General features: G+C 55.7%; 396 protein-coding genes, 14 tRNA genes, 1 rRNA gene, 2 other RNA genes, 4 pseudogenes, 1 riboswitch and 1 other annotated feature. Of the genes and pseudogenes, 176 read left to right on the top strand and 241 right to left on the bottom strand.

What is annotated here, in order from left to right; all coding sequences use genetic code 11:
• Positions 1 to 135 precede the first annotated feature (135 nt).
• Positions 136 to 1,191 (bottom strand): 3-deoxy-7-phosphoheptulonate synthase AroG, encoded by a 1,056-nt coding sequence (gene aroG, locus M2406_RS17180; RefSeq protein WP_012005721.1) that lies wholly within the window; start codon positions 1,189 to 1,191, stop codon positions 136 to 138.
• Between the two features lie 205 nt (positions 1,192 to 1,396).
• Here aroG and M2406_RS17175 point away from each other — a divergent pair, with 205 nt between their 5' ends.
• The 3 genes from M2406_RS17175 to zitB are packed head-to-tail and all read left to right on the top strand — an operon-like array spanning position 1,397 to position 6,161.
• Positions 1,397 to 2,002, top strand: a complete 606-nt coding sequence (locus tag M2406_RS17175) for a response regulator transcription factor (RefSeq protein WP_041418491.1) — start codon at positions 1,397 to 1,399, stop codon at positions 2,000 to 2,002.
• Positions 1,999 to 5,211, top strand: coding sequence for an ATP-binding protein (locus M2406_RS17170; protein WP_012005719.1), 3,213 nt, complete (start codon positions 1,999 to 2,001; stop codon positions 5,209 to 5,211). Before M2406_RS17175 ends, M2406_RS17170 begins: the two co-directional genes overlap by 4 nt.
• On the top strand, positions 5,211 to 6,161 hold the full coding sequence (gene zitB / locus M2406_RS17165; protein ID WP_012005718.1) for a CDF family zinc transporter ZitB: 951 nt from the start codon (positions 5,211 to 5,213) through the stop codon (positions 6,159 to 6,161). Before M2406_RS17170 ends, zitB begins: the two co-directional genes overlap by 1 nt.
• Before the next feature lie 37 nt (positions 6,162 to 6,198).
• Here zitB and pnuC read toward each other — a convergent pair whose 3' ends face one another.
• The 27 genes from pnuC to sdhC all read right to left on the bottom strand — a co-directional run bounded on the left by pnuC (position 6,199) and on the right by sdhC (position 28,557).
• On the bottom strand, positions 6,199 to 6,924 hold the full coding sequence (gene pnuC, locus M2406_RS17160; RefSeq protein WP_112364343.1) for a nicotinamide riboside transporter PnuC: 726 nt from the start codon (positions 6,922 to 6,924) through the stop codon (positions 6,199 to 6,201).
• A gap of 21 nt (positions 6,925 to 6,945) precedes the next feature.
• Positions 6,946 to 8,007 (bottom strand): quinolinate synthase NadA, encoded by a 1,062-nt coding sequence (gene nadA / locus M2406_RS17155; RefSeq protein ID WP_012005716.1) that lies wholly within the window; start codon positions 8,005 to 8,007, stop codon positions 6,946 to 6,948.
• 254 nt (positions 8,008 to 8,261) lie between these two features.
• A non-coding RNA gene (locus tag M2406_RS17150) (RtT sRNA) lies at positions 8,262 to 8,386 on the bottom strand.
• A gap of 44 nt (positions 8,387 to 8,430) precedes the next feature.
• Positions 8,431 to 8,506 (bottom strand) — tRNA-Lys (locus M2406_RS17145).
• 53 nt (positions 8,507 to 8,559) lie between these two features.
• Positions 8,560 to 8,635 (bottom strand) — tRNA-Lys (locus M2406_RS17140).
• 70 nt (positions 8,636 to 8,705) lie between these two features.
• Positions 8,706 to 8,781: transfer RNA gene (locus M2406_RS17135), tRNA-Lys, on the bottom strand.
• A 7-nt stretch (positions 8,782 to 8,788) separates the two neighbouring features.
• Positions 8,789 to 8,864 (bottom strand) — tRNA-Val (locus tag M2406_RS17130).
• Between the two features lie 32 nt (positions 8,865 to 8,896).
• A tRNA-Lys gene (locus M2406_RS17125) sits at positions 8,897 to 8,972 on the bottom strand.
• Positions 8,973 to 9,150: 178 nt separating this feature from the next.
• Positions 9,151 to 9,951, bottom strand: coding sequence for a cell division protein CpoB (cpoB, locus tag M2406_RS17120; protein ID WP_259190763.1), 801 nt, complete (start codon positions 9,949 to 9,951; stop codon positions 9,151 to 9,153).
• A gap of 9 nt (positions 9,952 to 9,960) precedes the next feature.
• Positions 9,961 to 10,476 carry a peptidoglycan-associated lipoprotein Pal gene (gene pal / locus M2406_RS17115; protein ID WP_012005714.1) on the bottom strand — a complete coding sequence of 172 codons (516 nt, stop codon included), beginning with the start codon at positions 10,474 to 10,476 and terminating at the stop codon, positions 9,961 to 9,963.
• Between the two features lie 44 nt (positions 10,477 to 10,520).
• Positions 10,521 to 11,813, bottom strand: coding sequence for a Tol-Pal system beta propeller repeat protein TolB (gene tolB / locus M2406_RS17110; protein WP_012005713.1), 1,293 nt, complete (start codon positions 11,811 to 11,813; stop codon positions 10,521 to 10,523).
• 132 nt (positions 11,814 to 11,945) lie between these two features.
• On the bottom strand, positions 11,946 to 13,184 hold the full coding sequence (gene tolA, locus M2406_RS17105) for a cell envelope integrity protein TolA (RefSeq protein ID WP_012005712.1): 1,239 nt from the start codon (positions 13,182 to 13,184) through the stop codon (positions 11,946 to 11,948).
• Between the two features lie 81 nt (positions 13,185 to 13,265).
• Entirely contained in the window at positions 13,266 to 13,694 is a 429-nt protein-coding gene (gene tolR, locus M2406_RS17100) for a colicin uptake protein TolR (protein WP_012005711.1), read from the bottom strand.
• Positions 13,695 to 13,706: 12 nt separating this feature from the next.
• Positions 13,707 to 14,390, bottom strand: a complete 684-nt coding sequence (gene tolQ, locus M2406_RS17095; RefSeq protein WP_006324117.1) for a Tol-Pal system protein TolQ — start codon at positions 14,388 to 14,390, stop codon at positions 13,707 to 13,709.
• On the bottom strand, positions 14,387 to 14,791 hold the full coding sequence (gene ybgC, locus M2406_RS17090; RefSeq protein ID WP_012005710.1) for a tol-pal system-associated acyl-CoA thioesterase: 405 nt from the start codon (positions 14,789 to 14,791) through the stop codon (positions 14,387 to 14,389). The genes tolQ and ybgC overlap by 4 nt, the downstream gene beginning before the upstream one ends.
• A gap of 130 nt (positions 14,792 to 14,921) precedes the next feature.
• The gene (ybgE, locus tag M2406_RS17085) at positions 14,922 to 15,218 is read right to left on the bottom strand and encodes a cyd operon protein YbgE (RefSeq protein WP_012005709.1); all 297 of its coding nucleotides are present in this window, start codon (positions 15,216 to 15,218) and stop codon (positions 14,922 to 14,924) included.
• On the bottom strand, positions 15,218 to 15,331 hold the full coding sequence (cydX, locus tag M2406_RS17080) for a cytochrome bd-I oxidase subunit CydX (protein WP_012005708.1): 114 nt from the start codon (positions 15,329 to 15,331) through the stop codon (positions 15,218 to 15,220). Before cydX ends, ybgE begins: the two co-directional genes overlap by 1 nt.
• Positions 15,332 to 15,348: 17 nt before the next feature.
• Positions 15,349 to 16,488, bottom strand: a complete 1,140-nt coding sequence (gene cydB, locus M2406_RS17075; protein ID WP_012005707.1) for a cytochrome d ubiquinol oxidase subunit II — start codon at positions 16,486 to 16,488, stop codon at positions 15,349 to 15,351.
• A 14-nt stretch (positions 16,489 to 16,502) separates the two neighbouring features.
• Positions 16,503 to 18,071: a cytochrome ubiquinol oxidase subunit I gene (gene cydA, locus M2406_RS17070; RefSeq protein WP_012005706.1), complete on the bottom strand. Its 1,569-nt coding sequence runs from the start codon at positions 18,069 to 18,071 to the stop codon at positions 16,503 to 16,505.
• A gap of 782 nt (positions 18,072 to 18,853) precedes the next feature.
• The gene (sucD, locus tag M2406_RS17065) at positions 18,854 to 19,726 is read right to left on the bottom strand and encodes a succinate--CoA ligase subunit alpha (RefSeq protein WP_012005705.1); all 873 of its coding nucleotides are present in this window, start codon (positions 19,724 to 19,726) and stop codon (positions 18,854 to 18,856) included.
• Positions 19,726 to 20,892, bottom strand: a complete 1,167-nt coding sequence (sucC, locus tag M2406_RS17060; protein WP_012005704.1) for an ADP-forming succinate--CoA ligase subunit beta — start codon at positions 20,890 to 20,892, stop codon at positions 19,726 to 19,728. The genes sucD and sucC overlap by 1 nt, the downstream gene beginning before the upstream one ends.
• Before the next feature lie 117 nt (positions 20,893 to 21,009).
• The gene (gene odhB, locus M2406_RS17055) at positions 21,010 to 22,224 is read right to left on the bottom strand and encodes a 2-oxoglutarate dehydrogenase complex dihydrolipoyllysine-residue succinyltransferase (protein WP_259190754.1); all 1,215 of its coding nucleotides are present in this window, start codon (positions 22,222 to 22,224) and stop codon (positions 21,010 to 21,012) included.
• A gap of 11 nt (positions 22,225 to 22,235) precedes the next feature.
• Positions 22,236 to 25,049: a 2-oxoglutarate dehydrogenase E1 component gene (gene sucA / locus M2406_RS17050; RefSeq protein WP_259190770.1), complete on the bottom strand. Its 2,814-nt coding sequence runs from the start codon at positions 25,047 to 25,049 to the stop codon at positions 22,236 to 22,238.
• A gap of 276 nt (positions 25,050 to 25,325) precedes the next feature.
• Positions 25,326 to 26,042: a succinate dehydrogenase iron-sulfur subunit gene (locus tag M2406_RS17045; protein WP_012005701.1), complete on the bottom strand. Its 717-nt coding sequence runs from the start codon at positions 26,040 to 26,042 to the stop codon at positions 25,326 to 25,328.
• A 16-nt stretch (positions 26,043 to 26,058) separates the two neighbouring features.
• Complete coding sequence (gene sdhA / locus M2406_RS17040) at positions 26,059 to 27,825, bottom strand: succinate dehydrogenase flavoprotein subunit (protein ID WP_012005700.1); 1,767 nt, start codon at positions 27,823 to 27,825, stop codon at positions 26,059 to 26,061.
• 1 nt (position 27,826) lies between these two features.
• Entirely contained in the window at positions 27,827 to 28,174 is a 348-nt protein-coding gene (sdhD, locus tag M2406_RS17035; RefSeq protein ID WP_012005699.1) for a succinate dehydrogenase membrane anchor subunit, read from the bottom strand.
• The gene (gene sdhC, locus M2406_RS17030; protein ID WP_004949747.1) at positions 28,168 to 28,557 is read right to left on the bottom strand and encodes a succinate dehydrogenase cytochrome b556 subunit; all 390 of its coding nucleotides are present in this window, start codon (positions 28,555 to 28,557) and stop codon (positions 28,168 to 28,170) included. The genes sdhD and sdhC overlap by 7 nt, the downstream gene beginning before the upstream one ends.
• A gap of 733 nt (positions 28,558 to 29,290) precedes the next feature.
• Between sdhC and M2406_RS17025 the strand changes: the two genes are divergently transcribed.
• On the top strand, positions 29,291 to 30,583 hold the full coding sequence (locus M2406_RS17025; RefSeq protein WP_012005698.1) for a citrate synthase: 1,293 nt from the start codon (positions 29,291 to 29,293) through the stop codon (positions 30,581 to 30,583).
• A gap of 107 nt (positions 30,584 to 30,690) precedes the next feature.
• Here the strand turns inward: M2406_RS17025 and nei are convergent, their stop codons facing one another.
• From nei to M2406_RS16965, 12 genes are all read right to left on the bottom strand, one after another.
• Positions 30,691 to 31,482: an endonuclease VIII gene (nei, locus tag M2406_RS17020; RefSeq protein WP_259190748.1), complete on the bottom strand. Its 792-nt coding sequence runs from the start codon at positions 31,480 to 31,482 to the stop codon at positions 30,691 to 30,693.
• A gap of 56 nt (positions 31,483 to 31,538) precedes the next feature.
• Positions 31,539 to 32,183 carry a pyroglutamyl-peptidase I gene (gene pcp / locus M2406_RS17015; RefSeq protein ID WP_115183049.1) on the bottom strand — a complete coding sequence of 215 codons (645 nt, stop codon included), beginning with the start codon at positions 32,181 to 32,183 and terminating at the stop codon, positions 31,539 to 31,541.
• Between the two features lie 9 nt (positions 32,184 to 32,192).
• Positions 32,193 to 33,212 (bottom strand): DUF979 domain-containing protein, encoded by a 1,020-nt coding sequence (locus M2406_RS17010; protein ID WP_112364347.1) that lies wholly within the window; start codon positions 33,210 to 33,212, stop codon positions 32,193 to 32,195.
• Positions 33,209 to 33,940: a DUF969 domain-containing protein gene (locus M2406_RS17005; RefSeq protein ID WP_012005694.1), complete on the bottom strand. Its 732-nt coding sequence runs from the start codon at positions 33,938 to 33,940 to the stop codon at positions 33,209 to 33,211. The genes M2406_RS17010 and M2406_RS17005 overlap by 4 nt, the downstream gene beginning before the upstream one ends.
• 60 nt (positions 33,941 to 34,000) lie before the next feature.
• The gene (pxpA, locus tag M2406_RS17000; RefSeq protein WP_115183050.1) at positions 34,001 to 34,738 is read right to left on the bottom strand and encodes a 5-oxoprolinase subunit PxpA; all 738 of its coding nucleotides are present in this window, start codon (positions 34,736 to 34,738) and stop codon (positions 34,001 to 34,003) included.
• On the bottom strand, positions 34,728 to 35,660 hold the full coding sequence (pxpC, locus tag M2406_RS16995) for a 5-oxoprolinase subunit PxpC (RefSeq protein WP_012005692.1): 933 nt from the start codon (positions 35,658 to 35,660) through the stop codon (positions 34,728 to 34,730). The genes pxpA and pxpC overlap by 11 nt, the downstream gene beginning before the upstream one ends.
• The gene (pxpB, locus tag M2406_RS16990) at positions 35,654 to 36,310 is read right to left on the bottom strand and encodes a 5-oxoprolinase subunit PxpB (RefSeq protein WP_012005691.1); all 657 of its coding nucleotides are present in this window, start codon (positions 36,308 to 36,310) and stop codon (positions 35,654 to 35,656) included. The genes pxpC and pxpB overlap by 7 nt, the downstream gene beginning before the upstream one ends.
• 152 nt (positions 36,311 to 36,462) lie before the next feature.
• Positions 36,463 to 37,206 (bottom strand): type 2 GTP cyclohydrolase I, encoded by a 744-nt coding sequence (locus M2406_RS16985; RefSeq protein ID WP_012005690.1) that lies wholly within the window; start codon positions 37,204 to 37,206, stop codon positions 36,463 to 36,465.
• 17 nt (positions 37,207 to 37,223) lie between these two features.
• Complete coding sequence (locus M2406_RS16980; RefSeq protein ID WP_012005689.1) at positions 37,224 to 38,204, bottom strand: MBL fold metallo-hydrolase; 981 nt, start codon at positions 38,202 to 38,204, stop codon at positions 37,224 to 37,226.
• A gap of 22 nt (positions 38,205 to 38,226) precedes the next feature.
• Complete coding sequence (gene phrB, locus M2406_RS16975) at positions 38,227 to 39,657, bottom strand: deoxyribodipyrimidine photo-lyase (protein ID WP_259190740.1); 1,431 nt, start codon at positions 39,655 to 39,657, stop codon at positions 38,227 to 38,229.
• Positions 39,658 to 39,672: 15 nt separating this feature from the next.
• On the bottom strand, positions 39,673 to 40,626 hold the full coding sequence (locus tag M2406_RS16970; RefSeq protein ID WP_017891936.1) for a 2-thiouracil desulfurase family protein: 954 nt from the start codon (positions 40,624 to 40,626) through the stop codon (positions 39,673 to 39,675).
• A gap of 143 nt (positions 40,627 to 40,769) precedes the next feature.
• Positions 40,770 to 40,976 carry a YbfA family protein gene (locus tag M2406_RS16965; protein ID WP_012005686.1) on the bottom strand — a complete coding sequence of 69 codons (207 nt, stop codon included), beginning with the start codon at positions 40,974 to 40,976 and terminating at the stop codon, positions 40,770 to 40,772.
• 445 nt (positions 40,977 to 41,421) lie between these two features.
• On the opposite strand from M2406_RS16965, the gene M2406_RS16960 reads away from it, so the two are divergent.
• The 6 genes from M2406_RS16960 (at position 41,422) to kdpE (ending at position 49,491) form a co-directional block, all read left to right on the top strand.
• A complete protein-coding gene (locus M2406_RS16960; protein ID WP_004949718.1) occupies positions 41,422 to 41,511 on the top strand; it encodes a K(+)-transporting ATPase subunit F in 90 nt (29 codons plus the stop codon).
• The gene (gene kdpA / locus M2406_RS16955; protein WP_259190736.1) at positions 41,511 to 43,199 is read left to right on the top strand and encodes a potassium-transporting ATPase subunit KdpA; all 1,689 of its coding nucleotides are present in this window, start codon (positions 41,511 to 41,513) and stop codon (positions 43,197 to 43,199) included. Before M2406_RS16960 ends, kdpA begins: the two co-directional genes overlap by 1 nt.
• 155 nt (positions 43,200 to 43,354) lie before the next feature.
• The gene (gene kdpB / locus M2406_RS16950) at positions 43,355 to 45,424 is read left to right on the top strand and encodes a potassium-transporting ATPase subunit KdpB (RefSeq protein WP_012005684.1); all 2,070 of its coding nucleotides are present in this window, start codon (positions 43,355 to 43,357) and stop codon (positions 45,422 to 45,424) included.
• 19 nt (positions 45,425 to 45,443) lie between these two features.
• Positions 45,444 to 46,013, top strand: a complete 570-nt coding sequence (gene kdpC / locus M2406_RS16945; RefSeq protein ID WP_259190734.1) for a potassium-transporting ATPase subunit KdpC — start codon at positions 45,444 to 45,446, stop codon at positions 46,011 to 46,013.
• Between the two features lie 76 nt (positions 46,014 to 46,089).
• Positions 46,090 to 48,783: a two-component system sensor histidine kinase KdpD gene (gene kdpD, locus M2406_RS16940; protein WP_012005682.1), complete on the top strand. Its 2,694-nt coding sequence runs from the start codon at positions 46,090 to 46,092 to the stop codon at positions 48,781 to 48,783.
• An 18-nt stretch (positions 48,784 to 48,801) separates the two neighbouring features.
• Positions 48,802 to 49,491: a two-component system response regulator KdpE gene (gene kdpE / locus M2406_RS16935; RefSeq protein ID WP_012005681.1), complete on the top strand. Its 690-nt coding sequence runs from the start codon at positions 48,802 to 48,804 to the stop codon at positions 49,489 to 49,491.
• Between the two features lie 27 nt (positions 49,492 to 49,518).
• Here the strand turns inward: kdpE and M2406_RS16930 are convergent, their stop codons facing one another.
• The 4 genes from M2406_RS16930 to seqA all read right to left on the bottom strand — a co-directional run bounded on the left by M2406_RS16930 (position 49,519) and on the right by seqA (position 52,919).
• Positions 49,519 to 49,818 carry a DUF3861 domain-containing protein gene (locus tag M2406_RS16930; protein WP_012005680.1) on the bottom strand — a complete coding sequence of 100 codons (300 nt, stop codon included), beginning with the start codon at positions 49,816 to 49,818 and terminating at the stop codon, positions 49,519 to 49,521.
• Positions 49,818 to 50,474, bottom strand: a complete 657-nt coding sequence (locus tag M2406_RS16925; protein ID WP_012005679.1) for a PadR family transcriptional regulator — start codon at positions 50,472 to 50,474, stop codon at positions 49,818 to 49,820. The genes M2406_RS16930 and M2406_RS16925 overlap by 1 nt, the downstream gene beginning before the upstream one ends.
• A 185-nt stretch (positions 50,475 to 50,659) precedes the next feature.
• Entirely contained in the window at positions 50,660 to 52,303 is a 1,644-nt protein-coding gene (gene pgm / locus M2406_RS16920) for a phosphoglucomutase (alpha-D-glucose-1,6-bisphosphate-dependent) (protein ID WP_259190725.1), read from the bottom strand.
• A 76-nt stretch (positions 52,304 to 52,379) separates the two neighbouring features.
• Positions 52,380 to 52,919 (bottom strand): replication initiation negative regulator SeqA, encoded by a 540-nt coding sequence (gene seqA, locus M2406_RS16915; protein WP_012005677.1) that lies wholly within the window; start codon positions 52,917 to 52,919, stop codon positions 52,380 to 52,382.
• 366 nt (positions 52,920 to 53,285) lie between these two features.
• On the opposite strand from seqA, the gene ybfF reads away from it, so the two are divergent.
• The 4 genes from ybfF to fur all read left to right on the top strand — a co-directional run bounded on the left by ybfF (position 53,286) and on the right by fur (position 56,174).
• Complete coding sequence (gene ybfF / locus M2406_RS16910; RefSeq protein WP_259190717.1) at positions 53,286 to 54,059, top strand: esterase; 774 nt, start codon at positions 53,286 to 53,288, stop codon at positions 54,057 to 54,059.
• Between the two features lie 292 nt (positions 54,060 to 54,351).
• Positions 54,352 to 54,639, top strand: coding sequence for a LexA regulated protein (gene ybfE, locus M2406_RS16905; protein ID WP_012005675.1), 288 nt, complete (start codon positions 54,352 to 54,354; stop codon positions 54,637 to 54,639).
• A 228-nt stretch (positions 54,640 to 54,867) separates the two neighbouring features.
• On the top strand, positions 54,868 to 55,407 hold the full coding sequence (fldA, locus tag M2406_RS16900) for a flavodoxin FldA (RefSeq protein WP_012005674.1): 540 nt from the start codon (positions 54,868 to 54,870) through the stop codon (positions 55,405 to 55,407).
• A 320-nt stretch (positions 55,408 to 55,727) separates the two neighbouring features.
• A complete protein-coding gene (fur, locus tag M2406_RS16895) occupies positions 55,728 to 56,174 on the top strand; it encodes a ferric iron uptake transcriptional regulator (protein WP_012005673.1) in 447 nt (148 codons plus the stop codon).
• A 207-nt stretch (positions 56,175 to 56,381) separates the two neighbouring features.
• Here the strand turns inward: fur and M2406_RS16890 are convergent, their stop codons facing one another.
• From M2406_RS16890 to nagE, 8 genes are all read right to left on the bottom strand, one after another.
• A complete protein-coding gene (locus M2406_RS16890) occupies positions 56,382 to 58,343 on the bottom strand; it encodes a TcdB toxin N-terminal helical domain-containing protein (RefSeq protein ID WP_259190716.1) in 1,962 nt (653 codons plus the stop codon).
• Positions 58,333 to 59,385: a UDP-glucose 4-epimerase GalE gene (gene galE / locus M2406_RS16885; RefSeq protein ID WP_259190769.1), complete on the bottom strand. Its 1,053-nt coding sequence runs from the start codon at positions 59,383 to 59,385 to the stop codon at positions 58,333 to 58,335. Before galE (M2406_RS16885) ends, M2406_RS16890 begins: the two co-directional genes overlap by 11 nt.
• A gap of 49 nt (positions 59,386 to 59,434) precedes the next feature.
• Positions 59,435 to 60,580, bottom strand: a complete 1,146-nt coding sequence (locus M2406_RS16880) for an MFS transporter (protein ID WP_259190715.1) — start codon at positions 60,578 to 60,580, stop codon at positions 59,435 to 59,437.
• Positions 60,581 to 60,656: 76 nt separating this feature from the next.
• Positions 60,657 to 63,314 (bottom strand): beta-N-acetylhexosaminidase, encoded by a 2,658-nt coding sequence (locus M2406_RS16875; RefSeq protein ID WP_259190714.1) that lies wholly within the window; start codon positions 63,312 to 63,314, stop codon positions 60,657 to 60,659.
• 14 nt (positions 63,315 to 63,328) lie between these two features.
• On the bottom strand, positions 63,329 to 63,655 hold the full coding sequence (chiQ, locus tag M2406_RS16870; RefSeq protein WP_012005668.1) for a ChiQ/YbfN family lipoprotein: 327 nt from the start codon (positions 63,653 to 63,655) through the stop codon (positions 63,329 to 63,331).
• A gap of 59 nt (positions 63,656 to 63,714) precedes the next feature.
• Positions 63,715 to 65,118, bottom strand: coding sequence for a chitoporin ChiP (locus M2406_RS16865; protein ID WP_012005667.1), 1,404 nt, complete (start codon positions 65,116 to 65,118; stop codon positions 63,715 to 63,717).
• 729 nt (positions 65,119 to 65,847) lie between these two features.
• Positions 65,848 to 67,512 (bottom strand): glutamine--tRNA ligase, encoded by a 1,665-nt coding sequence (glnS, locus tag M2406_RS16860; protein WP_012005666.1) that lies wholly within the window; start codon positions 67,510 to 67,512, stop codon positions 65,848 to 65,850.
• A 241-nt stretch (positions 67,513 to 67,753) separates the two neighbouring features.
• Positions 67,754 to 69,700 carry a PTS N-acetyl glucosamine transporter subunit IIABC gene (nagE, locus tag M2406_RS16855; RefSeq protein WP_012005665.1) on the bottom strand — a complete coding sequence of 649 codons (1,947 nt, stop codon included), beginning with the start codon at positions 69,698 to 69,700 and terminating at the stop codon, positions 67,754 to 67,756.
• 334 nt (positions 69,701 to 70,034) lie between these two features.
• Between nagE and nagB the strand changes: the two genes are divergently transcribed.
• The 12 genes from nagB (at position 70,035) to M2406_RS16795 (ending at position 78,476) form a co-directional block, all read left to right on the top strand.
• Complete coding sequence (nagB, locus tag M2406_RS16850) at positions 70,035 to 70,835, top strand: glucosamine-6-phosphate deaminase (RefSeq protein WP_012005664.1); 801 nt, start codon at positions 70,035 to 70,037, stop codon at positions 70,833 to 70,835.
• Positions 70,836 to 70,853: 18 nt separating this feature from the next.
• Complete coding sequence (gene nagA / locus M2406_RS16845) at positions 70,854 to 71,993, top strand: N-acetylglucosamine-6-phosphate deacetylase (RefSeq protein ID WP_012005663.1); 1,140 nt, start codon at positions 70,854 to 70,856, stop codon at positions 71,991 to 71,993.
• Positions 71,994 to 72,020: 27 nt separating this feature from the next.
• On the top strand, positions 72,021 to 73,241 hold the full coding sequence (locus M2406_RS16840; protein WP_012005662.1) for an N-acetylglucosamine repressor: 1,221 nt from the start codon (positions 72,021 to 72,023) through the stop codon (positions 73,239 to 73,241).
• 67 nt (positions 73,242 to 73,308) lie between these two features.
• Positions 73,309 to 74,061 (top strand): HAD-IIA family hydrolase, encoded by a 753-nt coding sequence (locus tag M2406_RS16835; protein ID WP_012005661.1) that lies wholly within the window; start codon positions 73,309 to 73,311, stop codon positions 74,059 to 74,061.
• 178 nt (positions 74,062 to 74,239) lie between these two features.
• Positions 74,240 to 75,694 (top strand): carbohydrate-binding protein, encoded by a 1,455-nt coding sequence (locus tag M2406_RS16830; RefSeq protein WP_259190707.1) that lies wholly within the window; start codon positions 74,240 to 74,242, stop codon positions 75,692 to 75,694.
• A gap of 290 nt (positions 75,695 to 75,984) precedes the next feature.
• Positions 75,985 to 77,649 carry an asparagine synthase B gene (asnB, locus tag M2406_RS16825; protein ID WP_259190706.1) on the top strand — a complete coding sequence of 555 codons (1,665 nt, stop codon included), beginning with the start codon at positions 75,985 to 75,987 and terminating at the stop codon, positions 77,647 to 77,649.
• A 220-nt stretch (positions 77,650 to 77,869) separates the two neighbouring features.
• A tRNA-Met gene (locus tag M2406_RS16820) sits at positions 77,870 to 77,946 on the top strand.
• 10 nt (positions 77,947 to 77,956) lie between these two features.
• Positions 77,957 to 78,041, top strand: a tRNA-Leu gene (locus M2406_RS16815).
• A gap of 29 nt (positions 78,042 to 78,070) precedes the next feature.
• Positions 78,071 to 78,145, top strand: a tRNA-Gln gene (locus M2406_RS16810).
• 47 nt (positions 78,146 to 78,192) lie between these two features.
• Positions 78,193 to 78,267, top strand: a tRNA-Gln gene (locus M2406_RS16805).
• Positions 78,268 to 78,305: 38 nt separating this feature from the next.
• Positions 78,306 to 78,382 (top strand) — tRNA-Met (locus tag M2406_RS16800).
• 19 nt (positions 78,383 to 78,401) lie between these two features.
• Positions 78,402 to 78,476 (top strand) — tRNA-Gln (locus M2406_RS16795).
• Between the two features lie 84 nt (positions 78,477 to 78,560).
• On the opposite strand, the gene ubiF is transcribed toward M2406_RS16795, so the two are convergent.
• Positions 78,561 to 79,742, bottom strand: a complete 1,182-nt coding sequence (ubiF, locus tag M2406_RS16790; protein ID WP_259190704.1) for a 3-demethoxyubiquinol 3-hydroxylase — start codon at positions 79,740 to 79,742, stop codon at positions 78,561 to 78,563.
• 199 nt (positions 79,743 to 79,941) lie between these two features.
• On the opposite strand from ubiF, the gene miaB reads away from it, so the two are divergent.
• The 12 genes from miaB to M2406_RS16730 all read left to right on the top strand — a co-directional run bounded on the left by miaB (position 79,942) and on the right by M2406_RS16730 (position 91,715).
• Positions 79,942 to 81,366: a tRNA (N6-isopentenyl adenosine(37)-C2)-methylthiotransferase MiaB gene (gene miaB / locus M2406_RS16785; RefSeq protein WP_017891922.1), complete on the top strand. Its 1,425-nt coding sequence runs from the start codon at positions 79,942 to 79,944 to the stop codon at positions 81,364 to 81,366.
• A 139-nt stretch (positions 81,367 to 81,505) separates the two neighbouring features.
• Positions 81,506 to 81,841, top strand: a complete 336-nt coding sequence (locus tag M2406_RS16780; RefSeq protein WP_085115587.1) for a zinc ribbon domain-containing protein YjdM — start codon at positions 81,506 to 81,508, stop codon at positions 81,839 to 81,841.
• 214 nt (positions 81,842 to 82,055) lie between these two features.
• Entirely contained in the window at positions 82,056 to 83,111 is a 1,056-nt protein-coding gene (locus tag M2406_RS16775) for a PhoH family protein (RefSeq protein ID WP_012005655.1), read from the top strand.
• Positions 83,108 to 83,581 carry an rRNA maturation RNase YbeY gene (gene ybeY / locus M2406_RS16770; RefSeq protein ID WP_012005654.1) on the top strand — a complete coding sequence of 158 codons (474 nt, stop codon included), beginning with the start codon at positions 83,108 to 83,110 and terminating at the stop codon, positions 83,579 to 83,581. The genes M2406_RS16775 and ybeY overlap by 4 nt, the downstream gene beginning before the upstream one ends.
• 84 nt (positions 83,582 to 83,665) lie before the next feature.
• Complete coding sequence (gene corC, locus M2406_RS16765) at positions 83,666 to 84,544, top strand: CNNM family magnesium/cobalt transport protein CorC (RefSeq protein ID WP_012005653.1); 879 nt, start codon at positions 83,666 to 83,668, stop codon at positions 84,542 to 84,544.
• A 7-nt stretch (positions 84,545 to 84,551) separates the two neighbouring features.
• Positions 84,552 to 86,081 carry an apolipoprotein N-acyltransferase gene (lnt, locus tag M2406_RS16760; protein WP_259190701.1) on the top strand — a complete coding sequence of 510 codons (1,530 nt, stop codon included), beginning with the start codon at positions 84,552 to 84,554 and terminating at the stop codon, positions 86,079 to 86,081.
• Positions 86,082 to 86,463: 382 nt separating this feature from the next.
• On the top strand, positions 86,464 to 87,360 hold the full coding sequence (locus tag M2406_RS16755; protein ID WP_012005651.1) for an amino acid ABC transporter substrate-binding protein: 897 nt from the start codon (positions 86,464 to 86,466) through the stop codon (positions 87,358 to 87,360).
• 197 nt (positions 87,361 to 87,557) lie between these two features.
• The gene (locus M2406_RS16750; protein WP_012005650.1) at positions 87,558 to 88,298 is read left to right on the top strand and encodes an amino acid ABC transporter permease; all 741 of its coding nucleotides are present in this window, start codon (positions 87,558 to 87,560) and stop codon (positions 88,296 to 88,298) included.
• On the top strand, positions 88,298 to 88,972 hold the full coding sequence (gene gltK / locus M2406_RS16745; protein WP_012005649.1) for a glutamate/aspartate ABC transporter permease GltK: 675 nt from the start codon (positions 88,298 to 88,300) through the stop codon (positions 88,970 to 88,972). Before M2406_RS16750 ends, gltK begins: the two co-directional genes overlap by 1 nt.
• Positions 88,972 to 89,697: an amino acid ABC transporter ATP-binding protein gene (locus M2406_RS16740; RefSeq protein ID WP_012005648.1), complete on the top strand. Its 726-nt coding sequence runs from the start codon at positions 88,972 to 88,974 to the stop codon at positions 89,695 to 89,697. Before gltK ends, M2406_RS16740 begins: the two co-directional genes overlap by 1 nt.
• 238 nt (positions 89,698 to 89,935) lie before the next feature.
• A complete protein-coding gene (gene rihA / locus M2406_RS16735) occupies positions 89,936 to 90,868 on the top strand; it encodes a pyrimidine-specific ribonucleoside hydrolase RihA (protein ID WP_259190699.1) in 933 nt (310 codons plus the stop codon).
• A 148-nt stretch (positions 90,869 to 91,016) separates the two neighbouring features.
• Positions 91,017 to 91,715: an FMN-dependent NADH-azoreductase gene (locus M2406_RS16730; protein ID WP_259190697.1), complete on the top strand. Its 699-nt coding sequence runs from the start codon at positions 91,017 to 91,019 to the stop codon at positions 91,713 to 91,715.
• 57 nt (positions 91,716 to 91,772) lie between these two features.
• Here the strand turns inward: M2406_RS16730 and M2406_RS16725 are convergent, their stop codons facing one another.
• Positions 91,773 to 92,255, bottom strand: coding sequence for a zinc ribbon-containing protein (locus tag M2406_RS16725; RefSeq protein ID WP_017891914.1), 483 nt, complete (start codon positions 92,253 to 92,255; stop codon positions 91,773 to 91,775).
• Between the two features lie 265 nt (positions 92,256 to 92,520).
• Between M2406_RS16725 and leuS the strand changes: the two genes are divergently transcribed.
• From leuS to lipA, 13 genes are all read left to right on the top strand, one after another.
• Positions 92,521 to 95,103 (top strand): leucine--tRNA ligase, encoded by a 2,583-nt coding sequence (gene leuS, locus M2406_RS16720; protein ID WP_012005644.1) that lies wholly within the window; start codon positions 92,521 to 92,523, stop codon positions 95,101 to 95,103.
• 14 nt (positions 95,104 to 95,117) lie between these two features.
• On the top strand, positions 95,118 to 95,678 hold the full coding sequence (lptE, locus tag M2406_RS16715) for an LPS assembly lipoprotein LptE (protein WP_012005643.1): 561 nt from the start codon (positions 95,118 to 95,120) through the stop codon (positions 95,676 to 95,678).
• Positions 95,675 to 96,709, top strand: a complete 1,035-nt coding sequence (gene holA, locus M2406_RS16710) for a DNA polymerase III subunit delta (RefSeq protein ID WP_012005642.1) — start codon at positions 95,675 to 95,677, stop codon at positions 96,707 to 96,709. Before lptE ends, holA begins: the two co-directional genes overlap by 4 nt.
• Positions 96,699 to 97,361: a nicotinate-nucleotide adenylyltransferase gene (gene nadD, locus M2406_RS16705; protein WP_174353226.1), complete on the top strand. Its 663-nt coding sequence runs from the start codon at positions 96,699 to 96,701 to the stop codon at positions 97,359 to 97,361. The genes holA and nadD overlap by 11 nt, the downstream gene beginning before the upstream one ends.
• 188 nt (positions 97,362 to 97,549) lie before the next feature.
• The gene (rsfS, locus tag M2406_RS16700) at positions 97,550 to 97,867 is read left to right on the top strand and encodes a ribosome silencing factor (protein ID WP_012005640.1); all 318 of its coding nucleotides are present in this window, start codon (positions 97,550 to 97,552) and stop codon (positions 97,865 to 97,867) included.
• Between the two features lie 3 nt (positions 97,868 to 97,870).
• Positions 97,871 to 98,341 (top strand): 23S rRNA (pseudouridine(1915)-N(3))-methyltransferase RlmH, encoded by a 471-nt coding sequence (gene rlmH / locus M2406_RS16695; protein ID WP_004949595.1) that lies wholly within the window; start codon positions 97,871 to 97,873, stop codon positions 98,339 to 98,341.
• Between the two features lie 38 nt (positions 98,342 to 98,379).
• Positions 98,380 to 100,275, top strand: a complete 1,896-nt coding sequence (gene mrdA / locus M2406_RS16690; RefSeq protein WP_012005639.1) for a peptidoglycan DD-transpeptidase MrdA — start codon at positions 98,380 to 98,382, stop codon at positions 100,273 to 100,275.
• Between the two features lie 8 nt (positions 100,276 to 100,283).
• On the top strand, positions 100,284 to 101,396 hold the full coding sequence (gene mrdB, locus M2406_RS16685; RefSeq protein WP_012005638.1) for a peptidoglycan glycosyltransferase MrdB: 1,113 nt from the start codon (positions 100,284 to 100,286) through the stop codon (positions 101,394 to 101,396).
• 10 nt (positions 101,397 to 101,406) lie between these two features.
• Positions 101,407 to 102,492: an endolytic peptidoglycan transglycosylase RlpA gene (gene rlpA, locus M2406_RS16680; protein WP_135344556.1), complete on the top strand. Its 1,086-nt coding sequence runs from the start codon at positions 101,407 to 101,409 to the stop codon at positions 102,490 to 102,492.
• 178 nt (positions 102,493 to 102,670) lie between these two features.
• On the top strand, positions 102,671 to 103,882 hold the full coding sequence (gene dacA, locus M2406_RS16675; protein ID WP_017891907.1) for a D-alanyl-D-alanine carboxypeptidase DacA: 1,212 nt from the start codon (positions 102,671 to 102,673) through the stop codon (positions 103,880 to 103,882).
• Between the two features lie 111 nt (positions 103,883 to 103,993).
• A complete protein-coding gene (gene ybeD / locus M2406_RS16670) occupies positions 103,994 to 104,257 on the top strand; it encodes a DUF493 family protein YbeD (RefSeq protein WP_009636895.1) in 264 nt (87 codons plus the stop codon).
• Positions 104,258 to 104,391: 134 nt separating this feature from the next.
• Entirely contained in the window at positions 104,392 to 105,060 is a 669-nt protein-coding gene (gene lipB / locus M2406_RS16665; protein ID WP_012005635.1) for a lipoyl(octanoyl) transferase LipB, read from the top strand.
• Positions 105,053 to 106,018, top strand: a complete 966-nt coding sequence (lipA, locus tag M2406_RS16660; RefSeq protein WP_259190688.1) for a lipoyl synthase — start codon at positions 105,053 to 105,055, stop codon at positions 106,016 to 106,018. The genes lipB and lipA overlap by 8 nt, the downstream gene beginning before the upstream one ends.
• A gap of 95 nt (positions 106,019 to 106,113) precedes the next feature.
• Here the strand turns inward: lipA and tatA are convergent, their stop codons facing one another.
• Positions 106,114 to 106,323 (bottom strand): Sec-independent protein translocase subunit TatA, encoded by a 210-nt coding sequence (gene tatA, locus M2406_RS16655; RefSeq protein ID WP_012005633.1) that lies wholly within the window; start codon positions 106,321 to 106,323, stop codon positions 106,114 to 106,116.
• Positions 106,324 to 106,542: 219 nt separating this feature from the next.
• Between tatA and M2406_RS16650 the strand changes: the two genes are divergently transcribed.
• The 4 genes from M2406_RS16650 (at position 106,543) to M2406_RS16635 (ending at position 110,314) form a co-directional block, all read left to right on the top strand.
• A complete protein-coding gene (locus M2406_RS16650; protein WP_115183062.1) occupies positions 106,543 to 107,604 on the top strand; it encodes a diguanylate cyclase in 1,062 nt (353 codons plus the stop codon).
• A 94-nt stretch (positions 107,605 to 107,698) separates the two neighbouring features.
• A riboswitch (Fluoride riboswitch) is annotated at positions 107,699 to 107,761 on the top strand.
• 75 nt (positions 107,762 to 107,836) lie between these two features.
• A complete protein-coding gene (crcB, locus tag M2406_RS16645; protein ID WP_012005631.1) occupies positions 107,837 to 108,220 on the top strand; it encodes a fluoride efflux transporter CrcB in 384 nt (127 codons plus the stop codon).
• A 301-nt stretch (positions 108,221 to 108,521) separates the two neighbouring features.
• On the top strand, positions 108,522 to 109,118 hold the full coding sequence (locus tag M2406_RS16640; RefSeq protein WP_012005630.1) for a TetR/AcrR family transcriptional regulator: 597 nt from the start codon (positions 108,522 to 108,524) through the stop codon (positions 109,116 to 109,118).
• A 5-nt stretch (positions 109,119 to 109,123) separates the two neighbouring features.
• Entirely contained in the window at positions 109,124 to 110,314 is a 1,191-nt protein-coding gene (locus M2406_RS16635; RefSeq protein ID WP_112362788.1) for a multidrug effflux MFS transporter, read from the top strand.
• A 66-nt stretch (positions 110,315 to 110,380) separates the two neighbouring features.
• On the opposite strand, the gene cspE is transcribed toward M2406_RS16635, so the two are convergent.
• The gene (gene cspE / locus M2406_RS16630; protein ID WP_012005628.1) at positions 110,381 to 110,590 is read right to left on the bottom strand and encodes a transcription antiterminator/RNA stability regulator CspE; all 210 of its coding nucleotides are present in this window, start codon (positions 110,588 to 110,590) and stop codon (positions 110,381 to 110,383) included.
• A 346-nt stretch (positions 110,591 to 110,936) separates the two neighbouring features.
• Between cspE and M2406_RS16625 the strand changes: the two genes are divergently transcribed.
• From M2406_RS16625 to M2406_RS16605, 5 genes are all read left to right on the top strand, one after another.
• A complete protein-coding gene (locus tag M2406_RS16625) occupies positions 110,937 to 112,100 on the top strand; it encodes a M20 peptidase aminoacylase family protein (protein WP_012005627.1) in 1,164 nt (387 codons plus the stop codon).
• A 184-nt stretch (positions 112,101 to 112,284) separates the two neighbouring features.
• The gene (locus tag M2406_RS16620) at positions 112,285 to 113,610 is read left to right on the top strand and encodes an LLM class flavin-dependent oxidoreductase (RefSeq protein WP_112362787.1); all 1,326 of its coding nucleotides are present in this window, start codon (positions 112,285 to 112,287) and stop codon (positions 113,608 to 113,610) included.
• Positions 113,611 to 113,702: 92 nt separating this feature from the next.
• Positions 113,703 to 114,230: a GNAT family N-acetyltransferase gene (locus M2406_RS16615; RefSeq protein WP_115183066.1), complete on the top strand. Its 528-nt coding sequence runs from the start codon at positions 113,703 to 113,705 to the stop codon at positions 114,228 to 114,230.
• Between the two features lie 47 nt (positions 114,231 to 114,277).
• A complete protein-coding gene (locus M2406_RS16610) occupies positions 114,278 to 115,165 on the top strand; it encodes an amino acid ABC transporter permease (protein WP_012005624.1) in 888 nt (295 codons plus the stop codon).
• A 9-nt stretch (positions 115,166 to 115,174) separates the two neighbouring features.
• The gene (locus tag M2406_RS16605; RefSeq protein WP_012005623.1) at positions 115,175 to 116,002 is read left to right on the top strand and encodes an amino acid ABC transporter ATP-binding protein; all 828 of its coding nucleotides are present in this window, start codon (positions 115,175 to 115,177) and stop codon (positions 116,000 to 116,002) included.
• 30 nt (positions 116,003 to 116,032) lie between these two features.
• On the opposite strand, the gene M2406_RS16600 is transcribed toward M2406_RS16605, so the two are convergent.
• Entirely contained in the window at positions 116,033 to 116,542 is a 510-nt protein-coding gene (locus M2406_RS16600; protein ID WP_012005622.1) for a VOC family protein, read from the bottom strand.
• A 166-nt stretch (positions 116,543 to 116,708) separates the two neighbouring features.
• On the opposite strand from M2406_RS16600, the gene M2406_RS16595 reads away from it, so the two are divergent.
• Both M2406_RS16595 and M2406_RS16590 read left to right on the top strand, forming a co-directional pair.
• Positions 116,709 to 117,188: a cold-shock protein gene (locus M2406_RS16595; RefSeq protein ID WP_017891897.1), complete on the top strand. Its 480-nt coding sequence runs from the start codon at positions 116,709 to 116,711 to the stop codon at positions 117,186 to 117,188.
• Positions 117,189 to 117,456: 268 nt separating this feature from the next.
• Complete coding sequence (locus M2406_RS16590) at positions 117,457 to 117,618, top strand: YnfU family zinc-binding protein (RefSeq protein ID WP_165366726.1); 162 nt, start codon at positions 117,457 to 117,459, stop codon at positions 117,616 to 117,618.
• A gap of 5 nt (positions 117,619 to 117,623) precedes the next feature.
• Here the strand turns inward: M2406_RS16590 and M2406_RS16585 are convergent, their stop codons facing one another.
• The 3 genes and pseudogenes from M2406_RS16585 to M2406_RS16575 form a co-directional block, all read right to left on the bottom strand.
• Complete coding sequence (locus M2406_RS16585; RefSeq protein WP_259190682.1) at positions 117,624 to 119,072, bottom strand: GGDEF domain-containing protein; 1,449 nt, start codon at positions 119,070 to 119,072, stop codon at positions 117,624 to 117,626.
• 492 nt (positions 119,073 to 119,564) lie between these two features.
• Complete coding sequence (locus tag M2406_RS16580; protein WP_012005619.1) at positions 119,565 to 120,116, bottom strand: flavodoxin family protein; 552 nt, start codon at positions 120,114 to 120,116, stop codon at positions 119,565 to 119,567.
• Between the two features lie 130 nt (positions 120,117 to 120,246).
• Positions 120,247 to 121,150: pseudogene (locus M2406_RS16575) on the bottom strand (LysR family transcriptional regulator).
• 97 nt (positions 121,151 to 121,247) lie between these two features.
• On the opposite strand from M2406_RS16575, the gene M2406_RS16570 reads away from it, so the two are divergent.
• A complete protein-coding gene (locus M2406_RS16570) occupies positions 121,248 to 122,309 on the top strand; it encodes an aldo/keto reductase (protein WP_012005617.1) in 1,062 nt (353 codons plus the stop codon).
• Between the two features lie 313 nt (positions 122,310 to 122,622).
• Positions 122,623 to 122,784, top strand: a complete 162-nt coding sequence (locus tag M2406_RS16565; protein WP_216594072.1) for a YnfU family zinc-binding protein — start codon at positions 122,623 to 122,625, stop codon at positions 122,782 to 122,784.
• 232 nt (positions 122,785 to 123,016) lie between these two features.
• Here M2406_RS16565 and M2406_RS16555 read toward each other — a convergent pair.
• Positions 123,017 to 123,220, bottom strand: a pseudogene (locus M2406_RS16555) (hypothetical protein); the annotation flags it as partial.
• Positions 123,221 to 123,411: 191 nt separating this feature from the next.
• On the opposite strand from M2406_RS16555, the gene M2406_RS16550 reads away from it, so the two are divergent.
• Positions 123,412 to 124,449 (top strand): AraC family transcriptional regulator ligand-binding domain-containing protein, encoded by a 1,038-nt coding sequence (locus M2406_RS16550; RefSeq protein ID WP_012005615.1) that lies wholly within the window; start codon positions 123,412 to 123,414, stop codon positions 124,447 to 124,449.
• Positions 124,450 to 124,569: 120 nt separating this feature from the next.
• Here M2406_RS16550 and M2406_RS16545 read toward each other — a convergent pair whose 3' ends face one another.
• The 7 genes from M2406_RS16545 to M2406_RS16515 form a co-directional block, all read right to left on the bottom strand.
• The gene (locus tag M2406_RS16545; RefSeq protein ID WP_156779280.1) at positions 124,570 to 125,064 is read right to left on the bottom strand and encodes a hypothetical protein; all 495 of its coding nucleotides are present in this window, start codon (positions 125,062 to 125,064) and stop codon (positions 124,570 to 124,572) included.
• Entirely contained in the window at positions 125,064 to 125,783 is a 720-nt protein-coding gene (locus M2406_RS16540; protein ID WP_012005613.1) for a DsbA family oxidoreductase, read from the bottom strand. Before M2406_RS16540 ends, M2406_RS16545 begins: the two co-directional genes overlap by 1 nt.
• Positions 125,784 to 125,851: 68 nt before the next feature.
• Entirely contained in the window at positions 125,852 to 126,835 is a 984-nt protein-coding gene (locus tag M2406_RS16535) for a zinc-binding dehydrogenase (RefSeq protein ID WP_012005612.1), read from the bottom strand.
• Positions 126,836 to 127,361: 526 nt separating this feature from the next.
• Positions 127,362 to 128,441 (bottom strand): alkene reductase, encoded by a 1,080-nt coding sequence (locus M2406_RS16530; protein WP_259190680.1) that lies wholly within the window; start codon positions 128,439 to 128,441, stop codon positions 127,362 to 127,364.
• 170 nt (positions 128,442 to 128,611) lie between these two features.
• Complete coding sequence (locus tag M2406_RS16525; protein ID WP_135344563.1) at positions 128,612 to 129,112, bottom strand: DUF4334 domain-containing protein; 501 nt, start codon at positions 129,110 to 129,112, stop codon at positions 128,612 to 128,614.
• A gap of 33 nt (positions 129,113 to 129,145) precedes the next feature.
• Complete coding sequence (locus tag M2406_RS16520; RefSeq protein ID WP_259190768.1) at positions 129,146 to 129,673, bottom strand: zinc-binding dehydrogenase; 528 nt, start codon at positions 129,671 to 129,673, stop codon at positions 129,146 to 129,148.
• Positions 129,674 to 129,682: 9 nt separating this feature from the next.
• Positions 129,683 to 130,240, bottom strand: coding sequence for an alcohol dehydrogenase catalytic domain-containing protein (locus tag M2406_RS16515; protein ID WP_259190679.1), 558 nt, complete (start codon positions 130,238 to 130,240; stop codon positions 129,683 to 129,685).
• Between the two features lie 642 nt (positions 130,241 to 130,882).
• Between M2406_RS16515 and M2406_RS16510 the strand changes: the two are divergent.
• Positions 130,883 to 131,080, top strand: a pseudogene (locus M2406_RS16510) (tyrosine-type recombinase/integrase); the annotation flags it as partial.
• Between the two features lie 15 nt (positions 131,081 to 131,095).
• Here the strand turns inward: M2406_RS16510 and M2406_RS16505 are convergent.
• The 3 genes from M2406_RS16505 to M2406_RS16495 all read right to left on the bottom strand — a co-directional run bounded on the left by M2406_RS16505 (position 131,096) and on the right by M2406_RS16495 (position 131,820).
• Positions 131,096 to 131,172, bottom strand: a tRNA-Arg gene (locus M2406_RS16505).
• Between the two features lie 145 nt (positions 131,173 to 131,317).
• Positions 131,318 to 131,614 carry a hypothetical protein gene (locus M2406_RS16500; RefSeq protein ID WP_017891884.1) on the bottom strand — a complete coding sequence of 99 codons (297 nt, stop codon included), beginning with the start codon at positions 131,612 to 131,614 and terminating at the stop codon, positions 131,318 to 131,320.
• Positions 131,611 to 131,820: a hypothetical protein gene (locus M2406_RS16495; protein WP_259190678.1), complete on the bottom strand. Its 210-nt coding sequence runs from the start codon at positions 131,818 to 131,820 to the stop codon at positions 131,611 to 131,613. The genes M2406_RS16500 and M2406_RS16495 overlap by 4 nt, the downstream gene beginning before the upstream one ends.
• A 230-nt stretch (positions 131,821 to 132,050) precedes the next feature.
• On the opposite strand from M2406_RS16495, the gene folD reads away from it, so the two are divergent.
• The gene (gene folD / locus M2406_RS16490) at positions 132,051 to 132,917 is read left to right on the top strand and encodes a bifunctional methylenetetrahydrofolate dehydrogenase/methenyltetrahydrofolate cyclohydrolase FolD (protein ID WP_012005607.1); all 867 of its coding nucleotides are present in this window, start codon (positions 132,051 to 132,053) and stop codon (positions 132,915 to 132,917) included.
• A gap of 10 nt (positions 132,918 to 132,927) precedes the next feature.
• Complete coding sequence (gene ybcJ / locus M2406_RS16485; protein WP_012005606.1) at positions 132,928 to 133,140, top strand: ribosome-associated protein YbcJ; 213 nt, start codon at positions 132,928 to 132,930, stop codon at positions 133,138 to 133,140.
• A 69-nt stretch (positions 133,141 to 133,209) separates the two neighbouring features.
• On the opposite strand, the gene cysS is transcribed toward ybcJ, so the two are convergent.
• Positions 133,210 to 134,595 carry a cysteine--tRNA ligase gene (gene cysS / locus M2406_RS16480; RefSeq protein WP_017891882.1) on the bottom strand — a complete coding sequence of 462 codons (1,386 nt, stop codon included), beginning with the start codon at positions 134,593 to 134,595 and terminating at the stop codon, positions 133,210 to 133,212.
• Positions 134,596 to 134,897: 302 nt separating this feature from the next.
• On the opposite strand from cysS, the gene ppiB reads away from it, so the two are divergent.
• From ppiB to purK, 4 genes are all read left to right on the top strand, one after another.
• Positions 134,898 to 135,392, top strand: a complete 495-nt coding sequence (ppiB, locus tag M2406_RS16475) for a peptidylprolyl isomerase B (protein WP_012005604.1) — start codon at positions 134,898 to 134,900, stop codon at positions 135,390 to 135,392.
• Between the two features lie 10 nt (positions 135,393 to 135,402).
• Entirely contained in the window at positions 135,403 to 136,125 is a 723-nt protein-coding gene (locus M2406_RS16470; RefSeq protein ID WP_017891881.1) for a UDP-2,3-diacylglucosamine diphosphatase, read from the top strand.
• Between the two features lie 165 nt (positions 136,126 to 136,290).
• The gene (purE, locus tag M2406_RS16465) at positions 136,291 to 136,815 is read left to right on the top strand and encodes a 5-(carboxyamino)imidazole ribonucleotide mutase (protein WP_017891880.1); all 525 of its coding nucleotides are present in this window, start codon (positions 136,291 to 136,293) and stop codon (positions 136,813 to 136,815) included.
• The gene (gene purK, locus M2406_RS16460; protein WP_259190675.1) at positions 136,812 to 137,879 is read left to right on the top strand and encodes a 5-(carboxyamino)imidazole ribonucleotide synthase; all 1,068 of its coding nucleotides are present in this window, start codon (positions 136,812 to 136,814) and stop codon (positions 137,877 to 137,879) included. The genes purE and purK overlap by 4 nt, the downstream gene beginning before the upstream one ends.
• 127 nt (positions 137,880 to 138,006) lie before the next feature.
• Here the strand turns inward: purK and galE (M2406_RS16455) are convergent, their stop codons facing one another.
• From galE (M2406_RS16455) to ybbA, 4 genes are all read right to left on the bottom strand, one after another.
• Positions 138,007 to 139,023: a UDP-glucose 4-epimerase GalE gene (galE, locus tag M2406_RS16455; protein ID WP_017891878.1), complete on the bottom strand. Its 1,017-nt coding sequence runs from the start codon at positions 139,021 to 139,023 to the stop codon at positions 138,007 to 138,009.
• A 71-nt stretch (positions 139,024 to 139,094) separates the two neighbouring features.
• On the bottom strand, positions 139,095 to 140,501 hold the full coding sequence (locus M2406_RS16450) for a sugar porter family MFS transporter (RefSeq protein ID WP_012005599.1): 1,407 nt from the start codon (positions 140,499 to 140,501) through the stop codon (positions 139,095 to 139,097).
• A 396-nt stretch (positions 140,502 to 140,897) separates the two neighbouring features.
• Positions 140,898 to 143,330 carry a putative ABC transporter permease subunit YbbP gene (gene ybbP / locus M2406_RS16445; RefSeq protein WP_259190674.1) on the bottom strand — a complete coding sequence of 811 codons (2,433 nt, stop codon included), beginning with the start codon at positions 143,328 to 143,330 and terminating at the stop codon, positions 140,898 to 140,900.
• A complete protein-coding gene (ybbA, locus tag M2406_RS16440; RefSeq protein ID WP_012005597.1) occupies positions 143,327 to 144,013 on the bottom strand; it encodes a putative ABC transporter ATP-binding protein YbbA in 687 nt (228 codons plus the stop codon). The genes ybbP and ybbA overlap by 4 nt, the downstream gene beginning before the upstream one ends.
• Here ybbA and tesA point away from each other — a divergent pair.
• From tesA to M2406_RS16425, 3 genes are all read left to right on the top strand, one after another.
• Positions 143,984 to 144,622 (top strand): multifunctional acyl-CoA thioesterase I/protease I/lysophospholipase L1, encoded by a 639-nt coding sequence (gene tesA, locus M2406_RS16435; RefSeq protein WP_165366728.1) that lies wholly within the window; start codon positions 143,984 to 143,986, stop codon positions 144,620 to 144,622. The genes ybbA and tesA overlap by 30 nt on opposite strands.
• A gap of 25 nt (positions 144,623 to 144,647) precedes the next feature.
• Positions 144,648 to 145,424 carry an SDR family oxidoreductase gene (locus M2406_RS16430; RefSeq protein WP_012005595.1) on the top strand — a complete coding sequence of 259 codons (777 nt, stop codon included), beginning with the start codon at positions 144,648 to 144,650 and terminating at the stop codon, positions 145,422 to 145,424.
• A gap of 80 nt (positions 145,425 to 145,504) precedes the next feature.
• On the top strand, positions 145,505 to 146,359 hold the full coding sequence (locus tag M2406_RS16425) for a co-chaperone YbbN (protein ID WP_041418485.1): 855 nt from the start codon (positions 145,505 to 145,507) through the stop codon (positions 146,357 to 146,359).
• Positions 146,360 to 146,394: 35 nt separating this feature from the next.
• On the opposite strand, the gene cfa is transcribed toward M2406_RS16425, so the two are convergent.
• Entirely contained in the window at positions 146,395 to 147,546 is a 1,152-nt protein-coding gene (gene cfa, locus M2406_RS16420; RefSeq protein WP_012005593.1) for a cyclopropane fatty acyl phospholipid synthase, read from the bottom strand.
• A gap of 364 nt (positions 147,547 to 147,910) precedes the next feature.
• Between cfa and M2406_RS16415 the strand changes: the two genes are divergently transcribed.
• Positions 147,911 to 148,816, top strand: coding sequence for an SPFH domain-containing protein (locus M2406_RS16415; protein WP_017891872.1), 906 nt, complete (start codon positions 147,911 to 147,913; stop codon positions 148,814 to 148,816).
• A 2-nt stretch (positions 148,817 to 148,818) separates the two neighbouring features.
• Positions 148,819 to 149,280 (top strand): NfeD family protein, encoded by a 462-nt coding sequence (locus M2406_RS16410; RefSeq protein WP_012005591.1) that lies wholly within the window; start codon positions 148,819 to 148,821, stop codon positions 149,278 to 149,280.
• On the opposite strand, the gene cueR is transcribed toward M2406_RS16410, so the two are convergent.
• A complete protein-coding gene (gene cueR / locus M2406_RS16405) occupies positions 149,277 to 149,678 on the bottom strand; it encodes a Cu(I)-responsive transcriptional regulator (protein WP_012005590.1) in 402 nt (133 codons plus the stop codon). The two genes, M2406_RS16410 and cueR, sit on opposite strands and share 4 nt — an antisense overlap.
• A gap of 105 nt (positions 149,679 to 149,783) precedes the next feature.
• On the opposite strand from cueR, the pseudogene M2406_RS16400 reads away from it, so the two are divergent.
• The 3 genes and pseudogenes from M2406_RS16400 to ybaK form a co-directional block, all read left to right on the top strand.
• Positions 149,784 to 149,981, top strand: a pseudogene (locus M2406_RS16400) (cation transporter); the annotation flags it as partial.
• Between the two features lie 182 nt (positions 149,982 to 150,163).
• On the top strand, positions 150,164 to 150,967 hold the full coding sequence (locus M2406_RS16395) for a TraB/GumN family protein (protein WP_012005588.1): 804 nt from the start codon (positions 150,164 to 150,166) through the stop codon (positions 150,965 to 150,967).
• Between the two features lie 225 nt (positions 150,968 to 151,192).
• Positions 151,193 to 151,672, top strand: coding sequence for a Cys-tRNA(Pro)/Cys-tRNA(Cys) deacylase YbaK (ybaK, locus tag M2406_RS16390; RefSeq protein ID WP_012005587.1), 480 nt, complete (start codon positions 151,193 to 151,195; stop codon positions 151,670 to 151,672).
• Positions 151,673 to 151,710: 38 nt separating this feature from the next.
• Here ybaK and ushA read toward each other — a convergent pair whose 3' ends face one another.
• Positions 151,711 to 153,366, bottom strand: a complete 1,656-nt coding sequence (gene ushA, locus M2406_RS16385) for a bifunctional UDP-sugar hydrolase/5'-nucleotidase UshA (RefSeq protein WP_153857790.1) — start codon at positions 153,364 to 153,366, stop codon at positions 151,711 to 151,713.
• 181 nt (positions 153,367 to 153,547) lie between these two features.
• Between ushA and M2406_RS16380 the strand changes: the two genes are divergently transcribed.
• Positions 153,548 to 154,768: an MFS transporter gene (locus M2406_RS16380; RefSeq protein ID WP_115183122.1), complete on the top strand. Its 1,221-nt coding sequence runs from the start codon at positions 153,548 to 153,550 to the stop codon at positions 154,766 to 154,768.
• Positions 154,769 to 155,013: 245 nt separating this feature from the next.
• Entirely contained in the window at positions 155,014 to 156,705 is a 1,692-nt protein-coding gene (ybaL, locus tag M2406_RS16375; RefSeq protein ID WP_012005584.1) for a YbaL family putative K(+) efflux transporter, read from the top strand.
• A gap of 48 nt (positions 156,706 to 156,753) precedes the next feature.
• On the opposite strand, the gene M2406_RS16370 is transcribed toward ybaL, so the two are convergent.
• The 12 genes from M2406_RS16370 to M2406_RS16315 form a co-directional block, all read right to left on the bottom strand.
• On the bottom strand, positions 156,754 to 158,058 hold the full coding sequence (locus tag M2406_RS16370; RefSeq protein ID WP_012005583.1) for an inosine/guanosine kinase: 1,305 nt from the start codon (positions 158,056 to 158,058) through the stop codon (positions 156,754 to 156,756).
• 91 nt (positions 158,059 to 158,149) lie between these two features.
• Positions 158,150 to 159,112, bottom strand: coding sequence for a ferrochelatase (gene hemH / locus M2406_RS16365; protein WP_012005582.1), 963 nt, complete (start codon positions 159,110 to 159,112; stop codon positions 158,150 to 158,152).
• Positions 159,113 to 159,246: 134 nt separating this feature from the next.
• Complete coding sequence (locus M2406_RS16360; RefSeq protein WP_259190671.1) at positions 159,247 to 160,395, bottom strand: glycerate kinase; 1,149 nt, start codon at positions 160,393 to 160,395, stop codon at positions 159,247 to 159,249.
• Between the two features lie 9 nt (positions 160,396 to 160,404).
• The gene (locus M2406_RS16355; protein ID WP_012005580.1) at positions 160,405 to 161,670 is read right to left on the bottom strand and encodes a GntP family permease; all 1,266 of its coding nucleotides are present in this window, start codon (positions 161,668 to 161,670) and stop codon (positions 160,405 to 160,407) included.
• A gap of 118 nt (positions 161,671 to 161,788) precedes the next feature.
• A complete protein-coding gene (locus M2406_RS16350; RefSeq protein ID WP_259190670.1) occupies positions 161,789 to 162,922 on the bottom strand; it encodes a sugar diacid recognition domain-containing protein in 1,134 nt (377 codons plus the stop codon).
• Positions 162,923 to 163,089: 167 nt separating this feature from the next.
• Positions 163,090 to 163,734: an adenylate kinase gene (gene adk, locus M2406_RS16345; RefSeq protein WP_012005578.1), complete on the bottom strand. Its 645-nt coding sequence runs from the start codon at positions 163,732 to 163,734 to the stop codon at positions 163,090 to 163,092.
• 203 nt (positions 163,735 to 163,937) lie between these two features.
• Positions 163,938 to 165,803 carry a molecular chaperone HtpG gene (gene htpG, locus M2406_RS16340; protein WP_259190668.1) on the bottom strand — a complete coding sequence of 622 codons (1,866 nt, stop codon included), beginning with the start codon at positions 165,801 to 165,803 and terminating at the stop codon, positions 163,938 to 163,940.
• A 135-nt stretch (positions 165,804 to 165,938) separates the two neighbouring features.
• Positions 165,939 to 166,544, bottom strand: a complete 606-nt coding sequence (gene recR, locus M2406_RS16335; protein ID WP_012005576.1) for a recombination mediator RecR — start codon at positions 166,542 to 166,544, stop codon at positions 165,939 to 165,941.
• On the bottom strand, positions 166,544 to 166,873 hold the full coding sequence (locus M2406_RS16330; protein WP_012005575.1) for a YbaB/EbfC family nucleoid-associated protein: 330 nt from the start codon (positions 166,871 to 166,873) through the stop codon (positions 166,544 to 166,546). The genes recR and M2406_RS16330 overlap by 1 nt, the downstream gene beginning before the upstream one ends.
• Positions 166,874 to 166,914: 41 nt before the next feature.
• On the bottom strand, positions 166,915 to 168,867 hold the full coding sequence (gene dnaX, locus M2406_RS16325) for a DNA polymerase III subunit gamma/tau (RefSeq protein WP_012005574.1): 1,953 nt from the start codon (positions 168,865 to 168,867) through the stop codon (positions 166,915 to 166,917).
• Positions 167,518 to 167,582 (bottom strand) — a sequence feature (DnaX frameshifting element). It overlaps the preceding gene by 65 nt.
• A gap of 83 nt (positions 168,868 to 168,950) precedes the next feature.
• Positions 168,951 to 169,502 carry an adenine phosphoribosyltransferase gene (apt, locus tag M2406_RS16320; protein ID WP_017891861.1) on the bottom strand — a complete coding sequence of 184 codons (552 nt, stop codon included), beginning with the start codon at positions 169,500 to 169,502 and terminating at the stop codon, positions 168,951 to 168,953.
• Positions 169,503 to 169,615: 113 nt separating this feature from the next.
• Positions 169,616 to 169,996, bottom strand: coding sequence for a DUF454 family protein (locus M2406_RS16315; RefSeq protein ID WP_259190666.1), 381 nt, complete (start codon positions 169,994 to 169,996; stop codon positions 169,616 to 169,618).
• Positions 169,997 to 170,146: 150 nt separating this feature from the next.
• Between M2406_RS16315 and priC the strand changes: the two genes are divergently transcribed.
• Together priC and rsmS are read left to right on the top strand one after the other, a co-directional pair.
• Positions 170,147 to 170,683 carry a primosomal replication protein PriC gene (gene priC, locus M2406_RS16310; protein WP_012005571.1) on the top strand — a complete coding sequence of 179 codons (537 nt, stop codon included), beginning with the start codon at positions 170,147 to 170,149 and terminating at the stop codon, positions 170,681 to 170,683.
• Positions 170,684 to 170,789: 106 nt separating this feature from the next.
• A complete protein-coding gene (rsmS, locus tag M2406_RS16305; protein WP_012005570.1) occupies positions 170,790 to 170,969 on the top strand; it encodes a pleiotropic regulatory protein RsmS in 180 nt (59 codons plus the stop codon).
• Between the two features lie 43 nt (positions 170,970 to 171,012).
• Here the strand turns inward: rsmS and mscK are convergent, their stop codons facing one another.
• The 3 genes from mscK to acrR all read right to left on the bottom strand — a co-directional run bounded on the left by mscK (position 171,013) and on the right by acrR (position 175,556).
• Positions 171,013 to 174,405, bottom strand: a complete 3,393-nt coding sequence (mscK, locus tag M2406_RS16300) for a mechanosensitive channel MscK (RefSeq protein ID WP_259190664.1) — start codon at positions 174,403 to 174,405, stop codon at positions 171,013 to 171,015.
• A gap of 103 nt (positions 174,406 to 174,508) precedes the next feature.
• Positions 174,509 to 174,862 (bottom strand): DsrE/DsrF/TusD sulfur relay family protein, encoded by a 354-nt coding sequence (locus M2406_RS16295; RefSeq protein WP_012005568.1) that lies wholly within the window; start codon positions 174,860 to 174,862, stop codon positions 174,509 to 174,511.
• A 10-nt stretch (positions 174,863 to 174,872) separates the two neighbouring features.
• The gene (acrR, locus tag M2406_RS16290) at positions 174,873 to 175,556 is read right to left on the bottom strand and encodes a multidrug efflux transporter transcriptional repressor AcrR (protein WP_112362762.1); all 684 of its coding nucleotides are present in this window, start codon (positions 175,554 to 175,556) and stop codon (positions 174,873 to 174,875) included.
• A 142-nt stretch (positions 175,557 to 175,698) separates the two neighbouring features.
• Between acrR and sdeX the strand changes: the two genes are divergently transcribed.
• From sdeX to ykgO, 4 genes are all read left to right on the top strand, one after another.
• Entirely contained in the window at positions 175,699 to 176,886 is a 1,188-nt protein-coding gene (gene sdeX, locus M2406_RS16285; protein ID WP_012005566.1) for a multidrug efflux RND transporter periplasmic adaptor subunit SdeX, read from the top strand.
• 17 nt (positions 176,887 to 176,903) lie between these two features.
• Positions 176,904 to 180,050, top strand: coding sequence for a multidrug efflux RND transporter permease subunit SdeY (gene sdeY / locus M2406_RS16280; protein WP_012005565.1), 3,147 nt, complete (start codon positions 176,904 to 176,906; stop codon positions 180,048 to 180,050).
• 181 nt (positions 180,051 to 180,231) lie between these two features.
• Positions 180,232 to 180,489, top strand: coding sequence for a type B 50S ribosomal protein L31 (locus M2406_RS16275; protein WP_012005564.1), 258 nt, complete (start codon positions 180,232 to 180,234; stop codon positions 180,487 to 180,489).
• Positions 180,490 to 180,501: 12 nt separating this feature from the next.
• Positions 180,502 to 180,642, top strand: a complete 141-nt coding sequence (gene ykgO, locus M2406_RS16270) for a type B 50S ribosomal protein L36 (RefSeq protein ID WP_012005563.1) — start codon at positions 180,502 to 180,504, stop codon at positions 180,640 to 180,642.
• A gap of 113 nt (positions 180,643 to 180,755) precedes the next feature.
• Here ykgO and M2406_RS16265 read toward each other — a convergent pair whose 3' ends face one another.
• The 3 genes from M2406_RS16265 to M2406_RS16255 are packed head-to-tail and all read right to left on the bottom strand — an operon-like array spanning position 180,756 to position 183,227.
• A complete protein-coding gene (locus tag M2406_RS16265; protein ID WP_012005562.1) occupies positions 180,756 to 181,634 on the bottom strand; it encodes a metal ABC transporter substrate-binding protein in 879 nt (292 codons plus the stop codon).
• A gap of 25 nt (positions 181,635 to 181,659) precedes the next feature.
• Complete coding sequence (locus tag M2406_RS16260) at positions 181,660 to 182,517, bottom strand: metal ABC transporter permease (RefSeq protein WP_012005561.1); 858 nt, start codon at positions 182,515 to 182,517, stop codon at positions 181,660 to 181,662.
• On the bottom strand, positions 182,514 to 183,227 hold the full coding sequence (locus tag M2406_RS16255; protein ID WP_259190660.1) for a metal ABC transporter ATP-binding protein: 714 nt from the start codon (positions 183,225 to 183,227) through the stop codon (positions 182,514 to 182,516). Before M2406_RS16255 ends, M2406_RS16260 begins: the two co-directional genes overlap by 4 nt.
• A gap of 476 nt (positions 183,228 to 183,703) precedes the next feature.
• Between M2406_RS16255 and M2406_RS16250 the strand changes: the two genes are divergently transcribed.
• From M2406_RS16250 to M2406_RS16240, 3 genes are all read left to right on the top strand, one after another.
• On the top strand, positions 183,704 to 184,030 hold the full coding sequence (locus M2406_RS16250; RefSeq protein ID WP_049767909.1) for a hypothetical protein: 327 nt from the start codon (positions 183,704 to 183,706) through the stop codon (positions 184,028 to 184,030).
• A gap of 162 nt (positions 184,031 to 184,192) precedes the next feature.
• Positions 184,193 to 184,561, top strand: a complete 369-nt coding sequence (gene tomB, locus M2406_RS16245) for an Hha toxicity modulator TomB (protein ID WP_004940312.1) — start codon at positions 184,193 to 184,195, stop codon at positions 184,559 to 184,561.
• 55 nt (positions 184,562 to 184,616) lie between these two features.
• Positions 184,617 to 184,820: an HHA domain-containing protein gene (locus M2406_RS16240; protein ID WP_012005558.1), complete on the top strand. Its 204-nt coding sequence runs from the start codon at positions 184,617 to 184,619 to the stop codon at positions 184,818 to 184,820.
• Between the two features lie 77 nt (positions 184,821 to 184,897).
• Here M2406_RS16240 and M2406_RS16235 read toward each other — a convergent pair whose 3' ends face one another.
• Positions 184,898 to 185,830, bottom strand: coding sequence for a LysR family transcriptional regulator (locus M2406_RS16235; protein ID WP_012005557.1), 933 nt, complete (start codon positions 185,828 to 185,830; stop codon positions 184,898 to 184,900).
• Between the two features lie 137 nt (positions 185,831 to 185,967).
• On the opposite strand from M2406_RS16235, the gene M2406_RS16230 reads away from it, so the two are divergent.
• The 3 genes from M2406_RS16230 (at position 185,968) to M2406_RS16220 (ending at position 191,582) form a co-directional block, all read left to right on the top strand.
• On the top strand, positions 185,968 to 187,755 hold the full coding sequence (locus M2406_RS16230) for an adenine deaminase (RefSeq protein ID WP_115183130.1): 1,788 nt from the start codon (positions 185,968 to 185,970) through the stop codon (positions 187,753 to 187,755).
• A gap of 82 nt (positions 187,756 to 187,837) precedes the next feature.
• Positions 187,838 to 189,181 (top strand): NCS2 family permease, encoded by a 1,344-nt coding sequence (locus M2406_RS16225; RefSeq protein WP_259190625.1) that lies wholly within the window; start codon positions 187,838 to 187,840, stop codon positions 189,179 to 189,181.
• A gap of 424 nt (positions 189,182 to 189,605) precedes the next feature.
• Complete coding sequence (locus tag M2406_RS16220; RefSeq protein ID WP_012005554.1) at positions 189,606 to 191,582, top strand: alkyl/aryl-sulfatase; 1,977 nt, start codon at positions 189,606 to 189,608, stop codon at positions 191,580 to 191,582.
• A gap of 230 nt (positions 191,583 to 191,812) precedes the next feature.
• Here the strand turns inward: M2406_RS16220 and ffs are convergent.
• An RNA gene (gene ffs / locus M2406_RS16215) (signal recognition particle sRNA small type) lies at positions 191,813 to 191,909 on the bottom strand.
• A gap of 156 nt (positions 191,910 to 192,065) precedes the next feature.
• Between ffs and M2406_RS16210 the strand changes: the two genes are divergently transcribed.
• The gene (locus tag M2406_RS16210) at positions 192,066 to 192,380 is read left to right on the top strand and encodes an MGMT family protein (RefSeq protein ID WP_017891845.1); all 315 of its coding nucleotides are present in this window, start codon (positions 192,066 to 192,068) and stop codon (positions 192,378 to 192,380) included.
• A 66-nt stretch (positions 192,381 to 192,446) separates the two neighbouring features.
• Here M2406_RS16210 and M2406_RS16205 read toward each other — a convergent pair whose 3' ends face one another.
• Positions 192,447 to 192,938 (bottom strand): YbaY family lipoprotein, encoded by a 492-nt coding sequence (locus M2406_RS16205; protein ID WP_259190624.1) that lies wholly within the window; start codon positions 192,936 to 192,938, stop codon positions 192,447 to 192,449.
• Positions 192,939 to 193,168: 230 nt separating this feature from the next.
• Between M2406_RS16205 and tesB the strand changes: the two genes are divergently transcribed.
• Positions 193,169 to 194,032, top strand: a complete 864-nt coding sequence (tesB, locus tag M2406_RS16200) for an acyl-CoA thioesterase II (RefSeq protein ID WP_259190623.1) — start codon at positions 193,169 to 193,171, stop codon at positions 194,030 to 194,032.
• Positions 194,033 to 194,129: 97 nt separating this feature from the next.
• Here the strand turns inward: tesB and amtB are convergent, their stop codons facing one another.
• The 5 genes from amtB to M2406_RS16175 all read right to left on the bottom strand — a co-directional run bounded on the left by amtB (position 194,130) and on the right by M2406_RS16175 (position 200,185).
• Positions 194,130 to 195,416 carry an ammonium transporter AmtB gene (gene amtB, locus M2406_RS16195; RefSeq protein WP_012005550.1) on the bottom strand — a complete coding sequence of 429 codons (1,287 nt, stop codon included), beginning with the start codon at positions 195,414 to 195,416 and terminating at the stop codon, positions 194,130 to 194,132.
• Between the two features lie 36 nt (positions 195,417 to 195,452).
• Complete coding sequence (gene glnK, locus M2406_RS16190) at positions 195,453 to 195,791, bottom strand: P-II family nitrogen regulator (protein ID WP_012005549.1); 339 nt, start codon at positions 195,789 to 195,791, stop codon at positions 195,453 to 195,455.
• Between the two features lie 294 nt (positions 195,792 to 196,085).
• Positions 196,086 to 197,864, bottom strand: coding sequence for a SmdB family multidrug efflux ABC transporter permease/ATP-binding protein (locus M2406_RS16185; RefSeq protein ID WP_259190622.1), 1,779 nt, complete (start codon positions 197,862 to 197,864; stop codon positions 196,086 to 196,088).
• Entirely contained in the window at positions 197,857 to 199,632 is a 1,776-nt protein-coding gene (locus tag M2406_RS16180) for a SmdA family multidrug ABC transporter permease/ATP-binding protein (RefSeq protein WP_012005547.1), read from the bottom strand. The genes M2406_RS16185 and M2406_RS16180 overlap by 8 nt, the downstream gene beginning before the upstream one ends.
• A gap of 91 nt (positions 199,633 to 199,723) precedes the next feature.
• Positions 199,724 to 200,185: an Lrp/AsnC family transcriptional regulator gene (locus M2406_RS16175; protein WP_012005546.1), complete on the bottom strand. Its 462-nt coding sequence runs from the start codon at positions 200,183 to 200,185 to the stop codon at positions 199,724 to 199,726.
• Between the two features lie 122 nt (positions 200,186 to 200,307).
• On the opposite strand from M2406_RS16175, the gene M2406_RS16170 reads away from it, so the two are divergent.
• Positions 200,308 to 201,348 carry a PLP-dependent cysteine synthase family protein gene (locus M2406_RS16170; RefSeq protein WP_115183133.1) on the top strand — a complete coding sequence of 347 codons (1,041 nt, stop codon included), beginning with the start codon at positions 200,308 to 200,310 and terminating at the stop codon, positions 201,346 to 201,348.
• A gap of 61 nt (positions 201,349 to 201,409) precedes the next feature.
• Here M2406_RS16170 and cof read toward each other — a convergent pair whose 3' ends face one another.
• Positions 201,410 to 202,234 (bottom strand): HMP-PP phosphatase, encoded by an 825-nt coding sequence (cof, locus tag M2406_RS16165; protein ID WP_115183134.1) that lies wholly within the window; start codon positions 202,232 to 202,234, stop codon positions 201,410 to 201,412.
• 104 nt (positions 202,235 to 202,338) lie between these two features.
• On the opposite strand from cof, the gene M2406_RS16160 reads away from it, so the two are divergent.
• Entirely contained in the window at positions 202,339 to 204,066 is a 1,728-nt protein-coding gene (locus tag M2406_RS16160; protein WP_259190621.1) for an SgrR family transcriptional regulator, read from the top strand.
• Between the two features lie 118 nt (positions 204,067 to 204,184).
• Positions 204,185 to 204,883, top strand: coding sequence for a 7-cyano-7-deazaguanine synthase QueC (gene queC, locus M2406_RS16155; RefSeq protein ID WP_012005542.1), 699 nt, complete (start codon positions 204,185 to 204,187; stop codon positions 204,881 to 204,883).
• Positions 204,884 to 204,918: 35 nt separating this feature from the next.
• Here the strand turns inward: queC and M2406_RS16150 are convergent, their stop codons facing one another.
• From M2406_RS16150 to bolA, 9 genes are all read right to left on the bottom strand, one after another.
• Complete coding sequence (locus M2406_RS16150; protein ID WP_012005541.1) at positions 204,919 to 205,332, bottom strand: thioesterase family protein; 414 nt, start codon at positions 205,330 to 205,332, stop codon at positions 204,919 to 204,921.
• Positions 205,333 to 205,487: 155 nt separating this feature from the next.
• On the bottom strand, positions 205,488 to 205,877 hold the full coding sequence (locus tag M2406_RS16145; RefSeq protein ID WP_259190619.1) for a ComEA family DNA-binding protein: 390 nt from the start codon (positions 205,875 to 205,877) through the stop codon (positions 205,488 to 205,490).
• Positions 205,878 to 206,016: 139 nt separating this feature from the next.
• Entirely contained in the window at positions 206,017 to 207,900 is a 1,884-nt protein-coding gene (gene ppiD / locus M2406_RS16140) for a peptidylprolyl isomerase (RefSeq protein ID WP_259190618.1), read from the bottom strand.
• Positions 207,901 to 208,082: 182 nt separating this feature from the next.
• Positions 208,083 to 208,355 (bottom strand): nucleoid-associated protein HU-beta, encoded by a 273-nt coding sequence (gene hupB / locus M2406_RS16135; protein WP_017891836.1) that lies wholly within the window; start codon positions 208,353 to 208,355, stop codon positions 208,083 to 208,085.
• Positions 208,356 to 208,571: 216 nt separating this feature from the next.
• Entirely contained in the window at positions 208,572 to 210,926 is a 2,355-nt protein-coding gene (lon, locus tag M2406_RS16130) for an endopeptidase La (RefSeq protein ID WP_012005537.1), read from the bottom strand.
• Positions 210,927 to 211,121: 195 nt separating this feature from the next.
• The gene (clpX, locus tag M2406_RS16125; protein WP_012005536.1) at positions 211,122 to 212,393 is read right to left on the bottom strand and encodes an ATP-dependent protease ATP-binding subunit ClpX; all 1,272 of its coding nucleotides are present in this window, start codon (positions 212,391 to 212,393) and stop codon (positions 211,122 to 211,124) included.
• A 162-nt stretch (positions 212,394 to 212,555) separates the two neighbouring features.
• Positions 212,556 to 213,179, bottom strand: coding sequence for an ATP-dependent Clp endopeptidase proteolytic subunit ClpP (clpP, locus tag M2406_RS16120; protein WP_012005535.1), 624 nt, complete (start codon positions 213,177 to 213,179; stop codon positions 212,556 to 212,558).
• Positions 213,180 to 213,740: 561 nt separating this feature from the next.
• Positions 213,741 to 215,045 (bottom strand): trigger factor, encoded by a 1,305-nt coding sequence (tig, locus tag M2406_RS16115; protein WP_012005534.1) that lies wholly within the window; start codon positions 215,043 to 215,045, stop codon positions 213,741 to 213,743.
• 366 nt (positions 215,046 to 215,411) lie between these two features.
• Positions 215,412 to 215,726 (bottom strand): transcriptional regulator BolA, encoded by a 315-nt coding sequence (gene bolA, locus M2406_RS16110; RefSeq protein WP_012005533.1) that lies wholly within the window; start codon positions 215,724 to 215,726, stop codon positions 215,412 to 215,414.
• 361 nt (positions 215,727 to 216,087) lie between these two features.
• Here bolA and M2406_RS16105 point away from each other — a divergent pair, with 361 nt between their 5' ends.
• The 8 genes from M2406_RS16105 to M2406_RS16070 all read left to right on the top strand — a co-directional run bounded on the left by M2406_RS16105 (position 216,088) and on the right by M2406_RS16070 (position 224,999).
• A complete protein-coding gene (locus tag M2406_RS16105) occupies positions 216,088 to 216,666 on the top strand; it encodes a lipoprotein (protein WP_012005532.1) in 579 nt (192 codons plus the stop codon).
• 53 nt (positions 216,667 to 216,719) lie between these two features.
• Complete coding sequence (gene ampG, locus M2406_RS16100; RefSeq protein ID WP_012005531.1) at positions 216,720 to 218,198, top strand: muropeptide MFS transporter AmpG; 1,479 nt, start codon at positions 216,720 to 216,722, stop codon at positions 218,196 to 218,198.
• 440 nt (positions 218,199 to 218,638) lie between these two features.
• On the top strand, positions 218,639 to 219,589 hold the full coding sequence (cyoA, locus tag M2406_RS16095) for a cytochrome o ubiquinol oxidase subunit II (protein ID WP_026142235.1): 951 nt from the start codon (positions 218,639 to 218,641) through the stop codon (positions 219,587 to 219,589).
• A gap of 3 nt (positions 219,590 to 219,592) precedes the next feature.
• Complete coding sequence (gene cyoB, locus M2406_RS16090) at positions 219,593 to 221,584, top strand: cytochrome o ubiquinol oxidase subunit I (RefSeq protein ID WP_012005529.1); 1,992 nt, start codon at positions 219,593 to 219,595, stop codon at positions 221,582 to 221,584.
• On the top strand, positions 221,574 to 222,191 hold the full coding sequence (locus tag M2406_RS16085) for a cytochrome o ubiquinol oxidase subunit III (RefSeq protein ID WP_012005528.1): 618 nt from the start codon (positions 221,574 to 221,576) through the stop codon (positions 222,189 to 222,191). The genes cyoB and M2406_RS16085 overlap by 11 nt, the downstream gene beginning before the upstream one ends.
• Complete coding sequence (locus tag M2406_RS16080) at positions 222,188 to 222,526, top strand: cytochrome o ubiquinol oxidase subunit IV (RefSeq protein WP_012005527.1); 339 nt, start codon at positions 222,188 to 222,190, stop codon at positions 222,524 to 222,526. Before M2406_RS16085 ends, M2406_RS16080 begins: the two co-directional genes overlap by 4 nt.
• Positions 222,527 to 222,543: 17 nt before the next feature.
• Positions 222,544 to 223,434 (top strand): heme o synthase, encoded by an 891-nt coding sequence (gene cyoE / locus M2406_RS16075; protein ID WP_012005526.1) that lies wholly within the window; start codon positions 222,544 to 222,546, stop codon positions 223,432 to 223,434.
• Between the two features lie 200 nt (positions 223,435 to 223,634).
• Complete coding sequence (locus M2406_RS16070; protein WP_259190616.1) at positions 223,635 to 224,999, top strand: MFS transporter; 1,365 nt, start codon at positions 223,635 to 223,637, stop codon at positions 224,997 to 224,999.
• A gap of 203 nt (positions 225,000 to 225,202) precedes the next feature.
• On the opposite strand, the gene M2406_RS16065 is transcribed toward M2406_RS16070, so the two are convergent.
• Positions 225,203 to 225,694, bottom strand: coding sequence for a YajQ family cyclic di-GMP-binding protein (locus M2406_RS16065; RefSeq protein WP_012005524.1), 492 nt, complete (start codon positions 225,692 to 225,694; stop codon positions 225,203 to 225,205).
• Between the two features lie 182 nt (positions 225,695 to 225,876).
• Here M2406_RS16065 and panE point away from each other — a divergent pair, with 182 nt between their 5' ends.
• Together panE and yajL are read left to right on the top strand one after the other, a co-directional pair.
• Positions 225,877 to 226,788 carry a 2-dehydropantoate 2-reductase gene (gene panE / locus M2406_RS16060; protein ID WP_259190614.1) on the top strand — a complete coding sequence of 304 codons (912 nt, stop codon included), beginning with the start codon at positions 225,877 to 225,879 and terminating at the stop codon, positions 226,786 to 226,788.
• Positions 226,751 to 227,341, top strand: a complete 591-nt coding sequence (gene yajL / locus M2406_RS16055) for a protein deglycase YajL (protein WP_153857828.1) — start codon at positions 226,751 to 226,753, stop codon at positions 227,339 to 227,341. Before panE ends, yajL begins: the two co-directional genes overlap by 38 nt.
• A gap of 33 nt (positions 227,342 to 227,374) precedes the next feature.
• Here the strand turns inward: yajL and thiI are convergent, their stop codons facing one another.
• The gene (gene thiI / locus M2406_RS16050; RefSeq protein ID WP_012005521.1) at positions 227,375 to 228,823 is read right to left on the bottom strand and encodes a tRNA uracil 4-sulfurtransferase ThiI; all 1,449 of its coding nucleotides are present in this window, start codon (positions 228,821 to 228,823) and stop codon (positions 227,375 to 227,377) included.
• 232 nt (positions 228,824 to 229,055) lie between these two features.
• On the opposite strand from thiI, the gene xseB reads away from it, so the two are divergent.
• From xseB to M2406_RS16030, 4 genes are all read left to right on the top strand, one after another.
• Complete coding sequence (xseB, locus tag M2406_RS16045) at positions 229,056 to 229,319, top strand: exodeoxyribonuclease VII small subunit (protein ID WP_012005520.1); 264 nt, start codon at positions 229,056 to 229,058, stop codon at positions 229,317 to 229,319.
• 5 nt (positions 229,320 to 229,324) lie between these two features.
• Complete coding sequence (gene ispA / locus M2406_RS16040) at positions 229,325 to 230,245, top strand: (2E,6E)-farnesyl diphosphate synthase (protein ID WP_115183140.1); 921 nt, start codon at positions 229,325 to 229,327, stop codon at positions 230,243 to 230,245.
• 34 nt (positions 230,246 to 230,279) lie between these two features.
• Complete coding sequence (dxs, locus tag M2406_RS16035; protein WP_012005518.1) at positions 230,280 to 232,145, top strand: 1-deoxy-D-xylulose-5-phosphate synthase; 1,866 nt, start codon at positions 230,280 to 230,282, stop codon at positions 232,143 to 232,145.
• A gap of 107 nt (positions 232,146 to 232,252) precedes the next feature.
• Positions 232,253 to 233,227, top strand: a complete 975-nt coding sequence (locus tag M2406_RS16030) for an aldo/keto reductase (protein ID WP_012005517.1) — start codon at positions 232,253 to 232,255, stop codon at positions 233,225 to 233,227.
• 43 nt (positions 233,228 to 233,270) lie between these two features.
• Here M2406_RS16030 and pgpA read toward each other — a convergent pair whose 3' ends face one another.
• The 6 genes from pgpA to nrdR form a co-directional block, all read right to left on the bottom strand.
• A complete protein-coding gene (gene pgpA / locus M2406_RS16025; protein ID WP_012005516.1) occupies positions 233,271 to 233,765 on the bottom strand; it encodes a phosphatidylglycerophosphatase A in 495 nt (164 codons plus the stop codon).
• A gap of 1 nt (position 233,766) precedes the next feature.
• Positions 233,767 to 234,750 (bottom strand): thiamine-phosphate kinase, encoded by a 984-nt coding sequence (thiL, locus tag M2406_RS16020; protein WP_012005515.1) that lies wholly within the window; start codon positions 234,748 to 234,750, stop codon positions 233,767 to 233,769.
• 52 nt (positions 234,751 to 234,802) lie between these two features.
• Positions 234,803 to 235,219 carry a transcription antitermination factor NusB gene (nusB, locus tag M2406_RS16015; protein WP_012005514.1) on the bottom strand — a complete coding sequence of 139 codons (417 nt, stop codon included), beginning with the start codon at positions 235,217 to 235,219 and terminating at the stop codon, positions 234,803 to 234,805.
• A 20-nt stretch (positions 235,220 to 235,239) separates the two neighbouring features.
• The gene (gene ribE, locus M2406_RS16010; protein ID WP_012005513.1) at positions 235,240 to 235,710 is read right to left on the bottom strand and encodes a 6,7-dimethyl-8-ribityllumazine synthase; all 471 of its coding nucleotides are present in this window, start codon (positions 235,708 to 235,710) and stop codon (positions 235,240 to 235,242) included.
• 118 nt (positions 235,711 to 235,828) lie between these two features.
• A complete protein-coding gene (ribD, locus tag M2406_RS16005) occupies positions 235,829 to 236,938 on the bottom strand; it encodes a bifunctional diaminohydroxyphosphoribosylaminopyrimidine deaminase/5-amino-6-(5-phosphoribosylamino)uracil reductase RibD (protein ID WP_218218648.1) in 1,110 nt (369 codons plus the stop codon).
• Positions 236,939 to 236,948: 10 nt separating this feature from the next.
• Positions 236,949 to 237,398, bottom strand: a complete 450-nt coding sequence (nrdR, locus tag M2406_RS16000) for a transcriptional regulator NrdR (RefSeq protein WP_004949256.1) — start codon at positions 237,396 to 237,398, stop codon at positions 236,949 to 236,951.
• 187 nt (positions 237,399 to 237,585) lie between these two features.
• Between nrdR and M2406_RS15995 the strand changes: the two genes are divergently transcribed.
• Complete coding sequence (locus tag M2406_RS15995; protein ID WP_259190611.1) at positions 237,586 to 238,140, top strand: DUF3251 domain-containing protein; 555 nt, start codon at positions 237,586 to 237,588, stop codon at positions 238,138 to 238,140.
• 46 nt (positions 238,141 to 238,186) lie between these two features.
• On the opposite strand, the gene ttrA is transcribed toward M2406_RS15995, so the two are convergent.
• From ttrA to ttrB, 3 genes are read right to left on the bottom strand one after another with little or no spacing between them, the layout of a single operon-like run.
• Complete coding sequence (ttrA, locus tag M2406_RS15990; protein WP_259190610.1) at positions 238,187 to 241,270, bottom strand: tetrathionate reductase subunit TtrA; 3,084 nt, start codon at positions 241,268 to 241,270, stop codon at positions 238,187 to 238,189.
• Positions 241,263 to 242,321, bottom strand: coding sequence for a tetrathionate reductase subunit TtrC (gene ttrC, locus M2406_RS15985; protein WP_259190609.1), 1,059 nt, complete (start codon positions 242,319 to 242,321; stop codon positions 241,263 to 241,265). Before ttrC ends, ttrA begins: the two co-directional genes overlap by 8 nt.
• Complete coding sequence (gene ttrB, locus M2406_RS15980; protein WP_017891823.1) at positions 242,318 to 243,052, bottom strand: tetrathionate reductase subunit TtrB; 735 nt, start codon at positions 243,050 to 243,052, stop codon at positions 242,318 to 242,320. The genes ttrC and ttrB overlap by 4 nt, the downstream gene beginning before the upstream one ends.
• 153 nt (positions 243,053 to 243,205) lie before the next feature.
• On the opposite strand from ttrB, the gene ttrS reads away from it, so the two are divergent.
• Together ttrS and ttrR are read left to right on the top strand one after the other, a co-directional pair.
• Complete coding sequence (gene ttrS / locus M2406_RS15975; protein WP_259190608.1) at positions 243,206 to 244,963, top strand: tetrathionate respiration histidine kinase TtrS; 1,758 nt, start codon at positions 243,206 to 243,208, stop codon at positions 244,961 to 244,963.
• Positions 244,938 to 245,558 (top strand): tetrathionate respiration response regulator TtrR, encoded by a 621-nt coding sequence (gene ttrR / locus M2406_RS15970; protein ID WP_012005506.1) that lies wholly within the window; start codon positions 244,938 to 244,940, stop codon positions 245,556 to 245,558. The genes ttrS and ttrR overlap by 26 nt, the downstream gene beginning before the upstream one ends.
• Before the next feature lie 60 nt (positions 245,559 to 245,618).
• Here the strand turns inward: ttrR and secF are convergent, their stop codons facing one another.
• The 5 genes from secF to queA all read right to left on the bottom strand — a co-directional run bounded on the left by secF (position 245,619) and on the right by queA (position 251,104).
• Positions 245,619 to 246,587 carry a protein translocase subunit SecF gene (secF, locus tag M2406_RS15965; RefSeq protein WP_012005505.1) on the bottom strand — a complete coding sequence of 323 codons (969 nt, stop codon included), beginning with the start codon at positions 246,585 to 246,587 and terminating at the stop codon, positions 245,619 to 245,621.
• 10 nt (positions 246,588 to 246,597) lie between these two features.
• Positions 246,598 to 248,445, bottom strand: coding sequence for a protein translocase subunit SecD (secD, locus tag M2406_RS15960; RefSeq protein WP_026142232.1), 1,848 nt, complete (start codon positions 248,443 to 248,445; stop codon positions 246,598 to 246,600).
• A gap of 25 nt (positions 248,446 to 248,470) precedes the next feature.
• Positions 248,471 to 248,803 carry a preprotein translocase subunit YajC gene (gene yajC, locus M2406_RS15955; protein WP_012005503.1) on the bottom strand — a complete coding sequence of 111 codons (333 nt, stop codon included), beginning with the start codon at positions 248,801 to 248,803 and terminating at the stop codon, positions 248,471 to 248,473.
• A gap of 33 nt (positions 248,804 to 248,836) precedes the next feature.
• On the bottom strand, positions 248,837 to 249,961 hold the full coding sequence (tgt, locus tag M2406_RS15950) for a tRNA guanosine(34) transglycosylase Tgt (RefSeq protein WP_012005502.1): 1,125 nt from the start codon (positions 249,959 to 249,961) through the stop codon (positions 248,837 to 248,839).
• A gap of 72 nt (positions 249,962 to 250,033) precedes the next feature.
• Positions 250,034 to 251,104 (bottom strand): tRNA preQ1(34) S-adenosylmethionine ribosyltransferase-isomerase QueA, encoded by a 1,071-nt coding sequence (gene queA, locus M2406_RS15945; RefSeq protein WP_115183149.1) that lies wholly within the window; start codon positions 251,102 to 251,104, stop codon positions 250,034 to 250,036.
• A 120-nt stretch (positions 251,105 to 251,224) separates the two neighbouring features.
• Here queA and M2406_RS15940 point away from each other — a divergent pair, with 120 nt between their 5' ends.
• From M2406_RS15940 to ggt, 3 genes are all read left to right on the top strand, one after another.
• A complete protein-coding gene (locus tag M2406_RS15940; RefSeq protein ID WP_129939655.1) occupies positions 251,225 to 251,806 on the top strand; it encodes an ACP phosphodiesterase in 582 nt (193 codons plus the stop codon).
• Between the two features lie 229 nt (positions 251,807 to 252,035).
• Positions 252,036 to 252,638, top strand: a complete 603-nt coding sequence (locus M2406_RS15935) for a peroxiredoxin C (RefSeq protein ID WP_085115428.1) — start codon at positions 252,036 to 252,038, stop codon at positions 252,636 to 252,638.
• Positions 252,639 to 252,868: 230 nt separating this feature from the next.
• Entirely contained in the window at positions 252,869 to 254,632 is a 1,764-nt protein-coding gene (gene ggt / locus M2406_RS15930) for a gamma-glutamyltransferase (RefSeq protein ID WP_259190605.1), read from the top strand.
• Positions 254,633 to 254,697: 65 nt separating this feature from the next.
• On the opposite strand, the gene malZ is transcribed toward ggt, so the two are convergent.
• Positions 254,698 to 256,521: a maltodextrin glucosidase gene (gene malZ / locus M2406_RS15925; RefSeq protein WP_259190604.1), complete on the bottom strand. Its 1,824-nt coding sequence runs from the start codon at positions 256,519 to 256,521 to the stop codon at positions 254,698 to 254,700.
• Between the two features lie 249 nt (positions 256,522 to 256,770).
• On the opposite strand from malZ, the gene M2406_RS15920 reads away from it, so the two are divergent.
• On the top strand, positions 256,771 to 258,036 hold the full coding sequence (locus M2406_RS15920; protein ID WP_259190603.1) for a mechanosensitive ion channel family protein: 1,266 nt from the start codon (positions 256,771 to 256,773) through the stop codon (positions 258,034 to 258,036).
• Between the two features lie 131 nt (positions 258,037 to 258,167).
• Positions 258,168 to 258,431 carry a hypothetical protein gene (locus M2406_RS15915; RefSeq protein WP_012005488.1) on the top strand — a complete coding sequence of 88 codons (264 nt, stop codon included), beginning with the start codon at positions 258,168 to 258,170 and terminating at the stop codon, positions 258,429 to 258,431.
• A 222-nt stretch (positions 258,432 to 258,653) separates the two neighbouring features.
• Here M2406_RS15915 and proY read toward each other — a convergent pair whose 3' ends face one another.
• The 6 genes from proY to phoB all read right to left on the bottom strand — a co-directional run bounded on the left by proY (position 258,654) and on the right by phoB (position 266,198).
• A complete protein-coding gene (gene proY, locus M2406_RS15910) occupies positions 258,654 to 260,060 on the bottom strand; it encodes a proline-specific permease ProY (protein ID WP_012005487.1) in 1,407 nt (468 codons plus the stop codon).
• 71 nt (positions 260,061 to 260,131) lie between these two features.
• Positions 260,132 to 261,451, bottom strand: coding sequence for a branched-chain amino acid transport system II carrier protein (brnQ, locus tag M2406_RS15905; RefSeq protein ID WP_012005486.1), 1,320 nt, complete (start codon positions 261,449 to 261,451; stop codon positions 260,132 to 260,134).
• Positions 261,452 to 261,898: 447 nt separating this feature from the next.
• Positions 261,899 to 263,005: a cobalamin-independent methionine synthase II family protein gene (locus M2406_RS15900; protein WP_259190601.1), complete on the bottom strand. Its 1,107-nt coding sequence runs from the start codon at positions 263,003 to 263,005 to the stop codon at positions 261,899 to 261,901.
• A 207-nt stretch (positions 263,006 to 263,212) separates the two neighbouring features.
• Entirely contained in the window at positions 263,213 to 264,151 is a 939-nt protein-coding gene (locus M2406_RS15895) for a PstS family phosphate ABC transporter substrate-binding protein (RefSeq protein WP_012005484.1), read from the bottom strand.
• A gap of 16 nt (positions 264,152 to 264,167) precedes the next feature.
• Positions 264,168 to 265,484, bottom strand: coding sequence for a phosphate regulon sensor histidine kinase PhoR (gene phoR, locus M2406_RS15890; RefSeq protein WP_012005483.1), 1,317 nt, complete (start codon positions 265,482 to 265,484; stop codon positions 264,168 to 264,170).
• Between the two features lie 24 nt (positions 265,485 to 265,508).
• Positions 265,509 to 266,198 (bottom strand): phosphate response regulator transcription factor PhoB, encoded by a 690-nt coding sequence (gene phoB, locus M2406_RS15885; RefSeq protein ID WP_012005482.1) that lies wholly within the window; start codon positions 266,196 to 266,198, stop codon positions 265,509 to 265,511.
• Between the two features lie 201 nt (positions 266,199 to 266,399).
• Here phoB and sbcD point away from each other — a divergent pair, with 201 nt between their 5' ends.
• Both sbcD and sbcC read left to right on the top strand, forming a co-directional pair.
• Positions 266,400 to 267,632 carry an exonuclease subunit SbcD gene (gene sbcD, locus M2406_RS15880; RefSeq protein WP_259190600.1) on the top strand — a complete coding sequence of 411 codons (1,233 nt, stop codon included), beginning with the start codon at positions 266,400 to 266,402 and terminating at the stop codon, positions 267,630 to 267,632.
• Positions 267,629 to 270,880, top strand: coding sequence for an exonuclease subunit SbcC (sbcC, locus tag M2406_RS15875; protein WP_259190599.1), 3,252 nt, complete (start codon positions 267,629 to 267,631; stop codon positions 270,878 to 270,880). The genes sbcD and sbcC overlap by 4 nt, the downstream gene beginning before the upstream one ends.
• Before the next feature lie 79 nt (positions 270,881 to 270,959).
• Here the strand turns inward: sbcC and M2406_RS15870 are convergent, their stop codons facing one another.
• The 3 genes from M2406_RS15870 to mak form a co-directional block, all read right to left on the bottom strand.
• On the bottom strand, positions 270,960 to 271,346 hold the full coding sequence (locus M2406_RS15870; protein ID WP_259190598.1) for a type II toxin-antitoxin system VapC family toxin: 387 nt from the start codon (positions 271,344 to 271,346) through the stop codon (positions 270,960 to 270,962).
• Positions 271,343 to 271,576 carry a type II toxin-antitoxin system Phd/YefM family antitoxin gene (locus tag M2406_RS15865; RefSeq protein WP_259190597.1) on the bottom strand — a complete coding sequence of 78 codons (234 nt, stop codon included), beginning with the start codon at positions 271,574 to 271,576 and terminating at the stop codon, positions 271,343 to 271,345. Before M2406_RS15865 ends, M2406_RS15870 begins: the two co-directional genes overlap by 4 nt.
• 105 nt (positions 271,577 to 271,681) lie before the next feature.
• Positions 271,682 to 272,590, bottom strand: coding sequence for a fructokinase (gene mak, locus M2406_RS15860; protein ID WP_112363956.1), 909 nt, complete (start codon positions 272,588 to 272,590; stop codon positions 271,682 to 271,684).
• Between the two features lie 210 nt (positions 272,591 to 272,800).
• On the opposite strand from mak, the gene M2406_RS15855 reads away from it, so the two are divergent.
• Positions 272,801 to 273,541, top strand: a complete 741-nt coding sequence (locus M2406_RS15855) for a response regulator (protein WP_012005476.1) — start codon at positions 272,801 to 272,803, stop codon at positions 273,539 to 273,541.
• On the opposite strand, the gene M2406_RS15850 is transcribed toward M2406_RS15855, so the two are convergent.
• The 6 genes from M2406_RS15850 to M2406_RS15825 form a co-directional block, all read right to left on the bottom strand.
• A complete protein-coding gene (locus M2406_RS15850; RefSeq protein ID WP_259190592.1) occupies positions 273,516 to 274,529 on the bottom strand; it encodes a carbohydrate kinase family protein in 1,014 nt (337 codons plus the stop codon). The two genes, M2406_RS15855 and M2406_RS15850, sit on opposite strands and share 26 nt — an antisense overlap.
• Positions 274,529 to 275,389, bottom strand: a complete 861-nt coding sequence (locus M2406_RS15845; RefSeq protein ID WP_012005474.1) for a ketose 1,6-bisphosphate aldolase — start codon at positions 275,387 to 275,389, stop codon at positions 274,529 to 274,531. Before M2406_RS15845 ends, M2406_RS15850 begins: the two co-directional genes overlap by 1 nt.
• Before the next feature lie 11 nt (positions 275,390 to 275,400).
• Positions 275,401 to 276,087 carry a D-lyxose/D-mannose family sugar isomerase gene (locus M2406_RS15840; protein ID WP_012005473.1) on the bottom strand — a complete coding sequence of 229 codons (687 nt, stop codon included), beginning with the start codon at positions 276,085 to 276,087 and terminating at the stop codon, positions 275,401 to 275,403.
• 76 nt (positions 276,088 to 276,163) lie between these two features.
• Positions 276,164 to 277,108 (bottom strand): ABC transporter substrate-binding protein, encoded by a 945-nt coding sequence (locus M2406_RS15835; protein ID WP_218218605.1) that lies wholly within the window; start codon positions 277,106 to 277,108, stop codon positions 276,164 to 276,166.
• 201 nt (positions 277,109 to 277,309) lie between these two features.
• Positions 277,310 to 278,299, bottom strand: a complete 990-nt coding sequence (locus tag M2406_RS15830) for an ABC transporter permease subunit (RefSeq protein WP_259190591.1) — start codon at positions 278,297 to 278,299, stop codon at positions 277,310 to 277,312.
• 28 nt (positions 278,300 to 278,327) lie between these two features.
• Positions 278,328 to 279,848: a sugar ABC transporter ATP-binding protein gene (locus M2406_RS15825; protein ID WP_112363959.1), complete on the bottom strand. Its 1,521-nt coding sequence runs from the start codon at positions 279,846 to 279,848 to the stop codon at positions 278,328 to 278,330.
• Between the two features lie 141 nt (positions 279,849 to 279,989).
• On the opposite strand from M2406_RS15825, the gene M2406_RS15820 reads away from it, so the two are divergent.
• Positions 279,990 to 282,602, top strand: a complete 2,613-nt coding sequence (locus M2406_RS15820; protein ID WP_115183166.1) for an ATP-binding protein — start codon at positions 279,990 to 279,992, stop codon at positions 282,600 to 282,602.
• A gap of 88 nt (positions 282,603 to 282,690) precedes the next feature.
• The gene (rdgC, locus tag M2406_RS15815; RefSeq protein WP_012005468.1) at positions 282,691 to 283,602 is read left to right on the top strand and encodes a recombination-associated protein RdgC; all 912 of its coding nucleotides are present in this window, start codon (positions 282,691 to 282,693) and stop codon (positions 283,600 to 283,602) included.
• A gap of 191 nt (positions 283,603 to 283,793) precedes the next feature.
• Here rdgC and ppnP read toward each other — a convergent pair whose 3' ends face one another.
• The 7 genes from ppnP to M2406_RS15780 all read right to left on the bottom strand — a co-directional run bounded on the left by ppnP (position 283,794) and on the right by M2406_RS15780 (position 289,429).
• Positions 283,794 to 284,084, bottom strand: a complete 291-nt coding sequence (gene ppnP / locus M2406_RS15810) for a pyrimidine/purine nucleoside phosphorylase (protein WP_012005467.1) — start codon at positions 284,082 to 284,084, stop codon at positions 283,794 to 283,796.
• Between the two features lie 211 nt (positions 284,085 to 284,295).
• Positions 284,296 to 284,973 (bottom strand): AroM family protein, encoded by a 678-nt coding sequence (locus tag M2406_RS15805; protein WP_012005466.1) that lies wholly within the window; start codon positions 284,971 to 284,973, stop codon positions 284,296 to 284,298.
• A gap of 4 nt (positions 284,974 to 284,977) precedes the next feature.
• Entirely contained in the window at positions 284,978 to 285,907 is a 930-nt protein-coding gene (locus tag M2406_RS15800) for a DUF1177 domain-containing protein (RefSeq protein WP_126501356.1), read from the bottom strand.
• Positions 285,908 to 285,939: 32 nt separating this feature from the next.
• Complete coding sequence (locus M2406_RS15795) at positions 285,940 to 287,505, bottom strand: OPT/YSL family transporter (protein ID WP_172491131.1); 1,566 nt, start codon at positions 287,503 to 287,505, stop codon at positions 285,940 to 285,942.
• 195 nt (positions 287,506 to 287,700) lie between these two features.
• Positions 287,701 to 288,474, bottom strand: coding sequence for an IclR family transcriptional regulator (locus M2406_RS15790; protein WP_115183169.1), 774 nt, complete (start codon positions 288,472 to 288,474; stop codon positions 287,701 to 287,703).
• Between the two features lie 303 nt (positions 288,475 to 288,777).
• A complete protein-coding gene (locus tag M2406_RS15785) occupies positions 288,778 to 288,978 on the bottom strand; it encodes a YaiA family protein (protein ID WP_026142228.1) in 201 nt (66 codons plus the stop codon).
• A gap of 46 nt (positions 288,979 to 289,024) precedes the next feature.
• Positions 289,025 to 289,429, bottom strand: a complete 405-nt coding sequence (locus tag M2406_RS15780) for a nuclear transport factor 2 family protein (RefSeq protein WP_259190589.1) — start codon at positions 289,427 to 289,429, stop codon at positions 289,025 to 289,027.
• Between the two features lie 100 nt (positions 289,430 to 289,529).
• Here M2406_RS15780 and M2406_RS15775 point away from each other — a divergent pair, with 100 nt between their 5' ends.
• On the top strand, positions 289,530 to 290,303 hold the full coding sequence (locus M2406_RS15775; protein ID WP_259190588.1) for an AraC family transcriptional regulator: 774 nt from the start codon (positions 289,530 to 289,532) through the stop codon (positions 290,301 to 290,303).
• 19 nt (positions 290,304 to 290,322) lie between these two features.
• Here M2406_RS15775 and aroL read toward each other — a convergent pair whose 3' ends face one another.
• The 4 genes from aroL to M2406_RS15755 form a co-directional block, all read right to left on the bottom strand.
• Complete coding sequence (aroL, locus tag M2406_RS15770; RefSeq protein WP_218217479.1) at positions 290,323 to 290,847, bottom strand: shikimate kinase AroL; 525 nt, start codon at positions 290,845 to 290,847, stop codon at positions 290,323 to 290,325.
• Between the two features lie 116 nt (positions 290,848 to 290,963).
• Positions 290,964 to 291,482: a GNAT family N-acetyltransferase gene (locus M2406_RS15765; protein ID WP_259190587.1), complete on the bottom strand. Its 519-nt coding sequence runs from the start codon at positions 291,480 to 291,482 to the stop codon at positions 290,964 to 290,966.
• A gap of 89 nt (positions 291,483 to 291,571) precedes the next feature.
• Positions 291,572 to 293,695 carry a TonB-dependent siderophore receptor gene (locus M2406_RS15760; RefSeq protein ID WP_259190586.1) on the bottom strand — a complete coding sequence of 708 codons (2,124 nt, stop codon included), beginning with the start codon at positions 293,693 to 293,695 and terminating at the stop codon, positions 291,572 to 291,574.
• The gene (locus M2406_RS15755; protein WP_126501354.1) at positions 293,688 to 294,803 is read right to left on the bottom strand and encodes an ABC transporter substrate-binding protein; all 1,116 of its coding nucleotides are present in this window, start codon (positions 294,801 to 294,803) and stop codon (positions 293,688 to 293,690) included. Before M2406_RS15755 ends, M2406_RS15760 begins: the two co-directional genes overlap by 8 nt.
• 220 nt (positions 294,804 to 295,023) lie before the next feature.
• On the opposite strand from M2406_RS15755, the gene M2406_RS15750 reads away from it, so the two are divergent.
• The gene (locus M2406_RS15750) at positions 295,024 to 295,485 is read left to right on the top strand and encodes a GNAT family N-acetyltransferase (protein ID WP_012005455.1); all 462 of its coding nucleotides are present in this window, start codon (positions 295,024 to 295,026) and stop codon (positions 295,483 to 295,485) included.
• Here the strand turns inward: M2406_RS15750 and M2406_RS15745 are convergent, their stop codons facing one another.
• Together M2406_RS15745 and M2406_RS15740 are read right to left on the bottom strand one after the other, a co-directional pair.
• Positions 295,486 to 296,043 (bottom strand): class I SAM-dependent methyltransferase, encoded by a 558-nt coding sequence (locus tag M2406_RS15745; RefSeq protein ID WP_012005454.1) that lies wholly within the window; start codon positions 296,041 to 296,043, stop codon positions 295,486 to 295,488.
• Positions 296,044 to 296,284: 241 nt separating this feature from the next.
• A complete protein-coding gene (locus tag M2406_RS15740; RefSeq protein ID WP_012005453.1) occupies positions 296,285 to 296,569 on the bottom strand; it encodes a DUF1471 domain-containing protein in 285 nt (94 codons plus the stop codon).
• Between the two features lie 309 nt (positions 296,570 to 296,878).
• On the opposite strand from M2406_RS15740, the gene M2406_RS15735 reads away from it, so the two are divergent.
• A complete protein-coding gene (locus M2406_RS15735) occupies positions 296,879 to 298,060 on the top strand; it encodes a low temperature requirement protein A (RefSeq protein ID WP_112363364.1) in 1,182 nt (393 codons plus the stop codon).
• Between the two features lie 260 nt (positions 298,061 to 298,320).
• Here M2406_RS15735 and M2406_RS15730 read toward each other — a convergent pair whose 3' ends face one another.
• Entirely contained in the window at positions 298,321 to 299,685 is a 1,365-nt protein-coding gene (locus tag M2406_RS15730; RefSeq protein ID WP_259190585.1) for an esterase-like activity of phytase family protein, read from the bottom strand.
• A 449-nt stretch (positions 299,686 to 300,134) separates the two neighbouring features.
• Here M2406_RS15730 and aqpZ point away from each other — a divergent pair, with 449 nt between their 5' ends.
• Positions 300,135 to 300,830: an aquaporin Z gene (aqpZ, locus tag M2406_RS15725; protein WP_012005450.1), complete on the top strand. Its 696-nt coding sequence runs from the start codon at positions 300,135 to 300,137 to the stop codon at positions 300,828 to 300,830.
• 99 nt (positions 300,831 to 300,929) lie between these two features.
• Here aqpZ and M2406_RS15720 read toward each other — a convergent pair whose 3' ends face one another.
• Positions 300,930 to 301,700: a class I SAM-dependent methyltransferase gene (locus M2406_RS15720; RefSeq protein ID WP_012005449.1), complete on the bottom strand. Its 771-nt coding sequence runs from the start codon at positions 301,698 to 301,700 to the stop codon at positions 300,930 to 300,932.
• A 117-nt stretch (positions 301,701 to 301,817) separates the two neighbouring features.
• On the opposite strand from M2406_RS15720, the gene M2406_RS15715 reads away from it, so the two are divergent.
• The 3 genes from M2406_RS15715 (at position 301,818) to M2406_RS15705 (ending at position 304,134) form a co-directional block, all read left to right on the top strand.
• Positions 301,818 to 302,603 carry a helix-turn-helix transcriptional regulator gene (locus M2406_RS15715; RefSeq protein WP_041418477.1) on the top strand — a complete coding sequence of 262 codons (786 nt, stop codon included), beginning with the start codon at positions 301,818 to 301,820 and terminating at the stop codon, positions 302,601 to 302,603.
• Positions 302,604 to 302,729: 126 nt separating this feature from the next.
• The gene (locus M2406_RS15710; protein ID WP_012005447.1) at positions 302,730 to 303,482 is read left to right on the top strand and encodes a DUF2076 domain-containing protein; all 753 of its coding nucleotides are present in this window, start codon (positions 302,730 to 302,732) and stop codon (positions 303,480 to 303,482) included.
• 100 nt (positions 303,483 to 303,582) lie between these two features.
• Complete coding sequence (locus tag M2406_RS15705) at positions 303,583 to 304,134, top strand: GNAT family N-acetyltransferase (protein WP_259190584.1); 552 nt, start codon at positions 303,583 to 303,585, stop codon at positions 304,132 to 304,134.
• On the opposite strand, the gene M2406_RS15700 is transcribed toward M2406_RS15705, so the two are convergent.
• The 6 genes from M2406_RS15700 to M2406_RS15675 form a co-directional block, all read right to left on the bottom strand.
• Complete coding sequence (locus tag M2406_RS15700; protein ID WP_012005445.1) at positions 304,128 to 304,385, bottom strand: hypothetical protein; 258 nt, start codon at positions 304,383 to 304,385, stop codon at positions 304,128 to 304,130. The genes M2406_RS15705 and M2406_RS15700 overlap by 7 nt on opposite strands.
• A 95-nt stretch (positions 304,386 to 304,480) precedes the next feature.
• Positions 304,481 to 304,924, bottom strand: coding sequence for a thiol-disulfide oxidoreductase DCC family protein (locus tag M2406_RS15695; RefSeq protein ID WP_259190582.1), 444 nt, complete (start codon positions 304,922 to 304,924; stop codon positions 304,481 to 304,483).
• 63 nt (positions 304,925 to 304,987) lie between these two features.
• A complete protein-coding gene (locus tag M2406_RS15690) occupies positions 304,988 to 305,320 on the bottom strand; it encodes a hypothetical protein (RefSeq protein ID WP_112363361.1) in 333 nt (110 codons plus the stop codon).
• A gap of 212 nt (positions 305,321 to 305,532) precedes the next feature.
• The gene (locus tag M2406_RS15685; protein WP_017891766.1) at positions 305,533 to 306,702 is read right to left on the bottom strand and encodes a type I restriction endonuclease; all 1,170 of its coding nucleotides are present in this window, start codon (positions 306,700 to 306,702) and stop codon (positions 305,533 to 305,535) included.
• A gap of 451 nt (positions 306,703 to 307,153) precedes the next feature.
• Positions 307,154 to 307,780 carry an isochorismate family cysteine hydrolase YcaC gene (gene ycaC, locus M2406_RS15680; RefSeq protein ID WP_012005442.1) on the bottom strand — a complete coding sequence of 209 codons (627 nt, stop codon included), beginning with the start codon at positions 307,778 to 307,780 and terminating at the stop codon, positions 307,154 to 307,156.
• 139 nt (positions 307,781 to 307,919) lie between these two features.
• Positions 307,920 to 308,801 carry a pirin family protein gene (locus M2406_RS15675; protein ID WP_012005441.1) on the bottom strand — a complete coding sequence of 294 codons (882 nt, stop codon included), beginning with the start codon at positions 308,799 to 308,801 and terminating at the stop codon, positions 307,920 to 307,922.
• A gap of 126 nt (positions 308,802 to 308,927) precedes the next feature.
• Here M2406_RS15675 and M2406_RS15670 point away from each other — a divergent pair, with 126 nt between their 5' ends.
• On the top strand, positions 308,928 to 309,836 hold the full coding sequence (locus M2406_RS15670; protein WP_012005440.1) for a LysR family transcriptional regulator: 909 nt from the start codon (positions 308,928 to 308,930) through the stop codon (positions 309,834 to 309,836).
• Here M2406_RS15670 and M2406_RS15665 read toward each other — a convergent pair whose 3' ends face one another.
• The gene (locus tag M2406_RS15665; protein ID WP_012005439.1) at positions 309,837 to 310,220 is read right to left on the bottom strand and encodes a VOC family protein; all 384 of its coding nucleotides are present in this window, start codon (positions 310,218 to 310,220) and stop codon (positions 309,837 to 309,839) included.
• Position 310,221: 1 nt separating this feature from the next.
• Positions 310,222 to 311,004 carry a DeoR/GlpR family DNA-binding transcription regulator gene (locus tag M2406_RS15660; protein WP_259190579.1) on the bottom strand — a complete coding sequence of 261 codons (783 nt, stop codon included), beginning with the start codon at positions 311,002 to 311,004 and terminating at the stop codon, positions 310,222 to 310,224.
• 253 nt (positions 311,005 to 311,257) lie between these two features.
• Here M2406_RS15660 and M2406_RS15655 point away from each other — a divergent pair, with 253 nt between their 5' ends.
• Positions 311,258 to 311,875, top strand: coding sequence for a hypothetical protein (locus tag M2406_RS15655; RefSeq protein ID WP_012005437.1), 618 nt, complete (start codon positions 311,258 to 311,260; stop codon positions 311,873 to 311,875).
• Between the two features lie 9 nt (positions 311,876 to 311,884).
• Here M2406_RS15655 and M2406_RS15650 read toward each other — a convergent pair whose 3' ends face one another.
• The 3 genes from M2406_RS15650 to pagP all read right to left on the bottom strand — a co-directional run bounded on the left by M2406_RS15650 (position 311,885) and on the right by pagP (position 313,523).
• Positions 311,885 to 312,148 (bottom strand): DUF333 domain-containing protein, encoded by a 264-nt coding sequence (locus M2406_RS15650; protein WP_012005436.1) that lies wholly within the window; start codon positions 312,146 to 312,148, stop codon positions 311,885 to 311,887.
• Positions 312,149 to 312,207: 59 nt separating this feature from the next.
• The gene (locus M2406_RS15645; protein WP_259190578.1) at positions 312,208 to 312,693 is read right to left on the bottom strand and encodes a DUF2501 domain-containing protein; all 486 of its coding nucleotides are present in this window, start codon (positions 312,691 to 312,693) and stop codon (positions 312,208 to 312,210) included.
• A gap of 236 nt (positions 312,694 to 312,929) precedes the next feature.
• On the bottom strand, positions 312,930 to 313,523 hold the full coding sequence (gene pagP, locus M2406_RS15640) for a lipid IV(A) palmitoyltransferase PagP (protein WP_112363354.1): 594 nt from the start codon (positions 313,521 to 313,523) through the stop codon (positions 312,930 to 312,932).
• A gap of 802 nt (positions 313,524 to 314,325) precedes the next feature.
• Between pagP and M2406_RS15635 the strand changes: the two genes are divergently transcribed.
• On the top strand, positions 314,326 to 316,002 hold the full coding sequence (locus M2406_RS15635; protein ID WP_115183182.1) for an alpha-keto acid decarboxylase family protein: 1,677 nt from the start codon (positions 314,326 to 314,328) through the stop codon (positions 316,000 to 316,002).
• A gap of 16 nt (positions 316,003 to 316,018) precedes the next feature.
• On the opposite strand, the gene M2406_RS15630 is transcribed toward M2406_RS15635, so the two are convergent.
• Complete coding sequence (locus M2406_RS15630; RefSeq protein WP_259190575.1) at positions 316,019 to 316,927, bottom strand: LysR family transcriptional regulator; 909 nt, start codon at positions 316,925 to 316,927, stop codon at positions 316,019 to 316,021.
• Between the two features lie 70 nt (positions 316,928 to 316,997).
• Here M2406_RS15630 and M2406_RS15625 point away from each other — a divergent pair, with 70 nt between their 5' ends.
• Positions 316,998 to 317,852, top strand: coding sequence for an alpha/beta fold hydrolase (locus M2406_RS15625; RefSeq protein WP_259190574.1), 855 nt, complete (start codon positions 316,998 to 317,000; stop codon positions 317,850 to 317,852).
• Between the two features lie 15 nt (positions 317,853 to 317,867).
• Complete coding sequence (locus tag M2406_RS15620; protein WP_310473624.1) at positions 317,868 to 318,476, top strand: glutathione S-transferase; 609 nt, start codon at positions 317,868 to 317,870, stop codon at positions 318,474 to 318,476.
• On the opposite strand, the gene M2406_RS15615 is transcribed toward M2406_RS15620, so the two are convergent.
• Entirely contained in the window at positions 318,473 to 319,576 is a 1,104-nt protein-coding gene (locus M2406_RS15615) for a DUF1615 domain-containing protein (protein WP_012005429.1), read from the bottom strand. The genes M2406_RS15620 and M2406_RS15615 overlap by 4 nt on opposite strands.
• Before the next feature lie 206 nt (positions 319,577 to 319,782).
• Here M2406_RS15615 and tehB point away from each other — a divergent pair, with 206 nt between their 5' ends.
• The 3 genes from tehB (at position 319,783) to M2406_RS15600 (ending at position 323,079) form a co-directional block, all read left to right on the top strand.
• Positions 319,783 to 320,643, top strand: a complete 861-nt coding sequence (gene tehB, locus M2406_RS15610) for an SAM-dependent methyltransferase TehB (RefSeq protein WP_115183187.1) — start codon at positions 319,783 to 319,785, stop codon at positions 320,641 to 320,643.
• Between the two features lie 153 nt (positions 320,644 to 320,796).
• Positions 320,797 to 321,435, top strand: coding sequence for a leucine efflux protein LeuE (leuE, locus tag M2406_RS15605; protein ID WP_017891756.1), 639 nt, complete (start codon positions 320,797 to 320,799; stop codon positions 321,433 to 321,435).
• A gap of 144 nt (positions 321,436 to 321,579) precedes the next feature.
• Positions 321,580 to 323,079, top strand: a complete 1,500-nt coding sequence (locus M2406_RS15600; RefSeq protein WP_112363347.1) for an aldehyde dehydrogenase family protein — start codon at positions 321,580 to 321,582, stop codon at positions 323,077 to 323,079.
• Between the two features lie 36 nt (positions 323,080 to 323,115).
• On the opposite strand, the gene feaR is transcribed toward M2406_RS15600, so the two are convergent.
• A complete protein-coding gene (gene feaR / locus M2406_RS15595) occupies positions 323,116 to 324,024 on the bottom strand; it encodes a transcriptional regulator FeaR (RefSeq protein ID WP_259190572.1) in 909 nt (302 codons plus the stop codon).
• Between the two features lie 175 nt (positions 324,025 to 324,199).
• Positions 324,200 to 324,841, bottom strand: coding sequence for a DsbA family protein (locus M2406_RS15590; protein WP_259190571.1), 642 nt, complete (start codon positions 324,839 to 324,841; stop codon positions 324,200 to 324,202).
• A 221-nt stretch (positions 324,842 to 325,062) separates the two neighbouring features.
• Between M2406_RS15590 and M2406_RS15585 the strand changes: the two genes are divergently transcribed.
• The 3 genes from M2406_RS15585 (at position 325,063) to M2406_RS15575 (ending at position 325,891) form a co-directional block, all read left to right on the top strand.
• Positions 325,063 to 325,311: a hypothetical protein gene (locus M2406_RS15585; RefSeq protein ID WP_017891751.1), complete on the top strand. Its 249-nt coding sequence runs from the start codon at positions 325,063 to 325,065 to the stop codon at positions 325,309 to 325,311.
• Positions 325,312 to 325,458: 147 nt separating this feature from the next.
• Positions 325,459 to 325,593, top strand: coding sequence for a hypothetical protein (locus tag M2406_RS15580; protein ID WP_259190569.1), 135 nt, complete (start codon positions 325,459 to 325,461; stop codon positions 325,591 to 325,593).
• 61 nt (positions 325,594 to 325,654) lie between these two features.
• Positions 325,655 to 325,891 carry a hypothetical protein gene (locus tag M2406_RS15575; protein WP_259190568.1) on the top strand — a complete coding sequence of 79 codons (237 nt, stop codon included), beginning with the start codon at positions 325,655 to 325,657 and terminating at the stop codon, positions 325,889 to 325,891.
• 84 nt (positions 325,892 to 325,975) lie between these two features.
• Here M2406_RS15575 and M2406_RS15570 read toward each other — a convergent pair whose 3' ends face one another.
• From M2406_RS15570 to M2406_RS15555, 4 genes are all read right to left on the bottom strand, one after another.
• On the bottom strand, positions 325,976 to 326,560 hold the full coding sequence (locus tag M2406_RS15570) for a flavin reductase family protein (RefSeq protein WP_259190567.1): 585 nt from the start codon (positions 326,558 to 326,560) through the stop codon (positions 325,976 to 325,978).
• Between the two features lie 205 nt (positions 326,561 to 326,765).
• Positions 326,766 to 327,998 (bottom strand): YncE family protein, encoded by a 1,233-nt coding sequence (locus M2406_RS15565; protein ID WP_259190566.1) that lies wholly within the window; start codon positions 327,996 to 327,998, stop codon positions 326,766 to 326,768.
• A gap of 46 nt (positions 327,999 to 328,044) precedes the next feature.
• Positions 328,045 to 330,969, bottom strand: a complete 2,925-nt coding sequence (locus M2406_RS15560) for a condensation domain-containing protein (protein WP_259190565.1) — start codon at positions 330,967 to 330,969, stop codon at positions 328,045 to 328,047.
• A 100-nt stretch (positions 330,970 to 331,069) separates the two neighbouring features.
• On the bottom strand, positions 331,070 to 333,193 hold the full coding sequence (locus M2406_RS15555; RefSeq protein WP_012005418.1) for a TonB-dependent receptor: 2,124 nt from the start codon (positions 333,191 to 333,193) through the stop codon (positions 331,070 to 331,072).
• A gap of 504 nt (positions 333,194 to 333,697) precedes the next feature.
• On the opposite strand from M2406_RS15555, the gene M2406_RS15550 reads away from it, so the two are divergent.
• Both M2406_RS15550 and M2406_RS15545 read left to right on the top strand, forming a co-directional pair.
• The gene (locus M2406_RS15550) at positions 333,698 to 335,299 is read left to right on the top strand and encodes a condensation domain-containing protein (RefSeq protein ID WP_259190563.1); all 1,602 of its coding nucleotides are present in this window, start codon (positions 333,698 to 333,700) and stop codon (positions 335,297 to 335,299) included.
• A gap of 71 nt (positions 335,300 to 335,370) precedes the next feature.
• Positions 335,371 to 338,466 (top strand): amino acid adenylation domain-containing protein, encoded by a 3,096-nt coding sequence (locus tag M2406_RS15545; RefSeq protein ID WP_259190562.1) that lies wholly within the window; start codon positions 335,371 to 335,373, stop codon positions 338,464 to 338,466.
• A 94-nt stretch (positions 338,467 to 338,560) separates the two neighbouring features.
• Here the strand turns inward: M2406_RS15545 and M2406_RS15540 are convergent, their stop codons facing one another.
• On the bottom strand, positions 338,561 to 339,907 hold the full coding sequence (locus tag M2406_RS15540; RefSeq protein WP_259190561.1) for a condensation domain-containing protein: 1,347 nt from the start codon (positions 339,905 to 339,907) through the stop codon (positions 338,561 to 338,563).
• A gap of 485 nt (positions 339,908 to 340,392) precedes the next feature.
• On the opposite strand from M2406_RS15540, the gene M2406_RS15535 reads away from it, so the two are divergent.
• The 4 genes from M2406_RS15535 (at position 340,393) to M2406_RS15520 (ending at position 344,010) form a co-directional block, all read left to right on the top strand.
• Positions 340,393 to 341,991: an ABC transporter substrate-binding protein gene (locus M2406_RS15535; RefSeq protein ID WP_259190560.1), complete on the top strand. Its 1,599-nt coding sequence runs from the start codon at positions 340,393 to 340,395 to the stop codon at positions 341,989 to 341,991.
• A gap of 117 nt (positions 341,992 to 342,108) precedes the next feature.
• Positions 342,109 to 342,633 carry a cytochrome b561 gene (gene cybB / locus M2406_RS15530; RefSeq protein WP_259190767.1) on the top strand — a complete coding sequence of 175 codons (525 nt, stop codon included), beginning with the start codon at positions 342,109 to 342,111 and terminating at the stop codon, positions 342,631 to 342,633.
• 384 nt (positions 342,634 to 343,017) lie between these two features.
• Positions 343,018 to 343,557 (top strand): hypothetical protein, encoded by a 540-nt coding sequence (locus M2406_RS15525; RefSeq protein ID WP_115183198.1) that lies wholly within the window; start codon positions 343,018 to 343,020, stop codon positions 343,555 to 343,557.
• 204 nt (positions 343,558 to 343,761) lie between these two features.
• Positions 343,762 to 344,010 (top strand): helix-turn-helix domain-containing protein, encoded by a 249-nt coding sequence (locus M2406_RS15520; RefSeq protein ID WP_259190559.1) that lies wholly within the window; start codon positions 343,762 to 343,764, stop codon positions 344,008 to 344,010.
• Between the two features lie 451 nt (positions 344,011 to 344,461).
• Here the strand turns inward: M2406_RS15520 and M2406_RS15515 are convergent, their stop codons facing one another.
• The 6 genes from M2406_RS15515 to gpt all read right to left on the bottom strand — a co-directional run bounded on the left by M2406_RS15515 (position 344,462) and on the right by gpt (position 350,375).
• A complete protein-coding gene (locus M2406_RS15515; protein ID WP_259190558.1) occupies positions 344,462 to 345,217 on the bottom strand; it encodes a DUF4145 domain-containing protein in 756 nt (251 codons plus the stop codon).
• 331 nt (positions 345,218 to 345,548) lie between these two features.
• On the bottom strand, positions 345,549 to 346,802 hold the full coding sequence (proA, locus tag M2406_RS15510; protein WP_259190557.1) for a glutamate-5-semialdehyde dehydrogenase: 1,254 nt from the start codon (positions 346,800 to 346,802) through the stop codon (positions 345,549 to 345,551).
• Positions 346,803 to 346,811: 9 nt separating this feature from the next.
• Entirely contained in the window at positions 346,812 to 347,915 is a 1,104-nt protein-coding gene (gene proB / locus M2406_RS15505) for a glutamate 5-kinase (protein WP_012005410.1), read from the bottom strand.
• Positions 347,916 to 348,030: 115 nt separating this feature from the next.
• Complete coding sequence (gene crl / locus M2406_RS15500) at positions 348,031 to 348,432, bottom strand: sigma factor-binding protein Crl (protein WP_012005409.1); 402 nt, start codon at positions 348,430 to 348,432, stop codon at positions 348,031 to 348,033.
• Positions 348,433 to 348,491: 59 nt separating this feature from the next.
• Positions 348,492 to 349,739, bottom strand: a complete 1,248-nt coding sequence (gene frsA, locus M2406_RS15495) for an esterase FrsA (protein WP_012005408.1) — start codon at positions 349,737 to 349,739, stop codon at positions 348,492 to 348,494.
• 177 nt (positions 349,740 to 349,916) lie between these two features.
• A complete protein-coding gene (gpt, locus tag M2406_RS15490; RefSeq protein WP_012005407.1) occupies positions 349,917 to 350,375 on the bottom strand; it encodes a xanthine phosphoribosyltransferase in 459 nt (152 codons plus the stop codon).
• A gap of 324 nt (positions 350,376 to 350,699) precedes the next feature.
• Here gpt and pepD point away from each other — a divergent pair, with 324 nt between their 5' ends.
• Complete coding sequence (pepD, locus tag M2406_RS15485) at positions 350,700 to 352,160, top strand: beta-Ala-His dipeptidase (RefSeq protein WP_012005406.1); 1,461 nt, start codon at positions 350,700 to 350,702, stop codon at positions 352,158 to 352,160.
• Positions 352,161 to 352,215: 55 nt separating this feature from the next.
• On the opposite strand, the gene dinB is transcribed toward pepD, so the two are convergent.
• Positions 352,216 to 353,277: a DNA polymerase IV gene (gene dinB, locus M2406_RS15480; protein ID WP_259190555.1), complete on the bottom strand. Its 1,062-nt coding sequence runs from the start codon at positions 353,275 to 353,277 to the stop codon at positions 352,216 to 352,218.
• 197 nt (positions 353,278 to 353,474) lie between these two features.
• Between dinB and M2406_RS15475 the strand changes: the two genes are divergently transcribed.
• A complete protein-coding gene (locus M2406_RS15475) occupies positions 353,475 to 354,359 on the top strand; it encodes a glycerophosphodiester phosphodiesterase family protein (protein ID WP_112363327.1) in 885 nt (294 codons plus the stop codon).
• A 47-nt stretch (positions 354,360 to 354,406) separates the two neighbouring features.
• Here M2406_RS15475 and nqrM read toward each other — a convergent pair whose 3' ends face one another.
• From nqrM to M2406_RS15435, 8 genes are read right to left on the bottom strand one after another with little or no spacing between them, the layout of a single operon-like run.
• On the bottom strand, positions 354,407 to 354,634 hold the full coding sequence (gene nqrM / locus M2406_RS15470; protein WP_012005403.1) for a (Na+)-NQR maturation NqrM: 228 nt from the start codon (positions 354,632 to 354,634) through the stop codon (positions 354,407 to 354,409).
• Positions 354,635 to 354,641: 7 nt separating this feature from the next.
• Positions 354,642 to 355,673 carry an FAD:protein FMN transferase gene (locus M2406_RS15465; protein WP_259190554.1) on the bottom strand — a complete coding sequence of 344 codons (1,032 nt, stop codon included), beginning with the start codon at positions 355,671 to 355,673 and terminating at the stop codon, positions 354,642 to 354,644.
• Entirely contained in the window at positions 355,674 to 356,897 is a 1,224-nt protein-coding gene (gene nqrF / locus M2406_RS15460; protein ID WP_012005401.1) for an NADH:ubiquinone reductase (Na(+)-transporting) subunit F, read from the bottom strand. It lies immediately after the preceding gene.
• 15 nt (positions 356,898 to 356,912) lie between these two features.
• On the bottom strand, positions 356,913 to 357,509 hold the full coding sequence (nqrE, locus tag M2406_RS15455) for an NADH:ubiquinone reductase (Na(+)-transporting) subunit E (RefSeq protein ID WP_012005400.1): 597 nt from the start codon (positions 357,507 to 357,509) through the stop codon (positions 356,913 to 356,915).
• 6 nt (positions 357,510 to 357,515) lie between these two features.
• A complete protein-coding gene (locus tag M2406_RS15450; RefSeq protein WP_012005399.1) occupies positions 357,516 to 358,145 on the bottom strand; it encodes an NADH:ubiquinone reductase (Na(+)-transporting) subunit D in 630 nt (209 codons plus the stop codon).
• A complete protein-coding gene (locus M2406_RS15445) occupies positions 358,138 to 358,932 on the bottom strand; it encodes a Na(+)-translocating NADH-quinone reductase subunit C (RefSeq protein ID WP_012005398.1) in 795 nt (264 codons plus the stop codon). Before M2406_RS15445 ends, M2406_RS15450 begins: the two co-directional genes overlap by 8 nt.
• Positions 358,922 to 360,163 carry an NADH:ubiquinone reductase (Na(+)-transporting) subunit B gene (locus M2406_RS15440; RefSeq protein WP_012005397.1) on the bottom strand — a complete coding sequence of 414 codons (1,242 nt, stop codon included), beginning with the start codon at positions 360,161 to 360,163 and terminating at the stop codon, positions 358,922 to 358,924. The genes M2406_RS15445 and M2406_RS15440 overlap by 11 nt, the downstream gene beginning before the upstream one ends.
• A 3-nt stretch (positions 360,164 to 360,166) precedes the next feature.
• The gene (locus M2406_RS15435) at positions 360,167 to 361,516 is read right to left on the bottom strand and encodes a Na(+)-translocating NADH-quinone reductase subunit A (protein WP_259190552.1); all 1,350 of its coding nucleotides are present in this window, start codon (positions 361,514 to 361,516) and stop codon (positions 360,167 to 360,169) included.
• A 484-nt stretch (positions 361,517 to 362,000) separates the two neighbouring features.
• Here M2406_RS15435 and dpaA point away from each other — a divergent pair, with 484 nt between their 5' ends.
• Positions 362,001 to 362,771 (top strand): peptidoglycan meso-diaminopimelic acid protein amidase, encoded by a 771-nt coding sequence (gene dpaA / locus M2406_RS15430; RefSeq protein ID WP_012005395.1) that lies wholly within the window; start codon positions 362,001 to 362,003, stop codon positions 362,769 to 362,771.
• On the opposite strand, the gene M2406_RS15425 is transcribed toward dpaA, so the two are convergent.
• On the bottom strand, positions 362,703 to 363,509 hold the full coding sequence (locus tag M2406_RS15425) for a class II glutamine amidotransferase (RefSeq protein WP_012005394.1): 807 nt from the start codon (positions 363,507 to 363,509) through the stop codon (positions 362,703 to 362,705). The two genes, dpaA and M2406_RS15425, sit on opposite strands and share 69 nt — an antisense overlap.
• A 97-nt stretch (positions 363,510 to 363,606) precedes the next feature.
• Positions 363,607 to 364,188: a D-sedoheptulose 7-phosphate isomerase gene (gene lpcA / locus M2406_RS15420; protein WP_004949058.1), complete on the bottom strand. Its 582-nt coding sequence runs from the start codon at positions 364,186 to 364,188 to the stop codon at positions 363,607 to 363,609.
• Between the two features lie 245 nt (positions 364,189 to 364,433).
• On the opposite strand from lpcA, the gene fadE reads away from it, so the two are divergent.
• The 3 genes from fadE (at position 364,434) to M2406_RS15405 (ending at position 367,837) form a co-directional block, all read left to right on the top strand.
• Positions 364,434 to 366,890 carry an acyl-CoA dehydrogenase FadE gene (fadE, locus tag M2406_RS15415; protein ID WP_259190548.1) on the top strand — a complete coding sequence of 819 codons (2,457 nt, stop codon included), beginning with the start codon at positions 364,434 to 364,436 and terminating at the stop codon, positions 366,888 to 366,890.
• A 288-nt stretch (positions 366,891 to 367,178) separates the two neighbouring features.
• The gene (locus M2406_RS15410; protein ID WP_112363319.1) at positions 367,179 to 367,331 is read left to right on the top strand and encodes a Hok/Gef family protein; all 153 of its coding nucleotides are present in this window, start codon (positions 367,179 to 367,181) and stop codon (positions 367,329 to 367,331) included.
• 353 nt (positions 367,332 to 367,684) lie between these two features.
• Positions 367,685 to 367,837: a Hok/Gef family protein gene (locus tag M2406_RS15405; protein ID WP_012005392.1), complete on the top strand. Its 153-nt coding sequence runs from the start codon at positions 367,685 to 367,687 to the stop codon at positions 367,835 to 367,837.
• 85 nt (positions 367,838 to 367,922) lie between these two features.
• Here the strand turns inward: M2406_RS15405 and mtnK are convergent, their stop codons facing one another.
• Positions 367,923 to 369,122: an S-methyl-5-thioribose kinase gene (gene mtnK, locus M2406_RS15400; protein ID WP_012005391.1), complete on the bottom strand. Its 1,200-nt coding sequence runs from the start codon at positions 369,120 to 369,122 to the stop codon at positions 367,923 to 367,925.
• A 143-nt stretch (positions 369,123 to 369,265) separates the two neighbouring features.
• Here mtnK and mtnA point away from each other — a divergent pair, with 143 nt between their 5' ends.
• Positions 369,266 to 370,294 (top strand): S-methyl-5-thioribose-1-phosphate isomerase, encoded by a 1,029-nt coding sequence (gene mtnA, locus M2406_RS15395; protein WP_259190547.1) that lies wholly within the window; start codon positions 369,266 to 369,268, stop codon positions 370,292 to 370,294.
• A 17-nt stretch (positions 370,295 to 370,311) separates the two neighbouring features.
• Here mtnA and M2406_RS15390 read toward each other — a convergent pair whose 3' ends face one another.
• The 3 genes from M2406_RS15390 to M2406_RS15380 are packed head-to-tail and all read right to left on the bottom strand — an operon-like array spanning position 370,312 to position 372,151.
• Positions 370,312 to 370,854 carry an acireductone dioxygenase gene (locus M2406_RS15390; RefSeq protein ID WP_012005389.1) on the bottom strand — a complete coding sequence of 181 codons (543 nt, stop codon included), beginning with the start codon at positions 370,852 to 370,854 and terminating at the stop codon, positions 370,312 to 370,314.
• Positions 370,851 to 371,540 (bottom strand): acireductone synthase, encoded by a 690-nt coding sequence (gene mtnC / locus M2406_RS15385; RefSeq protein ID WP_259190544.1) that lies wholly within the window; start codon positions 371,538 to 371,540, stop codon positions 370,851 to 370,853. The genes M2406_RS15390 and mtnC overlap by 4 nt, the downstream gene beginning before the upstream one ends.
• A complete protein-coding gene (locus M2406_RS15380; RefSeq protein WP_041418881.1) occupies positions 371,537 to 372,151 on the bottom strand; it encodes a methylthioribulose 1-phosphate dehydratase in 615 nt (204 codons plus the stop codon). Before M2406_RS15380 ends, mtnC begins: the two co-directional genes overlap by 4 nt.
• Positions 372,152 to 372,311: 160 nt before the next feature.
• Between M2406_RS15380 and M2406_RS15375 the strand changes: the two genes are divergently transcribed.
• Positions 372,312 to 373,472, top strand: coding sequence for a pyridoxal phosphate-dependent aminotransferase (locus M2406_RS15375; protein WP_012005386.1), 1,161 nt, complete (start codon positions 372,312 to 372,314; stop codon positions 373,470 to 373,472).
• On the top strand, positions 373,460 to 374,233 hold the full coding sequence (locus M2406_RS15370; RefSeq protein WP_112363315.1) for an amidohydrolase: 774 nt from the start codon (positions 373,460 to 373,462) through the stop codon (positions 374,231 to 374,233). The genes M2406_RS15375 and M2406_RS15370 overlap by 13 nt, the downstream gene beginning before the upstream one ends.
• 45 nt (positions 374,234 to 374,278) lie before the next feature.
• On the opposite strand, the gene uraH is transcribed toward M2406_RS15370, so the two are convergent.
• The 9 genes from uraH to M2406_RS15325 form a co-directional block, all read right to left on the bottom strand.
• Positions 374,279 to 374,614 carry a hydroxyisourate hydrolase gene (gene uraH / locus M2406_RS15365; protein WP_259190541.1) on the bottom strand — a complete coding sequence of 112 codons (336 nt, stop codon included), beginning with the start codon at positions 374,612 to 374,614 and terminating at the stop codon, positions 374,279 to 374,281.
• Positions 374,607 to 375,107 (bottom strand): 2-oxo-4-hydroxy-4-carboxy-5-ureidoimidazoline decarboxylase, encoded by a 501-nt coding sequence (uraD, locus tag M2406_RS15360; protein WP_012005383.1) that lies wholly within the window; start codon positions 375,105 to 375,107, stop codon positions 374,607 to 374,609. Before uraD ends, uraH begins: the two co-directional genes overlap by 8 nt.
• The gene (gene hpxK, locus M2406_RS15355; RefSeq protein ID WP_259190766.1) at positions 375,107 to 376,363 is read right to left on the bottom strand and encodes an allantoate amidohydrolase; all 1,257 of its coding nucleotides are present in this window, start codon (positions 376,361 to 376,363) and stop codon (positions 375,107 to 375,109) included. The genes uraD and hpxK overlap by 1 nt, the downstream gene beginning before the upstream one ends.
• On the bottom strand, positions 376,363 to 377,604 hold the full coding sequence (locus M2406_RS15350; RefSeq protein WP_112363312.1) for an alanine--glyoxylate aminotransferase family protein: 1,242 nt from the start codon (positions 377,602 to 377,604) through the stop codon (positions 376,363 to 376,365). The genes hpxK and M2406_RS15350 overlap by 1 nt, the downstream gene beginning before the upstream one ends.
• 43 nt (positions 377,605 to 377,647) lie before the next feature.
• A complete protein-coding gene (locus M2406_RS15345) occupies positions 377,648 to 378,391 on the bottom strand; it encodes an amino acid ABC transporter ATP-binding protein (protein ID WP_012005380.1) in 744 nt (247 codons plus the stop codon).
• Entirely contained in the window at positions 378,372 to 379,028 is a 657-nt protein-coding gene (locus M2406_RS15340; RefSeq protein WP_115183215.1) for an amino acid ABC transporter permease, read from the bottom strand. Before M2406_RS15340 ends, M2406_RS15345 begins: the two co-directional genes overlap by 20 nt.
• Positions 379,028 to 379,693 (bottom strand): amino acid ABC transporter permease, encoded by a 666-nt coding sequence (locus tag M2406_RS15335; protein ID WP_012005378.1) that lies wholly within the window; start codon positions 379,691 to 379,693, stop codon positions 379,028 to 379,030. The genes M2406_RS15340 and M2406_RS15335 overlap by 1 nt, the downstream gene beginning before the upstream one ends.
• A 12-nt stretch (positions 379,694 to 379,705) precedes the next feature.
• On the bottom strand, positions 379,706 to 380,497 hold the full coding sequence (locus M2406_RS15330; RefSeq protein ID WP_126501348.1) for a transporter substrate-binding domain-containing protein: 792 nt from the start codon (positions 380,495 to 380,497) through the stop codon (positions 379,706 to 379,708).
• A 218-nt stretch (positions 380,498 to 380,715) separates the two neighbouring features.
• A complete protein-coding gene (locus tag M2406_RS15325) occupies positions 380,716 to 381,555 on the bottom strand; it encodes a MurR/RpiR family transcriptional regulator (RefSeq protein ID WP_012005376.1) in 840 nt (279 codons plus the stop codon).
• Positions 381,556 to 381,700: 145 nt separating this feature from the next.
• Between M2406_RS15325 and M2406_RS15320 the strand changes: the two genes are divergently transcribed.
• The 6 genes from M2406_RS15320 (at position 381,701) to M2406_RS15295 (ending at position 385,933) form a co-directional block, all read left to right on the top strand.
• Positions 381,701 to 383,287 carry a gamma-glutamyltransferase family protein gene (locus tag M2406_RS15320; RefSeq protein WP_259190539.1) on the top strand — a complete coding sequence of 529 codons (1,587 nt, stop codon included), beginning with the start codon at positions 381,701 to 381,703 and terminating at the stop codon, positions 383,285 to 383,287.
• Between the two features lie 25 nt (positions 383,288 to 383,312).
• Positions 383,313 to 383,504: an oxalurate catabolism protein HpxX gene (gene hpxX / locus M2406_RS15315; protein ID WP_017891721.1), complete on the top strand. Its 192-nt coding sequence runs from the start codon at positions 383,313 to 383,315 to the stop codon at positions 383,502 to 383,504.
• A complete protein-coding gene (locus M2406_RS15310) occupies positions 383,501 to 384,901 on the top strand; it encodes an AtzE family amidohydrolase (RefSeq protein WP_259190537.1) in 1,401 nt (466 codons plus the stop codon). Before hpxX ends, M2406_RS15310 begins: the two co-directional genes overlap by 4 nt.
• 3 nt (positions 384,902 to 384,904) lie before the next feature.
• On the top strand, positions 384,905 to 385,291 hold the full coding sequence (gene hpxZ, locus M2406_RS15305; protein WP_259190535.1) for an oxalurate catabolism protein HpxZ: 387 nt from the start codon (positions 384,905 to 384,907) through the stop codon (positions 385,289 to 385,291).
• An 85-nt stretch (positions 385,292 to 385,376) separates the two neighbouring features.
• Complete coding sequence (locus M2406_RS15300; RefSeq protein ID WP_012005371.1) at positions 385,377 to 385,655, top strand: CopG family ribbon-helix-helix protein; 279 nt, start codon at positions 385,377 to 385,379, stop codon at positions 385,653 to 385,655.
• Complete coding sequence (locus M2406_RS15295) at positions 385,643 to 385,933, top strand: type II toxin-antitoxin system RelE/ParE family toxin (protein ID WP_012005370.1); 291 nt, start codon at positions 385,643 to 385,645, stop codon at positions 385,931 to 385,933. Before M2406_RS15300 ends, M2406_RS15295 begins: the two co-directional genes overlap by 13 nt.
• Before the next feature lie 9 nt (positions 385,934 to 385,942).
• Here the strand turns inward: M2406_RS15295 and M2406_RS15290 are convergent, their stop codons facing one another.
• Positions 385,943 to 386,827, bottom strand: a complete 885-nt coding sequence (locus M2406_RS15290; RefSeq protein ID WP_115183220.1) for a siderophore-interacting protein — start codon at positions 386,825 to 386,827, stop codon at positions 385,943 to 385,945.
• 5 nt (positions 386,828 to 386,832) lie between these two features.
• Positions 386,833 to 388,056, bottom strand: a complete 1,224-nt coding sequence (locus M2406_RS15285) for an MFS transporter (RefSeq protein WP_135344628.1) — start codon at positions 388,054 to 388,056, stop codon at positions 386,833 to 386,835.
• 137 nt (positions 388,057 to 388,193) lie between these two features.
• On the opposite strand from M2406_RS15285, the gene M2406_RS15280 reads away from it, so the two are divergent.
• The 5 genes from M2406_RS15280 to M2406_RS15260 are packed head-to-tail and all read left to right on the top strand — an operon-like array spanning position 388,194 to position 396,230.
• Positions 388,194 to 389,939 carry an IucA/IucC family siderophore biosynthesis protein gene (locus tag M2406_RS15280; RefSeq protein ID WP_126501334.1) on the top strand — a complete coding sequence of 582 codons (1,746 nt, stop codon included), beginning with the start codon at positions 388,194 to 388,196 and terminating at the stop codon, positions 389,937 to 389,939.
• Positions 389,936 to 390,886 carry a GNAT family N-acetyltransferase gene (locus M2406_RS15275; protein ID WP_259190533.1) on the top strand — a complete coding sequence of 317 codons (951 nt, stop codon included), beginning with the start codon at positions 389,936 to 389,938 and terminating at the stop codon, positions 390,884 to 390,886. Before M2406_RS15280 ends, M2406_RS15275 begins: the two co-directional genes overlap by 4 nt.
• Entirely contained in the window at positions 390,883 to 392,631 is a 1,749-nt protein-coding gene (iucC, locus tag M2406_RS15270) for an aerobactin synthase IucC (protein ID WP_259190531.1), read from the top strand. Before M2406_RS15275 ends, iucC begins: the two co-directional genes overlap by 4 nt.
• Positions 392,628 to 393,956, top strand: coding sequence for a lysine N(6)-hydroxylase/L-ornithine N(5)-oxygenase family protein (locus M2406_RS15265; RefSeq protein WP_012005364.1), 1,329 nt, complete (start codon positions 392,628 to 392,630; stop codon positions 393,954 to 393,956). Before iucC ends, M2406_RS15265 begins: the two co-directional genes overlap by 4 nt.
• A 36-nt stretch (positions 393,957 to 393,992) precedes the next feature.
• A complete protein-coding gene (locus M2406_RS15260) occupies positions 393,993 to 396,230 on the top strand; it encodes a TonB-dependent siderophore receptor (RefSeq protein WP_017891712.1) in 2,238 nt (745 codons plus the stop codon).
• A gap of 63 nt (positions 396,231 to 396,293) precedes the next feature.
• On the opposite strand, the gene puuE is transcribed toward M2406_RS15260, so the two are convergent.
• The 3 genes from puuE to M2406_RS15245 are packed head-to-tail and all read right to left on the bottom strand — an operon-like array spanning position 396,294 to position 398,742.
• Positions 396,294 to 397,232, bottom strand: coding sequence for an allantoinase PuuE (gene puuE, locus M2406_RS15255; protein WP_126501330.1), 939 nt, complete (start codon positions 397,230 to 397,232; stop codon positions 396,294 to 396,296).
• Positions 397,233 to 397,252: 20 nt separating this feature from the next.
• Positions 397,253 to 397,996, bottom strand: coding sequence for an allantoin racemase (gene hpxA / locus M2406_RS15250; protein ID WP_126501329.1), 744 nt, complete (start codon positions 397,994 to 397,996; stop codon positions 397,253 to 397,255).
• The gene (locus M2406_RS15245) at positions 397,993 to 398,742 is read right to left on the bottom strand and encodes a GntR family transcriptional regulator (protein ID WP_126501327.1); all 750 of its coding nucleotides are present in this window, start codon (positions 398,740 to 398,742) and stop codon (positions 397,993 to 397,995) included. The genes hpxA and M2406_RS15245 overlap by 4 nt, the downstream gene beginning before the upstream one ends.
• A gap of 166 nt (positions 398,743 to 398,908) precedes the next feature.
• On the opposite strand from M2406_RS15245, the gene M2406_RS15240 reads away from it, so the two are divergent.
• A complete protein-coding gene (locus M2406_RS15240; protein WP_135344635.1) occupies positions 398,909 to 400,369 on the top strand; it encodes an NCS1 family nucleobase:cation symporter-1 in 1,461 nt (486 codons plus the stop codon).
• 46 nt (positions 400,370 to 400,415) lie between these two features.
• Here M2406_RS15240 and M2406_RS15235 read toward each other — a convergent pair.
• Both M2406_RS15235 and dnaQ read right to left on the bottom strand, forming a co-directional pair.
• Positions 400,416 to 400,492 (bottom strand) — tRNA-Asp (locus M2406_RS15235).
• A 146-nt stretch (positions 400,493 to 400,638) separates the two neighbouring features.
• On the bottom strand, positions 400,639 to 401,379 hold the full coding sequence (gene dnaQ, locus M2406_RS15230) for a DNA polymerase III subunit epsilon (RefSeq protein ID WP_012005357.1): 741 nt from the start codon (positions 401,377 to 401,379) through the stop codon (positions 400,639 to 400,641).
• Positions 401,380 to 401,451: 72 nt separating this feature from the next.
• Here dnaQ and rnhA point away from each other — a divergent pair, with 72 nt between their 5' ends.
• On the top strand, positions 401,452 to 401,919 hold the full coding sequence (gene rnhA, locus M2406_RS15225) for a ribonuclease HI (RefSeq protein ID WP_405050629.1): 468 nt from the start codon (positions 401,452 to 401,454) through the stop codon (positions 401,917 to 401,919).
• On the opposite strand, the gene M2406_RS15220 is transcribed toward rnhA, so the two are convergent.
• Positions 401,916 to 402,635: a class I SAM-dependent methyltransferase gene (locus M2406_RS15220; protein ID WP_012005355.1), complete on the bottom strand. Its 720-nt coding sequence runs from the start codon at positions 402,633 to 402,635 to the stop codon at positions 401,916 to 401,918. The two genes, rnhA and M2406_RS15220, sit on opposite strands and share 4 nt — an antisense overlap.
• A 44-nt stretch (positions 402,636 to 402,679) precedes the next feature.
• On the opposite strand from M2406_RS15220, the gene gloB reads away from it, so the two are divergent.
• Complete coding sequence (gloB, locus tag M2406_RS15215) at positions 402,680 to 403,435, top strand: hydroxyacylglutathione hydrolase (RefSeq protein WP_017891705.1); 756 nt, start codon at positions 402,680 to 402,682, stop codon at positions 403,433 to 403,435.
• A 71-nt stretch (positions 403,436 to 403,506) separates the two neighbouring features.
• On the top strand, positions 403,507 to 404,886 hold the full coding sequence (mltD, locus tag M2406_RS15210; RefSeq protein ID WP_259190765.1) for a murein transglycosylase D: 1,380 nt from the start codon (positions 403,507 to 403,509) through the stop codon (positions 404,884 to 404,886).
• 64 nt (positions 404,887 to 404,950) lie between these two features.
• On the opposite strand, the gene M2406_RS15205 is transcribed toward mltD, so the two are convergent.
• Positions 404,951 to 405,745, bottom strand: coding sequence for an endonuclease/exonuclease/phosphatase family protein (locus tag M2406_RS15205; protein WP_026142215.1), 795 nt, complete (start codon positions 405,743 to 405,745; stop codon positions 404,951 to 404,953).
• 242 nt (positions 405,746 to 405,987) lie between these two features.
• A complete protein-coding gene (locus tag M2406_RS15200; RefSeq protein ID WP_259190529.1) occupies positions 405,988 to 407,163 on the bottom strand; it encodes an MFS transporter in 1,176 nt (391 codons plus the stop codon).
• Between the two features lie 105 nt (positions 407,164 to 407,268).
• Between M2406_RS15200 and yafC the strand changes: the two genes are divergently transcribed.
• Complete coding sequence (gene yafC / locus M2406_RS15195) at positions 407,269 to 408,156, top strand: DNA-binding transcriptional regulator YafC (RefSeq protein WP_012005350.1); 888 nt, start codon at positions 407,269 to 407,271, stop codon at positions 408,154 to 408,156.
• A 44-nt stretch (positions 408,157 to 408,200) separates the two neighbouring features.
• Here the strand turns inward: yafC and dkgB are convergent, their stop codons facing one another.
• The 17 genes from dkgB to M2406_RS15110 all read right to left on the bottom strand — a co-directional run bounded on the left by dkgB (position 408,201) and on the right by M2406_RS15110 (position 422,684).
• A complete protein-coding gene (gene dkgB, locus M2406_RS15190; RefSeq protein ID WP_259190528.1) occupies positions 408,201 to 409,004 on the bottom strand; it encodes a 2,5-didehydrogluconate reductase DkgB in 804 nt (267 codons plus the stop codon).
• 141 nt (positions 409,005 to 409,145) lie between these two features.
• Positions 409,146 to 410,375, bottom strand: coding sequence for a beta-ketoacyl-ACP synthase (locus tag M2406_RS15185; RefSeq protein WP_135344637.1), 1,230 nt, complete (start codon positions 410,373 to 410,375; stop codon positions 409,146 to 409,148).
• Positions 410,372 to 411,103, bottom strand: coding sequence for a 3-ketoacyl-ACP reductase FabG2 (locus M2406_RS15180; protein ID WP_259190527.1), 732 nt, complete (start codon positions 411,101 to 411,103; stop codon positions 410,372 to 410,374). The genes M2406_RS15185 and M2406_RS15180 overlap by 4 nt, the downstream gene beginning before the upstream one ends.
• Positions 411,100 to 411,573, bottom strand: a complete 474-nt coding sequence (locus tag M2406_RS15175; protein ID WP_012005346.1) for a hotdog family protein — start codon at positions 411,571 to 411,573, stop codon at positions 411,100 to 411,102. The genes M2406_RS15180 and M2406_RS15175 overlap by 4 nt, the downstream gene beginning before the upstream one ends.
• Entirely contained in the window at positions 411,570 to 412,739 is a 1,170-nt protein-coding gene (locus M2406_RS15170) for a beta-ketoacyl-[acyl-carrier-protein] synthase family protein (RefSeq protein ID WP_259190526.1), read from the bottom strand. The genes M2406_RS15175 and M2406_RS15170 overlap by 4 nt, the downstream gene beginning before the upstream one ends.
• A complete protein-coding gene (locus tag M2406_RS15165) occupies positions 412,739 to 413,311 on the bottom strand; it encodes a DUF3261 domain-containing protein (protein ID WP_259190525.1) in 573 nt (190 codons plus the stop codon). The genes M2406_RS15170 and M2406_RS15165 overlap by 1 nt, the downstream gene beginning before the upstream one ends.
• A complete protein-coding gene (locus M2406_RS15160; RefSeq protein WP_259190524.1) occupies positions 413,311 to 415,617 on the bottom strand; it encodes an MMPL family transporter in 2,307 nt (768 codons plus the stop codon). Before M2406_RS15160 ends, M2406_RS15165 begins: the two co-directional genes overlap by 1 nt.
• Positions 415,607 to 416,212, bottom strand: a complete 606-nt coding sequence (locus M2406_RS15155; RefSeq protein WP_017891692.1) for an outer membrane lipoprotein carrier protein LolA — start codon at positions 416,210 to 416,212, stop codon at positions 415,607 to 415,609. Before M2406_RS15155 ends, M2406_RS15160 begins: the two co-directional genes overlap by 11 nt.
• Positions 416,209 to 416,637 (bottom strand): thioesterase family protein, encoded by a 429-nt coding sequence (locus M2406_RS15150; RefSeq protein WP_259190523.1) that lies wholly within the window; start codon positions 416,635 to 416,637, stop codon positions 416,209 to 416,211. The genes M2406_RS15155 and M2406_RS15150 overlap by 4 nt, the downstream gene beginning before the upstream one ends.
• Entirely contained in the window at positions 416,634 to 418,352 is a 1,719-nt protein-coding gene (locus M2406_RS15145) for a glycosyltransferase (RefSeq protein WP_259190521.1), read from the bottom strand. Before M2406_RS15145 ends, M2406_RS15150 begins: the two co-directional genes overlap by 4 nt.
• Positions 418,343 to 418,687 (bottom strand): 3-hydroxyacyl-ACP dehydratase FabZ family protein, encoded by a 345-nt coding sequence (locus M2406_RS15140; protein WP_259190520.1) that lies wholly within the window; start codon positions 418,685 to 418,687, stop codon positions 418,343 to 418,345. The genes M2406_RS15145 and M2406_RS15140 overlap by 10 nt, the downstream gene beginning before the upstream one ends.
• The gene (locus tag M2406_RS15135; RefSeq protein WP_259190519.1) at positions 418,684 to 420,057 is read right to left on the bottom strand and encodes an AMP-binding protein; all 1,374 of its coding nucleotides are present in this window, start codon (positions 420,055 to 420,057) and stop codon (positions 418,684 to 418,686) included. The genes M2406_RS15140 and M2406_RS15135 overlap by 4 nt, the downstream gene beginning before the upstream one ends.
• Positions 420,024 to 420,581 carry a hypothetical protein gene (locus M2406_RS15130; protein WP_012005337.1) on the bottom strand — a complete coding sequence of 186 codons (558 nt, stop codon included), beginning with the start codon at positions 420,579 to 420,581 and terminating at the stop codon, positions 420,024 to 420,026. The genes M2406_RS15135 and M2406_RS15130 overlap by 34 nt, the downstream gene beginning before the upstream one ends.
• 42 nt (positions 420,582 to 420,623) lie before the next feature.
• Positions 420,624 to 420,875 carry an acyl carrier protein gene (locus M2406_RS15125; protein WP_259190518.1) on the bottom strand — a complete coding sequence of 84 codons (252 nt, stop codon included), beginning with the start codon at positions 420,873 to 420,875 and terminating at the stop codon, positions 420,624 to 420,626.
• A gap of 9 nt (positions 420,876 to 420,884) precedes the next feature.
• Positions 420,885 to 421,145 carry a phosphopantetheine-binding protein gene (locus M2406_RS15120; protein ID WP_017891685.1) on the bottom strand — a complete coding sequence of 87 codons (261 nt, stop codon included), beginning with the start codon at positions 421,143 to 421,145 and terminating at the stop codon, positions 420,885 to 420,887.
• Positions 421,146 to 421,149: 4 nt separating this feature from the next.
• Complete coding sequence (locus M2406_RS15115) at positions 421,150 to 421,968, bottom strand: 1-acyl-sn-glycerol-3-phosphate acyltransferase (RefSeq protein ID WP_126501300.1); 819 nt, start codon at positions 421,966 to 421,968, stop codon at positions 421,150 to 421,152.
• The gene (locus tag M2406_RS15110) at positions 421,968 to 422,684 is read right to left on the bottom strand and encodes a beta-ketoacyl synthase chain length factor (protein WP_259190517.1); all 717 of its coding nucleotides are present in this window, start codon (positions 422,682 to 422,684) and stop codon (positions 421,968 to 421,970) included. The genes M2406_RS15115 and M2406_RS15110 overlap by 1 nt, the downstream gene beginning before the upstream one ends.
• 285 nt (positions 422,685 to 422,969) lie before the next feature.
• Between M2406_RS15110 and M2406_RS15105 the strand changes: the two genes are divergently transcribed.
• Positions 422,970 to 423,359, top strand: a complete 390-nt coding sequence (locus M2406_RS15105) for a hypothetical protein (RefSeq protein WP_259190516.1) — start codon at positions 422,970 to 422,972, stop codon at positions 423,357 to 423,359.
• A gap of 187 nt (positions 423,360 to 423,546) precedes the next feature.
• On the opposite strand, the gene M2406_RS15100 is transcribed toward M2406_RS15105, so the two are convergent.
• Together M2406_RS15100 and rrf are read right to left on the bottom strand one after the other, a co-directional pair.
• Positions 423,547 to 423,623, bottom strand: a tRNA-Asp gene (locus M2406_RS15100).
• A gap of 94 nt (positions 423,624 to 423,717) precedes the next feature.
• A 5S ribosomal RNA gene (gene rrf / locus M2406_RS15095) occupies positions 423,718 to 423,815 on the bottom strand; the annotation flags it as partial.

The raw sequence follows: 423,815 nt of genomic DNA, 5'->3' as shown, positions 1-423,815 counted from the left end.
ACCACTGCCAGTCTGGTTTCGAGGGAGTATTTTGGTTTTGCCATAAAAAACTGCACCTTATTCAGTTGGGTGTCCAACTTTTGGGGTGCAGTTCATTTTTGGCCGAGGGCTTTTTTTATGGCGCAAAGTGGGGCTTTACTTGTTGCGACGCACTTTCACTGCTTCCGCCAGTTCACGCAGTACAGTTTCGGTGTCTGACCAGCCGATGCAGGCGTCGGTGACGCTCTTGCCGTAGACCAGCGGATCGCCGCTTTCCAGGTTCTGGTTACCTTCCACCAGATGGCTTTCGATCATCACGCCCATAATCGCCTTTTCACCGCCGGCAATCTGTTGGCAGACGTCTGCGTTCACTTCCAGCTGCTTTTTGAACTGCTTGCTGCTGTTGGCGTGGCTAAAATCGATCATCACCTGTGCAGGCAGACCCGCTTTAACCAGGCCTTCTTTGACTTGTTTCACGTGTGCCGCGCTGTAGTTCGGCTCTTTGCCGCCGCGCAGAATGATGTGACAGTCGCCGTTACCGCTGGTGTTAACAATGGCCGAGTGGCCCCATTTGGTTACCGACAGGAAACAGTGCGGCGCGCTGGCGGCGTTGATGGCATCAATCGCCACCTTAATGGTACCGTCGGTGCCGTTTTTGAAACCAACCGGGCAAGACAGGCCGGAAGACAGTTCGCGGTGCACCTGAGATTCGGTGGTCCGCGCGCCGATCGCGCCCCAGCTCATCAGATCTGCCAGATACTGCGGGGTGATCATGTCGAGGAATTCGCCGGCAGCCGGCAGGCCAGAATCATTGATATCTAGCAGCAGCTTACGCGCCAAACGCAGGCCGTCGTTGATCTGGAAGCTATTATCCATCTGCGGATCGTTGATCAAACCCTTCCAGCCCACGGTAGTCCGCGGTTTTTCAAAATAAACGCGCATCACCACTTCCAGCTCACCGCTCAGTTCCTGACGCAGCGCCAGCAGGCGACCGGCGTACTCTTTGGCGGCTTTGGTATCGTGGATCGAGCAAGGGCCGATCACCACCAACAGGCGATCGTCGCTGCCGCGAAGGATCTGATGAATGGCATTGCGTGCCTGTGACACCGTCTCTGCTGCACGTTCAGTGGCCGGAAACTTTTCTAACAGGGCCACCGGTGGCAGGAGTTCCTTAATTTCTTTAATACGTAAATCGTCATTTAGGTAATTCATCACTTTTCCATTCGGTATCGAGAGGCGTTATTTCGCAGAGCGTAGATCTGACCAATTTAGCCTGTGAGGATAACGCTGTAAATCACCTTTGCCGCCTGCAGAATGAACGTCCTGATTAACAGTAGATTGTGCTGTTTCATCAGCAGAGCACAGTGGCTCCTTTTTGGTTATGCTAACGGCCAGGATCCGTTACTCGAGCCAAGCCATGCCCTCATTGTTATTAGTTGATGACCACCCGGTGGTTCATGTCGCACTGGAAGCGGCGCTAATCAAGTCTTCCCGCTCCTATGTTCTACAGGCGGTAGAGGATGACGTACAGGCGCTGGCTCAGTTGGCCGCAGCCGACTTTGCACTGGTGATCCTCGATATCGGCCTGCCGCAGGTAGACGGCCTGCAGCTGCTGAAAAAGATTCGCCGCCATTACCCGCAGCAGTCGATCCTGATTTATACCGCCCAGGAAGAAGAGATTTATGCCCGTATGGCCTATGCGGCCGGTGCCAACGGCTTTGTTCACAAGGGCAGCCGACTGGAACAACTGGTGCTGGCGATTGAAACCGTGCTGGCCGGGGAACTGAGCTTTCCCGCCGCCGCGATGGCAGAAGAAACCCAGCCGACAGAAGGCTCGCTGCTGACGCCAAAAGAACTGCAGATTCTCGGGCTGCTCAGTAAAGGGTTGTCCAACCTGCAAATTGCCGAGATGCTGAGCATCAGCAACAAAACCGTCAGCACCCACAAGAAGAATATTTTGCGCAAGACTGGCGCCAGTAACCTGCTGGAGCTGGTGGCGGTGTTTAAAGAGCTGACGCCATGATGCGTGGAGTCCTGTTGCTGTTAACCCTGCTGCTGAGCCTCGGCAACGTCACACAGGCGGCGCAGCCGGTGAGTTATCGGTTGGTCAGCAACCTGAATATCCCGCTCGATATGCTGATCGCCAGTGAGAAAAACCCCTGGCGCGATACTACGTTGCGTGTCGGCATCATCAGTGAAAATACCAGCCCCTATAACATCATTGTGGATGACGATTTGTACGGCTTGAACGCCGACTATCTTGGTTATGTTCAGCAGGTTACCGGCATTCACTTTCAGATTTACGGCTTTGCCGATCTGGCGCAGCTAGAGCAGGCGCTGCATGACGGGACTATCGATCTGGTGTACGGCATTCCACAAAACGAAGCCCTGCACGGCCTGAAGATTTCGCAGCCTTATTACGTCAGTAATCTGCGTGTGCTGCGGGATCGCAGCAATGACCGCCAGGTGATGCTCAATTCCGCCAACGCGCGGGTGGCTATCAGCACCCTGACCGATATGCAGGCCGGTCAAGCGTTGCAGGCGGTGTCCTCTCACGTGCAGCGTTATGACAATAACCTGCAGGCGGTGTATGCCTTGCTCAACGGCAGCAGCGACTACTTTATTGCCGACGAAGCCAGCGCCAGTTTTATTATTGACCAGTTACAGCTCGGCCAGCTTTATCAGATTGAAAGTACCGTCAACCTCGGGAATCTGTCATTCGTATTCGCCTCCGCCAACCCGACGCTGATCGACACCCTCAACCTGGCCATCGCCGATACCCCGATGGAGTTTATGAACGCCATTCAGAGACGCTGGAGCAAGAAGATCCCCAGCTATCTCGATACCGGCAATGCCGATCTGACCCAGATGGAAAAACACTGGGTGGCGACCCATCCCACCGTTTATTACGCCGCCATCGAGAATAATTTTCCGTTCGCCTATCGGGGTTCCGGCGGGCAGGCGCGTGGATACGCAATCGATATTCTGAATATCATCGCGCAGAACACCGGGCTACGCTTTATGCCGCTCTGGGCGCGCAACCCCGAGCAGGCCGACCAACTGGTGCAATCCGGTCAGGCCAGTTTCCGTACCGCCCTGCCTTTGGCACGCGGCGTTAAAGCCCGCTACAGCGCCAGCATGCCGATCCACCGTTCACTGTGGGGGGTTTATGTCGGTCAGCAGGCCAACGGCATTTCCACCTGGAGCGATTTGGCCGGTAAACGCATTGGCGTGCTGCAGGGCGACCTGGCACAGAGTCTGGTGCCGGCCAACGAAGAGTTGATCCGTTTTACCGACGGCAAGGCCATGTATGACGCCCTGGCCAACGGCCAGCTGGATGCGCTGGTGGATAATGTGATCTCGGCAAACTTTGTCGCCCTGTCACGTTATTCCGGCGCGATAAAACTGGCGTTCGCGGCCAATAACATCGCCTACCCGGTAGCATTCGGCGTGCGGCAGGATCAGCCACTGCTGCTGGCTATCCTCGATAAAAATCTGATGCAGATCCCGTCCGAAACGCTGCAATCGCTGCGCGATGAATGGATTGTCGATCGCAGCAACCTGATTGATGCCGTAAATGAAAACCGCATGCAGCCGCAAACCACCTGGCTGCTGGCGCTGTTGGCGGCAGCGATCCTGCTGCTGCTGGGGCTGACCCTGCGGCGCTTCATCCTGCAGCGTAGGGAAAAACGTGAGCGTGAGGTCATCGAGCAGGCTCGTCAGCATGCCGAAGCCGAGAACCGCATGAAGAGCAAGTTTCTGGCCACCGTCAGCCATGAACTGCGTACGCCAATGCACGCCATTCTTGGCCTGCTGGAACTGGAGCTTAAACGCCAGCCGACGCCGGAGGGCTTACCGGTGATTTACAGCTCGGCCTCATCGTTGCTCAACCTGCTCAATGATTTGCAAGATCACGCGCGGCTGGAAACCGGTTCGTTGACGCTGGTCGCCCGGAGCGTGGCGCTGCAACCCTGGATAGCCCACATCAACGCCCTGTATCAACCGCTGATCGGCGAACGCCCGGTGACGCTAAACGTCAGTGCGGCCGACAACCTGCCCGCCGCTGTTCTCATTGATGGTGAGCGTTTACTTCAGGTGGCTAACAATCTGATAAACAATGCAATTAAATTCACGCCACACGGCACCATTCAGGTGAATATCGGTTGGCATGAGCAGGTTCCACCGCAGGGGGAACTGTGGCTGACGGTGGCCGACAGCGGCTGTGGTATCGCCGCCGATGAGATAGATAAACTGTTCCAGCCGTTCTATCGCGCACGCGGTGCACAGCGCGTATCCGTTCAGGGGACCGGGTTGGGGCTGTCTATCTGTAAAGAGATTATCGAACAAATGGGCGGTCGAATTGCGTTGCAATCGCAACCCGGCCTCGGCACTCAGGTGACACTGTCCGTGCCGGTAAGCCAGGTCGCTGTCGATCCCACGACTCAGCAGGCCGACACACCACTCATTCTGCCGCCGCCAACCCTGCGCGTAGCCCTGATCGACGATCACCCCACCAACCTGCTGTTGATGGAGCGGCAACTGCGCCACTTCGGCCTGCAGCCGACGTTATTCGAGCAAGGCCATAAGCTGTTGAAGGCCCACCGTCGGCAGCCGTTCGATCTGCTGTTTATCGATTACAATATGCCGCGTCCGGACGGCCTGACGCTGGCAAGGCTGATACGCCGCGACGAGCAACGCCATCAGCGCCCGGCCTGCCAGATCATTCTCTGCTCGGCCGACGTGCAGGAATTTACCCGCATCCCGCCGGGCCTGGTGGCGATAGATCGCTTTTTAACCAAGCCAATTGCTCTGGCCGCAATAGCCCAAACGCTACCGCAGCAACCCCAGGCGCTGGAGCGGCAGTTAGTCCTTACTGACCTGCAGCAAACCCTGGTCGATATGGCCGGTAATGAGCGACCGATGATCCTGCGTTTGGCAACAACGCTGCAGGCGACGCTGCGGCAGGACCGGCAACGGCTTGAGCAGGCGGCACAGAATCAGGACTGGCCAACCCTGGCGCAAACCGCGCATCGCATCAAGGGCAGCCTGCTGATGCTGCAACTGCCTGCAGCGGCCAGCCTGTGCCAACAACTGGCGGACAGCGGTCGTGAAGGAACATTCATTCAGGCCGCCTATACTGAATTGAGTACGTTAGTGGAACAGATCCTGATAGAACTGGATAATCTGGTCAGCACTGACGAGTCGTATTTTGCTATGGATAAGGAAGAATAATGTCGGACGCCCCACACGTACACCAGCCAAAAGACAGTAATAGTAAACGCCTACTGACCGCTTTTTTAGTCACCGCGGTCTTTATGGTCGCCGAAGTGGCCGGCGGGTTAATTTCAGGTTCACTGGCGCTGCTGGCGGATGCCGGCCATATGCTCACCGACGCCGCCGCGCTGCTGGTGGCCTTGATGGCCGTCCACTTCTCACAGCGTAAGCCCAATGCGCGCCACACCTTCGGTTATCTGCGTCTGACCACCCTGGCGGCCTTCCTCAACGCCGCCGCGCTGTTGGTGATCGTGGTATTCATCCTGTGGGAGGCGATACGGCGTTTCTTCGAGCCACAGCCGGTGATGGGTACGCCAATGCTGATTATCGCCATAGCGGGGCTGCTGGCCAACCTGTTCGCCTTCTGGCTACTGCACCGGGGCAGCGAAGAGAAGAATATCAATGTGCGCGCTGCCGCATTGCATGTGCTGGGGGATTTACTGGGGTCGGTGGGCGCCATCGCCGCCGCCATTGTGATCCTGACCACTGGCTGGACGCCGATTGACCCGATATTGTCAGTGCTGGTGTCTTGTCTGGTGATTCGCAGCGCCTGGCGACTGCTGAAAGAGAGTTTCCACGAGCTGCTGGAAGGCACGCCGCAGGAGGTGGATATCAACAAGTTGCAAAAAGACCTGTGCCTGAATATTCCGGAAGTGCGCAATATTCATCACGTCCATGTGTGGCAGATTGGTGAACAAAAGTTGATGACGCTGCATGCGCAGGTGATACCGCCGCACGACCATGATGGCCTGCTGCGCCGTATTCAGGCCTATCTGCTGGAGCACTATCGGATTGGTCACGTAACCATTCAGATGGAATATCAGCACTGCGATACACCCGACTGTGGGATTAACCGGGCCCCCGAGCCGAGTGACCACTCACATTCACATGTGGGACATCATCACTAGAATCCACTGGGGCGCCTTATTCGGCGCCCCAGTTATGTTATGGTGCAGAAGATAATGGCCGCGATTGATTGTTGCCGGCGCTTTTGATCCACAGCCAGGAGCCGTTCAGCGCAATCAACGTCAGGATCACGTATTCCAGCGCCATGGCATAAACGCCCTGGTAGGCGAATATCGCCACGCTGATCACGTCAATCACTATCCACAACAGCCAATTTTCCACGTACTTGCGCGTCATCAGGATCATCGCCACGATCGACAACACCATCATGGTCGAATCCCAGAATGGGAAGGCATCCGGCTGCAGCTGCGGCATTTGCACGCTCAAACCAAGCCCCTGCATCACTGTCACCGCTGCCTGCGTCAACCAGGCAAACACGCGGTCAATATTGAACGTCATCAAGGCTATGCCGATAACGCACACCGCCGCCCAGCTCAGCGCCTTCGGCAGTGACAGCCAACGTATCTTCAGCTCGGCCTGGTTATCCTGAGTCTGACGGCTCCAGGCGTACCAGCCGTAAATATTGGCGACAAAAAAGAACAGCTGCAGCAGCAGGCTGGCGTAAAGCTGGATTTGAAAGAAAATCACCGCAAACAGCGTGACGTTAATCAGGCCGAACAGGTAATTGATAATTTTCTCTTTGCTGGCATACCAAATGCACAGCAGGCCAAACAGGGTGCCGATAGCCTCAATCCATGACAGATCGTAGCCCCCCGCTCCCAGCGGGATATGCACCAGGATATTGCTGGTACTGAAAAAGCTCATTTTATCTTCCTTATTAAATGGTTAAGCGTTCCCTTTAACCTGCACCCTTAACTCAGCGGCGAAATCCAACATCCGGTTCAACGGGATCAGCGCCTTCTGACGCAACGCGGCATCGACATGGATCTCATGCAGTACACCGCCGTGCTCCAGCCCATCGGCGATAGCCTTCAGGCCATTCATCGCCATCCACGGGCAGTGTGCGCAGCTGCGACAGGTGGCACCTTCCCCGGCGGTTGGCGCTTCGAACAACTCTTTGTCCGGGCAGGCCTGTTGCATCTTATAAAAAATACCGCGATCGGTGGCAACAATCAGCTGCGAATTAGGCAGAGTTTTCGCCGCCTGAATCAATTGGCTGGTTGAGCCTACCGCATCGGCCAGGCTGACCACCGCCTGTGGTGACTCCGGATGCACCAGTATCGCCGCGTTCGGGTACAAGGCCTTCATCCGCATCAGGGCCTGGGTTTTAAACTCGTCATGGACGATACAGGCCCCCTGCCAGCACAGCATATCTGCACCGGTTTGCTTTTGCACATAGCTCCCCAGATGGCGATCCGGCGCCCAGATGATTTTCTCACCCAGGCTGTCGAGATGTTCAATCAGTTCAACGGCGATACTGGAGGTAACCACCCAGTCCGCCCGCGCTTTTACCGCCGCTGAGGTATTAGCGTAGACCACCACGGTTCTGTCCGGGTGGCTGTCGCAAAAGGCATTGAATTCTTCTTCCGGGCAACCGAGATCCAGCGAGCACTCGGCGTTCAATGTCGGCATCAGCACCCGTTTTTCGGGGCTGAGGATCTTGGCGGTTTCCCCCATAAAACGCACCCCGGCAACCAGCAGGGTCGAAGCCGGATGATTGCTGCCAAAGCGCGCCATCTCCAGCGAGTCCGCCACGCAGCCACCGGTTTCTTCCGCCAGCGCCTGGATCTCCGGATCGGTATAGTAATGGGCTACCATCACCGCATTACGCTGCTTGAGCAGGATTTTAATCTTCTCGCGGTAAAACGCCTTCTGCGCGTCGTCCAGCGGTACCGGCTTGGGCGGGAACGGGTACACCGCCGCATTAACATCAAACATTTCACTCATCGCTGCAATCTCTGTGCTAGGCTGGGTGTCTGCTGCCCGGGTATCACCCCATCGCAACCCCCTTCGTTTTATATACTAAACAAAATACCTTTATTTGTGCGAAAAGTCCGCTGATATTTTATATTTGCGCGAAAGGTGTTTAATTCATTAAAAATTTGAAAGGATAAAATGCAAAGAAAGAGAGGGTTCCAGGTACAACCAGGTACTAAAAGAGATAAACGGATAAAACGGATTGAAGATGCTGGGGGCAAACCGGGGATACCGTACGGGATTGATTCGGCCTTTGGCCTCACCCTTCGGGCAACGCTGCGCGTTGTCGTATCGCTGCGCGATGCTCGAACCTGAACGCAGCTTCTCACCCACACGGTTCGTGCGTTATGCGATGCTCAAGTTTTGGGAGAAGTGCTGAGGTACTCTGTGAAATGGTGGGCCGTGCGGGATTCGAACCTGCGACCAATTGATTAAAAGTCAACTGCTCTACCAACTGAGCTAACGGCCCACTGAGGGGATACTGCTGAACCGCGTAAGCAGGAGAGGAACTCGCTGCAATAATGGTGGGCCGTGCGGGATTCGAACCTGCGACCAATTGATTAAAAGTCAACTGCTCTACCAACTGAGCTAACGGCCCACTGACGTGGTTTACTGCTGAACAACCAATACAAAACCGAAGCTCGTATTGCGGAAAAACCATTCTGAAATGGTGGGCCGTGCGGGATTCGAACCTGCGACCAATTGATTAAAAGTCAACTGCTCTACCAACTGAGCTAACGGCCCACAGCAGTGGTGGGTGATGACGGGCTCGAACCGCCGACCCCCTCCGTGTAAAGGAGATGCTCTACCAACTGAGCTAATCACCCACTAGTGTGGTTACTGCTACTACTTCAGAAATTGGTGGGTCGTGCGGGATTCGAACCTGCGACCAATTGATTAAAAGTCAACTGCTCTACCAACTGAGCTAACGACCCAATTTCCTTGCTGCTTTAACATCTTGCAAGATGTCTTGGCAACGGCGGCATATATTACTAATTTATCTTGGCAGCGCAACCTAAATTTATAAACAACAGGTTCAACTGCTTGTTCTTCACACGAATGAGCCCAGAAATCGGTCAAATCGACTAACTTCTGGGCTCATTTTTTTACTGACTAACCTGCTACTCGACTTTTCGCCTGTTTGGCCGCAGCACTGGTTGGGTATTGTTTAATCACCTGCTGGAACACGGCTTTGGCTTTATCGGCCTGCCCTTTTTCCTGCATGATGATACCTACCTTGTACATTGCGTCCGGTGCCTTAGGTGATTTTGCGTAATTCTTCACCACCACCGCATAATAGTAAGCCGCATCATCTTTCTTACCCTTGTTGTAGAACAACTGGCCGAGCCAATAGTTGGCGTTGGGCTGGTAAGTTGATTTTGGGTACTGTTTTACGAAGGACTGAAAAGCGGAAATAGCCTGGTCATACTGTTTTTTTTCCAGCGCCAATGAAACAGCGGCGTTGTAGTCGCTGTTTTCATCACCCGTACTGGCCGGCGCTGCGGCTGTAGCGCCCGCAGAGGCGCTCTCAGCGCCGTCAGTGGACGCAGCCGCTGCTGCCCCACCTGCGGCACCCGCTGCAGCAGCGGAGCTCCGAGCGCCGCCCTGGCTGATGCTATCCATCTGTTGATAGATCTGCTTTTGGCGTTCAACAACCTGATTCAGTTGATATTGGTTTTCCTGGATTTGCCCGCGGAGAGAGTCAATATCGCGCTGGTTGTCAGAGAGTTGTTGCTGGAGTTGGTTTAAAAGCTGGCCCTGAGCATTGCTGATGCGCTCAAGTGAGGTGACACGGTCTTCGACCGAGCCGGAGCCGACATTACTGATTGGCGCTTGGGCAGTAGCGGCCCATGGGACCGCTACGCCAACCAGTAACGACAGACTCAACAAGTGACGTCTGAAGTTACTGTTCATGCGATTCTCTTAGTAAACCAGAACTGCACGACGGTTTTTAGCATAAGCCGCTTCGTCGTGGCCCAGTACTGCTGGTTTTTCTTTACCGTAAGAAACGATAGAGATCTGGTCAGCAGAAACGCCTTTACCTTGCAGGTACATTTTGACTGAGTTAGAACGACGCTCACCCAGGGCAATGTTGTATTCCGGCGTACCGCGTTCATCCGCGTGGCCTTCAACGGTCACTTTGTAAGACGGGTTGTTACGCAGGAATGCAGCGTGCGCGTCCAGCATCTGAGCGAACTCAGAGCTCACGTCATACTTGTCCAGGCCGAAGTAAACAATGTTGTTCTTCTGCAGTTCTTGCATCTGCAGACGAGCTTGTTCTTCAGAAGACAGGTTGCTGCTGCCATTTTCTGTACCAGTGCCAGCGCCAGCGCCCATACCAGATTGGTCGTTGTTTGCGCTTTTGTTAGAACTACAAGCCGCTACAGCCAGAACTGGCAGTGCCAGCAGAAGCCCTTTCAGCACTTTGTTCAGTTGCATTTCTTTAATCCTTTTATAGTTTGCCATACATATTTACACATGCATCACAGATACGGCGACCAGGCAGGGAATTTGACCTGTCCATCAGTTGCCGGAAGACGCGCTTTAAAACGCCCATCAGTCGATACCAGTTGCAGCACGGAGCCCATACCTTGCGTGGAGCTATAGATCACCATGGTGCCATTTGGCGCAATACTAGGCGTTTCGTCCAGGAAGGTGCCGGTCAAAACTTGAACCGCCCCCGATCCGAGATCTTGTTTGGCGATATGCTGAGCACCACTGTTAGAGCTCACCATCACCAGGAATTTACCATCAGAGCTGACTTCAGAATCCTGATTCTGAGAGCCTTCCCATGTCAGACGCTGTGACGCACCGCCACTGGCACTGACTTTATAAATCTGTGGTCTGCCGCCCTGATCGGAGGTATAGGCCAGAGACTGCCCATCCGGGAACCAGGTCGGTTCGGTATTGTTGCTGCGCCCGTCGGTGATTTGGGTGATCTGGCCAGAGCCAAGATTCATCACGTACAGGTTCAGGCTGCCGCTTTTAGACAGCGCAAACGCCAGGCGGCTGCCGTCCGGTGAGAACGCCGGCGCACCGTTGTGACGCGGGAACGAAGCGATCTGACGGATAGCACCGTTAGCCAGGGTCTGCACTACCAGCGCAGAACGGCCGCTTTCAAAGGTTACGTACGCCAGTTTGCTGCCGTCCGGCGACCAGGCCGGGGACATCAGAGGTTCTGGTGAACGATGTACCGTAAACTGGTTGTAGCCGTCGTAATCCGCTACGCGCAGCTCATACGGGAATTTCCCGCCGTTGGTCTGCACTACGTATGCGATACGGGTACGGAATGCGCCCTTGATACCGGTCAGCTTCTCAAACACTTCGTCACTGGCGGTGTGAGCAGAATAACGCAACCATTGTTTGGTCACTTTATACTGGTTCTGCGCCAGAACGGTGCCTGGTGAGCCCGAAGTGTCCACCAGTTGATAAGAGATCAGGTAGCCGCCGTCTGCACCAGGTTGCACCTGGCCGACCACGACCGCGTCAATGCCCAATGCAGTCCAGGCCGCCGGCGTCACTTCAGACGCGGTGGTAGGTTGCTGAGGCATACGCGCCACGTCAATTGGGTTGAATTTGCCGCTGTTGCGCAGGTCTGCGCCGACAATTTTGCCAATATCTTCCGGAGGCGTGCCTGGGCCCGCCCATTTAAACGGCACCACGCCAATCGGACGAGCGGAGTCGACTCCTTGGGTGATTTCAATGCGAACTTCCGCGTGAAGAACGGATGCCCACAGTATTAAAAAACCTAGCGCTACTCGAAATGCCTGCTTCATCTCATCTCCCTTATCCAGGCGGAATGCCTGCGATAAATTAGCAGAATTTTAACAAACCAACTCAAACAAAACTACATAATCCCTGTTGGTTACCTTAGTACATCCCTGCGATATGACTTAGCTAATCAACCGTTATTGCGGTTTGAATACAAGGGTAAAATTCTTAACTTTCTGATAAACGGCATCACTTGGTGGTTTAGGAATCCTCGCCTGATTCGCTGCGGCTACCGCCGCCTGGCACAGAGCAGGATCACCACCCACCGCTTTCACGTCAATCAAAAAGCCATCAGGCCCCAGCTTTATACGTAGATCGCAAGTCTTGCCGGCGAATGAGCTGGCGTCATAGAACTTGTTCTGAATCGCTGTGCGAATCTGTCCCTCGTAACCACTGCTATCAACCCCCTTGTCACCCGCAGTCTTGGCATTGCCCTGACCGGCCGGTTTACCGTCACCCTTCGCTTTGGCACCGCCGCCTTTCGGCGCGTTTTTACCGTCCGCCAGGCCACCAAACAAATCATCAACTTCCGAAGACTGCTCAGCTGCGGCTGCAGCCGCTTTCTTCTTGGCATCTGCGGCTTTCTTGGCTGCGGCCTTCTCAGCAGCAGCGGCTTTTTTCTCCGCCTCTGCGGCCGCTTTCTTCTCGGCATCAGCAGCCGCTTTTTTCTCAGCCTTTTCAGCTTCTGCGGCAGCCTTCTTCTCGGCGTCGGCAGCGGCTTTTTTCTCTGCAGCTTCAGCGGCAGCGGCTTTCTTCGCTTCTTCCGCCTGTTTCTTGGCGGTAGCCGCGGCGGCAGCTTCTTTCTTGGCTTCAGACTCGGCTTTCTTCTGCGCGTCGGCCTGTGCTTTAGCGACTTTATCCGCTTCGGCCTTGGCCTTGGCGGCAGCGGCTTCCGCTACTTTCTGTTGTTCTTTGGCTTTCGCCGCGGCGTTCTCGGCCACTTTTTGCTGTTCAGCTGCCTGCTTTTGTTGCTCTGCGGCCTGCTTTTGCTGTTCAGCCTGTTCTTTCGCGTCCTGAGCCGCTTTTTCCTGCGCGGTCAAACGCTCTTTCTCCAGCTCTTTCAGGCGCTGTTGTTCCGCCGCCTGCTTCTGCTGAAGTTCTTCGGCCTGCTGTTCCGCTTTTTTCTGGCGCTGTTTCTCAGCACGCTGCGCGTCGTTACTCTGCTGCTGCTGGCGGTTGTACTGCTCCACCACTGCCCCGGGATCGACCATCACTGCACCGACGACCGAACCTTCGCCGCCACCGCCGGCACTGTTCATGTCGACGTTTTCTTGCAGCGATCCCCAAATCAGCAGGGCAATCAATACAAAGTGCAGAACGACCGAAACAATAACGGCGCGGTTCAGCTTATCGTTTTGCTCAGTTGCCTTTACCAAAATAGATTCCCAAAAACTGGTGTTGCTTATACGGGGTTCCTGCACCGCAGCGCAGGAACCGGGTTGCCACTGACCTTAGGGTCAAATTGGCTGGGTCATCAACCCCACGGAAGTGACGCCCGCCTGATGGAGAATATTCAATGCCTTGATAATCTCATCGTACGGAACTTCCTTCGCCCCACCGATCAAAAAGACCGTCTTGGGGTTGGCCGCCAAACGCGACTTGGCTTCGGCTGCAACCTGCTCCGGCGGCAACAGTTCCATGCGGTCGTGATCCACCACCATGGTGTATTGGCCCACGCCGGAAACCTCGAGGATCACCGGTGGATTATCACTGCTGGAAACCGCTTTGGAATCGGTGGCGTCCGGCAGATCAACCTCAACGCTCTGGGTGATGATCGGTGCGGTTGCCATAAAGATCAGCAACAGCACCAGCAACACGTCGAGCAACGGAACGATGTTAATTTCGGACTTCAGCTCGCGCCGATTACGTCCACGAACTCTCGCCATGCTACCTCCTACTTATTTGCTGTCGCTGGAGAAGGCCTGACGATGCAGAATAGCGGTGAACTCTTCCATAAAGTTGTCGTAATTCTGCTCAAGCTTGTTGACGCGCTGGTTGAGGCGGTTATAGGCCATAACGGCCGGGATAGCGGCGAACAGACCGATGGCGGTTGCGATCAGTGCTTCGGCGATACCCGGTGCTACCATTTGCAGCGTGGCCTGTTTCACCGCACCCAGTGCGATAAAGGCGTGCATAATCCCCCACACGGTGCCGAACAGGCCGATATACGGACTGATCGAACCCACGGTGCCGAGGAAAGGAATGTGGTTTTCCAGCGTTTCCAGTTCGCGGTTCATCGAGATACGCATGGCACGTGACGCACCTTCGATCACCGATTCCGGCGCATGGTTATTAGCGCGGTGCAAACGAGCGAACTCTTTGAAACCAGAGTGGAAAATTTGCTCTGAGCCGGTCAGGCTATCGCGACGTGCCTGGCTTTCCTGATACAAACGGGAAAGCTCAATACCGGACCAGAATTTGTCTTCAAAGGCTTCGGCGTCACGCGTGGCCGCATTAAGGATGCGGGTACGCTGGATGATGATCGCCCAGGAGGCCACTGAGAAGCATATCAAAATCAACATGATAAGCTTAACCAGCAGGCTGGCCTTCAAGAATAAATCTAGGATGTTCATCTCATTCACTGCTTAAACTCCGCGACAATAGACTTAGGAAGCGCTATCGGCTTCATTTGGTGTGGATCAATACATGCAATCAACACGTCGGCCTGACTCAAAAGAGTTCCGTCAGAATTGACAATGCGTTGAGCAAACGTAAGAGAAGCCCCGCGCATTGAGGTGATTTCACTCTGGACTTCCAGCTGGTCGTCAAGACGAGCAGGAAGCAGATAATCAACCGTCATGCGCCGGACAGCGAAGGCGACATTTTCACTGAGCAGCTGCTGTTGATGAAAGTTATGATGACGCAGCATCTCGGTGCGCGCTCTTTCAAAAAAAGCCACATAGCGGGCGTGATAGACCACACCACTGGCATCGGTATCTTCGTAGTAAACGCGAACCGGCCATCGAAACAACGTATTACTCACTCTACTTCCCAGCAATGCAATTTAACGGTGCTACTATACGCAAGACGGATCGGGTTGGGAATGGGTTACAAGATGGGAACGAAAATAATTATGGGCCGCGATGGCCCATAACTTGGGGGTATAGCGGAGATTATAAAGAAACGTAAAGTAATCCTGCGGCCAGGATCACAATTGCCGGAAGTGGCGCAAAAAAAGCTCGCCACAGGGTGCGTTGCGGTCGGAACCCGACCCCATGAACCACCCCGGCACAGACTGCCCAAATAAGCAGCAGCCCTTCCCAAATCTCCAGCGAGCTGGTCTTCGCCGCAAAGCGGGTCGGATCCCAGAAAATACAGCCCGCCAAAATCAACGCCAGCACCAGTGAAAGGGCCCGGACCGGGCCCTTGTCGGTGATAGCGTACAGCTTGTCAGTCAGTGACAAACTCATCACTTATCGTCTTGCTGTGCTTTTGAATCTTCGTGGTGCTCAAGCGCCAGCGCCGTGATGATGCCGAAGGCACAGGCAAGAAGCGTTCCGAGAATCCAGGCAAAATACCACATGGTTTAGCTCCCTATCCTTAATACAGCGAATGCTTGTTGTTCTCGATGAAGTTCTTGTCGAGACGGCCGAACATTTTGTAGTACGACCAGCTGGTGTACGCCAGAACGATAGGCACGAAGATCGCCGCGACAACGGTCATCACTTGCAGCGTCAACAGGCTGGAGGTGGCGTCCCACATGGTCAGGCTGATGTTAGGCACGGTGCTTGACGGCATCACGAACGGGAACATGGTCACCCCGGCGGTCAGGATCACACAGGCAATGGTCAGCGACGAGGTCACGAACGCCAGCGCGTCTTTCGACAAGCGCGAGAACAGCACCGTGAACAGCGGCAGCACCACGCCCAGTGCAGGCAGTGCCCACAGCAGCGGATACTTGTTGAAGTTGATCAACCAGGCACCGGCCTGATGAGCCACTTCTTTACGCATCGGGTTAGACTCCGCCATGGTGTTCAGCGTCGAGGTAATCACATAACCGTCGATGCCTTTCACCAGCCAGATACCGCCCAACAGGAAGAACACCGCCATCACCAGCGTGGAGATCTGCGCCGCAGCGCGAGCACGCAGGTGAATTTCACCGCTGGTACGCATCTGCAGGTAAGTTGCCCCCTGAGTCACCAGCATGGTCAAGCTGACCACGCCCGCCAACAGACCAAACGGATTGAGCAGTTGGAAGAAGTTGCCGGTGTAGAACAGGCGCATGTATTCATCCATGTGGAACGGCACGCCCTGCAACAGGTTGCCGAACGCCACGCCGAATACCACCGCAGGCACGAAGCTGCCGATAAAGATGCCCCAGTCCCACATGTTGCGCCAGCGGCTGCTCTCCAGCTTCGAGCGGTAGTCAAAACCGACCGGGCGGAAGAACAAGGCTGACAGCACCAGGATCATGGCAACATAGAAACCGGAGAACGCCGCCGCATAGACCATCGGCCAGGCGGCGAACAGTGCGCCACCGGCAGTGATCAGCCACACCTGGTTACCGTCCCAGTGTGGTGCGATGGAGTTGATCATCACCCGGCGCTCGGTATCGGTTTTACCGATAATGCGCACCAGGATGCCGACCCCCATGTCGAAACCGTCGGTGACGGCGAAACCGATCAGCAGTACGCCAATCAGGACCCACCAGATAAATCGCAGTACTTCATAATCAAACATACGTGGACTCCTGTTTAGCGCGCTTCCTGCACGGCGGCAGTCGGTTGTTCAAAGTGGTAGCGGCCAGTTTTCAGGCTGCTTGGACCCAGACGTGCAAATTTGAACATCAGGTACATTTCAGCCACCAGGAACAGGGTGTACAAGCCGCAAATCAGCCCCATCGAGAACAGAATGTCGCCTGCAGTCAGTGAAGAGTTGGCGACCGCAGTCGGCAGCACCTCACCAATCGCCCAAGGCTGACGACCGTATTCAGCCACAAACCAGCCGGCTTCGATCGCGATCCACGGCAGCGGCAGGCCATACAGCGCCGCACGGTGCAGCCATTTTCTCTGGCCGACACGGTTGCGGATCACGCTCCAGAACGACAGACCGATGATCAACAGCATCAGCACGCCACAGGCCACCATGATACGGAAGGCGAAGTACAGCGGTGCTACGCGTGGGATCGAGTCTTTGGTTGCCTGTTGGATCTGCGTTTCCGTCGCGTCGGTGACGTTCTGGGTATAACGCTTCAACAGTAAGCCGTAGCCCAGGTCCTGCTTGGCTTTATTGAACTCGGTGCGTACCGCCGGGTCAGTATTGCCGCCGCGCAGCTCTTCCAGCAGCCCATAGGCTTTCATCCCGTTGCGGATACGCACTTCATGCTGCGCCATCAGATCTTTCAGGCCGGTGACCTGGGTATCTGTTGAGCGGGTAGCAATAAGGCCAAGCGCGTAAGGGATTTGGATCGAGTAGGAGTTTTCCATTTTATCCTGATTCGGAATACCGAACAGGGTAAAGGAAGCCGGTGCCGGTTGCGTGTCCCACTCGGCTTCGATGGCGGCCAGTTTGGTTTTCTGTACGTCGCCCATTTCGTAGCCGGATTCATCACCCAGAACGATAACGGACAGCACGGCAGCCATACCGAAGCTGGCGGCAATAGCGAAGGAGCGTTTGGCAAAGGCGAGGTCACGGCCTTTCAACAGGTAGTAAGAGCTGATACCCAGAACGAACATCGCGCCACAGGTGTAGCCGGCGGCCACGGTATGCACGAACTTCACCTGCGCAACCGGGTTGAGCACCAGTTCGGAGAAGCTGAGCATCTCCATACGCATGGTTTCGAAGTTGAAATCCGAGGCGATCGGGTTTTGCATCCAACCGTTGGCGACCAGGATCCACAGCGCAGAAAAGTTTGAGCCCAGTGCCACCAGCCAGGTAACGGCCATGTGCTGCACCTTGCCCAGACGATCCCAGCCGAAGAAGAACAGGCCGACCAGCGTCGATTCAAGGAAGAACGCCATCAGACCTTCGATGGCCAGCGGGGCCCCGAAAATATCACCGACGTAGTGGGAGAAATATGACCAGTTAGTCCCGAACTGGAACTCCATGGTCAAACCGGTGGCCACACCCAGGGCAAAGTTAATTGCAAATAACTTGCCCCAGAATTTGGTCATATCTTTATAGATTTGCTTGCCTGACAGTACATATACCGTTTCCATAATTGCCAGCAAGAACGCCATACCCAGCGTTAATGGGACAAATAAGAAGTGGTACATCGCCGTTAAAGCAAACTGTAAGCGCGACAGTTCGACAATATCAAACATCTTGACTCCTTGCTCCTCGCAGGAAGACTCCGACATGCGGTTATCGATATGACTTCGGGTGAAGCTACCGGTAACGCCCCGCAGTGAATGCCCTTAAACACAACAAAAATTTGATCCAGCCTCTCCGCTTTCAACCATGCATTCGACGCGGGCCTGACTACTGGCCAGTGCACAAAACACACCACTGAAAACCGACAACGGGTAACAAATGCAACAAGATCAACCATCCATATTCAGCATGGATGATACTCGCCCAATCCCACACAATAAATAGGTTTTTACGTGATGTGGGTTAGACTTTGGGTTACAGGTCAAATTTTCCCCCAAAGAGGTATTCAGGCGTAATTTGATCTGAAACAATTTAAGCCTATCCGGATTTTATTTCCAGATTCAGCTCACAATTTCTCATAATTATCTTGTGGTTATGTTACACAATGGTTTCGTAGTCTATGTAGGTACTTTTTGTGTTAAATAGATGTGATATTTAATGGCTAGCTGTATTTAAATGAAGTCTTGAGTGTGAATGATGTTAACGTTTATTAACCTACCAATAGGACAAGCTTAGCTTATTTTTTTACTCTGATAATTATAGGCAATAAAAAGAATTATTATCGATAAAGCAGCGCTTAAATACGCCTGCCCCAGCCCCTTTCCCGCTTAATTGACGCCGCTAATCCCCGCCACGACCACATTGATGCCCGGCCAGCCCTCCGATAGGCAAAAAAAAACAGGGCCAGACGCTTGGTCTGACCCTGCTTGAACACGGACTACCGCAGGTTAAATTAGCGGTTCAGAACCGCTTTGACTGCTTCGCCGATGTCAGCCAGGCTGCGCACGGTTTTAACCCCTGCCGCTTCCAGCGCCGCAAACTTCTCGTCTGCAGTCCCTTTGCCGCCGGCAATGATGGCGCCGGCATGGCCCATACGTTTGCCTTTAGGCGCGGTAACACCCGCGATATAGCCAACCACGGGCTTGGTCACGTGCTCTTTGATATAGGCTGCCGCTTCTTCTTCAGCGCTACCGCCGATCTCACCGATCATGACGATCGCTTCAGTCTGCGGATCTTCCTGGAACAGTTTCAGGATATCGATGAAGTTGGAGCCTGGGATCGGGTCACCGCCGATACCCACACAGGTAGACTGGCCCAGACCGGTATCGGTAGTTTGTTTTACCGCTTCGTAGGTCAGGGTGCCAGAGCGGGAAACGATACCCACTTTACCCGGCAGGTGGATGTGGCCAGGCATGATGCCGATTTTGCACTCGCCCGGGGTGATAACACCTGGGCAGTTCGGGCCAATCATGCGCACGCCGGCTTCATCCAGCTTCACTTTCACGGTCAGCATATCCAGCGTCGGGATGCCTTCGGTGATGGTGATGATCAGTTTGATGCCTGCATCGATTGCTTCCAGAATGGAGTCTTTGCAGAATGGAGCCGGTACATAGATAACGGACGCGGTGGCGCCGGTCGCTTCTACGGCTTCACGCACGGTGTTGAACACCGGCAGGCCCAGATGCTCGGTGCCGCCTTTGCCCGGCGTTACGCCACCGACCATTTTGGTTCCGTAAGCGATAGCTTGCTCGGAGTGGAAAGTCCCCTGGCTACCGGTGAAGCCCTGGCAAATTACTTTGGTGTTTTTATCGATTAAAATGGACATTATTTGCTCCCCACTGCCGCAACAACTTGCTGAGCCGCATCAGTCAGGCTGGTCGCAGCAATGATATTCAGACCGCTGTCCGCCAGTTTCTTGGCGCCCAGCTCGGCGTTATTCCCTTCCAGACGCACCACCACCGGGACGTTAACGCCCACTTCGGCTACTGCGCCAATGATACCGTCAGCGATCAGGTCGCAACGCACGATACCACCAAAAATGTTAACCAGAACCGCTTTCACCTTGTCATCAGACAGGATGATTTTGAAGGCTTCGGTCACGCGCTCTTTGGTTGCGCCGCCGCCCACATCGAGGAAGTTGGCCGGTTCGCCGCCGTGCAGTTTAACGATGTCCATGGTACCCATCGCCAGGCCTGCGCCGTTCACCATGCAACCGATGTTGCCGTCGAGAGCAACATAGTTCAGCTCCCACTGTGCCGCACGGGATTCACGCTCATCTTCCTGAGAAAGGTCGCGCATTTCACGCAGCTCAGGCTGGCGGAACAGGGCGTTGCCGTCAGCGCCCAGTTTGCCGTCCAGACAGATCAGATCGCCCTGCTTGGTCACCACCAGCGGGTTGATCTCAACCATGGCCAGGTCACGTTCCAGGAACAAGGTCGCCAGACCCATGAAGATTTTGGCGAACTGGCCGACTTGCTTACCGGTCAGACCCAGTTTGAAAGCCAGTTCACGGCCCTGGTAAGGCTGTGGGCCTGCCAGTGGATCGATGGTCATTTTGTGGATCAGTTCCGGGGTTTCTTCCGCAACTTTCTCGATTTCAACGCCACCCTCGGTGGATGCCATGAACACCACGCGACGGCTGGCACGGTCAACAACCGCACCCAGATACAGTTCTTTATCGATGTCGGTCGCCGCTTCTACCAGGATCTGGTGAACCGGTTGGCCCAGTGCGTCAGTCTGGTAGGTCACCAGACGCTTGCCCAGCCAGGCTTCAGCGAAAGCACGGATGTCTTCCTTGCTGTTAACCACTTTAACGCCGCCAGCTTTACCGCGACCGCCAGCATGAACCTGACATTTAACCACCCACGGGCCGGAGCCGATTTTGGATGCGGCTTCTTCCGCTTCACGCGGTGTGGTACAGGCATAACCGGTTGGTGCCGGCATACCATACCGAGCAAACAGCTGTTTTGCCTGATATTCGTGTAAATTCATGATGTTCTATCCATTCAGTTCTGAAGGTTTTAGCCGAGCCATTTTGGCGGAAAACCGCATGACTTTAGTCGGCCACATAGCACAGAGTGTGGGCGCGGCGTACCGCGCCCATCAGGGTTATACGTCCAGCAGCAGACGAGCCGGATCTTCCAGCATCTCTTTAACCGTCACCAGGTAACCCACGGATTCTTTACCGTCGATCAGGCGATGGTCATAAGACAGTGCCAGATACATCATCGGCAGGATCACAACCTGGCCTTTGACCGCCATTGGGCGATCTTTAATGGCGTGCATGCCCAGGATGGCGCTCTGCGGTGGGTTGATGATCGGGGTAGACATCAGTGAACCGAATACGCCGCCGTTGGTAATAGTGAAGTTACCGCCGGTCAGCTCTTCCACAGTCAATTTGCCATCACGGCCTTTGACTGCCAGCTCTTTGATTTTCTTCTCGATGTCCGCCATGCTCATGCTGTCTACATCGCGTAGCACCGGGGTCACCAGGCCACGAGGAGTAGATACCGCAATGCTGATATCGAAATAGTTGTGGTACACCACGTCGGTGCCGTCGATAGAAGCGTTCACTTCCGGGAAGCGTTTCAGCGCTTCAACCACCGCCTTGATGTAGAAGGACATGAAGCCCAGACGTACACCGTGGCGTTTTTCGAAGGCTTCACCGTACTGCTTGCGTATATCCATGATCGGCTGCATGTTGATTTCGTTGAAGGTCGTCAGCATCGCAGTGCTGTTCTTCGCTTCCAACAGGCGCTCGGCCACGCGCTTGCGCAGACGGGTCATAGGAACACGCTTCTCGCTGCGGCCGCTCAGAGCAGGCTGCGGAGCGGCTTCAACGGCGGCCGGCTTGTCGGCTTTCTTGCCGTTGGCCAGGTGCGCTTCCACGTCTTCGCGGGTGATTCGGCCACCCACGCCGCTGCCTTTGATGGCAGCTGCATCGAGGTCATGTTCGGCAATCAGGCGGCGGATAGCCGGGCTGAGTGCGTCGTTGCTCTCTTCTTCCAGGCTGGCGGTTGCGCGCTGGGCTGGAGTGGCTTCTTTAGCCTGGCTTTTTTCTTCGGTCGGCTTGCCAGAGCTGTCGCCCGGACGAATACGGCCAAGGATCTGGCGAGAAAGCACGGTTGCGCCCTCTTCTTCCACGATCGCATCCAGAATGCCTGCTTCGCTGGCCGGAACTTCCAGCACCACTTTGTCAGTTTCGATTTCAACCAGAACTTCGTCACGCTGGACGCTGTCACCTGGTTTCTTGTGCCAGGTGGCGACGGTCGCATCGGCAACCGATTCAGGAAGGTCAGGAACCAGAATATCTACGCTACTCATTTAGCTTTCCCTTAATCTTTAACAATATTCAGCGCGTCATTAACCAGAGCCTGTTGCTGCTTCTGGTGTACGGACATATAACCCACTGCCGGAGAGGCAGAGGCTGGACGTCCGGCGTAACGTAAAGAAGCCCCGAACGGCACCACTTCACGGAAGTTGTGTTGGCTGCAGTACCAGGCACCCTGGTTCAGCGGCTCTTCCTGACACCAGACGAAATCATGCACGTGAGCGTACTTCTCCAGCACCGCCTGAAGGGCCTGATGCGGGAACGGGTACAGTTGCTCGATACGTACGATGGCCACGTCTTTCTGGTCGTTCTTGCGACGCTGTTCCAGCAGATCGTAATAGACCTTACCGGAGCACAGCACCACGCGTTTGACCGCTTTCGGATCCAGATCGTCAATTTCGCCAATCGCCGGCAGGAAGGTGCCGTTAGCCAGCTCATCCAGAGACGAAGTCGCCAGCGGGTGACGCAGCAGAGATTTCGGTGACATCACCACCAACGGACGGCGCATACCGCGCAGCGCCTGACGACGCAGCATGTGGTAAACCTGTGCCGGGGTAGACGGGATGCACACCTGCATATTCTGCTCGGCACACAGCTGCAGGTAACGTTCCAGACGCGCAGAGGAGTGCTCTGGACCCTGGCCTTCGTAACCGTGCGGCAGCAGCATCACCAGGCCACACATACGGCCCCATTTCTGCTCACCGGAGCTGATGAACTGGTCGATCACCACCTGAGCGCCGTTGGCGAAGTCACCGAACTGCGCTTCCCAGATGGTCAGGGTGCGAGGTTCTGCGGTGGCATAGCCATATTCGAACGCCAGAACGGCTTCTTCAGACAGTACGGAGTCCCAAACTTTGAACTCGCCCTGCCCGCTGTGGACATTGGCCAGTGGCACGTAGACCGAACCGTTTTTCTGGTTGTGCACTACCGCATGACGGTGGAAGAAGGTACCGCGACCGGCATCTTCACCGGAAAGGCGGATTGGAATGCCTTCATCGACCAAAGTGGCATAAGCCAGCGTTTCCGCCGCGCCCCAGTCGAACACCTTATTGCCTGCAGCCATCTCTGCGCGGTCACCGTAGATTTTCGCTACGCGTGACTGCATTTCAATAGCTTCCGGCGCGGTGCTGATGCGACGGGCCAGTTCCTGCAGGCGCTTCATTTCAACCTTGCTTGGGTACTCTTCGTCCCACTCGTGGTTGAGGTACGGCGACCAGGTAAAGGAATGCAGGTTCATCGGACGCCATTCTTCAACCACGCAATCACCGCGGTCGAGTGCATCACGGTACAGGTTGACCATTTCCGTGGCATCTTCCAGGCTGGCGACTTTTTGTTCGGTCAGCACGTCAGCATAAATCTTGCGCGGCGTTGGGTGTTTCTTGATCTTCTGGTACATCACCGGCTGGGTTGCACTTGGCTCATCGGCCTCGTTATGCCCGTGGCGACGGTAGCAGACCAGATCGATCATCACGTCACGTTTGAAGGTGTTACGGAAATCCAACGCCAGACGGGTAACAAAGGCCACCGCTTCCGGATCGTCAGCATTAACGTGGAAGATCGGCGACTGCACCATCTTGGCGATGTCAGTACAGTATTCGGTAGAACGCGCATCCAGCGGGTTGGAAGTGGTGAAACCAACCTGGTTGTTGATCACGATACGTACCGTGCCGCCCACTTCGTAACCGCGAGCCTGCGACATGTTCAGCGTTTCCTGAACCACGCCCTGGCCGGTAATGGCGGCGTCACCGTGGATGGTGATTGGCAGTACCATGTTGCTGCGCGCTTCGTCCAGACGGTCACGACGGGCACGTACAGAACCCATAACTACCGGGCTGACGATCTCCAGGTGCGACGGGTTAAACGCCAGCGCCAGGTGAACCATGCCGCCTTCGGTTTCTACGTCGGAGGAGAAGCCCTGGTGATATTTCACGTCACCGGTGCCGAGGTGTTCTTTATGCTTGCCGGCAAACTCGTCGAACAGGTCGGCAGGTTTTTTACCCAGCACGTTGATCAACACGTTCAGACGGCCGCGGTGGGCCATGCCCAACACCACTTCGCGCGTGCCGTTCTTACCGGCGTGGCGCACCATCTCTTTAAGCATTGGCACCAGCGCATCGCCACCTTCCAGCGAGAAGCGTTTTGCCCCTGGGAATTTGGCGCCGAGGTAGCGTTCCAGACCTTCCGCTGCGGTCAGCTCGTTCAGGAAACGGCGCTTCTCGTCATGGGTAAAGCTGGCGTGCCCCACTACCGATTCAATGCGCTGTTGGATCCAGCGTTTCTCTTCGGTATTGGTGATGTGCATGTATTCCGCACCGATCGAGCCGCAGTAGGTCTGCTTCAGCGCAGCGTACAGGTCGCCCAGCTTCATGGTTTCTTTGCCGATGGCGAAAGAACCCACGTTGAAGGTTTCCTGGAAGTCGGCTTCGGTCAGGTTGTGGTAGGCGGGTTCAAGGTCAGGAACTTGCTCACGCTGCCACAGACCGAGCGGATCGAGGTTGGCATGCTGATGTCCGCGGAAACGGAAGGCGTTAATCAGCTGCAGTACCTTGACCTGTTTGGCGTCGGTGTCTGGATCGTTGATGGTGGTGTTGTAACGCGCGGAGTCTTTCGCCAGGCGGCGGAAGTAGTCACGCGTTTGAGAGTGAAGCTGATCGGGTTTTACACCCGCGGTTGGTAGCTGTTGAAAAATGGAACGCCAGCTATCTTCAACGGAGCCCGGATCGGTTAAGAAGTCTTCATAGAGCTGTTCTATGTAAGACTGGTTCGCGCCCGCCAGATAGGAGGAATCCAGCCAGGCCTTCATTGCGCCGTTCTGCATCATGATCCCTTAAGCTTTGAAGCTTTAGTTTTCGCCGTGGTTAACATAATTACCGTGATGGATACGGTTTGCCGTAGAAACGGTTCACTCGACGTACTTTTAGCCAAAAGAAAGGCTCGGTACGTTCTGCTATGGACCTTGCGGTCCCTTACAAGGAACCTCTAAAAACCGGCGGGCGAACCAGGCTGCTTAGCGCCGCAGCCGCGGGTCAGTTTTTAGAGGCTCCCTCCTTTGTGATGTGCGCCGGAAACTGCCCGGCGCAGCATCTCATTCCATTTATGCGCCGCGTTGCAGCAGCATAGACTTGATATGACCGATTGCACGGGTCGGATTCAAGCCCTTAGGGCATACACTGACACAATTCATAATGCTATGGCAGCGGAAAACACTGAAAGCGTCGTCCAGATCGTCTAAACGTTCTTCCGTTTCCGTGTCACGGCTGTCAATCAGGAAGCGGTACGCCGCCAACAGGCCAGCCGGGCCGATAAACTTGTCAGGATTCCACCAGAATGACGGGCAAGAGGTCGAACAACAAGCGCATAAAATGCACTCGTACAGACCATCGAGCTTGGCACGCTCTTCCGGCGATTGCAGGTGCTCACGCGCCGGCGGGTTCTTGCCGTCGTTCTGCAGGAAGGGCTTGATCTTTTCATACTGGGTGTAGAACTGGCCCATATCGACCACCAGATCGCGCACTACCGGCAAGCCTGGTAACGGACGGATCACAATCTTTTTATTGCCTTTGGTCAGCGACGACACCGGAGTGATACAGGCCAGGCCGTTTTTACCGTTCATGTTGATCCCATCGGAACCACAAACGCCTTCACGGCATGAACGACGGAACGACAGGCTTGGATCTTTTTCTTTCAGCTGGATCAACGCATCCAGCAACATCATGTCGCGACCTTCTTCCGCTTCCAGGCTGTAGTCCTGCATGTGCGGAGCATCGTCAACATCCGGATTGTAGCGATAAATTGAAAATTCGAGTTTCATCAATCGATCTCCGCAATTAGTAAGAACGCACTTTCGGCGGGAATGCCGGGCGCAGCTTCGGTTGCATGTTCACTTCACGACGCGTCATGCTTTCCGATTGCGGCTGATACAGCGAGTGACACAGCCAGTTGGCATCATCACGTTCCGGGAAGTCGAAGCGGCTATGCGCGCCACGGCTCTCGGTACGGAAGTTGGCCGACACGGCGGTGGAAAACGCGGTCTCCATCAGGTTATCCAACTCCAGGCATTCGATGCGCTGGGTGTTGAATTCGCTGGAGGTATCGTCCAGACGTGCGTTCTTCAGACGTTCACGGATCTCTTTCAGTTCTTCCAGCCCTTTCGCCATCGCATCACCTTCACGGAATACCGAGAAGTTGTGTTGCATACAGGCTTGCAGCGCCTTGCGGATTTCAACCGGATCTTCACCTGAACGGGTGTTGTTCCAGCGGTTCAGACGATCCAGCGACGCTTCTACATCGGATTCGCTCGCTTCACGGCTGGCGCCCTGCTCGAGGATAGATTCCTGCAGATGCATGCCGGCGGCGCGACCGAACACCACCAGATCCAGCAGCGAGTTGCCGCCCAGACGGTTGGCGCCGTGCACCGATACGCAGGCAATTTCACCCACGGCGAACAGCCCCGGGATCACTACGTCTTCGCCTTTCTCATTCACGGTCAACGCCTGGCCGGTCACTTTGGTCGGAATACCGCCCATCATATAGTGGCAGGTTGGGATAACCGGGATAGGCTCTTTCACTGGGTCGACGTGCGCGAAGGTGCGCGACAGTTCCAGAATGCCCGGCAGGCGGGATTCCAGCACTTCTTTACCCAGGTGATCCAGCTTCAGCTTAACGTGCGGGCCCCACGGACCGTCACAGCCACGGCCTTCGCGGATTTCAATCATGATCGAACGGGCTACCACATCACGGCCCGCCAGGTCTTTGGCGTTCGGCGCATAGCGCTCCATGAAACGCTCACCGTGTTTGTTCAGCAGATAACCGCCTTCACCACGACAACCTTCGGTCACCAGAACCCCGGCACCGGCGATGCCGGTCGGGTGGAACTGCCACATTTCCATGTCCTGCACCGGCACGCCGGCACGCAGCGCCATGCCGACACCGTCACCGGTGTTGATATGGGCGTTGGTGGTGGACTGGTAAATACGGCCTGCACCGCCGGTCGCCAGCACGGTGGCTTTGGCTTTGAAGTAAACCACTTCACCGGTTTCAATGCAGATAGCCGTGGTGCCGACCACCGCACCATCCTGGTTTTTCACCAGATCCAGCGCATACCACTCGGAGAAGATAGTGGTGTGATTTTTCAGGTTCTGTTGATACAGGGTGTGCAGCAGGGCGTGACCGGTACGGTCAGCCGCCGCAGCGGTACGTGCTGCCTGCTCGCCACCGAAATTCAGTGACTGGCCGCCGAATGGGCGCTGATAGATGCGGCCATCGTCGGTACGGGAGAACGGCAGCCCCATATGCTCCAGCTCCAGAACTGCTTCCGGGCCGGTTTTACACATATACTCAATGGCGTCCTGGTCACCGATATAATCGGAACCTTTCACCGTGTCATACATATGCCATTCCCAGTTATCTTCGTGGTTATTACCCAGGGCTACGGTAATGCCGCCCTGTGCAGACACGGTATGGGAACGGGTCGGGAATACTTTGGACAGCAGGGCACAAGAAGAACCCGCTTGAGAAATTTGCAGTGCCGCGCGCATACCTGCGCCGCCTGCACCGATAACTACAGCATCAAACTCTCTGACCGGCAGTTTCATCTTACGCACCCCACACTACGATTGTTCCGTACAGTAAATAGACCAGCAACACGACAACGATCGCCAGTTGCAACACCAGACGTACCGCTACCGGCTTGACGTAATCCGTCAGCACCTGCCACAACCCGATCCAGGCATGAGCCAGAATCGACAGCAGCGTCAGCAGCGTGAACACTTTCGTAATAGAAGTGGCGAAGAAGCCGCGCCAGATTTCGTAGGTGAGATCCGGAGCCGTGACAAAGAAGCCCAGGATATACAGAACATACAGGGTGATGACGATAGCGGAAGCACGCAGTAACAACCAATCGTGTACGCCGTTGCGTCCTAATGCAGAAACATTGTTTACCATACGAGGACTCCAGCCAGAACTGACAGCACGACGGTCAGACCGATTGCCACCTGGGCAGAACGGGTACCGGCGGCTAAACTCTCTTCGATATAGCCAAAATCCATTAACAAATGGCGAATGCCACCGCAAATGTGATAGGCCAGCGCAGTGAGGATGCCCCAGAATATGAATTTGACAACGAAGCTATTCATGATGGCAGCAGCCTGCATGAAACCCTCTTGGGAAGAGAGTGACAGGCCCAGCAGCCAGAGGAGGATACCCACGGCAACGAAGGTAATTACGCCAGAGACTCGGTGTAAGATGGACGCTATCGCAGTTACGGGAAACTGAATCGTTTGCAGATCCAGGTTGACAGGTCTTTGTTTTTTCACGTTTTTGCCCACACAGCTCTTATTATTTTCCTTCCTCCGGCCTGGGCGGGGATCAGACAGCGTTAAGAGCCAAAACCCTCACACGTCACGCGCTCAAACAACAACATCCTCTGTGCTTAAACGGCGCGTAGTTATAACGCTGGGTGCTCCTACTTCAGGGTATCCCGGAGACCTGGCGGCAGTATAGGAGGATCACATTCTGATTACAATTCCCATACAATCCCTTTGGTAACATTTCCCCCGAACAGTGATTTAGATCACGGATTTCACAATTAGCATAAAATTAATTATCTGATTTGACAAGAGATCAACAATTCCATTACATATAGGGGCACAAACGGCCCTATGATGCGCAATAGGTCAGCAGATACACTTCCCCCGATGTTCAGGATATGCAACAGTGTATTTGAAAGAACCTATCCCAATGGCGGTTTTTGCCGGTCACGTTTGCAGCCCATCACCGCAGACGAGAACAAATAAGGCATATAAAACAGTTTATTGGGATAGGTTCAACCACCCCCGAACACGTCGTAGGTAAGATTAACAGAACATAACGAATTCCGATGAATCGTTAACAACTGGTCACCCACCTCGTTCGCCTGGTTAGCACTCTGTACCCTACCCGCGCATTTGCGCAGTCGCTCACAGAGTTAGCGTCCGCTCCATTTTTTGCGGGCAACCTGAGGAGAATTAAGGTATTTCAGTTGTTAGAGGTTTTTAAAATAAGGCGCAAAGGAGACTGTAAATGACTGATAAGAAAGCGACGCTAACCATTAACGATGGTGAAGCTCCAATCGAACTGGGCGTATTAACCCCGACACTGGGCCCCGATGTCCTTGATGTCCGCGCCCTGGGCTCCAAAGGTTATTTCACGTTTGATCCCGGCTTTACCTCTACCGCTTCCTGCGAATCCAAAATCACTTTTATCGACGGTGACAAAGGCGTATTGCTGCACCGCGGCTTCCCGATCGAACAGCTGGCGAAAGAGTCTTCCTATCTGGAAGTGTGCTACATCCTGCTGTACGGCGAAACGCCGACCGCAGAAGAGTTCGAGACCTTCAAAACCACCGTAACCCGTCACACCATGATCCACGATCAGATCACCCATCTGTTCCGTGGCTTCCGTCGTGACTCACACCCAATGGCGGTGCTGTGCGGCGTGACCGGCGCCCTGGCTGCGTTCTACCACGATGCACTGGACGTCAACAACGAGCGTCACCGCGAGATCACCGCGTTCCGCCTGCTGTCCAAAATGCCTACCGTGGCGGCCATGTGTTACAAATATTCACTGGGTCAGCCGTTCGTTTATCCACGCAACGATCTGTCCTATGCCGGTAACTTCCTGCATATGATGTTTGCCACCCCGTGCGAAGAATACGTGGTGAACCCGGTGCTGGAACGCGCAATGGATCGCATCCTGATCCTGCACGCCGATCACGAGCAAAATGCTTCCACTTCTACCGTACGTACCGCAGGTTCTTCAGGCGCTAACCCGTTTGCCTGTATCGCTGCCGGTATCGCTTCACTGTGGGGCCCGGCACACGGCGGCGCCAACGAAGCCGCACTGAAGATGCTGGAAGAGATCAAAACCGTTGAGCACATTCCTGAGTTCATCAAGCGTGCCAAGGACAAGAACGACTCGTTCCGTCTGATGGGCTTCGGCCACCGCGTGTACAAGAACTACGACCCACGCGCCACCGTGATGCGCGAAACCTGTCACGAAGTGCTGAAAGAACTGAACAAGAAGGACGACAACCTGTTGCAAGTGGCGATGGAGCTGGAACACATCGCGCTGAACGACCCGTACTTCATCGAGAAGAAACTGTATCCGAACGTCGACTTCTATTCAGGCATCATCCTGAAGGCGATGGGGATCCCTTCTTCCATGTTCACCGTTATCTTTGCCATCGCCCGTACCATTGGCTGGATTGCACACTGGAACGAAATGCATGACGAAGGCATCAAGATTGCCCGTCCGCGTCAGTTGTACACCGGCTATGCCGAGCGTGACTTCAAGTCCCAAGTGAAAAACAAATAACGCCGCTTTACCCTACGTATTGCAGCAAGACGCCGCCCCGATGGGCGGCGTTTTTTTTTGCCCTCTCCCTGGGGAGAGGGCCGGGGTGAGGGGAAACATTGAATAACCTATTTCTGGCAACCTGGGCGCCAATAAAAGGGCCTTGAAGACAGCGTCGTACGTTCGATCATCGCACCGCAACGCTCGCAAGGTTCGCCACTGCGATGGAACACCTTAAAGCTGAACAACGCGCCATGATGGCGGTTCTCATCCGCCTGCCCACGCGTCTGATAAGACAAGCGCGGTACCGCCAGCAACGCCTCCGCCAAGCGCTGCAAGGTTTCCGGCGCCAGATCCTGTGGCTTATGCTGGGGTGCCAGCTCTGCCTGCCAGAGGATCTCGGCCCGCAGGTAGTTGCCCAACCCGGCGAGAAACGCCTGATCGAGCAACATGCCGCCCAGTTGCCTGCGGCGAAATGCCGGTGACAGCAGCCGTTGCTCCACCGCGGCCACCGTTAACGTCATATCCAGTACGTCGGGGCCGATACGTTGCAAGAACGGATGCTGCTCAATTTCCTCGCGCGGCCCGACGGTAATCTCCGAGGCGCTGTACAGCAAAATCGCCCGATCCGCCGTTTCCAGCCGCACGCGCAGATCCCGTTTGGTTTCCGGCGTCTCCCCTGCTTTAACCACTTTCCACACGCCATACAACTGGTTATGGCTATACAGCGTCAGACCATTGGAAAAATGGGTCAGCAGTGCCTTACCCCGTGGTTCAATAGCGATAATACGCTCGCCGATTAACCGGTCGCGGTAATGTTTAAGCTGGGGAAAGGCAAAACCGACTTCGGTCAGCGGCTGGTCGATCACCGCCGCCGCCAGTGCATCCGCCGCCCGGCGAATTTCCGGTCCTTCCGGCATATGAAAACTCCTGAATGGACCCCGGTGCAGCAGGCCGCACCGGGGAATAACTGCGATTAATGCGTCGCGCCACCGACTACTTTCAGGTCGTGTTCAACCTGTAACGCAATAGAAATGGCCAGTTCCAGGGCGAACAATACCGTGGTCGCCGCCATACTCGGTGCGCCAGGGTGTGCGGCAGCCTGTTCAGGCAGATAAGGAATATGAATAAACCCGCCCTTGATTGCCTGCTGGCTGTTTAAACGGTGCAACAGACCGTACATCACATGGTTGCAGACGTAGGTACCGGCCGTTTGCGATACCGAGGCGGGAATACCCGCTTCGCGCATCGAGTCGACCATCGCCTTGATCGGCAGCGTGCTGAAATAGGCCGCCGGGCCGCTTTTAACGATAGGTTCGTCGATCGGTTGCTGCCCCTGATTATCGGGGATACGGGCATCATCGACGTTGATCGCCACCCGTTCGATGGTGATGTCGGTGCGCCCCCCCGCCTGGCCGATCGCCAACACCATCACCGGCTGCACTTCATCAATCGCCGCATTCAGGGCTTCCAGCGACGCGCCAAAAACACAAGGCAGTTGGCGCGCAATAATGCGCGCACCGGCCAGTTCCATATCATTGAGTTGCTTTACCACTTCCCACGAAGGATTAACGCGTTCGCCGCCAAAGGGCTCAAAGCCCGTGATCAATACCTTTTGCATGCGTTCTCCTTACAGGAACATCAGGAAATAAAGCAGGAATACGTTGACCAACAGCAGCAGCACCCCGGTCGGGATCTGTGCCTTGATCACCGCATTCTTGTCCGGCAATTCCAGCAACGCCGCCGGTACAATATTAAAGTTAGCAGCCATTGGCGTCATCAGCGTGCCGCAATAGCCGGAAAACATGCCGATGGCCGCCATCACTGCCGGATTACCGCCGTGCTGCAACACCAGGATCGGAATACCGATACCGGCGGTGACGATAGGGAAAGCCGCAAAGGCGTTACCCATAATCATGGTCAACAGCGCCATGCCGATGGCATAAACCGCCACTGCGATAAAGCGGTTATCGACCGCCAGATACTCCTGGGTCAGATGAGAAATGGCCGTACCGACACCGGCAGCGGTAAACAGCAGGCCCAGCGTGGCGAGGATTTGCGGCAGAATAAATGCCCAACCGATAGAATCCAGCAGGCGACGCGCTTCCTGAATCGGCTGTAGCGCTTTTTCGTGGGTCATTTTCACCGCGATAACCAGGCCAAGCAAACAGCCGACGGTCATCGAGAACAGGGTAATCAGGGTGGCGTGGTTGCCGCTGCCGAAGACCGCGGTTTGCAGCGCCGGAATATTATTGAACAACAGCACGCCAACCACCGTTACCACCGGGATCGCCAGCGCAGGAATAAACAGCCGGTTGCCCAGGCGTTTGGCGCTCTCTTCACGCTGCTGTGGGGTACGTTGGTGATAGCTGCCCAGACGTACGCCGCCGAAACCGGCGATCAACGCCATGATCACCACCACCACACCGACGATGATATGCAGCATGCGTTTCTCATTGCTGCCCTCACCCAGCACGTCGCCCAACAGGCTATAGGTCCAGTCACCGACCAGGAAAATCAGGCCGTACAGCGCCCAGAACAGACCCGTGGTGACGCGGCGCGGATTGGCGCGATCGCGGAAAGACATCACCGCCACGATCAACAGCACCACGCCCGCCAGCCAGTAGAGATATTGTTGTTGGAAAGTCATTGGGCATCTCCTTTGGCCTGCAGCGCCGCCTGGTTGAGCTGCGAAAGTTCGGCACTGAGCTGTTTATCCATCCGGTAAAGCCGGAATGCATGGATCAGGAAGGCAAAGATGGCGGTAGGAATGCCCCACAAGGCGATATGCAGCGGTTCGGTCTGGATGCCGCCGGATTCCAGCATAAAGTTGTGCATGAAGATGATCGCGCCGAAGGCGACAAAAATATCTTCGCCAAAGAACAACCCAACGTTATCCGTGGCGGCAGACATCGCCCGCAGGCGGTGGCGCGTACGCTCCGGCAGCTCGCCGTAACGGTTTTCCGCTGCCCCTTCGGCCATCGGTGCCAACAGTGGGCGCACCATTTGCGGATGCCCCCCCAGGCTGGTCAGCCCCATGGCAGCGGTAATTTCCCGCACGAACAGATAGACGATCAGCAAGCGGCCGGCGGTGGCACTTTTGATCTTGGCGATCCACGCCTGCGCACGCTCTTTTAGCCCGTGACGTTCCAGCAGACCTATTACTGCCAATGGCAGCAGCAGGATCAGCGGCAGATTGCGGGTATTGAGGAAGCCTTCACCCAGTTTTTCCAGGATCGTATCCAGCGGCATCAGCGCTGCCAGCCCGGTGATAATGCCGGCGGCAATCACCACCAGCACAGGGTTAAAGCGTAAAACAAATCCAACCACGATGGCGGCGATGCCAATCAGTGGCCATAAGTTAACGGCCTGTTCCATAGTATTCCCTCGGTAATTTCTAATAGTTTTTGTTGTGTTGTGTGTTGTGTATGTACTGCCTTACTGAGCGCTGACGCTGATGCCTTCCAGGGCAAAACGTTCGCGCAGCGTGCGCGCATATTCCAGCGCATGTTCACCGTCGCCGTGCAGGCAGACGGTTTCGGCCTGAACGGCGGCCCAGGTGCCGTTCAGGGTACGAACCCGATGATGACGCACCATTTCCAGCGTTTGCGCCAGTGCCAGTTCGTCGCTGGTAATCAGCGCCCCCGGCTGACCACGTGGCACCAATGTGCCATCGGCCTGGTAGCCGCGATCGGCAAACACTTCCTGCCGTGTCACCAGCCCCTGTTTTTCACCGGCGCGGATCAGCTCACTGCCCGCCAGCCCCACCAGCCGCAGCGTCGGATCAACCGCTTTAACCGCCCTGGCGATAGCCTGCGCCAGTTCCGGCTCCACAGCCGCCTGGTTATACAGCATACCGTGCGGCTTGACGTGGACCATCACCCCGCCTTCGGCACGGGCAATCGCGGCCAATGCACCCAGTTGATATACCACCTGGGCATAGACCGTTTCCGCTGGTAGCTGCATACGGGTACGGCCAAAGTTCTCGCGATCGGGAAAACTCGGGTGCGCACCAATAGCTACGCCGTACTGCAGTGCCCAACGCACCGATTGCCGCATGGCTTGCGCATCCCCGGCGTGGAAACCGCAGGCAATATTGGCCGAGCTGACCAGTTGCAGCAGCGCCTGATCGTTGGCGCAGCCCTCGCCGAGATCGGCATTTAAATCAACGATCATCTAACCCCCAGGCAATCTGTTGGATAAAGTGCTCCTGCTCGACCCTGGCGCGTTGCGCCTCGGCCAAAGTACAGGGAACAAAGTGGATGGCCTCGCCCAGGCGGATCTGCGCCAAATGGTAGAGATCGGCCTCGATCACGCAGGCAATACGCGGGTAACCGCCGGTCGTCTGTGCATCGGCCATCAGCACAATTGGTTGGCCGTTATGCGGTACCTGCACCACCCCCGGTAACAGGCCGTGCGATAACATTTCGCGGTCAGTGGTGCGGTTTAACGCATGGCTGCCGTGCAGACGATAACCCATGCGGTTACTCTGCGGGCTCAGTTGCCAGGCGGTGCGCCAGAAAGCCTCTTTCGCCTCTTCGCTGAACTCATCATATTCCGGCCCCGGCAACGCGCGGATGCGGTTGTTGAACAGCGGTTGCTTCACACCAAAACTCTGCTTTGGCAAGGAATGACTTTGCCCCAGCGGCAGGCTGTCGCCATCCCGCAGATTACGCCCTTCCAGCCCACCAAAAGCGGCTTTGTTATCGGTGCTACGCGAGCCGAGCATTTCCGCTACCGCGATGCCCCCGCTTATCGCCAGATAGGTGCGCATGCCGCGTTTTGGCGTTTTCAATATCAGCTGTTGGCCGGCATTCACCGGATAGCGCCAGCCGGTCCACAGCGGTTTGCCATCGAGTTGCGCATCGCAGCCGGCACCGGTCAGAGCGATCCAACCTGACTGAGTAAATTCGGCGCTAAATTGCCCGAGAGTGATTTCCAGCCCGGCGGCGTTGGCAGCATTGCCCACCAGCAGGTTGGCGATCCTCAGGGCAGGTTCGTCAAGCGCCCCACTCTGGCTAACGCCCAGACGACGGAAACCGTTACGGCCCAGATCCTGCACCGTAGTGTAAATGCCCGCACGCAGGATCTTCAGCATACGCCCTCCTTCTGCGGCACAAACCGCACGCTATCACCGGGGCGCAGCAAGGTTGGCGGCATTTCATAGGGATTAAACAGCGCCAAAGGAGTACGGCCAATCAACTGCCAGCCACCGGGGGTGACCAGCGGATAAATCCCGGTCTGGCTGCCGCCGATGCCAACGGAGCCTGCCGCCACCGACAAGCGCGGTTCAGCGCGGCGCGGCGTCGCCAACTTTTCCGGCATGCCGCCCATGTAAGAAAAACCGGGCTGAAAACCGAGGAAATAGACCACGTAGGCCGCCGAGGAGTGGCATTCCACAACCTGCTGCGGCGTCATGCCGGTGTGGCGTGCCACTTCATCCAGGTCGGGACCGTCCTGACCCCCGTAGATCACCGGAATATCCACCTGGCGCGATTCCGGCACCAGGATTTCCTTGCTGTCCCAGCCCTGTTGCAACAGCGTCAGCATTTGTTCTGCGTCGGCCTGCGGCGTATGCAGCAGCAACGTAAGATTGTTCATGCCCGGTATCACTTCACGCACATCGGGATGATGATTCAGTTTTTCGGCCAGCGCCCAGATCCGCTGCTGGCTCGGCAGCGTCACCGGTGGCGACAGCTCAAGCACTACCGCTCTTTCACCTAATAGGTAACATCGTGCTCGTTGCACCCTTTTCTCCTTATTATTATCGCGATGAAAACACAACAGTTATGCGCGACGACGCTCTGGCTGTCAATAGAACAACCTTTGAGAAAATAAGGGATTAGGCTATTAAAAGGATTCAGCCACGGTAAAAACCGGGCTGGATCCTGGGGGGATAATCAGGCGGGGTTGGGGATGTCAATAAAGGTCACGTCAAAGCCATGCTGTTGGGTCAGCCATTCACCGAGCGCCTTAACGCCACCGCGCTCAGTGGCATGGTGCCCGGCGGCAAAGAAGTGAATACCCATTTCGCGCGCGCTGTGGATGGTTTGCTCAGAAACTTCACCGCTGATAAAGGCATCAACGCCAAAGCGTGCGGCGCTGTCGATAAAGCCCTGACCGCCGCCGGTGCACCAGGCTACACGGCGGATATGCGCCGGTGCGTTATCGCCGCAGTGCAACACCGCACGGCCCAGACGGCTTTCGATGCGCTGTTGCAGTTCAATACCGGTCAATGGCTGCTCGAATTCGCCGTGAGGCACCAGTGGCTCCACTTCGCCAATCACCCGGATCCCGAGCAAATGTGCCAACTGCGCGTTGTTACCCAGCACCGGATGCGCGTCCAGCGGCAGATGATAAGCGTACAGGTTGATATCATTACTCAGCAGCGTTTTCAGCCGGTTGCGCTTCATGCCACGCACCGAAGGCGCTTCGTTTTTCCAGAAATAGCCGTGATGCACCACAATGGCGTCCGCCTGATGTGCCACTGCCGCATCCAGCAGTGCCTGACAGGCGGTCACGCCGGTGACGATACGCTGCACGTGCGCTCGCCCTTCCACCTGCAGGCCATTCGGCCCGTAATCCTGAAACGCGGCGGTGTTCAGTTCTGTGTTGATCAACTGTTCCAGATCGAGGTTACGCATAGAGTTCTCTCTTTAATTCAAAATGTCTGCCGGTCGCCCTGTTCCATCAGGATATATTTTACGCCCAGGCTGTTACCCTGTTCCAACTGCTGTTTGATGGTCGCACGCACGTCTTCGCCCTGCTTCAGGCTGGGCTTGATATGGCTGATCACCACCGGGAAATCTTTCAGCGAGCCTTCGCCGCCGCTGTACTGAGTCAGATTCTTCAACTCTTTTTGCAGCCACGCCGGTGTCAGGTGGCCATACAGGTTTTTATCTTCCACCTCATTGGGATAGGAGGTTTCGATAATCATCCCTTTCAACTTTTTCTGCTCAATCAACGGCCCCAGCGCACGCCAGGCGCTATCGAGATTGCGCGACTGCTCAAGTGCGTCCGCCCCGGTATCACCAAAATAGGCGAAAGAGCCGCTGCGATCGGACACCAGCAACATCGAAGAAGGGTAGCGATCATGACTGAGCGGATACATCACGCCACTCAAACCAGTCATGCCCAGAGTCACGCGCTGCTGTGGCCGTACCGTTTGCAACCGGTAAGTCCCCAGTCGCGAACCGTTGCCGGAATCAGTGAAGTTAGGCCAGGCCTTCCAGTTAAAATAATGATTACGCAGGGTCAAAATGGTATCGACCTGGGCATAGATATTCTTTTTACTGTCTTCCGGCGAACCGATAATCAGCCCGGCCACGTGGTCCAGATGACCATGGCTGATAAAGTAAGCGCCGATTAACTGGCGGAAGATATAGCCCTGCGGGGTATAAGGCGCAGCCAGTTCAGGGGTGACCTGCGGGAAACTGCCCTTTTCCAGCCCTTTGGCGATGCCCGGTAGCAGTGAGCCGGCATCCAGCGCCAGATACTGCGTCTGATTGTCGCTGCGGATCAGGTAGGAGGTCAGATTGCCGCCCCCCACGCCGCCGTCCACGCCCAGCGCCACCACGTCAAAGCCGGCCTGCGCCAGGGCGCAATAGCCGCTCAGGCACAGGGCCAGCACCTTTTTCATCATTATTTCGCTCCTTGCTGTTGCCTTAATATTCCCCGCGCTTCGCCGCTTCAAAGGCCGCCAGCGTCTCCAGCCGCGCCTGTTTGTGGTCGACGATCGGCAGCGGATAATCCAGCACACGCTGCTGTTGTTCTGCCCAGCGATAGGGTTGATGGATAGCATTGTCCGGTACATCCGCCAGCTCGGGCAACCATTTACGGATAAAAGTGCCTTGCGGATCAAAACGTTCGCCCTGAGTGGTCGGATTAAAAATGCGGAAGTACGGCGCAGCGTCGGTGCCGGTTGAGGCCGCCCACTGCCAACCGCCATTATTGGCCGCCAGATCGCCATCCAATAACTGTGACATGAAATAGCTTTCACCGGCACGCCAGTCGATCAACAAGTCTTTCACCAGAAAGCTGGCGCTGATCATGCGTAATCGGTTGTGCATCCAGCCGGTGGTATTCAATTGGCGCATGGCTGCATCGACAATCGGATAACCGGTCGCGCCCTGCTGCCAGGCCTGCAACCGTTCTTGGTTATCCTGCCAGCGTACCCTATCCGTCCATTCGATAAAGGGACGGTGCTTGCATAACGCGGGATAGGCCACCATCAAATGCCGATAAAACTCGCGCCAGATCAGCTCATTGAGCCAGCCGAAGGCACCGCTGTCATGATTTTCCAGCAGTTGCGGACATTCAGCTCGCAGGCGGTTAAAACATTGGCGCGGCGACAACACGCCATTTGCCAGATAAGGCGACAGGCTGCTGGTCCCGGCAATGGCGGGCAAATCCCGCTGCTCGAGGTAATCCTGCACCTGCTCACGGCAAAAGCTGCGTAGCCGCTGTAGCGCCGCTTCTTCCCCGGCGGGGAAATCCTCGTTCGGCTCTGCCGGCGGATAATCAAATGCCTCTGGGATAGCGGTTACCGGTAATGCGCCGCCTGCCCGTGGTTTTGGCGCAGGCAAGGATTGAATGTCGGATTCAGTCAGACGCTGGATAAAGGCTTTACGAAACGGCGTGTAGATTTTGTACATTTCGCCGCTACCGGTCTGCACGCTACCCGGCGGTAACAGCAGGCTGTCATCAAAACTCTGGCAAATCGCCTGCCCGGACAAGCGCTGTTCCAGCCGTTGGTCGCGCTGGCGCTCATTGATTTCATACTGGCGATTGTAAAACAGCCTATCCACCTGCTGCTGCGCGCAATACGCCGTCAGCCAGTCAACCGCGGCGGCAAAATCATCACACTGGTGGTAGCCAAGCGGAATGCCGCGTTCGGCAAGAGCCTGCTGCACCTGCAGCAGGTTGGCATGGATAAATGCAGCCTGACGGGGGGCCATTTCGTGCTGTCGCCATTGTTGCGGGGTGGCGATAAACACCGCCAGCACGCGGGCGTCGGGATCGCTGCAAGCGGCATGCAACGCTTTGTTGTCGGTAATACGCAGATCGTTACGCAACCAGACCAGATGCGTGGTCATAAAACTCCTTGTCAATTAATGGCCATAACGCAGGCGCAACGCCTCGGGATAGGGCTCGAAATAACGCTGATCGGCCAGATAGCGATCGGGGTATTCGGCCATGTAATGTTTGAGCAGAGTAATCGGCGCCAGCAGCGGCTGCACACCCTGCCGATAGCGGTCGATCAACTGCGCCAGTTCCTGACGCTGCGCGGAACTCAGGTGACTGCGAAAATAACCTTGTACGTGCATCAACACGTTGGTGTGGTTGCGGCGCGTCGCCTTATGCGCCAACAGTCTCATCAGACGGCTGCGGTACTCAATGGCGAACGCCTCCAGCGACTCCCATTTATCCACATCAGCCACAAAGCGCCCCAGTTCGCGGTATTCCGGCTGTGAGTGCGCCAGCAGCGACAGCTTATAACGGCTGTGGAAGGCGATCAGCCCACCACGAGTCAGCCCCTTGCGCCACAGCATGTTCAACTCATACAAGGCATAAACGCGTTCGACAAAGTTTTCCCGCAGCGTTGCGTCATTCAGGCGTCCGTCTTCTTCCACCGGCAGCCAGGGCATTTGGCGCTGCAGTTCGGCGGTGAACAACCCGACGCCGCTTTTACGCGCGCCTGCACCGCTCTCATCATACAACCGCACCCGTTCCATACCGCAGCTTGGCGAATTGGCGCAGACAATGTAGCCGCACAGATGCTGCAAAGCAGCAATACGCTGGGTGGAAAACTGCTGCATCTGGTCGGTCACATCGATACTGTCGTCGTTGCTGTAACGCAGGGCGACATGATGTTGTTTTTTGATCAACCGCAGCGCCGGGCGCGGGGTCGACAGGCCGATCGCCATTTCCGGGCAAATCGCCTCAAACCGCACATAGGGCGCCAGTTGTTCCACCGCGAAGGCCAGCCGTTTATGGCCGCCGTCAAAACGCACCTTTTCACCCAGCAGGCAGGCGCTGATCCCGACCGGAATTTTGTCACTCATCATGGGCTCCCGCAGCGTTGGATGATGTTAAAAGTGTAGAGGAATTTCCCTCTCAGGACGAACCTTACCAACACAATGACCGAACCGCGCCCATAAAAAAACCCCCGCTGTAAAGCGAGGGTTTCAGGGGACAGCGGCGGCAATCAGTAGAAATCGCAGGCCGCCAGTTCCGCCTGCTGCAGCCAGACCGGTTTATCGCTGGTTTTTGACCAGACGCGGTGCAAATAGCTGTAAAAACGAGCACGGTCACTGCGGAAAAGCATTACCGGTAAAGCCAACACACCTGCCAGGATCACTGCGCTGCGACGCAGGAGAATCCGATGCAATGAATAAGCTGGGTAGATAGACATGCGAACCTCCTTAAAAACGCCCGGCCGTTGATTTGTCTTGCAAACAGCACTGGCGTAAACCATTAAAACGGGATGATTTGGTAACTGGACAAAATTTTAGCGCAATTGATGAAAGTTTACTACTCATCCGACCACTAAACTGGTCAAAAAATCGCAATTAAATGCGTCACCACGTAATTTTGTTACACACAAGTTAATAATTAACTAACCATCGGTTACATTGTGGTTATTTACACCCTGTTTACGCAAACCTTCATCTTCACGCCCCCAAACAGGAGTCCAACTGCGCTACGCCCCCCCAAAATCGAGGCTAAAAAGCCATTTTCTGCTGCAATTTCAGCCATTTTTATACTTTTTTTACACCGGCCAGCGCTATTTTTTCATCTTCTTTCTACCGCCCTCCCTACACTCGCTCTATCAAAAACTACACCTCTGGAGGTGTCCTGTGAGTATCAGCGTTATTGGTGGTGCGCTGTTGGTCCTGCTGCTGTTGGGCTATCTGGTTTATGCCCTGTTCAATGCGGAGGATTTCTGATGGCAGCTTCAGCCTTTTTATTGATTGCCAGCTTTATGCTGGTGCTTTTGCTGCTGGCCCGACCGTTAGGCAGTTTCCTGGCGCGCCTGATCGAAGGTGAACCTTTACCCGCGCTGCGTCGGGTGGAGGCCGCCGTCTGGCGTTGCTGTGGCAATACCACCGCTGAAATGAACTGGTGGCAGTACGCGCTGGCAATCTTGTGGTTCAACCTGCTCGGCCTGGCGCTGCTGTTTGCGCTGCTGATGGCGCAAGGCTCGTTGCCGCTAAACCCGCAGGGGTTCCCCGGTCTGTCATGGGATTTGGCGTTCAATACTGCCGTCAGCTTTGTCACCAACACCAACTGGCAGGCCTACAGCGGTGAAAGCACCCTCAGCTACCTCAGCCAGATGGCCGGGCTGGCCGTGCAGAACTTCCTGTCTGCCGCTACCGGTATCGCCGTGGCCTTTGCGTTGATTCGTGCCTTCACCCGCCGTTCCAGCGCCACCATAGGTAATGCCTGGATCGACGTGTTCCGTATAACGCTGTACGTGTTGCTGCCGATCTCGCTGCTGATCGCACTGTTCTTCGTCAGCCAGGGTACGCTGCAAAACTTCCTGCCTTACCTGCATATCAGCACGCTGGAAGGCGCGCAGCAGACGCTGCCAATGGGGCCGGTTGCCTCTCAGGAAGCGATCAAGATGCTCGGCACCAACGGCGGCGGCTTCTTCGGCGTCAACTCGGCTCATCCGTTCGAAAACCCGACCGTACTGACCAACTTTGTGCAGATGTTGGCGATCTTCCTGATCCCTTGTGCGCTGTGCTTTTCCTTCGGCCAGGTGGCCGGTGAGAACCGTCAGGGTCATGCGCTGATCTGGGCGATGTCGCTGATCTTCGTGGTGGCCGTCGTAGTGGTGATGTACGCCGAGCTGGCCGGTAACCCGCATCTGAGCGAATTGGGCAGTGCCAGCAACATCAATATGGAAGGCAAGGAATCGCGCTTTGGCATTCTCGCCACCAGCATGTTCTCGGTGGTCACCACCGCAGCGTCCTGTGGGGCCGTCAACGCCATGCATGACTCCTTCACCGCGCTGGGCGGCATGGTGCCCATGTGGCTGATGCAGATTGGTGAAGTGGTGTTCGGCGGCGTCGGTTCCGGCCTGTACGGCATGCTGCTGTTCGTGCTGCTGACGGTGTTTATCGCTGGGTTGATGATCGGTCGTACCCCGGAATATCTGGGCAAAAAAATCGACGTCTATGACATGAAAATGACCGCGCTGGCGATCCTGGTCACGCCGACCCTGGTGTTGCTGGGCAGCGCACTGGCCATCTCTACCGACGTAGGCCGCGCCGGCATTCTTAACCCGGGTGCGCACGGTTTCAGCGAAGTGCTGTATGCCCTGTCCTCCGCCGCCAATAACAACGGCAGCGCCTTTGGTGGGCTGAGCGTCAACACGCCGTTCTACAACCTGCTGTTGGCCTTTGCCATGTTCGTCGGCCGCTTCGGGGTGATCCTGCCGGTGCTGGCAATTGCCGGTTCGCTGTGCGCCAAGAAACGCCAGCCTGCGGGTAACGGTACCTTGCCAACCTACGGGCCGTTGTTTATCGGCCTGCTGGTCGGCACCGTGCTGCTGGTGGGCGCATTAACCTTCGTGCCTGCGCTGGCGCTGGGACCGGTGGCTGAGCATTTGCAACTTTGGCTGACCAAATAACCGACGCATTCCCGTCGCCTTTCGAGCCGCAGCGTTGTTACCTGCACTCGCTCACCCCAGTTACTTACTCAAGTAAGCGCCTGGGGATGAGCGAGTTGGTCGCCTAGCTGCAGCTCGAAATCCATAGGGAATGAAATAGGAAGAGAGAATAAAAGATGACTCGCAAACAACGCGCGCTGTTTGAACCGGCACTGGTCCGTACCGCGCTGATCGATGCGCTGAAAAAGCTGGATCCGCGTACCCAGTGGCGTAACCCGGTGATGTTCGTGGTGTATATCGGCAGCATTCTGACCACGGCCATCTGGCTGGCGATCCTCGCCAAACAGACCGACGGCAGCGCCGCCTTTACCGGCAGCATTGCCATGTGGCTGTGGTTCACCGTGCTGTTCGCCAACTTTGCCGAAGCGCTGGCCGAAGGGCGCAGCAAAGCTCAGGCGGAAAGCCTGAGAGGCACCAAGAAAACCAGTTGGGCGAAGAAACTGGCCGGACCGCGCCGTGAGGGTGCCACCGAGAAAGTCTCCGCCGAGAGTCTACGCAAGGGGGACGTGGTGCTGGTCGAGGCCGGTGACACCATTCCCTGCGACGGCGAAGTGCTGGAAGGCGGTGCATCGGTGGATGAAAGCGCCATTACCGGTGAATCCGCACCGGTGATCCGTGAGTCCGGCGGCGACTTCTCATCGGTCACCGGCGGTACCCGCGTGCTGTCCGACTGGCTGGTGGTGCAGTGTAGCGTCAACCCGGGCGAAACCTTCCTTGATCGGATGATTGCCATGGTTGAAGGCGCCAAACGTCGCAAAACCCCGAACGAGGTGGCGCTGACCATTCTGCTGGTGGCGCTAACCCTGGTGTTCGTGCTGGCGACCGCTACGCTGTTCCCGTTCTCGCAATACAGCGTCGACGCCGCCAACGGCGGTTCGGTGGTCAGTATCACCGTATTGGTGGCCCTGCTGGTCTGCCTGATCCCTACCACCATCGGTGGTCTGCTGTCCGCCATCGGCGTGGCCGGGATGAGCCGGATGCTGGGCGCCAACGTCATTGCCACCAGTGGCCGTGCGGTGGAAGCCGCCGGTGACGTGGATGTACTGCTGCTGGATAAGACCGGCACCATCACGCTGGGTAACCGTCAGGCATCCGAATTTCTGCCGGCGCCGGGAGTGAAAGAACAGGAACTGGCCGACGCCGCGCAGCTGTCTTCGCTGGCGGATGAAACGCCGGAAGGCCGCAGCATTGTCGTACTGGCCAAACAGCGCTTTAACCTGCGCGAACGTGACCTGCAGGCGCTGAACGCCACCTTCGTTCCCTTCTCCGCCCAGACGCGCATGAGCGGCGTCAACGTGCAGGACCGCATGATCCGTAAAGGCGCAGTGGATGCCATTCGCCGTCACGTGGAGTCCAATCAGGGCCACTTCCCGCAGGCGGTAGACGACCTGGTGGCCAGCGTGGCACGCACCGGCGGCACGCCGCTGGTGGTGGCCGAAGGGCCACGGGTGCTGGGGGTGGTGGCGCTGAAGGATATCGTCAAAGGCGGCATCAAAGAACGCTTTGTCGAACTGCGCAAAATGGGCATCAAAACGGTGATGATCACCGGTGATAACCCACTGACCGCTGCCGCCATCGCCGCCGAAGCCGGGGTGGATGACTTCCTGTCGGAAGCGACCCCGGAAGCCAAGCTGGCGTTGATCCGCCAATACCAGGCTGAAGGCCGCCTGGTGGCGATGACCGGCGACGGCACCAACGACGCCCCGGCGCTGGCACAGGCCGACGTGGCGGTGGCGATGAACTCGGGTACCCAGGCCGCCAAAGAGGCGGGCAACATGGTCGATCTGGACTCCAACCCGACCAAGCTGATTGAAGTGGTGCATATCGGTAAACAGATGCTGATGACGCGCGGTTCGCTGACCACGTTCAGTATTGCCAACGACGTGGCCAAGTATTTCGCCATCATCCCGGCGGCGTTCGCGGCAACCTATCCGCAGTTGAACGCGCTGAACGTGATGCATCTGCACTCCCCCGCTTCCGCCATTATGTCGGCGGTTATTTTCAACGCCCTGGTGATCGTGTTCCTGATCCCGCTGGCGCTGAAAGGGGTGAGTTACAAGCCAATGAGCGCCGCTGCGCTGCTGCGTCGTAACCTGTGGCTTTATGGCGTGGGCGGTCTGCTGGTGCCCTTTGTCGGTATCAAGCTGATCGACCTGCTCCTGGTCGCGCTGCATATCGCCGGTTAATCATTAAGAGGAAATGAAAATGTCTTATTTACGACCTTCACTGGTGATGTTGATCCTGCTGACGTTGATTACCGGTATCGCCTACCCGCTGCTGACCACCGGGCTGTCGCAGCTGTTGTTCTCCGGCGCGGCCAACGGCTCGCTGCTGTACCAGGGCGACAAAGTGGTAGGTTCGGCGTTAATCGGCCAAAACTTTACCAAACCCGAGTATTTCTGGGGCCGCCCTTCTGCCACCGCTGATTCGACCTATAATGCCATGGCGTCTGCCGGTAGCAATCTGGCCGCCACCAACCCGGCGCTGGATAAAGCCATAGCCGAGCGTGCGGCACAGCTGCGCCAGGCTAATCCGGCGATGAAAGGCCCGATCCCGGTCGATCTGTTGACCGCGTCCGGTAGCGGTCTGGATCCGCAGATCTCTCTTGCGGCGGCACAGTATCAACTGGCGCGGGTGGCTGCGGCGCGCCAACTGGCACCGGAGCAAATCGCCAAACTGATTGATGAAAGCACCGATCAGGCCACCCCCAACTTTATGGGTGAGTCGGTGGTGAACGTGCTGAAATTGAATCTGGCACTCGACGCATTGAAATAATGCCCCGCGTGTTAAAGGATAAGTAACGGGTCCGGCGTGCCGGACCCGCTTTACGTTGCTGCAAAAAGGAACTCCGATGGTGGAAGAGGAACAACAGCGCCCCGACCCTGACAGCCTGCTGGCGCTGGCCAATGAAAAGCCCCGTGGCCGCCTGAAGGTGTTCTTCGGCGCTTGCGCCGGGGTAGGCAAAACCTACGCCATGCTGCAGGAAGCCCAGCGGCTGCGTGCCCAGGGGCTGAACGTGCTGGTCGGCGTAGTGGAAACCCATGGCCGCAGCGAAACCGCCGCGCTGCTGGGCGGGCTGGATTTGCTGGCGCAAAAGCGCATTCAGTATCGCGGCAGAATGGTGCAGGAGTTTGATCTCGACGCTGCATTGGCTCGCCACCCGGCATTGATCCTGATGGACGAGCTGGCGCACAGCAACGCCCATGGCTCGCGCCATCCGAAGCGCTGGCAGGATGTCGAAGAGCTGCTGGATGCCGGTATCGACGTGCTGACCACCGTCAACGTACAACATCTGGAAAGCCTGAACGACGTGGTCGGCGGCGTGACCGGGGTACGGGTACGTGAAACCGTGCCCGATCACGTGTTCGACGAAGCCACCGAGGTGGTGCTGGTTGACCTGCCGCCGGACGATCTGCGCCAGCGTCTGAATGAAGGCAAGGTGTATATCCCCGGTCAGGCCGAACGTGCCATCGAGCACTTTTTCCGTAAGGGCAATCTGATTGCCCTGCGCGAACTGGCATTGCGCCGCACCGCCGATCGGGTCGATGACCAGATGCGCGCCTTCCGCGACACTCAGGGGCGTGAACGCGTGTGGCATACCCGCGACAGTATCCTGCTGTGCGTCGGCCATAACAGCGGCAACGAAAAACTGGTGCGTATCGCCGCCCGTCTGGCGGCCCGGCTGGGCTGCCACTGGCACGCAGTCTATGTCGAAACGCCCAAATTGCACCGTTTACCAGAGAGCCAGCGCCGGGCAATTTTGCGAGCGCTGCGGCTGGCGCAGGAGTTGGGGGCCGAAACCGCCACCCTATCCGAACCTGATGAAGAACGCGCGGTGCTGCGTTACGCCCGTGAGCACAACCTGGGTAAAATCATTATTGGCCGTCGCAGCGAACAGCGCTGGAAACTACGCGGCAGCTTTGCCGATCGCCTCGGCAAGTTGGGTCCGGACCTCGATCTGGTGATTGTCGCGCTGGAAAACGACAGCCCCCCGCAGCCAGGCAAAGAACACGACAGCCGCAACTTTGGCGAGAAATGGCGTATGCAACTGCGTGGCTGTGCCGTCGCCGTCGCACTCTGCGCCCTGATCACTCTGCTGTCCCAGTGGCTGCTGCCGGGGTTCGACCAGGCCAATCTGGTGATGGTCTACCTGCTTGGCGTGGCCATTGTCGCGCTGTTCTTCGGCCGCTGGCCGTCGGTGCTGGCGGCGGTGATCAACGTTGCCAGTTTTGACCTGTTTTTCGTCCAGCCGGAATGGTCGTTTGCCGTCAGTGATATGCAATATCTGTTGACCTTCGGCGTGATGCTGACGGTCGGCATCACTATCGGTAACCTGACCGCCGGCGTACGTTATCAGGCGCGGGTGGCGCGCTACCGCGAACAGCGGGCTCGTCATCTGTATGAGATCTCCCGCGGGCTGAGCCAGGCGCTGACCACCGAAGACATCGCCAAAACCAGCCGCCACTTTCTCTCCAGCAGTTTCCAGGCCAAAACCGTGCTGCTGCTGCCACAGGAAGACGGCAAGCTGCAGCAAATGGTCGGGGAAACCGGCGGACTGCTGTCGGTAGATGAGGCTATTGCGCGCTGGAGTTTCGACAAGGGCATGCCGGCCGGAGCCGGTACCGATACCCTGCCCGGCGTTCCCTATCAACTGTTGCCGTTAGCCACGTCGAAACAAACCTTTGGCCTGTTGGCCATCGAGCCCAGCAACCTGCGTCAGCTGATGGTGCCGGAACAACAGCGGCTGCTACAGACTTTTGCGGTATTGATTGCCAGCGCGCTGGAACGCTTGCATTTGGCGCGCAGCGCCGAGGAAGCCAAGTTGGACGCCGAACGCGAACAACTGCGCAACTCGCTGCTGGCGGCGCTGTCCCACGATTTACGCACTCCGCTGACGGTGCTGTTCGGCCAGGCAGAAATTCTGACGCTCGATCTGGCGGCGGAAGGCTCCAACCATGCGACCCAGGCCAGTCAGATCCGCCAGCAGGTGCTGAGCACCACCCGGCTGGTGAACAACCTGCTGGATATGGCGCGTATTCAATCCGGCGGTTTCAACCTGCGCAAAGAGTGGCAATCGCTGGAAGAGATCGTCGGCGCATCGCTGCATATGCTGGAGCCGCTGATGACTCAGCATCAAATCAAGGTTGAGCTACCGGCGGAGCTGGTATTGGTTAATTGCGACGGCAGCCTGCTGGAGCGCGTGTTCACTAACCTGTTGGAAAATGCCAATAAATATGCCGGCTACGATGCTACTATCGGTATTCGTGCCCATACTCTGCCAGAGTGGCTGGAAGTCGAAGTCTGGGACGATGGGCCGGGCATTCCCGAAGGGAAAATGCAGCTTATTTTCGATAAGTTTTCTCGCGGCAATAAAGAGTCGGCGATCCCCGGCGTGGGTTTGGGGTTAGCGATTTGCCGTGCCATTATTGAAGTGCACGGTGGCCGTATCTGGGCCGAAAACGGTGCCAACGGCGGTGCCAGTTTCCGCTTTGTATTGCCGCTGGAGAAACCGCCAGAAATAGACAGCGAAGCCTTTGATCTTTAATCAAGTCCCGGGAGTCTTGTGAGCAACACGCCAACCAATATTCTGATTGTTGAAGATGAAAAAGAGATCCGGCGTTTCGTCCGTACCGCCCTGGAAAGTGAAGGCCTGCGGGTGTTTGAAAGCGAAACGCTGCAACGCGGGCTGATTGAAGCCGGCACGCGTAAACCGGATCTGATTATTCTCGATTTGGGGTTGCCGGACGGCGACGGGCTTAACTATATCCGCGATTTACGCCAATGGAGCGCCATTCCGGTCATCGTGTTGTCGGCACGCAACGCTGAGGAAGACAAAATCGCCGCGCTGGACGCCGGGGCGGATGACTATCTCAGCAAGCCATTTGGTATTGGCGAATTGCTGGCGCGCGTGCGGGTCGCGTTGCGACGTCATTCCGGCAGCCTGCAGGAAAGCCCGTTGGTCAGCTTCTCAGAAATCACCGTAGATCTGATTAATCGCCGGGTGCTGCGCCAGGGGGAAGATTTGCATCTGACGCCAATAGAGTTTCGACTGCTGGCCGAGTTGCTGGCCAACTCCGGCAAGGTGTTGACCCAGCGGCAGCTTCTTAGCCACGTGTGGGGGCCGAACTACGTCGAACACAGCCATTATCTGCGAATTTATATGGGCCATCTGCGGCAGAAACTGGAGGCCGACCCGGCCCGGCCAAAACACTTGCTGACCGAAACCGGCGTCGGTTACCGCTTTATGCCTTGAGGTTAATGGGCGCAGCATGCAGCGCCCCTACTGTTGTGGGCCTTTCTTCAACCCTATCATAAATTCCTTGAACGCTTCGCGCAGCGGTGCAAATACCGGATGCTTGCGGTTTTCGATCATCACTTCGGAAAACAGCTTAAGGCCAACGGCAAAGGCCGCACTGTTGTTCTCGCCAAAGTTCAGGTCTTCACGCGCTTTGATGCGCTCAACGATTCCAAGAATGTCGTCGTGGTTTTCTACTTCAAAACTCAGTGGCGCTTTCTCTACCGGCTCGCCTTTGCGATCGCTTAAGGCTTCAACGGTGATGCGGAAACGGTGGCCTGGCATTATTCATTCTCCTGTGCCGTCGGGGTAATGTTCATTTCGCTTTCAATCGCCGCCACGGCGGTCAGCAACGCAGCATTAATGCGTTCCACCTGCTGCGCGGAAAGATCGGCACGCATCACGTTGCCGCGTAGCAAACTGCGCAGGCGGTTCATGGCATCAGAGATGCCCTCTGCCAGATTGCCGTGATGATGATGACCGCGATCGGCACCTGCCAAACGGGCCAGGATCACGTCGACAACGGCCTGGTGCTTTTGTAATTCATTCTGCCCCAGTTCGGTGATCTGATAACTCTTACGGCCGTTGCTGCTGGTGATTGGCTCGAGGAAATCCTGTTCTTCCAACAGCGTCAGCGTCGGGTAAATCACCCCCGGGCTTGGCACGTACAGACCGGAAGAAGCCTCATCAATGGCCTTGATCAGTTCATAACCGTGGCTCGGTTTGCGTGCCACCAGCGCCAACAGCACCAACCGCAGGTCCCCATGTTCAAACATGCGGTGACGCCCCCCCCGGCCTCCGCGTCCGCCCCGGCCATGCTCTTCGCCGTGATCGCCGCCAAAGTGATGACGTCCGCCGCGGCGGCGATGATGATGACAGTGCCCTTCTTCGTGCTCAGGATGACCGCCGTGACGACGGTGTGAATCTAAACGGTGAAACATAGCTATACCTCTCAATAGATAGTTAGTTGACGAGGTGGTTTAGATATATCTAAACGACTTCGATATAGCTAATCTAGATCGATATATCTAAATGCGCAAGCGCTGTTCGTAAAATAGATATATCTAAATTGCAGGCATAAAAAAAGCGCTGTAAAAACAGCGCTTTCATCGGGAGTGGGGAAAACTTACTTGGCGGAAGCCAGCACTGCGCTGACGATCTCTACCGCTTCGTGCTCGATCTTTTCGCGATGTTCGGCCCCCAGGAAGCTCTCACAATAAATCTTGTAAGCCTCTTCGGTACCGGAAGGACGCGCTGCGAACCAGCCATTGTCAGTCATCACTTTCAGGCCGCCAATGGATGCGCCGTTGCCCGGTGCTGCGGTCAGACGTGCGGTGATCGGATCACCCGCCAGAGTATCGGCCTTGACCATTTCCGGTGACAGCTTGGACAACGCGGCTTTCTGCGCTGAGGTTGCCGGCGCCTGAATGCGGTTGTAGCTCGGTGCGCCAAAGCGTTTGGCCAGATCTTCGTAGTGATTTTGTGGGTTTTCACCGGTGACTGCGGTGATTTCCGCCGCCAACAGACACATAATCATGCCGTCTTTATCGGTAGACCAAGGTTTGCCGTTGAAACGCAGGAAGGATGCCCCAGCGCTCTCTTCGCCACCAAAGCCCAGGCTGCCATCGTACAAGCCATCGACAAACCATTTGAAGCCCACTGGCACTTCCACCAGTTTACGGCCCAGAGAGGCGACCACGCGGTCAATCATTGCACTGGAAACCAGCGTTTTGCCCACCGCCACATCGGCACCCCACTGTGGACGATGCTGGAACAGGTAGTTGATGGACACCGCCAGATAATGGTTCGGGTTCATCAGGCCCTTCGGCGTAACAATGCCGTGGCGGTCGTAATCCGGGTCGTTGGCGAACGCCAGATCGAACTTGTCACGCAGCGCCAGCAAACCACCCATCGCCGGCACTGACGAACAGTCCATGCGGATCACGCCGTCGTGGTCCAGGTGCATAAAGCGGAAGGTCTGATCGATAGAGTCGTTCACCAGCGTCAGATCCAGCTTGTAATGCTCGGCAATACGCTGCCAGTAGGCAATGCCGGAACCGCCAAGCGGATCGACGCCTAACTTCAGGCCGGCACGCTGGATAGCAGGCATATCGACAATATCCACCAACCCTTCGACGTACGGCTGCACCAGATCTTGTGCGTGTACGCGGCCGCTGTTCCAGGCCTTGTCCAATGACTGACGCTGAACGCCTTGCAGCTGCAAAGACAGCAGTTCATTGGCGCGCTTTTCAATCACCGAGGTCAGATTGGTGTCGGCCGGGCCGCCGTTGGTCGGGTTATATTTGATGCCACCGTCTTCCGGGGGATTGTGAGACGGGGTAATAACGATGCCGTCGGCCAATGCCCCACCGTTGCGGTTATGGCACAAAATGGCATGGGATACCGCAGGGGTTGGCGTGAAGCCGTTATTTTCCTGCACGACAACATCGACGCCATTGGCGGTCAACACTTCCAGTACAGAAATAAAGGCAGGCTCGGACAGCGCATGAGTGTCTTTGCCCACGTAGCATGGGCCGGTCACCCCTTGCTGATGGCGGACTTCCGCAATCGCCTGCGCAATAGCGAGAATATGGTTTTCATTAAAGCTATGACGCAGAGCGCTGCCGCGATGGCCCGAAGTACCGAACTTCACCGCGTGTGCCGCATTGCCCGCTTCAGGTTGCAGTACATAGTACTGCGACGTCAGCTGGGCTACGTTGATCAAATCGCTTTGCTGAGCCGGTTGCCCGGCACGTGGATTATTCGCCATCGACATATCTCCCTATCCCTGTCCTGAGGCCTGGCAATATGTCGCTCACGGCCACCATGACGGGCTGTTCGCTAAATTAGATAGTGCCGCAAACTTTTTCTGTCAGTTCCGCTGGGAACTGCATAGCCTGCATGATGTGTTCCACCATGCTGCGTTTACGACCGGTATTGGTATTGGTGATCACCCAGTAAGGGGTGCCCGGAACGTGCTTTGGTTTGGTGTGCGTTCCGTTTGCCAGCAGGGTTTGCTGATCGCCGGCAAAATAGGTGCGGGTACGGCCATGTAACGCCTCGGTCGCCGTGGCAAAACCGGCCGCGTCGAGGGTATACAGGGTGGAAAGTACCAGCATAAAACGGTTCACCGCTTTGTTCTGCTCGGCATATTCATCCGACAACAGCAGCTCACGCACGGCACGTACGCGATCGCGCGGGCGCGACGCGGCAACAATTTTATCCTGTTCAGCGCTCTGGGCACTGGCTGCCGGCACCGCACGTAACGGCTGACCTGCGGTAAATTTCAACATGCGGCGCAAAATATCGGACGCGCTCTCACCAATATGTTGCGTGTGGCTGGCAATATAACGGTAGAGCTCTTCGTCGACTTCAATAGTTTTCATCTTTATCCAGTACTGTTTTTTTCTACTTAGAACCTGAAGCCAGATCCTGCATTCAAGCCATGGGATTATAAGGTTAAAAGCGCAGATGCGAACATCACAATGTGCCTCAACACGGCAAAAGCAGACAATTACCTAAAGCCTGCCTGGCATCGGCTCTGCCAACCCAGCACCTTATCATGAAAAATCCGCGTTATACCCTATGGATTTCAAGTCGCAGCTAGGCGACCAACTCGCTCATCCCCAGGCGCTTACTCAAGTAAGTAACTGGGGTGAGCTAGTGCAGGTAACAACGCTGCGGCTTGAAAGGCGACGGGTATTTTCATCGTGTGTTTTAATCATGATACCCTAATCTGAATCTCACTCAGTATGAACTTCGCCATGAAATTACATTATCAACTGCTGGCCTGCGAGTCCGATGCTCTGCCGGTTGTCCTGATCCACGGGCTGTTTGGCAATCTGGACAATCTGGGCGTGCTGGCGCGCGACCTGAACCAACAGCACAGCGTGATTAAAGTCGATCTGCGCAACCACGGCCTGTCGCCACGTTCCGAGGTGATGACCTACCCGGAAATGGCGCGTGATCTGCTGACGCTGCTGGATGATTTGCAGTTGGACAAGGTCATTGTGATTGGACACTCGATGGGCGGCAAAGCGGCGATGGCGCTGACGGCAATCGCACCTGAGCGAGTGGAAAAACTGATCGTTATTGACGTGGCACCGGTGGATTATCAAACCCGTCGCCACGACGAGATTTTTGTCGCCTTACAAGCCGTAAGTGCGGCCGGTATCACCCAACGCCAGCAGGCGGCAGAACTGATGCGCGGCTACCTGAAGGAAGAAGGAGTGATCCAGTTCCTGCTGAAATCCTTCCACCAGGGCGAATGGCGCTTTAACCTGCCGGTGCTGATCGAACAATACGAAAACATCACCGGCTGGCAGGAGGTTCCCGCCTGGCCACATCCCACATTATTCATTCGTGGTGGTTTGTCGCCCTACGTGCAGGACAGCTACCGCGCAGATATTGCCCGCCAGTTCCCGCAGGCTCGCGCGCACGTAGTCGCCGGCACCGGGCACTGGGTTCATGCGGAAAAACCGGAGGCGGTGCTGCGCGCTATTCACCGTTTTCTCGGCGAAGCCTGAGTCGACCAGCCCTTTAGCCTGATGCGTACAGCCGCCTAAAACAATCATCTGGTGAAAAAATGCGCTAAAGATAACGGCTTAGCACGTTTTCGGCTCAGTTAAGCATTGTCGTTGCTCCACCTGCTGGGGTAATATGGCGCGCTATAATTTTGCCGCCGTGTCGAGCGTGTTGATTAACGCCTGGCTGGGGGTGAATTTGGGTTAGGGTTTATTGGCCCGAAGTGTGTTAACCGAACCATCCAGAAGCGTCTACGCGCTTTTAGATGCAAACTCCCTTGCAGTACCGCTACCTATGGCAAAAGAACAAACGGATCGCACGACGCTGGATCTGTTCGCAGATGAACGCCGTCCGGGGCGCCCGAAAACCAACCCGCTATCCCGAGATGAACAGCTTAGAATCAATAAGCGTAATCAGCTTCGACGCGATAAAGTCCGTGGCTTACGGCGTGTGGAACTGAAGATCAACGCGGATGCGGTGGACGCTCTGAACAAACTGGCGGAACAGCGGAACATCAGCCGCAGCGAGCTTATTGAGCAAATGCTGTTGGCACAACTGGCGGACGACCAGCCAGAACATTGATCATTGCAGCCGCACATGCGGCGCGGCGTTAAGGATGACGCCCGATCAACATCATTTTATTCCACCCGGTATCGCATAAACGTGATAAAACCCCGGGGTAAATTTCTGGCATGATACGCAATTACCGGTGAGGGCTCCCCTTGCCATGGCATCATTTTAATCGGTGTTATCGTGGTCAGCGCTAACATCGTGTAATGCAATTTATTGAATTTAAAGGTTATACGCGATATGGCTAATGTAGGCATTTTCTTTGGCAGCGACACTGGCAATACCGAAAACATTGCCAAGATGATCCAGAAAATTCTTAAGCAACAGTTCGGTGACGATGTGTGCGAAATTCACGACATCGCCAAAAGCAGCAAAGAAGACCTGGAAGGCTTCGACATTTTGTTGCTCGGTATTCCAACCTGGTACTACGGCGAAGCCCAGTGTGACTGGGATGACTTCTTCCCAACGCTGGAAGACATCGACTTCAACGGCAAGCTGGTAGCCCTGTTTGGCTGCGGCGATCAGGAAGACTACGCAGAATATTTCTGTGATGCGATGGGCACCATCCGCGACATCATTGAACCGCGTGGCGCTGCCATAGTCGGCCACTGGCCAACCAAAGGCTATCATTTCGAAGCCTCGAAAGGTTTGGCAAGCGACAGCCACTTCATTGGCCTGGCGATTGACGAAGACCGTCAACCTGAACTGACCAATGAGCGTGTTGAAGGTTGGGTAAAACAAATCGTCGAAGAGCTGAGCTTGGCCGAAATTGTCGGCTAACGCCAAAGGTTGAACAAAAGCCCTGCAAAGTGCATAGTGTTGCCGGCAGGGCCATCATTGGCAGTACTGATTACTGCAATCGAAGATACATATTTGTAACTTCCCACATCGTCAAGGTAGACTGAGTTATCGGTTTATCCCGCCCATCAAGACGTTGCGTGTGTAACATGCAATAGTGCAATTATATCTTTGTTAACAACCGGCGGTTTCTATTTAGGTCAACCGGTTCTATAATGAGACGCAATTAACTCTTTGTGCCGACCGATGCCACAGGCGAGAATGCCTCAACTTGATTAGCATAGTAACAGGACTGAATCCGCATGACTGACAACAACACCGCATTGAAGAAGGCCGGCTTAAAAGTCACGCTTCCGCGACTCAAAATCCTGGAAGTACTGCAAAATCCGGAATGCCATCACGTCAGTGCGGAAGATCTGTACAAAAAACTGATAGATATGGGCGAAGAAATTGGCCTGGCTACGGTTTACCGCGTACTGAACCAATTTGATGATGCCGGCATTGTGACCCGTCACAATTTCGAAGGCGGCAAGTCCGTATTCGAACTAACCCAGCAGCATCACCACGATCACCTGATTTGCCTGGACTGCGGCAAAGTGATCGAATTCAGCGATGAATCTATCGAAGTTCGTCAGCGTGATATCGCCAAGCAGCACGGCATCAAGCTCAGCAACCACAGTCTGTACCTGTATGGCCACTGTGAAGCCGGTGACTGCCGCGAAGACGAAACTCTGCACGATAAAAAATAATGCCCTCAACCGGCATTGAGAACCGCCTTCATGGCGGTTTTTTTATGCCCATAGCCCGGTGACGAACAGATAAAAAAATCCCCGGACAGGTCCGGGGAAAGTTCACAGCTTGAAATACAACAATTGCAGCGGCACTTCTCTCTCGCTTCCCACTTACACTCACTTCACCGTCAACTCACCCGCCGACACGCGGATGGGCAAACCTCTTCACAGCTCATACTCAAGAAACAGCAGCCGATCAAAAAATAACGACCAGGCCTGATCGAACACACCCCGGACACGGAACCCCTTGTTCAGATAGATTTGGCTGGCCTCACTGCTTTGCCATACGCACAGCACGATATTTTTCGCCTGTTGCCGATCTGCCTGCTGCTTTATCAGGGCAAACATCTGATTAAAATGCCCTTGCCCGCGGAATTGGCTCTCAATTGCCAGACTGCAGATAAAATAATCGTCAGCAGCGCACTGGCTTTGCACAAAGCGATCGTATGCCTCATCAAGCGGCCTCATTTCATCGCGATAAAGGTAGTCCGCTTTTATGCCATACAGTTCGCTAACGGTGGCCGCGTTGAAAAAGCCGACAAACTCTCCACGCCGGTCGTAAGCCACCGTGATCAACCCCAGATAAGGCTCAATATTTTGCGCCTGCTGTAACGACACCAGATCCAGCCCGGCCCGGTTGCCAACAGAACAGTACTCCAGGTAACTGGTGGTGAAGATTAGCTTCGCCATACGAGTCTTATCGACCTCACTGGCCTGCCGCCCCGGTAGAAAATGCAAAGCCCCGCCCGGCTCCGGCACCACCGCTTCCCCTATTCCAGTGGTCGGACACCAGTAATTCCCCGCCATAATCTGCCGTCGGTTATCAGCGATCAGGTATTCCCCAAAAAGCTGGTTTACCCGATCAAGCCGGCGGTCATGGGAAAGCACGGAATAATAGTGGTAATGGTCAATATCGGAACGGATCTGCGCTGGATAGGCCATACGCGGTACTTCATCGACGGTAAATATTTCCGCATAACGAGCCAGATCCAGCGGCTGTTCGAGCTGCCAATCCAGCTGTTCCAGGCGGCTGACGCATTGCTGGTAGCTAAACTGTTCCTCCTGCGACAGCGGTAGCCGCTCATTGGTGATCACATCTTCCAACAGGCGCATGCCACGAATACCACAGGTGACTGCCTGTGGGTGCGCATCATAATGGACGCCATAATCCTGACAGAAGCGGTCGTGACTGAGGAAGGACCGGCCTATGTGGCGACTCCACAGCTGATAAAAGGGATCGAACAATTTCCGCTCATAAACCGAATTCTTGTCCGGCACTTCACCGCTTTGCGCCGCATAGATCTGATCCAACCCCGCCAACATCCGGCACAGCGAGATATCTCCTTTGCGGCTGATAATCATGCCGGTTTCATCGAGAAACAGATTCAACCAGCTAACATGGCTGACTTCCCCTGCGGGCAGAAACTGAAGATAATCCGGTAATTCTGGCTTGGTCAAAAACAGCGTCGCCGATCGATGAGGAAGGGTATCGATATCCATGTACAGCCCCCCCATCTCGATCAAAATCAGAAAACGGAAGTAGTCGGAAAGCGTGGCGTAATAGCGCTTATCGTGCAGTTGATGGATAAAGCGCAGGTTGTCGCCGACCCTTTTTTGCGCCAGTTCGCTCAACGAATGCACCTGCAGGCGATGATTACCGGCATCATACTCCCCCAGGTAGCCGCCTTTTATCACCGGTACGGGGATGAAATACGCATCCCTTGCCAGTTGCTGCGCTTCCCAAACCCATAACATGCCGACCCAGTCATTCGTCTCGGCGCTAGCCACCACCTGCTGTGCGTCGCCCCACTGGGAGATAACCTCTCTGGCATCGTCAGGGATAGCGCCCCCCAACCAGATACGGTGCAGCCGTTTTTCACTCGCAGCCAGCGGACGAGTGGGCACGCAGAACAACGAAGAACAGCGTTCGGCATTGAATAAATGCCCGTGCGCTGCCCGCCACTCGCGCAGTTGAGCGACACCGCGCTGAAAACTTTCCAGCCGTGCCGGTGAGGTCTGGCGCTGATATTTAGCGAACTCAAACTTCAGCTCGCTGATCCGCGCTTCGTATTCTGCCCGGAACAGATCATCCTGCAGAACACCCAGATGCCCGTCGTTAAGCTTCATCGGCCAGCATCCTTATCGATGGCATCGATGCACAACGGCTGTAACCCTGCGGATTTTTGCTTTGCCATGACCAAGCATCACACACCATTTTTTCCAGACTGCGTTTAGCTTGCCAGCCCAGCTTTTCTGCCGCCAGCGATGGGTCGGACCAACACTCGGCAATATCTCCCGCACGCCGGGGATTAAATTGGTAGGCGATTTTGAAGCCACAGGCGCGTTCAAACGCCCGAATAATCTCCAGCACCGAGTAGCCTTTGCCGGTGCCCAGGTTATAGACGTTAAAACCTGGCTGCAGGTTATCCAGCGCTTTCAAATGCCCTTCGGCCAAATCCATAACGTGAATGTAATCACGTACCCCGGTACCATCGCTGGTAGGGTAGTCGTTGCCATACACCGGCAACACCGCGAGTTTGCCAATAGCCACCTGCGCCAGATAAGCCAGAAGATTATTGGGAATGCCGGCGGGATCCTCACCAATCAAGCCGGACTCGTGCGCCCCGGCCGGATTAAAGTAACGCAGCGCGGTGATCGCCATCTGCGGGGCCGTGGAAGCGAACTCCGCCAGGATCTGCTCGACAATCAGCTTGGAAGTTCCATAAGGATTGGTGGTCTGCCCAACACGGCAATTCTCCGTCAGCGGGGTATATTCCGCCGGTCCATAAACGGTGGCCGAAGAGCTGAAAATAAATTGCTTAACGCCGGCATGGCGCATTCTGTCCAGTACGATCAATGAGCCGGAAATATTATTTTGATAATATTTCAGCGGTTCTTCGGTAGATTCCCTGACCGATTTCAACCCCGCAAGATGAATAACCGCATGAACATCATGCTGACGAAATATATGATCCAACAAATGGTGTTGCTGGATATCCCCATGATAAAAATTCACTTTTTTACCGGTTAATCGCTCGACCCGAAACAAAGACTCTGACGAACTGTTGGACAGGTTGTCCAGTACGACAACTTCCTCCCCCCTTTCCAACAGCGCCAACACCGTATGCGAGCCGATATAACCGGCGCCGCCCGTCACCAATATAGCCATCATATTTCCTTGTTTATGCTTAAAAATAAACGATTCACTCAGAAACCACCTAAACTTCCCGGGTTTTAAAACCGACAGGTAAAGCAATACAAAGCAGTAATATGGCTAACAGATAAACGGAGGAATGCGGCCCGTATTCGGTCAGGATCCCTTGTAATATTCCGGCCAGGATCACACCGGTAGAAATACTGTTGGTGAATAAAGTGGCGGCCATGCCCGCCCGTTCCGGCATCAAGTCCTGGAAATACAGCATGCCGACGGTGGCAATAATGCCGATAAATATCGCGTTGAACAGCTGCCAGACCAACAACCCGGCGGCCGAGGTAAACCACAGCATCCCGGCATAAAACAGTATGCCGGCCACCATGGCCCCCGCCATCATCAGGCGCTTGCCCACCCGGTTTACGTAGCGCCCTACCAGGATCATGATCGGGATTTCGATCGCGGCGGCGACGCCCATCATCCAGCCGGTCAGACTTTGCGGCAAACCCAACTCGGCAGTGATATACAACGGCACATCAATCAGATACATGGCGCTGCAGGTCCACATCAATACCGAGGCGAAAAACAACCGGCTAACGTCTTTATCGAAGACCGTTTTTTGCGGTATGCCGATTTCATTACCCACAGGCGGGCGGGTGACCTCGGGTAATATCCACCAGGCCAGCAGCGTGACCAGCAGGAATATGCCGGCAGCAAACATAAACATGGCCGTGAAGCCATAATTCACCACCAGCATAAAAGCCAATGGTGGGCCAAAAACCCAGGCCAGAGAAAGTTGGGCGCGCATAATGGCGCTAAACATAGCGACGTTTTGCGATGACCGCTCCCCATACTCACGCGCCAGAGCGAATAATTGCGGTATCGCCGTATTGGCTATGGCAGTTAACAACACGCCAGCGGTAATTAACGTCAGATAATTGCGATTAAAAGCAAATAACAGACAGTTTCCCGCCGCCAATAAATAACAGATTAAAATCAAATGGCGCCGGTCACGCTGGCGATCTGATTTTTTTGCCAGCAAAAAACTGACAATAATACCGACCCCGGCGTTTACTGCATAAAAAAAACCGACCCATAATGACGTCACCCGCACCTCGGTGGTGAGGAACAGGCTCAGGGTCGGTATTTGCAGCGCCCCGGCAATGCCGGAAAAAAAAGCAACGACCATAAAGGTCAGCCGTATCGAATTCATCGCTGATTACCGCCGGTCGCTGCTGTTAACGATCAATAACGGCCCACCTGCGAACAGACGGGCCGTGGTTTATGATTTACACTTTCTCGGCGCGGCTATAACGCTTGCCGTCCGGACTGACCGCACGGACCAGCACCTCGCCGCTGACCCCAGGTTTAGCCTTGGCATCGTAGCGCTGCCATTGCTTACCGCCGTCGGTGGAATACTCAATGCCCAGACCCGGCAACGAGATATTGGCCTCCAGCTTGCCACCCACTACACGGGCGCCTGGTACCGGCAACCGATAGCTCACGCCGCCCTTGTCCAGTTTCGCCAACTCGCGCTGGCCAAGAATATTGGCAAAGCGCAGCCAATCGCGGTCCAGTTTTTGGCTATCGATAAAGTGGGTTTCGCCGCCTTTATATTCACGCCCCGCCTGGTAATCCTGCTCCCAACTCGCCCGGTGCCATGCACGCTCGGCCACCGACAGTGAACGCGGGAAGATCATGTATTCCATTTGATCGTCGGTACGCTGAGTTTCACTCCACATTTGGGCAGAAATGCCGTAAGCACCCGGCCACGGTTTGTCACTCTTGGCGGTAAAGTGATTGCCATCGCGGTCAACCGAGGTTTCGGCGTTCTGCGGCAGGTTGTTCGGCGCGAAGCTGAACATTTTCTGCTCGTCACTGAAACGGGTGCCCCAGTAGTAACCGCGCTCGTCCGGGTTCACCTCATACGGGAAGTCCATATAGACGTAATCCGGGTTGGAGAGGATCACTTCGTAGCCTTTGTTCGCCCAGTCATTGGCGCTATCAAAACCGCCCCAATACAGCGTATCCCAGAAGTTCACCCCAACGCGTTGGGTGGCGAAGGCCTTGGCGTTTTTCGCATCTTTCAGGCCGTCCTGCCAGGCCTGCATTCTGTCGATGCCATGCGCTTTCACCAGTTGACTGACTTCCACGCCAAAGTAGCTTGGCAGATGTTCCATATCGGCGACTTTGCCGTCTTTGATCATCTTTTGGCACACCTGGGATTTCGCCCAAGGCTTATCTTCTTTGCTCTGATCGATGATGCCTTTGCCTGCTTCTGGCTTGGTAAGGTCGGTATAGCCTGCCCCCAGGCGAATGTTTTTCGCTTCGTCGCCGCCAAAGTGCCAGGTGCGCAGCGGCTGCCCGGCCTCTTTATGCATCTGGGCAATTTCACCAATCACCTTATCGACAAAGCGCTTGGACGAATCCAGGCAAGGGTTAAGGTAACTTTGACGGTTAAAATACTGCACCGAGGTGGTATTGGAAGTATCGGTCGGATCCACCAGGCGGAACTCATTGGCCTGCTGCTCTTTACCGGCGGCATGCAGCTTTTTATAGCGGGCCTCCATCGAGACCACGGCGGCACGGGCATGTGCCGGCATATCGATTTCCGGGATCACTTCAATCTGACGCGCCTGGGCGTATTTAATGATCTCGATGTAATCCTGACGCGAGAAGAACCCGCCATACACCTCTGGCCCCTGTCCGTACTGTGGCAGCAGGCAGGTAGTTTCGCTCAGGTCATGGCAACGCTGCCCCCCGACTTCGGTCAGTTCTGGCAAGCCTGGGATGGCAATACGCCAGCCTTCGTCGTCGCTAAGATGGAAGTGGAATTTATTGAGCTTATAAGCCGCCATCTGATCGAGTAAACGCAGTACCGCATCTTTCTGATGGAAGTTACGTGCTACATCAAGGAAGATTCCGCGGTACTGGAAGCGTGGTGCATCCCTGGCCTCCAGAGTGGCGATTTTAGCGCTGCCGTCGGTCGGAACCAGCGACAAAATAGACTGTAGGCCATAGAACACCCCGGCCTGATCGAAGCCGATAACTCGCGCTTCCTTATTGCCAATTTTCAGCTCATAGGCTCCCGGCACGGCCAGTTCACCTTTAAATTTACCCGGCTGAATATCGGTTTTGATCGGGTAGCCCGCCGCGTTATGGGTTATGCCCAACAGTGCAAAACGTTGAATGGCTGCGTCCGCTGCCGGTTTGGCCAGCGCACTCAACTCCAGCGCCACGCCGTTGTTCAGACTCACATCTTGTGGATGTACTTTCACTTGCAACGGCGTCGGCACGATCTGGCCGCGCAGCGAAGCTGCAGGCAAGGTTTTCAACTCGGCGTTTTTGGTAAAGCGGGAGGCCGGAGTCATCAGGATATTGTTGTCATCCTTGATGCGCTTCCATTGGTCGCCACTAAAGGGGGTCACAAACTGGCTGAGATCTTCGGTATCGGTATTGACCAGAATTTTTGGCTTGGCATCGCCAGAGGTGGCGTACCAACGTGGTACGAAGTCGGTTTTAAACAGTTGCCAATATTCGGCAATAATCGGGATCTCAACCGTTTGACCGGCCGGGAAGCCGGTAAATTTATCGGTAGGTTCCAGTTTGTACAAGTCACCGGTCAAATGAGCTATTTTGAACTGATCGTTATCCACCCGCATGGTCTGACGGGCGCTGTGGAAGTAAATCGCCCAGTCGTGACCTTTGATCTCCTGATGATCGTTGGTCAGGCTGATCAACACCTTGTTGCAGGCCGCCCAGTCGGCACCCAGCTTACCGCAATCCAGGCCGCTGTCGGCGGCCCGGTTATCGACCATTTTCAAATTCAATTTTAACTGGCTCAGTTGATCCACCAGCGGCTGATTGGCCAGCGCATTCCCCGCGCTGCCAAATAATCCAACGGTTGCCGTTAATGCGGCAAGCGTACTCAATTTGAATTTGTTCATTTTTAACATCATCCTTAATTATTGTTATCGTGGATCTCTTGCCAAATTTTGCCGCACTGGGCGTCATAAGCCTGACCGTTACCACTGTGAACCGCCTGAATGCAGTTCTGATAATCCATCACCCGCACCGTTTCTTTTTCGGCAAACTGCTGGTGTTGCTTCTCTTGTTTCAGCACATTCAGCACCGCCTGGCACGACTGCAGTTTTTCCGGTGAGCCTTCTGCGGTATTAATGCAGGCGCTGTAGGCCTGTTTCAGCTTGGCATCTTCCGGTGGTGCGGTTGGCTGTGCGCAGGCGCTCAACGTGACGACCGCGGCTAACATCAGCATGATTTTTTTCATCGTTATATTCCCGTTAAGTGTCAAATACGCTGTCCCCGGCGCTGCCGCCGGGGAACCCATCAGAAAATGGTAAATGGCGCGATAACCATGAATTTGACGTCTTTCTCATCCTGGAAGATGTTGCCGTAACCGCCACCCCAGCTTGGGATGTTGGTGTGGTTGTCATACTGGGTGTAGTGCAGTTTCAGCAAGGTGCCTTTGGCGCGACCTTCCTGAATGGTGTACAACGCGTCCAGGCTCCAGGCGCTCTCTTTCAGGCGCTGGCTCTGGTCATACATTGGGTTGGTGCTTGGCTTGGCGTCCCAGGCATAAACATAAGAACCGCCCACCGCCATGCCCGGCAGGTTCCAGTTGCTCAGGTCGTACATTACCCCGGCGTAAACCGCTTTTTCGCCGTTGGCGTTAAAGTCGGAACGGTTATCCCACCAGACGTCGAGACGACCGTTGGAGGAGGCGTAAGTTGGGGTCATACGTTGCAGGAAGTAACCCTGGTTGCCCTCGGCCTTGACCATGGTTCCTTCCAGACGCCAGTTGAACTGACCGGTGGTGTAACCGAAGGTCAGCGCCTGCAGCCAGGCCAGGCCGTCGTAAATGCTGTTCGGGTCGTTCTTGTCGCTGATACGGTCTTCGGTACCGTAGAACTGGTAGCTGGTGGTCAGCGGGTTGCCCACCAGATCGAATTTGTAAGATGCCTTGGTGAAGTACTGATTCACATAACCTTCGGCCTGACCAAAAGCGGCCTCCAACACCAGGTCGTTTTTAAAATCGTACTTGGCACCCAGTGAGTGCAAATAAGAAACGCCGGTGGTTTTATCGTTCTGGCGGAAATCATCCATTTCGATATGCCATGGCGCTTTGTATTTATCTGTCCACATGTAGGAGAAACTCAAAGCACCGGCATCGCCGTAGTCAAAGTTTGCTCCCGCTTCAGCGCCCCGGTAGGTACCCGGCATAAAACTCCAGTGTGGGGCAATCAGCGTTTGCCCGCTTGGCTGGATATAACCGGCGCGTGCCCAGACGGGGCCATACTTGAATTTACCGGCGGCCTTGTACAGGCTGATGCCGCCTTTGTCGCCGGAGTAGTCTTCATCATAGGTACGGTTTTTGGAGGAGAACGCGATTTCATTCGGGTGGCCGCTGGCGCTGGATTCGGCCAGCTCAATGGCGGTAAAGGCCCCCACGTCCAAACCGAACATGTCCCAGGCATAGCCCGAGGCGAAATCCAGGCTCAGGTTGGCGGTCGAGTGTGACAGGTTGGTAGTGTATTTATTGTAATCGTCACTGGTCGGGTTGAGATCTTTACGGTCACGTTCACGCTGCCAGTAATACACACCGCCGGTCATCGTGGAATCATCGATAAATCCTGCGGCTTTCGCCTCAGGGGCCATGGCAAACCCTGTTCCCAACAGCGCACCCGCGACTGCGAGCGCCAGCGTTTTACGCTGAGCACCGTGCGTACCCATAATGAAATTCCTCTTTGACTTAACTTTAAAAGTTGCAGTCGCCCGTGTTCACCACTGCCCTGCACGACCGCTAATAAAAAACCCAATCGGGTAAAAAATATTGCTGACGGGTTAAAATCCCACAGCACTTATTGCTACAGACAGACTATTTTTCGCGACGCGAATTATCAAATGAATTATGAGAGAGATTTGTCAAAGTATGACAAAGAGCACATATCGATGAGATTATGTTACGTGGCTATGCAAAGAGGCTGTCGAATAAAAAATTCAATAAAATCAGAATAAAATTTAATATCAGGTCAATCAGAGACGATTAATGGTTTCAGCCTAAGCAAAAAGGTCAGCCAAAAGAAAAAACATGAGAGCGCTCTCTAAATGACATTAATTCGCATCACGAATATATAAGACAATGTTATATGACTAATGATTTTTATCAAGAAATTGCTGATAACAACCCTTCGATAAAAAATTAAAAATAGATTGAGGAATTAAAAGCATTAACGGGGAGAAAAACCGGGCTGGCGGACAAAAAAAGCGCAACCGAAGTTGCGCTCAGACTACTGACAAAGCCCGTTATTAGGGAGAGCGTGCCGAAGGGGTCGTAGCGGCTTGCCCGCCGGAGCGCCCCTCGGTGCGCTAGGCCCGGGTATCTCGGATTCAAAGACAACTTTGTCATCAAACTCAGCGCAACCGAAGTTGCGCTTTATCGCATTAGCTTTTGATCAGCACTCAGGCGCCAATTTTAGCCCAGGTATCGCGCAGGCCCACGGTGCGGTTAAACACCAGATGCTCGGCCGAAGAGTGACGGTTGTCAGCACAGAAATAACCTTCACGTTCGAACTGGTAGGCTTTTTCCGGCTGTGCGGCCGCCAGACTTGGCTCAACAAAGCCGTGCTTGATAACCAGTGATTCCGGGTTAATGGTGGTGAGGAAGTCCTCTGCCGCCGCCGGGTTTGGCACGCTGAAAAGACGGTCATACACGCGAATTTCCGCCGGCAACGCATGCTCGGCAGACACCCAGTGGATCACGCCTTTCACCTTGCGGCCATCGGCAGGATCCTTGCTCAAGGTATCTGGATCGTAGCTGCAGAAAATAGTGGTGATTTCACCTTCAGCGTCTTTCTCAATGCGTTCCGCCTTGATCACGTATGCATTGCGCAGGCGAACTTCTTTACCCAGCACCAGCCGTTTGTACTGCTTGTTGGCTTCTTCACGGAAGTCGGCGCGATCGATATAAATATCACGGCTGAATGGCACTTCACGGCTGCCCATTTCCGGCTTGCTCGGGTGGTTAGGCATGGTCACCATTTCCACGCCGGTGGTCAGGTTTTCAATGACTACCTTCACCGGATCCAGCACGGCCATCGCACGTGGTGCGTTCTCGTTCAGCTCTTCACGAATACAGGCCTCAAGCGCCATCATTTCGACGTTGTTATCCTGCTTGGTCACGCCGATACGCTGGCAGAATTCGCGGATTGACGCAGCGGTATAACCACGGCGACGCAGGCCGGAAACGGTCGGCATACGCGGGTCATCCCAGCCCTCAACGATTTTCTCGGTCACCAACAGGTTCAGCTTGCGCTTCGACATGATGGCGTACTCAAGATTCAGACGTGAGAACTCGTACTGACGCGGATGACAAGGGATGGTGATGTTATCCAGCACCCAGTCATACAGACGGCGGTTGTCCTGGAACTCCAGCGTACACAGCGAATGGGTGATCCCTTCCAGCGCATCGGAAATGCAGTGGGTGAAATCGTACATCGGGTAGATGCACCATTTATTGCCGGTCTGGTGGTGTTCTGCAAATTTGATACGGTACAACACAGGATCGCGCATCACGATAAACGAGGAAGCCATGTCAATCTTGGCACGCAGGCAAGCGGTCCCTTCGGCGAATTCACCGTTACGCATTTTTTCAAACAGCGCCAGGTTCTCTTCCACGCTGCGGCCACGGTACGGGCTGTCTTTACCCGGCGCAGTCAGGCTGCCGCGATATTCACGGATTTGCTCAGGCGACAGTTCGTCGACGTAAGCCAGGCCCTTGTTGATCAGCTCCACCGCATAGTTGTGCAGTTGATCGAAGTAATCCGAGGAGTAACGAACGTTGCCGCTCCACTCAAAGCCCAGCCACTCGACGTCATGTTTGATTGACTCAACGAACTCGATGTCTTCTTTCACCGGGTTGGTGTCATCAAAACGCAGGTTGCATTGGCCCTGGTAATCACGAGCGATACCGAAATTCAGGCAGATGGATTTCGCATGGCCGATATGCAGATAGCCATTTGGCTCCGGCGGGAAACGGGTATGGACTGACTTGTGTTTCCCGGACGCCAGATCTTCATCAACGATCTGACGGATAAAATTGGTTGGGCGGGCTTCAGCCTCACTCATTTCACTATTCCTCAATGCAAAGCGCTACTCATAACCGCCTATGTTCCAACAAGCCACGCCCGGAAACAACCGTTTGTTTCACGAAAAATGCGGAGCATTGCACCACAACAGGTCAAGGCCCCCTGACCGGACAACCGCTGCCCATAAAAAAGCGGGAAGAGATTGCTCTCTTCCCGCCAAAGGTAGGGTGCGTTCCGTCATGACTCGTTAAACACCCCGGGTACTACTCAGGTAAAACGGTTTATTTCTGGATCTCGAACAGTTTGGTCTGGCCGGCTACTACAGAACCGGTCGCCAGCGCCGTCAGACCGGCGTAATCGTCAGAGTTGCTGACCACTACCGGGCTTATCATCGAGCGGGCATTGGCGTTCAGGAACTCCAGATCCAATTCAAGGATTGGCTGGCCGGCTTTCACCTCAGCCCCCTCTTCAACCAGACGTTTGAAGCCCTGACCGTTCAATGCCACGGTGTCGATCCCCATGTGCACCACAATCTCCGCGCCCTTGTCGGTTTCCAGACAGAAAGCGTGGTTGGTGTTGAAGATTTTCACGATGGTGCCATCTGCCGGAGCTACTACGGTTTTGTCGGTCGGGCGAATCGCCAGGCCGTCGCCTACCGCTTTGCTGGCAAAGGCTTCGTCAGGCACCTGATCCAGGGCCACGACTTCACCGGTCACCGGGGCCACCAGCGACTCGAAGGCCACCTTCGGCGTATTAGGCACTGCCTGCGATTTAACCGCAGCCACGCCTGGAGCCGGTGCCACTTCTGCCGCAGGCACCGGGCCGGCAGCAATCACCGCACGCATGCCGTCAGCAATGGCTTCGGCTTTAGAACCCACGATAACCTGAACGGTTTGCTTGTTCAGTTTCACCACGCCTGATGCACCCAGGCGTTTACAGCTGGCATCCAGCACTTTAGAAGAGTCTTTAACGGTCAGGCGTAAACGGGTGATACAGGCATCAATGCCGGTCAGGTTGTCAGAACCGCCGATGGCACCAATATAGCTGCGGGACAGTGCGCGCAGGCCTTCATCGGTATTGCTGTTGGCTTCAGGTGCGACGACATCGTCAGACGCATCTTCACGGCCCGGGGTTTTCAGGTTGAATGCACGGATAATGACGGAGAACAGGACGAAGTACACCGCGAAGGCGACCAGACCCATCAACACCAGCATCCAGACGTTCTTGCTCGCAGCCGGCAGGTTGTACATCAGCACATAGTCGATGGCACCTGCAGAGAAGGAGAACCCGGCGTGAATACCCAGTAAGGTGGCTACAAACAGGCTGATACCGGTCAAAATGGCGTGGACCAGATACAGCAGCGGAGCCAGGAACATGAACAGGAATTCAAGCGGCTCGGTCACACCGGTCAGGAATGCGGTCAGCGCAACGGACAGCAGCATACCGCCAACCATTGGGCGACGTTCTTTCGGCGCAGCGAAGTACATGGCCAATGCCGCACCCGGCAAACCGAACATCATGATCGGGAAGAAGCCTGACATGAACATCCCGGCAGTACCGTCACCCGCGTAGAAGCGGTTGATGTCGCCATGGAAGATGGTACCGGCAGCGTTGGTAAACTCACCAATCTGGAACCAGGCAATGGTGTTCAGCACCTGATGCAGACCGGTTGGGATCAGCAGACGGTTAACGAAGCCGAAAATACCGGAACCGATAGCGCCCATCGAAACAATCCATTCACCGCCTGCGTGGATCGCATTTTGTACCGGTGGCCAGATATAACCAAAGATGGCAGCAAGGATTAAACAGAAAAAGCCGGTAGCGATTGGGACGAAACGCTTGCCGCCGAAGAAGGAGAGGAACTCGGGCAGTTTGATGCCGGACCAGCGGTTATAGACCGCACCGCCCACCAGGCCGGTAATGATACCCGCCAGCACACCCATATTGATCGCCGGGTTAATGGTGACCATCGCCTTGGTCAGGATGAAGTAACCCACCGCGCCCGCCAATGCGGCTGAACCGGCATTGTCTTTCGACCAGGTTGCCGCCACACCGATAGCAAAGATTAACGCCAGGTTATCGAAGATTGATCCACCGGCCTGTGCGATGAATGAAATATTCAGTAAATCAGGCTGGCCGAAGCGTAGCAAAAGCGCCGCAACGGGCAGTACTGCGATTGGCAGTTGTAACGACCTGCCCAATCTTTGGAAAAAGCCGAGTATGTTCACCTTAATATTCCCCCTAATGCCCTTTAATGAGCTTTATCATATTTTACGCAAGCGCCATCACACACTGCGATTAACTCTGGACGAACGACAACACGTGGAGTGTAAAAAAATTATTTCGTATCGCAAATTAAAACCTCCTTTTTTGTGATTTACATCACCAAAAAGCAGTCTTAAGCTGCCACATTGCTAGCCATCACACAAAACTTATTTTATCATTAAAAAAATCATTGGACCTGAGACATCACGTGAGAATCATAAAGCTGGGTTAGGCTTAAGACTCTCGTTCAGGCTCGAACCAGTATAGCTTTAGTTTACTTACCCCAAGAGGTGTTAGATGAGACTTATCCCACTGAAAGATACTGCACAAGTCGGCAAATGGGCCGCCCGCCATATCGTCCAGCGCATCAACGCATTCAAGCCTACTGCGGAGCGTCCGTTTGTGCTCGGCCTGCCAACCGGCGGTACTCCGCTGGAAGCCTACAAACATCTGATTGCGATGCACAAAGCAGGTGAAGTAAGCTTTAAGCATGTGGTGACTTTCAACATGGACGAATACGTTGGCCTGCCGCAGGAACACCCGGAAAGCTATCATACCTTCATGTACCGTAATTTCTTTGATCACGTTGATATCCCAAGTGAAAATATCAACCTGCTGAATGGTAATGCGCCGGACGTTGACGCCGAGTGCCGCCAGTACGAAGCGAAAATCAAATCCTACGGCAAGATCAACCTGTTCATGGGTGGCGTTGGCATCGACGGTCATATCGCGTTTAACGAACCGGCTTCATCGCTGGCATCCCGTACTCGCATCAAAACCCTGACTGAAGATACCCGCATCGCCAACTCCCGCTTCTTCGGCGGTGATGTCAGCCTGGTACCTAAATTTGCCCTGACCGTGGGCGTGGGCACGCTGCTTGATGCAGAAGAAGTGATGATTCTGGTGACCGGCCATGCCAAGGCACAGGCGCTGGAAGCCGCAGTGGAAGGCAATATCAACCACATGTGGACCATCAGTTGCCTGCAGTTGCATGCCAAGGCCGTTGTGGTGTGCGACGAGCCATCCACCATGGAACTGAAAGTCAAAACCGTTAAATATTTCCGCGAGTTAGAAGCGGAAAGCGTTAAGAGTCTTTAATTCTTGCAGGGGGCTACGATGTTCGCTTTAACCCACGGCCGTATTTATACCGGCCACGACGTACTTGACGACCACGCAGTTATTATCGCTGATGGGCTGATTGAACGAGTTTGCCCGCTGGCTGAACTGCCGGCCGGCATTGAAACGCGCGATCTGGGTGGCGCTATCCTGGCCCCCGGTTTGATCGACGTGCAGCTTAACGGCTGTGGCGGCGTGCAATTTAACGACTCGCTGGAGGCCATTTCGGAACAGACGCTGGAGATCATGCAGCGTGCCAACGAAAAATCCGGCTGTACCAGTTATCTGCCGACGCTGATCACCAGCAGCGACGAATTTATGAAGCACAGCATCGAAGTGATGCGCGCTTATTTGAAGAAACATCCCAATCAGGCGCTTGGCCTGCATCTGGAAGGGCCGTACCTTAGCCCACTGAAGAAAGGCACCCATAACCCGGCGTTTATCCGCAAACCGACCAGCGAGATGATCGACTATCTGTGCGCCAATGCCGATGTGATCACCAAGGTCACGCTGGCGCCGGAAATGGTGGAGCCGCACTTTATCAAGCAATTGACCGAAGCAGGCATCGTGGTGTCCGCCGGTCACTCGAACGCCACCTACGATCAGGCCCGTATCGGTTTTGCCGCCGGTATCACCTTCGCCACTCACCTGTATAACGCCATGCCGTATATCACCGGGCGTGAACCAGGGCTGATGGGCGCGATTTTCGACACGCCGGAGGTCTATACCGGGATTATCGCCGACGGCCACCACGTAGCCTGGGCGAGTATCCGTAACGCCAAACGCATGAAAGGTGATAAATTGGTGCTGGTCACCGACGCCACCGCGCCGGCAGGTGCCGATATCGACCAATTTATTTTTGCCGGTAAAACAATATACTATCGTGATGGGCTGTGCGTGGACGAAAACGGCACCCTGAGCGGCTCAGCGCTGACCATGATTGACGCGTTAAAAAACAGCGTTGAGCATGTCGGTATTGCATTGGACGAAGCACTGCGCATGGCAACGCTGTATCCGGCGCGCGCTATCGGCGTGGACCACCGTTTAGGCACTATCGAGCCCGGTAAAGTGGCGAACCTGACTGCCTTTACCCGTGATTTTAAAATCACCAAAACGCTCGTTAACGGTAACGAGGTTTAATTTAATGAACAGCGAGTAAAATTATTGATGAGTACTGGCGGACAGGCACAGATAGGGAACGTTGACTTAGTCAAGCAACTCAACGGCGCAGCGGTTTACCGCCTGATCGACCAACAGGGTCCGATTTCGCGCATTCAAATAGCCGAACTGAGCCAGCTAGCGCCCGCCAGCGTCACTAAAATTACTCGCCAGCTGTTGGAGCGCGGGCTGATCAAAGAAGTCGATCAGCAAGCCTCCACCGGCGGCCGCCGCGCCATTTCCATTGTCTCCGAAACCCGGCATTTCCACACCGTGGCCGTGCGCCTCGGTCGTCACGACGCTACCATCACCCTGTACGATATGAGCGGCAAGTCGCTCGGTGAAGAACACTACCCGTTACCGGAACGCACCCAGGAGACACTGGAAAACGCGCTGTTTATCGCCATTGCCCAGTTTATCGAAAATTATCAGCGCAAGCTGCGTGAGCTGATCGCCATCGCGGTGATCCTGCCAGGCCTGGTTGACCCGGCGCTGGGCGTAGTGCGTTATATGCCGCATATCAGCGTCAACAACTGGGCGCTGGTCGACAACCTGCAGCAACGTTTTAACGTCACCAGCTTTGTTGGCCACGATATCCGCAGCCTGGCGTTGGCAGAGCATTACTTTGGCGCCACCCGCGACTGCGAAGACTCTATTCTGGTGCGCCTGCACCGTGGCACCGGTGCCGGTATTATCGTCAACGGCCAGATTTTCCTGGGCAACAACGGCAACGTCGGTGAAATCGGCCATATTCAAATTGACCCATTGGGCGAACGCTGCCACTGCGGCAACTTCGGCTGTCTGGAAACCGTCGCCGCCAACGCCGCGATTGAACACCGTGTACGCCAGTTGCTGACCCAGGGCTACCCCAGCAAGCTGACCCTCGACGACTGTAGCATCTCCGCCATCTGCAAGGCCGCCAACCGCGGCGACCTGCTGGCCAGCGAAGTGATCGAGCACGTCGGCCGCTACCTCGGCAAAGCCGTGGCGATCGCCATCAACCTGTTCAATCCACAGAAAGTAGTGATCGCCGGTGAAATTACCGAGGCGGAAAAAGTGCTGCTGCCGGCGATCCAAAGCTGCATCAATACTCAGGTGCTGAAGGACTTCCGCAAAAATCTGCCGGTGGTCACCTCCGAACTCAATCATCGCTCGGCGATCGGCGCTTTCGCCCTGGCCAAACGAGCGATGCTCAACGGCGTGCTATTGCAGCGATTGCTGGAAAGCTGATCCGCCGCTTCAGGCAGGTGTGCTATCTTCGCGTTTTGCCTGCCGCAAATCATGAGAAACAGCAACAATGACAATCAAAAACGTTATATGTGATATCGACGGCGTGCTGCTGCATGACAACACGCCGGTACCCGGCGCCGATCTTTTCCTCGCTCGCATTCAGGAACAGGGCATGCCGCTGGTAGTGCTGACCAACTATCCGTCGCAGACCGCGCAGGATCTGGCGAACCGCTTCGCCGCCGCCGGACTGGAAGTGCCGGAAAGCGCGTTTTATACCTCCGCGATGGCCACCGCCGATTTCCTGCGCCGCCAGGAAGGCAAAAAAGCCTATGTGGTCGGTGAAGGCGCGCTGATTCATGAACTGTATAAAGCCGGTTTTACCATTACCGACATCAACCCGGACTTCGTCATCGTCGGCGAAACCCGCTCCTACAACTGGGACATGATGCATAAGGCCGCCTACTTCGTGAATAACGGCGCGCGCTTTATTGCTACCAACCCGGATACCCACGGCCATGGTTTTGTGCCGGCCTGCGGTGCGCTGTGCGCCCCAATCGAGAAAATCACCGGCCGCAAACCATTTTACGTTGGCAAACCAAGCCCGTGGATTATCCGCGCCGCACTGAACAAAATGCAGGGGCATTCGGAAGAAACGGTGATCGTCGGTGATAACCTGCGCACCGATATCCTGGCGGGCTTCCAGGCGGGTCTGGAAACCGTCTTGGTGCTGTCCGGCGTCTCAACGCTGAACGATGTCGAAACCATGCCGTTCCGCCCGAGTTATATCTTCCCGTCCGTCGCTGATATCAATATTTTCTAATCCCTGCGGTGGCCATTACGGCCACCCTTTAATTTGACTAGCTTGAATTAAATTTATTATTGCCCACCAAAGGTTTCACCCCGGCCTCGTTAAAAAGTCGCACTATATATTTACGCCCCGTCAAGAATAAACATTGACGGTCAGTGGAAATAATCTTACCTACAATAACGAGGTTACCATGAGCACCAATAATATTATCAATGCACAAGCAGCAGATGACGCCGCTATCATGCCGGATATGACCAATAAAAAAATCATGATGGGTTTTTGGCACAACTGGGCCGCCGGTGCCAGTGACGGTTATCAGCAAGGCCAGTTTGCCAATATGAATCTGACCGACATTCCGGCCGAATATAACGTGGTCGCCGTGGCCTTTATGAAAGGCGAAGGCATCCCAACCTTCAAGCCTTACAACCTGTCTGATGCCGAGTTCCGCCGTCAGGTTGGCGTGCTCAATAGCCAGGGCCGCGCAGTGCTGATTTCACTGGGTGGCGCAGACGCGCATATCGAATTGAAAACCGGCGACGAAGACAAGCTGGCCAACGAGATTATCCGCCTGGTGGAAACTTATGGCTTCGATGGGTTGGATATCGATCTGGAACAGGCCGCTATTGGCGCAGCCAATAATAAAACAGTTCTGCCGGTCGCACTGAAAAAAGTAAAATCGCACTATGCGGCCGAAGGTAAAAACTTTATTGTCAGCATGGCGCCAGAATTCCCTTATTTACGCACCAACGGCACTTACCTGGATTATATTACCGCGCTCGAAGGCTATTACGATTTTATCGCGCCGCAATATTATAATCAGGGCGGTGACGGCATCTGGGTTGATGAAGCCAACGGCGGTAAAGGCGCCTGGATCACCCAGAATAACGACGCCATGAAAGAAGACTTCCTGTATTACCTGACCGAAAGCCTGGTTACCGGCACCCGTGGCTACAGCAAAATCCCGGCAGCCAAATTCGTTATCGGTCTACCAACCAACAATGACGCTGCCGCCACCGGTTATGTGGTCGACAAGATGGCGGTCTATAACGCCTTCGCACGTCTTGACGCCAAAGGTTTGTCGATCAAGGGCCTGATGACCTGGTCGGTAAACTGGGACAATGGCCGGAGCAAGGCCGGCGTGGCATATAACTGGGAGTTCAAAACACGTTACGCAGCCCTGATCCAGGGAGGGGTCATTCCGCAACCGGGAAAGCCTGACGCGCCAACGGCGTTGAATGCCACCGCGATCGCCACAACGTCTTTGACGTTGAACTGGACGGCTTCCAGCAGCGTCAATCCGGTTAGCCAATATACGGTTTACCGTAACGGTAGCGCTATCGGCCAGACCGGCGGCCTGTCGCTGCAAGACAGCGGCCTGACTCCGGCAACGCAATACAGCTACTTCGTTACCGCGACCGATAACCAGGGCAGCACCTCACTGCCGAGCAGTGCGCTGGCGGTGAAAACCGCAGACGGCGGCACACCGCCCGATCCTACCCCAGGCGAGTGGCAGAACAACCACAGCTATAAGGCCGGCGATGTAGTGACCTATAAAGGCAAGAAGTACACCTGTCTTCAGGCCCACACCTCTAACGCAGGTTGGACGCCGGATGCGGCCTTCACCCTGTGGCAGTTGACCGCCTGATAAGCGGCAATGAGTTGCCGGAAAAACTGTCCGGCAACTCATCTATTCAGTAAAAAAATTGCACATTCGTTAATTTAAACCTCCATTAACTGAACATTCGCTAATATTCACCCTATCCCAAACAACTATTTTTCGGCGTAGCGCTAAAACGCTTGCATCCCCTGCCGCTTTTGACGCATTTTCATAAACACAACGCAGCAAAACCGCGCCATCGCTGATGAGCCAACCATGCTGCCTATAACAACCAAAACAACATCACAGTCTAAAAAAGTCGTTAGGAGAGTCGGTATATGTGTTCTATTTTCGGTGTGCTCGATCTGAAGTCCGATCCCGTTGAACTGCGTAAGAAAGCGCTGGAGCTGTCCCGTCTGATGCGCCATCGCGGCCCGGATTGGTCCGGCGTTTACGCCAGCGATAAAGCCATTCTGGTGCATGAGCGCCTGTCGATTGTCGACGTCAATAATGGCGCCCAACCGCTGTACAACGCTGCGCACACCCACGTTCTGGCGGTTAACGGTGAAATTTACAACCATCAGGCGCTGCGCCAGCAACTTAGCGATCGCTATGAGTTCCAGACCGGTTCCGACTGTGAGGTGATCCTGGCGCTGTATCAGGAAAAAGGCACCGACTTCCTCGACGACCTGCAAGGCATGTTCGCCTTTGCCCTGTACGACTCCGAGAAAGACGCCTACCTGATTGGCCGCGACCATTTGGGCATTATCCCGCTGTACATGGGGCATGATGAATTCGGCAACCTGTATGTGGCTTCTGAAATGAAAGCGCTGGTGCCGGTTTGCCGTACCATCAAAGAATTCCCGGCGGGCAGCTACCTGTGGAGCCAGGACGGCGAGATCCGCGAATATTACCAACGTGACTGGTTTGATTACGACGCGGTTAAAGACAACATCACCGACGCCAACGCCCTGCGCAACGCACTGGAAGATTCAGTGAAAAGCCACCTGATGTCCGACGTGCCATATGGCGTGCTGCTGTCTGGCGGTCTGGACTCTTCGGTGATCTCCGCCATTACCAAAAAGTACGCTGCACGCCGTGTAGAAGATCAAGAACGCAGCGAAGCCTGGTGGCCGCAACTGCACTCCTTCGCCGTCGGCCTGGAAGGTTCACCGGATCTGCGCGCCGCGCAGGAAGTGGCTAACCACCTGGGCACCGTGCACCATGAAATTCATTTCACCGTGCAGGAAGGTCTGGACGCCATTCGCGACGTGATTTATCACATCGAAACCTATGACGTTACCACCATTCGCGCCTCGACCCCGATGTACCTGATGTCGCGCAAAATCAAGGCGATGGGCATCAAGATGGTGCTGTCTGGTGAAGGTGCGGACGAAGTGTTCGGCGGTTACCTGTACTTCCATAAGGCACCGGATGCCCGTGAGTTCCACGACGAAACCGTGCGTAAACTGCTGGCGTTGCATATGTTTGACTGTGCGCGAGCCAACAAGGCGATGTCCGCCTGGGGTGTGGAAGCCCGCGTGCCGTTCCTGGATAAAAAATTCCTCGACGTGGCGATGCGCATCAACCCGAAAGACAAAATGTGCGGCAATGGCAAAATGGAAAAACATATCCTGCGTGAATGTTTTGAGTCCTATCTGCCGGCCAGCGTGGCCTGGCGCCAGAAAGAGCAGTTCTCCGACGGCGTTGGCTACAGCTGGATCGACACCTTGAAAGAAGTCGCTGCCAAGCAGATCAGCGATCAACAGCTCGAAACCGCACGTTTCCGCTTCCCGTACAACACGCCGAGCTCCAAGGAAGGCTACCTGTATCGCGAAATCTTTGAAGAGCTGTTCCCACTGCCAAGCGCGGCCGAGTGCGTGCCTGGCGGCCCGTCAGTGGCCTGCTCCTCAGCGAAAGCCATCGAATGGGATGAGTCGTTCAAAAAGATGGACGATCCTTCTGGTCGTGCAGTCGGCGTTCACCAGTCCGCCTATAAATAATCGCCGGACGTTTTATTCCCTGGGCGGACCTTCGGGTCCGCCTTTTTGTTGATGTTTTCAACCATTAATTGTCTGAATTGATGATTTTATCGCCATACTGTTCACAACCCAGACAAACAACACATCCGGTCGCTTTTTCGGGAAAAAACTTGTTGACGCAAAACGGCCATATACGCATAATGCGCCCCGCAACGCCGATGAAGGTTGCGCGAAAAAAGATGGCTACGTAGCTCAGCTGGTTAGAGCACATCACTCATAATGATGGGGTCACAGGTTCAAATCCCGTCGTAGCCACCATCTTTTTTTTGCGGGAGTGGCGAAATTGGTAGACGCACTAGATTTAGGTTCTAGCGCCGCAAGGTGTGCGAGTTCAAGTCTCGCCTCCCGCACCATTTCTTATCATCGGGTTGCAGGCATCAGATGGGGTATCGCCAAGCGGTAAGGCACTGGTTTTTGATACCAGCATTCCCTGGTTCGAATCCAGGTACCCCAGCCATTTTTTAAATGGTTGGATGCAGTAAGAAGAAGTTGAAAATTTGTTGATGGGGTATCGCCAAGCGGTAAGGCACTGGTTTTTGATACCAGCATTCCCTGGTTCGAATCCAGGTACCCCAGCCATCAACATCATTGACTTTTAAAGTAAAATATCAAAAAATGGCTACGTAGCTCAGCTGGTTAGAGCACATCACTCATAATGATGGGGTCACAGGTTCAAATCCCGTCGTAGCCACCATATTTTACTGTTTTACAATTGGGGTGTCGCCAAGCGGTAAGGCTCTGGTTTCTGATACCAGCATACCCAGGTTCGAATCCTGGCACCCCAGCCACATTTAGAAAAGCCCGCTTCGGCGGGCTTTTTGCTGTCTGTCATTCGGCAAATGACCGGGCCCAGCAAGCTGAACCCGTTCAGGTTATAAACCCAGCGCGTACTTCAACGCATTTTCCTTTAGCTTGCCCGCCCGTTGTGCCGCCATCAACGCAAGATTGCGTGCCACGCTTAACGGTGCCAAATTATTGCTAAAGGCGGTGTAAAACAGATCCATGCCGCTTTGCATCAACAAATTATCGGTACGGCGACGACGCTGATAGCGCATCAGCACCGCTTCACTGCTCCAGTCCTCACCCTGTTCCCGCGCCTCACTCAACACCGCCAGCAAGGCGTCCACATCGCGATACCCCAGATTCACGCCCTGCCCGGCTAACGGATTAATGGTGTGCGCCGCGTCACCGAGCAACGCCAGCCCCGGTAACACATAGCGCTGTGCATGGCGGCGTGCCAACGGGAAAGATCCGGCGGCATGCACTTTCACCGTTCCCAAACGTGCAGGAAACGCCTCAGCGATTTCGCGCTCAAGCTGCGCCGGCGGCATCGCCTGCAACTGACGAATACGCTGCGGGCTGTCGTACCACACCAGCGAGGCCCACTGATCATACAGCGGCAGGAAAGCGCGTGGGCCTGAAGGGAAAAATTGCTGCCAGGTTACATCCTGCTGCGGCGCACCGGTCTCAACGGTGATCAGCATGCAGGACTGACGGTACTGCCAGCCGCTGGTGCCGATAGCCGCCAGATTACGCACCTGCGAGTTGGCCCCGTCAGCCCCGACCACCAGACGCGCCTGAAGCGTCTCAGAAGAGTCCAGTGTCACTTGCCAATGGTCATCGCCCCGTTGCAGCGAACGCAGCCTGGCGGGGCAATAGAGCGTCAGATTGTCGCACTGCTCGAGTTGCTGCCACAGCGCCAGTTGCAAAATGCGGTTTTCCACCATAAAGCCCAGCTCCGGCAGGCCGAGTGAAGCGGCGTCAAACGCCACCCGTGCCGACGCCCACTCCCAGGTTTCCAAACGGCGGTACGGTGCGGTGCGCATCGCTTGCACCGCCGGCCAGGCACCGAGCTGTTTGAGCAACCCTACCGAGGTGCAGCCAATCGCGGAAATACGCAAGTCCGGCGGGCTTTGCGCATCAAACGCTTGCGGCGCCAGATGTTCCAGCAATGCCACCGACCAACCGGCCTGCGCCAGCCCCAGCGCGGCGGCCGCGCCAACCATGCCACCGCCTACCACCACCGCGTCATACCGTTTTTGAGAAGTGTTCATATTGTTGGCTATTTTTTCTTGGTTAATTATCGCCATCCCCACCGGCATGGCGTTTGGCATCAGTGTAACGGATTTTTAATTTGGCTTCAGGTCGCATGCCGTTTTCCCCGCGCTGGTCACAACGGCGTCAAATGTTTACAATAGCGCCCTGCATGTCGCGTATCGCAACTTTCGCTCCGCACTGAGTAATGGCAAGTCAATGACCAAAAAACTACATATCAAAACCTGGGGCTGCCAGATGAATGAATATGATTCATCAAAAATGGCGGACTTACTGGGAAGCACGCACGGTTATCAATGGACCGACAACGCTGAAGAAGCGGACGTGCTGCTGCTCAATACCTGCTCGATCCGCGAGAAAGCGCAGGAAAAAGTTTTCGCCATGTTGGGCCGCTGGAGGCTGCTGAAAGAAAAGAACCCGGCGCTGATTATCGGCGTGGGTGGCTGCGTGGCCTCGCAGGAAGGTGAACACATCCGTAGCCGTGCGCCCTGTGTCGACGTGGTGTTTGGGCCGCAAACCCTGCACCGCCTGCCGGAAATGCTCAATCACGTGCAGGGCACCCGCAGTCCGATCGTCGATATCAGCTTCCCGGAGATCGAAAAGTTCGACCGCCTGCCGGAACCCCGTGCAGAAGGCCCGACCGCCTTTGTCTCCATCATGGAAGGCTGCAACAAATACTGTACCTTCTGCGTGGTGCCTTATACCCGCGGAGAAGAAGTCAGCCGCCCAAGCGACGACGTGCTGTTTGAAGTCGCCCAACTGGCGGCGCAGGGCGTGCGTGAAGTCAACCTGCTCGGCCAGAACGTCAATGCCTACCGCGGGGCAACCTACGACGGCGGCATCTGCTCCTTTGCCGAACTGTTGCGCCTGGTGGCGGCCATTGACGGTATCGACCGCATCCGCTACACCACCAGCCATCCGATTGAATTCACCGACGATATTATTGCGGTATACGAAGACACGCCGGAGTTGGTCAGCTTCCTGCATCTGCCGGTACAGAGCGGTTCAGACCGCATACTGACCATGATGAAGCGCGCGCACACCGCACTGGAATACAAAGCGATCATTCGCAAACTGCGCAAGGCGCGGCCGGACATTCAGCTCAGCTCTGATTTTATTATCGGCTTCCCAGGGGAAACCCAGGCCGACTTCGAACAGACCATGAACCTGATTGCCGAGATCAACTTCGACACCAGCTTCAGCTTTATCTACTCGTCACGCCCAGGTACCCCGGCGGCCGATATGGTGGACGACGTCAGCGAAGACGAAAAGAAACAGCGCCTGTATATCCTGCAGGATCGCATCAACCAGCAGGTGCTGCAGTTCAGCCGCCGGATGCTCGGTACCGTTCAGCGCATTCTGGTGGAAGGCACCTCACGTAAAAGCGTGATGGAGCTGGCGGGGCGTACCGCCTGCAACCGCATGGTAAACTTTGAAGGCACGCCGGATATGATTGGCCAGTTCGTGGATGTGGAAATCACCGAAGTCCTGACCAACTCACTGCGTGGCGCAGTGGTGCGTACCGAACAGCAGATGGATCTGCGCGTACATGAATCCCCGCAGTCGGTGATCGCCCGTACCCGCAAAGAGAATGCGCTGGGTGTCGGCATTTACCAGCCCTGATGCTGTTTTAGCCTGGCGCTAACCGTGGCGGCCGCGCTTCCCGCCGCCACGATAACGATGATCCTTATTATTTCTCTGTCGGGCCTCTCGCCCGGCAATTTTCTTTTTTTTATTTTTTTGATTGAAGAGGCGACATAGCATGCAACTCCCACACTGCCCGAAGTGCAATTCCGAATACACTTATCAGGACAACAATCTGTTTATCTGTCCTGAGTGCGCCCATGAGTGGAGCGATAGCGCCCCGGCGGAAGACAACGATGCGCTGATTGTCAAAGATGCCAACGGCAACCTGCTGGCCGACGGCGACGCCGTGACCGTGGTAAAAGATCTGAAGGTCAAAGGCAGCTCTTCGATGCTGAAAATTGGCACCAAGGTGAAAAACATTCGTCTGGTGGAAGGCGACCACAACATCGACTGCAAAATTGATGGCTTTGGCCAAATGAAACTGAAGTCCGAGTTCGTGAAAAAGAACTGATCCCAGCTTCCATTCTCAAGTCATTACGCGGCTGTTTTGGCCGCGTTTTTCCTCCCCCTACCCTTGAAATTCAGCGCCGACGCACAGATAGATCATGGGTAAACTTGCGCCCATGCGTCGCACCATGAATAATTCAGGGTAGAGAACCTCAGGGTTTGCCCTGAATGCGCGTACCGAAAATCAACCAGGCCCGATATGAGCCTTGAGGAATAGTTTGAACGTCGCAACACAAGAAATTTTGTTAGAGCCGGCAGACAATCAGCGATTGCTCAGCCTGTGCGGCCCGTTTGATGACAATATCAAACAACTCGAACGCCGGTTGGGCATTGAAATCAACCGCCGTGATAACCGTTTCAAGCTGGTTGGCAAAAACCTGTGCGTGGTTGCCGCCGCCGATATCCTGCGCCACCTGTATGTGGACACCTCGCCCATCCGCGGCGTGATCCCGGATATCGACCCGGAACAGATCCATCTGGCCATCAAAGAAAGCCGGGTGTTGGAACAGGTTGCCGACAGCGTGCCGGATTACGGCAAAGCGGTCACCATCAAAACCAAACGCGGTATGGTGAAACCGCGCACGCCGAACCAGGCGCAGTACATCGCCAATATTCTCGACCATGATATTACCTTCGGTATTGGCCCGGCCGGTACCGGCAAAACCTATCTGGCGGTTGCCGCTGCGGTAGACGCGCTGGAACGTCAGGAAATTCGTCGCATCATGCTGACCCGCCCTGCGGTCGAGGCCGGTGAGAAACTGGGCTTCCTGCCGGGAGATCTGAGCCAAAAGGTCGATCCTTATCTGCGCCCGCTGTACGACGCCCTGTTTGAAATGCTGGGCTTTGAGCGCGTGGAGAAACTGATTGAACGTAACGTGATTGAAGTGGCACCCCTGGCCTATATGCGCGGTCGTACCCTGAACGATGCGTTTATCATTCTTGATGAGAGCCAGAACACCACCATCGAACAGATGAAAATGTTCCTGACGCGCATCGGCTTCAATTCAAAGGCAGTGATTACCGGTGACGTGACGCAGATAGACCTGCCGCGCAACCAAAAATCCGGCCTGCGCCATGCCGTGGAAGTGCTGTCGGACGTCGAAGAGCTGAGCTTCAACTTCTTCCATAGTGAAGACGTGGTACGTCATCCAGTGGTGGCCCGCGTGGTCATCGCCTATGAAGCCTGGGAAGCCGCCGAACAAAAGCGCAAAGACGCCATTGCCGAACAACGTAAACGCGAGGCGACCCTCGCCTCCGAGCAGGAGACACCATGAGTCAGGTGATTTTGGATCTGCAGCTGGCCTGTGCAGATAACAGTGGCCTGCCGGACGAAGCCACCTTCCAGCGCTGGCTGGAAGGCGTGCTGCCGCAGTTTCAGGAAGAAGCGGAGGTCACCATTCGCCTGGTGGATGAAGCCGAAAGCAATGAACTGAACCTGACTTATCGTGGCATGGACAAACCGACCAACGTGTTGTCATTCCCGTTCGAAGCTCCCCCGGGTATCGAGCTGCCGCTGCTTGGCGATCTGATCATCTGCCGTCAGGTGGTTGAACGGGAAGCCGCTGAGCAAGACAAGGCGCTGGAGGCCCACTGGGCGCATATGGTTGTCCATGGCAGCCTTCATCTGCTAGGGTATGACCACATCGAAGACGATGAAGCCGAAGAAATGGAGTCTTTGGAAACCGAAATCATGCACGGACTGGGTTACCCGGACCCGTACCTGGCGGAAAAAGACCCCCTCTGACGTCAGCTGATTTCCCCGCAGCCCCTGTATGGGGCTGTCGCTGACTCCCCTAACTCTGACATGAGTGATATTAACTAAAACGCCATGAGCGACGACCATTCACAAAGCAATGACAGCCCCAGTCCCAAGAAGGGGTTCTTTACTCTTATCCTTAACCAGCTGTTCCACGGCGAACCTAAAAACCGTGGCGATCTGGTAGAGCTGATCCGTGATTCCGAGCAAAACGACCTGATCGATCCCGATACCCGAGACATGCTGGAAGGCGTGATGGATATCGCCGAGCAGCGCGTGCGCGACATCATGATCCCGCGCTCCCAGATGGTGACGCTCAAGCGTAACCAAACGCTGGAAGAGTGCCTGGACGTGATTATTGAATCCGCCCACTCGCGCTTCCCGGTGATCAGCGAAGATAAAGATCACATCGAAGGCATTCTGATGGCCAAGGATCTGCTGCCGTTTATGCGCGCAGAGTCCGAGGAATTCAGCATCGACAAGGTGCTGCGCACCGCAGTGGTGGTGCCGGAAAGCAAGCGGGTCGACCGGATGCTGAAGGAGTTCCGCTCCCAGCGTTATCACATGGCGATTGTCATTGACGAATTCGGCGGCGTGTCCGGCCTGGTCACCATCGAAGACATTCTGGAACTGATTGTCGGCGAAATTGAAGACGAGTATGACGACGAGGACGACCTGGATATCCGCCAGCTCAGCCGTCATATGTATACCGTGCGCGCACTGGCGCCGATTGAAGACTTCAACGAAGCCTTCGGCACCCACTTCAGCGACGACGAGGTCGACACCATCGGTGGCCTGGTCATGCAAGCCTTCGGCCACCTGCCTGCACGTGGGGAAACCATTGAAATCGAAGGTTACCTATTTAAAGTTGCGATGGCCGACAGTCGACGTATCATCCAGGTTCATGTAAAAATTCCGGACGATTCTCCGCAACCGAAACTGGAAGAATAAATCGAACATGGCTAAAGCCTCTTACCTTGATCGCCAGTGGGTTCGCGCCCTACTGGCGCTGTTGACTGGTGCCAGTGGCACGCTGGCGTTTTCCCCTTACGATATCTGGCCGGCGGCCATTGTCTCCCTGATTGGCCTGCTGGCCGTGACCCTGAACCGCACCACCAAACAGTCCGCCCTGCTCGGCTTCTGCTGGGGCTTTGGCCTGTTTGGTAGCGGGATCAACTGGGTTTACGTCAGTATCGCCGACTTCGGTGGCATGCCGTTCTCCGTCAATATCTTCCTGGTGGCGCTGCTCGCCGCCTATCTGTCTCTGTATACCGGGCTGTTCGCCGGCTTGCTGGCACGTCTTTGGCCAACCACCAGTTGGTATCGCCTGGCCATTGCTGCGCCGGTGCTGTGGCAGGTCACCGAGTTTTTACGCGGCTGGGTGCTGACCGGCTTCCCCTGGCTGCAATTTGGCTACAGCCAACTCAACGGCCCGTTGAAAGGCGTGGCGCCACTGCTGGGGGTGGATACCATCACCTTTATGCTGATGGCGATTGCCGGGTTGCTGGTGTATGCCGTCAATCAACGTCGCATCACGCCGGCGGTGGTGGCGGTTGCACTGCTGCTGTTGCCGTGGCCGCTGCGCCAGTTGCATTGGTACATCCCTCAGCCGGACAAGGCGGTCAACGTCGCCATGGTGCAGGGCAATATCGCTCAGTCGATGAAGTGGGACCCGAAAGCGCTGGTCAGTACGCTGCAAACCTATCTGGATGAAACCCGTCCTTATATGGGCAAAGCGCCGATCATCATTTGGCCGGAATCTGCCATCCCGGATTACGAAGCCAGCCAGAACGGCTTCCTGACCATGATGGACGATCTGATGCGTGCCAAAAACAGTAGCCTGATCACCGGCATTGTTGACGTTCGTGCCACCCCACAGGGCCAGCAAATCTACAACAGCGCCATCGTGTTGGGTGAACCGACGCCATACTTTTATCCGGCCAAAGACCGCTACAACAAGCACCATTTGGTGCCGTTCGGCGAGTTTGTTCCGTTGGAAACCCTGCTGCGTCCACTGGCGCCGTTCTTCGACCTGCCGATGTCCTCTTTCAGCCGTGGCGATTACGTCCAGCCCCAGCTCAGCGTGAAGGGCTACAACCTGACGGCGGCGATTTGTTATGAAATTGTCCTCGGCCAGCAGGTGCGCGATAACTTCCGCCCGGACACCAACTTCCTGCTGACCATCTCCAACGATGCCTGGTTCGGTCATTCCATCGGCCCGTGGCAGCACTTCCAGATGGCGCGCATGCGTGCACTTGAGTTGGGCAGACCTCTGTTGCGCAGCACCAACAACGGCGTGACAGCCGCAGTGGATGCTAACGGTGAAGTGATTGCAGAGATCCCGCAGTTCACTCGCAAGGTGCTGGAGGTGAAAATGACCCCCACCACCGGCATTACGCCTTATGCCCGCTTTGGCTCCACGCCATTGTGGATAATCACCTTGCTGCTCGGCGGCCTGGCGCTGTTCCTCGGCATGCGTCGTAAATAATCCCCCGGGGCGTGGCCATCGGCGCGCCCCGTTGTTTTCCCCTCCCTGTCAAAAATCATTGCCAAATCAACGCTTCTGGCACACTCCTTGCTTTACTTACTCCGTGATTTAGAGCCGATTTACTTTTGCTGACGTTTCGTCGTATTTGTGCACAACTCGAGAGCATCACTGGCACCATCAAGGTGCATTGGGGTTTTGTTGCATTAATTTGGTGCGCGTGGCGTCTCAAAAAAAGAAACATTTTAGTTTCAATCTGTTCACAATCGGCTATTTTCTAACGGTTATCTGTTCTAAGACTATCTTTATACTTGAGCAATAAATCTCCATTTAGAATCTGATGCTCTTTGAATTTGAGCCACCACAACAGCAAAGGAGTTGGACCATGCAAATGCGTAAATTGGCGTTATCGTTACTGCTGATCGGTACGGCGGCTAACGTAGCCCATGCGGAAGAACTGACCGGTACGCTGAAGAAAATCAAAGACAACGGCGTGATCGTTGTCGGCCACCGCGAATCGTCAGTGCCGTTCTCCTACTACGACAACCAGCAGAAAGTGGTGGGCTACTCCCAGGACTACTCCAACCAAATCGTTGAAGCGGTTAAGAAAAAACTGAACGCGCCGGATCTGCAGGTCAAAATGCTGCCGATCACCTCTCAGAACCGTATTCCGCTGCTGCAAAACGGTACCTTTGACTTCGAGTGCGGCTCGACCACCAATAACCTTGAACGCCAGAAACAGGCCGCCTTCTCCGACACCATCTTCGTGGTCGGTACCCGCCTGCTGGTGAAAAAAGGCTCTGATGTTAAAGATTTCAAAGATTTGGCTGGCAAACCGGTCGTAGTCACCTCCGGCACCACTTCGGAAGTGCTGCTCAATAAACTCAATGACAGCGGCAAAATGAACATGCGCATCATCAGCGCCAAAGACCACGGTGATTCATTCCGCACCCTGGAAAGTGGCCGAGCAGTCGCCTTTATGATGGATGACGCCCTGTTGGCCGGTGAACGCGCGAAAGCCAAGAAGCCGGACCAATGGGAAATCATCGCAACGCCGCAGTCGAAAGAAGCCTACGGCTGTATGCTGCGTAAAGACGATCCTGAGTTCAAAAAACTGGTCGATGACACCATCGCTCAGGCCCAGACTTCAGGTGAAGCGGCAAAATGGTTTGATAAGTGGTTCAAACAGCCAATCCCACCGAAGAACCTCAACATGAACTTCGAACTGTCAGACGACATGAAGCAACTGTTCAAAGAGCCTAACGACAAAGCACTGAACTAATAAAACAAAGTCCAGGGTAACCTGGTCTTGTTGATGGCTGGGACAGACAGGAATGCGGGAGGCCGTTCCCCTCCCGCATTTTCCCCTTAACGCACCACCGATGCCGCACAGACAGGTCAGCCCGACTGGCCGCGGTACTTTCGGCGTGAATAGTCATCAATCTTTAGGCGCTCTGCGCCCGCTTAACGGAGTTTGTTATGTCAATAGATTGGAACTGGGGTATCTTCCTGCAGCAGGCCCCGTTTGGGAATACCACTTACCTCGGCTGGATTTGGTCCGGCTTTCAGGTCACGGTAGCCCTCTCCGTCTGTGCATGGATTATCGCTTTCTTTGTCGGTTCGCTATTCGGTATTTTGCGTACCGTACCCAACCGCTTTCTTTCCACCCTCGGTACCTGTTACGTCGAACTGTTCCGTAACGTGCCGCTGATCGTGCAATTCTTTACCTGGTATCTGGTGATCCCGGAACTGCTGCCGGCCAATATGGGCATGTGGTTCAAAACCGAACTCGATCCTAACGTGCAGTTCTTCGTTTCCTCGATGCTGTGCCTGGGGCTGTTTACCGCCGCCCGCGTATGCGAACAGGTACGCGCTGCCATTCAGTCACTGCCACGCGGTCAGAGAGCCGCCGGACTGGCCATGGGCCTGACGCTGCCGCAAACCTATCGCTACGTGCTGTTGCCGAACGCCTATCGGGTGATTGTGCCGCCGATGACCTCGGAAATGCTTAACCTGGTTAAAAACTCCGCCATTGCTTCCACCATCGGGCTGGTCGACATGGCTGCGCAGGCCGGCAAACTGCTGGATTACTCCGCGCATGCCTATGAATCCTTTACCGCGATTACGCTGGCCTACATCGCCATCAACGCCGTGATCATGCTGTTTATGCGACTGGTAGAGCGAAAAGTGCAGTTGCCTGGCAATCTGGGGAGTAAATAATGTACGAATTTGACTGGGCATCAATTGTCCCAAGCTTCCCTTACCTGCTGCAAGGTCTGTTGATCACGCTGAAGATCACCGTGACCGCTATCGTCTTCGGTATCCTCTGGGGCACCATTCTGGCCGTCATGCGTCTGTCGCCATTCAAGCCCATCAGCTGGTTTGCCGCGCTGTACGTCAACCTGTTCCGTTCGGTGCCGCTGGTGATGGTGCTGCTGTGGTTCTATCTGGTGGTTCCAAGCTTATTACAACAAGTTCTGGGGCTGTCGCCGAAAACCGATATTCGCCTGATCTCGGCTATGGTAGCCTTTTCCCTGTTTGAAGCGGCCTATTACTCGGAAATCATCCGCGCCGGTATTATCAGCATCTCGCGCGGCCAGTCTTCCGCCGCGTTAGCGCTGGGCATGAGCCACTGGCAGTCAATGAAACTGGTTATTTTGCCGCAGGCGTTCCGCGCCATGGTGCCACTGCTGCTGACTCAGGGCATCGTACTGTTCCAGGATACTTCTCTGGTCTACGTACTGAGCCTGGCTGACTTCTTCCGTACCGCCTCAACCATCGGCGAGCGCGACGGCACCCAGGTTGAAATGATCCTGTTCGCCGGCTTTGTCTACTTTGTTATCAGTCTCGCCGCCTCGGCGCTGGTAAGCTATTTGAAGAAAAGGACTGTTTGATGATATCCCTGAAAAATGTTTCTAAGTGGTACGGTCACTTTCAGGTTCTGACCGATTGCACCACCGAAGTCAAAAAAGGTGAGGTGGTGGTAGTCTGCGGTCCTTCAGGCTCGGGAAAATCTACCCTGATCAAAACCGTCAACGGCCTGGAGCCGATCCAGCAGGGCGATATCCTGGTGAACGGTACCCCGGTCAACAACAAGAAAACCAACCTGGCTCAGCTGCGTTCCAAGGTCGGCATGGTGTTCCAGCACTTTGAGCTGTTCCCGCACCTGTCGATCATCGACAACCTGACGCTGGCACAGGTAAAAGTGCTCAAGCGCGATAAAGCCGCCTCACGCGAGAAAGGCCTGAAGTTACTGGAGCGCGTCGGCCTGACCGCTCATGCCAACAAGTTCCCCGGCCAGCTTTCCGGTGGCCAGCAGCAGCGTGTGGCTATCGCCCGTGCGCTGTGCATGGATCCTATCGCCATGCTGTTCGATGAACCCACCTCGGCGCTCGATCCGGAAATGATCAACGAAGTGCTCGACGTGATGGTCGAACTGGCAAACGAAGGCATGACCATGATGGTGGTGACCCACGAAATGGGCTTTGCCCGCAAGGTCGCCAACCGGGTGATCTTTATGGACGAAGGCAAAATTGTCGAAGACCGCAATAAAGACGACTTCTTCAACAACCCCGAGTCTGAGCGTGCCAAAGACTTCCTGGCAAAAATCCTGCACTGATTTATCTGATGCGCTCGTGCCCGTTATTAGGGAGAGCGTGCCGAAGGGGTCGTAGCAGCTTTAGCTGCCGGAGCGCCCCTCGGTGCGCTAGGCCCGGGTATCTCAGGAGAAAAAACAACGCTTGCCTCAATATGCATGCGCTCCATTCGGGGCGCATCTCCCCTCTCCCGGCACTAAAAGCGCTTGTTTCTCCCTGGTTTTGATCCGATGCTCGGAGCACAACTACAAGGAGATCCACATGTCTCGCCCTATCATTATCGATTGCGATCCCGGCCTCGACGACGCCATTGCCCTTGCTATGGCACTGAGTTCACCGGAACTTGAAGTGAAAGCCATTACCACCTCTGCCGGTAACCAGACGCCGGAGAAAACCCTGCATAACGCGCTCGGGCTGCTGACGCTGATGAAACGCGAAGACATTCCTGTCGCCGCCGGTGCTGCGGCCCCGCTAATGCGTGAGCTGGTGATTGCCGACTATGTGCATGGCAAAACCGGCATGGGCAATACCCATCTGCCAACGCCCACCATCAAGCCGGTAAAACAAAGCGCCGTCGAACTGATCGCCAGCCTGTTGCGCAGCAGCCCGCAACCCATCACTCTGGTGGTTACCGGTCCGATGACCAATATCGCCCTGCTGCTGGCTCAACACCCTGAGCTGAAAGGCAACATCGAGCGTATCGTCTTTATGGGCGGCGGCATGAACGCCGGCAACACCACCCCGGTGGCGGAATTTAATATTTTCGTCGACCCGGAAGCCGCCGAAATGGTACTCAAATCCGGCGTGCCGCTGACCATGGCGGGTCTGAACGTCACCCATCAGGCGCTGGTACTGCCGCAGGATATCGAACGAATCCGCCAGATTGACAACCCGGTCGCGCAGGCGGTAGCAGAAATGCTCGACTTCTACCTGCCGCTGTATCTCAGCCACCCGCGCGGGTTGCCCGGTGCCGCGATGCACGACCCCTGCACCATCGCCTGGCTGTTGGCACCACGGCTGTTTGGCAGTATCGAACACTGGGTCGGTGTAGAGACCAAAGGAGAGTACACCCAGGGGATGACGGTGGTGGATATCTTCGGACAAAACGGCAAAGCGGCCAACGTGGAAGTGCTGACCGATATCGATCGTGAAGGGTTTATCAATCTGCTGGCCGAACGCGTCGCGCGTTACTGACCCGCTGGGACACCAACATAGTCAGCATTCAGTTTTTTTGATTTAACTCAGCGAATTTTTACGCTATCACTGGCCCAGGCTTGCCTCTAAGATGCTTTAAACGCACAGCGAACGCTGACAACCTTAGAGCAAGCCTGGAGATATCCGTATGAGTCGTATACTGGTCCTGAAATCAAGTATCCTGGGCGATTACTCCCAGTCTGGAAAATTAGTCGATTTTTTTGTTCAACAGTGGCGTGAAGCACACCCAAGCGACAGTTTTACCTTCCGCGATCTGGCCAACCCGACCCTGCCGGAGCTGGATGGTGAAGTGATTGGCGGCTTTAGCGCCGGTGATAAGCCCTTAACGCCACATCAGCAAAAAACGCTGGCGCTTTCCGATGAGCTGATTGCCGAGCTGAAATCGCACGACACCATTATCATCAGCGCCCCAATGTACAACTTCAATATCCCGACCCAGTTGAAAATCTATTTCGACCTGGTCGCGCGTGCCGGCCAAACCTTCCGTTATACCTCCGAGGGTTCCGAAGGCCTGGTCACCGGTAAAAAAGCGATTGTGATCTCCAGCCGCGGCGGTATCCATGCCGAGACACCAACCGACCTGATCACGCCTTACCTGAAGCTGTTCCTGGGGTTCATCGGTATTACTGACGTGGAGTTCGTGTTGGCGGAAGGTTTTGCTTACGGGCCGGAAGCGGCAGAAAAAGCAACGCAGGACAGCCGCATAGCGGTTGCGCAAAAAGTGCCTGCGACGGTATACGCCGCCCTCGCAAGCCAGCCTGAACTGGCCACAGCGCCGGCTGGCGGCGGTTTCCTCAGTAACCTGATGAAAAAACTGTTCGGTTAATCACGATCTCCCTGCCCGGCCCTTTCCGCACAGGAAAAGGCCAGGGTGCGGGAAAACTCAAGGTTCGAAAGGCCGACGCTGAAACTGGTCATGGCCGCATTTCGGGCATAGCGGCAACACTTCCGGCGTGTAAAACGCCAAATGATGATGACACTGCTCGCACACCAGATTCCCCAGGCCGACCACCTCACCGCTGTGGTAAACGCCATGGTGGCTGACGTCCTTGAAAACTTCGCGCCATTCCAACTGGGTTTTGTCGGTAATGTCCGCCAGTTCCTGCCACAGGCTCTCTTTAATCACCCGCATAAAAACGCTGTCGGTAAATTCTTCCCGGCTTTCCTGGTAACTACGCGCAAACTCTTCCAGATCGCGCCGTACCGCCAGGGTCACCTGCTCCACTTCATCGCGCGTCAGCTCACCGGCTTCGTTCAGCCGTTTTTCAGCGCTCGCCACCAGTGAATCAATATCACGTTCGCCATTTTTCAGGCGTTCGGTCAGAGATGCCACCAATTCGCGGTAGTACTGAGCAACCTTGTTCATAATATCTCCTCGATGAACTTACGTGACAGGGCTTACCTCTTAACGTATCCCTTATCATTTTAGCCGTAAATTGCTGATGTCACTTGGCAAGGCACGGGATCCTCAAGATGTGAGTCATATCATGGCGGAGATTTTTTAAATACGCCGAGTCGGGCGCTTGGTGTTGTTGCCGAGAGGTCTTATCAGCTATGCTATGCGGATCTATAAGTACTCAACAGAATGCTACGGATGTAGCTGTTTTACACCTACAGGACCACCAGCCGCCATGCAAGAGCAATACCGTCCAGAAGACATAGAATCGAACGTACAGCTTCACTGGCAAGAGAAGCAGACTTTCAAGGTTACCGAAGACGCGAGCAAGGAAAAGTATTACTGCCTATCCATGCTGCCATACCCATCAGGCCGTCTGCACATGGGGCACGTTCGTAACTACACTATCGGCGACGTGATCTCGCGCTATCAGCGCATGCTGGGTAAAAACGTACTACAGCCGATCGGCTGGGATGCGTTCGGCCTGCCGGCGGAAGGCGCCGCGGTTAAAAACAACACCGCGCCGGCCCCGTGGACCTACGACAACATCGAATACATGAAGAACCAGCTAAAACTGCTGGGCTTCGGCTACGACTGGGATCGCGAGATCGCTACCTGCGATCCGGATTACTACCGTTGGGAACAATGGTTCTTCACCAAGCTGTACGAAAAAGGCCTGGTCTACAAGAAGACCTCTGCGGTCAACTGGTGCCCACACGATCTGACCGTGCTGGCCAACGAACAGGTTATCGACGGCTGCTGCTGGCGCTGCGACACCAAGGTCGAGCGTAAAGAGATCCCGCAGTGGTTTATCAAAATCACCGACTACGCAGATCAACTGCTGAACGATCTCGATACGCTGGAAAGCTGGCCAGAGCAGGTGAAAACCATGCAGCGCAACTGGATTGGCCGTTCCGAAGGGGTGGACATCACCTTTGACGTGGCGGGCAGCGATGAGAAACTGACCGTTTACACCACCCGTCCAGACACCTTTATGGGTGCGACCTACGTGGCCGTTGCCGCGGGTCACCCATTGGCGCAACAAGGCGCGGTGAACAACCCGGCGCTGGCTGAATTTATCGAAGAATGCCGCAACACCAAAGTGGCCGAAGCCGAAATGGCAACGATGGAGAAGAAAGGCATGCCGACCGGCCTGTTCGCCATCCATCCGCTGTCCGGCGAGCAAGTGCCGGTTTGGGTCGCCAACTTCGTGCTGATGGAATACGGCACCGGCGCGGTAATGGCGGTTCCGGCTCACGACCAGCGTGACTGGGAATTCGCCACCAAATACGGTTTGCCGATCAAACCGGTAGTGCTGGCGCTCGATGGCAGCCAACCGGATGTCCAGGCCGAAGCCATGACCGAGAAAGGCACGCTGTTCAATTCCGGCGAGTTTGACGGTTTGGACCACCAGGACGGTTTCAACGCCATTGCCGACAAACTGGTCGCCAAAGGCGTCGGCCAGCGCAAGGTTAACTACCGTCTGCGCGACTGGGGCGTTTCCCGTCAACGTTATTGGGGTGCTCCAATCCCAATGGTCACGCTGGAAGACGGCACCGTAATGCCGACTCCGGAAGACCAACTGCCGGTGATCCTGCCGGAAGACGTGGTGATGGACGGCATTACCAGCCCGATCAAGGCCGATCCCGAGTGGGCGAAAACCACCGTTAACGGCCAGCCGGCGCTGCGTGAAACCGACACCTTCGACACCTTTATGGAGTCTTCCTGGTACTACGCACGCTACACCTGCCCGCAGTACGACAAGGGCATGCTGGATCCGGCCGCCGCCAACTACTGGCTGCCGGTCGATCAGTATGTCGGTGGTATCGAACACGCCATCATGCACCTGATGTACTTCCGCTTCTTCCACAAGCTGCTGCGTGACGCGGGCCTGGTCGATTCCGACGAGCCGGCAAAACGCCTGCTGTGTCAGGGCATGGTGCTGGCAGACGCCTTCTATTACAGCGGCAACAGCGGCGAACGCGTCTGGGTTTCCCCAGCCGACGCCATCGTTGAACGCGATGACAAAGGCCGCATTATCAAAGCCACCGATCCACAAGGTCGTGAACTGGTCTATGCTGGCATGAGCAAAATGTCGAAGTCGAAAAACAACGGCATCGACCCGCAGGTGATGGTTGAGAAATACGGTGCGGATACCGTGCGTCTGTTCATGATGTTCGCTTCGCCGGCAGAAATGACGCTGGAATGGCAGGAATCCGGCGTGGAAGGGGCAAACCGCTTCCTGAAACGCGTGTGGAAACTGTCCTACGAACACCTGGAAAAAGGTGCTGTACAGCCGCTGAACGTAGCAACGCTGACGGAAGACCAGAAAGCGCTGCGCCGCGATCTGCACAAAACCATCGCCAAAGTGACCGACGATATCGGCCGTCGTCAGACCTTCAACACCGCCATTGCCGCCGTGATGGAGCTGATGAACAAGCTGGCCCGTGCTCCGCAGGAAAGCGAGCAGGATCGCGCTCTGCTGCAGGAAGCCCTGCTGGCAGTGGTCCGCATGCTGTATCCGTTCACCCCGCACGTGTGCTTCTCACTGTGGCAGGCGTTGGGCGGTGAAGGCGATGTGGACACCGCAGCCTGGCCGCAAGCCGACGAGCAGGCGATGGTCGAAGACTCCAAGCTGGTGGTAGTACAGGTCAACGGCAAGGTCCGCGCTAAAATTACTGTGGCAGCAGATGCAACCGAAGAGCAGGTGCGCGCGCGCGCCGCTGAGGAACATCTGGTCGCTAAATATCTGGACGGGGTTACGGTTCGTAAAGTGATCTATGTTCCGGGCAAATTGCTTAACCTGGTTGTGGGTTAACACAAGGAGGAATTGTGCGACAACGTATTCTGACGCTGTTGCTGGGGTTGGCGGTGCTGGTCACCGCCGGCTGCGGTTTTCACCTGCGTGGCACCACGCAGGTACCCTCGGAAATGAAAACGCTGATTCTGGACAGCTCAGACCCTTATGGTCCGCTGACCCGCGCCGTGCGTGAGCAATTACGTCTGAGCGACGTGACCATTGTCAAAGATGCAAAACGCAAGGATCTCCCTTCCCTGCGCATCATTGGCGCCACCGAAAGCCAGGATACCGCCTCTATCTTCCAGGACGGTAAAACCGCTGAGTACCAGATGGTGCTGACGGTCCAGGCACAGGTGTTGATCCCGGGTCACGATCTGTATCCGCTGAACGTGAAAGTATTCCGTTCGTTCTTCGATAACCCGCTGACCGCACTGGCAAAAGATTCCGAACAGGAAATTATTCGCCAGGAAATGCGTGAGCAGGCCGCCCAGCAACTGGTGCGTAAACTGCTGACGGTGCACGCGGCGGAAGAAGAAACGCAGCAGAAAGCCGCTGCGGCCGGTGAAAAAGCGGCCAGTCGCGTAGATCAATGATCCGTATTTACCCTGAACAACTTGCCGCGCAGCTCCGAGAGGGGCTGCGCGCTTGTTATTTATTGAGTGGCAATGAACCGTTGCTGTTGCAGGAAAGTCAGGATCTGATCCGCCAGACGGCACAGCAGCACCAGTTCACCGAGCACTACAGCATTTCGCTTGATGCCCATACCGACTGGGACGCCATTTTCAGCATCTGTCAGGCGATGAGTCTGTTCGCCAGCCGTCAGACGCTGTTGCTGATCTTCCCTGAAAACGGGCCGACCGCCCCGATAGGCGAACAGCTGATCAAGCTGGCTGCTCTGCTGCATGACGATATTTTGCTGATGCTGCGTGGGCCACGCCTCACCAAAGCGCAGGAAAACAGCGCCTGGTTCAAGGCACTCAGCCCGCATGGCGCTTACGTCAGTTGCCAGACACCGGAGCAGGCGCAGTTACCCCGCTGGGTAGCCCAGCGCGCCAAAACCATGAAGCTGGAACTGGACGACGCGGCCAATCAGTTGCTGTGTTACTGCTATGAAGGCAACCTGCTGGCGCTGTCGCAGGCGCTGGAACGACTGTCGTTATTGCATCCGGATGGCAAGCTCACGCTGCCGCGTGTCGAGCTGGCGGTCAATGACGCCGCGCACTTCACGCCATTCCATTGGCTGGACGCCCTGCTGGCGGGTAAGAGCAAACGCGCTTGGCATATCCTGCAACAGATGCAGCAGGAAGATGTCGAACCAGTGATCCTGCTGCGCACCCTGCAACGCGAATTGCTGCAATTGCTGAACCTGCAACGACGCATGGCGTCAGTGCCGCTGCGTACGCTGTTCGACCAGTACAAGGTCTGGCAAAACCGCCGTAACCTGGTCACCCAGGCATTGCAGCGGTTATCCGGTGCCCAGTTGCGGCAAGCGGTTCATCTGCTGACGCAGATTGAAATCACCCTTAAGCAGGATTACGGCCAGTCGGTCTGGTCGGAACTGGAAACCCTGTCGATGCTGCTGTGCGGCAAACCTCTGGCCACGAGTTTTTCCGATGCCCACTAATTCGCAAGACACCACCGTCCTGCACGCCCTGTTTGGCGGCACCTTTGACCCAATCCATTACGGCCATCTGCGCCCGGTGGAAGCGCTGGCGGCTGAGGTAGGCCTGAACCGGGTGACGCTGTTGCCGAATCATGTGCCGCCACACCGCCCTCAGCCCGAGGCTAACGCTCAGCAACGGTTGAAGATGGTTGAATTGGCGATCGCCGGCAACCCGCTGTTTGCGGTTGACGATCGCGAACTGCACCGCACCACGCCCTCCTATACCATAGAGACGCTGGAAGCCATTCGTAAAGAACGTGGCGCTGCATTGCCGCTGGCGTTTATCATTGGCCAGGATTCGCTGCTGACGCTGCACAAGTGGCACCGCTGGCAGTCGCTGCTGGATACCTGCCACCTGCTGGTGCTGGCCCGTCCGGGCTACAATGACCGAATGGACACGCCGGAACTGCAGCAGTGGCTGGAACAGCATCAGGTGACCGATGCCGCGCTGCTCAGCCGGCAGCCACAGGGCTATATCTACCTGGCCGATACGCCGCAGCTGGAAATTTCAGCGACGGAAATCCGCCAGCGCCGCCACCAGGGCCTCAACTGTGACGACCTGCTGCCGCGTTCGGTACAGCGCTATATCGAGTTACAGGGTTTATATCGCTAGCGAGAGCCGCATGATATACTGCGCCGCTATTTTTCAGGTATTCGCTGAAAACCCCGGAAACCTTAGCTGGCCGGGCAGTCACCAGCTGGCTTTCAGCGGCATCCTGCCGACTTATCATTGATTCAGGCCGCAAAACGGGCAGTTGCCCGCCGCAGTCGAATGAACAGAACACTCCCGAGGGGGAACCTTTGCAAGGTAAAGCGCTCCAAGATTTCGTCATCGATAAAATTGATGACCTGAAAGGCCAAGACATTATCGCTCTGGATGTCCAGGGTAAATCCAGCATCACCGATTGCATGATCATCTGCACCGGTACCTCTACCCGTCACGTGATGTCGATCGCCAACCACGTGGTGCAAGAATCCCGTTCTGCGGGCATGGAACTCTATGGCATGAAAGGCCAGGAAGCTTCCGACTGGATAGTGGTTGATTTGGGCGAAGTGATCGTCCACGTGATGCAAGAAGAAAGCCGTCGTCTGTATGAGCTGGAAAAACTCTGGAGCTAAGCGGTGAAACTGCAACTGGTCGCTGTCGGCACTAAAATGCCAGACTGGGTGCAGACCGGCTTTATGGATTATCTGCACCGCTTTCCGAAAGACATGCCGTTTGAGCTGACCGAAATCCCGGCGGGCAAGCGCGGCAAGAATGCCGATATCAAACGCATTCTGGAAAAGGAAGGCGAACAGATGCTGGCGGCGGTAGGCAAAGGCAATCGCATTGTCACGCTGGATATCCCCGGTACGCCGTGGGAAACGCCGCAGTTGGCGCAGCAGCTCGAACGCTGGAAGCAGGACGGCCGCAACGTCAGCCTGCTGATTGGTGGCCCGGAAGGGCTGGCCCCGGCGTGCAAGGCCGCAGCCGAACAAAGTTGGTCGCTCTCACCTTTGACATTGCCGCATCCTTTAGTGCGCGTCCTGGTGGCTGAAAGCCTCTATCGCGCCTGGAGTATTACAACAAATCATCCTTACCACCGGGAATAACCGGTGGTAACCGTGACAGAGTGAAATAAAGCAGCGGGATGAAAATAGAACGTAACCCTTTTCGCGACTATACGGCTGAATCCGCCCTGTTTGTACGCCGCGCCCTGGTGGCGTTCCTGGTCATCCTGGTGCTGACCGGCACCCTCATCGCCAATCTGTATAACCTGCAAATCGTCCGCTTTGAGGATTACCGTACCCGCTCCAACGAAAATCGCATAAAACTGGTGCCGATCGCGCCCAGCCGCGGCATTATCTACGATCGCAACGGCACCCCGCTGGCGCTCAATCGCACCATTTATCAACTGGAGCTGATGCCGGAAAAGGTCGATGACCTAAAGGCCACGCTACAGGCACTGCGTCCGGTGGTCGATCTGACCGACGAAGACATCACCAACTTCGAGAAAGAGCGTAAACGCTCACGTCGCTTCGTCTCCATTCCGGTGAAAACCGCCCTGAACGAAGTCCAGGTGGCGCGTTTTGCGGTTAACCAGTTCCGCTTCCCCGGCGTCGAGGTCAAAGGCTACCAGCGTCGCTACTATCCTTATGGCTCCGCTCTGACCCATGTCATCGGCTACGTATCGAAAATCAACGACCGCGACGTCGAACGTCTGGATAAAGACGGCAAACTGGCCAACTACGCCGCCACGCACGATATCGGCAAGCTGGGCATCGAGCGTTATTACGAAGAAACCCTGCATGGCAAAACCGGCTACGAAGAGGTTGAAGTCAACAACCGCGGCCGGGTGATCCGCCAACTGCATGAACAACCCCCTTCCGCCGGTCAGGACGTTTACCTGACGCTGGATCTCAACCTGCAACGCTATATCGAGCAGTTGCTGGTCGGCAGCCGTGCAGCCGTGGTAGTGAGCGATCCGCGCACCGGCGGCATTCTGGCGATGGTTTCTAACCCCAGCTATGATCCGAACCTGTTCGTTGATGGTATCTCCAGTAAAGACTATCAGGGGCTGCTCAACGATCCGAACCGGCCGTTGATTAACCGCGCCACGCAGGGGTTATATCCACCGGCTTCTACGGTTAAACCCTACATTGCCGTCTCGGCGCTCAGTGCCGGGGTGATCACCAAAAACACCAGCCTGTTCGATCCCGGCTGGTGGCAATTGCCCGGCTCGGAAAAACGCTTCCGCGACTGGAAAAAATGGGGCCATGGCCGCCTGAACGTCACCAAAGCGCTGGAAGAATCAGCGGATACCTTCTTCTATCAGGTAGCCTACGACATGGGTATCGATCGCCTGTCGACCTGGCTGACCAAGTTCGGTTACGGCGATTATACCGGTATCGATCTGTCCGAAGAACGTTCCGGCCTGATGCCGACCCGCGACTGGAAATTCAAGCGCTATAAAAAACCCTGGTATCAGGGAGACACCATTCCGGTGGGCATCGGCCAGGGCTACTGGACGGCAACGCCGATCCAGATGGCCAAGGCACTGACCACGCTGATTAACGACGGCAACGTCAAAACGCCACACCTGCTGCAGAGCACCAGAATCAATGGTGCGCTGGTGCCCTTCACCCAGGAAGAGAGCAAGCAGATCGGCGATATTCATTCAGGCTTCTGGGAAATTGCCAAAGATGGCATGTATGGTGTAGCCAACCGTCCGAACGGGACGGCGCGTAAGTACTTCTCGGATGCACCTTACAAAGCCGCGGCGAAATCGGGTACCGCACAGGTATTCGGCTACGAAACCTACAACGCCCACAAACTGGCAGAACACCTGCGTGACCATAAATTGATGACCGCCTTTGCTCCGTTCAACAATCCAACGGTATCGGTCGCCATCATTCTGGAAAACGGCGGCTCCGGTCCGGCGGTCGGGACGATCACCCGTCAGATCCTCGACCATATTTTGCTGGGCGACAACAATACGCAATTACCATCTGAAGCCCCACTGCCACCAGGCGTAGAGGGTGATTAAGGTAGAACATGACTGAAAGCCAACAAAAGGGCTCGATCTGGACCAAAATCCATATCGACCCCACATTCCTGCTATTAATTCTGGCCCTGCTGGTCTACAGCGCGTTCGTGATGTGGAGCGCCAGCGGTCAGGATATTGGCATGATGGAGCGCAAGATCGGCCAGATTGTCATGGGGCTGATAGTGATGGCCGTCATGGCGCAAATCCCGCCGAGGGTCTATGAAAGCTGGGCGCCGTATTTATATATTTTCTGCGTGATCCTGCTGATACTGGTAGACGCTTTCGGCCAGATCAGTAAAGGCGCGCAGCGCTGGCTGGATCTTGGCTTCGTGCGTTTCCAGCCGTCCGAGATCGCTAAAATCGCCGTGCCGCTAATGGTGGCGCGCTTTATGAACCGTGACGTCTGCCCGCCTTCGCTAAAGAATACCGCGATTGCGCTGGTGCTGATTTTCCTGCCGACCCTGCTGGTCGCCGCGCAGCCCGATTTGGGGACTTCGATTCTGATTGCCGCCTCCGGCCTGTTCGTGCTGTTCCTGTCCGGCATGAGCTGGAAGCTGATCGCCGTAGCCGCCGTGCTGCTGGCGGCCTTTATCCCGGTGCTGTGGTTCTTCCTGATGCACGGCTATCAGCGCGACCGCGTAATGATGCTGCTGGATCCGGAAACCGACCCACTTGGCGCCGGTTACCATATTATTCAGTCGAAAATCGCCATCGGCTCAGGCGGCCTGTCCGGCAAGGGCTGGCTGCACGGCACTCAGTCGCAGTTGGAATTCCTGCCGGAGCGCCACACGGACTTTATCTTCGCGGTCCTGGCCGAAGAACTGGGGCTGATTGGGGTACTGGTGCTGCTGGCGCTGTACCTGCTGGTTATCATTCGTGGATTGATGATTGCCGCCAAGGCGCAAACCACCTTTGGGCGGGTGATGGTCGGCGGTCTGATGCTGATTTTGTTCGTTTATGTGTTTGTTAACATTGGTATGGTCAGTGGCATTTTGCCGGTAGTTGGCGTACCTTTGCCTCTGGTCAGTTACGGGGGTTCGGCGCTGATTGTGCTTATGGCTGGGTTCGGCATTATCATGTCGATCCACACGCATCGAAAAATGATGTCCAAGAGTTTATAAGGGGTGAGTAATGCGTAAGGAATGGCTTTGGGTCGGCGTTGTCGCGGTATTACTTTCCGCCTGTACCGCCCCGACCACGGAACAGCAAGCGCCACCGCAGCAGCCGTATAACGGCCCCGTGGTGGAGATCGGTGGCGTTGAGCCTCAATATGAACCCTATAACCCTAATAACATGCAGGATTATAAGGTTAATGGCGACACTTACCGCATCGTCAAAGATCCGCAGAACTTCTCGCAGACCGGTCTGGCCAGCTCCTACGGTGAAGAAGCCCGGGGCAATACCACCGCGCTGGGGGAACAGTTCGATCCTAATGGGTTAACTGCCGCGCACCCAACGCTGCCGATCCCAAGCTACGTACGCGTGACCAACCTGGCCAACGGCCGCCAACTGGTAGTGCGAGTGAACGATCGCGGGCCTTACACCCAGGGCCGCATTATCGATTTGTCGAAAGCCGTCGCCGACCGCCTGAACCTGTCCAACAACACCAAGGTCAAGGTTGATTTCATCAACGTGGCCCCGGACGGCACTCTGAGCGGCCCTGGCACCATTGGTACTACCGTTGCCAAACAAAGCTACGCCCTGCCCGCACGTCCGGAACTCGGCTCCAGCAACATGGGAACCCCGGTGCAACAGGATGTCCCGGTCCCCAACGGTGCCGCAGTGCACCCGATTGACAACAGCAGTTTGAACACCGGCGACAACGCCCCGGCCGCTACCACCGGCAATAGCCGCAGCGGTTTCCTGGGTGCGCCAAGCGCCGTACCGGCCGGCGTGCTGGAAGGCTCAGAGCCTGAACCTGCCGTCAGTGCCGCAGCCATTGCCGCACCGGTCGCGGCCTCCGCCGCCGTGGCCGCCAATGCTTCTGCTGGTGGTAGCTACGTGGTGCAGGTCGGCGCACTGAGCAGTGCCGAACGCGCGCAGAGCTGGCAACAAAGCCTGAGCCAAAAGTTTGGCGTACCGGGTAAAGTGGCCGCCAACGGCAGCGTCTATCGTGTGCAGCTGGGCCCGTTCAGCAGCCGTCAGCAAGCCGCCGAACTGCAGCAGCGTCTGGCCAGCGAAGCGCAGCAACAATCTTTTGTCACTGCCGCACCTTAAAACAAATATCCGGCAGGCGAACGCGGTTGATAAGCGTTCCTTTAGCTGAAACATTTTCTTTCAGCTAAAGCCAATAAAGCGCGATTAGTCAGAGCATTGGCTAATGCCTGCCGGGATCTCATCTGTTATAGTGTGGCTCGTTTTTAATTTTACCCTCATGGATGTTGTAGTCTCGATCATGAAACAAGTAACTTCTTTTCGCTTAATCAAGAGCATAGCGCTCGGCACCGTTATCGCGATGAGTGCAACCTCCGTTGCGCATGCCGATGACGTTAATATCAAGACCATGATCCCAGGGGTACCGCAAATCGATGCGGAATCCTACGTCCTGATTGATTACAACTCCGGTAAAGTTTTGGCGGAAATGAACGCCGATGCCCGCCGCGATCCAGCCAGTCTGACCAAAATGATGACCAGTTACGTCATCGGCCAGGCGCTGAAAGCAGGTAAAATCGGCCAGGAAGACATGGTTACCGTGGGGCAAGACGCCTGGGCTACCGGCAACCCGGTATTCAAGGGTTCTTCGCTGATGTTCCTCAAGCCAGGCGACCGCGTCCCGGTCTCCAAGCTGACCCGCGGTATCAACCTGCAATCCGGTAACGACGCCTGCGTGGCGATGGCCGACTACGTAGCCGGCAGCCAGGACGCGTTCGTTAACCTGATGAACACCTACGTCAGCAAGCTGGGCCTGCAGAATACCCACTTCCAGACGGTACACGGCCTGGATGCACAGGGTCAGTACAGTTCGGCGCGCGATATGGCGTTGATCGGCCAGGCGCTGATCCGCGACGTGCCGGACGAATATGCGATTTATAAAGAAAAAGAGTTCACCTTCAACAATATCCGCCAGATGAACCGTAACGGTCTGCTGTGGGATACCAGCCTGAACGTGGACGGCATCAAAACCGGTCATACCGATGCGGCAGGCTACAACCTGGTCGCTTCTGCGACCGAAGGTCAGATGCGTCTGATCTCTGCGGTGTTGGGCGGTCGTACGTATAAAGGCCGTGAGACCGAGAGCAAGAAACTGCTGACCTGGGGCTTCCGCTTCTTCGAAACCGTTGCGCCACTGAAAGTGGGCAAAGAGTTTGCGTCTGAACCCGTCTGGTTCGGCGATGCGGATCGCGTTGAGTTGGGCGTAGACAAAGACGTTTACCTGACCATCCCACGCGGCCGGATGAAAGATCTCAAAGCCAGCTACGTACTGAACACGCCGGAAATTCATGCACCACTGGCGAAAAACCAGGTTGTCGGCAGCATCAACTTCCAGCTCGATGGCAAAACCATCGATCAGCGCCCACTGGTGGTGATGAACGAAGTGAAAGAAGGCGGTTTCTTCAGCCGTATCGTGGATTACATCAAACTGATGTTCCATCACTGGTTCGGTTAACAGTTGAAATGGGCGAAATCGCCCCCATATACTGATTAACATTAACTCCCGCTCCGGCGGGAGTTATAATTTATAGAATCGCTATACCGATAGCCGCACTCTGGAGCGCACATGAAAACTAAACTGAACGAACTGCTCGAATTCCCTTGCTCATTTACCTACAAAGTAATGGGCCTGGCACAACCCGAGCTGGTGGACCAGGTGGTTGAAGTGGTGCAGCGCCATGCTCCCGGGGATTACAACCCACAGGTTAAACCTAGCAGCAAAGGCAATTACCACTCCGTGTCCATCACCATCACCGCCACCCATATCGATCAGGTGGAAACCTTATATGATGAGTTGGGCAACATTGAAATTGTCCGCATGGTTCTGTAATTACAGCACAAAACCCTGCTTTTCAGCCCGGGCCAGAGCATCCTCTGCCCGGGTTGCGCATTTTTGGTCAGCGAAATGCTGGCCGCGGGCCAGAGCGCCCGGTATAATGGCGACACCACTTCTGTAACCTGACGATGACTCTTTTGCAACCAGACAAGATCATTTTGCGTCAGCTGGGGTTGCAGCCCTATGAGCCTGTATCCCAAGCCATGCACAACTTCACCGATCGCCGAACCGAAACCACGCCCGATGAGCTGTGGCTGGTTCAGCATCAGCCCGTATTTACCCAGGGCCAGGCCGGTAAAGCAGAACATCTGTTAATGCCGGGCGACATTCCGGTTGTCCAGAGCGATCGCGGTGGCCAGGTAACCTATCATGGGCCGGGTCAGCAGGTGATGTACGTGATGATCGATCTGAAACGCAACAAGGTTGGCGTTCGCCAACTGGTCACGGCTATCGAAGATACCGTTATTAACACCCTCGCCCACTTTCACATTGAATCGCGCGCCCGTCCGGATGCGCCCGGTGTTTACGTGGGGGAGCAAAAAATCTGTTCGTTGGGTTTGCGGATCCGTAAAGGCAGTTCATTCCACGGCCTGGCCCTGAATGTGGCCATGGATCTCAGCCCCTTCCAGCGTATCAACCCTTGCGGTTACGCCGGCATGCAGATGGCGCAGGTCAGCGCGCTGGCACCCGGTGTTGGCATAGAAGACGTACACCCAGTCCTGGTACAGGAATTTGTTCATTTACTCGGCTACCCGAAGGTCGAGCTTCGTAACTGGAACCTGCACGATTATGAGTAAACCGATTCAGATGGAACGCGGCGTTAAATACCGCGATGCAGACAAAATGGCTTTGATCCCGGTTAAAACGGTGGTCACTGAACGGCAGGAGCTGTTACGTAAACCCGAGTGGATGAAAATCAAACTTCCTGCCGACTCTACGCGCATTCAGGGCATTAAAGCCGCCATGCGTAAAAACGGTCTGCATTCGGTGTGCGAAGAAGCTTCCTGTCCGAACCTCTCTGAGTGCTTCAACCACGGCACCGCCACCTTTATGATCCTCGGTGCCATCTGTACCCGCCGCTGCCCATTCTGCGACGTGGCCCACGGCCGCCCGGTGGCACCAGATGTCAACGAGCCGGAAAAACTGGCTCAGACCATCGCCGATATGGGTCTGCGTTACGTAGTGATCACCTCGGTTGACCGCGATGACCTGCGTGACGGTGGTGCCCAGCACTTTGCCGACTGCATCGCGGCTATCCGCGCTAAAAACCCGACCATCAAGATTGAAACGCTGGTACCGGACTTCCGCGGCCGTATGGATCGTGCGCTGGAAATCCTGACCGAAACGCCACCGGATGTGTTCAACCACAATCTGGAAAACGTACCGCGCGTCTACCGTCAGGTTCGTCCGGGCGCTAACTACGAGTGGTCATTGAAGCTGCTGGAGCGGTTTAAAGAAGCGCATCCGCACATCCCAACCAAGTCTGGCCTGATGGTCGGTCTGGGGGAAACCAATGCGGAAATCGTTGAAGTGATGCGCGATCTGCGTCGCCATGGCGTCACCATGCTGACTCTGGGCCAGTACCTGCAGCCAAGCCGCCATCACCTGCCGGTACAGCGCTACGTCAGCCCGGCCGAGTTCGATGAGATGAAAGAAGAAGCGATGGCGATGGGCTTCACCCATGCTGCTTGCGGTCCGTTTGTCCGTTCTTCCTACCATGCCGATTTGCAGGCAAAAGGGATGGAAGTGAAGTAATTCTGGTAATGGATTGTTACCATTAAAGTGACAGACACGGCAAAAAACGGATGTCCTTGCGGCATCCGTTTTTTATTGCCCGGCAGAAAGCGGAATTAAACGTCTTTCTTTTCGACGCTCTGCGGGTTGGACTGACTTTCTGCCGTATTTGCCGCTGGCGGAGTCGTATCGTCACCCACCGCCTTTTTGAAACCCTTCAGCGCAGCACCCAAGTCCGCGCCCAAAGTACGCAGTTTGCTGGTACCGAACAGCAAGATGATCAACACCGCAATCACCAGAAGTTTGGTAATACTGATCCCTTCCATACTCACCTTCTTATTCATATAGCGCTGCGGATGCAGCGAGAAAACAAACCTTGCCTGAGGATATTTACCTACTTTCCCAGATTCAAAACAACAGCAACATGTAACAGAGTAAGATCCCACGCCAATATGCAACTTTAAATCGGCTGGTTACGCTTCAGACTATTCTGAGTTTTTAACCCGCATGATACGCTGTTCCCCTGCTCATCATGGAGTTGCCGGATGTATACGCCATCAGTGATTGATACCAGACGTTCCGGCCTTAGCTTCGCCAGACGCACTTATCTGCCACGTGTCGTCGGCCTGGGGATCGGTTTTATCTGCGTGTTCTCAGTATTCTATACGCAAAAAACCTCATACTGGGTCTGGGGCCTGCTGATTTTCCACGGTTTTATCTGGCCACACCTTGCCTATCAATGGGCGCGCCGTTCCGCCATGCCCTTCAAGGCTGAAATTCGCAACCTGCTGATCGATTCGTTTTTCGGCGGGTTGTGGGTAGCCATGATGGCATTCAATGCCTTACCGTCAGTCGTTATCCTGTCGATGATGAGCATGAATAACATGGCTTCTGCCGGCAAATCTCTGTTCTTTAAAGGGTTGGCGGTACAGGTACTCAGCGCCCTGGCAATCAGCGCTCTGCTGGGCTTCCCTTTCCAACCGCAAAGCACACCGCTGCAGATCTATCTGTGCCTGCCGATGATCTATTTCTACCCTATCCTATTGGGATTGGTGACCTACCGCACCGCCAAACGGCTGGCGGAAAAAAAACAGGAGTTGTTGCGCATCAGCATGCGCGACGGCCTGACCGGGCTGTACAACCGCCGCCATTGGGAACATTTGCTGCATCACCAATTTGACAGCTGCCGCCGCTATCAGCACAGCGCGACGCTGATCCTGATGGATATCGACCGCTTTAAAACCATTAACGACACCTTCGGCCATGCGCTGGGTGACGAGGCGCTGGCGGTACTGGCAGAGGAATTGCTAATCGGTTTGCGCGCCGTGGATATTGTCGGACGCTACGGTGGCGACGAATTTGGTGCCGTGTTGCCCAACACCAGTGCCGAACAGGCCAGCATAGCGCTGTTGCGCATTCAGGAACGGTTGAACGAGATTGTTTTCCGCGAAGCGCCGCAGCTACGGCTGAACATCAGCGCCGGCATTGCGGATTATCACGGCGACATGAGCGGCTATCTGGACTGGTTAAAAGCCGCCGACAACGCGCTGTACCGGGCGAAGAACAACGGTCGCAATCGCCTGGAGCTGGCGGTACCCGGCCACTGAGACCGGAGGAACAATTTCAGTTTCCAGCCACTTTTGATACTACAAAATAGGCAGCGCCGGGTGTAAGATCCCGTCTGCGCGGCAAACAGCGGCGTCGAACGACGGAGATGACATTCCTCCTTAACCGCCTTCACGGGCTGATGATGTCTACGTAACCTCTCGGAGAGGTGCGTAGCATTGCGCCTGAACCTTTCTGAGCTTGTCCCCCATTTAATGAAAGGCAGTTTCGACCATGTTGAGTTCTTTACTGGCAGTTTTTATTGGCGGCGGTATGGGTAGCGTTCTGCGCTGGGCCATAAGCATGAAGATGAATCCGCTTAACGCGCACATCCCGTTGGGGACGCTGGCAGTCAATCTGCTGGGCGGCTTTATTATCGGTTTGGCTATCGCCATCTTCAGCCGTTTGACGCACCTGGATCCCACCTGGAAGTTGCTGATCACCACCGGTTTTTGCGGTGGGTTAACCACCTTTTCCACCTTCTCTCTGGAGGTAGTGTATTTGCTGCAGGATGGGCGTTTCATGTGGGCGTTGGCCAATATGCTGCTTAATCTGGCGGGATCGCTGGTGATGACCCTGTTGGCATTTATGCTGGTGGTGTGGATTAACGGCCAATAATTTAATTTCGGCGTCTTAATGTTTCCTTAATCTGCCCTGAGCATAATCTCATCCAGTACCCCACTGGATGAGAACTCAGATGTTGAGCCTGCCAAAAACTGCCGCTGAAGTGGCCGCCACCCTGCTGTGCCTGCTGATTGTTGGTGCCTTCATCAGGGTTTATCTGTTCGCCTGAAGTCCGCCCCTGCAAAAACCATCTTTACCGTTGAGCTCTTGCCAATTGCCATTGTTGCATTACAATTGAGAATGAACGTTCGCACCCAGAAAGCGAACCGCATTTCACTTGGCAAAGGATCGGGACATGATATCCACCAGCGACAGCAGGCAGGCCAAAGCACAGGCCCGCCGCGATCAGATTGTCGACGCCGCAAAACTCTGTTTTCGTCAGCACGGTTTTCACGCCGCCAGCATGGCGGAAATCGCGCAGGGTTCCCAGCTTAGCGTCGGTCAGATCTACCGCTACTTCGACAATAAAGATGCGATCATCGAAGAGATCGTTAACCGCATCATCGCCAGTAAAATGCGGCGGCTGGAAGATCTTGGCGATCATATCAACCTGATCGCCGGTACCCTGGCGGCGCGCGCCCTGTTTCAACAGCCGGGTGAAAGCGAAACCGACCATATGCTGATGCTGGAGGTCACCGCCGAGGCCACACGTAACCCGATAGTGGCCAAAATGCTCAGCGATGCCGAAACGCGGTTATTCCACCATGTTTGCCAAAACCTGCGGCGGATCTATCCTCACTTCAGCGAGCAGGAAATCGCCGCCAGAGTAGAGTTTATCGCCGTATTAAGCGAAGGCACCGGTTACCGCATACTGACCACACAAAAAGCCGACGTCAGCCTGCTGAACGGCCTATACCAACAAGCTATCTCTCACCTGTTCAGGAAACCTTAATCCCTATGACCAGACAACTTGCCAGACAACGTCTGGTGTACGCGCTCGTGCTTGGCCTGCTAGCCTCACTGGGGCCGCTGTGCATCGACCTCTACCTGCCCGCCCTGCCGGAAATGGCCGGCGATCTGAACACCTCTACCGCTACGGCGCAGCTCAGCCTGACCGCCGGCCTGCTCGGTTTGGGCGTCGGCCAGCTGATTTTTGGCCCCTACAGCGACAAGCTCGGCCGTATGCGCCCGCTGTTACTGTCGCTGACGCTGCTGCTGGCCGCCTCGCTGTGGTGCGCCCTGGCCCCCAATATCGATCAGTTGCTGATTGCCCGTCTGTTGCAAGGGCTGGCCGGTGCCGGCGGTGCCGTCATTTCTCGCGCCATCGCCCGTGACCTTTATTCCGGGCACGAACTGACGCGTTTCTTTGCCCTGCTGATGTTGGTCAACGGCCTGGCACCGATCATTGCGCCGGTGTTGGGGGGCGCCTTGCTGCAGTTTATGGACTGGCGCGGGATTTTCGGCGTACTGGCGGCCATTGCCGTGCTGCTGTTCACGCTCGCCAGCCTGAAGTTAGATGAGTCATTGCCTGCCGAACGCCGCAGCCAGGGCGGTATTTTTGCCATGTTGCGGTCACTGGGCGGATTGCTGACCCAGCGTCAGTTTATGGGCCTGTGTCTGACGCAAGGTTTTGTGATGGCCGGGATGTTCGCCTATATCGGCGCCTCGCCTTTCGTGCTGCAGCAGATTTATGGCCTCAGCCCGCAGATGTTCAGCCTGTGCTTCGCCATCAACGGCGTCGGACTGATTATTTCCGCGCAGATCGCCAGCCGCCTGAGCATACATTTTGGTGAAAGGAAGGTTTTGAAAGGCGGATTGACCCTGGCAGCGGTTTCTTCGCTGCTGTTACTGTTGGCAGCCAGCCTGCACGCGCCGCTGGCACTGTTGATGGTGCCGCTATTCTTCTCGGTGGCCGTGATCGGTATTGTCGGCCCGACGGCATCATCATTGGCGATGCAAAGCCAGGGCGACAAGGCGGGCAGCGCCTCTGCGCTGATTGGCGTGAGCATGTTCGCACTCGGTGCCTGTAGCGTGCCCTTGACGGGGCTGGGTGGCACTTCCAGCGTATCAATGGCACTGACCATCGTCGGCTGTTACGCCGTCGCCATCACACTGTTTAAACTGCTGGTACGCAAAGCTCAGGCATAAAGCGACGGAAAAAAGGCAATAAAAAACCCGCTCAGTGAGCGGGTTTTAAGAATTTCGGCTGTAGCATTAGATAGCGATAACGTTAGCAGCAGATGGGCCTTTGGCACCTTGCGTGATTTCAAATTCTACGCGCTGGCCTTCAGCAAGAGTTTTGAAACCATTGCTAGCGATGGCAGAGAAGTGAACGAAAACGTCCTTGCTACCATCTTCCGGAGTAATGAAGCCGAAGCCTTTGGATTCATTAAACCACTTAACGCTACCTTTAATCTTAGACATCAAACTTACCTTTAACGTGAATGAAAGACACTAAACATGTGTCCAATACAGTACAGCAATTAGACGGGATTTTGTCCACAACCTGGATCACATAAAATCGATAAAGAGTGAAAAAATCCGTGTCCTTCGGTGTAAATCGCTTGCCCCCCTTGCCATTGTCTCTGCAGGTAGTCCAATCCTCTTCAAACTCCGGCGAACAACGGTCGAACGCCTGTTTCACCCGCCGTCAGCCTGCCTTGCCGGCGTGATGCAGACAAAATCGCTATGAAATATAACCAGATAGTCTTTTTGCTTCCGGCCGCCCTGCACTAGGGTTAGAGCTTACTAACCACTGTGAGCCAAGACTATGACCAGCCAACTGGCCGAAAAAATCGTCGCCTACCGCCGTGAACTGCATCAGAACCCTGAGCTGTCCAACCACGAATTTGCCACTACCGCCCGCCTGACCCGCTGGCTGGAAGAGGCCGGTATCCGTATTCTTCCGCTGGCGCTGAAGACCGGCGTGGTGGCTGAAATCGGCAGTGGCAAGGGGCCTGTCATTGCGCTGCGCGGGGATATTGACGCCCTGCCGATAGAAGAAATTTCCGGCGTGCCGTTCAGTTCGCAAAACAGCGGCGTGATGCACGCCTGCGGACATGATTTTCACACCTCGGTGATGCTGGGCGCGGCGCATTTGTTGAAAGCACGCGAAGCCACCCTGCCCGGCACGGTACGCATTTTCTTCCAGCCGGCGGAGGAAACCTTCAACGGCGCCCAGCACCTGATCGACGCCGGAGCCCTGGATAACGTGGCGGCGGTATTCGGTCTGCACAACGCGCCGGAGCTGCCGACCGGTACCTTTGCCACCCGCGCCGGAGCGTTTTACGCCAACGTCGATCGCTTCCAGATCCTGATCACCGGCAAGGGGGCACACGCCGCCAAACCGGAGCAAGGGGTGGACACCATCGTCACCGCCAGCCAGATTGTCAACGCGTTGCAAACTCTGCCCAGCCGCAGCTTCAGTTCGCTGGAGTCGTTGGTGGTGAGCGTCACGCGCATTGAGGGCGGTAACACCTGGAATGTTCTGCCACAGACCGTAGAGCTGGAGGGCACGGTCCGGACCCATAGCGATAAGGTTCGTCGCCAGGTACCGGATAAAATCCGCCAGGTGATTAACGGCGTCGCCGCATCCCTTGGCGCACAAGCGGAGCTACGCTGGCAGGCCGGCCCACCGGCGGTAGTCAATGACGCACGCTGGGCAGCCTTCAGTAAAACCGTCGCCGCCGAAGCCGGTTACCGGGTGGAAGAGGCTGAGCTACAGATGGGCGGGGAAGACTTTGCACTGTATCTGCACCACGTGCCGGGCGTCTTTGTCAGTATTGGCTCGGCAAGTGAATTTGGTCTGCATCACCCGCGCTTCAACCCGGATGAACAGGCGATTTTCCCGGCCTCGCAATATTTCGAACTGTTGGCTGAGCGCACGCTGCAGCAATTAGTCACCACACCGGAAAAAGCCACCAGCAAGGCATAGAGCTCCCCGGTTATTATTCGCGGCGCGGTGTATTCTGCGCTGCGAGTTATTATTTCCTCCTCGGTTATATTTGCCAATTTCAACATTAGAATATGCTGTTTTGTTGTTTTACATCCTGATGGTGCTCGTCAATAGTGGGGGCTCTAAAGATAGCGCCACACCGGCACTTAACAGGGTGAAAGCAATGAGCAACAGTGCGAAAGAACCACGACAATTGCGCCTTGGCGCCATTTTGCATGGCGCATCGGGAAATATGTCTGCCTGGCGACATCCGGACGCCACTGCCGATGCCAGTATTAACCTCGATTTTAATATTGCCACGGCAAAAAAAGCCGAACAGGGTAAATTGGATTTCGTGTTTGTGGCCGACGGCTTATATATCAATGAGAAATCCATTCCCCATTTTCTCAATCGTTTTGAACCCTTAACCCTGCTCGCCGCACTGTCCGCCGCCACCGATAAAATCGGGCTGGTGGGCACCTTATCCACCTCGTACAGCGATCCCTTTACCGTTGCGCGCCAGTTCGCCAGTCTCGATCACCTCAGCAAAGGCCGGGCCGGCTGGAACGTGGTGACCTCGCCACTGGAAGGGTCGGCAAAAAATTTCTCCCGCACCGAACATCCGGAGCACAGCCTGCGCTACCGCATTGCCAGCGAATACCTCGACGTCACCAAAGGACTGTGGGACTCGTGGGAAAGCGACGCTTTTGTGCGGAACAAGAACAGCGGTGAATTTTTCAGCGCCGGTAAACTGCATACCCTGAATCACCAGGGCGAGTTCTTCTCGGTGCAGGGGCCGCTGAATATTGGTCGCACGCCACAAGGGCGGCCCATTCTGTTCCAGGCCGGCGCCTCGGAGGACGGCAAGCAATTGGCAGCCAAACACGCCGACGCCATTTTCACCCACCATGAGAGCCAGCAACAGGCACAGGCTTTTTATCAGGACGTTAAAAAACAGTTGGTTGAGCAAGGCCGTGAACCGGATGACCTGCGGATTTTTCAGGGCGTCAGCGTGATTGTCGGTGACGACAATGAAGACGTGGAGCGTCAGTATTGGGAAACCGCCCGCCTGGTCAGTATCGAAAACGCACTCAACTACCTTGGCCGCTATTTCGAGCACTATGATTTCGCCCGTCATCCGCTCGATGAACCCTTCCCGGACGTCGGTGAACTGGGTCAAAACAGCTTCCGCAGCACCACCGACGCCATCAAGCGCAATGCCCGCGAACGCAATCTGACGCTACGGGAAGTCGCGCTGGAAGCCGCCTCACCTCGCCCGGTATTTGGCGGCACGCCGGAAGCGGTGGCGGACGGCCTGCAAAACTGGTTCGACACCCAGGCGGCGGACGGTTTCATCATCAGCGGCGGCACGCCAAATTCATTCGGCCACTTTGTCGATCGCGTGGTGCCGATCTTGCAGCAGCGCGGCCTGTTCCGCAGCGATTACAGCGGTGACACGCTGCGTGACCACCTGGGCCTCAAGCTGCCTGCCAATCAATTCACTCAATAACAACAATAATTTCTCAGGGATATCCGCTATGCGAACAACCTTTAGCGTCCTGCCCAGCCAACGTAACGATCTGGGCGATTAGGAGCATACAGATGGCAAACGACGTTTTTATCCAAACGCTGCCAAGCGATCCGTTGGTCCAGCCGGTGATCGCAGGGCTATTCGGTGAATATCGCCAACGCTACGGCGACTATTTTGGTGACCAGGAACAGGAAGCGCTGGATTTGTACGCCCCGCCGCAAGGCGCCTTTATCGTGCTGTTACGCGCCGGGGAGCCGATCGCCATGGGGGCCTTCAAACGCTACGATCCGCAAACTGCCGAGCTGAAACGCATCTGGACACGAACCGATTTACGCCGCCAGGGCCTGGCACAACGGGTATTGCAGCAACTGGAAACGCTGGCGCAGCAACAGGGTTATCGTCAGCTCTACCTGACCACCGGCTTTCGCCAGCCAGAGGCGGTGGGCTTGTATTTGAGCAACGGCTACCAGCCGCAGTTCGATACCAGCGTCGATACTGAAGTCTACAGCCGCCCCCCTTACGATGGCCGGCTGCCATTTCGCAAAAGCCTGATAACAGCGGACGCATTCTGTTGCGCACCGGAAAGGAAGATTGCCTAGGGGATGTTCCCCCTTCTCACCCTTTTATCTGTTTCAGGAGAGTAGTGATGTCCAAACAAGAAGTCTTAAAAGTGGTTCCCGCACGTTACCCACTGCGGCTGGCAGGTGCGTTGTTCTCGGTGTTTATTCTGGCGGCGATCCTCCAGTCTGTGGCAACCAACGAACGCTGGGAATGGGGGGTATTCGCCGAATGGTTCTTTGCCCCGGCGGTGCTGTCGGGTCTGGGAAAAACGCTGCTGCTGACGCTGCTCGGCACGCTGTTCAGTATCATCTTCGGTACGCTGCTGGCCCTGGCGCGGTTATCGCGCTCCTACCTGTTGGCTTCGCTGGCGTGGGGTTATATCTGGCTGTTCCGCTCGCTGCCGCTGATCCTGGTGCTGATCGTTCTGTATAACTTCTCTTATCTGTACGACTCCATCTCACTGGGCATCCCCTTTACCTCGCTGGTGTTCGCCAGCTATCCGACCATCGATATCCTCAGCCAGTTCTCGGTGGCGGTGCTGGGGCTGACGCTGGTGCAGTCGGCCTATACCGCAGAAATCATCCGCGGCGGCATTATCGGGGTCGAGTACGGCCAGCATGAAGCGGCTGCGGCACTGGGGCTGCCGGGCTATCGCCGCACTTTCCGCATTATTTTGCCCCAGGCGCTGCGCTCGATCATTCCGACCGGCTTCAATGAAATTATCAGCCTGGCGAAGGGCACTTCGATTGTCTACGTGCTGGCGCTGCCGGAGCTGTTTTATACCATTCAGGTGATCTACAACCGCACCCAGCAAGTGATACCGCTGTTGATGGTCGCCACCGTCTGGTACCTGTTCATCACCACCGCACTGTCGGTCATTCAGTATTACATCGAGCGCTATTTCGCCCGTGGCGCAGTGCGCGAACTGCCGCCAACGCCATGGCAGAAACTGGCCGGCTGGTTAAAACGTTAGGAGGATCCCATGTCCGAAGCCATTGATTACTATGCCCTGCGCGAAGCGGCGGTACACAGCATCGTGCCAGTACCGGCGCGCGGCCTGATTGAAATCAGCAACGTCAGCAAATTTTTCGGTAAGCACAAGGCGCTGGACGATGTCAGCCTGACGCTGCAACCGGGCACCGTCACGGTGATCCTCGGCCCTTCCGGTTCCGGCAAGTCCACCCTGTTGCGGGCCATTAACCACCTGGAGCGTGTCGATGAAGGCTTTATCCGCATCGACGGCGACTATGTCGGCTACCGGCGCAAAGGTGACAAGCTGTATGAGCTAAAAGAGAACGCTATTCTCAAGCAGCGTATCAACGTCGGTTATGTGTTCCAGAACTTCAACCTGTTCCCTCACCTGACGGTACTGGAGAACATTATTGAAGCCCCGATAGTGCATAAAATTTACTCGCGGGCCGAGGCCAAAGAGGTGGCTTATCAACTGCTCGATACCGTCGGCCTGCGCCACAAGGCTGATGCTTATCCGCGCCATCTGTCCGGCGGGCAACAGCAGCGCATCGCCATTGCCCGCGCGCTGGCGCTGAACCCGAAGGTGATTTTGTTTGATGAGCCGACCTCGGCGCTCGATCCAGAGCTGGTCGGTGAAGTATTGGACGTCATCAAGGGGCTGGCAGATCTTGGCGTAACGCTGGTGGTGGTCACCCATGAAATTGGCTTTGCCCGTGAGGCAGCCGATCAGATTGTCTTTATGGTCGATGGGCAAATCGTCGAACAGGGCGATGCTCGCCGGGTACTGAACCACCCGCAACACCCCCGCACCATCAACTTCCTCAATAAAGTGCTGTGATCAGCGGGGCGTCAGCGGCGCCCCGCTCTGTTAGAGCAACGCGAAACGGCGTTTTTCAGCGGTAAAATCCAGCGGTTTGATGCCTCGCTGATTACGATCCTGTTCGGTCAGTAGCTCGGGAGGAATAAACCAGGTCACTTCAAACAGTAACCCATCCGGATCGTGCCCATAGATGCTTTTGTGCACGCCATGATCTTCTTCCAGCCCAAGAATGCCGCGCTGCGCCAACTGGTCGCGAATGCGCTCAAGTTCGTCCAGGCTGTCGACCTCCCAAGCCAAATGGTACAACCCGGCCGGCGGCTCGTTTTCCGCCGGTGGCTCACCGTTGGCGCGAAACACTCCGGCCCGCTGTTGCCCCAGGTTCTTGCTGAACAGCGCCAGATCGTGATCGTTATCCGAATCGGCCGCCTGGGTAAACACCGCTTTCTCGGGGCTGCCTGAGGGCTTGAGCTTAAATCCCAGCACCTGATGATAAAAATCCGCGCTCTGCTGTACATCGCTGACATACAGCACCGCATGGTTTAGCCGTTTAATACCCATCGGTTGTCCCTTTCAGAAATGAATAAAGTCAGAAAGAAAATAGCATGTGGCGACAACCCCGCTAAATGCCGTAATCGCATTATCAAATGCCGGGCACGCAATCTGTCACTGCAAGGCATTCCGCGCTATCATATGCACTGTATTGAGCGACTTTATGAGAATGATGATGAACGGCAAGATAACGACTTTTTTTGAAGACAAAGGCTTCGGCTTTATTACCGATGAGAACGGGGAAAATCGTTATTTTCACGTGATTAAAGTGCAGAACCCGGAGCTGATTAAGAAAAACGCGGCGGTGACTTTCGAACCGACCAACAACACTAAAGGCCCATCGGCGTTTGCGGTCAAGGTGCTGGCGTCGAGCAAGTACATCATCATCGCCAACGAAAGAATCAAGATCACCAGCATCAAATCCTTCAACACCTTCACCAAAGAAGTGCCGGTGAAAGCGGACGTGGATAAAGAAAATACCGTGCTGTCGGTCGGCCTGTTGATGAATCGCATTCGCCCGCAGTCCGAAGAAGCGCCGCAAACCATGCAGACGCTGCGCATGCTGACCATCACCACCTTTCAGAACGACACCCATACCTTCTCAGAACATGAGATCGACATGGATGAAACCCTGAAAGTGCTGAAAAGCCTGTAATCACAACCACCGCCAGCCGCATATACCCGATGAATTTCGAGTTGGCCGCTCTGGCGCGTCCATGCGCTCGCGGCATTTGTACATCCCTGTACAGCACAGCTAGGCGACCAGCTAGCTCATCCCCAGGCGCTTACTTCAGTAAGTAACTGGGGGGAGATAGTGCAGGTAACAACGCTGCAGCTTGAAAGGCGACGGGTATAAAACATTCTAAGCAATTTGATACCACCTGTGTTAGCGTGGGTTTTCACCTGACACAGGCCATTTTATTATGTCTGATACCAGCAGTGTTAAAGGCTTTATCAACCGCTCCACCAAAATCGCCTGCCCCAAATGCGCCTACGTCACCACTCAAAAATGCTCGATGCTGCGGCAAAATGTCATGCTGATCTGCCCAAACTGCGGTACCGAGTTTGAACCCAAGCAGAACTGATACCCTTATTTAAACATGATGTGGCCAACGCTGTTGCCACTTACCGCGTTAAACGACTCCACCCGGTTGCGCCCCTGCGACTTGGCGCGATAAAGCGCGATATCCGCCATATTCATTAACTGTTCCAGCGATTTAACTTCGTTCATCCCCAGACTGGCGACGCCAACGCTGATGGTGATGTTCAACGGCACCTTGCCAGTGGGGAGCAAATCGGCTTTTTGTACCAATTGCCGCAAATGCTCTGCCAGTGCCACCCCCTGCGCCGCCAGCGCCCGCGGCAGCATAATGGCAAACTCTTCCCCACCCAAACGGCCAAACAGCTGATCGTGACGCAACTCGCGCCGCACAATATGGGCGAATGAAGCCAGTACCTGATCGCCCACCAGATGCCCATGGGTATCATTAATCTGTTTAAAATGATCGATATCGATCAGCAGCAGCGACACCGCCTCCTTCGATTTATGCTTGTGCTCCAGCAGTTCGCCAGCCTTACGCGTTAGTGCATTACGCGCCAGTACACCGGTCAGAAAATCGTGATTGGCGCTGTGCTCCAGCCGCCGCAGCAGCTTACGGTTAACGGCAATTGAACTGGCAAGGATCAGTGGCCCCATCACCAGCATGGCGATCCCCAAACGGGCTGACATCAGCGTGTCGAGGAAGGCAATGTGGTTGTTGGGGGTTTCATACAGCATCAGATTGGCGGAGATACTGCTGATCTCGGTCATCCCGGTCAGCAGCGTCAACAAGGTTACCGTGAACAGTTGGTAGCGCACCGCGCACCACAGCAGCGCCGGAATGGGGAAGGCAATCGCCCCCGGACCGCCGATATACACACTGAACACCAGTGAAAACAGCAACGCCAGCAGTGGCATACCGGCACGCAGTTGCCAGTTGATCTGCATACGCAACAGCTGTTTGAGACGCGGTGCCGCCAGCAGCACCGGCAACAACAGCAGATTGGTCGAGAACTGCTCGCTGAACCAGGCTAACCAGGCGATAACGGCCGTGTTGTTGTACAGGCTGTCATTACGCAGTATCGATAAGGTCGACGCCACCGCCGCGCTACTCAGGCTGGCGGTAAACATATAAAGGATAGTCTGGGGTTTACCCATCCGGCGCTGCGACTTTGGCAGCAGCGACATCACGCCGTAACCGGTAGCAATCAGCGACATATTGCAGGCGTTCAACCACATCGCCAGCGACAGACTCTCACCGTTGGCCAAATCTGCGGCGATCATCCCAATATAGATAGCCAGCCAACCGGTCGGACTGGCATAGGCGGGTTTGCGTAATAGCAGACCGAGTAAAATCGCATTCACCGGCCAAAACAGAGAAAGCGATCCTATTGGGCGGGTAAAAATACCCAGCAGGGAAAGCAAAAATGCCAGCAGAAAAAGCGTAATCAGCTGGATAGCCACAGGCAAGCCATGTTTGTCGCTTATTCTGGCGTTCATCGCCTTACCCATATATTTATAATAACCAGAGCAATTCTATGCATATTCCCTCGCCCGGCATAATGAAAATGACATAAAAACCAGAGGCAGACTTAAAAAATACAGGCAGATCAATCACAAAGATACATTCACTTTTATTTAACGGAATGTTCTTAACTCAAGTCGTCAACGAGATGCTTCATGATGAAACGAATTTTCATCTTTGCGAAAATAATATTCAAGGATATCTAACAGCATAGCGTAAAGCAGCACTCATCAGCACCACGCAAAGGCCATAATTATATAAAGGGTATTTTACTTGCTGCCCAAAACTGGTCTGCCGGCTATTATTTCCTGGTAAGTCATGTTCGACAGCAATTAGAGGCAACAAAAAACCCGGTCTAGGAACCGGGAATGTTTGTACGAAATGCAGTGTTAGCCCAAGCAGGCTAATAACATTCCACACTTTACGCTGCAATTGTGTAGAAAAAATGAGCGAATGGGGAATGGCTATTAAGCCAGTTTGGCAGCAAAGCCCGCCACGCGCTGGCCGTAAAGGCTGGCGGTTTCCAAATCACCCGACAGCATTTCATCCACACCGGCATCGGCGGGTGTCTGCACCAATAATCCTACCGAACCGCCCAGGTTGTTTATATCGGTACGCTGCGCCGACTTGGTATTCGCGGGCATCAGCCCCAGGCTGACCCACAGGCCGCCATGCTGCGAGGCCAGAGTTTGCAGAGCGATCAGCGTAACCTGCTTGTCACCGTTCAGGCTGGCGCTGTTGGTGAACCCACCGAAAACCTTGTCCTGCCATTTACGGCCAAACCAGGCTTTAGAACTGGCATCGGCAAACTTTTTGAACTGCCAGGACGGGCCACCCATATAGGTCGGCGAACCAAAAATAATAGCATCCGCCTCATCGAGTTTCTGCCAGGCTTCATCGCTGATATTGCCTTCCTGATCGATAGCGATCAGTTCCGCTGCCGCGCCTTCGGCAACAACCTTTGCCAAACGCTCGGTGTGGCCGTAGCCGGAATGAAAAATAACCACTGTCTTCGCCATTAGGAACTCCCAGATCGTTGCAGTAGAGTGCCGACGGCACCCGAGGATATTCTTATCCAATCTAATCAACTGACCCTGGGGTGAATACCAAATTTATCTGACAGAGTTATTCAAAAAAACCGGGCAGCACTCATGCGCCAATGGCCTGTGGGCCCTGCTGCCGGGCGAAATCAATAAACGCACGCAGCGGACGCGGCATTTGCCGGTTGGCGGGGTAATAAAGATAGAAACCGGGAAACGGTGGCGTCCAGGCCGCCAGCAACGGCAGCAATCGGCCGTCGTTCAATGCCTCTGCCACCTGACTCTCAAACAAATAGGCAATCCCCAATCCATCCGCAGCGGCACGCACCTGCGGTTCATCCACAATCAACGGCCCCTCCACCGCGATTTCCAGCTTTTCGCCACCGCGCTCGAATTCCCAACGATAAATACTGCCATTGGTTGGCCAGCGAGTATTCAGGCAGCGGTGCTGACGTAGCGCATCGGGGGTTTGCGGCGTGCCATAACGCGCCAAATAGGCTGGCGAGGCTACCACGCACATTCGTTGCTCGCCCCCCAGCGCGACGGCCACCATATCCTTCTCCAGTCGCTCATGCAGCCGCACACCCGCGTCAAAACCCGCGGCTACCATATCCACCAGCCGATCCTCCACGCTCAGATCCACAACAATATCGGGATAATGCGCATTGAACGGAGCTAACAGCGGAGCCAAATAATGGATCGCCGCCAGGCCGGATGCATTAAGCCGTAGGGTGCCCGCCGGCTGCAAACGCAGCGCGGCGGTCTGCGTCACGGCGGCTTCAATCTCGGCCATTGCCGGTGACAAACGCGCCAACAGCAATTCCCCCGCTTGGGTCAGCGCGACACTTCGCGTGGTGCGATTCAGCAGACGTACCCAGCCGGGTTTCCAGATTGCGCTGCGTCTGACTAAGCGCTGAGGCGGAGATACCCAATTGCGCTGCGGCACGGGTAAAGCTGCCATGCTCAACAATGACGGCAAAAGCGCGTAATTCCGCGAAATCACTTCCTCTCATTATGCCCCCTGCACTTAATAATTCATGAAGATTATAGCGTATTCATTACACTCCCGGTGGGGCCTATGCTTGAACAAAACCACAGAGGAAATACCCCATGCTGACATCACTGGCCCTGAACCATTACCGCCTGCTTGGCCGCTCTGGCCTGCGCGTTTCGCCGCTGGCGCTCGGCACCATGACCTTTGGCACCGATTGGGGCTGGGGCGCAGAACAAGCGGAAGCTCGTCGGCTGTTTGACGTTTATGTAGAACGTGGCGGCAATTTTATTGATACCGCCAACCGCTATACCGAAGGCAGTTCCGAACGATTTATTGGAGAATTCGCCACCGGACGCCGCGACCGTCTGGTGATCGCCACCAAATACACGCTACCCATGCAGCCCGATAATCCAAACTCTGGCGGCAACCACCGTAAAAGCATGGTGCGTTCGGTGGAAGAAAGCCTGCGACGCCTGAACACCGATTATATCGACCTGCTGTATCTGCACGCCTGGGACGCCACCACCCCGACGGAAGAGATCATGCGCGCCATGGACGATCTGGTGCGTGCCGGCAAAGTGTTATATCTGGCCGTTTCGGATCTGCCCGCCTGGCAGGCCGCCAGAATGCAGACACTGGCAGATTTACGCGGTTGGTCACCGTTGATTGGCCTGCAGATTGAATACAGCCTGCTGGAACGTACCGTGGAGCGAGAACTGATACCGATGGCGCAAGAGCTGGGCCTTGGCGTCATTCCATGGTCACCGCTTTCCGGTGGCATATTGAGCGGAAAATACAGTCGGCAGGATTTGCAGGTGCAGGAGGAAGAGAACGGTACCCGACGTGCCATGGTTCGCGACAAGGGTATGCTGACCGAGCGCAATATTACCATTGCCGAAACGGTATTGACACTGGCCAGGGAGACGGATTTTAGCCCTTCTCAGGTAGCCCTGGCCTGGACGCTGCGTAACCCGGCAGTGACGGCCCCGATCATCGGTGCACGCACGTTGGCACAACTGGAAGATAACCTGGGAGCGCTGGAGGTCAGGCTGACAGAAGAGCAGTGGCGGCGTCTGGATACGGCAAGCGCCATTGAACTGGGTTTCCCCCATGATTTTCTGGCGCTACAAGTTACGCGCGACATTATGTTTGGCGGTTTGACGATTGAGCGCAGATAAAAAAAATCCCGCACGAGGCGGGATAAACTTAACAGGGATGGGGTAATACACTACAGGGAATGGATAACACACAACATCATCGGGTAGGACTACACTACCAATCTCAATGTATAGAACTGTCATCCCTGAGTAAGTTTGCTCCGGCAGATGTAACGCCGGATGGAAATGTGACATTTTACCGCGTACTTCCTTACTCCAGGCCACCATAATCCCCGCGCCGCGCTCACAAAAATGATTAATAAACAATCAATAAAGGGCTATTACCGGTGCCGAATGGTAGAATGAGGTTCCCTACATCTATCCGGTGAAAGATATGTCTATCTTTGATGCCCTTAAGATGTTCAGCAGCACAACGGTTAAAGTGAAGTGTCCAGAATGCGCTCACATGTTTGAACAAAATAGCCGCAAAGTGCGTAAAAACATCACCCTGATTTGCCCTAAATGCGGCCACTATTTCCTTCCTGACGAAAAGTAGTGCCTGCAACGCCTCACCGCCTTTAGTGCGAAAGCTGAGTGGTATAGTTGGCGGCAACCCAGCGATAGCCGTTGCCCTCGGCGTTCACGTGCCCCAGCCCGGGGAGTGAGATATGGGCTGCGGCCCCCCAATCACCCTCGCGCGCCACCTGTGCCAGAATACGCTCTCGGGTTTGAACTGCCTGCTGCTGGTTCACATCAAAATGGATCGTCAACTCAGGGGCCGGCATTTTGTACATCACCAGTGCCATGGTCGCAGCGATGATCAACATCCCCATCAGCGCATACATGCGCGCTTCCTGACTGTAGCGCACCGCCATCGGCATCAGGCTACCGCCACTTTCATTGTCCAGCCAACGGGTTAGTTTGATTACCAGCGCCACCGTAACGACGCCAAACAGCATGCTGAGGGATCGCACCGCCAGAATGCTGTCGCCATGCTGGCAAAACGGATGTCATTGCGCCGACGTCCAGCATCACCTATAAGCGAGTATCAGAGCTTGGCAGGGCATCTCTAGCAACTATCCGCTTGTAGCTTCCTGTAGTGATTGATATTTGTACTCTGTGAGCATGCCGTATCAAGGTCATTAAATGTGTATTTCTCTTGATTTCACAGGGCAATTTTTTTATGTTATCGGACATGGCGACAATGATAAACTCTACTGGTTTTAAAGGTTATTCCGGGCTCATGAATGAGCTTGGCGTTGATCCATTGCCATTGTTACGTAAACACGGACTGCCTGTAGATTTAGGAGAGGTGGATGATGCTGTTGTACCGATAATACCGGTAATGCAGCTAATGGAAGAAAGTGCCTTGGTAACGCAGCATCTCGATTTTGGTCTAACATTGGCGGCGCGACAAGGGATTGATATTATAGGGCCTCTTGCTATGGCCATCCAACATTCGAAAAATGTGCGTGAAGCGATGGACACAGCCTCGCGGTTTCTGTATGTACACAGCCCCGCAGTACAGCTTTCGATTATTGATCCCAGTCCCTTAATTCCAGGCGCTGTTGAAATTCGCCTCGAGCAAGCAGTACCTAATGCCCCTTTGTTTCGGCAGACTATCGAGCACTGTTTAAGCCGCCTTCATTATTTGCTAAAATCTTTTGCAAAAGATAATTATCACTTGCTAGCAATAACATTTCCTTACGGAGATGTTTCTAATTTTAGTGACTACCGACGATTTTTCGGACCCGCTCAAGTTTGTTTGGAACACGAATTTAGCGGATTACACCTATCGCCGAAAACGCTGAACAGCAAACTAGATAATGTTAGTTCATTGCTAAAAAACATCGCTCTGGACTACCTGCAGAGGCATTATGGAAATCCTGAATTATCAATGACCAGTCGTGTACGTCGCGCATTGCACTGCACTATAGGGGCAATGGGAGGAAGTAAATCATCAATTGCTGAATTATTGTTTTTACACCCTCGTACGATGCAGCGCAAATTGGCTGAAGAATCAGCGACGTTTGAAGGGATCCGTGATGGAGTACGACAGGAAATCGCATTACGCTTCCTCACACAAACACGTATCCCGTTGGCGCAATTGGCGGCCATTCTGGGTTTTTCCGATCAATCTGTTCTTACTACTTCGTCTCGGCGATGGTTCGGCATGTCCCCCTCAAAAGTCCGTGCTGCGAAGTCATCACTTCGACTGTAAGCACAGTCATAGCGTTCTCTTCGGAGAAGTGAACTTTATTCTTATCAACGACAGCCGTAAATAACCTGATCCCCTTTACCATCTATCTTTTTTATTCATTAATATATATGAAATAATGTTTCAAAAAACATTTTTATTAATCTTTTTTGCATATTCTAGCGGAGGAGAACACACCCGTTTATATACATCAGCGTTGCCATATACTCGGCCTGCACGTAAACCAAAAACCTTGATTGTCATTAGATTACCACTATCGCACAATCTACGTTCCGCCCAGTGTACTTTAATCCCATTTTTGAATGCAGCGGAACGAAGTATATCAGGTTGAACAAACTCAAAATAGAGTTCATCTGCAGCCTCGTAACTATAATAAGGGAATAGTCCTCCGCCCAAAACCCCCTCAAAATTCGCCTCATGAAAACGTCCAGTGACATTTGACCACCGAGAAGTAATAACCAACCAATCTTCGCTATCCAGAGAAACTTCGTAAGTTCCATCACGAGGAGAGATCCCGAACTCATAATTCGAAAGCTCGGGTTGCAATCTCCAAATGCCCGAGAAGGGAAAATCTTCTGGAGCGGATACTCTGTGTTCATTGGTAAGAGCTTGCATCATTATTTTTTTATTTCGCAAAAACCGTCTTTGCACATTTCGTCATCCTCCGATGCAGGCTCTGGTCCTGTATCTATGCCAGTTTGCATAGCCAGCAAATCTGCTTGTTCGCGTAAAACATTAATAAATACCTCGACATCACGCGCCCCTGATATGCTAGCCTGATCGTTGAACACAAAGTATGGTACGCCACGAATCCCCCGGTTGCGTGCGTCCAATTCGTCGGTGCGAACCTCATCGGCGAAACGGTCGCTGCTCAAAACCCCATCAATCTCTTGAGGAGGCAAACCTGTCTCGATTGCTAGGGCACGAAGAATCTGCGGGTCCCCAATATCTTTTCCTTCCGTGAAATAGGCTCGAAGAAAACGCTCTTTTACCTCATTTTCAAGAAGCCCGTAATGTTTGGCTAAATGAATGAGGCGGTGTGCATCAAATGTGTTGCCTGGTTTCGCTATACGCCACTGGAAATCTAACCCTACACGGCGAGCTTCCTGCTCTTCATGGTTCAAAATCTCCAGAGCACGATCCGGGCTGATTCGGTAAAGCTGACTCATTAATTCTTGCAATGGAACCCCATAGTACCTAGGAGAATCTGGATTTAGCTCGAAACTGTGCCACTCGATTTGCGCCTCAATGCCGGTTTGCTCCAGAGCGGCTTCCAGTTTGCGTTTTCCGATATAGCAAAATGGACAAATAACATCTGACCAAATATCAATCTTCATCTTGGTATCTCCTTGCAGCAACGACTGCATCTATTAATTGATTACAGCAATAAATATGAGTAAACGGGCTAAGCCTCTATATTTTTTCCGCGTAAAAGCACTTTACCTGGGCCATGTTTAGTACCAATCGCTTGCTCAATATCATCTAGATCATAGATGGCAGCTACTGGCAGGCTAAACCCATCCCGTAAAGCCATTGTCATAATCTCCGATATCATTCGTAATTTATATTCGTTGTTCAAGGCAGCGAATTTCCTCAGCCCCCAGAAACCGCGAACTGTAGCCTGCTTGAAAATGACATCCTGAAAATCAATGCGCAGGGGGTGGTTGCTCAATGCACCGAAGACGACCACCGTGGCGTTATCATTCATGACACTCAGCATCTCTCCGGTGAGTTCCCCTGCAACTGAGTCCAGACCATAAAGTAGTGCCTCGCCGTTCAACGCAGTTTTTATGCGTTGCTGCCAACCGTCCTTTTCTGTGTTTTCTACCAAATCCACACCAAGAGCTCTAAGTTCTTTAACCTGAGAGTCCCGATTGACCAGGCCAATAACACGTATCTGACGGGAGGCTGCCAACAGTGCCAAGTTTTTACCTACGGCGCCTGCCGCTGCACTCAGCACCATCCATTGACCGCTTTTTACTCCTAAATCGTCCAGTACTACAGTTGCACTTGCTGGCATAACCAGCAGTTGGGCAGCCAATTCATCACTGATGCCATCAGGAATAGGCAGTAGTTGATCCGCAGGCGCCACAAAAGCATCAGCCCAAGTACCAAATGCCCCCGATGCAGCAACTCTCTGGCCAATTTGCAGATCCTTCACTCCTTCCCCAACCTCAAGGACACGGCCGAGAGCTTCGGTACCTGCCCTGGCAGGTAGCGTTGGCTTGGTGCCGTAGGTACCAGATATTTGCATCAGATCATGATTGTGGATAGGTGAGAGAACCATTTGTAACAACACCTCACCAGCTTTCAGTGTTGGACGAGAGGTCTCTTGAATACTCATAACCTGTTCTGGCTGACCCAGAGATTCGTGTACAGCAATACGCATAATTTCGACTCCTTTGTGCTTAATTGATTGCGAAAATCATACGTTTCAACTCAACTTGCTTCTTGATTTAATGAGACATTATTTTTATCTTACGAGACACTTCATCGCGGATTCAGGAATAGTACGAGAGGAGAAAGCCAGCTATCGAAAAAGAAGCGTAAATCAAATAACCAAAAATAATCGGACACTTTTTGAAAATAGCCAACAGGCCGCATTCAAGGATAAATTGGCACCATATAATGTTTAACTCAAGTCAGTGCATATTGCATATAAAAAAATCAACTCGAATGGCACAGCCACAGATAAGGGAAACCAATCCTTAAAGATAGTACGATGTCGGAAGGCCGATAAAAAGAAAAGTATATTTTATACTATGCAGATGTTTACTAGCCTGTAAACTTGACATTATCTAATTTTCATTAATTAAAACATCAGAAGCATGCCATATGTAAGATGTACGATTAAGCAAAAAAGCCCAACCGTTTGAATAAAAAACAGTCGGGCTACGTCAATACCGCTGCTGGACTTAACTCAAGGTTGGATAGTCGGTATAGCCTTTTGCCCCCCCACCGTAGAGGTGTTCAGCGTCAATTTCAGATAAAGAGGAACCGCTTTTAAATCTTTCTACTAAATCTGGGTTACTGATGAAAAACCGACCAAAGGAAATCAAATCAGACTTATTTTCTGCAAGAGATATATTTGCCAAATTCAGATCATACCCGTTATTTGCAATGTAAGTGTTTTTGAAGTTTTGACGCAGGGTGTCAAAATCAAACGGTACATCATCACGTGCCCCGCCAGTTGCGCCTTCTACAACATGAAGATAAACGGCGCCTAACTTACTGAGTTCAGTAGCGATATAATTAAACTGAGCCTGAGGCTCACGGCTAACAACATCATTAATAGGCGAGACGGGAGAAATACGAACCCCAGTACGATCAGCACCAACCTCTTCAATCACGGCCTTCGTCACCTCTAGCAACAAACGGGCACGGTTTTCAATTGAACCACCATAAGCATCAACACGGTTATTGGCATTATCGCGAACAAATTGATCAAGTAAATAACCATTAGCACCGTGAACCTCAACACCGTCAAATCCAGCAACGATCGCATTTGCAGCGGCTTGCCGGAAATCATCCACGATACCGGGTATTTCATCAATACTCAGAGCTCGCGGAATTGAAGTTTGCACTAAACTGTTATTTATAAACACCTTCGCATTTGCCTGAATTTCAGAAGGTGCTACCGGCGCCGCACCATTTTTTTGAAGCTCTACATGTGAGATTCGGCCAACATGCCAAATCTGCAGAAAAATAACACCTCCCTTGGCATGTACCGCATCAGTGACTTTTCGCCAACCCTCAATTTGATCCTGTGTATATATTCCTGGCGTATCTTGATACCCTTGCCCCTGTTGAGAAATCTGAGTGGCTTCCGCTATTAAAAGGCCGGCAGATGCACGCTGACTATAATAAGTTGCCGCAAATTCGCCAGGGACAAAACCTTTACCAGCCCGACTGCGGGTAAGAGGTGCAAGGACAATCCTGTTGGAAAGGGTGATCTGACCAAGCTTATATGGACTAAATAGTTTTTTATTTGTCATGACTGACCTCTATGAATTTATATTTCCGACTATATAAAATAAAAATAACGCCTTAATTTAACAGGTGTAATGTGAACTTAGAGTAATGCAAAAAAAAATATTACTCATTGCCTTAGCAAGCTCCGCATATTTCAATAAATACGCATAAAGTAAATTTTATTTCAGTTTAACTATTCAACTTTATGTAGAACAAAGAAGTATGTGAACATATCGTTCCGCGCATCCATAGCGCCCAAAATCGTCTCTGCATCAACTCGACGAAAGTGGTCGATTATAGGAAGTTGATCGTAAATCATCGCTGCGGAAGTTTTACCACGGTAGTTAACCAACCGCAGCCTGGCTGTTGGTTGGTCTGTTTCTATTTCTTGTTGGCGATCTGCCGCTTTTTGCTGTGAACCACCACCTGAACGCAGTTTGATCGGATCAGCAGCAAAAACGCCTCCGTCATGAGTATAGAAAAGCAATGGATCAACCGTTTCAACATCTGTGAAACGCTTTCCAAACCAACCGGTGGCTGTTAGGCTTCCATCGGCAGGATGCCCAGAAATTAACTCACTGCCCTTCCAATTCCCGAATATCTCTTCCGGCTGGACAATTGAAAGGCTGTCAAATATCTGGAATGCCTGTTCTTGCGTAACCTTACCGGTATTGATCGCCTCTTGAAAATTCATGGCAGGCTCCTTATTTTCATTAAAAATAAAACATCAAGATGGTATTAATACTGGCTTAACGACCACGCCATTTTTCATATCATCAATGGCAATATTTATATCTTCTAACGGGTAAGTTTTGAGCAGTTTATCAAAGGGAAATTGCCCCGAGCGATAGAACTCAATCAATTTAGGAATAAATTCCTGAGGATCGACATCTCCTTCTATAATCCCTTTGACGGTACGACCACCCAGTAAATCTAATAATTTTATTGATGCCGTAGCTTCAGTGCTGCTCATGCCAAGTAAACCACACACGCCGGTAGGACGCAGGGATTCTACGGCTTGTTCAAGGAGTTTCGGAACGCCAACACATTCAAGAGAAAATGCGACTCCCCCCTCGGAGATACGTTTTATTTCGCTAACCGCATCACTTGTTGCACCATTTATAATATGAGTTGCTCCAAGTTGTTTTGCTAGTTCGAGTTTCTCCGGGACGATATCGACAACAATAATAGGATTAGCACCAGAAATCTTGGAAGCCATCACTGCAGCAAGACCAACCGCGCCTAAACCAAAAATAGCGATACCCTAGTTTTCCCCAACTTTAAGAGCATTAATAACGGCACCGGCCCCCGTTTGCAAACCACAGCCCAATGGTCCCATCAAAGCAACCGGTAGAGTCTTGTCTATCTTCACCGTATTGTTCTCGTGGGAAATGGCATAGTTTGCGAAAGAGGATTGATAAAAGAAAGAACCTTTGCCAGGCTTACCGTTGATTTGAATAGGAGTAGATCCATCAACACGCCCCCCACTTATATTGGCAGCCTCCATATTATCGCAGTATGCAGGATGTCCATCCAAGCAAGTCTCACAATGGTGGCAAGCAAAGTAACTAAGGACAACATGGTCACCGGGAACCAGGCGGGTTACGGCAGCTCCCACTTTTTCAACCACTCCCGCACCTTCATGCCCAAGAACTCCTGGAGCATAGTGACCTATTTGCTTGAAGCTCAAATCAGTATGGCAGATACCTACACCTTTGATGCGAACCAAAACTTCATAATCCTGTGGATCTTCAAGTTCAATATCGCAAACAGTAAAAGGTGTATCAGCAGATTCGGTCACAGCAGCTATAGCTTTTATCATTTCAATTTCCTCTGATATATTTACCCTACACTTACCATTGTTTTCCAGACTCTACTTCACACTAAAAAAAATAAATCAACTCAATTTCATTCAAATAAATAAATGATTATTAACATTTAAAACAATCAATAATAATCTGCCTATTTATTTTGATATAAATTATAAAACTCACTATTGAAAAGTGCTCAGACGGCTTATTCTCACCCAGCAACCACCGAAGTTAATTAAAGAGTGGTGTCGACTTAAAAATTCAAGGTAAGAGTTAAAGAAATCTATTTTAATTAAGAAAATACTGATGAATATTATTTAAAGAAATAATATATCACCAAAAACTTGAAAATCTAACAAGCCTATTTTTTAAATAGGCTCTAGAACAATAAATTCCGATGGATTTTTCAGCCCATTACTTGTTACATTTTATTCTATTAAATTTCTTCTGAAACTTTTGCTCTGCTCAACTGCAAAAAGCATACTTCTGATTTCAATTCACTTCTTGATTTAACGAGACATTGTTTTTATCTTACGAGACAGAGTAAGCGAGTTAGATGACCGAAAAGGAGAGGCTTTGATTACCAGTTTATGCCCTACAGGGCTCGAACCTGTGACCTACGGCTAGAAGTTCCTAGAACCACATTTTAATACAGTCAGTTAATCCAATCTGGCGTCCCACTTTCAGCTCTGCAAGAAATGGGGGGCTGGGAATCAATTGAAATGGTACGCAGGTATGCGCATCTGGCCCCCAACCATCTAACCGAGCACGTACGAAAAATTGACGCACTGATGCACTATTGGGCGTTAACGACACAAGAAGGAAATCAGGCAGGGCTGAGAATAGCGTAGGTCATTGATTCTAAATGGTACGCCCTACAGGGCTCGAACCTGTGACCTACGGCTTAGAAGGCCGTTGCTCTATCCAACTGAGCTAAGGGCGCATTGGGATGCGGCAACCGGAGTTGCGGAGTGCGATTATACGGTCAGGGGTTACTGAGTCAATGCCTTTTCATGACCTTACGGCGTCAGCCGTGCTTTATGGTGATTTTTCAGCCATTGCTGCCGCCGTCCCTCGGCAAAACGTCTTTATTTCCCTTGTATTAGCTCCGGCAACAGACTCCCGCTGTAGTGAACCAGGCCGGATTCGGCCTGTTCGGGGAGCCGTTCCGATTGCTGTTGCCCTGCCGGGCGCTGCAGACAAATGCGGGCCGAGCGCACTACCGCATTGATATTTCCCCAGTCGGCATGCTCGGTAGTCAGCAGGTTGCAGGCGGTCGCCAACGGTTGGTTTAGCGCGGCGCTGACCGGCGTGGCATTCAACGAGGCATGTCCCATTGGCATCCACGCCAGCAGCATAAAACCAATCCCTCTGATATATCTCATACGTGCAACCTCCGGCACAGCGCGCGCAGGCGTGCTCGCCAGGAAGGCAGCGCTTTGTGCGCGGCGAGCTGGTGCAACGCCATCAACTGCGCCACGTCCGCCGGGTGCATTGATGAGTCGAACACCGTTTCGCCCACGTGTTTGGGCGGGTTAATCGGGCTGGCAATCTGCTGATGCCATGGGTGTAGCCGAGTGATGATCATCATGATTGTGGCTCCGTTAGTGCCTGCGGCTGGCGCGAATACCGCAGTGTGAATAGCCACAGCTTAAGTAGCGCAAGATAAAAAAGGCGTAGAGGATCATTCTGTTGGCATAAAAAAAGCGTAAATCCCCTCCGGCAAACAGCGTCGAACACGATTCAGCGCCTGACAGCGCGCTCCGCTTCTGACAAAATAGCGCCATCCCCGCTTTTCTTAATTGATGGATTTCCTCACTGATGTCAGCAAAGATTATTGATGGTAAAACGATTGCGCAGCAGGTTAGAAACGAAGTGGCTGAGCAAGTTAAACAACGTCTGGCCGCCGGCAAACGCGCGCCGGGCCTGGCAGTCGTGCTGGTTGGCGAGAATCCGGCCTCACAGATTTACGTCGCCAGCAAGCGCCGCGCCTGTGATGAGGTGGGTTTCCTCTCTCGCTCCTACGATTTGCCTGCCACCACCAGTGAGGCCGAATTGCTGGCGCTGATCGACCGGCTGAATGCCGACGGCGAGATCGACGGCATCCTGGTGCAGTTGCCACTGCCTGCCGGCATCGATAACGTCAAAGTGCTGGAGCGTATTCATCCGGATAAAGACGTCGACGGTTTCCACCCTTACAACGTCGGCCGTCTGTGCCAACGCTCGCCTAAACTGCGCCCATGCACCCCGCGCGGCATCGTGACCCTGCTCGAGCGTTACAACATCGATACCTATGGCCTGAATGCCGTTGTGGTTGGCGCGTCCAACATCGTTGGCCGCCCGATGAGCATGGAGCTGCTGCTGGCCGGTTGCACCACCACCGTGACCCACCGTTTCACCAAGAACCTGCGTCATCACGTTGAAAATGCCGATCTGCTGATCGTCGCGGTCGGTAAACCGGGCTTTATTCCGGGTGATTGGATCAAACCAGGCGCGATCGTGGTGGATGTCGGCATTAACCGTCTTGAAAGTGGTAAAGTAGTCGGCGACGTAGAATTCGATGCCGCCAGCGAACGCGCGGCCTATATTACTCCGGTTCCGGGTGGCGTTGGCCCAATGACCGTTGCTACACTGATCCAAAATACCTTGCAGGCCTGCGAGGTTTATCACGACGTTCAACCTAAATAAGTAAGGCAGTATGGAAACTTTTAATCTGGATAATCACCCGCACGTCGAACTGTGCGACCTGCTCAAGTTCCAGGGCTGGTGTGAAAGTGGCGGTGCCGCCAAAGAAGTCATCGCCGATGGGCAGGTGAAAGTGAACGGCAAAGTAGAAACGCGCAAGCGCTGCAAAATCGTCGCCGATCAGGTGGTGGAGTTTAACGGCGGCAAGGTTGTAGTTAAACCATAAGCCGTGCTCCATAGAAAAAGGCGCTGAGTTAACCCTCAGCGCCTTTTTTGCTTTTCAGCCTAAAGCGAATTACTTACGGCGCCAGGTGGTTCCCTGCGGACCATCTTCCAGCACAATGTTCATCTCGTTCAAACGGTCGCGCGCGGCATCCGCCAGCGCCCAATCTTTGGCTTTGCGCGCGTCATTACGCTGTTTGATCAGTGCCTCGATCTCCGCCACTTCACCGTCGTCCGCCTGTGCGCCGCCCTGCAGGAACAGTTCCGGTTCTTGCTGCAACAAGCCCAGCACCTTCGCCAGCTTGCGCAGTTCCGCCGCCAGGCCGTTGGCTGCAGTCAGATCTTCCGCTTTCAGGCGGTTAACCTCGCGTGCCAAGTCAAACAGCGCCGAGTAAGCTTCCGGGGTATTGAAGTCATCATCCATGGCTTCGCGGAAGCGAGCTTCAAACACTTCGCCACCGGCCGGTTGAGCGTTAACGTCGGTACCGCGCAGCGCGGTGTACAAACGCTCCAGTGCGGTACGCGCCTGTTTCAGGTTCTCTTCGCTGTAGTTCAGTTGGCTGCGATAGTGGCCAGACATCAGGAAGTAACGCACGGTTTCGGCGTCGTAGTAACCCAGCACGTCGCGGATGGTGAAGAAGTTATCCAGCGATTTTGACATTTTTTCTTTGTCGATCATCACCATACCGGAGTGCATCCAGTAGTTGACGTACGGGCCGTCGTGCGCACAGCTAGACTGGGCAATTTCGTTCTCGTGATGTGGGAACATCAGATCGGAACCGCCGCCGTGAATGTCAAAATGGGTGCCCAGCTGCTTGCAGTTCATCGCAGAACATTCAATGTGCCAGCCCGGACGGCCTGCGCCCCATGGCGATTCCCAACTAGGTTCGCCCGGCTTGGACATCTTCCACAGCACGAAATCCATCGGGTTGCGTTTTACATCATCGATTTCTACCCGCGCACCGGCCTGCAGCTGATCCAGATCCTGGCGTGACAACAAGCCGTATTGCGGATCGCTGTCGATAGAGAACATCACGTCGCCGTTGCTGGCCACGTAGGCGTGATCGCGATCGATCAGGCGCTGGGTGATCTCAACGATCTCGGCGATATGCTGAGTGGCGCGCGGTTCGATGTCCGGGCGTTCAATCAGCAGAGAATCGAAGTCGGCGTGCATCTCTGCCAGCATGCGCGTGGTCAGTTGATCGCAACTTTCGCCATTCTCTGTCGCACGGCGGATAATTTTATCGTCAACGTCGGTAACGTTACGCACGTAGTTCAGCGAATAGCCGAGGTAACGCAAATAACGCGCGACGACGTCGAAAGCAACAAAGGTACGCCCGTGGCCGATATGACACAGGTCATAGATGGTTACCCCGCACACGTACATGCCAACTTTACCGGCATGAATGGGCTTAAATTCCTCTTTTTGACGACTCAGGGTATTAAAAATCTTTAGCATCGGGACATTCCGTGGTGTGCGTGATAACAAAAATAGTAATTAGGCGATTCACCCAGCAGCGTATTGAAACCCGAAGCCTGATCTAATGCAAGGTTAAGGCCGCGCTTTGCTAAGCTGAGGGGTGGAAAACGGTGAGAAATCAGCGATCGCCACCAGTGTTATAATATAACAACTATCGTTTTACCACAGCCAGCGTGCGGTTTACCCGCTGCTGACTGATTAAAGGAGATATGTTATAACGGCGGTCTGATTGTTCACTCGATCCTTGTGACATCTCAATTCATCTTGTTAGGACTAAAACTATGGTTACTTTCCACACTAATCACGGCGATATCGTTATCAACACCTTTGCTGACAAAGCGCCGGTTACCGTTGAAAACTTCCTGAACTACTGCCGTGAAGGTTTCTACAATAACACCATTTTCCACCGTGTTATCAATGGCTTTATGGTTCAGGGCGGCGGTTTTGAGCCAGGCATGACCCAGAAAGACACCAAAGCGACTATCAAGAACGAAGCCAACAACGGTCTGAAAAACACCATCGGTACCCTGGCAATGGCTCGCACCAACGATCCACACTCTGCGACCGCACAGTTCTTCATCAACGTGGCAGACAACGACTTCCTGAACTTCCGCGGCGAAAACGCGCAGGGCTGGGGCTACTGCGTATTTGCTGAAGTGGTTGAAGGCATGGACGTGGTTAACAAGATCAAAGCGGTGAAAACCGGCCGTAGCGGCATGCACCAGGACGTACCGGTAGAAGACGTCATCGTCACTAGCGTTACCGTCAGCGAGTAATCGCGGCTGCATGAACACGCTGTTCATCGCAGATCTGCATTTAAGCGCACAGGAACCGGCAATCACTGCCGGTTTTCTGCGTTTTTTGCGGCAAGATGCCATTCACGCCGACGCCCTGTACATTCTTGGCGACCTGTTTGAAGCCTGGATCGGTGATGACGATCCCGAGCCACTGCACGGCGAAATCGCTGCGGCGCTGAAGGCGCTGCAACAGGCTGGCGTGCCCTGCTACTTTATCCACGGCAACCGTGATTTTCTGGTCGGCAAACGCTTTGCCCGTGCCAGCGGTATGCAACTGCTGCCGGAAGAGCAGGTGCTGGAGCTGTATGGCCGAAAAATCCTGATCCTGCATGGCGACACGCTGTGTACCGACGATCAGGCCTACCAACAGTTTCGCCGCAAGGTACACAATCCGCTGATCCAAAAACTGTTTCTGGCCATGCCGCTGCGCTGGCGTCTTAAGATCGCAGCCAAAATGCGTGCCCGCAGCCAGCAGAGTAATCAGTACAAGTCGGACTCTATTATGGACGTCAACCCACAGGCGGTTGAGCAGGCGATGCTGCGCCACAAGGTTCACTGGATGATCCACGGCCACACTCACCGTCCGGCGGTGCATGAATTGGCATTGAGCAACGGCAAGGCCCACCGCGTGGTGCTGGGAGCCTGGCACGTTGAAGGCTCCATGATCAAAGTCAGTGCCGACGCCGTCGAACTGATCCAATTCCCGTTCTAAGTTCCTGACTTGTCGCACAGGTAAAAAAATTCACGCTTTTGGCAATGAAAACCGGCGACGCAACCGTTTTCCTCGCCGTGCGCTCATGGTATGCTCTGTGCCCTCATTCGGCCTCCCGCCGCAGGCAACCGGCCGTCGTTTGTACAATACAGGAGCCTTACACCCATGGGAGCCAACGCCGCTTCAGCCACCCACGCTGGGGTTAAAATCGCAATTGTAATGGGATCGAAAAGTGACTGGGCCACCATGCAGTTTGCCGCCGAAGTCCTGACCTCGCTCGATGTCCCGTTCCATGTCGAAGTCGTTTCCGCTCATCGCACGCCAGACAAGCTGTTCAGCTTTGCCGAGCAGGCAACTGATAATGGCTTTGACGTGATCATTGCCGGTGCAGGCGGTGCTGCGCACCTGCCGGGCATGCTGGCGGCGAAAACGCTGGTTCCGGTGCTGGGTGTTCCGGTGCAAAGCGCCGCACTGAGCGGTGTAGACAGCCTGTATTCGATCGTGCAAATGCCGCGCGGTATTCCAGTGGGTACGCTGGCCATCGGCAAAGCCGGTGCCGCCAATGCTGCCCTGCTGGCGGCACAAATTCTGGCGCTGCACGACGCCGCGCTGGCACAACGCCTCGCCGACTGGCGGCAGGCACAAACTGACGAGGTGCTGAACCACCCGGATCCGCGGGAGGAAGCATGAAGCCGGTTTGCGTACTGGGCAACGGCCAGTTAGGGCGCATGCTACGCCAGGCCGGTGAACCGCTGGGCATCGCCGTGTACCCGGTAGGCCTCGACGCCGAACCGGAAGCCGTGCCCTACCAGAACAGCGTGATCACCGCCGAAATCGAACGCTGGCCGGAAACCGCGCTGACGCGCGAACTGGCAACCCATAACAGCTTCGTCAACCGTGATATTTTTCCGCGTCTGGCAGATCGCCTGACGCAAAAGCAGTTGCTCGACCAACTTGGTCTGGCCACCGCGCCGTGGCAACTGCTGGCTGACGCCGCCGAATGGCCACAGGTGTTCGCTACTCTGGGTGAACTGGCGATCGTCAAACGTCGCGTTGGCGGTTACGACGGCCGCGGCCAGTGGCGTTTACGCCCAGGGCAAGAAGCCGAATTGCCGGCCGATGCCTATGGCGAATGTATCGTCGAGCAAGGGATTAACTTCTCCGGTGAGGTGTCACTGGTTGGCGCACGCGGGCATGACGGCCAGTCGGTGTTCTATCCGCTGACCCATAACCTGCATGAAGAAGGCATTCTGCGCACCAGCGTGGCGCTGCCGCAGCCCAACTCTGCCCTGCAACAGCAGGCGGAACAAATGCTGACGGCCATCCTTGATGAGCTGAACTACGTCGGTGTGATGGCGATGGAGTGCTTTATCGTTGGCGATCAATTGTTGATTAACGAGCTGGCTCCCCGGGTACACAACAGTGGCCACTGGACGCAGAACGGCGCGTCTATCAGCCAGTTCGAACTGCATCTGCGCGCTATTCTCGCCCTGCCGCTGCCAAAACCGGTAGTGAGCACACCGTCGGTAATGGTTAACCTGATTGGCACCGCAGTGAATCAGCAGTGGCTGGCGTTACCGCTGGTGCATCTGCACTGGTATGAGAAAGAGGTGCGTGAAGGTCGCAAGGTCGGGCACCTGAACCTGAACGATCCTGACGCCGCTGCGCTGCTGCAGACCTTGCAGGCACTGGCACCGCTGCTGCCGAGCGAATACCAAAGCGGTCTGGCCTGGGCGCAGCAAAAGCTGGCTTAAACGTTTCCCCTTGCCAAAAGTTGTTTCATGGTAGGGGCGCTGCATGCCGCGCCCTATCATATAATCAACGGGTTAAGTCGGGGCGAACATGTTCGCCCCCTACCGGTTTAGCCTTTATGCAGGTTTGTTAACGGCGATAGCCCTGCGGATTTTTGCTTTGCCAGTTCCAGGTATCACGCATCATCACGTCAAGCCCGCGCTGCACTTGCCAGCCCAGCTCCTGTTTTGCCAACCCGGCATCGGCCCAGAAGGCAGGCAGGTCGCCCGCACGGCGCGGTAAAATCTGATAAGGAATGGTCACGCCCGAGGCTTTTTCAAACGCCCGCACCATTTCCAGCACCGAGTAACCGACCCCGGAACCCAGGTTATAGGCTTTAAACCCGGCAATCTGCGCTAAATGATCCATCGCCGCCAGATGACCCTGCGCCACATCCATCACGTGAATGTAGTCGCGCACGCCCGTGCCGTCTTTGGTTGGATAATCGCCGCCAAACACGCTCAGAGTTTCCCGCTGACCGATGGCCACCTGCGCGATATAAGGCAGCAGATTATTGGGGATGCCACTCGGGTCTTCGCCAATCAGGCCCGACTCATGCGCGCCTACCGGGTTGAAGTAGCGCAGCGCGATAATCGAAAATGCCGGTTCAGCCCTGGCAAAGTCCTGCAGGACCTGCTCCACCATCCATTTGGAGGTGCCGTAAGGGCTGGTTGTGCCGCCAATCGGCATATCTTCCCGGTAAGGTACCGGCGCATGTTCGCCGTACACCGTGGCGGAAGAGCTGAAGATAAACTGATGGACTCCCGCCTCGCGCATCGCCTCCAGCAACACCAAGGTACCGGCCACGTTATTCTGATAATACTCCAGCGGTTTTTGGGTGGACTCCCCCACCGCCTTCAGGCCGGCAAAGTGGATCACCGAGGTAACGTTGTTTTCCTCAAAGATACGCTTCAGGCAACCGGCATCCTGTACATCTCCCCGATAAAACGTCGCGGCCCTGCCCGTCAGTTGCTCCACGCGGCGCAAAGACTCTTCGGACGCGTTGATCAAATTATCCAGCACCACCACATCTTCACCACGTTCCAGCAAAGCCAACACCGTATGTGAACCAATGTAGCCGGCGCCGCCGGTCACCAGAATAGACATAATTTCCCCTTAATCAGTGTCAGGAGCGAAAACCCGCCGTATCAGCGGGCCTCGCGTGCCTGGCTTACCGCTCAGCGTGAACCAATGTTACGTAACGGTTTACCGGCCATCAGATTGCGTTCGATATGTTCCAGAGAGATATTTTTGGTTTCCGGGATCAACGCCAGCGTGATGAAGATAAACACCAGGTTGAGCGCCGCGTAGACCCAGAAGGTATAGGCGCTGCCCAGCGAATTGAGCATGGTCAAGAAGGTCGCCCCGACGATCATGTTGGCGATCCAGTTGGTGGCAGTGGAACAGGTGATACCAAAGTCACGGCCTTTCAGCGGTTGGATCTCAGAACACAGCACCCAAATCAGTGGGCCGGCGCTCATGGCAAAACCGACAATAAACATCAGCAACATGATAACAGCGAAGTATTGCTCGGCAGGCGAACTCATCCCCACATGCATCATTGTCCCCAGGGCACCCATGCCCACCGCCATGACGATAAAGCCCAGCGTCAGCGTCGGTTTACGGCCCCAGCGGTCAACCAGCCCAATGGCGATAAAGGTGGCCAGCACGTTAACCAGGCCAACGATCACCGTACCCCACATCTGCTGTGCGGTACTGGCAAAACCCGCCAGGCCAAAAATCTTCGGCGCGTAATACATGATGACGTTCATACCGGTGAACTGTTGCATCACCTGCAGCAATACGCCGAGAAAAACGGCACGGCGGAAGTTTTTATTGTCTTTAAACAGCGACCAGCCGCTCTGTTTCAGCTTGAGGCTCTCACGAATTTCATTCAGTTCATGCTGTGCCTGGGCGCTGCTGTCACGCAGTTTCTCCAACACCTGACGCGCCTGCTCATGGCGGTTACGCGAAGCCAGCCAGCGTGGGCTATCCGGCAGGAAGAACACCCCAACCAGCAGCAGCACGGCAGGAATGGTGATCACCCCCAGCATCCAGCGCCAGGCGCCGGTGTAACTGAACGCGGTATCCGACAAATAAGCCGCCAGGATGCCGATGGTAATCATCAGCTGGTACATGGAAATCATGCTGCCGCGAATTTTTTCCGGCGCGATTTCAGACAGGTAAATGGGCGCCGTATAGGATGCGACACCCACCGCCAGCCCGAGCAGAATGCGCGACACCAACAAGACTTCAACGTTAGGCGCAGCCGCTGAGCATAAGGATCCCAGCACGAACAGCACGGCGCCAATCATCAGGCTGTATTTACGCCCGATGCGAAAGTTCATCCAACCACTGCCCACGGCACCGACCGCAGCGCCAAACATCATAGAGCTGACCACCCACTCCTGCTGGGAACTGGTCATATGAAACGAATCGGTGATAAACGGCAGAGCCCCCGCAATAACGCCGATATCCAGACCAAACAGCAGCCCGGCCAGTGCGGCCAAAAAACAGACGAAGAAAGTCATGCCTGCATTGCTTTGGCTTTTCTCAGCCGCCGACACTTTGACGGTAGTACTCATACTGCCTCCAATCGATAACGTTCTTAAGTTGCCGTTATGATAGGAGGCAATCCGTCAGAGGTAAGTGAGTGCGATCACATTAGTGGAAACGATTACACGACTTTATCTTAATCAGCATAAAAGCCAGATCACCACAAAACAGTAAAAAACCCTTGATTAAGAAAGATAATAATCTCATTCACTGCTTTAAAATGAAGACAACCGCAACATATTATTACCATATCGCAGGGCGTCCATTTTAATAACCCTCAATTAAATGTAACCGATATCACACCACAAACGTCCGAACGCCGTGGATAAAAGACTGGTGATTGGGGGGAAGCGAAGGTCAGATAAGAGGGAAATAGCGATCGTTGTTCGGCTGGCCCGGTAACCTGGGCCAGCTTGATATGTGAGTTAACCGTCGTAACTGCGGAACAGCGCCTGCCCGCGCAGCAAGCGCACGCCCAGCCAACCACCGCACAGCGACAGCAACAACGCACTGAGTAGCGGCAGTGCCCACCACAGCACCGGTGTTGGCGCCCATGGGAAGTCAAATACCTGGCTTTGCAGCAACCACAGTGCCGCTTCTGCCCCCACCGCGGCGGCAATGCCCGCCACCAGCCCCAACAGGGCAAACTCACACCACAACGTGCTGCGCAACAGGCGCTTGCCGGCGCCGAGCGTACGGTACACCACCAGTTCCTGACGCCGCTGACGCATACCCACCTGCACCTGCGCCATCAGCAACAAACCGCCGCAGAGCACCACCAGCACCACCATCACTTCCAGCGCGCGGCTCACCTGCTGCAGCACACCGCCCACCTGTTTGAGGATCGAACCGATGTCCAGCAGGCTGAGCGTCGGGAACTGGCGATTAAGCTGGGTCAGCATCTGCCCGTCCCCGTCGTAACGGAAACTGGTGAGCCAGGTTTGCGGCTGGCCATCCAGCGCACCCGGCGGGAAGATGAAGTAGAAGTTCGGTTTCAGGCTTTCCCAATCCACCTGGCGCAGGCTGGTGACCCTGGCGCTGAACGACTGGGTATCGCCGCTGAAGGTCAGCGTATCGCCCAGTTTGATCTTGAGTCGTCCGGCAATGCCCTGATCCATCGACACCTCGCCGGCTTTCGGCGGCCAACTGCCTGCCAGCAATGGATTGTGCGCCGGCAGCTCTGCCAGCCAGGTCAGGTTCAGCTCACGATTCACCGCCTCGCCGCCCGGATCGTCCTCATGCACCCGTTCGGTCGCCACCTGCTGGTTAATCTCGGTCAGGCGCACGCGGACAATGGGATAGTAGGTTTCCGGTTTAACTTGATGCTGTTGCAGGAAGGTTTTCACCTGTGGTACCTGCGCCTCAGTCATGTTCAGCAGGAAGTAATTCGGGCTGTCCGGTGGCAGTTGCTGCTGCCAACGCTCAAGCAGATCGCCACGCAGCACCAGCAGTAACGCCAGCAACATAAACGACAGCGAGAAAGCCGCCAGTTGGCTGACCGTGACCCAGGGTTGATGCAACAGACGGTTAACCGCCAGTCGCAGTGCCAGATTCTTCAGCGTAATTCGCCGAAGCAATAACAGGCTGCCCCAGCCGATAGCGCCCAACAGCAGCGCCAGCACCAGAATACCGGCGAGGATCGACCACAGTAGCGTGCTGGCCCCCATCAATGCCGTCAACAGCGCCACCACAATCACCGCCGTTAGCGGCAGGAAATAACGCAGCGGCCAGACGTTGGCCACCACATCGCGGCGCAGCACCCGCAGCGGCTGGGTCGCCAGTAACTGCCGATACGGCCGCAGCCCCACCAACAGAGAAATCATCAGCAATGCGCCGACCGCCCACAGCCACGGCCAGGCCCCGGCGGCTGGCAGTTCCGCCGGCAGCACCGGTGCCAGCAGGCGGATCAACAGCGCTTCAAACCCCAGCCCGATAATGCCCCCTCCGACGGCGGCCAGCAGAATTACCGCCAGCCACTGGCCGACAATCAACTTACGCAATGCGCTGCGGCCGGCCCCCAGAGTTTTCAACACCGCGATCAAGTCATAACGGCTACGGCAATAATGGCTCATCGCCACCGCGACGGCGGCAATCGACAGCAGCAAGGTCAGCAGCGCCGACAGCAACAGGAACTGCTGCGAACGCTGCAACGATTTACCCAATGCACTACCGGACTCCTGCAAGCCAAACCAGCGCTGATCGGGACCAAGCTGTGGCGTCAGGCGATCTTCATAACGCTGGATATCCTCCGCAGCCCCGGCAAACATATAACGGTAGGTCAGACGGCTGCCCGGCTGCACCGCCCCGGTTTTGTCCACGTCCGCCAGATTGATCATGATGCGCGGTGCCGTCTGGAAAGGGTTAAAGCCGGAATCCGGCTCCTGAATAATTTCACCGGCAATGCGCAGGCTGGTATCGCCCACGTCCAGCCTGTCACCGACCTTCACGTTCAACAACGCCAACAAACGTGGCGCCACCAGCACGCTCCCCGGCGTCAGTTTGACGTTGGCCGGGCGGGTCTCCAGCTTGCCGTACAGCGGATAGGCAAGATCGGTGGCCTTCACGTCTGCCAACTGGGGCCGATCGCCGGCATAGGTCATGGTGGTGAACGACAACTGTCGACTGACTTTCAGCCCCTGTTGTTGCGCGTCCAGCAGCCAGCCTTCCGGCACCGGCCGGGCGCTGCGCAGTACCCGATCGCCGGCAATAAAATCGCGGCTCTGCTGGCTCAGACCTTTGTCCATACGATCGCTGATACTGCCCAATGCCAATACGCAGGCCATCGACAGCGTCAGCGCCAGCCAGACGATCAGCAGTGACGGTGAACGCCACTCACGCCAAAACCAGCGCCAGATCATGCTTCCTCCCACAGCTGGCCTTCACGCAGGCGCAGCCGACGCTGGCAGCGAGCCGCCAGGGTTTCGTCATGGGTGACCAGGATTAACGTAGTGGCGAAATCGCGGTTGAGGGAAAACAGTAGATCGGCGATGCGTTCACCGGTCTGGCGATCGAGGTTGCCGGTGGGTTCATCGGCAAACAGCACCCGTGGTCGGCCACTGAACGCCCGCGCCAATGCTACGCGCTGCTGCTCACCGCCGGAAAGCTGCGCCGGCAAGTGGTCAAGGCGCTTGCCCAGCCCAAGCTGTTCCAGCAGCTGCACCGCCTGTTCGCGGCTCTGGCGATCGCTTTCCCCACGCAGCAACGCCGGTAACTGGACGTTTTCCAGCGCATTGAGCGTCGGTACCAACATAAAGGATTGAAACACAAAGCCGACATTTTTGGCGCGAAGCGCGGCGCGACCCTCTTCATCCAGCGCGGTCAGTGACTCGCCCAACAAATGCACCTCCCCTTCGCTACCGTCGTCCAACCCGGCGAGGATCCCCAGCAGCGTTGACTTGCCCGAGCCGGACTCGCCAATCAGGGCAATTGTCTGTGCGGGTTTGACAACCAGCTCGACTCCGGTAAGGATGGAGAGCTGATGCTCACCCTGACCAACGTGTTTACTAAGATGATGAACTTCAAGAACGTTTTCCGCTGGCATCTTCCCTTCCTTTTGCTGTTGGGATTATTCAGTTTACGCGCTGTCGCCGCCGATACCTTATTGATATTAGGCGACAGTTTAAGCGCCGGTTACCGCTTGCCGGTAGCGCAAGCCTGGCCGACGCTGCTGGCCGACCAATGGCAGAAAAAACCGGATGACCCGCAACTGGTCAACGCCAGCATCAGTGGCGATACCGCCGCTCAGGGGCTGGCACGTCTGCCCGAGCTGCTGAAACAACATCAGCCACGCTGGGTACTGATTGAACTGGGTGCCAACGACGGTCTGCGCGGTTTCCCGGCGCAGGATCTGCAACGCGACCTCAGCCAAATCATCACGCTGGTACAACAAGCCGGCGCGCAGCCGCTGCTGATGCAAATCCGTATTCCGCCCAACTATGGCCGCCGCTATACCGAGGCCTTCAGTGCGATTTACCCGCAGCTTGCCAAACAATTCGACATTCCACTGCTGCCGTTCTATATGGAACAGGTGGTGGTGAAAGCGGAATGGATGCAGGATGACGGGTTGCATCCCAATAAGGATGCCCAACCGTTTATCGCCACCTGGATGGCGGAACGCCTGGAACCTCTAGTAAAACATGAGTCTAACTAAATAGGGTTGTACACTAGGTAAAGTTATGCAAAAAGCAGTATTGATAACCGGCTGTTCCAGCGGGATTGGATTGATTGCCGCGCAGGATCTGCGTAACCGTGGCTACCGGGTGCTGGCCGCCTGTCGCAAGCCGCAGGACGTTGAAAATATGCGTCAGCTTGGGCTGGAAGGCATTGAGCTGGATCTGGACGACAGTGACAGCGTCGAACGCGCCGCCGCACAGGTGATCGAACTGACCGGCGGCCGCCTGTATGGCCTGTTCAACAACGGCGGTTTTGGCGTTTACGGCCCGCTGAGCAGCATTTCGCGGCAGCAATTGGAACGCCAATTCGCCACCAATCTGTTCGGCACCCATCAATTAACCCAGCTGCTGTTGCCGGCGATGCTGCCGCACGGCGAGGGGCGTATTATTCAGACCAGTTCGGTGATGGGGCTGGTGTCCAGCGCCGGGCGTGGTGCCTACGCCGCCAGCAAGTTTGCGCTGGAAGCCTGGTCCGACGCGCTGCGGATGGAGCTGCACGGCACGGGCATTCAGGTCAGCCTGATAGAACCCGGTCCGCTCACCACCCACTTTACCCAGAACGTTAATCAGGCGCAGAGCGATAAACCGGTGCACAACCCCGGCATTGCCAAGCGCCTCACGCTACCGCCGGAAGCCATTTTGCCCAAACTGCGCCACGCGCTGGAAAGCCCAAGGGCCAAGCTGCGGTATCCGGTGACCCTGCTGGCGCACGCGCTCAGCGTATTACGCCGCATCCTGCCCGGCCGCTGTCTGGACTGGGTGTTACGCAGCAACGGTTAATTTGGCTGCCTGGGGTTGAAGAATGCCGTCCCGCCCCCATCTAAAAGCCAATGGCTCCGCAAGATCAGAGAGAAAATTACATGCTAGCTCAAGCTGTTGTTGATATTAACGAAACAAACCTGCACCAGACGCTGGAACAGTCAATGTCCATGCCGGTGGTGTTCTACTTCTGGTCGGATCGCAGCCAACACTGTCTGCAACTCACCCCGATACTCGATAAGCTGGCGGCGGAATATGCCGGCCAGTTCCTGCTGGCAAAAGTGGATTGTGACGCCGAGCAGGCCATCGCCGCTCAATTCGGCCTGCGCTCGCTGCCGACGGTATATCTGTTCAAAGACGGCCAGCCGGTCGACGGTTTCCAGGGCCCGCAGCCGGAAGAGATGATCCGTGAATTCCTGCAGCGTTTCCTGCCGAAGGAAGAAGACCTGAAACTGGCGCAGGCGACCGAGTTACTGGCAGAAGGCAATGCGGCAGAAGCGCTGCCGCTGTTGAAAGACGCCTGGCAAGCGAGCCAGCAACGCAGTGATATCGGTTTGACGCTGGCGGAAACCCAGATCGCGCTGAACCGCACTGAAGAGGCCGAAGCCGTGCTGGCAACCATTCCGTTGCAGGATAAAGATACCCGTTATCAGGGCCTGCTGGCGCAGATTGAACTGCTGAAACAGGCCGCTGATACGCCGGAAATTCAGCTGTTGCAACAGCAGGTGGATCAACAGCCGGAGAACGTCGATTTAGCCGTGCAGCTGGCGCTGCAACTGCATCAGGTTGGGCGCAATGAAGAAGCGCTGGAGCTGTTGATCGGGCATCTGAAGAAAGATCTCGCCGCCGCCAACGGCAGCGCGCGTAAAACATTGATGGATATTCTGGCCGCACTGGGCACCGGCGATGCGCTGGCCGCCAAATACCGCCGTCAGCTGTATTCGCTGTTGTACTGATAGTTCGGGGCGTAGTCCGCTGCGCCCCTCCCTTCTCAACGGTAAACCCGTGCCCCACCTTCAACGCCTTTCGGGCTGAACAACACCTGCCACAGTTGAATATCACGCGAGCGGAATGCTCCGGCGCAGGCGTTCAGGTAATAGGTGAACATCCGTTCGAAACGTTCAGAATAGCCCTCGGACAGCATCGGCCACGCCTGTTTGAAATTCTCATACCAGGCCATCAGCGTGCGATCGTAATCGGCGCCGATATTGTGCCAATCCTCCATCACAAAGCGCCCTTCGCTGGCTTGGGCAATATGGCGCACCGAAGGCAGACAGCCATTGGGGAAGATGTACTTGTTTATCCAGGCATCGACGTGAAGATTGGTTTGGTTGGCGCCAATGGTGTGCAGCAGGAACAAACCGTCGGGCTTAAGATTACGCGCGGCAACACGGAAGTAAGTGTCGTAGTTTTTCGGCCCCACGTGTTCAAACATGCCGACTGAAACAATACGATCAAACTGGCGGTTCAAGTCACGGTAATCCTGCAGCACAATTTCGACCTCAAGGCCGGCGCAGCGCTCCTGCGCCAGTTTTTGCTGCTCGGCCGAAATGGTCACACCATGCACTGTTACGCCGTAGTTTTCCGCTGCATACTGCGCCAGCCCACCCCAGCCACAGCCGATATCCAGCAACGACATGCCCGGTTTCAACTGCAGTTTCTCGCAGATCATTTTCAGCTTGGCCAACTGCGCCTGCTCCAGCGTATCGGCCTCTTTCCAGTAACCGCAGGAATATTGCATATAGGGATCGAGCATCGCACGGAACAGATCGTTGCCGATATCGTAATGTTCTTTACCCACCTGCCAGGCGCGTTTGCGTGACTGAAGGTTGAACAGCCGGGTATAGGCGATGCGCGCAATGTCGCTCAGATTTTTTGGCAAGCGTTCATCAACGCCGGCCTGCAGGACGCGGGTAAATAATGCGTCCAACCGCTCGCAGTCCCACCAGCCGTCCATGTAGCTTTCACCGAACCCGAGCGACCCCTCCTGCAAAATACGTTTAAACAACGCCGGGTTGTGTACCTTGATATCGCAGGCACGGTTGCCATTGATGGCAATACCGGCAGCGGACAGTAATTCCTCCACAATGCGATACCAACGATCTTTTTTTGGGGCAAGTTCATCAACACTGATTGAGTCCATAACAATCCTTGGAGAAATGTCATTTCAAAAAGCATAGTCGCAAATAAAAATGACAAATATTCGAAGTGAAAAGCGGCAATGCTTTTTACTCTAGCCAAGACGGACAACGTCATGAAATGAATTAAAATTATTGGAAACATGCCAATTTGGAATGTTAATGGCACAACGCCTCTGATTATACCCTATAGCTTTCAAGTTGCAGCTAGGCGGCCAACTCGCTCATCCCCAGGCGCTTACTCAAGTAAGTAACTGGGGTGAGCTAGTGCAGATAACAACGCTGCAACTTGAAAGATGACGGGTATATTAGTCTTTGCACTCTAGCTGGCGTAATATCTGTTTACATATGTCTGACAGGAGGTTTGCCATGTTTACCCTTATTCCCATCGTGATTGTCGTCGCACTGATCATCGTATTCGCCGGCGTCAAAATTGTTCCGCAGGGGTTCCAATGGACGGTGGAACGCTTCGGCCGCTACACCAAAACGCTGATGCCCGGTTTAAACCTGGTGGTGCCCTTTATGGACCGCATCGGCAGAAAAATTAATATGATGGAGCAGGTGCTGGATATTCCTTCACAGGAAATTATCTCGCGCGACAACGCCAACGTGGCCATCGATGCGGTGTGTTTTATCCAGGTCGTCGATCCGGCACGTGCCGCTTATGAAGTCAGCAATCTGGAACTGGCGATCGTCAACCTGACCATGACCAACTTCCGTACCGTGCTCGGCTCCATGGAGCTGGACGAAATTCTCTCGCAGCGTGACAGCATCAACAGCCGCCTGCTGCATATCGTCGACGAAGCCACCAATCCGTGGGGCATTAAAATCACCCGTATCGAGATCCGTGACGTACGTCCACCGGCAGAGTTAATCTCGGCAATGAACGCCCAGATGAAGGCCGAGCGAACCAAGCGTGCGGATATTCTGGAGGCCGAAGGTGTGCGTCAGGCCGCCATCCTGCGTGCCGAAGGCGACAAACAGTCGCAAATCCTCAAGGCGGAAGGTGAACGTCAGTCGGCGTTCCTGCAGGCCGAAGCCCGTGAACGTGCCGCTGAAGCGGAAGCGCGAGCCACTCAACTGGTTTCCGACGCTATCGCCAGCGGTAATATCCAGGCAGTGAACTACTTTGTGGCACAAAAATACACCGATGCGCTGCAAAAAATCGGCTCTGCCAACAACAGTAAAGTCATCATGATGCCGCTGGACGCCAGCAGCCTGCTCGGTTCCATTGGTGGCATTGCCGAACTGTTGAAAGACAACAAAGGCAAGTAATCATGCTCGAACAAATTGCAGCAAACCCGCACTGGTTTTGGCTTTCCCTTGGCGGGTTGCTGTTGGCGGCGGAAATGCTCGGTGCCAGCGGTTACCTGTTATGGAGTGGCGTATCGGCGGTGGTGGTCGGCGCCATCGTCTGGCTGCTGCCGCAGCTGGCCTGGGAGTGGCAGGGGGTGATTTTTGCCGTACTGACCGTGGTGGTGGCCTACCTGTGGTGGTACTGGCTACGCCAACGCCCGGCAGCGGCTTCCAGCGGTTCGCAGGTGCTTAACCAACGCAATCGTCAGTTGATTGGCACCCGCGCTACGCTGACCGAACCCATGCACAACGGTATGGGTCGTATTAACATCGGCGACAGCAGCTGGCGCGCGCAGGCCAGTGAAGACCTGGCGGTGGGCACCGAAGTAGAAGTCATTGCCGTCGAAGGCATAACTTTGGTGATCCGCGCCATTGCCCGTTAATGCTTATGGCAACAGCCCGCCAGGTTGTTAATGATTGGGCACTCGGCTCCGTCATCACCCGGGCATTGATCTGCCAGCGCCACCAAACGCTGGCGCATCTCACCGAGTTCGGCGATGTGCTTTTCAATATCCGCCACTTTTTGCAGCGTGCGCGCTTTCACATCGGCGCTGTGGCGGGCCGGATCGTTAAACAGCGCCACCAGCTCGCGACATTCATCCAGATTAAATCCCACCTGCCGTGCCTGGCGCAGCAGCGTCAGTTCTTCGATGTGCTTCGGGCTGTAGCTGCGATAGCCGTTGTCGGTACGGATCGGCGCAGTCACCAGCCCTTTCTCTTCATAAAAGCGAATGGCCTTGCTGGTTAAACCGGTTTTTTTCGCTACGTCGCTAATATTCATTTTCACTCCTTGACCTTCCCCTTGCTGGAAGGTTTATCCTTCATTCTTAGTGAAAACAGGCAAAGCGGTCAACCTTTAAACACCGTTCTTGAGAGGAATCGAACCATGTCACAAATTACCGTACTGGCATTGCAGGGGCTGACCTGCATGCATTGTGTTGGTAGCACACGTAAAGCTTTAGAAGCCGTGCCTGGCGTTACCGCCGTGGAAGTCGCCCTTGATAGCGCCAAAGTGACCGGCGATGTCGCGCCACAAATGCTGATTAACGCGGTGGAACAGGCCGGTTATCAAGCCACCCTTGCCTAACCTCCCCATAGGCCGAGCCAAGACCACGGGGCGCACATCAATGCGCCCTTTTTTCTTTGGGATAATTCCTTCACTCTTCAGACTTTCTTGTCTGCCTGATAGCGTTTAGCATGGGGTAAATGTTACGCCCCTCACCTTTCAAGCTGAAAGGCGAACAAGTTATTCAGGAGCCACGCTGTATGGGTCAACTGTTACGCCGCATCGCCGCCTTTCTCGGTCTGATCTCTCCCATGACCTACGCCTATCCGGCGCTGGATATTCGACTGCCTGGCGATCGTCAGTTCCATCTGGTCGGCAGCATTCATATGGGTACGGTAGATATGTCTCCGCTGCCGGCCAAACTGGCCGCACGCCTCAAGCAGGCAGATGCCTTGATTGTTGAAGCCGATATTACCGGCTCCGCCTCGCCGTTTGACCATATAGAACAGCAAGCAGAACTTGATCAACGTCTCTCTGAACCCGAATTTCAGCAGTTACTGACGCTGTGTCAGGAACTGGGCACCGATGCAGCAACCTTTTCAACCCTGCCCGGCTGGCAGGTGGCGCTAATGATGCAGGCCCGCCAGGCTCAGCGTTTGGGGTTGCGCGCTGAATACGGGGTGGATTATCAACTGCTGCAAGCGGCCAGAGCACAGCATAAAAAGGTGATCGAGCTGGAAGGCGCGCAGCAGCAAATGGCGATGCTGGAGCAGTTACCGGAAGGGGGCATGGCCCTGCTGCGTGATACGCTGGAACACTGGCATACCAACGCACGGCTGCTGCAAACCATGGTGAGCTGGTGGCTGGACGCGAAACCCAGCGGTATGTTGGAAACCCTGCCAGCCACTTTCAGTGCCGATCTTTACGACGTGCTGATGCATCAGCGCAATCGCGATTGGCGACAAAAACTGGAGGCGTTACCGGCCGGCAACTATGTGGTAGCGGTGGGTGCGCTGCATCTGTACGGCGAGGATAATCTGCCGGCAATGCTGCAGGGGCAGTAAAAAAGTGGCCAATATCGCTACTGGCCAGTCAAAGAGGAATTTCTTGTATTGTAGTTATACGCATTGTAACCCTGTTAACGGTTACAATAGACAGGGTAGCAACCGAGTGAACATCTTGGCAACCCGCATTACGCTGCCGTTGCTCAGGTTGCTGTTACCGTTATATTTTTGTAATTTTGTTGCATCCCGTTGCAACCTTGAGCAGCGGGAGAAATAGGAAAACAAATGACACCCGCAGTGATCCTGCTTGAGAAACAAAAAGTCGCCTTTACTCTTCATTCCTATCATCACGACAGTGCCGAAACCAATTTCGGTGATGAAGCGGTGAAAAAGCTCGGACTGGATGCCGACCGCGTCTATAAAACGCTGCTGGTGGCGCTGAACGGCGATGCCAAACATCTGGCGGTGGCCGTCACGCCGGTTGCTGGGCAATTGGATTTGAAGAAGGTTGCCCGCGCACTGGGGGCGAAAAAGGCCGAAATGGCCGATCCCGTACTGGCGCAGCGCGTCACCGGTTATCTGGTGGGCGGCATCAGCCCGCTGGGGCAAAAAAAGCGCCTGCCTACGGTGATTGACAGCCCGGCACAGCAGTTCGCCACCATTTACGTCTCCGGCGGCAAACGCGGGTTGGACATTGAGCTGGCGGCAGAGGATCTTTGTCGGCTGCTGGCCGGCAGCTTCGCCGATATCGCCAAGCGCGACTGAATCGATAGGGGGAGACTTACGCCTCCCCCGCTGACGACTTACTGATACACAATCTCGCCCTTCGGCTCATAGGCCGCCGCATCCAGCGGTGAATGCTTCTCAATGTACTGTTTCAGTACTTCGGCATCGATAAAGCCGGTGTTGACGTAGCTTGGCAAAGTATCCAGCTTCGGATAACCGTCACCGCCCAGCGCATTGAAGTTCAGCGTGGCCATACGGTAAGTTTTATCCGCCTGCAGCGGCTCGCCTTTGATTTTGACATTGCTGACGCCCTGCTTGCCGTCCGCCGTCAGGCTGACGTTGGCAAACTGCGCGTAGGCGCCGGAATCCACTTTCATATTAGCCACCACCGCCAGGTATTTCTCCACCTCGCTGCCTTTCATTTCGACGTAGACCAACGTGTTACCAAACGGCTGTACCTTCAACACGTTTTTATAGGTAATGTCACCGGCTTCAATCGAGTCACGTACCCCGCCCCCGCTCATTACGGCAAAGTCGGCCTCGGCACGTTCCATCTGCGCTGCCAGCAGCACGCGCGACAGGTTGGTCTGAACAAAGCGCACCTTACTGCGATCGCCTTCCAGCTTGCCGTTGACGCTGCCAATTTTCACCTCCAGCTGCGCCTTGCCCTTTTCCTGGAACGGCGTCAGCAGTTTCATCATCGACGCATCTTCCGCGATCTGCTGGGTGTAATAGACGCGCTCGCTGGTGCCGTCGGCTTTCTCTACCTTCTTCTTGAGATTGACCGGGATCAGCTGATAATGCACCAGCTTCAGTTCACCGTTACGGAACTGGAAATCGGCACGGCCCACGTACTTGCCCCACTCGTGCGCCTGCACGATCCAGGTGCCGTTCTGACGATCCGGCGAGCACGGGGTGCCCGGCACATAATCCACCTGCTTGTGGTTTTCACCGGCCATACAAACCGGATCCTGCGAGTGGCCACCGACGATCATATCCAGATAACCGGCAGGCAGGCTGCGCGCCATTTCTACATCACCGGGCGCATTGGAGCCGTGGTTGCCGTCATCGTAATGGCCCATGTGGGTCGCGGCGATGATCACGTCCGGTTTCTCTTCCTTGCGCAGTTGCTCCACCACCTGTTTGGCTTCCTGCGCCGGTACGTGGAACTCAATGTCGGTGAAATATTCCGGGTTGCCAATCTTGGAGGTGTCATCGGTAGTCAGGCCGATCACCGCGATCTTGATGCCCTGCTTATCGAACAAGGCATAGGGTTTGAACAGGCGCTGCTGGGTGCTTTTCTGATAGATGTTGGCCGACAGCAGCGGGAAAGTGGCCCACTTCTCCTGCTGGCGCAACACGCTGAGCGGATTGTCGAATTCATGGTTGCCGATCGCCATCGCGTCATAGCCCACCAGATTCATGCCGCGGAAGTCCGGCTCGGCATCCTGCAGATCGGATTCCGGTACGCCGGTATTAATATCACCGCCCGACAGCAGCAACAGGCTACCGCCCTTGGCCGCGACCTCCTGGCGAATGCTGTCCACCAGCGTTTTTTGTGCGCCCAGACCATATTCACCGTGGTCGTTCTGCCAGAAATGGCCGTGGTGATCGTTGGTATGCAAAATGGTGATGTCGTAGGTCTTATCCTTTTCCCAGGCGCTGGCGGCTCCCGACAGGAAAGTCAGGGACACGGCCAAAGCGCATGCGGTGGTCTTTAACGAAAAGCGCATGGCGGAACTCCATATGATATTTAACTGCTTTTTTGAGATGGCCGAAATTGTAGCGCGAAACAATGGCAACTAATTTCAAATTTTTGCGATGTGCGTCAAATTATGTCGGATATGGTAAATATTGAACAACTTGCCTAAGATATCTGCTCTGTCCTCTAAAACTTACCAGGCTAATAATAAAATGACCGACCGTAGCGAAACCGCCCTGCCACAGGCCAAGGGCAGTGCGGTTAAAGGGACTGCTTTCTCGATTCTCGGTGCCATCAGCGTCTCTCACCTGCTCAACGACATGATTCAATCGCTGATCCTGGCGATTTACCCAATCCTGCAGGCTGACTTCAGCCTCAGCTTCGTGCAGATCGGCATGATTACTCTGACCTACCAGCTCACGGCGTCCTTATTGCAGCCGCTGATTGGTTACTACACGGATAAACATCCGCAGCCATATTCGCTGCCCATCGGCATGGGTTTTACCCTGTGCGGGCTGCTGCTACTGTCCGTGGCCAACACCTTCCCGCTGGTGCTGTTGGCGGCGGCATTGGTCGGTACCGGCTCTTCGGTATTCCATCCGGAATCCTCCCGAGTGGCGCGGATGGCTTCCGGTGGCCGACATGGCCTGGCACAGTCACTGTTCCAGGTGGGCGGTAACTTTGGCAGCTCCCTCGGGCCACTGCTGGCGGCGCTGATTATCGCGCCTTACGGCAAGGGTAACGTCGCCTGGTTCTCCCTGGCTGCGCTGCTGGCGATTGTGGTGCTATTGCAGGTCAGTAAATGGTATCAACAACAGCATCGGGCAACAAAAGGCCAGCCTAAAACGGCCTCTTTGGTGAAACCGCTGCCGAAACGTACGGTTACCTATGCTATTGGCATCCTGCTGGTGCTGATTTTCTCCAAATACTTCTATCTGGCCAGCATTAGCAGTTATTACACCTTTTATCTGATGCACAAGTTCGGTGTTTCAGTGCAAAATGCCCAATTCCATCTGTTCGCCTTCCTGTTCGCCGTGGCCGCAGGCACCATTATCGGCGGGCCTTTGGGCGACAAGATAGGTCGAAAACGTGTTATTTGGGGCTCAATCCTTGGTGCAGCACCATTTACGCTTGTTTTACCCTATGCATCTCTGTACTGGACCGGCATTTTAACGGTGTTTATAGGGGTAATACTCGCTTCGGCGTTTTCTGCCATTCTGGTTTACGCTCAGGAACTGATCCCAGGCAAAGTGGGCATGGTTTCCGGTTTATTCTTCGGTTTTGCTTTTGGCATGGGCGGATTAGGTGCGGCAGTTCTTGGTTATGTCGCAGATTTGACCAGTATCGAGCTGGTCTACCAAATCTGTGCTTTCCTGCCACTGATCGGCATTATTACCGCATTGCTGCCCAATATGGAGCATAACTCACAATAACCCTGCTACAGGCCCGGTTTGAATTCATCGCCAAACCGGGTCATCCCCCACATAAATCCATATTATTTGGCTTATTAAGTGTTAAATCTCCTCATTGGCACACCAAAAGCGGAATCCTCTGCTTTTTCGCAAAATAGCTATATTTAGCTAAGCACGTCGCGAACAAATGCAATAAACTAAATGTATCTTTTCGTAACTCTGTTGCGTTTCCCCTCTGCTGCAATGCATAGCTAGAAGGAGTTTGGATGCATAATTCAACACCGCTAATCACCACCATTGTCGGAGGCTTGGTCCTCGCCTTCCTCCTCGGAATGCTGGCGAATCGCCTGCGCATCTCCCCGCTGGTCGGGTACCTTGCCGCAGGCGTGCTCGCCGGCCCTTTTACCCCCGGTTTTGTTGCCGACACCTCGCTGGCTCCGGAACTGGCGGAAATCGGCGTGATTTTGTTGATGTTTGGTGTTGGCCTCCACTTCTCTCTTAAAGACCTCCTCGCAGTAAAACATATCGCCATTCCCGGTGCCGTGGCCCAGATTGCCGTTGCCACCTTGCTGGGTATAGGGTTATCAAAACTGCTCGGCTGGGATTTGATTTCCGGTCTGGTGTTCGGGCTTTGCTTATCCACCGCCAGTACCGTGGTGCTGCTGCGTGCGCTGGAAGAGCGTCAGTTGATTGATAGCCAGCGTGGGCAAATCGCCATCGGCTGGCTGATCGTAGAAGACCTGGCGATGGTGCTGACGCTGGTATTGCTGCCGGCGTTCGGCAATATGCTGGGCAATAACAACGCCAGCAGCGGCCAGTTACTGATTGAGTTGGCAGTGACCATTGGTAAAGTCATCGCCTTTATCGCGCTGATGATTGTGGTTGGCCGTCGCCTGGTGCCGTGGATCCTGGCGAAAACCGCCAGTACCGGTTCACGTGAACTCTTTACCCTGGCGGTGTTGGCATTGGCACTCGGTATTGCCTATGGCGCGGTGAAACTGTTCGATGTTTCCTTTGCCCTGGGGGCATTCTTCGCCGGTATGGTGCTCAATGAGTCTGAGCTGAGCCATCGAGCGGCCCACGACACCTTACCGCTGCGCGATGCCTTCGCCGTACTGTTCTTTGTCTCGGTCGGCATGCTGTTTGATCCGATGATCCTGATCAATGAGCCTCTGGCGGTGCTGGCAACGCTGGCGATTATCGTGTTCGGTAAATCGGCGGCCGCATTCCTGCTGGTGAAAATGTTCGGCCACTCCAAACGCACCGCGCTGACCATCTCCGCCAGCCTGGCGCAGATTGGCGAGTTTGCCTTCATCCTGGCAGGGCTTGGGATCACGCTGGGCATGATGTCGGAGCACGGCCGTAATCTGGTGCTGGCCGGGGCTATTTTGTCGATCATGCTTAACCCGCTGCTGTTCACCCTGCTCGAACGTTATCTGGCCAAGACCGAGACCATAGAAGACCAAATCCTGGAAGAAGCGGTAGAGGACGAGAAGCAGATCCCGGTCGATATGTGCAACCACGCGTTGGTGGTTGGCTATGGCCGCGTCGGTAGTCTGCTTGGGGCCAAGCTGGCCGAAGCCGGTATTCCGCTGGTGGTAATCGAAAACTCACGGCCACGGGTTGAAGCATTGCGTGAACAGGGCATTAAAACGGTGCTGGGTAACGCCGCCAATCCGGAAGTGATGGATCTGGCACGGCTGGACTGCGCACGCTGGCTGTTGTTGACCATCCCCAATGGTTACGAGGCCGGTGAGATCGTAGCCTCTGCGCGAACCAAGCGGCCCAACATCGAAATTATCGCCCGGGCGCACTACGATGACGAAGTATCCTATATCTCAGATCGTGGGGCGAATCAGGTGGTGATGGGAGAACGGGAAATCGCCAACAGCATGCTGAATATCCTTAAGTTGGATACGCTGACTGAAGAAGAGAAAATGGGCGGCTGCCCGATTTGATGTGACAAGCGATGTAAAAAAGGTCCGGCGAGCCGGACCTTTTTGTTTTTACCGTTCCCAGTAAGACTCTTCCAGGCTGTCCTCTCGTTCCGGCAGGCCACGCGTCAGACGCGGTGAATGCTGGTTCAGTACCTGATAGCTGACGCGGTTGGCATATTTACACACCTGCGCTAACGAGGAGTAAGTCAGGTAACTGCGAACGTGCTTGCTGGAGTTCGGCACGTTATTGCGGTGAAAACCGTTGGCGGCAATATCATGCAGCAGCGCTGACAGCGCCCCATCACCGGCACCGTTGGTGTTCATGATTTTTTCCGGCCCGCCCATATAGGGTGCAATGTGCGAATAGATGCGGAACGGGTTCTCGCAGCTTTCACGACGCATCGCGCGGCTGAACTCATAGCGGTTGAATTCGGCAATATGCCCCGGCAACAGCGGATGCTGAGTTTCTCGCTTGTTGGCCTCTTCGGTGTAACCCGCCATATACAAACCACTTGGCCCGGCGGTACACAACACCAGATCGACCCATTCCAGCGCCATGTCAGAAGCGGTCAGCGGATCGCTCAGCCCGGTCAGCTCCAGCGCTTCATCTTCGTTCATCGCCAGAATAGAAACGTGCTGTTTCAGGAAGTCGCGCCACCACTGCGGGTTGTCGGCGATCACGTACTTGGTGCCGAGCGTCAGTACCACCGGTACATCGTGCTTTTTGGCAAACTCGATCGCCTGCATGGTCGCCGCCGGCATCGGCTCACCTTCCTTGCAACGCACCAGATAGGACGTCAGCACCAATGCCGAGGCACCGGCAATCACCTCTTCCGTCACGCTTTCCGGCCGCAGTTGATTCATCTGCCCTGGGCTGATGGCGAAGGTGCGCTCACCGCTTTCACCGATCAGCGTGAAGCAGCGACCAATAGCACCGTCAACCGCCTGCAGATGGTTAAGATCGGTACGGCTGGAGGTATTGCACAGATAGCGGTAGGCGTAGCTGCCAATCTTGATATTGCTGCACATCACGCCGAGCAGCACCGAGCGGTCATCCGCCAGCACTGAATAGTTGTGCAAAGTATTGCCGATGGTACCGCCGGCAAACTGATGGGTGATTAAATTGTTGTCGATCAATTCCTGATACAGCGCCTCGGCGACGTCATCCTCGATCACCAGAGAATGCCCCAGACTCAGGCCATAGCGCTGGACGAAGCTGTCGTCCACTTTGGCTTCGATATCCACCAGCGTCTGGTCAATACCGACGACATAAGAGGTGCTGATTTCATTTTCGGGCTGAGCCTGCTGCAAGAGCGGATCGCGGGCGTTCACCGGAAAATAGTGTTTGGACTTACGTTTACCAGGAAATTTCATTTAATTGGCGGCAGTGGCAGTTAACAGGCAGAGAATGTTAGCACATTCCTGCCCGATTGATGATGGCCGTCACCATTTTGCGTTCTGAGGATCAGAAGCGCTGTGCCACCAGTTGCTGCATCATATCAATGTGCGCCGGCTCGTCGTTGAGCGCTGAAATGTACTCGAACTTCTCACCGCCGGCCTTAAGGAAGATCTCGCGGTTTTGCTCTTTGATCTCCTCCAGCGTTTCCAGGCAGTCCGCAGAGAAACCGGGGCAGATAAGCTGAATATGTTTAACACCCTGAGCCGGCAGGCCTTTGAGGGTCTCGTCGGTATAAGGCGTCAGCCAGGGCTCACGACCAAAGCGCGACTGATAAGTCATCATCACCCGTTCCGGTGCCAGCGGTAACGTGGCAGTCAGAGCTCGTAAAGTGTCTTCGCAACGCTGCGGATAATCGTCGCCCAGACGCGCATAGCGCTTGGGAATGCCATGGAATGACAACACCAGTCGATCCGGCTGACCATGCTCGGCAAACGAATGCTCAACACTTTGGCGCAGCGCGGCAATGTAGGCCGGGTGCTCGGCATAGTCGCGGATAAAGCTGACTGACGGCAGGCGACGGTAGCCTTTCAGTATCCGGGCCACTCCGTCCCATACCGCGGCGCTGGTCGAGCAGGAGTATTGCGGGTACAGCGGCAACACCACCAGATTGGTCACGCCTTGCGCCAGCAGCTTGTCAATCGCTTCGGCCAGGCTTGGGGAGCCGTAGCTCATACCCAGTTCAACCGGCGTGTTGGGCATACGTGCGGCCAACGCGCGCTGCTGGCGGCGGCTGTAAACCAGCAACGGAGAACCTTCGTCCATCCATACCGACTGATACAACTTGGCGACCCGCGGTGAACGGATCGGCAAGATGGCGCCGTTGAGGATCGGCCACCAAATCAGCGGGGCCGTATCCACCACGCGGTCGTCACTGAGGAATTCCTTTAGATAGCGTTTTACCGCCGACGAGGTCGGAGCATCCGGCGTGCCCAGGTTCACCAGCAATACTCCGTGTTTCTCTTGCTTCATCACAGTTCCCCTTGGTTCCTTGCAAGCTAACCCCCCGTTCTGGGTCAGGGGGTTAACGTCAATTAATGGCACCTATTGTAACGGAAAAGCGCCTCATCGGAACCGATATCAGCAACAGGTGAAGGGTATGAACCTCAGGATTGCGCCAGCTTCCAGACCGCCGCCACATTGCGGGCCGTGACCTCAAGATTATCGGCCGCGTCCGTCAGGGCTTCTTCCAGCGTGACGACACGGTCAAGCACCGAAAAAGCAGCGTCAATGCCATGCTGGTGTACCACCTGATAATCTTTCGACAGGCTGCCGGCGATGCCGATCACCGGCAAGCCATGGCGTTTGGCTACCCTTGCCACGCCAATCGGCGTTTTGCCGTGGATCGACTGGCTATCCAGTCGCCCCTCTCCGGTGATCACCAGATCGGCGTCGCGAAGCGCCTCTTCCAGCCGCAAAGTTTCAATCACGATCTCAATTCCTGGCCGTAAGCGAGCGTTGAGCATGCCGAGCAAGGCCGCCCCCATTCCGCCCGCCGCTCCGGCGCCCGGTGCGTTGAGCACCTCGCGGCCGGTGGCCTGCTGCAGCAAACTGCCGAAATGGCTTAGTGCCGCATCCAACTGCGTCACCATCTCCGGCGTGGCGCCCTTCTGCGGGCCAAACACCGCCGAAGCCCCGTGAGGGCCACATAACGGGTTATCCACGTCACAGGCAGCCGTTACGCTCACCTGCTGCAGGCGAGGGTCTACCGCTGAAAGATCAATTTGCGCTAACCGGGCCAGTGCCGCGCCACCCGGCGGCAGCGGTTGCTGTTGGTCATCCAGCAGCCTGGCCCCCAGCGCCTGCATCATACCGGCCCCCCCGTCGTTGGTGGCACTCCCGCCGATACCCAGAATAATCGTCTTCACGCCGCGTTCCAGCGCCGCCAGGATCAGTTCACCGGTACCGTAACTGGTGGTAATACGCGGATCGCGCTGTCCCTTGGGCGCCAAATGCAGGCCGGAAGCGGCCGCCATCTCGATAACGGCAGTTTCCCCCTCCCCCAGCAAGCCGTAAAAGGCAGAAACTGGCTGGCCCAACGGGCCGGTGACCTCAACCCTGACAATTTCTCCACCGGTGGCCGCCACCATCGAATCCACCGTGCCTTCGCCGCCGTCCGCCATCGGCAATTTCACATACTGCACCTGCGGGTAAATCTGGCGGAATCCGAGCTCGATGGCCTCAGCCACCGCCATCGCACTCAGGCTCTCTTTAAACGAGTCTGGGGCAATTACCACTTTTTTCAGCGTTTTCATCAGTATTCCTTATCCTGCCAGATTAAATACGCCAAACATCAACGCCGAGACGGCGGCAATGGTGAAGCCTATCAGGGTTTCATACGGCAGTAATTTCAGCCGTTGATGCACCACCATATTGACGCTGCCGCCGGTGGCGTGGAAGAAACTGCCGTGTGGCAGGTGATCCAGCACCGTGGCACCGGCATGGATCATCGCCGCCCCCGCCAACCCGCTGACGCCCAGCTCCAGCAAGGTGCTGCTGAATACGCCGGATGCCACGGCGGTACCGGCGGTAGTGGAAGCGGTTGCCATCGACATCAATGCCCCGGAGAGCGGGGCCAGCAGCCAGGCCGGCATACCGGTGTGGGTCAATCCGTTAATCAACGCGTCCTTCAGCGCCGAGTTGGCGATAATGCCCGCCAGCGTACCGGTGCCGAGCAGCATAATCGCCACCGGAGCCATGCGGCTCAGGCCAGAAACCATAAACTGATTACACTGGCGAATGCGTCCCATCAATAACGCTCCCACCAATCCGCCGGCCGGTAACGCAATCAGCGGATCGACGGCTATACCGGCGATCGGCCGCAGTGACAGCAGCACAATGGCAACCAACGGCGCGCTGATCGCCGCCGCAAAGCCTGGGCGAGAACCCTCAGCATGCTGCGTCAGTTCCTCTGCCAGCACCTTGTCCCCCTTGTTGCTCAAGCGCCGGGCCAGCAGATAGGCCACCACCAGCCCACACAGGCCAGGCACGATGCCGGCCATCATTACCGAGGTCAGCGGCACATGGAAGTTATCGGCGGCCGCAATGGTGTTCGGGTTGGGTGACATCACGTTACCGGCCTTGCCGCCACCGATCATCGCCAACAGGATGGCACCGCGCGAGATCCCGGCCTTCTGGGCAATGGAGAGAGCGATCGGCGCTACGGTGATCACCGCCACGTCGATAAATACCCCAACCGCCGTAAGGATCAGTGTAGCTATCGCCAGCGCCAGCAGCGCACGGGTTTCCCCGACCTTGCGGACAATGGTTTCAGCAATGGTGTGCGCCGCGCCGGACTCAATCAGCACCCCGGCCAATACCCCCGCGGCCAGAATGCGCATTACGGCGTTGGTGATGCCCTGAGCGCCGGTGATCATCAGCGTCACGGTCTGTACCAGATCGGCGCCGCCACACAATCCACCGGCCAGCGCACCGGCAATCATGCCGTAGGCTGGCGGAACCTTGCGTAAAATCAGAACGATAGCGACGACCAATGCCACCAGCGCCCCCAATGTGGATACCGTTGTCATTATTGTTTTCCCCGTTGTTGGTGTGGGGAAAACATATCCTGAGCGCCGAACATTAGCGTGAGAGGAAGCCACAAAAACCCACCGGCTGGCGCGCCGGAAAGTTGTGGTTTTACACAACTCAGTGGTGCATCAGCATGCCGATGTATAACTGCAAGGCATCAGTTAACTGATTGATTTTCAATCCGGTAATCGCCTCAATGCGCTGCAGGCGATAGCGCAGGGTATTGACGTGAATATGCAGCTCAGTGGCAGTCTGCGTCTGATCACAATTCCGCGAAAAATAGTGCCGCAGGGTGCTGCGCAGTACGCCTTTTTCATCACTGGCCCCCAGGATCTGCCAGGGGCGTGAAAGCTCCTGCGCACGCCAGTCTTCCCCCAAATCGCACAGCAATGACGGCAGCGGGTAATCTTGGTAGAACAGCGTCTTGTGGCGCAGTTTCAACCGCTGCGCCATTGCCTGGGTGGCGCGGGCGGTCAGGTTAGAACGGTGCAACCCCGCCTCACCGCTAAAGAAGCCGCCGATAATCAAACGCAGGTTGAAACGCGACTGGAGCTGGCTTTGCAACTGCTGCGCCTGTTTGCGCTCCTGTTTCAAACTCCATTCCCCCTGCACCAGACTGGCGGGCCGCAGCAGGACCATTTCGTTGAGGCCGGTGATGGCGAGCAGCGCCTCACGCTGGCTGTGTTCCAGTTCCGCCAGCAGTTCACGCAATAAATTCGGCTGAGGATCCTGTAACTCCAGGATCCAGACGATACGCGGCAGTTGCAGATCCAGGCCCAGATAGGCAGCCATCGACTCCAGCGAGGCCGATGCCGGCTGCGGCTGCAACAACTGATTCGCCAGTTCCTCGCGATAACGCTTTTCCCACTGGTTTTGGCTCAATAATGCCGCCTGCTCCACCATCAGCTCAGCCGCCATTTTTACCAGTTCGGCATAGGCGCGCACCTGGGTGGGTTCGCCGGAAATGCCGATCACCCCCACCTGCTGGCTGCGAAAGCTAAATGGCAGGTTAATGCCTGGCCGTACCCCTTTAAGATGCGCTGCGGTCACCGCATCAATTTCCACTACCCGGTTCTCGGTTAGCGCCAGCACCGCGCCCTCATGGCGCTGGAACAGGCGTGAGGGATTACCGGAGGCAATGATGACACCGTTGCTGTCCATAACGTTGACGGAATGATTGATGATGCCCATCGCCCGCTGCACGATCTGGCGCGCGGTGGATTCTGCCAGCAAATTGGTGGTTCTGAGCATCAGGAGAGTCCCCATGGGTGATTATGGAGGCAGTTATACGTCATTTATCGCGGGTGATTAAAGCGCACTGGCTCAACAAGCCACGGCGATCACAGTTCGGCTGGAAAATAGCAAAAAAAACGCCAGACCGATAAGGCCTGGCGCTATACACCGCAATGAAAAACCGATCAGCCGAGGATGGTCGCCAGTTCAGCGCTCACTTCGGTCACTTTACGGGTGCCGTCGATTTTACGGTATTGGGTGTTGCCTGCTGCAGCTTCTTTGCTGTAGTAGGAAATCAACGGTGCCGTCATCTGGTGGTATTCAACCAGACGTTTGCGCACGGTTTCTTCCTGATCGTCTTTACGGGTCGTCAGGTCTTCGCCGGTTGCGTCGTCTTTGCCTTCCACCTTCGGCGGATTGAATTTAACGTGGTACACGCGGCCAGATGGCGCATGCACGCGGCGACCAACGATGCGATCAACGATCAGTTCGTCCGGCACGTCGAATTCCAGCACATAATCCACGTTGATGCCGGCTTCTTTCATCGCGTCAGCCTGTGGAATAGTGCGTGGGAAACCGTCCAGCAGGAAGCCGTTACGGCAGTCTTCCTGGGTGATGCGTTCTTTAACCAGTGCAATGACCAGTTCATCGGTTACCAGCTTGCCGGCATCCATGATTTCTTTCGCCTGCTTGCCCAGTTCACTGCCGGCCTTCACGGCTGCGCGCAACATATCACCAGTAGAGATTTGCGGAATACCGTATTTCTCCATGATGAATTGAGCCTGAGTACCTTTACCAGCGCCCGGAGCGCCCAGCAGAATGATACGCATTGCGTAAATCCCCTTGCTATGTAGTTTTTATAAAATTGCGAAAACGCTCAACCATACCATTTCAGGGGGGGCTGGCTCAAGGTACGCGAGGAAATCGATTGCGGAGCAGAAAGGGCAAAAAAGAGGGTAAAACGCTGAAAATCAGTGAGAAAAGCAAAAAAAAACGCCTCCAACCTTTAGGTCAGAGGCGTATAAGGTCGAAATTATGCGGACAACAGCTTATTCATGCGGCGGATAAACTGATTTGGGTCTTCCAGCGTGCCGCGTTCGGCCAGCAGCGCCTGATCCAATAACAGGTCAATCCACTCGGCGAATTGTTCGTTATCGCCCACATCGGATGCGCGTTTGACCAGCGCATGTTCCGGATTCAGTTCGAAAATGTATTTCACGGCCGGCGCTTCCTGGCCCGCAGCGGCAAACAGTTTTGCCATCTGGGTGCTCATTTCATCGGCGTCGGTGATGACGATAGCCGGCGTATCGGTCAGGCGGTGCGTCAGGCGCACATCCTTCACACGATCGCCCAGCAGGGTCTTCACGCGGTCAACGAACGGCTCCAGCTGCTTCTCAGCGGCCTTCTGCTCTTCGGTTTCATCCGCCAGTTTGTCCAGCGCGTCGTCCGCCTTGCTGACCGACTGGAACGGCTTGCCGTCAAATTCGGTCAGGTAGCTCATCATCCATTCATCGATACGGTCAGAAAGCAGCAATACTTCGATGCCTTTCTTGCGGAACAGCTCCAGGTGCGGGCTGCTCTTGGCGGCGGCATAGCTGTCGGCAGTGATGTAATAAATCTTCTCCTGCCCTTCGGCCATGCGGCCAACGTACTCTTCCAGCGAAACCGTCTGCGCCGAGCTGTCACTCTGGGTAGAGGCGAAACGCAGCAATTTGGCGATGGTTTCTTTATTGTTCGCGTCTTCCGCCGGGCCTTCTTTCAACACCAGACCGAACTGCTGCCAGAACTTCTGGTAGCCTTCCGCGTCGTCTTTGGCCAGTTTTTCCAGCATCTGCAGCACACGCTTGGTCAGCGCGCCACGCAGGTTTTGCGTCACACGGCTGTCTTGCAGAATTTCACGCGAGACGTTCAGCGGCAGATCGTTGGAATCTATCAGGCCACGCACGAAACGCAGGTAGTTCGGCATGAACTGCTCAGCGTCGTCCATGATAAACACGCGCTGAACATACAGTTTCAGACCGTGCTTGTGATCGCGGTTCCACATGTCCCACGGGGCCTGGGCAGGGATATACAGCAGGCTGGTGTATTCCTGCTTGCCTTCCACCCGGTTGTGGCTCCAGCTCAGCGGATCGGTAAAGTCGTGAGCAATGTGTTTGTAGAACTCTTTGTATTCTTCGTCGGTGACGTCAGCCTTGCTACGGGTCCACAGGGCCTGCGCCTTGTTGATTTTTTCCCAGGTGACGGTGCCGTCTTCTTCGTTTTTGGTTTCAATCTCAACCGGCAGTGCGATGTGGTCGGAGTATTTACCGATCACCGAACGCAGACGCCAGGCGTCGAGGTATTCATCTTCGCCTTCGCGCAGATGCAGGGTGATTTCGGTACCGCGATCTTCTTTGCTGACGTCGGCAATGGTGTAATCGCCCTCACCGACGGACTCCCAGAACACGCCTTGATCGGCGGCGGCACCGGCTGCGCGGGTACGCACGGTGACTTTATCCGCCACGATGAACGCGGAGTAGAAGCCCACGCCAAACTGGCCGATCAATTGGCTGTCTTTGGCCTGATCGGAGCCGATAGACTCCAGGAAGGCTTTAGTCCCTGATTTTGCGATGGTGCCCAGGTTTTCAATCACTTCTTCGCGGTTCATGCCAATGCCGTTGTCGGCAATGGTCAGCGTACGCTGGTCTTTATCGAAGGAAAGACGCACACGCAGCTCGCCGTCGCCTTCATACAGCTCTGGCGCGGACAGCGCGCGGAAACGCAGCTTGTCGGCGGCGTCTGAGGCGTTGGAGATCAGCTCGCGCAGGAAAATTTCTTTATTGGAGTACAGCGAATGAATCATCAAATGAAGCAGTTGTTTTACTTCAGACTGGAAACCACGGGTTTCTTGACCTTTCATACTCATTGATTACCTCAAAGATATAGCTACCAAAATCGGACAATGAGGATCAAGTGGGGGTCAGAGCATTGTTTTTCAAGCGACTGGGGGAATTTTTTTGGCAAAGTAACGGGGCCGTGATGGCCCCGCTAAGCATCAGAACTTGATAACGTGGCGACCGGCCAGGGAATGCGACAGCGTGGTGCCGTCGACCATCTCCAGCTCGCCACCCACCGGCACGCCGTGGGCAATGCGGCTGGCCACTACGCCATACTGACCACACATCTCGGCGATGTAGTTGGCGGTTGCGTCACCTTCCACCGTCGGGTTGGTCGCCAGGATCACTTCGGTAACGCTTTCTTTTTCCAGCCGTTGCTCCAGCCGATCCAGACCGATATCGCCTGGGCCAATGCCGTCCATCGGCGACAGGTGGCCCATCAACACAAAGTAGCGCCCGGCGAACTGGCCGGTCTGCTCGATGGCGTGAATATCAGCCGGGCTTTCCACCACGCAGATCTGGCCGTTTTGTTGACGGCGCGGATTGGCGCAGATGGTGCAGATATCCTGCTCGGTGAAGGTGCGGCAATCGGCACAGTGACCGATTTCCGACATGGCGCGGGTCAGCGCCTGCGCCAAACGCATGCCACCGCTGCGATCGCGCTGCAACAGTTGGAATGCCATGCGCTGCGCCGACTTAGGGCCAACGCCCGGCAGGCAACGCAACGCCTCCATCAATGTTTCAAGGAGCGGGCTGGTTTGCATCAGAACGGCATCTTAAAGCCAGGTGGCAGTTGCATGCCATTGGACACAGACGCCATTTTCTCTTTCTGGGTTTCGTCGATACGACGTGCGGCGTCGTTGATCGCAGCAGCGATCAGGTCTTCCAGCATATCTTTATCGTCTTCCATCAGGCTCGGATCGATCTCCACACGACGGCAGTTGTGCGCGCCATTGATGGTGACTTTCACCAGGCCGGCACCGGATTCGCCAGTCACTTCCAATTTGGCGACTTCTTCCTGCATCTGCTGCATTTTTTCTTGCATTTGCTGGGCTTGCTTCATCAGGTTGCCCAGACCGCCTTTACCAAACATAGTCGTCTCTCGTCGCTAGGGCCGCGCACTTTACGCAGCGTTTAAATGGGGCGAATACTCTCTTCATCCAGGTCCGCGTCGAAGAAACGGCGCAGGGTCTGAATATGGGTATCCGTAACGATCGACTGGCGCGCCTGCGCCAGTTTTTCTTCATAAATGGCTTGTCGCCACTCCAGCGGAGTCCGCTCCGCCGGATTATCGTCTTCCACCACGGTCAACTCAACCGGGCTACCGTACAGCTCGCTGAGCGCATCGGTCAGCACCTTCTGCGCCGAAGGCGAATTCAGGTGACGCTGCGACGACCGCAGGTGAAGACAAATCTTACCGGGTTCCAACTGTTGTTTAACCGCGTTTAATGCCAGTTGCTGCACCAGTTTTGGAATTTTAAGCTTATCGATTTCCGCCGCCCAGGCGTCGCGTTCCAGCGATTCAACCACCAGTTTGGCCGACAGCTCGGGCGTTTTCTCATGCTCGAGCGCGGTGCGCAACGCTTTCGGCGTAGCCAGCGGCTCCGGTTCGGCCTCCGGCTCGGTCAGTGCGCGCCAGCGATAAGCCTCCGGCTTGGCCGGTTTTTCCTGCACGATCTTTTCCGCCTGGCGCTGCTGGCTGCGCTCAGTCACGGAAGCCAATCGCTCCAGTGCCGAGTTCGCCGGCCGCGCTTTTCCAGGCGCCGCCGGTTCACTCTTTTTTGTTGTGGATGCTCCCTGCTGCCTCAGCAGTTGGGTACGCGCCTTTAATAATTGCGCGGTGGCATCCGGTAAATTCGCTTGCTGATTGTTCTGCGGTGCAACCTGCCCTAACGGCGGCGGTGCGTCCTGAAACTGTGGCGGCTGGGCCGCTTGAACCTGTGGCTGAGCCATCTGCACAGGTGCAGTCTGCACCATGGCTACCGGCTCGGGGATCATCGCCTTCGGATGAAACGCCAGCGCGCGCAGCAGGGTCATTTCAACCCCCATGCGGCGATCCGGCGCAAAGGCCAGCTCTTTGCGGCCAACCAACAGCGTTTGGTAATAGAGCTGTACGTCAGTCGGCGGCAAGGTACGCGCCAGCTCACGCAGCCGCTGTTCAATGGCGGCGTAATGATTATCCAACACCGACGGCAGCAACTGCACCATCGCAATACGGTGCAGCAACGCCAGCGTCTCGATCAGCAGATTTTCCCAATCGACACCGCGCGAAGCGGCCTGCGCGACCTGCGCCATCACCTTTTCGCCATCGGCACTGACCAGCGCTTCGAGAATAGCCAGCGGCTGTTCATCGTCAAGCGTGCCCAGCATTTGGCTGACGGTGGCGGTAGTCACCTGCCCCTGTCCCATGGCAATCGCCTGGTCAGTGAGGCTCAGTGCATCACGCATGCTGCCATCGGCGGCACGCGCCAATAGCTGCAACGCACGCTGATCGCTGGTGATCTGCTCTGCCTGCAGCACCGTTTCCAACTGGCTGCGGATCTGATCGACGTCCAGCGCCTTCAGATGAAATTGCAGACAGCGGGACAAAATGGTTACCGGCAACTTTTGCGGGTCGGTGGTTGCCAACAGGAATTTGACGTGCGAAGGCGGCTCTTCCAGCGTTTTCAACAGCGCATTGAAGCTGTGACGCGAGAGCATGTGCACTTCGTCAATCAGGTAAACCTTGAAGCGGCCACGGGCGGGAGCGTACTGGACGTTATCCAGCAGATCGCGGGTATCTTCCACCTTGGTTCTGGACGCGGCGTCGATCTCGATCAGATCGACAAAACGTCCCTGCTCAATCTCGCGGCAGTTATCACATTGACCGCACGGCGTGGCGGTGATGCCGGTTTCACAGTTCAGGCCTTTGGCCAGCAGGCGCGCAATGGTGGTTTTACCCACGCCGCGCGTACCCGAGAACAGATAGGCGTGATGGATCCGCCCCAGCGAGAGGCCGTTAGCCAGTGCCGTCAGGACATGTTCCTGTCCGACCACATCTGCAAACGTTTGAGGGCGCCACTTACGGGCTAGAACCTGATAGCTCATTAATACCGGAAAAGTCGAGTAATCTGGAGGGTCATGCTAACACAGCCCCGCGGCGATCCGCGAGGCCGTTGTGGTAATGCAGATCAGTGGCCGGAGAAGTTGACCAGGCTGTAGCATTCAATACCCAGGGTGTTTAAACGCGCTTCACCGCCGAGATCCGGCAGATTGATAATGAAGGCGGCGTCGGTCACTTCACCACCCAGACGGCGGATCAGTTTTGCTGTGGCTTCGATGGTGCCGCCGGTTGCCAGCAGATCGTCCACCACCAGCACTTTATCACCGGCGCTGATAGCATCGGTGTGGATTTCCAACTTGTCGGTGCCGTATTCCAGCTCATAGCTTTCGCTGAGGGTGGCACGCGGCAGCTTGCCCGGTTTGCGCACCGGTACAAAACCCACGCCCAGCGCCAACGCAACCGGGGCGCCAAACAGGAAGCCACGCGCTTCGGTGCCAACCACTTTGGTGACGCCCGCTTCGCGGAAACGCTCAACCAGCAATTCAATACTGGCGGCGTAGGCCAGCGGATTTTCCAGCAGGCTGGTGACGTCACGGAACAGTATGCCCGGCTTAGGGTAATCCGGGATGGTTTTGATACTGTCTTTAATAAACTGAAGCTGCTGCGCAGTAGCGGTCATAATTGTTGCCTGATAAAACTGCCTGATGACTTGCGCGCAGGTCATCTTAACCCGCACACGAAAACGGTCAAATTTATGCAAACTGGCGGACAAATGCAACCGACGGTGTGCGATCAGCGCTGTTTTTGTTGTGGCAGGTCAACAACCGGCAGCCGTGACATAAAGATCAGCAGAACGGCCAGCATCACTAACAGTAAGCTGCGCACCCACCAAAGCTTCACCAACCACAGCGAAACCGCAAACGTCAGCACAATCATCAATACGGCCTTCCATTTGGTCCCCGGCGGCAAGGCGCGGTGCTGTTGCCAATGGCGCAGATAGGGGCCAAACCATGAACGGTACAGCAACCAGGCGTGAAATCGCGGCGACGAACGGGCAAAGCACCAGGCGGCCAGCAGCAGAAAGGGCGTGGTGGGCAGCAGCGGCAATACCACGCCCAGCGTCGCCAGTACCACCGCCAGCCAACCGAGGATTATCAATAACCAACGCGTCATGGGGATCCTTGTCCATCAATCTGTCTGACGTCACTTTATCACCAGCCTCCCCAGCGTCACCAGTCGCAACGGCCGGAATATGCGTGCAGCGCTTGTTTCACGGTGTGAACGCGTGCAAGCTGAGCCCACTATCCTCGTCATGGAGCCAACGTGAGTACTCAGCGTCTTTTACAAGTGTTAGAACAACAGATCACGGTGTTAGCCGGCGAAATCACACCACAAGGCGACGCACCGATCCCTCAGGCACGCTTTGACGCTGCGTTATTTTCCAACCGCGGCACCCGGCTGCGCGATTACCTGACAGAAGTACAAAAGAACTTCGCCCAGTTGCAGACCGCAGCCAACGACAGCCGCACCACCCAGGTGGCCTTTCTGGCCGAGAGACTGGTGGCGCAGATCACCGCCCTGCAGCGCGAATTGGCGACCCAGGCGCTGCGCCGGAAAAATCAGCCCAAGGAAGTGGTGGCGGCCGATTTGTACCATAAGCTGGCTGAGCATCAGGATTATGAGCGTCGGATTATTTCGATGATCCAGGATCGGGAAAGCCTGTTGGGCAGACAGACCACGCTGGCAGCACAGCAAAAACTGCAGCATGAGCTGGCGGCGCTGGAAGGCCGATTGATGCGTTGCCGCCAGGCGTTGGCACGAATCGAACGCAGTATTGAACGTAAAGAAAACGGTTTTTGAAGATTTATCACAATATTTTAATGATTCTTCCCCTCCGCGGATCTTGTTCACTATACTCAGCCGAAGCGAAGCATCACTCATTCATCTCAATTTAAACGTGGGTTTTATGTCTCTAGAAAATGCCTCAGCAGAATTGCAACTGGCGGTAGATCTGATTTACCTGCTGGAATGCAATGAGATCGATCCGGCCACCGCGCTGGCGGCGCTGGATATTGTCAAACGGGACTACCAGGAAAAGTTGCAGCGCAACGGCGTAACCTCCCCTTACCTGCCTGTCGGCCAGTAAACAGGGTTCAGCCTGCGCTGAACCCTTGCTTCTCATTCCATTATCATCCTGCCGACGTACCGCCTTCATCCGGCGATAATGTCCGTTTCACTTCCTGCACCTCGTTGCCCTGCTGATTGTGCAAATACACCTCAAGCTGGTTGAAGGCAATATTGATATCGTTCTCACGGCACAGGCGTTCGATCGAGCGGTTCAGTTCGTCAACGGTATAGCTGCGGTCACGCAATTCACGCACGTAAAGGCGCAGTTCGTGATCCAGCGTGCTGGCGCCGAAATTAAGGAAGAATACCTGCGGCTCGGGATCGGTCATCACCCGCGGGTTATCGCGCGCCGCCTGCAACAGCACCGCTTTCACCTTGTCCAGATCAGATCCGTAGGCTACGCCAACCTTGATCAATACGCGGGTGATGGTGTCTGACAGCGACCAGTTGATCAACCGCTCGGTAACAAACGCCTTGTTAGGGATAATCACTTCTTTGCGGTCAAAGTCGGTGATGGTAGTGGCACGAATGCGGATTTTGCTGACCGAGCCTGAGAAACTGCCGATAGTAATGGTATCGCCGATACGGATAGGCCGTTCAAACAGGATAATCAGACCGGAGACAAAGTTGGCGAAAATCTCCTGTAAACCGAAGCCCAGCCCAACGGTCAAACCGGCCGCCAGCCACTGCAGCTTATCCCAGGATACGCCCAGCGATCCCAGTGCGGTCACTGCCCCCACGGTGGTAATCAGATAGGTCAATATGGTGGTGACCGCATAAGAGGTCCCCTGCCGCAACTGCAGCCGCGACAACACCACTACCTCCAGTAAACCAGGCAGGTTGCGAGTCATGACGTAGGCGACGATAACCGCCGCTATCGCTACCATCATGTTGCCCAGCGTTACCGCCTGCGCCACGCTGCTGCCGGCAACGGTAGAGGTGTAATGCCATAGCGTGATGCTGTCCAGATACGAAATCACCGTCACCAGATCGGACCAAATGGCATAAAAAGCGCTGGCGAAGATAATAAACAGCGCCATGGTGGTCAGACGCAGCGACTGCTGGTTGATTTGATCGAGCGCCAAAGGAGGTTCTTCAACCGGTTCCAGCCCTTCGGCTCCCTCTTTCTCTTTCGCCAGGCTCTGGCGACGGGCCAGCGCACGGCGGTAGGCCAGACGGCGCGCCGCGACGCTCAACCCACGGATCGCAGTCAGATAAACAATATTCCACAGGAAAAACAGGTACAAACTGTCGATCCAGCGGCCGGCCAGCCGCAGCGTGGTGTAGAAGTAACCGGCAAACATCAGCCCAAGCAGGATCAACGGCGTGGCGGCAATCGCGGTAACAATCACCAATCGCACCGCGTGCGAACCTTTCTCTCGCCAACTGTCACGGCACATCGGGAACACCAGCACGGTCAGCAGTGCCAGCGTCAGCATGACCACCACCTGGCCGATCACGTCTTCCACCAGCCGCAGCGGCGCTTTCTCGCCCAGCACCGACCAGAAGATCAACGGCAGCAACGCCAGGCCCAGCCGCACCGTCTGACGACGGTAATGCGCACAAAGCTCAGGGGCAAAATTAAAGTGCCGCTCACAAACGCCGCCCACTGCCAGCATGCGGTAGGTGAAGCCGAAAATCAGCCAGAATAGCGCCAGCTGCTGCGACAGCGCCCAAATGAAATCACTGAGGCCAATTTCGGCACGATCCCCCCAGAACCCCGCCCCCAGCAGCAGCGCCGAGCCGGGAACGACCTTCAGCAAGGTCAGTAAGATGGCTTTGGGTGTGTGCAGTTGGCCATCGCGCTTTAACTGCCCGACATCGTTGGCCAGCCGTTGCAAATGGCTGTCGATCAGCTTGTAGCGCCAGCGTAACAGGCCGAGCAGCAGCAACAGCGGGATCAGCACCACCAGCGAGTTCAAACCGCCCTGCACTATTTTTCCAAGGTCTAATTTGAAATCGAGGGTGGCGAGTTGATCTCTGACCGCCCCCGGCAGAGCTTTCAACCACGCCAAATCAACCGGCTTGTTACTGTTAACCCAGAAAATCTGCTGGGTCAGCGTATCCCGCAGCGAGCTGTTAACGCTGGTCAACTGCTGCTGGTTGATCTGCAGGTTGATCGACTGCGCCAACTGATTGCTAAGCTGTTTGTTCAACTGATCCAACAGCTCACGCCGCATATCGACGATTTCGTTTAAAGCGTCCAGCACGTCCGCACTGGCTTTTTCTTTGCTGTCGGCAACCAGCTTATTGATGTAATCGTCGCCTTTGAACAGGTCGTCGCGCTGCTGGTTGATATCAAACTGTTCCAGACGCAGATCGGCGATGCGCGTGCCCATGTCTGCCACCAGCGTCCCCTGCGGCAGGCTCTGTTGTTGCTGATACAAAATGCGTGACAGCACCAGACTGCCTTTGAGCACCTGGATCTGTTCTTTTAAATTACGTTCCGCCTGCAGGCCACGATCGAGCCAGTTCTTCACCCGAATATTCTGCTGGAACAACACGTTGCTCTCTTCAGTGGCGGCAATCAGCCGTTGGCTGAGTTGGCGGTTAACATCCAGCTCTTTACTGACTAATTGATCGTGCTGAATGTCAGTCGCATCTTCCGGGTTCTGCGCCTCTTTGGCAGTTTTTTCCGACAGCGTCAGGCGCTTGCTGTTGACCACTTCTTGCAGCAACTGCACGCTGTGATCCAAAGCATCAATATGCCCGGTGGTGTAGTCGCGCTGTTTCTGCAGCAGATCCTGCAGGGTGGTGTTGGCTTCCAGGCTTTTGCGCTGCAGATCAATTTGCGCATTGAGCAACGTCTGTTCGGTTGCCAGCATCACTAGCTGGCTGTCGCGCAGTGAGTTTTGGCCCGGCGTCTGATCGTTGATTTGGTTACGGATCTCCTGCAGACGCTGCGAAGCGGTGTACATGCTGCTCTGCACCCGCTCCGGCTGGGTCTGCAGTGAAACCAGTTGGCTGTTATAGGTCGACAGGTTTTCCTGCGCAATCTGCAGGTCGTCGAGGGTTTGATAAAGGCGGGTTTCCAACTGGCGCAGTGAAAGCTGCAGCAGTTCGGCCCTGGCGGCCGTGCCGTCTACCGGCGTCTTGAGTGCATCGAGATCGGCGGTTACCTGACGCAATTTGCCCGGCGCCAGTTGCAACTGCTGCTTAAGCTGAGCGCCATCCTGTTTAGTGCGTTCAATCGCGTCCAGCAGCTCAAGCGTGCGGGCCAAATCTTGTTGGGTGAGCTTATTGACCGGGGTCAGCGTCTTTTGCTTGTTCAAGGCTTCAATCTGGCCTTGAATTTCGCTACGGGACGGCAGGTCGCCATTCAGGGACGCATAGGCCGCAGGTTGGCACACCGCACAAACCGCGATCAGTAAAAACAGGGCAAGGGTGCGGGAAAGGCCCACACTCAGGAACGAGGGGAACGCCAGAAAAGAACCTTTAGCTAACCTGCGATGCATGATTTGGCTTCGAATCAATAATAAAGAAGCCTAAAGATTATCACGATCGCAGATAGCCAAAGAATAAGAAAAGCATTGCTGGTGATGTACAGATGTCGCAGGATCAGAACGTCAGCACTTTTCCTGCCGCCAGCGTCCACTGCGCCAACTCGACCAGGGTTCCGATCTCTACCCCATCCGCCAGTGGCAATTGGCTCACGCCACGTGCGTCGGCGCAGGTCTTGCACAGCTTCACCGGCACCTGTTGCGCAGTGAGAATTTCCAGCATTTGCTGCAAATGGTAACCTTCGCGCGGCTGTTGGCCTGCCAGCCCGGCCACCACCGCATCGGACATCAGAAACAGTTTCAGATCGAGATCGCTTTGCTGCTCTTTCAGGGTAATGGCCAGACGCAGGGCATTAAACAGGGATTCATGGCCATAGGCGGCGCCATTGGCAATCAACACTACGGATGACATGGTATTTCTCCTATAAAGGATGGATTTCGACGCTGTGTGGCTGCGTCGCCAGTTCTTCCGGCTTGATTCGTAAGGCGGGACTGAATTGGACCATTTCGAGGAAGGAGTCGATCAGCGCCGTCGCTTCGGCTTTCAGATCAAAGCTCTCCGGCATAAACAGCCAATTCTCCATCAGGCCGGTAATATAAGCATGCAGGATAATTGCCGCGCGGCGGGTGTGCAAATCAACGGGCAGTTGGCCGTGGCCCATACAGTCACGCAGCACCGACTCAATGCGTTCATAACCTGTCAGGTATAAGACTTTACGCGCCTCATGCAGCGGCATCATCTCACCGACGAATTCGCACTTGTGGAAAACGATTTCCATCAGCGCTCGTCGGCGGCTGTCATCGACCGTAGCCGTCAGAATGTAAATCAGAATTTCCCGTAAAATACGCAGTGGATTCTCGGGGAACTTTGCCTGATACTCTAGTTCCAGATCACCAATTTTTGACTCTGATAATTCCCAAACTTCATTAAACAGGTCTACCTTGTTCTTGAAGTGCCAATAAATTGCACCACGCGTAACTCCGGCAGCAGTGGCAATATCTGTCAGTGACGTTGCAGAAACGCCACGTTCAGAAAATTCTTGCACCGCAGCATCAAGTATGTGCTGTCGAGTTTCTAGCGCCTGCTGTTTGGTTTTTCGTGCCATGACGTTGTTTTTTCGGGGGAGTGTGATTTACATACATTCGCGTATGTATGTACCATAGCACGCACATATAATTAACGCAGCAATGGGTTTTAAAGCTTGTGATCCATTGATCATTTTGAAATCGGACACTTGAGGTTTTTCTATGAACAAAAACAGAGGGTTAACGCCTCTGGCGGCAGTTCTGATGCTTTCAGGCAGCTTAATGCTTACAGGATGTAACGATAAAGAAACCCAACAGCAAGGCGCCCAACCACCGGCTCCCGAAGTGGGTGTAGTGACTTTGAAGGCCGAGCCTCTCAATATGACTACCGATCTTCCTGGCCGCACCGCTGCGTATCGTATCGCCGAAGTTCGCCCTCAGGTCAGCGGTATTATCCTGAAACGCAACTTTGTTGAAGGCAGTGATATCAAGGCAGGCACTTCCCTGTATCAGATTGATCCTGCTACCTATCAGGCAAGCTATGACAGCGCCAAAGGCGATCTGGCCAAAGCACAGGCCAGCGCTTCTATCGCGCGCGTGACGGTCAACCGCTACAAGCCCTTGCTGGGCACCAGCTACATCAGCAAGCAGGATTACGATACAGCCGTTTCCAACCTGCAGCAGGCAGACGCCGCTGTGATAGCCGCAAAAGCGGCGGTTGAAACTGCGCGTATCAACCTGGCTTACACTAAAGTGACGTCCCCAATCTCCGGGCGTATCGGCAAATCTTCAGTAACCGAAGGCGCGCTGGTCAGCAACGGTCAAACCACGGCGCTGTCTACCGTGCAACAGTTGGATCCGATTTACGTCGACGTCACTCAGTCGAGCAACGACTTTCTGCGCCTGAAGCAAGAATTGGCCAGCGGTGCGCTGAAACAGGAAAACGGCAAGGCCAAGGTGAAACTGCTGCTGGAGAACGGCGCGCAGTACGCTCAGGAAGGCACGCTGGAATTCTCTGACGTCACCGTGGATGAAACCACCGGTTCAATCACCATTCGCGCCCTGTTCCCTAACCCGAACGATACGCTGCTGCCAGGTATGTTCGTTCGCGCCCGTCTGGACGAAGGCGTGCGCAGCGATGCATTGCTGGTGCCACAGCAGGGTGTAACACGTAACCCGCGTGGCGAAGCTACCGCGATGGTGGTGGGCGCTGACGATAAAGTCGAAATGCGCACGCTGAAAGCGGACCAGGCGATTGGTGACAAATGGTTGGTTACCGACGGCTTGAAAGCCGGCGACCGCGTAATTGTCACTGGCCTGATGAAAGTCCGCCCAGGCGCTCAGGTAAAAGTGCAGGAAGTTGACACTCAGGCGCAAAAGCAGCCGCAGTCTGAAGCGCAGAAGTCATAAAAAGGAGCCGGTAAGACATGGCTAAGTTCTTTATAGATCGCCCTATTTTCGCCTGGGTAATCGCCATCATCGTCATGTTGGCGGGTGTGCTGTCAATAATGAAACTGCCGATTGCGCAGTATCCAACTATTGCACCACCGGCGGTCAGTATTTCCGCAAACTATCCGGGCGCAGATGCAAAAACGGTGCAGGATACCGTGACTCAGATTATCGAACAGAACATGAACGGTATCGATAATCTGATGTACATGTCCTCCACCAGTGATTCTTCTGGTAGCGTTACCATTACACTGACGTTTAACTCGGGAACAGACCCTGACATCGCGCAGGTTCAGGTACAGAACAAACTGTCTTTGGCTACGCCGTTACTGCCGCAAGAAGTACAGCAGCAGGGCCTGAAAGTTGAAAAGTCCAGCAGCAGCTTCCTGATGGTAGCCGGCTTCATTTCCGACGATCCGAGCATGACTCAGGACGACATCGCGGACTATGTGGCCTCTAACATCAAGGACCCGATCAGCCGTTCATCCGGCGTGGGTGAAGTGCAGCTGTTTGGTGCCCAGTACGCGATGCGTGTCTGGTTGGATCCAAATAAGCTCAATAACTTCCAATTAACCACTACTGATGTGACGTCCGCCATTACCGAGCAGAACAACCAAATCGCCGCAGGGCAATTGGGTGGGATGCCACCGGTGCCGGGTCAACAGCTTAACGCCTCGATCATCGCGCAGACCCGTCTGACCTCTCCAGAAGAGTTCGGCAAAATTCTGCTGAAGGTGAATGCCGACGGTTCTCAGGTTCGCCTGAGCGACGTGGCACACATTGAGCGCGGAGCTGAAAGCTATGCGGTGACCGCACGTTATAACGGCAAACCGGCGGCAGGCCTGGGTATCAAACTGGCTACCGGTGCCAACGCCCTGAACACTGCACAAGGTGTGAAAGACGCGCTGACCAAAATGCAGCCTTTCTTCCCGCAAGGGATGAAAGTGGTTTATCCGTACGACACCACGCCGTTCGTTAAAATCTCGATTAACGAAGTGGTGAAAACGCTGATCGAAGCCATCATCCTGGTATTCCTGGTGATGTATTTGTTCCTGCAAAACTTCCGCGCAACCCTGATCCCGACCATTGCGGTACCGGTGGTGTTGCTGGGGACCTTTGCCATTTTGGCGGCCTTCGGCTTCTCGATAAACACCCTGACGATGTTCGGCATGGTGCTGGCGATAGGCTTGTTGGTGGATGATGCCATCGTGGTGGTAGAGAACGTCGAGCGTGTAATGTCCGAAGAGGGACTGCCGCCGAAGGAAGCCACCAAGAAATCGATGGAACAGATCCAGGGCGCGTTGGTCGGTATTGCCATGGTGCTGTCGGCGGTATTCGTCCCTATGGCGTTCTTCGGCGGCTCGACCGGTGCTATCTACCGTCAGTTCTCCATCACCATCGTTTCTGCGATGGCACTGTCGGTACTGGTAGCGTTGATTCTGACGCCTGCACTGTGCGCCACCTTGTTGAAACCCGTAGCGAAAGGCGACCACGGGGTTAAAACCGGCTTCTTCGGTTGGTTTAACCGCATGTTCGAAAAGAGCACCCATCACTACACCGACAGCGTAGCCAACATCCTGCGCAGCACCGGTCGTTATCTGGTGATCTACCTGCTGATCGTTGTCGGCATGGCGCTGCTGTTCCTGCGCTTGCCTTCCTCGTTCCTGCCGGACGAAGACCAGGGTATTTTGCTGACCATGGTGCAGTTGCCTGCAGGTGCTACCGAAGCGCGTACCTCTAAGGTTCTGGAAGAAGTCACCGACTACTTCATGACCAAAGAAAAAGACAACGTGGTTTCGGTGTTTACCGTTGCGGGCTTCGGCTTTAACGGTAACGGTCAGAACAACGGTCTGTCATTCGTCAGCCTGAAAGATTGGTCTGAACGTAAAGGTGAAGAGAATAAGGTACCGGCGATTGCAGGCCGCGCAATGGGCGCGTTCTCGCAAATCAAAGATGGCCTGGTATTCCCGTTCAACCTGCCGGCGATTATCGAACTGGGTACCGCGACCGGTTTTGACTTCCAGCTGATTGACCAGGGTGGCCTGGGGCATGAAAAACTGACCGAAGCACGTAACCAGTTGCTGGGCATGGCTGCCAAGCATCCGGACATGCTGGTGGGCATGCGCCCTAACGGTCTGGAAGATACGCCGCAGTTCAAACTGATTATCGACCAGGAAAAAGCCAAGGCTCTGGGCGTTAGCATCACCACCATTAACAGCACGCTGAGCACCGCGTTGGGTGGCTCTTACGTTAACGACTTCATCGACCGTGGTCGTGTGAAGAAAGTGTACGTACAGGCTGATGCGCCGTTCCGTATGTTGCCGGAAGATATCAATAAATGGTTTGTCCGCGGCACCAGCGGCCAGATGGTTCCGTTCTCCGCCTTCTCCTCGGCGAAATGGGAATACGGTTCACCGCGTCTGGAACGTTATAACGGTCTGCCTTCCATGGAAATTTTGGGTCAGGCAACGCCAGGCAAGAGTACCGGTGAAGCCATGAACCTGATGGAAGAACTGGCCTCCAAGCTGCCGAGCGGCATTGGTTACGACTGGACCGGTATGTCCTATCAGGAACGTCTGTCCGGTAACCAGGCTCCAGCACTGTATGCCATCTCGATTCTGGTGGTGTTCCTGTGTCTGGCAGCATTGTACGAGAGCTGGTCAATTCCGTTCTCGGTCATGCTGGTTCTGCCACTGGGGGTTATCGGTGCGTTGCTGGCGGCCACCATGCGCGGCCTTAACAACGACGTTTACTTCCAGGTGGGGCTGTTGACCACCATAGGTCTGTCGGCGAAGAACGCCATATTGATTGTGGAATTCGCCAAGGACCTGATGGATAAAGAAGGCAAGGGTCTGATAGAAGCCACGTTGGAAGCGGTGCGTATGCGTCTGCGTCCAATTCTGATGACTTCTCTGGCATTCATCCTCGGGGTTCTGCCGCTGGTTATCAGCAGCGGTGCAGGCTCCGGCGCACAGAACGCGGTAGGTACCGGCGTTATGGGCGGGATGATTACCGCGACCGTGCTGGCCATCTTCTTCGTTCCGGTCTTCTTCGTGGTGGTTCGCCGCCGCTTCAGCAAGAAGTCCGAAGATGTGGAACACAGCCACCCGGTTGATCATCACTGATTAAAGTAGTGATCCCGAACCTCTGAATACCAAGGCCGCTTATGCGGCCTTTTTCTTTGGCTTCATCGGCTTAATGCAAACCACTCTCATTAATTTATCGGCAGATGCATTTTGTACTTGATCCGCCTTGCCGTGCGGCGCATAATTATTGTTATAGTATAACATTACATTGGAGCGCATCATGAAAGCAGGCATCCACCCAAACTACCGTACCGTGGTGTTCCACGACCTCAGTGCCGATACCTACTTTAAGGTGGGTTCGACCATTAACACCGATCGCACCATTGAGCTTGAAGGTGAAAGCTGGCCGTATGTCACTCTCGACGTCTCTTCCGCTTCGCACCCGTATTACACCGGCAAGCAGAAAGAGTTCTCTAAAGAAGGCAGCACTGCGCGCTTCCAGCAACGTTTTGGCCGCTTCTTTACCGGCAATAAGTAACAGGGGATCCACATGCAGGTTTTGAGTTCATTGCGTTCGGCGAAGAACCGCCATCCGGATTGCAAGGTCGTACGCCGTAAAGGCCGTATCTATGTGATTTGTAAAACTAACCCACGCTTCAAAGCGGTACAGGGACGTAAGAAAAAGCGCTAAGTAAAGCAGTGCCATCTGTCTGTCGCAAAGCCCCGTTGCTGCTCAACGGGGCTTTTTTTATGGAGAAAGCTGAAACACCAAAAATGCCCTGCCTGACAGACAGGGCGAATGCGTTATTTCATGCTGCCGAGTAGAGTATCGACATTGTGCTTAAATGCCTGCTCGTAAGTGGCTGCTGGACCATTAGCTTTGGATAAGGCTTCCGGATACAGTTCCCCCCCTGCCTTGGCACCGGTGGCGGCGGCAATTTGCTTCACCAGGCGCGGATCGGTTTGGTTCTCAATAAAGTAGGCATTAACCTTCTCCTGCTTGATCTGTTTGATCAGCCCGGCCACGTCGCTGGCACTCGCCTCAGCCTCGGTAGAGAAGCCGACCGGGGCAAGGAAGGTGACGCCATATTCTTGGCCAAAGTAGCCAAAAGCATCGTGACTGGTCAGCACCTTGCGTTTTTGCTGCGGCACTGCGGCAAACTGCGTTTTGGCCCACAGATCCAACTTCTGCAGCTGCTGGATATATTCCGCGCCGCGCTGACGGAAATAGTTGGCATCCTCAGGGTCAGCGGCAATCAGCGCGTTCATCACGTTGGTGGCGTACTGCACGCCATTCTTCATGCTGTTCCAGGCATGAGGATCGGTGACCTCTTTGCCGTCTTCATTCATCTGACGTGAGTTGATCCCCTGCGATGCGGTAATCACCTGCCCTTTGTAACCCGAGGCACTGACCAGGCGATCGATCCACCCTTCCAGGCCCAGGCCACTGACGAACACCACGTCAGCCTGCGACAATAGCTTGCTGTCTTTCGGTGAAGGTTCGAAGCTGTGCGGGTCGCCGTCCGGCCCCACCAGCGTAGAGACATTGACATGTTCTCCCCCCACCTGCTTGACGATGTCGCCGAGGATAGAAAAACTGGCGACAGCGTCAACCGTCTTCGCCATAGCCAATGGGCTGGACAGCAGAGCAGCGACTGCCAGCGATATAGGTAAACGTTTCATACTTTCTCCTTGCACTTGGCACTTCTCAACGGCGCGCCAGGGAATAAATCCCCCCACGCGTCCCAAACAAAATTGACCCAAAGAAAATCACGCTGGCACTGAGCACGATCGCCGGCCCTGCAGGCAATGATGCATAGTACGACCATTCCAACCCAATAAGGCTTGAAAGCATGCCGATCCCCATAGCCACCGCCAACGTATGCGGCAAATTACGCGCCCAAAATCGCGCGCTGGCGGCGGGAAGCATCATCAGCCCGACCGACATCAATGTGCCGAGGATCTGGAAACCAGCGACCAGATTGATCACCACCAACGCCAGGAACAATCCATGTATCAGCGCCAGCCAGCGCGGTGCGCTGACGCGTAAAAAGGTGGCATCGAAAGATTCAATCACCAGCGCACGGTACAGTGCGGCCAATGCCAGCAGCGACAAGCTGGCTATCGCCCCCACCATCACAATCGCATGAATATCCACCGCCAGAATCGAACCGAATAACACATGCAGCAAATCAACGCTGGAACCACGCAGCGAGACTAAAGTGACGCCCAGCGCCAGTGACCCCAGGTAAAAACCGGCGAAGCTGGCATCCTCTTTCAGCGGCGTTCGCCGGCTGACCAGCCCGGATAGCATGGCCACCGCCAGCCCGGCAATAAAGCCACCGACGCCCATCGCCACCATCGACATACCGGAAATCAGATAGCCTATCGCTGCACCGGGCAAGACCGCATGGGACAGCGCATCGCCGACCAAACTCATGCGCCGCAACAGCAGAAAAACGCCCAACGGCGCTGCACTGAGCGACAGGGCAAAGCAAGCCACCAGCGCACGACGCATAAAGCCGAACGAGGCAAAAGGATCGACAAGGAGATCAACCAACATCATTGCGTCACCGCCATTCGACACAGCGGCGAGCTGGCAATATTCAACGCTGGAATGTGTTCCAGCACCCGATCTGCCGCCCCCCAGTGGCAACACTGTGGCGTCAATAACAAGGCCTGCGGGAAATGGTTCGCCACCATCGACATATCATGCAGCACCGCGATGACCGTCTTGCCTTGTCGATGCAACTGAGCGATCACTTGCAGCAATAGCCGGATAGTGGCGCTGTCGATACCGGTAAAAGGTTCATCCAGTAAAATCAGCGGCGCCTGCTGAACCAACATTCGAGCAAACAGTACCCGCTGCAGTTGGCCACCGGAAAGCTCACCGACCGGGCTACGGGCCATCGGAGTCATCCCCAGGGTATCCAGCGCCTCGGCTATCTGCAGTGCAGCTCGCTTATTTAGCCCTCGAAACATACCGATCTGCGGCCAACTGCCCATCGCCACCAGATCGCTGACCAGCATTGGGAATTGGCGATCCAACTCGGCCTGCTGCGGTAAATAAGCCATACGCGGTAATTTATTTCCGCTAAAAGACAGGCTCCCACTTTGCAGAGGCAAAAGCCCGGCCAACGTTTTCAACAGTGTTGACTTGCCGGCACCGTTCACTCCGACGACGGCAGTCAAAGAGCCGGTGGTGAAGTGACCGCTGAGCGGCGGAAAAAGCGGGGTACTACCGTAGCCCACGACAGCCTGTTGTAAGGTAATCATGGCAGTGCCGCCGCCCAGTAGATGCCTGCCCAGAGTATCGCCAGCAATAAAATGGCGATGCCACAGCGCAATCGGGCAGAGGCGGTGAACAATGAACTCAAGGACGGTATGGCACCATCTTGCGGTGTGGATGTCAGTTTCATGGCCAGACGGAAGGAAAGTTAAGTGTTACATTATAACATCACAAACATTTCACTGACTCAAGCCCCCACACTACGATTAATGCAACTGAACGTAACAAGGGATGCGTTACTTTCGCTGGCAATTCACCGCTTTGACAACGTCAGCGCTACTCCTTCCGGGATATACCGAGAAATATCAGGGTTATTAATCGATAAACAACGTTGAGATTCTGTAAAAAAAGCCTACTGTTAACGAAAAGTTTACCGACGAATTGATAAAAAAGGAGTAAGATTAATAGATAGGATCGCTATACTGCCAGGCATTAAATGCAAGTCACTCTTCGCTGCGACACAATGACGGAAGCACTTTCTGTTAAAAAACTAAAGAAAGTGATTAACGAAAAAATATCAGAGTTGGCACCAGCATTGACCAGCGGCCTGAGTTTTTATTCGGAAAGCGCGCGTTATGCTGAAGGTTCATTAGAAATACTTGATATTCAGGAATTGAGCAGCAGCCAGTATTCAATGAGTTACCGCTATAAATGGACAATTTTCAATGCCTGTCTGGATATCAGCGCCGAGGAATACATCAGCGACAGCGTCACTTTCAGCCTGGCCGAAGCAGGACTTATCTTTGACCTCATTGATAACTCCCGCCCATCTACCGCAGATGAATTGTAAGTTTACGTAATAACAGCAGGCCAGATGCGAAGAAATGATTTATATTCATTATACGGGAAGTTTATTTTATCATCATCTTTAAGCTACCTCTGTCCATGATGTAAATCAGCTTACTCACAGAGTGTTATCAACACCGAAATTAAGACTTACGGAGGGGATGATATGGATGAGTATTCGCCTAAAAGGCACGATATTGCTCAGCTGAAATTCTTGTGTGAAAACCTGTATGATGAAGGTATCGCCACGCTGGGCGACAGCCATCATGGCTGGGTGAACGATCCGACGTCTTCCGTCAACCTCCAGCTTAATGAGTTGATCGAACATATTGCTTCGTTTGTGATGAGTTATAAAATTAAATACATGGACGAAAGTGATTTATCGGAACTTGTCGAAGAGTATCTCGATGATACCTACACGCTGTTCAGCAGTTACGGTATAAATGATTCCGATCTGCGTCGTTGGCAGAAAACCAAGGCGCGATTATTCAGAATGTTCTCAGGAGAGGACATCTGTACGACAATGAAAACTTAGGGGATAATTATCCCCAAACTATTCTATTCGACGGTTTATAACACCAAAGGTTATCATGACTAAAATTGATTATCTGATGCGTTTACGTAAATGCACCACGATCGAAACACTGGAACGCGTTATTGAAAAAAACAAGTATGAGCTTTCAGATGACGAACTGGAGCTGTTTTACTCTGCAGCCGACCATCGCCTGGCCGAGCTCACCATGAATAAACTCTACGATAAAATCCCTACTGCCGTTTGGAAATTCGTAAGATAATCCAGGCTAAAAACGCGTTGAGCCGATACATTCGTCGGCCTCAATGTTACCTCTATCTTCCTATTTTTCTCATTGACTTACTGCACTTTCATTCGTTGTTGAAAATCTTGTAATAACAATTGGAAACAATCCTCAATTAACGCCGGATGGTTCCGATGCGCACTGCGCATTAACGCCACGGTGCGGCTAAGCATCGGCTGCTGTAGTTGAACCACGGTTAATTCATCATCGTTCAAATGTGTGGTGTAAAGTTGTGGTAAAATAGCCACCGCCAATTTCGAACGCACCAACCCATATAACGTCTCCAAAAAATCCACCTGGAAGCGTGCGGTTAAATTCAGACGATGGCTTTCCGCCAGCGCCAAAACCAAACGACTGATATTCCCCTTGGAGAAAACCGCGATATCTCGTCGGGTTAATTGACGCCATGGCAGATGATGAGATTCAGCCAGCGGATCGTCACGGCGCATAACCACCACGAACGGATCCTCCTGCAACGGATATATCTCCAGCGATTCCGGCACCGAACTGTCGAGCGCGCCAATGCCAAAATCGATCAACCCGTTCTCCAATTGCAATAACAATGAGTCATTGGTTTGATCGTGAAATTCTATCCGCAAACGCGGAAAATTTGCCGCCAGCAATTGCGGCACGGCCGGAAACAACAGCCCGCTGACCGAAGGCACCAGCCCGATACGTACAGTACCATCCCCGCCTGCCAGCATGATGCGCTGCATATCATCAAAAGCCGCCTGCGCCACATTCAGCAGTCGTTCGGCATGCGGCAAGATAGCTGCACCCTGTTCAGTCAGCGTCACTGCTGAAGCGGTACGGTTCACCAGCTTGCCACCCAGCACCGTCTCTATCTGCCGTAATGCGCTACTCAATGCCGGTTGGCTGATCGCCAGACGGTTCGCGGTATCGGTAAAATGCCGTAGCTGCGCCAGGGTGACGAAATATTGGATCTGCTTTAGAGAAAGCGCGGGTAATCGGCGCCAGGGTTCAGACATGTCAGCTTTCCGTCCGCTAAAAAGTAAACGTTTGCGACAGCATAAACGTTTCTTATCAGGCGATAAATTAAATCATCTGTGCAAAGCCAGTCCGCCGCCCTAGAGTAACAACCCTGTCATCATGCCGGGTAATTACCATGACCACTCATTGCATCAGCACGGGCGAACGCCAACGTGCGGTGAAGGCCGCATTGGGCCAACTTCCCTTTGATTTGCTGCTGACCAACGCCGCGTTAATTGACATGGCAACCGGCGAAGTCCGTAACGTCGACGTCGGCATCGTCGGCGCACTGATCGCCAGCGTCCATCCCTGCGGCACCCTGACCGAAGCCTTGCAGACGCAGGACTTGGCCGGTGCTTATCTGAGCCCAGGACTGATCGACACCCACGTACATGTTGAAAGCTCACACCTGCCGCCAGAACGCTATGCCGAGATTGTCGTCGCCCAAGGCACCACCACCATTTTCTGGGATCCGCACGAGTTGGCCAACGTGCTCGGCGTTGCCGGTGTGCGTTATGCGGTAGACGCCAGCCGCGGCCTGCCACTCAGGGTGATCTGCGCAGCCCCTTCAAGCGTCCCCTCCACTCCGGGGCTGGAAATGTCCGGTGCCGATTTTGCCGGCCAGGAAATGGAAACCATGCTGGCGTGGCCAGAAGTCGGCGGCGTCGCCGAGGTCATGGACATGCACGGCGTGTTGAATGGCAGCGAGCGCATGCTGGAAATTCTCAATGCCGGGCTCAATAGCGGCAAATTGATCGAAGGCCATGCGCGCGGGCTGAGCGGCGCCGACCTGCAGGCCTATCTGGCGGCGGGAGTCACCTCCGACCATGAGCTGACCTCCGGAGCCGATGCGCTGGAGAAATTACGCGCCGGTCTGACGCTGGAAATCAGAGGTTCCCACCCTTATCTGCTGCCGGAGATTGTCGCGGCGCTGAAAACGCTGCCGCACCTGTCCTCACAAATCACCGTCTGCACCGATGATGTCCCGCCAGATATGCTGCTGGAAAAAGGCGGCATAGTAGCGTTACTCAATATGTTGATCGAACAAGGCCTGCCGGCGACCGACGTGCTGCGGATGGCCACGCTCAATGCCGCCATTCGTTTGCAGCGCAACGATCTCGGGCTGATTGCCGCAGGCCGCGTTGCCGATCTGGTGGTGTTTGATTCGCTGACTCAGCTTAGAGCGCAACAGGTCTACGTCGCAGGTAAATTGACGGCACAGCAAGGCAAGATGCAAAAGCCGCTCAAGGCCAACCCTAACGTGGCGGCACCGCGTGACACCCTGCGGCTGCAACCTTTGGCTGCCGGGGACTTTGTGTTGAAGGTTCCGGCGATCCGTCACGGCAAAGCCACACTGCGCCATATAAAGGGCGCGCGTTTTACCCAGTGGAACGAAACCACGGTCGAAGTGCGTAACGGTGAAGTGCAGATCCCGCAAGGCTTTAGCCTGATCTGGGTGCAGCACCGCCATGGCCGCCATCAGGCCACACCACAACTGGCATTGCTGGAGGGCTGGGGTGAGTTGCGGGGTGCCATTGCCACCAGCTACTCACATGACTCACATAATCTGGTAGTGCTGGGTCGTGATGCCGCCGATATGGCGCTGGCCGCCAACGCCCTGATTGCCAGTGGCGGCGGCATGGCCCTGAGTCAAAACGGGGAAATTCTGGCGCAGGTGGCAATGCCGATTGCCGGTATGCTCTCTGACTTGCCCGCCGCAGAGCTGGCACAACAGTTCAAAAACCTGCGCGATTTGAGCGCACGAATCGCCGACTGGGAGCCGCCTTACCGGGTTTTCAAGGCGATTGAAGGCACCTGCCTGGCTTGTAACGCCGGGCCGCACCTGACCGATCTCGGCCTGACCGACGGCTCAACACGTCAGATTGTCGATCCGCTGATCGCCTGCTGGGAAACCCCGGCCTAAAAATAATCATAATAACAATATGTACCCTATGGATTTCAAGTTGCGGCTTAAAATACGACGGGTAACGACGGAGAGAATTTAAATGGCTGAAAATTCAGTACCTGCTCCAACACCAGGGGGCTGGCTGCAACGGCGTTTTCAACTGCATGCGCGGCAAAGTAATGTCAAAACCGAATGTCTGGCCGGTATCACCGGTTTTCTGGCGGCCGCTTATCTGTTGGTGGTGATCCCAGGGTTGTTAGCCGTCGGCGGCATGGATAAGGGGGCGGCCACTACCGGCACCATTCTGGTGTTTGTGCTGGGTAGCTTGCTGATGGCGTTATACGGCAACCTGCCGTTTATCGTCGGACCGGGCATCGGCGGCTCGGTGTTGGTCGGCGTAACTCTTGCGGGCAGTGAAGGTATCAGTTGGCAGATTGGCCTGGGTATCGCCTGCTGGTCCGGTATTTTGTTTTTCGCCCTGACGCGGCTCGGGCTACGTGAGGTCGTTACCCGTTCGGTACCGCAATCGATCAAGCTGGGGCTGACGGCCTCTATCGGGCTGTTCGTGGCAATACTGGGGTTCCGCAATGCCGGGCTGGTGCTGGCCAATGCAAAATCCAACGCGTTGATGCTGGGTGACTTCACCGCGCCCGGTGCATTGATCGCCCTATGCGGCCTGTTCCTGGCGATCGCCCTGCAGGCCCGACGTATTCCCGGTGCTATTTTGTGGGCCATCCTGTTCGCTACTCTGGTCGGCATCCCGTTCGGCGTCACCCATCTGCCAACCAGCCTGGTGGCGATGCCGCATTCATTGGCCCCGGTGCTTGGCCATGTTGATCTGATAGGTGCATTGAATATCGCCTTCCTGCCCTATTTGTTCGTCTTTTTCGCCTCGGAGTTTTTCTCCACCATGGGCACCACGCTGGCCGTAGGCGGTGAAGCCGGCCTGCTGGACGAACACGGCAATATGCCGCACATCAACCGGCCCTTTATGGTGGACTCTATCGCAGCCGCGCTTGGCCCTATAGTCGGTATTCCTGCCGCCACCGCCCTGATTGAATCCTCTGCGGCGGCAGAAGCCGGTGGAAAAACCGGGCTAACCGCCTTGGCCGCTGCGGTGATGTTTTTGCTGATGCTGCTGTTCACACCGATTGCGCTGATGATCCCGAAAGAAGCCACCGCCCCGGCGCTGATTTTGATCGGTCTGAATATGTTCAGCGGACTACGCAAAGTTGATTTGGCCAACTTCACCGACGGCCTGCCGGTACTGATGATGGTAATGATCACCCTGATCGCCAACAGCTTTGGTACCGGTATCGCTGGTGGATTGCTGTTTTATATCATTATCAAGGTGATTGCCGGTAAGTGGCGCGAAGTACCCGCCGGGTTGTATCTGTTGGCGATCCCACTGGCGTACTATTTTGCCACGCTGGTCAGGCACTGATCTAAAAGTGGTGCACTGATATTCTGTCAGCGCACCACTTTAATAACTCGAGTACAGAAATATATTCTCTGTCGCCCTGTAAAATAGACCACACAGGGAGATAACCGATATAAAAACACTTCTTTTACGAAAAATCCCATCAACCACTCCAAATAATACATAAACCCATAAAAACGTAAAATCAGATCAACAAAAATAATAACCATTTGATTTTAAATGATTACATTACAAAACCAAAACCGACCAAACTAAAACCCCATTCCTGATATAAAAACCAACGCTATTTTGCCTAAGCACAACACTTTGTTTATTTAAACTTGCCGAATCTCAATCATCTATTACATTTAATACTTGAGTTACAAATCGTTACAAGGGAAATCACTGTTACTCATCATTCTCCATCTAACAACCAACGGGGATCCTAATGAAATTAACACCAATCATGAGAGGGCTGGCGTTAGCGGGAATGCTATCCGGCTTTGCTATTTCATCCTGGGCAGAAGTTGCGCCGAAAGAAGCAGCCTCCGCAACCAAACAAGCCAATGATGCGCTGTACGATCAGCTCCCCTTCTCAGATAACACCGATTTTGCCAACGCGCATAAAGGTTTCATAGCTGCCTTGCCCACCGAAATTATCAAAGGTGAAAAAGGCAATGTCATCTGGAATCCCCAACAGTATGCCTTCATCAAGGAAGGCGAAAAATCACCGGATACCGTGAACCCAAGCCTGTGGCGCCAGTCGCAGTTGATTAACATCAGCGGCCTGTTTGAGGTCACGGATGGTGTTTACCAGATCCGTAACCTGGATCTCTCCAATATGACCATCATTGAGGGGAAAGAAGGCGTTACCGTGGTTGACCCTTTGGTTTCGGCAGAGACCGCCAAAGTGGGTATGGATCTCTATTATAAAAATCGAGGTAAAAAGCCCGTTGTCGCTATTATCTACACTCATAGCCACGTAGACCATTATGGTGGCGTGCGAGGTGTAGTCGATGAAGCCGATGTCAAATCTGGCAAAGTGAAGGTTTATGCCCCCGCCGGCTTTATGGAGGCCGCCGTGGCAGAAAACATCATGGCGGGTAACGTCATGAGCCGCCGCGCCAGCTATATGTACGGCAATCTGTTGAAACCGGATGCCAAAGGCCAGGTGGGTGCGGGGTTGGGCACCACCACTTCGGCGGGTACTGTCACCCTGATTGCCCCAACCCACATCATAGAGAAAGATGGCCAAAAAGAGGTCATCGACGGCCTTACCTATGATTTCATGCTGGCGCCAGGCTCTGAAGCACCATCAGAAATGCTGTGGTTTATCGAAGAGAAGAAACTCATCGAAGCGGCAGAAGATGTGACCCATACGCTGCACAATACCTATTCGCTGCGTGGCGCAAAAATCCGCGAACCCCTCCCTTGGTCAAAATATATTAACGAAGCGATAGTTCGCTGGGGTGACAAAGCGGAAATCATTATGGCTCAGCACCACTGGCCAACCTGGGGTAACGAGAACGTCGTTAACCTGCTCAAGAGCCAGCGCGATCTTTACCGTTATATTAATGACCAGACCCTTCGCATGGCGAATGAGGGTCTGACCCGTGATGAAATAGCAGCGAAGTTCAAACTACCGGACAGCCTGGCGAAAACCTGGGCCAACCGGGGTTATTACGGTTCGGTGAGCCATGATGTTAAAGCGACTTATGTGCTCTATCTGGGCTGGTTTGATGGCAATCCGGCCACGCTGGATGAACTGCCACCGGAAGAAGCCGCGAAGAAATTCGTCGATTACATGGGCGGTGCCGATGCGATCCTCAAGAAAGCCAAAACCGACTTTGATCAGGGCAACTATCGTTGGGTCGCTCAGGTTGTCAGTAAAATAGTCTTTGCCGATCCGAATAATCAGGACGCGCGTAATCTTGAAGCTGACGCCCTGGAACAGCTGGGCTATCAGGCTGAATCTGGCCCATGGCGTAACTTCTACCTCACCGGCGCTCAGGAACTGCGTAACGGCGTGGTGAAAGGGCCAACCCCGAATACCGCCAGCCCGGATACCGTTCGAGCGATGACGCCGGAAATGTTCTTTGACTTCCTGGCGGTGCATATCAACGGAGAAAAGGCCGGCAAGGCCAAAGCCGTGTTTAACATTGATCTTGGTAGCGATGGCGGCAAGTACAAGCTGGAACTGGAAAACGGCGTGCTAAACCACACCGCCAACGCCGAAGCCAAAGATGCCGATGCCACCTTCACCCTTAACCGCGACACATTGAATAAAATCATTCTCAAGGAGGAAACGCTAAAACAGGCGGAAGATAAGGGAGAAGTGAAGGTAACGGGGAACGGGGCGAAAATGGACGAAATGTTAGGCTACATGGATAACTTTGAATTCTGGTTCAACATTGTAACTCCGTAACACCCATACCCTGCGGCTTTCTACGTCGCAGGGTAAATCCGAACATATCGGAAATCCGCACGCCGCATTGCCATGCTCCCGCCCTGCTTTGGTATCCAGAGATTTTCCAGCAGTTCATCACCCGTTTCTGGAGCCCTACTTTTCTAGGTTGATTTTTACTTTATTGAGCGCTGAAAGAGTACTTGAGGGGATGGTAAGAAAAAGCAATGAAAGGCAGAAATTGGTGGAGGCCCTGCCAGCTACATCCCGGCACACACGTCACCTGCTACGGCTGCTTCCTTCCGGATCTGACCGAGTTCACAAGTTAGTGTTGCGGGAGAACCAACAGGGCCCCCATTGACGGCTTCTGTACTCTGAAGCGGTGGGCATTATCGGTGATGACCAGCCAAATAGCAAGCCAACCGGGGCCAACCGCTGTTTTCTTACCCACCTCGACTGTGGCACACTTTCACCCTTGGTTTTTGCCGCAGCAGGAAAACAGAAATGGAGCCAGAAGATGCCTCATTCAGCCAACGCGTGTTCCACGTGATAGCCGCTATTCCCTATGGCAAGGTCACGACCTATGGCGAAGTGGCGCGGCTGGCCGGTTCACCACGCGCCGCACGTCAGGTCGGCGGCGTATTAAGGCGCCTGCCAGAAGGTAGCAGCCTGCCCTGGCATCGGGTGATTAACCGGCACGGCCAAATTTCACAGCAGGGAGAGGACTTCCAGCGCCAGCGACAGGCGTTGCTTGCGGAGGGGATTATCTTCGGCACGCACAGCACGGTGGATCTGCTGGTTTACGGCTGGCGCTGGTAATAAACAAAACAGCCTTTGGCCGAAGCGCAAAGGCTGTTGAAGGTTTACTCTTTCAGTGCTGCCAGCTTACGGCATGGTTGCCGGGGCTGCCTGAACCGCAACGCCCTGCACCGGGACCATTACCAGGTCAGCACGGGTGCCGTTACGGTTTACCACTTCCTGGATCGTATCGGTAATAAAGGTCATCTGCCCATTTACCGTAATTGCCGCACTCAGGATGATGCGTGCATTAGGCTGAATATCGGCCGGGTTGTACGGCAGGACAAAATTAAACGGTGCCTGTTTACCCTCGGTGCGAACCGCACGCTGGGCAATGACTTTAGACGGAGCATCCGCCAGCGAGGCATCAGAGAGCGTGACGGTCAGTACTGCATCCGGCGGCAGCGCAATGCGCTGGCGAATGTTAACCGAGCCAGTCACCGCTGGGCCCTGAATCTGATTTTGCGCAATCGCCGGGTTTCCCGTTGTTGGTACAGGCACATTCGCACTCTTTTGGGCACAGCCCGCCAGGGTGAGGGTCAATGCAGCTGCTCCACCTACGATTTGCCAGAGTTTCATGGATCGCTCTCCTTTTTTATTATCAACATGTTGGTGGCTTTCACCACCGCACCTATTAAACTTAGCACAAAACACTGAAAAATCCATTTAGTCCTGCCTATTAATCACTTAGCCCTCTAATAATGCTCAGCATTCAGTCAATTTTCTCTGTGCCATAACGCAATATATTGACGTCTTGCCGTGATATTCCGCACACTGCGCAAAATGATTATTAAAAGGGTAGTAACTTTATGAGCCAGGCACTGCAAAACCTCCTCGATCTGCTGGATCTGGAGAAAATTGAAGAAGGGCTGTTCCGCGGCCAAAGTGAAGATCTGGGATTACGCCAGGTCTTCGGCGGCCAGGTGGTGGGTCAGGCGCTGTATGCCGCCAAGCAATCGGTGCCGGCTGAACGCAGCGTTCACTCGTTCCACAGCTATTTCCTGCGTCCGGGCGACAGCAGTAAGCCAATCATTTATGACGTGGAAATTCTGCGCGACGGCAACAGCTTCAGCGCCCGTCGCGTCAGTGCCATTCAGCACGGTAAACCGATTTTCTACATGACCGCCTCTTTCCAAAGTCCTGAAGAAGGCTTTGAACACCAGAACACCATGCCGGACGTGCCGCCGCCAGAAGGGCTGATGTCTGAGTCAGACATTGCCCAAAAACTGTCGCATATGCTGCCGGACAAGGTGCGTGAGAAGTTTATCGGCCAGAAACCGATTGAGATGCGTCCGGTCAAATTCCACAATCCGCTGAAAGGCAGTGTGGAAGAACCGCACCGCTACGTATGGTTCCGCGCCAACGGCACCATGCCGGACGATCTGCGCATCCATCAGTACCTGCTGGGTTATGCGTCTGACTTCAACTTCCTGCCGACGGCGCTGCAGCCGCACGGCGTCGGTTTCCTGGAGCCGGGCATGCAGGTGGCAACCATCGATCACTCAATGTGGTTCCACCGCCCATTCCGCCTGGATGACTGGCTGCTGTACGTGGTGGAAAGCACGTCCGCCTCCGGCGCCCGTGGATTTGTACGCGGTCAATTCTATACCCGTGACGGCGTATTGGTTGCCACCACGGTGCAGGAAGGCGTGATCCGCCAGCGCGAAGCCTGATAAACGCTGGCCAAAGAAAAAGGGCGATGGTGACATCGCCCTTTTTGCATCATCATTATTTTTCGAGTTATTTTAGCGCACTGCCCTTCTTCAAGGCTTATTGGTTATAGGCACTCTCGCCATGGCTGTTGACGTCCAGACCTTCGCGTTCCTGCTCTTCCGGTACGCGCAGCCCGACGATGGCCCCTGCCACTTTAAAGGCGATAAAGGCAGCAACACCAGACCACACCAGCGTAATCACTACGCTCAACAACTGGATCCACACCTGATGGCCCATGGTGACGCCCTCGGCGTACCCAGTGCCGCCCAACGAGGCCGAGGTGAATACCCCAGTCAGCAGGCAACCGACGATACCGCACACGCCATGCACACCGAACACGTCGCAGGTATCATCTACCTTCAGCCATTTCTTCAGCGTGACCACGCCCCACAGACCGGCGATACCGCCAATCAGGCCGATAATCAGCGCCCCGCCAATACCCACGGTGCCTGCAGCCGGCGTGATGGCAACCAGCCCGGCGATCATGCCGGAACAGGCGCCCAACAGGGAAGGCTTGCCACGAACAATCCACTCGGCAAAGGTCCAGGAGAGGATCGCGCCGGCAGTCGCCACCACGGTATTCAGGAACGCCAGGGCCGCAATGCCGTTAGCCGCGCTGGCAGAACCGGCGTTAAAGCCGAACCAGCCGATATACAGGATGGAAGCCCCGGTAAACACCATGGGCAGGTTGTGCGGTTTGAAAGCTTCCTTACCGAAACCGGCACGCTTGCCCAGCAGGTAAGCGCCAACCAGACCGGCACTCGCTGCGTTGATGTGCACAACGGTACCGCCGGCAAAGTCCAACGCGCCATCAGCGGCCAGGAAGCCGCCGCCCCACACCATGTGGGCAATCGGCAGGTAAGAAATGGTGAACCAGATGGCTGCGAAGATCACCACCGCAGAGAAGCGGATACGCTCGGCAAAGCCGCCCACCACCAGCGCAACGGTAATACAGGCGAACGAACACTGGAACGCCACGTGGATCATCTGGCTAAAGGTCCCGGTGACGCTGTCGATGCCAATGCCTTTGAGCATCGCCGTCTGGAAACCGCCGAAGAAGGCGTTACCTTCGCTGAAAGCCAGGCTGTAGCCATAAAGCACCCACAGCACACAGACCAAGGCAAAGGTAACGGTGACCTGGGTCAACATGGAGAGCACGTTTTTGGAACGCAGCAAACCGCCGTAAAACAGAGCGACACCCGGCAGGGTCATGAACAGCACCAAAGCGGTGCAAATCATCATGAAGGCGTTATCCGCCTTGTCTGCGACCGCCGGAGCGGCCAGTGCCAAAGAAGGAACCATGGTTACCGTACTCAGGCCCAACATGGATAAAAGTTTTTTCATTATCAATCCATCCCCATTACTTTACTGAGCCAGTGATTACAGTGCTGCTTCGTCTGTTTCGCCGGTGCGAATGCGAATGACACGTTGCAATTCGGCAACGAAAATTTTGCCATCACCGATTTTGCCGGTGTAGGCCGCTTTACTGATAACATCGACCACTTCGTCTAACTGATCGTCGGCGATAGCGATGTCGATTTTTACCTTAGGTAAGAAGTTGACGCTGTATTCGGCTCCACGATAGAGCTCAGCATGCCCCTTCTGGCGACCAAAGCCTTTTACTTCGCTTACGGTCAGCCCCTGAATACCCACAGAGGATAGGGCTTCACGCACGTCCTCCAGCTTGAATGGTTTAATCACCACGGTCACCAGCTTCATATTGCCCCTCCACGAATTAAGCCCAAACTCACCCCTGGTACGAGTCTTATAAAGCAAAGGCTATGCCATAAATGGATTGGTACGCTAATTCAGCAAATTAACCGACCAGGCTGGGGCGTAACGCAACGCCGCTAGCCAATGGCAGGCTATCGCACAGGGAATTGATTAAATATTGCGCACTATTTTGGTGCGTGACGCGTCGAAAAAGTGCAGAGAAAGGGATTTAAAACGCAGCGATGCCTGTTTATGGTGCGTGGCGGGAAAAGAAAGAGGCCGCTCAAGCGGCCTCATAGATCATGCAGTTTGTGTTTCTTCGCGGTTGGCGGCTGCCAGCTCTTCACCCACCAGTTGTAGCTGATACATCTGGTAGTAACGCCCCTGCTGCGCCAGCAGTTGCTGATGGTTACCCTGCTCGACCGCCTGACCACGGTGCAACACCAGAATCGAATCAGCATCAACAATGGTCGACAAACGGTGAGCGATCACTACCAGCGTGGTGTGCTCGCGGATCAAACTCAGCGCCCGCTGAATAGCTTGTTCCGTACCCGAGTCAATGTTGGCGGTGGCTTCGTCGAGGATCAGGATCTTCGGTGCCTGTACCAGTACCCTGGCCATCGCCAATAGCTGCTTCTGACCCACCGACAGGTTATTACCCTGCTCGCCCAGCCGGGTGTGAATGCCTTCAGGGAAAGAGCGAACCAACTCAGCCAGTTGCACCCTTTCCAATGCCTGCCAGACCGCCTCTTCACTGATATTGCGCCCCAGAGTGACGTTGGCCAGTACCGATTCGGCAATCACCACCGGATCCTGCTGCACCATAGCGATGCCCTGCCGCAGGGTAGCGTGTGAAAGGCTGGACAGAGGCCGTCCGTCGAGACGCACTCCCCCCTGATCGACCGGGTAATAGCCCATCAGCAGATTGGCCAGCGTGCTCTTGCCGCTGCCGGTATGGCCGACCAGCGCCACAAAGCCGCGTGAAGGCACCGACAGCGAAATATGCTGCAGCACCTTTTTGTCATCACGGTAGGAAAAACTCAGGTCGTCAATATCAATACGGCCGCTCTCCAGCGGACGAGCATCCGTCCCGTAGCTCTGCTGGCGGCGATCCATCAGTTCGAAAATACGCTCACCGGCCACCACCGCCTGCTGCAAAATCGACTGTTGCGACGTCAACTCAATCAACGGCTCATTCAAACGCCCCAGATAGTTGATAAAGGCATACAGCACACCGACGCCGATCGCCCCTTCGCCGCTGAAACCGAACAGCATCAGCAGGCCGCACAACACCAGCGCCGAAAACAGGCTGAGCAGCGGACGTAGCAGGAAACCGTCCAACCGCAGCGTTTGCATACGCGCGGTATAGTGGGAACGGCTGGCAGCGCTCATGCGCTCGCCGAAGCGGATCTGCTGGCGGAACTGCTGGATCACGCCCATGCCGTTAATCACTTCGTTAAAACCGTCGTTGATGTCGGCCAGATAGCTACGCACCCGGCGTACAATAGGGATGCTGTAGTATTGGTAAATGCCCATCACCACGAATACCGCCGGGAAGATGCAGATCGCCACCAGCGCCATGCGCCAGTCGAGGCTGAACATCGCCACCAGCATAGCGCCAATCAGCGCAGCGCTTTTCAGCACCGTAGACACCACCATCACGTACAGATCTTTGATCACCTCGGTGTCATTGGTCACCCGGGAGATCAACTGCCCAACCGGCTGAGTATCAAAAGCGCTCAGCGGCTGGCGTAATGCGGCATCCATCACGTCCGTTCGCAGACGTTGAACCACCCCGACCGCCGCCTGATTGAACAGCAACGCCTGGAAATAGTGTAGCGCCGCCGCCAACAGCTCCAGCAGGATATAGGCCGCCGCCAGCCCGCAGACGATGGTCAGCGGCAACTGCCCTTTGGCAACATAGTTATCGATAAAGTAGCTGACCAGGATCGGCCCGGCGACTTCCGCCGCCGCCGCGACCCACAGCATCAACACCGCCAGCCCCAGCGGTTTGCGGTACGGCGATCCATAAGCCAGCAACCGTTTCAGCGTCGGCCACAGCTTTTGCATCTTATTCATTGGCTAGTATCTCCTCGCCGCTTTCCGGTGCCTCGTCCAGCGCCGCTTCCAGTTGCTGATAGCGGTACATATCGCGATACCAGCCCGGTTGGGCCGCCAGTGACGCATGTTCACCACGCTGAGCCACGCCGCCGTGCTGGATCACCAAAATCTCGCTGGCTTCGGTCAATGCCGAAAGCCGGTGCGCGCTGATAATCACCGTGCGGTTTTGCCCCCAACTGCGCAGGTTATGCAGGATCTGGTGTTCGGTACGGCCATCCACCGCCGACAGCGCGTCGTCGAGGATCAGGATTTCCGCGTCCAGCAACAGGGCGCGTGCGATGGAAATACGCTGTTTCTGACCACCGGAAAGCATCACGCCACGCTCACCCACCTCGGTTTCATAGCCTTGCGGCAGGCGCAAAATATCCTCGTGCACGCTGGCCAGGCGGGCCGCACGCTCAATCTGTTCCTGCGTCGCCCCTGGGTTGCCGAGCGCGATGTTGTTTGCCACGCTGTCTGAGAATAAGAACGGTGTCTGGCTGACTACGGACAACCGCGAACGCCAGTCGTCGAGTTTCACCTGGGTCAGCGGCAGCCCCTGATAGCTGATCTGGCCGTCATCAACATCAAATTGGCGCTGGATCAGTGACAGCAGCGTCGATTTACCGGCACCGGTCGGGCCGCACAGGCCGAGCATTTGCCCCGGCTCCAGCTTCAGCACCACATCATGCAGCGCCGGGTGGGTATTGCCCGGATAGTGAAATGCGCGAATGTCGATTGCCAGATTGCCACGCCCTGCCGGCAAGGCTTGATCGCCATCCGTCACTGCCGGCGCTTCATCCAGCAGGCTGCGGATACGGCTATAGGCCGCGCTGCCGCGTTCAACGATGTTGAACATCCAGGCCAGCGCCAACATTGGCCAAATCATCAGGCCGAGGTACATCACAAAGCTGGTCAGTTGGCCCAGTGTCAGAGTACCGTTCACCACCATCCAGCTGCCGCCGCCGATAGCCAGCAGATTGGCGGTACCGATAGCGATATAAATCGTCGGGTCGAAACGGGCATCCACCCGCGCTACGTGCATGTTTTTGGCACCGGTCTGGGCGGCCACTTCGGCAAACTGATTGGACTGATGATCTTCCAGCCCGAACGCCTTGATCATGCGGATACTGGTCATGCTTTCCTGCGCCTGATCGTTGAGGCTGGAGAACGCCGCCTGCGCCGATTTAAAACGCTGGTGTAACTGGTCGCCGTAGTACTTGATGACGATCGCCATGATCGGCATGGGGATCAGCGACAGCAGGGTCAGCTGCCAGCTAATTTGGGTACTCATCACCACCAGCACCGCTAATCCCATCACCAGCGAATCCACCAGCGTCAGCACCCCTTCACCGGCGGCGAAAACCACCCGGTCGACATCATTGGTGGCGCGCGCCATCAGATCGCCGGTACGGTGGCGCAGATAGAAGGCCGGATTCTGACGGCTAAGCTGGCGGTAGAAGTTTTCACGCAGCTCCACGGCTAGCTGATAGGATGCGCCAAACAGCAGAACCCGCCACACATAGCGCAGCAGGTAGACCACCACGGCAGTGCCGAGCATCAGCCCCAGCCACGCCATTAATACGCCGCCGGACATCTGTTTTTCGGTGACGCCATCCACAATGATCCCCACCAGCTTGGGCGGCAACAGTTGCAGTATGGCAATGATGATCAGCAGCACCACCGCCCCGAGGTAGCGGCGCCACTCGCGGCGGAAATACCAGCCGATTTGAGCAAATAGTCTCACGCAGTTTTATTCCAGGATGTAATGGTTTTTTCTCTCGTTCTGCCTCAGCAGAGTAGGATACCACCGTTACTTTGCCAATTTGGTGAACTTTTCACTCAGGAACCGGCAGTGCGGTGGTGTATTTGATTTTTTCCATCGCGAAGCTGGAAGTGACGTCGATCAGCCCCGGTACGCCGTTCACCAGGCGCTTGTAAAAGCTGTCGTAACTCTTCATATCCGCCACTTCCACCTGCATCAGGTAATCGTACTCTCCCGCCATGCGATAGAAGGCCAGCACCTCCGGCATCTGCTTGGTCAGTTGCACGAACTGTTGATACCACTCGCTGCTGTGCTGCTGAGTTTTGATCAGCACAAATGCCGTCAGGCCCAGGCCGAGCTTTTCGTTATCCAGCAGCGCGACTCGCCCACGGATATAACCTTCTTCTTCCAGCCGCTTGAGCCTTTTCCAGCAGGGTGTTGACGTCAGATTGACCGCGTCGGCCAACACCTGCAGCGGTTGCGTACAGTCCTGCTGCAGCATGCACAGTAATTTACGGTCTGTTTTATCTAACATATCGTCAACCAGGAGAATAATTTTCTCTCATTAGGCGATTAAACAGGAAAAATGGCAATCCTTTTTTCCTCGCGGCAGGCTATATTATGCAACAAACAAGCCCCCTATTCTGAGGCCAGATGATGACAAATTCTTGGGTAAAATATGCTATCGGTGAAATAGAAGCGGATTTTCAACGCTCCGCCGATACTCACCTGATCCGCCTGAACCTGCCGGAATTTCCCGGCATCTGCCTGTACCTGAAAGATGAAAGCACTCACCCGACCGGCAGCCTGAAGCACCGTCTGGCACGTTCACTATTTTTGTATGGTCTGTGTAACGGCTGGATCACCGAAAACACCACGATTATCGAGGCCTCATCCGGCAGTACCGCGGTATCCGAAGCTTACTTTGCCCGGCTGATTGGCCTGCCGTTTATTGCCGTCATGCCTTCCTGTACCGCACGCCGCAAGGTTGAGCAGATCGCGTTCTACGGCGGTCGCTGTCACTTCGTCGACCATGCGGCGCAAATTTATGCCGTCTCCGAGCAGTTGGCGAAAGAGCTGAACGGCCACTATATGGATCAGTTCACCTACGCTGAACGGGCCACCGACTGGCGCGGCAACAACAACATCGCCGACAGCATCTTCCGCCAGATGGAACGCGAACCTTTCCCGGTACCCAAGCATATCGTAATGAGCGCCGGTACCGGTGGCACCTCTGCGACCCTGGGCCGCTATATCCGCTATCAGGGGCACGACACCCGCCTGACGGTGGTCGATCCGGAAAATTCGGTGTTCTATGATTGCTTCCACCAACATGACCGCACCCTTATCGGCAGTTGCGGCAGCCGTATCGAGGGCATTGGCCGCCCACGCGCCGAGCCATCCTTTATTCCGTCGGTGGTCGACAGCATGATCCGCGTGCCGGATGCCGCCAGCGTCGCCACTATCCACTGGCTGGAAACGGTGCTCGGACGCAAGGTAGGGGCCTCCACCGGCACCAACGTGTGGGGTGCGCTGCAGTTGGCGAAGCAAATGCGGGAAAACGGCGAGCAGGGTTCGATTGTGACTCTGCTGTGCGACAGCGGTGAGCGCTATCTGGACACCTATTACAACCCGGAATGGGTCAGAAACAATATCGGTGATCTGACGCCTTATCTGGCGCAGTTGGCAGATTTGTAATCAGCAGGTTTAGACGAAAAAAAGCCGGGTAAGTCATACCCGGCCGGCTGCCAATAAAGCCTCATAATTCGGGGGAATAGGTGAGGTAAGGTGAACGCAGCCAATGTTGCAAATAGTGGGCCACCGCCTGCTGTTCGCAGTGGCCGATAACCTGTAGCTGTGGCAATAGCGACTTCAATTGTGGCAGAGCATTGCCCATCACCACCCCGTGCCCTACCGTCGCCAGCATTTCCTTGTCGTTCATCGCATCACCAAACGCCATACAGTCCGCCATCTTCAGCCCCAGATGGCGGCTCAGCATATCCAGCGCCGAGCCCTTGTTGCAGCCCAGTGGCAAGACCTCCAGGCATTCATAGGCCGAGAAACAGAGATCAACCCGCGCAGCAAAGTGCCGGCGCAGCTGCACCTGAAGTTTCAGCAGTTCCTCATGCGGCCCGGCAAAACAAACCTTGCTGTTGCCGAACGCAGGTAAACGCCGCAGTTCGGTAAGTTGATAATGGAAACCGCTCAGGTGGTGGGCCTGCAACATTTCCTCCGGCACCGCAAACTCGGTCATCCAGCCTTCATCACGGAACACGTGCATGCTGGCGTCGGTATGCCAGTGAGTATGCAGCACCTCTTCGGCAATATCGGCCGGCAAATCGGTAGCCTGCAGTTGCTGCCCCCGGTCGTCATAGACCCGCGTACCGTTGCCGGTAATCAGATAACCCTGCAGGCCCAGCTGCGCCATGATCGGCTGTGCATCAAGGTAGTGGCGCCCGGTGGCGAAAGTCACCACCATTTCCCGTTCAACAAGTTGCTTTAGCACCGCCAGAGTCTCCGGCCCGACCCGGTGATCCGGTGTCAACAAAGTGCCATCCATATCAAAAGCCGCCAGGCGATACATAAAAACCTCGTGAATGTGAACGCGATTACAGTCCATGCAGTATGGGATGGTATTTACGGAAGTAATAGTGAACAATTCTGGAAAACTGTTCCGGATTTCCCATCATGCGCCTGACCCACCGCCTCAGCCAGTATCAACGCCTGTACCAGCAGCTCGGCGGCACGCCGGTCGCCATTACCGTTGGCGAGCTGGCGGCAATGTTCTATTGCAGCGAACGCCATGCCCGCACGCTGGTGCAACAACTGCAGGATCAGGGCTGGCTGAGCTGGCAGTCACAGCCCGGGCGCGGTAAACGTGCGCACCTGCACTGCCTGAAAACGCCGGATGAACTACGTGCAGCCCATCTGCAAAGGTTGCTGAAGGAAGGCGATCATCAGGGAGCGCTGGAAATGGCGCAGTTGGATCCGCAACATTTGCAGGAGCTGCTCAGCCCCCATCTTGGGGGGCAATGGCAAGCCGGCAGCCCAACGCTGCGTATCCCCTACTACCGCACGCTCGAATCGCTGGATCCGCTGACCCTGACCGGGCGCGCCGAACAGCATTTGGTCGCCACCCTGCATGCCGGCCTGACTCGCTTTAATACCGGTAACTCCGAGCCGCAATCAGATCTGGCCCATCATTGGCAAATCAGCCATGACGGCCTGCGCTGGCAGTTCTTTCTGCGCAGCCAATTGCGCTGGCACAACGGTGAGCCGCTGACCGGCCAGCAACTGCTGCAAACGCTGGAAAAACTGCAGCACCATCCTCGCAGTCAACCGAGCCTGGCCAACGTTGCCGCTATCAGCCTTCCCCATGCGCTGTGCCTGCAGTTTGATTTACAGTGTCCGGACTACTGGCTGGCGCACCGGCTGGCGGAGTTGCCTTGTCTGCTGACCCATCCGGAGGCTTCGGGCATGGGAGCCGGCCCGTTTAAGCTGACGCTGAACCAACCGCACCTGGTCCGGCTGGAGCAACACCCGTTTTACCATTTGCAACATCCTTTTCTTGAGAGCATCGAGTATTGGATCACACCCGAGTTGAACACCGGTGAGGCTTATACCAGTTGCCAGCATCCGGTACGCATTACCCTCGGTCAGCAGGAAGAGATGGCATTAGCGCGGCCGGTACAGCGCAGCATGAGTCTGGGTTGGTGCTATCTGGCGGTAAATTTGAAGCACGGCGTGCTCAGCGAGGCTCAGGGAAAAAAACTGCTGATGCTGATCCAGCAATCCGGCCTGTTGGCCAATCTGCCGGTGCCCAACAGCGTCATCACCCCTAGTAGTGAGATGCTGCCCGGCTGGGCAATTCCACAACATCAGGCCGCTGAGGATATTGCCCTGCCCGCTAAATTGACGCTGTTGTATCGGCCCCCGGTGGAACTGGAGACGGTCACGGTGGCCTTGCAGCAACTGTTGGCGCAACACGGCTGCGAGCTGGAGTTGCGCTACTACGCAGGTAAACGCTGGCAAAGCGCCGAACAAATCGAACAGGCCGACCTGCTGCTGGCGGATAATCTGATTGGAGAGTCACCGGAGGCCACGCTGGAAAGCTGGCTACGGCAAGATACGCTGTGGCGCGGTATCCTGCCCGACGCTCGCTGGCAGCACCAGCAACAAACGCTGCAACAGATCCAGCAGCTCCCGGCGCAGCAAACGCGTTACCAGCAATTGAAAGACTATTATCAGCAGCTTATGGCGGCGGCGATCATCACTCCGCTGTTTCACTATCAGTATCAAATCAGCGCGCCGCCGCGCATTCATGGCGTCACCCTGACGGCCCACGGTTGGTTCGATTTCTGTCAGGCCTGGCTGCCACCGCCGGTAGAAAATACCACGCCTCCATCAACCGACTGAATTTGCCCGGCCCAGCGGTATGCCATCATTTCTGCTACCATTGCTGCCGCAACGCATTTTTATCTTACCGCCCGAATGTGTATCGGGTAGGGTCTCAGCAATAAATTGAGGTTATTTTATGAAGCGCGCGGTTGTCGTTTTCAGCGGTGGACAAGACTCCACGACCTGCTTGATTCAGGCATTGAAACAGTATGATGAAGTTCATTGCGTCACCTTCGACTACGGCCAGCGTCATCGCGCCGAAATTGAGGTGGCTCAGGAACTGTCAGTGGCCCTGGGGGCCAAGGCGCATAAGCTGTTGGACGTAGGCCTGCTCAATGAGCTGGCGATCAGCAGCCTGACCCGTGACAACATTCCGGTTCCCGCCTACGACAGCACGCAGAGCAATGGGTTACCGAGCACCTTTGTGCCGGGGCGCAACATTCTGTTCCTGACGCTGGCGGCGATTTATGCCTATCAGGTCGAAGCTGAAGCGGTGATCACCGGCGTGTGTGAAACCGACTTCTCCGGCTACCCAGACTGTCGCGACGAGTTTGTCAAAGCGCTGAACCAGGCAATAGTTCTGGGCATCGCCCGCGATATCCGCTTTGAAACGCCGTTGATGTGGCTGAACAAGGCAGAAACCTGGGCACTGGCAGATTACTACCATCAGCTGGAGCTGGTGCAGCAGGACACTCTGACCTGCTACAACGGTATCAAAGGCAATGGCTGCGGTGAATGTGCGGCCTGTCATCTGCGCGCCAACGGCCTGCAGCAGTACCAAATCAACAAGGCCGAAGTGATGGCGAGCCTGAAGCAAAAGACCGGGCTGGTCTGATTGAATAACGGCGGCACAGGTTGCCGCTCGTTGCTTTACCTATCTTCAAGCGGCGTGAGCACCTGCAGGTGTTCGCGCAGTTGCCCCTCGATCGGCAATGCCCGCTGGGTTTTCAGATCGACACAAACAAAGGTCAGCAGTGCATCCGCTACCGGAGCCCCGCTGGCATCCTGCGAGACCTTCTGGCTCAACACGCCACTTTTACCGTTTAGTTGTACCATCTGGCTGTCAATACGTAACTTGTCGCCCAATACCGCTGGGGTGCGATAGTTAATGTTGATGTTCACCACGATAAAGGCGATGTTGTTTTCCGTCATCCAGCGGAAACTTTCCTGGTTCTCCAGCCAATCCCATCGCGCCTCCTCCAGGAATTCCAGATAGCGGGCGTTGTTCACGTGCTGATAAACATCAAGATGATAACCACGGACTTTGATAAAGGTCTGGTGCATAGGTAACAATCGCTCCTGCCTGGTGATTACAGAAAGAAGGAGCCGCAAGCGACTCCTTCACCCATTTGGTCAAGGTGTCAAACTGGTAAGACCTGTAAAATGTAGCAGAGGAAAAAGGGCTGCATTATCACTTTGCCACGCAGCCGTGATCGAAATCACATTTTGAGCCGCGCGCGATTCCTTTCAAACAGTGCTGGCCCAATGCCCGGTACTTCCTGAAGCTGCTCAATCTGCGTAAAGGGACCATTCTGATCGCGGTAGCGCACAATGCTCTCCGCTTTTTTCAATCCAACTCCCTTGAGTATGCTGGCCAGCTGTTCGGCATCGGCCTGATTGATACTGACCGATGCTTCATCATTGGCAGTCGCCACGGCCTCTGCACCCTGCCCGGCGTTAGCCGCCGTCACGGATAGCACCGGTTGCCCGGTAAGCGCTTTTTCCTCCGCGGCCAAAGATGGTCCGGTCAGGCAGAGCAGTGCTACGGCCAGCAAGGCTTTGAAGTTAAAACCACTCTCATTTACCGCTTTTATTACTGTAGGTTGCATGCTGTATCCTCCTTGTGTGTAACAGCAAGCTCACCTTGCCGCAGCGAAGAAACTTCAGCAATTGGCGGATTTCAGATATGGAAAAGGCCGCGAAAGCGGCCTTTGAGGATTACATTGCGTTGCAGAAAACTGCGGCGCTTTACTGAGGCTGCTGCTGCTCAGCGGCACCCATGGTGATCTTGGCTTCTTTGCGCAGGCTGGCCAGCAGAGAGTCAAAGGACACGCCAGTCGCACCTTCTTCCATCTTGCTGACGAAGGTTTTCATTTCTTCAGCCGGCAAGGTGCCTGGCTTCACGGCATCCAGCGCAATCAGTACCACGTTGTCCTGACGGTCCTGCGACATGCCATAAACCGGCTTGCCTTCCTGCGGATGCGGCAGCGCGAACACGCTCTGCACCAGTTGGCTGTCTTCCGGCGCGCGCGCCATCTTCTGTACGCTGCCAAAGCTCAGGCCGGCGGCTTTCATCGCCTCGTCGCCCTTACCCTGCTTCAGCTCAACCAGCAGCTTCTCGCCCTGCAGTTTGGCTTCCTGTTCCGCTTTGTTGCGCTTGACCAGTTCTGCCACGCGATCTTTCACCTGGTCGAACGGCTCAATGCCCTCTGGCTTGTGGCCAGACACGCGGATCACGAAGGCACGGTCGCCATCAACGGTGATCACGTCGGAGTTGCTGCCCGGAGAGCCGCCTTCACCAATCAGGGAACCGTCGAAAATCGACTGAATGACCGGTTTGAAGTTCAGCGCTGCCGGGATGTTGTCGCGGGTAAACCAGTCGGTCTGCACCGCCTTCACGCCGGCGGCCTCTTCGGCCGATGCCAGAGACTCGTTATCGCTGGTAGCCGCTTCACTCACCTTCTGTTGCAGTGCGTAATAAGCGTCTACCGCTTTCTCCTGCTTAACCTGCTTGGCGATAGCGTCACGCACTTCGCTCAACGGCTTCACTTTTTCCGGTGCGATGTCGTTCAGACGGATCACCAGATAGCCTACTGAAGACTTCACGACGCCGGAAAGCTGGCCTTTTTCGGTCAGGTTAGCCTGCTTGAGTTCGTCTGCAGTGGTGTCCGGCTCCAGCCAGCCCAGTTCACCGCCGGTACGGCGTGAAATGATGTCGGTGGATTTGTCTTTTGCCAGGGTGGCAAAATCGCCGCCTTTCTTCAGTTCATCCAGTACCGCATTGGCTTCCGCCTCGGTTTTCAACTGAATCACGCTGTAGTTCTTGCGTTCAGGCTGGCCGTAACTGCTTTTGTGCTGGTCGTAATAGGCGCTGATATCCGCGTCGGCTACCGTCACCTTGTCTTGCATAGCAGCGGCGTCCATTGGGATGTAGCTTACTTTGACCTGTTCTGGCGCAATAAAGCTGTTCTTGTTCTGGCTGTGGTAGTCTTTCAGCTCGTCGTCGGTCACGGTCTGCTTGGCCTGCAACGCTTTCAGATCCAGCGTAGCCAAGCGCACATCGCGCTGTTGCAGCACCAGTGCCGTCATGTCCTGAGCTTCGGCAGGCAGAATAAAGCCCGAACCGCCAAAGGCCTGGATCACCTGCTGGTTAACCAACTGCTGACGCATTGATTGTGCAAAGTTATCGGCGGTGTAACCCATGCGGCTAATCAGATCGAGATATTTGGCGTTATCGAACTGGCCGTTTGTCTGGAAGTAAGGTGCTTTACGGATAGCTTCTTTCACCTGATCGTCACTGACGCTCAGGCCTAATTTCTTGGCATATTGGTCCAGCAGCATGTTGTCGATCAGCTGTGACAGTGCCTGATGGCGCATCTGCTGCATATAGCCTTCGTTGCCCGCCAGTGCGGAGAACTGGTCACCCAACTGTTGCTGCATGCGGCTGCGTTCGCTTTGGAAAGCCTGTTCCAGCTGAGCACGCTCGATCACCTGGCCATTGACCTTCGCTGCATAATCACCGGCACTCCCCTGATAGCTGACCACCCCTGTCAAAAGAAATGACAAAATGATCAAGCCCAGGATGATTTTGAGCACGACGTGATTAGCTGCCGCGCGTAAATTGTCCATCATAGTGTGACAACACTCCGCTGTGATGTGGATTAAAAACACCCTTGTGCAGGCGCGTTCCCTGCGACAAAAATAAAAAAAGCGCATCAATCTGATGCGCCTTATATCTTACCTTACCAGCACCGTTGCGTCAGGTGATTGTTTATTACAAAGCCCTGTAACGCTAAACGGTTAGACGCAAACAATCAGTTTACTGCGTCTTTCAGCGCTTTCCCTGCACGGAAGGCCGGAACTTTGGCTGCCGCGATTTTGATCTCTTTACCGGTTTGCGGGTTACGACCGGTACGGGCCGAACGTTCACGCACGGTGAAGGAACCGAAACCCACCAGGGCCACGTCATCCCCTTCCTTCAAGGAGTCAGTAACAGATGCAATCACTGCATCTAAAGCACGTCCAGCTGCCGCTTTGGAAATATCAGCACCTGCGGCAATTTTGTCGATCAGTTGTGACTTATTCACTCTATCATCCCCTCTAGAATTCAATCGTCGCACCGAAAAATCCCTACGGTTGCGACAGCGCAGCTGTTATATCAATCCCATCGTGCCTTGGCAAGCCACCGTAAGCGTGACAAAACGCGGGCCGACAGCTGTCTAACTTAGCGGTACAAAAAAAGACTGGCAAGTCCGAAATGACTTGCCAGCATAAGTTTTATCAATGGTTTTTGCGATACATCACTATTTTGCCGCTACCGGCAGTGCACCGAAGGCCGGATTGAGCAACGCAAGGTCCAAAACCTCATCAATTCGCTGCACCGGATGAATAACCAGATCGGCAATAACATTGGCCGGGATCTCTTCCAGATCGCGCTTGTTTTCATACGGGATCAGCACGGTTTTGATACCGCCGCGATGCGCCGCCAGCAGTTTCTCTTTCAGGCCACCAATCGGCAGAACCTGACCACGCAACGTGATCTCACCGGTCATCGCCACATCGGCACGAACCGGGTTGCCCGTCAGGCAGGAAACCAGCGCGGTGCACATCGCAATACCGGCGCTTGGGCCATCCTTAGGTGTAGCGCCTTCCGGCACGTGCACGTGGATGTCACGCTTCTCGTAAAAATCAGGGTTAATCCCCAATTTATCCGCGCGCGCACGCACCACGGTCAGTGCAGCCTGGATAGATTCCTGCATCACTTCACCGAGCGAACCGGTGTAGGTCAGCTTACCTTTGCCCGGTACGCAGGCGGTTTCAATGGTCAGCAGATCGCCACCCACTTCAGTCCACGCCAGGCCGGTAACTTCACCCACGCGGTTTTCGGTATCCGCACGGCCGTAGTCAACGCGCTGTACGCCCAGGTAATCCTTCAGGTTGTCGCCGTTGATCTCGATATGCTTGAGCTTCTTGTCCATCAGCAGCGTTTTCACCGCCTTACGGCACAGCTTGGAGATTTCGCGCTCCAGGCTACGCACCCCAGCTTCACGGGTGTAGAAGCGGATAATACCGGTAATGGCGCTGTCGTCGACCGTCAGTTCACCTTTTTTCAGGGCGTTACGCTCGAGCTGCTTCGGCAACAGGTGCTGCTTGGCAATGTTGAGCTTCTCGTCCTCGGTATAGCCAGACAGGCGGATCACTTCCATACGATCCAGCAACGGCGCAGGAATGTTCATCGAGTTCGAGGTCGCCACGAACATCACGTCGGACAGATCGTAATCCACTTCCAGATAGTGATCGTTAAACGCCACGTTCTGTTCCGGATCCAACACCTCAAGCAGTGCAGAGGCCGGATCGCCACGCATGTCGGAAGACATCTTGTCGATCTCATCGAGCAGGAACAGCGGGTTTTTCACCCCGACCTTGGCCATTTTCTGGATCAGTTTGCCCGGCATTGAACCGATATAGGTACGGCGGTGACCACGGATTTCCGCTTCGTCACGCACGCCACCCAACGCCATACGCACATACTGGCGGCCGGTCGCTTTAGCGATCGACTGGCCCAACGAGGTTTTACCCACGCCAGGAGGCCCTACCAGACACAGGATCGGCCCTTTGATTTTGCTTACGCGGCTCTGTACTGCGAGATACTCAAGAATACGGTCTTTGACGCGCTCCAGGCCGTAGTGATCGATATCGAGCACTTCCTGCGCCTTGAGCAGGTCTTTTTTAACCTTGCTGCGTGCATTCCACGGCACCTGCAGCATCCAATCGATGTAGCCGCGCACCACGGTTGCTTCCGCAGACATTGGCGACATCATTTTCAGCTTTTGCAGTTCCGCTTCGGTTTTTTCACGCGCGTCTTTCGGCATTTTCGCCGCTTCGATCTTGCGCTTCAGCGCTTCATGCTCGTCCGGCGCATCGTCCATCTCGCCCAGTTCTTTCTGAATCGCCTTCATCTGCTCATTCAGATAGTACTCGCGCTGACTTTTTTCCATCTGTTTTTTGACGCGATTGCGGATGCGTTTCTCAACCTGCAGCAGGTCGATTTCCGATTCCATCATCGCCATCAGATATTCAAGACGTTCGGTGATATCGAACATCTCCAGTACCGACTGCTTGTCGCTGAGCTTCAGCGGCATGTGCGCGGCGATGGTATCCGCCAGGCGCGCAGCATCGTCGATGCTGTTCAATGACGTCAGCACCTCCGGTGGAATTTTCTTGTTCAGTTTGATGTAGCCTTCAAACTGATTGATTGCAGTGCGTACCAGCACTTCTTGTTCACGCTCGTCAATCGCGGGTGACTCAAGATATTCTGCCTGGGCAGCAAAATGCTCGCCGCTGTCGGAAAGCGTAGTAATACGCGCCCGCTGCAGGCCTTCGACCAGCACTTTTACCGTGCCATCAGGCAATTTCAGCATTTGCAGGATCGACGCTACCGTGCCGACTGAGAACAAATCATTAATGCCAGGTTCATCCGTTGAGGCCTCTTTCTGTGCCACCAGCATGATCTTTTTATCGTGATCCATTGCTGCTTCGAGGCACCGAATCGATTTTTCCCGGCCAACAAATAACGGGATCACCATGTGCGGATAAACCACCACGTCGCGCAACGGCAACACGGGGATTTCAATGCGTTCGGAACGCTCAGGGTTCATAGAGCTCTCTCTTAAGTTTAACTTCCGCCAGGTTGAGGGGGAATCTCATGAGACGCAAGCATCAAACGTTTCATAAAATCTGGTTAATGAGTATATGGGGATGAATCTCTTACATTCAACGGCAAGAACGCAGGAAATAAAAATGGGGGATAAAATCCCCCATTTTGACATTAACTTTCTGGTTTGACTGGCGAATTATTCGCCTGAAGCCTGTGCTTCCGGTTTGCCGTAAATCAGCAACGGTTTGGACTGGCCGGCGATGACCGACTCGTCGATCACCACTTTGTCGACGCTGTCCATTGAAGGCAGGTCATACATGGTGTCCAGCAGCGCGCCTTCCACGATAGAACGCAGGCCACGTGCACCGGTTTTGCGTTTCATCGCCTTTCTGGCGATGGCGTTCAGTGCTTCTTCACGGAATTCCAGCTCCACACCTTCCAGATTGAACAATGCCTGATACTGTTTGGTCAGGGCATTTTTCGGCTCTTTCAGGATCTGGATCAGCGCATCTTCGCTCAGCTCACTCAGCGTGGCCACGACCGGCAGACGACCGATGAACTCAGGGATCAGGCCAAACTTGATCAGATCTTCCGGTTCAGCCTGCAGCAGCAGTTCGCCTTCGGTCGCTTTCTCAGACTCACCCTTCACGGTGGCGCCAAAACCAATACCGGAACCGGTATTAACGCGCTGACCGATCACTTTATCCAGGCCGGCAAATGCGCCGCCACAGATAAACAGGATTTTCGAGGTATCAACCTGCAGGAATTCCTGCTGCGGATGCTTGCGGCCCCCCTGAGGAGGAACGGCAGCAATAGTGCCTTCGATCAGCTTCAACAGCGCCTGCTGCACGCCCTCACCCGAAACGTCACGGGTAATGGACGGGTTGTCTGACTTACGAGAAATCTTATCGATTTCATCGATATAGACGATGCCGCGCTGGGCTTTCTGCACGTCGTAGTCACATTTCTGCAGTAGCTTCTGGATAATATTCTCCACGTCCTCACCCACATAACCGGCTTCGGTCAGCGTGGTGGCATCGGCCATGGTGAAAGGCACATCCAGGAAGCGTGCCAGCGTTTCCGCCAGCAAGGTTTTACCGCTACCAGTAGGACCAATCAGCAGAATGTTGCTTTTGCCCAACTCGATACCGTTGCTGGTATCGCCGTTGCGCAGGCGTTTGTAGTGGTTATACACCGCTACCGCCAGCACTTTCTTCGCCGGTTCCTGACCGATGACGTAGTCATCCAGGTGGTGGCGGATCTCATGCGGCGTCGGCAGCGCGCTGCGCTCACGATGCGGTGAAACTTCTTTAATCTCTTCGCGAATAATGTCGTTACACAGGTCAACACATTCATCGCAGATATACACTGACGGACCGGCAATCAGCTTACGCACTTCATGCTGGCTTTTGCCGCAGAAAGAGCAGTACAGCAGCTTTCCTGAACCGTCTTTGCGCTTATCTGTCATCAGTAAACCTCTTCTTTAGTCTTTGTCCCGCAGGAAAATCACGGCGGCCGTGCGCCCCGAATTCATACCAGGAATGCCGATAATGCTCACCAGAGCGAGCCACGCCCGCTCTGATTACTATAGTCTATCGGCTCGCACAATTACCTCGCCAGCCGCGTGGTGTTACTTGCGGTGCGTCAGAATGCCGTCAACCAGACCGTATTCTACCGCTTCTTCCGCGGTCATAAAGCGATCGCGCTCGGTATCGCGTTCGATCTGCTCCAGTGTCTGGCCGGTGTGTTCTGCCATCAGCTCATTCATACGCGCCTTCACCTTCAGGATTTCACGCGCATGGATTTCGATATCCGTCGCCTGGCCCTGATAGCCGCCCAGCGGCTGGTGGATCATCACACGTGAATTCGGCAGACAGAAACGTTTGCCCTTGGCACCCGCAGTCAGCAGGAAGGAACCCATCGAGCACGCCTGGCCCATACAAATGGTGCTGACGTCCGGCTTGATGAACTTCATGGTGTCATAGATTGACATGCCTGCGGTGATCACGCCACCCGGGGAGTTGATGTAGAGGAAAATGTCTTTTTCCGGGCTTTCTGCTTCGAGGAACAGCATCTGCGCCACAATCAGGTTGGCCATGTGATCTTCGACCTGGCCGGTCAGGAAAATAATGCGCTCTTTCAGCAGGCGGGAATAGATGTCGTAAGAACGCTCCCCGCGTGAAGTCTGCTCTACCACCATCGGCACCAGGGCCATGTTAGGTGCAAATTGATCTCGTTCGCCACTGTATGACATTACCGTCTCCTAATAGAAATTGCCTTGGCGGCCAGGGTTACACCCTATTACACCGATTCTACTTGAGAACGGTCATGATGACTATGCTCAAGCATTCGACCCACGCCACACGTACCCGACGGTTTTTTTATCCCGCGCACTCTGGCAAACAGCCTATACCCGTCATCTTTCAAGTCACAGCGTTGTTACCTGCACTCGCTCACCCCAGTTACTTACTCGAGTAAGCGCCTGGGGATGAGCGAGCTGGGCGCCTAGCTGTAACTTGAAAGCTATAGGGTATACATATACTTTTTACAGATTGGGGCCACAGACAGAATTTCAAGCCCGGCAGAGTATTTTTAGCGGTTATCCTGCACACCCTGACTGCAGGTGATAACCATCATGCCAGACTGTGCCAAGAGCAACAGTGTAAATATAGTGCATATTGTCACGCTTAACCTGAGATTAATCAGCAACGTGGCAAAAAGAAAAGCCCGCAACCGAAGGTTACGGGCTTTTTTAACGCCAGAGCCGGCAAGCCGGCCCTGAGAGCGCAACAAGTTGCGCTCTGGCGTACAGACATTACGCCTGTTGAGTCTGGTTCATCAGCTCGCTGAAGGTAGTGGCTTTCTCAGTCACTTTCGCTTTTGCCAGCAGGGCTTCAACCGCTTGTTCTTCCAGAGCAACGTTGCGCATGTTGTTCATCAGCTCTTTGTTTTTGCTGTAGAACTCAACAACTTCACTTGGATCTTCATAAGCGGAAGCCATTTCTTCGATCAGCGTTTTAACGCGATCTTCGTCAGCTTTCAGATCGTTGGTGCTGATCACTTCGCCCAGCAGCAGACCGACAACTACGCGACGCTTGGCCTGCTCTTCGAACAGTTCGCGTGGCAGTTCCAGCGCTTGCTTCTCGTTGCCGCCAAAACGTTGTGCAGCCTGACGGCGCAGAACGTCAACTTCGCCGTCGATCAGCGCAGCAGGAACGTCGATTTCGTTAGCGCTGACCAGGCCGTCGATTGCCTGAGTCTTGATGCGGTTACGCACTGCGCCTTTCAGCTCGCGCTCCATGTTTTTACGCACTTCAGCACGCAGGCCTTCGGTAGAACCATCAGCCACGCCGAAACGTTTGATGAATTCTTCAGTCAGCTCTGGCAGTTCACGCTCTTCCACTTTCTTCAGAACGATAGCGAACTTAGCCGCTTTGCCCTTCAGATTTTCAGCGTGGTAATCTTCTGGGAAGTTAACGTCGATGGTGAACTCTTCACCGGCTTTATGACCGACCAGACCTTCTTCGAAGCCTGGGATCATGCGGCCCTGGCCCATAGCCAGTACGAAGTCAGAGGCTTTGCCGCCTTCAAACTCTTCACCGTCGATAGAACCAGAGAAGTCAACGGTCACACGGTCTTCAGCCTGAGCTGCGCGATCGGTTTCTTTCCAGGTCGCCTGCTGCTTGCGCAGGGTGTCCAGCATGGTGTCAACGTCAGCGTCGTTAACTTCAACCACCGGCTTCTCAACTTCGATGCCGTCCAGGCCTTTCAGCTCAACTTCTGGATACACTTCGAACTCAACGGCGAAAGTGAAGTCTTCACCTTCTTTGTACTCGCCCGGCACGTAGTTTGGCGCGCCAGCCGGATTGATCTTTTCTTTGATGATCGCATCAACGAAGCTGCGTTGCATCGCATCGCCCAGTACGTCTTGACGAACGGAAGCGCCATAACGTTGCTCAACGATGTTCATCGGTACATGGCCTTTACGGAAGCCATCGATACGAACGCTTTTTGCAGCGTTGATCAGCTCTTTTTTAATAGCCTGCTTGATTGTATCAGCGGGTACAGTAATAGAGAGACGGCGCCCAAGGCCTTGAGTGGTTTCTACTGAAACTTGCATCTTGTTACCTCAAAAAAATCACAGTGCTCGGTCAACTCCGTTCGAAGAACCAGGACGGCTACATTACAGAACCGAGTTTCCTGATGACAGAAGTGTCCCGAAACCATTCCGGAAAAATAAGACGCGACATTATAGCGGCGCAAGCGGAGCGAGTCGAGGAAAGCAAGGCAGCGGCGGCGCGCTAAAACTCACACTTTTGCCGATTTGATCGCCAAAAGGCCGCCGAAGCCGACCCGGCCTTGGCTGCATTGCGCATCGGCTGTGTCGTCGTCAAAAACAGAAACGGCCCGCAGGCCGTTCCAAAATTCGTCTGTAGTAATACCCCAAATCGTGGTCAAAGTTCCACTGATACCGCAAATTTAGCCGTCAGGCCAAGGTTCCGGCACCACGACAAGGGGGGGAAGCCGGCACGGTATCCTGCAGCCCTTCCCACTCTTTCAGGGTATAAGTGTGCAACGCCAGCGCATGTACACCATCGGATAACTCTTCCGACAGGACGCCGTAAATCGAGCGATGCCGCGTCAGGAAACGTTCGCCAACGAAGCGATCGCTGACCAACACCACCTTGAAATGACTTTCTGAACCCGCCGGAACGTTATGACGATAGCTTTCATCAACGACTTCCAGATACGCGGGCTCAAATGCCGCCCTTAACTTTGCTTCTATTTGCTCGCGAATCATAGGATCTCCTTACTACACCGGCAGAGGACCGTCCCCATCTATTTCAATATTAGCCTCTTTCTCCCCTTTTAGACCATTGCGCAGGTAAATTTCTCTTCTTTGCGGACAAAAAACGGCCAACATCCGCCGCCGCTTGAGGTTTTTCTGATTGAGACGGTCAAAAAAGCATGTTTTTATCAACGGCAGGTAAAAATTTGTCACTCCGGTGCGTTCTGCACTTCCTCCGGCCGGCGGCAATGCTATGATGTCGACAATTTGTTGTTGGCTATCCCGCTCTGATTATTACAGAAAGCTTGCTCAAGCCAGCCTCTCTATATTGGGATTGGGCAGCTTAAAATCCATCGAGAATGAGACAGTAACTATGTTAAAGAAACTTTGCCTTCCACTGTTGGCCGCACTGCTGCTGGCCGGCTGTGCTACCAGCAGCAACACCCTGAACGTGACTCCAAAGATCGTATTGCCGCAGCAGGACCCGACTCTGCAAGGCGTCACCATCAGCATTAACGGCGCGGATCAGCGCAAAGATCAGGCCCTGGCCAAAGTTAACCGCGACGGCCAGCTCGTAACGCTGACGCCATCACGCGACCTGCGCTTCTTGCTGCAGGAAGTGTTAGAGAAACAAATGGGCGCACGCGGCTATATGATCGGTGCCGACGGCGCCGTTGATCTGCAAATCGTGGTGAATAACCTGTACGCAGACGTCTCCGAAGGCAACCTGCGCTACAACATCACCACCAAGGCCGATATCTCGATCATCGCTCAGGCGAAAAACGGCAATAAGCAGGTGAAAAACTACCGCTCAACTTATAACGTCCAGGGCGCCTTCACGGCAACCAACGATAAAATTACTAACGCGGTCAATAGCGTGTTGGGTGACGTTATTGCCGATATGGCGCAGGACACCAGCGTCAACGACTTTATCAAGCAAAACGCGCGTTAATCCGCGAACGCCTTGCACCGCCCGGACAGTCGGGCGGTGCAGACAGGGAACTCATGTCGAAACACTATCTGAACCTCTTCACCCAGCGTAACTCCGCGATCCTGCTGCTGCTGGGCTTTGCCTCGGGTCTGCCACTGGCGCTGACCTCCGGCACGCTGCAAGCCTGGATGACCGTCGAAGGCATCGATCTGAAAACCATCGGCATTTTTTCGCTGGTCGGTCAGGCCTATGTGTTCAAATTCCTGTGGTCGCCCTTTATGGACCGCTATACCCCGCCATTCCTCGGTCGCCGACGCGGCTGGCTACTGATCAGCCAGGTGCTGCTGGTAGTATCGATTGTGGCGATGGGCTTTATGCAACCGGCACAGCATCTGTGGTGGCTGGCAGCATTGGCGGTATTGGTGGCGTTCTGTTCTGCGTCGCAGGATATTGTTTTCGATGCCTATAAAACCGATCTGCTGAGCGCTGAAGAACGCGGCACCGGTGCCGCCGTTTCGGTTCTGGGCTACCGCCTGGCGATGCTGGTGTCCGGCGGGCTGGCGTTGTGGCTGGCGGATCGTTACTTCGGTTGGCAGTCAACCTACTGGCTGATGGCCGGACTGATGCTGATCGGCATCGCCGCTACTTTGCTGGCACCGGAACCGGACGACAGCATTCCGGCACCGCGTACCATGGAACAGGCGGTAGTCGCCCCGTTGCGTGATTTCTTCGCACGTAACAATGCCTGGCTGATTTTACTGCTGATTGTGATGTACAAAATGGGCGATGCCTTTGCCGGCAGCCTGAGCACCACCTTCCTGATCCGCGGCGTTGGGTTCGATGCCGGGGAAGTGGGGCTGGTGAACAAAACTCTCGGCCTGTTCGCCACTATCGTCGGGGCGCTGTTTGGCGGCGTGCTGATGCAACGCCTCAGCCTGTTCCGCGCCCTGATGCTGTTCGGCATCCTGCAGGCGGTCTCTAATCTCGGTTACTGGATACTGGCCGTTACCGATAAAAACATCATGACGATGGGCAGCGCTATCTTCCTGGAAAACCTGTGCGGCGGCATGGGCACCGCCGCCTTCGTCGCGCTGCTGATGACGCTGTGCAACAAATCATTTTCCGCCACCCAGTTTGCCCTGCTGTCGGCGTTATCCGCCGTCGGCCGAGTCTATGTTGGCCCGATTGCCGGCTGGTTTGTCGAAGCGCACGGCTGGCCGCTGTTCTATTTATTCTCGATAGCTGCTGCCCTGCCCGGTCTGTTGCTGCTGCGCCTGTGTCGACAGACGCTGGAATATACCCAGCGCACGGATAACTTCATGCCGCGCACCGAATTCCGGCAGTTTTACCGCTGGGCGTTGCGTATGCTGACCCTGGGTTGCTCATTGCTGGGCCTGTGGCTGATTCTGCTTATCACCAACGCACTCGACTGGAGCGCCTTGCCAAACCTGGCCGATCGGTTACTGCAGATGGGTGCAGCGCTCAGCCTGGTGGGCATTGTCATGGGCAGCCTGTTGGACTATCTGGCGTTGCGGCGTACCCGGCTGGCCTGATATCGTCGGCCGGTGGTAACACCGGTCGGCAAAAATGCATCAGTGTGATGTATTTATTTAGTTAAAAAATATAATTCCCGTCCAAATTATTTTTTTATCCGAGTGTGGCGCTCGGGAAATAAAATTAAATTCACCTTTAAGACACAATTCTTTTACATTAAATAAACCTTTCATTCGTATTTCCAAAAAGCGTTTTTACCTGCTGGATTCATCATACCTTTAGTTTTCCTTAACATACGAATTGCCCGGCACGATTCAGCGTGCCAACGCTTTGTTGCCATTAGTAAATTGTCACGCAACGTGACATCTGTGACCCCCTTAACAGAAAGTGTCAACAAGGCGCTGACACTCCCTTAAGCATGTTTACAGTACTGCAACCTTCCCGTAAAATGCCCGCACACATGAAACGACAATAGAGCCTTTGTAATTGAGGTCGTTAGATGAGACTTAAGAAATACAATAAAAGTATTGGGATGTTGTCATTAATTGCCTCCACTGTAATGCTCAGTGGTTGCAATATGGTATTGATGAATCCCAAAGGAGCAATTGGTGTTGAGCAACGGACACTGATTATCACTGCTATCGCATTAATGCTGATCGTGGTGATACCAGTTATCTTTATGGCGTTCGCCTTTGCCTGGAAGTACCGTGCTTCCAACAAAGATGCCAAATACAGTCCGAACTGGTCACATTCCAACAAAATCGAAGCGGTCGTCTGGACCATTCCTATCATTATCATCGCCATCCTTGGCACCATAACCTGGAAGACTACCCACGAACTCGATCCGTTCAAGCCGATTGTCACTGACAAGAAGCCGATGACTATCGAAGTGGTGTCGCTCGACTGGAAATGGCTGTTTATCTACCCGGAACAAGGCATCGCAACGGTTAATGAACTGGCTTTCCCGAAAGACGTTCCAGTTGAATTCAAAATCACCTCTAACTCGGTAATGAACTCGTTCTTTATCCCTCAGTTAGGTGGGCAGATTTATGCGATGGCCGGGATGCAGACCAAACTGCACCTGATCGGCAATGAAGCAGGCAAATACGACGGTATTTCCAGCAGCTTCAGCGGTCGCGGGTTCTCCGGCATGAAGTTCACCGCCATTGTCACCCCAACCGAAGGCGACTTCGATCAGTGGGTTGCCAAGGTGAAAGCATCGCCGACTAACCTTAACGCCACCAGCGACTTTAACAAACTGGCAGAGCCGAGTGAAAATAACCCGGTTGAGTACTTCTCCAGTGTCAAACCGAATTTGTTCAAAGAAACTATTGGCAAATTTATGGGCGACATGAACATGCACAAGGGCGCTACCACGCACGAAGGTATGGACATGAGCCAGGGTATGGACATGGGTGAACATGCAGCTCACGCCGGAGCCGAGGAATAACTGATGTTGGGAAAATTAACGATTGATGCGGTTCCGTACCACGAACCGATCATCATGGTCACCGTTGCTGCAATTGTTATCGGGGGTCTGGCTCTGCTGGCTCTGATAACCTATTTCGGCAAGTGGAAATGGCTATGGAGCGATTGGCTGACTTCGGTCGACCATAAGAAAATTGGTATCATGTACATCATCGTGGCAATGGTTATGTTGCTGCGTGGTTTTGCCGATGCCATCATGATGCGTAGCCAGCAGGCGCTTGCGTCCGCCGGTGAGGCCGGATTCCTGCCGCCGCACCACTACGACCAGATCTTTACCGCCCACGGCGTAATCATGATCTTCTTCATGGCGATGCCTTTCGTGGTCGGCCTGATGAACGTGGTTGTACCCTTGCAAATCGGTGCGCGCGACGTTGCCTTCCCGTTCCTGAACTCCCTGAGCTTCTGGTTCTTCGTGGTGGGTGTCGTCCTGATCAACATCTCTCTGGGGGTGGGTGAGTTTGCGCAGACCGGTTGGCTGGCGTATCCGCCACTGTCGGGTAAGGAATACAGTCCTGGCGTCGGGGTCGATTACTGGATCTGGAGTCTGCAGATTTCCGGTCTGGGTACCCTGTTGACCGGTGTGAACTTCTTCGCCACCATCATGAAGATGCGTGCTCCTGGCATGCCTCTGATGAAGATGCCGGTGTTCACCTGGGCGGCGCTGTGTACTAACGTCCTGATCATCGTTTCTTTCCCAATTCTGACTGTTACCATCGCGTTGCTGACCCTGGATCGCTACCTGGGCTTCCATTTCTTTACCAATGATATGGGCGGCAACATGATGATGTACATCAACCTGATTTGGGCCTGGGGTCACCCAGAGGTGTATATCCTGGTTCTGCCAGTGTTTGGTGTGTTCTCTGAAGTCACCGCGACCTTCTCAAGAAAACGCCTGTTCGGCTATACCTCACTGGTATGGGCAACCATCGCGATTACCGTTCTGTCGTTCATCGTATGGCTGCACCACTTCTTTACCATGGGGTCCGGCGCGAACGTTAACGCCTTCTTCGGTATCGCCACCATGATCATTTCCATCCCTACCGGGGTGAAAATCTTCAACTGGCTGTTCACCATGTACCAGGGCCGCATTCAGCTCAACTCCGCAATGCTGTGGACCATCGGCTTCATCATCACCTTCTCCGTGGGTGGGATGACCGGCGTTCTGCTGGCAGTACCGGGCGCGAACTTCGTGCTGCACAACAGTCTGTTCCTGATTGCCCACTTCCATAACGTGATTATCGGTGGTGTGGTGTTTGGTTGCTTCGCCGGCCTGACCTACTGGTTCCCTAAATCCTTCGGCTTCACGCTGAACGAGACCTGGGGTATCCGTGCGTTCTGGTTCTGGATCATCGGTTTCTTCGTGGCCTTTATGCCACTGTATGCTCTGGGCTTTATGGGTATGACTCGTCGTATCAGCCAGAACATCAACCCAGAGTTCCACCCACTGCTGCTGGTAGCGGCTGGCGGCGCGGCTCTGATTGCCTGCGGTATCCTGTGCCAACTGATTCAGATTTACGTCAGTGTGCGTGACCGTGAGCAGAACCGTGATCTGACCGGTGACCCATGGGGCGCTCGTACGCTGGAGTGGTCTACTTCGTCTCCACCGCCGTTCTATAACTTTGCCGTAGTGCCGCAGATTCATGACCGTGATGAATTCTGGGACATGAAAGAAAAAGGCAACGCTTATAAGAAACCGGCGAAATACGAACCGATTCATATGCCGAAAAATACCGGTGCCGGTGTGATTATTGCTGGCTTCAGCCTGGTATTTGGTTTCGCGATGATCTGGGACATCTGGTGGATGGCGATCGCTGCCTTCGTAGGTATGATCGTGACCTGGATTGCCAAGAGCTTCGATGAAGATGTTGATTACTATGTGCAGGTTGATGAAATCGAGCGCATTGAAAACCAACACTATGAACAAATCAGCAAAGCAGGCGTGAAACATGTCAACTGATACTCTGACTAACCATGACGCAGCCCATGCAGAGCATGGGCACCACGACGCAGGTGAGACCAAAGTCTTCGGATTCTGGATCTACCTGATGAGCGACTGTATTTTGTTTGCGAGCTTGTTCGCGACTTATGCAGTACTGGTGAACGGGACCGCTGGCGGTCCCTCTGGCAAAGACATCTTCGATCTGAAGTTTGTTCTGGTTGAAACCTTCCTGCTGTTGTTCAGCTCCATCACCTACGGTATGGCGATGATCGGCATGAACAAAGGCAAGGTTGGCAGCGTTAATACCTGGCTGTTCCTGACCTTCCTGTTTGGTCTGGGCTTCGTAGCGATGGAAATCTATGAATTCCATCACCTGATCGTTGAAGGCTATGGTCCGGATCGCAGCGCGTTCCTGTCCGGCTTCTTCGCACTGGTTGCTACCCACGGTCTGCACGTGACTACCGGTCTGGTTTGGATCGTTATCATGATGATTCAGGTCAGCAAGCGCGGCCTGACTTCAACCAATAAAACCCGTCTGATGTGCCTGAGCCTGTTCTGGCACTTCCTGGACGTGGTTTGGATCTGCGTATTTACCGTTGTTTACCTGCTGGGGGTTATGTCATGAGTCATTCATCCCATGAAACTTCTCACGGCGGCGCAAGCCACGGTAGCGTCAAGACCTATCTGATCGGCTTTATTCTGTCGATCATCCTGACGGTGATTCCATTTGCGATGGTGATGAGCGGCACCGCCTCTCATTCAACTATCCTGGCGGTTGTAGTCGGCATGGCGGTAATTCAGGTAGTTGTTCACCTGATTTACTTCCTGCACATGAATACCTCATCGGAAGAGCGCTGGAACCTGGTGGCATTGCTGTTCACCGCTATGATCATCGGTATCGTTGTTGTGGGTTCACTCTGGATTATGTACAACCTCAACATCAATATGATGGTCGATTAAGAGCAGAGCTGGACGTGATGATTAAGCAATACCTGCAAGTAACTAAACCAGGAATTATTTTCGGCAATTTAATTTCTGTCGTCGGGGGATTCCTGCTCGCCTCTAAAGGGAGCATCGACTATCCCCTGTTTCTCGCCACCCTGGTGGGGGTCTCGTTGGTTGTCGCTTCGGGCTGTGTATTTAACAACTACATTGACCGCGACATCGACAAGAAAATGGAGAGAACGAAGAATCGGGTGCTGGTTAAGGGCCTGATCGCGCCGAGTGTAAGCCTGGTTTACGCTACCGCTCTGGGTATTGCGGGCTTTGCGTTGCTGTATATCGGTGCCAACCCGCTGGCCATGTGGCTGGCGGTGATGGGCTTTGTGGTTTATGTCGGTGTTTATAGCCTGTACATGAAACGTCACTCGGTCTATGGCACGCTGATCGGTAGCCTGTCGGGCGCTGCGCCACCGGTTATCGGTTATTGCGCAGTCACCAACGAGTTCGATGCCGGCGCGTTGATCCTGCTGGCTATCTTTAGCCTGTGGCAGATGCCGCATTCCTATGCGATTGCCATCTTCCGCTTTAAAGATTACCAGGCAGCCAACATTCCGGTCCTGCCGGTAGTGAAAGGCATTTCGGTGGCGAAGAACCACATCACGGTCTACATTGTGGCGTTTATGATTGCCACCCTGATGTTGACCCTGGGCGGCTACGCTGGCTACAAATACCTGATTGTCGCTGCGGCGGTGAGCGTATGGTGGCTGGGCATGGCGCTGCGTGGTTACAAAACCGAAAATGACAGCGTTTGGGCACGCAAGCTGTTTGTGTTCTCGATTGTTGCCATCACTTCGCTGAGCGTAATGATGTCTATCGACTTCAGTGCGACAGCCGCGCCGGAAGCGTTGATGACGTACGTCTGGTAAGCCAAATCGTCTGTGAATGGGCCGCTTTAGCGGCCCATTTTATTTGTCTCGCCCAAAAGCCGACGAACTGTAATATCTGTTAAACAACATTAGATTTACCCCCCCTGCCCTTCACACTAAAATGACGCTTCTTTCACAGAAGCTATCCCCTCAGGCGTTATCACCGATAACCTGACGGAATGGCTTTTAATGAGGTTTTAATGAACGATAATGCAATGACCCCGCTGGAGAGACGAGCGACCTGGGGATTAGGCACGGTATTCTCACTGCGCATGCTGGGCATGTTTATGGTGTTGCCGGTACTGACCACCTACGGTATGGCGTTGAACGGCGCCAGCGAAACGCTGATCGGTATCGCCATCGGTATTTATGGCCTGGCGCAGGCGGTGTTTCAGATCCCCTTCGGCCTGATATCCGATCGTATCGGCCGTAAACCGTTGATTGTCGGCGGGCTGCTGATCTTTGCGCTGGGCAGTGTCATTGCCGCCGCGACCGACTCTATCTGGGGGGTGATCCTCGGCCGGGCATTACAGGGCTCCGGCGCTATCGCCGCGGCAGTGATGGCACTGCTGTCAGACCTGACCCGGGAACAAAACCGAACCAAGGCAATGGCGTTTATCGGCGTCAGCTTCGGTATTACCTTCGCTATTGCCATGGTGGTCGGCCCGATCGTCACACACGCCTACGGCCTGCATGCGCTGTTTTGGATGATCGCTGTGCTGGCATTGGCCGGCATCGTGATCACTCTGGCGGTGGTTCCTTCCGCCAGCCACCACGTGCTGAACCGGGAATCGAGCATCGTACGCGGCAGCTTCAGCAAGGTGCTGAGCAACTCCCGGCTGTTGAAGCTCAATTTCGGCATCATGTGTCTGCATATCCTGCTGATGTCCAGCTTCGTGGCGCTGCCGCTGGCGATGGAAAAAGCCGGCCTGGCGCCGAGCGAACACTGGATTGTCTATCTGGTCACCATGCTGGTTTCTTTTGCTGCAGTGGTGCCCTTTATCATTTATGCCGAGAAGAAGCGCCGCATGAAGCAGGTCTTTATGGGTTGCGTAGCGGTGTTGTTCTGCGCGGAAGTGCTGCTGTGGCTGTCCGGCGCGCACCTGTGGGGCATCATTGCCGGCGTGCAGCTGTTCTTTATGGCGTTTAACGTCATGGAAGCCATTCTGCCTTCGCTGATCAGCAAAGAGTCTCCGGCCGGCTACAAGGGTACGGCGATGGGGGTTTACTCCACCAGCCAGTTTATCGGCGTGGCGATCGGCGGCAGCCTGGGTGGTTTGCTGTATGGCCTGCAGGGTGCGGGCCTGGTGTTTATCGCCGGGGCGGTGTTGGCGGCAATCTGGTTTTTGGTCAGCAGTACCATGCAAGAACCGCCTTACGTCAGCAGCCTGCGTATTACGCTGTCGGAATTGGCCGTGAAGGATTCGGCACTGGAAAGCCGCCTGAAAGCCCAACCGGGCGTGGCGGAAGCAATAGTGGTGCCGGAAGAGCGCAGCGCCTACGTGAAGGTCGATACCAAACAAACCAACCGAGTCCAATTGGAAGCGCTGGTGAATTCACTGTAAAGAAAAGGGCCAGTAAGCTGGCCCTTCAGACGGCTGACAAAGCCCATTATTAGGGAGAGCGTGCCGAAGGGGTCGTAGCGGCTTGCCCGCCGGAGTGCCCCTCGGTGCGCTAGGCCCGAGTATCTCGGGCTCAAAGACAACTTTGTCATCTAACCCAAGGGCCAGCAAGCTGGCCCTTCAAGATCGTCACCTTCGCAAAAACCTTAATCGCGGAAGTTCTTGAACTGGAACGGCTGTCCGAGATCGGCACCGCGCACCAGCGCCATCACGCCCTGCAGATCGTCGCGTGATTTGCCGGTCACCCGCACTTCATCACCCTGAATCTGTACCTGGACCTTCAGCTTGCTGTCTTTGATCAGCTTGACGAGTTTCTTCGCCTGGGCGCTTTCAATCCCCTGCTTCAGCTTGGCATCCACACTGTAGGTTTTACCGCTGTGAGTCATTTCTTCCGGGATCTCGAGTGCGCTGCCTTCAATGCTGCGTTTACTGAGCTTTTCACGCAGAATATCGAGCAACTGCTGCACCTGGAAATCAGACTCACTGGCAACTTTAATGCTTTCGTCTTTTTCGTTCAGCTCAAAGCTGGCCGGCACGTTGCGGAAATCCCAACGGGTGCCCAGATCGCGCGTGGCGTTCTCGACGGCGTTACGCACTTCCTGCATATCAATTTCGGAAACAATGTCGAAAGATGGCATACTTCTTCCTCCTGAATGAGAGCCTAATGGGATAGGCGATTTCGATGCCGAGCATGATAACCGCTTTAGCGTCTCAGGCAAAATCGGCTGAAGCTACCGGCGGATAAGCCGCCGAACAGCAGAAAAGTCTATAATTATAAGACAGTCATTGAGCGATATTCCCGTTACCCCAAGGAGTCTGGATGAAAATAACTATTCTTGGTTGCGGCGCGCTCGGACAACTGTGGCTCTCCCGGCTTTATCAGCAGGGTCACGATGTACAGGGATGGCTACGGGTGCCACAACCCTTCTGCGCAGTGAACGTGATTGAGCCGCAAGGCGCTTCGTTCAACCGTAATTTACCCACCAACGACCCCGAACATTTAGCCCAGAGCGAACTGCTGCTGGTCACCTTGAAAGCCTGGCAGGTATCGAGTGCGGTCAGCACGCTGCTGCCAAAGTTGAACCCACGCTGCGCGATCCTGCTGCTGCATAACGGCATGGGCACCCAGGACGAACTGCCGGCGAACAACCAACCGATATTGCAGGGCACCACTACCCATGCGGCGCGTCATGACGGCAGCACTATTATCCATGTCGCCGGTGGCACCACCCATATCGGCCCGACCTCCCCGGCAGCGCAATCACTTAGCCACCTGGCAGAAGTGCTGCACGAGGCCCTGCCTGACGTCGCCTGGCACAATAATATCGCCTCGGCGAACTGGCGCAAGCTGGCGGTCAACTGCGTGATCAACCCGCTCACGGCGCTGTATAACTGCCGTAATGGCGATCTGCAACGCTATCCCGAACAAATCGAGCTTATCTGCCGCGAGGTCTCCAGCGTGATGGAAATGGAGGGCTACCACACCTCATGCGAGGGTTTGCAGCAGTACGTCATGGAAGTGATCCAAAGCACTGCGGACAACGTCTCTTCAATGCTGCAGGATATCCGCACCCAGCGACACACCGAAATCGACTACATTACCGGTTACCTGCTGCGCCGCGCGCGTAGCCACGGCGTGACTCTGCCAGAGAACGCACGTCTGTTTGAATTGATTAAGCGAAAGGAAAATGAATATGAGCGTATCGGCGCTGGTCTGCCTGGCACCTGGTAGCGAAGAAATCGAAGCCGTCACCACCATTGATCTGCTGGTGCGGGCGGGCGTTAAAGTGACTACCGCCAGCGTAGCGGGCGATGGCGACCTGACCATCGTCTGTTCACGCGGGGTAAAACTGCTGGCCGATGCACCACTAGTGTCGATTGTGGACGAGCCTTTCGACGCCATAGTGCTGCCCGGTGGCCTGAAAGGTGCCGAGTGCTTCCGCGACAGCCCGCTGCTGGTGGAGAAAGTGCGTCAGATGCACCTGCAGGGCAATATCGTCGCCGCCATCTGCGCAGCACCGGCGCTGGTGCTGCAACACCACGATCTGTTCCCCATTGGCAATATGACCGGGTTCCCGGGGCTGAAAGAACAGATCCCGGCCGACAAATGGATAGAAAAACGTGTGGTGTTCGATCCGCGCGTTAACCTGCTCACCAGCCAGGGGCCGGGAACTTCAATGGAGTTTGCGCTGAAGCTGATTGATTTGCTGCTGGGGAAAGCCAAAGCGGCGGAGATCGCCGCTCAGCTGGTATTGATACCTGGAATGTACGACTTCCGCGACTAAATCATGGGGGCGGCAGTGCGCCCCCTAAATGACTTACGGGCGGTAAACCTTAACATTGGTGAAGCCTTGCTCCAGCAAATATAGCGCCTGCAGGCGGCTCATCACGCCGCGCTCACAGTACAGCAGGTAGGTTTTGCTCTGATCCAAGTCGCCAAACTGGGTGCTGAGCTTGTAGAACGGCAGCGGTTTCACCTCAACCTGATCCAGCTTCAGCGGTTTATCTTCCTGCTCGTCGTTAGAACGAATATCCAGAATCACCTGGTCAGCATCGAACTCCGCCACGGTTTCGACTTCGGTAACCTGCTCCTGAGTCTGCTCGGCGATGGTGCGAATATCCACGTTCTTGGCTTCGCTAACCACGCGATCAAGAATGCTGAAATCAAAGTGCCCTTCTTCTTCTTCGATCTTGGCTTTAATCGCCTTCACCGTCGGGCTTTTCGAGATCACACCGCAGTATTCCGGCATGGTCTTGGCGAAGTCCTCGGTACCAATCTCGCGCGCCACTTTGATGATGTGCTCTTTATCGTGGGAGATCAGCGGACGCAGGATCAGCGTATCAGACGCGTTGTCGATCAGGCGCAGGTTAGTCAGCGTCTGGCTGGATACCTGCCCCAGCGCTTCACCGGTCACCAATGCCTGCACGCCATAACGCTCGGCAATCTGCGAAGCGGCACGCACCATCATGCGCTTGAGCACCACGCCCATCTGGCCGTCTTCGACCTTTTCCAGGATCTCGCCAACCACAGGTTCAAAATCGATAGCGATAAAGCGCACCTTGTGCGAACTGGCAAAGCGGTTCCACAGGTAGTGAGCTACCTGGCGCACGCCAATTTCATGCGCCGCGCCACCCAGATTGAAGAAGCAATAATGCACGCGGCAACCGCGGCGCATCAGCATATAGCTGGAAACACCCGAGTCGAAACCACCGGAAATCAGCGACAGTACGTCTTCCTGGGTGCCTACCGGGTAGCCGCCGATGCCTTCACGGCGGGCTTTCACCAGCATCAGCTTGTCGTTTTCGATTTCCAGGTTAACCGTCACCTGCGGATGCGACAGCTTAACGCGCGCGCTTTCAATATGCTGGTTCAGACCGCCACCGACGTAACGCTCCACGTCCTGCGAATTGAAGTCCTGCTTGCCGCGACGCTTAACGCGTACACAGAAGGTCTTGCCTTCCAGTTGCTCGCGGTAGGCTTCCAGCGTCTGCTCGAAAATATGGTGGATATCGGTATAGTCGCGGTCTTCCACTTCCAGAATGTGGTGGATACCGGGAATGCGCGTCAGCGCGTCGGCAATCACCGGCCGCTGGTTTTCATCTTTAGCGCGAACTTCGATATGATCCCAGTGACGGACAACCGCCAGTGTTTCATCATACTGCTTCAGGACGTTGCGAATACTGGTCGAGAGGATCTTGATAAAGCGCAAGCGCACAGATTGGCTCTTGATGGTGATTTCCGGGAACAATTTAATGATAAACTTCATGGCGGTCTTTATTGTCAGAATTACGAGGGAAAAGGATTTACAATGTATATGCGATTGATAAAACCAACGGGGCTGCCGAATGTTTTATCAATCGCATTTGCGGCGCCGAGTATACCACTATCTGGTGGAGCTCGGTGCACAAAACCACACTTGTGCGCCATGATTTGCCAATCAAGACCCGCTAAGATAGGCTCTGGCGCCACTGTTCACATGATGATGTAAAAAGAAAATTATGCCAAAAAAACCTGCACAATCAGACAGTACAGAGCAAAGCGTCAGCTTTGAAAGCTCCCTTAGCGAGTTGGAAAGCATCGTCACGCGTCTGGAATCGGGTGAGTTACCGCTGGAAGACGCGCTCAATGAGTTCGAACGCGGCGTACAGTTGGCACGCCAGGGCCAGCAGAAACTGCAGCAGGCGGAGCAACGCGTACAAATTTTGCTTAACGACAGCGCCGATGATGCCGCGCTGACGCCTTTCACACCGGATGCCGAGTAATCACCATGTCCGAGACTGTCCAACAGACCGCCTTTTCTGACCAGTTGCAGGCTTTACGCCAGCGGGCCGACCGCACGCTGCTTAATTTTATCGCGCCACTGCCGTTCAATGATGGCAACATGGTGGCGGCAATGCGTCACGGCGCGCTGCTGGGCGGTAAACGTCTGCGTCCGTTCCTGGTGTATACCACTGGGCAGATGTTTGGCGTATCACTGAATAATTTGGATGCGCCCGCCGCTGCGGTAGAATGCATTCACGCCTATTCTTTGATCCATGACGATCTGCCGGCGATGGACGACGACGATCTGCGTCGCGGTCAGCCGACCTGCCACATCAAATTTGGTGAGGCCAACGCCATTTTGGCCGGCGATGCCCTGCAAACGCTGGCATTTTCCATTCTGGCCGATGCCGAGATGCCCGACGTGGCACTGCGCGACCGGCTGGCGATGATATCCGAACTGGCAACCGCCAGCGGCGTTGCCGGCATGTGTGGCGGCCAGTCGCTGGATCTGGAAGCCGAAGACCGGCAGATTGGTCTGGAAGCGCTGGAGCAAATCCATCGACACAAAACCGGCGCCTTGATTCGCGCAGCCGTTCGCCTTGGGGCGTTAGCCGCCGGTGAGCCTGGCCGCGCCGCACTGGTGCAGCTTGATCGCTACGCCGCTGCGATTGGCCTGGCGTTCCAGGTACAGGATGATATTTTGGACGTGGTCGGCGAAACCGAAAAAATCGGTAAACGCCAGGGGGCGGACCAGCAACACGGAAAGAGCACCTATCCAGCTTTGCTCGGGCTTGACAGCGCGAAAGCAAAAGCGTGGGATCTCTATCAGGAAGCTTTAGCTGCATTAGACACTTTGGCAGCACAATCTTATAACACAGCGCCATTGCGAGCGTTAGCCAGCTTCATTATTGAACGCGACAATTAACGTGTGACGTTAACTCCTCTGATATGAGTATCGAATGAGTCTTGATATAGCCAAATACCCGACCTTGGCGCTAGCGGAAAATCCGGATGAACTCCGTTCGCTGCCAAAAGAGAGCCTACCGAAGCTGTGTGACGAACTTCGGCAATACCTGCTGGACAGCGTCAGCCGCTCCAGCGGCCACTTTGCCTCCGGGCTGGGTACCGTCGAACTGACGGTGGCATTGCACTATGTTTACCAAACCCCCTTCGATCATCTGGTATGGGACGTTGGCCACCAGGCCTACCCGCATAAAATTCTGACCGGTCGTCGCGACAAAATCGCCACCATCCGCCAGAAAAATGGCCTGCACCCTTTCCCGTGGCGGGCAGAAAGTGAATACGACGTCCTGTCGGTCGGTCATTCTTCCACCTCGATCAGTGCCGGTCTCGGCATGGCCGTAGCCGCTGCGCGTGAAGGCAAAAATCGCCGTACCGTCTGCGTGATCGGCGATGGCGCGATCACTGCCGGCATGGCGTTTGAAGCCATGAACCACGCCGGTGATATCGATCCGGATATGCTGGTGGTGCTGAACGATAACGAAATGTCGATTTCGGAAAACGTCGGCGCGCTGAACAACCATCTGGCGCAGCTGCTGTCCGGCAAGCTTTATTCCACCCTGCGCGAAGGCGGTAAAAAAGTGTTGTCCGGCCTGCCGCCGATTAAAGAGCTGGTCAAACGCACCGAAGAACACCTGAAAGGCATGGTGGTACCGGGCACGCTGTTCGAAGAGCTGGGCTTTAACTATATCGGCCCGGTCGACGGCCACGATGTCCAGGGGCTGGTTGCCACGCTGAAAAACATGCGTGACCTGAAAGGCCCGCAACTGCTGCACATCATGACCAAAAAAGGCCGCGGTTACGCCCCGGCGGAAAAAGACCCGATCAGCTTCCACGCGGTGCCGAAATTCGATCCGGCCAGCGGTACCCTGCCGAAAAGCGCCGGCGGCTTGCCAACTTATTCAAAAGTTTTTGGCGACTGGCTGTGTGAAACCGCCGCCAAGGACAGCTCGCTGATGGCCATCACCCCGGCCATGCGTGAAGGCTCGGGCATGGTGCAGTTCTCTCGCGACTATCCGCAACAATACTTTGACGTGGCGATTGCCGAACAGCACGCGGTGACCTTCGCTGCCGGTCTGGCCATTGGCGGTTATAAGCCGGTGGTAGCAATTTATTCCACCTTCCTGCAGCGCGCTTACGATCAGTTGATCCACGACGTCGCCATTCAAAAGCTGCCGGTGATGTTTGCCATCGATCGCGGCGGTATTGTCGGCGCTGACGGCCAGACTCACCAGGGAGCCTTTGATCTGTCATTTATGCGTTGCATCCCGACCATGGTGATCATGACGCCAAGTGATGAAAACGAATGCCGTCAGATGCTGTACACCGGCTATCACTATAACGAAGGCCCAAGCGCCGTGCGTTATCCACGTGGCAATGGTACCGGTGCACCGCTGGAACCTCTCAACTCTCTGCCGATCGGCAAAGGCGTTGTCCGCCGTGAAGGTGAAAAGCTGGCGATCCTGAATTTCGGCACATTGCTGCCGGAAGCCGCGCAGGTAGCGGAAACGCTCAACGCAACGCTGGTGGATATGCGCTTTGTGAAGCCACTGGACGAACAGCTGATACTGGAACTGGCAGCCAGCCACGACGCACTGGTCACGCTGGAAGAGAACGCCATTATGGGCGGTGCCGGCAGCGGCGTGAACGAGTTGCTGATGGCCAGGCGCCGTGTGGTACCGGTGCTGAATATCGGCCTGCCGGACTTCTTTGTCTCCCAGGGTAGCCAGGAAGAAGTCCGTAGCGATCTCGGCCTGGACGCCGCCGGCATCCAGCGGCAAATTGAGGTCTGGCTGGCGCAATAATCGTCGCGCCCGCTCGATCGACGCCTCCGCTTTGCGGGGGCGTTTTTATTTCTGTCATCCGAAAATCCGCTACAGTTAAAGTTCTGTGCTGACACCGGGAGGCAAGCATGAAGTATCTGAAACTGGGTAACACCGACCTGAACGTCTCACGTATCTGTCTGGGCTGCATGACCTACGGCGAACCCAGCCGTGGCAACCATGCCTGGACGTTACCGGAGGAAAGCAGCCGACCGCTGCTGAAACAGGCGCTGGATGCCGGCATCAACTTCTTTGACACCGCCAACAGCTACTCAGACGGCAGCAGTGAGGAGATCGTCGGCCAGGCACTGCGCGATTATGCCCGCCGTGACCAGGTAGTGATCGCCACCAAAGTCTATTTCCCCCTGAGTAATCTGCAGCAGGGACTGTCGCGCGCCAAAATCATGCAATCCATTGACGACAGCCTCAAGCGGCTGGGCACCGACTACGTTGATCTGTTGCAGATCCATCGCTGGGATTATGAAACGCCGCTGGAAGAAACGCTCGAAGCGCTGCACGATGTGGTGAAAGCCGGTAAGGCACGCTACATCGGCGCATCGTCAATGTACGCCTGGCAGTTCGCCAAGGCGCTGTACACCGCCGATCTGCACGGCTGGACGCGCTTTGTCAGCATGCAGAACCAGTACAACCTGATCCAGCGTGAAGAAGAGCGTGAGATGTTACCGCTGTGCGCTGCCGAAGGCATTGCCGTGCTGCCCTGGAGCCCGTTGGCGCGGGGTCGCTTAACCCGCCCCTGGGGGGAAACCACTGCGCGTCTGGTCTCCGATCAGGTCGGTAAAAATCTGTACGATGAAACCGAGGGCATCGACGCCATCATTGCCGAACGCGTGGCCAGTATTGCCGAAGAACGCGGTGTGCCCCGTGCGCAAATCGCACTGGCGTGGCTGTTGAGCAAGCCTGTCGTCAGCGCGCCGATTATCGGTGCGTCACGCCATGACCATCTGGAAGACGCCGTCGCCGCCGTCGATCTTGAGTTAACACCGGAAGAGATTGCCGAGCTGGAAACGGCTTATGTGCCGCACCACGTGACAGGATTTGAATAACCTGGAGGGTTCAGGGGCGCAGCATTGAACTGCGCCCTCAAAATCAGAACAACCCAAGCGGCCAATGGTGACCAATCAGGTAGATGATACCGGCGGAAAGGACCCCGGCGACGATATCGTCGACCATGATCCCCATGCCACCGTGCACATTGCGATCAAACCAGCGGATCGGCCATGGCTTCCAGATATCCAAAATACGGAAAATCACGAAACCTGCCGCAACCCACTGCCAGTCGTTGACCGGCAGTGCCATCAACGTGATCCACATCCCGACAAACTCGTCCCAGACGATGCTGCCGTGGTCGTGCACCTTCATATCTTTGGCGGTCTGATGGCACAGGTAGACGCCAATACAAATGCTGAACATCACCAACAGCGAATACAGTTGCCATGGCAGTTGGATCAACAGCAGCCAGAAAGGGATCGCCGCCAGTGAACCCATGGTGCCCGGCATCACCGGCGACAAACCGCTACCGAAGCCGGTGGCCAGCAGGTGCCACGGATTACTCATCCGCAAGCGGCGTTTAGCTTCATCCATGTTACGCCTGCCCTTCGCTGAAATGATCGAAACCGTGCCACGGCAGTTCCACCACTTCATCGCTGCGGTAGAATTTGATGCCTTCGGAAAGCGGGCCAATCTGACCAATACAGGTATAGTCAGCGCCCAGATGGCTTAACGCCACCTCCAGTGCACCACGGTTGATTTCCGGTACGGTGAAGCAGAGTTCGTAATCTTCACCGCCGGTCAATGCCCAGCGCAGCGCCTGATCTGCATCCGTATGGCTGCTTAACGCCTGCGACAACGGCAGCTCATCGAGATTGATGCGCGCACCGCATTCAGAGGCTTTCAGCACATGTTTCAGGTCAGAAATCAGGCCGTCGGAAATATCAATCGCCGAACTGGCCAGATCGCGCAGTGCCTGCCCCTGCAATACCCGTGGCTGAGGCCGCAGATGACGGCCAATCAGGTAATTGCGTGCCTCGGCGTCCGCTACCTGCAAGCGTTCCTGCAGCACAGCCAGACCGGCGGCGCTGTCACCCAGCGTGCCTGTGGTGTAGATCCAGTCGCCGATACGCGCACCGCTGCGGGTCAATGCCCGCCCGGCCGGGATCAGGCCGTGAATGGTTAACGTCATGCTTAACGGGCCGCGTGTGGTATCACCGCCAATCAATTGCATACCGTAATAATTAAGTTGTTCGAACAGGCTATCGCTGAACGCCTTCAGCCAGGGTTCATTCACCTCCGGCAGGGTTAACGCCAGTGAAAGCCAGGCGGGATCGGCGCCCATGGCTGCCAGGTCGCTCAGGTTAACTGCCAGTGCTTTGTAGCCGAGATCGGCGGGATCGATATCCGCCAGGAAGTGAACGCCCGAAACGAGAGTGTCGGTACTGACGGCCAAAAGCTGTTTTTCTGCCACTGTCAGAAGTGCGCAGTCATCTCCAATGCCCAACTGTACATCCCGGCGCAGACTCTTAAACCGGTCAAAATAGCGGGCAATGAGGTCAAATTCGCCACATGCCATGGTCGATATTCCAATAGAAGAAATTAAGGCCGGGGATACCGGCCTTAATTTTTTATTTTTTCTTGCGAATGCTTGGTGCCACTTTATCCAGCACGCCATTCACAAACTTGTGGCTGTCTTCAGCGCCGAAGGTTTTCGCCAGCTCGATCGCCTCGTTAATTGCCACCTTGTAAGGCACATCCTCACGCATTTTCAGCTCATACAGCGCAATACGCAGAACGGCTCTTTCTACCTGGCCCAGCTCTTCGAGCTGACGCGACAGGACAGGTGCCATCAGGCTATCCAGCAGACCTGCATTCACCGCCACGCCGGACAGCAGCTCCCGAAAATAGACGATGTCTACATCTTTGACATCTTGCTCCGACAGGAACTGGTGTTCAACATCGGCAATGTCATTTTTAGACAACTGCCAAGAGTAAAGCGCTTGAACAGCGCACTCACGAGCGCGGCGACGAGCAGCAGGTTTCACGGAATTCCCCTTAACTAAATTCAGGCTTTAATAGCTTTGATAACATTAATCATTTCAAGTGCGGTCAGAGCCGCTTCAGCGCCCTTGTTGCCCGCTTTGGTGCCGGCACGCTCGATAGCCTGTTCAATGCTTTCGGTCGTCAGCACGCCAAAGGCAACCGGGATTTCAGTGTTCAGAGAAACACTGCCCAGGCCGGAGCTGGCTTCGCCCGCGACATATTCGAAGTGCGCGGTGCCCCCACGGATAACGGTGCCCAGTGCGATCACTGCATCGTATTTGCCGGTGTTAGCCAGCACGCGTGCAGTCAACGGCAACTCGTAAGCGCCCGGGACCCAGACAACGGTGATGTTGTCGTCAGCAACCTGACCAATGCGCTTGAGTGCGTCGATAGCACCTTGCAGCAGGCTGTCATTGATGAAATTGTTAAAACGTGCAATTGCAATCGCCACACGGGCATTTGGAGTAGCAACAACACCTTCGATAACTTTCATGGGCTTTCCTTAAAAATGGGTTCAATACCCCGCAGGGGGGCGGATTCTATCACATTCTTTATCTGCCTGCGCGGCGGTTTTGTAAAACGACAGCCGACCCGGCACGCAGGTTTTAAAATCAGTATTTTGCTTTCAGCCGCAGCCGCAAATCAGGGCCGATTTGCCGCACTTCGCTGAAGACGAATTCCGGTGCATCGGTCAGGTGTTCAAGGCCCGGCAAATGGCACAAACCGCGGCCATTATCACCCAACAGTTTTGGCGCGATATACAAAATGAGCTCATCAACCAGCCCGGCCTGCAACAAGGCACCGGCCAACTGCGCGCCGGCCTCGACCCAGATGGAATTCACCTGGCGTTTCGCCAGTTGCATCATCATCACCACCAGATCAACGCCACCGCCGTGTGCCGGGAAGGTCAGTTGCTCGACATCCTGCGGCCAAATTTGCTCATCCGGCTGCAGGCGCGCCAGCCAGGTTTGCCCCGGTTGTTGTACCACCCGGTGCTGTGGGGTGACGCGATTTTGGCTATCCAGAATAATGCGCAACGGTTGACGCAGGTTTTCACGCGGGTAAATGCTTTGCGTTTCGGCGTCCAGTTCATCCCAGCGCACCGTCAGTGACGGATCGTCAGCCAATACGGTGGCACTGGTGCTGAGAATAGCGGCGCTTTGCGCCCGCAGACGCTGCACGTCCTGACGTGCCTGCGGTGAAGTGATCCATTGGCTTTCGCCGGAAGCCATCGCCGTGCGGCCATCGAGTGAGGCGCCGAGCTTCAGTTGCACATAAGGGAAACCGGTGCGCATCCGTTTGAGGAAACCCAGATTCACCGATTCAGCTTCGGCCAGCATCAAACCGTGGCGCACATCCAGCCCCGCCTGCTGCAGTTTATACAGGCCACGTCCGGCAACTTCCGGGTTGGGATCCTGCATCGCCGCCACCACACGGGCTACGCCGGCGGCGACCAACGCATCGGCACAGGGCGGCGTGCGGCCGTGGTGACTACAGGGTTCCAGCGTGACATAAGCGGTGGCACCGCGCGCCTTTTCGCCCGCCATGCGCAGCGCATGGACTTCCGCGTGCGGTTCACCGGCGCGCAGATGGAAACCCTCGCCGACGATTTCGCCATCGCGCACGATAACGCAGCCGACATTGGGATTCGGTGCGGTAGTAAAACGCCCCAGTCGCGCCAGCTCAAAGGCGCGAGCCATATAAAACTCGTCGTTATGCATCAAAGCCCCTTTAGTCCTGCAGACGGGCGATCTCTTCGCCGAATTCGCGGATATCTTCAAAGCTGCGGTAAACCGAGGCAAAGCGAATATAGGCCACTTTATCCAACTTTTTCAGCGCGTCCATCACCAGGTTACCGACCAGTTTGGTCGGGACTTCACGCTCGCCGGTGGCGCGCAACTGGGATTTAATGTGGTTGATCGCGTTCTCCACGTCGTCGGAGCTGACCGGGCGTTTTTCCAACGCCTTCAGCATGCCGCGACGCAGCTTGTCTTCGTTGAATGGCTCACGCACTTCATCGCTTTTGATTACCCGTGGCATCACCAGTTCAGCCACTTCAAAGGTGGTGAAACGTTCATTACAAACCAAACATTGGCGGCGACGGCGCACCTGCGAACCATCACCCACCAGGCGGGAATCAATGACTTTGGTATCAACGGCGGCGCAGAAAGGGCAATGCATAACACGTCCTGATAAACGTTTTCATAGTTAAGAACAGTTTACCCCGAAGTACGGTTACAACAAAGGCCGTCGGCTATTTGTTGCGGAGCGCCCCTATGAACGACGCCCCGAAAGGACAATCAACATGACTTTCCCCATCAGGCGGACTAAGCTGATAACAGGAGAAGTTGAATAGGAAATCCCCGCCATGACAACCCGTTACCCCAAGATTTTCCTGCTCAGCACACTGGTGCTGCTGGCAGGCTGCGCGCAAACTCGCGAAGTGCCCAAGCTGCATAATCAGGTGGTTGAGCTAAATCAGCAATTAACCACCCTGACTAACCAGGCCACGGCGCTGGAACAGCAAAACCAGTTGAACAAGAACTCCACCAGCGGCGTCTATCTGCTGCCGGCAGCCAATAACGCCGCACGTTTGCAAAGCAGTCTCGGTGAACTGAGCGTGTCACTCAGCCACGTGAAAAGCGAGGCTAACGGCACCCAGGCCATACTGCACGTTCGCACGCTATCGCAGGCCTCCCTGCCGGCGTTCAAGGCCATTGTCGAATGGGGCCAATTGGATGCGACCACCGGCAATCCACTGACGGCTGAAGCACTTTCGCAGCCGATCGTGAGCCAGGACTCATTGCTGCCCAAAACGGAATACAGTTTTGAGCTGCGTTTCAGCGGCCTGACACCGGATCAACTGGGCTATGTGCGACTGCACAGCGTAGAACCCACAACGGCAGCCGCCGCACAAAACTAACCAGGCCAGGCCCACGCTCCCCCCTTAGAGAAAGTGGGCCACCTGTTTAACCCAGCCGTTGCAACCTTGCCGGTAGCCCCTGGCGCACCGCCGCCCCGCTGACCCAATCCAGCCAGCTATTGCTGATTTCTCTGGTCGGATCCGGCAACCCAAGGTCGTTTAAGTTGATTCCGGCGGCAATGCGCGCATCGGCAGCCAGTGGCTGACCATCCAGCAGGTGCGCACGCGCCCCCATTTCGCGATGGCCATAACCGTGCTCAATAGCAATCACACCCGGCATCACGCCGTCGAGCAAACTGATCTGCGCCTCAACGCTGCCACCTGGGGTTTGCAACTGCACCCGATCGCCATGTTGTAGTCCATAACGCTCACCATCGGCCGGATTGAGCGCCACCAGGTTGACTGGTTTCACTGCGCGCAGGCGATCAATGGGCGCCGTAGAGCTGCTCATCAGATGCGACTTGAACGACATCAAACGGAACGGCCATGCCTCTGGCGGATAGTGCTCCCCAACATCGGAGCCGTCGGCAAAACGCGGCGGATAATAGGTCGGACAGCCGCTATAACGCTCTCCGGTCATGGCATGGCGATGGCGCGCCACCTCTTCATTCCAGATATTCAGCCCTTTTTTCCACTGCGGTCCGGTTTCATTGCCTCGCCAGGCCTGCTCATAAGGTGCAAAACGCCCACCCCGAGCCAGCATATAGCCGACCCGCAACCGTTCATCCGCTTTCAGCACCTTATCCAGCGCCGGTTGCAGGCGATCAACACCGGTCAGTCGCAGTTCGCTTTTCGTCGCTTCGGGCAACGGCTCACCGGCAAAGGCGACGTTGGCCGCAGCACGCAAATAATAATCTTCGGCGCTGTGTAATCCAAAAGTGTTGCCTTGCGTATCTTGCAGTGCCGCATCGCCAAATCCCGGCAGCCCCATGGCCTTCGATAGCGCAATAACAAAGCTTTCCAGCGCTACCGGCTGCCCATCGGCCGTGAGCGCGGTACGCGCCGGGACAATAGGCCAGCGCGCAGTACTCGCCCGCACCATCACACCGGACCAGGGAGCGGTAAAACCCCAGCTCTCGAAGTTGTGAGTGTCCGGCACGATATAATCCGCCAACGCACTGGTTTCGTTAATAAAGGCATCTATCGCGATAAACAGCGGCAGTTGCCGGGGATCTTTCAACCGGCTTTCGACCACCTCTCGCAGACCGGCAACCCCGTATAGCGGGTTACCCATATGGCTGATCCAGGCTTTTAGTGGATAGGGATATCCCATCAGCGCCGGGGCCAATTGCTCGGTGAACTGGCCCGCGACAAACGGGTACCAGGGCCCACGCGCCGGGTAAGGTTTGTCACCCTGCTCAATCTTGCGGCGATATTCGTCCGATTGTTCGTACGCCTGTTTGCTACGCGACAGCACCAGCCCTTTCGGTTTCACCATGCCGGGAAATGTCTTCAGGTTATAGCGCGGCCCATCGGCAAACTCTTTGAACTTACCGCCGCCGACCGAGACGCCGCCCTTAAGGTTCAGGTTACCGATCAGCGCATTGAGCATCATCACCGCCCAACTGTTATAGAAACCGTTGCCGCTCATCATGCCGCCATGGGCGATCACCGCCGCTTGCCGCTGATAGGAAGTAAACTCTTTGGCCAGCGCTGCAATGGTCTCGGCACTGACGCCACAACGAGTACTGTACTCAGCCAGCGTGAAGCGCTCAGCCGCCCGCTGCAGACAGAGAAAGCTCGAACGAACCTCGACCTGTGAACCGTCGGCCAGCCGCAGCTGTTGCTCCACCCGCAACGCGCCCTGTAGCGCCTGGTTAGCCGACACCGGTTCAGCCCGCTGCGTATCCCAGACCAAAGGCGGGCTTTCGGCCTCTCCGGTTGTGCCGCCGTCCAAATGCACCTGACGCAAAAACTGGCCGCACAACGGATGATCGTCATTCATCACCACCAGGTGCGTGGCATTGGTCCAGCTCTTTTCACCGGCCGCCTGCATAGCCGTCTCGCCGGGCAGCGCCAGGTAGTCGGCGTTATAACGCTCCTGTTCGATGATCCAGCGGATCATGCCCATCACCAGCGCGGAATCGGTGCCCGGCAACACCGGCACCCAACGGTTGTGATCGTTGGCCAGCGTAGTGGTCAACGGCAGCGCCGGTGCCACCACCACATACCGGAATTCATCACGCAGACGGGCGTTGGCCAACTGACGCCCCTGACGTTTAAATGGGTTGCCGGACTGCGCCGGCGAAGTGCCGAGGAACAAGCCAAAACGCAAATTGTCCCAATCCGGTTTAACGTGCGCATTGGTTTCCAAATCCCCCATTAACGCCCCGGATCCCGCACGGTAAGCCAGCCCGCAATAAGCGCCATGATGGCCGAAATTACGTGTCCCAAAGGCGTTTTGCGCAAAGCGTTTGATAAAAGCGTCCCGCCCTTCATCACCGGCATTGGTGACCAGTAACTGATTGGCCTTTGGCCCCAGCGAAGGTTGTTCAGGATCGAGCGGCGTTTCGAGATCGCGGATCGCCCGCAGCCCCTCAACCGGCCCCTCACCAAACAGATCGCCGCCCTCGACCACTTCGTGGATCAACTGTTCAAAACTGATGCGCTGCCACTGCCCGCTGCCGCGTGGCCCTACCCGCTTCATCGGTTCCAGCACGCGGTAAGGGCTGGTCAGCCCTTCCAGCAAGGTCGCACCGCGGGCGCAGGCGGTGGAACGCTGTTCAAGGCCTTCATCGCCCCCCAGACGGTTGAGTGCGTCACTCACCGGCAAAGGATAAGGAAAGTGATGATCGTGCGACAACGGATGATATGGGTTACCCGCCACGCGTAAAATCTGATTACTGTCGCGATCCACCCTGACCCGCAGGCCGCACAGCGTCCAGCAGCCAAAACACTGGGTCATGGACACCGCCTGTTGCGGATTGGCCTGCCAGCCATCCGGGTGCCGATGGCCCTCTGTCGGCAGCGAGTTGGCGCTGATCCGGTCGAGCGTCAATTTACCGCTGCTGCCGTCACGCAGGCCGGTAAACACTTTCTGCACCATCTCGCTGTAACTGGCACCAAACACTGCCAATCCACCCAGGGCGAGCCCACCTTTCAACCACTGACGCCGCGTTGAATTAGCCATAGTGTTTTTTCTCCATCAGCCCATGCTGTAATTCACGAATTCCAATGATTAAAGCCATCCATAAACCCAGGGTGCCCAGGATCGCCAACAGCCCTTCGCTACCGAGCGGTAACACATAGGGATTGGTCAATACGTTGAACTTGGGCAGCGTCTGTGTTTGCATCAGCAGCATCCAGCGCACGCCCCAGCACAGCAGTAACGCCGCGGTAGATTGCGCCAGTAGCCCTTTGGTGCCCAACGGCCGATGGCGGGTGCGCCACGCCAGCGCCAACAGCAACAGGGTTAAGGCGACAAAGGCGATACCGGCCCACAACCAGACCGCCCCCTGAGTCGAAAGCGAGCGCAACGCGACGGAAGAAGTGCTGCCATCCAGCCACCAGCCAAGACCGGAGAGGCACAGCAACAGCAGGCTGGCGGCCTGATAGCGAGCCAGACGCGGCTGCCATTGTGGCTCCTGGCGCAACCAACAGGCCAACAGCGGCGGGACGGCCTGCATGGCGGTAAGCAACAGCAGCCAGGGTAACCAAAGGCTGTACCAAAGTGGCTGCGCCCGCAGCACCGAAACTTCGCGTCCGGTATAAAGCAGGATACTGACCGCAGACAGTAAAGTGGCCAACGCTACCCAACGCAGCCATTTTTCTTCACGCCATGCCGGGCGGAACTGTAACCAGCGCGCCCAAAACGGCAAGGTCTTCGCGCGTAATTGCCCCCGTAGCAGCAGAACGAAATAGCTGACCACCAGCAGGGTAAACAGCGGTAAAAATAGCGAGCCGAGCGACATCCACGACCAGGGGGTAAAGTAGGCATAGAAATGCCAGATGCGGGCGGGCTGATGTAAGTCCGCGCTCAGGGCCATCGGCGCCACGGTGCCGCTCACCACCGCCAGTGAGACGGCGGCCAGCTCCAGGCGTGACGTATTCTGTGGATCGCGCCAGCGCAGCCAGACGGCAATCATGATGCTGCCGCATGCCAGGCCAATAAAGAAAAAATACTGCACTGCCCAGGGCAACCAGGCGATCTCCTGCGGGCGAGCCATAATTTCGCGGATCATGGATGCACCTCCTGCCACAGTGCCGGTTGTCCCCGGACGTGACTGACAAATGCCTCATCAAGCCCCAGATAGAACACCTGAGGATGTGTCCCCTGTTCGGGTTTCAGTACCTTGAGCTGTGCCTGATGCTCATCCAGAGCCCGCCTTAATGCACCTTGCCGATCGTTAAGATCGCCAATCATCCGCGCACCACCGACACAGGACTCGACGCAGGCGGGCAACAGCCCGGCATCCAGCCGATGCACGCAGAAAGTACACTTGTCGGCGGTCTGGGTTTCATGGTTGATAAACCTAGCCTCATAAGGGCAGGCCTGCACGCAATAGGCACAGCCGACGCAGCGGGTATTGTCGACAACCACAATGCCGTCCTGACGCTGGAAAGTCGCCTGCACCGGGCAGACCGGCACGCAAGGCGGATTGTCACAGTGGTTGCACAACCGTGGCAGCAGCACGTTGGTGGTCGAGTCCTGCCCCGTCAGGCTGACCTGATATTGCAGTACGCTGGTGCGAAATTGCCCCTGCGGTAGCCGGTTTTCCACCGCACAGCTAACGGTACAGGCCTGACAGCCAATGCAGCGGCGCAGGTCGATCAGCATCGCCATGCGCTTTTTGCTGTCACCTTCTCGCCGAGCCGGCTGCAACTGCCAGCCTGACTGCGCCAGCGGCACCAGAGCTGCGCCGGCGGTCAATGCACCGAGTCGTTGTAAAAACTGCCGTTTCCCACTGTCCATTGATTTCTCCCAATAAGTATCCGCCGGGGAACTGATACAAAGGAGTGTAAAAACAGCGACCGACCGCCAATATTGTGGTTTACCACATTCCCCACGGCGGCTTGATCCAGGACAATTCAACCCGGTGATGCGGATCATAAAAGTGGAGAAGAGGTGAAAAGAGCAGCGCTAATCTTGTTGCTGGGGGGTTGGTTAAACGTTGCCTGGGCGGGGCAATGGACCATCGCGGTGCTGGCGCTGCGCGGCGACGCCCATGCACTGGCCCAGTGGCAACCCTTGGTCGATCACCTTAATCGCCAGTTTCCCGGCGATCATTTCCAACTGTCGCCGCTAAGCCTGGCCGGTATGGATGAGGCGGTCCGTAATGAACGCGTGGACTTTTTGCTCACCAACCCGGCGCAATATGTCCAGTTGGATAACCGCTACCCGCTGCGCTGGCTGGTTTCGCTGCGTTCTTCCCAACAGCCGCAGCAGGCCTCAGGCAACGTGGTCGGCAGCGTCATACTGGTGCGCCACGACAGCCCAACCACTACGGCCAGCCAGTTAGTTGGTAAAAAGGTCGGTGCCGTCGCCGCGGACGCCTTTGGCGGCTACCTGCTGGGATATAAAGAACTGCTTGGCGCGGGCCTTGACCCGGAGAAAGACTTGCAACTGCATTTCAGCGGTTACCCGGCGGATGCCCTGCTTTATCAGCTGCGCGATCGGGCGCTGGATGCGGTGATTGTGCCGGTTTGCCTGCTGGAAAAAATGCAGGCGGAAGGGTTGCTGCAGGCCAGTGATTACCGCGCCCTGTTGGCAAAACACAGTGGCCAGCCCTGCCTGACCAGCACCGAGCTGTATCCCAACTGGTCATTTGCCGCCCTGAACCACGTCCCGGATCGGCTGGCAGATGAGTTAACCCGCCAGTTACTGCAGATGAACGCTCCCGGCCTGCCGGTTTGGGGCGCCCCGGCGTCATCCCGCCAGGTTAATCAGCTACTGCGAGATTTGAATATCCACCCAAGCCAACGCTCACTCTGGCAGGAGGTGACCCTTTGGGCACAGCAACACCTGCTGTTGCTCGGTGGCATCTTCGGGGGGATGCTGTTGCTCGGCGCTAACCACCTGTGGATCGGCCATCTGGTGCGCCGTCGCGGACGCCAACTCGAACAGATGCATCAGACGCTGCGCGCCAGAGAAACTGCGCTGGCTCAGGCACAACGTCTCAGCACTCTGGGCGAAATGGCGTCCGGCTTTGCTCATGAGCTTAACCAGCCGCTGGCGGCGATCCGGCACTATGCGGAGGGCTGCCGTATTCGTCTTGAGCGCAGCGATCGACAGCACGAACTGCTGCCGATCCTCGAACAAATTGGCCAGCAGGCGCAACGTGGTGCGGAAAGCATTGTCAATTTGCGACGCTGGGCCAGCAAAACGCCGCACCATGAAAGCACACGCCCCCTGCTGTTGCGTCCGCTGGTGGAACACCTGATTAAACTGATGCAAATAGAACAAGAGTATCCGCTGTGCCACATAACCCTGGCCATCCCGGCTCAAAGCCAGTTGTATAGCCAGACGACGTTATTGGAGCAAGTGCTCACTAATTTGCTGAGTAACAGCCTGCAAGCAGGTGCCCAACAAATCACTCTGCGGCTGGAAGTCGACCAACATCAGCAACGGTTGATCGTTGAGGACGACGGCGGCGGCCTGAACGCCGAGCAGCTGACGCTGCCGTTCGTCCCGTTTCGCAGCAGCAAACCGGAAGGCCTCGGCTTGGGGCTGGTGATCTGCCAGCGGTTGCTGAAGCACCAGGGCGGCGATCTGACACTGGAAAACTATTTTTCCGCTTCTCAACAGCAAGGGTTGCGCGTGACCCTGTACTTCCCCGTGATCCAACAGGAAACCTGCCATGGCGTTAATACATCTGGTCGATGACGATTTAGCCGTTACCGACGCCTGCCGCTTTTTACTCGAGGGGCTGAACTATCGGGTGCAGATCTGGCACGACAGCCAAAAGTTCGTCGACCAGGTCAGTCTTTATCAATGCGGTGTGGTGATGCTGGATATTCGGATGCCGGGCATGGACGGGCAACAGGTTCATCAACAACTGCGTCGGCAGGAAAGTACCCTGGCGGTGGTGATCGTCACCGGTCACGGTGATATTGCCATGGCCGTGACGGAGATGAAGCTGGGGGCCGTGGATTTCCTGCAAAAACCGATTGCCGCCGCGCCGCTGATCGAAGCGCTGGATCGCGGGATCGCCCATTCTCAAAACCGGTTGGAACGCTATCAGCTACAGCAGCGTTTCAGTGCGCTGACGCCGCGTGAGCGTGAAATAGCCCGCGCCGTGGCTGCGGGAATGACCAATAAACTGATTGCCGATCGTCACTTTATCGCGGTGCGTACCGTTGAAGTGCATCGGGCCAGAGTGATGGAAAAAATGCAGGCCGCCAGCCTGGCGGAGCTGGTGAATTCACTCAATCAACTGACGTTAACCGAACCCTCAGAGAGCGGAGTCAGCCGTCTGTAGGCAAAAAAAATGCCGGTCGGGATAAGCCGACCGGCATGATATTTTCAACTCACGGGCAAATCACGGCATAATCGAAGGCTGATCTGCGCCCTCTTTTTCCACTTTCTGCTGCAGCATGTGTTCGCGTTTCATACCCAGTTTCAACGCCAGCGCGGACGCCACGTAGATAGAGGATATGGTACCGATAGACACACCAATCAGCATAGCCAGAGAGAAGCCGTGCAGCATCGCGCCGCCGAAGATGTACAGCATCAGAACCACCATCAGGGTGGTACCGGAAGTCATCAAGGTACGGCTCAGCGTCTGGGTCAAAGACACGTTCATGATTTCGTAAGGCGTGCCGCGACGGATCTTGCGGAAGTTCTCACGAATACGGTCGGAAACCACGATGCTGTCGTTCAACGAGTAACCGATAACCGACATCAATGATGCGACGATGGTCAGGTCAATCTCGATATGGAACAACGACAGCACGCCCAGAGTGATGACCACGTCGTGCGCCAACGCGATAACCGCCCCCAGCGCCAGGCGCCATTCGAAGCGGAAACCGACGTAAATCAGAATACAGATCAACGCCACCAGCAGCGCCATGCCGCCGTTTTGCGCCAGTTCGGTGCCCACACTCGGGCCGACGAACTCAATCCTCTTCACCGTGGCGTTTTTATCGACCGAGTCGTTAATCACGCTGATGACTTTGTTACCCAGTTCCTGGCCTGCGGTGCCGATCGCCGGTGGCATACGCACCATCACGTCACGGCTGCTGCCAAAGTTCTGAATAATCGGGTCCTGGAACCCGGCTTTTTCCAGCGTATCGCGCATCAGATCGAGGTTGGCCGGTTGTTCCAGGCTGATTTCAATGACGGTACCGCCAGTGAAGTCCAGACCCCAGTTAAAACCACGCACCGACATAATGGCGATTGACGCGATCAGCAGCAACAGCGAGATGCCGAAGGCCACGTAATCCCAGCGCATAAAGTCATAGACTTTACGGCCGTAGTTGAGTTGTTCAACAGTATAATCCTGTGCCACAACGCACTCCTCAGATAGACAGCTTGTTAATGCGTTTGCCGCCGTAAAGCAGGTTGACGATGGCACGGGTACCGACAATCGCGGTGAACATGGACGTCGCCACACCGATTGCGGTGGTAATCGCAAAGCCTTTGATCGAACCGGTGCCCACTGCGTACAGAATAATCGCGGTGATCAGGGTGGTGATGTTGGCATCAACGATACTGGAGAACGCGCCTTTATAGCCTTCATGGATCGCCTGCTGAACGGAACGTCCGTTCTTCAGCTCTTCCTTGATACGTTCATTGATCAGTACGTTGGCGTCGACCGCCACCGCCAGCGTCAGCACGATACCGGCAATACCCGGCATGGTCAGCGTCGCCCCCGGCAACAGGGACATCACGCCGACAATCAGCACCAGGTTGGCGACCAGCGCCGTGGTAGCGATCATGCCGAACTTACGGTACCAAACCACCATAAACACGATGGATGCCACCAGGCCCCACAAGCAGGCTTCCAGACCTTGGGTGATGTTCTGTTGCCCCAGGGTCGGACCGATTGTCCGCTCTTCCACGATCTGGATAGGCGCAATCAGCGCACCGGCGCGCAGCAGCAGCGAGAGCTGACGTGCTTCGTTCGGGTTGCCGATGCCGGTAATACGGAAGCTGTTGCCCAGACGCGACTGAATGTTCGCCACGTTGATCACTTCTTCCTGTTTCACCAGGACTGCACGGCCGTTAGCGTCTTTCTTGCCGCTGTCCTTGTACTCCACAAACAGGGTCGCCATCGGCTTGCCGATATTGTCCTTGGTGAAGTTGGACATCGCGGTACCGCCGGCACTGTCCAGCGAGATATTAACCTGCGGCTGGTTGTATTCGTCGGTGCTGGAGGTGGAGTCGGTAATGTGGTCACCGGTCAGGATCACGCGCTTGTACAGCACAACCGGCTGGCCTTCGCGGGTGTCTTTTACTTCGGAGTCACCCGGCACACGGCCATTGGCTGCCGCAGTGGTATCCGCATTGGTGTTAACCAGACGGAATTCCAGCGTCGCGGTAGCACCCAGGATCTCTTTGGCACGTGCGGTATCCTGAATACCCGGCAGTTCGACCACGATGCGGTCAGAACCCTGGCGTTGTACCAGCGGTTCGGCAACGCCGAGCTGGTTAACACGGTTACGCAGGATAGTGATGTTCTGCTGCACCGCATACTCACGCGCTTCGCTCAGGCGGGCATCCGTCAGGTTGGCTTTCAGGGTGTTGGTGCCGTTGGCAGAGAACACCATGTCACGTTGGCGTGGGCCAAGGTAGCTGATAGCCTGATCGCGGGCAGCATCGTCACGGAAACGCACTTCCACGCCGTTGTTGTCCAGCTTGCGGATAGACGCATAAGGAATGCCCTTTTCACGCAGCTCGCTGCGCAGGGTGTCCATGGTCTGTTCCTGCAGTTTGCTCAGCGCAGTGTCCATGTCCACTTCCATCAGGAAGTGCACGCCACCGCGCAGGTCCAGACCGAGTTTCATCGGTTCGGCGCCCAGCATGGCCAACCAGGCCGGCGTGGCCGGGGCCAGGTTCAGCGCCACCACGAACTTGTCGCCCAGCTCAGCCATTAAGGCTTCACGCGCGCGCAGCTGAATATCAGGATTGCTAAAGCGAGCCAGGATGGCGCCATTTTCCAGCGCAATCGACTTGCTCGCGATCTTGTCTTTTTCTAATACGGTACGGACTTGGTCCAGCGTAGTTTCACTGGCGGCGACACCGCGCGCGCCAGTGATCTGTACAGCCGGATCCTCACCATAGAGGTTGGGAAGCGCATAAAGCAGACCGATGATGATCACTACGATCAGCATCAGATACTTCCACAAAGGATAACGGTTTAGCACGGCAATTCCCTTCGGGAAAACAAAATTACAGGGCCTTCATGGTACCTTTCGGCAGAACGGCCGCCACGAAGTCACGCTTGATCATCACTTCCGTGGTGTCGTTCAGCGCAATAGCGATGATGCCGGTGTCAGCCACTTTGGTCACGCGACCAATCAGGCCACCGGTGGTCAGCACTTCATCACCCTTGCCGATCGAGTCCATCAGTTTCTTGTGCTCTTTAGCGCGTTTCTGCTGTGGACGCAGGATCATGAAATAGAAAATCAGGCCAAAAACCACCAGCATAATGATCAGAGAGTACGGGCTTCCCTGAGACGGAGCTCCTGCGGATGCGACGGCGTCAGAAATGAAAAAGCTCATTGAAATTCCCTCATTAAGTTATCAATTATTAATTCAAGCGTTTAAAGGTGGAACCGGTTTACCGATCCGACCGTAGAAATCCGCAACAAACAGCTCTAATTTACCCTGTTCAATGGCCTCGCGTAAACCCGCCATCAGGCGTTGGTAGTGACGCAGGTTATGAATGGTGTTCAATCGGGCACCGAGTATTTCGTTGCAACGATCGAGATGATGCAAGTAGGCGCGGCTGTAATTGCGACACGTGTAGCAATCACAGTCTTTATCCAGCGGAGAAGTATCATCCTTGTGCTTGGCATTACGGATTTTTACCACACCGTCAGTCACGAACAGATGGCCGTTACGGGCATTACGCGTTGGCATCACGCAGTCGAACATATCGATACCGCGACGCACGCCTTCAACCAGATCTTCCGGTTTGCCAACGCCCATCAGGTAACGTGGCTTATCTTCCGGAATTTGCGGGCAAACATGTTCAAGAATGCGATGCATATCCTCTTTTGGCTCACCTACTGCCAAGCCGCCCACAGCGTAACCATCAAAACCGATATCCACCAGCCCTTTTACTGATACATCACGTAAATCTTCGTAAACACCGCCCTGAATAATGCCGAATAAAGCGTTCTTGTTATTCAGTTCGTCGAAACGCTGACGGCTGCGCTGCGCCCAGCGCAGAGACATTTCCATCGAGCTTTTGGCGTAGTCCCAGTCTGCCGGGTACGGCGTGCACTCGTCGAAGATCATCACGATGTCAGACCCCAGGTCATACTGGATTTCCATCGATTTTTCCGGGCTGAGGAACACTTTATCGCCGTTAATCGGGTTACGGAAATGTACGCCTTCCTCTTTAATCTTGCGCATCGCGCCCAGGCTGAACACCTGGAAGCCGCCTGAATCGGTGAGGATCGGGCCATGCCACTGCATGAAATCATGCAGATCGCCATGCAGCTTCATGATCTCCTGCCCTGGGCGCAGCCACAGGTGGAAGGTGTTGCCCAGCAGGATCTGCGCACCGGTCTCTTTCACTTCTTCCGGCGTCATGCCCTTTACCGTGCCGTAGGTGCCGACCGGCATAAAGGCTGGGGTTTCCACCACGCCACGTTCAAAGATCAGGCGGCCACGGCGAGCGCGGCCATCGGTTGTGTCTAATTCGTACTTCACAAAGCCTCCAGCATCAGAGAAACAGTCTGATGTCGTTAAAACAGGGTTGCGCCAGATGCGCAGCCCAGGAAATCAGGCGCCGACGGATTCTTGCTCCGCCAGCGGGTTACGGCTGATGAACATCGCATCGCCATAGCTAAAGAAACGGTACTGCTCGGCCACCGCCTGCTGATAGGCATGCATGGTGTTTTTATAACCGGCAAAGGCGGAAACCAGCATAATCAGCGTCGACTCCGGCAGGTGGAAATTGGTCACCAGTGCGTCAACCACCTGATAGTGGTAACCCGGGAAGATAAAGATGCTGGTGTCGTCGAAGAACGGCGCAATCAATGCCTCTTTGCTGGCGTTGGCGGCACTTTCCAGTGAACGCACCGAGGTGGTGCCGACAGCCACCACACGCTTGCCGCGCGCTTTGCAGGCCAATACGGCGTCAACCACCTCTTGCGGCACCTCTGCGTATTCGGCATGCATGACGTGCTCTTCGATGGTTTCCACCCGCACCGGCTGGAAGGTGCCCGCACCCACGTGCAGGGTGACAAACGCCATCTCGATGCCTTTCTCGCGCAGCGCAGCCAACAGCGGCTCGTCGAAATGCAGCCCGGCGGTTGGTGCAGCTACCGCGCCCGGTTTTTCGCTGTAGACCGTCTGATAAAGTTCGCGGTCGGCGTCTTCGTCCGGACGATCGATATACGGCGGCAGCGGCATATGGCCAACGGCATTAAGGATAGTAAAGACGTCGCGTTCATCGTTGAAGCGCAGTTCGAACAGCGTATCGTGGCGCGCGACCATAGTGGCGGCGATGCTTTCGTCGTCACCCAGCAGCAGGTCGGTGCCCGGTTTCGGGGCCTTCGAGGCGCGAACGTGCGCCAATACCCGATGGTCGTCCAGCACGCGCTCGACCAACACTTCAATCTTGCCGCCGCTGACCTTGCGGCCAAACATGCGTGCCGGGATCACCCGGGTATTGTTGAACACCAGCAGATCGCCGGCTTCCAGGTTATCCAGCAGATCGGTGAATACGCCATGCTTAAGCTCCCCGCTCGGCCCGTCCAACTGCAGCAAACGGCAACCGCTGCGTTCAGGCTGGGGATAGTGGGCAATCAGGGACTCGGGAAGTTCAAACGAAAAATCGGCGACGCGCATGGCTATTCACTTCTTCAATATAGGACTGGTTGGTAAAAAACAGGCGGCCTAGTCTAAAGCTGCGGGCGGTCAGCGGCAAGAAATAAGGAGGATTTGCATGACTTCAGGTATAGTTGCCGGATGAATTATCTCGCTCATCTCCATTTAGCCTCACTGGCGGAAAGCTCGTTGCTGGGCAATCTGTTGGCCGACTTCGTGCGCGGCAACCCTGCCGGCGAGTACGATCCCGCCGTGGTGGCCGGCATTATGATGCACCGTCGCGTCGATGTACTGACCGACAACCTGCCGCAGGTAAGAGCCTGCCGCGCCTATTTCTCTGAAGAACACCGACGCGTGGCCCCCATTACGCTCGACGTGGTATGGGATCACTTTCTGGCGCGCCACTGGCAACAGCTGGAACCCTCCCTCAGCCTGCCGAGTTTTACCCAGCAAGCCCAGAGCCAAATCCTGCCGCATTTGCCGCTGACGCCGCCACGCTTTCAGAATCTGAACGGCTATATATGGCCGGAACGCTGGCTGGAGCGCTACGCCGAACTGCCGTTTATCGGTAACGTGCTGGCAGGCATGGCCAGCCGTCGTCCGCGTCTGGCCGCATTGGCCGGCTCCTTCGCCGACGTGGAGCGCAACTATCATCAGCTTGAAACACAATTCTGGCAGTTTTACCCACAGATGATGCAGCAGGCCAAAGACAAGCAGCTGTAAGGTCAAGCCAAAGCCTTTGAAAATGCGATGCTTTACAAGAAATTGCTTTTTAAGCCTTGCCCTTTTATGGGAAAAGGTTATTTTTAAAGACTGCTAAATTTAATCACCGACTTTGATAGGTGAAAGCTATCTCATTGATTGGTCTTTTACCCTTTCTTCACCAAGTCGTGGCCCCTATACTGGCCCTTGCTTTTACATCAACCCCTTAACACCTATTACAGGAGTAATTATGGTCCTGGTAACTCGTCAAGCCCCTGACTTCACTGCAGCTGCCGTACTTGGCAGTGGCGAAATCGTAGAAAACTTCAACTTCAAGAAGCACCTGAACGGCAAACCAGCCGTCCTGTTCTTCTGGCCGATGGACTTCACCTTCGTATGTCCTTCTGAGCTGATCGCATTCGATCACCGCTATGAAGAATTCCAGAAGCGTGGCGTTGAAGTGGTTGGCGTTTCATTCGACTCAGAATTTGTCCACAACGCATGGCGTAAAACCCCTGTCGAGAATGGCGGCATCGGGGAAGTGAAATACGCAATGGTTGCTGACATTAAGCGTGAAATTCAGAAAGCTTATGGCATCGAGCACCCAGAAGCAGGCGTTGCCCTGCGTGGTTCTTTCCTGATCGACAAAGAAGGTGTGGTTCGCGCTCAGGTTGTTAACGACCTGCCAATCGGCCGTAACATCGACGAAATGATCCGTACCGTTGACGCGCTGCAATTCCACGAGCAACACGGCGAAGTTTGCCCGGCTCAGTGGGAAAAAGGCAAAGCAGGTATGGGCGCATCTCCGGACGGCGTAGCTAAATACCTGTCTGAGAACGCTTCCAAGCTGTAATTTCAGCCTGCAAGTGTATCAACCGGCCCTCGCGGCCGGTTTTTTTTGCTCTTTTTTAGGGCACATCGCCCCCATTGCGTGCTTCATTTGCTTGTTTCCGCTCACATTTACCCGGCTATTTTCCGCACAATCCCTTAACTCTGGCTAGTATCAATAACGCTGGCCCGCTCTTTGCACGTCAGGAGGGGCAAGCCAAACACAATAAGAAAACTGACAGGGTAGGAATAACTATGTTTTTACAAAAATGGAGCAAGCCGCTGACCATGGCGGCGCTGCTGGTCAGCAGCAGCCTGTATGCCGCCTCCAATCCGGCGGTCGAAGCCAAAAACGGCATGGTGGTGACATCGCAACATCTGGCCTCGCAGGTCGGCGTGGATATCCTGAAACTGGGCGGCAATGCGATTGATGCGGCCGTCGCCGTGGGTTATGCGCAGGCGGTGGTCAACCCGTGCTGCGGTAACATCGGCGGTGGCGGCTTTATGACGGTGCACCTGGCCGATGGCACCGACACCTTCATCAACTTCCGCGAAACTGCGCCGGCAGCGGCCAGCGCCAACATGTATCTGGATGCCGCCGGCAACGTGAAGAAAGGTGCCAGTCTGTACGGCTATCTGGCCGCAGGCGTGCCGGGCACCGTGCTGGGCATGGAAACCGCGCGCAAAAAATACGGCAAACTGAGCCGCGAGCAGGTGATGGAGCCGGCAATCAAACTGGCACGCGAGGGCTTTGTGCTGACCCGCGCCGATACCGATATCCTTGATACCACCATCGCACGCTTTAAACAGGATCCGGAATCTGCCCGAATCTTCCTGCGCCCGGACGGCACGCCGTTGCAACCGGGCGATCGCCTGGTGCAGAGCGACCTGGCCAATACGCTGGCGGCCATCGCCAAAGAAGGCCCGGACGCCTTCTATAAAGGCAAAATTCCCCAGGCGGTAGAGGCGGCAGCCAAACAGGGCGGCGGCATTCTGACGGCAGCCGATTTCGCCAATTACCAAGTCACCGAAACCCCGCCGATTACCTGCAGCTATCGCGGTTATAAGTTTGTTTCGGCTCCCCCGCCAAGCTCTGGCGGCGTGACGCTGTGCGAAATTCTCAACGTGGTTGAAGGTTACGATCTCAAGCGCATGGGCTTTAATTCGGCGGCGGCCATCCATACCATGACCGAAGCGATGCGCCACGCCTATATGGACCGTAACACTTACCTCGGCGACCCGGAGTTCATCAAGAACCCGATCGACAGGCTGGTCAGCAAGAGCTATGCCGAAGAGATCCGCAAGAAAATCGTCGCGGACAAAGCCACGCCGTCAGAGAACGTGCAGCCGGGCATGGAACCCCACGAGAAGCCGGAAACCACCCACTACTCGATTGTCGATCATCAGGGCAACGCCGTCTCCACCACCTATACCGTCAACGGTCGCTTTGGTGCCGTGGTGATAGCCCCGGGGACCGGCTTCTTCCTCAACGATGAGATGGACGATTTCACCGTCAAAGTCGGCGAGAAAAATCTTTATGGGCTGGTGCAGGGAACCGCCAACAGCATAGCCCCCGGTAAGCGCCCACTATCGTCGATGAGCCCGACGCTGGTGACCAAGGACAATAAAATCTTTATGGTTCTCGGCTCGCCGGGCGGATCGCGCATCATCACCATCACTCTGCAAACCGCCTTAAACGTGATCGACCACGGTATGGCGCCGCAAGAGGCCGTAGATGCACCGCGTATCCACCATCAGTGGTTACCGGATGAGGTTTACTACGAACAGCGCGGAGTTTCTGCCGATACGCTGAAAATTCTCGGCGGCATGGGTTACAAGATGGTTGAGCAAACGCCATGGGGCGCCGCCGAACTGATTCTGGTCGGCCTGCCAGGTGCCGCAGGCGTCAGCCCGGCCAACTCCGGTAATGACTCCGCGGTTTCCGGCAGAGTGCGCGAAGGCTACCTGTACGGCGCCAATGACGTTCGTCGCCCGGCCGGCTCCGCCGTAGGTTATTGATCTGACTGGCCATCCGAACACCCACTAACCCATAAAGGGGCCGGTATACTGGCCCCTTTACAGAACTAACCGACACGTCGCCACAGAGTCACGGACTCTTCACCCAGTTGCAGCGAGATCGCGTTTTGCGTGTCATTTAACTCGCCATCCCCTTCCAGCCGTTGCCATTGGCCTGCGGCCAGCAACGGGCCGTGTGGCAGGGTCACGCTGCCGCTGCCGTCACGCTGTAACGCCACCAACACCTGTTCCTGTTGGTAAATACGCACAAACACCAGCGTTTCAGCGGCGGCATGCAGCACCTGACAACCGCCGCGGCGCAGCGCCAGACTCTGTTTGCGCAGCGCCGCCATGCGCTGGTACAGGGCCAACAGGTTCTGATCCCACTGGCTTTCATCCCACGGAAAAGGCTTGCGGCAGAACGGGTCGTTGGCCCCATCCAGACCAATCTCGTCGCCATAATATAGGCAGGGTACGCCGATCCAGCTCATCAGCCACACCGCCGCCATGCGCATCCGCGCCTGATTGCCCTGTAATAGCGTCAGAAAACGTGCAGTGTCATGGCTGTCGAGCTGGTTGAACTGAATCAACTGACGGCCATGCGGCAGCCCGGCCCGATAACCGTCCATCCACTGGGCGCAGTCCGCCGCATCCAGCTGCACCGGGTGGTGCGCCACGTCCAGTCCGGCGAGGAACCCCCGCACCGGCAGGGCAAAGCCCATGTAATTCATTGCCGCATCTTCCACGCCGGCATGCAGCCAGCGACGCGCGTCGCCAAAATGCTCGCCCAGCACGTAGGCCTGCGGGTTTTCCTGTTTAACCGCCTGATAAATGCCCGCCAGATGCTGCAAATTGCCGGTAGCGCCCCCGTTCTCACCCAGCATGTGCACCACATCCAGCCGCCAACCGTCGATGTTGTACGGCGGCCGCAACCAATGGCGCACCACACTGGCGTCACCGCGATAAATCGCTTCCGCTACCTGCGGTTCAGCGAAATTAAGCTTCGGCAGGCTGGCATTCCCTTTCCAGTCGAGCGCGCGGCCATCGGGGTAGAAATTGAACCAGCCACGGTAAGGTGAATCGGGGTGATGGCAAGCGCCGTTATCCCCTTGCTGGTGGCGGTCAAACCACGGATGCGAATCGCCGGTATGGTTAAACACCCCGTCCAGCACCAGTTTCACCCCCACCTTGTGAGTACTCACTCGCAAACGCTGCAGGGCGGCGTTGCCGCCGAGATAGGGATCGACCTGGTAATAATCTTCGGTATCGTATTTATGTACGCTGGGCGCAGTGAAAATCGGATTCAGATACAGTGCCGTCACGCCCAGCTGCTGTAGATAAGGCAGTTTTTGGCTGATGCCATCCAGATCGCCACCATAGAAGGTGGACGCGGCATGCCGATCTTCCAGCGGATATTGCCAATCGCGGCGTACAATATCGCAACCGGCCGCATGATGGCGATAACTGCCACTTTGAATGCAATGTTCCCCCCCGCTACTGGAGAAGCGATCGGGGAAAATTTGATAGAAAACCTGATCCGCCACCCAGGCCGGGCTGCGGTCGGGCACGTCGACAGCAAACTGCGCCAGTTGCCCCGGCGGCGTCAGCGACCAACCCTGGGGGCCGAACCATTGCTGACAGGCGGCCCAAACCAACTTGAAGCAGTAACGACGGGTTGGCTCACCCTCATTGAGCGTCAAACTGGCCTGATAGCGATGCAGCCCGTCAATATGCTGCACTTTCATCGTCAGCAACCATTCTTCATTATCCGGCTCGGCGCGTAAAAACACCCGTTCGGGCACATCATCACCCTGTAACCACAGCGTGATATCAAGACGTTGCCCCTTCTTCACCACAAAGGGCGGGACCGGTTGATGCCAGGCGTTAAGCATGACTTTCCTCCTGCTGTACAAAACGAAATCGACGACGTTATTCAATGCCACGAACAATGCCACGTTGAGTGCCAGTCCCCCTCCTCTCTGGCCGGTAAACTCGGGGAGGAGCCGGGGGGTGGAGATAGTTGGTCAGCGGCAAGCCTATGTAAAAAATGGTAAAAAGACGCACATTGTGGCCCGCAGCCATTAGGCTAACGTGTTTTGAGTCTATTGGATATTTTTTGCACATTTTTTAAAGGAGCGGCAATGCAACAACAGATAACCCTGTGGCTGGAGAAGTTCGGGCTGGAATTTAGCGGGGTGATGTCTCTGCTGATGGTGCTGGGGCTGATCGTCCTGATTTCGGTGGTGATCCATCTGGTGCTGCACCGCGTAGTGCTGAGGGCAATCCAGCGCCGTGGCCAGCAATCGCAACGCGTATGGCAACAGGCAATCACCCAATACAAGCTGTTCCAGCGTATGGCGTTGTTATTGCAGGGGGTGATCATTAATCTGCAGGCGGTGCTGTGGTTACACGCCGGTGGCCAGACGCAGGCGGTTATCGTCACCGCCGCCCAGGTGTGGATCATGGGCTTCGCCCTGCTGTCATTGTTTTCCCTGTTGGATACGCTGTTGGCGATGCTGCGCCAAAGCCCGATTTCAAACCAGTTGCCGCTGCGTGGCATTTTCCAGGGGCTGAAGCTGGTAGCCGCCATCCTGATCGGCATCATGATCGTCTCCTTGCTGATGGGTAAGTCACCCTTGCTGCTGCTCAGCGGACTGGGGGCGATGACCGCGGTGCTGATGTTGGTGTTTAAAGACCCGATCCTCGGTCTGGTGGCCGGTATTCAGCTTTCCGCCAACGATATGCTTAGCATCGGCGACTGGCTGGAGATGCCGAAATACGGCGCAGACGGTGCGGTCACCGACATCGGCCTGACCACGGTAAAAGTGCGCAACTGGGATAACACCGTCACCACCATCCCGACCTACGCGCTGATCTCCGACTCTTTTAAAAACTGGCGATCCATGTCGGAATCCGGCGGGCGGCGCATCAAGCGCAGCATCAATATCGACACCACCAGCGTGCATTTTTTGTCGGATGAGGAACAGCAGAGGCTGAACCGCAACCCGCTGCTGCAACGCTATCTGAACGATAAAACGCAGGAGTTAAGCCAACATAATCAGCAGATTGCCGTAGATCTCAGTTCCCCCCTCAACGGCCGCCGCCTGACCAACCTTGGCACGCTGCGCGCTTATCTGGTGGCATACCTGCGCGCCCACCCGAATATTCATCAGAATATGACGCTGATGGTGCGCCAATTAGCGCCAACGCCGGAGGGCCTGCCGCTTGAGATTTACACCTTCACCAACACCACGGTCTGGGCGGAATACGAAAGCATTCAATCGGATATCTTCGACCATATTCTGGCGGTGATTAACGAATTCGACCTGCGGGTACATCAAACGCCAACCGGCAACGATATGCGCAGCATGCTCAGCCAAATGCGCCAGGCGCCCGACCTTTCCTGACGCAGGTTGACGTAACTGTTTCTGCCGGTAATGACTCTCAACCTATGGACAACGGATGTCTCGGTCCGCTTCTCTTTCGGCAAAAAAACCGCGTTAATGCGTTGATTATCGCCCGCAGAAGGAAAAGAGGATTGCTGAAATCATTACGCCACCGGCTGTTTACCCTGCTGGCCACGCTGCTGTTTATTGGCTGCCTGCACAGCGCTTCGCTGGACGAAAGCCATATGAGTCGGACCTTGCAGCCGGCGCTTAGCGCCCTGAGCAGCAATATGCAGGATATCCGCGAAGTGCTGGCGCGCGCAGCAGGAGAAGGGAAGGAAGAACGGCTGAACGACAGCAGCCTGCGCATCGAAGCTCGCTCCTCCGGTGACGATGAGCCAGAGGAACAGCATTAAAAAAACACCGGCGCATGGCCGTAATGCCGTTAGTTAAGCAAAATTCTGAATAAGAATGTACGACGTTGTTTAAGTGGGCGTCCCCCTCTCCCAAGGGAGAGGGCCGGGGTGAGGGGCTTTCGCGTTGGTTTGTATCCCCTCACCCTAACCCTCTCCCAAAGGAGAGGGAACAAGATCACCTTAACTTACAAGCATTACGGCGCATGGCCGGTGTTTTCATTTTCAATCCTGCTGCTGCGCCAGCACCGCCAGCTTCTTCTGGTGGTTGAGCTTGAAGTAGTAGCCCGCCAGCAGTACCACCACCCAGACCAGACCGGCGTACAGCGATACGCGGGTGGTTGGGAAGTAGCCAATCAGGCCGATGATAAACACCAGGAAGATGATCGCCACTACCGAGGTGAACACGCCGCCGCGCAGCGGGAAGGCCAGGTTTTTCACCTGCTCTTTGCTCAGGCTGCGACGGAAGGCAATCTGCGAGAACAGGATCATGATCCACACCCACACGGTGGCGAAGGTCGCCAGGGAGGCAATCACCAGGAACACGTTTTCCGGCATGATGTAGTTGAGATACACCGCCAGCAGCAGCGCCAGCATCATCACCACCACCGTGACCCACGGAATACCGCGTTTGGAGACCTTGCTGAATATCTTCGGCGCGTGGCCCTGTTCAGCCATGCCGTGCAGCATGCGGCCAACGCCAAACACGTCGCTGTTAATCGCAGACAATGATGCGGTGATCACCACAAAGTTAAGGATACCTGCCGCCACGGTAATCCCCATGTGCTGGAAGGTCAGCACGAACGGGCTGCCATTGGTGCCCACCTGGTTCCACGGGTAGATCGACATGATGACGAACAGCGTACCGACGTAGAACACCAGAATACGCCACGGCACCGAGTTGATGGCCTTGGGAATCGAGCTTTTCGGATCTTTCGCTTCACCGGCGGTGATACCGATAATTTCGATGCCGCCGTAGGCAAACATCACCAACTGCAGCGACAGGATCATGCCGATAAACCCGTTACTGAAGAAGCCGCCGTTAGACCACAGGTTATGGATACCGGTCGGCTGTCCGCCGTTGCCAATCCCCCAGATGATGATGCCGATACCGGCAGCAATCATGATGATGATGGTGGCCACTTTGAAGAACGAGAACCAAAACTCCAGCTCACCGAACACCTTCACGCTCATCAGGTTGATGGCGCCAATCACCAGCACCACGCTCAGCACCCAAATCCAATGCGGCACCTCAGGGAACCAAATCCCCATATAGATACCGAACGCCGTCACGTCGGCAATCGCGACAATCAGGATTTCAAAACAGTAGGTCCAGCCGGTGATATAGCCGGCCATCGGGCCAAGATAGTCCTGCGCGTAGCGTGAAAACGAACTGGCCTGCGGGTTGTTGACCGACATCTCGCCCAGCGCGCGCATGATGATAAAGGCGACAATACCGCCAATCAGGTAGGCCAGCAAAACGCTCGGGCCGGCCATTTTAATGGCGTCCGCCGAACCGTAGAACAGACCGGTGCCGATAGCCGAGCCAAGAGCCATAAAGCGAATGTGACGCGTACTGAGACCGCGTTTCAGCTTATTGGCCGCAGGAGCGGCGGGTGACTGTTGTTGCATGAAGATAACCCGTGTTTTTTAAACGTAAAAAAGCCACGGACAAGTCCGTGGCCCAAAATTTAGCCGGGGAATTAGGAGTGCGCGGTCACTTCGGAGCGCGAACAAACCCGGTCATAAATTGCGACCAGCACCAGCATCAGCAGCGACGGCGGCAACCATGCCAACCCTTGATCCGCCAATGGCAGGTGATTGGTCCACTCCGGCAGGAAGTGCTGGAAGGTGGACGCTTTCACCGCGTCAAGGATACCAAACAACAGGCTGACTAACATCACCGGCGCGATGATACGCGGCGCGCTGTTCCACCAGCGCTGAGTAAAACTCAACACCACCAGCACGATACACGGCGGATAAATCGCGGTCAGTACCGGGATAGAGATCTGGATCAGATGGCTCAGGCCCAGGTTGGAAACCAGCATCGAGAACAGACCCAAAATGAACACCAGCGTCTTGTAAGAGAACGGCAGGTATTGGGCAAAGAACTCGGCACAGGCGCAGGTCAGGCCAACCGCAGTCACCATACAGGCGATAAAGATCAGCGCGGCCAGGAAGAAGCTGCCCAACCCACCGAAGGTGTTCTGTACATAAGCATGCAAGATCACCGCGCCGTTGGTGGCATCCGGCACCAGCACACCGCTGCCGGAACCCAGCTTGAACAGGCTCAGGTAAACCAGCGTCAAACCGACACCGGCGATCAGGCCCGCCAGAATGGTGTAACGCGTCAGCAATTTGGCATCCTTCACACCGCGGGAACGCGCAGCGTTAACGATGACGATGCCGAAGACCAGCGCGCCCAGCGTATCCATGGTCAGATAGCCGTTAACGAAGCCGGTAGAGAATGGAACGTTCTGATAGACCTCGGTGGCCGGAATTGGCGTGCCCGCAGGCCAGGCCAGCGCGGCAATACCCAATGCGCCCAGCGCAACAATTTTCAGCGGTGCCAGTACGTGGCCAACGGTATCGAGCAAGCGGCCCGGATACAAAGAGATGCCTATCACCAGCGCGAAATACACCAGGCTGTAAATAAACAGCGGCATGGCGCCGTCACCGGTCAGCGGTGCAATGCCCACTTCGAAGGAAACGGTCGCGGTGCGCGGGGTGGCGAATAGCGGGCCAACGGCCAGATAGCAGACGGTCGCCAGCAGCAGACCGGCGCGACGCCCAATTGGCGTACTCAGGGCGTCAATGCCGCCACCGACACGAGCCAGCGCGATCACCGTCATCACCGGTAGACCGACGGCTGTGATCAGGAAGCCGATAGCTGCAGTCCAGACGTGTTCACCGGACTGTAAACCGACCATCGGCGGGAAAATGATATTCCCGGCACCGACGAATAAGGCAAAGGTCATAAAACCCAGTGCAATAATATCTTTTGACGTTAAACGATGACTCATACGATGTCGTGTTGCCTGTTCAAATGAAAAAAAGTGTCCGATACGTGGTGGCGTTATGCCCCACCCGGTTGCCGGCTTGCCATTTCATCGCGAGACCAAATAAGAGCAGAAAACGCATAACGTCCGGCGTTTTGTCCTTATTCGAAAGTGACCACTCATGATGATGGGCAGAGTTTTAGGAGTTATAAATGGAGGTTTAGTCCGACAACGGGGGCTAAGTTAAACGTTTATAGCGTTGAAAGGCAAGACGCATGACAAAAAGCAGAGTTATAGACCAGATAATCTTTCGAGGCCAGTCGATCATAGTGGCTATCAATAAATATACAATACATGATTTGTATAATTTTTAAGCGACAGATTCACAAAACGTGAAGGCTTTGGCTAATGACCGCGCGAAAACGCCAATAAACAGCCAGTTTTCGCGCAGTCTGAACGGGTTTTTCGCCGTTACCAAACCTGCCGGGCAATATTCACCACGCTTTGCAGTTTATTCCACTGCTGTGATTCACTCAGGCTGTTGCCCTCTTCGGTCGAGGCAAAACCGCACTGGGTACTGAGGCAAAGTTGGCTGTGGTCGACAAACTGCGCGGCCTCCTCAAGACGCTGTTTCACCTGCTCAGGATTCTCCAGTTCACCGTTTTTGGTGGTGATCAGCCCCAGCACCACCTGCTGTTTACCTGGTTTGATAAAACGCAGCGGCTCAAACCCGCCGGACCGCTCATTGTCATACTCCAGGAAGAAGGCGTCGATATTCACCTGACCGAACAGGATCTCCGCCACCGGCTCATAGCCGCCTTCGGAGATCCAGGTGGAACGGAAGTTGCCGCGGCAAACGTGCAACCCAATGGTCAGATCGTCCGGCTTGTCGGCGATCGCGGCATTCAACACATCGGCATAAATACGCGCCAGGCGATCCGGATCCTCTCCGCGCTCGCGGATCTGCCGGCGTTGTTCGTCTGAACACAGATAGGCCCAGACGGTGTCATCTAGCTGCAGATAGCGGCAACCGGCATCATAAAATGCCTTGATCGCATCGCGATAGGTTTGGGCCAGATCGTCGAAATAGACGTTCAGATCCGGGTAGACCTGACTGTCGATGGCCTTGCGCCCACCGCGAAAGTGCAGCACGCTCGGGCTTGGAATGGTCATTTTCGGCACCGTATCACCGGCGATCGCCTTCAGGAAGCGGAAATCTGCCAGCATCGGATGCTGCGGGTTAAACCCCAACTTGCCGACCACCTTGATGCTGCGCGCCCGGGTTTGCACGCCGTTGAACTGGATCCCCTGCTCCGCGTCATAGCCTTCCACGCCGTCCAGCCCTTCCAGAAAATCAAAGTGCCACCACGCCCGGCGGAATTCGCCGTCAGTCACCACCGCCAGGCCGAGCTCTTGCTGTTTGGCCACCGCCAGACGGATCTGCTGATCCTCAACCGCCCGCAGCTCAGTAGCGTCAATGTCGCCTTGCTGAAACTGTTGGCGAGCGGTTTTCAGCGCTGCAGGGCGCAACAGACTGCCGACAACGTCAGCGTGAAAAGCGTGGTTGCAATCGCACATATTATGACTCCCGGTAGCAGGTAAAAGATCGGGCCTTTACCTCAGTAATTGACAGTTTGAATTATTACGCCAGGTTATTATGGACATCCAGACGTCTAAAAAAGATAGAAGCATGCTGTCATACCCACTGCCGGGCAGCAATAGAAGAAATTTCATCGGTAGTGAGAGAAATTCATGTTGAGGGCGAATCAACGCCCCGAGGGGAATTTATTGCAGACCCAACGCCCGGCGGGTTTTCTGCAAAGTAGCAGAAGGCAGCGGCAGATAGCCGTCATGGTTCACCAGGTTTTGTCCGGTGTCGGACAGGACGCGATCGAGAAATGCGGCGGTCAGCGGCTCCAACGGCTGGTTGGGCGCTTTGTTAATGTAAATATACAGATAGCGCGACAGCGGGTAGCTACCGTTGCGCACGTTGGCATCGTTGGGGGTGACATAGTTTTCGCCGGACTCGGCCAGGGGCAACAGCCGCACGCCGCTGGCGCGAAAACCAATGCTGGCGTAACCGATACTGTTCAGCGAACCGGCCACCGCCTGCACCACCGAGGCAGAACCGGGCAGTTCATTGACCCGTGGCATAAAGTCACCGCCACACAGCGCACGCAGTTTGAAATAGCCGTAGGTGCCGGATGCCGAGTTACGCCCAAAGCGTTGCAGCGCGCGCTGCTGCCAATCGCCGTTCAACCCCAGTTCACCCCAGCGCGTCACCGGCTGATTTTCGCCACAGCGCAGGGTAGCGGAGAAAATTCGGTCAAGCTGCTGCAGATTAAGACCGCGCAGCGGGTTGTCCTGATGTACCAGCACCACCAGCGCATCGACGGCGACCGGCACTGCCAGCGGCGCATAGCCATAGCGGTGTTCGAATGCCGACACTTCCGCCGCCTTCATCGGTCGGCTCATCGGCCCCAGCTGCGCGGCCCCCGCAGCCAAAGCGGTCGGCGCAGTTGAGGAGCCCGCGGCCTGGATCTGCAAATTAACGTTGGGGTAATGCTGGCTGAAGTCCTGCGCCCACAGCGCCATCAGATTCGCCAGCGTATCGGAACCGACGCTCGACAGGTTGCCGGACAGCATGCCGTCCGGCTGCGCTAACGCGCCACGGCTCACCAGCAGCGCCAGGCAAAGCAACAGCCCTCGGGTCATTCGGATCATACCTGCCTCTCGCGCGTTAATTTTTCACCGCATTCTCTGATAAAGCTGCGGGAACAATCAACCGGTTAGGCAAGGTAAAGATGAATCGGGTGCCAATCCCCTGCTCACTGAGGATCTCCAATCTCGCGTCATGGTGGCTGAGCGCATGCTTGACGATCGCCAGCCCCAGCCCACTGCCGCCGGTCTGGCGTGAACGGGCCTTGTCGACGCGATAGAAACGTTCGGTCAGGCGCGGAATATGCTCGGCGGCGATGCCCGGCCCATTATCACTGACCTGGAACTGCGCACCGTTGGGCGTCTGTTGCCAGCTCACTTCAATATTGGTGCCCTTTGGCGTGTGATTGACGGCGTTGTACACCAGGTTTGATACCGCGCTGCGCAGTTGGTCGTCGTTGCCGAACACCTTGAGCTGTTCGTTCACCCGGAAGCTAATCTCATGGTTGCCGCCGCTCAACGACTGCGCTTCCCGTTGCAACACCCGCAGCATCAGCGGGATATCAACCCGTTCGTTCATCTCGACGTTAGGCGCCGCCTCAATCCGCGACAGCGTCAGCAGCTGTTTGACCAGCCCATCCATACGCCGGGTCTGCTCTTGCATGGTGCCCAGCGCTTTGCCGCGCAGCGAACCATCCAGCTCTTCGTCGCTCATCATCTCCAGGTAGCCCTGCAACACCGTGAGCGGGGTACGCAGCTCGTGGCTGACGTTGGCGAAGAAGTTGCGTCGCGCGCCTTCCAGCTGGCGCATTTGGGTGACGTCACGCGCCACCATCAGTAATTGCCCTTCGGAATAAGGCATCACGCGGAATTCGACGTAGTGCTCATTGTTCAACTGCAGCGTCAACGGCCGGGTGAACTCCTGCTGTTGCAGATAGTGGCTGAACTCCGGGTAACGCAGCAGGTTAAGGATGTGCTGACCATTGTCTTCCGGCCAGCGGAAACCCAGCAGATGCTGCGCCAAACCGTTACACCAAAAGATATTGCCTTCGACGGTAGTCATCACCACCGCATCGGGCAGCGATTCCGCGCCGCTGCGGAAGCGTTTGATCAACAGCGCCAGTTCACGCCGCCGACGGCGATTACGCTGCTGCATCTGGTACAGGCCGTAAAACAGCGGTTCCCAGCTCCAGCGGCCAGGGGGTGGCGTCATGCTGCGGTCAACCCACAGCCAGTGGGAAAGTTTGAGTTGGTTGTAGAAATTCCATACCAGCGCCGCCAGCACGGAGGCCAGCAGCAACCAGGGCAGATAACCGAAAATCAGCCCCAGCAACAAGGCAGGCAAGCAGAAAAGGGCCAGCTCCAGGGCCAGCCTCTTCCAGGATAGACGTTCTAGCACGGCATATTCTCCAGCGCGTCGCGATCAGTAGCGCGTTGAGAATCGGTAGCCGGTGCCCCGAACGGTTTGAACCATTTTGTCATGACCACTGGTCTCTAACGCCTTACGGAGCCGACGGATATGCACGTCAACGGTGCGGTCTTCCACATAAACGTTAGTGCCCCAGACGTGATTAAGCAACTGTTCGCGGCTATAAACACGCTCTGGATGAGTCATAAAGAAGTGCAGCAATTTGAACTCGGTCGGCCCCATATCCAGCGCCTGCTCGTTGGCCATCACCCGGTGTGAAGAAGGATCCAGGCTCAGCCCTTGCATTTCAATCACTTCTTCCACCGCCATCGGTGAAATGCGGCGCATTACCGCCTTGATGCGCGCCACCAGCTCCTTCGGCGAGAAGGGTTTGGTGATGTAATCATCCGCCCCGACCTCCAGCCCACGGACACGGTCTTCTTCTTCACCGCGTGCGGTCAGCATCATCACCGGAATATCGCGGGTCATCGCTTCACGCTTCATATGTTTAATAAACTGAATGCCGGAACCTCCGGGTAACATCCAGTCGAGCAACACTAAATCAGGGAACGGCTCAGACAGGCGCGTCACTGCGCTGTCATAATCCTCAGCTTCCAACGGTTGGTAACCATTCTGTTCCAACACAAAGCACACCATCTCACGGATCGGCGCTTCGTCTTCCACCACCAGTATGCGTCTTGCCATCGTCAATCCTGCCAATGTGTTAGCGATCACAGTTGATTGCGGGCGCCATTATGCGTCAGTTTTGTGACAGATTTATGAAATAAATAGCCATGAAATAAACCGGGTGTCATAGGCAGTAAGCATAGCGATTATTTCTAATAATACAGAAACATCATATTCCCTTTATAATCCCTGCCATTACTCTATCGCCCCGGGAGTGTCATGCGCCTGATCCACACCTCTGACTGGCATCTTGGCCAGTATTTTTTCACTAAAAGCCGCGCCGCCGAACATCAGGCTTTTCTGCGCTGGCTGATCGAACAGATCGAACAACAGCAGGTGGATGCGCTGATCGTCGCCGGGGACCTGTTCGATACCGGCTCGCCGCCAAGCTACGCCCGTGAGCTGTATAACCGATTCGTGGTGGATCTGCAGCGCACCGGCTGCCAGTTGGTGGTGCTGGGCGGTAACCACGACTCCGTGGCAACCTTGAATGAGTCGCGTGAATTGCTTTCCTGCCTGAATACCACCGTGATTGCCAACGCACAGAGCGAAAGCGAACAACAAATTCTGGTGCTGAACCAGCGCGACGGCCAGCCGGGTGCGGTACTTTGTGCCATCCCTTTCCTGCGCCCACGCGATCTGCTCACCAGCCGCGCCGGCGACTCCGGAGTGCAAAAACAGCAGGCGCTGCAAGAGGCTATCGCCGACCATTATCAAAGGCTGTACCAAGCGGCCTGCGCGCGTCGCGATGCGCTGGGCTTGCCACTGCCGATTGTTGCCACCGGCCACCTGACCACCGTGGGCGTCACCACCTCCGATTCGGTGCGCGATATCTACATTGGCACGCTGGACGCCTTCCCGGCCCAGGCCTTCCCGCCGGCCGACTACATCGCGCTGGGGCATATACACCGCGCGCAGAACGTCGCCAAATCCGAACATATTCGCTACAGCGGCTCGCCGATCCCACTCAGTTTTGACGAGTTGGGCAAAGCCAAAAGCGTGTTTATGGTGGATTTCAGCGCGGGCGCTCTGCAACAGGTCACTGCGCTGGAGATCCCCAGCTTCCAGCCGATGCAGCTTATCAAGGGTGATTTGGCGCAGATCGAACAACAATTGCAGCAGTTCGCCGATTATCAGGGTGAACTACCGGTGTGGCTGGACATTGAAGTGGCAACACAGGACTACCTTAGCGACATTCAGCGCCGCATCCAGTTACTGGCCGATCAACTGCCGGTAGAAGTGGTGCTGTTGCGCCGTAGCAAAGAACAGCGGCGCCAGGCCATTGAACAGCAGGACAAGGAAACGCTCAATGAACTGAGCGTCAACGAGGTGTTCGAACGGCGGCTGGCGCAGGAGCCTGAAATGGCCGAAGAACGTCGGCAACGAATGAGCCAAATGTTCCAGCAGGTGGTCGAGTCCGTGCGGCACAACGACCAGGAACCAAGCCAATGAAAATCCTCAGCCTGAGATTAAAAAACCTCAATTCCCTGCAGGGCGAATGGAAGATCGATTTTACCGCCGAGCCCTTTGCCAGCAATGGGTTATTCGCCATCACCGGGCCTACCGGGGCAGGCAAAACCACCCTGCTGGACGCCATTTGTCTGGCGTTGTACCACCAGACGCCGCGCCTTAACGTCACGCCGAGCCAGAACGAGCTGATGACGCGCCACACCGCCGAATCGCTGGCGGAGGTCGAATTTGAAGTTAAAGGGGTCGGCTATCGCGCCTTCTGGAGCCAGCGCCGCGCCAAAAATGCCCCGGACGGCAACCTGCAGGCACCGAAGGTGGAGCTGGCGCTGCGTGAAGACGGAAAAATTCTGGCGGACAAGGTACGCGACAAGCTGGATATGACCGCCGCGATCACCGGGTTGGACTTCGGCCGCTTCACCAAATCGATGATGTTATCCCAGGGGCAGTTCGCCGCCTTCCTCAATGCCGATGCCAACGATCGTGCCGAACTGCTGGAAGAACTGACCGGCACCGAGATCTACGGCCAGCTTTCCGAGCGGGTTTTCGAACAGCATAAGCAGGCCAGGGCCGATTTGGATGCGCTGCATCAACGCGCCAGCGGCATTGAACTGCTCAATGACGAACAGCGTCAGCAGCTTGAAAACCAATTAATTGAGCTGGGAACGCAGGAAAATACCCTTGGCGAACAGGCCCGCCAGCAGCAGCAGGCGCTGAACTGGTTACAGCAGTGGCAACAAACACAACAAAAACAACAGGAATACCAACGTCAACTGAACGCGGCCCAGCAGGAACAGGCGGCGGCCGAACCGCAACTGCAGCAGTTGGCGCGCAGCGAGCCGGCAGAAAAACTGCGGCCGTTGCTGAATGAACGTAACCGCTGCCGCAACGATCAACAGGCGCTGCAACAGCAGATAAGCCAATTAACGCAACAGCAAGAGCAACAGCTAGCCCAGATGGCGCCGTTGCAACAGGCGGTGGAGCAGGCCCGTGCGCAACTGCAGGCGCATGTTGAACATCAGCAGACGCAACAGCGGCTGATCGACGAGCAAGTCGTCCCGCTCGATCACCAGATTGCCCAGTTACAGAAAACGCAGGCCGAGCTGCAACAGGCGTGCGATAGCGCTGCACAGCAGTATGCCCAGCAAAAAACAGCGCTGGAACAACTCGAGGTTCAGCGAAGCCAGTTGACCGCACAGGCCGGGCAGCATCAGGAAAAACTTAACGGCCTCACCGCCGCGCTGACGGCGCAACAGCAACAACAAAATACGCTGGAAGCCCAGTCGCCCCTGATGGTACTGCGCCAGCGCCAGACCGAACTGGCCGAGCTGCGCCCGGTACGCCAGCAGTTATTTACCCTGTCTTCCCTGTTTAGCCAGGTCAGCGAACGGCTGGAGCAGCAGCGCAGGGAGTTTGCCGCCCACCAGACGCAACTCGGCGAACATGAAAAACAGCTCGAAGAGACGCGGCAGCAGTATAAACAGCAAAAAGCCCACCAGGCAGACGTGGAGAGAGCCCTCGAGCTGGAACAGCGCATCGTCAGCCTGGAAGCCGAGCGCGCCCGCCTGCAAACCGGTGAACCCTGTCCGCTGTGCGGCTCCTGCAGCCACCCGGCCATTGAGCAGTATCAGGCGGTAAAACCTTCTGAAACCGCATTGCGCCTGGCCCAGATGCGCGCCACAACCGAGGCTTTGTATACTCAGGGCACCGAACTGCGCACCCGTTGCGAAAGCCTGAAAGAACAGCAACAGCGCCAACAGCAGCTCATCACGCAAGACGAGCAACAGTTGGCTACTCACCTGCAGCAGTGGCAAACCCTCAGTACACCGCTGGCATTTGACTTTACCCTGCAAGACGCCGACCGCCTGAGCCAATGGCTGAACGCCTGCGACAACGAAGAACGTCAGGGTCAGGCCACCCTGCTGCAACACGAACAGGCATCGCACGCCGTGCAGCAGGCCAAAGACCAATTGGCCGCACTGCAAACGCAACAGCAGCAGGCGCACCAAGAGAAAGCGCGGCTGGACGAGCGTTACATCCTGCTGGAGAAAAACCACGCCGAAGCCCAGTTGCAACAGCAGCGGCTGCAGCAGCAGTGGCAGGACGGCGAACGAGTCCTTGGCGAGCAACGTTCGCAGCGTCTGGCCCTGTTTGGTGAACAGCAAATCACCCAGGTGCGCGAACAGTTACGCGCCCGGCAAACGGCCTGCGAGCAGGCCAGCCAGCAGGCGGCCGAACAGTGGCAGAAGGCACAAGAGCAACGCGATCGGCTGAGCGGCCAGTTGGCCGGGTTACAACAGCAACTGCTGCAACAGACCGAGCGGCTGCAACAGGCGGAACAAGTGTGGCAACAGGCGTTGGCCGCCAGTGAATTCAGCGACGAAGCCAGCTTCAGCGCCGCGCTGTTGGATGACGACCAGCGCCGACAGCTGCAACAGCGCAAAGAGCAGCTGCAACAACGCCAGGTTGAAGCCAGCGCCCTGCTGGCACAGGCCGTTGACAGCCTGAAACAGCAGTTGCAACAGCGTCCCGAAGGGCTGGATGAGCATCAGACCGATCCCCAGGCCCTGAGCCAGAGTCTGGCAGCGCTGGCGCAGCAGTTAAAAACCTTGCAGCTGCGCCAGGGCGAAGTGCGCAATCAATTAGAAAGCGACACTGCCCGCCGCATCAACCAGCAGTCGCTGTTTGAGCAAATCAGCCAGAGCCAGAGCCAATACGACGACTGGAGCTATCTCAATCAGCTTATCGGCTCCAAAGAAGGGGATAAATTCCGTAAGTTTGCCCAGGGGCTGACGCTCGATCACCTGGTGTATCTGGCCAATAACCAGTTGGGGCGGCTGCACGGGCGCTATTTGTTGCAACGTAAAACCAGCGATGCGCTGGAGCTACAGGTGGTGGATACCTGGCAGGCGGACGCGCTGCGCGATACCCGCACCCTGTCCGGCGGTGAAAGCTTCCTGGTGAGCCTGGCGCTGGCACTGGCGCTGTCCGATCTGGTCAGCCACAAGACCAGTATCGACTCGCTGTTCCTCGACGAAGGCTTTGGCACGCTGGATGCGGAAACCCTGGATACCGCGCTGGATGCGCTCGACAGCCTGAACGCCTCCGGGAAAACCATTGGCGTGATCAGCCACGTGGAAGCCATGAAAGAACGGATCCCGGTACAAATTAAGGTGAAAAAGGTCAACGGGCTCGGCATCAGCCGGCTGGAGCCACAGTTCCGGCTGGAATAACCCAGCTCTGATTGAGAAAGAGGGTTGCAGCACCGGCGAAAGGGAGCCGGTGCCTAGTGAATCCCAGGGTTAACCCGCTTTAGCGCCGGGCGTCAAACACCCTGATGCCATACTGCGGAAAAGCGGCGTCGGCGGAAACCAACGTCAGCCCTTCGGCCTGCGCCTGGGCGATCAGCATGCGATCAAAAGGATCCTGATGATGCGGCGGCAACTGGCCCGCCTGCTGACCGTGAAAGGCCGCCATCGGCAACGGCAAAAAATCTTCTGCCTCAATTATCTCGAAGATATCCTCCGGCAGCGTCAGCTTGCCCTGCGCACGCTTAATCGAAATTTCCCAAATGCTGGCCGCGCTGACATACACCACATTGCCGGGATCGGCGATCTGCCTTCTGGCGTTCTCCCCCAGGCTGGGATCGTCTATCAGCCACCACAACAGCGCATGGGTATCCAGCAGCAGACGTTTCACTCGTCGTCCTCAAACAGTGCGGTGATGTCTGCATCGCCATCATTAAAATTGTCCGGTACGGTGAATTGGCCCCTGGCAACACCCGGCTTGCGGGTTTGCCCCTTGATGGCCACCAGCTGAACATAAGGCTTCCCTGCTTTCGCTATAATCACGGTCTCTCCCTGTGCGGCTTTATCCGCCAGTTGGCTCAGGTTGGATTTGGCTTCGTGCATATTGGCCTGAATAGGCATACGCGATCTCCTTAGCTAAGTTAGCTAAAGCATAGAGGGGAGTCCAGTTTTTGTACAGCGGATTGATTAAAGCGCGAGCAGGCCCGCGCTTTTTTGCAACGGTAATTAAAGTTGCGGCCACAGCCACGCCGCGCCGCGCACGCCGCTGGAATCGCCGTGTACCGCCTTGCGGATCGGGGTTTCGCATTCGCCACCGAACACCCAGGATTTCACCAACTGCGGCACCCGCTGGTACAACCGATCCACGTTGCTCATTCCCCCGCCCAGCACCACCACGTCCGGATCAAAAATATTGATCACGTGCGCCAGCGATTTCGCCAGCCGCAGCTCGTAACGGCTGATGGCCTGCTCCGCCACCGCATCCCCTTGTGCCACCAACGTCATGATTTCATGACCTTTTAGCGGATTACCGCTCAGGCGAGCATAGTCGGTGGCAAAGCCGGTACCGGAGATAAAGGTTTCAATACACCCCTGCTTACCGCAATAACAGGGAACCTCTGCGCGAAAACGCAGCTCGTCATCATCCAGCCACGGCAGCGGGTTATGCCCCCACTCGCCAGAGATGCCGTTCCCCCCCGAGTGCGCCTGGCCGTTAATCGCCACCCCGGCGCCACAACCGGTGCCAATAATCACCGCAAACACGGTTTGCTTGCCGGCGGCTGCACCATCGGTGGCTTCCGACACTGCCAGGCAGTTGGCATCGTTGGCAATACGCACTTCACGGGCCAGCATCGCCGACAGGTCTTTATCCAGCGGTTGGCCGTTGAGCCAGACCGAGTTGGCGTTTTTGACCAGCCCGGTATAGGGCGACAGCGTGCCGGGAATGCCGACGCCGACCGAGCCTTGCTGGCCGGTATTTTCTTCTGCCAATTTTACCAGACCGGTAATCGCATCCAGCGTTTGCTGATAATCATGGCGCGGCGTGGCGATGCGATGGCGGAACAGTTCCTGCCCATCGTTGGCCAACGCGATCACTTCAATTTTGGTGCCACCCAGGTCGATACCAATGCGCACGATTTTTCTCCTCAATGCACAACAACGTTGCCACAGCCTAATATATTCGGTTGCCAGGATCACTCAATCAGCGCCGAGTGTGACGGTGATGGCAATTTCCGCATCAGACTCACACCGGCTGCCGCTTATTAATTAGCCATCGGGTACACTGCATTTAACCAGTTAACTTGTTGATAACATTTTCCGCATCCTAAAATCCGGAGAGCAGCGATGAAACCTGCCGTATTGATCGTCGACGACGATCCTGCCATTTGTGACCTGCTCTGCGACGTCCTCAATGAGCATGTGTTTAGCGTGCATGCCTGCCACCGGGGCAGCGAGGCGTTAACCTTACTCAGCCAGCAACCGGATATTGCTCTGGTGCTGCTTGATCTGATCCTGCCGGACACCAACGGCCTGCTGGTGTTGCAGCAGATCCACCGTCTGCGCCCGGATCTGCCGGTGGTGATGTTGACCGGCCTGGGCTCCGAGTCCGACGTGGTGGTCGGTCTGGAAATGGGGGCCGACGACTACATTGCCAAACCCTTTAACCCACGCGTGGTGGTCGCCCGCGCCAAGGCGGTGTTACGCCGTACCGGTGCGCTGGCGCTGGAGCCGGCCACCGCCGGTCGGAACAAACCCGAAGGCTGGCAGTTCAACGGCTGGTGTCTGGATACTGCCCGCTGCACCCTACACAACCCGCAGCGACAACCAGTCGATCTGACCCAGGGCGAATACGGCCTGCTGCTGGCGCTGGTACAGCACGCGCGCAAAGTACTGACCCGCGATCGCCTGCTTGAGCTGACCCACAGCGAAACGCTGGAGGTGTTCGATCGCACCATCGACGTGTTGATCATGCGGCTACGACGCAAGATCGAGATCAACCCGCATCAACCCGAGTTGATCCGCACCATTCGCGGGCTGGGCTATGTTTTCGCCGCCGACGTCAGCCAGCCGGTGGCTGCCGCCTGATATAATCCTGCAGTTCCGACAAGGGGCGTGCGCCATCGATCGCGTTGGCGCGCAGTAGATTGAATCGCGCACAGGCATGCGCCAATTGCAGCGTCTCTGCCAAAGGCCAGTTTTCATGGCTGGCGTACAGCACCCCGGCGCAGAAGGCATCCCCGGCACCGACGCTGCCGACGATTTCAGTTTCGCCAACCTGCCACGACGGTTGCCAGCGCGCTTTACCGCCTTTCTCCAGTCCATATGCACCTTCCGGGCAGTGGATCACCACTCGCCGCCGCACACCGGCCAGCAATAGCTGTTCTGCGGCCTCGGCCATCAACTGCGGTTGTACCGCACCATTGGCCGCACGCAATGCCAGCCCGGTAAACTCACCGGCCTCCAGCTCGTTGATCACCAGATAATCCAACCAGCGCAGCGCCGGTAGCACCAGCGGTCGATAGCGCGGATCGCCCTGGCGCGACACTAAATCCAATGAAGTTTGATAACCACGCTGCTGCATTTGCGCCAGCAGGCGGGCGCTGCGGGTGCCAAACTCTTCATCCGGGCGATCCAGGCTGTCGAGCAGCAGCAGATAACCCAGATGGAAAATTTTATGTTCACTGTGCAGTTGGTCGAAATCGGCCAGATCCAACTGCCGGTTGGCCCCCGGCGCGTGAAAAAACGTCCGTTGGCCGCCCGGCTCGGTCATCACTTGCGACATGGCGGTCATCGCCGTTTCGCTGCGTCTGACCAGGCCACTGTCGACCCGGTGCTGCGCCAGCATCTGCAGAATGTAGTCACCGTCTGCGTCGCAGCCGATCAACCCGAGCGCCGCCAGCGGCAGCCCGGTCTCCATACGTGCCAGCGTCAGCAGCACATTGAGCGGCGCACCGCCGGTCGCACGTTGGCTGTGTTCTATCTCAACCAGCCAGCCCGGTTGCGGCCAGTGCGCAATTTGATGCACATGATCCACCAGCATATTGCCGGCCGAAACAATGCCACGCCGGCTCATCACAACCGCCCGGCGCTGCCGAAAATATGCATTTGCTGCTGCACCACTTCGCTGATCGACTGCTCCACCGCCAGCAACACTTCGGCGAATTCATCGTAAATCGCGTGGCGTTGCGTTATCCGCTGCTCCACCGCCCCCAGCGCCGCCTGCGACATGCCGGTATAGAAATTGATTTTGTGAATTCCCAGGCCAATGGCGCGTTTGAAATCGGCGTCGCTGATGCCGGAACCGCCATGCAGCACCAGTGGGATCCCCGCCTGCTGCTGGATAGCCGCCAACCGCTCAAAATCGAGCTTCGGCTCGCCTTTATATTTGCCGTGCGCATTGCCAATCGCCACCGCCAGCGCATCAATGCCGGTCAATTCGACAAATTCGCGCGCCCGCTGCGGGTCGGTAAATTTATTGCTGTCGGCCTCGCCGTACAGCGCGCCGCCTTCGTCACCGCCGACCGCCCCCAGTTCAGCCTCAACCGAGACGCCGACCGCGTGACACATGCGCACCACTTCCTGCGTCTGACGCACGTTCTCTTCGTAGCTCAGGCCGGAACCGTCGAACATCACCGAGCTGAATCCCAGCCGCAGCGCCTGCACCACCGCCTCGAAATGCAGGCCATGATCCAGATTCAACACCACCGGGATATCATGCTGCGCCACTTCACTTTTAATCGCCGCCACCAGCGACTCCAGCGAGACGTACTTAAAGTGCACTTCGGCAATATTGATAATAAACGGCGATCGCGCCGCCTGCGCCGCAGCAAACAACGCACGCAGGAAATGGCTGTCGAGCACGTTGAATGCGCCCAGCGCATAGCCGTGTTGGCGAGCCTGCGCCAACCCCTGCGCCAATGAAATCAATGCCATGCTGGTTCTCCTTAAGCGATAAAGCGCAAGTATTCATGACACAGCAACCACTGCGGTGGCTGGTCCTCTTCAATCTGGCTAAAGCGGCTGAGAGGCTGCAGGAAACGGTTGTCGTTATCGTCATCGTTTACCGTCGAGACTTCCCCTACCAAAACGTCTCCGAAGCCCTCTTCGCCCCAGAAACTGTGATAGATACCCGGCGTGAGACAGATGCTTTCTCCCGGCGCCAGGCGCAGGCGCGAACCGGCGGCGTGGGTCTGGCGACAGCCATCCAGCGTCACGGTCACGGCGGTCTCGGCCAGCCCTTCCCGAGAGTCTGCGTTGTGCAGTTCAACGATCAGGTTGCCGCCGCCGCGGTTGATGATGTCTTCCCGTTTACGCCAGTGGAAATGCATTGGCGTCACCTGAGCTTCGCGGCAATGCATGATTTTCTCCGCATAACCTTTGGCATAAGGCTGCCCGCCGGGTGAACCGTTGCGCAGGGTAAACAGCGTTAGCCCCTTGCGGGCGAAGTCATCATCGCCGAACGCCGTGACGTCCCAACCCAGTTTCAGGTCAAACACCTCCTGCCACGGCTGGCGATCGAGCTGCTGCCAGGCCGAGGGGCTAAAATGGGCGAAGGGCGGCAGCTGGACGTCGAAACGGGCAAAAAAGTGTTGGGTTTGCTGCAGAATTTGATTCACGGCGGAACGGTTCATGGTACCTCCGCAAGCGGTAGAGGAATGAGGAATGAGGAATGAGGGGCCCAGTCTGGCAGGCCCCGCCGATAACAGGTTATTTCACCGTCCAGCCTTTGTAGCTGCCGATATTGTTTTTATCGATCATGGTTACCGGGATCAGCACCGGCGCGGTTGGCGCAGGTTTACCCTGCAGAATGTCGTAACCGATCTCGACCGCCTTGGCCGCCATCACCTGAGGATCCTGCGCTGGCGTCGCGACAAACAACGATTTCCCGCCACGCTTGAGCGCCTCTTCCCCGTCCGGCGATCCATCCACGCCAACGATAAAGAACTCGCTGCGCTGCGCCTGTTTGGCCGCCAGATCTGCGCCGATCGCCGTAGGATCGTTAATTGCAAACACGCCGTCGATCTTCGGATTGGCCGCCAACAGCGCGGTCATGATCTCCAGCCCGCCTTCACGGCTGCCCTTGGCATTCTGGTTATAGGACAGCAGCTTGATCTCCGGGTGTTTCTTCAGTTCGGTCATGCAGCCTTCGACCCGGTTTTGTACCGCGGACACCGGTGGCCCGTTGATGATCACCACGTTGCCCTTCTCTTTCAGTCGGTCGCTGATGTATTTACAGGCCATCGCGCCGGCCTGGGTGTTATCCGAGGTGATGGTGGCATCGGCACCTTCGGCCGCCACGTCAACCGCCACTACCACGATACCGGCATCCTTGGCGCGTTTTACCGCCGGGCCGATACCCTTGGAATCCGCGGCGTTCAGGATGATCATGTCAACCTTGGCAGCGATAAAGTTATCGATCTGCGCCACCTGCTGGCCAAGATCGTAACCGCTCGACACCAGCGTCACGTTGACCTTATCGCCGGCCAACTCGCGCGCCTTCATTTCTGCACCCTTGGTGATCTGTACGAAGAACGGGTTGGCCAAATCGCCCACCGTCACCCCAATCGATTTCAACTCTTTTGCCTGCACCAACGTGGCACTGCCGAGCGCGGCAGTAACCAGCAAAGCGGTAATCAATGGCTTGAAACGCATAGTGTTTTCCTCATTATTTTCCGATCTACGAAAACCTGCCCCGGTGGGCGCCGACCTTTCTTTATCACTCAACCTTACCCTATGAATTTCAAGTTGCAGCTAGGCGCCCAGCTAGTTCATCCCCAGGCGCTTACTAAAGTTAAGTAACTGGGGTGGGCTAGTGCAGGTAACAACGCTGCAGCTTGAAAGACACCGGGTAAGTTAGTGTTGGTAATTGCGGGTGCGATATTTGTCGATTAGCACAGCTATGATGATCACCGCCCCCTTGATCACCAATTGCCAGAAGTATGAGACGCCCATCAGCGTCATGCCGTTGTTCAGGGTGGCGATAATCAGCGCCCCCACCAGCGTGCCGGTAATGGTGCCAATGCCGCCGACAAAGCTGGTGCCGCCGAGGATCACCGCGGCAATCGCATCCAGCTCATAGCCCATGCCGAGGTTGCCGTTGGCGCTATACAGCCGTGAAGCACTCATTATTCCCCCCAGCCCAGACAGCAAACCGCTCATGCCGTAGACGAACAGCAGCACCGCACCGACCTTAATCCCGGTCAGGCGTGCCGCCTGCATGTTGCCGCCCACCGCGTAGATATGTACCCCCAGCGTGGTGCGGCGCAGAATGAACCAGCACAGCGCAATTACGGCAAAGGCGATAATCACCAGCCAGGGGATCGGCCCCAGATACGAGTTGCCGATCCATTCGAAACTGATATCGGAATTGATGATGGTGGTGCCGTCGGCCAGCAGATAAGCCGCGCCGCGCAGTGCGGTATAGGTCCCTAGCGTGACAATAAAGGGTGGTAAACCGGCGTAGGCCACCAGAAAACCGTTAAACAATCCCATGCCCAAACCGGCCAGCAGCGCCAGTGGGATCGACAGCCCGGCCAGGCCCGGCATCAGTGAAACCGCCATCGCCACCACCGCCGTGGTGCCCAGCATCGAGCCAACAGAAAGATCGATACCGCCGGTCAGGATGATGAAGGTCATACCCGCCGCCAGCACGATGTTAATCGACGCCTGCCGGGCAATATTCAGCAGGTTGGCGTCGGTAAAGAAATTCGGTGCAACAAAGCCGAAAATGGCGACGATCAGGATCAATATCGGCAAAATGCCGACGGTTTGCATCATATCGCCCAACAATGCCCGTTTCAGCGTGGGATTTTTTGCGGCGGGTGGCAGCGGGTTCGAAGTCATGACAGGCTCCTTGAGCGTAGGGATAGAATTATTCATGGCTGGCCGCCTCCAGGGCGGGTTCGACGCCGGTGGCCAGCGTCATAATGCTCTCCTGGCTGATCTCTGCGCCGCTCAATTCCCCGGCGATACTGCCTTCGTGCATCACATAAACCCGGTCACTCATGCCAACCACCTCGGGCAGTTCACTGGAGATCATCAGGATCGCCACTCCCTGCTGCGCCATCTGACTCATGATGCGATAAATTTCGCTTTTGGCACCCACGTCAACGCCGCGTGTGGGTTCATCGAGGATAAGAATACGCGGGCCGATCGCCACCCAGCGTGAAATCAGCAACTTCTGTTGGTTGCCGCCGGACAGCCCACCGGCCCGTACCTGAGCATGCGGCACGCGGATATTCAGCAGGCCGATGGCGTCGCTGGAAATACTCTGAGCCTTACGCCGATTCAGCAGGCCATAACGGCCGTCACGCTCCAGCGTCGCCATCACGATATTTTCATGCGCTGCCAGATCGAGAAACAGGCCCTGCTCTTTGCGGTTTTCGGTGAGAAAACCGATGCCCAGCGCGATGGCGTCACGCGGTGAACGGATATTGACCGGCTTACCGTCAATTTCCACCGTACCGCCGCTGGACTTGCGCACGCCGAAAATCAGCTGCGCCAGTTCGGAGCGGCCGGCGCCCACCAGCCCAGCCAGGCCGACAATCTCACCGGCACGCACCTGCAGGCTGACCGGTTTCACCTTCTTGCCGTCGGTCAGGCCATGCAGCGTCAGACGTGGTTCGCCCACCGCAATACCCTGCTCCTTGTTGAACAGATCGCTCAACGGGCGCCCCACCATCATGCGTACCAATTCGCTGGCGGACAGTTTGTCGCGCATCAGGCTGCCAACATACTGGCCGTCGCGCAGCACGCTAACGCGATCCGACAGCTCGTAGACTTCCGCCATGCGATGGCTGATGTAAATGATCGCCATCCCCTCATCGCGCAGGCGTTTGATCAACTCAAACAGCCGATGCGTCTCACGCGAAGAAAGCGCCGCCGTCGGTTCGTCCATCACCAGAATGCGGCTGTTGCGGTGCAACGCGCGGGCGATTTCCACCTGCTGCTGTTCGGCAATGGTTAATTTCATCACCCGATCGCCGGCGCTGAACTGCGCGCCCAAACGATCGATGACTTTCTGTGCTTCCAGCAACATCTGCTGGCGCTTCACCAGGCCGCCGCGCTGGATCTCGCTGCCCAGAAAAATGTTCTCCGCCACCGTCAGATTCGGTGCCAGATTCATTTCCTGGTAAATCAGCGTGATGCCCGCCGCCAGGGCATCTTTTGGCCCTTTAATGGCAAACGGCTGCCCATCGATAAAAATTTCCCCGCTGCTGGCGATATAAGCGCCGGCCAATATTTTCATTAAGGTGCTTTTACCCGCGCCGTTTTCACCCATCAGCGCGTGGATCTCACCGCTATAAACCGTCAGGTTGACGCCCTTCAGCGCGTAAAACTGACCAAAACTCTTGGCGATGTTGTGCATTTCCAGGATCGGGGTCGCGCTCATCGTCATACCTCGGGTTGCGGTTCGGATTGAGTGCAGTTAACCACGCATAAATAAATGCAAAATGTCAGCGGCCGTTCATCTTTGTCATATTGTTAATGGGACGGGGATTTATAATGCGGACAGTCAGTTACGGGGGATCCAATGCGCAGACTGCCTTTCCTTGCCGGTGCACGTGGGCGCCTGCTGATGTTCAACCTGTTGGTAGTGGCGGTGACGCTGATGGTCAGCGGCGTGGCGATCGTCGGCTTTAACCATGCGGGCAAGCTGCAGGAACAAGTTCAGGCGCAAACGCTAAATGAGATGAACGGCAGCATGGCGCTGAGCCGGGATACTTCGAACGTGGCGACCGCCGCCATTCGGCTATCGCAGGTGGTGGGTGCGCTGGAGTATCAGAGCGAGTCAGCCCGGCTGAAGCAAACCCAGCTGGCGCTGCAGGCCTCGCTCAGCCGACTGGCGGACGCTCCGCTGGCACATAGCGAGCCGGAGCTGGTTCAACGCATCATCAGCCGCAGCAACGCGTTGGAAACCAGCGTGACCCGCATGCTGGATCTCGGTCACGCACGGCATCTGCAACGCAATATCCTGCTCAGTGGGCTGTATCAGGCGCAGAGCACGCTGCGGCATATTGCCAGCCTCAACCAACGTAATAATCAGAACCCGCCCTCGCTGCCGCTGCTGAGCCAGATCGACCGGCTGCTGGCGATCGCCATTCAAACCCCGACGCCCAAGGCCGCCGCCCAGCAACTCGACAGCGTGATGGCTTACTGGCCGCAGCACAGCCCGGATGCCTTGGTCGACGAGAAAATGCGCCAGTTTCGCGACAGCGAACAACGCCTGCTGCCCGAAACGCTGGAGCTGGAGCAAAGCGATCTGGCCCTGGCCTATTACACCTACCATATCAAAGCCTTAGTAGCGATGCTCAATGACGACATCAATCTCTACGTACAGAAGGTGGCAGACGAATCGGAGCTGCGCACCCATCAAACCCATCGCGAACTCAGCTCCATCAGCTGGTTTATCGGCCTGTTCGCCCTGCTGGCGCTGGTGATTACCGGCTTCGCCGGGTGGTATATCTACCGTAATCTGGGATCGAACCTGACGGCGATCGCCGGTGCCATGACGCGGCTGGCGCGCGGCGAACGTGAGGTCAGTGTGCCTGCGCTGCAGCGCCGTGACGAACTGGGCGATTTGGCGCGGGCATTCAACGTCTTTGCACGCAATACCGCCTCGCTGGAGCAAACTTCTCGCCTGCTGAAAGAGAAAAGCACCCAGCTGGAAACTACCTTTTTGGCAATGCGCGACGGCTTTGCCCTGTTTGATAACGACGGCCAACTGGTGGTATGGAACCCGCAATATCCGCTGCTGCTGGGGCTAAACGAACACCAGTTGCACCGGGGCCAACACTACCGTGAACTGCTGCAACACGTGACGCCCCCGGCGGGTCAGCGCTGGGAAGCGGTGCTGGCCAACCTGTCCAGTGAACTGCCGCAGCCGCAGGAACTGCGCCTGAGCGACGGCCGCACCGTCGAGCTGCGCTTCAGTCCGGTGCCCAATCGCGGCGTAGTTAACGTGGTATTGGAACGCACCGAGCGCAAAGCGCTGGAAGAGGCGCTGCTGCACAGCCAGAAAATGAAGGCGGTCGGTCAGCTCACCGGCGGCCTGGCGCATGATTTTAACAATCTGCTGGCGGTGATTATCGGCAGCCTGGAACTAACCACCCAACAGACTCAGGACGCCCAAACCGAACAGCGTATTGCCCGGGCGCTGAAGGCCGCCGAACGCGGTGCACAGCTCACCCAGCGGCTGCTGGCATTTTCGCGTAAACAGGCGTTGCATCCGCAGGCCATCACGCTACAGACGCTGGTAGAAAACCTGCAGGAATTGCTGCGTCATTCACTGCCCACGACGTTGTCGCTAAGCATTGAGACTCAGCGGCCCGGCTGGCCGGCGTGGGTGGATGCCAATCAGTTGGAAAACGCGCTGATCAACCTGGTAGTCAACGCCCGGGATGCCATGGAAGGCCGCAGCGGCGTGGTCAAGATCCGTATCTACAACCAACGAGTGGTACGCAGCGGTGGCAAAAAACAGGACATGGTGGCGCTGGAGGTGATCGACACCGGCTGCGGCATGTCGGAGGAAGTGAAAGCGCAGGTGTTCGAACCTTTCTTCACCACCAAGGCAGTGGGCAGCGGCAGTGGGCTGGGGCTGTCGATGGTCTACGGCTTTGTTCGCCAGTCCGGCGGCCGGGTGCAGATTGAAACCGCACCGGGAGAAGGCACTCTGGTGCGCCTGCAACTGCCGCGCGCCCCGGCACCGGCAATCGCCCAAGCACCGCCCCTGCCGCTCGAAGAAAGCGACGGCACCGACAGTCTGGTATTGGTGCTGGAAGATGAAAATGACGTGCGCCATACGCTGTGCGAACACCTGCATCAGCTCGGCTACCTGACGCTGGACTGCGCAGACAGCCATGAAGCGCTGGCGCTGCTGCGCCAGACGCCGGATATTGGGGTGCTGGTTAGTGACCTGATGCTGCCGGGCGAACTGGACGGCGTGCAGGTGATTGGGCTGGCGCGGGAGATTAATCCGCGCCTTACCGCGCTGCTGATCAGCGGTCAGGATATACGTCGCCACCACGAAGACACACTGCCCAACGTTGAACTGCTGCGCAAGCCTTTCAGCCAGCGGCAACTGGCGTTGGCACTGCAACGGGCACGCCGCTCAAACGCGGCCGCTGACGCAATTCGGAGGGAATGAGGCGATTTTTCGCCCCTGATTCGTTATTATGCCGCCCTGCTTTTGATGAATAAGCGTGCCAGACGCACGCCCAGCCAGGGATAACATTATGCTGTGGTTTAAGAATTTGATGGTTTACCGTTTGAGCCGCGAAGTGGCGTTAAACGCGGATGAAATGGAAAAACAACTCAGCGCTTTTGCTTTCACCCCGTGCGGCAGCCAGGACATGGCGAAAACCGGCTGGGTTTCTCCGATGGGTTCCCACAGCGAGTCACTGACACACGCGGTTAACGGCCAGATCGTTATTTGCGCGCGCAAGGAAGAAAAAATCCTGCCGTCGCCGGTCATCAAACAAGAGTTGCAGGCCAAGATTGAACGCCTGGAAGGTGAACAACACCGTAAGCTGAAGAAAACCGAGAAAGACGCGCTGAAAGACGAAGTGCTGCACAGCCTGTTGCCACGCGCCTTTAGCCGCTTTAATCAGACTTTTATGTGGATCGACACGGTTAATGACCTGATTATGGTTGATGCCGCCAGCGCCAAACGCGCGGAAGACACTCTGGCGCTGCTGCGCAAAAGCCTGGGTTCACTGCCGGTAGTGCCGTTGACCATGGAAAGCCCGATCGAACTGACGCTGACCGAGTGGGTACGCTCTGGCGAGCTGCCGGCCGGCTTTATCATTCAGGACGAAGCAGAGTTGAAGGCAATTCTGGAAGACGGCGGCGTGATCCGCTGCAAGAAACAGAACCTGATCAGCGATGAGATTGCGGTACATATCGAAGCCGGCAAGCTGGTGACCAAGCTGGCGGTGGACTGGCAGGAGCGCATTCAACTGGTGCTGGCAGACGACGGTTCGCTGAAACGTTTGAAGTTCGCCGATACGCTGCGCGAGCAGAACGACGATATCGATCGTGACGACTTTGCCCAGCGTTTTGACGCCGACTTTATCCTGATGACCAGCGAACTGGCGGCGTTAATCAAGAACACCATCGAAGCCCTGGGTGGCGAAGCCCAGCGCTAAGTACACAAAGGCGCAAATCGCTGCGCCTTTGTTCCACATGAGTAGCGTTGCAACACAGATAGCATACCCAAATTAATTGGAGTTGCAGCTAGGCGGCAAGTGCGGGAATCCCCAGGAGCTTACTCAAGTAAGTGACTGGGGTGAGCGCACGCAGCCAACAACGCTGCAGCTTCAAGTAAGAAGGGTATGAGTTACTTACTTAAATAACGGCACAGATAGGCGGTCGCGTCGGCCACCTGCAGGTTGAACTCACTGTGTGCCGGTACGAAGAACTTCTCACCCGGCATAAACACCTGCCAGTCCGGCGAGCCCGGCAGCAACACTTTCAACGCGCCGGTAATCACGGTCATTTCTTCCGGCAGGGCGGTGGTGAAGGTGTACTCTCCCTCTTCCATGACACCGACGCTGGTAAGGCCGATGCTGCTACTATCGAAACCGATAGACTTCACTTTCCCGGCAAAATACTCGTTTACTTTCAGCATAGACTGACACCCGCGTAATCAACTTTATGGGAAATCCATATTGGGGGATTGCGGTTGATCTGTCACTGGTTTTTCTCGCGAAATGCGATCGTGGCGCAGAGTAAAACGCTGCCAAGCGATTGACCGTCAGCCTGCCGTTCTGGGTGCACGCCCAAAAACACGCAGCACCGCCCCCGACACACCGCCATATAAGATTTTATTGGCTTTTTAATCAGTCGATTAGCTCAGCAGCCAGCTTGGCCACCAGCGCATTGGACAACAGCACCGGTATTTCCAGCCGTGCCTGCAGGAAATCACGGTGCTGCCGGTGATAACCAATGCAGTCGAGCACCACCACCTGCGCGCCCTGCCGCTGTAGCTCGCTTGCGGCCAACTCCAGCACCGCGTCATCCGCCAAATAAGGGCTGGCGACGGCAAAACAGGGTGGCGTCGCCAGTAACTGCCACTTGCTCGCCTGCTGGCTGATTTGCTCCGCCACCGGCACCACAATCCCCACCCGGTGTTGGCTGACAATGGCAGAAATCAGCGGCGGAATAATGCGGTCCGGCTCCAGCAACAGCGCCTGTTGTGCATGCAACTGGCCAAACTCGCCGGTGCACAACAGCAGGATCACCTCACAGCCCTCCGCTTCCAGTGCATTGATTTTCTGCTGCAACCCCAGTTCGACCCGCGAGGCCGCCAATCTCACCTGTGTGCCGTCCAGCAGGCGTGAAACCAACACCTTCTCTCCGGCCTGCGGTGTATAACGCTCGTCAATCTGGCTGGCCTTCAGCCCGTCCAGCAACCCGACATGCCTCACCTGTTCCGCAGGCAGATAGGCAGACAGCAACGGCATAATGTCGTTGCGCGGTGCCTGACCGATAGTCAGCGTGGCAAATGAAGCATTCATCCGGTTATTTCCTTTTTTGCAGATGACTCAGGCTGCCGTACAGCGCCAGCAACTGTGCGTATTCGTCAGCCTGATAAAAATGACAGGTACCGCGGCCAAACTCTTTCGCCACTTCCACCGCAAACTTAACGGTTAGCGCAATATCCACTTCATGGCTAGCGCCGGTACCGCAGCCCGGCACCACCGACTCGGTGCAAATCGCCACGCCAACCACCGGCGCAGAGGTCGCGGTAGAGGGCTGCAGAATGCTGTTCAGATGGTGTACCCCGTTGCCATACGGCGTAATGTCCTGGGTAGTGATCGGGAAGGTCACCGCCGGACGGCCGCTGGTCATCTCCATAATCCGCAGCAGATCTTCCGCCACCCGCAGGATGTAGCCTTCTTTCACCGTCGGTGACAGCGCGTAGCCTTTGTGATTGATGATGCGGTTGCCCTTGGTAGTGTCGATGGACAAAATCGCATCGGCCTCCGGCACCACTTCATTATCGTTCATCGTCACGTCGTCGATCGGCGAATCCATAAAGTCGACCGGGTCGTGCGGACGGGTTGGCGCATCGGGACAAATATGGGTGGTGATGATCACATCGCCCGCCAATACATCGCCCTTGCGCTGCATTTCCGCCAGCTTCAACGCACTGGCAATAGCGGCGATAGCGCCGTCGCCGTCGGACACCAGGCCAATCCGCGTTGGCCGCGCACCAATACCGCCCAAGCGGCCGATAATACCCAGCGTCGGCGCCTCCCCACCCTGGATTTTGCCGGCACTGCCGGGGATCTCAATGCGCACGAAGTCGGTCGCGCCCTTCGGCCCACTGGCACGCAGCGTGCTGGCGCGGATGCCGGGATAGGACGTGAACAGATCGACAACCTGCTGACCGTTCACATAGGCACTATCAATTAATTCAAAAACCTGCAGCGTTTGTTGCAAACTCATAATCGGCTGACCTCACAATTTAACCGGATGGGTTATTTCCCTTTGCTGGAAAAAATGGAATTGAAAAAGTTATACAGCGCGTCTCCGGCGATAAAACCGGCCGCCATGATCTCCATCGGCGTGCGGCCCTTGTCGCCCCAGCGGCGAATAATCAGGATGCGCAGCGCGATACCGACGATCACCGCCCAACCCGCCAACGCGTTGTTGATCAACAGGCCGGTGGCCAACAGCACGCCAAGCTGACGTTTTGGCCCGCCAATCCACTGCACAATGGCTCCTGGGACAGCCCAGACAAGCAGGCTGTAGGCAATGCCCGGCTGTGCACCTGCCTCGATGGTTTTGGCGTACACCCGCGCCACCGGCGGGATCAGGTCCTGCAGGAAGTAGCTGGTATAAGCGAAGTACACCACCGGGATGGCGATGACAAAGGCGATCAGCGCAGCAAACAACTGAATGCGGCGCCCCAGCAGCTCCTGCTGTAAATCTTTGCCGTAGCCGCGCAGAATGAATCCGGCTTTCAGATCAAAGCCCATATCGGCAAACGCCGGGCCGGTGGCGGCGGTAAACCCGGTCAGCACGCACAGCGCCAGCGGCGGGAAGCCAATCAGGATGCCGATAATCAGGGTAATCAGCGCCACCGCAAAGGCCGGGAACCAGCCCGAGTGCATCGCGGCGATGCCGACAATCAGTTCATGCACAAAGGCGGCAAACGCGGCGTAAATCACAAACAGCACCAGCATGCCCAGCGACATCTCGCTGTACAGTCCAGCGGCCAACGCCAACAGCGCGGCAATAACGATATATCCCACCGCGCCCAACCCGAGCGCTTTGCGCACTTCACTGTCGGCCTGGCTATAACCACTGGTATCCGCGCGCTTGCTGCGGATCACCTGAACCACCTGGATCAACGCCACCAGTCCGGCACCAACCATCACTCCGTGAGGAATGAAATTCGCATTGATATCAAAGCCTGCCATGGGTTCCGCGTAGGCTCGCAGCAACAGGCCGACACCAAACATGCCCAATGCCCAGATATTGCCGATAAACGCGGTGCCGAACGCCGCCATCGGGATTTTAAGCATCGAACCGGCGATGCCGACTACCACGCCCACCACCAGCAGCCAGGCTTGCTTGCCACCCCGGTCACCGGCCTTAATGGCTTCCGCCGCCGCGACACCCGGTGGCCAGGCATTGGCCGCAGGAAATATTTTGGTGTCGAACATGCGGTACAGCAGGTAGGCGTCGAGCAACATCGCGGCCGCCACCCCGCAGAACATCGGCAGAATTAGCTGCGGTTGCCCCATCACATAAGGCACGGCAATTGGCATCAGCAGCGAGTTGGCCGCGCCGAAGGTGGCGGAAGAGATCACCGTTTGCGCCAGGTTTTGCGTATGTACCGAACGGTAACGCTGGAACATTTGCAGTGGAATGCGCGCCAACAGCATGGCGATCAACGCGCCAATAATCGACGTGTTGGGCGTCACGCCCAGCGTGGTGATCAACTGCACGCCGATAATTGCGCCGACGATGGACAGCAGCACCATCACCAGCAGAGTACCGATATCTTTCAAAGGATTTATGCTGCTTTTTGGTTTCATAGTTTTCATTTCCCTGAATATTCCCTGGCGTCTGGCAACGTTAATTTCGGCATGAGGCGTCACTCACAGTTCCGAATATTGGAACTGTGAGTGCCATTAAGTATTTATTGCCCATAAATCCAAGATAGATAATTAAGAAATTCCCTGGTGTTGGTTTTCGTTAATTATCAGATACTGACAGAGTGTTCCGGTGCGTTATTTGATCTGTTGCCAATAATCATCACCGAGTTTTTCCGCCAATTGCCGGGATACTGTCATTAATGCTTCCAGCACAGCGGGTGAAAATGGCTGTTCTTCCGCCTGCGTAGGAAAAGACAAGCACAGACCGACCGTCTCATTGCGGTGTTTGTTGGTCACCGCTGTCGCCAGCGAACTGATGCCCTGCAACGTCTCATTACGTGCCAGAGACCAGCCCTGCTGCCGGACCTGTGCCAGCTTACTCAACAATGCTTCCAGCGTTTGCGGAGCGTTGGGTGAAGCCGCACGGTAGCCTGCGGCAAAACGCGCTATCACCTGCTCATCACTGTCACGCGCCAATATCGCCCGGCCTACCGAGGTTTCCGCCACCGGTGAGCGGCTGCCCGCCGGCGTCACCACCTGGAGAAAATGGCGACCGGGGAACATGCGCATCACCATAATTTCCTGCGCTTCCAGCACTGAAACATAACCCGTACAGTTAGTCTGTTGGCTGAGCTGCACCATACTGGCCGCCACGCTGTCGACCAACGGCGTCGACAGATAGTGGCTGGAGACCGATAGCAGCAAACGACCGATTTTATACAGCTTGCTGTCAGGATCGCGCTCCAGCATGCCCTGGGTTTCCATGGTCTGTAACAGGCGAGAGGCCGTGCTTTTTGGCAGCGCCAATTGACTCACCACATCACTGAATGAAATACCGGCCTGGCCGTGCATCATTCGCTGTTGTGAAAATAACTTTAATACCGCAGCGGCATTTTCCAGAGTTGTCATCGCACGCCTTGTTCCACTATATGGAACTCAGTTCCTGTTTGATAATTAGAAACTAAAACTCGTACAACTTATCGTCAAGCAGTTTATTTTTTATTCTGCCTATTAATCGCAGCGGATGATGCTTCACTAAATTAAATGCAACGGCTAACGCTGATAAAATAGGCCGATTACCACGCAGTTATTCGACCATGGCGGTATAAACCAGCATGTCATGCTAATTTATCGTTATCGAGTGAGGTAATTAAAGCAGTAAACGGAATGAATAAAGAAACCGGCCTGATGCCGGTTTCAGAGGGATATTATTTAATCTTCCAGCGCCGGATCTTCATAACGATGCTTGGCATCGAGCGCTTCCTGCTCGGTAGGATGCTCACTGAGTAGCGTATTGGGCTCAATGTCATCGGTGCGCACCTCAAAACGGTGCATATGCAAGCTTGGGTCGCCCCGGTCAACGGCGACCACTCGGGCAGTTCTCGGATAGCCAGGTCGGTTATTTTCGCGCATGCTGATCTCCCGTGTGATTCCACAAGTTTAAGTATAGCAGCGGTATCTATACCGACACGCGTGACCCCAAATCGCGATCGCCGTGTTCGCCTTCCAGCAGCTGCGTCAGCTCATCGCAGGCGCAGATCTTGCCGTCACGCACGGTGAAATGTGCCAATACCTTAACCAGGCTGCGGCTTCCGTCACGCTTTTCCACCCGAACCTGGTGGTGGGTCAGTACCGAATCCCCCTGCCCGGCTACGGCGACTATCTCCAGCGTCATGTTGCGGGTGAGTTGTTTCAGTAACGCCATATGCTGCATGAAGTGGGCGTAATCCAGCGTGTTGCCGTCCACCTGCTGGAGGTAATCTTCACTGAAAAACTCAGCAATCACCAGCGGCTGGTGTTGTGGTGCCGCGACGACCCGTTGCAGGGCCTCGAGCACCAGGGCGGTTGGGGTTTGCAGGCTCATTTTTATCTCCAAAGTTAAACGTTGAGGAGAGCATAGATCAGGCAGAGGATGGCATAATAACCGCAACTGGACATTCAATACGGTAAATCGGCCAATCAAGATGATCCTGCAAAGCGAACGACTGTGGCATGAAAAAAAGCACTTAACGCCCTGGCATCAACATACCCGCGGACAGCTCTATTTATTAACCCACGGCATGATTGCGCTGGAAACTCAGGAGCAACAATGGGCAATGACCGCCGGCAGTATCGGCTGGCTGCCAGCGAACTGCGCGCACCAGGCATTGGCCTGTGGCAACGTCGCCGGCTGGAGCCTGTATCTGCCTGGATCCCAATGTGCAGATCTACCGAAACAACCTCATTTGAGCACGGCTTCCGGGTTGATTTTGGCGTTGGTGGAACGCCTTGCACAATTCGCAGGCCAAAGGCTGAACGCGCCGCAACGGCGACTACTACAGGTATTGCTCGATGAGATGTGCGCGCAGGAAGGTACCCCGTTGCAACTGCCTCTGCCGCAGGACGCACGACTGCTGAAAATCGCCCGTGCGCTACTCAATGAGCCGGCCAGCGAACGCAGCCAGAGTGAATGGGCCGCCTGGGCCGGGCTGAGCGTCCGCACCCTGAGCCGGCATTTCATCAGCGAAACCGGCGTGACTTTCGCCCGCTGGCGCCAGCAGGCTCGGGTGCTCCGTTCGCTGGAGCCATTGTCACGCGGTGAAGCCGTCAATCAGATTGCCGGCGACTGCGGTTATGACAATGTCAGCGCCTACATTGCCGCTTTCCGTCAGCGTTTTGGTACCACACCGGGATTGTATTTTGTTCAGCACGAGACTCATGTCCGGGAGAAAAACGAGGCAGCCGTCAGGCGCAATTGACGGAGCCCCAAGAGAGAGCTTATTTTACCGTTTCCAACTGCAGGGCGGAGAGGATCTGCTCAACCACCTGTTGCGGGCCACCGGTGCCGTCCATCACGTAGTGAGCGGCCTCCTGATACAGCGCTTCACGCGCGGCCAGCACCTCCAGCATTTCTTCGGCAATCGGACGGCCGGTCAGCGTAGGGCGCTGTGTATCTTGCGGGTACTCTTCCAGCCGCTGTGCCAATACTTCGGCGGGTGAACGCAGGTAGATGACCTTGCCGTTCTGACGCATAAAGCGGCGGTTCTCCTCCGCCAGGATCGCACCACCACCAGTGGCAACTACAGTTGACGGTTGAGTGACCGTTTGCAGAGCAATGCTTTCACGGCGACGAAATCCCAGCCAGCCTTCTTGTTCGACCATTTCCGCCACGCTCATCTGCGTGGTCTGCTGCATAAACAGATCGGTATCGACGAATTGATAGCCCAGCGCCAGCGCCAGTGCGCTGCCCACCGTGGTTTTACCGGCTCCGCGCGCGCCTACCATGAAAATGGTTTGTGTCATTACGGGTTGTCCCTTATACGGTGACTTGAGTGCATTTGCTCGCCAGAACCCGGCGTGCTAAATCCTGCGATGGCGTGGTTGCTGCATCATACCGCCATCACTCTGTATTTCAATATTTACGATAGTGTAAATTCCATAGCACAGCGACTGCCGACGGCGAAGCCATCCGCCACCTCTTGCGCCAACCGAGAGCTCAATGATGCACTGAGCCGCTCAGGGGCTATCGGCCGGAACCCCAGCCGTTGGTAATAGGGTGCATTCCAGGGCACATCGATAAAGGTGGTCAGCGTCAGGCGCTGCGCGTCCTGCAACCTGGCCTGTGCTGCGATCTCGGCAATCAACCGGCGTCCAATGCCCTGACGTTGCCAGTTGGCGGCAACCGACAGTTCAGCGATATGCCAATCCTGCTGTTGCGCCATCACCGCGATAAACCCGGCCGCCTCACCCGCGGTGCTTTCCGCCAGCCATTCCTGCCGCCGCTGAATAAAATCAGTATGCTGCTGCGCATCCATCACCGGGCCTTCGGCAATAAAAGCCCAGGCCGGTTGTTGATGAAATAACTGCGCAGCCGACCGTTCGACGGCGATCAGTTGAGCAATGTCCTGCAGTTGCGCCAAACGAATTTTCAGGCTCATCGGATCCTCCTTAACAACAGGCCGGCTATTTAACCAGATTTATCCGACGGCAGATACCCGCCGCCGGACTGGCTTCCCGGCCCGCCAAATTAGAAGTCGACGCTGGCACGCAGCACCACTTCACGTGGTTCCCCCACCGCCACACGCAAATTGCCGCCGCTGGAAGGATAATAGGTTTTGTCGAACAGGTTCTTCACGTTCAACTGCCATTTCACCCGGTAGCCATTGACCGGCATGATGTAAGCGGCGAAGGCATCGGCAACGGTGTAGTTATCAAGATTAAAACTGTTGGCAGCATCGCCAGGGCGGCGGCCCACATAACGTGCACCGGCTCCCATGCGCAGGTTGTCTCCGCTGTATAGCCCTGGGGAGCCCAAATCCTGCGTCAGGAACAGTGAAGCCGTGTGGCGCGCCACGTTGGTCATTTCCTTGCCCTTGTTGTCCGGGTCGTCCACCACCCGCGCATCGGTATAGGCATAAGAACCGATCAGGCTCAGCGAGTCGGTAATATTGCCTGCGACATCCAGCTCCACCCCCTGCGAGCGCACGCGCCCGGCGGTGCGGGTCACGGTTTCGCCATTCACCAGTTCGCTGACCATCACGTTGCGTTTGGTGATATCGAACAAGGCCAGGGTCCCGGTGACACCGTTCGGCAACTCAACCTTGCTGCCCACTTCCCAGGCCTTGCCCTGTTCCGGCGGTAGCGAACCAATCTGGCTGGCGATGGAAGAGTTTGGTTTGAAAGACTCGGTATAGCTGCTGTACAGCGACACATACGGCGTCAGCTTGTAAACCATCCCGGCGCGGGGCACCAGTTTGCCATCGGAGCTGTCGGTATTGGTGACAAACGGCCGCCCTTTGCCGGCAAACACGTCAAAGGCGTCGTAACGCAATCCACCCATCACCAGCCATTTATCGGTCAGCTGCACGGAGTCCTGCATAAACCAGCCGTAGCTGGTGAGGTTTTCACGCTGATCGCTGTCTTTGGCGCTGACGGCGTTCGAGGTAGGCATCTGGCCGTAAACAGGGTTGTAGATATTGAAATCACTGTTCTTCTTGCCGCGGATCATATCACCGCGATAGGTGCGATTATCTTCAAAATCAAAGCCGAACAGCATTTGGTGGTTGATGCTGCCCCAGTCGACGTCACCGTTGAGCGTCAACTGCACCGCGTTGGCATGGCTGACCGCATGGGCGGTGGAGTCGGCCTGGCGCGACAGCACGCCGGTTTCAGGATCCAGAGCCAGCGCACGTGCCTGGTTGTCGCTGTAGCTGTTGCGGCTGTAGGCGTAGGTCAGTGAGCTTTTCCAGCTCTCGTTCAACACCTGATCAACCTGCAGGGTAACGCTGTCCTGATCGCCACGCGTGGCGTTATAGCTTTCGTCGAAGCGACGATCGCGCGGCGTATTCACCGGTTTGCCGGTACGCGAATCGATGATGGTACCGCGATCGAACGGCACCAAATACTCCATATGCTCGTAGGCAACGCGCACCGTGGTGCTCTCGCCGAACCACATCAGCGACGGTGCGATCACCGTCTGACGGTTGCGGCCGAAGTTGCGCCAGTAGTCGGTCTCGTCGTGATCGACAATCATCCGATAAGCGAATCCTGAAGTCCCCAGCGGCCCGGTCACGTCCAACTGGCCGCCACCGCCCTTGAAGCTGCTGCCCCAGCCTTCCACATGGGTGTGCTGCTGCAACTGCGGCTTTTTGGTGATCATATTGATCATCCCGCCCGGTTCACCCATGCCGTACAACATCGAGGCCGGGCCTTTCAGCACCTCAACCCGTTCGGTGGTTGGGGTAAAGTTACGTGCCTGCACCGAGCGCACGCCGTCGCGCAGAATGGAGCCGTCGCGGTTATCACCAAAACCACGTTTCATCACCGCGTCCTGAGTTCCCCCCAACGTATTCGCCTGGGTGATGCCGCTGACGTTATACAGCGCCTCATCCAGGCTGCTGACCGCCTGATCGGTAATCACCTGCTGCGGCACCACGTCGATAGCCTGCGGCACGTCCAGCAGGCTGGTTTCCGTGCGGGTGCCGGTCACGCTGGTCAGCGGCTGATAGCTTTGTACGCCATCGGCCTGTGCCTGGCCAACCACCACCAGGGTTTCGCCCTTCTCTGCGGTTTTGTCGGCACCGATCGCCGGTACAGAGGCGCAGGCCGCCAGAGGCAGTGCACACCACCAGCCACGTTGGGTGTTATTCATTATTTAACTGACTCCAATAGGTCCCTGAAAAAGGTAACGGCAAAAATTGTTGATATAACTGCTTAAAGGTCTGCTGCGGGTTGATGTCTGCAAACAGATCCGGATAGAAGGTTTTGGCGAACATCTCAACCGCGACAACGTGATAAGGGCTGAGATAAAAGTTGTGCCAAATGCTCCAGGCCTGGTGATTTTTTATGGCTTTCAGATTGACGAGCATCGGTTGTTTTTGCATCACCCGGCTAAAGCTCTCATCGGCTTCCTGCTGGGTGACCAGCGGCCCAAGGCGCAGATCGGAAAAATGCTTGCCCTGCGGCCCGGCCATGCCGGTGGCGATGTAGATGTCAGGATTGGCGGTCAGAATGGTTTCCGGGTTCAGCTCACCGTAGACGCCTTTGATACTGGCGTTGGCAATATTGTCGCCGCCGGCAAAGGTCAGCAAGTCACCGAGGTTGCCATGGGCCGCCGTGGTGCAGCAGGTTTCGCGCCGCCCCAGGTGCAGGTGCAACATCACCTTGGGTTTCGGCCCCTGATAACCGGCCAGCCGCTGCTGGATCACCGCCATATGCTGTTGATAGAAGTTGATGAACTGCTCTGCGCGCGGCTGACGGTTAAGCACTTCGCCCAACAGGCGGACGCTAGGCACGGTGTTGTTCAGCAGATCGACCCGTAAATCGACGTAGATCACCGCAATGCCGGCCTTGCTCAACGCACTCAGCAATAAATCACTGTCACCCTCTTCCCGCGCATAGCGCGCGAGGATCACTAAGTCCGGCTTCAAGCGGATCAGGTTTTCAATATTTACCTGGCGGAAATTGCCCTTGCTGATAGAGGGGATCGCTTTGATCTGCGGAAATTTCTGCGTGTAGAGTTGCCAGCTTTGCGCATCGAAACGCGCCATATCTTCCGGCCAGCCAACGATACGTTGGGCGGGGTTTCCCGGTTCGAGCAGCGCCAGGGTATACAACATGCGGCTCTCGCCCAGCACAATACGCTGCGGATTGTCCGGCACCTCAACCTGACGCCCCGTAATGTCAGTGACCATTTTTGCCTGAACGCCAAAAAAGCCGAACAGCAGGGAAAGCAGCAGAAAAATGAGGGAATTGCGCATCAGTGAGCCGGATTAGCCAAAATATGCGCGCATGATAATCACTCTCATTAGCACTTTCAATCACAACAGGCAAAGAGCGAGTCAAATCCGCTGAATTACGCAGTTTCGTCACTGATGCGTGCAAAACCGCTATAAATACGGTTTTATTAAGTTAAAAAAGCGGTCGATAGTCCGCTAGCGGGTGAGCCAGATTGGCTGATAATTAAAAGGAGGGGCAGAGATGACTCAACAGATTATTCCACTGACCGAGTGCCCAGAGTTTAGCGACGTTTGTGCCGCATGGGCCTTTGGCCAATGGGGTTCGCAGCGCGGCGGTTCTCTGGAACGCACGCGTCAACGCTTTGCCCAATGCGCGCAACCGAGTGAAGACTACACCACCTTGTTGATGCTTGAAGACGGACGCCCGCTGGGCATGGCCAGCCTGTGGCCGAGTGACGATCATCACCGAATGGACCTTTCCCCCTGGCTGGCTGGGGTGTTTGTTCATCCTGACCATCGCCGTCAGGGCATTGCACAGCGTCTGGAGGCCGCCATTGTCCAACTGGCACGCCAACGCAACCATCCCGTATTGCACCTGATTACCGATAAATCAGAACCGCTATATACGGGTTGGGGCTGGCAAACTATCGAACGTCGGCAGCAATATGATGGCCAGGTGGTGGTGATGGAGAAAAGGCTTTAGCTAACGCGGAGTACAGACGTACACCAGCGCCGGCGGGAAGTTACGCACTACCCGCAGTCGTTTCCAGTGGAAGTAGCGGGACAGTAATTTTTCCGACAGGTGACTGTACTGGAACAGTACCAGCGTGCCATTGCGTGCACGCAGGCACTGCTGCGCCTGCTGCAAAATACGAATACTGATTTTAAGCGGAATTGACAGCAGCGGCAGGCAGGAGAACACCACGTCATAATCGCGAGCCATCTGTTCCGCCGACCGGTCCATTACCTGCAGGCGGCGATCGTCGATTTTCCGCAATTGATGGACAAAGTTTGATTGAATTTCAAAAGCTTCCAGCGAAGCATCGGCGCGCATGCGTCCCAATATGCGCTTGGTCAGCACGCCGTCCGCCGCACCCAGCTCCGCGATCGACAATGCGCCTGTCCATTCAATCTGATTGAGCATCGCCTGGCACAGCCAGGGGGAAGAAGGCGCCAGGGTGCCAATGGTGCGTGGCGAAGCCATAAACTGCTGGAGATAGGAAAAGTGGTTCTTCAGTTGCAGCCGTGTCGCATTTAACATTGGGGCCTCCTTAGGTTGAGTAGCCACCAATCTGAACTCAATTCCTTAAGTATTCATTAACATGTGTCCTAAAACCACCGACACAGTTGTAATAAAATGCAACTGACAACCGAAAAAAACGGCTGTGGATAATGATCATCGGGTTAGCCAATAATGGCCTTTCCGGTCAGATTATTATCCACAACCGTTTATTTTATCGGCCACTTATTTAAGTGACCGATTTTAATTTACTGCCTGATAATTACCGATAGATTTCCGCATTACCACGCCAGTTGCTGGAGTCCCCCGGGGTGTCCAGCCCAATAATACGCAGATGGCTGGCGCCATCCGCCTGAGCTTTTTCTTTCAGCGCGTGAACCGCATCAGCCGGTGAACCACTGACACCGGAAACCGATACTACGCCAAGGCTCTGCAGGCCACTGGCTTGTTCAGTGTTGACCTGTTTTACCGATGACAGCGGCGCTGCAAAGGAAGAAAACGAAGCGGCTGCCAACAGAACTGCTGCGATGCCAGGTAATAGTTTCATGATTAACTCCAGGTGTTTTTGTTTATTTCGTCGTATCAGTGGAGTTAATTATCCGCCAGGCAGTGAAAATGGACGTAATCCAATGTAAAGAACATCAATCATTGTGACGAAAATAAGGAGAAGGTGAGTGCAGATATGTCTTACAGGGAATAATAGCGCTCTACACAGCGACTCTACTCTCGGCGGATGACAATTAAAAGTCCGTTTGGTCAATCAAAAGATAAAAACCTCACTTTTAAGATTTCTCTCCCACCTGCAGGTGGCTGAACTACGCTATTGCTGAAGGTTACCATTTTGGAAGGACTCTCTATGTCACAAACCTTACTACGTGTACGCGATGGCCATGGGGCCTCGGTTTCGTTCTCGGAACTGTTGTTCGATCTGATCTACGTTTTTGCCGTTACCCAACTTTCCCACTATCTGCTGCACCACCTGACGTTAACCGGTGCGCTGGAAACCCTGTTGTTATGGTTCGCCGTCTGGTTGGCGTGGCAATACACGGCCTGGGTCACTAACTGGTTTAACCCGGATACTCGCCCGATTCGCATCCTGCTGTTCGCCATCATGCTGTTGGGGTTGTTCGCCTCATCCGCGCTGCCGCAGGCATTTGGTGAACGAGGACTGACGTTCGCACTATTTTACGTGGCAATCCAGGTTGGCCGTTCACTGGTAGTCCTGAATCTGTTACCGGCCCACCATCCGCTAAAACAAAACTTCCAGCGCATTCTCGGCTGGATGTGCATCTCGGCGATTTTCTGGATCCTCGGTGGCCTGACGGAGGGCAACCATCGACTGCTGCTGTGGGCCGTGGCGGTCCTGTGTGAATACGTTTCGCCGATGTTCGGTTTCCGCTTACCGGTGCTTGGCCGTTCCGACAGCAGCAGCGAATGGACGATTGAAGGCCATCACCTGGCAGAGCGCTGCCAACTGTTTGTCATTGTGGCACTGGGGGAAACCATTCTGATCACCGGTTCCACCCTCAGCGAAATGGAGTCCTGGACAGCGCCGGTGCTGATTGCGTCACTGGTGGCCTTTCTCGGCAGTCTGGCGATGTGGTGGGTTTATTTCGATACCAGCAGCAAAGCCGGCAGCCATGCCATCAGTCAGGCAGCAAACCCTGGCCAGTTGGGTGCCTATTTCCATTATGTCCATGTGGTACTGGTGGGTGCGATCATCGTCTGCGCCGTCGCCAATGAACTGGTGATCGCCCACCCTGACGGCCACATCAATAACGTGACGGCAGCGGTGCTACTGCTGGGCCCGGCAATTTATCTGCTCGCCAATGCGCTGTACAAGAGACTGGTGTATCGCCGTTTCCCGCTGTCGCACTTACTGGGGCTGATCGCGCTGGCGGTGCTGGCACCGATTGCCTATCTCACCGATTTATTGATGGTGAACGGCCTGACCACGCTGATTATGGTGGCCGTGGCGGTATGGGAAAGCATCTCGCGTGGCAAAGCGTCACAGGCTAACCGCGACGCTATCATATAAGGAAAGAAGCAGGGGGCCATGCCCCTGTGAGTTTGATGGCAAAGTTGTCTTTGAATCCGAGATACCCGGGCCTAGCGCACCGAGGGGCCATTATGGGACACGTCCATGTGTCCCACCCTTCGGGCCGACTGGAAGTCGTTCCAATTTGCTCCCGGCAAATTGGTCGGCAGCTAAAGCCGCTACGACCCCTTCGGCACGCTCTCCCTAATAACGGGCTTTGTCAGTAGTCTGACCGGGGGCCTCACCCCCGGCCGTGGTGTTTACTTCAGCGATTGCGGCAACGTCAAGACCCAGAGTTCGCTGAGCGACTCCGGTTTTTCCAGCGGCTGCAATTCGATACGGGTCGAGACGGTTTTGCCATCAAGGCTCAGCTTGCCCTGTTGATCCAACTGATAATCACCGATTTTACTGGCCTTCGGCTGCGCGTCTACCAGCTTGGCCTGCAGACCAAAGTCATTATCGTTGATGACCGCCAACGTGCGATCGTCAATCAACGACAAACCTTCCACTTTCTCCTGCTGCCAGCCCAATTTGCGCAGATCCACCACTTCACGCTTCTGGGCCAATTTCACGCCACGTTTGGCGAGATCTTTCGCATCGTCAAATTCCAACGCCTTACCCTTGCCGTCAAAATTCGTCAGGTCGGTTGCCTGGCTGAGATCAACCAGGTAGATCTTGTTGATCATCTGCTTGTCTTTGTCGCTGCCCTGCTCAACCAACAGGATGTGCTGATCATCGACCGCCACAATGTCGCCGACCTTGGCGTCTTTAGCCTTTTTATAGCTGTCGATATCGATCGGATAGCCGTACATCGCCGTTTTACCGCTGGCGGGATCAAAACTGACCAGGCGGGTGAACTGCGCCTTGTTCTTGCTTTTACCCTCAACGTCGAGCGTGCTCTGTACCGCCGCTAAAATCCGTCCGTCCGGCATCCGGGTAATGCCCTCAAAGCCGCGATTCGGCTGGCGCCACTTGATGATATTCGGCAACCCACCGGCCACCGCCTGCTCGCCCTGCTCCGGCGTTGGGCCGTATTTGGCAAGGATTTTGCCCTGGCTGTCGATATGGATCAGGAACGGACCGTATTCGTCACACAACCAGTAACCGCCCTTGCCGTCCGCAGTGATACCTTCGGTATCCAGCCCGCGCCGGTCGCTCTGCAAGGTTTTCAGCGTATCGCTCAGCGCCACTTCGTTGGTGGAACCAATCAGGCCCGCCGGCAGCGGCAACCCGCTGATCGGCCCTTGCTGGTCATGCAGCGGGCGTGAATTGCCGGCAACGGCCTTGCCGCCGCCGACGCGAATATCCATCAACAACGGAACAAACTCCGGATTGGCGAAAATTTTCGCTTCCTGTTCACCCACTGCAGGTGCATCGGCATTGGGGCCGCGATCGGTCAGGGTGGTCAGCAGCAGATCCTGGCCTTCACGGCCATTGAATACCAGGCCCGAACCAATGCCTACAGGCAACCCCTGAGGGAAATTCCTGGCGAATGCGCCTTGATAGCTCACATGCTCGCCGCCGGGGAAGCTGACCACGTAGCGCGCCACCTCAACGTCGGTGGCGGCATAAGAAAACAGAGGGAACAACGAACTGATTAACAGCGAAACCGATTTTATTTTCATGGTTATGGCTCAGAGTTAAGGGGATGAAGTTGGCAGCTTGCTAAGGTATTAGTCCTGCATGACGATTTGATGACAAGACAGACCTAATGCCCTGAATTTTCGTGAAAATTAAATATAGCAAATAGGAATTAACAATTAACCCTGATAAACCCAATGGAAAAATCATATGAGAAATCGAAAATAGCCATGGCTATTTTCCGCCAGAAATACCTATACCGCTTAAGCTTAGGGTAAATTCTTATAACAGCGATAAAAAAATCAGCAAACGCACTGCAAAGCCACATATATAGCCGCATTCGCATAGACAAAGTTAATTAGCAGGGATTTAATATCTGTCGTTATTCAAGGTTCATTAAGAATAATCCTGATAGAAACCTGCATTAATTGAAAAAGGTGTTCTATAGTTTTTAGTGCTAACGCCCGTTAGTATTTTCCGTAGGATGGAGTCTATGTCAAAGCGACTTTTTGCCGAATTTTTTGGCACATTTTGGTTGGTGTTCGGTGGTTGTGGTAGCGCTGTATTAGCAGCAGCATTTCCACAGCTGGGTATTGGTTTTCTTGGTGTCGCGCTCGCTTTTGGTTTGACCGTGGTCACCATGGCTTATGCCGTTGGCCATATTTCTGGCGGGCACTTTAACCCGGCGATTACCGTGGGATTGTTTGCCGGCGGCCGTTTCGCCGCTAAAGACGTGATCCCCTATGTGATTGCTCAGGTTATTGGCGGGATTGCTGCAGCGGCGGTGTTGTATTTGATCGCCAGCGGCAAGGCAGGTTTTGACGCTACCGGCGGCGGCTTTGCCTCCAACGGTTACGGTGAACACTCACCGGGCGGCTATTCTCTGCAGTCCGCAATCGTAATCGAATTGGTCCTGACCGCATTCTTCCTGATCGTTATTCATGGTGTAACAGATAAACGTGCGCCTGCGGGCTTTGCTCCATTGGCCATTGGTTTGACGTTAACCCTGATTCACCTGATCAGTATTCCGGTTACCAATACTTCCGTTAACCCGGCGCGTAGTACCGGCGTAGCAATATTCCAGGGAACCTGGGCATTGCAACAACTATGGGTATTCTGGCTGGTGCCATTAGTGGGCGGTGTTATCGGCGGCCTGATTTATCGCTGCCTGCTGGAAGACAAGAAGTAATTTCTTACCTGGCAGTATTCTGTCAGGGCAGCCGCTATATCCCGTGTGTTTCCGATTGCCATCGGGAAAATGAAGGGTATATCGGCTGCCCTGAATTATTTAACCTCTGACGACTTCAAACATCATAATGTCGCTGGTGAATGAACCGTCCGGCTCGATGGCAAAATGCTGCAGCACATCTTCAGAGAGCCCCTGTTGCAACGCGCGAATCGCAATGACGAAATGCTCTGGCGTTCGCATGCGCTCCACCCAACTGCTGAACTCCAGATAAAGCCGATCCGACGTCACCTCCCGAACCAACAATCCAGACTCTGTCAGCAGACTCAGCCATTCACCTGGTGCGTAATTGCGCACATGTGAAGTATCACGCAGTACCTCTACGGTTTGCAGATAGATATCCAACAGCGGATGCCCCGGTGCAACCACATCCATAAAGATGGCCCTGCCGCCCGGTTTCAATACCCGGCGAACTTCGCGCAGCGCCTGGCCGACGTCATGCCAGTGGTGCGCCGAGTAACGGCTGATCACCACATCAAAGCTGGCATCGTCAAACGGCAGCGATTCTGCCACGCCCTGCTGCACCTGAATGTTGTTGAAACCTTTATCCTGCGCCGCCTGGCTTACCACATCCAACATCTGCGCCGATAAATCATAGGCCACCACCTGCGCCACTTTAGCCGCAGCAGTAAAGCTGGCATGCCCTGCGCCACAACCCAGATCCAGTAATTTGGCGTTGGCATGGGGTTCCAGCAGTCGTGCCAGCCGCTGTAAATCCTTTCCCTGTGCATGCACTGCACTGGTCAGGTAGGCGCTGGCCTGCTCACCAAACTGGCGGTCGACCGCATTTTTATGGCTATTGCTGATGCTCATAGGTGCTCCCTTTATTGTATGGCTTGCGCCTGTGCCGGATGGCTTTCAATGACTATAATTGGCTTATTATACGGGTACAATATAAGCAGTTATCCTAGTATCAGGAGGTACCAGTCTATGCAATCAGAAGCCTTATCCGGCCCTAAAGCCCTGGGGGCCTTCCTGCGTGCGCACCGGGAACGCATCACACCGGAAATGTTGGGTTTACCCAGCGCCCCACGCCGTCGCACCAGCGGCCTGCGCCGTGAAGAGCTGGCACAAATCAGCGGTATCAGCGCCACCTGGTATACCTGGATCGAGCAGGGGCGCGAAGTTTCCATATCCCCCCATACGCTGGCACGCATTGCCAAAGCGCTACGGTTGGGAGCAGCCGAACGTCACTACCTGTTTACCCTGGCTCGGGTAGCCGATCCCGAACAGGAGCAGCATCAGGAAACGGCGAATAGCGCCGTGTTGCAAAGCGTTCACCAGGTAACGGGGCCTTGCTACCTGCTGGATATCACCTGGAATGTCGTTGCCTGGAACCCGCAGGCGGAAAGCCTGTTCAGCGGTTGGCTGGGCCAGGCCGCTACCCCCAACCTGTTGCACTTTATGTTCTTCCATCCGTTGGCCAAAACCCTGGTCAGCGACTGGGATGACCGCGCGCGACGCGTGGTCGCCGAGTTTCGGGCCGAAACCAGTCACCATCAGAACACGGAAGAAATGCGTGCTTTCGTGCGTAACATGACGCACAACAGTGAGGCCTTTAACCACTGGTGGAAACAGCAGGACGTGCTGGCACGAGAAGGTGGCGAGCGTGCGTTTACCCACTTGCAACAGGGGGCATTGCGCTATCGGCAACTGACGTTTAACCCGGCGGAAAATAGCGGGTTGAAGCTGGTGATGCTGATCCCTCTGCCGTAACTGGTAACAAATTCATAAACAGGTTTACCTGCCATTTATTTATTGGTTCATATAAACGCGCTAGGGTGATAGCTACCGATGATATCCATCATCCAGTAACGTTATTCATCTCCTTGAGGTAATCCTATGCAATCCGAAGAACAACGTCTTATCGATGGTCTGTTTGGCCGCTTGAAAGAAGCCGAGACCAAGACGGGCCAGAGGGATCTCCAGGCAGAGCAGCAAATCAACCAGCACATCCGTGAACAGCCTTCCGCGCCCTATTACATGGCGCAGGCGATGATCATTCAGGAAGCGGCGCTCAAACAGTTGGATCAGCGGGTGAAAGATCTGGAGGGCCAACTTGCCCAACAGCAGCAAAATAACGCCAGCCAGCCAAGCAGCGGCGGTTTTCTGGCCGGGCTGTTCGGCGGCGGTAACCGCAGCACGCCAAGCCCGCGCGAGCAGTATCAGGCACAACAGCAAAATAATGCGGCGTGGAACAATCAGACACAGCCGGGCTATGCTCAGCAACAGCAGCAACCGGCTTACAGCCAGCCACAACAGGCAGCACCATCACGCGCCGGTGGGTTCCTTGGTGGAGCATTGCAGACCGCTGCCGGCGTGGCAGGCGGGGTGGTATTGGCCGATATGCTGACCGGCATGTTCCGTCACTCGCAACCGCAAGAGATTGTGAACATTATCGACGAGACCCCGGCAACGCCAGTGGATGACAGCGCGATGAGCAATTTCGACGCCTCCAACAACCTCGACACCTTCAACGGTGGCGATAGTCGCTTCCTCAATCAGGACAACGGTTTCCAGAACGCGGATTATCAAAACGATGATAATACCGACTTCTCTGATGACGACTACAGCGACGACGATTCGTTTATCTGATGCCGCCCCCTCTCCGCCTGGGGAGGGGTTTAATGTTTCTTGTTCCGCGCATCCTGGTCTACAGTTAACCCTTGCCAATGACCGCAAGTGACGAGAAACCATGCCGCAAATTCCCTCTACTCCCCCTTTTGTTAGCGCCCGCATGCTGATGCGTCCGCCGGTAGCCGACGATGTTGCCCGCTTTTACGCTATTTTTGGCGATCCGGAAACGCAACGCTTTAACCCCGCCGGGCCTGTCGCCAATGAGCAGTTGGCACAGCAGGCGCTGTCGGAGCGGATCGAAAGCTGGCGGCAGCACGGCTATGGTTCCTGGGCGATTGCGCTGCATGAACGGCCGGGGTGGATTATTGGATTTGGCGGGATTTCCTGGCGGCCGCTGGGGGCCCAACGTACGGTGAATCTGGGCTATCGTTTTGACACACAGGTTTGGGGCCGAGGATTGGCTACGGAACTGGCACAAGCCGCGCTGGAATATGGTTTCGAACAGCTACGGCTGGCAGAAATTTCCGCGATTGTTCGTGAAAAAAATCTGGCCTCGTGCCGCGTGTTGGAAAAAGCAGGTTTACGTCGGGTTGATACCCTCGATGACGTGCCCGGCGATACGCCCAGCCTGGTCTACAGCATCACGCGCAGGGACTATCAGGGCTACTGAACCGGAGGTTCGTCGTTGATTTTCGCCAGTTCCCGGCGGTAGGACTTCACCTTCTGGCGTTTCTTCAGCCAGGTGGTGGTGGATACGATAAAAATCAGCCCGGACATGGTCAGCACGCCGATCGGATGGCCGTAAAACACCATCAGGGCAAAGTAAATGGCAGAAACAATCGCTACCCATTTCGCCGTATTCCCCATCGTATTCTTTTCCTGACTTAAACGGCGGATGTGCTCTTCTTCACTGATTCCCATACTCTCTCCCGATTGGCTGAACGTTCCATTATATGGGGCCGGAACGCTGATATTTCAATCGATTAAAGGGTAAAGAAGCGTAAAGCTCAGCGAGTTTATTCGCCACGACGATGCAGATAGCGCTCCGGCAACTCAAGCCCAGGCAAGGCGCTGCCGTCGTTGCGCCCAAACAGCCGATAGCGGTTACGCGCCACCGCATTGTATAACGCATCCGCCAGCCGTTGCGGCAGAAAGCGAGCCAACGCCAGCAGGCGAAATGGCCAACCAAGCTGCCGCAGTGCCTGAAAGAACGCCGCCGAGCGCAGCCAATGCTGGCCCTGTGCCAGGTAAACAATAGAGTCAAAACGATCGGTAGGTAACGCCAGCCAGCGCAGAATGGCCTGCCCTTCCTCGGATTGCACCGTGGCCAGCAGGATCTTGCCTTGCCGATCGGTACGGATCAAAAATCGCACCAGCCCGTGGCACAGATTACATTCACCATCGAATAACAGCACCCGATCACCGGGTTGCAGATAAGGGGGGAGTCCTGGCCGATTCATCCTGCCTCCTGAGGGGTTGCCACCAGACTAACGCGCATTTCCCCTCAGTGCCAGCAGGCCCGTTTAAGGCGCAGGCGGGGCCGGAGGGTTATCCGGTAATGCCACCACAGAGATACGCACCTCATAATGTTTGGCACTGCCAGCCGGGATCACCGACGTTAGCTTATTGATGGTTTCAGTTGGATTATCACTGGCGGAAGTCGCGCAAAATAGCTCGCCCCCGTGGCAGAAACCCGGTTTGGGCATATGCCCGCCAGGGAATGGCGGCAAGCGGAAGCCTTGCTCAGGCGGTGGGACATTTTTATCGGCCGGAGCCGGAGCGGAAAGCGCACTGACGCTGAACAGCGTCACGCCAGCCAGAAAAGGCAGTGCCAGTAATTTGACGGTATTTTTCATGTTATTGACCTCATTTGCCGGGATTGGATTTAACCTACTCCGCCCCCGGCCCATGAGAAAGTCGCTTTTCACGACCTTTTCACCCCCGATGATCTTTGCTTACATACCACCGCTAACGTGATGAAAGCTTAAGGATTATGTAAAGATCATGAAGAAACTTTTGTTGAGAACACACGGCTGTACAATATGGAAGGCATTCAGCCTAACCATTTTTACGACTGCGTTTTTTTCTTCTGTCTGAAGTTTTCATCATCAATACAATAATGGTAGGAGTCGATAATCAGACCTGTTAGCCGCAAGATATTCTCAGGTCGGTCAATAATAATATGCCCTCCAGCCGCAAGTTCTAAACCCGCTCGGATAATTTCGGCATGTCTCTCTTCATTGATTTCCAAAGGGAGTAATACGGTAGGTCTTTGCTTATTGTCGAAATAGCGTAGCACCCATCGGGTAGTCTTCCCCTGAACCAAAATACTGAAATAACTTTCCGTATCTTTTGCTGTTAAATCTGCACTTTCACCCAGGATCATTGCCACATTTTCAAATAAAGCCCGCTCAGCAAAAGTGGTAACTATCTTACTGTTTTCTGGGTCAATAATCGGCGCTAGCGGATCGATTTCGTTGCTTTTCTTAACGTCACCAAACTCTTCAGACGGCGCTTTATTTTCAGAAGTCACAGACAACCCTGAAACAACCATTGCACTAACCGCTTTCTCCACGGCCAGGCGCACCAAAGGGGTGATCGTCTCAAGAAAACGCTGGTTAAGTTGACGTTGGACGTTAGATCGATTCGCCACATATCTGACAAAATCCACGTCCACATCTCTTAGGCTGGCACTGATGGTCTTGGTAAATGAAGTCAGATAAATGCTTTCTTCAGCCAAGGTTCTCAACGCTTCCGGCTGAAATTGATCGTGCCTAAACCTATAAAGCTGTTCAATATCAGAGTCATTCAAATCATTAAAATCTATCTTAAGGAAGGGCGTATCATCCATAATATTTTTATCTTTTAGATCGGTAAAGAACCGCCATTCCTTGCCGTTGGTGATTGCTGATACGGTGACTTCTGGGGTGGCATTAAAGTAACGTGATAGCTGTGGGCTGTGGTTTGTTAAGTTTTGGCTGAAGGATTTCGCCTCAATAAACATGACAGGTACTGCATGACAGAAAAGAGAATAATCAACCCGCTCACCCACTTTAACCCCTGGAAAATCAGCGCCATATTCTGCTTTTACTTTAGTGGGGTCATAAGGGTGAAAACCAAGAATTTCCAATAATGGTAAAATTAATGCCTGCTTTGTTGTTTCTTCCGTGTTGCAATGCTGGCCTACCGCAGCGACATGATGTACATGCGCTTTAAGCTTGTCTCTGAATGCATTCATCAAACATCCCTCTTGCTGTGTTAGAAATTGGTCATTTCTTAAAGTCATACCTACAGAAAGGTTTACTAATTTCACCAACGTTACCGTATCAGCAACTGGCTGAGTTTATTTATTGAATAAAATAATATTAACCTTAAACATTAAATATATAGCAGAACAAGCAAGCTTTGATCAAAGGCATCAATTCAATATTAATACATAGTTCAAAAATAATCGGTCAGCATTCATAACCAGAAGAAAACTTATAGAAATTAAATAATTGCAATCACAATTAAATTTCAGTATCTCGCTTTTATATGTTTTGTATTTCTCTGGTGGGATAGAACGAGGTAAACAGCAAGAAGATGGGTATAACAGATGGATTTATCTACTAAAATTGTTCAGCCAATCAATATAACTCCGTCTGATTCAAATCAAATGGAGCACAGCCAGAAGCTGCGCTCCAGAGAAATTACTTGCCGCTGGTCAGCGTGCTGTAACTGGTCATCAGGTTACGGTAATCAGGGATATGATTGGCAAACAGCGCCCCCAGCCCTTCCACATCGTTACGCCAGTCACGATGCAGCTCACAGGCAACGCCGAACCAGGTCATCAACTGCGCGCCTTCGGCTTCCATCCGGCTCCAGGCCGATTGACGAGTCAGTTCGTTAAAGGTGCCGGAAGCGTCGGTGACCACAAACACCTCAAAACCTTCGCTGAGAGCTGACAGCGCCGGGAAGGCCACGCACACTTCGGTAACCACCCCGGCGATAATCAATTGTTTACGACCGGTGGCTTTCACTGCCTTGACGAAGTCATCGTTGTCCCAGGCATTGATCTGTCCAGGACGAGGGATAAAGGGCGCATCAGGGAATTGAGCTTTTAGCTCCGGTACCAGCGGGCCGTTGGGGCCATCTTCAAAACTGGTGGTCAGGATGGTCGGCAGGTTGAAATACTTCGCTAAATCACCCAATGCCAGTACGTTGTTTTTGAAACGATCGGGATCGATATCTCGTACCAGTGAAAGCAGTCCTGCCTGATGATCCACCAGCAATACGGCGGCCTGATCCTTGTCGAGGCGTTTGTAATTTGCAGTCATGGTTTACTCCTGTGGGGTTTTGATTGTTGCGGCTAAAGTTGCCCTTGGCCGATAGGGCCAGAGCGCAGAGATTGTCTTAAAGTGTAGAACCGGATCCGGAGCTGTTTTTCCGGATCGGTTCTAAAGTGTGGATAAGCGCTTAACCAGCCTGGTGCTCAGCTGCCATGCTGCCGAACTTACCACCGTTGAAGTCCTGGAAAGCCTGCTGGATTTCCGCGTCGCTGTTCATCACGAACGGGCCATAACCGACGATAGGCTCGTCGATCGGCTCGCCGCTCAGTACCAGCAAGCTGACATCGTTATTGGCTTCGATAGTGACTGAATCCCCCGCACGGTCAAACCTGACCATTTGGGTTTCGCGCACCACTTCCTCGCCGTTAACATGAATGGCACCATGCAGTATCACCAGCGCCAGCGTATGGCCTTCTTTCACCGTCAACGTGGTGGTATGGCCGGCGTTCAGCTTCATGTCCCAGACATTAAGCGGGCTGAAGGTGCGTGCCGGGCCTGCTGCGTCGCCGAAGCTACCGGCAATCACCCGAACCTGCCCTGCGCCATCCGCCAGTGGAACCACCGGGATATCCGCATTCAGCAGCGTCTGGTAACCCGGCTCAGCCATTTTGTCCTTGGCCGGCAGGTTTACCCACAACTGCACCATTTCCATGGTGCCGCCGTTGCGCGAGAAGTCCCGTGAATGGAACTCTTCATGCAAAATACCCGAAGCGGCGGTCATCCACTGCACGTCACCAGGGCCAATCACCCCGCCGCTGCCGGTGGAATCGCGATGCTCGACTTCCCCCTGATAGACGATGGTTACCGTTTCAAACCCGCGATGCGGGTGCTGGCCAACGCCACGGGTGCCGGAGGCAGAGCGGAACTTGGTTGGTGCCGCGTGATCCAACAGCAGGAACGGGCTCATTTCCGCCCCCAGATCGTTATAGGAGAACAGCGAATTCACCAGGAAGCCGTTGCCGACCCAGTGGGCTTCAGGGCTGTTGTAAATACCGAGGATCTTTTTCATCTTGAACTCCTGTTTCAGGTCTCACGACCTTAGGTTGATGCCAGAAGTTTAATCCAACGCTATTTGCTGCAGTAGTAGGCAAGATGTACACTCAGCGTTCTATAAATGGAACGATAAGGACAGACGATGTTCACTGATTTGAACGATCTGTTTTACTTCGCCGCCGTGGTCGATCACCAGGGATTCGCCCCCGCCAGCCGTGCACTGGGCATTCCCAAGTCCAAACTGAGCCGCCGTGTGGCACTGCTGGAAGAACGTCTGGGCGTGCGCCTGATCCAACGCTCAACGCGGCGTTTCTCCGTCACCGACGTCGGCCAGAACTACTATGCACACTGTAAGGCCATGTTGGTGGAGGCCGATGCGGCGCAGCAGGCGATCGAACAAACCCGTGCCGAACCCTGCGGCACGGTGCGCATGTCCTGCCCGGTGGCGATCCTGCATACCCGTGTCGGCAGCATGGTGGCGGCCTTTATGGCCGATTATCCGAAAGTCACGGTACACCTGGACGCCACCAACCGCCGGGTAGATGTGGTGGGGGAAGGGCTGGATCTGGCGATCCGCGTGCGGCCACCGCCGCTGGAAGACAGCGATCTGGTGCTGAAGATCCTCGCGCAGCGCACCTGGTGTATCGCCGCCAGCCCGGCACTGGTGCGCACCCTCGGTCCGGTGCAACGACCGGAGGATCTGCATAAGTATCCCACGCTCGATCTCGGGCCTGCGCGCGCACAACACCTGTGGCAGTTGACCGGGCCGGACGGCGAAAAAGTGGAATGGGAACACAGGCCACGACTGGTTACCGACGATATGCTGATGTTGCGTACCGCGGCGATTGCCGGCGCCGGTATTGTGCAACTGCCGTCGATGATGATGCGCGACGACATGTTGCGCGGCGAGCTGGTGCAACTGTTACCCGGCTGGCAGCCACAGGGCGGCGTGGTACATGCGGTTTACCCGTCACGCCGTGGGCTATTGCCCGCGGTACGGCTGCTGCTCGACTATCTGGCGCAGCAGTTCGCGACTATCGAAGAAGAGTGATCAACCGGTGATTTCGATGGCGTTACCGTCCGGATCGCGGATGATCGCTTCGTAAAAACCATCGCCGGTCCAGCGTGGCGGCGCTTGCAGGATCCCCTCCTGCTGCGCACGCTGCGCCAGTTGATCGACCAGGCCCTCGTCGCCGACCGACAACGCAATATGCGCCCAACCGACTCGTTCATTGGCCTGCTCCGTCGGCAGCAGCTCCGGCAAACTCATGATCTCCAGCGTTGGGCCGCTAGCCAGGCTGACAAAACGGGAAACAAAACCCGGGCGATTCTTGCTGACGTACAATTCTCCGGCCACGCCGTTGAAGTAACGCTGCCAGAACGCCACCTGCGCATCAATATCACGGGTCCACAGGGCAACATGGGCTATTTTCATTTCACTCTCCAATAGGGGAATCGCTGTACAACACCTTGCCACCGCTGTGGGTCACCTGCTGTTCGAGCTGTGGGTGTCTGCCGGGAGGCGTCACCAGGTAATCAACGCGGCTGGCATCGAGGAAGCTGTATGGGGCATAGGTATTAAGTTTGTCGCCGGTACAGAGCACCGCCACGTTACCGGAACGCGTCAGCAGGCGTTTCTTGAACTGGGCATCCTGATAATTCAGCGCCGAAAAACCGCTGCCCGGCTCATAGGCGCAGATGCCGGTAAAGGCGATGTCGAAATGAAAACCGTCAATTTCCTGCACCGCTTTAGCGTCCACGCAACCACCGATGTCGGCATCGAGCTCACCGCCGATTAAAATAGTGCGGATCCCCGGCCTTTCCAGCATTTTGGCGGCGATACTCAGTGAATTGGTCACCACTGTCAGCCCTTGGTCAGATGGCAACAGATCGGCCAGGTAAAGGTGGGTGCTGCCGGCATCGAGGAAAATCACCTGATCCTGCTTGATCAACGCCAGTGCGGCCAACGCCAGCGCCTGCTTCTCATCACCGCTCAAATGCAGTCGTGCCTCGATCGGCCCGGTTGCCGGTGTCGGTGCCAGTGCGCCGCCGTAAATGCGCTTACACAGGTTCTGAGCCGCCAACTGGCGCAGGTCGCGCCGAATGGTGGCCTCGGTGGTGTTCAGGCGTTCGGCCATTTCGACCGCCAGCACCTGCCCCTGTTGCTGCAGCAGGGTCAGGATCGCTTCATGGCGTTGGTTGGGGAGCAGTTTGGACATTCTGTCTCTCGGTGGCGAACAAGTGATCATGAATGTACACAAATGTACATAAACGTACAAATAATTCGAAAACGGGGCTGGCGGGTTTTGTGGTTGCCGTCGTGGTGGACATTTACTGCTGCTGTTACTGGAATAAGGGATCGGGTAAGCACGGGAATTTCATCAGACGCTCTCCTCAGTCCGAATGATTTGACTATACTGAGGCAAGCAACGTTACCGCAGAACGTAACGGCTTGGGCGCTAAGGGAAAAAGATGCTGTCAAAAGTGGTGAAGTGGCTGTTTCAATTGCCGGGCAGGCTGTTTGGGGGAATTTTCAGGAGTCGCCTGACGATTTTTATCTTCTTTATGCTGATCGCCGTTGGGGTGTTCAGCGCCAAGCGCTATCTGCGCGCTCATCAAAATGACGATGAGTTTGTCTCGGTCATCCCCACTGATTACAACCGGGCTATTCAGCGTGAAATGCCGCTGCGCGAGGCACGCGAACAGTGCGGTGGGCCCCTGCATGACAATGCAGGACAACCCTGGCCAACCTCAGCCGGTTTCTTGCACCAGGCGGAACACCAGGCCAACGGGCGCCTGCAGCAACTGACGCTGGACAATCAAAACAACGATTTTCCGGTGTTGGTCAAACTGGAAACGCCCGGCCAGCCGCAACAGCTGGCCGAAGTGTTTATTCCCGCGGCCGGCAGTTTCCATCTCAAAACCAATCCGGCCGGCGAGTATGTCCTGAAGGTCAGAAATATCAAAAGCGGCTGTAACTTCCGCTCCCGGCCTTTCACCCTCAACAGCCAGCAGAATTGGCGGCTGCCGCTAACCCCGCAAACGGACGGCAGCGTGCGGCTACAGCCGATCAGCGATCGTGAGTTTTAACCCGAGCGCTTATTTCTTCACCGGGTGATCGCGGCGAAACAGTTCCCAGCTTTCAATTTCCTGGCCATCAGGCAGGGTACAGGTGGAATACTGGCCGTTGGCATTTTGTTTGGCATTCAATTTGCCGCCAATCTCGGTGCAATAAACGTCTGCCGGATTGGCCATGCCGATCGGTTTCATTTTAGGTGGGGGTGGCGCATCGTTGGAGTTCATGGTGCAGCCCTGTAGCATCGCCATCCCTGCGAACAGCGAGATCATCAGAATTTTTTTCATGTTTTCATGCTTATACAAATTAAAACGGCGGTAACTGTTGTTAGCCGCCGTTTACGCTATCAGGAAATAAAGGATGTGCCCTGCTTCAGTACCAGATCGCAGGCCTTTTGCTTCACTTTTTCGGTAATTTGCGAGGTGCCCAGGCTGTTCAGATCCAGGCTCTTGCCTTCGCCGGTTTGCAGCAGACCGCCCAGCCCTTGCTGGTAGTCCTGGCTCTTGGCGTTCTCAGGGCTGCTGATACCCAGCTTACTCAACAACTTGTCCTGTACCGCTTCAGTGCTGTTGCCTGACAGTACGTTGTTTTTCACACAGTACTGCAGGATGCCGGCGGCATTGGTCATGCTGTTGGAACTCAGCGCTTTATCACCGCCGTTCAACAAACCGGTTAGTGAAGACAGTGACGTGCCGCCAGTGTTGCCGCCTGACTTGCTCAGTTCACCGGCGGCGCTGCTGAGAGAATCCATCAGTCCGGCAGCCTGAGCCGCGCCACAGGTCATAGCGGTGGTCAATGTCAGTGCCAGCAGTAAACGTTGCTTGGTGTTCATTAGGGTAAAACTCCTGTTATCTCGCCATTCCTGCCTGCTTCCATTGCCCTGTACGGCAGGGGAAATCAGGCGGGCCTATCCGGTGCAATAAGCGCAATGCGCTGGGTCACATCTTCGGACGCCACCACCGGCGACAAGTTCCTTTTAACTGACAATGCCGCGAATTTTTCAGAATTGAGGTAATTTTTTGGCTGAATAATCAGCAACAGGGGGCAGATCGAACGACCCGCCGGTGATTAGAACTGCCAGCGGAACCAGCCAAAGAACACGTTCCCGTTATTGTAGGTGCCGGGAATATAGGTGGCCTGGAAGGTCAGTTGTTTGTAGCCGATAGAGGCCAACGGCAAGGGTGCCGGGATAGGGATGTAATTCCAGTTATCACGCGCGGTGATGCTGGCGGTAAAGCCCAGGCCAAGACGGAAATCCTTGTCCTCCAGCGGCCGCCAGATCTTCTCATAAGCGTAACCGCCGATTGGTTCCCACTTATTGAACGAATCCTTGAATACCATCATATAGAGGCCATGCCAGTCGCCGTCGCTGTCGTAACGCGAGATACCATAGCCACCGCCCCACGGCCGCTCGTTGTACGAGTCGATTTTTTCCTGGCTGTAAGTCAGGCGGTTGTGCCAGGTAATTGCCGGCACATAGAGGTCTTTATTCGGCGAGTTGTTCCAGGTTTCCGCCACGTTACTGGTGAAACGCTTCCACAACCCCGGTTTTTCAGCCTGCGCGGAATTGCCATTTTCTGCACCAACCTCAGCGTAAGAAGGTAGTGCAGGAAATAGCAGCGCCAGTGTGCAAGCCAAAATTGTCCGTTTAAAAAACATCATAAATTCCTGTAAAAAATAAGGCCGGGGATTCTTACCCATCACCCCATCAAGATCAAGCTGTATCTTATTTATCCAGCCTGTTTCTCCACCCTGTTGTCACTTGGTTAAGTTTAGCCGTCATCAGGGGCGAGAGCCGATTTCGGGCGCTCAGGCTATCCTTCCCTCAGGACAGCGTCTGTCAGAATACTCCGCAATCGCCCCGCCACGCTGGCGGGTTCTGGCGGTTATAAAACCTGTGGGAAAACTTCTTTTCTACTCTGGGTGTAGCGAAATGTTTACTGCCGACCGGCAAGCAAATGTAACGGCGGTCACGTTTTTAATCGGGACTGAAAACCCGTTATATCGGCGATCCCATCCAGCTCAGGCCCCCATCGGGCAGCGCCGCTGTAAATAAGCAGTTACATCGCTGCAATAGAGGCCAATGTCGTCGATAACGGGTGGATGGCAGGCAGCAATTTAACCCGCAGGCAAAAGTACCGAACGTTCAACCAGCGGCCCATGATTTGGCTACACGCGCCAAATTTTACATATCTATTACATTCAATGAAAAATACCAACATCAATAACCTTACATTTGATGGCGATTAGTCACAACGTAAACCCCCGAATACAAGCCACCGGCTCCCGATACCGCCACCGCAACTTGAACAAGCCGATAGTTTAAATAATTGTTAAAGCTAACCAGCGAAGCCCTGCTCATACGGGTTCAGCGTTATTTCATGGTTCGCGACACAACATCACCGGCAATTAACTTTGCCGTTCTCTGCCTGATAAAAGAAAGATAAGAAATCCGGAGAAATACATGAAAATCACTATTGGAGCCTTTATCCTGCAACAGCTCCGCACCCTGAACATCGATCGTATTTATGGCGTACCCGGCGACTATAATCTGGCGCTGCTGGAACTGATTGAACAGGATGACAAGCTGGAGTTCATTGGCAACTGTAATGAACTCAATGCCTCCTACGCAGCCGATGGCTATGCACGGCTAAAAGGCGCCGGAGCGCTAATCACTACCTATGGCGTCGGCGACCTGGCCGCACTGTCCGGCATTGCCGGTGCCTACGCCGAATCGGCCCCGGTGGTCTGCCTGTCCGGTACCCCGCCGCTGCATGCCATGAAAAATCACCTGCTGCTGCACCACACGCTGGCGGACGGTAACTTTGATAACGTGATGAACTGTTTTAAACAATTCACCGTCGCCCAGGCATTAATTACGCCGGAAAATGCGGCAGTGGAAATTCCCCGCGTTATTTCCCGCGCCTGGACGGAAAAGAAACCGGTTTATTTGCAATTACCTTCTGATATTTGTGATGTAGAAATTGAAATCACTCAGGCGGTGGCACCACCGCAATTACCCGCCAGCGACAAATATAATGTTCAACTGGCGGCAATGGCGTTGCTTGCGCGGCTAAAACTGGCAAAAAAACCGATTATTCTGGTCGACCAAATGGTGGACCGCTTTCAGCTACAACAATTAGTGATCGACGTGGCGCATAAATTCGCCATCCCGCTCACCAACATGCCGACGGCCAAATGCATTATTCCAGAAACCACGCCGGGCTGGATCGGCGGTTACAGCGGTAATCTGTCACGCCCCGAACTCTATGAACACATGGCGCACTCAGACTGCGTGCTGAGCTTCGGCGTACGGTTGGTGGACTCCACCACCGGCTATTTCTCGCATCGCATCCCGTCCGACGCGCAAATCGATATTCAGCCGTTTTCAGTGAAGCTGGGAGAGACATCTTATCCGGCAGTGGCGACGACAGACCTGCTACAGGCGCTGCTGGCATTGGGTGAAGGCGTGGCAGATCATCAGCCGGCCGTGCTACCCGAAGCGCGCCATCGGCTGGCGACGCCGAGCGAAACCCCAATCGATCAGGCTTATTTATGGCAGCGCCTGCAACGCTTTATTCGGGCCGATGACGTGCTGGTGGTAGAGAACGGCACCTCGGGCGCGGCGATTGGCGGCATGCGGATGCCGGACGGCGTCCAGGTGGTCAATCAGCCGATTTGGGGTTCGATCGGTTATACCTTACCGGCGCTGCTGGGCACCATGATGGCCGCCCCGGAACGGCGGCACCTGCTGTTTATTGGCGATGGCTCGTTCCAGCTTACCGCGCAGGAAGTTTCCACCCTGCTGCGTTACGATCAGAAGCCTATTATCTTCCTGATTAATAACGACGGTTACACCATCGAGCGTTACATTCTCGGCGAAAATTCGTCGTACAACGATATTGGGCCGTGGGACTACGCCAAGCTGCCTGCCGTGCTCAACACCCAGGCGACACCGTTTTGCGTGGCGGTAGAAACCACCCAACAGCTGGAGTTGGCGCTCGAGCACGCCTCACGACAGGATCAATTGACCTTTATCGAAATAAAGGTGCCGATGATGGACACACCGCCGGTGATGAAGGAGTTCTGCAACCGCTGCAATAACTTTAACTTCGGCCTGACCAACCCGCGCCGCGCTTAGCTCCATCCGCCGTTGCTCAGGTAACGGCGGATTTACCCAGAGCTTGCACCACCTGCTGCTGCAAGGTTTGCAGTATTGGGTGGTGCCGCCTGGCCCCCAGACGTAACGCATGCGCCACGGGTGGCAAAGGCAGACTGCGCTCAAAGTTGGCCTCGATCTGTACTCGCCGATCGACAGACTGCTGATTGAGCAGACCAATGCCCATTCCTGCAGAGATGGCCGCCAGCATCCCCGCCACCGACGGGCACTCCACCGACACCTGACAGGCAATACCCGCGGCGCTCAGGCGCTCTTGCGCCAGGCGGCGGTAAAAACAGTCCGGTCCGTAACTGACCAGTTTCACCCTGTCTCCGGGCTGATAGCGCCAACCCGGTGGTACACACCAGTGAATACGCTCCGTTGCCAGCACCACATCTTCTGCGCTCAGCGCATCGCAAAACTGTTGGTGTAGCACCAGATCCAGCGTTCCTTGCTCCAGTGCATTACGCAACACCTGGCTTTGCTCAATGACCAGTTGCACATCCACCTGTGGGTGTTGGTGGGTGAATGCCGCCAGCAAGGCAGCCAACTGAGGTAAAGACATCTGTTCCGTGGCACCAAAACGCACCTTACCCTGCAATAATGAAGGAGAAAAATGCGCCAGTGCCCGATCGTGAGCCAGCAGAATCTGCCGTCCATGCGACAACAGTGCCTCGCCATCCGCTGTGGCAGTCAACGTCATGCCCTGACGATTGACCAGCATGCGCCCCAACTGTTCCTCCAGCCGTTTGATTTTCCAACTTACCGCCGACTGGCTGAGATTTAGCTGTTGCGCCGCACGCGTCATGCTACCGGTATCGATAACGCTCTGAAGCGCCCGTAAAGCATCAATGGATAAGCGCTGGTTCATAGACACCTCATGACAAAAATCGGATTTACTCACCATAACTTGTCATTGGCGTCATAGGAAGACGATGAGTATGGTTTGCGTACAACACGGCAACCGGATAATCAACATGAACGGCTTAACATCTGTGCTTAATCAGCAGGTTATTGTTAATGGCCATCGTATTGCCACCGGCATACATGGCACCGGCAACCCCCTGGTATTGGTACACGGCACCCCTGCCCACTCGATCATCTGGCGGGATTTGCTGCCCAGCCTGACGGCGGCGGGCTTTAGAGTCCATATCTACGATTTATTGGGTTACGGCGCATCAGAACGCCCATTGTCGGCTGACACTTCAATTGCTGCACAGGCAGATTTACTGATCGGCCTGCTTGACCATTGGCAACTGGAGTCCACCCACGTGTTTGGTCACGATATTGGGGGCGCATTGTCGCTACGCGCAGCGTTTGGGCACTCCCGGCGCTTTCGCTCGCTGACCATCGCGGATATTTGCAGTTATGATTCCTGGCCTTCGCCAAGCTGGCGCGGCATCCGCGATAATTATCATCAGTACGCCGTTATGGACGCCTCACAACATGAGCAAACCCTGGCTCGCCAACTGAAAATGGCGGTGTTCAACAAATCGCGGATGTCCGGAGAGCTATTACAGCACTATCTGGCACCGATCGTCGGCGTGGTCGGTCAACCGGCATTTTATCAACATCAAATCGCCCATTACGACGCGCGCTATACTGAAGACTTCGCCCAGCGCCTGCCTGAGCTACGCCTGCCGGTGCAAATCCTGTGGGGTGAGGACGATGAGTGGCAACCGGTCAGTTACGCCTATCGTTTGCAGGGCGACATTCCCGGTGCCAGGCTGCAGGTGATCCCTCAGGCGGGCCATTTTTTAATGGAAGACGCGCCGGAAACGGTAGCCCAACGGCTGGTGACGTTTATTCATTCACTTAAATCGGGCGAATAGGCTCAGGAGAACATGATGCAACTGATTGGCATGCTGGATTCACCCTATGTACGCCGGGTGGCTATTTGTCTGAAATTATTGGAGATCGAGTTTGAGCACCGCGCAATTTCGGTATTCAGCGGTTTTGAGCAATTCAAAGCCATTAATCCGGTGGTAAAAGCCCCGACGCTGGTACTGGCCGACGATCAAATCCTGATGGACTCCTCACTGATCCTGGAATACGCCGCCGGCATAGCCCCCAGCGGTAAGGCTCTGCTGCCGACTGAGGGTACTGCGCGACTTTATGCCCTGCAACTCAATGGCCTGGCGCTGGCCGCCTGCGAAAAAACGGTGCAAATCGTTTATGAACAACAGTTACGGCCGCAGGAGAAACAGCATCAGCCCTGGTTGGATCGCGTTCAGGGCCAGTTGCTGGCAGCCTATGCCGAACTGGAAAAACAGTTGGCGCGAGCCGGCACTGCACTCGCGGTGATCGGCAGCGCTGAGGTCAGCGTGGCGGTGGCCTGGAGCTTCACTCAACTCATGTTGCCCGAATTGATTAGCGCCGATAACCACCCGACGCTGGCGGCATTTGCCGCCCAGGCCGAGCGGCATCCTGCATTTATCAGCACCCCACAGGTTTAACCCGCCGAGGCGCGGGTCATACAACGTTGGCGCCGCTCATCCACCCGTTTGGCAAACCAGGCGGTGGTCAACTTACGGGTAATTTTCGGGCTTTCCAGTTGAATGCCCGGCAGCATTTCCCGTGGCAGTTTCTTGCCGGTGGATTTCTCCGCCAGGGCATAGACTCGCTCATACAGATCGGTGTCGGCAAACTCAGGCAAATCGCCCTTCTCCAGCGCCCGACGAATCGACGAGTCGCTCATGTCCAACCGCTTGCCGAGGGTGCGTACCGCCAGTTCGGTGGTGCCCGGCTTATCGGTACCGTAGTTAATCAAGTCGCCGTCCAGCGCCAACGGAATGCCCGACGTGCGGCTGACTGCGCTCTGGAAGGCCGCATTGCGGCTGGCGTACCAACCGGCATTGAAGTCGGCAAAGCGGTAAATCGGTTGGCTATAGTTGGCCGGATAGCCCAACAGGTGAGCGATACCGAAATACATGCCGCCACGGCGGCTAAAGACTTCGCGGCGGATGGTGCCGTCAATCGGGTATGGATAGCCTTTGGCATGGGCTTCGGCGAAGGCAATACTCACCTGCATCGGCCCGGCGGTATGCACCGGATTGAGGCTGCCAAACAGTTTTTGCCCCATCGGCACCGAATTAATCATGTCATCAAAGATATCGCTCAGATCTTTCTCGGTGCGCACCTTATCGAGCCGCTCGCTGTAGCTCTTGCCGTTTGGTGATTTAATCATCAGGGCGGTATGCACCAGGAAGTTGGGAATATGCAGCTGGTCGGCGCGGCGGTCGATCTCTTTCCAGGCGATCTTTGGCAGCCCTGGCACTGACGGGTTGGCCTGGAAGGTCGACTCCTGCTCGGTGACGGCCAGCACCGAACACAGGTTCTGGTCGCTGGGTTCAATGCCCTGCGCGGCAAAAGCGGCGGTGATATCGGTGGCCCACCCCTGACGGTCTGCGGTGTTGGCCGGCATTAACCGCACCAGTTGGGCTTTGACGTCTGCCGGACGTTGCACCGGCGTAGTGGTCGTGGTTTTGGTGCTACAACCGGCCAGCACCAACAGTGCGCCCAGGCTCAATGGCTTGATAAAATGGCGAATTAGCATCTTTTCCCTGATCTTTTAGCATAAACTGCACTGACGTTAGCCCAGGCCGGGGCCGTGATCCAGTTTAAATATGCCAATCCTCTCGTACGGCCACCAGGAAAATGCACTTTGATGATCTCAGGCATGTTCAAAGCGCCCTTAAACATGTATTTTATATGCAACATATAGAATCGTAATGCGGCAACGCAGAACCCAAGGAGTGATAGATGAACCAACTGCTTTGTTATAAAACCCTGCCTGAATGGAACAGCACTACGCTGCCAGAGAGCTTCCAGCAAAAGCACAACACCCAGAGCGGTACCTGGGCCAAACTCAGGCTACTGAGCGGGACATTGACCTTCGCACTGATGAACGAACAGGGCGAAACTACCGAAACCTGGCAGTTCAGCCCCGAGAGCCAACCGCCGTTTATCGAGCCGCAGCAATGGCACCGCATCGTTTCATTCTCCGATGATATGACCTGCCAACTGGCTTTCTATTGCTCGCCGGAAGATTACTATCACAAGAAATACCAGCTGACGCGTACCCACTCCGAAGTGATTGAGGCCGTACAGCAGATCGCGCCCGGTAAGATGCTGGATCTGGGCTGCGGCGGCGGACGCAACTCGCTTTATCTCAACCTGAAAGGCTTTGACGTCACCGCCTGGGACAAACATGGCCCGTCGATCGATAACCTCAACGGCATCATCGATAGCGAAGGTTTGTCGCACATTCGCGCCAGCGTGCAGGATCTCAATACTGATACTTTCAGCGGCGAATACGACTTTATCCTTTCTACCGTGGTGTTGATGTTCCTCAACCCGGCGCAGATCCCGCGGCTGGTGAAAAACATGCAGGACAGTACCGTCGACGGCGGTTACAACCTGATCGTCGCGGCGATGGATACCCCGGATTACCCTTGCAGCCTGCCCTTCCCATTCACTTTTAAACCGGGTGAGTTGAAAGACTATTACGCCGGGTGGGAAGTGCTTAAGTACAACGAGGACGTTGGCCAACTGCACAAAACCGATGCCGCCGGTAATCGCATTTCGCTGCGTTTCGCCACGCTGCTGGCACGTAAGCCATAACCCCTGTCTGCCTGCGCGTAACTGATGGCGAAATACGGCAATCAACATGAAGTTTATTACGTTGCCAACCCGCCCCCGCGGCGTTAGGATCGCGCCCGGCTACGGGTGTAGCCAGTGTTATTGGCTGTCAGTTCCGCGCATGGAGAGGTTATTGTGTTAGAAAGTTTTGGCGTCCTGAATCTTTGGACCTATCTGGCCGGGGTGATTTTTATCATCATCCTGCCGGGCCCGAATACGTTGTATGTGTTGAAAACCGGCGTAACACGCGGTGTGCGGGCCGGCTATACCGCCGCGCTGGGCGTGTTTATCGGTGATGCAATCCTGATTTTCTGCGCCTATATTGGCGTGGCCTCGCTGATCCGCACCACGCCGTTTCTGTTTACCCTGGTGCGTTTTCTCGGCGCGATTTACCTGCTGTTCCTGGGTGCCAAGATTCTCTACGCCACCTTTATCCAGAAAAATGCCGAGCAGCATCAACAGATTGAAGGCAGCCACAGCATTCTGCGCAAATCGCTGACGCTCAGCCTGACCAATCCGAAAGCGATCCTGTTTTATGTGTCGTTCTTCGTACAGTTTATCGATTTCAACTATGCCCACACCGGTCTGTCGTTCACCATTCTGGCGTTGATCCTCGAATCGGTCAGTTTTATCTACATGACCACGCTGATCTTTTCCGGCGCGATGCTGGCGCACTTCTTTAACCACAAGAAAGGCCTGGCAAAACTGGGCAATGGTCTGATTGGCCTGCTGTTCCTCGGCTTCGCCACCCGCCTGGCGACCCTCAGCTCCTGATCCCGCCGATTAACGGCTGACTCATTCAGCCGTTATGTCACGCAGAGCAAACCGATTGTCAGGCAGACAAAAGTCCTGCCGCTGGGCCTGCTGTAGACTTTTAAGGTTAATGATAGCGACCTTTTTTGTCTGACAGGAGGGCGTATGCCTGACAACACCCTAGCAGTGATGGACAGCGTTTCGCGTTTTCTCGATCGTCATCATGGGCTGTATATTGACGGCCAATGGTGCGAGTCCAGTGCCGAACATCGGTTGGCGGTATTTAACCCCGCTGACGGAAAACAAATTTCCTCCACCGCCGACGCCAACGCACAGGACGTCGCGCGTGCCGTACAATCTGCCCACCAGGCTTTCACCTCCGGAGTCTGGGCCCAACGTTTACCCGCCGAGCGCGAGCGCATTCTACTGCGCTATGCCGACCTGCTTGAACAACACACCGAAGAGCTGGCCCAGTTGGAAACGCTGGAACAGGGTAAGTCTATCAATATTGCCCGCATGTTCGAGGTCGGCTGCACGCTGAACTGGATGCGCTACACCGCCGGGCTGACCACCAAAATCACCGGCCAAACCCTGGACGTGTCAATCCCGATGCCGCCGGGCGCCAAATATCAGGTGTACACCCGTAAAGAGCCGATTGGCGTGGTAGCCGGTATCGTGCCGTGGAACTTCCCGCTAATGATCGGCATGTGGAAGGTAATGCCGGCGTTGGCGGCGGGTTGCTCTATCGTCATCAAACCGTCGGAAACCACCCCGCTCACCCTGCTGCGCATGGCCGAACTGGCCAGCGAGGCCGGTATTCCGCCGGGCGTATTTAACGTGGTAACCGGCAAAGGCACCGGCTGTGGCAAGGCACTGACCGAACACCCGTTGATCGCCAAAGTGAGCTTCACCGGCTCCACACCGGTGGGTAAAGGCATCGCGCGGGCGGCGGCAGATCGCCTGACCCGCGTCACGCTGGAGCTGGGCGGTAAAAACCCGGCCATCGTGCTGAAAGACGCCGATCAACAACAGGTTATCGAAGGCCTGATGGCGGGCAGTTTCCTCAATCAGGGCCAGGTGTGCGCCGCCAGCTCACGAATTTATATTGAAGCACCAATCTACGACAGCCTGGTCGCCGGGTTCGAGCAGGCGGTGAAGTCACTGACCGTCGGGCCGGGCATGGATGCCAATGCGCAGATCAACCCACTGGTCTCCAGCGATCACCGGAATAAAGTGGCAGCCTATCTGGACGACGCCAGATCCAAGCATGCGGAACTGATCAGCGGCGCAGCCGGGCCGGACTCGCAAGGGTTCTATATTCCGCCGACGCTGGTGATAAACCCGGATGATCAGTTGAATCTGGCACGCGAAGAAGTGTTTGGCCCGGTGGTGAATCTGATCCGGGTGGCGGACGCCGAAGAAGCGCTGAGCAAAGCCAACGACACCGATTACGGCCTGACCGCCAGCCTGTGGACCACCAGCCTGCAGGCAGCAATGGCTTATACGCCACGCATTCAGGCCGGTACGGTCTGGGTCAACACCCATACGTTGATCGATGCCAACATGCCTTTTGGCGGCTTTAAACAATCGGGTAGCGGCCGCGACTTCGGCCCGGACTGGCTGGATGCCTATACCGAATCCAAATCGGTATGCATTCGTTACTAAAGAGCGCCTTCATCATCAATAGCGCCGCAGAAGGCGCTATTGATACTGCTTGCGATATTCGCTCGGCGAAACGCCAAAACGGCTTTTGAAGGCGGTGGAAAAGTGGCTGTGATCGGCAAACCCCCAGTCATAGCCGATAGTGGCCAGTTTCTGTCGCTCCGGCGCGCTGCGTAACGCCTGTGCGCACAAATCCAGGCGGCGGTGCTTGATATATTGCGCCACCACCAGCCCCTGACGAGCAAACATCCGATACAGACTGCGCACCGAAACGCCAAGCTCATCGGCGATCCACTCCGGCCGTAACTGCGGCGACTGAATATGCGTATCGATAAACGCCAGCGTACGGCTGAAGCTGCGCGGAGGGCTGTCTTCCCCCACTACGCGATCGACCAGCGCCGGACGCAACAGCGTCGCAACCGCGTTCAGGATCGCCTCGCTCTCTGGAGCGCTCATCTGTGAGTCTTGCATACACCCCAGCACCAGTTGCCGGCTAAGGCGCACCACGCTGCTTTGCGCATCCAGCCGCCGCACGCACTGTACATCGGACGCAGACTGCTCAAGATAGCTGCGCGGCATCAGCAATGAAATTTGGCGGGAGTCTTGTTGAAAGGTAAAGCTGCTGGTGCGCGAAGCGTCGATTAGCGTGACGTCACCGGCGGACAACACCGCCTGCCGATCGCCCTGCTCCATCAATGAGCTGCCACGTAGCTGAAATACCGTGAAAAAGTGCGAACCGTCGCTGCGGGCAATCTCCTGTTGGGTACGATACAACCGGGTTTGAGCGGCATCCACCACGCTCAGGCGCAGCGCGTGGGCACGGAATTCCTGCATAGCACCGCTAAAGCCAGGCCCCAATGTCCTGGCGCAAAAGCGGCCGCAGGCGGAGTTGATTTTCGCCAACCACTCCTCGAAACCGGCCTCCCTGACCTGCGCGGAAATTGCCATGCTTTACCCCTTCACACATCAGCGATGAACAGAAAATCAACATAACAACCCGATAACATACAAGCAATGCCGGAGCCGGGATCTGGCGCCGAGATCACAGATTGCGTCTTGAGCCACCCGATATGAAAAACCCGGCCGCAGCCGGGTAGGTAAAAACAAGAGTAAGGGGAAAATCTTAAGGCTGGGTGGTCAGCAGATAGTGGACCACGGCGGCGTACTCTTTGGCATAGCCGTCAACGCTTTGGCTCGCCATTCCGGCATTGTCGATCTTGTACTTGCCGGAAACATAAAACGATGGAGTGGCGCGCACGTCCAGCGCTTTGACCGCTTCATTCTGTTTGGCGATCATGCCCTTCACCAGCAGGCTGTGACGTGCATTTTCATAGGTGGCCGCATCAACTCCGGCAGCGGCAAACACCCGCTGAATATCCTGTTCACTGTTGATGGCACGCTTCTTTTGCAGCTCGTCGAACAGCATGCCTTCGATTTTGTCCTCAATGCCCATCACCATCGCCACCGACCAGGCCTCGGTCAGCTCATTCCCCAGTTTGCCCATCAGACCAACGTGGTATTTGGTCAGTTTGGTGCCCTCAGGCAATGCCTGGCTGACGGTGCTGCCCACATGGTAAGTCTCGGCAAACTGATAGCACGGGCCGCAATAGAAAGAGAAAAACTCCACCACTGCAGGGGCGGATGCCACCGGCTTATCCAGGCGAGTATATTGCTCGCCCGCGCGGTAATCCGCCGCCGCAGCAGCGGCAGGCAGCAATAACACCAGTAACGCACCGGCAAGCAGACGATTAACTTTAGCCAACATAACTACTCCAATTCAGATGAGAACATTGTCCCTAACGCCGGTGTTTATAATCAAATTATCGGGACAAGACCAGTTTTTATTACCTTATGTTTATGTGGGATTGACCCATATCAAAGGCGTGGGCCAGACGTTTGGTGGTGTTCTCCGACCCAGGCACTATGCTTAAAAGAAGGCGTTGACCGGTGCGTAGCAGCACCAGGAAATCGGATACCGAGGTTAAAATGACACCCATTAATAAAAATATTGGCGAATACGATTTCACTGCGGAAAAGAGAGCGGGCATGATCACCGGCACCATCAGCGGCGAATTCCCGGACAGCGATGCCAGCCTTCCTCTGCTGCCCTTCTCCGGAACCTTTGTCGCGCCTTCCGTCGAGGAAGCCATAAACGATATTACGCGGCAATTCCCTGACATAGAGCCGGCGATAATCGATTTATTGCGAGATGAAATGCTCAGGGCGGGATATTAACCCCTCCTACTACCGTAATAGTTCACACCCCGATTAGAATATTCTTACTTACAGAACCTTTTCGGTTTGCCTACTCTTTCCATATTGCTAATACCAACGACGGAAGATGATACTAGCCATCTTAATTTAGAGATTAAAGGTTATATTATGCGTCGTATTATGATGTTCATCAGCGCGCTGGCGATTAGCGCAATGCTTTCCGGCTGTATATTCCCGCCTCCAGGCGGTGGTGGCAGCGGTGGGCGCGGTGGCCCTGGCTACCATTTTAACGGCCCACGTTAAGGAGTCAGCCCCTTGTCTGGGGCTGACCGAAAACACCACTGAAATAAATCAGGACATCATAATGAAAAAACTGATACTCATTATTACCGCCGTAATGGCGCTAAATTGCACATCGGTATTCGCTGCAGCACCGGTTAATAAATATAATGACAGGCTGGTAGTTCATCAAAATAATAAAAATCCGCACAGCAATAAAATGCAACCAAAATCACATCAAAATAAACAAGCGCTCAAGAAACCATATAAAAAAACGCCAGGAAAACGTGCGCCAGAAGCTCGCCCCGCTCACCACAATTAATGCCGGTGACTGAGTCAGCGATGATTTAAATGCGGAAAGCTCACACCCACGCTCTTACCGCGGGTGTGAGTGGCTGAAAATTATTTATAGGCTTTTTGCCCGCAGGGTATCGCCGCTGCGAATAAAATTGCCGGCCCCCAGATGATGGATGGAGTGCAACTGCGGATCGGCGTCGGTAAAGTTCCAGCGGCCACCCTGAAATACCCGTTCATCTGCGGCAGCGGCGACCACTTCGCCGAAACAGGTGTCATATTTCTGCTGAGCGCCACTCTCCGGTAACAGACGGCACTCCAGCCAGGCCACGCAGCCCTGTTCTATCAAGGGGACATTCAACGTCGCACTGGAGATCGTGGCAATATTGAAACGGGAAAACTTATCCTCCACCTCCTGCCCCGAGATATTGCCCACCGCATAGGTGGTGTCGATAAACATCGCAGCCGGAATGCAGATACCAAACACCCCGCTCTCTTCGATCATTTGTCGGGAATACGCCGCCTTGTCGACCACAATGGCAATTCGCGGCGGCGTAAATTCAACCGGCATCGACCAAGCGGCCGCCATCACATTGCGCCGTGCGCCATCCTGACTTCTGCTGGTGATCAACACCGTCGGGCCATGGTTAAGTAAACGGCTGGCATGTTCCAGTGCAACGGGTCGAAAATGATTCATGGGAAGCCCTTAATGGAGGTATTTGGCTGATCAAATATCGGGGGGAATGGCGATGCCTTCCGTCCAGCAGTGTAGATCTGCGTTGCAGTGGGGATCAATTGCGTTGGCCGTGAAGAAGCACAGAATGTGTATGCATGAGCTGGCGGCGTATTGAGGTCGGGCAGAAATACGCTGCGTCAGCCTTCACTGACGCAGCAGGATAAAACTAGTTTTTCGGCAGTTGAATACGCACCACGCTTTCTGGTTTACCGGCCTTGGTGCTGGCACCGTCATTTTTCACCGTCACGAACAGCACATTGTTACTGGTATCCAGTGCCAGGCTGTTAGGGTGCGGTGGCAAATCCAGCGTTTGCAGGCGTTTGAGGGTCTTCGAATCGAACACCGTTAACGTACCCGCGCCGTGGTCGACACGGACCCCATTACGGTTGGCGACGTACACCCGCTGATTACGATCGTCCAGCAGCAGACCGATCGGCACTTCATCGGTCAGTTCGCTGGCCAATACCTTGCCGCTGTCCGCGTCCAGTGCAAACACCCGGTGACCACTGCTGCGCTTCACGTAGTCGCGCTCCAGATGAGTGTTGCGATAGTTATCGCGATCGATCCCCTGATCCACGCCTAACAAACGGTTGTTCTTGCCGTCATACACCAGATTCAGCAACTGATCCGCCTGGATCTCTTTGGTGGAGGTGATCGCCAGCGTGTCGGCATTCAGGGTGATCAACTGTCCCTGCATGTTAGAGACAAATACGCGCCGTCCTTTTTCGTCGAGGGTGATCCCTACCGCGTTGTAGCCAAACCCTGGGATCATTTTCTCCAGTTTTTTGGTTTTGGTATCCACCACAAACAGCACGCTATCCACCCCGAAGCCCAGCCCCGGCAGGAACAAGCGACCGGTCTGCGCGTCATATTTCACCTCGCGGATACGGTATTGATAGTCTTCGGTTATCTTGAAGCGCTTAAGCTCTTCGAGCAAAAACTCCAGTCGTTTACCGCTGATACCGGCGTCTTTGTAGGTTTTTTTCAGCATGCTCTTTTCGGTCACCGGGATGCTGGCCAGTGCTCGGTTAGTGGTGGTGTCGACCACGCCGACCGAGCCGTTGAAACCCTGTGTCAGATAGAGCCGATGCCCGGCATCATCCAGCGCCACGCCGAAGCCCTTCACCTGCAGCGGGATCTCCGCCTGCACCGCCAGCGTGGCCGGATCCAGACGCAGCACGCGGGATTTCGCCTCTTCCTTCCAGTCCGGCGCACTGACAAACAGTGCCTGCTGGCTTGGGCTGAAGGCCATTTCCACCACCGCCGACGATAAAGGCTGACGCTTGATATCTTCTGGCTTAATCCCGGCATCACGGGCCTGTGCCGCACCGGCCACCACCAACGACGTGGCGATCAACAATGACAATAAAGCGCGGGGTGTTCCTAAAGTTCCAGACATCCGTTTATCTCCATGAAAGTAATAAAGTCAGTTAGGGTGAACAGTGTCATTGCCGTGGTACCGGCGGCAGGGCTGCCAGCGGCATATCCCCGTCGGCCAACTGGGCAAAATGTGAAAACACGTGCTGAATGCTGCCGGCGATCAGCTCAGCCTGTTGCGCGGTGTAGTGATCGGTGCGGTAGGTCATCATCACGCGCAGGGATTTCGCGCCATCGAGGTTTTCTTCCATCACTTCAAACTGCAAACCGAGCAGCGATGCGGTTTTCTCCGGCTCTACCTGACGGTAGGCCACCCTGCTGCCATCCTGCAGGGTGAATGCCCCATTCAACTTGATGCGGCTGTGGATCTGAATGAACACTTCGAACATGTGATTCTTGCGATCGGCATCAACGCCAAACAGCCCTTCTTCCACCAGATCGATGGGGATATCGGTGTAGGGCATGGAACCGTTGATGGTGTTTTTAACCTGATCAATCAGGCCCGCCACCGTCAACTGTTCGGCGAAACGTACCCGGTGCACCACCACAGTGGTGAAGTAGCCGATGGTGTCGAAAAACTCGGCGTCGTTACGGCCTGAGGTGGAAGTGCCCACCAGCAGATCCGCCGGGCCACCGAGCAGGCGCAGGGCCGAGGTAATCCCGGCGTAGACCACGTTGAACAGTGAGGCGTTGTTCTTTCTGGCCTGCGCGTACAGCCCATCGGCCACCGCCGGGTCGACGTCAAACTCCAGCCAGCCACCGTCAACATCGGCGTCGGCCGGTACCGCAGGATGGTGCGAAGGTTGCTGCTGGAACAACGGCTGACCGACCGGTGCGTCGCGCAGGTTATCCAGCCAGTAATCCAGGTGCTGCTGTACTACGCCGCCCGCCTGCTGCTGCCGGGCAAAGGCGTGAAACTGCGGCACGGCACTTTTCCACTGCGGCGCTTGCCCCGCCACGCGCTGGCTATAGGCAACCCCCAATTCGTCCATCATCAGGTTCAGCGACCACTCGTCGAGTACCACATGGTGGAACAGCAGCGAAAGCAACTGCTGACCGGTGGCGGCATCCCGCAGGAAGGTCGCGCGCAGCGGCAGCTCGGCGGTCAGATCAAAGCGGTGATCCCCCGCCCTGGCCAACAACTCACTGGCATTACCGGCCGGTGTTTCATCGGAGAAATAAAACCAGCCGTAATCCAGCAGGTCAGCGGCTGGCACCACCTGTTGATATACCTCGCCGTCGTGGTCGATAAACAGCGAACGCAATACGCTGTGGCGGGTCATCACGTCGATAAACGCCTGACGCAGCGCGGTTTCATCCACCGGATCAAGGAAACAGATGGCGAATGGCAGGTTGAAGATTTCGTCGTGGCCGAAGGCCTCGTAGACCTTCCACAAGGAGTGCTGTGCCAGAGACAACGGCGCCTGAACCGCCTCCCCCTGTGGTTGCGCGGCAAGTTGCGGTGCGCTCGGTTCCGCCACTGCCTGACGTTTGGCATAGGCCGACAATCCACGGGCGGTCGCGTGGCTGAACAGATCGTTAATGTTGAGTTCGATGCGGTGCAGGCTGAGTAAACGGCCGATAACCCGGGTAGCCACCAGCGAGTGCCCGCCGCGATCGAAGAAATCTTCATCGGCAGTCATTTCCGGTGCGACCAGCGCGTCACGGAATTCCGCCAGGATCAGTTGGGTAATCTCGGCATTTTCTGCTTGCGCGTCTTGCGTCGCCAAAACGCTCTCGTGCAAGGTTGACGGCTGCTCAGCGGCAGGAAGCAGCGCCGTGGTTATTAACCGTCCGGCGAGGAAAGCAACAAACTGCTCCAGCAGGAAAGGCGCGGCATGTGGGGTTAAACGGGGATCCGTAACCAGTTCCAGCACCACCGAGTCCGGATCCGGCAGGCTCAGGGCCAGCACCATTTCAAACGGCGTATGCAGTGGTGGCAGCAACAGTCGTTCGGCGCTGACACCGTCAAGCTGCAACGCCACCGACGAGTCCGCCAGCCAGGTCACCAACAGTTGGGCCAGTTGGGGATTAGCCCGTTCCGCCGTTTGCTGTGCCAGCAGGTGACTTTCCGCATCAGGATCCACAGGCCCCAGGGTCAGACGTTTGAGTTGCGCAGTGCTCATCCAGGCGTCCAGACCGCTCGCCTGCTGCGCATCGCCCTGCGGCACACTCAGTTGCACCGGTTGCCCGCCAGACTGGGCGCTGATAAAACGCGCAAAACGCACGGCAATCGCCGCCAGCAGCGTCGCCGGGTTGTCTGCAGCCGGCAAGATTTTGCGCGCTACGCGGGTCGCTATACGCACCCCGGCCTGAGCCAGCAGCTCATCCTGAGGGACGGAAGTCTGGTAATCGCGCAGGGCCAACGCCTGACGCGGCCACGGCAGCGCCAGCTCGGTGTCTTCCGCCAGGGGCGCCACCGGAGGAATGATGGCAAAACTCGGCGTCGGCTCAATGCCGTTATACAGCGCCGACAGCGTGGTCAATAATTGCCGACAGGACAGCGTTTCAGCCAAAATATCGTGCGCCACTACGCCTAATATCGCTCCGGTGCCGGTGAACAGCAGGAAGCGTATCGGTGCTTCTCGCGCCAGTTCGAGAGGAGCGGCCTGCGCCTGCAGCAAACGGCTAACCGCCTGTCGTTCGTCCAGCACCGCCTGAATGCTCACCGGGTTTAGCGTCGCGCTACCGCGCAGTTTGCGTAAGCCCTGTTCGTCATCGAAGTCATAACGAACGTCCAGTTCAGGCATCAGCCGCGTCAGGGCTTCCAGCGCGCTAACCAAACGGCCGATATCCGGCTCGCCACCCAGACGCCAGGCCATTGCCTGCTGGCTGCTGCCATCGCCCCGCTGCTGGTGCATGAACCACGCCAGCTCTTCCGCTTCACTCAAGGGTTGAGAGGCATCCGCCGCCCGCGCACCCAGCGTCTGGAACGCCAGATCCAAACGCTGGGCTTCGTCATCGCTAAGAATATTGTCAAAATAACCGCTCACTGCTCTATCTCCTTGCGCCCGGCCACGCCGGAACATCGGGGAACGCGAGTCATGAAAAGGGGCGTTGGTACGCCCCTTGTGCAGACTGGCTGCTACCGCATCAGAATGTCAGTTCAAGTGCCGCGCCAATCATGCGCGGGCGCTGCTGAGTCGCCGTGTACACGTCGTTGCCGCTGACCATCACGCGACGCTCCGAGTCAAACAGGTTCTGTGCATACAGGGTGGCGCGCCCATAGGCGAAGGTGTACGCCAGTTGGGTATTCGCCGACCAGTAAGAACCGATGCGCCCGCGTGAGTCGTTGTCGTACTGCGAGTAGTAGGAGTCCGAGAACGCCACGTTGCCGCTCAGTTCCAACCCGGCCATCAGTTGGTACTTGGCGCCCATGTTGGCGGTATAAGCCGGCGCACGCGCCAGTTCGTGCCCATCGACGCCGCTGCCCGAGAACTTCTTGATTTTGGTCTTCAGCAGGCCAACGTTAGTGAACAGCTCGAAGTCCCAGCGCGGCTGCCAGGTCGCCCCCATCTCCGCACCGTAGGTTTCCACCTTGTCGGCATTGCGGATCACCGATGAGTTTGGCCCCAGGGAGTACGGCAACTGCATGTCTTTGTAGTCGTTGTAGAAAATATTGCTGGTCAGAATGACGTTGGCGTCTTTCAGGTGGTGACGAGTGTAGAGCTCATAGTTCCAGACATACTCGGAACCGTAGGTGTAGTTGACCACCGGCGTGCCGATAGTGATGCCCGCGCCACCGGCGTTATAACCCCGCGCCACCTTGGCGCCGTAGGTCTGGGTATCCGTCGGTTTCCAGGCCAGATCCAGCTTCGGCAGGAACACGTCGTAGGTTTCGTCGAAGTCGATACGTACGGCCTTGCTGCCACCGGTACGCTGACGGTGCTCTCGCTCCAGGCGGCTGGCGGCGGTAAGGTCCACCTGTGGCGTGATGGCATAGGTCAGTTCGGCAAACACCGAATTAGTGTCGGTTTTATCCTTGAAGGTGGAACCACCGAAAATATTAACGAACTCATCCTGCTTGGCGTGGAAGTAACGCAACCCCGCCAGCCCGTGCAGGCGGCTGCCTGGCCCGCCAAAGCGCGCCACCGGCTCCACATGCACCTCTTTGCCGCCGATATCGGCGTACGGCAAGGCATAAGCGGTAGGACGGTTGATATTGAAGTCGGTGTAGATCACCCGGTTTTCCAGCGTCAGGCTGTCGGATTGCTCCCAGGCCAGATCCCAGACGCCGCTGTTGGTGTTGCTTTTAAATACCGCACGGCGCGGATCGTGACGCAGGCTGGTCGGGTGAACCAACGGGTTGAGGCTCTCGTTTTGCGGTGAGGTGCTGCCAAAATGGTTAAAGGTCAGCTTGGTGGTCAACTCGCGCATGCCTGCCGGGTTGAACAACAGTTTGGCACGGGCGGTAGTGGCTTCAACCTCGCGCGGATCGCCCACCGGTTCATAGGCGGGCAGGTCGACGTCACTACGGCGGCGCTGACGATCGACGCTGACGCGGAACGCCAGTTGGTCTTCCACCAGCGGGCCGGAGACCATGGCGGACAGTTGTGAAGAATGCTGGTTTCCCGCGCCCCCCTTGAAGGCGCTTTCCCAGTCAAAGGTCGGATCCTTACTGGCCATCACGATGGCGCCGGCAATGGCGTTGCGCCCCTGAATATAGCTCTGCGGCCCGAGGAAGACTTCTACGCGATCCAGATCCCACAGCGACTGCGGGCCGTAGGCCTGCTCGTTATAGGTTAATGAACGCCCATCCAATGACAGATTGAGACGTGGGCGGGTGCCGCTGAGGAAGGCATTGGCACCGGTATTCGGGCCGGAGCCATCGATACCGCGCACGGTCGGAAGGTCGTTACCGATGCCCACATCCATGACGTTGGCAGTCATCCTCAGTAAATCAGGGACCTGCAACGCATTGGGCATAGAGGCAATGCGTTCGCTGTCGAACACTTGCACGCTGGAGCCGGTATCAAAAATGCTGCGTTTGATTTTTTCGCCGGTGACCAGCAGGCTCTCGGAGTCCTGCCAGTTGTCGTTACGTTTGCTGTCTGCGGTTTCCTGAACCTTCTCGTCCACGGCGGCGGCGTTAACGCTGCCGACAGACAGAGAGCAAAGACCCAGAAAGAGTGAGGAAAATGCCCCGATGACCTGTAAGCCTGCTTTTTCCTTGTTTCCTACGATTTTATGCCTTTGAGCCGCTGAATGCTTGCTCATAGATGTATTCTCCTTTCATCCCAGATGCACAAAAATTTAATTGTTTTCACATAGGTAACGACGCTGCTTTTCACACTGACAATGGCATTGCGGCCTTCCTGACCTTGCTGTTGCATATCCTTGCCGCAGACAAACGCCCCACCCCCGATACGCAGCGGGTAGAGGCTGATTTTTGTCTGGAAACGTAAAGAATTGTTAATAATGATAATATTTTACATATTTTAATGCAAATCATTATCACTTGAGTGAATGAATGCCAGGAAAAACAATCAGAAAGGAGATCGGTAAAGCAAAAGAATCACATCACTAAAAAATCAATAATTTCATTTAAAATGAATATAAAACATAACCATATCAGAGTTAATAATTTATCCCCCTGAGTACCGCCCAGCATTAACCACATTATTCCTCTGCGTTATCATAATAAATATTAATAGTAATAATTTTCATTCCCATTAACATTGCAATATATTCTTACAGTCTCTAAATCTTGATGGAAACCCGATGAAAGCCTTGACCACGATGCAGGCCGCCTACTGGGTGGGCCGGCAATCCGCAGCACCACTGGGGGGCGTCAGTGCCCACCTGTATGCGGAATTTAACTGCTGCGACCTGGATGTCGAACGACTGAGACAGGCCGTTGCCCTTCTTTACCTGCATCACCCCATGTTACGCCTGCAGGTCACCGCCGATGGCCAACAAACTATCGCCCCCTGCGGCCCGCAACATGGCCTGCATCTGGACGATTTTAGCCACGCGGACACTGCCGATGTTACCCACAGGCTTGCCGAAAAACGGCTGGCGAAAAGCAGCCAAATGCTGCCGCTGGAACAGGGTATCCCCTGTGATATCAGCCTCAGTCTGCTGCCGGGTGGCCACAGCAGGTTGCATGTCGATTTGGATATGATTGCCGGTGATGCCATGAGCTTTCGCGTGCTGATGGAGGATTTGGCGCGTTTTTATCATCAATGCCCGGTGGCACCGAGCGACAATGGCTTTGCCTACTTTGACTATCTGGAGCGGCAGCAAGCTAACACCGAGCTTCAGGCACACCGCACCCGCACGCAGGCCTGGTGGCGTGAGCGGCTAGCCCAGTTGCCGCCCGCACCGCACCTGCTGCGTACCCCGGATCGCTGCCGTAGCGATCGGCTGGCGCTGCAACTGAGCGCCACAGAAACCAAAGCCCTGGAGCACGTCGCCAAAGCGCACCGCATCACGCTTTCATCATTGTTTTTAGCGCTGTTCGCCGTCACCGTCGGCCACGGCTGGAAGCTGTCGCGCTTTCGGCTGAACGTACCGCTGTTCCATCGTGCCGAAGAGAGCGTCGACAACCTGATTGGTGACTTCTCCAATTTGGTGCTGCTCGGCGTGGAGCTGGATCCGGCAGAAAACCTGCCCGCCTTCTGCCGACGCCTGATGTCGCAGTTGGCAGAATTGATCGCCCATGCCGACTATCCGGGCGTCAGCGTGATGCGCGATCTGTCGCGCCTGCAGGGCAGCATGCAGCCCTCGCCGGTGGTATTTACCGCCGGTTTCGGCATTCGCGGCAAAGCGCTGTTCTCAGACAATGTCACCCGCACCTTTGGTCCGCTGGAATGGGTGATTTCCCAGGGACCGCAGGTGGCGCTGGATGCCCAGGTGGCGCACGCCAACGGTGGCATTCTGATCAACTGGGACGTGCGACTGGATGCCTTCCCGGATGGGCTGCTGCCACAGTTGTTTGCCACCTATGGCGCCTTGCTGAAACAGGCCGCCAACCAACCGGGCAGCTTCAATCTGCCGCTGGCGCAGTGGCTGGCAGAGTGTTCCACAGCGGCATTGGCCCGCCAAATGCCGGTGCGCCAATTGCTGCATCGTTTGCTGGCACGCGTGGTGCCGGACGCCAGACTGAGTGATGACGACGACATCAACGCCCTGCCATTGCCGCAGGACGGGCTGCCGGCATTACTGGCGGTGGTTAACAAATATCTGTCGGTGGCGCTGACCCCAGCGGACGTAGCGGCTAATCCATCCCCGGCGGCCCTTGCTGCGCTGATCTGCCGGCAGGCGCCCAACGCCGCCGAGGGGGCGCAAATGCTGCTGAAGGTACTGACACCCAAAGCCTGATATCAGTGACGGGCGCGTAGCCTCACGCGCTCCGCATTCTTTTCGTTGGTTAGCGACAATAGGGAAATACCATGGAGACACCATTAACCACGCTGCAGCAGGCTTATCTGCTCGGCCGCAGCGAACAATGGCCGCTCGGCGGCGTGGCAATGCACGACTTTCGCGAATATCACGGCCTGCGGCTGGATTTGGCACGGCTGGAAACCCGGCTGAGGGAGCTGGTACAACATTACGCGGCGCTTCGCACCTGCATCGATCCCCAGCGCTTTACTCAGCATGTTCGGCCAGAAGCCACGCTGAACCTGGATCGACAGGATCTGCGGGCGCTCGATCATCAGGCTGCACAACAACGTCTGGCCGACCTTCGTGAGCAATATTCGCACCAGCGCCACGATCCCGCGCAGCCGCTGTGGCGTATTGTCGCCATTCAATTGCCAGAGATGCAGGACGTGGCAGGCAACCCTTACGACAGTGTGATTTTCACCAGCTTCGACGCGCTAATTCTCGACGGTCAGGGCATCTCCAGCGTGATCGCCCGGCTGTTTGACGACGCCACGCTGCCGCCCATCGCCCCCACCAGCCCACCGGCCATCGCCACGGCAGAGCAGCGTCAGGCCGACGCCGCCTACTGGCAGGCCAAGCTGCAGGACATTACCACCCCGTCGGCGTTGCCGTGGCGCACTCCGCTGGCCAATATCAAATCTTCGCGTTACCGCCGTGCCAACCTGACCCTGCCGCGCGAGGTACTGAAACAGTTTTCACGCCTGGGGTCCGCCCATGCCCTGCTGCGCAACAGCAGCCTTTCGGCGCTGATCCTCGATACGCTGGCGCAATGGACCACCGACGGCGAGCTTTGCGTTGGGGTGCCGGTGGCATTTCCTGCGGCGGATGGCTCACTCAGTAACGCTTCCACCTTCGTGGCGGTACGTTATACCCGCCTTGGCGGCAGCTTTGTCAGCCGCGCGCAGGCGCTGCAGGACGACGTGCTGGGCGCGCTCGACCACCTGACGTTTTCCGGCGTTGATCTGGCGCGGCAGCTACAAAGCCACAGTCAGGGATCCCCTGCGCTGCCGGTGATCCTCACCAACTGTCTGGGCTGGGAGACACTGCCGGCCCATGCACCGGTGCGTTATTTTGACGGCGTAACCCAGACGCCGCAGGTGGCGATAGATATCCGGCTGACGCAGGATGCCGACAAAAACCTGCTGCTGTGCGTTGACTACGCCGAGCAAGCGCTGGACGGCGAGCAGGTGCAGGCGATGCTGGACGCGCTGCAGCGCCGGGTGATGCTGATGTGCCGGGACGGTGATCTGGAAATTGCCCCGGCGCAATTTATCGATTATCAACATTACCGCCATAACCACGACGAGGCGGCATTCAGTGCCTCCCCTTATCTTGCTCAGTTGGCGGAACGACTGTTTAACGATCCGCAGCCACGACCGGCGCTGATCTGCGATCAACAAACCCTGACTTACCCGCAACTAGGCGAGCAGGTCGCCGCGGTAATGGCCAACCTGCAACAGCGTGGTCTGGGGCCTGGCAGCGTATTGGCGCTGTATCTGGCGCGTAGCCCGGAGCATGTCACTATCTCGCTGGCCTGTGCGCTGTTGGGGATTATCTGGGTGCCGATCGACATTAACTCGCCGCCGGAACGCACCGCTTATTTGCTGACCAACTGTCGGCCGGATCTGGTGGTACAGCGTGGTGAACTGGAAACACCGAACGGGGTAACACCGGCAGAGCTGCTCGCCCCGTCAGCAAGCCACGCAGCATTGCCGGACCGCCAGACGCTGACCGAGCGCAGCGCCAGCAGCGAGGCCAGTTATTACCTGTATACCTCCGGTACCACCGGCAAGCCGAAGTGCGTGGTGCTCAACAACCGCGCCACCGCTAACGTTATCGGCCAGACCCTGCAACGCTGGGCGGTCACCGCCGATGACGTGATGATCTCGGTCACGCCACCGCACCATGATATGTCGATGTTTGATCTGTTCGGCTCGCTCAGCGCCGGTGCGACCCTGGTGTTACCGGCACCGCATCAGGAAAAAGACGCCATCAGCTGGAACCAACTGGTGGAGCGCTATCGCGTCAGCCTGTGGTGTTCGGTACCGGCCATTTTGGAGATGCTGCTGACCTGTAAAACCGACGACAGCCTGCGTTCGCTGCGGCTGGTGGCTCAGGGCGGCGACTACATCAAACCGGCCACGGTGCAGCAATTGCGTGGCCTGCGCCCGGATATCAGCCTGTTCTCGCTCGGCGGGCCAACCGAAACCACCATCTGGAGCATCTGGCACCCGATAGCACCGCAGGACACCGGAACCGTGCCCTATGGCCAGCCACTGCCGGCCAACCAGTATTTTATTTGCCATGACGACGGCAGCCACTGCCCGGCCGGTGTGGTCGGCCGCATCCACACTGCCGGGGTGAATCTGGCATTGGGGTATCTGGAAGACGGTGATTTAAAACAGCATGATTTCGTCACGCTGGAGGGGCCAGACGGCCAACCGCTGCGCGCCTTCCGCACTGGCGACCAGGGTTACTACCGTGCCGATGGCAATATCCTGTTCGCCAGCCGGGTGAACGGCTACGTGAAAATCCGTGGCGTGCGCGTCTCGCTGCCGGAGATTGAAGACGTCTTGCGTGGACACGAGGCGATCCTCGACATCGTGGTGGTGGATTACCCCGGCGGAGATAACGGCGAAGCCACGCTCGGGGCGATGTACCTCACTCACGACGGCGAATCGCTGTCGCTGGCGGCGATCCGCGCGTTCTCAACCGGTTACCTGCCCTGCACTCATATCCCGACGCGCTTTATCCACGCCGAAGCGCTGCCGCTTTCGGGCAATGGCAAGACAGACCGCCACCGCATCCGCGCCGCCTTCAGCGCCGAACGGGCGGCACCGGGGTTAAACGCCTGCGCCGCACCGTTGCCAGGCGCAGCACCGGCCAATAGCGGCAAGATTTTAGCTATCTATTTGCAGACCATCGGCGCAACGCCGCGCCCGGAATGGGGAGATGAAACCGCCTTTATCAGCATGGGGCTGAAACTGCCGCACATTCGGCAGGTGGCCGCACAGCTCAACGACGCCTTCGGCACCCGTCTGCCACCCACGCTGCTGATCCCCTGCAAAAATGCCCGGGAGGTCGCAGCGCTACTGGCGCGTTAACACTGTTTAAACGTAGGGGCGCTGCATGCTGCGCCCTCTCACATCACCCAAGGGTAAATCGGGTCGAACGTGTTCGACCCCTACCTGCTCGGCATCAGGCGGGCACCGCCACCAGTTCACCGACCGCCGTCTCCAACGCCTCTTCCTGCAACGCACGCAGTAAAAACTCCTGCAGGGCATTGCCGTAGTCGGCAACCCCAGCCGTGGGGAACTGCTGCACGTAAATATCAATATCCAGATACAGATCGCCGGCATCGGTGCGGCCACGGAAGGTCAGGTTAGCGCCGTCGCCAGATCCGCCGGCCAGTACCCGACGCGTGCTGGTGCAACCGCTGAAACCGGCCGGATCAAACGGCTGAACGTTGATAAACGGAGAGATAAACAAACGCGAAGCCGGCGTCACGCCGCGATCGGCAGCAATCTGCCGCAAGCGATAACCGGCGTGACTGCGCAGCTCGCGCAGCCTCTGCGCCATGTCTGACAGAAAACACCCCAGCGTCTCCTCCCCGCGCAGTGATACCAACAACGGCAGCGTATTGACCGCCAGCGCCGGAGTATTGGTCGCCTGGCTGCTGCGGCGGTTCATCACCGGCATCCATAGGGTGCGCGTATCGCCTTTATCATGCGGCAACGGCGGTAAAGTAAAGAACAACCAGGCGGCGGACAGTGCCAGCAGCAGATCGGGCCAGCCAATGCCGCTGCGCTCCGATAGCCAACGCAACCGCAGCGAAATCTCTTCCGGCAGAGCCGTGCTGGTGCTCAGGCATTTCACGCCGTACTCCCGGCCGCCTTTGCGCACCGTCGGCAAGGTCTGCGACGGCGGCAGATAGTTCTGCCAAAAAAGCCGATCCTTTGAGCAACGTTCAGAAGCGGCATAGGCCAGTTCATGATGCTGGAAAGCGCTGAAGCTGCCCAGAGCCTGCCCCACTGCGCCGTTGCCAAGGAAATGCGCGTATAGCGTGGCGCAGCGGTGTTCGACCAACGCCATACCGAAGCCATCGATCACAATATGATGGGTCCGCAGATACCAGAGGTAGCGCGACGGCTCCAGTTTGATCAACCATACGGCCGCCACCGGTTCGCTGCGTAAATCTATTGGCCGTTCGACATCCGCCTGCATCAGCCGCATCGCCGCCTGATAAGGATCGGCCTGCGCCTGCAGATCAATTTGCTGCAAGGCCGGCACCGATTGAGGGTCGTAACGCTGCAGCGGCGGGCTATCGCCAGTAGCGGCGCTAAACCGCAAGGCAAACGCCTGCGTTTCCGCCATGGTGAGCGTGATTGCCCGAGCCAGCGCCAGCTCATCCACCGCGCCACGGAGTTCGCTGACGTGGGCGACGGTGGAAAAGGGCTGCCTGGGGTGCAAGGTAAATTCGTCCCAGAAGTCTAACTGCGCCGGTGTCAGCGGCAGCCATTCAGTAGCTAAAACAGTTCCCGACATGTTACCTACCTTTGAAAAGCCATAAACAAATGTTGAAACAACACAAGCCAAAACCCCGCCGCCGCAAATTACGTTTGATAGCGGCCAAAGCGGGATGAATGCTGGGCACGGCTGGGCGACCCGTTGGCAGACTGCCCGGCGTGTTCCTGCTTATTGTGGTTGGCGTGCCTGACCTCCCTGGTTCAGGTAAAAACGAGACGGCGTGGGCCACTAAAAAAACGGCCACAGCGCACTGAAGATGTTTCGATTCAGTTACAAATGAAAATGATAATAACACTTATTATCATTTTCATGAATATAGAACAACCTGTTCATACCGCAAACTTGCCTGACCAACCGGCGCATGACGAAGCAACAGATCGGGAGAGAACTCTCATCCCCCAGTTCCCATATCTGCTATCAATCACTTATATTTAATTTGAGGGCTGCCTGAATGCCAATGCGGCGGCAGTGTCCTCAATTAACCTGAGGGAGCCATCCATTTTATGCGTTTAAAACCAAGCACTATGGGTCTGTTATTAGCGGGAACCGGCCTGTTGACGGCGGGCCATGCCCTGGCCGCCAGCGATACCCTGGTCTACTGCACCGTGGCCTCGCCGGAGTCTTTCAACCCGCAGCTATCGAGCTCCGGAACCACCTTTATCGCCACCTCGCAGGTGTTGTACAACCGCCTGCTGACGCTGCGTGAAAGCGATAAAACCCCCGCTCCCTCACTGGCGACCGAGTGGACCATCAGTCCGGACGGCAAGACCTACACCTTTACGCTGCGCAAGGGCGTGAAATTCAACAGCAACAAGTTCTTCACCCCAACGCGTGACTTCAACGCCGAGGACGTGGTGTTCACCGTGATGCGCCAAAAAGATGCCAATAATCCGTATCACAAGGTGTCCGGCGGCAACTACGAGTACTTTACCGACACCGGGCTGGACAAACTGATCACCAAAGTGGAGGCGGTGGATAACGACCACGTGCGCTTTACGCTGAGCCAGCCTAACGCCGCCTTCCTGGCGGACTGGACCATGGACTTCGCTTCGATCCTTTCCGCTGAATATGCCGATGCCATGCTGAAAAAAGGCACGCCGGAGAACGTCGATAACTGGCCGATCGGTACCGGTCCGTTCGCGCTGCAACAGTACAAACAGGATTCACTGATCCGCTACATCGCCAACCCGCATTACTGGCAGGGCGAAGTGGCCAGCAAGCACCTGATCTTCTCCATCACGCCAAACCCGGAAACCCGGCTGGCGAAGCTGAAAACCAACGAGTGCCAGATTATCCCTGCCCCGCTGGCAGAACAGTTTGACGCCATCAAGAACGACAAAAACCTGCAGCTTCACAGTATCGACGGCCTGAACGTCGGCTATCTGGCATTCAATACCCAGAAGAAACCGTTTGATAACGTGCTGGTGCGCCAAGCGCTGAGCTACGCGGTGGACAAAAAGGCCATCGTTGCGGCGGTGTTTAAAGAAAGTGGCAACACGGCCAACTCGATACTGCCGCCGGGCATGCTGGGCTACAACGACAAGCTGCCGGAATACGCTTACAACCCGGACAAAGCGCGTGAACTGCTGAAACAGGCCGGGCTGGAAAAAGGCTTTGAGACCGATATCTGGTCGATGCCGGTAGCCCGCCCTTATAACCCTAACTCACGCCGCATCGCCCAGATGATCCAAAACGACTGGGCAAAAGTGGGCGTGAAGGCCAAAATCGTCACCTGGGAATGGGGCCAGTACCTGGCCGGGCTGCGCAAAGGGGAACAGCAGAGCGCGTTGTACGGCTGGATGTCGGATAACGGCGACCCGGACAACTTCGCCACGCTGCTCAACTGCGCCGGCGTGCAGACCGGTGCCAATGCGGCCCGCTGGTGCGACAGCAGCTATGACAAGCTGATCCAGCAGGCAATTTCGGTCAGCGCCCCGGCCGAACGCGCCAAGCTTTACCAGCAGGCGCAGGTGATTTTTGCCAAACAGCTCCCACTGCTGCCATTGGCTAACGGCAAAGTGTTCTACGCCACCCGCAGCAACGTCAGCGGCTATGTGGTTGACGTTAACGGCAGTGACTTCGCCAAAGCCAAGGCTAACTGAGTCACAACACGCGCCGGATGATTTTCACATCCGGCGCTTTCCTCCTCTGTAACATTTGGTTACTCTCATCAGCACTGTGATTTAACATTCAAAGGCAACCCGGTGCAGAACTCTTATATGCCGATGCAGATCCGTCTGCACTGGCTGGTGGCGATCCTGTTGATCATCACTTGCACGACGATTGAGCTAAGAGGATTTACCATACCGGGCACCCCGTTATGGTACGTGTTGGTGGTGACCCACTTCAGCTGTGGGGTGACGGTCTTTGTATTGATGATCGCCCGTCTATTCCTGCGCTGGCGCCACACCAGCCCTGCCATCAACCCGAAACCGGCTAAATGGCAAACCGGCGCGGCGCATCTGGTGCACAGCCTGATTTATCTGTTGCTGCTGACGCTGCCAGTGTTGGGGGTTTATTCCCGCTATCTGGGCGGTAAAGAGTGGTTTCTGTTTGGCCTGCCGATGCCCTTTGCCGAGGTCGCCGATCGGCCGCAGGCGCGGATGATTATCGGCTGGCACAAGACGCTGGCGGCCTTAGGTTATTGGCTGATTGGGCTGCATGCCGCCGCCGCGCTGTTCCATCACTATATCGTTAAGGACAACGCGCTGGTGCGCATGCTTCCGTGGCTGAAAAAGCCTTAGCTATAGGTGACAATACCAACAGCGTAATAATAAGCATGTATATATAAGCCAATAGATATAATCCATTGGCTTATTATTTTTATAGATTATGACTATTAAAAATAAATTTATATCCGGCGATTTGTATCTATTCCAGTTATTGACTAAGGTTATTCATACAAATCATAAGCCCATGGGCTGACGAAGATCCGTAACCAATCTTATTAACCACTGATTATATTCATCTTAAAAAACGCCAGTTATTTTTCGGGAGAGCGGTGTCATGCCCTGTGGCAACACAAGGCGACGCAGAGCACCCTATGATTTCATTAATTAAATTCCATCGGCTACACACACGGGAAAGTTAATATTACTTTTCCAAACATAAAAGTCAGGAGCAAAGTAATGAAAATAATAACTGGCGTTATTTTACCTACGGTTGCCGCCATCGCGATGGCCGGCATGGCGCACGCAGCAGACAGCAAACAACCGGTGACCGGCAAAGAGACGGTTACCCTGGAACACGTGCATGCCGTGCAGGAGAATGGCAGCCCCGCGCCACAACACGACGCGGCCTGTATGAAGGAGCTTTCTATGCCGACGTCCAAGTATGTCGGGATGAAAGTCACCAGCGAATACACCGTTAACCCCAGCTCGATGATGATGTCCGCGAAATCTATGCTGCCCTCCCCGATGGCCACGCAACCGCTGGAGTTGACGGTTGATTTATCCCCACTCGGTCTTGAAGGGGTTTATGCCTTTGGTGCCTTCAAACCCAATGTTCTGCCGCAGGACTATGTTTATTTCACCATCGGCAAGGATTTTAAAAACCCCGTTAGTACCTTTATGATTATTAATAAAGGGAAGGAATACAATTGCGTTATTTCCAGCTCAAACAAGGCGATGAGTAAAGAGGAACGTAAACACCTTATGGTTAAGAAATAATTTAGAATATGTATTAAATAATAATGGGGGTTGCGGATAGCATTCACTACCGCGGCCCCTTACTTAATAAGACGATAACGTCCGCCAGGTACCAGCCGCGTTTATCCATAATGATTAATCATCCTTGTTAACTTATTGCTCAACAATCCCTTTTTGGGATAATGGCAGATATTCGATTTTAGGATATCACTCGCGGAAAACGCCATGACTTCAGTTTATTCAACCGAGTATCAATTAGTTATAAGAATACTTCGGGATGCTCGCATAGAAAAAGGCATCACTCAGGCCAAACTGGCCGAAGCACTGGGTCGCCCGCAGTCGTTTATCGCCAAGGTTGAGAACGGCGAGCGCAAGCTGGATGTGGTGGAGTTTGCTTTGATCGCCCGGTTGCTTGGGGTTGATGCCGGGGCTGTGCTGGGAATGATTGGTGGGCGGGTTGCGGTATTGTGTTAGCTAGGGACTGAACCTTTGGCCTTCAGATTATGAATGCAGATATAGAGCCAATATCAATGCATATCAAGTCACCACGGGTAAATTAGGCACTTCCTAGCCATTGGTGGCTGACTCCGCACCGGTAGACGAACCTGCCCTATAGTTGGGCTGAAACTCCCGTAGAGGACTTCGGCGGCTATGAGCGAACAGCGGAAGTTCGCAACTCCATGACTAACATTGCTGTGTGTTAAGCAAGGGGAACAGGTCAAAGTTCTTGATGATGCCAGATTAATCTCAACCCACCTGGTTCTTCAAAAGTATTACCAGATGCGGCTAATACATGTCGCTATTTAAGGTAGCCACGAGCATCTGAGACTGGCCGAGAAGGATCCACCATCACTCACAACTTTCAACCATTTACACCCTCCATCTGCTGATTTGGTGATATGGTTTAATTTTATTTAATCGATTTCTATTTTGGAGCATACGCGTAATTAATACGTGCAATATTATCTTTTACATCAGGACTCTCAGAGAATAAAAACTCAATCAAATCCCCAATAATTACGCAAGCATCATCAATAGCCGACCTTGTAACCTTCGAGCCCCCGTGGCTACCGTGATTTCCCAACCACTTTAGAGCCATGAACGCCTCATTTTTTGGCTCCAACATGGCTGAATAGCCACTAATTCGCTGATGTGTAGTTAGCCGAATTTTTTGACCTTTTTTATTGAGTTCTGCCTTCTCTCTCGGTACCCCAATGCTATCGAGCATCATCTCCAGGACAGTTCTCATGATATTTACCGCTGATGCAGAGTGAGCAGGAATGAGCGCAGAAATTTCAGCCAACATATCAAAAATTTCTGCAGGGCATTTCTCTGGTGGCAGGAATAGCGGGAGAGGAGGATAAAAATTCATTGGACGGTAACCTGATTGATACCAACGTTCCGTCATTTCATCATTGAATTCCTCTAAAGAAATGACTTGTCCAGATAGCGCCACATGTTCTCGGCATGCTTGGCGGCTACAGCGCAGCAGGCAACTAAAAACGCCTTTAGCCATTTCTTCATCAAACCAAAATTCGTCTCGGCAAGTAGCGGTATCGCTGGTCTCAGCTGTTTTAAAACTATCAGGTACGATCTCCAATGTCTCGTTAAGACAGGTAGGGCATCGCCAACTTGGTAAGTCATTTCTTCGGAACGTGGCATATAGTAATTTTGGTTGCATCTTCATTCTCTTGTTGGGCGTCATCCTAACTATATCTTCTCAATCATTAGTGTTTCAACTTTCCAAGTAGAAACAGAATTTGTTACTTTTACTGAAAATAGCTTATCAATTTAGTACCAATGTATCAGATCATTCATTGAGTGGTGTCAAGAGGATATGATCTGCTCTCCAGTGATTATTACATCTTGTCGATAGCAACATCCGCTTCTGGCACAAAGCCGACGGTCAGATAAGCTTCCGCTTAGGCCAGCAACGCTAAGACTCCCCAAATGTAAAAAGGGCACAGTCCAATGAACTGCGCCCCTGCATTTTTTAAGCCCCGAACTAAAACTTAGCTACGAACCAAATCATCACCGTAACCGATCCACTTGTAGGTGGTGAGTGCATCCAGGCCCATTGGGCCGCGGGCATGCAGTTTCTGGGTGCTGACGGCCACTTCTGCGCCAAGGCCGAACTGGCCGCCGTCGGTGAAGCGGGTGCTGGCGTTGACGTACACCGCGCTTGAATCCACCGCACGCACAAAGTGCTCGGCGCTGCTCAGTGAACGGGTGAGGATCGCGTCGGAATGGCTGGTGCCGTGGGTGCGAATATGGTCGATGGCCTGATCGATGTCATCCACCAGCGCCACGTTCAAGTCCAACGACAGCCATTCGTCGTCGTAATCTTCCGCCGCGACCGCCACCACCGTTGCCGGGCCGTCTTGCAACAGCGGCATGGCGTTCTCCGCCGCGTGCAAGGTGACGCCGACCACCGCCATTTTGCTGCTCAAGGCAGGCAGAAACTCTGCAGCGATATTGCGGTTCACCAGCAGCGTCTCCAGCGAGTTACAGGCGCTTGGTCGTTGAATTTTGGCGTTCTCGATCACCGTCAGTGCTTTGTCGAAATCAACGCTGTCATCAACATAAGTGTGGCAAACGCCGATACCGCCGGTGATCACCGGGATGGTCGACTGTTCGCGGCACAGCTTATGCAGGCCGGCGCCGCCGCGTGGGATCAGCATGTCGACGTAGCGATCCAGGCGCAGCAATTCATTCACCAGTGCGCGATCCGGGCTTTCAATCGCCTGTACCGCTGCAGCCGGCAGGCCGCACTGTTCCAGCGCCTGCTGGATCACCTTCACCGTCGCCTGGTTGGTACGGTGGGTTTCTTTACCGCCGCGCAGGATCACCGCGTTGCCGGTTTTCAGGCACAGGCTGGCGACGTCGATGGTGACGTTCGGCCGCGCCTCATAAATCACGCCAATCACCCCGAGCGGTACCCGGCGACGTTCCAGTTTCAGCCCGCTGTCCAGCAGGCTGCCGTCCAATACGTGGCCGACCGGGTCGTTCAGGCGGCATACCTGACGCACGTCGTTGGCGATCGCCGCCAGACGTGCCGGGGTCAGTAACAGGCGATCGAGCAGCGCTTCGCTCATTCCGCTGGCGCGTGCCTGCTCCATGTCCTGTTCGTTAGCCTGTAAAATCACTTCGCTTTCGGCTTCCAGTTTGTCGGCAATCACCGACAGCACCTGGTTTTTCTTCGCCGTACTCAGCACCGCCAGTTGCCAGGAGGCCTGCTTGGCGGCCTTCCCCATCTGCTCGAGCATGCTCACTCCTTAGCTGACAATCATATCGTCGCGGTGAACTGCCACCGGGCCGTATTCATAACCGAGAATTTCGCTGATTTCCTGCGAGTGGTGACCGGCAATCATGCGCATCGCGTCGCTGTTATAACGGCTGACGCCGTGCGCCAGATCGCGCCCCGTCAGGTTGCGGATGCGGATCACTTCACCACGGGAGAAATCGCCTTTCACCTCGCGGATGCCCTTCGGCAGCAGTGAGCTGCCACGCGCCATAATGGCGTCGACCGCACCGTCGTCGACGGTGATCTCACCGGCCGGTGGTGCGCCGAAGATCCAGCGTTTGCGGTTTTCCAGCGGGGTTTCCAGCGCGTGGAAACGGGTGCCCACCGGTTTGCCTTCAATCACGTCGGCCACCACGCCCGGCTTGCTGCCGGCGGCGATGATTACGTCGATACCGGCGCGGCAGGCCACGTCGGCGGCTTGCAGCTTGGTGCCCATACCGCCGGTGCCCAGGCCAGAAACGCTGTCGCCGGCGATGGCGCGCAGTGCGTCGTCGATGCCGTGCACTTCACGGATCAGCTCTGCCTGCGGGTTGTTGCGTGGGTCGGCGGTGTACAGCCCCTGCTGATCGGTCAGCAACAACAGTTTGTCGGCCCCGGCCAGGATTGCCGCCAATGCCGACAGGTTGTCGTTGTCGCCGACCTTGATTTCTGCGGTCGCTACCGCGTCGTTCTCATTGATTACCGGCACGATACGGTTGTCCAGCAACGCCGTCATGGTGTCACGCGCATTGAGGAAGCGTTCGCGGTCTTCCAGATCGGCACGCGTCAGCAACATCTGCCCGACGTGGATACCGTAAATGGAGAACAGCTGCTCCCACAGTTGGATCAACCGGCTCTGCCCGACCGCCGCCAGCAACTGCTTGGAGGCGATGGTGGCGGGGAGTTCGGGGTAACCCAAATGTTCGCGCCCGGCGGCAATCGCGCCGGAGGTGACGATAACGATGCGGTGACCCGCTGCATGCTGTTGTGCGCACTGGCGAACCAGTTCGACAATATGGGCACGGTTAAGACGCAGCGATCCGCCGGTCAACACGCTGGTGCCCAATTTCACAACCAGTGTCTGGCTGCCGTTCATAGTGTTTCTGCCGTGTAAGATGAGAAGAATAATACTAGGGACTTTGTAACAGGAGAGACGCGTTATGCCAACAGGCACAACGCGAAATCAGCAGAATACTTGCGGTCAAACGGGGTCAGGCGGAAAGTTTAATCAGTTTTTCTTTGAAATCAGCGGCGGGTTCAAGCGTCAGCTCCATGGTGGCCAGCAGTTCGCCCAGGCGACGATGGAAATCACGCAGGGTGGTTTCCAGCTTGGTTTTGACTTCAGTATCCTTAATCTTTTCCGGCGTCCACTGCCCTTTCTTATCAAACAGGCCAAACTGATACGAATAGGTAAAACGCGTATCTTCAGCATGCAGTTCGATCCACCAACCCCAAAACTCTCGCAGCTCTGGAGCAGGCTTAACATTGACGCAGACGGCTAAACAATCAAAGAAAAAACGGTCGTTCTCACATTGCCCTTCACGCAGATACGGCCCCAAGCTGGCGAAACGTTTCATTAGTCGGCTTTTAGGGTGACCACTCGGTAACGTCATTCTTAAGCTCCTCAATGTAGACCATTCTTTTTAACAAACTGTTAAAATTTAGCAACTAATTAACGCATTTTATCTTTCATCCAATGGGACATTTGCAGCAGCGCCTTGTGGAAACTGCTGTATACCGGCTTGCGCGGTATGGCGATCAGTTTGCCGTCCATCGAGGACGAAACGATCAGCTGCGACTCTTCTTTCGGGCTGAGCGGATCCTGCTCCCAGTAGCCGGCCAGCATCGGCGTCGGGCAACGGCGGCCCAACAGCCCCTGGGTTTTCAGCGAATAGCTGTTCAATTCGACCTTCAGCACATGATCCGAAGCGTTGGCCATGCCCATCCGGCTGGCCAGCACGTCCATATACATGTCCGGCACGTGCTTCTGGGTGCTGCTGTCGCACAGCAGGCGATGCACCACCGGCCCCAGGCAGGCCACGCCACGCAACCGCTGTGGCTCCAGATAGGCCAGACGCACCGCCACATTGGCGCCAAAGCGGAAACCAAACGCGGTGACGCGCTGATGGTCAATCCAGGGCACCGTGGTTAACTGGGTCAGCACCTGCTGATGCAGGAAGCTGGAATCTTGCGTCAGTTTCCACTTGTAAGAAGAACCGATGGAAGGCATATCAATGGTCAGCATGGCGATGCCATGCGGTGCCAGATAATCGCGGAACAGGCGGTGATAGTCGGTCTGCAGGGTATCCAGGCTGCCGCACATCAGCACCGTCGGGAACGGCGCTTCGCCCTTCTCCGGCAAATGCAGGAAGCCGGTGATGCTGCTGCCACCTTCAATGCGAAACTCCAGCTCTTTCAACTGGTACGGCAGTAACAGCGCGGCCTCTTCGTAAGCCCGGTTGGACAACGCCTCCGCCTGCTCGGCCAACTCGTCACCTTTCAGATGCGGGTAGCCGGCAATGCTGTAAAAGTTGGCGGCGTTGAGCCAATACTGGCCGCCGGTCAGCGGATCCTGCTGTTCCAGCGCTCGCTGCTGCCAAAGCATGCCCTGATGCACCCATTCGTAGATCCAGTTGCCATTACGGTAACCGACCACGGTATCCAGCCATTTGTCGTTGGTGTGTTCCACATCCGCAACGGCAATACGGGCCAGCACTTCGTTGATTTCAATGGGATCGACACCGCGCCAGGCCCACAACAGTGGGTTGAGCATGCGGTACCAATTGCTGACGGTATTGCCCTCCAGCGTGGAATGCAGCTCGGCACTGATTTTACTGCGCGCGCGCAGTACCAGAGTTGAGGTCTCAGGGTGTTTAAATGAGGGTTTGAACAGGATTTCAGAAAGGTTGGCTTGTGCCATGGTAACAACAGCCTCCGTAAATCTGGTAATAGGCCGCAAACAGCCTAATCAACTGGAGGTAGTGTACCTAAGTCTGGCGCGATAAACCCGTCATACTTGAAGCGGATCTGTGGGGCAGAAATCAGAAATGCAAACGCCCGGTGGAACCGGGCGTTTTGGCAAATCGGCGTGGCGAACTTAACGACCGCCGATCGGTGGCACGAAGGTCACCGCCATGTCCCATGGCTGCTCGATCCAGGTATCCTGTGGGATATCAACCACATAATCGTCTACCAGCGGGCGACCTGCCGGCTTGGCGAAGATAGTGACGAAGTGCGCTTTCGGGTACATTTCACGGATCGCTTTCGCGGTGCCGCCGGTATCCACCAGATCGTCGATAACGATAAAGCCTTCACCGTCGCCTTCAGCGCGCTTGAGCACTTTCATTTCACGTTGATTGTCATGGTCATAGCTGGAAATGCAGACGGTATCCACGTGGCGAATACCCAGCTCACGCGCCAGTAAGGCAGCCGGTACCAGCCCGCCGCGGCTTACGGCAATAATGCCCGTCCATTGGTCAGCAGGCAGCAGGCGGTGAGCCAGTTTGCGCGCTTGCATTTGCAGCATGTCCCAGGTAACAACGTATTTTTCGCTCATAGAATGGTGTCCCAGCCAGCAGTGGTGCGGCTTACTCAGTAATCAGGGGAAAAAAGGTTGCGCGAGATTATAAAGACTGGCCGCACCAAATGCCAGTTGTACCTTGGAATTCATAAGTATTTCGCCTGGTGATTGATGCTGAATAAATGAGCAACGACCAACCAAACTAGTGTGATCAAGCGCTTAAACAGCACAATACGGGACGGGCACCGCCCGGAATAAAGTGATATTCTCTGGAGATCGTGCCAAAGCCGCACAGATGCCCCTAACCCTAACCGAGCGGCATTCCCGCACTGCTGAGAATGCTGTTACAGGAGACTTATAGTGTCTGAATTGTCTCAACTTTCGCCACAGCCGCTGTGGGATATTTTTGCCAAAATCTGCTCTATTCCGCATCCTTCTTATCATGAAGAAGCGCTGGCACAGCACATCCTCGAGTGGGCCAAAGAGAAAAACCTGCACGCCGAGCGTGACCATGTAGGCAACATCCTGCTGCGTAAGCCGGCCACCAAAGGCATGGAAAACCGCAAGCCGGTTGCCCTGCAGGCGCACCTGGACATGGTGCCACAGAAAAATAACGACACCGTGCACGACTTCACCAAGGATCCGATTCAGCCGTACATCGACGGTGAGTGGATCAAGGCGCGCGGCACCACGCTGGGTGCCGACAACGGCATCGGCATGGCCTCCGCACTGGCCGTGCTGGCCGACGACAGCGTCGAACACGGCCCGCTGGAAGTGCTGCTGACCATGACCGAAGAAGCCGGTATGGACGGTGCATTTGGCCTGCAGGCTAACTGGCTGCAAGCGGATATCCTGATCAACACCGACTCAGAAGAGGAAGGCGAGATCTACATGGGTTGCGCCGGCGGTATTGATTTCATCACCACCCTGCCACTGCAGCGCGAAGCCGTGCCTGCCGGTTATCAGACCCTGAAGCTGACGATCAAAGGCCTGAAAGGCGGCCACTCTGGCGCGGATATCCACGTCGGGCTGGGCAATGCCAACAAACTGCTGGCACGCTTCCTGTTTGATCATACCGCTGAGCTGAACCTTCGCCTGCTGGATCTGAACGGCGGTACGCTGCGCAATGCTATTCCGCGTGAAGCCTCTGCGGTGGTTGCCGTGCCGGCCGAGAAAGCCGATGCGCTGAAAGCGCTGAGCCAGGCGTTCCTGGCTACCCTGCAAAACGAGCTGGCTGCCAAAGAGAAGAACATTACCGTCTTGCTGGAGCCTGTCACCAGCACCTCGCAGGCGATGACCAGCGATAGCCAACAGCGCTTCGTGGCGCTGCTCAATGGCACGCCAAACGGTGTGATCCGCATGAGCGACGCGGTGAAAGGCGTGGTGGAAACCTCACTGAACGTGGGCGTGGTCACCACCAGCGACAGCGAAGCAGAAATCATCTGCCTGATCCGCTCGTTGATCGACAGCGGTAAAGACTACGTGGTCGGCATGCTGACCGCGCTGGGCCAATTGGCCAACGCCAAAGTGGCACCAAAAGGCGGCTACCCAGGCTGGCAGCCGGACGCAGACTCACCGGTGATGCATCTGGTGCGCGAGATTTATCAGGATCTGTTCAACAAGACGCCGAACATCATGGTGATCCACGCAGGTCTGGAATGCGGTCTGTTCAAAAAACCGTACCCAAACATGGATATGGTGTCGATTGGGCCAACCATCACCGGGCCACACTCGCCGGATGAGCAGGTGCATATCGAAAGCGTGGGCCTGTACTGGAAGTTGCTGACGGCACTGCTGAAGGCTATCCCAGAGCGCGCGTAATATTACAGATGACTTAGTGATTAAACCAAGGGCGCAATACTGCATTGCGCCCTTGTTATTCCCAGGGTAGCAGCAGTTGCCGCTCCAGTTGCGGATCCAGCAGCGTCACATGCAACCCGACCAGTCGCACCCCGCGCCCTTCGCGCCGCTCACGCCATACCTGCCGTGCCACGTTGATTAAATCGTCTTTATTGAGTACCGGCCAAACGTGTTCCTGGGTGGTTTGCTGGAAATCCTGAAACTTCAGTTTTACCCCCTGCCGGGCGATGTGCAGATCCGGTTTCACCTTACGCAACCGCAGTTCCAGCTCGGGATAGAGTTTGTCGACAATCAACGCTTCGCAGTCTTCCCAGTCATGGATGTCCTCCGCCAAGGTTCGCTCCACCCCCACCGATTTACGCAACCGCTCTGGCGAAACCTCACGCAGATCGATCCCCTGACAACGCTCCCACAGCACCCGGCCAAATTTGCCGAAGCGCTTTAACAACGCTGCCAGATCGTACTGCTGTACGTCGGCGCAGGTGATCAGCCCCACTTCTTCCAGCCGTTTGGCGGTTACTTTGCCCACGCCGGGGATTTTACTCAGCGGTAACTGCTGTAAAAAAGCCGGCACCTGCGCCGGGGTGATGACGTATTGTCCGTTCGGCTTATTCAACTCTGAGGCAATTTTGGCGAGGAACTTGATCGGCGCGATACCGGCAGAAGCGGTAAGGTTGAGTTCATCGGAGATAGTCTGGCGGATTTGCTCGGCGATCAACGTCGCCGAGCCGTTGCACTGGCTGCAGTCCGTCACATCCAGATAGGCTTCATCCAGCGACAGCGGTTCAATCAGCGGGGTGTAGCGGGCAAAGATTTCGCGGATATGCTGCGAGGCTTCCTTATACGCCGCCATGCGCCCAGGCAGCAGCTTAAGGTGCGGGCAAAGCTTGAGCGCCATCGCCGTCGACATCGCACTGTGCACACCATAGCGGCGTGCAGGATAGTTGGCGGTGCTGATCACCCCACGCCGGTCGGTACTGCCGCCAATCGCCAACGGAATATCGCGCAGGCTGGGATCGTCGCGCATTTCTACCGCCGCGAAGAAGCAGTCCATATCGACATGAATGATTTTACGCATCGCGCCTCCCAATAGCACTGTATAAGTATACAGGCAACGATGGAAAGCTCAAGCCTCGGCTCTACTCGGAGAAAACAGGCTTTCACCCAATTATCTTCGACTTGTTAAAAAAGCGTAATTTTTCAATAGTACGCTGTGGAAAATTAGTCGCCACAGTTACTGACAACAATAACTCTACGCACAGGATGGTGCCCTACATGAAAACATTATCGGTCTATTTGTTAGCTTCAGCCTTATCCCTGATATCCCTTGCCGCTACCGCCGCTCCCGCCATTATCGCTCACCGTGGTGGTACCGCCGACGCTCCTGAAAATACCCGCGTCGCCATTGAAACCGCACTGAAAAACGGCGCCGACGCCATCTGGATCACCCTGCAGGAATCCAAAGACGGCGTGATCGTGCTTTACCGCCCTTCGGATCTGAAAGCGCTAACCGATCGGCAGGGATTGGTTTCCGCCTTTACCGCTGCGCAACTGGCGAAAGTTGACGCCGGTTGGTCATTTGCCAAAGGTGAAACCCATCCGTTCCGGGGTAAAGGCATTGGCATTCCACGTTTGGATGAGATCCTCAATGCCTTCCCCAAGGTTAACTTCTATCTGGATATCAAATCCCCAGACGCAGACCCGGCCCAGTTCGGCAAAGCCCTGCTGGCAACGCTGGAAAAAACCAACAGCCTGAACCGCACCCGCGTGTACTCCACCGATGCCAAATATCTGCAGGCGCTGCCGCCCACGATCAAACGTTTTGAAACCCGCGATGAAACCCGCGATCTGCTGGCGAATATCAGCCTGTCACATCTGTGTGAGCTGAAGCCAGACCATCAGCAACCGCGCTGGTACGGGCTGGAACTGAAAAGAGAAGTGGAAGTGGTGGAGAAATTTACCCTGGGTGAAGGGCGCTCCAAGGCGTTTCTGACCTGGGATAAAGAATCGATCGACTGCTTCCGTTCGCAAGGCCCGGCGCACATCATTCTGTTCGGCATCAACTCTCCGGCTGAATACCAGCAGGCGCTGGCGCTGGGAGTCGACGGGGTTATGGTTAACTCACCGGCTGAAGCCAGGGACTTTGCCAAGGCCAAATAACCGATTTAAAACGCTGTAAAAAGGGGCGCTGTATGCGCCCCAGTTATTCAGATAATCCGGTGTTTTTCCAACTGTTGCTGGCGCAACGCCTCTTTCTCCAGACGCTTTTTACGCGCATCGCAGGGTTCTGGGCAGTCACAGACTTTATCCATCCCCAACGCCGTAATCCCGCCGCAGCTGCCCTGCAGGCTTTTACGCTTGAACACGTACCCCAACGACATCCCGCCGACAATCAGCAGAAACAACACAAAGCTGGCGACAAATACTGTCAACATAGCGACCTCACAAGCTCTTGTTCAAATAGGGTTTGAACGCCTCGGAGTAGCGCTCTTCAAAACCTTTGGCGGTTTTCACAATCATGAACACCGGGATCCCCATCAGGTTCGCCAACGCCATGCCGCGCTCCGGCCCCAATACGTTCAACCCGGTCGACAAACCATCGGCGGCCATACAGGTCGGGCTCAGCACCGTAACCGACACCAGATGATGATGGATCGGCTTGCCGGTAACCGGATCTATGGTGTGCGAATAACGCACGCCGTCCTGTTCGAAGTAGTTGCGATAATCCCCCGAGGTGGCGATCGACATCTCGCCCGGCTGGATCACCAGTTGCGCCTTCTGCTCCATGCCGGCCGTCGGCCGTTCAATGGCGATACGCCACGGTTTTTTCTCACCGTTGTGGCCGCGAGTACGGACCTCACCGCCAATATCCACCATGTAGTTCTTGACCTGCTGCGATTGCAGATACTGGGCAATTACATCCACCCCGTAGCCCTTGGCGATCGAGGAGAGATCGACATACAGCTCAGGAATGCTCTTTACCAATGCATTGCCCTGCACCGACAGTTTGTCGATACCGGTCCAGGCGCGGCGGCGCTCCAGTTCGGCAGCGCTCGGCACCTTGTCCGGTCGCCCTTCCGGGCCAAAGCCCCACAGATTAACCAGCGGCCCGACGGTCACGTCCAGCGCGCCGTCGGTGACGCGGTTAATGCGCAGCGCTTCCAGCACCACCTCGGTGGTCGCTGCCGATACCGGGAAGGGTTTATCCACTGCGCGGCTGGCGTTGAAGCGGCTCAGTTCAGAGCCCGGCCGGTAGGTGGACATCTGGTCATTCACCAACTCCAGACGCTTGTCGATCTCCGCCTGCATTTTGGTGGCAGACGGCGTGTCGTCCCCGGTAACGTAGCGAACTGAATACGATGTCCCCATGGTTTTGCCATCGAGATTGACCTGCTCCGGTCCGCAGCCGGTCAATAACAGAGTGGCGCTGAGCACCACCGTCGTCATCAACCCCTTCATTGCCCATGCGCGCATTTAGCCACCAAAGTCATCAAGCATGATATTTTCGTCTTCAACGCCCAGGTCTTTCAGCATCTTGATCACCGCAGCGTTCATCATTGGTGGACCGCACATGTAAAACTCACAGTCTTCCGGGGCCGGATGGTTCCGCAGATAGTTCTCCAACAGAACATTATGGATAAAGCCGGTGTAACCCGTCCAGTTATCCTCAGGCTGCGGATCGGAAAGCGCCACATGCCAGGTAAAGTTCTCGTTCTCTGCCTGCAGTTGGTTGAAATCTTCCTCGTAGAACATCTCACGCAGTGAACGCGCACCATACCAGAAGGTGATTTTACGCTTCGACTTCAGGCGATTGAGCTGGTCAAAGATGTGCGAACGCATCGGTGCCATACCGGCACCGCCGCCGATAAAGATCATTTCCGCGTCGGTGTCCTTGGCAAAGAACTCGCCGAACGGCCCGGAAATGGTCACCTTGTCCCCGGCCTTTAACGACCAGATATAAGAGGACATGATGCCCGGTGGCACGTCAGGATCGCGCGGTGGCGGCGTGGCAATACGCACGTTGAGCATAATAATGCCCTTTTCGTCCGGGTAGTTGGCCATAGAGTAGGCACGTACCGTGGTTTCATTCACTACCGAGCGGTAGCGGAACAGGTTGAACTTGTCCCAGTCGCCCCGGTACTCGTCAGGCACGTCAAAATCGGCGTAGCTGATGTCGTGTGCAGGCGCTTCGATCTGGATAAACCCACCGGCGCGGAACGGCACGTCTTCCCCGTCAGGGATTTTCAGTTTCAGCTCTTTGATAAAAGTGGCTTTGTTATCATTGGAGATAACCTCGCACTCCCACTTTTTCACCCCGAAGATCTCTTCCGGCAGCTCGATTTTCAGGTTCTGTTTCACGTTCACCTGACAAGCCAGTCGGCAGCCCTCTTTCGCTTCACGCTTGTTGATGTGCGACAGTTCGGTCGGCAGGATATCGCCGCCGCCCTCTTTGATCACCACCCGGCACTGGCCGCAAGAACCGCCGCCACCACAGGCGGACGAAACGAAGATCCCCTGGCTGGAGAGCATGTTCAGCAGCTTGTCACCCGCCGGAGCGGTAAAGCTCTTGTCGAGATCGCCATTAACTTCTACCGCAATGTCACCGGTGTTCACCAGCCTGGATTTGGCGAACAGGATGAGCAACACCAACACCATAACGATGCCGGTAAACATCGCGACGCCTAAAATAATTTCCATAAATTCTTCCCGCCTTTACAACTGAACACCGGAGAAGGACATAAAGCCCAACGCCATCAGCCCGGTGGTGATAAAGGTAATGCCCAGGCCGCGCAACCCTGCGGGGACATTGGCATACTTGAGTTTTTCGCGGATCCCCGCCATCGCGACAATCGCCAACATCCAGCCGGTGCCGGAGCCGAAGCCGTACACCACTGATTCAGCGAAGTTGTAGTCACGTTGCACCATGAAGGACACGCCGCCGAAGATGGCGCAGTTCACGGTGATAAGCGGCAGGAAAATACCGAGTGCGTTGTACAGCGACGGGAAGAAGCGATCGAGGATCATCTCCAGAATCTGCACCAGCGCCGCAATCACGCCGATAAAGGTAATGAAGTTGAGGAAGCTCAGATCAACACCTTCCACCAGCGCACCATCACGCAGGATCAGGTTGTAGACCAGGTTGTTCACCGGCACGGAGATCCCGAGCACCAGGGTCACCGCGATGCCCAAACCAAAGGCAGTCGATACCTTCTTCGATACCGCCAGGAAGGTACACATCCCCAGGAAGAACGCCAACGCCATGTTCTCAACGAACACCGCGCGTACAAACAGGCTGATATAATGTTCCATCGGCCATTACTCCTTTTCGATCTGCGCTGGTTTCAGGCTGCGTAGCGCCCAAATCAGCAGGCCGATGATAAAGAACGCGCTCGGTGCCAGCAGGAACAGGCCGTTCGGTTGATACCAGCCGCCGTTCTGCACCGTTTCCAGCACCGGAATGCCAAACAGTTTGCCGGAACCGAACAGCTCACGCAGGAAACCGACCAACACCAGGATCACCCCGTAGCCCAAGCCGTTGCCGATACCGTCCATAAAACTCTCGATCGGTGGCGATTTCATGGCATAGGCTTCGGCACGCCCCATCACGATACAGTTGGTGATGATCAGGCCGACAAACACCGACAGCTGCTTGGATATCTCGAACGCATAGGCGCGCAGCAACTGATCGACCACAATCACCAACGAGGCGATAATCGCCATCTGCACGATGATGCGCACGCTGTTCGGGATATGGTGGCGGATCAGCGAAATAAAGAAGCTGGAGAACGCGGTGACCAGCGTTACTGCGATGGTCATCACCACCGCCGTTTCCAGCTTGGTGGTCACCGCCAACGCAGAACAGACACCCAGCACCTGCAAGGCAATCGGGTTGTTGTCGAACAACGGTCCTAAAAGGACCCGTTTAATCTCTTTGGAATCAGCCATTTTTCAGCGCTCCTTCACGAACTTTTTGCAGGAACGGGCCAAAGCCGTGCTCGCCCAACCAGAAGTCAAAAGTATGCTGCACGCCGTTGGAGGTCAGCGTGGCACCGGATAAACCGTCCACCCCATGCTCATCCCCCTGACGCGCCCCGCCTTTCACTACGCGGATCGCCGGTTTGCCGCTGTCATCAAACAGCTTTTTACCGATCCACTGCTGACGCCAGCCGGCATTCTCAACCTCGCCGCCCAGCCCAGGGGTTTCGCCCTGGTCGTAGTAAGTGATGCCTTTCACCGTATTGGCGTCGCTATCGAGCGCCACAAAGGCGTACATCATCGACCACAGGCCGGTACCGTAGACTGGCAGCACGATTTTGTTGACCGCACCGCTGTCGTCGCGCACCAGGTAGATTTCCGCCTGGTTGCTACGGCGTTTGATACCGGCCGGATCGTCAGCCGCCGGTAGCGCTACGCTTTTGGCGTTATCACGCAGGGCTGCGGGCAGATCGAACGCCGTCGCGTTACCCGCAACAAATTCACCGCTGTTCAAATCCAGCAGGCGCGGTTCGATACGTTGGGTGAACAGCGCCTTGACCTGCTCGCCTTCCATTTTCGGCTGCAGCAAACCGGCCACGTCGAGAATATTGCGCTGTTTGTCGAGCAACTTCTGTTCTTGCTGTTTGGACTTCAGGCCGACGGCGGAACCCGCCACCACCACAGAACACACCAGGCACAGCAGCAGTACCACCAGCAGCGTTTTACCGATGCTGTCGTTTTTAGATTCATTCGCCACGGGCTTTTCTCCGCTTGATGTTGGCCTGCACCACCAGGTAATCGAACAGCGGCGCGAACAGGTTGGCGAACAGGATCGCCAGCATCATGCCTTCCGGATAGGCCGGGTTGACCACCCGGATCAGCACGCACATCACGCCAATCAAAATGCCGTACCACCACTTCCCCTTGTTGGTGAACGAGGCGGAAACCGGATCGGTAGCCATAAAGATCATGCCGAAGGCGAAACCGCCCAACACCAGGTGCCAATACCACGGCATGGCAAACAGCGGGTTGGTGGTTGAACCGATACTGTTGAACAGGAAGGCGGTAGCCATCATGCCGAGCATCACGCCGGCGACAATGCGCCAGGAAGCTACGCGGCCAAACAGGATTATCGCTCCGCCGAGCAGGATCATCAGCGTGGAGACTTCACCCACCGAGCCGGGAATGTTGCCGAGAAACGCATCCATCCAACTGATGGACTGGCCGGTAGCCACGTTGCTCAGGCTGTGTGCCCCGCCCGCGCTCCACTGTGCCAGCGGCGTCGCGCCAGAGAAACCGTCGGCGGAGGTCCACACCAGGTCACCGGAAATCTGCGCCGGATAAGCAAAGAACAGGAACGCGCGCCCCGCCAAGGCCGGGTTAAGGAAGTTGCGTCCGGTACCGCCAAATATCTCTTTCGCCACCACTACGCCAAAGGTGATACCCAACGCGGCCTGCCACAGCGGCAGCGTGGGCGGCACAATCAGTGCAAACAGGATTGAGGTGACGAAGAAGCCTTCGTTAATCTCATGTTTGCGAATGACCGCGAACAGCACCTCCCAGAAACCACCGACCAGGAACACCACGGCGTAAATCGGCAGGAAATAGCAGGCGCCCAGCACCATTTTGCTGATCCAGCCCGCGTCCGCCGCCAGTGATGCCCCCAGCCATTGGGCCAACCGATAGTGCCAATCCCCCGCCAGCACCTGCTGCAGTTGATCGCCACTGTAAAGGTGGTGCAATGCCGGAATGGCCTGTTGGCCGACGTTGTACATGCCCCAGAACATCGCCGGGAATACCGCCAGCCACACCAGGATCATCATACGTTTCAGATCGATGGCATCGCGCACGTGCGAAGCCCCGCGCGTCACCAAACCAGGGGTATAGAACACCGTGGTAGTCGCTTCAAACAGCGGGTACCACTTTTCCAGCTTGCCGCCCGGTGTGAAGTGATGCTCGATTTTTTCAAAAAAGTTCTTCAGGCCCATCGGTTATCCTTCCTGCTCAATCTTGGTCAGCACATCGCGCAGCACCGGAGCGTATTCATACTTGCCGGGGCAAACGAAGGTGCACAGCGCCAGATCTTCTTCATCCAGCTCCAGACAGCCCAACGCCTGTGCGCTGTCGCTGTCACCCGCCAGCAGGTCGCGCAGCAGCAGGGTCGGCAGGATATCCAGCGGCATTACCCGCTCATAGTTGCCGATCGGCACCATTGCACGCTCACCGCCGTGGGTGGTAGTCGAGAAGGCGAACAGTTTGTTCTTCAGGAAATGGCCCAGCGTAGTACGGGTGATGGAAAATTTATCCGGTGATGGCGCGATCCAACCAAACAGCTCTTTATCACGCCCTTCCTGCAGTACGGAAACCAGCGAATGGAAACGGCCGAGGTAAGCGTTCGACCCGGCAACGTGGGTGCCGCTCAGCACCGAACCGGAAATCACCCGGTTCTCACCGGCTTTCAGACGCCCGGCGGTCAGTTCGTCGATGCTGGCGCCCAACCGGGTGCGCAGCAACACCGGCTGTTCCACCTGCGGCCCGGCCAGTGCCACCACCCGACGGGTATCGAGTTTGCCGGTGGTGAACAAGGTGCCGATGGCGATCGCATCCTGATAGCCGATATGCCAGACGGTTTTTTTCAAACTGACCGGCTCGAGGAAATGAATATGGGTGCCCACCAACCCGGCAGGATGTGGACCGGCGAATTCGTTATAGGTCACCTGCGCATCGGGTTGCTTGCCCAGGTTCGCGCCCGCGGCGTGGCAAACGTGCACCTTGCAGTCGGTCAGCCGGGCCAATACCGCCAGTCCGGCGTTGAACGCTGCCAACTGCTCGGCGATGATCACCTGCGGATCGGCAGCCAGCGGCTGGCTGTCCATGGCGGTAACAAAAATGGCACGTGGAGTGCTACCCGGTGCAGGCGTTTTACTGAATGGGCGGGTACGTAGCGCAGTCCACAGACCGCTGGCGAGTAATTCGCTTTCAACCTGTTCCCGCGGCAGCATCGCCAGTTCGGCAACCGGATAATGAGCAAACTCCAGTTGCTCATCGCCGCCATTTTCAACGGCGATAACTACCGACTGCAATACGCGCCGTTCACCGCGGTTGATCGAAAGAATACGGCCACTGGCGGGAGCGGTGAAGAAAACCCCGGGGGTCTTTTTATCTTCGAACAGCGCCTGGCCTTTCTTAACGCTCTCGCCTTCCTGCACCAGCATAGACGGGCGCATTCCGACATAATCTTCCCCAAGCAGGGCGACATGCTGAATGATTGGGCCGTCCTGAATCGCCTGAGCCGGAGCTCCGGCAATGGGCAGATCTAACCCTTTTCTGATTTTAATCATAGGATTTATACGATGTTGGTTAGTTTCACACGTCTTACCGGCCCCAGAGGCTGGTGCTGACGATGCCTGGATGATGAGGCCGCTTCGGCAGCCTCTGGGTTGAGCGAAACGGCATCACGCTCAACATGAAATCTTTCGCACTGACAAAATGGGGTAACGTACATTCCGTTGATTGACTCCTGCGTCCATTTTTTGCGCGCTAATTCGAGGCGGAATATTAACATTTTTCACAACATTTTTCTGTGTCAGGCAGTGACCTGAGTCAAGCAAACACAATTAAATTTCGGCTGTTTCGCCCCACTAATCGTTAAAATCTGCCTGTCGATTCACTTTTATCGAAGTTTGTAGTTTTTTTATACACAACACATATTGCTAAAAAAGAACACACTGGTAATCTGACGGTGTTTTAAGACCGTAAAACAATAATCAGTGGCATGTTGGCCAAGTGCATTGAGCCAGCAGATAAATATAAGCAGGAATAATAATGAGCAAAATCGCGTTGTTGTTTGCGATGCTTTTTTCTATGCCGATGATCACGGCCTGCAGCGCCAGCGAGCAGGTTCCCGAGGTTCCGGTAGTTAAGCAGCAATTAGTAGGGTCACCGGTCTATATTCAGATCTTCAAAGAGGAACGCACGCTGGAATTGTATGCCAAAATGGGCAACGAATTCCGTCTGGTGAACTCTTTCCAAATCTGTAATTTCTCCGGCGGCCTCGGCCCGAAACGCCGTGAAGGTGACTTTAAGAGTCCGGAAGGCTTTTATAGCGTCGACGCGCGTCATCTGAAACCCGACAGTAAGTATTATCGAGCCATCAATATCGGCTTCCCGAATGATTACGATAAATCACAGGGTTATTCCGGCGCTTATCTGATGATCCACGGTGAATGTAAATCTATTGGGTGTTATGCAATGACCAACACCTATATGGATGAGATTTATCGCTACGTCGAAGCCGCGTTTGCTTACGGCCAGAGCCGGATTGATATCAGTATCTATCCGTTCCGCATGACCGACAAGAACCTGAAACGTCACAGCTCATCGAGCTACATCGCCTTCTGGCGCCAGCTGAAGCCGGGCTATGACTACTTCGTCAAAAATCACCAGCCGCCGATGGTCAGCGTAGCCAATGGCCAGTACGTGTTGGGCCAGCCCGTGCTGAGCAGCGGCCAGATGACGCAGTATGCGTCAACCACGGCTCCCACTGTCAGTACCAATCCCTTCGCTCAGACCAAGCCGCTCACCGAAGTGAAATAGTGCGAATTCACCTGGCGCAATCTTGTGCCAGGTTTCATTCGCCGTCAGCGGCTGGGTAGCAATCACCGTGACCACATCGTTAGGCGTGGTCTGCTGCTGAAAATCAATCTCTACGTCCTGATCGAGTAACGTGGCTTTGCCAAACGGCGCGCGACGCGTGATCCAGTACAGGTTGGTCGAACAATAAGCCATCACAAAGCGCCCATCCGACAGCAACATATTGAATACCCCCTTCTGACGCAGTTGATCCGCCAGCAAAGCGATATAACGGAAAACCGGCGGCCAGCGGCTCGGGGTGCGCGGATATTTCAGGGAAAGCTGATGCAGCAGCCAGCAGAAAGCGTATTCGCTGTCAGTCTGGCCCACCGGGCGGAAGGTGCCGGTTTCCAACTGACGGTAGCCTTTCAACTGGCCATTGTGCGCGTAGGTCCAGTTACGGCCCCACAGTTCACGGGTAAAGGGATGGGTATTTTCCAGCGCCACTTCACCGCGATTGGCCTGACGGATATGCGACACCACCGCGCAGGATTTGATCGGGTATTCCTGCACCAGACGGGCGATCGGCGAGTCGAAACTCGGCTGGGGATCCTTAAACGTGCGGCAACCGTTCCCTTCGTAGAAGGTAATGCCCCAACCATCTTTATGTGGCCCGGTACGGCCACCGCGCTGAACCAGCCCGGTAAAGCTAAAGCAAATATCGGTCGGTACGTTTGCGCTCATCCCGAGCAGTTCACACATCGCCAGCACTCCTTAACCACACTGACACCGTTTATTAGGGCGCGACCTGCCGCACCCCGGTGCATTATTAACGGGGGCAATATGCCCCCTAAAGCCGTTAAGCCTTAACCATCTCTTTTTCAATCAGCTGAATCAAGATGTGGATCGCTTTGATATGAATTTCCTGAATGCGGTCTGCGTAACCGAAGTGCGGTACGCGGATTTCCACATCGGCAGAACCGGCCATTTTGCCGCCGTCTTTGCCGGTCAGGGTGATCACTTTCATCCCTTTGGCACGCGCCGCTTCGATGGCTTTAATAATGTTGCCGGAATTGCCGGAGGTGGAAATGCCCAGCAAGACGTCGCCTTCACGGCCTACCGCTTCCACATAGCGTGAAAACACATACTCGTAACCAAAGTCGTTGCTGACGCAAGACAGATGGCTGACGTCGGAAATAGCAATCGCCGGATAACCCGGACGGTTTTCACGGTAGCGGCCGGTCAACTCTTCGGCAAAGTGCATCGCGTCACAGTGGGAGCCACCGTTACCGCAAGAAATGACTTTCCCGCCGGCTTTAAAGGAATCGGCCAGCAGCACTGCTGCGCGTTGGATGGCGTCGATATTGGCGTCGTCATTGATAAATTTCGCCAGGGTATCGGCCGCTTCGTTCAGTTCACTGCGAATAAGGTCGTGGTACATGAGGAACCTCTTGTTATCGTCAATCTTCCGCTCCGCAGTGTAACGGATCGGGGAAAAACCGAGAAGCATTGTCAGTCAAACAGCAGCCCGGTTGAGGCAGCGATGAGGTTTTTGATGATTGATGCGGTCAGTTTGTGACTTAAGTTGTAATTAAACTGTAAATGCATTGATAAAAATATGGGGTTGTACTAAAACCTATTACATACACACAACAGGTCAGACCTCTTGCCACTTTGGAGCTTCTTATGATGGTTCTTAGTATTGTTGTTTTGCTGGCACTCATTGGTGTGGTGTTTTATCACCGAGTGAACCTCACCCTCAGTAGCCTTATTCTTCTGGCGTACACCGCCGCCATGGGCGCTATCGGCCTGTGGAGCTTCTGGATGCTGCTGCCGCTGGCGATTATCCTGCTGCCGTTGAACGTCACCTCATTGCGCCGTTCAATGCTGTCCGCCCCGGCGCTGCGCGCATTCCGCAAGGTGATGCCGCCAATGTCCACCACCGAAAAGGAAGCGATCGAAGCCGGGACCACCTGGTGGGAAGGCGATCTGTTCCGCGGTACGCCGGACTGGAACAAGCTGCATAACTATCCGAAACCGCAGTTGACCGCCGAAGAGCAAGCGTTCATCGACGGGCCGGTGGAAGAAGCCTGCCGCATGGCCAACGACTTCCAAATCACCCACGAGCTGGCCGATTTGCCGCCGGAGCTGTGGGCATACCTGAAAGAACACCGCTTCTTCGCGATGATCATCAAGAAAGAATACGGCGGCCTGGACTTCTCTCCTTATGCTCAGGCGCGCGTGCTGCAAAAACTGTCCGGTGTTTCCGGTATTCTGGCCATCACCGTCGGCGTGCCAAACTCCCTCGGCCCCGGTGAACTGCTGCAGCATTACGGTACTGACGAACAGAAAAACCATTACCTGCCAGGCCTGGCGCGCGGCGACGAGATCCCTTGTTTCGCCCTGACCAGCCCGGAAGCCGGTTCCGATGCCGGGGCCATTCCGGACGTCGGCACCGTCTGCATGGGTGATTGGCAAGGCGAACAGGTGCTGGGCATGCGCCTGACCTGGAACAAACGCTATATCACGCTGGCACCGGTTGCGACCGTGCTGGGCCTGGCGTTCAAACTGTATGACCCGAATCACCTGCTGGGCGATAACGAATCACCGGGCATCACCTGTGCGCTGATCCCAACCAGCACCCCAGGTGTTGAAATCGGTAACCGTCACTTCCCGCTGAACGTGCCGTTCCAAAATGGCCCAACCCGCGGTAATGACGTGTTCGTCCCTATTGACTACATCATCGGCGGGCCAAAAATGGCCGGTCAGGGCTGGCGTATGCTGGTTGAGTGCCTGTCGGTAGGCCGTGGCATCACCCTGCCTTCCAACTCGACCGGTAGCGTGAAGTCCATGGCACTGGCGATTGGGGCATACGCCCATATCCGCCGTCAGTTCAAGCTCTCAATCGGCAAGATGGAAGGTATCGAAGAGCCACTGGCGCGTATCGCCGGTAACACCTACGTGATGGATGCCGCGGCTACGCTTATCACCAGCGGCCTGATGCTGGGCGAGAAACCGGCCGTGCTGTCGGCCATCGTGAAATACCACTGTACCCATCGCGGCCAGCAGGCAATCATTGATGCAATGGATATCGCCGGTGGTAAAGGCATCATGCTGGGTAAATCCAACTTCCTGGCCCGAGCCTATCAGGGCGCGCCTATCGCCATTACGGTAGAAGGCGCCAATATCCTGACTCGTACCATGATGATCTTCGGTCAGGGGGCTATCCGCTGCCATCCTTACGTGCTGGACGAAATGGCTGCAGCGCAGAAGAACGACCTGAACGCCTATGACAAATTGCTGTTCGGTCATCTGGGCCACGTGGGCAGCAACAAGGTGCGCAGCTTCTGGCTGGGCCTGACTAACGGTCGCACCAGCAGCACACCAACCAAAGACGCGACTCGTCGTTATTACCAACAGTTGAACCGCCTGAGCGCTAACCTGGCGCTGTTGTCAGACGTTTCCATGGGCGTGCTGGGTGGCAGTCTGAAGCGCCGTGAGCGTATCTCCGCCCGTCTGGGGGATATCCTCAGCCAAATGTATCTGGCTTCTTCGGCACTGAAACGTTTTGAAGATGAAGGCCGTCAGAAAGAAGATTTGCCGCTGGTACATTGGGCCGTACAGGACAGTCTGCATCAGGCAGAACAGGCGCTGGACGATCTGCTGCGCAACTTCCCGAACCGCTTTATCGCCGGAGTGATGCGCCTGGTCGTCTTCCCGTTAGGCCGTGTCCATACTGCACCGTCTGACCGTCTGGATCACCAATTGGCCAAGATCATCCAACAGCCGTCTGCCACCCGTAGCCGTCTGGGCCGTGGCCAGTATCTGACACCCAGCGAGCATAACCCGGTTGGTCTGCTGGAAGCCGCACTGGCTGACGTGATCGCCGCCGAACCGATTCACGACCGTCTGTGCAAGGCGGCCGGCAAGAACCTGCCATTCACCCGACTGGATCGTCTGGCACAACGTGCACTGGAAGAAGGCAAGATCAGCGCCGATGAGGCGAAGATCCTGGTGAAAGCCGAGGAGAGCCGTCTGCGTTCCATCAACGTGGATGACTTCGAGCCGGATGCGCTGGCGGCCAGTAAGCCGGAAAAGCCGCTCAAGCAGGATAAGCGCCTGAAACACACCGAAGCCGCGTAACTGCAAAAAACTGACTTACCCAGGGGCGATAATCATCGCCCCTTTTCTATTTCTGCTTAAAAATGCGCAGTGCTCCGCAACGTTGCCAGAACGACTAATTTACCCCCGGGGATAATCGGATAGACTGCGGGTGGGTGCTCTGGATCTTTCTGTCCGGAGCCTTGTATTGATAACGGATAGAAAGAGAAAGGCCCCGAGTCGATGTAATCAACCCGAGGCCACTCTGAACGTCTAGCAACGTCAGGTTAGCCTCTTCCCCGCCGCAAGGCAAGGATAAGGAGGTCAAAAATGCAGCAAGAACGGGTCGTTCTAAGGCTGATGATTATCTGCATCACGCTGATAGCGTTGATGTGGAGCACCCGCGGTTCACTATGTGAACTGCGCATCACACTGGGAGACACGGAGGTAGCCGCCATTTCGGCTTACGAAACCGAAGGGTAAGGCAACCCAACGGCGGGGTTCGCCCCGCCTGTTGGTTGTTGGCGACGGATCCATGAGCACCCTTCCCCTCTGCCAGACTCACAACTCCCCCGTCATCGGCGCATTTTGCCAGTCTTCTGTTCAAAACTGCGTGGCACACCGCAGCCTTACCAGAACGGCTAATTTACCCCCGGGGATAATCGGATAGACTGCGGGTGGGTGCTCTGGATCTTTCTGTCCGGAGCCTTGTATTGGTAACGGATAGAAAGAGAAAGGCCCCGAGTCGATGTAATCAACCCGAGGCCACTCTGAACGTCTAAGCAACGTCAGGTTAGCCTCTTCCCCGCCGCAAGGCAAGGATAAGGAGGTCAAAAATGCAGCAAGAACGGGTCGTTCTAAGGCTGATGATTATCTGCATCACGCTGATAGCGTTGATGTGGATCACCCGCGGTTCACTATGTGAACTGCGCATCACACTGGGAGACACGGAGGTAGCCGCCATTTTGGCTTACGAAACCGAAGGGTAAGGCAACCCAACGGCGGGGTTCACCCCGCCTGTTGGTTGTTGACGACGGATCCATGAGCACCCTTTTTTCACGGTATCCAGGAGATTTAACCGTTCTGGCGAATACGCGCCAACAACGCATCGATATGCTCAATCTGCGGCGCATTCACAATCAACGCACGGCCCAACCCCAAAGCGTTGCGCTGGCATTCGGCGCGCATCTCGGCGTCACTGATACTGTCCAGATCGGCAACGTGCGCCAGACCGATAGTACGGCGGATCAACTCACTGCCGCAGTAGCCGACGGCATCTGTCCACACCTGCTGCAGGAACTGTTCGGCATAACCCGGCACCGCCAATGCCGCTTCGCGGGTCTGTTGGTGGCATAATGCCAGGAAGCGATCGGCGAAAATCAACCACAGCTCGCGCACATCCTGCAGACGTTGTTCACGCCCGGCAGCGGCGTCGCGCGGCCCGAACAGGCCCGGTAGACCGCAGTAATTCAATAACAGATTACCCAGCGCGGTACCGACGTCAAAACCGATCGGGCCATAGAAGCCGAACTCAGCGTCTATCGCCTTCAGCTTGCCTTCTGCAACAAAAACCGAACCACTGTGAATATCCCCGTGCAACAACGCTTCCGCCTTGCTCAGGAAACGATGCTTCAGCCCGGCGACCGCCAGCCTGAGTGCCGCATCGTTACGCAGTTCAAGCACCTGCGGCAACAGCGCCGGATCAAACTGATTACGCTCATGATCGATATAGGGATCGGTAAAGAACAGATCTTCGGTGATCTGGCACAGTTCAGGGTTGCTAAAGCGACTAACTTCCGCCTTTTTCTCCTGCGCCGTCTGATAAAAGTCGGAAGTATGGAACAGGGTTTGCGCCAAATACTCCGCCAGTTGCCCGGCCGCCAGGGGGTAGTAGTGGCCCTTGACCAATTCGCTGCGCCAGATGTGATGATCCGAAAGATCTTCCTGCACCATCACCGCCAATTCGGCATCGTGATGGAGTACCTTTACCGTATGCCTTGGGCAAAAACCGCCGTGAATCAACAGGGTTTCCGCTTCAATGCGCGCCCGATCAAGCGTTAGCGGCCAGGATTCGCCCACACAACGTACATACGGCAGCGCCTGCTTTACAATCACCCGGCTAACGCCGTCACGATCGCGGATCTTGAACACCAGGTTCAGATTGCCGTCACCAATCTCGTCAGCGCTTACCAGCGCCTGTGGATCGGCTAACTGCCCGTATTGACGAGCATATTCAACGGCATCAGCAGCAGTAAACGTACGATAATGTGACATCCCCAACCCCTTTAATCTTTCTCACTGACCCAGCGATTATATTTTTTAGACGTAAAAGCATTTGGACGTCTATACATCCGGAAGTCATGTTGGCAGAATAGCTTTCCAGATGCAATAACTACGCAACAAGGAATTAACCGCCGATGCAAGCGCTTAACACCACCAGTTTGACCTTGAGTGACAACCGACTTTTGATCCTCGATCAGCAGGCTTTACCGCAGGAAAAACAGTGGCGCAGCTGCGACAGCGTGGAAGAACTGGTCGATCATATCCTTACCCTGCGAGTTCGGGGGGCACCGCTTATCGGCCTGTCTGCCAGTCTGTTATTGGCCTTGCTTGCAGAGCGTGGTCTGCCGCGTGGTGAACTGGAGCAGGCATTGATTACCCTGCGTGCCTCACGGCCGACGGCAGTCAACCTGATGAATAATCTGGATCGCATGAAGCTGGCATTGGCACAGCCGCAATGGGTGCCTGCGATGGTGGAAGAAGCGCAGCGGTTGGTGGAGGAAGACCGAAAATTGTGCGATCGCATTGCCGATCACGGTGCCGGGCTGGTGAAACCCGGCAGCCGCCTGCTGACCCACTGCAATACCGGGGGCCTGGCTACCGCCGGTATCGGTACCGCTATCGGCGTACTGTTGCGTGCTCATCAACAGGGCAAGGTACAGCAGGTGTGGGTCGATGAAACGCGTCCGCTATTGCAGGGCGGCCGGCTGACCGCCTGGGAGCTGGGTGAACTGGGTATCCCCTACCGATTGATTTGTGACTCCATGGCGGCCAGTCTGATGGCGCAGGACCAGGTAGATGCCGTATGGGTGGGGGCCGATCGCATCGCTGCCAACGGTGACGTCGCCAACAAGATTGGCACCTATAGCCTGGCGGTGCTGGCGCACTATCACCGCATTCCATTCTACGTCGCCGCACCGCACACCACTCACGATCCGCATTGCCCGAACGGGGCTGCGATCCCGATTGAACAACGGGCCGCAGTTGAAGTGACCGGTGTCACCGGCAGCTTTGGCTCATGTCAGTGGGCACCTGTCGATGCCCCGGTTTATAACCCGGCGTTCGACGTGACACCGGCGGCATTGATTAGCGGTTGGGTCTTCGACAGCGGCGTGATCACGCCACAGCAGGTCAGTGAAGGGATTTTTCAGCGGGCGTTGGGTTAAAGCCCGCGTTATAGCGCTCAGTCGAGACGCGGGTAGGCATCGGCGATGTTATCGCCGGTGAAATGCGCCACCCAGCCTTCCGGGTTATCAAACACGCGGATCGCAGTGAAATTCGGTGCTGAGCCCATATCGAACCAATGACGGGTATTGGCCGGCACCGAGATCAGATCGTTCTTCTCACACAGGATCTGGAAGATCTTGCCATCCAGATGCAGGCAGAACAGCCCGGCCCCTTCGACAAAGAAACGCACTTCATCTTCGCCGTGGGTATGCTCGGACAGAAACTTGCTGCGCAACACTTCGCGCTGGGCATTATCCGGACGCATGCTGATCACATCCCAACTCTGGTAGCCCTTCTCCGCCACCAGCCGGTCGATCTGGTGCTGATAGGCGGCGATCACGACGGCCGGATCCGGGTTTTCACCCAGTTCACGATCCGCCTGCCAGCGTTCAAAACGTACGCCAATCTGTGCCAGTTGCTGCCCAATGGCCTGGGCGTCACGGCTCTGCCACAGCGGCTGTTGCGGCTCTTGATCGCTGAAAATGGTCAATCCACTCATGAGGCAAACTCCCCTAAATCGATTTGATCAAAACGGTTAACCTGCGGATGCTGGCTTTGGCTATCGGCTTCATCGCGGATCAGTTGGCAGGTATGCCAACCAGCGGCACGCGCGGCGTCCAGCTCTTGATGAATGTCGGAAAGAAATAACAGTTCATCAGCTGCAATACCGATTTTACCCGCGATATTAAGGTACGAAGCGGTTTCACGCTTGGCACCGACGTGAGTATCGAAATAACCGCTGAACAATGGCTGCAGATCCCCGGCATCGCTGTAGCCGAACAGCAGCTTTTGCGCCTCTACCGAGCCGGAAGAATAGACGTACAGCTTCAGCCCCTGCTGCTGCCAGGCGGCTAACTGCCCGGCTACTTCAGGGTACAAATGTCCGCGAAAATCGCCGTTCTGATAACCACTGCGCCAGATGATACCTTGCAGCGCCTTCAGCGCGGTGGATTTGCGGTCTTCGTCCATAAAGCGGTACAGCGCAGCAATCAGTTGCTCAATATCCGCCTGCGGTTGGTCAAGCTCCTGGCGTAAAGCGGTCAGTGGCGCGGCGACTTCGGCATCTTCAGCGTGAAGACGGAGAAAGGTGGCCATGCGTTCACGTGCGTAAGGGAACAGCACCTGATGAACGAAACGGATATCGCTGGTGGTACCTTCAATGTCGGTAACGATGGCGCGGATCATTTGGCCTCCAGTAAACGGCGTTGCAGTTCGCACTGGAACAGGAATTCCAGCCCTTCAAGATGACGACGAGCTTCCGCGACCTGGCGACCCCAGCAATACAGACCGTGGCCACGCACCAGAAAACCGTACTGCAACGGCGTAGCTTCGGCATGGGCCGCCACCCGCGCCGCTAATCGCGAGATATCCTGATCGTTATCGAAAATCGGGATCACCACACTGTCCAGATGCGTAGTCTGCCCACCGAGTGATTTTTGCATCTCATAGCCCTGCAACACCAGCCCATCGCTGCGTTCAACCCGCGACAGCACGGTCGCATTCACCGAATGAGTATGCAGTACCGCGCCAATCTGCGGGTACAAACGGTAAATAAGGGTATGCAGACCGGTTTCCGCTGATGGCGTGCGGCCGCTCGGCACATGGTTGCTGGCGGTTTCCACCAGCAGGAAGTCAGTTTCGGTCAGGCTGCCCTTATCCTTGCCGGATTCGGTGACCAGACAATGTTGGTCATCGAGACGCAGCGACATATTGCCACCGGTCGCCGGGCACCAGCCCTTTTCACCAATCCAGTGACAGGCCGACAATAACGCTTTAAGTTGCTGATTTTCTGTCATTAACATTTTTTGACCTGTAGGTTATAAGCAAATGATGTCTAGAATGATTTGATTAAGGGTAAGACTTTTTCTTCATTTAGCCATCTAAGCGTCTTGATTGCCAAATACTAACATCGTGTTATATTGACGGCAACATAAGCGCCAGGAGTATTAGCCTACGATGAGCACTTCAGCACTGATCCCCGAAAGTAAACTACCCGCGCTGGGCACCACCATTTTCACCCAGATGAGCGCGCTGGCGGCGCAGCATCAGGCAATCAACCTGTCGCAGGGCTTCCCCGATTTCGATGGCCCGGACTACCTGAAAGAACGTCTGGCCTGGCATGTCAGCCAGGGGGCGAACCAATATGCTCCGATGACCGGCGTTGCCCCACTGCGCGAAGCCATCGCCGAGAAAACCGCGGCTCTGTACGGCTGGCTACCGGACGCCACTAACGAAGTCACCATCACGGCGGGTGCCACCGAGGCACTGTTCGCCGCCATCAGCGCCCTGGTGCGCCCCGGTGATGAAGTTGTCTGTTTTGATCCCAGCTACGACAGCTATGCGCCGGCGGTGACCCTATCCGGTGGCACGCTAAAACGCATTGCGCTGCAGCCCCCGGCGTTCAGCGTCGACTGGCAACAGTTCGGCGAGTTGCTGTCACCACGCACCCGGCTGGTGATCCTCAATACGCCGCACAATCCTTCTGCTACTGCCTGGCAGGCGGAAGATATGCAGCAACTGTGGCACGCCATTAGCGATCGCGAAATCTACGTGCTGAGTGATGAAGTCTACGAACACATTTGTTTCGCCAGGGGCGGCCACACCAGCGTCCTGGCTCACCCGCAGCTGCGCCAGCGCGCCATCGCGGTGTCCTCTTTCGGCAAGACCTTCCACATGACCGGCTGGAAAGTGGGTTACTGCGTGGCCCCGGTAGCGCTGAGCGCGGAAGTGCGCAAGGTGCATCAGTACCTGACCTTCTCGGTCAATACCCCGGCCCAGTTGGCGCTGGCGGATATGCTGCGCAGCGAGCCTGAACACTGGCAACAGCTGTCGGCATTTTACCGCGCCAAGCGCGATCGTTTTGTACAGGCGCTGTCCAGCAGTCGACTGGAAATTTTGCCCTGCGAAGGTACATACTTCTTACTGGCAGATTACAGCGCCGTTTCCGATTTGGACGACGTGGCGTTCTGCCATTGGTTAACCGAGCACGTAGGCGTGGCGGCGATCCCGCTGTCGGTCTTCTGTGCCGATCCTTTCCCCCATAAATTGATCCGGCTGTGCTTCGCTAAACAGGATGCCACGCTGGATGCGGCTGCGGAGCGGTTATGTCGACTTTAAAAATTACCCTGTTGCAGCAACCCCTGGTTTGGCGTGATGGCGAAGCCAACCTGCGGCATTTTGATGAGCTGTTGGCGCCATTAAGCGGCCGCGATTTGATTGTACTGCCGGAGATGTTTACCACCGGTTTTGCCATGGATGCCGGAGAAAGCGCACTGCCGGAACAACAGGTTGTCGACTGGCTGCACGGTTGGGCGAGCAAAAGTAACGCTCTGGTCGGCGGCAGCGTGGCGCTGAAAACCGCCGAAGGCGCGGTTAACCGTTTCCTGCTGGTGGAGCCGAACGGCCGGGTGCATGCCTATGATAAGCGCCACCTGTTCCGCATGGCCGGTGAGCACCTGCACTATCAGGCAGGCAAAAAACGTGAAATTTTCGAATGGCGCGGCTGGCGCATTCTGCCGCAGATCTGCTACGACCTGCGCTTCCCGGTGTGGTCACGCTATCAGCAGGATTACGATCTGGCGCTGTACGTTGCCAACTGGCCGGCCCCGCGCAGTAAACACTGGCAAACGCTGTTGGCCGCTCGCGCCATCGAGAATCAGGTCTATGTGGCCGGTTGTAACCGCGTCGGCGAAGACGGTAACGGCCTGAACTACAGCGGTGACAGCCTGATCCTCAGCCCGCAGGGGGAAACACTGGCCCAGGTGGAACCCGGTGCCGCCGCACGGCTGGACGCCGAACTGTCGCTGGAAAACCTGCAAAGCTACCGCAGCGCCTTCCCGGCCTGGCGTGATGCCGACAGTTTCCTGCGCCACGATTAATCATTGCGGGTGCGGTTCGCTGCACCCGTAACTTCTGACGAGCGTCTAACTGCCCCGGTAGGTCGAGTAGGAATATGGGCTGATGAGCAGCGGTAAATGGTAATGCTGCGCCGCATCCTGAATAACGAAATCGATAATTGCCGTGGCGTACAGCGTTTCACGCAGGTCACGGGTAAAGTAAGCGCCGAGATCGGCAGCCAGGCGGTAATGTCCGGCAAGCAGACTGTCAGAGGTTAGATCACGCGCGCGGCCGTCAGCATCGGTCTGGCTTTCTGCCAGGGTTCGCCATAACCCGTCCTGTTCGTGTTCCAACCACACCCGCACGCCCGCAGCGGGTTTACCGAGTGAGGTGTCCAGAATATGGGTGCTGATATTACTCATCGCTCAGTAGCTCCTTAAAACGCAGCATCGTGATTTCACGCAGTTGTTCCGCCGTTTCCCGCCGTTCCTGTTCCGCACTGTTATTCAATCGCCGTTGCAACTCGCGCAGAATGCTCTGGCCGTCGCGACCAGCGGCACGGATCAAAAATACTTGACCAAACTGCTGTTCATAGCGTCGATTGCCGACCCGCAGCGCTTCACTCAGCTCTGCATCCTGCGCATTGACCGCCGCTTGTTCACGCTGCGAAAACCGCGCTTCTTGCCCCTGGCCCTTGGCACCTTCGCCGATACGCGGGTGCTGGGCCAGTGCCTGGCTGACCTCTTCCGGTTGCCAACGCAACGCCGCTTGCCAGGCCACCGCCAGCGCGGCATCAACACTGCTGAATGGCCGCGCTACCACCACCGCCGCAATCCAGGCCGCAATATCCACGCAGGGCCGCAGTAACAGCTCCGCTTGCGCCTCCGGTAACTGATTAAATCGTTGCAGACTCATCAGCCCTCCTCCCAACCGCCAACCGTATGGCAGTAAGCCTGGATCGCCAGCGCCACATCGGACTGGCTGACGGCTTCGGCCGGATGGTGGCTGATACCGCGATCGCAGCGGACAAACAGCATACCCACCGGCCAACAGGCCGCTACGGCAATCGCATCATGCCCGGCGCCGCTCGGCAACGCCATGCTGCGCCCCTGAACCGCCATCACGCCCTGCTGCCAGCGTTGTTGCAAATTTGCATCACAAGCCGTTGCATTTATGCGGTAAAACTCTTCACTGTCAAAACTCAGCCCCCGACGGGTACAGATCGCCTGCGCCTGTTCCAGCAACTGCGTCAGCAACGCCGCCAGCGGGCCATCTTCCGGCCCACGCACGTCCAGCGACAGCCTGACCTCACCGGGGATCACATTCACCGCTCCCGGCAGGCTTTCAATCCGGCCGACGGTCGCCACCAGATGCCGATCGCTGGCCGAGGTGATCGCTTCTACCGCCACCATCCATTCCGCCGCCGCCGCCAATGCATCTTTGCGTTGCCCCATCGGCACGGTACCGGCATGCCCAGCCTGGCCGGTAAAGGTACAGTTAAGCCGACGGGCACCGTTAATGGCCGTCACTACCCCCAAAGCCAGATCGGCGGCCTCCAGACAAGGCCCCTGTTCAATATGCAATTCCAGATAGCCGCAAATATCACTTTGCGCGCGTCGCGCTTCACCGACGGCTGCCGGATCCAGCCCAAACTCACGTAACGCCTGTGCCACGCTGATGCCGTCGGCATCGGTGCGTTCCAACCACTCGGCCGGCCACTGCCCGCTAATGCCCCGACTGCCTAACAGGGCGATACTAAAGCGTGTGCCCTCTTCATCGGCAAAGCCAATCACCTCGACCGCCACCGGCAAACGCCGCTGCTGCCGATGTAAATGCGCCACCACTTCCAGCGCGGTCAACACGCCGAGCATGCCGTCATAGCGCCCGGCGTTGCGTACCGTATCCAGATGCGAACCGAGCAGCAGTGCGGGGGCATTGGGCGTTTGGCCTTCATAGCGGCCGCAGAGGTTGCCGACGTTGTCCTGCCAGACCTTCATGCCGATAGTGCGCATCCAGTCGCCGACCAGCTGGTTGGCTCGCTGATGCTCCGGCGACAGGTAGACCCGCGTCAACTGGCCCGGCGTGGCGCTGATCGCCGCCAGCGCATCGCAGCGTGCCATCACCCGAGCCGCAGCCTGCTCCGCCTCCTGGGCGGTTAACAGCGCGGCCATCAACGGCTGCCGTCGTCGTAGGTATTCCATGCCGCCTGCAGCGCTTCGCCCTGTTTGCTGGCGAAACCCAACCGGTTCAACACCGCCTCCAGTGCAGTCAGCGTCTGCAATACGCAGTCTTTACGCGCGTTATAGCCCATGGTGCCGATGCGCCAGATTTTTCCCTGTAGCGGACCGAACGAGGTGCCGATCTCAATGGCGAAGTCGTTCAGCATCATCTGGCGTACCTGCTCGCCATGAACCTGCTGCGGGATCACCACGCCGAGCACGTTATTCATTCGGTTATCCAAATCGCCGAAGACTTCCAGCCCCATGCCCTGAATGCCGGCCAGCATGGCCGCACCGTGCAGCTTATGCCGGGCGATGGCGTTATCCAGCCCTTCTTCCAGAATAACCCTGGCGCACTCGCGAGCGGCAAACAGCATGCTGGTGGCTTCGGTATGGTGGTTCAGGCGCTCCGGGCCCCAGTAATCCATGATCATGCCGAGATCGAAATAGTTGGAGTAGATCATCTCGTCGTCACCATCGGCGTGATCGAGGGTGCGAATACCCTGCTCCACGCATTTGCGACGGCGGACAATCTCTTCAAACTGCGGGCTGAGCGTGACCGGCGAACTGCCCGATGGGCCGCCCAGGCACTTCTGCAGACCGGCGGAGACCGCATCCAGCCCCCAGGCGTCGGTTTCCAGCGGGTTACCGCCGAAGGAAGCGGTGGCATCGGTGTAAAACAGCACGCCGTGACGGCGGCAGATATCACCCAGTTGATCCAGCGGTTGCAGCATGGTGGTGGAGGTATCGCCTTGCACCGTCAACAGCAGGCGCGGGCGTACTTTCTTAATGGCGTCTTCAATCTGGTCGGCACTGAATACTTCGCCCCAGGGCACCTCGATGGTGTGGACTTCGGCGCGGCAGCGGCGGGCTATCTCACACAATAGATGGCCAAAACGACCAAATACCGGCACCAGCACCTTGTCACCTGGACGAATGGAAGAGACCAGCATCGCTTCTATACCGGAGCGAGAAGTGCCGTCCACCAGCAGGGTCCAGCGGTTTTCGGTGCGGAACAATGCGCGGTACAGTTCCATGACCTGATTCATGTAACCGGTCATCGCCGGATCGTACTGACCAATCAACTGGCTCGACATGGCACGCAGCACGCGCGGATCCGCGTTGATCGGCCCCGGCCCCATCAACAGGCGGGCGGGTGGATTAATCTGATCGAATTGGGTGATATCTAACATGTTAATTCCTTACCAGCTTAATAACTTAATAGATTTGATGTCATCAGTTCTCAGACAGACCGCGGACCGAAGCAATAAATTGTTTTAATTCCTGCGTTTGCGGATTGGCGAACAGCGTGCGGCTATCGCCCTGCTCCCATACCTTGCCCTGGTGCATAAACACCACCCGGTCGCCGACCTCGCGGGCAAAGTTCATTTCATGGGTCACCAGGATCAGCGTCATGCCCTCTTTGGCCAGCTGTTCCAGCACTTTCAGCACTTCGCCCACCAGTTCAGGATCCAACGCCGAGGTAATTTCGTCACACAGCAACACTTTCGGGTTCATCGCCAGCGCCCGGGCAATCGCCACCCGTTGCTGCTGGCCGCCGGACAGGTTAGCCGGTGAGTAATGCATGCGCTCAGCCAACCCAACCTTGTTCAACATCTCTTCCGCCAGTTCGCGGCATTCGGCCGGGCTTTTCTTTAGCACCCGACGCGGCGCCAGCATCACGTTCTCCAGCGCGGTCATGTGCGGGAATAAATTGAAGTTCTGGAATACCATGCCAATGGAGCGGCTGATTTCACGCGCCTGCGAATCGCGATCGGTCACCGTCATACCGCCCAGTTTGATACTGCCTTCCTGATAACCTTCCAGCCCGTTGATGCAGCGTAACAATGTACTTTTGCCGGAGCCGCTACGGCCGATGATCGAAATCACCTGGCCCATATCGATATCCAGATCCACGCCCTTCAGTACATGGTTCTGACCGTAATATTTTTGAACCTGATTAATTGTGATGAGCGGCATGGAATTTCTTCTCCAGATAATGACTGTAGCGCGACAGCGGATAACACATCAGGAAATAGCCCAGCGCGACCAGACCGAAAACTTTAAAGGGTTGATAAGTGACGTTGTTCAGCATGGTGCCGGCCTTGGTCAGTTCGACAAAACCGATGATCGACGCCAATGCGGTCCCCTTGATCACCTGAACCGAAAAGCCGACGGTAGGTGCAATAGCGATGCGCACGGCCTGCGGCACAATGACCCGCACCAACGTCTGGCCAAAACTCAGCCCCAGACAGCGCGACGCTTCCCACTGGCCTTTCGGCAATGCGGCGATGCTGCCGGACCAAATATCCACCAGAAAAGCGCTGGTGAATAACGTCAGCGCCAACGCGGCCGCGGTCCAGGGGCTCACATCAATGCCGAACAATGCCAGCCCAAAAAAGGCCAGGAACAGCTGCATCAGCAGCGGCGTACCCTGAAACAGCTCGGAATAACCGCGAACAAACCGCAGCGCCCACTTACGCTTACTCAGGCGCAGCAATAACAGCGGCAGCGTCACCAGGGTGCCGCCCAAAAATGCCGTCAGCGACAGCAGTAAGGTCCAGCGTGCCGCCAACAGCAGGTTGCGCACAATGTCCCAGTCGGTAAAAGTCAGCATCAGCCCTGGCTCCCCAGAAAACGGCGTCCGGCGGCCAGCAACAGCTGGCGCATCAGTATCGATAACAACAGGTAAAACAGCGCCGTCACCAGATACACCTCAAAACTGAGGAAGGTGCGCGACTGGATCAGGTTGGCGGCGAAGGTCAACTCTTCGAACGACACCTGCGACACCACCGATGACCCCAGCATGACGATAATGCACTGGCTGACCAACGCCGGATAAATCCGCTGCAGCGACGGTGGCAGCACGATGCGCAAAAACGTCTGGCTGCGGCTGAGCCCCAGCACCCTGCCGGCCTCCCACTGGCCTTTCGGCGTCACCTGAATACCGGCACGAATAATCTCGGTACTGTAGGCCCCCAGGTTAATCACCATCGCCAGCAGCGCCGCCTGCCCGGCGGTCAGTTTCCAGCCCAGGCTCGGCAGGCCGAAGACGATGAAGAACAGTTGCACCACAAACGGCGTGTTGCGTACCACCTCAACGTAAATGCCCCAAACGCGACTAACCAGGTTAGCCTTGCCGCTGCGGATCGCCGCACCGCAAATCCCCAGTGCCACCCCGATTAACGTGGCCAGAGCCGTCAGCTCAATGGTGGTCAACAAACCGGCCAGCAACTCGGGCAGGTAAGGCCACAGGGCGGGAAAGTTCAGCTGATAGGTCATCAGGCGCCCCCGTTATGCGCCGAAGTCGGCAGGCAGCGGCGCTTTGAGCCATTTCTCGGACAGGCCATTAAGGGTGTTATCCTTCAATGCCTGTTCAATCAGTTGGTCCACTTTCGCTTGCAACGCCGGTTCACCCAGACGCAGCCCCACATAGCAGGGTGAATCTTTCAGCATAAATTTGGCCACCGGTGCCTTGGCTGGGTTCTGCCGTGCTATGGCGCTCACCACCAGATTGCCGGTAGCGATGTATTGCACCTGACCGGACAGATAGGCCGACAGCGTGGTGTTATTGTCTTCATAGCGCTTGATCTGCGTGCCCTTTGGCGCGGTGTCGCTCAGCACCATGTCTTCCACCGCACCGCGCGTCACGCCGATGGTTTTACCATTCAGCTGCGTGGCGTCCGCCAACACCGATTCTTTCGGACCAAATACGCCCAGGAAGAACGGCGCATAGGTGCGGCTGAAGGCGATTGCCTTCTCGCGTTCCGCGTTTTTGCCCAGGCTGGAAATCACCAGATCAACCTTGTTGGTCTGCAGATAAGGCACGCGGTTGGCGCTGGTGACCGGCACCAGCTGCAACTTAAGTTTCATCTTGTCGGCCAGATACTGCGCCATATCGATGTCATAACCCTGTGGTTGCAGATCGGTGCCCACGGAGCCGAACGGCGGGAAGTCCTGGGGTACCGCTACCCGCAACACGCCGCGCTGCTGGATTTCCTGCAGTTGATCCGCCATCGCCGAAGCGGCCTGAGCCATCAACAGCACTGCACCTAATGCCACTACGCCGATTTTCTTGAAGTTCATAGACTATCCCCGATGGTGAAATGATGAAACAAAAGATTCTTTGATCATCACTCTGCAACTAATGTGCCAATAAGCGGCGTCGGGAACGTTCGGCTTTAGTGTCGCTAAGTTAGGGGGTTAAGATGGGAATTTCCCTGCCAACGTAAAGACAGGGTGAATGAATAAAGTGAGCAAATTGCGCACCATCAAAGTGCGAAAGCACCAAAATGGCGCTGGGCTCAGCGCTGCTCCAGCTCATCCAGCCCCATATACAGATCGGCAATTTGGTGAATTCGTTGCCGCCCTTGCGCCAACGTCTCGTGCAGCAGAGCATTGCTGAGCAGGTTGGCCAGACTCATGGCGGCGGAATAGCTGTCAAAGGCGGAAACGCTGTCGAGCGGTGCCGCCAGATGCCAGTTAGCCAGCGGGATTAGCGCCTGTGCCTGGGGTTCACACACCAGCAGTGTCGGTACCTGCTGAACCTGCAACTGCGTCAACAACGCCCGCACCTGGCGCGGTCGGCGGCGAAACGCCACCACTATCGCTACATCTTGCGGGGACAGACTCACCAGCTCTTCCGCCAGTGTCTGACCCGGCTGCGGCACCAGTAACACCTGCTCTCGCACCTGCATCAGTTGCTGGCGCAGGTGCATCGCCACCGGATAGCTGTTGCGAAACCCCATTAACACCACCCGCCGCGCCTGTACCAAAGCAGCAATCACTGCGTTGAACTGCTCCGCATCAATATGGTTCACCCACTGGGTAAGGTTAGCCATTTCCTGCTTGTAGTGGCGCGCCAACAGGGTATTGCCCTGCACCGCGTCACGGTTATCGGTCAGCGGCATACCGCTCTGGCGCAGAGTGCGCAATTCGTCACGCATCGCGCGGTAGCTCGGGTAACCCAGGCGTTTGAACAAGCGGCTGACGGTGGCTTTGGATACCCCGCTCAGCCGCGCCAGCTCGGCGCTGTTGTAGCTGATCAGGTCATCGAAGTGATCGAAAATAAAATCGGCCACCCGCTGTTCCTGCGGCGTGAGCTGCGGATATTCCCCGCGCAGGCGTTCATCAATCTGCTGCATTGCTACTCCTGCTGTAACCTTTGTTTCAGCGGAACATAGCACGGCCAATCCACCCGCTGGCAAGCGATTATTGTCCTGGCGGAAAACATGGAACGTCTCTTGCTTGTGTTTGAGGCAGACGCTGACCTCAAACAAGGGCCAAGAAATGATTAACAGCAACACCGCGCCATTGGGCATGGCCGTCACGCCGCACCACCTCGCCAGCGAAAGCGCACTGGCGATACTGCGCAAAGGCGGCAACGCGATTGAAGCCATGGTCGCCGCCGCCGCTACCATCGCCGTGGTCTACCCACACATGAACGGCCTGGGTGGCGATGGGTTCTGGCTGATCGTGCCGCCGCAGGGTGATCCGGTGGCCATCGACGCCAGCGGCGCAGCCGGATCGCTGGCCACGCTGGATTTTTACGCCGGGGAAAGTCACATTCCCCATCGGGGGCCAAAAGCCGCGCTGACCGTCGCCGGTACTGTCGGGGGCTGGCAGGAAGCGCTGGATTACTCCGCTGAACTGGGCGGCCAGCAGTTGCCGTTGCCACGCCTGCTGGCAGATGCGATTCGCTACGCTGCAGACGGTATTCCGGTCACCGCCTCGCAGGAGGCGGCTACCCGCAGCAAATATCATGAGCTGGCAGATCGGGAGCATTTTGCCCGCACCTACCTGCCACACGGTGAAATTCCTCACGCCGGACAGCGTTTCTGCCAGCCACAATTGGCGGAGACTCTGATTACCCTGGCCGAACAGGGGTTGGACAGCTTCTATCGTGGCCGATTGGCAGAGAGCATGGCGGCGGATATGGCCAGGCTAGGCATGCCGCTTACTGCGCAGGATCTGGCGGATTATCGGCCGCGCCGCCGCACGCCGCTGCGGCTGGAGCATCAGAAAGGTGAGATCTTTAACCTGACGCCGCCGACTCAGGGCCTGGTGTCGCTGGCGATCCTCGGGCTGACCGACCGTCTGCCACTTGCCAGCCGCAGCGAAGGCGCGGTGGTACATGGTATCGTCGAGGCTACCAAACTGGCTTTCGGCCTGCGTGACCAATTCATCACCGATCCGCGTCAGATGACTCAGGATCCACAGGCATTGTTGACCGCCGAACACCTGGACGCGCTGGCCAGGCGCATCGATCCTGAACAGGCCGCCCCCTGGGGCAAAGGCAAAGGGCCGGGTGATACCGTGTGGATGGGGGTGATGGACAGCAGCGGTCTGGCGGTGTCCTTTATTCAAAGTATCTATCACGAATTCGGCAGCGGCGTGGTACTGCCGCAAAGTGGCGTGCTGTGGCAAAACCGTGGCGCGTCTTTCAGTCTGGATGCCGCGCACCTGCTGGCATTGGCGCCGGGTAAACAGCCCTTCCATACCTTGAACCCGGCAGCCGCACGCCTGTATGACGGGCGTACCCTGGTGTACGGCTCGATGGGCGGTGACGGCCAGCCGCAAACCCAGGCAGCGGTGTTTGTCCGCCATGTGGTGCAGGGGCTGCCGCTGCAACAGGCGATCAGCGCGCCGCGCTGGCTGCTCGGCCGCACCTGGGGCGAAAGCTCCGACTCATTAAAACTGGAGGGGCGTTTTAGTCAGGAAACCTTGGCCTACCTGCGTCAACGCGGCCACGAGGTAGAACTTTTAGCGGATTTCAGCGAGGCGGTCGGCCACGCCGGCGCCATTGTTCGCCATACTAACGGCATGCTCGAAGGCGCTTTTGATCCGCGCAGCAACGGCAGCGCCGCCGGCTTCTAGCCGCTCTTTCAATAAGGGGATCCCCATGAACCATCCACCTGCCACCGACTGGGCGGCTTATATCAGCCAGATGGAAAACATACTGGCCCTGGAGCTCAATGACGTGCGCCGCCAGGAACTGCTGATCCAATTCAACCGCATCGCCGCAATGGCAGAGCCGCTGATGGCCCTGCCGCTCGATCAGCGTCTGGAAATTGCCGGGGTATATCGAGCATGAATCCAATAAGCGCACTGTCGATCGCCGAGATCCGCGCCGCCCTGCAGCAAGGTGCGATTTCCGCCCGCGAGGTAGCCCAGCAAACGCTGGATAATATCGACACCCAAAACCCTTCGCTTAACGCCTATACCCACATCACCCGTGAACGTATGCTGACGGAGGCCGACAATCTCGATCGTGCCCGTGCCAAAGGGCAAGCGCTACCCAGCCTGGCGGCCATTCCTTATGCGGTGAAAAATCTGTTCGATGTCACCGGGGAAACCACCCTGGCCGGTGCCAGCCTGTTTTGCGATAACCCACCCGCCAAACAAGACGCCTGGGTGGTCAACCGGCTGGCGGCACAGGGCGCGCTGCTCTCCGGCATGCTGAATATGGACGCCTATGCCTACGGTTTCACCACCGAAAACAGCCACTACGGCGCGACGCGTAACCCACACGACACCACGCGTATTGCCGGGGGCTCCTCTGGGGGTTCAGCGGCTGCGGTCGCCGCCGGGCTGGTAACATTTTCACTCGGCAGCGATACCAACGGCTCAATACGCGTGCCCTCTTCGCTATGCGGCATCTTCGGGTTGAAGCCGACCTTTGGCCGCCTGTCGCGCAGCGGCAGCCAGCCGTTTGTCGCCAGTCTGGATCATGTCGGCCCCTTTGCCCGGCGGGTACGCGATCTGGCCGCGGTGTATGACGTGATGCAGGGCACAGATATCGAAGACCGCTTCCAGGCGGAAAAACCGATCACCCAAACCGAGTCGCTGCTGCCGCGTGGCCAACAAGGGTTACGTTGCGCGGTGCTGGCCGGCTATTTCCAGCAATGGTGCAATGAAGACGCCAAAGCGGCGGTGCAGCAGGTCGCTCAGGCGCTGGAGGCCGTCGCCGAAGTCGAACTGCCCCAGGCTGAACTGGCGCGTTCGGCGGCGTTTATTCTCACCGCCGCCGAGGGAGGTAACCAGTATCTGCCGCAGTTGCGCAGCCAACCCGAGCGCTTTGAACCGCTGTCGCGCGAGCGGCTGCTTGCCGGGGCCATGCTGCCCGCCGCCTGGTACCTGCAGGCACAACGTTTCCGCACCCATTTCCAGCAGCAGGTATTGCCGCTGTTTGAACACTGGGACATTCTGATCGCCCCGGCCACGCCGTGCGCCGCAACGATCATTGGTCAGGAAACCCTACGTATCAACGGCACCGACCTGCCGATCCGTGCCGGCATGGGCATGCTGACACAGCCGATCTCCTTTCTCGGCCTGCCGGTGGTGACGGTGCCGCTGAAAACCGCGGCGGGGCTACCGATCGGGCTGCAGCTTATCGCACCGCCATGGCGTGAAGATCTGGCACTGCGAGCCGCCTATGCGCTGGAACAACGCGGCGTAGCTACCTGTGTTTTACCAGGGAAACAGGATTAACTAATGAAGAGTGAATATATCGATCGGCCGGCAGTGCTGGCAGAAGTGAATGCCGCCTTTTACCGTTACGAACAGGCGTTGACTGGCAATGATATTGAGGTATTGGACGAGCTGTTTTGGCACGATGGGCGCACCGTCCGTTATGGTGCGACGGAGAATTTGTACGGTATCGAACAGATCCGCGACTTCCGCCAACAGCGGCCATCAAAAGGGCTGGATCGCGTACTGGAAAACACCGTTATCACCACCTACGGTGATGATATGGCCGCCGCCAGCACCGAATTCCGTCGTCCCGGCAGCGACAGTGTCGGCCGGCAGATGCAAACCTGGGTCAAACTGCCCTGCGGCTGGCGCATCGTCGCCGCGCATGTGAGTTTGATGGCGGAATAATCGCGATTGCACAAAAATTGGACAGCCATACTCAGTCCGCCGTATAGTAGCCAAAGGTATTACCTTTAGCTAACTGGGGCGACCAATGACAAGTGCAACATCGATTAAAATTGATGAACAACTGAAGCAGCGGGTGCAGCAAATTGCGGCTACACGCCAGCGCAGCGCGCACTGGATAATGCGCGAGGCGATCCGCGAATATGTCGAACGAGAAGAAAAACGCGAAGCGCTGCGCAAAGATGCGTTACAGGCATGGGAAGTCTATCAGGCAAATGGTAAACATCTGTCTCAGGAAGAGGCCGATAATTGGCTCATCAGCCTGGAAAAAGGTGATGATACGGAGATCCCGGAGTGCCACAACTGATATGGACGCCTGCAGCGCTACAAGATATTCAGCGATTGTACCGATTTCTGGCGGAGAAAGACCTCAACTCCGCAAAGAGGGCCGTTGCCACCATCCGTCACAGCGTCAATATCCTCGCTCACCAACCGCAGGTAGGTCGCCCGGTTGAAGAGATGGATACGGAATTTAGAGAATGGCCGATCGATTTCGGCAACAGTGGTTATATCGCGCTATATCATTTTGATGGCCACACCGCAGTACTGCTGGCGGTGCGCCACCAAAGTGAAGCCGGCTATTGAAGGATTAGCTCAACACCAATAGGCCATAAAGTTAACGGTGGAGCGGTCCAAATCGCGTTCGCCAATCAGGTAACGGCGCAACGCCTTCACCGCTGAAGACTCCGCCGCGACCCAGGCGTAGAAGCTTTTCGCCCCTTCGGCCCGTTCCCACAGCAGGTCGCCACCCAGGCTGTTTTCGGTCAGCGACTGTGACTGCGTACGCGCCGACTCTGGAATATTCACCCGCTGGCGCACCGATTCCACCAGCAAGGTGCCGTGCATCTGCTGATGCCCCACGTCACGCGGCAACCAATACACCTCGGCAAACGGGAAGCGGTCCATATTCAGGCAGTCACCCGCGACCGGCACTTCAAAGAACGCCTGCACTCTTGGTGGATTGGCCTGCTGCGCCAGCTGTTCCAAAATACCCACTGCCGCCGGCACCGCAGTTTCATCGGCGATCAGCAGTGCCTGTTGCAATGCGCTTGGCGGTGCCCATTCATAACCGCCGCTGTCGCCGTCAAAATCGGCATTGGGTGCAACCGCCTGCAGGGTATCACCCGGTTTGGCCTCGGTCGCCCAGGCGGAAGCCGGGCCGTTGACGCCATGCAACACAAACTCGACGTCCATCTGATTCTGTTCACTGCGCAATGCGCGCAGCGTGTAAGTACGCATCACCGGGCGCTGTTCTTTGGGTATCGCCATATAATGACGATACCAGTCGTCGCTATTTTCCAGACAGGAAAGTTGGCCATTCTCGGCCGGGAACAACAGTTTGATGCGCTGATCCGGCGCCTCCAGCTTCATGCGGTGGACGTCCGGTCCTTCGAAAACGCAGCGCAGTAAGGAAGGCGATACGTTTTCTTTTACTTTCAGTGTGATATCAAAAACTCTGTAGCTTGATGCGCCGGACATAGCTGTTACTCTCCCGCAGAATTTACCCTGACACGGTGCTGGCACCACAGCCAGCCGCTGATACCGCCCAACAGGACCGCCATCGTCAGAGCCGCCGCAATCAGCTGCGACTCACCATAAAACCTGGCCACCACCGGCACCATCAGCGCGCTCAGACCGTAACCCAGCGTGTGGCTGGTGGCGATGGCTCCCGACCCTTTGCCGGTGGACAATTTATCATTCAACAATAGCTGGTAGCCCGGTGTCGCCATAGCCGCGCCAAAGGAAGCCAACGCACAACCGGCATAGAACAACGCCAGCGGCTCAGCGCACATCAGGCCCAATCCGACCACCATCAATACCGCAGCAAGCAGCAGCAGTTGTGACGCGCTAAAGCGCTGTGGGCGCACCACCAGAAACTGTGCCAACAGGGTACAACCCGCCGCTACGCTCAACAGCACCGCCACATGATGGCTAACGCTGGTGGCAGAGTGGCTGAATAAACGGCTCAAATGCGGCGCCAACCCGAGTTGCATCAGGCTGACCGAAGCCGCCAACAGCACCGCGCACAGCAGATAAGGCACCATATTGAGGCGCAGTCGGTTTTGCTGATGGGCCACCGGTGGCAAAGGCGGATCGTTATGCTGACGGCATATCACCAGCAGGGCGATTAATGGCGCAAGCGCCATCAGCCACAGCGGTGCCATCGGATGAATCGACAACGCCAACGCGGCGCACAGGGGGCCAAGCAGCCGCCCGCAGCTCAGCCCGGAGCTGATGGTCGCCAGCGCCGACATACGTTGCTCATAACCGGCCCGCTGCAGGGCCCAGGTCTGACTGGCAGGCACCATGCCGGACACCGTCAAGCCATAGATAATCCGTGCCACGATCAGGGCGCCCAATCCCGCCATCGGCGAAAGCCAGCCTGCCGCCAGCCCCCAAACCGCCAGTGCCAGCAAGGCAAAACTGAACAAATATCCTGCTAACGCCATGGTGACCACAAACTTGCAGCCGCGAATTTCGGACTGCTTGCCCCACCACGGCGAGCCGACCAGAAACAGCATTGAGCCGAGCGTGAGTAACCCGGCCCAGACGGAAAGCGAAAGATGAGTCATGCTGACCAATACCGGCAATGCCACCAGCAGGCCGTTTTGCCCGATGCCCAACAACCCGGCACAAAGCGCCAGTGGCCAGTTGGAAGGAGACGTATTCCCAATTGTCGGTGATTTAGGGGGAGAAGAAATATGCATCAAACGTAAATTTACCGTTAATAAAATTATAAGGTTATGTTCAATTCATTGAAAAATTGTATCATAGGATGATTGATAACAATAAATATTATTGATATAAGAATCATTCTCAATTGATTCAACAGTGAAATGGGATCATGACAATCCAGTTTGAAACCGCGACGACCGACGTGGCTGCACAATGTTTTCTCAACGCATTGATGCGTGAAACCCGGGACTGGCAAATCGTTCCGGCGGCCAGCCACCAACAGTATCCGCAACTGCACATTCCACTTTCGCCTTCTCAGGCTATTCGCATCGCTTTACGCCATACCTCCCCCACTCAGCATCACCAGTACCTGTTCCCCGCTTATCTGTATCAGCAGGATGACGGTGCAGGGGTTGCGCTGAGCGTGGAACAGCTTATCTCCTTGCTGTTGGAAAAACCGGCGGTGAAAGGCGAACTGTCGGATGACGTGGTGGCCCGTTTCCGCCAGCGTGTACTGGAAAGTCATGAAAATACCCAGCAGGCGATCAATATCCGTCTGGACTGGCCTGCGCTGCGCGACAAGCCGCTGAACTTCGCCCAGGCGGAACAGGGGCTGCTGGTCGGTCACGCCTTCCACCCGGCACCGAAGTCGCATGAGCCATTCAACCATCAGCAGGCGCACCGCTATCTGCCGGATTTTGCCGCCAGCTTCCCGCTGCGTTGGTTTGCCGTCGATAAACGCCAACTGTGCGGCGACAGCCTGAATCTGACGCTGCAGCAGCGCCTGCAACGTTTTGCCGCCGAAAGTGCCCCGCAGCTGTTGGCACACTTTAGCGATAACGTCTGGCTGCTACCGATGCATCCGTGGCAGGCCGACCATTTACTGACGCAGAACTGGTGCCAGGATCTGGTGACCCAGGGGCTGCTGCAGGATCTGGGCGAAGCCGGCGAACGCTGGCTGCCTACCAGTTCTTCACGCTCGCTGTACAGCGCCAGTAACCGTGACATGATCAAATTCTCCCTCAGCGTCCGCCTGACCAACTCGGTGCGCACCCTGTCGGTAAAAGAAGTGAAGCGCGGGATCCGCCTGGCGCGTCTGGCGCAAACCCCGCGCTGGCAAGAGTTGCAGGCGCGCTATCCGACCTTCCGCGTAATGCAGGAAGACGGCTGGGCCGGTCTTCGCTCGGCAGACGGCACCGTCCAGGAAGAAAGCCTGATGGCGCTGCGCGATAACCTGCTGTTCGACCAGCCACAAAGCCAGACCAACGTGCTGGTGACGCTGACCCAGGCCGCGCCGGATGGCGGCGACAGCCTGCTGGCTGCAGCGGTACGCCGTTTGGCCAGCCGCCTGAATCTGCCGTTGCAACAAGCCGCCCACACCTGGCTGGATGCCTACTGCCAACAGGTGTTGCTGCCGCTGTTCAGTACCGAAGCCGATTACGGGCTGGTGCTGCTGGCTCACCAGCAAAACATTCTGGTAGAGATGCAGCAGGACCTGCCGATCGGCATGCTGTATCGCGACTGTCAGGGCAGTGGTTTTACCCGTGACGCCGGCCCCTGGCTGGAAGAAATTGGCGAAGCCGATGCGGAAAACCGCTTCAGCGAGCAACAGTTGCTGCGCTACTTCCCTTACTACCTGCTGGTGAACTCCAGCCTGGCGGTCACCGCCGCACTGGCCGCGGCCGGTTTCGACAGTGAAGAGGCATTGATGGCCCGGGTACGCGACGCACTGAGCGGCCTGCGCGCCAACGCCAAAAACACCCTGTGCCTGGACTACGTGCTCGACAGCAGCCACTGGAACTGTAAAGGCAACTTCTTCTGTTACCTGCACGACCATAACGAAAACACCATCGTTGATCCGGCGGTGATTTACTTTGATTTCGTTAACCCGCTGCGCCAGGGAGCCGCCCAATGATGCCGCACGCCAAACTGATGCATGCCGGCAGCGGTTTTCGTTGCGAACGGCTGGAACGGGAGTTGCAGCTTGGCCTCGGTCTCGACGGTAGCGCCGTGCTGCACTATCCAGGCCCACTGCCACAGGGTTGGCTGGTTCAAGCGTTAGACCAGTTACTGGTGGCCGCGCCGCAGCTCAGCGGTGTCACGCTGCCTTACGCGCAATGGCGTGAAGAACCGCAGGCGCAGGCGCTGTTCGCGTTGGCCAGCGGTGACTATCTGGCACGCGAAACCTTTTATCAATTGCCGCTGTGGCTGATGGCTGAACGCAACCGCGCCTCCGGCCAGATGCAGTATGACGCCGAACGCAGCCTGTGGTACCCACAGCGCCCGGCGCGTCCCAACGGTGAGGTGTACCGCCGTTACGATCCGCAGTTGAAGAAAACCCTCAGTTTCCGCCTGCCGGAAGTGGGACGCGACGCCGAACAGTTCACCCGCTGGATGAATTCACCGCGCGTTGACGCCTTCTGGGAAATGAGCGGCCCGCTCGAAACCCAGGCCGCCTACCTGCAGCGTCAACTGGATTCCAGCTACTGCTACCCGTTGCTGGGTTGCTTTGACGATCGCCCGTTCGGCTATTTCGAAGTTTATTGGGCGCCGGAGGATCGCATTGGCCGCCACTATCGCTGGCAACCCTTCGATCGTGGGCTGCACATGCTGGTGGGTGAAGAAGACTGTCGCGGTGCGCAGTACATCCGCAGTTGGCTGCGCGGCCTGACGCATTACTTGTATCTGGATGAGCCCCGCACCACGCGGGTGGTCGCCGAGCCGCGAGCCGACAACCAACGCCTGTTCCGTCACCTGCCAGCCGCCGGTTATCACACCCTTAAAGAGTTTGATTTCCCACATAAGCGTTCGCGTTTGATAGTGAATCAGCGTGCCGAATTCTTCCAGGAGACCTGCGTATGATGACGCCAGATTACGCCGACTGGCAGCGCGTTAACCGCCAGATGATCGCCAAGATCCTCGCCGAGCTGGAATACGAGCGCGCGCTGCAGGCTGAACATCACGACGGGCAATGGCACATTGCGCTGGGCGACGCCCACTACCGCTTCAGCGCCGAACGCGGCATCTGGGGCTGGCTGCACATCGATCCGGCTACCCTGGCCTGCGATCAATCGCCGTTAGCCGCCGACCAAACGCTGCGCCAACTGGCACAGGTGTTGAAGATGGACGATGCGCAGGTCGCAGAACATCTGGAAGACCTGTACGCCACGTTGCGCGGCGATATGCAGTTGCTGTCTGCCCGTCACGGTATGAGTGCGCAGGATCTGATCGCACTGGACGCCGATGCGCTGCAATGCCTGCTGGCCGGACATCCCAAGTTTATCTTTAATAAAGGTCGTCGTGGTTGGGGCCTGACCGCGCTGCAGCAGTATGCCCCGGAATACCAGGGCCAGTTTCGCCTGCACTGGGTGGCGGCCAAGCGTAGCAGCTTCGTCTGGTGTGCTGATGAAGAATATCCGCTGACCCAGTTGCTCGATAGCGCCATGGACAGCGCCGAACGCCAGCGCTTCGACCAGCGCTGGCGCGAGCTGAAACTGACCCATGACTGGATCCCGGTGCCCCTGCATCCGTGGCAGTGGCAGCAAAAGATCGCGCTGCACTTCCTGCCGCAGTTGGCCGAAGGTGAACTGGTGGAGTTGGGGGAATTTGGTGACAACTATTTGGCACAGCAATCGTTGCGTACCCTGACCAATATCAGCCGCCGCTCCGCGTTCGACATCAAACTGCCGCTGACCATTTACAACACTTCGTGTTATCGCGGTATTCCGGGCAAGTACATCAGCGCCGGGCCGGCCGCTTCCCGCTGGCTGCAGCAGATCTTTTCCGAAGACAGCACGCTGCGCGCCAGCGGCGCCGAAATCCTGGGTGAACCGGCGGCGGGTTATATGACCCACCCAACCTACGCATCCCTGGCCAAAGCCCCCTACCGCTATCAGGAAATGCTTGGCGTGATCTGGCGTGAGAACCCTTCTTGCTATCTGCAGGAGGGCGAACAGGCCATTTTGATGGCGACGCTGATGGAAACCGACAACCAAGGCCAGCCGCTGATCGCCGCCTATATTGCTCGTTCCGGCCTGAGCGCTGAAGCCTGGTTGCAACAGATGTTCAGCGTGGTGGTGTTGCCGATGTATCACCTGATGTGCCGCTACGGCGTGGCGCTGATCGCCCACGGGCAGAACATCACGCTGGTGATGAAAGACCACGTGCCGCAACGCGTGCTGCTTAAAGACTTCCAGGGAGATATGCGCCTGGTGGATAAGGACTTCCCCGAAGCGGCGACGCTGCCGAAAGTCGTCAAGGACGTCACCGTGCGTCTGTCCGCCGACTACCTGATCCATGACTTGCAAACCGGGCATTTCGTCACCGTGTTGCGCTTTATCTCACCGCTGATGCAGGCCTGCGGAGTCAGTGAAGCCCGTTTCTATCAGCTGCTGGCGCAGGTGCTGGAAGGCTATATGGCACGGCACCCGGAGATGGCGGAACGTTTTGCCCTGTTTGATCTGTTTAAACCACAAATCATTCGCGTGGTGCTCAACCCGGTGAAACTCACCTACTCGGAGCAGGATGGCGGCAGCCGTATGTTGCCAAACTATCTGCAGGATCTGGATAACCCTCTTTACCTGGTCACCAAGGAGTTTGCCCAATGAATCAGCCCCTGGATTTCATCGGCATTGGCGTAGGTCCGTTCAACCTCAGTATTGCCGCTCTCGGCAGTGAAGTTGCCGGTTTTAACAGTAAATTTCTCGAGCGCAAACCGCACTTTTCCTGGCACCCCGGCATGATGGTGCCGGATTGCCATATGCAGACCAGTTTCCTCAAGGATCTGGTCAGTGCGGTATCGCCGACCAATCCCTACAGCTTTATTAACTATCTGGTGAAACGGAAGAAATTTTACCGTTTCCTGACCACCGAGCTGCGCACGGTGTCGCGCGAAGAGTTTGCCGACTACCTCGACTGGGCCGCCAATGGCCTGAAGTCGCTCGAATTCAGCCAGGACATTCAAAGCGTGGATTTTGACGACCAGCAGCGGCAATTTGTCGTCACCACCCAGCGCGCCACCTACCGGGCACGCCACGTCTGTCTGGGCATCGGCAAACGCATCAAGCTGCCGGACTGCGTTACCGAACAAAACGATCGCTGCTTCCATGCCAGCGAGATGACGTTGCGTAACCCGGATCTGACCGGCAAGCGCGTCACCATCGTCGGCGGCGGCCAGAGCGGTGCCGATCTGTTCCTGAACATCTTCCGCGCCGAGTGGGGCCAGCCGGCGCAGTTGAACTGGATCTCGCGTCGCAACAACTATAACGCCCTGGATGAAGCCGCTTTCGCCAACGAGTACTTCACCCCGGACTACGTTGACAGTTTCTATGGCCTGAACGACAGCGCCAAACAGCGCATGCTGACCGAGCAGAAGATGACTTCTGACGGCATCACCAGCGACTCGCTGTTAGCGATTTACCGGGCGATGTACCACCAGTTTGAAGTGCTGCGCGAAAAGCCCTGGGCGCACCTGTTACCCAGCCGCTCGCTGGCGGCGATCCAGGCCGCAGGCAACGGCTGGCAGTTAGTGACCCACCATCATCTCGATCAGGGCAAAGAAACCTTCGATACCGATGTGGTGATCTTCGCCACCGGCTATCAGCAGGATCGTCCGGCTTTCCTTGAGCCGCTGGCGGACCGTCTGTTAACCACCGCCGATGACCAGTACCGCGTGGCCCCCGACTTCACCCTGGAGTGGCAAGGCCCCAGCGAAAATTGCCTGTTTGCGGTGAACGCCGGTATGCACAGTCACGGCATCGCCGAACCCCAGCTCAGCCTGATGGCCTGGCGTTCGGCTCGTATTCTCAACCGGGCTTTAGGACGCGACCAGTTCGATTTAACGTCCACCCCGGCGGTGATCCAATGGCGCAGCCAGCAACCGGGCACCCCAGCCCGAGCGACACACGCCATGCTCAATTACACCGAGTTTTAACTACACACCAATGATGGGAAACACTGGAAGATAATGATGAAGCGCAAACACCTCTGGGTATTAAATCCTTGTCTGCTGGCGATGATCGCACCAGCAGCAGCCTGGGCAGAAGAACAAAAAAGCGAAGAGCAAATGGTGGTTTCCGCCAGCCGTGCGCACCGTACCGTAGCAGAAATGGCGCAGACCACCTGGGTGATTGAGAGCCAGGAAATTGAGCAACAGGTACAGGGCGGCAAAGAGATCAAGGACATGCTGGCGCAGTTGATCCCGGGGATGGACGTCAGCGGTCAGGGCCGAACCAACTACGGCATGAACCTGCGTGGCCGTTCAATGATGGTGATGATCGACGGCGTGCGTTTGAACTCTTCACGCAGCGACAGCCGCCAGTTGGATTCGATCGACCCGTTTAATATCGACCACATTGAAGTGATCTCCGGTGCCACCTCGCTGTACGGCGGCGGCAGCACCGGTGGTTTGATCAACATCGTCACCAAAAAAGGCCAGAAAGAGCAGCAGGTTGAGCTGCAGATCGGCGGCAAAACCGGCTTTGGCGGCCATAACGACCACGACGAAAACGTGGCGGCGGCGGTCAGCGGCGGCAACGATAATGCCTCGGGCCGCCTGTCGGTCTCTTACCAGCGCTACGGCGGCTGGTACGACGGCAAGGGCAATGAAGTCTTGATCGACAATACCCAGACTGGCCTGCAATATTCCGATCGCCTCGACGTGATGGGTACCGGCACCATTAATATCGACGATCACCAGCAGCTGCAACTGACCACTCAGTATTACAAAAGCCAGTCCGATGGCGACCACGGCCTGTTCCTGGGGGAGAATTTCTCCGCGGTGACCGGCAGCGCCAAAGCTTATAACAGCGGCAACCTGAATTCCGATCGTATTCCTGGCACTGAACGTCACCTGATCAACCTGCAGTACTCCAACACCGATTTCCTCGGGCAGGATCTGGTGGCGCAGGTTTATTATCGCGATGAGTCGCTGACCTTCTATCCGTTCCCGACGCTGGCGGGCAAAGCACCGGACTACTACGTCAGCAGCATCGGTGCCTCGCAGCAGAAAACCGATTTTTACGGCGGCAAGCTGACGCTGAACAGCAAACCGATCGACGCCCTGACGCTGACCTACGGCATCGACGCCGAGCATGAAACTTTCAATTCCAACCAGCAGTTCTTCGATCTGGCCAAGGCGCAACAGTCCGGCGGCATGGACTTGCAAAACGCCTATAACACCGGGCGTTACCCAGGCTACACCACCAGCAATCTGGCCACCTTCATGCAGGCCAGTTACGATATCAACCCTATCTTTACCCTTAGCGGCGGTGTGCGTTATCAGTACACTGAAAACAAGATTGATGACTTTGTTGGCTATAACCAACAGCAGGCCATCGCCACCGGCGGCGCGACCTCAGCGGACGCGATCCCAGGTGGGAAAACCGACTATAACAACGCCCTGTTCAACGCCGGCCTGCTGGCGCACCTGACCGAACGCCAACAGACCTGGGTCAACTTCTCGCAGGGCTACGAGATCCCGGATCCGGGCAAATATTACGGCAACGGCACTTATTCGCTGAACAACGGCCACTATCAGTTGAACAAAAGCGTCAACGTCGGCGATTCCAAGCTGGAAGGCATTAAGGTTAACTCTTATGAGCTCGGCTGGCGCTATACCGGTGACAACCTGCGTACGCAGATCGCCGGCTACTACTCGCTGTCTGATAAGAGCATTTCGATCAACAAAACCGATATGACCATCAACGTCAATTCGGATAAGCGTCGTATCTACGGGGTGGAAGGCGCGGTCGATTACTTCTTCGAAGACAGTGACTGGAGCGCGGGCACCAACTTCAACTTCATTCGCTCCGAGACCAAGGTCAACGGCGAGTGGAAAAAACTGTTGGTGGACACGGCCAGCCCATCGAAAGTCACCGCCTATGTCGGCTGGGCACCGGGTGACTGGAACCTGCGCCTGCAGTCGCAGCAGAGCTTCGACGTCTCGGATGACGGTGATTACACCAAGGTCGGCTCCACTCAGGGCCGCAAAATTGATGGCTACAACACCATCGATTTCCTCGGCAGCTACGCCCTGCCGGTGGGTAAACTCAGCTTTAGCGTAGAGAACCTGCTGGACAAGGAATACACCACCGTCTGGGGCCAGCGCGCACCGATCCTTTATAGCCCAACCTACGGTTCACCAGAGCTTTACAGCTATAAAGGCCGTGGCCGCACCTTTGGTCTGAACTACTCCGTACTGTTCTGATCCCTGCCTGGGCGCATTTTCGCGCCCAAACAGAATGAAGAAAGGGCCACTTCGGCCCTTTCTTCATTTCTTGAACGGGTGCTGCGCGACCCAGTGCTCGGCGATATCCTGCCGCCGGCATACCCAAACCCGATCGTGTTGCTCGATATAATCCAGAAAGCGCTGCAATGCGCGAAACTTGCCAGGACGCCCCAGCAAGCGGCAATGCATCCCGATCGACAGCATCTTCGGCGACTCTGCCCCTTCGGCGTACAGCACGTCAAAACTGTCTTTAAGATAGGTAAAGAACTGCTCGCCGGTGTTAAACCCCTGCGGCGAAGCGAAACGCATGTCATTAGCTTCTAACGTATAAGGCACGATCAAATGCGGTTTCTTCTGGCCATTGGCGCACTGCACTTCGGTCCAGAACGGCAAATCATCACCGTAATAATCGCTGTCGTACAGTAAACCTCCTTGTTCCACCACCAACCGACGAGTATTCGGGCTATCGCGGCCGGTATACCAGCCGAGCGGCGCCTTGCCGAACAGATCGCGCAGTACGGTGATGGCCTGCTGCATATGCTGCCGTTCGGTCGCTTCATCCATATGTTGATAGTGGATCCAGCGCCAGCCGTGGCTGACTACGTCGTAATCGGCGTTTTTAATCGCTTCAACCACCAACGGATTACGCGCCAGTGCCATTCCCACGCCAAACACCGTCAACGGCAGACCACGGCGCTGAAACTCATGATGAATGCGCCAGAAACCAGCACGTGAACCATATTCATACAAGGAATCCATCGACATATGGCGTTCGGGATAACTGGCAGCACCAATGATATCGGAAAGAAACTGTTCCGAACCGGCGTCGCCGTGCAGCACGTTATTTTCAGCGCCCTCTTCGTAGTTGAGAACAAACTGCACCGCGATTCGCGCCTGACCAGGCCAACCAGCGTGCGGCGGACGACCACCGTAGCCGATTAAATCTCGGGGATAATCTTGATTGAACTGGAACTCACCCATCGCTGTTTCCCCTTTACTGATTACCCGCAAAAACTGCCAAACATACCGGACAAGGGTTTTGCCCGCGGAAAATCCAGATCGCCGTGTTTGCTGGTGCTCAGACCAAGGGCATTCAACGACTCGATCATTTTCACCGCGGCGCTGACACCGTCGATCACCGGGATCCCCAGCTCCAGCGTCAGTTCACGCGCCAAATCCGCCATGCCGCCACAACCGAGCACAATCGCGCCGCTGCCGTCCTGTTGTTTTGCCTGGATGCACTGTTCACGTACCTTTTGTTGCGCCAGACCACTTCCATCTTCCAGCGCCAACACCGGCAGGTCGATCGCATGCAACGCGGCGCAGTGTCGCTCAAAACCATATTGATGCAGTAAATGTCGTGCGATAACCAACGTACGCGGCAGCGTGGTGACGATGGAAAAACGTGTCGCCACCAGCGTCGCCATATGCATTGCCGCCTCGGCGATGCCAATCACCGGTCGGTTTGCCAACTCCCGCGCCGCCAGCAGGCCCGGATCGCCGAAACAGGCGATGACATGGCCGCTGACCCCCGCTTCTCGGCCCAACTTCACCTGCTGCAATACGCCGATCGCAGCAATGGCTTCGTCAAAATGCCCTTCTATTGACGGCGCCCCTTCCTGTGGGCAAACCGCCAGGATCTTGGTTCCCGGCGCGGCCACCGAACGGGCAGCGGCAGCAATGGTTTCCGTCATTACCCGGCTGGTATTTGGATTGATGACCTGAATGATGCAGTCAGCGATCATAGCGGTTCCCTCGAGCCGGATTCGGCAAATATCCGGGCAAAATCCGGCGTTTCATTTGCACCATGATCAAACCGCAGGTTGGCCACGATGTCGTCAAAATGGCGGGCCATATGATCTGCCAGCGCCACACTGTCTTTGTCGCGCAACAGCCCCAGCAGATCACCGTGGTCGTGGCAACGACAACCCTGCTGCCAGGGCGAGCCGTAAACGGCTATCACCAACGATGAACGCAGTGTGAGCAGCGAAACCATCTCGGTCAGCACCTGATTACCGGCGATCGCTTGCAATTGAACGTGGAACGCGGCGGACAGGCGGATCGCCGCCGCACCGTCCTGATCGCGGTGCGCCTGCTGTTCCTGCGCCACTAGCTCTGCCATCGCCAGCAAATGCTCTTCTTTGCAGTGGGTAACCACCTGCGGCAGGTTGGCGCACTCCAGCATTTTTCTCGTCTGGAAAACATTCGCCGCTTCGTCCTGCCCCGGCGTGGCAACCTGTGCACCACGTTTGGGCAGTTGAGTGACCAGTTGCACTGCGGCAAGGCGCTGCAGCACCCGCCGGATGCCGGTTCGGCTGACGCCAAAAGTCTCCGCCAACGCTTCTTCCGGCAATTTGCTGCCGGGCAGCAACCGATGTTCGACGATGGCTTTCACCAGCGAGTTGTAAATGCAATCGTCTTTATCTTCAATGAAATAACTGGCCTGTTGCCCATGCCAGGCGGCGTTGGTGTCGATCGCTGTACCGATCATTTTTCTGCTCCCCGTCCCCTTCAATCGTCAAATCGTATACAAGAATTAGATATTTTGTATACAAAAAAGAGCAGTCTGGCCTGGATCCTGCAAATGCCCTCTCAGCAATCTTTGCCAAAAAACAGATAACAACATCCGGGTGACGTTCTTGAGAGGAGCACGATTTATGCCAAACCCTAATGAAAACTACAGTCCCAAGCTGTGCAACGACGATCTGGCACCCACGCGTGACCAGAACTGGAGCTGGTACAACATATTTTCTTTCTGGATGTCCGATGTACACAGCATGGGCGGCTATGTGGTGGCCGCCAGCTTTTTCGCCCTTGGCCTGTCGAGTTGGCAGGTTTTGATTTGTCTGCTGGTGGGGATTTGCATCGTGCAGTTTTGCGCGAACCTGGTGGCTAAGCCCAGCCAACTCGGCGGCGTGCCCTACGCCGTATTAAGCCGTCAGGCGTTTGGCGTGTTCGGCGCCAATATTCCGGCGGTGATCCGCGGCATGATCGCCTTCGCCTGGTACGGCATCCAAACTTATCTGGCCTCCAACGCGTTGATGCTGACGCTGCTGAAATTCTTCCCGTCGCTGGAACCGATGACCCAACCGCATTTCCTCGGGCTGTCGCAGCTTGGCTGGGGCTGTTACATCACCATGTGGCTGTTGCAGGCGATGGTGTTTTGGCACGGTATGCAGGCAATCAAGCGCTTTATCGATATCGCCGGACCGGCGGTTTACGTGGTGATGTTTGCGCTGGCGGGCTGGATTGTTTACCGCGTCGGTTTTTCCAACCTGTCCCTCACACTGTCGAGCAAAACCCTGAGCACCGGTGAACAAGGTTGGCTGATGCTGACCGCGACCGCGCTGGTGGTGTCCTACTTCTCCGGCCCGCTGCTTAACTTCGGCGACTTTACCCGCTACGGCAAAAGCTTTGCCGAAGTGCAGCGCGGTAACCGTTGGGGCTTGCCGTTCAACTATCTGCTGTTCTCATTGGTGACCGTGGTGATCGTTTCCGGCACCCTGCCGCTGTTTGGGCAACTGATCACCGACCCGATCGAAACCGTTACCCGTCTCGACAGCGATATTGCCGTCGCCCTGGGTTTGCTGACCATGATTGTCGCCACTATCGGCATCAATATTGTGGCCAACTTTGTCTCACCGGCGTTTGATTTTTCCAACTGCTCGCCGCAGAAGATCAGCTTCCGCACCGGCGGGATGATCGCCGCCGTCGGCTCATTCCTGCTGACACCGTGGAACCTGTTCCAGTCACCCGAACTGATTCATTACACGCTGGACGTATTGGCTGCCTTTATCGGCCCGCTGTTCGGTATTCTGTTGGTCGACTTTTACATCATCAAGCGCGGTGAATTGCACGTCGACGATTTGTATAACGCCACGCCAAACGGCCGTTACTGGTACAAGAATGGGTTCAATCCGAATGCGATTTGGGCGCTGGTGCCGTCAGTGGTGATCGGGTTGGCGATCAGTTTTACGCCGAGTCTGCATCAGGTGGCGAACTTCAGTTGGTTTATCGGGGCGGCACTGGGTGGGGGATGTTATCGGATCATTGCCCGTCGCGAATGGGCAGCCAATCAGGCGGTAACCTTTGCCAAGGCGGAATTAAGCAAAGATTAAAAACAACGAAGCCCTGAGTTATTACTAACTCAGGGCTTCTTAATGTTGGCGGAACGGACGGGGCTCGAACCCGCGACCCCCTGCGTGACAGGCAGGTATTCTAACCAACTGAACTACCGCTCCGCGCCGTTCTTCTCTTTCGAGAGGAACGAGGCGCATATTACGGTTGAGCCACTATGGCGTCAATGCCTTTTTCTTACCAAATGAACCGTTTGCACAGTTTTTCAGCTAACCGGGCCGAAAGATTATTGGCCCGGATTAAAACGCCGTTATTCCACTTCGGTACGCCACAGGCAACTGCCGCCCTTTTTCGCCACTAAATCCAGACGCGCTTCGTGGGCTACCACTTCTTCATCGCTGGCATAGACGACTTTCATCGTCGTCGCCGGGCGCACAATGCGCTGAATGTCCTGCGTTGAATTGCTATTTTGCGTATCGCCTTCCATCTGGAAAGCCATCGAGGTTTGACCGCCGGTCATCGCCAGATAGACTTCCGCCAGGATCTCGGCATCGAGCAAGGCGCCGTGCAGCGTACGCTTGCTGTTGTCTATCTCGTAACGGCTGCATAACGCATCGAGGTTGTTACGCTTGCCGGGGAACAGGCGGCGCGCCATTAACAGGCTGTCGGTGATGGTACAGAAGGTATCGGTCTTCGGGATGCCCTGCTGCAACATGCGGAATTCGTGATCCATAAAGCCGATGTCGAACGCCGCGTTATGGATGACTAACTCGCCGCCGCGGATAAAGTCGATAAACTCATCGGCAATTTGGGCAAAGGTCGGTTTATCCGCCAGGAACTCATCGCTGATGCCGTGAACCCCATAGGCCTCAGGATCCACCAGCCGATCCGGCTTGATGTAAACATGGTAGTGACGACCGGTTGGGCGACGGTTAATCACTTCCAGCGCACCAATTTCAATGATGCGGTGGCCTTCGTAATGCACCCCGAGTTTGTTCATACCGGTGGTTTCGGTATCGAGGACAATCTGTCTGGTGGTTGTAGAGATCATATTGCAGTGCTCGCAGCGCTTGTTTATGTCAGACTTGGCTTTTATAAAACTGATAGGAAGAGTCTACCAGAGATGCTCAAACAGGTAGAAATTTTCACCGACGGCTCCTGCCTTGGCAACCCGGGCCCCGGTGGTTATGGCGCAATACTGCGCTATAAGCAGACTGAAAAAACCTTCAGCGCGGGCTTCCGCCTGACCACCAACAACCGCATGGAGATGATGGCGGCGATTGTCGCGCTGGAAGCTCTGACTACGCCCTGCGAAGTGACCCTGAGCACCGACAGCCAGTATGTACGTCAGGGCATTAGCACCTGGATCCACAACTGGAAAAAGCGCGGCTGGAAAACGGCCGACAAAAAACCGGTCAAGAATGTCGATTTATGGCAGCGGTTGGATTTGGCCATTCAACGCCATACGGTTAAATGGGAATGGGTCAAGGGCCACGCCGGCCATCCGGAAAACGAACGCTGCGACGTGCTGGCGCGTGATGCGGCCGGCAATCCAACCCAGGATGATGTCGGTTACAAACCGGAAAGTTAAGGCAGTTTGCGATAACTCTTGGTCGCGCCGACGGCGCGGCTGAGAGCAGGTTTTCTCGCACCGAATTTCATCGGCGTTGGCGTCAGCGGTAAGGTGCGTTTACGCGCCACAATCACGCTCATGCAGCCCAATGCCGGCAAATGGGTACATAAAAATTTCCCGCCTTTACGCTGCCACGGCAATACGTGAAAACGCGACTGATGCAGTACTTCATAATTAAGCAGGCTCAGCCAGTCCAGCAGACGCATCTGGGTGAACATCCGACTAGCATAAGGTTGACGGTGACGTAACCCTGGCACCAGCTTACCCAGCCCCAATAAACTGAACGGATTGAAACTGCTGATCACCAGCCAGCCGTCGTCGATCAACACGCGATCCACCTCTCGCAGCATGCGGTGCGGGTCGTCAGCATAGGACAGCGTATGCGCCAACAGGCAGGCATCCACCGATTTGGCGGCAAAGGGGAGCTGATAGGCATCCGCGATCACCTGCAGGTTCTGCCCTTCCAGGGCTACATTTACCTGATGAGAAATGGCGCATTTGTCGGTCGCCAGACTGGCACTGAGATTACCGAGCTTTAACAGGTGGAAACCAAACAGCTTCGACCACCAGGGTTGCAACTGCCGCTCGAGCGCCTCACGATAGTATTCTCCCCACGGCAACTCTGCCCAGGACTGTGGGCCGGTGAGCTTTTGTAGAGTATGGGCTGGTTTCATGATTTATTATCTTCTTTCAAGCCGTTGCCAACGAGAGGTCCAACATGAATCTTATCAGCATTCCCGCCTTCCAGGACAATTACATTTGGTTATTGGATAACCAGCAGGGGCATTGCATTATTGTCGATCCCGGTGAAGCACAGCCGGTATTGGAAACGCTGGATCGCCTGAACCTGACGCCTGACGCCATTGTGCTTACCCATCATCATCACGATCACGTTGGCGGCGTAGCGCAAATTGTGGCGCGTTATTCCGGGCTAAAAGTCTATGGGCCGCAGGAAACTGCCGACAAGGGAGCCAACCACATCGTTCATGATGGCGAAACCATCGAAATTAACGGCCAGGAATTCGCCACAATCGCGGTTCCCGGACATACCTTGGGACATGTAGCATTCTATAGCGCACCTTATCTGTTCTGCGGAGACACTATTTTCTCTGCTGGCTGCGGAAGGCTTTTTGAAGGCACCGCAGAGCAAATGTTCAACTCATTTCAACAGCTCGCGCAACTTCCCGATAACACCTTAATTTGTTGTGCGCATGAATATACGCTTTCAAATCTTAAGTTTGCGCGAGCTATTTTGCCGAAAGATCGACACATTGAAACATATCAGCAACAAGTTGAGGCGTTACGGGCAAAAGGCCAATCCAGCGTACCCACGACGCTGCAATTAGAGCGTAAAATTAACCTATTTTTACGCTGCCATGACACTGATTTACAAAGAGAATTAGGCTTTCATACGCCACCAGAGCATCTTCATTCGGTTTTTTCCGAATTACGCCTGCGTAAAGACAACTTCTGAGCTTTTAGTTGTGTTGTTTGGCGAAGCAAAGTATGATTGCTCGTCTTTTAAGCAACTACATTGACACACACATGAAGGCTAAAGCGATATTTCTCGCCTCAGTCTTGCTAGTGGGGTGCCAGTCGTCCAGGCAGGACGCACCGGCCCCAGAACAGCATGCACAGAGTTTGTCTTCGGCAGGTGAAGCAGGAGAGTACACAGCGAATGGTCGAGCGAGCTCGGCGCGGTGGCTAGATAACAATAGTGGTGCCGCGCAACAGAACCTGTGGAACTTCATTAGCGACGAGCTGAAGATGGAGGTTCCGGAAAATTCCCGGATCCGTGATCAAAAAAGAAAGTACCTAAAAAGTAAGAGCTATCTCCACGATGTAACATTACGGGCAGAGCCGTACATGTACTGGATAGTCGGGCAGATTAAGAAACGCAATATGCCGATGGAACTGGTACTGCTACCCATAGTGGAGAGCGCTTTTGACCCCCACGCCACGTCAAGTGCCAACGCCGCAGGGCTATGGCAAATCGTGCCGCAAACGGGTCGGAATTATGGTTTGAAAAACAACCAGTGGTATGACGGGCGACGCGATGTCGTGGCCTCGACGACTGCTGCGCTTGATATGATGCAGTATTTGAACCGCATGTTTAACGGTGACTGGTTACTGACCATTGCCGCTTATAACAGTGGTGAAGGCCGTGTCATGCAGGCAGTTAAGGCGAATAAACGCCAGGGTAAGCCAACCAATTTCTGGGCATTGTCGCTTCCGCGTGAAACGTCAATTTATGTCCCGAAAATGCTGGCGCTGAGCGACATCATTAAAAACAGCAAGAAGTACGGTATCAATCTGCCTAAGACTGATAACACCCGTGCACTGGCGCGTATTGATGTTGGTCAGCAAATACAGTTAACTCAGGCGGCTGAGATGGCTGGGCTTTCACTGACCAAGATGAAGGCTTATAACCCAGGCTACAAAAAAGGCGTTACGGCACCCAACGGGCCCCATTATATTATGGTTCCCAAAGGTCATGCCGATCAGCTGAAAGACTCGTTGGCCGATGGCCAGATCGCAGTGACTCAGCCAACCACTCAGTTGGCGAAGAACAGCGGCCTGTCTGGTGGCAGTTCGTATAAAGTGCGCTCCGGCGACACGGTATCGGGCATTGCCAAGCGGTTGAATATCAAGTCCAGCGATTTGCAGAGTTGGAACAATTTGCGCGCCAAGAGCACGCTAAAAGTTGGGCAAACCCTGCAAGTGGCCAGCAATACCGGCAGTAACAGCAGCATCACCTATCAGGTTCGTAAAGGTGATTCGCTCGCCAGTATTGCACGTCGTCACGGCGTCGATATTAACGACGTGATGCGTTGGAACTCAACACTTGCCAAAGCCAACAGCAACCTGCAGCCGGGTCTGAAATTGACCCTGTTTGTCAGCGATAAAACGTCGCCGGATACCTAAATTTTCGGCACAAAAAAAGCACCCTTCGGGGTGCTTTTTTATTTGTCTGAATATGGTGCGAATATTACCAATGCGGCTTGTCGGCTTCAGGGTGAAACTCCACCAGCAGCGGATTATGATCCGATGCGCTGGTCACCAGCACCGAAGCCTCCGCCACCCCCATGTTGCGATAAAACACAAAGTCCAGCGGGCGGCCAAACGCCTTGCGGCGGTGATCGTCGGTAAAGTTCACCTCACGCAGCGCCATATCACTGGCAAACTGGTATAGCGCATTAATTCGCTTACGACTCCAGGCATTAAAATCCCCGGCCATGATCACCGGCCCCTGGTGATTGGCAATCTGCTCACCAATCGGTCCCAGTTGCTTACTGTAGACATCCACGCCCAGGCTGAAATTCACCGCATGGATATTCACTACCATCAATAGCTGGCCGTTAAACAACGGGTAGACGGTAATCAGCGCCGACTTGGCCAGCCGCAGCAATGGCTCACGTTCACGCAGTGGGCAGCAATAGACCGGATGCGCCGCCGCCAGCGTCATTACGCCGGAAGGATGCTGAGGCAACACGAATGCCGGCACCTGATCGGCAGCCAGATAGTTTGACGTGGCAAAGCTCACCAGCTCAGGCGTGGTTTGCGCCTCCTGCAACAGCACCAGTTGCGCATCCTTGCCATAACTTTTCAGCACCGAAAGCCAATCGGCCCGCTGCTGTTTAAAGATGTTCCACACCATCACCCGTAATGCACCGGACGTGGGCAATGCAGCCCCAGGCGGCAGCGGTTGGTTGATGGCGCCAGGGAAAATTCGCTCAACTGGCTGACCTGCAACATACCTCATTGCATAAGTTCGTTTCGGCACGCTATTCGCCTATTTCCCATTAGGATAAAACTGGCAGTGACATTCCCGCCAACAATGAATTGATTATACGCCTGCCCTCGGCTGACGGCATGGCTTTTAGGGGTTATACCCTTTCAGTTATAGGGGCGTGGTACAGGGATTTCAATCTTCTGACAGTATATGTGTGTAAAGGTTGGCGGCGCCGTATCATAAATGCGAAAAGGCCCGCAAAATACGGGCCAGAGAAGAGAGCGTGAGGAGGTTTAGACTAATTGCGGCCGATATTTCTTATCCAACCGTCCACTTAGGCTAACCAATAATAGAGCCACCAGCACGATCAAAGCACCAATCCACGGAGTTTGTGCCAACCCCAAAGTGGCTACCGTTTGCCCACCAATCACCGAACCAAGGGCAATACCTACGTTAAAAGCCGCAATGTTCAGGCCGGAGGCCACATCCACCGCGTTCGGCGTGTATTGTTCGGCTTTCTGTACCACATACACCTGCAGCCCCGGAACATTACCAAAGGCAAACACTCCCATGACGATCACCGTCAGCAACGCGGCAATGCTGTGACTGGCGGTGAATTGGAACACCAGCAGCAGAACGGCCAGCGCGGCAAAAATAAAGCTGAGTGCGCGTACCGCTCCGTGACGATCCGCCAGTTTGCCACCCCAGATGTTACCTATCGCCACCGCAATGCCGTAGGCCAGCAGGATCCAGCTGACTGCCGGAGCAGAAAAGCCCGCCAACTCCTGCATCATCGGAGCCAGGAAGGTGAAAGTCGTGAACACGCCGCCGTAACCCAGTGCAGTAATGGCGTAAATCAGCAACAGGCGAGGATGGGTCAGCACTTTAAACTGTTCCTTAATGCTGGCGCTGGCCTGATTTTTAATGTTGTTTGGCACCAAAATAGCGCTGGCTACGGTGGCTATGACACCAATCAGTGATACTGCCAGGAAGGTTTCACGCCAGCCAAAGTGCTGACCGATAAAGGTCCCCAATGGCACCCCTGTCACCAGCGCCACGGTCAGGCCACCAAACATGATGGCGATCGCCGAGGCGGCCTTCTCTTTCGCGACCAGGCCGGTAGCAATAGTCGAACCGATTGAGAAGAAGACCCCGTGGGCCAGGCCGGTCAACAAGCGGGCCACCACCAACGTCCCATAGCCAGGCGACTGCCAGGCCAATAAGTTACCGAGAGTGAACAGCACCATCAGGCTGATCAGCAACAACTTGCGCGGCACGCGACCGGTTAAGGCTGTCAGCACCGGTGCGCCAATAGCCACGCCGATAGCATAAATGGTTACCAGCAGCCCGGCTGACGGCACTGTCACCCCCAGCTGTTCTGCGATGGTAGGGATAAGTCCGACAATCACAAACTCCGTGGTGCCGATAGCAAAGGCACTAATGGTCAATGCAAGTAATGCGAGAGGCATCTTTTTACTCCAAATAGCATTCAGGTTGATGGCGGCTATTATCGACCCGTGCTTAAATGATAAAAATGCTCAAAATATCAAATTAATTTTGCCAATGGAGCAACAGTGAAAGCGAACTCTGATGAGTTAATTACCTTCGTCACCGTGGTGGAAAGCGGCAGCTTCAGCCGGGCAGCAGAACAACTTGATCAGGCCAATTCGGTGGTCAGCCGCACGGTCAAGAAGCTGGAGGCCAAGTTGGGCGTAACGTTACTCAACCGCACTACGCGCCAGATCAGTCTGACGCAGGAAGGGGAAAACTATTTCCGTCAGGTACAGAAGGTACTGAGTGATATGGCTGCGGCAGAGAATGCGCTGATGGAAAGCCGTCAGCGTCCGCAGGGACTACTACGCGTCGATGCCGCCACCCCGGTGGTGCTGCACGTATTGACCCCGCTGGTGGCGGAATTTCGGGCACTGTATCCGGAAATGTCGTTGTCGCTGGTGTCGTCGGAGAACTTTATCAATCTGATTGAGCGCAAGGTGGATATCGCCATCCGCGTCGGTGAACTGACCGACTCCAGCCTCAAGGCGCGCAAGCTGATGACCAGCTACCGGCGTGTGCTGGCCTCCCCCGCCTATTTGGCACAGTACGGTACGCCGCAAAAGGTAGAAGAATTAGAGCAGCATAGCTGCATTGGTTTTAACGATTTGCCCAGCCTCAACCGCTGGCCACTGGCCTGTGCTGATGGCCGCCAGTTGGAAATTACACCTGGCCTGACCACCAACAGTGGGGAAACCCAGCGTCATCTGTGTCTGCACGGCAACGGTATTGCTTGCCTGTCGAATTTTATGATTGATGCCGATATCGAGCGCGGCGATCTGGTACCGATTTTGGTTGAAGAGACCCTGCCGGTAGCAATGCCCGTCAACGCGGTGTATTACAGCGACAGTGCAGTCAGCAATCGTCTGCGCAGCTTTATCGATTTTATCAGTGAGCGATTGGCGCAATAAAAAAGGCGCCCGTTTGGGCGCCTCAATGCGTATGCCGTGGAAAATCAATCCCAGTTAGGTGCCAGACCTTCCGGGCTGACCAAACGGCCATTGTTTTCCAATTTGGCGATTTCCGCCATTTCCTCGGCGGTCAACGTCAGCTGTTGCGCCAACAGGTTGCTCGCCAGGTTTTCACGCTTGGTTGATGATGGGATCACCGCGTAACCCAGTTGCAGCGCCCAGGTCAGGATAACCTGCGCCGGAGTAGCATGGCGGCGTGCCGCGATGGCCTTGATGGTCTCATCCTGCAGTGCCTGCCCATAGGCCAGCGTCATATAGGAAGTGATGGCGATGCCATGCTGCTGGGCAAATTCCACCACTTTGCGGTTCTGCAGATATGGCGACAGCTCGATTTGGTTCGTGGCGATCTGATCGCTACCCACGGCATCAATCGCCTGTTGCATCAGATCCAGAGTGAAGTTGGAGACCCCAATCTGGCGGGTCAGGCCCAATTTTTTGGCTTCCGCCAGCTCAGTCATAAACTCGGCCACCGAGACTTCGTCATTCGGCGAAGGCCAGTGGATCAGAGTCAGGTCAACATAGCTGGTTTGCAGTTTAGTCAGGCTCTCCCGCAGGCTTGGGATCAGCTTGCCCTTCGCCAGATTGGCGATCCAGATTTTGGTGGTGATAAACAGCTCGTCACGTGGCACACCGCTGGCAGCAATCGCCTGGCCCACCGCAGCTTCATTTTCGTAGATTTGTGCAGTATCAATGGCGCGATACCCCAGCTCCAGCGCCGTGCTAACCGAGTCGATGACGACCTGATCCTGAAGACGGAAGGTACCTAAACCAAATGCAGGGATGCTCATAATTTTATTCTCTCATTAGGATGTTGAAGCGATATGGGAGGATTATGGCAACTGTTTTGTTGATCAAAAACGCCCTATTGTGCATAAGACTTTTGATTAAACGGCAACAATTGCCGGGGTGAGCACCCCGGCAACGCAAAATTACGACCAGCGGCGCAGGATCAGTGAGGTATTGATGCCACCAAACGCGAAGTTGTTTGATTGCACAAACTCGGTCTCAATCTGACGATAGCCGCCCATGATGTAGTCCAGATCGCCACAGGCGCTGTCCGGCTCACTGAGGTTAATGGTCGGTGCAAAGCGGCCTTCACGCATCATTTCCAGCGCCATCCAGGCCTCCAGTGCGCCGCAGGCCCCCAGCGTATGACCAAAATAACTTTTTAATGATGAAATCGGCGTGCTATTGCCGAAGATCGCTGCCGTTGCCTGACTTTCTGCGATATCACCACGATCGGTCGCCGTGCCGTGGGCACTAATATAACCAATATCGCTGCTCGCCAGCCCGGAGGCCTTCAGCGCCTGCTGCATGCAGATTTGCATGGTTTCCTGCTGCGGCTGGGTAATATGAGCCGCATCGCAGTTGGTGGCGAAGCCGATAATCTCGCCATAAATGGTGGCACCACGCGCTAACGCGTGCTCCAACGACTCCAGGATCAGCGTCCCGGCGCCTTCGCCAATCACCAATCCGTCACGTTGACAGTCAAACGGACGTGGCGAAAGCTCCGGATGATCGTTCTGCTGACTGGTGGCAAACAGCGTGTCGAATACCGCCGCCTCCGAAGGGCACAGTTCTTCGGCACCGCCCGCCACCATCACTGTCTGATAGCCGTGGCGAATGCTCTCGTAAGCGTAGCCAATTGCCTGACTGCCCGAGGTGCAGGCGCTGGAAGTCGGGATCACCCGGCCGCGCAGACCGAAGAACAGGCCAGTGTTCACCGCCGCGGTATGAGGCATCATTTGCACATAGGTGGTGCCGGTAATATTGCCGGTGTGCTTCTCGGTTAACATGGTGGCGAACTCGCTGACCGGCTTGGTACTACCGGTCGATGAACCGTAGGCGATACCGGTCTCACCATTGGTCAGTACCGCCTCCCCCAGTAACCCAGCCTGCTCAAGTGCCAGTTCGGTGGCGCGGGTGGCCAACAGTGAAACCCGCCCCATCGAACGAATGCGCTTGCGAGTATAGTGCTCCGGCAACACGAAATTCTCGACCGGCGCGCCAAGGTGGGTATTCAGCCCCTGATACTCTTCCCACTGCGTCATATAACGCACCGCATTCTTGCCCTGCTGCAGGCGGCTGGATACCTCTGCCCAGCTATTGCCGAACGCGGTCACGCCTGCCATGCCGGTAACTACCACTCGTTGTGTCATACCATTCCTCCATTAATGGAAATGACCTGCCGCGTCACATAGCCGGCGATATCCGACATCAGATAGCTGGCCAGCCCGGCCACCTCTTCCGCCGAGCCCATTCGTTTGAGCGGGATAACGCGCATCGCTTCATCCAGCGCCGCCGGCTCCATGTCGATCATGCCGGTGTCAATCAGCCCAGGCGCAATGCAGTTAACGGTGATTTTGCGTTTCGCCAGCTCAATCGCCAGTGCCTTGCAGGCACCAATCACCCCTGCTTTGGCCGCACTGTAGTTGACCTGCCCACGGTTACCCATCACGCCGGAAACCGACGACAGCGCGACGATCCGCCCACCCTTGCGCAGGCCAATCATCGGCATCACGCAGGGGTGCAGTACGTTGTAGAAGCTGTCGAGATTGGTATGGATCACGCCATCCCAGTCGTCTTCACTCAGCGCAGGGAAAGCGCCATCGCGGGTAATACCGGCATTGTTAACCACGCCATAATAGGCGCCGTGGTTTTCAATATCCTGCTCCAGCACCTCACGGCACTGGCTGCGATTGCTGATATCAAACTGAATCAGCCGCCCTTTCCCGCCGGCGCTGATAATCTGCTGCAGTGTGTGTTCGGCCCCGGTCTTATCGCTGTGGTAGTGAACGGCTATCAAAAAGCCATCGGCAGCCAGGCGGCAGGCAATAGCCTGACCGATCCCTTTACTGGCGCCGGTGACTAAAACGGAACGCATCATGCGTCTCCCCTTAAGGTCGTCAATTGAATGATTTCTTGTTGATCAGGCTGGTAAGTGTTCAGCCTGCCCTGTGCGATGCGCACATTATCGATACTGATTTCACACTCAAAACTGGCCAGCTTTTCATCTTTTAACAGTTGCTGCACGCTAACCAACAGTTTACTGCCGGCAGGAAAAGCCGGTAACTCGCAGTGAATCGCCCGCCCGCCCAGCAGCATGCCAAGCTGTGGCGACTGAGCGCTCTGACAAGCATGCCAGCCGCTCCAGACCCCGATTGCCTGTGCCATCAGCTCAATGCCATACCAGCCCGGCAGTGCGCCTTGCGCGTCAAGAAACGGCGCCAGCACGCCGTCGCTATTCACCATGACGGCGCATCGGGCATGTTCTTCGCCTACTTCAAGCACCTGCTCCAGCAGTACCATTGGAGAGGCATGGGGCAGATAGTATTCGGCGGCGTGATAATGAATCATCGGGCGTCCCCCAGCAGCAGACAAGCATTGTTACCGCCAAAGGCAAACGAATTGGACAAAATCGCACGCTGCCCCAGCAATTGTGGCTGGCAAACCAGACCGATCGGTGCCAATTCGGCATCGCGCGGCACGCGGCTGAAATCCTGCTGCGGCAGCGGCAATGGCTGAGTCAACAATAACCAACTCAGCGCCGCCTCCACCGCACCGGCCGCGCCCAGCGTGTGGCCTGTGAGATGTTTGGTAGAACTGCAGGGCGTCTCGGTGCCAAACAGGCGATTGATGACCCGCGCTTCAACCTGATCGTTCAGCCGCGTAGCCGTGCCGTGCAGATTAATATAACCAATTTGTCCGGCATTGAGACCGGCCTGCCGCAGCGCCATACTGATGGCCCGCTCGGCGCCCTCACCGGCGGGATGCGGTGCCGACATATGCCAGGCATCGGATGATTCGCCAACCCCCAACAGCGCTACCGCCGCCGGCTCCCGCGTTAACAGCATCAACGCCGCTGCCTCGCCGATATTAATGCCACTGCGCTCGGCCGCAAATGGCGTGCAACGTTGTGCGGACAGTGATTCCAGGCTGTTGAACCCGTTAATGGGCATTTGGCACAGGCTGTCGGCACCGCCAACAATCGCCGCATCCACCAGCCCGGCGTCGATCAGCCGCTTACCGCTGATGATGGCCCGTGCGCTGGAAGAACAGGCCGTAGACAGGGTATAGGCCGGGCCACGGGTCGCGAGAAAAGCGCTAAGAAACAAGCCCGGATCGCCCAGTTCCTGCTGCCGATAGTCATAGCCCTGCGGCCACTGCCCTGCCTGATACTGTTGCAGCGCCAGCTCGCCTTCATGGATACCGGAGGTGCTGGTGCCCATAATCACCGCGACGCGATCCGCACCGTAGCGGGCGATGGCTGCACGCACTGGCGTATCGATCTGTGCCAGCGCCGCCAACAGCAGGCGGTTATTGCGCGAGTTATGGCGTTTGAGAGGTTCAGGAATAGTGGGCAGTTCGCCCTGTACGTTACCGAACCAGGAAGTTTCCCCGCCCAGCAGCCACTGCGTCTGCTGTTGCATGCCCGGCGACACGCCAAGCGCCAGATTTTCCGCAATCTGCGACAGGCTGTTGCCCAACGCATTCACCATCCCTACGGCAGAGAAGTAAACCATTATTCACTCCCCAGATTCTGAATAGCGATACGGTAGTGGAAGGCGGATTGGGCAATCGACTGCGGTTCGCGCCGGCCGTAGACCTGCTGGTAACGGATTTCGCTGATGATCGTCCCGCGATCGTCATACAGCCGGCGTACCTGCGGCCGATCCTCAAGTCGCCACCCGGCAGGCAGTAAGGGTTGCCAGTCAGCCAGCGGCCAATAGCTCAGCATAATGTCGGCCAACACCTGGCTGGCGGGTGGCAATTCGCCCACTTTGATCAACTGTTCGGTGTGGACCCCCTGACGATCGTAGGTCAGGTTGAATAACCGGATACCGAGCGGCGACATGCCCACCAGCTGCAGGCGCTGGCCGTCGGCGTTGAGCAACACCAACATCGAATGCTGCTGCCCTTTCACTTCGGCGGTCAACAGTTGCTGCTGGCTGAAGGGTTGCGCCAGCGTCGGAGCCGGTAATGTCACCCGCGTACCCGGTTTCAGCCACGCCTGCGGCAGGGTTGCCTTCTGCGAACCGGCACAGCCGGCCAGCAGGGTGGCCAGTATTAACAGCGTGATTCGTAAGCCGCGCATCAGGCTTTTCCTCTTTTTCTTCTGGTTGCTAATGTCAGTGGTGCCAACAGAAAGGCCACGGCGATACCGCTGCTCAATACGATGCCAAAACTGCTGATGGCCTGAGTATGACTCAGCACCAACATGCCAAAGGTCAGTTGGGTGGTGAGTACCGCCATAAAGATGGCAAACATCGAGGTGGTCGGCGTGCCCCGGGGATTGGTAAAGAACAGCGTATAGTTAATGCCGATCCCCAATACCAGCACCAGTGCCAACAGCGAGAACAGGTTCAGCGTATGGCCGCTCAGCGCCAATACCGCAATACCGCTGCCCAGTGACAGCAGCGTCGGCACCATGCAGCGCAGACCGTGTCGCAGGCCAAAACGCCATAGATAAATCAGTGCGATCGCCGCCACCGACAGCATCAGCAGATACGAAAGATACAGCCGGTAGTGGCCAAAGAGTTCGCTGAATTCGGTTTTACGGTCGATCCAACCGGTGCCCGGTACCTGTTCGGCCAGGGCCTGCATCGCCGCGCTGTTCTGCACGCCGTTGACCGGGACCAGCGCCGCACTGCGCCCATCCGGCAGCGTCAACCACAGCAACCGCCACCCCTCGCTGACCACGCTGCCCAGCCACTGCTCCGGCAGCACCCATTCCGGGGTTAAGTCAGGGGTTTTCAGGGCCAGATCCGCCTGTTGTAATTGCGTCATCACCTGCGGTGCCACCCGTTGCAACAGGGCGATGTTCTGCTGTTGGCGCTGAAGCGAAGGCAGAGACAACAGGCGATAATCCGCCAGCACGCCCTGCCGTTTTGCCTGTGCCAGCCTGGGCTGCAATCGCTCGATACGCTGCAACAACTGCTCGGCATTTTCGCCGTACACCACCAACCATTTCTGATCGTTATGCTGCCCGGTCAGCGCCGCGATACGTTGTTCCTGTTGTTGCAACGCAGCGGGTAAAGCCTGCAACTGACCAATATCATCGTCGACCTTCAACTGGCTGAAACCAGCCACCACCAATAACAATACCGCGGTGGGCAACCCGTAGCGCAGCAAACGCCGATGGCGCCAGGCATGCAGCCAGCCCAGGATCAGCCGTAGCCCCGGTGCCGGACGCACCGGCAGCCGACGCGACAAACGTGGGTACCAACAAATTACGGTGATGCAAGCGGCGCTTAGCCCGGCAGCGGCAAACACCGCCAGCTGTTGCAAACCCGGGAAGGGAGCAATCAATAGTGCCAGATAGGCAACCACGGTGGTCAGCAATGCCATCAACAACGCGGGCAACAGCTTCTGCAAGCTGGCCAGTGGCGTTGACTGGTCGCCGTGTACCATACGTTCGGTCAGGAAATAGAGCGTGTAATCGGCCGAAATGCCGACAATGCTGATGCTCAACACCAGCGTCATCAAATGTATTTCGCCAAAAGCCAATAGCGTGGCGACGGTACCCGCCAGGGCTCCCATCCCCACGGATAACCCGCACAACAACAGTGGCAATGGCGAACGAAACATCAACAACACCAATAAGAACACGCCAACTACCGACGCCAGGCCAATAGTCGAAATATCTCGCTCGGCCTGTTGGCTGGCGTAGTTGCTGTAAAACAGCGTACCGCGGTTGAGTACCTCTGCCCCCGGCCAGCGCTGGTGCAGTTGCTGTTGTATCGCGCTCAGTTTGTCTACCGTGCGCCGGGCACTGCTGATGTCATAAGAAGATGCGCTCAACTCGGCGTGCAACAGATACCAACTGCGGCCCTGTGCATCACGCGCCACCAGCCAACCATTGGACAAGCTCAGCAGACCACCGTTTTGCTGCTGAGCCAACTGCGAGGCTCGCACCAGCATCAGCGGATCGTTAGCCAGTTCCTTGCCGCTGACCCCGGCGAAGGCAGAATAGAGTTGCCCGAGGATCCACTGACTTTGCACGTCCGCGCCCTGCTGCAAACGCTGCCGGGTGGTGTCATCCAGCAGCACATTGCGGTGCTGGTAGAAAAAACGCCCCCACTGCTGCTGACGTTGCGCATCCATAGGCCCGCCCACCTGCTGTAGCTCAGGCATCTGGCGCAATTGCTGCCACCACCAGCTCACCGCAGTGTTGTCCGTACCCGGCGGCGGGCTGACCAACCACATCAGTTGCCGATCGAGCCGACGGCTGAAACCTTCGGCCAGTTCATCCGGCACGCCCACCAGTTGCTGCTTCGGTAATAACGCCAATACGCTGCTGTTGATCTGGCTGCGCGGCAACAGCCAGCACAGTGCCGCCAACAGCAACAGGCAAATCGCCAGCCAACCGAACGCCAGCCGCCGGTGCAGTTCAGGACGCAAAACGCTGTTGCTCCTCGGCGGTCAGCGTCTGCGGTGCCGTACGCTGGTTAAAGAAGCGGATATGGGTCGCGTCACTTTGCATGTCATCGATATCAATGGTTTCCAGGAAATCCCCGCCGTTGAGGGTGATGCGCCTGAACAGCTTGTCGAGCGGCGTGGTTTTTGGTGTCAGCACCAGCCGCCATTGGTTATTACCCAAGTCGCTGAACTGCAAAGCAAAGTTTTGTTCCAGTGCCTGGCTGTCGGCGTGGAATAATGCGGTCAGCAAGTGGTTGAACTGGAACATCTGCGGATTGTTTTCTGCCGTCACCACCTGCGGCGGCTGACCGGCCAGAGTTTGCACCATACGCTTATCATCCAGCAGCAAGGTCAGCGGGAAGGGTTTCTGTTGTGCCCACCACAGCCCTTTTTGTTGTGAAATCAGCAACTCACCGCTGGATTTCAAGGGTTTCGCCATACCGCTGATGCTGCGCTGCTGTTCGAACTCGGCGCGCAACACCGGCTGTTGGCTAAAGCGCTGTTGCAGCTCCGGCAGCGTGACCGCCTGGACGCTCAGGCTGAAAAAGGTGATAAGAAACAATAACCCGTACTTCATTGCGCCCCCTCAATGTTGTCCAGCAGCACCTGCGGTGAGGCAAAGCACATTTCTTTGCTGTCAGCGTCTACCGCTACCTGAATGGTATGACCGCGGGTGGTGGTTTTGCCGCTCTCTGCATCCATAATGCGGTAGCCAATGCGCAGGCGGTTTTCATACTCTTCCAGCTCGGCACAGACGATGATGCGTTGTTCAAACAGCACTGGCGCGATGTATTTCACTCGCGTATCCACGATCGGCCAAACATAGCCCGAAGCCTGCATCTGTCGATAACCGTAATTAAACTGTTTGAGTAGCGCTTCACGTGCGACTTCGAAATAACGGAAGTAGTTGCCGTGCCAGACCACGCCCATGGCATCGGTATCATGGAAAGGGATAGCGATTTCAATGCTGACGGAAAATCGCGGATCGTCTTTTAGCTTCATGTCTCAGGCCCCTGTTGCACTGGCGGCTGTGCCGCCAACTGCCAGAAATCGAAAAAATTAAACCAGTCGAGCGGTGCCAGCAGGCAATAATGCTCCAGCCGTGCGGCATAACTGTCCACCGCATCTTGCAACGCCTGTTGGCGCTGCTGACGGGGTAATAACAGCGGATTGGCGAAGGGTTCGAAATAAACGTTAAGACGCCCCTGCTGCTTGAGGCCGAACATCAGAAATACCGGGCAGCGCAGCGCGGCGGCCAGGACAAATGGCCCCTGAGGAAAGGGTGCCGGTTGGCCAAGGAAGCGGCTCCACACCACGCGCGGTTGCTCACCCCGCTGATGCTTGCCCGCCGAGGTACGATCGCCGACGATCGCCACCCATTCACCGGCATCCAATTTATCTTGCAGACGCATGGCCGTTTCTGGCCCCAGCGACGTCACCTGGATCAGATTCAGATTGGCACGCGGATTCACCTCTTTCATCACCTGATTGAAACGTTCGGCGTGCTCGGTAAACACCAGGGCATTCACCCTTACGCCAGAATCCAGCTCGCCCAGTGCGCGGCAAGACTCGATATCCCCCAGGTGTGAAGCCAGAATCAGCGTGCCTTTGCCGGACGCTATCTGCTTCTCACAGCGCGTGCGATCCACCAGCCGTATGTCATTGAGCTCCCCTCGCCAGCTCGCCAGCTTGTCGAGCATAGCATCACCAAATCTCATAAAGTGACTGAAGCTGTTGAGCGGTGCAGGCAGTGGCTGTTGCTGTTGTTCGGCGAATTGCCGCAGGCGTTGCAGGTAATCGCGTGATGCCTCACGCTGGCTGCGCCCGGTCAGCCAGAAATAACCGATCACCGGATACAACAATAATTGAAATACCCGGCGGCCAAACAGTCGGTAGACTTTTAACATCAGCCGGATGCCCCACAGGCCATGCCTTTCTGGGGTTGCCGACCAGTGTTGTGAACTGGCAGCACGTCGACGTTGGCGCAGCAGACGAGGAATACGCGGCAACATCCCGAGGAACAAACGGGTATGCATCCAGGAGATACGCAGGTTATCGCGCAGTGCATCAAAATGAGAAACGCCGTCAGCCGGATAGGTCACGCGCGTCGGCAGAAAACGGCTGAGCACGCCCTGCCAGTACAGTCTGACCATCACTTCGGTATCGAAATCCATCCGTTTGCCGAGCGGATGGCGTGTTGTTAATGCCAACGTCGCAGCCACCGGGTAAACGCGGAAACCGCACATGCTGTCTTTCAGCGACAGCGACAGGGTTTCTATCCACACCCAGACATGGGTGACATAGCGGCCATACAGGCGTGCTTTTGGCACTGAGCTGTCGTAAATGGGGCGGCCGGAAATCAGACAGTCCGGATGAGCGCGGGCTTCGTCAATCATTGCCGGAATATCGCTCAGTTGATGCTGACCGTCGGCATCCACCTGTAAAGCGTGGCTGTAGCCCTGTCGCTGCGCCAGTTGCAGGCCGGCGATCACCGCCGCTCCTTTCCCCTGGTTTTTATCCAACCGCATCAATCTGACCCATGACCGGTCAGCAGCCAGGCGCTGTAGCTCTTCGGCGGTGCCGGCATCGCTGCCATCATCCACTATCAGGCACGGCAGGCCATAATCGGCTAACCTGGTCAGCACTGCGGCCATCATCTGTCCGTGATTGAAACAGGGGATAACAATGCAGGGAGTAAAGGGAGCCTTCACTGACATAATGAGATCTTGCCGCTGCTGGCGGTCGCATCACCCACGCGGTAGCTGAACAACAGTTTATGCCGCGCCGGCTGCCATTCAAGCTGCAATAACACGCTTTGCTCCGGCAGCAAGGGCTGTTGAAATTTCACCACTTCGATCCCTTTGAACCCGGCCTCGATAGCCAGCAATTGACGGGCATACTGCATCACCCAGTTCAGCTGTGTGACCCCCGGCAGGATCGGATGCTCAGGAAAATGGCCACGAAACCAAAACAGTTCGGGGGGCAAACGCAGTAGCAGGCTGGCATGGGTAGCATCGCTCACCTGCTGTTGCAGCACCTCAGGTTGCATCATAAAAACAGCTCCTGTAGTTCAGCATAGGCGCGCTTGCCCTGCGGGTTCAGAGGGATAGCATCGATAATACGCCAACGGCGCGGCAGGGCCACCGGCTCCAGCCAGCCCCGCAACGCCTGATGCAGTTCGCGGGTTAACTCCCCTTCTGACAATTTTTGTCGTTGGCTTTTGCCATAGGGTGACAACACTATCGCCGCTACCAATACTGTGCGCCCTGTTTGCTGCTGCGTTAGCACGGCAGCATCGGCGACCTCCGGCAGGGAAACCAGCCGGCGCTCGACTTCGGTCAGCGACAGACGCTTTTCTTCCAGCTTGATAATGCGGTCGGCCCGGCCGTTTAACTGGAATTGCCGACCCTCTGGCGCAAGCTGAATAATATCGCTTAGAGTAAGTTCACCGGTATCGGGTATCAGTGGCGACGCAACATTCATGCTGTGATCTGGATTTGCCGTTAGTGTCACTCCGGCAAACAGCCGCCACAGGGAGGCTTCTCGAACTTGCTTGCGCCATGCCAGCGAGCCGGTTTCCGTTGTACCGTATATTTCCAGCGGCAATACGCCCAATGCCTGCTGCGACAAGTTAGCTTCCGCGTAAGAGAGCGGGCCGCCGGCGGAAAATACCTCAACGCACTCTGCCAGTGCCAAACGGTTATCCAAACGCTTAAGCCAGGCTGGGCTGCTGACAAACACCAAACGTCGCCCCTGGTGACGGGCAATCAACTGCTCGTGATACTGCGTTAACTGCGCATCGAACGGCAGGCCAAAAGCCAGTGGCAGAAACAAGCGAAAGCTCAGGCCATACATATGCTGATGAGAGACCGACGCGATCACGCTGCAACCCTGAAAGACATCTTTCCAGCTTGCGGCCAACAGTTCGCTTTCACGATCCATGCAGGCAACGGACTTCATCACGGCCTGTGGTTGGCCGGTCGAGCCGGAAGTATAAAGGATAAACCGTGGGTCTTGAGGCCAGGCAGGCAGTACTATCTCCGTACTGCCCCCTTCCGGTACCGGCAAAACCGGTACACCAAGATCGAGGGGTAAATCAGTTAGCAGTGCGTCGAAATCTGCCCGCTGCTCTTTGAGGATAGCTTCACGCTGATGACCAAAAATTACCGGCACCCTGTTGGCATACAAAGAGGCCAACAACGCAATGGCGAAACGATAGCTATCATCAAAACACAGCGCCCAACGCTGCTCTTGCCTGCCTGCCAGCAGTGCAACCAATGCGGAGACATCCCGGCGAAATTGACCGAGACAAAATACCTGAGCGCCACGCCAGGCAACAATCACCCCATCATCACGCTCCACGCTGAGCCATTGGCTCATCGGAAAACTCAGACGCGCCTGACCCTTTTCCTGACTATCCATTCAATACCCATTAATGCCCCCATCAGCAGGTAGCTGATGCCGCCGTTATACAGCGTCCAGAGTGTGATATCCCCGGACAGACAGGTTGCCAGCGCTATCGCACCGTTAACAATAAAGAACCCGCACCAGACCTGAGTCACCTTGCGAGTATAAGCCACGCCAGCGGCATCCAGCTGTGGCTCGGTTATACGCGCTAATCGCTCCACCACGGTGGGTGGCGCAAACAGCGAATATGCAAACAGCAACAGCAGTAATGCGTTGACCAAGACCGGGTAATACAACAGCCAATGACTTTGCTTCAGCGCCCAACTGGCAAGCGCCAACAAGATGCCGACCATAGCCAGGGCCTTGCCCAACCATATTTGCTGACGAAGTTTACCTCGCAGCAGTATCAGCCGTAAGGTAAAGACTGCCACCAGCAGCGGCGCCAGAACGGTGGTACCCCAACGCGCCAAACCAAACCAGACCGCCAGCGGGTAAAGCAGCAACACCAGCCAGGTTACGGCCTGCAACAGCCGCAACATCGGGTTTATCCAAGGGGACGTTTTCACCTTAACGCAGCGGCCTTAACCGTCTGACTTAAGCAACTCATCAATGGCATCAACTACGTCTTGCACGGTGCGCACCGACTTGAACATTTCCGGTTTGATCTTCTTGCCGGTTGTTTTTTGCAGGTGCACAACCAGATCCACCGCATCAATGCTGTCCAGCTCCAGCTCTTCATACAGACGGGACTCGGGCTTGATATCATCGGCATCAAGTTCAAACAGTTTGACCAGCAACGCCTGAATCTGCAGGTAAATTTCTTGCTTATCCATGAAAACCCCTTATTTGCTACGCTGTGCAGAAACAAACTTTGCCAGCGTTTCCACGGAATAAAAATGTTGGCGCATATCCTGGCTTTCAGCCGATAGCACCACGCCATAACGGTTCTTTAATGCCAGGCCCAATTCCAATGCATCAATGGAATCCAGGCCCAGTCCATCACCAAACAGCGGTGCCTCGGCGTCAATCTCCTCCGGTGTCATACCTTCAAGATTGAGCGTATCAATGATCAATTGCTTGATTTCGGTGCTCAATAAATTCATTCCGCTATATCTCATTATTTATAGGTTCTGACTGTAAGGCGTCAGTTAAATGCTGGGTTAATCTTCTTGCCGCAAGGGCGGGAGAAACGTCATTTGCATGAATGAATGCGCGGGCGTCGATCTTATCCTGAACGGTGATATGGAACTGCGGTTTTATCGCCGGGATCTTATACCATTTGCCCTGCTTCGTCAGCATGGGGGGATGGCAGTGGATATGCACTACCCGGATATCACATTGCCCCCGCAGCGCAATATTGGCCGCCCCCCGTTGCAACGTAAGCGCCTTGCCCGGCGTGGTACGGGTGCCTTCCGGGAAGATCAGGATGGTCCCTCCGCTGGCCAGACGTTGATGACATTGTTCCAAAAGAATATCCGACTGCGCGTTAGCCAAATATCCCGCCGCTTTGATCACCCCGCTGACAAATACATTTTCCAGCAAGGCCTCTTTGACGATGCAGTCACAGCGCGGCATTTGTGATGCCAGGAGCACATAATCCAACAGGCTGGGATGGTTGGCGATCACCAGGCAACCGCGATCCTCACTAAAGCGTTCTACATTGTCGAAATGGTAATCCAGCACGCCAAAAAAACGCGTCGTTGCCAGGAAGAAACGGAAACTGTGACGGATTGAGTTCTGCGTTAACCGGCTGCGGCGTGCGGGATCTCGCACCACCAGGCGCATCAGATTAAACCAGACGCCAGACAGTAGCAGGCCACCCAAACCAAATAGCGAAAAGCAAAAGCCCGTTGCCACCACTCGCCAACAGCGATTAAGCCATGAGGATCGTTCGGGAGCCGTTTGGGCAGAGATCGTTGTCGCCATCAGCGTTTCCACAACCAGTCGTGCCGCTGGCCCGGCACCGTGAATTCATCATCAGCGCCCAGCCACCCCCTTAAAAACGATAGGCCTTGCGGCTCCTGGTGGTTCACCTGTTCGGCCGTTGTTGCCTGACATTGCAGCGTGCCACCGCTTTCGAGCAGCAGGGCGACAGCATAGGGAACCGAATTTTCCGTCGCGAAAGGCCGGTAAACATCCGGTACGATCCCGTCGAAATCGATTAATAACACCCGTTCCGCACTGCCCGTGGCCAATACGGCCTGGGCTTCAATCATCCCCTGCTGGAAGCTGTCTTCGCCGGCGGCCAGTGAAGTGGTCGGCAAAGTATTCTTCGCCATAATAGTCAACCACCCCGCCGCCGTGTTGTGTACCGACATGGCAAAATCCGTTGGCGATAAGGGCTGCTGCTGATGCAAGTGCTGGAGAATTTTGTGCGTCCGCTCCAACTCGCCATGACGACTGGTAAAAATTGCCATATCCGCCGGGTAATCATTCAATAAGATCAACCCGCTTTCTACCGCCAGGCGCGTTCCGATACTCATCCGACGCAGTGACATCATGGGGATATGAGAACAGCCGGGTAATACGCCCAGGTATTCAGCGGTAATAGCATTACCCGTAGCCCATTGGCGCCATGCATCACGCGTTCCACGATCGGGAGCCATTGCCCACCAACTGAGTATATTCATGTCGCCCGCCATTAAGGGGATTACCGGTCAGAAAAATTCCGTGGGTAAATTTATTATATCTAACCCCAGAATGCATTCCCAAAATTCCTATTTTTTCACCGAATATTCGATTAAACGATTAGGCTTACTTATCGACATAAGCCGGCAACACTTGAGGAAAAAGGGAAATATCACGATAAAAAGCAGCAGTATTTGTCGAATTTTTCCGATGAGTGTATCTTAATCAGGGATCGTCATGCATCACTTCCCCTGCATGATTAATACCTTTCTTATTTACCAACACTCATGGACAAGAGTATGAAATCATTTAAGCTCATTTTAACTGCCGTATTCGCCGCTATGCTGGTTACCGGTTGCGCTGGCACGGCTCCGGTTAAAAACGTCAGCCAAAACATTGCAGGTAGCCACAGTAATGCACAGGTACGCCAGGCGATCCTCTCCGCCGGCTTGAACCGCGGCTGGATTATGAACCCTACCGCAGATGGCGTGATCGATGGCAAGATTTTGCTACGTGGTCACAGCGCAGATATACGTATCACTTACAATACAAATAGTTATCAGATTAACTATATTACTAGCGGTAATATGGATGCCAAAGACGGAAAGATTCATCCAAACTATAATCGCTGGGTGGCCAATCTGGATAAGGATATTCAGTTGGAACTTGCGCGTCAGAATATTAAATAATCACCAAACTTATTACCCGGCGGAGGTTCCTACTGCCGGGTATATTATTCTTTATATTGGCATTCAATTCAGATAATTATTTATCAGAACTGATTTTCACCGCATAAAACACGCTGCAATATTTAATTTTGTTGAATTTTACATATGAAAAAGCCCTGAGTCAGAGACTCAGGGCTTATCAAATAAGTGGCGGAACGGACGGGGCTCGAACCCGCGACCCCCTGCGTGACAGGCAGGTATTCTAACCAACTGAACTACCGCTCCACCGGTTCTTTCACGTTACATCTTTCGATGTGGCAAAATCGCTCTTGGCGACCCTGCTCATTACCGGGTGTCAAACCGATAACGTTTAATTGATGCCTGGCAGTGTCCTACTCTCGCATGGGGAGACCCCACACTACCATCGGCGCTACGGCGTTTCACTTCTGAGTTCGGCATGGGGTCAGGTGGGACCAC

Source organism: Serratia sp. BIGb0163 (assembly GCF_024809935.1).
GTDB classification, from domain to species: Bacteria; Pseudomonadota; Gammaproteobacteria; order Enterobacterales; family Enterobacteriaceae; genus Serratia; species Serratia quinivorans.
The sequence above is the reverse complement of the archived record's forward strand: the minus strand, read 5'-3'. Positions and strand labels throughout refer to the sequence as shown.

Coding starts and splice junctions, on each gene's coding strand:
- M2406_RS16880 (WP_259190715.1), bottom strand. CDS start 60,580: ATGAATTCGATACGGCTGACCTTTATGGTCGTTGCTTTTTTTTCCGGC.
- nadA (WP_012005716.1), bottom strand. CDS start 8,007: ATGAGTGAAATGTTTGATGTTAATGCGGCGGTGTACCCGTTCCCGCCC.
- pgpA (WP_012005516.1), bottom strand. CDS start 233,765: ATGGATGAAGCTAAACGCCGCTTGCGGATGAGTAATCCGTGGCACCTG.
- ispA (WP_115183140.1), top strand. CDS start 229,325: ATGTCCGAGACTGTCCAACAGACCGCCTTTTCTGACCAGTTGCAGGCT.
- M2406_RS15730 (WP_259190585.1), bottom strand. CDS start 299,685: ATGAAAATAAAATCGGTTTCGCTGTTAATCAGTTCGTTGTTCCCTCTG.
- crl (WP_012005409.1), bottom strand. CDS start 348,432: ATGACGTTACCGAGTGGTCACCCTAAAAGCCGACTAATGAAACGTTTC.
- M2406_RS15645 (WP_259190578.1), bottom strand. CDS start 312,693: ATGAACACCAAGCAACGTTTACTGCTGGCACTGACATTGACCACCGCT.
- M2406_RS16210 (WP_017891845.1), top strand. CDS start 192,066: ATGGAGCCAGAAGATGCCTCATTCAGCCAACGCGTGTTCCACGTGATA.
- ppiB (WP_012005604.1), top strand. CDS start 134,898: ATGGTTACTTTCCACACTAATCACGGCGATATCGTTATCAACACCTTT.
- M2406_RS15450 (WP_012005399.1), bottom strand. CDS start 358,145: ATGGCTGATTCCAAAGAGATTAAACGGGTCCTTTTAGGACCGTTGTTC.
- M2406_RS15995 (WP_259190611.1), top strand. CDS start 237,586: ATGACAACCCGTTACCCCAAGATTTTCCTGCTCAGCACACTGGTGCTG.
- M2406_RS16185 (WP_259190622.1), bottom strand. CDS start 197,864: ATGAATAAGATGCAAAAGCTGTGGCCGACGCTGAAACGGTTGCTGGCT.
- M2406_RS15760 (WP_259190586.1), bottom strand. CDS start 293,695: ATGAATAACACCCAACGTGGCTGGTGGTGTGCACTGCCTCTGGCGGCC.
- M2406_RS16965 (WP_012005686.1), bottom strand. CDS start 40,976: ATGTCTATCTACCCAGCTTATTCATTGCATCGGATTCTCCTGCGTCGC.
- M2406_RS15700 (WP_012005445.1), bottom strand. CDS start 304,385: ATGGGAATCAGTGAAGAAGAGCACATCCGCCGTTTAAGTCAGGAAAAG.
- leuS (WP_012005644.1), top strand. CDS start 92,521: ATGCAAGAGCAATACCGTCCAGAAGACATAGAATCGAACGTACAGCTT.
- M2406_RS15105 (WP_259190516.1), top strand. CDS start 422,970: ATGAAATCATTTAAGCTCATTTTAACTGCCGTATTCGCCGCTATGCTG.
- M2406_RS15525 (WP_115183198.1), top strand. CDS start 343,018: ATGAAAATAATAACTGGCGTTATTTTACCTACGGTTGCCGCCATCGCG.
- nqrE (WP_012005400.1), bottom strand. CDS start 357,509: ATGGAACATTATATCAGCCTGTTTGTACGCGCGGTGTTCGTTGAGAAC.
- M2406_RS16275 (WP_012005564.1), top strand. CDS start 180,232: ATGAAAGCAGGCATCCACCCAAACTACCGTACCGTGGTGTTCCACGAC.
- M2406_RS16415 (WP_017891872.1), top strand. CDS start 147,911: ATGTTTACCCTTATTCCCATCGTGATTGTCGTCGCACTGATCATCGTA.
- M2406_RS15565 (WP_259190566.1), bottom strand. CDS start 327,998: ATGTCTGGAACTTTAGGAACACCCCGCGCTTTATTGTCATTGTTGATC.
- nrdR (WP_004949256.1), bottom strand. CDS start 237,398: ATGCATTGCCCTTTCTGCGCCGCCGTTGATACCAAAGTCATTGATTCC.
- M2406_RS15535 (WP_259190560.1), top strand. CDS start 340,393: ATGCGTTTAAAACCAAGCACTATGGGTCTGTTATTAGCGGGAACCGGC.
- M2406_RS15300 (WP_012005371.1), top strand. CDS start 385,377: ATGACAAGTGCAACATCGATTAAAATTGATGAACAACTGAAGCAGCGG.
- M2406_RS15390 (WP_012005389.1), bottom strand. CDS start 370,854: ATGAGTGGATTGACCATTTTCAGCGATCAAGAGCCGCAACAGCCGCTG.
- tolB (WP_012005713.1), bottom strand. CDS start 11,813: ATGAAGCAGGCATTTCGAGTAGCGCTAGGTTTTTTAATACTGTGGGCA.
- kdpA (WP_259190736.1), top strand. CDS start 41,511: ATGGCAGCTTCAGCCTTTTTATTGATTGCCAGCTTTATGCTGGTGCTT.
- dnaX (WP_012005574.1), bottom strand. CDS start 168,867: ATGAGCTATCAGGTTCTAGCCCGTAAGTGGCGCCCTCAAACGTTTGCA.
- corC (WP_012005653.1), top strand. CDS start 83,666: ATGAGCGACGACCATTCACAAAGCAATGACAGCCCCAGTCCCAAGAAG.
- M2406_RS15600 (WP_112363347.1), top strand. CDS start 321,580: ATGCCTGACAACACCCTAGCAGTGATGGACAGCGTTTCGCGTTTTCTC.
- M2406_RS16450 (WP_012005599.1), bottom strand. CDS start 140,501: ATGAGTACTACCGTCAAAGTGTCGGCGGCTGAGAAAAGCCAAAGCAAT.
- M2406_RS15435 (WP_259190552.1), bottom strand. CDS start 361,516: ATGATTAAAATCAGAAAAGGGTTAGATCTGCCCATTGCCGGAGCTCCG.
- fadE (WP_259190548.1), top strand. CDS start 364,434: ATGATGGTTCTTAGTATTGTTGTTTTGCTGGCACTCATTGGTGTGGTG.
- cfa (WP_012005593.1), bottom strand. CDS start 147,546: ATGGACTCAATCAGTGTTGATGAACTTGCCCCAAAAAAAGATCGTTGG.
- M2406_RS15155 (WP_017891692.1), bottom strand. CDS start 416,212: ATGAAGTACGGGTTATTGTTTCTTATCACCTTTTTCAGCCTGAGCGTC.
- phrB (WP_259190740.1), bottom strand. CDS start 39,657: ATGACCACGCATCTGGTCTGGTTGCGTAACGATCTGCGTATTACCGAC.
- kdpB (WP_012005684.1), top strand. CDS start 43,355: ATGACTCGCAAACAACGCGCGCTGTTTGAACCGGCACTGGTCCGTACC.
- M2406_RS16535 (WP_012005612.1), bottom strand. CDS start 126,835: ATGCGTATTGCTGTACACGAATCTCTGGGTCAGCCAGAACAGGTTATG.
- yajC (WP_012005503.1), bottom strand. CDS start 248,803: ATGAGCTTTTTCATTTCTGACGCCGTCGCATCCGCAGGAGCTCCGTCT.
- M2406_RS15550 (WP_259190563.1), top strand. CDS start 333,698: ATGAAAGCCTTGACCACGATGCAGGCCGCCTACTGGGTGGGCCGGCAA.
- M2406_RS16425 (WP_041418485.1), top strand. CDS start 145,505: ATGCTAGCTCAAGCTGTTGTTGATATTAACGAAACAAACCTGCACCAG.
- ycaC (WP_012005442.1), bottom strand. CDS start 307,780: ATGACTGCAAATTACAAACGCCTCGACAAGGATCAGGCCGCCGTATTG.
- M2406_RS15785 (WP_026142228.1), bottom strand. CDS start 288,978: ATGCGCGAAAATAACCGACCTGGCTATCCGAGAACTGCCCGAGTGGTC.
- hpxX (WP_017891721.1), top strand. CDS start 383,313: ATGAACCATCCACCTGCCACCGACTGGGCGGCTTATATCAGCCAGATG.
- M2406_RS15325 (WP_012005376.1), bottom strand. CDS start 381,555: ATGCAGCAGATTGATGAACGCCTGCGCGGGGAATATCCGCAGCTCACG.
- ybaL (WP_012005584.1), top strand. CDS start 155,014: ATGCATAATTCAACACCGCTAATCACCACCATTGTCGGAGGCTTGGTC.
- M2406_RS16260 (WP_012005561.1), bottom strand. CDS start 182,517: ATGATGTTGGTTGATCTCCTTGTCGATCCTTTTGCCTCGTTCGGCTTT.
- cybB (WP_259190767.1), top strand. CDS start 342,109: ATGCCGATGCAGATCCGTCTGCACTGGCTGGTGGCGATCCTGTTGATC.
- M2406_RS16330 (WP_012005575.1), bottom strand. CDS start 166,873: ATGTTTGGTAAAGGCGGTCTGGGCAACCTGATGAAGCAAGCCCAGCAA.
- M2406_RS16580 (WP_012005619.1), bottom strand. CDS start 120,116: ATGGCGAAGACAGTGGTTATTTTTCATTCCGGCTACGGCCACACCGAG.
- aroL (WP_218217479.1), bottom strand. CDS start 290,847: ATGACACAAACCATTTTCATGGTAGGCGCGCGCGGAGCCGGTAAAACC.
- ybbP (WP_259190674.1), bottom strand. CDS start 143,330: ATGATCTGGCGCTGGTTTTGGCGTGAGTGGCGTTCACCGTCACTGCTG.
- hpxA (WP_126501329.1), bottom strand. CDS start 397,996: ATGATCGCTGACTGCATCATTCAGGTCATCAATCCAAATACCAGCCGG.
- tatA (WP_012005633.1), bottom strand. CDS start 106,323: ATGGAAGGGATCAGTATTACCAAACTTCTGGTGATTGCGGTGTTGATC.
- M2406_RS15335 (WP_012005378.1), bottom strand. CDS start 379,693: ATGACCTATCAGCTGAACTTTCCCGCCCTGTGGCCTTACCTGCCCGAG.
- M2406_RS16495 (WP_259190678.1), bottom strand. CDS start 131,820: ATGATGATCATCACTCGGCTACACCCATGGCATCAGCAGATTGCCAGC.
- M2406_RS16585 (WP_259190682.1), bottom strand. CDS start 119,072: ATGAACGCCAGAATAAGCGACAAACATGGCTTGCCTGTGGCTATCCAG.
- apt (WP_017891861.1), bottom strand. CDS start 169,502: ATGACCGCTACTGCGCAGCAGCTTCAGTTTATTAAAGACAGTATCAAA.
- M2406_RS16550 (WP_012005615.1), top strand. CDS start 123,412: ATGTTATCGGACATGGCGACAATGATAAACTCTACTGGTTTTAAAGGT.
- M2406_RS15185 (WP_135344637.1), bottom strand. CDS start 410,375: ATGACACAACGAGTGGTAGTTACCGGCATGGCAGGCGTGACCGCGTTC.
- M2406_RS15150 (WP_259190523.1), bottom strand. CDS start 416,637: ATGAAGCTAAAAGACGATCCGCGATTTTCCGTCAGCATTGAAATCGCT.
- cueR (WP_012005590.1), bottom strand. CDS start 149,678: ATGAATATTAGCGACGTAGCGAAAAAAACCGGTTTAACCAGCAAGGCC.
- M2406_RS16235 (WP_012005557.1), bottom strand. CDS start 185,830: ATGTCTGAACCCTGGCGCCGATTACCCGCGCTTTCTCTAAAGCAGATC.
- M2406_RS15340 (WP_115183215.1), bottom strand. CDS start 379,028: ATGCTGACTTTTACCGACTGGGACATTGTGCGCAACCTGCTGTTGGCG.
- ttrR (WP_012005506.1), top strand. CDS start 244,938: ATGGCGTTAATACATCTGGTCGATGACGATTTAGCCGTTACCGACGCC.
- M2406_RS16625 (WP_012005627.1), top strand. CDS start 110,937: ATGACCAGCCAACTGGCCGAAAAAATCGTCGCCTACCGCCGTGAACTG.
- M2406_RS15765 (WP_259190587.1), bottom strand. CDS start 291,482: ATGAGCCTGAAAATTCGTTTGGCGCAACTGCAGGACATTGCTCAACTG.
- M2406_RS15540 (WP_259190561.1), bottom strand. CDS start 339,907: ATGTCGGGAACTGTTTTAGCTACTGAATGGCTGCCGCTGACACCGGCG.
- cof (WP_115183134.1), bottom strand. CDS start 202,234: ATGTATCGCCTGGCGGCTTTTGATATGGATGGCACTTTGTTGACACCG.
- folD (WP_012005607.1), top strand. CDS start 132,051: ATGTCAGCAAAGATTATTGATGGTAAAACGATTGCGCAGCAGGTTAGA.
- cysS (WP_017891882.1), bottom strand. CDS start 134,595: ATGCTAAAGATTTTTAATACCCTGAGTCGTCAAAAAGAGGAATTTAAG.
- sbcD (WP_259190600.1), top strand. CDS start 266,400: ATGCGCCTGATCCACACCTCTGACTGGCATCTTGGCCAGTATTTTTTC.
- M2406_RS15265 (WP_012005364.1), top strand. CDS start 392,628: ATGAATCAGCCCCTGGATTTCATCGGCATTGGCGTAGGTCCGTTCAAC.
- iucC (WP_259190531.1), top strand. CDS start 390,883: ATGATGACGCCAGATTACGCCGACTGGCAGCGCGTTAACCGCCAGATG.
- glnS (WP_012005666.1), bottom strand. CDS start 67,512: ATGAGTGAGGCTGAAGCCCGCCCAACCAATTTTATCCGTCAGATCGTT.
- M2406_RS15715 (WP_041418477.1), top strand. CDS start 301,818: ATGCAATCAGAAGCCTTATCCGGCCCTAAAGCCCTGGGGGCCTTCCTG.
- M2406_RS15670 (WP_012005440.1), top strand. CDS start 308,928: ATGTTCACTGATTTGAACGATCTGTTTTACTTCGCCGCCGTGGTCGAT.
- M2406_RS16160 (WP_259190621.1), top strand. CDS start 202,339: ATGCGCCTGACCCACCGCCTCAGCCAGTATCAACGCCTGTACCAGCAG.
- M2406_RS15620 (WP_310473624.1), top strand. CDS start 317,868: ATGCAACTGATTGGCATGCTGGATTCACCCTATGTACGCCGGGTGGCT.
- fur (WP_012005673.1), top strand. CDS start 55,728: ATGACTGACAACAACACCGCATTGAAGAAGGCCGGCTTAAAAGTCACG.
- M2406_RS15275 (WP_259190533.1), top strand. CDS start 389,936: ATGATGCCGCACGCCAAACTGATGCATGCCGGCAGCGGTTTTCGTTGC.
- cydX (WP_012005708.1), bottom strand. CDS start 15,331: ATGTGGTATTTTGCCTGGATTCTCGGAACGCTTCTTGCCTGTGCCTTC.
- M2406_RS16600 (WP_012005622.1), bottom strand. CDS start 116,542: ATGGGTATTAAACGGCTAAACCATGCGGTGCTGTATGTCAGCGATGTA.
- M2406_RS15895 (WP_012005484.1), bottom strand. CDS start 264,151: ATGATCCGAATGACCCGAGGGCTGTTGCTTTGCCTGGCGCTGCTGGTG.
- M2406_RS16205 (WP_259190624.1), bottom strand. CDS start 192,938: ATGAAACTCTGGCAAATCGTAGGTGGAGCAGCTGCATTGACCCTCACC.
- M2406_RS16590 (WP_165366726.1), top strand. CDS start 117,457: ATGTCTGATACCAGCAGTGTTAAAGGCTTTATCAACCGCTCCACCAAA.
- mltD (WP_259190765.1), top strand. CDS start 403,507: ATGAAGGCTAAAGCGATATTTCTCGCCTCAGTCTTGCTAGTGGGGTGC.
- M2406_RS15115 (WP_126501300.1), bottom strand. CDS start 421,968: ATGGCGACAACGATCTCTGCCCAAACGGCTCCCGAACGATCCTCATGG.
- M2406_RS15375 (WP_012005386.1), top strand. CDS start 372,312: ATGAGCACTTCAGCACTGATCCCCGAAAGTAAACTACCCGCGCTGGGC.
- M2406_RS17045 (WP_012005701.1), bottom strand. CDS start 26,042: ATGAAACTCGAATTTTCAATTTATCGCTACAATCCGGATGTTGACGAT.
- queA (WP_115183149.1), bottom strand. CDS start 251,104: ATGCGCGTCGCCGATTTTTCGTTTGAACTTCCCGAGTCCCTGATTGCC.
- M2406_RS15675 (WP_012005441.1), bottom strand. CDS start 308,801: ATGAAAAAGATCCTCGGTATTTACAACAGCCCTGAAGCCCACTGGGTC.
- M2406_RS16175 (WP_012005546.1), bottom strand. CDS start 200,185: ATGTTAGATAAAACAGACCGTAAATTACTGTGCATGCTGCAGCAGGAC.
- M2406_RS15320 (WP_259190539.1), top strand. CDS start 381,701: ATGATTAACAGCAACACCGCGCCATTGGGCATGGCCGTCACGCCGCAC.
- tig (WP_012005534.1), bottom strand. CDS start 215,045: ATGCAAGTTTCAGTAGAAACCACTCAAGGCCTTGGGCGCCGTCTCTCT.
- M2406_RS16650 (WP_115183062.1), top strand. CDS start 106,543: ATGTATACGCCATCAGTGATTGATACCAGACGTTCCGGCCTTAGCTTC.
- chiQ (WP_012005668.1), bottom strand. CDS start 63,655: ATGAAAAAAATCATGCTGATGTTAGCCGCGGTCGTCACGTTGAGCGCC.
- mrdB (WP_012005638.1), top strand. CDS start 100,284: ATGACTGAAAGCCAACAAAAGGGCTCGATCTGGACCAAAATCCATATC.
- M2406_RS15240 (WP_135344635.1), top strand. CDS start 398,909: ATGCCAAACCCTAATGAAAACTACAGTCCCAAGCTGTGCAACGACGAT.
- rsmS (WP_012005570.1), top strand. CDS start 170,790: ATGTCTCTAGAAAATGCCTCAGCAGAATTGCAACTGGCGGTAGATCTG.
- M2406_RS15350 (WP_112363312.1), bottom strand. CDS start 377,604: ATGTTAGATATCACCCAATTCGATCAGATTAATCCACCCGCCCGCCTG.
- M2406_RS15285 (WP_135344628.1), bottom strand. CDS start 388,056: ATGCATATTTCTTCTCCCCCTAAATCACCGACAATTGGGAATACGTCT.
- dpaA (WP_012005395.1), top strand. CDS start 362,001: ATGAGCAAAATCGCGTTGTTGTTTGCGATGCTTTTTTCTATGCCGATG.
- M2406_RS15545 (WP_259190562.1), top strand. CDS start 335,371: ATGGAGACACCATTAACCACGCTGCAGCAGGCTTATCTGCTCGGCCGC.
- M2406_RS15625 (WP_259190574.1), top strand. CDS start 316,998: ATGAACGGCTTAACATCTGTGCTTAATCAGCAGGTTATTGTTAATGGC.
- lipB (WP_012005635.1), top strand. CDS start 104,392: ATGACTCTTTTGCAACCAGACAAGATCATTTTGCGTCAGCTGGGGTTG.
- nqrF (WP_012005401.1), bottom strand. CDS start 356,897: ATGGAAATTATTTTAGGCGTCGCGATGTTTACCGGCATCGTTATGGTG.
- M2406_RS16545 (WP_156779280.1), bottom strand. CDS start 125,064: ATGATGCAAGCTCTTACCAATGAACACAGAGTATCCGCTCCAGAAGAT.
- ubiF (WP_259190704.1), bottom strand. CDS start 79,742: ATGAACACTTCTCAAAAACGGTATGACGCGGTGGTGGTAGGCGGTGGC.
- M2406_RS16830 (WP_259190707.1), top strand. CDS start 74,240: ATGAGCACCAATAATATTATCAATGCACAAGCAGCAGATGACGCCGCT.
- M2406_RS16525 (WP_135344563.1), bottom strand. CDS start 129,112: ATGAATTTTCAAGAGGCGATCAATACCGGTAAGGTTACGCAAGAACAG.
- M2406_RS16980 (WP_012005689.1), bottom strand. CDS start 38,204: ATGATGAAAAAGGTGCTGGCCCTGTGCCTGAGCGGCTATTGCGCCCTG.
- ybbA (WP_012005597.1), bottom strand. CDS start 144,013: ATGCCAGCGGAAAACGTTCTTGAAGTTCATCATCTTAGTAAACACGTT.
- M2406_RS16755 (WP_012005651.1), top strand. CDS start 86,464: ATGCAAATGCGTAAATTGGCGTTATCGTTACTGCTGATCGGTACGGCG.
- tomB (WP_004940312.1), top strand. CDS start 184,193: ATGGATGAGTATTCGCCTAAAAGGCACGATATTGCTCAGCTGAAATTC.
- cydB (WP_012005707.1), bottom strand. CDS start 16,488: ATGTTTGATTATGAAGTACTGCGATTTATCTGGTGGGTCCTGATTGGC.
- M2406_RS16570 (WP_012005617.1), top strand. CDS start 121,248: ATGCTGACATCACTGGCCCTGAACCATTACCGCCTGCTTGGCCGCTCT.
- feaR (WP_259190572.1), bottom strand. CDS start 324,024: ATGGCAATTTCCGCGCAGGTCAGGGAGGCCGGTTTCGAGGAGTGGTTG.
- tolR (WP_012005711.1), bottom strand. CDS start 13,694: ATGGCGAGAGTTCGTGGACGTAATCGGCGCGAGCTGAAGTCCGAAATT.
- dinB (WP_259190555.1), bottom strand. CDS start 353,277: ATGCGTAAAATCATTCATGTCGATATGGACTGCTTCTTCGCGGCGGTA.
- sdhD (WP_012005699.1), bottom strand. CDS start 28,174: ATGGTAAACAATGTTTCTGCATTAGGACGCAACGGCGTACACGATTGG.
- glnK (WP_012005549.1), bottom strand. CDS start 195,791: ATGAAGCTGGTGACCGTGGTGATTAAACCATTCAAGCTGGAGGACGTG.
- hpxZ (WP_259190535.1), top strand. CDS start 384,905: ATGAAGAGTGAATATATCGATCGGCCGGCAGTGCTGGCAGAAGTGAAT.
- M2406_RS15775 (WP_259190588.1), top strand. CDS start 289,530: ATGATCCTGCAAAGCGAACGACTGTGGCATGAAAAAAAGCACTTAACG.
- M2406_RS16105 (WP_012005532.1), top strand. CDS start 216,088: ATGTTAAAGAAACTTTGCCTTCCACTGTTGGCCGCACTGCTGCTGGCC.
- holA (WP_012005642.1), top strand. CDS start 95,675: ATGATCCGTATTTACCCTGAACAACTTGCCGCGCAGCTCCGAGAGGGG.
- M2406_RS15795 (WP_172491131.1), bottom strand. CDS start 287,505: ATGAAACCAAAAAGCAGCATAAATCCTTTGAAAGATATCGGTACTCTG.
- M2406_RS15740 (WP_012005453.1), bottom strand. CDS start 296,569: ATGAAACTATTACCTGGCATCGCAGCAGTTCTGTTGGCAGCCGCTTCG.
- M2406_RS16315 (WP_259190666.1), bottom strand. CDS start 169,996: ATGACGCGTTGGTTATTGATAATCCTCGGTTGGCTGGCGGTGGTACTG.
- rdgC (WP_012005468.1), top strand. CDS start 282,691: ATGCTGTGGTTTAAGAATTTGATGGTTTACCGTTTGAGCCGCGAAGTG.
- M2406_RS15805 (WP_012005466.1), bottom strand. CDS start 284,973: ATGAATGCTTCATTTGCCACGCTGACTATCGGTCAGGCACCGCGCAAC.
- cyoE (WP_012005526.1), top strand. CDS start 222,544: ATGATTAAGCAATACCTGCAAGTAACTAAACCAGGAATTATTTTCGGC.
- M2406_RS15615 (WP_012005429.1), bottom strand. CDS start 319,576: ATGCTAATTCGCCATTTTATCAAGCCATTGAGCCTGGGCGCACTGTTG.
- M2406_RS16835 (WP_012005661.1), top strand. CDS start 73,309: ATGACAATCAAAAACGTTATATGTGATATCGACGGCGTGCTGCTGCAT.
- nagA (WP_012005663.1), top strand. CDS start 70,854: ATGTTCGCTTTAACCCACGGCCGTATTTATACCGGCCACGACGTACTT.
- M2406_RS16565 (WP_216594072.1), top strand. CDS start 122,623: ATGTCTATCTTTGATGCCCTTAAGATGTTCAGCAGCACAACGGTTAAA.
- M2406_RS15425 (WP_012005394.1), bottom strand. CDS start 363,509: ATGTGTGAACTGCTCGGGATGAGCGCAAACGTACCGACCGATATTTGC.
- pal (WP_012005714.1), bottom strand. CDS start 10,476: ATGCAACTGAACAAAGTGCTGAAAGGGCTTCTGCTGGCACTGCCAGTT.
- M2406_RS16395 (WP_012005588.1), top strand. CDS start 150,164: ATGGGTCAACTGTTACGCCGCATCGCCGCCTTTCTCGGTCTGATCTCT.
- crcB (WP_012005631.1), top strand. CDS start 107,837: ATGTTGAGTTCTTTACTGGCAGTTTTTATTGGCGGCGGTATGGGTAGC.
- M2406_RS16615 (WP_115183066.1), top strand. CDS start 113,703: ATGGCAAACGACGTTTTTATCCAAACGCTGCCAAGCGATCCGTTGGTC.
- galE (WP_259190769.1), bottom strand. CDS start 59,385: ATGGCTATATTGGTGACGGGCGGCGCCGGTTATATCGGCTCGCATACG.
- M2406_RS16640 (WP_012005630.1), top strand. CDS start 108,522: ATGATATCCACCAGCGACAGCAGGCAGGCCAAAGCACAGGCCCGCCGC.
- uraD (WP_012005383.1), bottom strand. CDS start 375,107: ATGAGTCTGCAACGATTTAATCAGTTACCGGAGGCGCAAGCGGAGCTG.
- sucC (WP_012005704.1), bottom strand. CDS start 20,892: ATGAATTTACACGAATATCAGGCAAAACAGCTGTTTGCTCGGTATGGT.
- cydA (WP_012005706.1), bottom strand. CDS start 18,071: ATGTTTGATATTGTCGAACTGTCGCGCTTACAGTTTGCTTTAACGGCG.
- M2406_RS15515 (WP_259190558.1), bottom strand. CDS start 345,217: ATGCAACCAAAATTACTATATGCCACGTTCCGAAGAAATGACTTACCA.
- mrdA (WP_012005639.1), top strand. CDS start 98,380: ATGAAAATAGAACGTAACCCTTTTCGCGACTATACGGCTGAATCCGCC.
- puuE (WP_126501330.1), bottom strand. CDS start 397,232: ATGGGTGAGTTCCAGTTCAATCAAGATTATCCCCGAGATTTAATCGGC.
- M2406_RS15845 (WP_012005474.1), bottom strand. CDS start 275,389: ATGGCATTGATTTCATTGGCGCAGGGGTTGGCGCAGGCTCGCCAACAC.
- M2406_RS16740 (WP_012005648.1), top strand. CDS start 88,972: ATGATATCCCTGAAAAATGTTTCTAAGTGGTACGGTCACTTTCAGGTT.
- M2406_RS15835 (WP_218218605.1), bottom strand. CDS start 277,108: ATGCGTTTCAAGCCATTGATTACCGCTTTGCTGGTTACTGCCGCGCTC.
- M2406_RS15165 (WP_259190525.1), bottom strand. CDS start 413,311: ATGCGCGGCTTACGAATCACGCTGTTAATACTGGCCACCCTGCTGGCC.
- sdeX (WP_012005566.1), top strand. CDS start 175,699: ATGAACAAAAACAGAGGGTTAACGCCTCTGGCGGCAGTTCTGATGCTT.
- M2406_RS15665 (WP_012005439.1), bottom strand. CDS start 310,220: ATGAAAATAGCCCATGTTGCCCTGTGGACCCGTGATATTGATGCGCAG.
- M2406_RS16930 (WP_012005680.1), bottom strand. CDS start 49,818: ATGCCAGGCCACCGTTTCCGCATCACCGTTGAAGCCTTAAGCGATCGC.
- M2406_RS16500 (WP_017891884.1), bottom strand. CDS start 131,614: ATGAGATATATCAGAGGGATTGGTTTTATGCTGCTGGCGTGGATGCCA.
- cyoA (WP_026142235.1), top strand. CDS start 218,639: ATGAGACTTAAGAAATACAATAAAAGTATTGGGATGTTGTCATTAATT.
- mtnK (WP_012005391.1), bottom strand. CDS start 369,122: ATGTCACATTATCGTACGTTTACTGCTGCTGATGCCGTTGAATATGCT.
- M2406_RS16065 (WP_012005524.1), bottom strand. CDS start 225,694: ATGCCATCTTTCGACATTGTTTCCGAAATTGATATGCAGGAAGTGCGT.
- bolA (WP_012005533.1), bottom strand. CDS start 215,726: ATGATTCGCGAGCAAATAGAAGCAAAGTTAAGGGCGGCATTTGAGCCC.
- M2406_RS17010 (WP_112364347.1), bottom strand. CDS start 33,212: ATGACTTTCCAACAACAATATCTCTACTGGCTGGCGGGCGTGGTGCTG.
- ybeD (WP_009636895.1), top strand. CDS start 103,994: ATGAAAACTAAACTGAACGAACTGCTCGAATTCCCTTGCTCATTTACC.
- brnQ (WP_012005486.1), bottom strand. CDS start 261,451: ATGAGTCATCGTTTAACGTCAAAAGATATTATTGCACTGGGTTTTATG.
- aqpZ (WP_012005450.1), top strand. CDS start 300,135: ATGTCAAAGCGACTTTTTGCCGAATTTTTTGGCACATTTTGGTTGGTG.
- M2406_RS16595 (WP_017891897.1), top strand. CDS start 116,709: ATGAACGGCAAGATAACGACTTTTTTTGAAGACAAAGGCTTCGGCTTT.
- M2406_RS15585 (WP_017891751.1), top strand. CDS start 325,063: ATGACACCCATTAATAAAAATATTGGCGAATACGATTTCACTGCGGAA.
- M2406_RS15940 (WP_129939655.1), top strand. CDS start 251,225: ATGAATTATCTCGCTCATCTCCATTTAGCCTCACTGGCGGAAAGCTCG.
- lon (WP_012005537.1), bottom strand. CDS start 210,926: ATGAACCCTGAGCGTTCCGAACGCATTGAAATCCCCGTGTTGCCGTTG.
- fldA (WP_012005674.1), top strand. CDS start 54,868: ATGGCTAATGTAGGCATTTTCTTTGGCAGCGACACTGGCAATACCGAA.
- M2406_RS16780 (WP_085115587.1), top strand. CDS start 81,506: ATGCAACTCCCACACTGCCCGAAGTGCAATTCCGAATACACTTATCAG.
- M2406_RS15145 (WP_259190521.1), bottom strand. CDS start 418,352: ATGTCAGTGAAGGCTCCCTTTACTCCCTGCATTGTTATCCCCTGTTTC.
- M2406_RS16540 (WP_012005613.1), bottom strand. CDS start 125,783: ATGAAGATTGATATTTGGTCAGATGTTATTTGTCCATTTTGCTATATC.
- M2406_RS15840 (WP_012005473.1), bottom strand. CDS start 276,087: ATGAACCGTTCCGCCGTGAATCAAATTCTGCAGCAAACCCAACACTTT.
- ybaK (WP_012005587.1), top strand. CDS start 151,193: ATGACACCCGCAGTGATCCTGCTTGAGAAACAAAAAGTCGCCTTTACT.
- M2406_RS15635 (WP_115183182.1), top strand. CDS start 314,326: ATGAAAATCACTATTGGAGCCTTTATCCTGCAACAGCTCCGCACCCTG.
- ttrA (WP_259190610.1), bottom strand. CDS start 241,270: ATGGCTAATTCAACGCGGCGTCAGTGGTTGAAAGGTGGGCTCGCCCTG.
- proA (WP_259190557.1), bottom strand. CDS start 346,802: ATGCTCGAGCAGATGGGGAAGGCCGCCAAGCAGGCCTCCTGGCAACTG.
- adk (WP_012005578.1), bottom strand. CDS start 163,734: ATGCGTATCATTCTGCTGGGCGCTCCGGGCGCTGGTAAAGGTACTCAG.
- M2406_RS16255 (WP_259190660.1), bottom strand. CDS start 183,227: ATGATTACCTTACAACAGGCTGTCGTGGGCTACGGTAGTACCCCGCTT.
- pcp (WP_115183049.1), bottom strand. CDS start 32,183: ATGCAAAAGGTATTGATCACGGGCTTTGAGCCCTTTGGCGGCGAACGC.
- clpP (WP_012005535.1), bottom strand. CDS start 213,179: ATGTCATACAGTGGCGAACGAGATCAATTTGCACCTAACATGGCCCTG.
- ykgO (WP_012005563.1), top strand. CDS start 180,502: ATGCAGGTTTTGAGTTCATTGCGTTCGGCGAAGAACCGCCATCCGGAT.
- sdhA (WP_012005700.1), bottom strand. CDS start 27,825: ATGAAACTGCCGGTCAGAGAGTTTGATGCTGTAGTTATCGGTGCAGGC.
- mtnA (WP_259190547.1), top strand. CDS start 369,266: ATGCAAGCGCTTAACACCACCAGTTTGACCTTGAGTGACAACCGACTT.
- M2406_RS15290 (WP_115183220.1), bottom strand. CDS start 386,827: ATGTCCGGCGCATCAAGCTACAGAGTTTTTGATATCACACTGAAAGTA.
- M2406_RS16925 (WP_012005679.1), bottom strand. CDS start 50,474: ATGTTTCACCGTTTAGATTCACACCGTCGTCACGGCGGTCATCCTGAG.
- pagP (WP_112363354.1), bottom strand. CDS start 313,523: ATGATGTTTTTTAAACGGACAATTTTGGCTTGCACACTGGCGCTGCTA.
- M2406_RS17175 (WP_041418491.1), top strand. CDS start 1,397: ATGCCCTCATTGTTATTAGTTGATGACCACCCGGTGGTTCATGTCGCA.
- M2406_RS16410 (WP_012005591.1), top strand. CDS start 148,819: ATGCTCGAACAAATTGCAGCAAACCCGCACTGGTTTTGGCTTTCCCTT.
- rihA (WP_259190699.1), top strand. CDS start 89,936: ATGTCTCGCCCTATCATTATCGATTGCGATCCCGGCCTCGACGACGCC.
- sdeY (WP_012005565.1), top strand. CDS start 176,904: ATGGCTAAGTTCTTTATAGATCGCCCTATTTTCGCCTGGGTAATCGCC.
- M2406_RS15630 (WP_259190575.1), bottom strand. CDS start 316,927: ATGGTGAGTAAATCCGATTTTTGTCATGAGGTGTCTATGAACCAGCGC.
- nqrM (WP_012005403.1), bottom strand. CDS start 354,634: ATGTTGACAGTATTTGTCGCCAGCTTTGTGTTGTTTCTGCTGATTGTC.
- M2406_RS15370 (WP_112363315.1), top strand. CDS start 373,460: ATGTCGACTTTAAAAATTACCCTGTTGCAGCAACCCCTGGTTTGGCGT.
- M2406_RS15120 (WP_017891685.1), bottom strand. CDS start 421,145: ATGAATTTATTGAGCACCGAAATCAAGCAATTGATCATTGATACGCTC.
- M2406_RS16360 (WP_259190671.1), bottom strand. CDS start 160,395: ATGAAAACGCTGAAAAAAGTGGTAATTGCCCCAGACTCGTTTAAAGAG.
- queC (WP_012005542.1), top strand. CDS start 204,185: ATGAAGCGCGCGGTTGTCGTTTTCAGCGGTGGACAAGACTCCACGACC.
- M2406_RS16145 (WP_259190619.1), bottom strand. CDS start 205,877: ATGCAACCTACAGTAATAAAAGCGGTAAATGAGAGTGGTTTTAACTTC.
- dxs (WP_012005518.1), top strand. CDS start 230,280: ATGAGTCTTGATATAGCCAAATACCCGACCTTGGCGCTAGCGGAAAAT.
- htpG (WP_259190668.1), bottom strand. CDS start 165,803: ATGAAAGGTCAAGAAACCCGTGGTTTCCAGTCTGAAGTAAAACAACTG.
- M2406_RS16985 (WP_012005690.1), bottom strand. CDS start 37,206: ATGCGTAACCTCGATCTGGAACAGTTGATCAACACAGAACTGAACACC.
- M2406_RS15110 (WP_259190517.1), bottom strand. CDS start 422,684: ATGGCGGGCGACATGAATATACTCAGTTGGTGGGCAATGGCTCCCGAT.
- M2406_RS15180 (WP_259190527.1), bottom strand. CDS start 411,103: ATGATGCGTTCCGTTTTAGTCACCGGCGCCAGTAAAGGGATCGGTCAG.
- M2406_RS15855 (WP_012005476.1), top strand. CDS start 272,801: ATGAAACCTGCCGTATTGATCGTCGACGACGATCCTGCCATTTGTGAC.
- M2406_RS15660 (WP_259190579.1), bottom strand. CDS start 311,004: ATGTCCAAACTGCTCCCCAACCAACGCCATGAAGCGATCCTGACCCTG.
- cspE (WP_012005628.1), bottom strand. CDS start 110,590: ATGTCTAAGATTAAAGGTAGCGTTAAGTGGTTTAATGAATCCAAAGGC.
- ttrB (WP_017891823.1), bottom strand. CDS start 243,052: ATGGACAGTGGGAAACGGCAGTTTTTACAACGACTCGGTGCATTGACC.
- M2406_RS16605 (WP_012005623.1), top strand. CDS start 115,175: ATGTCCGAAGCCATTGATTACTATGCCCTGCGCGAAGCGGCGGTACAC.
- ggt (WP_259190605.1), top strand. CDS start 252,869: ATGTTTTTACAAAAATGGAGCAAGCCGCTGACCATGGCGGCGCTGCTG.
- miaB (WP_017891922.1), top strand. CDS start 79,942: ATGACCAAAAAACTACATATCAAAACCTGGGGCTGCCAGATGAATGAA.
- amtB (WP_012005550.1), bottom strand. CDS start 195,416: ATGAAAAAACTTTTATCCATGTTGGGCCTGAGTACGGTAACCATGGTT.
- M2406_RS15590 (WP_259190571.1), bottom strand. CDS start 324,841: ATGTTGGCTAAAGTTAATCGTCTGCTTGCCGGTGCGTTACTGGTGTTA.
- pxpA (WP_115183050.1), bottom strand. CDS start 34,738: ATGATCGTTGATTTAAATGCCGATCTCGGCGAGGGCTGCGCCAACGAT.
- clpX (WP_012005536.1), bottom strand. CDS start 212,393: ATGACAGATAAGCGCAAAGACGGTTCAGGAAAGCTGCTGTACTGCTCT.
- M2406_RS15555 (WP_012005418.1), bottom strand. CDS start 333,193: ATGAGCAAGCATTCAGCGGCTCAAAGGCATAAAATCGTAGGAAACAAG.
- kdpD (WP_012005682.1), top strand. CDS start 46,090: ATGGTGGAAGAGGAACAACAGCGCCCCGACCCTGACAGCCTGCTGGCG.
- M2406_RS16840 (WP_012005662.1), top strand. CDS start 72,021: ATGAGTACTGGCGGACAGGCACAGATAGGGAACGTTGACTTAGTCAAG.
- asnB (WP_259190706.1), top strand. CDS start 75,985: ATGTGTTCTATTTTCGGTGTGCTCGATCTGAAGTCCGATCCCGTTGAA.
- ybeY (WP_012005654.1), top strand. CDS start 83,108: ATGAGTCAGGTGATTTTGGATCTGCAGCTGGCCTGTGCAGATAACAGT.
- lnt (WP_259190701.1), top strand. CDS start 84,552: ATGGCTAAAGCCTCTTACCTTGATCGCCAGTGGGTTCGCGCCCTACTG.
- M2406_RS16170 (WP_115183133.1), top strand. CDS start 200,308: ATGACAAATTCTTGGGTAAAATATGCTATCGGTGAAATAGAAGCGGAT.
- M2406_RS15575 (WP_259190568.1), top strand. CDS start 325,655: ATGAAAAAACTGATACTCATTATTACCGCCGTAATGGCGCTAAATTGC.
- M2406_RS15440 (WP_012005397.1), bottom strand. CDS start 360,163: ATGGGCCTGAAGAACTTTTTTGAAAAAATCGAGCATCACTTCACACCG.
- M2406_RS15140 (WP_259190520.1), bottom strand. CDS start 418,687: ATGATGCAACCTGAGGTGCTGCAACAGCAGGTGAGCGATGCTACCCAT.
- pnuC (WP_112364343.1), bottom strand. CDS start 6,924: ATGAGCTTTTTCAGTACCAGCAATATCCTGGTGCATATCCCGCTGGGA.
- sucD (WP_012005705.1), bottom strand. CDS start 19,726: ATGTCCATTTTAATCGATAAAAACACCAAAGTAATTTGCCAGGGCTTC.
- purE (WP_017891880.1), top strand. CDS start 136,291: ATGGGAGCCAACGCCGCTTCAGCCACCCACGCTGGGGTTAAAATCGCA.
- gltK (WP_012005649.1), top strand. CDS start 88,298: ATGTACGAATTTGACTGGGCATCAATTGTCCCAAGCTTCCCTTACCTG.
- gloB (WP_017891705.1), top strand. CDS start 402,680: ATGAATCTTATCAGCATTCCCGCCTTCCAGGACAATTACATTTGGTTA.
- M2406_RS15170 (WP_259190526.1), bottom strand. CDS start 412,739: ATGGTTTACTTCTCTGCCGTAGGGATGGTGAATGCGTTGGGCAACAGC.
- M2406_RS15780 (WP_259190589.1), bottom strand. CDS start 289,429: ATGAGCCTGCAAACCCCAACCGCCCTGGTGCTCGAGGCCCTGCAACGG.
- acrR (WP_112362762.1), bottom strand. CDS start 175,556: ATGGCACGAAAAACCAAACAGCAGGCGCTAGAAACTCGACAGCACATA.
- M2406_RS15800 (WP_126501356.1), bottom strand. CDS start 285,907: ATGAGTTTGCAACAAACGCTGCAGGTTTTTGAATTAATTGATAGTGCC.
- pgm (WP_259190725.1), bottom strand. CDS start 52,303: ATGGCGAATAATCCACGTGCCGGGCAACCGGCTCAGCAAAGCGATTTG.
- M2406_RS16610 (WP_012005624.1), top strand. CDS start 114,278: ATGTCCAAACAAGAAGTCTTAAAAGTGGTTCCCGCACGTTACCCACTG.
- ybgE (WP_012005709.1), bottom strand. CDS start 15,218: ATGAGTTTGTCACTGACTGACAAGCTGTACGCTATCACCGACAAGGGC.
- ybcJ (WP_012005606.1), top strand. CDS start 132,928: ATGGAAACTTTTAATCTGGATAATCACCCGCACGTCGAACTGTGCGAC.
- M2406_RS15330 (WP_126501348.1), bottom strand. CDS start 380,497: ATGAACTTCAAGAAAATCGGCGTAGTGGCATTAGGTGCAGTGCTGTTG.
- ybfE (WP_012005675.1), top strand. CDS start 54,352: ATGGCAAAAGAACAAACGGATCGCACGACGCTGGATCTGTTCGCAGAT.
- M2406_RS15695 (WP_259190582.1), bottom strand. CDS start 304,924: ATGAATCGGCCAGGACTCCCCCCTTATCTGCAACCCGGTGATCGGGTG.
- seqA (WP_012005677.1), bottom strand. CDS start 52,919: ATGAAAACTATTGAAGTCGACGAAGAGCTCTACCGTTATATTGCCAGC.
- M2406_RS15345 (WP_012005380.1), bottom strand. CDS start 378,391: ATGCCGCTCATCACAATTAATCAGGTTCAAAAATATTACGGTCAGAAC.
- phoB (WP_012005482.1), bottom strand. CDS start 266,198: ATGGCAAGACGCATACTGGTGGTGGAAGACGAAGCGCCGATCCGTGAG.
- M2406_RS16355 (WP_012005580.1), bottom strand. CDS start 161,670: ATGACAACGGTATCCACATTGGGGGCGCTGGTGGCATTGGTCGTCGCT.
- nadD (WP_174353226.1), top strand. CDS start 96,699: ATGCCCACTAATTCGCAAGACACCACCGTCCTGCACGCCCTGTTTGGC.
- cyoB (WP_012005529.1), top strand. CDS start 219,593: ATGTTGGGAAAATTAACGATTGATGCGGTTCCGTACCACGAACCGATC.
- M2406_RS15310 (WP_259190537.1), top strand. CDS start 383,501: ATGAATCCAATAAGCGCACTGTCGATCGCCGAGATCCGCGCCGCCCTG.
- M2406_RS15820 (WP_115183166.1), top strand. CDS start 279,990: ATGCGCAGACTGCCTTTCCTTGCCGGTGCACGTGGGCGCCTGCTGATG.
- M2406_RS15245 (WP_126501327.1), bottom strand. CDS start 398,742: ATGATCGGTACAGCGATCGACACCAACGCCGCCTGGCATGGGCAACAG.
- M2406_RS15900 (WP_259190601.1), bottom strand. CDS start 263,005: ATGTGCGATTGCAACCACGCTTTTCACGCTGACGTTGTCGGCAGTCTG.
- M2406_RS15825 (WP_112363959.1), bottom strand. CDS start 279,848: ATGAGCGCGACCCCGATCCTGGAAATGCACAACATCGCCAAGAGTTTT.
- M2406_RS16865 (WP_012005667.1), bottom strand. CDS start 65,118: ATGGGTACGCACGGTGCTCAGCGTAAAACGCTGGCGCTCGCAGTCGCG.
- ushA (WP_153857790.1), bottom strand. CDS start 153,366: ATGCGCTTTTCGTTAAAGACCACCGCATGCGCTTTGGCCGTGTCCCTG.
- proB (WP_012005410.1), bottom strand. CDS start 347,915: ATGAACGGCAGCCAGACACTGGTTGTGAAATTGGGCACCAGCGTGTTG.
- rnhA (WP_405050629.1), top strand. CDS start 401,452: ATGCTCAAACAGGTAGAAATTTTCACCGACGGCTCCTGCCTTGGCAAC.
- lpcA (WP_004949058.1), bottom strand. CDS start 364,188: ATGTACCACGACCTTATTCGCAGTGAACTGAACGAAGCGGCCGATACC.
- xseB (WP_012005520.1), top strand. CDS start 229,056: ATGCCAAAAAAACCTGCACAATCAGACAGTACAGAGCAAAGCGTCAGC.
- M2406_RS16750 (WP_012005650.1), top strand. CDS start 87,558: ATGTCAATAGATTGGAACTGGGGTATCTTCCTGCAGCAGGCCCCGTTT.
- M2406_RS15135 (WP_259190519.1), bottom strand. CDS start 420,057: ATGGATAGTCAGGAAAAGGGTCAGGCGCGTCTGAGTTTTCCGATGAGC.
- M2406_RS15465 (WP_259190554.1), bottom strand. CDS start 355,673: ATGCGCGCATGGGCAATGAAGGGGTTGATGACGACGGTGGTGCTCAGC.
- sucA (WP_259190770.1), bottom strand. CDS start 25,049: ATGCAGAACGGCGCAATGAAGGCCTGGCTGGATTCCTCCTATCTGGCG.
- M2406_RS16230 (WP_115183130.1), top strand. CDS start 185,968: ATGACCACTCATTGCATCAGCACGGGCGAACGCCAACGTGCGGTGAAG.
- ppiD (WP_259190618.1), bottom strand. CDS start 207,900: ATGATGGACAATTTACGCGCGGCAGCTAATCACGTCGTGCTCAAAATC.
- frsA (WP_012005408.1), bottom strand. CDS start 349,739: ATGGCACAAGCCAACCTTTCTGAAATCCTGTTCAAACCCTCATTTAAA.
- M2406_RS16225 (WP_259190625.1), top strand. CDS start 187,838: ATGGCTGAAAATTCAGTACCTGCTCCAACACCAGGGGGCTGGCTGCAA.
- M2406_RS16620 (WP_112362787.1), top strand. CDS start 112,285: ATGAGCAACAGTGCGAAAGAACCACGACAATTGCGCCTTGGCGCCATT.
- M2406_RS15200 (WP_259190529.1), bottom strand. CDS start 407,163: ATGCCTCTCGCATTACTTGCATTGACCATTAGTGCCTTTGCTATCGGC.
- ybfF (WP_259190717.1), top strand. CDS start 53,286: ATGAACTTCGCCATGAAATTACATTATCAACTGCTGGCCTGCGAGTCC.
- tehB (WP_115183187.1), top strand. CDS start 319,783: ATGAACCAACTGCTTTGTTATAAAACCCTGCCTGAATGGAACAGCACT.
- M2406_RS16725 (WP_017891914.1), bottom strand. CDS start 92,255: ATGAACAAGGTTGCTCAGTACTACCGCGAATTGGTGGCATCTCTGACC.
- M2406_RS15720 (WP_012005449.1), bottom strand. CDS start 301,700: ATGAGCATCAGCAATAGCCATAAAAATGCGGTCGACCGCCAGTTTGGT.
- M2406_RS15790 (WP_115183169.1), bottom strand. CDS start 288,474: ATGACAACTCTGGAAAATGCCGCTGCGGTATTAAAGTTATTTTCACAA.
- thiI (WP_012005521.1), bottom strand. CDS start 228,823: ATGAAGTTTATCATTAAATTGTTCCCGGAAATCACCATCAAGAGCCAA.
- M2406_RS15220 (WP_012005355.1), bottom strand. CDS start 402,635: ATGAAACCAGCCCATACTCTACAAAAGCTCACCGGCCCACAGTCCTGG.
- M2406_RS15750 (WP_012005455.1), top strand. CDS start 295,024: ATGACTCAACAGATTATTCCACTGACCGAGTGCCCAGAGTTTAGCGAC.
- M2406_RS15130 (WP_012005337.1), bottom strand. CDS start 420,581: ATGTTGCGGCTGTTGCAGGCCGTAACCTGGCTGGTGTTGCTGCTTTAC.
- M2406_RS15745 (WP_012005454.1), bottom strand. CDS start 296,043: ATGTTAAATGCGACACGGCTGCAACTGAAGAACCACTTTTCCTATCTC.
- M2406_RS15690 (WP_112363361.1), bottom strand. CDS start 305,320: ATGAAAAATACCGTCAAATTACTGGCACTGCCTTTTCTGGCTGGCGTG.
- ttrC (WP_259190609.1), bottom strand. CDS start 242,321: ATGATCCGCGAAATTATGGCTCGCCCGCAGGAGATCGCCTGGTTGCCC.
- M2406_RS16250 (WP_049767909.1), top strand. CDS start 183,704: ATGACGGAAGCACTTTCTGTTAAAAAACTAAAGAAAGTGATTAACGAA.
- M2406_RS15380 (WP_041418881.1), bottom strand. CDS start 372,151: ATGACAGAAAATCAGCAACTTAAAGCGTTATTGTCGGCCTGTCACTGG.
- M2406_RS16470 (WP_017891881.1), top strand. CDS start 135,403: ATGAACACGCTGTTCATCGCAGATCTGCATTTAAGCGCACAGGAACCG.
- panE (WP_259190614.1), top strand. CDS start 225,877: ATGAAAATAACTATTCTTGGTTGCGGCGCGCTCGGACAACTGTGGCTC.
- ampG (WP_012005531.1), top strand. CDS start 216,720: ATGTCGAAACACTATCTGAACCTCTTCACCCAGCGTAACTCCGCGATC.
- M2406_RS15685 (WP_017891766.1), bottom strand. CDS start 306,702: ATGAATGCATTCAGAGACAAGCTTAAAGCGCATGTACATCATGTCGCT.
- M2406_RS15655 (WP_012005437.1), top strand. CDS start 311,258: ATGCTGTCAAAAGTGGTGAAGTGGCTGTTTCAATTGCCGGGCAGGCTG.
- M2406_RS16350 (WP_259190670.1), bottom strand. CDS start 162,922: ATGCTCAGAACCACCAATTTGCTGGCAGAATCCACCGCGCGCCAGATC.
- M2406_RS15830 (WP_259190591.1), bottom strand. CDS start 278,299: ATGACTTCGAACCCGCTGCCACCCGCCGCAAAAAATCCCACGCTGAAA.
- ppnP (WP_012005467.1), bottom strand. CDS start 284,084: ATGCTGAAAGTAAACGAGTATTTTGCCGGGAAAGTGAAGTCTATCGGT.
- M2406_RS15280 (WP_126501334.1), top strand. CDS start 388,194: ATGACAATCCAGTTTGAAACCGCGACGACCGACGTGGCTGCACAATGT.
- M2406_RS17170 (WP_012005719.1), top strand. CDS start 1,999: ATGATGCGTGGAGTCCTGTTGCTGTTAACCCTGCTGCTGAGCCTCGGC.
- dnaQ (WP_012005357.1), bottom strand. CDS start 401,379: ATGATCTCTACAACCACCAGACAGATTGTCCTCGATACCGAAACCACC.
- thiL (WP_012005515.1), bottom strand. CDS start 234,750: ATGGCATGTGGCGAATTTGACCTCATTGCCCGCTATTTTGACCGGTTT.
- M2406_RS15410 (WP_112363319.1), top strand. CDS start 367,179: ATGCAGCAAGAACGGGTCGTTCTAAGGCTGATGATTATCTGCATCACG.
- M2406_RS15570 (WP_259190567.1), bottom strand. CDS start 326,560: ATGAATCATTTTCGACCCGTTGCACTGGAACATGCCAGCCGTTTACTT.
- M2406_RS16970 (WP_017891936.1), bottom strand. CDS start 40,626: ATGAGTGACAAAATTCCGGTCGGGATCAGCGCCTGCCTGCTGGGTGAA.
- M2406_RS15755 (WP_126501354.1), bottom strand. CDS start 294,803: ATGCGCAATTCCCTCATTTTTCTGCTGCTTTCCCTGCTGTTCGGCTTT.
- M2406_RS16530 (WP_259190680.1), bottom strand. CDS start 128,441: ATGACAAATAAAAAACTATTTAGTCCATATAAGCTTGGTCAGATCACC.
- M2406_RS15710 (WP_012005447.1), top strand. CDS start 302,730: ATGCAATCCGAAGAACAACGTCTTATCGATGGTCTGTTTGGCCGCTTG.
- M2406_RS16380 (WP_115183122.1), top strand. CDS start 153,548: ATGACCGACCGTAGCGAAACCGCCCTGCCACAGGCCAAGGGCAGTGCG.
- M2406_RS15865 (WP_259190597.1), bottom strand. CDS start 271,576: ATGCCTATTCAGGCCAATATGCACGAAGCCAAATCCAACCTGAGCCAA.
- cpoB (WP_259190763.1), bottom strand. CDS start 9,951: ATGAACAGTAACTTCAGACGTCACTTGTTGAGTCTGTCGTTACTGGTT.
- M2406_RS16085 (WP_012005528.1), top strand. CDS start 221,574: ATGTCAACTGATACTCTGACTAACCATGACGCAGCCCATGCAGAGCAT.
- sbcC (WP_259190599.1), top strand. CDS start 267,629: ATGAAAATCCTCAGCCTGAGATTAAAAAACCTCAATTCCCTGCAGGGC.
- malZ (WP_259190604.1), bottom strand. CDS start 256,521: ATGCTTAACGCCTGGCATCAACCGGTCCCGCCCTTTGTGGTGAAGAAG.
- M2406_RS15650 (WP_012005436.1), bottom strand. CDS start 312,148: ATGAAAAAAATTCTGATGATCTCGCTGTTCGCAGGGATGGCGATGCTA.
- lipA (WP_259190688.1), top strand. CDS start 105,053: ATGAGTAAACCGATTCAGATGGAACGCGGCGTTAAATACCGCGATGCA.
- proY (WP_012005487.1), bottom strand. CDS start 260,060: ATGCAACAACAGTCACCCGCCGCTCCTGCGGCCAATAAGCTGAAACGC.
- M2406_RS15405 (WP_012005392.1), top strand. CDS start 367,685: ATGCAGCAAGAACGGGTCGTTCTAAGGCTGATGATTATCTGCATCACG.
- M2406_RS16220 (WP_012005554.1), top strand. CDS start 189,606: ATGAAATTAACACCAATCATGAGAGGGCTGGCGTTAGCGGGAATGCTA.
- pxpC (WP_012005692.1), bottom strand. CDS start 35,660: ATGCTGAAGATCCTGCGTGCGGGCATTTACACTACGGTGCAGGATCTG.
- odhB (WP_259190754.1), bottom strand. CDS start 22,224: ATGAGTAGCGTAGATATTCTGGTTCCTGACCTTCCTGAATCGGTTGCC.
- nei (WP_259190748.1), bottom strand. CDS start 31,482: ATGCCGGAAGGACCGGAAATTCGCCGGGCGGCGGATGCACTGGCGGCG.
- M2406_RS16150 (WP_012005541.1), bottom strand. CDS start 205,332: ATGCACCAGACCTTTATCAAAGTCCGTGGTTATCATCTTGATGTTTAT.
- dkgB (WP_259190528.1), bottom strand. CDS start 409,004: ATGAGCATCCCTGCATTTGGTTTAGGTACCTTCCGTCTTCAGGATCAG.
- M2406_RS15735 (WP_112363364.1), top strand. CDS start 296,879: ATGTCACAAACCTTACTACGTGTACGCGATGGCCATGGGGCCTCGGTT.
- M2406_RS15475 (WP_112363327.1), top strand. CDS start 353,475: ATGAAAACATTATCGGTCTATTTGTTAGCTTCAGCCTTATCCCTGATA.
- M2406_RS16080 (WP_012005527.1), top strand. CDS start 222,188: ATGAGTCATTCATCCCATGAAACTTCTCACGGCGGCGCAAGCCACGGT.
- M2406_RS15935 (WP_085115428.1), top strand. CDS start 252,036: ATGGTCCTGGTAACTCGTCAAGCCCCTGACTTCACTGCAGCTGCCGTA.
- dacA (WP_017891907.1), top strand. CDS start 102,671: ATGAAACAAGTAACTTCTTTTCGCTTAATCAAGAGCATAGCGCTCGGC.
- M2406_RS15260 (WP_017891712.1), top strand. CDS start 393,993: ATGAAGCGCAAACACCTCTGGGTATTAAATCCTTGTCTGCTGGCGATG.
- M2406_RS16430 (WP_012005595.1), top strand. CDS start 144,648: ATGCAAAAAGCAGTATTGATAACCGGCTGTTCCAGCGGGATTGGATTG.
- M2406_RS15520 (WP_259190559.1), top strand. CDS start 343,762: ATGACTTCAGTTTATTCAACCGAGTATCAATTAGTTATAAGAATACTT.
- tesA (WP_165366728.1), top strand. CDS start 143,984: ATGAACTTCAAGAACGTTTTCCGCTGGCATCTTCCCTTCCTTTTGCTG.
- hpxK (WP_259190766.1), bottom strand. CDS start 376,363: ATGGCCGCGCTGTTAACCGCCCAGGAGGCGGAGCAGGCTGCGGCTCGG.
- M2406_RS16875 (WP_259190714.1), bottom strand. CDS start 63,314: ATGAACAAATTCAAATTGAGTACGCTTGCCGCATTAACGGCAACCGTT.
- M2406_RS16730 (WP_259190697.1), top strand. CDS start 91,017: ATGAGTCGTATACTGGTCCTGAAATCAAGTATCCTGGGCGATTACTCC.
- M2406_RS16295 (WP_012005568.1), bottom strand. CDS start 174,862: ATGTCATCCGTAGTGTTGATTGCCAATGGCGCCGCCTATGGCCATGAA.
- M2406_RS15175 (WP_012005346.1), bottom strand. CDS start 411,573: ATGATTCATTATCACGCCGCCGAATACTATCTGCCCCATGCCTCTCCA.
- recR (WP_012005576.1), bottom strand. CDS start 166,544: ATGCAAACCAGCCCGCTCCTTGAAACATTGATGGAGGCGTTGCGTTGC.
- M2406_RS17005 (WP_012005694.1), bottom strand. CDS start 33,940: ATGGAACAGGCCGTTAACTTATGGCCACTGATTGGCATCGCCGCCATC.
- hemH (WP_012005582.1), bottom strand. CDS start 159,112: ATGAAGCAAGAGAAACACGGAGTATTGCTGGTGAACCTGGGCACGCCG.
- mscK (WP_259190664.1), bottom strand. CDS start 174,405: ATGCATCGCAGGTTAGCTAAAGGTTCTTTTCTGGCGTTCCCCTCGTTC.
- zitB (WP_012005718.1), top strand. CDS start 5,211: ATGTCGGACGCCCCACACGTACACCAGCCAAAAGACAGTAATAGTAAA.
- yajL (WP_153857828.1), top strand. CDS start 226,751: ATGAGCGTATCGGCGCTGGTCTGCCTGGCACCTGGTAGCGAAGAAATC.
- M2406_RS15920 (WP_259190603.1), top strand. CDS start 256,771: ATGCAACAACAGATAACCCTGTGGCTGGAGAAGTTCGGGCTGGAATTT.
- purK (WP_259190675.1), top strand. CDS start 136,812: ATGAAGCCGGTTTGCGTACTGGGCAACGGCCAGTTAGGGCGCATGCTA.
- aroG (WP_012005721.1), bottom strand. CDS start 1,191: ATGAATTACCTAAATGACGATTTACGTATTAAAGAAATTAAGGAACTC.
- M2406_RS16635 (WP_112362788.1), top strand. CDS start 109,124: ATGACCAGACAACTTGCCAGACAACGTCTGGTGTACGCGCTCGTGCTT.
- M2406_RS16240 (WP_012005558.1), top strand. CDS start 184,617: ATGACTAAAATTGATTATCTGATGCGTTTACGTAAATGCACCACGATC.
- gpt (WP_012005407.1), bottom strand. CDS start 350,375: ATGAGCGAAAAATACGTTGTTACCTGGGACATGCTGCAAATGCAAGCG.
- rlpA (WP_135344556.1), top strand. CDS start 101,407: ATGCGTAAGGAATGGCTTTGGGTCGGCGTTGTCGCGGTATTACTTTCC.
- M2406_RS16070 (WP_259190616.1), top strand. CDS start 223,635: ATGAACGATAATGCAATGACCCCGCTGGAGAGACGAGCGACCTGGGGA.
- nagB (WP_012005664.1), top strand. CDS start 70,035: ATGAGACTTATCCCACTGAAAGATACTGCACAAGTCGGCAAATGGGCC.
- M2406_RS16030 (WP_012005517.1), top strand. CDS start 232,253: ATGAAGTATCTGAAACTGGGTAACACCGACCTGAACGTCTCACGTATC.
- M2406_RS17025 (WP_012005698.1), top strand. CDS start 29,291: ATGACTGATAAGAAAGCGACGCTAACCATTAACGATGGTGAAGCTCCA.
- M2406_RS15850 (WP_259190592.1), bottom strand. CDS start 274,529: ATGAGCCGGCGTGGCATTGTTTCGGCCGGCAATATGCTGGTGGATCAT.
- kdpC (WP_259190734.1), top strand. CDS start 45,444: ATGTCTTATTTACGACCTTCACTGGTGATGTTGATCCTGCTGACGTTG.
- M2406_RS15125 (WP_259190518.1), bottom strand. CDS start 420,875: ATGGATAAGCAAGAAATTTACCTGCAGATTCAGGCGTTGCTGGTCAAA.
- M2406_RS16370 (WP_012005583.1), bottom strand. CDS start 158,058: ATGAAATTTCCTGGTAAACGTAAGTCCAAACACTATTTTCCGGTGAAC.
- ribD (WP_218218648.1), bottom strand. CDS start 236,938: ATGCATAACGACGAGTTTTATATGGCTCGCGCCTTTGAGCTGGCGCGA.
- M2406_RS15705 (WP_259190584.1), top strand. CDS start 303,583: ATGCCGCAAATTCCCTCTACTCCCCCTTTTGTTAGCGCCCGCATGCTG.
- M2406_RS16890 (WP_259190716.1), bottom strand. CDS start 58,343: ATGAAGCTTAACGACGGGCATCTGGGTGTTCTGCAGGATGATCTGTTC.
- M2406_RS16515 (WP_259190679.1), bottom strand. CDS start 130,240: ATGATAAAAGCTATAGCTGCTGTGACCGAATCTGCTGATACACCTTTT.
- tesB (WP_259190623.1), top strand. CDS start 193,169: ATGAGCCAGGCACTGCAAAACCTCCTCGATCTGCTGGATCTGGAGAAA.
- ribE (WP_012005513.1), bottom strand. CDS start 235,710: ATGAAAGTTATCGAAGGTGTTGTTGCTACTCCAAATGCCCGTGTGGCG.
- uraH (WP_259190541.1), bottom strand. CDS start 374,614: ATGAGTAATATCAGCACCCATATTCTGGACACCTCACTCGGTAAACCC.
- M2406_RS15580 (WP_259190569.1), top strand. CDS start 325,459: ATGCGTCGTATTATGATGTTCATCAGCGCGCTGGCGATTAGCGCAATG.
- M2406_RS16265 (WP_012005562.1), bottom strand. CDS start 181,634: ATGAAACGTTTACCTATATCGCTGGCAGTCGCTGCTCTGCTGTCCAGC.
- galE (WP_017891878.1), bottom strand. CDS start 139,023: ATGTCTATTCTGGTGACCGGCGGCGCCGGCTACATTGGTTCACATACG.
- mtnC (WP_259190544.1), bottom strand. CDS start 371,540: ATGATCCGCGCCATCGTTACCGACATTGAAGGTACCACCAGCGATATC.